General features: G+C 65.6%; 307 protein-coding genes and 1 pseudogene (1 of these 308 cut by a window edge). 135 read left to right on the top strand and 173 right to left on the bottom strand.

Features of this window, described 5'->3' with window-relative positions:
• The 5 genes from AB4Y35_RS30440 to AB4Y35_RS30460 all read left to right on the top strand — a co-directional run.
• Nucleotides 1-1084: the 3' portion of a SpoIIE family protein phosphatase gene (locus AB4Y35_RS30440; RefSeq protein ID WP_368707318.1), read on the top strand. 149 nt of this gene lie to the left of the window's left edge; only the last 1084 of its 1233 coding nucleotides appear in the window; its start codon lies beyond the left edge, outside the window; it ends in the stop codon at nt 1082-1084.
• 14 nt (nt 1085-1098) lie between these two features.
• Nucleotides 1099-1662: a SiaB family protein kinase gene (locus tag AB4Y35_RS30445; RefSeq protein ID WP_368707319.1), complete on the top strand. Its 564-nt coding sequence runs from the start codon at nt 1099-1101 to the stop codon at nt 1660-1662.
• Between the two features lie 18 nt (nt 1663-1680).
• Nucleotides 1681-2067 carry a DUF1987 domain-containing protein gene (locus tag AB4Y35_RS30450; RefSeq protein WP_133179388.1) on the top strand — a complete coding sequence of 129 codons (387 nt, stop codon included), beginning with the start codon at nt 1681-1683 and terminating at the stop codon, nt 2065-2067.
• Nucleotides 2068-2116: 49 nt separating this feature from the next.
• Nucleotides 2117-2830, top strand: a complete 714-nt coding sequence (locus tag AB4Y35_RS30455) for a GGDEF domain-containing protein (RefSeq protein ID WP_368691018.1) — start codon at nt 2117-2119, stop codon at nt 2828-2830.
• 143 nt (nt 2831-2973) lie between these two features.
• A complete protein-coding gene (locus AB4Y35_RS30460; RefSeq protein WP_368707320.1) occupies nt 2974-4104 on the top strand; it encodes a patatin-like phospholipase family protein in 1131 nt (376 codons plus the stop codon).
• A gap of 99 nt (nt 4105-4203) precedes the next feature.
• Here AB4Y35_RS30460 and AB4Y35_RS30465 read toward each other — a convergent pair whose 3' ends face one another.
• From AB4Y35_RS30465 to AB4Y35_RS30480, 4 genes are all read right to left on the bottom strand, one after another.
• Complete coding sequence (locus AB4Y35_RS30465) at nt 4204-5451, bottom strand: NAD(P)/FAD-dependent oxidoreductase (RefSeq protein ID WP_368707321.1); 1248 nt, start codon at nt 5449-5451, stop codon at nt 4204-4206.
• Nucleotides 5452-5468: 17 nt separating this feature from the next.
• Entirely contained in the window at nt 5469-6461 is a 993-nt protein-coding gene (locus AB4Y35_RS30470; RefSeq protein WP_324156286.1) for a sugar ABC transporter substrate-binding protein, read from the bottom strand.
• 97 nt (nt 6462-6558) lie between these two features.
• On the bottom strand, nt 6559-6882 hold the full coding sequence (locus AB4Y35_RS30475) for a non-heme iron oxygenase ferredoxin subunit (protein WP_324156242.1): 324 nt from the start codon (nt 6880-6882) through the stop codon (nt 6559-6561).
• Nucleotides 6883-6932: 50 nt separating this feature from the next.
• Entirely contained in the window at nt 6933-7991 is a 1059-nt protein-coding gene (locus AB4Y35_RS30480; RefSeq protein WP_368707322.1) for a fatty acid desaturase, read from the bottom strand.
• A 250-nt stretch (nt 7992-8241) separates the two neighbouring features.
• Here AB4Y35_RS30480 and AB4Y35_RS30485 point away from each other — a divergent pair, with 250 nt between their 5' ends.
• The 4 genes from AB4Y35_RS30485 (at nt 8242) to AB4Y35_RS30500 (ending at nt 12845) form a co-directional block, all read left to right on the top strand.
• On the top strand, nt 8242-9276 hold the full coding sequence (locus tag AB4Y35_RS30485; protein WP_368707323.1) for a LacI family DNA-binding transcriptional regulator: 1035 nt from the start codon (nt 8242-8244) through the stop codon (nt 9274-9276).
• 136 nt (nt 9277-9412) lie between these two features.
• Nucleotides 9413-10204, top strand: a complete 792-nt coding sequence (locus AB4Y35_RS30490; protein WP_368707324.1) for a DeoR/GlpR family DNA-binding transcription regulator — start codon at nt 9413-9415, stop codon at nt 10202-10204.
• Nucleotides 10201-11415: an MFS transporter gene (locus AB4Y35_RS30495; protein WP_368707325.1), complete on the top strand. Its 1215-nt coding sequence runs from the start codon at nt 10201-10203 to the stop codon at nt 11413-11415. Before AB4Y35_RS30490 ends, AB4Y35_RS30495 begins: the two co-directional genes overlap by 4 nt.
• Before the next feature lie 134 nt (nt 11416-11549).
• Complete coding sequence (locus tag AB4Y35_RS30500; protein WP_368707326.1) at nt 11550-12845, top strand: MFS transporter; 1296 nt, start codon at nt 11550-11552, stop codon at nt 12843-12845.
• Nucleotides 12846-12870: 25 nt separating this feature from the next.
• On the opposite strand, the gene AB4Y35_RS30505 is transcribed toward AB4Y35_RS30500, so the two are convergent.
• Both AB4Y35_RS30505 and AB4Y35_RS30510 read right to left on the bottom strand, forming a co-directional pair.
• A complete protein-coding gene (locus tag AB4Y35_RS30505; RefSeq protein WP_368707327.1) occupies nt 12871-13968 on the bottom strand; it encodes a lactonase family protein in 1098 nt (365 codons plus the stop codon).
• 53 nt (nt 13969-14021) lie between these two features.
• The gene (locus AB4Y35_RS30510; protein WP_368707328.1) at nt 14022-15581 is read right to left on the bottom strand and encodes a methyl-accepting chemotaxis protein; all 1560 of its coding nucleotides are present in this window, start codon (nt 15579-15581) and stop codon (nt 14022-14024) included.
• A 418-nt stretch (nt 15582-15999) separates the two neighbouring features.
• Between AB4Y35_RS30510 and AB4Y35_RS30515 the strand changes: the two genes are divergently transcribed.
• The gene (locus tag AB4Y35_RS30515; RefSeq protein ID WP_368707329.1) at nt 16000-17349 is read left to right on the top strand and encodes an MFS transporter; all 1350 of its coding nucleotides are present in this window, start codon (nt 16000-16002) and stop codon (nt 17347-17349) included.
• A 22-nt stretch (nt 17350-17371) separates the two neighbouring features.
• Here AB4Y35_RS30515 and AB4Y35_RS30520 read toward each other — a convergent pair whose 3' ends face one another.
• The 3 genes from AB4Y35_RS30520 to AB4Y35_RS30530 form a co-directional block, all read right to left on the bottom strand.
• Nucleotides 17372-18595 carry an MFS transporter gene (locus tag AB4Y35_RS30520; protein ID WP_368707330.1) on the bottom strand — a complete coding sequence of 408 codons (1224 nt, stop codon included), beginning with the start codon at nt 18593-18595 and terminating at the stop codon, nt 17372-17374.
• A gap of 14 nt (nt 18596-18609) precedes the next feature.
• Nucleotides 18610-19062, bottom strand: a complete 453-nt coding sequence (locus tag AB4Y35_RS30525) for a MarR family transcriptional regulator (protein WP_324156262.1) — start codon at nt 19060-19062, stop codon at nt 18610-18612.
• An 82-nt stretch (nt 19063-19144) separates the two neighbouring features.
• The gene (locus AB4Y35_RS30530) at nt 19145-19822 is read right to left on the bottom strand and encodes an MOSC domain-containing protein (protein WP_368707331.1); all 678 of its coding nucleotides are present in this window, start codon (nt 19820-19822) and stop codon (nt 19145-19147) included.
• A gap of 101 nt (nt 19823-19923) precedes the next feature.
• Here AB4Y35_RS30530 and AB4Y35_RS30535 point away from each other — a divergent pair, with 101 nt between their 5' ends.
• Complete coding sequence (locus tag AB4Y35_RS30535; RefSeq protein ID WP_368691033.1) at nt 19924-20874, top strand: LysR family transcriptional regulator; 951 nt, start codon at nt 19924-19926, stop codon at nt 20872-20874.
• A 24-nt stretch (nt 20875-20898) separates the two neighbouring features.
• Here AB4Y35_RS30535 and AB4Y35_RS30540 read toward each other — a convergent pair whose 3' ends face one another.
• The 6 genes from AB4Y35_RS30540 to AB4Y35_RS30565 all read right to left on the bottom strand — a co-directional run bounded on the left by AB4Y35_RS30540 (nt 20899) and on the right by AB4Y35_RS30565 (nt 25459).
• Nucleotides 20899-21936, bottom strand: coding sequence for an NAD(P)H-dependent flavin oxidoreductase (locus AB4Y35_RS30540; protein WP_368707332.1), 1038 nt, complete (start codon nt 21934-21936; stop codon nt 20899-20901).
• A 3-nt stretch (nt 21937-21939) separates the two neighbouring features.
• A complete protein-coding gene (locus AB4Y35_RS30545) occupies nt 21940-22494 on the bottom strand; it encodes a cytochrome b (RefSeq protein WP_368707333.1) in 555 nt (184 codons plus the stop codon).
• 23 nt (nt 22495-22517) lie between these two features.
• Entirely contained in the window at nt 22518-24188 is a 1671-nt protein-coding gene (gene actP, locus AB4Y35_RS30550; RefSeq protein ID WP_368707334.1) for a cation/acetate symporter ActP, read from the bottom strand.
• Nucleotides 24185-24496, bottom strand: a complete 312-nt coding sequence (locus AB4Y35_RS30555; protein WP_324156273.1) for a DUF485 domain-containing protein — start codon at nt 24494-24496, stop codon at nt 24185-24187. Before AB4Y35_RS30555 ends, actP begins: the two co-directional genes overlap by 4 nt.
• A 407-nt stretch (nt 24497-24903) precedes the next feature.
• Nucleotides 24904-25068 carry a hypothetical protein gene (locus tag AB4Y35_RS30560; protein ID WP_176732865.1) on the bottom strand — a complete coding sequence of 55 codons (165 nt, stop codon included), beginning with the start codon at nt 25066-25068 and terminating at the stop codon, nt 24904-24906.
• 187 nt (nt 25069-25255) lie between these two features.
• Nucleotides 25256-25459: a DUF2970 domain-containing protein gene (locus AB4Y35_RS30565; RefSeq protein WP_324156278.1), complete on the bottom strand. Its 204-nt coding sequence runs from the start codon at nt 25457-25459 to the stop codon at nt 25256-25258.
• Between the two features lie 435 nt (nt 25460-25894).
• On the opposite strand from AB4Y35_RS30565, the gene AB4Y35_RS30570 reads away from it, so the two are divergent.
• Nucleotides 25895-27346 (top strand): PLP-dependent aminotransferase family protein, encoded by a 1452-nt coding sequence (locus AB4Y35_RS30570; RefSeq protein ID WP_368707335.1) that lies wholly within the window; start codon nt 25895-25897, stop codon nt 27344-27346.
• Between the two features lie 592 nt (nt 27347-27938).
• Nucleotides 27939-28646: an SDR family NAD(P)-dependent oxidoreductase gene (locus tag AB4Y35_RS30575; protein ID WP_368707336.1), complete on the top strand. Its 708-nt coding sequence runs from the start codon at nt 27939-27941 to the stop codon at nt 28644-28646.
• Nucleotides 28647-28706: 60 nt separating this feature from the next.
• Here the strand turns inward: AB4Y35_RS30575 and AB4Y35_RS30580 are convergent, their stop codons facing one another.
• The 9 genes from AB4Y35_RS30580 to AB4Y35_RS30620 form a co-directional block, all read right to left on the bottom strand.
• Nucleotides 28707-29069 (bottom strand): nuclear transport factor 2 family protein, encoded by a 363-nt coding sequence (locus tag AB4Y35_RS30580; RefSeq protein ID WP_368707337.1) that lies wholly within the window; start codon nt 29067-29069, stop codon nt 28707-28709.
• Nucleotides 29070-29170: 101 nt separating this feature from the next.
• Complete coding sequence (locus AB4Y35_RS30585; protein ID WP_368707338.1) at nt 29171-29812, bottom strand: DsbA family protein; 642 nt, start codon at nt 29810-29812, stop codon at nt 29171-29173.
• 187 nt (nt 29813-29999) lie between these two features.
• The gene (gene ilvB, locus AB4Y35_RS30590; RefSeq protein WP_368707339.1) at nt 30000-31865 is read right to left on the bottom strand and encodes a biosynthetic-type acetolactate synthase large subunit; all 1866 of its coding nucleotides are present in this window, start codon (nt 31863-31865) and stop codon (nt 30000-30002) included.
• A gap of 297 nt (nt 31866-32162) precedes the next feature.
• On the bottom strand, nt 32163-32363 hold the full coding sequence (locus AB4Y35_RS30595; protein ID WP_324150412.1) for a copper chaperone: 201 nt from the start codon (nt 32361-32363) through the stop codon (nt 32163-32165).
• Between the two features lie 123 nt (nt 32364-32486).
• Nucleotides 32487-34280, bottom strand: coding sequence for a 1-deoxy-D-xylulose-5-phosphate synthase (gene dxs / locus AB4Y35_RS30600; RefSeq protein WP_368707340.1), 1794 nt, complete (start codon nt 34278-34280; stop codon nt 32487-32489).
• A gap of 27 nt (nt 34281-34307) precedes the next feature.
• Entirely contained in the window at nt 34308-35732 is a 1425-nt protein-coding gene (locus AB4Y35_RS30605) for an efflux transporter outer membrane subunit (RefSeq protein ID WP_368707341.1), read from the bottom strand.
• Nucleotides 35725-36903: an efflux RND transporter periplasmic adaptor subunit gene (locus AB4Y35_RS30610; protein ID WP_368707342.1), complete on the bottom strand. Its 1179-nt coding sequence runs from the start codon at nt 36901-36903 to the stop codon at nt 35725-35727. The genes AB4Y35_RS30605 and AB4Y35_RS30610 overlap by 8 nt, the downstream gene beginning before the upstream one ends.
• Nucleotides 36893-40081 (bottom strand): efflux RND transporter permease subunit, encoded by a 3189-nt coding sequence (locus AB4Y35_RS30615; protein ID WP_368707343.1) that lies wholly within the window; start codon nt 40079-40081, stop codon nt 36893-36895. The genes AB4Y35_RS30610 and AB4Y35_RS30615 overlap by 11 nt, the downstream gene beginning before the upstream one ends.
• Before the next feature lie 75 nt (nt 40082-40156).
• On the bottom strand, nt 40157-41386 hold the full coding sequence (locus AB4Y35_RS30620; RefSeq protein ID WP_324159656.1) for an MFS transporter: 1230 nt from the start codon (nt 41384-41386) through the stop codon (nt 40157-40159).
• 142 nt (nt 41387-41528) lie between these two features.
• On the opposite strand from AB4Y35_RS30620, the gene AB4Y35_RS30625 reads away from it, so the two are divergent.
• From AB4Y35_RS30625 to AB4Y35_RS30640, 4 genes are all read left to right on the top strand, one after another.
• The gene (locus AB4Y35_RS30625) at nt 41529-42449 is read left to right on the top strand and encodes a LysR family transcriptional regulator (protein WP_368707344.1); all 921 of its coding nucleotides are present in this window, start codon (nt 41529-41531) and stop codon (nt 42447-42449) included.
• Nucleotides 42450-42542: 93 nt separating this feature from the next.
• Complete coding sequence (locus AB4Y35_RS30630; protein WP_368691048.1) at nt 42543-43442, top strand: LysR family transcriptional regulator; 900 nt, start codon at nt 42543-42545, stop codon at nt 43440-43442.
• A 138-nt stretch (nt 43443-43580) separates the two neighbouring features.
• Nucleotides 43581-44591, top strand: a complete 1011-nt coding sequence (locus AB4Y35_RS30635) for an LLM class oxidoreductase (protein ID WP_368707547.1) — start codon at nt 43581-43583, stop codon at nt 44589-44591.
• A complete protein-coding gene (locus AB4Y35_RS30640; protein WP_368707345.1) occupies nt 44569-44958 on the top strand; it encodes a nuclear transport factor 2 family protein in 390 nt (129 codons plus the stop codon). Before AB4Y35_RS30635 ends, AB4Y35_RS30640 begins: the two co-directional genes overlap by 23 nt.
• 103 nt (nt 44959-45061) lie before the next feature.
• Here AB4Y35_RS30640 and AB4Y35_RS30645 read toward each other — a convergent pair whose 3' ends face one another.
• From AB4Y35_RS30645 to AB4Y35_RS30660, 4 genes are all read right to left on the bottom strand, one after another.
• Entirely contained in the window at nt 45062-46579 is a 1518-nt protein-coding gene (locus tag AB4Y35_RS30645; protein ID WP_368707346.1) for a CoA-acylating methylmalonate-semialdehyde dehydrogenase, read from the bottom strand.
• Between the two features lie 286 nt (nt 46580-46865).
• On the bottom strand, nt 46866-48398 hold the full coding sequence (locus tag AB4Y35_RS30650) for an efflux transporter outer membrane subunit (protein WP_368707347.1): 1533 nt from the start codon (nt 48396-48398) through the stop codon (nt 46866-46868).
• Complete coding sequence (locus AB4Y35_RS30655; protein WP_368707348.1) at nt 48395-49483, bottom strand: HlyD family secretion protein; 1089 nt, start codon at nt 49481-49483, stop codon at nt 48395-48397. The genes AB4Y35_RS30650 and AB4Y35_RS30655 overlap by 4 nt, the downstream gene beginning before the upstream one ends.
• 12 nt (nt 49484-49495) lie before the next feature.
• On the bottom strand, nt 49496-51121 hold the full coding sequence (locus AB4Y35_RS30660) for an MFS transporter (RefSeq protein WP_368707349.1): 1626 nt from the start codon (nt 51119-51121) through the stop codon (nt 49496-49498).
• A gap of 503 nt (nt 51122-51624) precedes the next feature.
• On the opposite strand from AB4Y35_RS30660, the gene AB4Y35_RS30665 reads away from it, so the two are divergent.
• Nucleotides 51625-52647 carry a LysR family transcriptional regulator gene (locus AB4Y35_RS30665; RefSeq protein WP_368707350.1) on the top strand — a complete coding sequence of 341 codons (1023 nt, stop codon included), beginning with the start codon at nt 51625-51627 and terminating at the stop codon, nt 52645-52647.
• On the opposite strand, the gene mug is transcribed toward AB4Y35_RS30665, so the two are convergent.
• Both mug and AB4Y35_RS30675 read right to left on the bottom strand, forming a co-directional pair.
• Nucleotides 52633-53199 carry a G/U mismatch-specific DNA glycosylase gene (gene mug, locus AB4Y35_RS30670; RefSeq protein ID WP_368707351.1) on the bottom strand — a complete coding sequence of 189 codons (567 nt, stop codon included), beginning with the start codon at nt 53197-53199 and terminating at the stop codon, nt 52633-52635. The genes AB4Y35_RS30665 and mug overlap by 15 nt on opposite strands.
• On the bottom strand, nt 53192-54157 hold the full coding sequence (locus AB4Y35_RS30675; RefSeq protein WP_368707352.1) for a GlxA family transcriptional regulator: 966 nt from the start codon (nt 54155-54157) through the stop codon (nt 53192-53194). Before AB4Y35_RS30675 ends, mug begins: the two co-directional genes overlap by 8 nt.
• A gap of 311 nt (nt 54158-54468) precedes the next feature.
• Between AB4Y35_RS30675 and AB4Y35_RS30680 the strand changes: the two genes are divergently transcribed.
• From AB4Y35_RS30680 to AB4Y35_RS30695, 4 genes are all read left to right on the top strand, one after another.
• Nucleotides 54469-57294, top strand: coding sequence for a 2-oxoglutarate dehydrogenase E1 component (locus AB4Y35_RS30680; protein ID WP_368707353.1), 2826 nt, complete (start codon nt 54469-54471; stop codon nt 57292-57294).
• 6 nt (nt 57295-57300) lie between these two features.
• Entirely contained in the window at nt 57301-57879 is a 579-nt protein-coding gene (locus AB4Y35_RS30685; protein WP_368707354.1) for a DJ-1/PfpI family protein, read from the top strand.
• A 31-nt stretch (nt 57880-57910) separates the two neighbouring features.
• A complete protein-coding gene (locus AB4Y35_RS30690; RefSeq protein ID WP_368707355.1) occupies nt 57911-58210 on the top strand; it encodes an ArsR/SmtB family transcription factor in 300 nt (99 codons plus the stop codon).
• A gap of 70 nt (nt 58211-58280) precedes the next feature.
• Nucleotides 58281-59225, top strand: coding sequence for a LysR family transcriptional regulator (locus tag AB4Y35_RS30695; protein WP_368707356.1), 945 nt, complete (start codon nt 58281-58283; stop codon nt 59223-59225).
• Here the strand turns inward: AB4Y35_RS30695 and AB4Y35_RS30700 are convergent.
• The 5 genes from AB4Y35_RS30700 to AB4Y35_RS30720 form a co-directional block, all read right to left on the bottom strand.
• Nucleotides 59222-60517: an HlyD family efflux transporter periplasmic adaptor subunit gene (locus tag AB4Y35_RS30700; protein ID WP_368707357.1), complete on the bottom strand. Its 1296-nt coding sequence runs from the start codon at nt 60515-60517 to the stop codon at nt 59222-59224. The two genes, AB4Y35_RS30695 and AB4Y35_RS30700, sit on opposite strands and share 4 nt — an antisense overlap.
• Nucleotides 60518-60551: 34 nt before the next feature.
• A complete protein-coding gene (locus AB4Y35_RS30705) occupies nt 60552-62075 on the bottom strand; it encodes an efflux transporter outer membrane subunit (protein ID WP_368707358.1) in 1524 nt (507 codons plus the stop codon).
• A gap of 56 nt (nt 62076-62131) precedes the next feature.
• A complete protein-coding gene (locus tag AB4Y35_RS30710) occupies nt 62132-62569 on the bottom strand; it encodes a MarR family winged helix-turn-helix transcriptional regulator (RefSeq protein WP_368693785.1) in 438 nt (145 codons plus the stop codon).
• A gap of 103 nt (nt 62570-62672) precedes the next feature.
• Nucleotides 62673-64235, bottom strand: a complete 1563-nt coding sequence (locus AB4Y35_RS30715; RefSeq protein WP_368707359.1) for a DHA2 family efflux MFS transporter permease subunit — start codon at nt 64233-64235, stop codon at nt 62673-62675.
• Nucleotides 64236-64322: 87 nt separating this feature from the next.
• Nucleotides 64323-64760: a MarR family winged helix-turn-helix transcriptional regulator gene (locus AB4Y35_RS30720; protein WP_368707360.1), complete on the bottom strand. Its 438-nt coding sequence runs from the start codon at nt 64758-64760 to the stop codon at nt 64323-64325.
• Between the two features lie 268 nt (nt 64761-65028).
• On the opposite strand from AB4Y35_RS30720, the gene AB4Y35_RS30725 reads away from it, so the two are divergent.
• From AB4Y35_RS30725 to AB4Y35_RS30740, 4 genes are all read left to right on the top strand, one after another.
• Nucleotides 65029-65451, top strand: a complete 423-nt coding sequence (locus AB4Y35_RS30725) for a VOC family protein (RefSeq protein WP_324162105.1) — start codon at nt 65029-65031, stop codon at nt 65449-65451.
• Between the two features lie 260 nt (nt 65452-65711).
• Entirely contained in the window at nt 65712-66422 is a 711-nt protein-coding gene (locus tag AB4Y35_RS30730; RefSeq protein ID WP_368707361.1) for an SDR family NAD(P)-dependent oxidoreductase, read from the top strand.
• Nucleotides 66423-66536: 114 nt separating this feature from the next.
• A complete protein-coding gene (locus AB4Y35_RS30735; protein ID WP_018442101.1) occupies nt 66537-66770 on the top strand; it encodes a 4-oxalocrotonate tautomerase family protein in 234 nt (77 codons plus the stop codon).
• Nucleotides 66771-66843: 73 nt separating this feature from the next.
• Nucleotides 66844-67530 (top strand): type 1 glutamine amidotransferase domain-containing protein, encoded by a 687-nt coding sequence (locus tag AB4Y35_RS30740; protein WP_368707362.1) that lies wholly within the window; start codon nt 66844-66846, stop codon nt 67528-67530.
• Nucleotides 67531-67664: 134 nt separating this feature from the next.
• Here the strand turns inward: AB4Y35_RS30740 and AB4Y35_RS30745 are convergent, their stop codons facing one another.
• On the bottom strand, nt 67665-68918 hold the full coding sequence (locus AB4Y35_RS30745) for a serine hydrolase domain-containing protein (protein ID WP_368707363.1): 1254 nt from the start codon (nt 68916-68918) through the stop codon (nt 67665-67667).
• Between the two features lie 212 nt (nt 68919-69130).
• Here AB4Y35_RS30745 and AB4Y35_RS30750 point away from each other — a divergent pair, with 212 nt between their 5' ends.
• Both AB4Y35_RS30750 and AB4Y35_RS30755 read left to right on the top strand, forming a co-directional pair.
• Complete coding sequence (locus tag AB4Y35_RS30750; RefSeq protein WP_368707364.1) at nt 69131-70207, top strand: diguanylate cyclase; 1077 nt, start codon at nt 69131-69133, stop codon at nt 70205-70207.
• A 191-nt stretch (nt 70208-70398) separates the two neighbouring features.
• On the top strand, nt 70399-70665 hold the full coding sequence (locus tag AB4Y35_RS30755; RefSeq protein ID WP_069265932.1) for a DUF4148 domain-containing protein: 267 nt from the start codon (nt 70399-70401) through the stop codon (nt 70663-70665).
• A 118-nt stretch (nt 70666-70783) separates the two neighbouring features.
• Here the strand turns inward: AB4Y35_RS30755 and yicI are convergent, their stop codons facing one another.
• The 14 genes from yicI to AB4Y35_RS30825 all read right to left on the bottom strand — a co-directional run bounded on the left by yicI (nt 70784) and on the right by AB4Y35_RS30825 (nt 85137).
• Nucleotides 70784-73114 (bottom strand): alpha-xylosidase, encoded by a 2331-nt coding sequence (yicI, locus tag AB4Y35_RS30760; protein ID WP_368707365.1) that lies wholly within the window; start codon nt 73112-73114, stop codon nt 70784-70786.
• Between the two features lie 54 nt (nt 73115-73168).
• Nucleotides 73169-74248, bottom strand: coding sequence for an ABC transporter ATP-binding protein (locus AB4Y35_RS30765; protein ID WP_368707366.1), 1080 nt, complete (start codon nt 74246-74248; stop codon nt 73169-73171).
• An 18-nt stretch (nt 74249-74266) separates the two neighbouring features.
• On the bottom strand, nt 74267-75079 hold the full coding sequence (locus AB4Y35_RS30770; protein ID WP_368707367.1) for a carbohydrate ABC transporter permease: 813 nt from the start codon (nt 75077-75079) through the stop codon (nt 74267-74269).
• Between the two features lie 19 nt (nt 75080-75098).
• On the bottom strand, nt 75099-76037 hold the full coding sequence (locus AB4Y35_RS30775) for a carbohydrate ABC transporter permease (RefSeq protein WP_368707368.1): 939 nt from the start codon (nt 76035-76037) through the stop codon (nt 75099-75101).
• Nucleotides 76038-76123: 86 nt separating this feature from the next.
• Entirely contained in the window at nt 76124-77335 is a 1212-nt protein-coding gene (locus AB4Y35_RS30780; RefSeq protein ID WP_368707369.1) for a sugar ABC transporter substrate-binding protein, read from the bottom strand.
• A gap of 210 nt (nt 77336-77545) precedes the next feature.
• A complete protein-coding gene (locus AB4Y35_RS30785) occupies nt 77546-78592 on the bottom strand; it encodes a substrate-binding domain-containing protein (protein ID WP_368707370.1) in 1047 nt (348 codons plus the stop codon).
• A 161-nt stretch (nt 78593-78753) separates the two neighbouring features.
• A complete protein-coding gene (locus AB4Y35_RS30790; protein ID WP_368707371.1) occupies nt 78754-79122 on the bottom strand; it encodes a hypothetical protein in 369 nt (122 codons plus the stop codon).
• The gene (locus tag AB4Y35_RS30795; protein WP_368707372.1) at nt 79116-79898 is read right to left on the bottom strand and encodes a YncE family protein; all 783 of its coding nucleotides are present in this window, start codon (nt 79896-79898) and stop codon (nt 79116-79118) included. Before AB4Y35_RS30795 ends, AB4Y35_RS30790 begins: the two co-directional genes overlap by 7 nt.
• Nucleotides 79899-80202: 304 nt before the next feature.
• The gene (locus AB4Y35_RS30800; RefSeq protein WP_368707373.1) at nt 80203-80382 is read right to left on the bottom strand and encodes a hypothetical protein; all 180 of its coding nucleotides are present in this window, start codon (nt 80380-80382) and stop codon (nt 80203-80205) included.
• A gap of 141 nt (nt 80383-80523) precedes the next feature.
• Nucleotides 80524-80916 carry a hypothetical protein gene (locus AB4Y35_RS30805; RefSeq protein ID WP_368707374.1) on the bottom strand — a complete coding sequence of 131 codons (393 nt, stop codon included), beginning with the start codon at nt 80914-80916 and terminating at the stop codon, nt 80524-80526.
• 80 nt (nt 80917-80996) lie between these two features.
• Entirely contained in the window at nt 80997-81668 is a 672-nt protein-coding gene (locus tag AB4Y35_RS30810) for an RraA family protein (protein ID WP_368707375.1), read from the bottom strand.
• Nucleotides 81665-82705, bottom strand: coding sequence for an amidohydrolase family protein (locus AB4Y35_RS30815; RefSeq protein ID WP_368707376.1), 1041 nt, complete (start codon nt 82703-82705; stop codon nt 81665-81667). Before AB4Y35_RS30815 ends, AB4Y35_RS30810 begins: the two co-directional genes overlap by 4 nt.
• Before the next feature lie 34 nt (nt 82706-82739).
• Nucleotides 82740-84068: an MFS transporter gene (locus AB4Y35_RS30820; RefSeq protein ID WP_368707377.1), complete on the bottom strand. Its 1329-nt coding sequence runs from the start codon at nt 84066-84068 to the stop codon at nt 82740-82742.
• Nucleotides 84069-84237: 169 nt separating this feature from the next.
• The gene (locus AB4Y35_RS30825) at nt 84238-85137 is read right to left on the bottom strand and encodes a LysR family transcriptional regulator (protein ID WP_368691077.1); all 900 of its coding nucleotides are present in this window, start codon (nt 85135-85137) and stop codon (nt 84238-84240) included.
• A gap of 138 nt (nt 85138-85275) precedes the next feature.
• Between AB4Y35_RS30825 and AB4Y35_RS30830 the strand changes: the two genes are divergently transcribed.
• The 3 genes from AB4Y35_RS30830 to AB4Y35_RS30840 are packed head-to-tail and all read left to right on the top strand — an operon-like array spanning nt 85276 to nt 89335.
• The gene (locus AB4Y35_RS30830) at nt 85276-86586 is read left to right on the top strand and encodes a c-type cytochrome (protein ID WP_368707378.1); all 1311 of its coding nucleotides are present in this window, start codon (nt 85276-85278) and stop codon (nt 86584-86586) included.
• Nucleotides 86583-87044, top strand: a complete 462-nt coding sequence (locus AB4Y35_RS30835) for a (2Fe-2S)-binding protein (protein ID WP_368707379.1) — start codon at nt 86583-86585, stop codon at nt 87042-87044. The genes AB4Y35_RS30830 and AB4Y35_RS30835 overlap by 4 nt, the downstream gene beginning before the upstream one ends.
• Entirely contained in the window at nt 87041-89335 is a 2295-nt protein-coding gene (locus AB4Y35_RS30840; RefSeq protein ID WP_368707380.1) for a molybdopterin cofactor-binding domain-containing protein, read from the top strand. Before AB4Y35_RS30835 ends, AB4Y35_RS30840 begins: the two co-directional genes overlap by 4 nt.
• 20 nt (nt 89336-89355) lie before the next feature.
• Here AB4Y35_RS30840 and AB4Y35_RS30845 read toward each other — a convergent pair whose 3' ends face one another.
• Complete coding sequence (locus tag AB4Y35_RS30845) at nt 89356-89643, bottom strand: hypothetical protein (RefSeq protein ID WP_368707381.1); 288 nt, start codon at nt 89641-89643, stop codon at nt 89356-89358.
• 161 nt (nt 89644-89804) lie between these two features.
• Between AB4Y35_RS30845 and AB4Y35_RS30850 the strand changes: the two genes are divergently transcribed.
• Complete coding sequence (locus AB4Y35_RS30850) at nt 89805-91220, top strand: MFS transporter (RefSeq protein WP_368707382.1); 1416 nt, start codon at nt 89805-89807, stop codon at nt 91218-91220.
• Nucleotides 91221-91241: 21 nt separating this feature from the next.
• Nucleotides 91242-92237, top strand: coding sequence for a GlxA family transcriptional regulator (locus AB4Y35_RS30855; protein WP_368707383.1), 996 nt, complete (start codon nt 91242-91244; stop codon nt 92235-92237).
• A 22-nt stretch (nt 92238-92259) separates the two neighbouring features.
• Here the strand turns inward: AB4Y35_RS30855 and AB4Y35_RS30860 are convergent, their stop codons facing one another.
• Complete coding sequence (locus AB4Y35_RS30860; protein WP_368707548.1) at nt 92260-93213, bottom strand: GlxA family transcriptional regulator; 954 nt, start codon at nt 93211-93213, stop codon at nt 92260-92262.
• Between the two features lie 142 nt (nt 93214-93355).
• Between AB4Y35_RS30860 and AB4Y35_RS30865 the strand changes: the two genes are divergently transcribed.
• A complete protein-coding gene (locus tag AB4Y35_RS30865) occupies nt 93356-94159 on the top strand; it encodes an SDR family NAD(P)-dependent oxidoreductase (RefSeq protein WP_368707384.1) in 804 nt (267 codons plus the stop codon).
• A 54-nt stretch (nt 94160-94213) separates the two neighbouring features.
• Here AB4Y35_RS30865 and AB4Y35_RS30870 read toward each other — a convergent pair whose 3' ends face one another.
• Genes AB4Y35_RS30870 through AB4Y35_RS30885 form a run of 4 tightly spaced genes read right to left on the bottom strand, consistent with a single transcriptional unit; the run spans nt 94214 to nt 98907 of the window.
• The gene (locus AB4Y35_RS30870) at nt 94214-95200 is read right to left on the bottom strand and encodes an ABC transporter permease (protein ID WP_324159451.1); all 987 of its coding nucleotides are present in this window, start codon (nt 95198-95200) and stop codon (nt 94214-94216) included.
• Nucleotides 95197-96177, bottom strand: coding sequence for an ABC transporter permease (locus tag AB4Y35_RS30875; RefSeq protein WP_368707385.1), 981 nt, complete (start codon nt 96175-96177; stop codon nt 95197-95199). The genes AB4Y35_RS30870 and AB4Y35_RS30875 overlap by 4 nt, the downstream gene beginning before the upstream one ends.
• Nucleotides 96174-97742 carry a sugar ABC transporter ATP-binding protein gene (locus AB4Y35_RS30880; RefSeq protein WP_368707386.1) on the bottom strand — a complete coding sequence of 523 codons (1569 nt, stop codon included), beginning with the start codon at nt 97740-97742 and terminating at the stop codon, nt 96174-96176. The genes AB4Y35_RS30875 and AB4Y35_RS30880 overlap by 4 nt, the downstream gene beginning before the upstream one ends.
• A gap of 37 nt (nt 97743-97779) precedes the next feature.
• A complete protein-coding gene (locus tag AB4Y35_RS30885; RefSeq protein ID WP_368707387.1) occupies nt 97780-98907 on the bottom strand; it encodes a sugar ABC transporter substrate-binding protein in 1128 nt (375 codons plus the stop codon).
• A 391-nt stretch (nt 98908-99298) separates the two neighbouring features.
• Here AB4Y35_RS30885 and AB4Y35_RS30890 point away from each other — a divergent pair, with 391 nt between their 5' ends.
• Nucleotides 99299-100042 (top strand): FadR/GntR family transcriptional regulator, encoded by a 744-nt coding sequence (locus AB4Y35_RS30890; protein WP_368691088.1) that lies wholly within the window; start codon nt 99299-99301, stop codon nt 100040-100042.
• Between the two features lie 4 nt (nt 100043-100046).
• Here the strand turns inward: AB4Y35_RS30890 and AB4Y35_RS30895 are convergent, their stop codons facing one another.
• Genes AB4Y35_RS30895 through AB4Y35_RS30905 form a run of 3 tightly spaced genes read right to left on the bottom strand, consistent with a single transcriptional unit; the run spans nt 100047 to nt 104596 of the window.
• Nucleotides 100047-101681: a methyl-accepting chemotaxis protein gene (locus AB4Y35_RS30895; protein ID WP_368707388.1), complete on the bottom strand. Its 1635-nt coding sequence runs from the start codon at nt 101679-101681 to the stop codon at nt 100047-100049.
• 15 nt (nt 101682-101696) lie between these two features.
• Nucleotides 101697-102005 carry a hypothetical protein gene (locus AB4Y35_RS30900; protein WP_368691090.1) on the bottom strand — a complete coding sequence of 103 codons (309 nt, stop codon included), beginning with the start codon at nt 102003-102005 and terminating at the stop codon, nt 101697-101699.
• A gap of 47 nt (nt 102006-102052) precedes the next feature.
• On the bottom strand, nt 102053-104596 hold the full coding sequence (locus tag AB4Y35_RS30905) for an EAL domain-containing protein (protein ID WP_368707389.1): 2544 nt from the start codon (nt 104594-104596) through the stop codon (nt 102053-102055).
• Nucleotides 104597-104850: 254 nt separating this feature from the next.
• On the opposite strand from AB4Y35_RS30905, the gene AB4Y35_RS30910 reads away from it, so the two are divergent.
• Together AB4Y35_RS30910 and AB4Y35_RS30915 are read left to right on the top strand one after the other, a co-directional pair.
• A complete protein-coding gene (locus tag AB4Y35_RS30910; RefSeq protein ID WP_368707390.1) occupies nt 104851-105423 on the top strand; it encodes a helix-turn-helix domain-containing protein in 573 nt (190 codons plus the stop codon).
• A 16-nt stretch (nt 105424-105439) separates the two neighbouring features.
• On the top strand, nt 105440-105976 hold the full coding sequence (locus AB4Y35_RS30915) for an N-acetyltransferase family protein (RefSeq protein ID WP_368707391.1): 537 nt from the start codon (nt 105440-105442) through the stop codon (nt 105974-105976).
• Nucleotides 105977-105991: 15 nt separating this feature from the next.
• Here the strand turns inward: AB4Y35_RS30915 and AB4Y35_RS30920 are convergent, their stop codons facing one another.
• From AB4Y35_RS30920 to AB4Y35_RS30950, 7 genes are all read right to left on the bottom strand, one after another.
• Nucleotides 105992-106774: an alpha/beta fold hydrolase gene (locus AB4Y35_RS30920; RefSeq protein ID WP_368707392.1), complete on the bottom strand. Its 783-nt coding sequence runs from the start codon at nt 106772-106774 to the stop codon at nt 105992-105994.
• A 16-nt stretch (nt 106775-106790) separates the two neighbouring features.
• The gene (locus AB4Y35_RS30925) at nt 106791-107807 is read right to left on the bottom strand and encodes a helix-turn-helix domain-containing protein (protein ID WP_368707393.1); all 1017 of its coding nucleotides are present in this window, start codon (nt 107805-107807) and stop codon (nt 106791-106793) included.
• Between the two features lie 227 nt (nt 107808-108034).
• On the bottom strand, nt 108035-108835 hold the full coding sequence (gene eutC / locus AB4Y35_RS30930) for an ethanolamine ammonia-lyase subunit EutC (RefSeq protein ID WP_368707394.1): 801 nt from the start codon (nt 108833-108835) through the stop codon (nt 108035-108037).
• Entirely contained in the window at nt 108832-110229 is a 1398-nt protein-coding gene (locus AB4Y35_RS30935; RefSeq protein WP_368707395.1) for an ethanolamine ammonia-lyase subunit EutB, read from the bottom strand. Before AB4Y35_RS30935 ends, eutC begins: the two co-directional genes overlap by 4 nt.
• Before the next feature lie 27 nt (nt 110230-110256).
• The gene (eat, locus tag AB4Y35_RS30940; RefSeq protein ID WP_368707396.1) at nt 110257-111690 is read right to left on the bottom strand and encodes an ethanolamine permease; all 1434 of its coding nucleotides are present in this window, start codon (nt 111688-111690) and stop codon (nt 110257-110259) included.
• A 168-nt stretch (nt 111691-111858) separates the two neighbouring features.
• On the bottom strand, nt 111859-112881 hold the full coding sequence (locus AB4Y35_RS30945) for a M23 family metallopeptidase (protein WP_368707397.1): 1023 nt from the start codon (nt 112879-112881) through the stop codon (nt 111859-111861).
• A gap of 617 nt (nt 112882-113498) precedes the next feature.
• Complete coding sequence (locus AB4Y35_RS30950) at nt 113499-113810, bottom strand: hypothetical protein (protein ID WP_368707398.1); 312 nt, start codon at nt 113808-113810, stop codon at nt 113499-113501.
• Here AB4Y35_RS30950 and AB4Y35_RS30955 point away from each other — a divergent pair.
• The 4 genes from AB4Y35_RS30955 to AB4Y35_RS30970 are packed head-to-tail and all read left to right on the top strand — an operon-like array spanning nt 113809 to nt 117280.
• Nucleotides 113809-114525: an ABC transporter permease gene (locus AB4Y35_RS30955; protein WP_368707399.1), complete on the top strand. Its 717-nt coding sequence runs from the start codon at nt 113809-113811 to the stop codon at nt 114523-114525. The two genes, AB4Y35_RS30950 and AB4Y35_RS30955, sit on opposite strands and share 2 nt — an antisense overlap.
• On the top strand, nt 114522-115445 hold the full coding sequence (locus AB4Y35_RS30960) for a glycine betaine ABC transporter substrate-binding protein (protein ID WP_368707400.1): 924 nt from the start codon (nt 114522-114524) through the stop codon (nt 115443-115445). The genes AB4Y35_RS30955 and AB4Y35_RS30960 overlap by 4 nt, the downstream gene beginning before the upstream one ends.
• Nucleotides 115446-115460: 15 nt before the next feature.
• Nucleotides 115461-116114, top strand: coding sequence for an ABC transporter permease (locus tag AB4Y35_RS30965; RefSeq protein ID WP_158763271.1), 654 nt, complete (start codon nt 115461-115463; stop codon nt 116112-116114).
• Complete coding sequence (locus tag AB4Y35_RS30970; protein ID WP_368707401.1) at nt 116111-117280, top strand: betaine/proline/choline family ABC transporter ATP-binding protein; 1170 nt, start codon at nt 116111-116113, stop codon at nt 117278-117280. Before AB4Y35_RS30965 ends, AB4Y35_RS30970 begins: the two co-directional genes overlap by 4 nt.
• Before the next feature lie 13 nt (nt 117281-117293).
• Here AB4Y35_RS30970 and AB4Y35_RS30975 read toward each other — a convergent pair whose 3' ends face one another.
• Complete coding sequence (locus AB4Y35_RS30975; protein WP_368707549.1) at nt 117294-119420, bottom strand: TonB-dependent receptor; 2127 nt, start codon at nt 119418-119420, stop codon at nt 117294-117296.
• Nucleotides 119421-119738: 318 nt separating this feature from the next.
• Between AB4Y35_RS30975 and AB4Y35_RS30980 the strand changes: the two genes are divergently transcribed.
• The 4 genes from AB4Y35_RS30980 (at nt 119739) to glgX (ending at nt 124687) form a co-directional block, all read left to right on the top strand.
• The gene (locus AB4Y35_RS30980) at nt 119739-120146 is read left to right on the top strand and encodes a DUF6632 domain-containing protein (protein WP_368707402.1); all 408 of its coding nucleotides are present in this window, start codon (nt 119739-119741) and stop codon (nt 120144-120146) included.
• A 151-nt stretch (nt 120147-120297) separates the two neighbouring features.
• Nucleotides 120298-121833 (top strand): methyl-accepting chemotaxis protein, encoded by a 1536-nt coding sequence (locus AB4Y35_RS30985; RefSeq protein WP_368707403.1) that lies wholly within the window; start codon nt 120298-120300, stop codon nt 121831-121833.
• Nucleotides 121834-121957: 124 nt separating this feature from the next.
• The gene (locus AB4Y35_RS30990; protein WP_069265901.1) at nt 121958-122281 is read left to right on the top strand and encodes an antibiotic biosynthesis monooxygenase; all 324 of its coding nucleotides are present in this window, start codon (nt 121958-121960) and stop codon (nt 122279-122281) included.
• Nucleotides 122282-122509: 228 nt separating this feature from the next.
• Nucleotides 122510-124687 carry a glycogen debranching protein GlgX gene (gene glgX / locus AB4Y35_RS30995; protein ID WP_368707404.1) on the top strand — a complete coding sequence of 726 codons (2178 nt, stop codon included), beginning with the start codon at nt 122510-122512 and terminating at the stop codon, nt 124685-124687.
• Nucleotides 124688-124789: 102 nt separating this feature from the next.
• Here glgX and AB4Y35_RS31000 read toward each other — a convergent pair whose 3' ends face one another.
• The 9 genes from AB4Y35_RS31000 to AB4Y35_RS31040 all read right to left on the bottom strand — a co-directional run bounded on the left by AB4Y35_RS31000 (nt 124790) and on the right by AB4Y35_RS31040 (nt 136323).
• Nucleotides 124790-125623, bottom strand: a complete 834-nt coding sequence (locus AB4Y35_RS31000; protein WP_368707405.1) for a M55 family metallopeptidase — start codon at nt 125621-125623, stop codon at nt 124790-124792.
• Nucleotides 125620-126696 (bottom strand): P1 family peptidase, encoded by a 1077-nt coding sequence (locus tag AB4Y35_RS31005; protein WP_368707406.1) that lies wholly within the window; start codon nt 126694-126696, stop codon nt 125620-125622. The genes AB4Y35_RS31000 and AB4Y35_RS31005 overlap by 4 nt, the downstream gene beginning before the upstream one ends.
• Nucleotides 126693-127586, bottom strand: coding sequence for a glutathione ABC transporter permease GsiD (gene gsiD / locus AB4Y35_RS31010; protein ID WP_368707407.1), 894 nt, complete (start codon nt 127584-127586; stop codon nt 126693-126695). Before gsiD ends, AB4Y35_RS31005 begins: the two co-directional genes overlap by 4 nt.
• 7 nt (nt 127587-127593) lie before the next feature.
• The gene (gsiC, locus tag AB4Y35_RS31015; RefSeq protein ID WP_368707408.1) at nt 127594-128514 is read right to left on the bottom strand and encodes a glutathione ABC transporter permease GsiC; all 921 of its coding nucleotides are present in this window, start codon (nt 128512-128514) and stop codon (nt 127594-127596) included.
• Nucleotides 128515-128583: 69 nt separating this feature from the next.
• Nucleotides 128584-130128, bottom strand: a complete 1545-nt coding sequence (gene gsiB, locus AB4Y35_RS31020; RefSeq protein WP_368707409.1) for a glutathione ABC transporter substrate-binding protein GsiB — start codon at nt 130126-130128, stop codon at nt 128584-128586.
• A gap of 87 nt (nt 130129-130215) precedes the next feature.
• Entirely contained in the window at nt 130216-132117 is a 1902-nt protein-coding gene (locus tag AB4Y35_RS31025) for a dipeptide ABC transporter ATP-binding protein (RefSeq protein ID WP_368707550.1), read from the bottom strand.
• A 47-nt stretch (nt 132118-132164) separates the two neighbouring features.
• Nucleotides 132165-133160 carry an isoaspartyl peptidase/L-asparaginase family protein gene (locus AB4Y35_RS31030; protein ID WP_368707410.1) on the bottom strand — a complete coding sequence of 332 codons (996 nt, stop codon included), beginning with the start codon at nt 133158-133160 and terminating at the stop codon, nt 132165-132167.
• Entirely contained in the window at nt 133157-134098 is a 942-nt protein-coding gene (locus AB4Y35_RS31035) for a MurR/RpiR family transcriptional regulator (protein ID WP_368707411.1), read from the bottom strand. The genes AB4Y35_RS31030 and AB4Y35_RS31035 overlap by 4 nt, the downstream gene beginning before the upstream one ends.
• A 317-nt stretch (nt 134099-134415) precedes the next feature.
• Nucleotides 134416-136323: a PAS domain S-box protein gene (locus AB4Y35_RS31040; protein WP_368707412.1), complete on the bottom strand. Its 1908-nt coding sequence runs from the start codon at nt 136321-136323 to the stop codon at nt 134416-134418.
• Between AB4Y35_RS31040 and AB4Y35_RS31045 the strand changes: the two genes are divergently transcribed.
• From AB4Y35_RS31045 to AB4Y35_RS31070, 6 genes are all read left to right on the top strand, one after another.
• The gene (locus AB4Y35_RS31045) at nt 136316-136750 is read left to right on the top strand and encodes a hypothetical protein (protein ID WP_368707413.1); all 435 of its coding nucleotides are present in this window, start codon (nt 136316-136318) and stop codon (nt 136748-136750) included. The genes AB4Y35_RS31040 and AB4Y35_RS31045 overlap by 8 nt on opposite strands.
• Before the next feature lie 32 nt (nt 136751-136782).
• Entirely contained in the window at nt 136783-136995 is a 213-nt protein-coding gene (locus AB4Y35_RS31050; RefSeq protein WP_368707414.1) for a hypothetical protein, read from the top strand.
• A 20-nt stretch (nt 136996-137015) separates the two neighbouring features.
• Complete coding sequence (locus AB4Y35_RS31055; RefSeq protein WP_368707415.1) at nt 137016-138968, top strand: putative bifunctional diguanylate cyclase/phosphodiesterase; 1953 nt, start codon at nt 137016-137018, stop codon at nt 138966-138968.
• A 43-nt stretch (nt 138969-139011) separates the two neighbouring features.
• The gene (motA, locus tag AB4Y35_RS31060; protein WP_368707416.1) at nt 139012-139881 is read left to right on the top strand and encodes a flagellar motor stator protein MotA; all 870 of its coding nucleotides are present in this window, start codon (nt 139012-139014) and stop codon (nt 139879-139881) included.
• 10 nt (nt 139882-139891) lie between these two features.
• Entirely contained in the window at nt 139892-140830 is a 939-nt protein-coding gene (gene motB, locus AB4Y35_RS31065; protein WP_368707417.1) for a flagellar motor protein MotB, read from the top strand.
• Between the two features lie 242 nt (nt 140831-141072).
• On the top strand, nt 141073-141531 hold the full coding sequence (locus AB4Y35_RS31070; protein ID WP_368691118.1) for a PRC-barrel domain-containing protein: 459 nt from the start codon (nt 141073-141075) through the stop codon (nt 141529-141531).
• Nucleotides 141532-141610: 79 nt separating this feature from the next.
• Here the strand turns inward: AB4Y35_RS31070 and AB4Y35_RS31075 are convergent, their stop codons facing one another.
• The gene (locus AB4Y35_RS31075; RefSeq protein ID WP_368707418.1) at nt 141611-142735 is read right to left on the bottom strand and encodes a Rieske 2Fe-2S domain-containing protein; all 1125 of its coding nucleotides are present in this window, start codon (nt 142733-142735) and stop codon (nt 141611-141613) included.
• Nucleotides 142736-142922: 187 nt separating this feature from the next.
• On the opposite strand from AB4Y35_RS31075, the gene AB4Y35_RS31080 reads away from it, so the two are divergent.
• Together AB4Y35_RS31080 and AB4Y35_RS31085 are read left to right on the top strand one after the other, a co-directional pair.
• Entirely contained in the window at nt 142923-143774 is an 852-nt protein-coding gene (locus AB4Y35_RS31080; protein WP_368707419.1) for an intradiol ring-cleavage dioxygenase, read from the top strand.
• Nucleotides 143775-144107: 333 nt separating this feature from the next.
• A complete protein-coding gene (locus AB4Y35_RS31085) occupies nt 144108-144377 on the top strand; it encodes a hypothetical protein (protein WP_368707420.1) in 270 nt (89 codons plus the stop codon).
• Between the two features lie 30 nt (nt 144378-144407).
• On the opposite strand, the gene AB4Y35_RS31090 is transcribed toward AB4Y35_RS31085, so the two are convergent.
• Nucleotides 144408-145370 carry a 2-hydroxyacid dehydrogenase gene (locus AB4Y35_RS31090; RefSeq protein ID WP_368707421.1) on the bottom strand — a complete coding sequence of 321 codons (963 nt, stop codon included), beginning with the start codon at nt 145368-145370 and terminating at the stop codon, nt 144408-144410.
• Between the two features lie 286 nt (nt 145371-145656).
• Here AB4Y35_RS31090 and AB4Y35_RS31095 point away from each other — a divergent pair, with 286 nt between their 5' ends.
• From AB4Y35_RS31095 to AB4Y35_RS31110, 4 genes are all read left to right on the top strand, one after another.
• Nucleotides 145657-146415: an SDR family oxidoreductase gene (locus AB4Y35_RS31095; RefSeq protein ID WP_368707422.1), complete on the top strand. Its 759-nt coding sequence runs from the start codon at nt 145657-145659 to the stop codon at nt 146413-146415.
• Between the two features lie 78 nt (nt 146416-146493).
• The gene (locus AB4Y35_RS31100) at nt 146494-147822 is read left to right on the top strand and encodes an MFS transporter (RefSeq protein WP_368707423.1); all 1329 of its coding nucleotides are present in this window, start codon (nt 146494-146496) and stop codon (nt 147820-147822) included.
• 105 nt (nt 147823-147927) lie between these two features.
• Nucleotides 147928-149184 (top strand): citrate synthase, encoded by a 1257-nt coding sequence (locus tag AB4Y35_RS31105; RefSeq protein WP_368707424.1) that lies wholly within the window; start codon nt 147928-147930, stop codon nt 149182-149184.
• A 175-nt stretch (nt 149185-149359) separates the two neighbouring features.
• Nucleotides 149360-150907 carry a methyl-accepting chemotaxis protein gene (locus AB4Y35_RS31110; protein ID WP_368707425.1) on the top strand — a complete coding sequence of 516 codons (1548 nt, stop codon included), beginning with the start codon at nt 149360-149362 and terminating at the stop codon, nt 150905-150907.
• 71 nt (nt 150908-150978) lie between these two features.
• On the opposite strand, the gene AB4Y35_RS31115 is transcribed toward AB4Y35_RS31110, so the two are convergent.
• The 3 genes from AB4Y35_RS31115 to AB4Y35_RS31125 all read right to left on the bottom strand — a co-directional run bounded on the left by AB4Y35_RS31115 (nt 150979) and on the right by AB4Y35_RS31125 (nt 154196).
• Nucleotides 150979-152526 (bottom strand): hypothetical protein, encoded by a 1548-nt coding sequence (locus AB4Y35_RS31115; protein WP_368707426.1) that lies wholly within the window; start codon nt 152524-152526, stop codon nt 150979-150981.
• 181 nt (nt 152527-152707) lie between these two features.
• Nucleotides 152708-153007, bottom strand: a complete 300-nt coding sequence (locus AB4Y35_RS31120) for a hypothetical protein (RefSeq protein WP_368707427.1) — start codon at nt 153005-153007, stop codon at nt 152708-152710.
• Between the two features lie 160 nt (nt 153008-153167).
• Entirely contained in the window at nt 153168-154196 is a 1029-nt protein-coding gene (locus AB4Y35_RS31125) for a helix-turn-helix domain-containing protein (RefSeq protein ID WP_368707428.1), read from the bottom strand.
• A gap of 220 nt (nt 154197-154416) precedes the next feature.
• Here AB4Y35_RS31125 and AB4Y35_RS31130 point away from each other — a divergent pair, with 220 nt between their 5' ends.
• The gene (locus AB4Y35_RS31130) at nt 154417-155553 is read left to right on the top strand and encodes a peptidyl-alpha-hydroxyglycine alpha-amidating lyase family protein (RefSeq protein WP_368707429.1); all 1137 of its coding nucleotides are present in this window, start codon (nt 154417-154419) and stop codon (nt 155551-155553) included.
• A gap of 21 nt (nt 155554-155574) precedes the next feature.
• Here AB4Y35_RS31130 and AB4Y35_RS31135 read toward each other — a convergent pair whose 3' ends face one another.
• Nucleotides 155575-156330: a DeoR/GlpR family DNA-binding transcription regulator gene (locus AB4Y35_RS31135; protein WP_368707430.1), complete on the bottom strand. Its 756-nt coding sequence runs from the start codon at nt 156328-156330 to the stop codon at nt 155575-155577.
• A gap of 103 nt (nt 156331-156433) precedes the next feature.
• Here AB4Y35_RS31135 and AB4Y35_RS31140 point away from each other — a divergent pair, with 103 nt between their 5' ends.
• Together AB4Y35_RS31140 and AB4Y35_RS31145 are read left to right on the top strand one after the other, a co-directional pair.
• Nucleotides 156434-157021: an NUDIX domain-containing protein gene (locus tag AB4Y35_RS31140; RefSeq protein WP_368707431.1), complete on the top strand. Its 588-nt coding sequence runs from the start codon at nt 156434-156436 to the stop codon at nt 157019-157021.
• A gap of 34 nt (nt 157022-157055) precedes the next feature.
• Nucleotides 157056-157352: a YciI family protein gene (locus AB4Y35_RS31145; protein ID WP_368707432.1), complete on the top strand. Its 297-nt coding sequence runs from the start codon at nt 157056-157058 to the stop codon at nt 157350-157352.
• 27 nt (nt 157353-157379) lie between these two features.
• Here the strand turns inward: AB4Y35_RS31145 and AB4Y35_RS31150 are convergent, their stop codons facing one another.
• The 7 genes from AB4Y35_RS31150 to AB4Y35_RS31180 all read right to left on the bottom strand — a co-directional run bounded on the left by AB4Y35_RS31150 (nt 157380) and on the right by AB4Y35_RS31180 (nt 165344).
• Nucleotides 157380-158183, bottom strand: coding sequence for an FRG domain-containing protein (locus AB4Y35_RS31150; RefSeq protein WP_368691130.1), 804 nt, complete (start codon nt 158181-158183; stop codon nt 157380-157382).
• A 124-nt stretch (nt 158184-158307) separates the two neighbouring features.
• Nucleotides 158308-158811 carry a pyridoxamine 5'-phosphate oxidase family protein gene (locus AB4Y35_RS31155; RefSeq protein WP_368707433.1) on the bottom strand — a complete coding sequence of 168 codons (504 nt, stop codon included), beginning with the start codon at nt 158809-158811 and terminating at the stop codon, nt 158308-158310.
• 95 nt (nt 158812-158906) lie between these two features.
• On the bottom strand, nt 158907-159758 hold the full coding sequence (locus AB4Y35_RS31160) for a carbohydrate ABC transporter permease (protein WP_324159796.1): 852 nt from the start codon (nt 159756-159758) through the stop codon (nt 158907-158909).
• A gap of 21 nt (nt 159759-159779) precedes the next feature.
• Entirely contained in the window at nt 159780-160679 is a 900-nt protein-coding gene (locus AB4Y35_RS31165; protein ID WP_324159802.1) for a sugar ABC transporter permease, read from the bottom strand.
• Between the two features lie 143 nt (nt 160680-160822).
• Complete coding sequence (locus AB4Y35_RS31170) at nt 160823-162085, bottom strand: ABC transporter substrate-binding protein (RefSeq protein ID WP_324159797.1); 1263 nt, start codon at nt 162083-162085, stop codon at nt 160823-160825.
• 62 nt (nt 162086-162147) lie between these two features.
• Nucleotides 162148-164148, bottom strand: a complete 2001-nt coding sequence (locus AB4Y35_RS31175) for a beta-galactosidase (protein WP_368707434.1) — start codon at nt 164146-164148, stop codon at nt 162148-162150.
• A 23-nt stretch (nt 164149-164171) separates the two neighbouring features.
• Nucleotides 164172-165344 (bottom strand): ABC transporter ATP-binding protein, encoded by a 1173-nt coding sequence (locus AB4Y35_RS31180; RefSeq protein WP_368707435.1) that lies wholly within the window; start codon nt 165342-165344, stop codon nt 164172-164174.
• 202 nt (nt 165345-165546) lie between these two features.
• Between AB4Y35_RS31180 and AB4Y35_RS31185 the strand changes: the two genes are divergently transcribed.
• Both AB4Y35_RS31185 and AB4Y35_RS31190 read left to right on the top strand, forming a co-directional pair.
• Nucleotides 165547-166578, top strand: a complete 1032-nt coding sequence (locus AB4Y35_RS31185) for a LacI family DNA-binding transcriptional regulator (RefSeq protein WP_368707436.1) — start codon at nt 165547-165549, stop codon at nt 166576-166578.
• Nucleotides 166579-166729: 151 nt separating this feature from the next.
• Nucleotides 166730-168505: a methyl-accepting chemotaxis protein gene (locus AB4Y35_RS31190; RefSeq protein ID WP_368707437.1), complete on the top strand. Its 1776-nt coding sequence runs from the start codon at nt 166730-166732 to the stop codon at nt 168503-168505.
• 18 nt (nt 168506-168523) lie between these two features.
• On the opposite strand, the gene AB4Y35_RS31195 is transcribed toward AB4Y35_RS31190, so the two are convergent.
• Nucleotides 168524-169507 (bottom strand): response regulator, encoded by a 984-nt coding sequence (locus AB4Y35_RS31195; protein ID WP_368707438.1) that lies wholly within the window; start codon nt 169505-169507, stop codon nt 168524-168526.
• A gap of 296 nt (nt 169508-169803) precedes the next feature.
• Between AB4Y35_RS31195 and AB4Y35_RS31200 the strand changes: the two genes are divergently transcribed.
• A complete protein-coding gene (locus AB4Y35_RS31200; RefSeq protein ID WP_069265858.1) occupies nt 169804-170301 on the top strand; it encodes a thioesterase family protein in 498 nt (165 codons plus the stop codon).
• Nucleotides 170302-170325: 24 nt separating this feature from the next.
• Here AB4Y35_RS31200 and AB4Y35_RS31205 read toward each other — a convergent pair whose 3' ends face one another.
• The gene (locus AB4Y35_RS31205; protein WP_368707439.1) at nt 170326-171813 is read right to left on the bottom strand and encodes an ATP-binding protein; all 1488 of its coding nucleotides are present in this window, start codon (nt 171811-171813) and stop codon (nt 170326-170328) included.
• Nucleotides 171814-171933: 120 nt separating this feature from the next.
• On the opposite strand from AB4Y35_RS31205, the gene AB4Y35_RS31210 reads away from it, so the two are divergent.
• The 4 genes from AB4Y35_RS31210 (at nt 171934) to AB4Y35_RS31225 (ending at nt 176492) form a co-directional block, all read left to right on the top strand.
• The gene (locus AB4Y35_RS31210) at nt 171934-172092 is read left to right on the top strand and encodes a hypothetical protein (protein WP_368691138.1); all 159 of its coding nucleotides are present in this window, start codon (nt 171934-171936) and stop codon (nt 172090-172092) included.
• Between the two features lie 58 nt (nt 172093-172150).
• Complete coding sequence (locus AB4Y35_RS31215) at nt 172151-172792, top strand: HD domain-containing protein (protein WP_342922136.1); 642 nt, start codon at nt 172151-172153, stop codon at nt 172790-172792.
• Between the two features lie 197 nt (nt 172793-172989).
• On the top strand, nt 172990-174720 hold the full coding sequence (locus tag AB4Y35_RS31220) for a diguanylate cyclase (RefSeq protein WP_368707440.1): 1731 nt from the start codon (nt 172990-172992) through the stop codon (nt 174718-174720).
• A gap of 191 nt (nt 174721-174911) precedes the next feature.
• Nucleotides 174912-176492 carry an EAL domain-containing protein gene (locus AB4Y35_RS31225; protein WP_368707441.1) on the top strand — a complete coding sequence of 527 codons (1581 nt, stop codon included), beginning with the start codon at nt 174912-174914 and terminating at the stop codon, nt 176490-176492.
• A gap of 13 nt (nt 176493-176505) precedes the next feature.
• Here the strand turns inward: AB4Y35_RS31225 and AB4Y35_RS31230 are convergent, their stop codons facing one another.
• Nucleotides 176506-177144, bottom strand: a complete 639-nt coding sequence (locus tag AB4Y35_RS31230) for a GNAT family N-acetyltransferase (RefSeq protein WP_368707442.1) — start codon at nt 177142-177144, stop codon at nt 176506-176508.
• Between the two features lie 111 nt (nt 177145-177255).
• Nucleotides 177256-177909, bottom strand: a complete 654-nt coding sequence (locus AB4Y35_RS31235) for a GntR family transcriptional regulator (RefSeq protein ID WP_368707443.1) — start codon at nt 177907-177909, stop codon at nt 177256-177258.
• Between the two features lie 118 nt (nt 177910-178027).
• Here AB4Y35_RS31235 and AB4Y35_RS31240 point away from each other — a divergent pair, with 118 nt between their 5' ends.
• The 5 genes from AB4Y35_RS31240 (at nt 178028) to AB4Y35_RS31260 (ending at nt 181630) form a co-directional block, all read left to right on the top strand.
• Nucleotides 178028-178501 (top strand): OsmC family protein, encoded by a 474-nt coding sequence (locus tag AB4Y35_RS31240; RefSeq protein WP_368691144.1) that lies wholly within the window; start codon nt 178028-178030, stop codon nt 178499-178501.
• 257 nt (nt 178502-178758) lie between these two features.
• On the top strand, nt 178759-179205 hold the full coding sequence (locus AB4Y35_RS31245) for an Ohr family peroxiredoxin (protein WP_368707444.1): 447 nt from the start codon (nt 178759-178761) through the stop codon (nt 179203-179205).
• Nucleotides 179206-179273: 68 nt separating this feature from the next.
• The gene (locus tag AB4Y35_RS31250; RefSeq protein WP_368707445.1) at nt 179274-179543 is read left to right on the top strand and encodes a hypothetical protein; all 270 of its coding nucleotides are present in this window, start codon (nt 179274-179276) and stop codon (nt 179541-179543) included.
• 139 nt (nt 179544-179682) lie between these two features.
• A complete protein-coding gene (locus tag AB4Y35_RS31255) occupies nt 179683-180150 on the top strand; it encodes a MarR family winged helix-turn-helix transcriptional regulator (protein ID WP_028202370.1) in 468 nt (155 codons plus the stop codon).
• Between the two features lie 145 nt (nt 180151-180295).
• Complete coding sequence (locus AB4Y35_RS31260; protein ID WP_368707446.1) at nt 180296-181630, top strand: epoxide hydrolase family protein; 1335 nt, start codon at nt 180296-180298, stop codon at nt 181628-181630.
• Here the strand turns inward: AB4Y35_RS31260 and AB4Y35_RS31265 are convergent.
• Entirely contained in the window at nt 181618-181875 is a 258-nt protein-coding gene (locus AB4Y35_RS31265; RefSeq protein ID WP_368707447.1) for a hypothetical protein, read from the bottom strand. The genes AB4Y35_RS31260 and AB4Y35_RS31265 overlap by 13 nt on opposite strands.
• Nucleotides 181876-181994: 119 nt before the next feature.
• Here AB4Y35_RS31265 and AB4Y35_RS31270 point away from each other — a divergent pair, with 119 nt between their 5' ends.
• Nucleotides 181995-183197: a sensor histidine kinase gene (locus AB4Y35_RS31270; protein ID WP_368707448.1), complete on the top strand. Its 1203-nt coding sequence runs from the start codon at nt 181995-181997 to the stop codon at nt 183195-183197.
• A gap of 15 nt (nt 183198-183212) precedes the next feature.
• Here the strand turns inward: AB4Y35_RS31270 and AB4Y35_RS31275 are convergent, their stop codons facing one another.
• Both AB4Y35_RS31275 and AB4Y35_RS31280 read right to left on the bottom strand, forming a co-directional pair.
• Entirely contained in the window at nt 183213-184331 is a 1119-nt protein-coding gene (locus AB4Y35_RS31275; protein WP_368707449.1) for a succinylglutamate desuccinylase/aspartoacylase family protein, read from the bottom strand.
• Between the two features lie 46 nt (nt 184332-184377).
• Complete coding sequence (locus AB4Y35_RS31280; RefSeq protein ID WP_368691150.1) at nt 184378-185148, bottom strand: transporter substrate-binding domain-containing protein; 771 nt, start codon at nt 185146-185148, stop codon at nt 184378-184380.
• A gap of 121 nt (nt 185149-185269) precedes the next feature.
• Here AB4Y35_RS31280 and AB4Y35_RS31285 point away from each other — a divergent pair, with 121 nt between their 5' ends.
• Entirely contained in the window at nt 185270-186193 is a 924-nt protein-coding gene (locus AB4Y35_RS31285) for a LysR family transcriptional regulator (protein ID WP_368707551.1), read from the top strand.
• Nucleotides 186194-186201: 8 nt separating this feature from the next.
• On the opposite strand, the gene AB4Y35_RS31290 is transcribed toward AB4Y35_RS31285, so the two are convergent.
• A complete protein-coding gene (locus tag AB4Y35_RS31290) occupies nt 186202-187104 on the bottom strand; it encodes a LysR family transcriptional regulator (protein WP_368707450.1) in 903 nt (300 codons plus the stop codon).
• A 130-nt stretch (nt 187105-187234) separates the two neighbouring features.
• Here AB4Y35_RS31290 and AB4Y35_RS31295 point away from each other — a divergent pair, with 130 nt between their 5' ends.
• Entirely contained in the window at nt 187235-188242 is a 1008-nt protein-coding gene (locus tag AB4Y35_RS31295) for an NAD-dependent epimerase/dehydratase family protein (protein WP_368707451.1), read from the top strand.
• A 46-nt stretch (nt 188243-188288) separates the two neighbouring features.
• On the opposite strand, the gene AB4Y35_RS31300 is transcribed toward AB4Y35_RS31295, so the two are convergent.
• Nucleotides 188289-190031 carry an IlvD/Edd family dehydratase gene (locus AB4Y35_RS31300; RefSeq protein ID WP_368707452.1) on the bottom strand — a complete coding sequence of 581 codons (1743 nt, stop codon included), beginning with the start codon at nt 190029-190031 and terminating at the stop codon, nt 188289-188291.
• Nucleotides 190032-190317: 286 nt separating this feature from the next.
• Here AB4Y35_RS31300 and AB4Y35_RS31305 point away from each other — a divergent pair, with 286 nt between their 5' ends.
• The 8 genes from AB4Y35_RS31305 to AB4Y35_RS31340 all read left to right on the top strand — a co-directional run bounded on the left by AB4Y35_RS31305 (nt 190318) and on the right by AB4Y35_RS31340 (nt 199067).
• A complete protein-coding gene (locus tag AB4Y35_RS31305) occupies nt 190318-191268 on the top strand; it encodes an ABC transporter substrate-binding protein (RefSeq protein WP_246088916.1) in 951 nt (316 codons plus the stop codon).
• 95 nt (nt 191269-191363) lie between these two features.
• The gene (locus AB4Y35_RS31310) at nt 191364-192887 is read left to right on the top strand and encodes a sugar ABC transporter ATP-binding protein (RefSeq protein WP_368707453.1); all 1524 of its coding nucleotides are present in this window, start codon (nt 191364-191366) and stop codon (nt 192885-192887) included.
• Nucleotides 192884-193921 carry an ABC transporter permease gene (locus AB4Y35_RS31315; protein ID WP_342922938.1) on the top strand — a complete coding sequence of 346 codons (1038 nt, stop codon included), beginning with the start codon at nt 192884-192886 and terminating at the stop codon, nt 193919-193921. The genes AB4Y35_RS31310 and AB4Y35_RS31315 overlap by 4 nt, the downstream gene beginning before the upstream one ends.
• A gap of 32 nt (nt 193922-193953) precedes the next feature.
• On the top strand, nt 193954-195099 hold the full coding sequence (gene yjfF / locus AB4Y35_RS31320; protein WP_368707454.1) for a galactofuranose ABC transporter, permease protein YjfF: 1146 nt from the start codon (nt 193954-193956) through the stop codon (nt 195097-195099).
• A 233-nt stretch (nt 195100-195332) separates the two neighbouring features.
• The gene (locus tag AB4Y35_RS31325; protein ID WP_110382594.1) at nt 195333-196436 is read left to right on the top strand and encodes a sugar ABC transporter substrate-binding protein; all 1104 of its coding nucleotides are present in this window, start codon (nt 195333-195335) and stop codon (nt 196434-196436) included.
• 27 nt (nt 196437-196463) lie between these two features.
• The gene (locus AB4Y35_RS31330; RefSeq protein WP_368707455.1) at nt 196464-197477 is read left to right on the top strand and encodes an ABC transporter permease; all 1014 of its coding nucleotides are present in this window, start codon (nt 196464-196466) and stop codon (nt 197475-197477) included.
• Nucleotides 197477-198286, top strand: a complete 810-nt coding sequence (locus tag AB4Y35_RS31335; protein WP_368707552.1) for an ATP-binding cassette domain-containing protein — start codon at nt 197477-197479, stop codon at nt 198284-198286. Before AB4Y35_RS31330 ends, AB4Y35_RS31335 begins: the two co-directional genes overlap by 1 nt.
• A 55-nt stretch (nt 198287-198341) precedes the next feature.
• Nucleotides 198342-199067, top strand: coding sequence for a FadR/GntR family transcriptional regulator (locus AB4Y35_RS31340; protein WP_110854758.1), 726 nt, complete (start codon nt 198342-198344; stop codon nt 199065-199067).
• Between the two features lie 66 nt (nt 199068-199133).
• On the opposite strand, the gene araH is transcribed toward AB4Y35_RS31340, so the two are convergent.
• The 7 genes from araH to AB4Y35_RS31375 all read right to left on the bottom strand — a co-directional run bounded on the left by araH (nt 199134) and on the right by AB4Y35_RS31375 (nt 208019).
• Nucleotides 199134-200144, bottom strand: a complete 1011-nt coding sequence (gene araH / locus AB4Y35_RS31345) for an L-arabinose ABC transporter permease AraH (RefSeq protein ID WP_368707456.1) — start codon at nt 200142-200144, stop codon at nt 199134-199136.
• An 81-nt stretch (nt 200145-200225) separates the two neighbouring features.
• Nucleotides 200226-201764 (bottom strand): L-arabinose ABC transporter ATP-binding protein AraG, encoded by a 1539-nt coding sequence (araG, locus tag AB4Y35_RS31350; protein WP_368707457.1) that lies wholly within the window; start codon nt 201762-201764, stop codon nt 200226-200228.
• A gap of 55 nt (nt 201765-201819) precedes the next feature.
• Nucleotides 201820-202824 carry an arabinose ABC transporter substrate-binding protein gene (locus tag AB4Y35_RS31355; protein WP_324151162.1) on the bottom strand — a complete coding sequence of 335 codons (1005 nt, stop codon included), beginning with the start codon at nt 202822-202824 and terminating at the stop codon, nt 201820-201822.
• Between the two features lie 56 nt (nt 202825-202880).
• A complete protein-coding gene (locus AB4Y35_RS31360) occupies nt 202881-203810 on the bottom strand; it encodes a Gfo/Idh/MocA family protein (protein WP_368693731.1) in 930 nt (309 codons plus the stop codon).
• Between the two features lie 56 nt (nt 203811-203866).
• Nucleotides 203867-204796 (bottom strand): dihydrodipicolinate synthase family protein, encoded by a 930-nt coding sequence (locus AB4Y35_RS31365; RefSeq protein ID WP_368707458.1) that lies wholly within the window; start codon nt 204794-204796, stop codon nt 203867-203869.
• A 40-nt stretch (nt 204797-204836) separates the two neighbouring features.
• Nucleotides 204837-206192, bottom strand: a complete 1356-nt coding sequence (locus tag AB4Y35_RS31370) for an MFS transporter (protein WP_368707459.1) — start codon at nt 206190-206192, stop codon at nt 204837-204839.
• Nucleotides 206193-206267: 75 nt separating this feature from the next.
• Entirely contained in the window at nt 206268-208019 is a 1752-nt protein-coding gene (locus AB4Y35_RS31375) for an IlvD/Edd family dehydratase (protein ID WP_368707460.1), read from the bottom strand.
• Between the two features lie 166 nt (nt 208020-208185).
• Here AB4Y35_RS31375 and AB4Y35_RS31380 point away from each other — a divergent pair, with 166 nt between their 5' ends.
• The 3 genes from AB4Y35_RS31380 to AB4Y35_RS31390 all read left to right on the top strand — a co-directional run bounded on the left by AB4Y35_RS31380 (nt 208186) and on the right by AB4Y35_RS31390 (nt 210813).
• Nucleotides 208186-209169, top strand: a complete 984-nt coding sequence (locus AB4Y35_RS31380) for a LysR substrate-binding domain-containing protein (protein WP_368707461.1) — start codon at nt 208186-208188, stop codon at nt 209167-209169.
• Nucleotides 209170-209203: 34 nt separating this feature from the next.
• The gene (locus tag AB4Y35_RS31385) at nt 209204-210064 is read left to right on the top strand and encodes a class I SAM-dependent methyltransferase (RefSeq protein WP_368707462.1); all 861 of its coding nucleotides are present in this window, start codon (nt 209204-209206) and stop codon (nt 210062-210064) included.
• Between the two features lie 281 nt (nt 210065-210345).
• Nucleotides 210346-210813: a CBS domain-containing protein gene (locus AB4Y35_RS31390; protein WP_368707463.1), complete on the top strand. Its 468-nt coding sequence runs from the start codon at nt 210346-210348 to the stop codon at nt 210811-210813.
• Between the two features lie 511 nt (nt 210814-211324).
• On the opposite strand, the gene AB4Y35_RS31395 is transcribed toward AB4Y35_RS31390, so the two are convergent.
• The 12 genes from AB4Y35_RS31395 to AB4Y35_RS31450 form a co-directional block, all read right to left on the bottom strand.
• Complete coding sequence (locus tag AB4Y35_RS31395) at nt 211325-212131, bottom strand: tetratricopeptide repeat protein (protein WP_368707553.1); 807 nt, start codon at nt 212129-212131, stop codon at nt 211325-211327.
• Nucleotides 212132-212160: 29 nt separating this feature from the next.
• Complete coding sequence (locus tag AB4Y35_RS31400; RefSeq protein ID WP_324159727.1) at nt 212161-213087, bottom strand: Ku protein; 927 nt, start codon at nt 213085-213087, stop codon at nt 212161-212163.
• A 77-nt stretch (nt 213088-213164) separates the two neighbouring features.
• A complete protein-coding gene (ligD, locus tag AB4Y35_RS31405) occupies nt 213165-215681 on the bottom strand; it encodes a DNA ligase D (RefSeq protein WP_368707464.1) in 2517 nt (838 codons plus the stop codon).
• A gap of 73 nt (nt 215682-215754) precedes the next feature.
• A complete protein-coding gene (locus AB4Y35_RS31410; RefSeq protein ID WP_368707465.1) occupies nt 215755-217131 on the bottom strand; it encodes an amino acid permease in 1377 nt (458 codons plus the stop codon).
• Nucleotides 217132-217249: 118 nt separating this feature from the next.
• Nucleotides 217250-218191, bottom strand: a complete 942-nt coding sequence (gene ctlX / locus AB4Y35_RS31415) for a citrulline utilization hydrolase CtlX (RefSeq protein WP_368707466.1) — start codon at nt 218189-218191, stop codon at nt 217250-217252.
• Nucleotides 218192-218248: 57 nt separating this feature from the next.
• Nucleotides 218249-219319 (bottom strand): ornithine cyclodeaminase, encoded by a 1071-nt coding sequence (locus AB4Y35_RS31420; RefSeq protein ID WP_368707467.1) that lies wholly within the window; start codon nt 219317-219319, stop codon nt 218249-218251.
• 176 nt (nt 219320-219495) lie between these two features.
• Nucleotides 219496-219927, bottom strand: coding sequence for an Lrp/AsnC family transcriptional regulator (locus AB4Y35_RS31425; protein ID WP_324161414.1), 432 nt, complete (start codon nt 219925-219927; stop codon nt 219496-219498).
• A gap of 310 nt (nt 219928-220237) precedes the next feature.
• A complete protein-coding gene (locus tag AB4Y35_RS31430; protein WP_368707468.1) occupies nt 220238-220978 on the bottom strand; it encodes a 3-ketoacyl-ACP reductase in 741 nt (246 codons plus the stop codon).
• 365 nt (nt 220979-221343) lie between these two features.
• Complete coding sequence (locus AB4Y35_RS31435) at nt 221344-221595, bottom strand: hypothetical protein (RefSeq protein WP_342922955.1); 252 nt, start codon at nt 221593-221595, stop codon at nt 221344-221346.
• An 84-nt stretch (nt 221596-221679) separates the two neighbouring features.
• Nucleotides 221680-223635 (bottom strand): AI-2E family transporter, encoded by a 1956-nt coding sequence (locus tag AB4Y35_RS31440; RefSeq protein WP_368707469.1) that lies wholly within the window; start codon nt 223633-223635, stop codon nt 221680-221682.
• A gap of 171 nt (nt 223636-223806) precedes the next feature.
• On the bottom strand, nt 223807-224457 hold the full coding sequence (locus AB4Y35_RS31445; RefSeq protein WP_342922957.1) for an ABC transporter substrate-binding protein: 651 nt from the start codon (nt 224455-224457) through the stop codon (nt 223807-223809).
• 143 nt (nt 224458-224600) lie between these two features.
• Nucleotides 224601-224831 carry a hypothetical protein gene (locus AB4Y35_RS31450; protein WP_368707470.1) on the bottom strand — a complete coding sequence of 77 codons (231 nt, stop codon included), beginning with the start codon at nt 224829-224831 and terminating at the stop codon, nt 224601-224603.
• A gap of 372 nt (nt 224832-225203) precedes the next feature.
• Here AB4Y35_RS31450 and AB4Y35_RS31455 point away from each other — a divergent pair, with 372 nt between their 5' ends.
• From AB4Y35_RS31455 to AB4Y35_RS31495, 9 genes are all read left to right on the top strand, one after another.
• Nucleotides 225204-226070 (top strand): STAS domain-containing protein, encoded by an 867-nt coding sequence (locus AB4Y35_RS31455; RefSeq protein WP_368707471.1) that lies wholly within the window; start codon nt 225204-225206, stop codon nt 226068-226070.
• A 39-nt stretch (nt 226071-226109) separates the two neighbouring features.
• Nucleotides 226110-226469 carry an STAS domain-containing protein gene (locus AB4Y35_RS31460; RefSeq protein WP_368707472.1) on the top strand — a complete coding sequence of 120 codons (360 nt, stop codon included), beginning with the start codon at nt 226110-226112 and terminating at the stop codon, nt 226467-226469.
• A 42-nt stretch (nt 226470-226511) separates the two neighbouring features.
• Nucleotides 226512-226937 carry an anti-sigma regulatory factor gene (locus AB4Y35_RS31465; protein ID WP_324148800.1) on the top strand — a complete coding sequence of 142 codons (426 nt, stop codon included), beginning with the start codon at nt 226512-226514 and terminating at the stop codon, nt 226935-226937.
• The gene (locus tag AB4Y35_RS31470; protein ID WP_368707473.1) at nt 226922-228049 is read left to right on the top strand and encodes an ATP-binding protein; all 1128 of its coding nucleotides are present in this window, start codon (nt 226922-226924) and stop codon (nt 228047-228049) included. The genes AB4Y35_RS31465 and AB4Y35_RS31470 overlap by 16 nt, the downstream gene beginning before the upstream one ends.
• Nucleotides 228042-229451 carry a sensor histidine kinase gene (locus AB4Y35_RS31475; RefSeq protein WP_368707474.1) on the top strand — a complete coding sequence of 470 codons (1410 nt, stop codon included), beginning with the start codon at nt 228042-228044 and terminating at the stop codon, nt 229449-229451. Before AB4Y35_RS31470 ends, AB4Y35_RS31475 begins: the two co-directional genes overlap by 8 nt.
• Nucleotides 229448-230971, top strand: a complete 1524-nt coding sequence (locus AB4Y35_RS31480) for a response regulator (protein ID WP_368707475.1) — start codon at nt 229448-229450, stop codon at nt 230969-230971. The genes AB4Y35_RS31475 and AB4Y35_RS31480 overlap by 4 nt, the downstream gene beginning before the upstream one ends.
• A 153-nt stretch (nt 230972-231124) precedes the next feature.
• Nucleotides 231125-231502: a DUF2306 domain-containing protein gene (locus AB4Y35_RS31485; protein WP_368691734.1), complete on the top strand. Its 378-nt coding sequence runs from the start codon at nt 231125-231127 to the stop codon at nt 231500-231502.
• Nucleotides 231499-232635: a sensor histidine kinase gene (locus tag AB4Y35_RS31490; protein ID WP_368707476.1), complete on the top strand. Its 1137-nt coding sequence runs from the start codon at nt 231499-231501 to the stop codon at nt 232633-232635. Before AB4Y35_RS31485 ends, AB4Y35_RS31490 begins: the two co-directional genes overlap by 4 nt.
• Nucleotides 232632-233531 carry a LytR/AlgR family response regulator transcription factor gene (locus AB4Y35_RS31495; RefSeq protein WP_368707477.1) on the top strand — a complete coding sequence of 300 codons (900 nt, stop codon included), beginning with the start codon at nt 232632-232634 and terminating at the stop codon, nt 233529-233531. Before AB4Y35_RS31490 ends, AB4Y35_RS31495 begins: the two co-directional genes overlap by 4 nt.
• A 27-nt stretch (nt 233532-233558) precedes the next feature.
• Here AB4Y35_RS31495 and AB4Y35_RS31500 read toward each other — a convergent pair whose 3' ends face one another.
• From AB4Y35_RS31500 to AB4Y35_RS31520, 5 genes are all read right to left on the bottom strand, one after another.
• A complete protein-coding gene (locus tag AB4Y35_RS31500) occupies nt 233559-234347 on the bottom strand; it encodes a helix-turn-helix transcriptional regulator (protein ID WP_368707478.1) in 789 nt (262 codons plus the stop codon).
• Nucleotides 234348-234523: 176 nt separating this feature from the next.
• Entirely contained in the window at nt 234524-235285 is a 762-nt protein-coding gene (locus AB4Y35_RS31505) for an ABC transporter ATP-binding protein (RefSeq protein WP_368707479.1), read from the bottom strand.
• Complete coding sequence (locus AB4Y35_RS31510; protein ID WP_368707480.1) at nt 235276-237135, bottom strand: ATP-binding cassette domain-containing protein; 1860 nt, start codon at nt 237133-237135, stop codon at nt 235276-235278. Before AB4Y35_RS31510 ends, AB4Y35_RS31505 begins: the two co-directional genes overlap by 10 nt.
• A 3-nt stretch (nt 237136-237138) precedes the next feature.
• On the bottom strand, nt 237139-238038 hold the full coding sequence (locus tag AB4Y35_RS31515; protein ID WP_368707481.1) for a branched-chain amino acid ABC transporter permease: 900 nt from the start codon (nt 238036-238038) through the stop codon (nt 237139-237141).
• A gap of 16 nt (nt 238039-238054) precedes the next feature.
• Nucleotides 238055-239221: a branched-chain amino acid ABC transporter substrate-binding protein gene (locus tag AB4Y35_RS31520; RefSeq protein ID WP_342922972.1), complete on the bottom strand. Its 1167-nt coding sequence runs from the start codon at nt 239219-239221 to the stop codon at nt 238055-238057.
• A 273-nt stretch (nt 239222-239494) separates the two neighbouring features.
• Between AB4Y35_RS31520 and AB4Y35_RS31525 the strand changes: the two genes are divergently transcribed.
• On the top strand, nt 239495-240739 hold the full coding sequence (locus AB4Y35_RS31525) for a D-amino acid dehydrogenase (protein WP_368707482.1): 1245 nt from the start codon (nt 239495-239497) through the stop codon (nt 240737-240739).
• On the top strand, nt 240736-241524 hold the full coding sequence (locus AB4Y35_RS31530; RefSeq protein ID WP_368707483.1) for an aspartate/glutamate racemase family protein: 789 nt from the start codon (nt 240736-240738) through the stop codon (nt 241522-241524). The genes AB4Y35_RS31525 and AB4Y35_RS31530 overlap by 4 nt, the downstream gene beginning before the upstream one ends.
• Before the next feature lie 2 nt (nt 241525-241526).
• Here AB4Y35_RS31530 and acs read toward each other — a convergent pair whose 3' ends face one another.
• From acs to AB4Y35_RS31600, 14 genes and pseudogenes are all read right to left on the bottom strand, one after another.
• Entirely contained in the window at nt 241527-243467 is a 1941-nt protein-coding gene (gene acs / locus AB4Y35_RS31535) for an acetate--CoA ligase (RefSeq protein WP_368707484.1), read from the bottom strand.
• Nucleotides 243468-243527: 60 nt separating this feature from the next.
• Nucleotides 243528-244106, bottom strand: a complete 579-nt coding sequence (locus tag AB4Y35_RS31540; RefSeq protein ID WP_368707485.1) for an acetate uptake transporter — start codon at nt 244104-244106, stop codon at nt 243528-243530.
• Nucleotides 244107-244333: 227 nt separating this feature from the next.
• A complete protein-coding gene (locus AB4Y35_RS31545) occupies nt 244334-245299 on the bottom strand; it encodes a chemotaxis protein (protein WP_324146794.1) in 966 nt (321 codons plus the stop codon).
• Between the two features lie 124 nt (nt 245300-245423).
• Complete coding sequence (locus AB4Y35_RS31550; protein WP_368707486.1) at nt 245424-247757, bottom strand: putative bifunctional diguanylate cyclase/phosphodiesterase; 2334 nt, start codon at nt 247755-247757, stop codon at nt 245424-245426.
• A 285-nt stretch (nt 247758-248042) separates the two neighbouring features.
• Nucleotides 248043-248336: a hypothetical protein gene (locus AB4Y35_RS31555; protein WP_368707554.1), complete on the bottom strand. Its 294-nt coding sequence runs from the start codon at nt 248334-248336 to the stop codon at nt 248043-248045.
• A 22-nt stretch (nt 248337-248358) separates the two neighbouring features.
• Nucleotides 248359-248877, bottom strand: a complete 519-nt coding sequence (locus AB4Y35_RS31560; RefSeq protein ID WP_368707487.1) for a hotdog family protein — start codon at nt 248875-248877, stop codon at nt 248359-248361.
• Nucleotides 248874-249701: a beta-ketoacyl synthase chain length factor gene (locus tag AB4Y35_RS31565; protein WP_368707488.1), complete on the bottom strand. Its 828-nt coding sequence runs from the start codon at nt 249699-249701 to the stop codon at nt 248874-248876. Before AB4Y35_RS31565 ends, AB4Y35_RS31560 begins: the two co-directional genes overlap by 4 nt.
• A 5-nt stretch (nt 249702-249706) precedes the next feature.
• Nucleotides 249707-250912, bottom strand: a complete 1206-nt coding sequence (locus AB4Y35_RS31570; RefSeq protein ID WP_368707489.1) for a beta-ketoacyl-[acyl-carrier-protein] synthase family protein — start codon at nt 250910-250912, stop codon at nt 249707-249709.
• A 31-nt stretch (nt 250913-250943) separates the two neighbouring features.
• Entirely contained in the window at nt 250944-251804 is an 861-nt protein-coding gene (locus tag AB4Y35_RS31575) for a polysaccharide deacetylase family protein (RefSeq protein ID WP_368707490.1), read from the bottom strand.
• The gene (locus AB4Y35_RS31580; RefSeq protein WP_368707491.1) at nt 251801-254344 is read right to left on the bottom strand and encodes an MMPL family transporter; all 2544 of its coding nucleotides are present in this window, start codon (nt 254342-254344) and stop codon (nt 251801-251803) included. The genes AB4Y35_RS31575 and AB4Y35_RS31580 overlap by 4 nt, the downstream gene beginning before the upstream one ends.
• The gene (locus AB4Y35_RS31585) at nt 254344-254913 is read right to left on the bottom strand and encodes an outer membrane lipoprotein carrier protein LolA (protein ID WP_368693982.1); all 570 of its coding nucleotides are present in this window, start codon (nt 254911-254913) and stop codon (nt 254344-254346) included. Before AB4Y35_RS31585 ends, AB4Y35_RS31580 begins: the two co-directional genes overlap by 1 nt.
• Before the next feature lie 236 nt (nt 254914-255149).
• Nucleotides 255150-256055 (bottom strand): annotated as a pseudogene (locus AB4Y35_RS31590) (acyl-CoA synthetase); the annotation flags it as partial.
• Entirely contained in the window at nt 256052-257836 is a 1785-nt protein-coding gene (locus AB4Y35_RS31595; RefSeq protein WP_368707555.1) for an AMP-binding protein, read from the bottom strand. The gene AB4Y35_RS31595 and the pseudogene AB4Y35_RS31590, both read right to left, overlap by 4 nt.
• Nucleotides 257837-257904: 68 nt before the next feature.
• A complete protein-coding gene (locus AB4Y35_RS31600) occupies nt 257905-258561 on the bottom strand; it encodes a hypothetical protein (protein WP_368707492.1) in 657 nt (218 codons plus the stop codon).
• 527 nt (nt 258562-259088) lie between these two features.
• On the opposite strand from AB4Y35_RS31600, the gene AB4Y35_RS31605 reads away from it, so the two are divergent.
• From AB4Y35_RS31605 to AB4Y35_RS31615, 3 genes are all read left to right on the top strand, one after another.
• Nucleotides 259089-259349: a phosphopantetheine-binding protein gene (locus AB4Y35_RS31605; RefSeq protein ID WP_368691816.1), complete on the top strand. Its 261-nt coding sequence runs from the start codon at nt 259089-259091 to the stop codon at nt 259347-259349.
• 71 nt (nt 259350-259420) lie between these two features.
• Nucleotides 259421-260137, top strand: coding sequence for a 3-oxoacyl-ACP reductase FabG (gene fabG / locus AB4Y35_RS31610; RefSeq protein WP_324140472.1), 717 nt, complete (start codon nt 259421-259423; stop codon nt 260135-260137).
• A 240-nt stretch (nt 260138-260377) separates the two neighbouring features.
• Nucleotides 260378-261136: a glycosyltransferase family 2 protein gene (locus tag AB4Y35_RS31615; protein ID WP_368707493.1), complete on the top strand. Its 759-nt coding sequence runs from the start codon at nt 260378-260380 to the stop codon at nt 261134-261136.
• 15 nt (nt 261137-261151) lie between these two features.
• On the opposite strand, the gene AB4Y35_RS31620 is transcribed toward AB4Y35_RS31615, so the two are convergent.
• Entirely contained in the window at nt 261152-264730 is a 3579-nt protein-coding gene (locus AB4Y35_RS31620; RefSeq protein ID WP_368707494.1) for an indolepyruvate ferredoxin oxidoreductase family protein, read from the bottom strand.
• 345 nt (nt 264731-265075) lie between these two features.
• Between AB4Y35_RS31620 and AB4Y35_RS31625 the strand changes: the two genes are divergently transcribed.
• The 4 genes from AB4Y35_RS31625 (at nt 265076) to AB4Y35_RS31640 (ending at nt 269378) form a co-directional block, all read left to right on the top strand.
• Nucleotides 265076-265594 (top strand): hypothetical protein, encoded by a 519-nt coding sequence (locus AB4Y35_RS31625; protein ID WP_368707495.1) that lies wholly within the window; start codon nt 265076-265078, stop codon nt 265592-265594.
• 297 nt (nt 265595-265891) lie between these two features.
• Nucleotides 265892-267049 carry an HPP family protein gene (locus AB4Y35_RS31630; RefSeq protein ID WP_368707496.1) on the top strand — a complete coding sequence of 386 codons (1158 nt, stop codon included), beginning with the start codon at nt 265892-265894 and terminating at the stop codon, nt 267047-267049.
• Between the two features lie 109 nt (nt 267050-267158).
• A complete protein-coding gene (locus AB4Y35_RS31635) occupies nt 267159-267572 on the top strand; it encodes a MarR family transcriptional regulator (protein WP_324157888.1) in 414 nt (137 codons plus the stop codon).
• Nucleotides 267573-267575: 3 nt separating this feature from the next.
• Nucleotides 267576-269378, top strand: coding sequence for a chloride channel protein (locus AB4Y35_RS31640; RefSeq protein WP_368693704.1), 1803 nt, complete (start codon nt 267576-267578; stop codon nt 269376-269378).
• A 16-nt stretch (nt 269379-269394) separates the two neighbouring features.
• Here AB4Y35_RS31640 and AB4Y35_RS31645 read toward each other — a convergent pair whose 3' ends face one another.
• The 4 genes from AB4Y35_RS31645 to AB4Y35_RS31660 all read right to left on the bottom strand — a co-directional run bounded on the left by AB4Y35_RS31645 (nt 269395) and on the right by AB4Y35_RS31660 (nt 272154).
• On the bottom strand, nt 269395-269802 hold the full coding sequence (locus AB4Y35_RS31645) for a DUF2000 domain-containing protein (RefSeq protein ID WP_028202441.1): 408 nt from the start codon (nt 269800-269802) through the stop codon (nt 269395-269397).
• A gap of 108 nt (nt 269803-269910) precedes the next feature.
• On the bottom strand, nt 269911-270768 hold the full coding sequence (locus AB4Y35_RS31650) for a sigma-70 family RNA polymerase sigma factor (RefSeq protein ID WP_368707497.1): 858 nt from the start codon (nt 270766-270768) through the stop codon (nt 269911-269913).
• The gene (locus AB4Y35_RS31655) at nt 270765-271241 is read right to left on the bottom strand and encodes a carboxymuconolactone decarboxylase family protein (protein ID WP_368707498.1); all 477 of its coding nucleotides are present in this window, start codon (nt 271239-271241) and stop codon (nt 270765-270767) included. The genes AB4Y35_RS31650 and AB4Y35_RS31655 overlap by 4 nt, the downstream gene beginning before the upstream one ends.
• A gap of 142 nt (nt 271242-271383) precedes the next feature.
• Complete coding sequence (locus AB4Y35_RS31660; RefSeq protein ID WP_368707499.1) at nt 271384-272154, bottom strand: alpha/beta hydrolase; 771 nt, start codon at nt 272152-272154, stop codon at nt 271384-271386.
• 181 nt (nt 272155-272335) lie between these two features.
• On the opposite strand from AB4Y35_RS31660, the gene AB4Y35_RS31665 reads away from it, so the two are divergent.
• The gene (locus AB4Y35_RS31665) at nt 272336-272956 is read left to right on the top strand and encodes a TetR/AcrR family transcriptional regulator (protein WP_368707500.1); all 621 of its coding nucleotides are present in this window, start codon (nt 272336-272338) and stop codon (nt 272954-272956) included.
• Here AB4Y35_RS31665 and AB4Y35_RS31670 read toward each other — a convergent pair.
• Nucleotides 272941-273717 (bottom strand): SDR family NAD(P)-dependent oxidoreductase, encoded by a 777-nt coding sequence (locus AB4Y35_RS31670; protein WP_368707501.1) that lies wholly within the window; start codon nt 273715-273717, stop codon nt 272941-272943. The genes AB4Y35_RS31665 and AB4Y35_RS31670 overlap by 16 nt on opposite strands.
• 189 nt (nt 273718-273906) lie before the next feature.
• Here AB4Y35_RS31670 and AB4Y35_RS31675 point away from each other — a divergent pair, with 189 nt between their 5' ends.
• On the top strand, nt 273907-274806 hold the full coding sequence (locus tag AB4Y35_RS31675) for a LysR family transcriptional regulator (RefSeq protein ID WP_368707502.1): 900 nt from the start codon (nt 273907-273909) through the stop codon (nt 274804-274806).
• 68 nt (nt 274807-274874) lie between these two features.
• On the opposite strand, the gene AB4Y35_RS31680 is transcribed toward AB4Y35_RS31675, so the two are convergent.
• From AB4Y35_RS31680 to AB4Y35_RS31695, 4 genes are all read right to left on the bottom strand, one after another.
• A complete protein-coding gene (locus AB4Y35_RS31680) occupies nt 274875-275507 on the bottom strand; it encodes a LysE family translocator (protein WP_368707503.1) in 633 nt (210 codons plus the stop codon).
• Between the two features lie 28 nt (nt 275508-275535).
• Entirely contained in the window at nt 275536-276504 is a 969-nt protein-coding gene (locus AB4Y35_RS31685; RefSeq protein WP_368707504.1) for an MBL fold metallo-hydrolase, read from the bottom strand.
• Between the two features lie 21 nt (nt 276505-276525).
• A complete protein-coding gene (gstA, locus tag AB4Y35_RS31690) occupies nt 276526-277137 on the bottom strand; it encodes a glutathione transferase GstA (RefSeq protein ID WP_368707505.1) in 612 nt (203 codons plus the stop codon).
• 66 nt (nt 277138-277203) lie between these two features.
• Nucleotides 277204-277605 (bottom strand): hypothetical protein, encoded by a 402-nt coding sequence (locus AB4Y35_RS31695; RefSeq protein ID WP_368707506.1) that lies wholly within the window; start codon nt 277603-277605, stop codon nt 277204-277206.
• 108 nt (nt 277606-277713) lie between these two features.
• Here AB4Y35_RS31695 and AB4Y35_RS31700 point away from each other — a divergent pair, with 108 nt between their 5' ends.
• Nucleotides 277714-278661 (top strand): LysR family transcriptional regulator, encoded by a 948-nt coding sequence (locus AB4Y35_RS31700; protein WP_368707507.1) that lies wholly within the window; start codon nt 277714-277716, stop codon nt 278659-278661.
• Between the two features lie 117 nt (nt 278662-278778).
• Nucleotides 278779-279798 (top strand): alcohol dehydrogenase, encoded by a 1020-nt coding sequence (locus AB4Y35_RS31705; RefSeq protein ID WP_368707508.1) that lies wholly within the window; start codon nt 278779-278781, stop codon nt 279796-279798.
• A gap of 54 nt (nt 279799-279852) precedes the next feature.
• Here AB4Y35_RS31705 and AB4Y35_RS31710 read toward each other — a convergent pair whose 3' ends face one another.
• Complete coding sequence (locus AB4Y35_RS31710) at nt 279853-281619, bottom strand: SulP family inorganic anion transporter (protein ID WP_368707509.1); 1767 nt, start codon at nt 281617-281619, stop codon at nt 279853-279855.
• A 411-nt stretch (nt 281620-282030) separates the two neighbouring features.
• Between AB4Y35_RS31710 and AB4Y35_RS31715 the strand changes: the two genes are divergently transcribed.
• Together AB4Y35_RS31715 and AB4Y35_RS31720 are read left to right on the top strand one after the other, a co-directional pair.
• On the top strand, nt 282031-282615 hold the full coding sequence (locus AB4Y35_RS31715) for an ANTAR domain-containing protein (RefSeq protein ID WP_342923004.1): 585 nt from the start codon (nt 282031-282033) through the stop codon (nt 282613-282615).
• A gap of 20 nt (nt 282616-282635) precedes the next feature.
• Nucleotides 282636-283757, top strand: coding sequence for a CmpA/NrtA family ABC transporter substrate-binding protein (locus AB4Y35_RS31720; RefSeq protein WP_368707510.1), 1122 nt, complete (start codon nt 282636-282638; stop codon nt 283755-283757).
• Between the two features lie 24 nt (nt 283758-283781).
• Here the strand turns inward: AB4Y35_RS31720 and AB4Y35_RS31725 are convergent, their stop codons facing one another.
• From AB4Y35_RS31725 to AB4Y35_RS31745, 5 genes are all read right to left on the bottom strand, one after another.
• Nucleotides 283782-284075: an antibiotic biosynthesis monooxygenase gene (locus AB4Y35_RS31725; protein WP_368693694.1), complete on the bottom strand. Its 294-nt coding sequence runs from the start codon at nt 284073-284075 to the stop codon at nt 283782-283784.
• 59 nt (nt 284076-284134) lie between these two features.
• Nucleotides 284135-285244: an NAD(P)/FAD-dependent oxidoreductase gene (locus AB4Y35_RS31730; protein ID WP_368707511.1), complete on the bottom strand. Its 1110-nt coding sequence runs from the start codon at nt 285242-285244 to the stop codon at nt 284135-284137.
• 161 nt (nt 285245-285405) lie between these two features.
• Complete coding sequence (locus AB4Y35_RS31735) at nt 285406-286461, bottom strand: porin (protein WP_368707556.1); 1056 nt, start codon at nt 286459-286461, stop codon at nt 285406-285408.
• A gap of 253 nt (nt 286462-286714) precedes the next feature.
• A complete protein-coding gene (locus AB4Y35_RS31740) occupies nt 286715-287074 on the bottom strand; it encodes a protocatechuate 3,4-dioxygenase (RefSeq protein ID WP_324157852.1) in 360 nt (119 codons plus the stop codon).
• Nucleotides 287071-287916, bottom strand: coding sequence for a gallate dioxygenase (locus tag AB4Y35_RS31745; protein ID WP_368691776.1), 846 nt, complete (start codon nt 287914-287916; stop codon nt 287071-287073). The genes AB4Y35_RS31740 and AB4Y35_RS31745 overlap by 4 nt, the downstream gene beginning before the upstream one ends.
• 373 nt (nt 287917-288289) lie before the next feature.
• Here AB4Y35_RS31745 and AB4Y35_RS31750 point away from each other — a divergent pair, with 373 nt between their 5' ends.
• Both AB4Y35_RS31750 and AB4Y35_RS31755 read left to right on the top strand, forming a co-directional pair.
• A complete protein-coding gene (locus AB4Y35_RS31750) occupies nt 288290-289027 on the top strand; it encodes a GntR family transcriptional regulator (RefSeq protein WP_368691777.1) in 738 nt (245 codons plus the stop codon).
• Nucleotides 289028-289067: 40 nt separating this feature from the next.
• Entirely contained in the window at nt 289068-290327 is a 1260-nt protein-coding gene (locus tag AB4Y35_RS31755) for a LysR family transcriptional regulator (protein WP_324157845.1), read from the top strand.
• A 68-nt stretch (nt 290328-290395) separates the two neighbouring features.
• Here the strand turns inward: AB4Y35_RS31755 and AB4Y35_RS31760 are convergent, their stop codons facing one another.
• The 5 genes from AB4Y35_RS31760 to AB4Y35_RS31780 all read right to left on the bottom strand — a co-directional run bounded on the left by AB4Y35_RS31760 (nt 290396) and on the right by AB4Y35_RS31780 (nt 293943).
• Nucleotides 290396-291280, bottom strand: a complete 885-nt coding sequence (locus AB4Y35_RS31760) for a GNAT family N-acetyltransferase (RefSeq protein ID WP_368707512.1) — start codon at nt 291278-291280, stop codon at nt 290396-290398.
• A gap of 165 nt (nt 291281-291445) precedes the next feature.
• Nucleotides 291446-291757, bottom strand: a complete 312-nt coding sequence (locus AB4Y35_RS31765; RefSeq protein WP_368707513.1) for a hypothetical protein — start codon at nt 291755-291757, stop codon at nt 291446-291448.
• Nucleotides 291758-291925: 168 nt separating this feature from the next.
• A complete protein-coding gene (locus AB4Y35_RS31770) occupies nt 291926-292543 on the bottom strand; it encodes a LysE family translocator (RefSeq protein ID WP_368707557.1) in 618 nt (205 codons plus the stop codon).
• 253 nt (nt 292544-292796) lie between these two features.
• Nucleotides 292797-293432 (bottom strand): glutathione S-transferase family protein, encoded by a 636-nt coding sequence (locus tag AB4Y35_RS31775; protein WP_368707514.1) that lies wholly within the window; start codon nt 293430-293432, stop codon nt 292797-292799.
• 148 nt (nt 293433-293580) lie between these two features.
• The gene (locus tag AB4Y35_RS31780; protein ID WP_368707515.1) at nt 293581-293943 is read right to left on the bottom strand and encodes a winged helix-turn-helix transcriptional regulator; all 363 of its coding nucleotides are present in this window, start codon (nt 293941-293943) and stop codon (nt 293581-293583) included.
• Between the two features lie 132 nt (nt 293944-294075).
• Here AB4Y35_RS31780 and gstA (AB4Y35_RS31785) point away from each other — a divergent pair, with 132 nt between their 5' ends.
• Together gstA (AB4Y35_RS31785) and AB4Y35_RS31790 are read left to right on the top strand one after the other, a co-directional pair.
• Nucleotides 294076-294687: a glutathione transferase GstA gene (gene gstA, locus AB4Y35_RS31785; RefSeq protein WP_368707516.1), complete on the top strand. Its 612-nt coding sequence runs from the start codon at nt 294076-294078 to the stop codon at nt 294685-294687.
• 111 nt (nt 294688-294798) lie between these two features.
• Nucleotides 294799-295350 carry a hypothetical protein gene (locus AB4Y35_RS31790; RefSeq protein ID WP_368707517.1) on the top strand — a complete coding sequence of 184 codons (552 nt, stop codon included), beginning with the start codon at nt 294799-294801 and terminating at the stop codon, nt 295348-295350.
• A 98-nt stretch (nt 295351-295448) separates the two neighbouring features.
• Here AB4Y35_RS31790 and AB4Y35_RS31795 read toward each other — a convergent pair whose 3' ends face one another.
• Both AB4Y35_RS31795 and AB4Y35_RS31800 read right to left on the bottom strand, forming a co-directional pair.
• Nucleotides 295449-296042: an NADPH-dependent F420 reductase gene (locus tag AB4Y35_RS31795; RefSeq protein WP_368707518.1), complete on the bottom strand. Its 594-nt coding sequence runs from the start codon at nt 296040-296042 to the stop codon at nt 295449-295451.
• Nucleotides 296043-296107: 65 nt separating this feature from the next.
• A complete protein-coding gene (locus AB4Y35_RS31800; RefSeq protein WP_368707519.1) occupies nt 296108-296848 on the bottom strand; it encodes an SDR family NAD(P)-dependent oxidoreductase in 741 nt (246 codons plus the stop codon).
• A gap of 122 nt (nt 296849-296970) precedes the next feature.
• On the opposite strand from AB4Y35_RS31800, the gene AB4Y35_RS31805 reads away from it, so the two are divergent.
• Nucleotides 296971-297861 carry a LysR family transcriptional regulator gene (locus tag AB4Y35_RS31805; RefSeq protein WP_368707520.1) on the top strand — a complete coding sequence of 297 codons (891 nt, stop codon included), beginning with the start codon at nt 296971-296973 and terminating at the stop codon, nt 297859-297861.
• A gap of 27 nt (nt 297862-297888) precedes the next feature.
• Here AB4Y35_RS31805 and AB4Y35_RS31810 read toward each other — a convergent pair whose 3' ends face one another.
• Nucleotides 297889-298779: a LysR substrate-binding domain-containing protein gene (locus AB4Y35_RS31810; RefSeq protein WP_368707521.1), complete on the bottom strand. Its 891-nt coding sequence runs from the start codon at nt 298777-298779 to the stop codon at nt 297889-297891.
• A 101-nt stretch (nt 298780-298880) separates the two neighbouring features.
• Here AB4Y35_RS31810 and AB4Y35_RS31815 point away from each other — a divergent pair, with 101 nt between their 5' ends.
• Together AB4Y35_RS31815 and AB4Y35_RS31820 are read left to right on the top strand one after the other, a co-directional pair.
• Nucleotides 298881-299471, top strand: a complete 591-nt coding sequence (locus AB4Y35_RS31815) for a LysE family translocator (protein WP_368707522.1) — start codon at nt 298881-298883, stop codon at nt 299469-299471.
• A 2-nt stretch (nt 299472-299473) separates the two neighbouring features.
• Entirely contained in the window at nt 299474-299866 is a 393-nt protein-coding gene (locus AB4Y35_RS31820) for a cupin domain-containing protein (protein WP_368707523.1), read from the top strand.
• Nucleotides 299867-299900: 34 nt separating this feature from the next.
• Here AB4Y35_RS31820 and AB4Y35_RS31825 read toward each other — a convergent pair whose 3' ends face one another.
• Nucleotides 299901-300989 (bottom strand): NADH:flavin oxidoreductase/NADH oxidase, encoded by a 1089-nt coding sequence (locus AB4Y35_RS31825; RefSeq protein ID WP_368707558.1) that lies wholly within the window; start codon nt 300987-300989, stop codon nt 299901-299903.
• 236 nt (nt 300990-301225) lie between these two features.
• Here AB4Y35_RS31825 and AB4Y35_RS31830 point away from each other — a divergent pair, with 236 nt between their 5' ends.
• Nucleotides 301226-301648 (top strand): hypothetical protein, encoded by a 423-nt coding sequence (locus AB4Y35_RS31830; RefSeq protein ID WP_368707524.1) that lies wholly within the window; start codon nt 301226-301228, stop codon nt 301646-301648.
• 20 nt (nt 301649-301668) lie between these two features.
• Here the strand turns inward: AB4Y35_RS31830 and AB4Y35_RS31835 are convergent, their stop codons facing one another.
• The 4 genes from AB4Y35_RS31835 to AB4Y35_RS31850 all read right to left on the bottom strand — a co-directional run bounded on the left by AB4Y35_RS31835 (nt 301669) and on the right by AB4Y35_RS31850 (nt 306865).
• Nucleotides 301669-302739 carry a porin gene (locus tag AB4Y35_RS31835; RefSeq protein ID WP_368707525.1) on the bottom strand — a complete coding sequence of 357 codons (1071 nt, stop codon included), beginning with the start codon at nt 302737-302739 and terminating at the stop codon, nt 301669-301671.
• A 97-nt stretch (nt 302740-302836) separates the two neighbouring features.
• Nucleotides 302837-303904 carry an ABC transporter ATP-binding protein gene (locus AB4Y35_RS31840; RefSeq protein ID WP_368707526.1) on the bottom strand — a complete coding sequence of 356 codons (1068 nt, stop codon included), beginning with the start codon at nt 303902-303904 and terminating at the stop codon, nt 302837-302839.
• Entirely contained in the window at nt 303897-305633 is a 1737-nt protein-coding gene (locus tag AB4Y35_RS31845) for an ABC transporter permease (RefSeq protein ID WP_368707559.1), read from the bottom strand. The genes AB4Y35_RS31840 and AB4Y35_RS31845 overlap by 8 nt, the downstream gene beginning before the upstream one ends.
• 137 nt (nt 305634-305770) lie before the next feature.
• Nucleotides 305771-306865 carry an ABC transporter substrate-binding protein gene (locus tag AB4Y35_RS31850; RefSeq protein WP_368707527.1) on the bottom strand — a complete coding sequence of 365 codons (1095 nt, stop codon included), beginning with the start codon at nt 306863-306865 and terminating at the stop codon, nt 305771-305773.
• A gap of 139 nt (nt 306866-307004) precedes the next feature.
• Here AB4Y35_RS31850 and AB4Y35_RS31855 point away from each other — a divergent pair, with 139 nt between their 5' ends.
• From AB4Y35_RS31855 to AB4Y35_RS31865, 3 genes are all read left to right on the top strand, one after another.
• On the top strand, nt 307005-307688 hold the full coding sequence (locus AB4Y35_RS31855) for a response regulator (protein WP_368707528.1): 684 nt from the start codon (nt 307005-307007) through the stop codon (nt 307686-307688).
• On the top strand, nt 307685-309184 hold the full coding sequence (locus tag AB4Y35_RS31860; protein WP_368707560.1) for a sensor histidine kinase N-terminal domain-containing protein: 1500 nt from the start codon (nt 307685-307687) through the stop codon (nt 309182-309184). Before AB4Y35_RS31855 ends, AB4Y35_RS31860 begins: the two co-directional genes overlap by 4 nt.
• Before the next feature lie 113 nt (nt 309185-309297).
• Nucleotides 309298-310425, top strand: coding sequence for an aminotransferase class V-fold PLP-dependent enzyme (locus AB4Y35_RS31865; protein ID WP_368707529.1), 1128 nt, complete (start codon nt 309298-309300; stop codon nt 310423-310425).
• A gap of 127 nt (nt 310426-310552) precedes the next feature.
• Here the strand turns inward: AB4Y35_RS31865 and AB4Y35_RS31870 are convergent, their stop codons facing one another.
• Both AB4Y35_RS31870 and AB4Y35_RS31875 read right to left on the bottom strand, forming a co-directional pair.
• Nucleotides 310553-311248, bottom strand: a complete 696-nt coding sequence (locus tag AB4Y35_RS31870) for a 4-carboxy-4-hydroxy-2-oxoadipate aldolase/oxaloacetate decarboxylase (RefSeq protein WP_368701436.1) — start codon at nt 311246-311248, stop codon at nt 310553-310555.
• Nucleotides 311245-311976, bottom strand: a complete 732-nt coding sequence (locus AB4Y35_RS31875; RefSeq protein WP_368707530.1) for a PIG-L deacetylase family protein — start codon at nt 311974-311976, stop codon at nt 311245-311247. The genes AB4Y35_RS31870 and AB4Y35_RS31875 overlap by 4 nt, the downstream gene beginning before the upstream one ends.
• A gap of 510 nt (nt 311977-312486) precedes the next feature.
• Here AB4Y35_RS31875 and AB4Y35_RS31880 point away from each other — a divergent pair.
• Nucleotides 312487-314718, top strand: coding sequence for a TonB-dependent receptor (locus tag AB4Y35_RS31880; RefSeq protein WP_368707531.1), 2232 nt, complete (start codon nt 312487-312489; stop codon nt 314716-314718).
• Between the two features lie 110 nt (nt 314719-314828).
• Here AB4Y35_RS31880 and AB4Y35_RS31885 read toward each other — a convergent pair whose 3' ends face one another.
• Nucleotides 314829-315497, bottom strand: a complete 669-nt coding sequence (locus tag AB4Y35_RS31885) for an O-methyltransferase (RefSeq protein ID WP_368707532.1) — start codon at nt 315495-315497, stop codon at nt 314829-314831.
• Between the two features lie 469 nt (nt 315498-315966).
• Between AB4Y35_RS31885 and bcsB the strand changes: the two genes are divergently transcribed.
• From bcsB to bcsR, 9 genes are all read left to right on the top strand, one after another.
• Entirely contained in the window at nt 315967-318384 is a 2418-nt protein-coding gene (gene bcsB / locus AB4Y35_RS31890; protein WP_368707533.1) for a cellulose biosynthesis cyclic di-GMP-binding regulatory protein BcsB, read from the top strand.
• Between the two features lie 131 nt (nt 318385-318515).
• Entirely contained in the window at nt 318516-319700 is a 1185-nt protein-coding gene (bcsZ, locus tag AB4Y35_RS31895; RefSeq protein WP_368707561.1) for a cellulose synthase complex periplasmic endoglucanase BcsZ, read from the top strand.
• A gap of 101 nt (nt 319701-319801) precedes the next feature.
• Nucleotides 319802-323815: a cellulose synthase subunit BcsC-related outer membrane protein gene (locus tag AB4Y35_RS31900; protein ID WP_368707534.1), complete on the top strand. Its 4014-nt coding sequence runs from the start codon at nt 319802-319804 to the stop codon at nt 323813-323815.
• Nucleotides 323816-323887: 72 nt separating this feature from the next.
• A complete protein-coding gene (bcsE, locus tag AB4Y35_RS31905) occupies nt 323888-325741 on the top strand; it encodes a cellulose biosynthesis protein BcsE (RefSeq protein WP_368707535.1) in 1854 nt (617 codons plus the stop codon).
• A gap of 9 nt (nt 325742-325750) precedes the next feature.
• Complete coding sequence (locus AB4Y35_RS31910) at nt 325751-325954, top strand: hypothetical protein (RefSeq protein ID WP_324155200.1); 204 nt, start codon at nt 325751-325753, stop codon at nt 325952-325954.
• A complete protein-coding gene (gene bcsQ / locus AB4Y35_RS31915) occupies nt 325951-326784 on the top strand; it encodes a cellulose biosynthesis protein BcsQ (RefSeq protein ID WP_368693677.1) in 834 nt (277 codons plus the stop codon). The genes AB4Y35_RS31910 and bcsQ overlap by 4 nt, the downstream gene beginning before the upstream one ends.
• Nucleotides 326781-329375, top strand: a complete 2595-nt coding sequence (bcsA, locus tag AB4Y35_RS31920) for a UDP-forming cellulose synthase catalytic subunit (protein WP_368707536.1) — start codon at nt 326781-326783, stop codon at nt 329373-329375. The genes bcsQ and bcsA overlap by 4 nt, the downstream gene beginning before the upstream one ends.
• Before the next feature lie 39 nt (nt 329376-329414).
• Complete coding sequence (gene bcsG, locus AB4Y35_RS31925) at nt 329415-331001, top strand: cellulose biosynthesis protein BcsG (RefSeq protein ID WP_368707537.1); 1587 nt, start codon at nt 329415-329417, stop codon at nt 330999-331001.
• Nucleotides 331001-331210, top strand: a complete 210-nt coding sequence (gene bcsR, locus AB4Y35_RS31930) for a BcsR/BcsP family cellulose biosynthesis protein (RefSeq protein ID WP_246089262.1) — start codon at nt 331001-331003, stop codon at nt 331208-331210. The genes bcsG and bcsR overlap by 1 nt, the downstream gene beginning before the upstream one ends.
• Before the next feature lie 110 nt (nt 331211-331320).
• Here bcsR and AB4Y35_RS31935 read toward each other — a convergent pair whose 3' ends face one another.
• Both AB4Y35_RS31935 and AB4Y35_RS31940 read right to left on the bottom strand, forming a co-directional pair.
• Nucleotides 331321-331569: a hypothetical protein gene (locus AB4Y35_RS31935; protein ID WP_368707538.1), complete on the bottom strand. Its 249-nt coding sequence runs from the start codon at nt 331567-331569 to the stop codon at nt 331321-331323.
• Nucleotides 331517-332413 (bottom strand): hypothetical protein, encoded by an 897-nt coding sequence (locus AB4Y35_RS31940; protein WP_368707539.1) that lies wholly within the window; start codon nt 332411-332413, stop codon nt 331517-331519. The genes AB4Y35_RS31935 and AB4Y35_RS31940 overlap by 53 nt, the downstream gene beginning before the upstream one ends.
• A gap of 79 nt (nt 332414-332492) precedes the next feature.
• On the opposite strand from AB4Y35_RS31940, the gene AB4Y35_RS31945 reads away from it, so the two are divergent.
• The 4 genes from AB4Y35_RS31945 (at nt 332493) to rpoD (ending at nt 336663) form a co-directional block, all read left to right on the top strand.
• A complete protein-coding gene (locus tag AB4Y35_RS31945) occupies nt 332493-332834 on the top strand; it encodes a helix-turn-helix transcriptional regulator (protein WP_342923052.1) in 342 nt (113 codons plus the stop codon).
• A 259-nt stretch (nt 332835-333093) separates the two neighbouring features.
• Nucleotides 333094-333531 (top strand): GFA family protein, encoded by a 438-nt coding sequence (locus AB4Y35_RS31950; protein WP_368707540.1) that lies wholly within the window; start codon nt 333094-333096, stop codon nt 333529-333531.
• A gap of 146 nt (nt 333532-333677) precedes the next feature.
• Complete coding sequence (locus tag AB4Y35_RS31955; protein WP_368707541.1) at nt 333678-334268, top strand: class I SAM-dependent methyltransferase; 591 nt, start codon at nt 333678-333680, stop codon at nt 334266-334268.
• A 412-nt stretch (nt 334269-334680) separates the two neighbouring features.
• On the top strand, nt 334681-336663 hold the full coding sequence (rpoD, locus tag AB4Y35_RS31960; protein WP_368707542.1) for an RNA polymerase sigma factor RpoD: 1983 nt from the start codon (nt 334681-334683) through the stop codon (nt 336661-336663).
• Nucleotides 336664-336755: 92 nt separating this feature from the next.
• Here rpoD and AB4Y35_RS31965 read toward each other — a convergent pair whose 3' ends face one another.
• Genes AB4Y35_RS31965 through AB4Y35_RS31975 form a run of 3 tightly spaced genes read right to left on the bottom strand, consistent with a single transcriptional unit; the run spans nt 336756 to nt 338537 of the window.
• A complete protein-coding gene (locus AB4Y35_RS31965; protein WP_368707543.1) occupies nt 336756-337421 on the bottom strand; it encodes a DUF799 domain-containing protein in 666 nt (221 codons plus the stop codon).
• Between the two features lie 14 nt (nt 337422-337435).
• Nucleotides 337436-337801: a DUF4810 domain-containing protein gene (locus AB4Y35_RS31970; RefSeq protein WP_368693668.1), complete on the bottom strand. Its 366-nt coding sequence runs from the start codon at nt 337799-337801 to the stop codon at nt 337436-337438.
• A 58-nt stretch (nt 337802-337859) separates the two neighbouring features.
• Complete coding sequence (locus AB4Y35_RS31975) at nt 337860-338537, bottom strand: CsgG/HfaB family protein (protein ID WP_368707544.1); 678 nt, start codon at nt 338535-338537, stop codon at nt 337860-337862.
• Between the last annotated feature and the right edge of the window lie 619 nt (nt 338538-339156).

Below are 339156 nucleotides of genomic sequence, written 5' to 3' on the forward strand. Positions count from 1 at the left end.
CAGTCTCGCAGTGATCGAAAACGATCGCCCCATCGGGCTCATCAACCGCGATATTTTTCTGTCGCAAATGAGCAAGCCGTTTCACCGCGAGCTGTACGACAAGAAGAGCTGCATCGCATTCATGGACAAAGAGCCATTGATCGTCGATGCGGCCATGAGCATCGAGGCGCTCACGTTCAAAACGGTTGAAGTCGGCGAAAAGGCGCTGGTCGACGGTTTCATCGTGACGCGCGACGGCCGCTTCGCTGGCGTGGGCAACGGCTTGCGCCTGCTGTCCATCGTCGCGGAAATGCAGGCGGAAAAGAATCGGCAGATCATGCAGAGCATCGAGTATGCGAGCGTGATCCAGCAAGCCATGCTGCGCGCCTCGCGCGAAACGCTCGCGACCATGCTGCCCGATGCCGCGCTCGTCTGGGAACCGCGCGACGTGGTGGGCGGCGACTTCTACCATTTCGCGGCGTTCGCCGATGGCTGGTTCGGCGCGGTGGCCGATTGCACGGGACACGGCGTGCCCGGCGCGTTCATGACCCTGCTCGCCTCGGCGTCGCTCTCGCAGGCGCTCGAACAGATCGGCCCGCGCAATCCCTCCGCGCTGCTGGCAGCCGTCAATCGCAACGTGAAGGGCCTGCTCGGACAAATCAACGGCGCCGGCGACGCCCCGCAGTCCAACGACGGTCTGGACGCCGCGTTCTTCTGGTTCGACGCCGCCAGCCAGGTGCTGCACTTTGCGGGTGCGCGGGTCGCGCTGCACGTCTTGCGTGCGGACGCGCAAGAGTTCGAAAGCATTGCCGGCGACCGCATGGGCGTTGGCTATGTCGACAGCCTCGCCGATTACACGTGGAGCCAGCACGCTGTCGCTGTGCCGCGCGGCAGCCTGCTGTTCGTTTCCACGGATGGCCTGACCGATCAGATTGGCGGCCCGCGAAAAATCGCCTTCGGCAAACGCCGGACGCTCGACCGGATTCTCGCTGAGCGCGAGCACGCTTCTTCTTTCATCTGCGCACGCTTGCTCGAAACCTTCGCCGAATGGCAAGGCTCACAGGCGCGTCGCGACGACGTCACGCTTTTCTTCGCACGAGTTTGAGGTAGTTCACCAATATGTCTGGAATTCTGGATCAAAACTGCTGCTTCTTCGAAATCGCACAGAAGCGCAGTTTGCTCTTCTATCACAAAGGCTATTTCTCGCACAGCATCGTCGCGGCGATGAGCGAGGTCGTCAAACTGCAACTGGAAGTGGCGGGACTGAGCTCGTCCACGCGCAGAAGGATCTTCTCGTCGTTCATCGAGCTTTCGCACAATATCGTGCACTACTCGTGCGACGCGCTCTCGGAAGATCAAGGCCAAGGCGGCGCAATACGCGAAGGCGCGATGTGCATTTCCGCCGAAGGCGAGCGCCACCTCATGGTATGCGTGAATCCCATCGCCACGGCGGCCGTGGACGCCTTGCGCGAGAAGCTGGAGCCGCTGCGCAACATGTCGATCGAAGAAATCAAGCAGGCCTACAAGATGTCGCTGCGCGCCGACACGCCTGCCGACAGCAAAGGCGCGGGACTGGGTTTTCTGACGATGGCGCGCGACGCCAGTGCGCCGCTCGAATTCGCGTTTCATCCACGCGAAGACGATACGGGCACCACACTGTTTTGCCTCAAGACCATCATCTGACCAGGGCACGCGTACAAAATGGAAAACCTTTTTATCGCCGCCACGGCAACGTCACCGGAAATCGACTTCCGCTTCGACGAAAACGTGCTGTCTCTGCGAGGCGAATCGTATCCCGAGCATGCCGCCGCGTTTTATGCGCCGATCATCGAGCGGCTCAATCTCTGGCTCAAGGACTGCGAAAACGCCGCGATCACGGTCGAGGTCACGCTCACCTACTTCAACAGCTCGAGCACGAAAATGCTGTTCAGCGTGTTCGACGCCCTCGATCGCGCTGCCGCGGCGGGCAACCAGGTGCAGGTGAACTGGTATCGCGACGAAGAAGACGAAACGATCCTCGAATTCGGCGAGGAACTGCAAACCGACTTCACCGCAATCAAGTTCAATGATTGCCCGGTTGCAACGTGAGGACGCTTTGAGGACGACGCGCGTGGAAACGACTGGCCTGCGGGACGCAATGAAGGATCACTACCTCGACCTGTTCCGCAGCGAAAGCGAGGCGCTGGAGCGGGCCCGGATGATTGCCGAGGCTCCGGAGGCGTACGCGCACAGTCATCGCGAGGCGCTCATTGAGCTGATCCAGCACTACGAGCGCCTGATGCGCGAAACGCGCCGCCTGATCGGACGCAGCGATCGCGCCGAGCGCGAAATGCAGGCGCTCACGCAGCAACTGCAATATCGCGCGACGCACGACGCGCTGACCGGCGTGCTCAATCGCAGCGCCGTGATCGAACGCACGGTGAAGGCGCTGCGCGCGAATCGGGCGGTGATGATCCTGCTCGACATCGACGACTTCAAGAAGGTCAACGACGACTTCGGGCACCCGGCCGGCGACAGCGTGATCTCGGGCATCGTGAACTGCCTGCGGCGCATTCTCGGCGAGACCGGCATCATCGGTCGCGTGGGCGGCGAAGAGTTCACGGTCGTCTTGCCGGGCTTCGACATCGCCGATGCCTTGCAACTCGCCGAGCGCATGCGCGCGGCCATTGCGAATCACGCGTTCGCCGCGCCGGTGTGCCGCCCCATCACCGCTAGCTTCGGCGTCAGCGACAATCCGGCCGGCACCGATTTCGATACGGCGTACGGACTCGCCGATTCCGCGCTGTACACCGCCAAGCGCGGCGGCCGCAACTGCGTGACGTTCGAAGGGCAGATCGCTTCGGCGGGTTGAGCGACGGCGGCCATCCGGGCCGTTGCCACGCAACGCTCGTCTTTTCCGAACGCCACTACAATGGTGCGGAGAAAACGGCGACGCGTCTGAAGAATGCAGGTCACGAAAGCGCGCGCCGGTAGAGCAAAACAGCGAGGCGATCGATGACAGCGAAGCAGCCGGCAAGCCTGGCATTGCCAGGGCAAGTCGTACTCGTGTTGCAGGGCGGCGGCGCGTTGGGCGCCTATCAACTCGGCGTCTATGAGGCGCTGCACGAAGCCGGCATCCAGGTGGACTGGGTGATCGGCACCTCCATTGGCGCCATCAACGCTGCACTGATCGCCGGAAACGCACCCGAGCACCGCTTCGCGCGTCTGGACGAATTCTGGCACCGCGTCACCGACCACACCCGTCTCGACGTGCCAGTCGCGTGGCCTGGCTTCGCGCCCGGCTGGGACAAGACGTTTGCAAAGCTGATGATCATCGGCGGCGGCATTGCGGGGTTCTTCCAGCCCAACCCGGCGTCGTGGTTCGGACCGCTCGCGCGCCTCGGTGTCGATCGCGCGTCTTACTACAAGATCGCCCCGCTGCGCGACACGCTCGTTTCCCTCGTCGACTTCGAATTGCTGAACGCCGGGCACCCGCGCCTCACCGTGGGCGCGGTGAACGCACGCACGGGTGCGATGCGCTATTTCGATTCGCGCGACCAGCACCTGGACGTCGAACACATCATGAGTTCGGGCGCGCTGCCGCCCGCGTTCCCGGCGGTGCGCATCGACGGCGAGCCGTACTGGGACGGCGGCATCTATTCCAATACGCCGGTCGAGGTCGTGCTGGACGACAAGCCGCGCCACAGTTCGGTGATCTTCTCGGTGCAGGTGTGGAATCCAGCGGGCCCGGAGCCGCAAAGCATCTGGCAGATCGCAGAACGGCAAAAGGACATTCAGTACGCGAGCCGCACGGAAAGCCATATCGCGCGCCAACAGCAGATCCACCGCTTGCGCCACGTGATCCGCGAACTGGCGAAGCGCGTGCCCGCGGACGAGCGCGACGCACTCGATGTGAAGGAGCTGGCGGCATGGGGCTGCGAGACCACCATGCGGCTCATCAAGCTGGCGGCGCCGCGACTCGACGGCGACGACCAGTTGAAGGACATCGACTTCACCCCGTCGGGCATCGCCGCGCGCCGGCGCGCGGGCTACGAGGCCGCCATGCGCGCGATCGAAGCCAGACCCTGGGAAGCCCCGATGGACCCGATAGAAGGCCTCAGCGTCTACAGCGCGGACGAAGAATAAAAAAAGCGACAGGGCATCAAGCCCGTATCGCCCCACTCGAACCACAGTGGAAAAAAGCCGGCGGGTGGAGCCACCGGCCGAGCAGATCGGTCTGGTCGTTCAGTGCACGGCAGCGGCGAGCAACGACTTCAGTCTGGTCGCGCCGTCGGCAAGAAGCTCGGGTTCGATGCGCGCACGGCGCGCAATCAGTTCCTGCGCAATCCGTACGTCGCGGGCGATTTCGCCCGTTTGTCCCACGCCGCTCGCGCCCACCAGCACGCCCGCTTCGTCGAACGCGAAGAACACCTGCGATGCCGTGCCCGTCGCGCGCACGGCCTTCGTCGAGCCGAACGCGGGCAAGCCCGCGATCTGGATCGTCATGTCGTATTGATCGGACCAGAACCACGGCACGGCGCTGTGCGCCTCGTCTCGGCCGAGCATGTTGAGCGCGGCCACGCGCGCCTGGTCCTCGGCGTTGCGCCAGCATTCGAGACGAATGCGCCGCCCGTACAGCGGATGCACGAACGAACACACGTCGCCCGCTGCGTAGATATCGGGGTCGCTGGTGCGCAGCGCGGGATCGACCGCAATGCCGTTGTCGATCGCGAGACCCGCTTCCTGCGCGAGCGCCACACGCGGCGCGACGCCAATGCCGACTACGACGGCATCGCAAGGCACGACGGTTCCGTCGCCGAGCACAACGGCATTGACGCGCCCGTCGCCCTCGAAGCGCTGCACCTGGACGTCGAAGCGCACGTCGACGCCTCGTTCGCGATGAAGGTCCACGAGGCACTGAGCGACTTCCGCGGGAACCGCACGCATCAACGCGCGCGGCGCGGCTTCGAACACGACGACTTCGCAGCCGCGCTGCACGGCCGAGGAAGCGACCTCGAGCCCGATGAAGCCCGCGCCGACCACGGCGATGCGCCGCCCCGGCCCGAGTTCGCCGGCGATGGCGAGCGCATCGCCGGCATTGCGCAACACGTGCACGCCCGCGAGGTCCGCGCCGGGCACGCTCATGCGGCGAGGCTCGGCACCGGTCGCGATCAGAAGGCGACGGTAGGCAAGCGTCTCGCCGTTCGCGAGCGTTACCGTGTGCGCAGCGCGATCGATCGCGCTCGCGCCGCAGCCGCTGCGCAGATCGACACCGTGCTCGCGATAAAACGCCTCGCGGTGTATCGCGCCCTGTTCCGGCGTGCGCTCGCCCAGCAGCACCGCCTTGGAAAGCGGCGGCCGTTCGTACGGTTGCGCGGCTTCGTCGGCGATCAGCGTGATCGCGCCTTGCCAGCCGCCTTCGCGCAGCACCTGCACGGCGCGTGCACCGCACTGGCCGCCGCCGATCACCACCATGGCATCGCCCGCACTCATGCTGACTCCTTGCGCGCTCAACGATACTGGCCCGCGAGCGCAGACACCTGCTGAATGTTCTGCGGCGTGATGAAGCCCGGCCCGGAGCTGATATTGCGCGCCTCGTACACGGGCTTGAGCCCATAGTCCTTCAGCCGCTGCTGGAACTTCGGGTTCTGCTCGAGCGCGGTGCGCGCCTGCAGCACGTCGTTGTTGTGGTTCTGATGCATGATCGCCAGCAGGGCAACCGGAATATAGCCCTGCAAATACGGCTGCTGGTCGGTGCAGAACTTGATCGTGCCGTCCTTGATGCCCTTCGCGACGTCCGAATCGATATCGAAAGTCGCAAACCAGATCTTGCCCGCCAGCCCGAGGCTTTTCACCGCGCGTATCGTCGGATCGGCCGAGGTCGGACCGAGCGTGAGCACGGCCTGGGTGTCCGGGTGGTTGCGCAGATACGCACTCACCTTCGATTCTATGCCCGTGGGATCGGTGCCTGCATCGAGCACCGAGGTTTTCATGTTCGCGCCGATGGCGTCGGCAAAACCGCGACAGCGTTCGAACGAAAGCGGATTCGTGGCGTAATGATTCACGCACAGGAACGTCTTCACGCCGTCCGCCTTTGCGCGCAAGCCCGCCTCCTTGCCCGCGAGATATTCGGGCTGGCCCACGTGCATGAGCGCGCCAAGCTCGGCGCTCTGCTGCTCGGTGCCCGTATTCGCGGTGATGAAGGGAATGTTCTTCGCTTTCAGGCGCGACACGGCGCCCTTGAGCAGATCGAAATCCGCAATGGTCGTGACCACGCCGTCGTAATTGCGCGCCGCCGCCTGATTCACGAGCTGCACCATGTCGGCGATATCGCCATTGGGCGGATTACGGTAGTCGGTCTGGACATTGAAGTCCTGATCCGCCTGCTTGATGCCGTTCTTGACAGTGTTCCACCACGCATCCGAATCGGGCGCATGCGAAATGAAGTCGAAATGCGCGACGGGGTCCGCGTGCGCCGCGGGACTCAGTGCGAGTGCGAGCACCGTCGCCGCCAGTGGCAAGACCTTCAGGAAAGGAACGTTCACGGCTGTCTCCTAAGTTGCGTCGTTATCGTGGTGATTCACAAATTCGTATGCCGAATCAATCCGCAGCGAGCCCGAGAAAGATCGTGCCGCCCTCCACCTTGACCGGGTGCGTGACGAGGTTCACGCAGACCGGCGCCCCCTTGGCCGCACCCGAGGGAATATGGAAACGTCCCATATGCATCGGACATTCGATGATGTCGCCGAACACGAGACCTTGCGCGAGACGCGCCGTTTCGTGCGTGCAGACCCCTGCGGACGCGTAGTAGCCCGTGGGCGTGTGATAGATCGCGTACAGCTCGCCTTCGTGCTCGAACTCCATCACGTCCTCTTCTTCGAGTTCGTCGCTCGCGCACACCTCGTGCCATTGAAGAATGTTCATGGTCGTCTCCTCCATCTTCATCTTTCGAAAAAACAGCGGTAGCGCTGGCGTCATTGCGTATCGGCGGCAAAGGCATTCGCAGCGGCGGCCTCGCGCGTGACACCCGCCGTCTTGCCGGGCACCTGCGGCGTGATCATGTAGTCCGGGTCGTCGCGCTGCATGCGCAACACGTGCACGATCTCGGCCCACGCGTCGAACAGACCGTCATAAGCGAGCGGCAAGTCTGCCTCGATCGCTTTGCGCAGTTTGGGCAGCGCATGAAACGGCACGTTGGGGAACATGTGGTGCTCGACGTGATAGTTCATGTTCCAGTACAGAAACTGCAGCACGGGGTTCAGGCGCAGCGTGCGGGTGGAGAAGCGGTGATCGAGTTCGTTCTCGCGCAAACCGGTGTGCTGCGTAATGGCCAGCAGTTCATGCAGCCAGGCACCGTAGGCGCGGGGCAGCAGCAGGAACACCACGGGCAGCCAGCTATGCACTGCGAACGCCCACACGCCAACGGCCACGTAGAGCGCGAGCATGACCCGCGAATTGCGGCGCATCGCCCGATATTCGACCACCGGCACGACGGCCTTCGCGCTCCTCGTCACGATGCCGAGGCTATGCAGCACGATATTGCCGAGATGATGCATGCCATGGGAGACGCGCAGGAAGTCGGTGGCGAGCTTGAGGTAATTGGGCGGCCGCTTGACAGCGATTTCGGCGTCGGCGGGCACCGTGGCCGTGAGGTGCGTATAGGTGTGATGCTGCGCATGCGACCAGCGGCTGTAGATCTGCTCGCGCCAGGTCATGAAGCAGATCACCCAGTGCACGGACTCGTTGAGCCACTCGCTCCTGAACGGCGTGCGGTGGCGCAGTTCGTGCTCCATCGCCTCGGCGAACGCGTAGATCGTGCCGTACAGCAGAAAGGCCGGAATGCACCAGAGCGTGCCCAGCGAAAGCCAGGCGAGCGCGCCGGTGGCGAGTACGAGTGCCATGAAGCCGCCGAAATACGTCAGGGCAATCCGGTCGTTGCGCCGCGTGACCTCCTTGAGCACCTTGCGGTCGAGCGGACAACGGTACCAATCGTCCATCGTGATGACCTGCGGCGAGCCTGGCTGTGCGGACATGAATCGAACTCCCGTGCATGACATTGAACGCGATGAGGCGCTTTGATTTCGCTCATCCTTGAGTCGAATTACAGGCTCTAAATGAGCCATCGTCAAAGGATAAAATGACTCATATTGAGCATCAGAGGGTTTTTACCTAAGCCATCGGCGCCTGAAAACGTTCTCCACGTGGAGATAAATTTCAAATATTCGAATCGAAAGACTCATTTTGAGGCAAAATGCGATCGTACTCATTCGCTCCGGAGCCCCGATGAAGAGCCGCCCGACGCTGAAGCAGTTAATGGAACTCACGCAGCTAAGCCGCGCGACCATCGACCGGGCGCTCAACGACCGGCCCGGCGTGCACCCGCGCACGCGCAGCGCCGTGGAAGCCGCGCTCAGACAACTGGGCGCGGGCGACGGCGAGGCGCTGTCCCCGGCATCGCGTACTTCGTCCCATGCGCTGCGCGTGCGCCTCCTCCTGCAGGCCGGCGACGCCTTCACCGCGGAACTCACACGCACGGCAGCGAGCCTCGAAGCCGAGTTCGCGGCGGCGGGCGTGACGCTCGAGGTGGTCAATTGCGTGGGCGCCAGCGACGAAGACGTTGCGCTGCGCGTGCGCGATGCGGCGCAAGGCGCTGCCGACGCCATCGGCATCATCTGCACGAACACGCCGCCCATTACGTCGGCGCTGCGCGAATGCATGGCGCGGGGTCTCGGCGTGGTGACGCTGATCACCGACGTCGACGCCGATGCGCGCCACACCTACGTGGGCGTGAACAACCGTGCCGCGGGCCAGTCGGCCGCGTTCCTCGTGGGCCGGCACCTGGAGGGACGGCCCTCGCCTTCCGTTGCCGTTGTGGTCGCAACGTTCTCGTACACCTGCCACGAAGACCGCGAAATCGGCTTTCGTTCGCTGTTGCGCCAGCGCTTTCCCCACGTGAACGTAGTCGAAGTGATCAAGGGCGCCGACTCCGGTCCGGCAACCTACGAGGCCACGCGGCGCTGCATGGAAATGCACGGCGCGCTCGACGGCATCTACAACGTGGCGGGCGGCAACGAAGGACTCGCGGCGGCGCTGCGCGAGCGCGGCCTTGCGGGCCGCACGCTCTATGTGACGCATGAGGTGAACGCCGTGACGGAGCCGCTGTTGCGCACGGACGTGATCGACTATCTGCTCTCGCAAGATTTGCGTTTGCTGCTGCGCACGGCCGTCGAACAGATGCGCCACGCGGCGGCCGGCGCCACGCCGCCCGCGCAGGCGCTCGTGCCGATCGAGACCTATTCGCGCTATTCCCTGCCCTGACGCGGCTGAAGCGGCGGAAGCGGCTGCGCCCCGAGCCTTGCACCGCCGGTTGCATGCATTGCCCGTTTACGATACTTTATGCTCGTTTTTGCTCGATTCGACGAGCCAGCCAACAAGCAAGCGGGAACCGAAACCCATGCAACGAACACGCCTGGAGGCCAGTGAAGGCCTGCTCCCCGACGAGCGCGAGCGCCTGATCCTCGAAAAACTGCGTGCCGAGGGCCGCGTGCTGGCCACCGAACTCGCCGCGCAGCTCGACACCTCGGAGCACACGATCCGGCGCCATTTGCGCGACCTGGCCGAGGCGGGGCACTGCAAGCGCGTGTATGGCGGCGCGCTGCTCATCTCGCCCGCCAACAAGCCCGCCTCCGTGCGCATGCGCGAGCAACTGCCCGCCAAGGCGCGCCTTGCGCGCGCCGCCGCCGCGCTCGTCAAACCCAACCAGGTGATTCTGCTCGACGCCGGTTCCACGAACGTCGAGATCGCGGCGGCCCTGCCCGAGAACGCCGGCCTCACAGTCGTCACCACTTCGCCGCAGGCCTGTGTGCGCCTGCTCGAGCGCCCGGGCATCGAAGTCATCCTGATCGGCGGGCGCGTGAGCGCGCAGGCCGCTGGCGCGCTGGGCGCGACGGCGCTCGTGCAGATTCGGCAGATCAAGGCCGACCTCTGCTTTCTCGGCGCCTGCGCACTCGATCCGTCCGACGGCATCGCGGCCTTCGATGCAGAGGATGCCGAAATGAAACGCGCGATGGTCGCGGCCAGCGGCCAGATCGCGGCGGCAGTCACCACGGAAAAGCTCATGACATCCGCGCCCTTCGTCATCGCGCCGTGCGCCTCGCTCGACTATCTGGTCGTCGATGCCGACGTACCGAAACTCCATCTGAAGCAACTGAAAGCCGCATGCGGCGACGTGGCGGTGGCGCGATGAGGCCCCTGCGCGAACGCTACGCCACCACGGCGGTCTTTCTGGCGAACGGCTTCGGCATCGGCGCGTGGGCCGTCGAGGTGCCGCGCGTGAAGGACAAGCTGCTCCTCGGCGACTCCCTGCTCGGCGTCGCGCTCTTTGCCTTCGCGCTGGGCGCCATCATCGCCATGCCGCTTGCGGGGCGTCTCGCGCCGAAGTTCGGCAGCGGCCGCGCGACCGCCCTGCTCGGCGTGCTGTTCGCCGCCGCGTTTCCCTTGCCTGCGCTCGCGCCCAACGCGCCGCTGCTGTGTGCCGCGTTGCTGCTGCTCGGCGCGCTCAATGGCGCGCTCGACGTTTCCATGAACGGCCATGCCAGCGCAATCGAAAAAGTGTGGCACGCGCCGATCATGTCGTCGTTCCACGCGGCCTGGAGTGCGGGCGGTCTGGCGGGCGCGGCGGTTGGCACGGTGCTGCAGAAAGCAGGATTCGGTGTGCTGAGCGGTCTCGCGCTGCCCGCCATTCCTATCGCCGTGCTGATCGTCGGCGCGGCGCTGTTCTCGCTGCGCGACGTGGGCACGCGCCCGGAGGCAGCGTCGGGCGGCGGCTTCGCGCTGCCGCAGGCGGGCGTCGTGAAGCTCGCTGCGCTCGCGTTCCTTTGCATGATGACCGAGGGCGCCATTGCCGACTGGAGCGCCGTGTATCTGCGAACCGCAATACCCGCTCATGCGGATAGCGCGGGCATCGGCTATACGTCGTTCGCGTTCGCCATGGCGGCGTGTCGCGTGGTGGGCGACGCGTTCGTGCGGCGGCTGGGCGCGGTGCGCGTGGTCGCGCTGGGCGGCCTGCTTTCGGCTGCGGGTCTGGCCGCCGTGCTCGCTGCGCCGGCGCTCGCTACGGCGGTGGTAGGGTTCATCTGCGTCGGCATTGGGCTCGCCAACGTGGTGCCGGTGATTTTCAGCGCGGCCGGGCGTACGACCGATCCGCCCGTGACCGGTGTGTCGATGGCGGCGACGACCGGGTATGCAGGCTTTCTCGTGGGGCCGCCGATCATCGGCTTCGGCGCGGGGCTCGTTGGGCTGCAACTCGCGCTCGGCGTGCTCGTGCTCGCGACGCTCGCGGTGTGTTTTGCGGGTAGTCGCGCGGTTCGCGATGTCGATGCGTCGCGCGGCGAACCGGCCACGCATGTGCAAGTGCGCAAAGATTCGCGCGACGCGGATCGTATCGCGGCGGACTGACCTGCGTTCGCCCGACGCATCGAATATCACCACAAGATCCGGATATCTCCACCCAGGCGCCCTGCGTAGACTCGATCCCGAAGCTCAAATCACCGCATCCGGCCCGCGCCGGATCGATCTTCGGGACATCGACAATGGGCATCACAACAGGAAGCGCGACGCCACAGCGCGTCGTCGTCAATCTTTCGCACGCGAGTCTCGCCGCGCAATTCAGCGAGCAGATGGCCATTGCGGTCATCCCGATCGTCGCCGTGGTGGCATTGGGCGCCACGGCACAGCAAAGCGCCTCGCTGCAGGCCGTCAATACCCTACCGTTCCTGCTGCTCTCGTTGCCCGCCGGTCTCATTGCCGATCGCAGCCGGCGCAAGCCACTCATGATCGCGACCGAACTGCTGCGCGCCGCCGCCCTCTTCGTGCTGTTCGCGCTGTTCCATGCGCGCGTGCTGTCGCTCTACATGCTCGGCACGCTGGGCTTCGCCATCGCAACCGGCACGGTGGTGTTCAGCGTGAGCGCGCCCTCGCTCGTCGCGGCCATGGTCGAAACGGGAGACCTGCTCGCCGCCAACCGGCGGCTCGAAATCGCGCGCAGCATCGCCTATACGGCGGGGCCTTCCGTGGGCGGCATTTTTGCGGGCTGGGCGTCGGGCGTGTTCGCGTTTCTCGCGGCGTTCGCCCTCTCGCTCGCCAGCGCGTGGTGTCTCGCACGCCTGCCCGCCGAGGCGCCGCGCCCGCGTTCGCGTCGCGCGCTCGCACGCGAACTCTTCGACGGCGTGCAGTTCATCGCGCGCAGCACGCATCTGCGGCCCATCGTGGCGACGGCGTTCGTCTTCAATACGTCGTGGTATCTGCTGCTCGCCGTGTTCGCCTGGTACGCGATACACCGGCTCGCGTTCGCGCCATCGGCCGTGGGCGTTGCGCTTGGTGTATATGGCTTCGGCATGGTGGGCGGCGCGTTTCTCTACAAGATCATCGCCAGGCGGCTCGTCTTCGGGCGGCAAATCCTGCTCGGCCCGACGAGCGCCGCGCTTGGCTCGCTGTTGATGGCGAGCACCGCCCTCACACATTCGCGCGCCAGCGTGTTCCTGGCGTTCTTTCTGTTCGGCTTCGGGCCGATCGTCTGGACCATCTCGACCACGGCGTTGCGCCAGGTCGTCACGCCTCGCGATCTGATCGCGCGCGTCTCGTCGGTCATCATGATGGCGACGTTCGGCGCGCGCCCTCTCGGCGCCCTGCTCGGCGCGTTCCTGAGCACGCGCCTCGGCATGACGAGTTGCCTCGTGGCCGCCGCGTGCGGTTTCGCCCTTCAGTTCGCGATCATCGTGTTCTCGGCGCCCGCGCGGCTGCGCTCGATCGAAGGCCTCGATGCTGCGCGAGCCGAGCCGCGCAACGTGAAGCCAATGCGCTTCGCGACCGAGAACCGGCAGGAGTAAGGCGACCGAAGCCGCCCCTCATTGCCTAGCCGTTCGAACCGTCGAAATCCACCACTTCGACCCAGTTCGCCCCCTTGCCCACCGGGTACTTGCCAAGCTCACGCAGCGCGCCGCTCTTCGCATCGATGCGGTACGCGCTCAGCGTGGGCGAGAGCTGGCCCACGGCAAGCAGATACTGGCCCGACGGATCGATATTGAAGCCGCGCGGCTGCTTTTCGGTGGCATACGTGCCGATGCGCGTGAGCTTGCCCGTTTGCTGGTTCACGCGGTACGCACCCAGCGTGCTCGACGTGCGCTCCGAGATATACAGGTAGCGGCCATCGGGCGTGAGGTGGACGTCGGCGCCCCACGGCTTGTCGCCGGAGAAGCCCGTGGGCAGGATCGAGATCGTCTGGATCGGCTTGACCGAGTCGTTCGCCCCGTTGAAGGCGAGCACGTGCAGCTTGCCGTCGAGTTCGTCGATCAGATAGACGAAGCGCTGGTCCGGCGAAAACTGGAAATGACGCGGGCCCGAATCCTTGGGCAGCGAGTACGCGGGCTTCGCGTCTTCGGTGAGCGCGCCCGTCGAGGCGTCGAACTTCAGGCGCAGCCAGGTGTCGGCGCCGAGCACCGAGGCGAACGCATAGCGGTTGTCCGGCGAGGTGCGAATGATGTGCGCCATCGGGCCCGTCTTCACGGTTTGCTGCACGTCGCCCGCCACGCCGTTTTCGCCGATGGGGTTCACCGCCAGCAGATTGCCGCCGTACGAAGCGGAAAGCAGATAGCGCCCCGTGCCGTCGGTGGACACATAGGCCATGCTCTCGGCGAGCGGCGCGCGGCCCAGTTCGGCGAGACGGCCGTCGAGCGGATTCACGGCGAAGCTCACCACGCGATACGGCTTCGAGCGCAGCGCCGCATACAGGTGGTGATGGTCGGGCGAGAACGCCATCGGCATCACCGTGCCGCCCACCGGCACGGTCTCGACCGCGGCCAGCGCGCCGCTTTGCGCATCGAGGCGGAACACCGAAATGTCCTGGCTGTCGGCGTTCGACACATACACGTAGCTAGCCGCATGCACGGCCACCGATGCCGCGAGCCCGAAAGCGGCGCCCGCCACGCTGCGCAAGATTGCCTTCTTCTTCATGTCGTCCTTTCTGGTTTGTTAGTTCTATTGATTGGTCTCGCGCGTATCGATCTTCATGCAAGCGCGCCAACGCGAAACACCGAGACCGCTTCCTTCATCGATTGCGCCTGGTGCTCCAGCGCGCTCGCGGCAGCGGCCGCCTGCTCCACGAGCGCCGCGTTCTGCTGCGTGACCTGATCCATCTGGCTCACGGCCATGCCCACCTGCTGAATGCCCGTGCTCTGCTCGGCGGTGGCCGTCGTGATCTCGGCCATGATGGTGGCGACGTTGCGCACCGAGTTGACGATCTCGTTCATCGCCTCGCCGGCCTGCGCGACGAGCGCGTTGCCGTTGCGCACGTCTTCCATCGAGGCGCCGATCAGTTCCTTGATCTCGCGTGCTGCGCCCGCGCTGCGCTGCGCGAGCGTGCGCACTTCGCCCGCGACCACGGCGAAGCCGCGTCCCTGCTCACCCGCGCGCGCCGATTCCACGGCGGCGTTGAGCGCGAGAATATTGGTCTGGAACGCGATGCTGTCGATCATGCTCGTGATCTCGGCAATCTTCTGCGAGCTGGCGCTGATGTCCTGCATGGTCTGCACGGCGCGTCCCACCACGTCGCCGCCGCGCTGCGCGAGCTCGGCCGCACCCGTGGCGAGCGTGCTGGCCTCGGAGGCGTTCGCGGAGTTCTGCTTCACCGTGGAGGTGAGTTCTTCCATGCTCGCGGCGGTTTCTTCGAGCGAGGCCGACTGCTCCTCCGTACGGCTCGACAGATCGAGATTGCCCGCCGCGATCTCGCGCGCGGCCGTGTGAATCGCGTCGCAACTGTCGCGCACGCCGGCCACGGTGTGCGAGAGCCCCGCCTGCATCCGGCGCATGGCGGCGAACAGCAGGCCGATTTCGTTGCGGCCCGCTTCGGGTACGCGCACGGTGAGATCGTTCGAGGCGATGCGGTCGAGGACCGCCGCGGCGTCGGCCAGCGGCCGCGACACGATGCGCTGCAAGGCAAAATGCGTGAAGACGACGAGCGCCAGCGCGATGGCCACGCCCACGCCCACGAGCGTAACGATCCATGTGTAGCGCGCGTTGCCGTCGTCGAGCGTGGCCTCGGCGAGCGCGTTGGCGAGCTTCTGGAACTTCTCCACGTTCACGGAATAGGCCGCGCCCGCGGCGGTGATGTCGGTGTCGTTGACCGCCACGTAGGCGGCCGTGTCGCCGTTGCGCAGTGCGTCGGTGGCGCGCGTGAGCGTGTTCGAGAGTTGCGCAGCCGACTCGAGCAACTGGCGCTTGAGGTCCGCGTCCATGCCGTCGAACGCCGGTGCATTGGCGAAGGCCTGGGTCTCGTTCGCCGAAAGCTCGAAGCTATGGGCCGCGCTCTTCAGCGCGGAGTCGCGCGTGGCCGTGTCGTTGCGTTCCTTGAGCGCGCTGTAGCCGCGCACGAGCGCCGAACGCGTGCGCGTGGTGTCCTTGTAGGCGTCGTTGACCAGAATGGTCTGGCGCGCGATTTCATGCAGGCGCTGGGCGCTGGCGTTCGACTCCCTCAGCGAGAACACGCCCGCAAAGCCGCCAATCAGGATCATCACGCCAAAGATCACCAGCACTGCAAGGAGGCTGGCTCGTACCGTCGTGTTGCGCATGTTGCTTCAATCCCCGGTTTCCATGGTGTTCTTCTTTACGGCTCAAACGCCGGAGTCTTGAGGGTGCAGACGCCATGTTGTCCAACAACTTGGCCGCATCATCCCACAATCGCGCGGTTATCCTGAAATTCGAGTTTACCCTGAGACCGACTCAAGAGGCATACAGTCTGGTTGCTTCGGCTTCCAGGGCGTTGTACGATTAGCTCAGACAACCAGCCGTGATGTCAAACAACTTACTGACAACTGGCTGAACAAGCAGCTAATCAGGTCCGCAAACGGAACGCGCCTGACGCGAGTCAGGCGCGTTCTTGCGTAAGTAGATGCGGCGCGCACGAGGCGCGCCGTCCGGAGACAGCAGATTCAGGCCGCAGCGTGACCGCAGCGGCCTGAATCTCGCGCACGAGAGAGGTCGATCCACATGTCGTTGAGCCGCACCGCCACGCAGTCCGATGTCGCCAGGCGCACCCGGGTGCGCTACCTGATCCTCTCGCTGATCTTCATCATCACCACGCTCAACTACGCGGACCGCGCCACGCTCTCGGTCACGGGTTCGGCCATGCGCACCGAGTTCGGTCTCGACGCCATCCACATGGGCTACATCTTCTCGGCGTTCAGCTGGGCCTATGTGCTCGCGCAGGTGCCTGCGGGCTGGGTGCTCGACCGCTTCGGCGCGCGCCGCGTGTACGCGGGCAGCATCTTCCTGTGGTCGCTCTTCACGCTGCTGCAAAGCTCGATTGGCCTGCTCGGCAGCGCCGGCGCCGCGATTGCGGGCCTGTTCGCGCTGCGCTTCGCGATGGGCGCGGCCGAAGCGCCCGCCTTCCCCGCCAACGCGAAAGTGGTGGCGAGCTGGTTCCCGGCGAAAGAGCGCGGCACGGCCTCGGCCATTTTCAATTCGGCGCAGTATTTCGCGGCCGTGGTGTTCACGCCGCTCATGGCGTGGCTCACGCACGCGTATGGCTGGCATCACGTCTATATCGTGATGGGCGTGGGCGGCCTCGTGCTCGCCTTCGCGTGGATCCGGTTCATGAAGAATCCGGCCGATCACCCGGGCGTGAACCCGCAGGAACTCGAATACATCGAGGCGGGCGGCGGCATCGTGAACGGGCATCAACGCGCCGCGCGCGCCGAGCGCCGCAAGGGCGCGAACTGGGCGGTGATCCGCCAGCTGCTCGGCAACCGCATGCTGCTGGGCGTCTATCTCGCGCAGTACTGCATCAACGTGCTCACGTACTTCTTCCTCACGTGGTTCCCGATCTACCTCGTGCAGGCGCGCCACATGACCATCCTGAAGGCGGGGCTGATCGCCTCGCTGCCGGCGATCTGCGGCTTCCTGGGCGGGGTGCTGGGCGGCGTGGCTTCGGACGCCCTGATCCGCTCGGGCCGCTCGCTCACCATGGCGCGCAAGGTGCCGATCGTCGGCGGCATGGTGCTGTCGTCGTGCATCGTCGGCTGCAACTATGTGAACAGCGACTGGATCGTGGTCGCGCTCATGTCGCTCGCGTTCTTCGGCAAGGGTCTCGGCGCGCTCGGCTGGGCCGTGATCGCCGATACCGCGCCGCGCGAAGCGATCGGCCTTTCGGGCTCGATCTTCAACATGTTCGGCAATGTGGCCGGCATCGTCACGCCGATCGTGATCGGCTATCTCGTGGCGGAAACCGGCTCGTTCAACGGCGCGCTCGCCTTTGTCGGCATCAACGCGATCGTTACGGTGATCAGCTATCTCGTGATCGTGAAGGACATCAAACGCGTGGAGTTGAAGCCCGCCTGATTGTGTGTGACCGTGCGGCGCGCTATGGCTTCTCGTGGGCCCGCCGCGCGAGCGTGCGGGCCGCGACGATCGCCGCCGCGAAGCCCGAAGCCGCGCCCACCAGCAAGGCCCAGCGCGGGCCCCAATGGTCGGCCACCCACCCCACGATCGGCGCGCCGATGGGCGTGCCGCCCAGCGCCACGGCCAGACGAATCGCCAGCACGCGGCCGCGCATGCCGGGCTCGGTGGAAAGCTGCATGAGGCTGTTGGTTTCGGTGGTGAACGTGAGCGCCGCGATGCCGATCATCACGAGCGCGCCGCCGAACCACCAGTAGCCCGGCGCAACCGACGCCAGCAGGCACCCCACCCCGAACGCCGTAGCCGCGAACAGCAGCGAGATGAAACGCGGATGGCTGCGCCCCGCGCCGAAGAAGGCGCCGCTCATGGTCCCCACCGCCATCATCGAAGACAGGAGTCCATAGCGTCCCGCGTCGGCGTGAAAGACGTTCACGGCCATCGTCGAGATGAAGATCGGAAAATTCAGCCCGAAGGTGCCGATCAGGAACAGCATGACGAGAATGGCCCGCAGATCCGGACGCGCCCACACGTAGTGGAACCCTGCGGCAATACCGCCCTTCGCGGGTTGCGTACGCCTCGCCGAACGCAGTTCGTCCACGCGCAGACGCGTGAGCGAGATCAGCACGGCGACGAACGACAGGCCGTTGAGCAGGAAGGCCCAGCCCACGCCCACCGATGCAATGACGAGTCCCGCCACGGCCGGGCCGATCATGCGCGCGGCGTTGAACGAGGTGGAATTGAGCGCGACGGCGTTGGAGAGATCGGCGTCGCCCACCAGCTCCGAGACGAAGGTTTGCCGCACCGGCGAATCGAATGCCGTCGTGCAGCCGAACAGGAACGCGAACACGTACACGTGCCAAAGCTGCACGAGCCCGGTTGCCGTGAGCACGCCCAGTGCAATGGCCAGCGTGCCGAGCAGCGCCTGCGTGACCATGAGCAGCTTGCGCTGGTCGAAGTGGTCGGCGGCGAAGCCCGACCAGGGCATGAACAGCATTTGCGGCCCGAACTGCAGGCCCATCACGATACCGACCGCCGCCGCGCTGTGATGCGTGAGCCCGGTGAGCACGAGCCAGTCTTGCGCCGTGCGCTGCATCCACGTGCCGACATTCGAGACGAGCGCGCCCGCCGACCACACGCGATAGTTGTAAGTCCTGAGCGAACGAAAGAACCCGGAAGCTGGAGCGCCCATGTGACGGCCTCGCCTTAGTCGGCCACGAGCCGCTTGAGCAGTTCGACTGCCGCGGCTAGCTGCTGCTGTTCCGGGGCCGAAAGGCGCGTGTCGATCCTGCGCGAGAGCCAGTCCTGGCGCGCCGCCCGCCCTTCCTTGAGCCACTCGCGAAAGGCGTGAGTGAGCGACCAGAGCGTTTGGCGCCCGTCGTTGGGGTCCGGTGCGCCGCTGATATGGCCCGCCGCCTCGAGCGGCGCGATGAGCGTGCCCATCGACTGCGGGCGCATGCCCTCCGCGCGCGCGAGGCTCGACACCGTGGACGGCCCCTCGCGCTCGAGCCGCTGCAGCACCGCCATCTGGGAAGGCGTGAAGTCGCCGAGGATCGCCTGCTCGCGAAAACGGCGGCGCAGCTGCCCGACCAGCGCGCGCAGGTCGCCGGCAAGCGCCGCGGCGAGGTCGGGAGGGGGAGTTTGGGCGCGTTCGGTCATCCCCGCATTCTAGGAGATATGAAGGTAAACTGCAAAGCTAACCTTCACATCTCCGGCGAGGCGGCAAGTGCGAGCGAACGCGTCACCGGCGCGCCCGCAGCCATTTCTCCCGCTCGCCCAGGCGCCGCTTCCAGTCAGGCGCAAGGCCCGGAACGGCGATCAGCTCGACTAACGCATCGATGGACGGACGATGTGACAACTGCACCTGCCAGAACGCGTCGATGGAGAAGCGCTCCGTTTGCCGGTCGACGAGCGTGATAGCGTCGCCAGGCGCAATCAGGCCGGGGCGCAGGACACGGTAATACCAGCCGGTGATGCGCCCCTCGGCAATATGCATCGACATGCGTTCGACGCCGAAGCGATGATTGATCTTCCAGCAAGGGCTGCGCGGTTGCGAGACTTGCAGCATGGCGCTGCCGGCCTCGTAGATATCGCCGATGTGCACGTTACGTTCGGTCAGCCCCGAGGCCGAGATGTTCTCGCCGAGACTGCCGGGCACCAGGGCCTCGGCGCACTCCGCGAACGCCTGCGCAATGCAAGCGTAATGCTCCGCCGCGTAGTGATGAACGGCCTTTTCCGGGCCGCCATGGATGCGCGGGTCGCCATGCTCGTCGCCGACGATCCCCTGCGCCTCCACGCGAACCGGCCCGGCGATGCGCCGCTTGAAAATGCCGCTGCGCTGCCCTTCGTGGTCCAGATAACCCATCCCCCCGGCGAACAGGCACTCAATGTTCGTAGTCGACGTCATCACCACATGCATCCTCCCGTTCGCGTTTACGACACTGTGCTCGCGCCGTTCAATCCAGTAAAGTGATGGTAAATGATTAAATCCATCATTATTTGTGATTCTTGGAATTCGCCATGGAGATGCGTCAGCTCAAGATTTTCTGTGCGGTGGCGGAGCACGGCAGCTTCACCGCGGCGGCCGAGAAAGTGCACACGGTGCAGTCCAACGTCACGATGCGCGTCAAGGAACTCGAAGCCGAGCTCGGTCAGCCGTTGTTTATCCGGCAAAAGAGCGGCGTGGTGCTCACTTCGGCCGGGCAAACCTTTCTGGGCTACGCCCAGCGCATCCTCCAGCTCACCGAAGAGAGCCGCAACGCGCTGCTCGATACCGCCACGCCGGCAGGCACGTTGAGGCTCGGCTCGATGGAGACGACGGCGGCAATCCGCCTGCCCCAGGTACTGGCCAGATACCGCGAGAAGTATCCTCAGGTCCAGTTGTCGCTGCTCACCGGCACGACCGCCGAGCTGATCAAGGCCGTCGAGAGCCATCGCCTCGACGGCGCATTCGTCGGCGGTCTGCACCAGAATCCGGTGCTCGCGCAAGACGAGGTCTTTCAGGAGGAACTCGTCCTCGTGAGCAGCTGCGAGTTCGCCTCGCTCGGCGAACTCATCCAGGTCATGCCACAGCAGACGGTGCTGGTCTTCCGCACGGGCTGCTTCTATCGCTCCACGCTCGAACACTGGTTCTATCAGGTCGGACTCGTGCCCAACCAGGTGCTCGAACTGGGCACGCTCGACGGCATCCTGTCATGCGTGGCCGCGGGCATGGGCGTGACGCTGTTGCCAAAGGCCGTTGCGCAAAACTACGCCGCGCGCCAGGCCATCGCCCTTCACGCGCTCCCGCGCGAGTTCGCCAACGTCAAGACGGTATTCATCCGCCGTAACGACACGCTCGCGACACCGGCATTGAGCGCGTTTGTCGCGCTCGCGCGCGACCAGCTCGCGCTGTCCACTGACGACACGAAAGCGAAGCGCGCTGGTACACCGAGTCGCAAGAGCACGCGGCGTTCGACGGCGGCGGCCTGAGCGCCGCCGAACACCGCGTCAGGGTCAGCAAGCGGCGCGGCACTCGGCCGGTTCCGCCTGCGGCAACGCCCGGCTTGCGACAAAGACCAGGCCATCGGGCATCGCCCGGGCATTCGCCGCAACCGTCGAGGCCGGCAGGCCAGCCACCAGCTCCGCCACGCGCTCGGCTGCCGGCACCACGCTGCCGATCTTGCTGACGCCCTGCCCCGCATAGAGCGAGAGCTTCTGCGCCATGCGCGGTTTGTCGATCATGCGAGCGCCGCCGCCAACGAAGCGCAGCAGGTTCCATTTGTCGCGATTGGGAATCACACAATGGGGCGTGCCGTACGGCCAGCCGAACGAATACCCGGTGCGATACTCGATGTCGTCCACGTCGGCTTCGACGATCTTTTGCTTGTACAGCGGGTGCGCATTCGATTCGTCGGTCGCAACGAACGCGGTGCCCACGAGCACCCCCGACGCGCCGAGCAGCATCGCGGCCCGCACATCGTCGCGCGTCGTGATGCCTCCAGCCGCCAGCACGGGACGCCCCTGCGCGACCTCGCAGATCGCGGGCAACAGCGACATGACGCCGATCGTCCCCCGGTTCAGGTGGCCGCCGCTTTCGCTGCCCTGCGCGACGACGATATCGGCGCCGTGCCGGATCGCGTGCCGCGCGAGCGCAACCGATCCCACCTGGACCATGACGATCATGCCGGCGTCCTTGGCCCGCGGGATCATGTCCGCCGCATAGTCTTCGGCGTAGAACAACGACAGCATGCGCGGCCGCTCCTGCAACACGACCTGGAACTGGGCTTCGAACACGGTCGGGCCGCCGAACTTCGGCACGAGATTCACGCCGAAGGGCCTGTCCGTCAGCTCGCGCGTTTCCCGTATCCATTTGCGCAGCGCGAGCGGCGGCAAACGCAGCCCGCCGAGCGTCCCCATGCCGCCGGCATTGGCCACTGCGGCAACGAGCTTCGGGCCGGAAATCGCCGCCATGCCGCCAAGAAAGACGGGATACCGGACGCCGCACAGCTGCGTGACCGCGTTCCCGCCGAAGGCCGATTTGAATTCGCTCATCGCTCAAAGCTCCACATGTTTGCCAAGCATCCGCTTGAGGGCGTCATTGCCCAGCGCGAAATGATTCTTCAGTGCTCCGAACAGATGCAACGCGAGGCCCAGCAGAAAAGCCGTCGCTCCGATATCGAAAAGAATATCCACGACCCGTTGCACTGCCACGCTGGGTTCGATGAGCGTGGGGATCGCCAATCCTCCCGGCAACTCGACGGCGACACCGGCCGCCGCCCGGGAAAGCCATACCGCAACCGGCAGAAGCACCATGGCGAGCGCGAGGCCCACCGCAACGGAGCGGCTGACGATCACTTCGACGGGGTTCGGCGTGCCCACGGGCAGCGGATGATACGAAGAAAGCCGTGCCCAGAGCCGATAGACCGACACGACGAACAGCACGGCGCCCAGCAGATTTTGCGTACGCACGAGGCTCAGTCGTTGGACGTCGTCCGCGCTAAACATGAGCCCGATGCCGCATCCGGCGATCGACAGCAGCAGTGCTGCGACGACCCAGTGCAGCGCGATCGTGATGGGCGAAAAGCCCAGACCGTTGTCACGCATTTGCATGATTGTCTCCTTGTTGGCGTTGACTAGTGACCGACCGCTCCGGACGCGCCGAAGCCGGTCTGCGCGCGGACGGCCTGCTCGCCGAAGTCGTCACGCTCGCGCTGCGCCCGCTGGCTGCGATCCGTGACGGAGCCCAGCCACGCGAACAGGAAGGCGATGCTCATCGAAACGATGGCCGGATAGTCGTAGGGAAAGATCGCCTTCGCATGGCCCAGCACCGTGACCCAGATGGCGGGCGACAGAATGACGAGCGTGACGGCGCTCACCAGGCCCGCGATGCCGCCGGTGAGCGCGCCGCGCGTCGTCAGCCCCCGCCAGTACATCGAAAGCGCGAGAACCGGAAAATTCACCGAGGCGGCGACGCCGAACGTCAGTGCGACGAGGAAGGCGATGTTCTGATCCTTGAACACGATGCCCAGCAGCACCGCCACCACGCCAATGCATACCGACGCGATCCTGGAGACCCGTCGCTCGCTCGCGGGATCGGCCCGGTTCTTCTTGAGCACCATCACGTAGAGGTCGTGCGAGATGGCTGACGTACCCGCCATCGTGAGCCCGGACACGACGGCAAGGATGGTCGCGAACGCCACGGCCGAGAGGAAACCCAGCAGCAGATTGCCGCCGAGCGCCTGGGCGAGATGCATGACCGGCATGTTGCTGCCGCCGATCAGCTTGCCTCCGGTCAGGCCGCCCACGTAGAACGACGGGTTGCTGCCGACAATCGCGATCGCCGCCACGCCGAGCACCATGATGACCAGATAGAAGAAGCCGATGAAGCCCGTGGCAACGAACACCGACTTGCGCGCTTCTTTCGCATCCGGCACGGTGAAAAAGCGCATGAGGATATGCGGCAGCCCCGCGGTGCCGAACACCAGTCCAATCGCGAGCGAAATCAGCGCGATGGGATCGGACACCAGCTTGCTCGGCAGCAGAATATGCACGCCGTTCCTGTGCGCGGCGACCGCCTGCTCGAACAGTGCGTTCAGCGAAAAGCCGAACCGGGACAGTGCGAGAACGGCCAGCAGCGTGCCGCCGAACAGCATCAGCGCGGCCTTGATGATCTGCACCCACGTGGTGGCCACCATGCCGCCGAAGGTCACATAGACCACCATCAGCAGACCGACCACGATGATCGCGTCGTTATAGGGAAGACCGAACAGCAACTGGATCAACTGCCCCGCGCCGACCATCTGGACAACCAGGTAAAAGCAGACCACGGTCAACGAACCGAAGGCGGTCATCGTCCGGATCCGGTTCTGGTCGAGCCGGTACGATGCGATGTCGGCAATCGTCACGCGTCCCAGATTCCGGATGCGCTCCGCGAACAGGAACAGCAGCAGCGGCCACGCGACGAAAAAGCTGATCGCGTAGATCACGCCGTCGTAGCCGTGGAAAAAGATCATGCTGGTCACGCCCAGCAACGCCGCCGCCGACATATAGTCGCCGGCCAGCGCCATGCCGTTCTGGAATCCGGTGATGCCGCCCCCGGCGGTGTAGAAGTCGTCCATCGAACGGGTGCGCGACGCCGCCCAGTACGTAATGCCGAGCGTCGCCACGGCGAACACCAGGAACATCGCGATCGCCGTGAGATTGAGGGGACGCTGTTCGACGCCGTGCAGGACCTCCGCGGCCGCCGCGCGAGCCGCGACGCCCAGCAGCAGCGGGAAGACGAGAGCAAGAGCGGCGCGCTTCATGGTTTCGCTCCCGCCAGGATCTGGGCGGTGAGCGCGTCGAATTCGCCATTGGCGCGGCGAACGTACAAGCCCGTGAGGCACCAGCTGCCGACGATCAGCGCGACGCCGATCGGCCAGCCGATATTGACGATACTGTCTGCGGAAAACCGGATGGCCAGCAAGGCGGGGGCGAATCCGACCAGCACGATGAAGCCGCAATAGGGAATCAGCGTGATGGCGGTCAGGCAGGCAATGTATCTGCGCCGGCGTTTGACCAGCGTGGCGAACAGGGGATTGCTACGAATCCCATGCAGGGTCGTGGGGTTCATCCGATTGTCTCCGTCCATGGAAGGTGTCCGGCATGCCCTCGCCCGTGATATCGCCGTCGATCCACCGGGGGCTGCCGCTTCTCGTGAACTTCACAATAGGTCGAACCAAAAATCTCTTCAAATGATGTTTCGTGATGGCTTCAATCTGTTTGAGTGAAGCGTGGCGCTTGCCATCACGATTTCCGAATCCCTACTCCTGCAGATCCTCGAGCGGGAAGGGTCCCGCTGAATCCATCCAGTCATACGACTCGCCACGTTGAGACCATGCCCAGTTGCGCGAAGGTGCGCCATGACGCGTTTGCTCGCCGGCTGTTGCGTCGCCCGCACTGCCGTCAGCTTCGATCATACGAAAGTCCCGTGCATCGTCTTTCACGATATGGCTCCAATGAAATCGGTCATGAAGCCAATCAGACGCGCTTACCGGATTCGGCTTGCCTGTGCGCCTCGAGCAGCGCGGCGAACCGTTCCAGTGCTGCTACGCTGCTGTGAACGGAGTGGTATTCCTGCTGGCCGATGCGTGCATCGAGCACGACCGTCATGCCGGATTGTCGGGCGAGATTGAGGATATCCATCTCATACTCCTTGCCTGAAAACTGGGTGAATCGCTTTGCGTGAAATGCAGCGCTTCCTGATAGTCAGATTACGCGCGGCACCACAAAGATCAACGCGGCGCGGACGAAATCACCGTTATGAAACGCCGAACAATCTCGCGTCTCACGGTGCTTCGCAGGCGCCCCAGTTTTCGGCAACGCCGGATGCTCAGAAGCCTTGTGCGGTTCCCGTAGAATGCGCGACCAGCAGCACGACACCCAGTATGCAAGCCCCGATCATCGCGGCCAGCGCGACCGCCACGAACGGCAGCCACTTGAAGTTCACGCTGGCCAAATCGGCTTCGTGCGACGCGCTTTTACGTACGCCGAAAAAGCTCCACAGGACCATGCGCATCATTTGAACGAGTTCCATCATTGACTCCGGTTACGTCGATCAGGTCGATCGGATAGCCTGATATTCAATCTTGCGCACTGACAAAAAAAGCAGCAGTTACGAACGATTCGAGCGACGCAGCCGATTCACGCGGCGGTAGAACCCGACAAAGAAACGCCCCGGTGCTCACACACCGGGGCGAAAGGCTTGCCACGCTACAGGCAAAAAGAGCCGCAAGCTCTGCGGGTTTAGGTGATGATCCAGGCACTCGCGCAGTAATCCCGGCGCATCCCGGGAGAACAGACCCGGACTGCGATGCGCACTGGCCGCAATGATCCGCCTTCGCAGCAAGCGCGTATAGAAGCAGTCGACGCATAATTGACCGTAGCAGATCGAATTCGCGGTCGCGCGCACCATGAGAAAATCGCTCGAAGCACGAGTCCACCCCTGACCTCTTTGGAAGAACCGGCACGCATGACACGCTACGAACGCCTCGCGCAGAGCATGGCCGCCGAGATTCGCTCCGGCAACCTGAAGCCGGGCTCGCGCATGCCGTCGCTGCGGCAAATCATTGCGCAGCACGGTGTCAGTCAGTCCACGGCCGCGCGTGCCTACTACGTGCTCGAACAGTGGGGCCTCGTGCGCGCCGAAGAACGTTCTGGCTACTACGTCGCGCCGCCCTCGAAGCCCAACAAGACGGATTCGCGCGCAACGACGGGCGAGTCCGCCACCGTCGATATCAGCGAACTGGTGTTCTCGGTGCTCGATGCCGCCAAGCGCCCCGGCATCGTGCCGCTCGGCTCCGCCTTCCCTTCTCCGCTGCTCTTTCCGCTGTCGCGCCTGGCGAAATCGCTCGGCCAGGCCGCGCGCAGCGTGAGCCCATGGAGCACCGTGGTCGATCTGCCGCCCGGCAACGAGAACCTGCGGCGGCAAATTGCGCTGCGCTACATGCGGGTTGGCATTTCACAGCCGGCCGAGGACATCATCATCACCAACGGCGCGCTGGAAGCGCTCAATCTTTGCCTGATGGCGGTCACGCAGCCCGGCGATATCGTCGCCGTGGAGTCGCCGGGCTTTTACGCAGCGCTTCAGGCGATCGAACGGCTTGGCCTGCGCGCGGTCGAAATTCCCGTCGACACCGCCACCGGGCTCGACCTCGAGGCGCTGGCGCAAGCGCTGGACAAGCACCCTATCCGCGCCTGCTGGTTCATGACGAATTTCCAGAACCCCACGGGCGTCACGTTGTCGGCTGAGAAGAAAGAAGCGCTCGTCGAGCTGCTCGCGAAACACGAAGTCCCGCTCATCGAAGACGATGTGTACGGCGAGTTGCACTACGCGCCGAACTATCCGCCGCCCGCTATAGCGTTCGACCGGCGCGGCCTCGTCATGCACTGCGGCTCGTTTTCGAAGAATCTGGCGCCGGGCTATCGCGTAGGCTGGGCAAGCGCTGGGCGCTTTGCAGAACGCGTGCAGCGCCTGAAGCTCATGACGACGATCTCGGCCAGCATTCCCGCCCAGGCCGGCATTGCCGACTACCTGGAGCATGGCGGCTACGAGCGTCATTTGAAGAAGATCCGGCTCGCCATGCAGACGCAGCGCGATGCGATGATCGAGGCGATCCGCCGATGGCTGCCTGAAGGCACGCAGTACACGCGGCCCGAGGGTGGCTATTTTCTGTGGCTCACGTTCCGCGAGCGCATCGACGCCATGGCGCTCCATCGTCTCGCGATCGAACGCGGTATCAGTGTCGCGCCCGGCCCAATCTTTTCCGCGTCACGCGCATTCGAAAACTGCATACGGCTCAATTACGGGCATCCATGGTCGGCGCGCATCGATGAAGCGATCCGCACGCTCGGTGAACTGCTCGTTCATCCCGATGTGTGTGCTCAATCGCGATCGATCGATGCGCGCGGCGCCAACCCATAGCAGCCCTTAACTACCAAAGAACAGGTTGCAGAAACTCGCCGGGCCCACACAGGTATTGGCGTCCCGTGCCGGCGTCCTGGCCGGACGCTGTGGCGCCTGATACGTATTCGCCCGGGACGAATTCGCCTGGGCCGTTTGTCGAGCATCCGTATGCGCGGGAGCGAGGGATTCGGCGTGGACAGCGAAGCTGGCCGACAGCGAACAGGCAAAAAGGACAGCAGTAAGCAATTTCATTTCAATCTCTCTCTAGCAAGGTGAGGGAGGCGACGCCTCCGGGGAAACAGCCTGGCCAGATTAATCACTTTCACCAATCAAGAGAATCCCTTAACCGCGGGAATGATCCTTCCGTTTTATGGGAGTCTCGGGAAGTCGGCTCGCTGCGTAGAACGCGCGAAAAACCGCAGCAGGCAAACACGGCTCAAATCCACCGCGCGGCGGTAGACGTTCCTGTCGAGATTTGTTCTCGCGGCGCAAGACTCTTTGTCCATGGTGTGTGTTCGCACTCGCAATGGATACGCCTACAGTGGCTCTCCATCGGATCCGTCGATTCGAACGGCCACCCGGCCGGCTTACTCATACTGCGAGATACACAATGAGCAATTCCAGGGTCGTCATCGTCACCGGAGCATCGCAAGGCATCGGCGCGGAAACCGTCAAGGCGTTCCGCGCGCAAGGCCATCGCGTGGTCGCCACGGCGCGTTCCATCACGCCGGCCGCCGAGGCCGACTATGTCGCCGTGGCCGGCGATATCGGCGACGCCGCCACGGCTCGCCGCGTGGTGAACGCCGCCATCGAGCACTTCGGTCGTGTCGATACGCTCGTCAACAACGCGGGCATTTTCATTGCGAAGCCCTTCACGCAGTACACCGCCGACGACTACGCCGCAATCCTGAACGTCAACCTGAACGGCTTCTTCCACATCACGCAATATGCGATCGAAGCGATGCAGAAACACGGCAGCGGCCACGTGGTGAACGTCACCACCACGCTTGCCGACAAGGCGAACAGCAAAGTCCCGTCCGTTCTTGCGTCGCTCACCAAGGGTGGTTTGAACGCTGCAACGCGCTCGCTCGCAATCGAATATGCGCGCGCGGGCATTCGTGCCAACGCGGTTTCGCCTGGGATCATCAAGTCGCCGATGCATGCTGCCGAAACGCACGCCGCGCTCGGCGCGATGCATCCGGTCGGTCACATGGGCGAAATGAGCGACATCGTCAATGCGATTCTCTATCTCGACTCGGCACCGTTCGTGACGGGCGAGATCCTGCACGTGGACGGCGGCCAGAGCGCCGGTCACTAAGCGCTCGAGCCTCGCCCGCGCCCCCGGACTCGATGGTTCGTCGGGGCGCGGGGCGGCGGCTTATGCCACGTTGGTCAGCGTCTTCGTGATGACGAGCCATCTGTCGCGCTGGCGCACGATCGAAAAATAATTGTAGTAATTGAAGCCCAGCATGCGCACATGCAGTTTCGCCGTCGCGATGTTTTTCTGAACATCGAGCATCAGCAGTTCCGTATCGACGGCCTCGCCCAGTTCGGCCGGCGATTTCCTGTTTGCGACACCCGCAAGGTACTCGTCGATCGTCTTGTAGTAGGGCTCGCCGTTCACTTCCCCCGCCACGATCGCGCGCGCATCGAACACGGTTCTCAACTGCTCCACATCGCCTCGCCAGGTGGCGTCGAAATAGCGCTGGACGAGTTCGACGATTTCGTTGCTATCGTTCATTGCATCACACTCCTTATTGATTCAAGCCTCGCTCCGGCAAGTCGAAGCGGGCTGCGCAATCGCTCGCGCAGCCCGCTTCGCACAATCCGGATCAATCACGATCAGGCAAGCGGCCCCTCGATCTCGTTGAGCCTTTCTTCGAGCGCGTTGACGCTCGCGTAGCCCGAATGCACGGCGTACGTCCGGCCCTGCTCTTCAAGCAGCAAGGTCGGAAACGACGCGACGCCAAGTGCTCGCGCGCGGGCGAAATCGCGCTGCGTTTCTTCTTTCGTTTCCGCTGCTGCCCATGCCTGGTAGAACGCGTCTGCACTGACCTGAACGCCCACGGTATTCAGCTCCGTTACGGCGATTTCGCTCAACACGCGACCGTCGGTCGTATCCAGTCCTTCCACATAGAAGCCGTTCTGCAGCGCACGGAACACCGCAAGCAATGCGTCGCCGCTGGCGAAGCGGCGCGCCGCCACGACCGCACGGCAGACCGGCTCGGTGTCGTAGACGAACCCCTCGCGCGCCATGAACGCTTCGCGGTTGAACGGCAAGCCGCTCAGCGCTTCCACACGTTGCCAGTGCTGCAGCCGGAAACGCTTGCCGGCCGTGTCGAGCACATCGGTCGCGCCCGCGCGAATCCCGCCGACCACGATTTCCAGTTTCAGGTCCGGCACGCGCGCGACGAGCGCCGAAAGCTCCTTGCCAAAGCCATAGCACCACGAACACATCGGGTCGCCAACATAGATCAGTTTCATTCCTGCTCGCTCACATGAAGAGACAACGCGGGGCCCGCAGGACCCCATGCCCCGCATCGCTCCCAGCCATCAAGGTCACTATAGGGTTGAGGCCGGACTCGATAAACGCCGTCGCCAGAACTTCTTTTGTTACATGGCGGAAAGACGAAATGCGACCGCACGAGCGGGCTGGCGCGGTTGTACTGGCCTAGAACATGTCCGAAGCGCCTTGATGACCCGCACGCGTGCTCCCCGACTCCTCGCCATCTCTCGACGGGATGAACGGACCGGTGATCATCTCCGCATAGCTCATGCCAGGCCCGACCATCGGAAACACATCGGCATCCTGATCGATCATGATTTCGAGGAAAGCCGGACCGTCGAATGCCACGAAAGCCCGGAGCTTTTCCTCGACTTCGCTCAGGACCTCGACGCGCTGCGCGAATTCGAACCCGTCGGCGCGCGCAGCCATGACGAAGTCCTTGCGATGCAGCGACTTGTCGCTCACGCACAGGCGCCCGTCGTAAAAGAGACGCTGCCACTGCCGGATCATCCCGTCGCCGACATTGTTGAACAGCAGCACTTTGACCGGCACGCCATAGGTGGTCGCGGTCTCCAGATCGCCGATATTCATGCGCATGCTGCCGTCACCGTCGATGTCGATCACGAGGGCATCGGGGCGTCCCATCTGCGCGCCGATCGCAGCGGGCAGGCCAAAGCCCATCGTCCCCATGCTGCCCGACGTGAGAAAGCTGCGCGGCTCGACGAAATCGAAGAACTGCGCGGCCCACATCTGGTGCTGGCCCACGCCCGTAGTGACGATGGCCCGCCCGCCGGTAATCTCGCTCAACTTTTCCACCACGAACTGCGGCTGAATGAGCGGGCTGGCGCGGTCATAATTCATCCCGTACCGCTGCTTCAACTCCTTGATGTGGTCGAGCCACGCCAACGGCGCCTGCACGTGCGTTTCGTGTTGCATCAGCGAGACCAGGGTGTCCTTCGCGTCGCTCACGTGAGTCCAGTGCGCGCGCTTCACCTTGTTGATCTCCGCTTCGTCGATATCGATATGCGCGACATGGCGCGCTCGCGGCGCGAATGCATGCGGGCGGCCGCCGGCGACGCGATCGTCGAATCGCGCGCCCACGGCAATCAGGAAGTCGCAGTCTTCCACCGCGTAGTTCGCGCAGGCCGCGCCGTGCATGCCCAGCATGCCGAGCCCAAGCTCGTGCTTCACGGATATCGTGCCGAGCCCCATCAACGTGTTCACCACGGGAATGCGGTAGCGCTCGGCGAACTGACGTAATTCCGCCGTGGCGCCGGCTGTGATGATGCCCCCGCCCGCATACAGCAGCGGGCGCTTGCTTTGCGCCAGCAGATCGAAGAATTCGTCGCGCTTGCGCTCTTCAAGGCGTGCGCCCTTCGCCACCTTGCGAAGACGGTCGGAGTAGCCGCGAAACGCCAGCGTGCCGTGTCCCTGCCACGTGCCGGTCCAGTTCTGGATGTCTTTGGGCACATCCACCACGACCGGGCCGGGACGACCGGTGCGCGCGACTTCGAACGCCGTGCGCAGCGTCTGTTCGAGCTTGTCCGGGTCGGTCACGAGAAACACCTGCTTGGCGCACGCCGACATGATGTTGAACACCGGCGCTTCCTGGAAAGCGTCGCTGCCGATCGCGGCACGCGGCACCTGCCCGCAGATGAGCACCACCGGGACCGAGTCGCCATTGCAGTCGGCAATCGGCGTCACCGCGTTGGTCGCGCCGGGACCCGACGTCACCATGAACACGCCGACCTTTCCGCTCGCGCGTGCGTAGCCCGCGGCCATGAAGCCGGCGGTCTGTTCGTTGGCGGGGACGACGAGGTTGATCTGACGCTCGGGCTCGTCGGCGTGCAGTTCGTTGAAACGGAACACGGCGTCGTAGGTCGGCAGGATCGCGCCGCCGCTATAGCCGAACACGGTGTCGACACCCTGTTCGCTGAGTACGCGCAAGATGATGTCGGCGCCCGACATCGGTTCGCCGCGAAGCGGCGCTTTCTGGGGGCTTTCTGGAGCAATTTTCGGGTTCTGGGTCATACCTGACTCGCACGGAAACGGGCGCTGATGCGATCAGCGGCCAACACAACGGAAATCATTTCCCTTCCGACTCAAGAACAGCGTATGTCCCCTACCAGCTCGTGGACGACGGCTTCAGCGGGTTCTCCGCACGAGCCACAGTCCACCCGGCACTCTTTTGACGTGCGCCTGGAAATACCGTGAGAAAGGGTTCCAAGGATTTTGACAACGATTGAAGCGGCGCGCGTCAGCAATAACGGTGTTTATGGGCCAGGATGCGCCGCATCCGGGCCACCGCGGCTGACGGCTGACCGTTTCCTACCATTCGGCAATGCCTACGTCCATGTCCTCGTCGTAGAACGCAACCAGAAACTCTTCGGGCATCAACCACGAATCGACGCTCACGGTTTGTGCGCCCACATCGACATCGACCTTCGCGTCGGCGTCCACGGACTTCATCGCATGCACGATCGTCGCGAGATCGTCCGTGCGGATTTCAGTTTTCATGGCGAACTTCATTTTTCACCTCTCTGTCTGGATATCCAGTCTCGATAACTATAGGATCAACGCCTCATGCCACCAACCAGGTTCGCCTCAATTCACTCTTTACATCGCGTAACCCAAACCGGCGGCACGAGGCGGTCATTCAACCGGGTCGAGCAGGTCTACCGCTTCGGTGAACGCCAGCACCGCTTCCCGCACGCCTGCGACTCCCAAACCATTCAAGCGGAGCAGTTCGGCCCGGTCGCCGTGCGGGACGAACGCGTCGGGAAGTCCGAGCCGCAGCATGCGTACGGCCCACCCTTCCAACGCGATCCGTTCGGCGCAGGCGGCGCCCGCTCCGCCCAGCACGGTGCCTTCTTCGATTGTCACGATCACCTCGTGCTCGTTGGCAACCGTCAGCAACAAGTCTTCATCGAGCGGCTTGACGAAGCGCATATCGACCACGGTCGCATCGATCTCCTTGGCGACTTCCATCGCGACCGCGAGCAAGGGCCCGAACGCCAGAAATGCCACGCGCGCGCCGTCCCGCTTGCCGGACACCCGGCAAATCACGCCTCTTCCGAGCGGCAGCGTCTCTTTCGTCTGCTCAATGACTTCGGATCCGGTGGTCGCCCGCGGGTATCGCACGGCGCACGGTCCAGGCCACGCAAGGGCGGTGTTCAGCATGCGATAACACTCGTTTTCATCGGACGGGGTCATCACCACCATATTCGGCACGCAACGCAGGGCCGCGATGTCGAACGCACCCAGATGCGTGGCGCCATCGCCCCCGGCAATTCCCGCGCGATCGAGCGCGAACAACACCGGCAGATTCTGCAGGGCGACGTCGTGAATCAGCTGGTCATAGCCGCGCTGAAGAAACGTCGAGTAGATGGCGACGACGGGCCTCATGCCCTCGACGGCTAAGCCGGCCGCCAGTGTGACGGCGTGCTGTTCCGCGATGCCCACGTCGATGTAGCGATCCGGATAACGACGTTCGAATCCGGTCAGGCAGGACCCTTCGCTCATCGCGGGCGTGATGCCGAAGATGCGTTCATCCGTCGCCGCCGCGTCGCACAGCCATTGGCCGAATACCTGGCTATAGGTCAGCTTGCCGCCTTTTTTGCGCACCAGCCCTGTTTCGGGTTTGAACGGACTGGGCCCGTGGTAGGCAACGGGCTCGAGTTCCGCAGGCCGATACCCCTTGCCTTTCTTCGTCACCACGTGAATGACGTGCGGGCGGTTGCGTGTCTTCGCGTCCCGCAGCGCGGCGAGTAGTTTCGCCATATCGTGGCCATCGACAGGGCCGACATACTCCAGACCCAGTGTTTCGAATAGCGTGGATAAAGGGAGGTTTGCTTCGTCGCGCCAACACGTCACCAGCGCCTCGAGATGGTCATTCAGTCCGCCTACCGCCGGAGAGATCGACATGCGGTTGTCATTCAGAATGATCGTCAGCGGCAGCGCTTCGCAGGACCCCGCGTGATTCAGCGCTTCGTACGCCATCCCCGCGGACAATGAGCCATCGCCGATCACCGCAACGACGCGGGCGTTCCGACCGCGCAGGCCGAGGGCCATGCCGACTGCCGCCGAAATGGACGTGCCGGCGTGCCCGACGCCGAACGCGTCGTAAGGCGACTCCTCGCGCGCCGGAAAACCGGCCATCCCGCCGACTTTCCGCACGCTGGCCATAGCCGCTTTTCGGCCCGTCAGGATCTTGTGCGGGTAGCATTGATGCCCCACGTCCCACACCAGGCGATCGTGCGGCGTGTCGAATACATAGTGAAGGGCAACCGACAACTCCACGACACCGAGGTTCGATGCCAGGTGGCCGCCGGTACTCGACACACTTTCGATCACGAATTCCCGAACTTCATCCACGAGGCGCTGAAGCTCGCGCTCATCCAGATCGCGCAGATTGCTCGGGAAATCGATCATGTCAAGCAGGTTCATGACGTTGCTGTCCTTGATGTATTGGGTTCAACCGGCCTTCAGGTCATCCGTGGTCCAGCCGCCGCCGAGCGCGTGAATGAGGTCGACGTTCGCGTCGAGTTGCCGCGTGCGCAGCGCGATGACGCTGCGTTGCGCTTCCAGCTCGGCCGATTGCGCCTCGACCACGTCCAGGTAGCTCACCGCGCCGCGCTGATACCGCGCGAGCGCCAGATTGAGCGCGGTCTGGGCGGCACTGGCTGCGTCCTGCTGCTGATTCGTCGCGGTGCCCAGATCATCGAGCAACGTGAGGTTGTCCTCGACCTGCCGGAACGAACCCAGCACCACACTGCGATAGCGTGCGCCTGCCTCCGCCGTGGCCTCCTTCGCCGAATCCAGCTGCGCGTGGCGCTTGCCGCCGTCCAGCAGATACACCGCCAGCGACGGACCGATCGCCCAGTACGAACTGGACAGGCTCAGCAGATTGCCGAGCACCGAGCTTTGCACGCCGCCTTGCGCGCTGAGCGTGAGCGTCGGGAAGTACGCCGCGCGCGCCACACCAATTTTTGAATTGGCCGCCGCGATGCGCCGCTCGGCCGCGGCGACGTCAGGCCGCCTTTGCAACAGCGTCGACGGCACCCCGACCGGAATCACGGGCAACGCGATCGAATCGGTACTCGGCGCGAGCTGGAACTCCGAAGGCGAAGCGCCGACCAGCACCGCCACCGCGTGCTCGAGCAATGCGCGCCGGGCCCTGATCTGGGTCAGTTCGGACTGGACCGATGACAACTGGTTGCTGGCGCGCGCCACGTCGAGACCCGAAACGATACCCGCGCCATGGCGGTTGCGGGTCAGGTCGAGCGACTTCTGGTACGCGGCCTGGGTCCCCTCGATCAGCTGAATCTGCTGATCGAGACCGCGCAGGTCGATATAGCTTCGGGCCAGCTCGATTTCGAGGCTCAGCTGCGTCGACGCAAGATCCGCCTTCGATGCCTGCCCTTCGTCCTTGCTTGCGGCAACGGAGTCGCGCACGCGTCCCCAAAGGTCCACTTCGTAGTCGACTTCGACACCCAGCGTGGCCGAGTTGTAATCGGTCGGCCCAGTCGGGCTGCGCAACGGCCGCGTGTCCGACTCGCGATCGCGCTGGACATTGCCCACAGCGGAAACCTGCGGGTACATCTGCGACTTGACCTGCCTGATGTACGCCTGCGACTGCTCATAGTGAAACAGCGCCGCGCTCAGGTCGGGGTTATTCGCGATCAGCCGCTGCTCGAGGTCGTCGAGTTCGGGCTCCTTGTACAGCTTCCACCATCCCGCGCGGTCGAGCTGGTCAGCGGGGCTCGCGACGGTCCACTGCCCCTGGGTCTGGTACTGCGCCGCGACGGGCGTTTCGGGCACCTCGTAGTGCGGAGCGAGCGAGCACGCGGCGAGCGCCACGGCGCTCACCAGTGTGGCCATCTTCAGATACTTAGTCATGCTTGCCACCTTTTGCCGTGGGCGCGATCACCTGAACATGGTCGCCTTCGACGAGACCGTCGGGCGGCGCATCGACCACGCGGTCGCTTGGCGCCAGCCCCGAGCCGATATCGACCGCGTTGCCGAGGTCCTGCACGATCGAAACGGGTTTGAAGTGAACGGTGTCGCTGCGATCGACGGTGGCGAGCCGCAACCCGCGGTTGTCGAATATCAGCGCACTGGCCGGCACCCGCAGCGCGTCGGCACGCGCCGGCAGCGCAAAGTGCAGATTCACGAAGTCGCCCGGCAACAGCAGATGACCGGGGTTATCGACCATCAGCTGGACGAGCGACGTGCCCGATGCGGCGTTCACCGAGTCAGCCAGACCCACGACCGTGGCGGTGAAGGTCTTGCCGGGATACTCCGGCACGGTGAAGCTGCCGGTGCCACCCGGCTTGACCGCCGGCACGTATTCCTGCGGCACGCGTACGTACACGCGCAGCTTGTCCACGCTCGATACGGAGAAGAGCTGCGGGCCCGTCCCGCCGCCCGCATTGATCAACGCGCCGACATCCGTGTTACGCGCGGTGATCACGCCGTCGAACGGCGCAACGATTCGCGCGAAACTCTTGGTCGCGACCAGCCGGTCGAGGTTGGCCTGCGCCGCCGCGACGCGCGCCTGCTTCGCCACATAGTCCTGCGTACGGTCATCGACCTCCTGGCGCGACACTGAATCGGAGTCCAGAAGACTTTGCCAGCGTGCGGCGGTCGTTTTCGCGAGCGCGGCATCGGCTTGCGCGCTCGTGAGGTCGGCCTTCGCCTGAATCAACTGCTGGTCGAGTTCAGGCGTCTCGATCTCGGCGAGCGTCTGCCCGGCCTTCACCGGCGTGCCGATGTCGACGCTCCACGATTTCAGGTATCCGCTCACGCGTGCGTAGATGGGCGCGCTTTCGAAGGCCTCGAGTCTGCCGGGCAGGTCCAGCGAGCCGCCCGGCGCCTCCGGGGCGGGCACGACGACATTCACGGACGGCACGGCTTGCGCCTCGGTCCAGTCCTTGAGTTGATGCTCATGCTTCATGCGAAGCGAGACGCCACCAACCACGACGAGGACGGCGAGCGCACCGCCGACAATGCCTGTTAAAGAAAGCTGACGCTGCGCGAGCGCGGCGCGCGTTGTGGGTTCAGAGGACATGGATCGAATCTCCGGTAAGCTGCGCGGCCGTCGATGTGCGACCCCGACGCGAGTGGATCATGCAAAAAATAGCGGGCACGAGAAAAAGCGTTGCAGCAGTGGCGAACACCAGCCCGCCAATCACCGCTCGGCCCAACGGCGCGTTTTGCTCTCCGCCCTCGCCAAGACTCAACGCCATCGGCGCCATGCCGATGATCATCGAGAGTGCCGTCATGAGGACCGGCCGGAACCGGGTCGTACCGGCCTCCAATGCCGCCTTGAACGCATCGCCGTGCCCGGCCAGACGCTCGCGGCTGAAACTCACCACCAGAATGGAATTGGCCGTGGCCACGCCCATGCACATGATTGCGCCAGTCAGTGCGGGCACCGAGAGCGTGGTGTCCGTCGCAAACAGCATCCAGACGATGCCGGCCAACGCGCCGGGCAAGGCCGCCACGATCACGAGCGGATCGGACCACGACTGGAAATTGACGACGATGAGCAGGTAAATCAGCACCACGGCGCCCAGAATCCCGAACGACAAGCCGCCGAAGGCGTTGTTCATCGTCTGCGCCTGGCCGAGCAGAACGACCTTCGCCCCCTTGGGCGCTTCCTTGGCGTTGGCCGAGACGATGTGGCGAATGTCGGCGGCGACGGCGCCGAGATCGCGGCCCTGGGTCGTGGCGAACACCTCGACCATCGGCTGCACGTTGTAGTTGCTCACCACTTCGTTGCTCGCCGTGCGGTGAATGCTCGCCACCCCGCCGAGAATTTGCCCGTCGTTGGCCTCGGCCCCGCCGCTCACGGGCAGATTCACGAGCGACGAGAGCGAATCCACGCTGTATTGCGGCGTCTGGAGCACGATCGAATACTCCACACCATTGGCCGCATTGAGCCAGTAGGTCGGGTCGATCTGGCTCGACCCCGCCATGTGCACCACGAGGCTATTGGTCACATCGCGTTCGGTGAGGCCTTGAAGCGACGCGCGGTCGCGATCGACGTCGATATTGAATTGCGGATTGGCCTGCGACTGCTCGATGCGCGCATCGACGACGCCGGGCACGTGACGGATCTGACGCAGCAGCGAGTTCGCGTAGGCGAAATCGGCCGGCAGATTGTTGCCGCGAATTTGCAGGTCGATCGGTGCGGGCGAGCCGAAGTTCAGGATCTGGCTCACGATGTCCGCAGGCGGGAACGAGAACGTCACGCCGGGAAACGCGCGCGGCAGCGATTCGCGTAGCTTGCGCACGTACGCGGCCGTGGGCCCATGGCCTTCTTTCAGCGAGATCTGAATGTCGCCGTCCTGCGGGCCGATCGTGCCCGTGTTGTTGTAGGCCGTATTGATGGAACTGGTGGAAAGACCAATGTTGTCCACCACGGTGCCCAGTTCGGACGGCGGAATCGTCGCTCGCACCTGCGCTTGCACCTCGGCGAAGATCTCGGCGGTTCGCTCCACACGCGTCCCCACAGGCGCACGCACGTGCAGCAGAATCTGGCCCGCGTCGACGTCCGGGAAGAAGTTGCGCCCGAGCAGCGGCATCAACGCGAACGACACCACGACGAATGCAAAGAAGCCGATCACGAACGCGCGGCGACGTTCCAGCACCCATTCGAGCATCGCGGCATAGTTCGCACGCACGCGTTCGAAGCGCTGCTCGAATCCACGGTGAAAGCGCGCCCACACGCTGGCAGACTCGTGATGTCCCTGCTCATGCGCGTGGGACTTCAGCAGGGACTTCGCCATCGTCGGCACAAGGGTGCGCGACAGAATGAACGAGGAAATCATCGCGAAGATCACCGACTCGGCCATCGGCACGAACAGGAACCTCGCCACGCCGTTCAGGAAGAACATCGGCACGAACACGATGCAGATGCACAGCAGCGAGACGAACGCGGGCGTCACGATTTGTGCCGCGCCATCGAGAATCGCGCCTTCGACGTCCTTGCCCTGCTCCAAATGCCAGTTGATGTTCTCGATGGTCACGGTGGCGTCGTCCACGAGAATGCCCACCGCCAACGCGAGCCCGCCGAGCGTCATGATATTGAGCGTCTCGCCGAGCACCGAGAGCACGGAGATCGAGCCGAGAATCGCGAGCGGAATGGAAGTCGCGATGATGATCGTCGAGCGCCAGCTGCCGAGGAACAGCAGGATCATCACGCTCGTAAGCAAGGCGGCAATCAGGCCCTCGCGCGCCACGCCCTTGATCGCGGACCGCACGAAGATCGACTGGTCGCCAATCGCGTCGATCTGGAGCGCGTCGGGCAACGAGGCCTTCGCATCGGCAACCTTCTGACGAATGCCGCCGATAATCGATAAGGTGGATGCCGAACCGTTCTTGAACACGGTGAGCAGCACCGAACGCTTGCCTTCCACGTGAACGATATTGGGCTGCGGCGGGCTGCCGTCGGTCACGTCGGCGACATCATGCATGTGCACAACGGTGCCGTTGGCCGACTTGATCGGCAGGTTCGCAATGGCCGCGATCGTCTCGGGCGCATCGTTCAGTTGCAGCGTGTACTCGTAATTGCCGATCTTTTCGGTGCCGACCGGTGTCACGAGGTTCTGCGCGGTCAGCGCATTGAGCACATCTTCGGCCGACAAGGAGCGCGCCTCGAGTTCGGACGGCTTGATGTTGATCTGAACCTGCCGGTCCTTGCCGCCGAACGGAAACGGGATCGCAGCGCCATTCACCGTCGCGAGGATCGGCCGCAACTGGTTCTTGCCGAGGTCCGCCAGATTCTGTTCCGAGAGCCCCTTGCCCGACAGCGCGAGCTGGATGATCGGAACCGTCGAAGCGTTGTAGTTGATGATGAACGGCGGCGTCGCCGAGGGCGGCAACTGCTTCAGAATCTCCTGCGAAATGGCGGTCACCTGCGCATTCGCGGTACCGATATTGGTGCCAGGCTGAAAGAAGATCTTGACGATGCCGTAGCCGGTCAGCGACGTGCCCTCGATGTGTTGAACGCCGTTCACGGTAGTCGTCAACACCCGCTCGTACGGAGCCATCACGCGACCTTCCATCTGGTCGGGCGAAAGCCCCGTGTACTGCCATACCACGCTAATCACCGGGATATTGATCGGAGGAAAAATATCCGTAGGGGTGCGAAACGCCGACAGAACGCCGACGATCAGGATAAACACGGCCAGCACAACGAAGGTATAAGGCCGTTTCAGCGCAATGCGCACGATGCCAATCATGATAATTCCAGTATTGAAGCTGGCATCGCCCCTAACCGCGGCGGATTCCAGCAAGCAGATGCTCGATGCCTTGAATCAATCTGCGTTTGATGGGACCCGGCCCGCGGACTCGCGAGGCGCACCGATCCAGTGAATGGCGGCAGCCACGATGCCGAGTGCGACACCGAAGGCGACGATGCCCGACCAGCCAAAGCGGCTCATGAGCCAGCCGCTGACCGTCGCGCCGACTGCGCCGCCGAAGAAGGTGGCCGTCATATAGAGGCTGTTGATGCGGCCTTGCGCTTTCGGATCGACCGAGAAGGCGCGCGTCTGGTTGGAAACGAGACCGGACTGCACGCCGATATCGAGCACGATCACGCCCACGATCAGCAGCGTGAGCGACGTGGCCGCGCCGGAGAGAAGCACGTAGGCAAGCGTCGCGATGCCGATACTGGCGCCGATGACCTTGCGGAAACCCACGCGGTCGGTGGCATTGCCGCCCAGCGAGGCGGCGAACGCGCCGGCCGCGCCGATGATGCCGAAGCCGCCCGCCCACGCGCTGCCGAGGTGCCACGGCCCGCTCTTGAGCAGTGCGGCAAGATTGACCCAGAAGGCGTTGAAACAGGCCCACAGCAACGCCTGGATGATCATCGATTCGCGAATCGGACGATTGTCGCGAACGAGCGGCCACAGCGAAGCGAGCAGACGCCCATACGAGAGATTCGTCGACGGCACGCCCTTCGGCAGCAGCGCAGCGGCGGCGATGAAAACCGGCACCATGAACGCGGCTTCCGCGCCGTACACCGCGCGCCAACCCCACGCCGCGCCGATCACGCCCGCGATCGTGCGGCCGACCAGGATGCCGACCATGATGCCGCTCACGACGGTGCCGACGTTACGGCCCCGCTCACTCGGCAGCGACATGACGGCGGCAAACGGCACGAGCTGCTGGGGCACACAGCTCACGATACCGACCGCAAACGAAGCCGCGATCAACGACCCGATGCCGGGCGCAACCGCCGCCGCCGCCGCAAACACGAGCGCGAGCGCGATTTGCGTGAGCACGAGCTTGCGCCGGTCGAAGCGGTCGCCAAGCGGCAGCAGCAGCGCGAGGCCGGTCGAGAAGCCGAGCAACGCGGCGCCGGCGACGAAATCGACCGCCGTGATGTTGACCCGCAGACCCGCTGCGATCAGCGGCAGAATCGGCTGCGTGCAATAGATGTTTGTGATCACTGCTCCTGCGATGATCGCCATCATGACGATCTTGCCGCGCGATGCGACGGCGGGCGTAGCTGCACTTTCTCGGGTGCTGGGTAAGCCGCTCACGACAACCTCCTTATTCGTTGAATTTCTCCGGCCGTCGCAGCGATTTGCCGTGATCCAGATTGAGGTCGAACGTTACGCGCTTGCATTTACGAAGAGAATCCCTCACGATCAAGATTCATCCTTCCACTATTTGATAGGGTCCATGAATCGCCTCGAAGCCATGGCCATCCTCGTTTCGGTCGCCGATGCGGGTAGTCTCTCGGCTGCCGCGCGGCATCTCGACATGCCGCTCGCCACGGTCAGCCGCAAGGTTGGGGAACTGGAAGCGCACCTGAAGACGCGCCTCTTTCACCGCACGACGCGCAAGCTTTCATTGACGGAAGCCGGCGCCGCATACGTGGCCGCGTGCCGGCGCATTCTCGAAGACATCGGCGAAGCCGAGCGCGCAGCGACGGGGGAATACGCCGCGCCCAAAGGCGAACTCGTGGTCACCGCGCCCGTTGCGTTCGGCCGCTTGCACGTGGTGCCGGTGGTGGCGGAATTCCTCGCGCACTATCCGGAGATCGACATCAATCTCCTGCTGACCGATCGCGTCGTTCATCTGATGGATGAACACGCGGACGTCGCGGTGCGCATTGGCGCGCTGCCCGACAGCACGTTGATCGCGACGCGCGTGGGCACGGTGCGCCGGGTCATTTGCGCCAGCCCAGCCTATCTCGCGAAGCACGGCGCGCCCGCCGAACCCGCGGACCTCTCCAGCCATCAATGCATTACCTTCGAGGCGCTCGCGTCGCTGCGCGCGTGGGCGTTCGGCTCCGGCAAGTCGGAGCAATCCGTGCCGGTTCATTCGCGGCTTGCCGTGAATACCGCGGACGCCGCTATCGAAGCCGCGATCCTCGGCGTGGGGCTGATACGCGTGCTGTCCTACCAGGTTGCACGCGCCGTTCGCGCCAACGAGCTGCGCGTCGTGCTCGACGCGTTTGAAGCGGCGCCGCTGCCCGTCAATCTCGTGCACGCGGGGCAAGCGCCCCTGCCGCTGAAGCTGCGTGCGTTCCTCGACTTCGCGTCGCCGCGCCTGCGCGAGCGCACCGCGGGCGAACTCGTCAACACCGTCACCGCGTGACCGCCTGAGCCGCCCACGCAAAGGCGCTGCGCGCTCGCGCCGGAAGAGAATCCGTTAACATCGGGAATCTCCCTTCCCGTTATCGAGAAGACCATGGACCGTCTCGAAGGGATGTCCATCCTGGTCGCAGTCGTCGATGCAGGCAGCTTGTCAGCCGCGGCCCGGCGGCTCGGCCAGCCGCTGGCGACAGTCAGCCGCAAGGTCGGCGATCTCGAAGCGCACCTGAAGACCCGTCTGCTTCATCGCACCACCCGGCACCTCTCGCTCACCGAGGCCGGCGAGGCTTATGTCGCGTCGTGCCGGCGCATTCTCGAGGACATCGGCGAAATCGAACGCGCCGTGACGGGCGAATACGCGGCGCCGAAAGGCTCGCTGGTGGCCACGGCGCCCGTGGTCTTCGGCCGGCTGCACGTCGTCCCTGTCATGTCGGCCTTTCTCGCGCACTATCCGGAGATCGACGCCCGCCTCGTGCTGACCGATCGCAACGTCAATTTTCTCGAAGACCACGTGGACGTTGCGGTGCGCATCGGCCAGTTGCCGGACAGCAGCCTCGTGGCGATACGCCTGGGCGAAACGCGCCCCGTGGTGTGCGCGAGCCCCGCGTATCTCGCCGAGCGAGGCACGCCGCAAAACCCGGATGATCTCGCCGATCATGCGTGCATCGGTTTCGAGGGAATCAATTCGTCGCGCACGTGGACGTTTGCTGGCGAAAAGTCGGAACAGAACGTGCCGATCCACGCGCGGCTCGTGACAAACACGGCGGAATCGGCCATCGACGCCGCGACGCTCGGGACCGGTTTGACCCGGGTTCTCTCTTATCAGGTCGCGAACGCCGTGCAGGATGGCCGCTTGCAGCTGGTGCTGGAAACCTTCGGGCTGGCGCCCATGCCGATCCATCTCGTCCACGCCGGCCAGACGCCGCTGCCGCTCAAGCTGCGCGCGTTCCTCGACTTCATGTCGCCGCGCCTCAAGGCGCGCCTGTCTGCCGTCTGAATTTCCCGCGTTATTGAGCGCGAGTATCAACTGTTGTTCATCGCAGGTGGTTTTTGTCAGCGTCGTTCGTGCGTAACCTTGGCTCGCAAATGGGAAAACGCAAGGCGAAACGCAATGGATATGTCAGCAATCACCGCAATGAAGGCTTCCGCGCCCGTCGAACCTGCGCTTTCGCAGCAGCCCGCGTGGCGCCGCGTGTTTCGCGAGGACGCGCTCACGGTCGGACTGATCCTGCCGCTCGAAACGCATCCGGACTCGCCCGTCCCGACCATGCGCGATCACGTCGCCATGGCGCAACGCGCCGAGTCGATGGGCGTGGCCGCGCTGTGGATGCGCGACATCCCGTTCTACGATCCTGCGTATGGCGATGCGGGCCAGATCTTCGAACCGCTGGTGTATATCGCCAGCCTCGCGGCCGTGACGAGCGAAATCGCGCTCGGCACGACCGGCATCGTCTTGCCGATGCGCGAGCCGCTGTTGCTGGCCAAGCAGGTGAATTCGCTCGACCAGTTGACGAACGGAAGGCTCCTGTTAGGCATGTCTTCCGGCGATAGACCTTCCGAGTATCCCGTCTTCGGCATCGACTTCGATACGCGCGGCGAGCGGTTTCGCGACGCGTTCGAGACCTATCGGACAGTGAGCGAGCAGCCTTTTCCGGTGTTCTCCTCGCCGCGCTTCGGCAAATCGGGCGGCACGCTCGATCTGTTGCCCAAGCCGCCTTATGGACGCACTCCAGCCATTGCTGTCGGCCGGGCGCAGCAAAGTCTCGAATGGATTGCGGCGCACATGGACGGCTATCTTGGCTTCGTGCCCGGCCCCGCCGCGCTCGACGCATTCGTGCGTAGCTGGAAGGACCTGGTCGCGCAGTCGATGGGCCGCGATGCCTTCAAGCCGGTTGCCTTTGGCGGCTACCTCTATTTGCATCCGCGGCCCGACTACCCGTTTCGCGCCATCAAGGGCGGCTTCGCCATCGGCAGCCGGTCGCTCAGGCATTTTCTGGAGCAGGCGCGCGAAGCGGGCGTGAGCCACGTCGCGCTGAATCCGAAAGTTACGCCGCGCCCGTACGCCGACGTACTCGACGAGTTGCACAGCGAAGTGCTGCCGTACTTTATCCCGGAGGTGTTTCATGCAACACGCGAATCTACGTGAAGCGCTCATTGCGCACTGGCAGGCGTCGGCGGCCGGCGATCTCGAAGCCGAACACGACATCTACGCCGACGACGCCATCTGCGACTACCCTCAATCGGGCGAACGCATTCTCGGGCGCCGGAACTTGCAGGCGCTGCGCGGACATCATCCCGGCAAGCCTTCCGGTTTCGAAGTCAGACGCATGCAGGGCGAAGGCAATCTCTGGGTGACCGAATACACCATCGTTTACCAGGGGCGATCCGCTTTCACCGTGAGCATCATGGAATTCCGTGACGGCAAGGTCGTTCACGAGACCCAATATTTTTCGGATCCCTTTGAAGCGCCCGCCTGGCGCAGCCAATGGGTTCAGAAGATCACGGCCAGCTAACGTTCGCTTCGAAAGATCGATTGCGCAAATTGCAAAGCGAAATAGCCGACCATGACCGCGCCGGCTATCTTCAAGCGCGCGGCGTTTTCACGCCGCGCTTACCTTATTTTGAAGCGGGCATGGCGAACTCCGCACCCTTGTCGATGCTGTCGGGCCAACGCTGCGTCACGCTCTTGTAGCGCGTGTAGAAGCGCACCGCTTCCTCGCCGTAGGCGTGATGATCGCCGAACAGCGAGCGCTTCCAGCCCCCGAACGAATGCCACGCCGACGGCACCGGACTCGGCACGTTGATGCCCACCATGCCGATCTGAATCTGCCGGGTAAACGTGCGGGCTGCCGCGCCATCGGCCGTGAACAGGGTGACGCAATTGCCCAGTTCATGCGCGTTGACAAGCTCGATAGCACTGGCCAGATCCGGCACACGCACCACCGAAAGCACCGGCCCGAAAATCTCTTCGCGATAGATCTTCATATCCGGCTTCACGTCGTCGAAGAGCGAGCCGCCCAGGAAGAAGCCCTCTTCGTGTCCCGCCACGGTATGGCCGCGCCCGTCCACGACAAGCTTCGCGCCAGCCTCGACGCCCGCATCGATGTAACCCAGCACCTTGGTGCGATGCGCGGCGCTGATGAGCGGCCCCATGTCCAGATCGGGCTCCATGCCCGCGCCGATGCGCAGCGCGCGCACGCGCGGCGCGAGACGCTCGATCAGTTCGTCGCCGATGCTGCCTACCGCCACCGCGACCGAGGTCGCCATGCAGCGCTCGCCCGCCGAGCCGTACGCCGAATTGATCAGCGCATCGACGGCTTGATCGAGATTCGCGTCGGGCATGACGACGAGATGATTCTTCGCACTGCCCAGCGCCTGCACGCGCTTGCCGCGTTTGGCGCCCTCTGCGTAGATATATTCGGCCACCGGCGTGGAGGCGACGACGGACATCGCGGCCACGTCGGGATGCTGAATCAGCGCATCGACGGTGCCCTTGTCGCCGTTCACCACGTTGAACACGCCTTTGGGGAAGCCCGCCTCGATGAAGAGTTCGGCCAGCCGGATCGACGACGACGGCGTGCGCTCCGAGGGCTTGAGGATGAACGTGTTGCCGGTCGCGGCGGCCATGACGAACATCCAGCACGGCACCACCACCGGGAAATTGAACGGGGTGACGCCGGCAATCACGCCCACGGGCTGACGCAAATTCCAGCTATCGACGCCGCTGCTGCTTTGATCGGTGAAACCGGTCTTGAGCAGGTTCGGAATGCCGCACGCGAATTCGACGATTTCGATGCCGCGCATCACTTCGCCCCTGGCGTCCGAGAACAGCTTGCCGTGGTCGCGCGTAATGAGTTCGGCGATTTCGTCGAGGTGCGCCTCGAGCAATTCCTTGAACTTGAACATCAGGCGCGCGCGCTTGAGCGGCGGGGTTTCGCTCCAGGCTGCAAACGCGCTTTTGGCGGCCGCGACGGCGGCGGCAACCTCACTGGTATTCGCAACCGGCACGCGCGCCGTAATGCGGCCCTGCGCGGGATCGTAGACGTCGTTGAATCGCCCGCTCACGCCAGCGGTGTATTGACCGTCGATGAAATGTTTCAGTTGGCGCACCGCGCCCTGGTTTGCTTCGCTCATACGTCCTTCCTTTCGTGGGTTTGGGCGCGGCGCGCGGATCGAAGAAAATCCGCATCGCAGCGCACATCAAGTCAAGTGGCCGGGCATCACCATGACTCCCCGCCAGGATCGGCAGTCATCGACCGCCGACGAGAACAGTCTACGTTTTACGGCTCCCAGCTGAGGGGCTAGCTGCGACGGTTTGGGGACATTCCCGGCGCGTATCCGGCCATCGCGACAAAGCGCAAATCGTGGCTCCCCGAAGGGTCGAATGGCTTCGCGAAGCGGCGCGCATCCGGGCTATGGCTTACCCGCCATAAGTCGACTCCCATCCGCCTCCCAGCGCTTTACAAAGCGTAATGAGATTCGTGGCCGCCGTGGCCCGGCTTTGCTCGAGATTGCTCTGCGCTTCGAGCAACTGCTTCTGCACGTTCAATACGTCGAGATAATCGAGCGCCCCGGCCTTGTACCGCTCCCGCGCGACCGAGAGCGCGCGCTGGTTCATGGTCACCGCCTGGGCCAGCCGGTCGCGGCGGCGCTGTTCGGCGTCGTAGGTGACGAGCGCGTCGTCCACCTCCTGCCACGCGCGCAGCACCGTCTCCTTGTAGGCAATCGCCGCTTCCTGCTGTTGCGCCTCGCGCAGCTGGAGCGTGCCTTTCAGGCGACCGCCTTCGAAGATGGGAAACGTAATGGAAGGGCCGACGACGAACTGCCCGGACGCCCAACTGGCCAGACTCGAAAGCTGAAGACTCTGAAAGCCCGCGCTGCCATTGAGCATGATGCGCGGATAAAAATCGGCCTTCGCCACGCCGATCGACGCCGTCGCCGCGTGCAGTTCGGCTTCCGCCTTGCGGATATCGGGCCGGCGCTGCACGAGTTCGGAAGGAAAACCGATCGGCACCTGCGCCGGCAGTACCGGCACCTCCTGCGTTGCAGCGAGCGTCTGGCGCAGCGCGCCCGGTTCCTCGCCGAGCAGCAGGCCGATGGCATTGATGGTCGTTTCGGAGTGCGATTCGAGCGTGGGAATCAGGCTTTCGATATTCTCCACCTGCGCCGAAGCGTTCGAGACGTCGAGATCCGTCGTGACGCCCTCATGTGCACGGACCTGCGTGAGCTTCAGCGCGTCGTTGGCGATGTCCAGATTTTGATGCGCGATCTGCAGGAGTTCCTGCGTGTCGCGCAGCTCGATATAGTCTCGCGCAAGCTCCGCGCGCGCGCTCAGCAAGACCGCGTTCCGGTCCTCATACGAGGCGGCCGAAAGCGCCGTCGCCGCTTCCACGCTGCGTCGCACGCGGCCCCAGATATCGATCTCCCACGAAGCGTCGAAGCCGACCTGGTACAGGTTATAGGCCGGCGAGCCCTTGGAGCCCGGCATCGCCGCCACGCCGAGCGGCGCGCTGCCGGAGGCCGACTGCGGCTGACTCTGCGTGGGCGTCACGCCAAGCAGCGAGAGAATGCCGTTTTCACTGCCGCGTTCGCGGTTGTACGATGCGGCGCCGTCGAGCGTCGGATATTCGGCTGCGCCCGCTACGCGGCGCTCGGCCCGGCTTTGCAGCAGGCGCGCGGAGGCGGCCGCCACGTCCAGGTTTGCGTCGGCGAGCTGCTTTTCGAGGCCGTTCAATACGGGATCGTTGAACAGCGTCCACCATTCCGGTCCGAACTGGCCTTCCACGGCTTTGCTCGGCGCCTGCGCCGTCTGCGTGCGGTTGAAGACCTCCGGCGTCGGCGACTTCGGCGGTTCGAAATTGGGACCCACCGTGCAACCGGCTATGGTCAGGAACGCCAGGCACGCAAGCACCGCGAGAACGATCGCGCGGCTAGCATATTTGCTCGTATTCATTTTCTTTCCGCTCCCTCAGCCGTCGCTTCTGCGCCCCGGCCAACGGCCACTTCGGCTTCCACCGAGAGCCCGACGCTCAATGCCGCTGCAGCAGGCTGCCCGCGATCGATCGTGATCTTGACGGGCACGCGCTGCACCACCTTCGTAAAGTTGCCTGTGGCGTTGTCGGGTGCGATCGGCGCGAAGCTCACGCCAGTCGCCGGCGCCAGGCTGTCGATGCGGCCATGAATCACGACGCCGGGCAGGCTGTCGACCGTCACGCGCACGCTTTCACCGGGCCGCATGTTGGTGATCTGGCTCTCCTGGAAGTTGGCGACGACATACGCGTCCGAAAGCGGCACGATTGCGAGCACGGGGGCGCCGGGCGTCACGAAGGCGCCGACCCGCGCCGAGCGGCGCCCCACCTTGCCGTCGACGGGGGCGCGAATTTCCGTATAGGAGAGGTTGAGCTTCGCCTGTTCGAGCACCGCTTCGGCGTGTTGAAGCGCGCCGGCGGCCTTGTCGCGCTCGGTGCGCAGGACGTCCAGATTCTGCTGGGTGGCCGACAGCACCGCCTGATCGTGCGACTGCTGCGCAAGCTGCTCGGCGAGCGTGCTCGAAGCCTGTTGCTGCTCCTGCGCGGTCCCCGCCCCCGCCGTGGAAAGATTCTGGTAGCGCGCCGCGTTGGCCCGCGCGAAGCCGATCGCCGCGTCGTCGGAGCGCAACGTGGCGCGCGCCTGATCGACGAGCGAGGGCTGACGCGCGATCTCCGCTTCGAAGTTCGCCACCGACGCCTTCGCGCCGACCACCTCCGCCTCGGCGCTCATCAACGCGGCGTGATAGTCGCGGTCGTCGATGCGCACCAGCAGCTGGCCCGCCTTCACGTCCTCGTTATCGTTCACCAGTACGTCCGTGATCTGCCCCGCGACGCGCGGCGCGACCAGCGTGAAATCCGCGGTGACGTAGGCGTCGTTCGTGGATTCCGAACTGGAGTGAGACAGGAGCTTCGTGCCTGCCCAGGCAGCGACGCCGACAACGGCGACGACTGCTGCAATACGAAGCCATTTCAGTCTGGACGGCGGGGAGTTGGGTTTGGTCGATGACATGGAAAACGTCCCTCATTTCGAAGCGGGCGGCGTAGTGCTCCACGGCGGATAGATCCGCACCGGCAGCACCGGAACAAGAAGAAGCAGAACGAGTGCAACGCACGCCATCACCCGGTAGAGATCGGCGGACGTCAGCACGACGGCCTGCTCGTGAATACGGTGCGCGAGTTGTCCCAGCGCGTAAGACGTGTCGAGGCCGGGGCCTGTCACCAGCGCGCGGTTGCCCAGTTGGTCGACGAGCATGCTCGAATGGAAATGTTCGCGCGCGGTGCCTACGCCCTCGATCAGACCCGTCGCGATGGCGGCGGCGAACGTCTTGACCGTATTGAACATGGCCGAAGCGAACGGGCCCTCCGTTGGCGGCAACCCCGTCGTGACACCCATGAGGATCGACATGATCACCATGGGCTGCGCGATGATCTGCAGCGCCTGCAGCACGTAGAAGTTGTTGCGAATCCACTCGGACGTCATGAAGCTGCCGAGTGCGCAGGTCGTGAACATCAGCGACAGACCGATTGCGATCACCCAGCGGTGATCGGCGCGCCGCGTATTCAACAGAGCCGCCGTCAAGGGGAGCGTAATCAGCAGCGGAATGGCGAGCAACAGCGAGAGCGGCGCCGTCTGCAGCGGCCGGTACGCATGAACTTTGGCGAGAAACTGCCCGGGTATAGCGGCGACGCCCACCAGCAGGATCACGGTGCCGACCAAGGTCGAGAGGCCGTGCGTGAAATTCCTGCGCTCGAGTAACTGGAGCTTGAAAAAAGGCACGGGCTGAAACCACTCGTTGACGAGGAAGACCACGAGCAGCAGAGCGCCGCCGCCCAACATCACGCGGATAAACTCCGATTCGAACCAGTCGAGCCGGTCGCCTTGCAAAAGCCCGGTCACGAGCATGGCGAACGCGGGGAAGCCCGTGATCAAACCTATCCAGTTAAAAGTACGGAAGCGCTCGAGCTTGACCGGATCGGCGGGCAGCCCCTGCTGAATCGCGATACAGCACAGCACGCCAAGCGGAATGATTTGCCAGAACGCCATGCGCCAGCTCACGAACTCCGTCCACAACGCGGCGAGCGGTGTGCCGAGCGCCGGCCCGAAGGTTGCAGTAAGCGCATACCCGGCGAGCCCATACAGCTTGAATTTGGGCGGCAGATAACGCAGCGCCACGATGATCAGCATGGGAGGCAGACAGCCGCCCGCGATTCCCTGGAGGATACGCAAGACGTAGAGCGTCGCCAGATTCGGTGCAAACGGGCACAGCAATCCGAACAACATCGTGGCGAGCACGGCGCCGATCGTGAAGCGCTTGAGCGTAAAGGTGATGCCGAACCAGGGGGCGAACACCATCGTCGCGACGTTGGCGGCTTCGAACAGCGAGGTGAGCCACGTCCCGTCGTCATGCCCGATCAGGAACGCGCCCTGGATATCGGCCATCGCCGCCGCGGTCACCTGTTCGTTGAGGATGGCCAGCAACGAAGCGAACAACATGCCGAGCAGGCCCACCACGATGCGCCCCGTGAACGCCACCTGCGCAGGGGCGGGCTGCGCCGTCGCCCCGGCTTCGCGCACAGCGCGTGGTTCCAGCGCCTGTGGGGCCGTTGCCGCTTCCGTTCCAGTCGTCAAAGGGTTCGCAGTTGTCATGGCGATCAGCAACTTCCCGGGTTTCGTTAGCTGTACTGTTTGATGTGGCTAGTTCACTGTGAGGCAATTCAGCGCCCTGCATCCTCACGCCATGCGATGACCACACCTCCGGTTTCGCCGCGCATTGTTGCTGTTCACTGACGGCTTTATTGTCAGAGATGAACCCAATTTCTTAAAGTCTCGCCTGGTCTGATTTTGGGCCATCTAGTACGAGAATTTTGCCAGGCCGTCCGGTCGTGATTCGCCCAACGCGTGTGTGCCGCGTCGACGCAAACCTGACTGATTACGCATGGGTCATTTCTGCGCTGTTTTGAGCCAATCCAGCTTGCGAGGCGCTACCAGACGGCACACGATGCTTAGAATCGCGGCGTAGGCATTCAGGCCGCGCGTTGATCGCGATAGACACGATTCACGAAGGTTTGAAAACGAACCGGCAACGGTAGACGCCAAACGGCTTTTACTGTTGTTTTCCGTTTGCAAGAGATTCAGATTGGGAAGTCAAGATGGACAGATTACGCGAGATGGAGGTGTTTGTAGCCATCGTCGAACGCGGCAGCTTCAGCGCCGCATCCGAAAAATTCGGCTTGTCGCGAGCGGCGGTGTCACGGGCAGTCAACTCGCTCGAAACGCGCCTGGGCGCCCAGCTGCTTGCGCGCACGACACGCTCCGTGCGGCCCACGGACGCCGGCGTCGCTTACCTCGAGGCCTGCCGCAAGCTGCTCGATGGCATCACCGACGCGGAGTCGCATATCGCCACGAATCTCGCCAACCCGGTGGGCACGCTCACGATTACGGCGCCGGTGCAACTCGGCCAGCGCTTCATCGCTCCGCTCGTCAACGCCTACACGCTGCGCTATTCCGACGTCAGCGTGAACGCTGTTTACCTCGATCGTCCCACGCGCCTGCTCGAAGAAGGCGTGGATATCGCCATACGGATTGGCCATCTCGAAGATTCGTCGACCTTCGCGGTGCGCCTGGGGTCCGTGCGGCGGCAGACCTTTGCGTCCCCCGCTTATCTCGCCGCGCATGGAGAGCCCATGCATCCGCGAGACCTGGCCGGCCACCATTGCGTTTCCTTTACCGGCGTGTCCCAACCGCTCGAGTGGACGTTTTACGAAAATAACGCAAAGATTCCTGTGCGGCTACAGCCGCGCCTGATCGTGAATCTGGCGCCCGCCGCCATTTCGGCCGCGGAAGACGGCGTGGGTATCACGCAGTTGCTGTCTTATCAGGCCGCAAATGAAGTCGCTTCCGGAAATCTGGTGCCGATTTTGCGGGCCTACGAGCCCGAATCGACGCCGGTCAGCCTGCTTCATGTCGAACGGCGCGGGACGAGTGGAAAGATCCGCTCCTTCGTGGAGTTCGTCACCGAAACGCTGCGCAACAACACGTATCTTCAATGTGCGAGCGGATTGACGAGCGAAGGCGAATGCGTTCCATGTCAAGGCAATCGCGAACTCGCCACGAGGCATTCCGAAGCGCATGCCCCATCTCTACAGCCGCTTGTTCATTCACTCGGCAACTGATGACAATTGAGCCGCAATACGAAGTTCGCGGTACGCGCTCGCCAGCGCGTCGAGGCTGAATGCGCGATTCAAGCCGCTCGGGTTCGGCAGCACCCACGCCTGCGCGCCGCCGAAGCTGCTGGATTGCAAACCCCACTGGATATCCCGCTTGCCGGACATTTCGGCAAGCGCCATCTTGCCGAGAAAGGCGATAAACCGCGGTGCGTAGTGTTGAACCTTGAGCTCGAATTGCGCCGCGGCGGCCTGAATTTCCGCTCTCGACAATTCGTCCGCCCGTGCTGTCGCGCGCGAAACCGCCGTAGTCAGACCAAAGCCATGCTGCAGCAACTCACGGTCGTTCTCGGGGCGAAACTCCTGCGGCGTAAAACCTGCACGATGGAGCACACGCCAGAAGCGGTTCCCTCTGCCATCGAAGTGGCGCCCCGTGGCCGCCGCACGCATGCCCGGATTGATCCCACAAAACAAGACCGACAAGCCGGGCGCGATGATATCGGGAAGGCATGGCGCAGTATTGGCGTTTGCCAGTTCCGCGAGGGAATCGCCGCTATGCACTCGCCTCCCCGCGGAATCGCAGACGATATTGTTTTGGCGTGACGTTCAGGCGCCGCGAGAACGTCGTGCGCATATGCGTGGCGCTATGAAAGCCGCACTTGAATGCGACCGTCTTGAGCGGCGCATCGGTGTCCTCCAGGAGCTTCCTCGCCGTGTCGACGCGAACCTGCTCGACGAATACGGAGGGCGTCACCTTCGCGTTCTTGGCGAAGATGCGCGACAAGGTGCGCCGACTCACGGCAGCCGCGCTCGCCAGCGCCTCGATCGACAGCGTATCGGTGATATGTTCGCTCACGTAGCGATACACCTTGCTGAGTATGGGGTCCTCGTCCTTGCCGGCGCCGATATACGGGCTGTACTGGGACTGACCGCCTTCGCGCTGGATATACACCACCAGCCGCTTCGCCACCCGCACCGCCAGTTCGTGTCCCCAGTCTTCCGCCACGAGTGCGAGGCACAGATCGATGCCCGCGGTCACGCCCGCCGACGTGAACAGCCGCCCGTCGCGCACGAAAATGCGGTCCGGCTGCACGTTGGCGTGGGGGAATTCATTGGACAGGCGCCCGGCATCCGACCAGTGGGTCGTCACTTCCTTGCCGTCGAGCAGCCCCGCGTGCGCCAGCACAAATGCGCCGTTGCACACCGAACCGAAGCGGCTCGCGCTGCGCGCCTGGTTTTGCAGCCACGCCAGAAACTCATTCGACGGATGGACGTCGGGCAACTGCGGACCGCCGGCTACGAGCAACAAGTCCCATTGCACGTCGCTGTCGGCATAGCCACGCGAGACCGCCAGTTGCATGCCGTTCGAGCAGGTCACGGCGCCCGCCTCGCGACCGACGAGCGTCACCTCGTAGCGCTGATGCTCGGAGAGGAACGTATTCGCCTCGGCGAACACATCGAGTGGGCCTGCAACATCTAGCGCCTGCACACCATCGAATACAACAATGGCGACTTTCATGCCGTGACCTTCAGAGGTGGTGTCCCAACCAGGACCGTGGCGCAGCTTAACGCATCGTCGTTAGCGCATGCAGTCTGTCCCCGGAAAAAGTATTTTGCGCCGGTGTAACAAATCGGCAGCGTGGCCCAAAACGTCCACTAGTTGGCAGGCGGCGGCACCACGCGCGCATTTCGCCCGCTGCCCCGCCTAACTAGACTGTGTTCACGACTGCGGCTGGGCAAACAACCCGGGCGGACCGGAAGGCGTTATCGCCATCACTCCACGTGTTGCGCCCCACATTGAACCGCACACCGACCAAAGGCAGACTGATCATGTTGAAAGAACGTCAGAGCTCTTTCCTCTTCGGGGGCAACGCCCCTTACGTCGAAGAGCAATATGAAACTTACCTGGCTGACCCGGATGCGGTCACCAGTGAATGGCGGGCGTGGTTCGATGCACTGCGCGAAACGCCCGCTATCGACGGCAGCGATCGCGACGACGAGGCGCACGCCCCCGTCATTTCCAGCTTCGTCGAGCTTGCGAAGCGGCCGCCGCTGGCGATCGTTCGTGCCGACACCCCCCTCGCGAATGACGCCGGTCTCGGCCTCGCACGCAAGCAGGTCGCGGTACAGTCGCTGATCGCCGCGTTCCGCATGATCGGCACGCGCACGGCCGATCTCGATCCGCTGATGTGGACGCCGCCGCGCGCCTACGCCGAGTTGACCCCGGCTTACTACGGCCTGACGGCCGCGGACATGGCGACGACCTTCAGCACCGCCGACACGTTCCTGTTCGACGACGACGCCACGCTGAAGGAACTCGTCGCGGCGCTGGAGCAAACCTACACAGGCACGCTCGGCGCCGAGTTCATGCATCTGACCGACGCCGGGCAGCGGCGCTGGTGGCAGATGCAGCTCGAATCCACGCGGGCGAGGCCGTCGCTGCAGGCTGCGCAAAAGCGTCGACTGCTGGAACGCCTGAGCGCGGCAGAAGGCCTCGAGAAATACCTGCACGCACGCTACGTCGGACAGACGCGCTTCTCGCTCGAGGGCGCGGAATCGCTGATTCCAATGCTCGACGAAGTCGTCCGCTACGGGGCTTCGAAAAAACTGCGCGCGGTGGTGATGGGCATGGCGCACCGCGGACGCCTGAATGTTCTGGTGAATATCGTCGGCAAGCCGTTGCGTGCGCTGTTCGACGAGTTCGATGGCAAGGATCCCGAACGACTTACCGCAGGTGACGTGAAGTATCACAAGGGCTTTACGAATTCGGTCGACACCCCTGAGGGGCCGGTCGAGGTGGTGCTCGCGTTCAACCCGTCGCATCTGGAAATCGTCAACCCGGTCGTGCAAGGCATGGCGCGCGCCAAAGGCGAGCTCTTCGGCAGCGCCGACGGCGTCGAGGTTCTGCCGGTCGAGATTCACGGCGACGCGGCGATGTCCGGCCAGGGTGTCGTGATGGAAACCTTGAGCCTCTCCTACACGCGCGGCCACGGCACGGGCGGCACCCTGCATATCGTCGTCAACAATCAGATCGGCTTCACGACCTCCGATCCGCGCGACACGCGTTCGTCGTTCTACACCACGGACGTCGCGAAGATGATCGAGGCGCCCGTCCTGCATGTGAATGGCGACGACCCCGAAGCCGTCGCGATGGCGGTGCGCCTTGCCCTCGACTATCGCACCGCGTTCAAGCGCAGCGTGGTCATCGATCTCGTGTGCTTCCGCAAATACGGCCACCAGGAACAGGACACGCCGGGCATCACGCAGCCGCTGATGTATCGCGCGATCGCCAGTCATCCCGGCGTGAGAACCCGCTATGCGCAGAAGCTGATTCAACAAGGCGTGTTGACAGCCGAAGAGGCCGAGGGCTATGTCAGCGAGCGGCGTGAACGGCTCAAGCGTGCGAACGAAACCGACGGCTCCGACTCGGCCTCTTCACGCGAGGAAGCGGCGAGCGCGGCTTCTCACCCCACCCCGTCGACGGAAGCGCTGCGCAGTCTGGCGCAGCAGATTTCGACCGTTCCCGAAGGCCTGGCGCTGCATCCACTCGTCAAGAAGATGATGACCGGGCGCCAGGAAATGGCCTCGGGAAAACGGCCGCTCGACTGGGGCATGGGCGAGCATCTGGCCTTCGCTTCGCTGCTCGCCGATGGGATCAGCGTTCGACTGAGCGGGCAGGATAGCGCGCGCGGGACGTTCAATCATCGTCACGCCGCGCTGCATGATCAAACGCGCATGAACCGGCCGGATGGCGTCTACGTTCCGCTCGATCATCTCGGTGATGCGAGTGACCACGCGCCAGGCCGCTTCAGCGTGACGAACTCCATCCTCTCCGAGGCGGCGGTGCTCGCGTTCGAATACGGCTACACGACGGTGAACCGCGATGCGCTGGTGATCTGGGAAGCGCAATTCGGTGATTTCGCAAACGGCGCGCAGGTGGTGATCGACCAGTTCATCGCGGCGGCGGCCGCCAAATGGGGGCAACGCAGCGGCCTGACGCTCTTCCTTCCTCATGGGCAGGAAGGCGCGGGACCCGAGCATGCATCGGCAAGGCTCGAACGCTATCTGCAGCTGAGCGCGCAGGACAACATGCGCGTCGTCCAGCCGACCACGCCCGCGCAGCTGTTCCATGTGCTGCGCAGGCAGGCGCTCGCCGCCGATCGTCGCCCGCTTGTCGTCATGACGCCCAAGTCGCTGTTGCGGCACCCCGAAGCGGTCAGCACGTTCGACGAATTGAGCGAGGGCGCATTCCGCGAAATTCTGCCGGATACGCAGGTCGAGGCGTCGCGGGCATCCAGCGTCGAGCGCGTCGTCGTGGCCACGGGCAAGGTGTACTTCGAGTTAGTCGAGCATCGCCGCGCGGACGCGACCGACACGCCGATCATCCGCGTCGAACAGCTGTATCCGTTTCCCGCACAACAGTTGGCCGCCGAACTCGCGCGCTATCCCAACCTGAAGACCGTCGTCTGGTGTCAGGAAGAGTCACGCAACCAGGGCGCATGGAGCTTCGCCGAGCCGCAGTTGCGCGAGCTCCTGGCAACGGGCGCGAAGCTCGTCTACGCCGGTCCCGACGCCGGTGCATCGACCGCGCCGGGCTACCATTCGGCGCACGTCGCGCGGCAAGCCGCGCTGGTCGAGCAGGCGTTCACGGGGTAACGGCGCATGCGTGTCGCGATGATGCTTTACGCGGGTTTTCAACTGCTCGAGGTGAGCGGCCCGATGGATGTGTTTCATGCAGCGAATCGCCTGTCTGGCGGCGCATTGTATGAACCGCACCTCGTCGGGACCTATCCCGGGCCCGTGCTGTCTTCCAACGGCACGGCGGTGGGCACCACAGAATGCCTGTTCGAAACGCGCACGCCGTTCGACGTCGTCGTGGTACCCGGGTCTCCCGTGGTCAGTTCTGAGCGCGAGCATCGCGAACTCGTCACATGGCTCGGCGACGCCGGGCCCGGCACGCAAAGGCTGGCCTGCATTTCCAACGGCGCGTTCCTGCTGGCGCGCGCCGGCGTTGCCGACCGCCGCTGGCTGACCACGCATTGGCGCGATGCTCACCGCCTCGCGGTCGAACATCCACGCGTGCATGTCATGACCAATCCCGGCTGCCTGAAGGATGGCAACCTCTATTCATCGGGCGGCGCAAGCGCCGGCATTCATCTGGCGCTGTCGATCGTGCGGGAAGACCTTGGGGAAAGCGCGGCAGGAACCATCGCCAGAACGTTGTTGATGCAGCCGCATTGAAGCACGCGAGAGCACAGGGAACGCCAACGCCATGATAGACGCGAACCGGATTCACAAGGCCCTCGCCAATCCACTGCGGCGCGACATCCTCGCGTGGCTGAAGGTCCCCGCCGACGCCTTTCCAGAGGGCCACGTCGATCTGGGCCGCGGCGTTCCCGCACACGCCATCCAGGCGCGCAGCGGGCTCTCGCAGTCCACCGTATCGGCGCATCTTGCCGTACTGGTCGAAGCGGGACTGCTCGTTTCGACGCGAATCGGACAGTGGATGTTTCTTTCACGTAACGAAGAAGTGATACGGACCTTCGCCGAACAGATTCGCCTGCATTTATAGGAGAATCTGACGTGGCGCGAGTTTGCGTCGTAGTGGCGTGCGAGGCAGAACTATCCGTGGAAAACGCGTAATGGACAAGCTGGACATGATGCGGATTTTCGTCCGCATAGCGGAAGAAGGAAGCTTTACGGGCGCGGCCTCGCGCCTGGACATTCAAACCGCCAATGCGTCGCGGGCGGTCTCGCAGCTCGAGTCGCAATTGCGCACGCGCCTGCTGCATCGGAGTACGCGGCGGCTTTCGCTAACCGAGGCGGGCCAGCGCTATCTGGAGCGCTGCGAGCGGATCCTCGCGTATGTCGACGAGGCAGAGGCAGAGGCGGCCAACGCACAGGTCGACCCTTCGGGGCGCCTACGCATTCATGCGTCGCCGAGCTTCGGCCAGGCCTATGTGGTGCCGGCGCTCGTGCGCTATCGCGAGCGGTATCCCGCGGTATCGATCGAATTGACGTTGTCGCAGCACACGCCCGATATCATCGAGGCCGGCTACGACGTGATGCTGCAACTGAGTACGACAGAGCTGCCGGACTCGCGGCTCGTGTCGCACCGGCTGGGTGATGTCCACAACGTGCTGTGTGCAGCACCCGCCTATCTGACTACGCACGGCGTGCCGCGCACGGTGCAGGACCTCGAGGCTCATACGTGCCTGCAGTTCGTCACGACGTTTTTTCCGCGCGATCGCTGGCATCTGCATGGCCCCAACGGCCGGGAAACCGTGGCGTTCCCGAACGCGCCCGTCGAAATCAATCTTCCCGATGCGCTCAGCGTCGCCCTGCGCGAAGGCGTGGGCATCGGCGCGCTGCCCATGTCCACGGCGCTGGCCATGCTCGATAGCGGCGCGCTGGTGCGGGTATTGCCCGAGTATCGTCTGCAGAGGCTCACTGCCTATGCGGTGCACGCCTCGCGCAAGTTCCTCGACGCCAAGATCAAGACGTTCATGGATTACCTGCGCGAGGCGGTGCCCAAAGCGCTTGCCGCGGATGCGCAAGCGCTTTGCCGGGCCGCCAGACTTCCTTAGCCCGCGTTGCCCTTATGATCGCGCGCCGCCACACGCTGCGGCGAGGGTTGTGACGCAGTGGCAGCCGCAGCGATTTCGTTTTGCTTGATGATCTTTTCGATCTCGCCGTCGGCTTGCGCGTCGTACTGCGCGAAGACGTCGGTGCGATAGCGCGTGTTTTGCGCCGCGCCGAGCCGTGAGCCCGATTCGTCGTGAATATCGGCATCCACCGTCATCGAAAGGCCGATGCGCAACGGACGCGCCGCGAGTTCGCGTGGATCGAGCGCGATACGCACCGGCAGGCGCTGCACGATCTTGATCCAGTTGCCCGTGGCGTTCTGCGCCGGCAGCGTCGCGAAGGCGCTGCCCGTGCCCGCCGAGAAGCCTTCGATACGACCGTGATACTTCACGCTCGAGCCGTAGACATCGGCAGTGAGCGTCACCGGCTGGCCAATGCGCATGTGCTTGAGCTGCACTTCCTTGAAGTTCGCATCCACCCACACGCCGTCGAGCGGCACGATCGCCAACAGCGGCGTGCCGGGCGACACGCGCTCGCCCACCTGCACCTGGCGCTGCGCCACATAACCCGTCACAGGCGCGGGCAAGGTATCGCGCGCATAGGCGAGCCAGGCCGCACGCACTTTCGAGGCGGCCGCCTGCACGTCCGGATGCTGTTCGACCGACGTGCGATCGGTCAGCGCGTGATTCGCCGCCCCTTGCTGGCGTGCGGCGTCGAGCGCGGCCTGGGCGGCCTGTACGGCGTCGCGCGCGTGGGCGATGTCTTCGGCCGAAACGGCGCCCGAGTCCGCCACCGCCGTGCGCCGGCGCAGATCGTCGTTGGCGCGGGCCAGGTCCGATTCGCGCTGCGCTACGTTCGCCGCATAGAAGTCGTTGTTGACATAGAGGCCGCTCACGCGACGCACGGTCTGGCCGAGCGACGCTTCGGCATCGGCCAGCGCGATTCTTGCGTCGGCCGGATCGAGCGTCACGACCGGGTCGCCCTGCTTCACGATCTGCGTGTCGTCGGTGTTGACGGCCACCACCGTGCCCGTGACCTGCGGCGTGAGCTGCACGAGATTGCCGCTCACATAGGCGTCGTCGGTCGATTCGTGAAAGCGGCCTTCCGTGAAGTAGTACGCGCCATACGCCGCGCCCGCAATCAACGTCACGGCGCCGAGCAGCGCGATCAGGCGCTTGCGGCGGCCCGGGGGCGTGGCCTGCTGGTCGTGGTTGGCCGGGGCCGCTTGCGCGCCGCCTTTCTTCTCGTCGAGTTGATCCACCGGCTTGCGGTCGGTCGTGATCGTTTCGCTCATTTCAGTTCTCCTGACGGGTATGCAAACATGCCGTTCAACGTGCGGCGGCAATGACGGAATTGGCTTGAGGGGCGGGTTGCGCGGCAACGTCGGCGTGGTGGCCGGTATCGGCCGAAGTGTCGACGTAGCCGCCACCCAGATCCGAAGCCAGAGCGATCTGCTCGTCGCGGCGATCCATCTTCAGGTTGGCGATGGCTTCGTCGGCGTTCAGTGCCGTGACGTCGGCGTTGAGCACCGTGAGCTGATTGGTCAGGCCACCCTTGTATTGCGTGATCGCTAGCTGGTCGGCGTCGCGTGCCGCCTGCTGTGCGGTTTGGGCATCGACGAGCTGTGCGTCGCTCGAATGGATCTGCGCGAGCTGCGTGGCCACGCCGCTGAGCGCGCCAATGAGCGTCTGGTCGTAGGCGGCCACGGCGTAGTCGAACTCGGCGTAGCGGCCCTTCAACTGCGCACGCAGTTCGCCGCCGTCGAAGATCGGCAGATGGACCGCGGGGCCGACCGACGCCGTGCGGCTCGCGGCGGTCAGGAAGCGGCCGAAGCCGAACGCGTCGAGACCGAGCGCGGCGCTCAGGTTGATGTCCGGATAGAACTCGGCCTTCGCCTCCTTGACCTCGTGCGTGATCGCGTCCACGCGCCAGCGGGCCGCGACGATATCCGGGCGCCGGCTCACGAGGTCGGCGGGCAGGTTGTCCGGCAAACGCACCTCGTCGCCTACGCCGAGCGTCGGCCGCGTGATCGCGAGTCCGCGGTCGGGGCCCTTGCCCAGCAGCGCGGCCAACTGGTAGCGCGTCGTGAGAATGCTGCCGTCGAGCGCGCTCACCCGCGAGCGGCTCGTCGCCAGGTTCGCCTGCGCGGTCTTGCGTTCCACCTGCGTGTCGAGGCCCGTGGCAATGCGGCCCGCCGTGATGCGGTCGATCTGCTCGCGGCGCGTGACTTCTTCCTGCGCGATGTCGCGCAACGCGTAGAGCCACGCCAGCTGGTTGTAGGTGCGTGCGATCGAGGTATCCAGCGTGAGCTTGACCACTTCCTCGTCGGCCTCGCTCGCGGCCGTCTCCGAAACGGCTGCGCGCAGCGCCTCGCGGTTCTTGCCCCACAGATCGAGATCGTAGGATGCGGTGAGCAGCCCCTTGTTTTCGGTCTGCCACGAGCCGGCATACGGCGGCGGAATCAGCGCCGTGCTGCTGAACTGCTGGCGCGTGAGCGTGTAGCTGGCGTCCACGCGCGGCAGCGTGCCCGCCTTCGCGGTTTCGCTATAGGCCTGCGCCTGGGCCACGCGCGCCTTGGCCTGCTCGACGCTCGGGCTGCCCTGCAGCGCTTCGGCAATCAGCGCCTTCAGCTGCGCGTCGCCGAACTGGTCGACCCAATCGGCCGACGGCCAGTGCCCCTGTTCCTGCGGCAGGCTCTGCGCCGTCTCGAACTGTTGCGGCTGGGCCATCTGCTTGTCGCTATGGATGCCCGCGTAGTTGGCGCAAGCCGCCAGCGTGGCCATTGCGATCGCCGATACGCCCAGCTTCAGCGTACGGGCACCGATGCTTGCTCTAGAAGTCTGAGATTTCATTTTCTGACATATCAGATTAATGGTCGAAAAAAAGCGCGGCACCACGGCCGCACCGTTTAGTCGTCTGCGAACTTGCGAAGCAGGCGGTTCAGTTCGGCGAACTCCGCCTTGGTGAATTTGCGCAGGCGTGCGTTCAACACTTGCGGCGCGACTTCCGGAATCTGCTCCGCCGTTTTGAGTCCCTTTGCCGTGAGGTGCAGATTGACCACACGACGGTCGTCTGCGTCGCGGGAACGCTCCAGCAGACCCTTCGTTTCCAGCTTGTCCAGCATCCGCGTCATGAGGCCCGTATCGATGCCGAGCAACTTCGACAGTTCGAACGGCGTGGTCGCCACATCCTGCATCAGGGAAACCAGAATGCCCATTTGCTGGCCCGTGATCCCGAGGTCCTTGAGCGCCGCGTCCATTTCCGCGACGATCACATTGCGCGCCTTGACGATCCTGAAACCGACACTTTCCGTAAGCATGAAATTTTTCGTCGTATAGTGGTCCATCGCGACATCCTCCGTGTTGAACAGCACAATATCTGCATTATCAGATACTGTCAATATAAACACGCTAGTGCATTGCCGTCTGAACCGGGTTCAACTGCAGAATTCAGTGTCCGCCAGCGCCTGCCGCGCCCGCGCCACTGCCCTTGACCGGCCGCGTCACCCAGATCAGCGGGATGATGACGATGAAGATCACCGCCGAGATCCAGAAGATGTCGTTCAACCCGAGCATGGTGGCTTGCGCGTTGAGCGAGGTTGCGTAAAAGGCCGTGGCCTTGGGAATGCCGCCACCCAGCGCCGCCTGCAGGTGCGCAATGGCGCCGGTGAAAGCCGGATTCTCCACGCTCGTCTGCTCGGCGAGCCGGGCGTGATGGAGGATCGTGCGGTCGTTCCACGCGTTGCTCATGAGCGACGTGCCCACTGCGCCGGCGAAAATGCGCGCGAAGTTGGACAGGCCCGCGGCCGCCGGAATCTCGTCGGGCCGCAGACCCGAGAGGATGATGCCGGTGAGCGGCGTGAAGAACAGCGCAGTGGGAATCCCTTGCAGCAGCGTCGGCAGAATCAGCGTCCACGCATCCACGCCGGTCGTGTAGTTCGAGCGCATGAAGAACACGGCGGCGAAACCCACGAACGCCAGCGTGGCGAGCACCCGCAGGTCGGAGCGCGGCATGACCTTGCCCATGACGGGGGCCAGGATCACGGCGAAAATCCCCAGCGGCGCGGTGACGAGCCCCGCATCCACCGCGCGGTAGCCCAGAAAGCCCTGGATCCACTGCGGCAGGATCACGAGGTTTGCAAAGAAGATCGCGTAGGCAACGGAAATCGCAATCGTGCCGCCGAGGAAGTTGCGTTTGGCGAACAGCCGCAGGTTGACGATCGGTTTTTCCTCAGTCAATTCCCAGATCAGGAAGAACACGAAGCTGACCGCGGCGACGATCGTGAGCGCCCAGATGACCGGCGAGCTGAACCAGTCGAGGTCCTTGCCCTTGTCGAGCATGATCTGCAGCGGCGCGACCCACGCGATGAGCGAAATCAGCCCGACCTTGTCGATGGGCAGCTTGCGTGCCGGCGTCTCGCGGTCGCGGTAGATCGCCCAGATCACGCCGGCGGCGAAGAGGCCGACCGGCACGTTGATATAGAAGATCCACGACCAGCTGTAACTGTCCGTGATCCAGCCGCCGAGCGCCGGGCCCGCGATCGGTCCGACGGTCGCGGTCATCGCCCACAGCGCCAGCGCGTTCGAACTCTTTTCCTTCGGGAAGGAAGCGAGCAGCAAGGCTTGCGACAACGGCACCAGCGGCCCCGCGACGGCGCCCTGAACGATACGGGCGACGAGCAGTGTCAACAGGTTCGGGGCCATACCGCACGCTGCCGACGAGAGCACGAACAGCAGGATCGCCCAGACGAACAGCTTGACCTGGCCCACGCGCTGCGTCAGCCACCCGGTCAACGGGATGGACACCGCGTTGGCCGCGGCAAACAGCGTAATGACCCACGTGCCTTCGTCGATCGACACGCCGAGGTTGCCGGAGAGCGTGGGAATCGCGACGTTTGCAATCGACGAATCCAGCACGTTCATAAAGGTGGCGAGCGCCACGGCGAAGGTGCCGAGCGCGAACTTCGCACCGGTCAGCTGGGCCGGCCCGCCTGGGTTAATCGATGGATTCATGTTAGGTTCTCTCGTCTGGATGCGAATGTCCCGTCAAGCACGGGCCGTTATCTGACATGTCTGATAATTGGGCAAAAAAAAGCCGCCCTAGCCGTGGAGCAATCTGGAAAGCAGCGTGCTCAAGGCGTCGAAGTCGGACTTCGAGAAGTGCGAGAGCCGCTCGCTCCAGGCGCCAGGGGCAACGTCTGCGTTGCGGGCCGCGACCGAGCGGCCCTCCCGCGTCAGCGAGACGTCCACGAGGCGCCGGTCCGTGCCGTTGCGCGCGCGCTCCACGAGCCCGCTGGTTTCGAGCTTGTCCAGCACGCGGGTCATCCGGGCCGGGTGGACGCCCAGCAGCTTCGCCAGCGCCGCCGGCGTTTTCGCGCTCCCGCCGGCCAGCGTCAGCAGAATGCCGCGCTCCTGGAGGTTCAGTCCGGCGTCCTTGAGCCCTGCCCTGAGTTCGGTGGTCATCAGGTGGTGCGCCTGACCGAGCACGAACACCAGCTTCTGCGTGCGCTCGAAATCTTCATTGACGGGATCGCTCATCGATTGCCCTCCTCGATATCTGATGCGGACTATATCTGACATTGCAGATGTGTGCAAGGAAGTTTTCGCGGCCGCATGGGACGGGCCGGCGCCTCGATGCAGCGCCCAACCGCCTTCTGCGCGCGACGCGATACACCGTGTAAAAAGTGATGTGACCGGCAAGCGATAATCGACGCCGATCTTCACAGCTATATTGTTTCGGTAGGATTTCGATCCGTGAAGTGCGCAACGCCGGATCGACGCACTCTTTATTCAGGAGAATCGAAGCATGACTGACAAACCGCTTACGCTGGGCATCGATCATGTCGGACTGACCGTGCGCGACCTGAATCTCACGCGTGACTTCTTCGTGAATTGCCTGGGCTGGAAACAGGTTGGCGAAAGACCGAGTTATCCGGCGGCGTTCGTTTCGGACGGTCACGTCATGTTGACCCTCTGGCAGGTGACCGACCCAAGCAACCTGGTCGAGTTCGACCGCAAGACCCATGTGGGCCTGCATCATCTTGCCTTGCGCGTAGGCAGCGAAGCGGCGCTCAACGATATCTTCTCGCGCGTGTCCGCGTGGCCGGGCGTGAAAATCGAGTTTGCGCCGGAGAACCTCGGCCCGGGTCCGAAGCGCCACACCATGGTGTACGAGCCGGGCGGGATCAGGCTCGAATTCGACCACGATCCGCGCACGCAGGCCTCCTGAGGCTCGCAGTGATCCGCGTGTGAGCACTCACGCGGTCAGACCGGACCACTTTAGTCAGTTATCCAAAGCGAAACAGGCGTCATCCACATGAAGTTCATTCGCTGCGCGCCGTCACGCCCAACCTGCAGTCATTTGTTCCTGCGACTCACAACTGTTTGTCCGCGTCCTGTATTCAAACCGGGGGCATGGATGCGTAAATTGGTCGTCATCGGAGCAGCAAGCCCGATCAAAAACAGAGTCCAACTTACTTCGAGGTTCATATGAGTCAAGCCCCCAAAGTCATCGTGATCACCGGCGCATCGCAAGGCATCGGCGCCGAAGCGGCCAAGGCATTCCGCGCACTCGGCCACAAGGTGGTCGCGACCTCGCGCAACATCAAACAGACTGACGATAGCGATCTCGTCGCAGTGGCCGGCGATATCGCCGATCCGGCCACGGCGCGCCGCGTCATCGAAACGGCCGTCTCGCGCTTTGGCCGTGTCGATACGTTGATCAACAACGCGGGCATTTTCATCGCGAAGCCGTTCACGCAATACACCGCGGAAGACTACGCAGCGATCAAGGGCACCAACCTCGACGGTTTCTTCCATATCACGCAGCTCGCCATTGCCGAGATGGAAAAGCACGAGAGCGGCCACGTCCTCACGATCACGACGACGCTCGTCGATCACGCGATCGACGGCGTGCCGTCGGTGCTGGCCTCGCTGAGCAAGGGCGGTCTCGCCGCCGCCACACGCTCGCTGGCGATCGAGTACGCGAAGCGCGGCATTCGCGCCAACGCGGTATCGCCCGGCATCATCAAGTCGCCGATGCACGCGCCCGAAACCCACGCCGCACTCGGCGCGCTGCACCCGATGGGCCATATGGGCGAGATGAGCGACATCGTGAATGCCATCCTCTATCTCGACTCGGCACCGTTCGTGACGGGCGAAATCCTCCACGTCGACGGCGGCCAGGTCGCCGGCCACTAAAGGCGTACTAAAGGCGCACTGCGGGCGCACTGCGCTCCACGGGGCCCCACCGGGCCGACGAGGGAGCGCCGCTCGCCGGCGCTCCCCGCAGCGATCACCATCGAGGAAAGCGAAATGCCGATCGTCACAATTCAGGTTACACGCGAGGGCACGCGGCCCGGCACGGACTCCGTCACGGCGGAAGAAAAGGCCCAGCTCATCAAGGGCGTGAGCCAGCTCCTGCTCGACGTGCTGAACAAACCGCTGGAGGCGACCTTCGTCGTCATCGAAGAAGTGCCAACGGAAAACTGGGGATGGGGTGGCCTGCCTACCGACGTCTATCGAAGACAGAAGGGACTCATCAAGTAAGCGCGCGCGCGCCCGCTCGAGAGCGGGCCGAGCGCAATTCGTTGTGAAAACGTACGCATTCAAGGAGAGCGTCATGAAGATTCTTATGGTTTTGACTTCGCACGACGAGCTGGGCAATACGGGACGCAAGACCGGGTTCTGGCTCGAGGAACTCGCCGCGCCGTACTACGTGTTCAAGGACGCCGGCGTGCAGATCGTGCTCGCGTCGCCCAAGGGCGGCAAACCTCCGCTCGACCCCAAGAGCAACGAGCCGGACTTTCAGACCGACCTGACGCGTCGCTTCGAAGCCGACCCGGCTGCGTTGGCGGATCTGGCCAACACGGCAAAGCTCAAGGATGTCGCCCACGACGCATTCGACGCCGTCTTCTACCCCGGCGGCCACGGTCCGATGTGGGATCTCGCAGAAGACCCGGACTCTATCGGCCTGATCGAGCGCACGATCGCAGCCGGCAAGCCCGTCGATCTCGTCTGCCACGCGCCCGGCGTGCTGCGCCACGTGAAGGGTCCCGATGGCAAGCCGCTCGTCAACGGCAAGTCGGTCACGGGCTTTACGAACAGCGAAGAAGAAGCGGTTGGCCTGACCAAGGTGGTGCCGTTCCTCGTCGAAGACGAACTCAAGGCGAAGGGCGGCAACTATTCGAAGGGCCCCGACTGGCAGCCGTATGTGCTCGAAGACGGGCTACTGCTCACCGGGCAGAACCCCGCGTCGTCGGGGCCGGCCGCCAAGGCGCTGCTGGAGAAGCTGGGCAAGCGTCACTGAGTCTCGGCCCTCGAGAGCAGGATAATGGCGGCTGCCCGGCTCGGGGGCCGCCCCAACCCCCACAACAACCGCCAAAATCCAGGTAACAGGCCTCTTATATTTTCATGGCCACTCGCGCACGCTAAACGCGATCCTCAGCGTTCGCACTCCGTAATCGCGCTGTAAACGAGCGTGCGCAACTGCCGGCGAATCGGATACGCAGTCGAAGGCAGAAGCTGGGTGAGAAACAGCACGATCATGTCCTCGCGAGGATCGGCCCAGAAGAAGGTACTGGCCGCGCCGCCCCAGAAGAAGTCGCCCGCGCTGCCCGGAATCAGCGTGGATGCGGGCGCAATCGTCGTGGCGAAGCCGAGCCCGAAGCCCACGCCTTCGTAAGCCGCTTCGGTGAACATCGAGCGCGAGAGGCGAGGCAGGTCGACACCGCCAGGCAGATGGTTGGCGGTCATCAGCGCGATGGTCTTCGGCCCCAGCAGCCGCACGCCGTCCAGCTCACCGCCCCGCAGCAGCATGCGCGCGAACCGCATGTAATCCGCCGCCGTGGAAACGAGGCCGCCACCGCCCGAAACGAACGAGGGCGGCTCGCGATACGGGCTCGTGTGAGGATCGTCCTGCAGCTCCGGACCTTTTTCGGCAACGACCTTCGAGCCGAGCGCGCCGATGGCATAGCAGGCGCAAAAGCGCGACACCTTCTCCTGCGGCACGTAAAACGCCGTGTCGACCATGCCGAGCGGGTCGAAGATCCGCGTTTTCAGAAAGTCCTCGAAGGCCATGCCGCTGATCTTGCCGACGAGATAGCCGAGCACGTCCGTGGAAACCGAATAGTTCCAGGCCTCGCCCGGCGAAAATTCCAGCGGCAGCGTGGCCAGCTTCTCGATCATGTCGTCGAGCGTGCCCGCGGTCGCAAGCTCGCCCACCTTCAGCTTGCGGTAGGCCGCATCGACATTGGTGTTCTGCTGAAACCCGTAGGTCAGCCCCGAGGTGTGCCGCAACAGGTCGACCACGCGCATCGGGCGCGCGCTCGCGCGCGTCTGGAAGCTCTCCATGAAACCGCCCGCGTACACGCCAAGTTTTTCCCACGACGGGATGTACTTGCTGACGGGGTCGTCGAGCGCGATCTTGCACTCCTCGACCAGCATCATGATCGCCACCGACGTAATGGGTTTGGTCATCGAGTAGATGCGGAAGATCGAGTCCTCGGCCATCGGCGTGCGCCGTTCGCGGTCGGCGAGACCCAGCACCGAGCTCAGCGCGAGTTCGCCGCGCCGCCACACCTGCGTGACGGTGCCCGCGAGCGTGCCGGTCGCGACGTAGTTCTCTTCGAGAAAGCGTTCGATACGCGCGAGCCGCTCACACGACATGCCCTGCTTTTCCAGACCTTCCCTACCCATGACGCCTCCTTTGATGGATTGACCGAGCGTATGCGATACCGATGAATTGCACGCGATGTGCGTCACAGTATCGGTCATTCGGCGCGAAGTCGCATTGCCACACGCGTCGCCGTCCTGCGCGTTGAAATTTCGTTTTTTTAGCGCCTCGACACGCAGTATGTGTGGGGTACACTACCGGGCGACAAAATACAGAATTACAGCGGGGGGCTGCCATGGGCGAGACGGAAACACATTCCTGGCCCGGGAAAGCGTTGTTTCGCGCATTTCCGAAGGACCCAGAGAAGGAGCAGGCCGTACTGCGCATCACGCTCGGTTCCGTCGTGCTTCTCGCCTACCTCGTTGCCTGCTCGATCTATCGCTCGACCCACGTCTACGCCACGCTTCTGGCGGTCACTGCTTATGTGGCGTTCGGCGTCATATCGTATGGTGCAGTCACCGTCGCGCCAGCGCGCTCGCTCGTGCGCCTCACGCTCGCCACGATCGCCGATCAGGCCATCGTCACCGGCGCGCTGGCCGTGGGCGGAACGGCCGCGCTGCCGCTCCTGTGGGTGGCCTTCTGGTTTCTGGTCGGCGCGGGCTGCCGCTATGGCCAGCGCATGCTGGGCCTTTCCTGTGTCGTGGCGCTCGTCGGCATCATGGGCCTGATGCATTGGCAACCGTGGTGGGGCGCCAATATCACGGCCGCGCTTGGCATTGCGCTCAGCATCGTTGCGACGTCCATCTATCTGGCGGTGCTCGTTCACCGGCTGGAACGCCAGGCATCGACCGATCCGCTCACCGGGCTCTACAACCGTGTGCGTCTCGAGCAGGCCATCGGGCGCACGCTCTTTACGCGCACCGCCGAGGTCGATCGCACGGCGATGCTGCTCGTCGATCTCGACGGCTTCAAGGAAGTGAACGACTCCTTCGGGCACGCGGTGGGCGACGAACTGCTGCGCAGCTTCGCCGCGGCACTGGTGCGGCGCATGCGGCGCGGCGATACGCTCGCACGCCTGGGCGGCGACGAGTTCGTGGTGCTGGCGCGGCACGTCTACGACAAGAACGACGCGCTCACCGTCGCCAACAGCATCCACGCGATTCTCGCCAACATGCGCACCGTGGGCGGCTATCCGGTGACCGTGTCGTGCAGCATCGGCGTGTGCCTGCTCACGGAAGGCAGCGGCAGCCGCTCGCTCGATGCACGAACCCTGATGCGCGCCGTGGACAGCGCCATGTACCGGGCCAAGTCGCGCGGCATGGGCAAGACCGAGTTCGTCGATACGGTCGGCGTCGTGCCCGGCATGGTCTGACCCCGCTCGCTCCCGTCTCGTTCGGGAAATGGTGGGCTGGCGCCACGGTCGTGCCCGGATTGTTCTCCTGGCGGAAACAGTGAATTCGGCTATTAGGTATTTACCCTAGTCCCTGACCCTCCTACACTGACTTCACCGCTGCTTACAACCCTGTAGGCAGTTCAAGAAGAAAGTAAATCTGGAGGTTAGTCATGAAATCGCTCGTCCAAGCCGTTGTTATCGCTGCCGCCCTCGCTGCTCCCGTTGCCGTGTTCGCCCAGTCGAACCAGCCCGTGACCCGCGCACAAGTCCGTGCAGACATGGTCCAGGTCGAAAAGGCCGGCTTCAATCCGGCACGTTCGAACCCCAATGAATATCCGGCGAACGTTCAGGCTGCTGAAGCTCGCGTCGCTGCGCAAAACAGCGCAGTGGGCGGCGTGAACAACGGTTCGTCGCAAGCCGGTCAGGCTGCGCAGTAAGCCGCCAGGCTGAATAGCCGCGCTTTGTAGTCGTTGCCTTCTGGCCCGCCATCGCAGTGTGTTGCGATGGCGGGCCAGTTGTATTTCTGCCGTCCGCAATGCTTCGCGTAGCGCCTTGTTAAGCCTGAATGCGCAACACGACCTCTCCGTCACCCGCCGGCAACTGCACCTGCACGCCCAACTCCCCGGCTTGCGACTTCAGCCCACCGGCATCGCGCAGCTCGGGCCATTGCCGCAGCGTCAGCGGTAGCGCTCCCTTCACGCCGTCGTAGCGCACATTCAGCGTATCGCCGCGCCGGGTCACGCTCACCTGTGTCACGCGCGCGCCGCGCTGGTCGCGCAGCGTCACGGCCGCGCTCGCGCCATCGGCCAGTTCGAACAGATGCAGTTCGCTGCGCGATGCGTAGTCGTAGTCGGGACGCTGGTCCTCGGCGCCGATCGCGAGCAGCGTATTCGGCCGCACGTAGACCGGCAGGCTCAGGAACCCGTGCCGCTCGCGCACCCACCTGCCGCCCTCGACCTGCCGGCCCGTGATCAGATGTGTCCAGCGCCCCGCCGGCAGCCAGAAGTCCACGTCGCCCGCGGCGTTGAAGACCGGCGCCACCAACAGCGATTCGCCGAGCAGATACTGGCGGTCCAGATGCTCGCAGGCCGGGTCGCCGGGAAACTCCAGCAGCATGGCGCGCAGCATCGGCGTCCCGTGATCGACCGCCTGCTGCGCGGCGTCGAACAGGTAGGGCATGAGGCGCGACTTCCATTCGGTGAAATGGCGCACCACGTCGACGGCTTCGTCGTCGAACAGCCATGGAACGCGATACGACTTGCTGCCGTGCAGGCGGCTGTGGCTCGACAGCAGCCCGAACGCGCACCAGCGCTTGTAGACGTCGGCGGGCGCGGTGTGCTCGAATCCGCCGATGTCGTGGCTCCAGAAGCCGAAGCCGCTCAGGCCCAGCGAGAGGCCGCCGCGCAACGTCTCGGCCATCGATTCGTAGGTCGCGCTGCAGTCGCCGCCCCAATGCACGGGCAACTGCTGGCTGCCCACGGTGCCGGAACGCGCGAACACCACCGCTTCGCCCTCGCCGCGCACGTCGCGCAGCACGTCGAACACCACCTTGTTGTAGAGGTAGCTGTAGTAGTTGTGCATCTTCTGCGGATCGGAGCCGTCGTGGTAGACCACGTCGGTCGGAATGCGCTCGCCGAAATCCGTCTTGAAGCAGTCCACGCCCATTTCCAGCAAACGCCGCAAATGGCCCGCATACCACTGGGCCGCGGCGGGATTCGTGAAGTCGACGATGCCCTGGCCGGGCTGCCAGCGGTCCCACTGCCACACATCGCCGTTGGGCTTGCGCAGGAGATAGCCTTTCGCCATGCCTTCGGCGAACAGTGGCGAGGGTTGCGCGATATACGGATTGATCCACACGCAGATCTTCAGCCCGCGCGCCTTGAGCCGCGCGAGCATGCCCTGCGGATCGGGAAAGGTCTCGCGGTTCCACTCGAAGTCGCACCAGTGGAAGGCCTTCATCCAGAAGCAGTCGAAGTGAAACACGTGCAGCGGGATGCCGCGCTCAGCCATGCCGTCGATGAAGTGATTCACCGTCGCTTCGTCGTAGTTCGTGGTGAACGACGTGGTGAGCCACAGGCCGAATGACCACGCGGGCGGCAGCGCCGGGCGCCCGGTCAGCTGCGTGAAGCGCTCCAGCACGGCTTTGGGCGTGGGGCCGTCGATCACGTAGTATTCGAGCCGCTCGCCTGCCACGCTGAACTGCACCTTCGCCACCTTCTCGCTGGCCACCTCGAACGACACGTTTTCCGGATGATTCACGAGCACGCCGTAGCCGCGGTTGGTCAGATAGAACGGCACGTTTTTGTACGCCTGCTCGGTGCCCGTGCCGCCGTCGCGGTTCCAGCTTTCGACCACCTGCCCGTTCTTCACGAATGCCGTAAAGCGCTCGCCGAGCCCATAGACGTTCTCGCCAACGCCCAGATCGAGCCGCTCGAACATGAACGCTGCACCCTGCTGATTGGTGTCGTGGACCTGGCCGCTCGCGCGAAAGCCGCTGCCCGTGATGCGCTCGCCGTCGCGCAGGAAATCCACCGACCAGTCGCCCGTCTTGACGATGCGCACGGTCAGCGAGCCGCTGGTGAGGCTCGCCTCCGTCTCGGTGTTGTGCGTGACCACTTCCGTGTTCGTGCGCTGGAGCGTGAAATGCGGGCCGCGATCGAGCGTGCCGGCGAAATGCTCGACGCGCACGCCGATCACGCCGCTTTGCGGTGAAAAGAAGCGCCACGTGAAGAGGCCCGTGTCGAGCTGCCGTTCGCGGTTCGACACGTCGCGGGGCGCCACATGCACCAGCAGTTCGTCGCCGACGATCTCCACGCTGTGCGGCGACGCCGAGTACGAGACGTTCAGGCCGTCCCGGATCAACCAGTTGCCATCGCTGATTTTCATTTAGATCTACTCATAGCTTATTGAACAGCCAATCCGTAAGCACCTGCGGTGTGTCTAAAGCGCCCGCTCGGTCTTCCTGTCGAACACGTGGATGTGCTCGCCTGCGATGTCGAGTCCGATCGCCTCGCCGCTGCGCATGGCGCACACGCCCGCTTGCGCGATCATCACGGGCGCCGCTACGCCATCGAGTTTCACCGCGATGAAGTTCATGGAGCCCGTGGTCTCCACGGTGTCGATCACACCGCGCAACCCACGCGCTTCGCGGTGCAACTGCAGATGCTCGGGACGCAGGCCGATCCAGACCTCGGCGCCCGCCGGCAGCGTACGGCCCAGGTCGAGCGTCTGCGCGGCCCCGCCCTGCATGCCGCCGAACTGCGCGCTGCGCCCGTCCGGTCCAATTACGGCCTCGATGAAGTTCATCGACGGCGAGCCGATGAAGCCCGCGACAAAGCGATTGGCAGGCCGGTGATAGAGCGTGAGCGGCGCGCCCTGCTGCTCGACTTCGCCGGCGCGCATCACGACCACGTGATCGGCCATCGTCATCGCCTCGATCTGGTCGTGCGTGACGTACACCGAAGTCGCGGACAGCCGCTGATGCAGTTTGCGGATTTCCGTGCGCATATGCACGCGCAGGGCGGCATCGAGATTCGAGAGCGGTTCGTCGAACAGAAATACATTCGGATTGCGTACGATGGCGCGACCCATCGCCACGCGCTGGCGCTGGCCGCCCGACAACTGGCGCGGCATGCGCGCGAGCAGATGATCGAGGCCCAGTGTGCGCGCCACGCCGTCGATACTCTCGCGAATGACCTTCGGCGCAGCGCGACGCAGCCGCAGCGAATACGACATGTTCTTTTCGATGTTCATGTGCGGGTAGAGCGCGTAGCTCTGGAACACCATCGCCACGTCGCGCTTGCGCGGCGGCACGTCGTTGACGACCTGGCCGTCGATGCGCAGCGTGCCGCCCGTGATCGGTTCGAGCCCGGCAATGGTGCGCAGCAAGGTGGACTTGCCGCATCCCGACGGCCCGACCAGCGCGACGAAACACCCTTCGGGCACGCTGATATCGATGTCCTTCAACACCTGCACGGCTCCGTAGCTCTTGCTCAGGCGCTCGATCTGTATGCGATCCACAGCGATTCTCCGTATGCGTTACTTGAGCGCGCCGGCCGTCAGCCCGGCGACGATCTTGCGTTGCAGCAGCATGAACGCCACTAGGATGGGCGTAACGAAAATGGCCGAATAGGTCATGATGCCGATCCAGTCGACCTTGGTCGCGCCGACGAATGCCGAGAGGCCCACCGTGGCGGTCTGATACTGGTCGTCGAGAATCAGCGAGCGGGCGTAGACGTACTCGCCGAACGATTGCAGGAACACTAGGATCGCCGAGACGAGAATGCCGTTCACCGCGAGCGGCAGGATCACGCCGAAGAACGCGCGCGCCGGCGTTGCGCCGTCCACGAGCGCCGCGTCGCGCAGCTCGCGCGGCACCTGCACGAAACTCGGGCGGCACAGCACGATATAGAACGGCAGCGTCTTGGTGATCTGCGCGAGCACCACGGCGAGGCGCGGCGTGTCGAGCAACCCAAGCATCTTGAACGCCGTGAAGATCGGCGTGACCATGAGGCTCGACGGCAGCGCCTGCAGCACCAGCACCGCGAAGATCGCGACACTGGTCCAGCGGTTCTGCACGAACGCGAGTGCATAAGCAGCGCCGGTGCCAACGAACACGGTCACCGCCACCGTGCCGCATGCGGTCACGAACGAGTTCCACAGGAAGTTGCCCATGCCGCTGCTGCTGAACACCTCCCACAGGTGCGATTGCAGATGCTGCGGCCAGAACGTGGGCGGATACTGGAACATCTCGCTCGCGCTCTTGAATGCGGTGATGTACATCCAGTACAGCGGGAACAGATAGACCGCCGTGACGTACAGCGCGATGACGAACAGTACGTAGCGCTTCATCCTGGTTGAGCGCCTCATCTCAGACCATCCTTTCGTTGCGCGTGGACCGCACGTAGATCACCGCGACGATCAGCACGAGCACCAGCATGACCGTGGCCACCGCCGAGCCCGCCGACACCTCGAAAGTCTGCAAGGAAAGCTGCCACGACCAGTACTGCACAACCAGCGAAGAGTTGGCCGGACCGCCTTGCGTGAGCGCCGCGATCAGGTCGAACTGCTGCATCGTCAGAATCGCGCCCAGCGCGATCACGGCGCCGAGCGTGGCCTTCATCATCGGCAGCGTGATGCCGATGAAACGCTGCAGCGCATTCGCGCCATCGAGTTCGGCCGCTTCGTAGAGATCGGCCGGAATGGCCGCGAGCCCGACCGAAAGCAGCAGCATGTTGAACGGCACGCCAAGCCAGACGTTCGCGGCGATCACTGCATAGAGCGACCAGTGCGGATCGGAGAGCCAGAAGATCTTCTCCTGCAGGATGTGCGTTTGCATCAGCACATGATTGAGCACGCCATAATCGCCTGCGAAAATCAGCTTCCAGATCACGCCGACCACGAGCCCCGGCATGATCCAGCCCGCGAGAAACAGGCCGCGCATGAGGCTCGCGAACGGAAAGTCCTGCGCGAACAGCAGCGCCAGCAGAAAACCGATCACCACCTGGAAAACGAGCGAGAGCCCGACGAACAGCACCGTGTTCACGATCACCTGGTGCATCTCGGGGCGACTGAACACATCGCGATAGTTCGCGAGCCCGACGAACGGCCGCAACAGCGTGGCGGGCGCCATCAGATCGACCTGCTGAAACGACAGGACGATGTTGTAGATCAGCGGCAGCCCCGCAAACACCAGCAGATACAGCAGCGCGAACACCGCCAGCGAGATCTCGAAGGCATGGGCGCGCGGCAAGCGGCGCAGAAGCCCCGCAGCCGGGTCGCGCGGAGCGCGGCGCGAAAGTGTGTTCATGGCGTTCTTTGCTCAAAGGCGGGACGGCGCCCGAGGAACCGTGGTTCCCCGGGCGGCAACAACCTCGATGCCATACTTCGGCATGCTTACTTCGCTGCGGCCTGCACCGTCTGCGCGTCGGCCGCCATGGCCTGTTGCGGCGTGGCCTGATGCGTCAGCACGGACTGGACCGCGTCGGAAATCGACTTCGAGATTCTCGGCCAGTTCGGGTTCGGACCACGCGGACGGGCGTACTGCATCTGCTCGTTGAAGACCTTGTACGCCTGCGGCCACTTCGGGTCCGGCGTCACGGTGTCCTTCGACGGCGGCAGCATGCCGAATTCGTTCCAGTCGCGGCCGCGCTGCGCATACATGTATTCGAGGAACTGGAAGGCCACATCCGGGTTCTTTGCGCCGCGCAGGATCGCGTGATTCTGCTCGCCGAGCGCCGAGGCGCGCGGGCCACCCGCCTTCTCGACGGGCAGGAGCGCCACGCCCCACTTGAACTTCGCGCCCTTTTCCACGGCGCCGAGTTCCCACGGCCCGTCGATGTCCATCGCGGCATTGCCGTTGATGAACGTGGCCGCCGCCTCCGACTGGCTATGCGTGAGCGTGTCCGGCGAAGCGACCTTGCTGTCCAGCAGCTTCTGCCAGAACGCGGCCGCGCGCACGGCCCCCGGATCGCTCATGCGGTCCCAGTCCGCGCCCGCGGCCTGCACGAACGGCAGGAACTGGAACACGCCCTCTTCCGTGTTGATGGCGGAAAACGCGAGGCCGTACACACCCTTCTTCGCGTCAGTGAGCTTTTGCGCGTCGGTATAGAGTTCGTCCCAGGTCTGCGGCGCGTGCTCGGGGTCGAGCCCGGCGGCCTTGAACATGTCCTTGTTGTAGTACAGCGCGAGCGTGTTCGTGCCGCGCGGAATCGCATACACCTTGCCGTTCCAGGTGGCGTTTTTCAGCGGACCGGGGAAGATCTGCTTCGCGTCGATGACCTTCGACTTCGCGAGGTACGGGTCGAGATCGAGCAGCGCGTTCTTCGAAGCGAACATCGCCGTGTTCGGGTTGTCGATCGGCACGACGTCCGGCATGTTGCCGGACATCACGGCGCGCATGGTTTCGTCGTTGAGCGCCGCAAAGCCGACCTTGCGGATCTGCACATGGACATCGGGATGCAGCTTGCCGAACTCCTGCGCCATCTTCGCGGTGTAGTCGTCGGGCTCGTCCACGGCCCAGACCGAGAGCGTCGCGGCATGCAGCGACGCACAGGAAAGCGAGAATGCCAAACCAATGGCCGCGGATGCGGCAAGTAGCTTCTTCATGCTGTCTCCGTTTTCGCGCGTTGAGAATCGCGCTTTCTTTCAGGCTCTTTTCTGGGGCCAGGCGGGGCCCGTGCCGCTGCAACCGCTTTTTCCGGAAACGTTTCCGGAAACAGGCAAATAGTTGCTTCTGCAGGTAGCGCTGTCAAGCTGCCTGCGAAAATCGCAATGCCGATTCGCGGAAACCGCAATGCCGACGGCAGCGGGTGCGGACTAGCCTCGAGCGGCCTCGGACGTCACCGCATCGTCGTCGCGCTCGCGCAGCGTGAGCGGCCACAGCAGCGGCTCGCGCGCGGCGCGGTAGGTGTCGCCGAGATCCGGGAACTGCGCAAGCAGCGCCTGCGCGAGGCGCTGCCCCAGTCCATAGGCGTCGAGCGTGAAGCCGGAGAGGCGCGGCGCGAGGTATTCCGACACTTCGCCCGCCAGCACGCCGCCCGAAATCGCCAGATCGCGGCCCGGCGCCCTGCCCGTTTCGTGCAGCTTGCGGTACGCGCCGATCGCCATGCAGTCGCTCTGGAACATGAGCGCATCGGGCGGCACGCCCAGCTTGAGCAGCGCCTCGGTCGCGAGATAGCCGCCGCGCTCGGAGAGCTCGTTGCGCTGCACGAAGCCTTCGGGCACGGGCAGCCCGTGCTTTTTCATCGCCTTCTTCCATGCGCGCAGGTAGATATGCGCCTGCATCGCGTCGCCGCCAGGAACGGCGAGCGCAATACGGCGATGCCCTTGTGCGACGAGCCGTTCGACACCTTCGGCGACGGCCCCCTCGAAGTCCAGATCGACCCATGCGTGATCGCCGCCCGACTCGCTGCGGCCGAGCGCCACGAACGGGAATTGGCGGCTCGCGACGTAATCGAGCCGTTCGTCGTGCCGCCGCGTGCCTGCGAGAATCACGCCGTCCACATGACGGCGCTCGACAATGCGCCGCAGCCGCGCGAACTCGTCGTCCCACGACTCGCTCGAATACATGACGAGATCCATGCCGTGCCGCGACAGGACCGACTGCAGGCCGTCCGCCAGCTTCATGAAAATGCCGAGCGTGTAGGTCTCTTCCTCGCGCCGCACCGGCAGCATCAGCCCGACGATATCGAGCCGCCCACGGCGCAGGCTCGCGGCCGACTTGCTTGGCGCGTAGCCATGCTCGAGCGCGGCGGCGCGCACGCGCTCGCGCGTTTCGGCGCTCACCTCGTCGCTGTCGTTCAAGGCGCGCGACACGGTCGAAACGGACAGCTTCAATACTTTGGCGAGTTCCCGAATACCCATGCGCTGGTTGAATGATGTTGGAATGTGTGCGGGCTCGCGGAGCCCGCACGGTGCGAAACATCATAACCGTAAGTCAGCGATGGGCCGAATAAGACGAAGAAGCAGAAATGCCAGCGGACGTTCCTCACGTCCGCTGGCTGAGCGCCAGGCAGGGCCTTCCTCTATTGTGTCGAGAACACCGATATCCCGCCATTCGGGAATGCCGCCGACCCGGGCTGGTACGGCACGAACACCTCGCCGAGGCTGCTGTCGATGCCCACCGAGTGCGCGCCTGTCCCCACCGCCACGGTGTAAATGAGCTTGCGCGTCGCGCCGTCGATCACACCCATGGTCGGCGTAAAGCCCGAAGATGCCGCGGTGCCGCTCGTGACGTAGTGGCGCGCAGGCAGGAAGTAGCGGTTCGACGCGGGATCAAAAGCCACCTGGTCCACGCCGCCGAACGGCACCGACGCGAGTTGCGTACCCGTATTGCGATCGAGGATCAGCGTGATGAGCGGATCGCCTGCGGAAGGATCGCAACCAATCAGCACGTCGCTGTTGGGACCGAGCGCAAGCCCGCGGGGCCGCATTTGCCGAGCGCAAACGCCTTGCTCACCGCAGGCGCGCCCGACGTGACCGAACTGGCGGCGATCACGTCGAGTTCGCCGTCGGGGTTGGCGGTGGTGCCGTCGTTGTTGATGAGAAAGTTCTTCGAGGCCGGATCGTACACGCAGGCTTCCAGGCCTGAAGAGCCGTTGAATACCAGTTTGTTCACGACAGTTTGCGTCGTGGTCGAAATGAAGGTCACGTAGGGCGGCGTGTCGCCGGGGCTCGCAAACATGACGAGATGGTCGTCGGGATCGTAGCAGCCTTCATCGACGCGCGAGCCCGACGTGCTGATGGGGATCGTCTTGACCGTTTGCATCGCGGACGTGTCGACGATCTTCACGCTATCGACGTCCCCTACGTACAGCGTATTCATTCCCGTCACGCCTACGATGCCGTCAGGTCCGGACGCATCGGTGCTCGCGCCCGCACCGGTGAAGTTACCCGGAATCTGCGCGAGCAGCGCTTTCGTTTTGGTATCGACGACATCGACGGACTTGTTGTTGCGATCGGCCAGATAGTACCGGCCCGCTTCCACATAGCCGATATCGAAACTGAACGCCGGGCTCGTCGTATTGGGCACGGTGATGTTCGAGAGCAGTTTGGGCGCGGACGGCGTGGCCGCGGCCGACGCCGGATTGGAACTCGAGGAGTCCGAGCCTCCGCAACCGGCAACGGCCACCGTCGCCGCGAGTAGAAAGGCCAATAAGGGTTTATTCATCAGTCGGCTCCTTTGAGCAGCAGAACAGGTGGATCAACACGCGAATGCCTCTCGGAATCTGCGGGAGCGTCTCGATGAATCCTCATCGCGCTGCGGCTCACGTCATCCATTTTCTTGAAGCGGCCGAATGGCGGGCTTCGATCTGGACGTAAGAATGCGCAAGGAGCGGTAATAATGCACAGCAAAGAAATTAATCGTTTCTATTTAAAAGCGCGTATGCATGTATGGCTGTAGAAACTTGTCGATGAATAGAACCATCGCGCTCAGTAAGTTTCGGTTCACGCCTTTATTGCTGGAATGAAACTCAGAATTGATCAGGTCGGAGAAAGAATTTCGGCGTGCTGCGCCGCGCCATTTCCTGCACTGCAGTGCCGCGATGGCCTTGAAGCGCGCGGTTCAGCTTGTCGTTGAGGTTTTGATGCGAGGGCACATCGAGATGCGGAGTTTGACGCGGCGTCGGTTGAGCCGCGTGCGAACGGGACACGCATGTAAGGTTCGGTTGTGAAGTCGAAAGCGACATTGGCGGTCATTCGAAGATCAAGCCGCCAGAAATGAAAGAGAGGCCAGGGAAAAGCCTGACCCCCGTTTGATTCACCAGGAATATAAGCGCGCCGGAATCAGAAGTTCAAAGCGGCACGTCCTCGATCAAATGCGCTTTCAACGCGCGAATACGCTGATCGACGAAATAGCCGCCGCCTTCCGTATAACGAAGGTATAGGCGTTCGCACAGCGTGCATTTCCACACGCCGCAACGGTTATACGGAAAGTACCGGGGCGCGATCGGCGCATTCTCCGACCAGTAGCCCGTCTCTCCCGGCAGATGTTCGGCGAAGGTCGGTTCGGCTTCGTCCGCGCTAACGAGCGTGCCGATCTGTTCCAGTTGCCGCTCGTCGAGCGAAAGCGGCTGCGATTGCCAGCCATCCAGCGGCGTTTTCGTGCAGGTGCAGGGCGGCGGGTCGATTTGCTCCGCGTGTTCGGCGAGTTCGCGCAGCGCGGCAGCGTCTAGGTATCGGGTCATGGAACAAGAATGGATCTGCGGTTGAGCGAGGGAGCACAGGCTCCAGCGCGCATCTTAACGCCTGACGCCGCCTGGGTTCATCAGGCGCCGCTTCTCATGCGCTCGATGTGCGGCATCACCCATGCGCGGTCGAAGCGCCCTTCGGCGATCGCCTGCAATGCGGCTGCCTCCTTTTCGCCCTGCCGGCGTGCGCCGGCAATGACGGTCTCCACATCAGCGGGCGCGATCGCGAGCAAGCCGTCCTCGTCGCCCACGATGATGTCGCCGGGATTGACGACCATCCGGCCGATGGTCACCGGCACGTTGATTTCGCCCGGTCCGTTCTTGTAGGGCCCGCGATGCGTCACGCCGCGCGCATACACCGGGAAGTCGCGCTGGCGAATCGCGCCGACGTCGCGGATCGCGCCGTCGATCACGAGCCCCTGCACGCCGAGACTTTGCGCGTAGCTCGACATGATGTCGCCCATCAGGGCCTGGGTCACTTCGCCCGCGCCGTCGATCACGAGCACGTCGCCCGGCCGGCAGAAGTCGAACGCGCGATGGATGGCGAGATTGTCGCCGGGACGCGTGCGCACCGTCACGGCCGTGCCCGCCATCGGCCTGGGCCTGTGGAACGGCTGCAGGCCGAGTATGCCGCTCGAACGCGCCATGTTGTCGCTCAGGAGCGACACCTGCAGTTCGCGCAACGCGGCGAGCGTCGCTGCGCTGGCCTGCGGGGCAGACTCGTGTTCGCGCCAGCCAATCTGGTTCATTTCGTGATCCCTTCCAGTGCGGTTTGTCGTTCGATCTGCGCGGAAAGACGGCTGTAAACCGCTCGCGCGTTGCCTTCGTAAATGCGTTGCCGGTCGGCCGCGCTGAGCCATTCGATCGCGTCGATATAGCGGCGCGTGTCGTCGTAGTAGTGGCCGGTTTCCGGGTCGATGCCCTGCACCGCGCCGATCGTCTCCGAGGCGAACAGGATGTTCTCCACCGGAATCACCTTGGCGAGCAGGTCGGAACCCGGTTGGTGATACACGCAGGTATCGAAGAACACGTTCTTGAGCAGGTAGTCCTTCAGGAGCGGCCGCTTCATGTCCTGCGCCAGACCGCGATAGCGTCCCCAGTGATACGGCACCGCGCCGCCGCCGTGCGGGATGATGAAGCGCAAGCTCGGGAAGTCGGCGAACAGGTCGCCCTGCAGCAGCTGCATGAACACCGAGGTGTCGCCGTTGAGGTAATGCGCGCCCGTCGCATGAAAGTTAGGATTGCACGACGACGAAACGTGGATCATCGCGGGCACGTCGAGCTCCACCATGGCCTCGTAGAGCGGATACCACGAGCGATCCGTGACCGGCGGCCCCGACCAGTGCCCGCCCGAGGGGTCGGGGTTGAGGTTGCAGCCTACGAACCCCAGTTCCTCCACGCAGCGGCGCAGCTCCGGAATGCAGTTTTCCGGCGTCACGCCCGGTGCCTGAGGCAACTGGCAAACACCCACGAAATGCTGCGGGAAAAGCGCGCACACGCGATGCACGAGATCGTTGCATTCGGCCGACCACAGCGCATTCGCCGCCGCGCCTGCCTGGTGGTGGCCCATGCCCGCAGCGCGCGGGGAAAAGATCGTCAGGTCCGTGCCACGCTCGCGCTGAATGCGCCGCTGGCCGTTTTCGATGCTTGCGCGAATCTCGTCGTCGCTGATCGACGGGCGCGGCGGCACTGGCGTGCCGTCCTTGAGCGCGGCGATCTGTTTCGTGCGCCAGGCTTCGTGCTGGGGCGGCGAGGTCGTGTAGTGACCGTGGCAATCAATGATCATGTAGCAATTCCATCAGGTGTACGGAAGATTAAGATCAACTCTCCGTCGCTTCGTCGTGGCCAACGAGCGACGGGTTCGAGGCGCCGCGCTCGGCGGGCTTCACGCGCATCACGATGGCGATGAGCGTAGCGACCACGAGGAAAGCGGCGATGGTGAGCAGCGCGAGCTTGAAGTTGCCGGTGGCGTGGCGCACGAGACCGATGGTCCACGGTCCCACCACGCCGCCGAACTGGGCGATCGTATTGATGAGCGCGATCGTCGCCGCGCCCGCTGCGCCGGTTCTGAACGAAGCGGCCAGACTCCAGAACAGCGGGTTGCCCGCGTAGATGAAGAGGCCCGTCACGCAAAGCAGCGCATACGCAAGCAGCGGATTCGGCGCATACGCGCTGCCCGCAATCGCCAGTGCGCTCATGCCGTAGACGAATGCGAGGTGGTACTTGCGGTCGCCGGTGCGGTCCGAGCTGCGGCTCACGAGATACGTGCCCAGCACGCCCAGCAGCGGCGGCGCGGCAGAGAGGAAGCCCACTTCGATGTTGTTGAGGTGGCCCAGGCTTTTCACGATCTGCGGCAGCCACAGGAACAGCCCATAAATGCCGACCAATGCGCAGCCGAACAGACACGCGAGGCTCCAGACGCGCATGTCGCTCGCCACCTTCAGCAGCGGAAAATGCCGCTGGCCGCCCAGCGCCTCGCGCTCCGTGGCGAGTGTGGCTTCGAGCCATTGCTTCTCTTCGGCCGAAAGCCAGCCGGCGTCAGCGGGGCGCTCGGTCATGATGCGCAGCGTGACGAGGCCGAGCAGCATGGCGGGCACGCCTTCGATAATGAACATCCACTGCCAGCCGTGCATGCCGAGTACGCCGTTCGCGTAAGTCATGACGGTGGTCGAGAGCGGGCCGCCCAGCACGGCCGAGAACGACCCCGCGATGATGTACCCGCCCACGGCGCGAGCTCGGTAGCGCTCCGGAAACCAGTAGGTCAGATACACGGCGATACCCGGCAGAAAACCGGCTTCCATCACACCGAGCAGAAAGCGCAGCACGTAAAAGCTCGACGCATTGAACACGAAGGCCGTTGCCGCCGCAACGGCTCCCCACGTGAGCAGAATGCGCGCGATCCAGCGGCGCGCGCCGACGCGGTGCAACAAAAGATTGCTAGGCACTTCCAGCAGCATGTAGCCGACAAAGAAAATACTGCCCGCAAAGCCAAACACGGCAGGGTCGAAGCCCATGTCCGAGTTCATGTCGAGCGCGGCAAAACCGATATTGATACGGTCCAGATAATTGAAAAACATCATGCAGAAAAGGAGCGGCACGAGCCGCTTGTAAACCTTTCGCATGGTTGCTGCTTCATCGAAGTGACTCATGCTGTCTCCGCTTCATGGCGACGGGCGGTGCCGTCGCTGCATAGTTATCGGCCGGCAGCGGTGAGCGCTGCCGGCGGCACCCCGCGAGACAGGGCGCCTGAGTTTCGATAATAAGAAGCGGGGGGCGTCGAGTCCAAGACGCGATACTTATGCTTCTATAAGCGTGCGCTTATAGTGTGCTGGCGAGCGGCGGCGGCAGGCATTCGAGAAACGCGCGCAGATGCGGCGAGGCGTCGTCGCTGCGGAACGTCGCGGCCAGCACGGTGCGCTGTGAAGCGCCGGGGCCATCGAGGTGGCGCGCCACGACGTCGGCGCGGCCATGCCGTGCCACCGACTCGCCCACCACGGTCACGCCGAGCCCCGCCGCCACGAGCGCAATGGCGGTCTGGATCTCATAGGCCTGATGCGCGACGAGGGGCGTCACGCCCGCGTCGCGGTAGAGTGCCTGAACCGTGCGCTTGAACTGTGCGTTCTGATGCTTCGGGTAGAGGATCAACGGCGTATCGGCGAGTTCGTCGATGCGCACCTTCTTTCGTTTGGCGAGCGGGTGATCCGACGCCATCAACACCACGAGCCGCTCGCGCAGCAGCGGCAAGGTCGTGTAACCGGGCACGGCGAGCGGCTGCCGCCCGATGCCGACATGGATGCGCATGTCGCGCAGCGCATCGGTCTGCTCGTCGGTCAGCATTTCGAACAGCTTGAGTTCGACCTGCGGATACGCCTGATGAAACGCCTTGAGCGCAGGCGGCAGGACGCTGTACATCGACGAGCGCGTGAAGCCGACACTGAGCCAGCCGCGCCGGCCCACGCCGATCTCCAGCGCGCCGTGCGTCACCTCGGCGAGCGAGCCGAGAATCTGCCGCGCTTCGGTGGCGAGGTACTGGCCCGCTTCCGTCAGGCGCAGCGGGCGGCGCGTGCGATCGATCAGTTGCGTGCCCACCCGGTCCTCGAGGGCGCGGATCTGCTGGCTCAAGGCCGGCTGCGCAATGTGCAGACGCTCCGCGGCGCGGCTGAAGTTCAGTTCCTCGGCGAGTGTCACGAAACACTGCAGGCCCCGAAGCTCGTTCATCTCGTCATCTCCGTATCGATTTGCCCAGCATCGTAATACAGCGAACAACCCGCAGACCGGGCACGTCATTTGCTCGCGATCGAACGGCGCATGCCGATCGCCATGTGGAGCGATGGCCCTCTCGGCTCTGGAGGCTCGATGAAAGGCAGGCGGGTACGGATCGCGGGCGTGGCCGTGGTCCTTGTTGCGCTCGCTGCCGCCTATGGCGGCCACGTTGCGCGCGCCTGGGAACGCGGGCTCGCACCGGTGGCCGCGCCCTCGCCGCCGGCGGGCGACGCCGCGGCCATCGCGCGCGGCGCGAAGCTCGCGGCCATCGGCAACTGCATCACGTGTCATACCGCGACTCAAGGTCAACCGCTCGCGGGCGGCCTGCCGTTGCAAACGCCCTTCGGCGTGATCTACTCGACCAACATCACCCCGGACAAGGACACCGGCATCGGCGACTGGTCGCTCGACGCGTTCACGCGCGCGATGCGGCGCGGCGTGTCGCGTGACGGGCATCTGCTCTATCCCGCGTTTCCGTATCCGCACTTCGCGCAGATGAGCGACGCCAATCTCGCCGCGCTCTATGCATGGCTGATGAGCCGCGCAAGCGTCAACGCGCCAGCGCCGCACAATGCGCTGATGTTTCCGCTGGGGTTGCGGCCGCTCATGGCTGTGTGGAATCAGCTCTATCTGCCGCCTGCGTCTGCGGCGTCTACCGCTTCCGCCACGTCGACGGACGCACAAGCGCAGCAGGTCGCGCGCGGCCGCTATCTCGTCGAGAGCCTCGGTCATTGCGGCGCGTGCCACACGCCGCTCAACCATCTCGGCGCCGAGCGCCGCGACCATGCGTTGCAAGGCGGCACCCTCGAGGGTTGGGACGCGCCTGCGCTGACCGACCTCAGGGCACGCCCAAGGCCCTGGACGCAAGCACAACTGACGAACTATCTGCGTACGGGCTACGCCAGCGAGCACGGCGCGGCGGCCGGCCCGATGCGTACGGTGACGCGCTCGCTCGCCGACGCCGCTCCCGAAGACATCGACGCCATCGCCGCCTATCTGCTGACACTGCAGTCCAGCCCGCATGCCGCCGCGCCGCCTGGCGCAGTCAGCGTCCATGGCTCGACCGCGCCCGCCAACGGCGCTACCCTGTTTGCCGCGGCCTGCGCGTCGTGCCATGCTGAAGGCGCGGCGATGTCGACCGACGGCTATCGTCCGTCGCTGTCGCTCTCCACCGCCGTCAACGCCGACAGCCCGCGCAACATGGTGCGCATCCTGCTCGACGGCATCGCCTGGCACGAGAGCGAAGCCGCGTCTTTCATGCCGCCATTCGCCGGCACCTTCACGGACGCGCAGATCGCGGAGCTTGCCAACTACACGCGCGCGCGCTTCAGCGCGCTTGGCCCCTGGTCCGCGCTCGATGCTCAGGCCGTGGCGCATCTTCGCAAGGAAAGCCCATCACGATGATTACGCTCAACGTCAATGGCGTCAGCCATACCGTCGATGCCGATCCGTCCACGCCGCTGCTCTATGTGCTGCGCAACCAGTTGCGCCTCAATGGCGCGAAGTTCGGCTGCGGGCTCGGCCAATGCGGCGCGTGCACGGTGAGCGTGGGCGGCGAGCCGGTGTTCTCGTGCCTGCTGCCGGTCGTGGCCGTTGGCGAGCGGCCCGTGCGCACCGTCGAAGGACTCGGCAGCGCGGATCATCCGGGGCCGCTGCAACAGGCCTTTATCGACCAGCAGGCCGCGCAATGCGGCTACTGCATCGCGGGTATGATCATGCGTGCGCAAACCCTCCTGGAGCGCACGCCGCACGCCACCGACGACGAGATTCGCCGTTATATGCAGCCGAATCTGTGCCGCTGCGGCACGCATATGCGCATTCTCGCGGCGATCCGGCAAGCGGCGGCGGGCGCGCAGTCATGAGCCGCGCCCGCCCATCCCCTGCGTTCGACCCTGGCGGCCCCGACGATGTCGCGCGCCGCCGTTTCCTCGTGGGCGGCTCGCTGATGGTGAGCTTCGCCATCGTGCCGGGCATGGCCGCGCTCGCGCAAACCACCACCGAAGCGGGCACTTTCCACGCGAGCGCCCCGAAGCTGCCCGGCAGCCTCAAGACCACGCCATCGCTCGACGCGTGGATCAAGGTCGGACCCGACGGCCACGTGAGCGTGTTCACGGGCAAGGTGGAACTGGGCACCGGCGTTCGCACGGCGCTCCTGCAACTCGCCGCCGAAGAACTCGACCTCGCGCCTCATGCGATCGAACTGGTCACGGCCGATACGGCCGCCACGCCAAACGAGGGCTACACGGCGGGCAGCCACACGATGGCGGACAGCGGCACGGCGATCCTCAACGCGGCGGCCCAGGTGCGCACGCTGCTCGTCGAAAGCGCAGCGGCGCAGTTGGGCATCGATGCCGCCGCGCTCAGCACGCGCGACGGCGCAATCGTCGCCGCCGACGGAAGGCGCGTGAGCTATGGCGAAGCGGTGCAGCACGCGAACCTGCATCAGGACGCGCAGCCCAACGCCGCGACAAAGCCGCCCGCACACTACGCCGTGATCGGGCACACGCTGCCGCGCGTGGATATTCCGGGCAAGGTCACGGGCGGCGCGAGCTATGTTCAGGACCTGCGGCCCGCCGGCATGCTGCATGCGCGCGTCGTGCGGCCGCCCTCCTATGGCGCGCGGCTCGTTGCCGTCGATAGCGCGCGCGTGGCGGTGCTGCCCGGCGTCGTCAAGGTCGTGCGCAACGGCGATTACCTCGCCGTGGTCGCCGACGACGAATGGCGCGCCATCGTCGCGATGCGCGAACTCGCGCTCGCGGCGCAGTGGCAACCGGGCCCTGCGCTGCCCGATCCGGCTGGCATTCACGCGTTTCTGATGAGCCTGCCGGCACAGGAAATCGTGGTGGCCGACCAGGGCGCGGCCGCCGGACAGCCGGCGGCGACGTTGAAAGCCCGCTATTCGAAGCCCTATTTGACGCACGGATCGATCGGGCCGTCGTGCGCGCTCGCGCACCTCGACAACGGCGTCATGACGGTCTGGACACACACGCAAGGCGCCTACCCGCTGCGCGCCGGCATTGCCGGGATGCTCGGCATGCCGCGTGAGAAGGTGCGCTGCGTGCACGTGGAAGGTTCGGGCTGCTACGGACACAACGGTGCGGACGACGTTGCCGGGGACGCCGCGCTCATCGCCCGCGAGCTGCCGGGCCGCCCGGTACGCGTGCAGTTCATGCGCGAGCAGGAACATATGTGGGAGCCGTTCGGCCCCGCGATGACGGTGGATGCGAGCGCATCGCTCGATGCCGGCGGATCGATCATCGCCTGGCAATACGAACTATGGAGCAATACCCATAACAACCGCATCGAGAACGCGGGCCGGCTGTTGCCCGCGCAGTTGCTCGCGCAACCGTTCACGCCCGCGCCGCCCAAGCCGATTCCCATGCCCGAAGGCGGCGGCGACCGCAACAGCATTCCGCTCTACCGCGTGCCGAGCCTGCACGTGCAGCATCACTTCCTGCCCGACATGCCGATACGCGTTTCGGCCATGCGCTCGCTCGGCGCGCATATGAACGTGTTCGCCATCGAGAGCTTTATCGACGAGCTTGCGGGTGCCGCGCAAGCGGACCCCGTCGCGTTCCGCCTCAAGCATCTCGACGATCCGCGCGCACAAGCCGTCATCCATGCCGTGGCCGATCGATCCGGCTGGCAAGCGCATGCCGCGCGTGCGACGCACCCGGACGTGCACGCGTCCGGCTCCGGCTTTGCATTCGCCCAATACAAGAACCTGATGGCATACCTGGCCATTGCGATGGACGTGACCGTCGTGCGCGATACCGGCGAGGTGCACATCGAGCGCGTGGTCGCGGCCATCGACTGCGGCCAGATCGTCAATCCGGACGGCGTGCGCAACCAGGTCGAAGGCGGCATCCTGCAGTCCACGAGCTGGACGCTCTTTGAAGAAACGCAGTTCGACCGTGAACGAATTACGAGCTTCGACTGGAGCACTTACCCGATCATGCGTTTTGCTTCGGTGCCGAAGCGCGTGGAGGTGTTGCTGATCGACCGCCCCGGCCTGCCGTTCCTCGGCGTGGGCGAAGCGGCGCAAGGACCGGCCGCGGCGGCGCTCGCCAACGCGATTACCGACGCGACCGGTGTGAGAATCCGCGACTTGCCGCTGCTCGCGCCGAAGTCGCGCAATGCGCTCAAGGCGTAGCGAAACCGCCACGTGTTGCGCTAGTGCTTTTTAGGCGGCAGAGGCTGGTCGAGGCCCGGCTCGACCGGTGTGGGCACCGCGTCGCCCAGCGGCCTGGAAATATCGTTGCTCGGCGCTCGATCTTTCTCGCCCGGGTCCTCGCCCGCCTCCTCGGTTGGCAAAGTCTTCGGCGGCAACGGCTGGTCGAGACCGGGCTCGGTCGGTGCGGGCACAGCGTCCCCAATTGGCTTGGGCAGATCCGTGCCGCGCGGTTCCGGCGCATCGTCGGGCTTTTCGGTATGTTCGGACTCGTCGGACTGGTTGCTCATCGTATTGACCTCCCTTCGCGATGGATATCGCATGGTCCCGCCAGATCATGCAGGGACCGTGCCAGCGGAAGCGGGCCCAACTTCAGTAGAATGAGGGACACTGAGCGCCGAATCCGGCGGCCGACGAAGAAGCACGCCCGGAAAATCCTGGAACACGCCTGATGCCGCACGCCCTCGATCGCCGCACCGCCGTCGCATTCCTTGTGGCCGCAACGTTCTTCATGGAGAACCTCGACGCCACCGTCATCACCACCTCGCTGCCCATCATCGCGCGCGACTTTCACACGGCGCCCGCGTATCTCTCGATCGGCGTCTCCGCGTATCTCGTCGCGCTGACCATGTTCATCCCCGTGAGCGGCTGGTTCGCCGAGCGCTTCGGCGCGCGGCGCGTGTTCGCCACGGCCATCACCGTATTCAGCGTGGCCTCGCTGCTGTGCGCGCTGAGCTCGGGCCTGTTCGCCTTCACCGCCGCGCGCGTGCTGCAGGGGCTGGGCGGCGCGATGATGGTGCCGGTGGGCCGGCTCGTCGTGCTGCGCGACGCGCCGAAGCACGAGATCGTGCGCGCCATCGCGATCCTGACCTGGCCCGCGCTGGTCGCGCCGATTCTCGGGCCGCCGCTCGGCGGCTGGATCAGCACGCACTGGAGCTGGCACTGGATCTTCCTGCTCAACCTGCCGCTCGGCGTGGCCGCGCTCGTGGCCGCCCTGCTGCTCCTGCGCGACGAGCACACCCAACCGCGGCGCTTCGATACCTTCGGCTTCGTGCTGAGCGGGCTAGGCTTCGCGTTCGTCATGAGCGGCATCGAGATGGCGAGCCGCTCCGACGTCACCGCGCCCCTGTCGATCGGCACGTGCGTGGCGGGCATCGCGCTGTTGGCGGCGGCCGTCGTGCATTTGCGGCGCGTGCCGCATCCGCTGTTCGATCTCGCGCCCGTGAAGATCAACACCTTTCGCGTGACCGTGTTCGGCGGCTCGCTGTTTCGCACGGCCATCGGCACCGCGCCGTTTCTGCTGCCGCTCATGTTCCAGGTGGCGTTCGGGTGGAGCGCCGTGGCTTCGGGCGCGCTGCTGCTGTGGCTGTTCGCCGGCAACCTGTGCATGAAGCCGGGCACCACGTGGGTCATGAACCGCTTCGGCTTTCGCACCGTGCTGATCGGCAACGGCACGCTGGTCGCGCTCGGCTTCGCAGGCTTCACGCTGCTCGGGGTCGATACGCCGCGTGTCGTCGTGGCCGCATTGCTGTTTTTCAGCGGCCTCGTGCGCTCGATGCAGTTCACCGCGCTGAACACCATCGGTTTCGCCGACGTGCCCCAGGCACAGATGCGCGACGCGACGACCCTGTTCTCCGTACTGCAGCAGATGAACGCCGGCATGGGGATCGCCGTGGGCGCGCTGGCGCTTTCGGTTGCCGAGGCGCTACGCGGCACGCATGCGGGCACGGCAGGCGCCGCCGACTTCCATCTCGCGTTCTGGTTCATCACAGCGCTCGCGGCGCTGGGCGTGGTCGACAGCGTGCTGCTACCGCGCAGCGCGGGTGCGCACATTCTCGCGCGACGCCAGCGCGCCTCCAACCCCTGACTCCGTTCTGCGTTCAACACGATGCTGACCGTTGCGCTTCTCGTCTTCCCAGGCGTCCAGGCACTCGACGTGTTCGGGCCCACCGACGTCTTCTCGGAGGCCAATCGTCTGCTGCAGCCCGAGGCGCAATACCAGCTCGAGCTGATCGCAACGGAACGCGACACCGTGCGCTGCTCGAGCGGTGTACGCATCGGTGCGGACCGCCACTTCGACGAAGCACGCGGCCATTACGATTTGCTGCTCGTGGCGGGCGGACCCTCGCTCGTGGAGCAGCCGCTCGCCGATGCGGCGCACGCATGGTTGCGCGAAGCCAGCGCACGCGCCCGGCGCTTCGGGTCCATCTGCAACGGCGCGCTGACGCTGGGGCGCGCGGGCTTGCTCGACGGGCGCACGGTGACGACGCACTGGAACGACGCGGCCGCGCTCGCCGCGATGTGCCCGACCGCAAACGTCGAATTCGACCGCATCTTCATTCAGGACGGCAATCTCTATACCTCGGCGGGCGTGACGGCGGGCATCGATCTTTCGCTGTATCTGCTCGCTCAGGATCACGGCCCGGAAATCGCGCTGAAGGTGGCGCGACGGCTCGTGGTGTTCGTGCAACGCGCGGGCGGCCAGTCGCAGTTCAGCCCGTATCTCACGCCCTACGCGGAGGCGACGTCGCCCATTGCCCAGGTGCAGCAGTACGTGCTCGGACATCTGAATGAAGATCTGGGCGTGGAAGTGCTCGCCGGCGTTGCGAAGATGAGCAAGCGCAACTTCGCGAGAATCTTCGTGCGCGACACCAACGTGACGCCCGCCGAATTTGTCGAGAGCGCACGCATCGACGCGGCGCGCGTGATGCTGGAAAACAGCACGGCGCCGTTGAAGACGGTGGCCTTTCGCTGCGGCATGCGCGACGCCGACCATTTGCGCGTGGCCTTCAAGCGCAAGCTGGGCACCACGCCGCAGCAATATCGCGCGCACTTCGGCGCCGTCACAGCAAAAACCAAACGCACCGCAAAAGCCGAGTCGTAGCCGCGCGGTCGAAACTACGCGCCTACGCCCCCGCACGCACCTCGCGTCGCACCGCCTGCGGCGGCACGCCGAAGCCGCGCACGAACGCCTCGCGCATATGCCGCCGGTCGCGAAAGCCGGTCTCGCGTGCGATGACGTCGAGCGGATGCGTGCTCTGCTCGATCATGAGCCGCGCCGCCTCCAGGCGCAGGCCCTCCACGGCGCGCGCCGGCGACTGTCCCGTTTCCGCCGTGAACACGCGGCTGAACTGGCGCGGGCTCAGGTGCACGGCCTCGGCAAGCTGCTCCACCGTGAGCGCGCTGCTCAAGTTGCGGCGCGCGTAGTCGAGCGCGTTCTGGATGCGGTCCGATTTCGGCGCGAGCGCGAGCATTTCGGAATGCTGCGACTGGCCGCCCGAGCGCCGCTGATGCATGACGAGCTTGTGCGCCACCGAGCGCGCCACCTCCGCGCCGAGGTCGCGTTCGACCATGGCGAGCGCGAGATCGAGCCCCGCCGTCATGCCCGCCGACGTCCAGACCGGCCCGTCGACGATATAGATGCGGTCGTCTTCCACACGCACTTCAGGAAAGCGCTGCTGCAGATCGCGCGCGTAATACCAGTGCATGGTGGCGCGGCGGCCGTCGAGCAGGCCCGCCTCGGCCAGCACGAAACCGCCTGTGCAGATGCCCGCCACCCGCCGCGCGCGGCCGCTCGCGCGGCGCAGGAACGCCAGCACCGCGGGCGCGGCGTCCGCGGTACGCGGGTCGTTCACGCCCGCCACCATCCAGGTGTCCACGCGGCTGCGCGCGGGCGCGGGGGTGCGCCGCGTGTCCACGCTCATGCCGAGCGACGAGCGCACCGCGCCGCCCTCCACCGAATAGTTCTCGATCGCGTAGAAGGGCAAGCCGGACGCCATATTTGCGTATTCGAAAACGCTTTGGGTCGCGAGCGCCATCACCTGGAATTCGTCGCTCAAAAGGTAGCCGATGCGGTGCATGTCCTGCTCCTGTCGCTGCATGTCCTGAATCACGACCCTATACGTCATTTGCGCCACGGTCAATCGCGGCCAGAATGCATTCACAGCAGCGCCACTTGCATGTTACCTAACCACCTGCGCCGCTACGCCAAGGAGCCTGATCATGAACCAGCCAACCCATCGCGGCACCGCGCTCGTCACCGGCGCGTCGTCCGGCATCGGCGCCGTCTACGCCGCCGAACTCGCGCGCCAGGGCTACGACCTCGTACTCGTCGCGCGCAATCGCGAGCGGCTAGCCGCGCTCGCCGGGCGCATCACGAGCGAAACCCGGCGCGACGTGGAAGTGCTCGCCGCCGATCTCAACGACCGTGACGATCTCGCCGCCGTGGAAGCGCGCCTGCGCGACGACGCCAGCCTCACGCTGCTCGTGAACAACGCGGGCATCGGCACGCACACGCCGCTCGTGGAGAGCGACGTCGATTACATGACGCGCATGATCGAGCTGAATGTCACCGCGCTCACGCGGCTCACGTATGCCGCCGTGCCGGGTTTCGTCGCGCGCGGCCAGGGCGCGATCATCAACATCGCCTCCATCGTCAGCATCGCGCCCGAGATCCTCAACGGCGTGTATGGCGGCACCAAGGCCTTCGTGCTCGCGTTCAGCCAGTCGCTGCATCACGAACTGGCGGCCAAGGGCATCCGTGTGCAGGCGGTGCTGCCCGGCGCCACGGCCACGGAGTTCTGGGAAACGGGCGGCCTGCCGCTCGAGCATCTCGACAGCGCGATCGTGATGTCCGCGCAGGACATGGTGAGCGCCGCCCTCACCGGCTTCGAGCGCGGCGAGACCGTGACGATTCCGTCGCTGCACGACGTGGAGCAATGGAACGTGTTCGAGACGGCTCGCCGCGCGATGTCCACGCAGCTGTCGAGCAACACGCCGGCGCCGCGCTATCGCATTGCCCAGTGACGGTCTGCTTCGTTCAGATGGATTGAGCGTGAAGCGGGGGCTCGCCCCCGCGAGCTACACTTCCCGCTTGCTGCGCCCGTACAGCAGCAGCATGGCCGCGATCACCACGCCGTAGATGATTTGCCGCCCCGCCTCCGGCATCTGCGCGACCGAGAGAATGGACTGCAGCAGCGTGATGAGGATCGCGCCGGCGACAGTGCCGAGGTACGAGCCGCGGCCGCCCAGAATGGACGTGCCGCCCAGCACCACCGCCGCGATCGCGGGCAGCAGGTAGGCGTCGCCCATCGACTGTGCCGCCTTCGACGCATAGCCCGCGAGCAGCACGCCGCCGAACGCGGCGAAGGCGCTGCACACGGCGAACGCGGCCACGGTCACGAGCCGTGTATCGATGCCGGAAAGATACGCCGCGCGTTCGGTGTTGCCGATCGCGTACAGCGTGCGCCCGAAGGTCGTGCGCGAGAGCAGGAACATCGTCGCGGCCCCGATCACCACCCACAGCGCCACGGCATTCGGCACGCCCGGCAAGAGCCAGCCCGCGGCGAGCCAGCGCATGACCTGCGGCGCCGAATCCTGCGGCGACGATCCGCCCGTATAGACGATCATGATGCCCTGCGCGACCGCGTTGGTCGCGAGCGTCGCGATCATCGAGGGAATACGCAGGAGTGCGACGAGAATGCCGTTGACGATGCCGATCAGCACGCCGCAGCCAATGCCGACCGGAATCGCGAGAATCTGCCCGAGTTCACCATGCCCGGCGACGGCACAGGCCATCATCGCGCCCACCGTGATCGTCCAGGGCAACGAGAGGTCGATGTGGCCGAGCAGAATCACCATCATCAAGCCGGTGGCGATGATGCCGAGAAACGCGCCGACTTTCAGCTGCAGCAGGATGTATTCCGGCGACGTGAAGTTGCGCGAAAACATCCCGCCGACGAGCAGCAGCGCAACGATGCACCCGAACGAGATCAGGATCGGCTTGTCGATCCTGCGCGTGAGCCGCGACACGAAGGTGGTCCGCGTGCTTGCCGAAACGCCGCTCATTGGAACCACTCCAGACGGTTGCGCACCCTGAACAGCCCGCATGCGCCAATCGCGACGGCCAGCAGGAGAATCACGCCCTGGAATAGCGGCTGCCAGAGCGCGTCGACGTTGAACACGAACAGCAGGTCGCCGATGGAGCGGAACGCGAACGCGCCGAAGATCGCGCCGATCGCGCTGCCCTTGCCGCCGAGCAGCGACACGCCGCCGATCACCACGGCGGCAATCGAAAAGAGCGTGTACGAGTTGGCGCTGCCGAGGCTCGCTTCACCGGTGTCGGTGAAGAAGGTCAGGAACAGGCCGCCAATGGCGGCGAGCAGGCCCGCCAGCGTGTAGCTCGCAAACTTGGCGCGGCGAATCGGCATGCCGGAGAGGAAGGCTGCGGGTTCGGACGAGCCGGTCGCATACGCCGCCCGGCCCACCGCGGAGCGTTTGAAAGGAATCCAGACGATCACCACGGCCGCGATCAGGATCAGCAGACTCGCCGGCACGACGCCCGCGACCTTGCCGGTCAGGGCGTCGGCGAGATCCTCGTTGATCGTGCCGCCGGGCACGGGGCGCAGCAGCAGCGCCAGCCCGTAAAACACGGCGCCCGTCGCGATCGTCGTCACGATCGGCTGCAGACGGCCGAAAATGATGATCACGCCGTTGAGCGCGCCGCACAACGCGCCCGCCGCGAGCACGCCGACGATGCCGAGCGCGCTGTGCAGCGCGTCGCCCGTGACGATCCACGAGCCGATGCAATTCGTCAGCACGAGCATCATGCCGATCGAGAGGTCGATGCCGGCCGTGAGCACGACGAGCGCCTGCCCCATCGAGACCAGCGCGAGCAGCACGGCCTTGTTCGCCGCGGTCTGAAACACGTTCGCCGATAGACTCGACGGATAGTTGAAGAGGTAAATCGCGAACATCAGCACGAACAGGCCGAACGCGAACACCATCCCGCGATTTTCCGCATACCAGTAACGCAGCCCGCTCATGGCGCGACTCCCGTGGAAGACGAACCTTGCGCAACCTGTCCGACTTGTCCAACCGGCAGGTCCAGTGCGCTGGCGATCAGGTTCTGTTCGGTGATCGCCGGCCCGACGAGCTCCTTCTTGATCCTGCCTTCGTACAGCACGAGCACGCGGTCGCAGCAGCCGATCAGCTCGTCATAGTCGGTCGAATAGAACAGGATCGCGGCGCCTTCGTCGGCGAGGCGCCTGAGCAGCTGATAAAGCTCCTGCTTGGTGCCCACGTCGATGCCGCGCGTCGGGTCGCTGAGCAGCAGGATTCGGGGCTTGCGCATCAGCCACTTCGCGATGACCACCTTCTGCTGGTTGCCGCCCGACAGCGAGCCCACGGGCGCGTCGACGCCGTGCGATTTGATCGCGAGAAGCTCCATCATCCGGTCGACGAAAGACTGCTGGCGAGTGCGATCGATTACGCCAGCCGTCGACATGCGATCGAGCGCGGCAAACGAGAGGTTCTCGCGCACCGACATCGGCAGCATCAGGCCTTCGGTCTTGCGGTCCTCCGGGATCAGCGCCATGCCGATTCCCTTCGCGCGAGCGGCAACGGGGCTGCCGATCGACACCGCCTTGCCGTCGATCTCGATCTTGCCCGCGCAGCCGCGCAGCACGCCGAACAGCGCGAGCAGCAGTTCGCGCTGCCCTTGCCCGTCGAGACCGCCCAGCCCGAGAATTTCGCCGGGCTGCAGTGAAAAACTGATGCCCTGCAGCGTGTCGCTCCACGCGAGATCGTGACAGGCGAGCACCGGTGGGCGCTCGGCCTTTGCCGCGGGTTTGTCGGGGAACACATGCTGGTACGTCCGCCCGATCATCATTTCGATGACCTCATTATCCGAGCGCGTGCCCGCCTCGAAGCTCATCACGTGGCGGCCATTGCGATACACCGTGCATTCGTCCGCGAGCGCCTTCACCTCGTGCATGCGGTGCGAAATGAAGAGCAGCGCGAGCCCCTCTTCGCGCAGCCGCTTGAGCACGTCGATCACGCGCGCCACGTCGGCGGCGGTCAGCGCCGAGGTGGCCTCGTCGAGGATCAGGATGCGCGGTTCGTGCGCGAGCCCCTTGGCCAGCTCGACCATCTGCTGGCGCGACAGCGGCAGGTCGCGCACTTTCGCGAGCGGATTGATGTCGGCCGCACCCGCGCGGGCCAGCGCTTCCTCGGCCTGGCGGCGCTGGGCCCGGCGGTCGATCATGCCGAAGCGGCGCGGCGGGTTCGACGCGAAGATGTTGTCGGCCACGCTGAGGTCGGGGATCAGCGACAGCTCCTGATACACGCAGACAATGCCGGCCGCGTTCGCCTCTGCGGGCGAGGCGAACGCGACTTTACGGCCATCGAGGTGCATCACGCCCTCGTCCGGCTGCACCACGCCGGACATCACCTTCAGCAGCGTGGATTTGCCCGCGCCGTTCTCGCCGAGGATCGCGTGAATGCGGCCCTTTCGCACCGCGAGTTCCGCGTGATCCAGCGCCACGGCGCCGCCGTAGCTCTTCGACACGCCAGACATCTGAAAAAACGGCTGCTCTGCACCCTGCTGCATGCTTCGCCTCCCGTCACGTCACGCGGCAATCACGCGGTCACTGGTTGCCCTGGCTCTGCTTCATGATTGCCTGAGCGGAGAAGTTGATGCCGCAAGTGGGAAACGAGTTGCCCACGAAGAAGTTGTCCGACTCGTTCGGGAAATAGTTGACGCCCGCCTTCAGCATCGAATCGTCGGTGACGTCCAGCGGCAGCTTGATCGCCACGGGAATGGTCTGTCCATCGAGCGCCGCGAGCGCCGTCTTGATCGCCACGGCCACCTGCGCGGGACCGGTGCCCGCCGACGTGCACTTCAGACCCTGGGCGCCGTACTGCGCGCAGAACTTGCGAAAGCCGTTCTCCGTCTCGCCGCCGAACGGCACGAAGGGATGTTTCGCATCGATCATCGCGCGCACCACCCCCGTGTCGCCGCCCTGCGCCGATATGGCGTCGAAATGGCCCTGCACGGCGATGGCGTCGGCGGTGGCCTTCTGCGCGACCGCGTCGTCCCACTTGCCGTAGACCTGCACGACGTTCCACTTCTTGCCGGTCTCGTCGAGGGTCTTCGTGAAGCCATTGTGCCGATCGGTGTCGACCGAGGTGCCGGCCACGCCGCGGACTTCCAGCACCTTGCCGCCGTTCGGCACATGAGTCGCGAGCCACTTGGCCCACAGCACGCCAAGCCCGTACTGGTCGACGTCCACGTTGATCGCGTCTTCGCTGTCGAGCGTATTGTCGAACGCGACCAGCACGACGCCGGCTTTCTTCGCGCGGCGGATCGCGGGTCCGAACGAGGCGGGATTCTGCGCGTCGACGATGATCGCGTCGTAGCCGGCGTCGATGAAGTTGTTGACGGCCGAGATCTGCGCGGGCACGTCCTCGCCCGTCGAGACGACCTTGAACTCCTTGAGCTTGGCGGCGACGGCTGGTTCCGCCGTATAGGCCTTGGCCGTCTTGATCATCTGGATGCGCCAGGTGTTCGCGATATAGCCATTCACGAGCGCAACGCGATACGGCCCGCTCTTCTTCGGATACTTGATGAATTTCGTGTCGGTCTTCCAGGGGACCATGCAGGTGGGGTCGCTGGACGGACCGGAAACGATCGATGCCTGCGCGAATGCCGCGCCTGCGCACAGCGCCATTGCCGCGGTCGCCGCCGCTCGAAGCACGTGGATTCCTGAAAGCATGTTGTCTCCTTTTTGTCGGATAGAACTTACTGATTGCCGGCACACCGGGCTCGTCGGGAATGGCCGACACCGTGTGCGTGACGCAGGGAATCTTGCTGGATGTGCTGCAGCGGGACTGGACCGGACGCGCCGGACCAGCGGAATGACCTCTTCAAAGGCGTCCCCTCGAAGCAAAACGACGGGCATGCGTGAACGCCTCCCCGTCTGACAGTACTGGCATACCAATCGGCGCGCGATAGTGGTTTACCACTGGACCCCGCGCGGACCCCGCGCGTGCTGAAAGCGGGCGCAAACCCGCGCCGCCTCGACGCTTGGCGACGCGGCAACTGGTGTACCATTCTGGCGAACTTCAGCCGCCTCCCGGCGGCTTCGACGCTTTCGAGAATCCTGGATGGCCGATCTTTCGCACACGCCAACCGGTCGCGCCGCCGATGCGGACGCAACCGACCGCTCCTACGTCGGCCTCGCGAAACAGATCTACGACCTGATCGCGGCGGGCGACGTCGGGCGCGCGCCGGGCGCGCCTCGCACCCGCCTGCCCTCCGAGCGCACGCTCGCCGAGCGTTTCGGCGTGAGCCGCACGCAGGTCAGAGAGGCGATCATCGCGCTCGAAGTGCAGGGCGTGGTCGAGGTGCGCGTGGGGTCGGGCATCTATGTGGCCGACGCGCAGGAGACGCGCACCGTCGCCTTCGAACTGCCGCGCGGGCCGGGCCCGATCGAGACGCTGCGCGCGCGCGAAGTGATCGAAAGCGGTATCGCGGCGCTCGCCGCGACCGAACGCAAGGATGCGGACCTCGATCGCCTCTTCGCCGCGTTGCGCACGATGCGCGAAAACATGGACGACAAGGCCGCGAACGAGGCCGCCGACCGCGAGTTCCATCTGGCGATCGCGGGCGCGACCGGCAACGACATGCTGCGGCACGTGGTGAGCGCGATGTGGGACAACTCGCGCGCCGACCCGCTGTGGAAAAAGATCGAGGAGCACTTCCATACGCCCGCGTTGCGCGCGGCTTCGCAGGAAGACCATCAGCGCATTTTTTCGGCCATCATGGCGCGCGACGCCCACGCCGCGCGTGCGGCGATGCAGGCGCATCTCGCACGCGTGATCGGCGAGTTCACGCAGGCCTGGCGCTAGCCCCTCATGCCGCCGCAGGCAGCGCGCTTGCCTCGTGCGCAACCGCCAGCGGCGTGACCGGCGGCGTCAGCGACGGCGTGTCCGCCGTCTCGCTCACGCGGAACGTCGCCACGGCATCGGCCATCTGGCTCGCCTGCTGCTCGAGCGACTCGGCGGCAGCCGCCGCCTGTTCCACGAGTGCCGCGTTCTGCTGCGTGACCTGATCCATCTGGCTCACCGCCGTCTCGACCTGTTCGATGCCGGCGCTCTGCTCCACGGTGGCCGAGGCGATCTCCTTCATGAGGCCCGACACCTTGTCCACCGAAGCAACGATCTCGGCCATTGTCGCGCCCGCGTCGCCCACGAGCGAGCGGCCGTTGCGCACGTCGTGCACCGAGGCGTCGATCAGCGACTTGATCTCGCGCGCCGCGGCGGCGCTGCGCTGCGCGAGCATGCGCACCTCGCCCGCGACGACGGCGAAGCCGCGCCCCTGCTCGCCCGCACGCGCGGCCTCGACCGATGCGTTGAGCGCGAGAATATTGGTCTGAAACGCAATGCCGTCGATGATGCCCGTGATGTCCGCGATCTTGCCCGAGCTGCGGCTGATCTCCTCCATCGTGTCGATCACCTGCTCGACCACGCGTCCGCCGCGCTGCGCGACATCCGCGGCGCCCGTGGCGAGCGCGCTCGCGGCGTTCGCATGCTGCGCGTTCTGACGCACGCTCGACGTGAGTTGCTCCATGCTCGACGCCGTCTGCTCGAGCGACGCAGACTGCTGTTCCGTGCGGCTCGACAGATCGAGATTGCCCGCTGCGATTTCGCGTGCGCCCGTGTTGATCGCATCGCAGCTCGATCGCACGCTGCGCACCGTATGGCTCAGGCCGCCCTGCATGCGCCGCATCGCGCCGAGCAACTGGCCGATTTCGTTGCGCCCGCCGCCTTCGATACGGACCGAGAGATCGTTCGCGGCGATCTGGTTGAGCACTTCCACCGCCTCTTTGAGCGGCGCCGTGACGAGGCGGCGCAGCGCCAGATGCGTCGCGACGACGAGCGCCAGCGCCCCCAGCAGACCCACCGCCACCATCGCCATTACCCAGTTGTGCTCGCGCTCGGACTGGTCGAGCGTCGCGCGCGAAACGGCATCGGCATTCGCGCGCAGTGCGGCCACGCTGGCCGAAAACTGCGTATCCGCACTGGCGACGTCTCCGGCGGCCAGCGCGGCATAGGTTGCCGTGTCGCCGGATTCGAGCGCCGTGGCCGCGCGCTGCAGCGACTGCGCGAGTGCGCTCCATGCGCCGAGCAAGGCGTCGCGCTGCCGGGCCGCATCAGGGTCGAACGGTGCGCTCGCGCGCAGCGCGGCGCTGTGCTTCGCGGCCTGCTCGAAGAGATCGCGCGCGTCCTGCTGCGCCCGCTGTTGCGCGTCGGCGGCGCCATTCTCTTTCCTCGCTTGATAGGCGCGAGCCAGCGCCGTTTGCGCGAGCGCCGCGTCCTCGCGCAAGGCGAGCGCGAGCGCGTCCTGGCGCGCGACTTCGTGGATGTAACGCGCCGAGTCGTCGGCGCGGCCGATCATCAGGACACCGACTGCTGCGCCCACCACCAGCATCGCCGCGAACGTGCAGAGCACGAGCAGCAGCCCTTTTCGAATCGTCAGATTACGCATTGCCTTATTTCCGCTTCAGGGCCTCAACGTGGTGGGAACGGCATCGCTGCCCAGCCGGGCCAGCAGCATGTTCGCCTGTTCGATCAGCGTGGCGCGGTATTCGCCGGGCAACAGCACGTCGTCGGCCACGGCCATCGCTTCGCCAAGCTGCGCGCGAAACGCGAGGATCGTGCGTTCGATCTGCGCCGTGGACAGCTGCGGCAGCACCGCCTCGACGAACTTCGTCATCACCACCACACTCGCGCCGAAGCGCGAGATGGCCTTGCCATGCGCGCTCACTAGCGCGGTCATCGAGTTCAACAGCATCTCGTCACTGGTGCTCACGGGATTCTCCGGATACTTCGGCTAAAGGGGGAAAGCAAAGGCCGTCTTCAGCCCGCCACGCACGCTTCGAGCGCGCGCGGCATCAATTCAGCCGGCGCGGGACGCGCAAGCAGGAAACCTTGTGCGCGGTCGCAGCCGATCTCGCGCAGAAACTCGAGTTGCCGCGGCGTCTCGACGCCCTCGGCCACCACCGTGACACCGAGCGAGCGCGCCATCGCGACGATCGCGCGCACGATCGAGCGGTCTCGCGCGGCGCTTTTCTTCACACGCGGCGACATCCCGGCCCCCGGTTCGGCCATGTCCGCGAGGAACGAACGGTCCACCTTGAGCGTGTCGACCGGTAACGACTGCAGATATTTGAACGACGAATAGCCCGTGCCGAAGTCGTCGATCGCGAGGCTGATGCCGCGCGCGGCGAGCTCCTGCAGCAACGCTTCGATGCCGCCCCGGCCCGACATCATCGCCATGCTCTCCACGAGTTCGAGCTGCAGGCGCGTGGCCGGCAGGCCGGTCTCGCTGAGGATGGTCGTGAGCTGATGCAGAAAGCCGTCGTGCAGGCATTGCCGCGCCGAAAGATTCACACTGATACGGCCGAAGTCGAAGCCCTCGTCGAGCCATTCGCGCGCCTGCCGGCAAGCCTCGCGCAACACCCATGCACCGAGCGGCACGATCAATGAGGATTCCTCGGCAATCGGGATGAACTGGTCCGGCGGCACGAGGCCGCGGCGCGGGTGCTGCCAGCGCGCGAGCGCCTCGATATTGACGAGCGCCCCGCTCGCCACATCGAATTCGGGCTGATAGTGGAGCACGAGTTCGCCCGCCTCGAGCGCATGGTGCAGCTCGCTTTCGAGCACGATGCGCTCCATTGCCGACGACGTCATCGGCGTGGCGAAGAAGCGGAAGTTGTTCTTGCCCGCGTCCTTGGCCTCGTACATCGCGCGGTCGGCCTGCATGAGCAGTTGCCGCGGATCGTGCGCGTCGTCCGGATACATGCTGATGCCGATGCTCGGCGTGACGAACAGCAGCTGCTCGCCGATGTGCATCGCGGCGCCCACGCGCGCGAGCAGCCCCTGGGCGATCTGCCCGACGCGGCGAATGTCTTCGATATCCTCGATCAGCAGCGTGAACTCGTCGCCGCCGAGGCGCGCCACCGTATCGGTCTCGCGCACGGCTTCGCGCAGGCGCGCAGCGATCACCGTGAGCGCCTCGTCGCCCACGCCATGGCCCATCGTGTCGTTGATGAGCTTGAAGCGGTCGAGGTCGAGGAACATCACCGCGACACGCTTGCCCGAGCGGCGCGCGCGAGCGAGCGAGAGCGTGAGGCGCTCGGTGAAGAGCGTGCGATTGGGCAGGCCCGTCAAGGCGTCGTGCGTCGCGAGGTAGCTCAGGCGCTCCTCGGTCTCGCGGCGCTGCGTGATGTCCGCGAAGATCGCGGCGTAATGCGTGCAGCGGCCGCTCGGGTCGCAAATGCTGGAAATCGTCAGGTATTCCAGGTAAAGCGCGCCGTCCTTGCGGCGGTTCCAGATTTCGCCCTTCCAGTGGCCGTTCTGCTGCAGGCTGCGCCAGAGCGTGCTGTAAAACGCCGGACCCTGGCGGCCCGAGTTCAGCAGGCTCGCGTTGCGCCCCAGCGCCTCGTGCTCCGTATAGCCCGTGAGCCGCGTAAAAGCGGGATTCACGCGCTCGATGGTGCCGTCGAGGTCGGTGATCATCACGCCGTCGAGCGTCGATTCCACCACCTGGTCGGCGAGGCGCAGGTTCGCGCGCGAGGCGAGCAGCGCGTCGTCGCGCTCGCGCAGCGCCATCTGCAATTCGCGCACGAAGCCGTCTTCGATGTCGTGCAGGATATGCGAGAGGTCGAGCAGGCCCGCGAGACGCCCGTCTTCGCCGATCACACCCACGTGACGCATGCGGTGCTCGAGGAGATACTGACGCGCCGCATAGAGGCTTTGCGAATGCGCGAGCGAGCGCAGCGGCCGGCTCGCGCGCGCGCCGACCGTACCGTCGAGCGCGCCGTCGGCAGCGAGGCGCACCACGTCGCGCTCGGTCACGATGCCGAAGTCGCCTTCGGGATAGCTCACGACGAGCGCGCTCAGACGCCGCGCGCGCATGCGCTGCATGGCCTCGTGCATGGCCATGCGCGCGTCGACCACGAGCGGCATCGCCGCGTTGACCGAGCCGACCGTCTTCAGCCGCAGAAAGCACTCGAGCCCCTGGTTCATGACCAGGTCGGTTTGCGTGACGATGCCGAGCGAGCGGCCCGCCTGATCCACCACGAGACAATGGCGGATGCCCTCGCGCTTGAAGCGCAGGGCGGCGTCGCGCAGACGCGTGCTCGCCGGCAGCGCGCGCACCGGATGGCTCATCGCATGGCGGATGGGCAGCGCGAGCGCGGCGGCGTCTTCGCCCAGCGCGAGCGCGTCGTGCTCGGTCCAGATGCCGACGGGCCGCCCCATTTCGGTAATGACGATGGCGCTATAGCGCCGCTCGCTCATCATGCGCGCCGCTTCGCGTATCGGCACGTCGGGCCCGCAGGCAAGCGGCGGCCCTGAAAGTAGCTGCCCGATTTCCAGGTCCAGCGTGTGGTGTTGCATGTAGCGTCCCGAACCGCACGGCGATGTCTTTATGAGATAGCGGGAAACTAACAGCGGGTAGACGGCCGTCAATTGACGAAAATCAAGGTTTTGACCGCCCGAGGCGGCGCAAACGTTTGCGTGTCGGCTAACCGGAATATCAGGGAGGCATCATCTGTCGCACGCCTGCGACAAAACTTGATGCGCATAAACTTTTATATACGGAATTGCATAATCTAGTTTACTAGACAACCAAATCCATTAAACTGGACGACATGGATATCCACACCACTATCGCCCGCCGCCTGCGCGAACTGCGCGACGCCAGAGGCTGGTCGCTCGAAGCGCTGGCCGAGCGCAGTTCGGTGAGCCGCTCGAACATCTCGCTCATCGAACGTGGGCAAAGCAGCCCCACGGCCGTCGTGCTCGACAAGCTCGCCACGGCGCTCGGCGTCTCGCTCGCCTCGCTCTTCGAGGCCCCGGGCGACGCTGCGCGCCAGGCCCCTTCCCCGCACGCCGCGGCCCGCGATCAAGCGGTCTGGACCGATCCCGAGTCGGGCTACGTGCGGCGCAATCTCTCGCCGCCCGCATGGTCGCCCATCCAGCTCGTGGAAGTGCATTTTCCGCCCGGCCAGCGCGTGGCCTACGACACGAGCCTGCGCGACGCGGAGATTCATCAACAGGTCTGGGTGATGGAAGGCGTGATGGAGATGACGGTGGGCGAGCGCGTGTGGCGGCTCGAAACCGGTGACTGCCTCGCAATGCGCCTCGACTGCCCCATTGCCTATCGCAATCCCACGAACGCGCCGGCGCGCTACGTCGTCGCGCTCTGCAGGACCACTAACTGACCGGGTTCACAATCCCATGAGCGAAGCCATCGAGGTACGCCGCCTCACCGCCGAACAGGCGCAAGCCTGCGCACCCGCGCTTGCCGACGTACTCATCGACTGCGTGGAGGGCGGCGCCTCGGTGAGCTTCATGCTGCCGATTGCGCGCGAGACGGCGCTTGCGTTCTGGCACGGGGTGGCGCAAGACGTGGCGCGAGGCGGCCGCATTCTGCTCGCGGCCGAAGACGCGCAGCAGCGCATCGTGGGTACGGCGCAACTCGTGACGGCGCAGCCGGAAAACCAGCCGCATCGCGCCGATGTCGCCAAGGTGCTGGTGCATCGCGCCGCGCGCGGACAAGGTGTGGGGCTGCGCCTCATGCTCGCGATCGACGAGGCGGCAAGGCACGCCGGAAAATCGGTGCTCGTGCTCGACACCGTAACGGGCGGTGCGGCCGAACGGCTCTATGCGCGCGCCGGTTGGGAGCGTGTGGGCGGCGTGCCGAATTACGCGCTGATGCCGGACGGCGCATTGTGCGGCACCACGTTCTATCACAAGCAGCTGGTGAGCCGGTGAGGCGCCGCCGCTTCCTCAAGCGCCTCGTTCGAGCATGTTGCTGATGGCGAGCGCCAGGCCATCGGGATTGTCGTACGCCATCATGTGCTCGGTATTGGCAACGAGCTCGACGGCGCAGCCGGCTTGCTCGAATTGGGCAATTTCGTCACTCGTGGCCGTATCCGGAAGAATCACCCCTTTTCTCGCATTCAGCCTGGCGAAATTGCCGAGCCAGTCTTGCGCGTTGTCGTCCAGCGCGGATCTTGCCCATTGGTAAATGGCATGAGGCGATGCGACGGCAAATGGGCCCAGCCAGGCGTCGTTGCCGCCCGCGGCTTTCAACTGCGTCAGCAGCTGCGAAAACCCAACGGCTACGAATTGCGCTTCGGTCATCGACGTTATTTCCGACAACATCGCTTTGCCGTAATCGTTCAGACCGGGCGCACATAAGACCACGGTACCCACCTGGACCGGCAGGCGTTTCGCGAGCTTCAGCGCGATGAACGCGCCAGCGCTATGACCGAATAGATTCACCCGCGTGAAGGGCTCGCTCGTGACGAAGTTTGAGAGGACGTTCGCCTGGGTCTCCGAATCATAATTCCCGTCCTCTGGTTTGTCGCTGAGCCCCGCTCCCATGAGATCGACGAGGAGCGATCGGCGTTTCGGGTATGAATGGGAGCCCGTTACCGGTGGGTAATCACTGCTGGACGCACAACCCAAACCATGAATGAACAGAAGCGGCTCGGAGGAGTGCGTGCCGGAAAATAAATCCAGGTAGCGAAGAATGTGCCCTCTGTCATCAGTGGTGAACGGGTTCATATTCCGGTCCGCGAATTCAGGGCGTTGCCTCCGCGCGCAACGCCTCGGAAGGCCGCATGCCGAACATGCGCCGGTAATCGGTGGCGAACTGGCTCAGATGCCAGAAGCCCCAGGCGGTGGCCACGTCCTGCACCGAACCGGCCGCGCGAGCGCACAGGTCGCGCCGGGCGCCGTTCAGGCGCAGCGCGCGCAGGTAGGTGGCAGGCGCCATGCCAAGCACGTCCTGAAAGCAGTACTGGAGCGTACGCCGGCTCACGTGCAGCTGCTCGCAAAGCTCCGGCACACCGACCGGCCGCGCGCGATGCGCGAGCACGTAGTCGCGCGCCTGCGCAACGATCCAGCGGCGCCGCGAGGCGGGCTCGACCACCGCATCCCCGCTGCCCGCGCAGGCGTCGAACAGCGCGGCGAGCACTTCCGCCTGCAATGCGTTGCGTTCGAGGTCCGAAAGCGGTGCGTCCGGCACGTTCTCATGCGCCTGGCCGCCATCGTCGAGACACCTCGCGAGCCGCGCGCAAAGGCGTTCGATGCTCGCCGCGCCGGCCTGCACGACAGGTGCAGCCGGCAAACGTTCTTCGAGCGCCGTGTGCTCGACCGCGGCCGCATAGTGGCGCAGCACGTCGCCGCGCACGACCACGCCGTAGATCGAAAATTGCGCCGGCGTGAGCAACTCGAACTCTACGTTGCCCGGGCGCAGCGCAAACGCCCGCGCGCCAATGGGCTGCGCGTCGACACGCGCCTCGCCTTCGCGCGCGACCGGTATGCCGAACCACCAGGCGTCGCCGCGCACCTCGCACGCCTGGCGCAACGTGTGGCTCGTGGTCTCGCGGAACACCTTCATGGTGTCGAGTGGCAGTTCCGTGAGCGTGCCGACGAAGCGGCCCGCCGCCAGCTGGTCGTAGGTCTGCCGCCAGCCCACGAGGTTGCGCGCCTGCTCGTCGGCGTCGTGCGCCACGCTGACCACGGTGCGGGCGCCAGGCGCGTTGCATCGCGCCTGCCCGGCCGTGGCGTCGGTTCGCTCTGCCGTTTCGTTCATGGTTGCCTCCCAGCACGCGCTTGCTTCGATCGATCGTCGATTAATGCAAGAGTCGCGCCAGCGAGAACGGTATGCGGCATGGCCATGCCGGGCGCCGCGCTGCTCCACGGCGGCGCAATGGCGGCGAGCGGAGTGCTCAATCCCTGCACAGGCGGCAGCACCGCCGCGGTGCGTCGCGGACTTCAACGGTTGCGGCGGATGCAGTCTCCGCCCGCGCGCGCAGATCCTCATGCAGGCGTGATCTGCCCTGCCGTCCCGACGCCCGGCAGCGTCGCGTCGCTATCGTCCTTCAGTCCGACGCCCGTCAGCCCGAGCCGCCGCGCATGCGTGAGGAGGTAATGGAGCTTGTGCGCGGCCGCTTCATATGGCAGCCCTTCGGGACGCACGTTCGAGATGCAGTTGCGCTGCGCGTCATGGCAGCCCACCTTCGGCGCGTAGGTGAGGTAGACGCCGAGGCTGTCTGGCGAGCTGAGCCCGGGCCGCTCGCCGATCAGCATCGCCACGAGTTTCGCGCCCAGCAGCTCGCCGATCTCGTCGCCGAGCGCCACGCGTGCCTGGCGCGCGACCACCACTGGGCCGATGCGCCAGTCCGCAAGACGCGCGCGCACGGCGAGGAGCAGCGGCGCGGCCTGTTTCGCGGCGGCGATCGCCGAAAGGCCGTCGCCGATCACGAACACGACTTCGGGCGGCTCCTCACGCGCCGCCGTGGCCAAACCCGCCGCCTCGACCAACGCGGCCCGGCTCGCCTCCGACAAGCGCCGCCCCAGGTCCGGCCGGCGCAAATAATGCTGCCGGTCCGGCGCCGCGCTTTCCACGCCGAGCGTCGCGAACCCCTCGGCTTCGAGCGTGCGCCGCAGGGCTTCGGCGTCGAGCGGGTGATGCACGGCGTCGCGCGCCTGCGCGTGCGAGAGATTGAACGCGAGCAGCGGCGCCGTGGGCAAGCCGTTGCCGGCGCGCCCGAGCGCGATGCGCGCGTTCGTGAACGCCTTGAGACCGCCCCACGGGTTCTTTTCGACGGCGTCGCTCATGCGTCGATCCCCATCCATTCGTGCGCGCCCGCGAGCAGCGGCACGCGCGCGGAGCCCGGCAGGAGCGCGCCTTTCGCGTCGACGATCTCCATGGTCTCCAGCCACTCCTCGAACTCCGGCGCGCGGCGCAGGCCGAGCAGGTCGCGCACGTAGAGCGCGTCGTGAAACGAGGTGCTCTGGTAGTTGAGCATCACGTCGTCGGCGCCCGGAATGCCCATGATGAAGTTGATGCCGGCCGCGCCCAGCAGCGTGAGCAGCGTGTCCATGTCGTCCTGGTCGGCTTCGGCGTGGTTCGTATAGCAGATGTCGCAACCCATGGGCACGCCCAGCAGCTTGCCGCAGAAGTGATCTTCGAGCCCCGCGCGAATGATCTGCTTTCCGTCGTACAAATACTCGGGGCCGATGAAACCGACCACCGTATTGACGAGAAACGGCTCGAACTTGCGCGCGACCGCATAGGCACGCACCTCGCAAGTTTGCTGGTCCACGTCGTAGTGCGCGTTCGCCGAGAGCGCGCTGCCCTGCCCCGTCTCGAAGTACATGAGGTTGTTGCCGACCGTGCCGCGCTTGAGCGAGAGCGCCGCTTCGCGCGCCTCCTGCAACAGCGCCAGCGAAATGCCGAAGCTCGCGTTCGCCTTTTGCGTGCCCGCGATCGACTGGAACACGAGATCGACGGGCGCGCCCTTTTCGATAGCCGCGATCGTGTTGGTGACGTGCGTGAGCACGCAGGACTGCGTAGGCACGCGGTAGCGCTCGCGAAACCCGTCGATCATCGCGAGCAGCTTCACGATTGCCGCCAGACTGTCCGTGGCGGGATTGATGCCGATCATCGCGTCGCCACAGCCGTACATCAGGCCGTCGAGCATCGAGGCGGCGATGCCCTTCACGTCGTCGGTGGGATGGTTCGGCTGCAGGCGCACCGACATGCGGCCCGGCAGCCCCACGGTGTTGCGAAAGCGCGTGACCACGGGCCGCTTCTTCGCCACGGCGATCAGGTCCTGATTGCGCATGAGCTTCGACACCGCCGCGACCATCTCGGGCGTGAGGCCCGGCGCGAGGCGTTCGAGCGCCTCCGTGGTTGCCGCGCCGGAGAGCAGCCAGTCGCGGAAGTCGCCCACGGTGAGGTGCGCAACGGCCGCGAACGCGGCGGCATCGTGATCGTCGACGATGAGGCGCGTGACCTCGTCGTCTTCATAAGGCACGAGCGCTTCCGCGAGAAACGCCTTGAGCGGCACCGCGGCGAGCGCCATTTTCGCGGCCACGCGCTCCTCTTCGCTCGCCGCCGCCACGCCCGCGAGCTGGTCGCCGGAGCGCAGCGGGCTGGCTTTGGCGAGCAGCGTCTTGAGGTCCGCGAAGCGGTAGGTGCGCGCGCCGATCGTCTCCGTATAGTTCATGCGTTGGACTCCTGTGAATCTGGAGGCTCACTCCTCGAGCAGCCCCTCGGCGGGCACCCCCTCGCGCTGTGTGCGCGTGGCGAGGAAATACGCGTAGCCGAGCGCGAGAAACACCACGAACACCCCCGCCACCAGCGCGTTGAAATACACCATCGTGCCGAGGCAAACGAGCGCGGCGACGAGCGCAAACGCCGGGAAAAACGGGTACAGCGGCGCGCGAAACGGCCGGTCCATGGCCGGCTGCACGCGGCGCAGCCTGAAGAGCGCCGCCATGCTGACAATGTACATCACGATTGCGCCGAACACCGACATCGTGACGATGTTGGCCGTGAGCGTCTGCCCGCCGAACTGGATCAGCTCGTCGCTATAGATCGCGGCGATACCGACCACGCCACCCGCGAGAATCGCGCGATACGGGGTCTTGAAGCGCGGATGGATTTTCGCGAGCCACGCGGGCAGATAGCCTTCGCGGGCCAGCGCGAAGATCTGCCGCGAATAGCCGAGGATGATGCCGTGAAACGAGGCCACGAGACCGAACAGGCCGAGCCAGACGAGCATGTGCATCCAGCCGCTGTGCTCGCCCACGATGAACTTCATGGCTTGCGGCAGCGGGTCGTTGATGTTGGCGAGCGTGGTCCAGTCACCCGCGCCGCCCGCGAACACCATCACGCCCACGGCGAGCGCGACGAGCGTGAGAATGCCGGCCACGTAGGCGATGGGAATCGAGCGGCGCGGATTCTTCGCTTCCTCGGCGGCCATGGCGACGCCTTCGATCGCGAGGAAGAACCAGATGGCGAACGGAATCGCGGCGAACATGCCATGAAACGAACCCAGCGAAAAGTGATCGTTACCCGACCAGCCGCCCTTCATGAAATGGCTCCATGCGAAGCCCGGCGACACCACGCCCATGAACACGAGCAACTCGAAGATGGCGAGCAGCGTGACGATCAGCTCGAAGGTCGCGGCGATCTGCACGCCCACGATATTGAGCGCCATGAACACGAGATACGCGCCCATGGCCGCGTGTTTGGGCTCGAGCCCGGGGAACTGCACGTGCAGGTACGCGCCGATGGCGAGCGCGATGGCGGGCGGCGCGAACACGAATTCCACGAGCGTGGCCGCCCCCGCCAGATACCCGCCGGCCGGCCCGAACGCGCGGCGGGCATAGGCGAAAGGGCCGCCCGCATGCGGAATCGAGGTGGTGAGTTCGGTGAAGCTGAAGATGAACGTGGTGTACATCGCGGCGACGAACAGCGCCGTGACGACGAAGCCGAGCGTGCCGGCGCTGGCCCAGCCGTAACTCCAGCCGAAGTACTCGCCCGAGATCACGAGGCCGACTGCGATGCCCCACAACTGCCACGTGCCGAGCGTTTGATTGAGCACCGGCGCGCCTGGCTTGCCCGGTGATGTGCCAACTGTCGTGCCAACTGCAGCGGGACGTGCGTTCGATTCGCCTTGCATGGTTTTCTCCCTCTGGGTGGCCCGGGCGGCCGGCCCTGGCCGCCTCGGTTGAGTGGAACCATGCTATTGAGTCATTAATCGACGTGTTATCGAAAATCGGCAAATCGTGCCTGCGGCGCAGCACAGGCCATTGCGGGCTTCCTTGCGGCAGCCTTTCGCGCGTTGCGCCTAAAGCAGCGGGTCGATGAGCGCGACCTGCTGCGCGAAACGCTGCTTGTCCTCGCCCTGCAAGGGGTCGCGATGCGGCAAGTCGACGGTAAGCGGATCCTGCGCGACCTGATCCACGTGCACCTCATAGTGCAGATGCGGACCCGTCGCCCAACCCGTCGCGCCCACGTACCCGATCACCTGCCCCTTGCTCACCGTCTGCCCGACCTTCAAGTGCTTCGCAAAGCGCGAAAGATGGGCGAAGGTCGTGGAGTAAGGGCCGAAGTTCTCGAGCTTCACGACCTTGCCGTAGCCCGTCTGCCAGCCGGCGAACGTCACGGTGCCGCGCGCGGTCGCGTGAACGGGCGTGCCGACGGGCGCCGCGAGATCGACGCCTTCGTGCGGCTGCACGCGATGCGTGACCGGATCGAGCCGTCGCATCGAGAAATGCGAAGACACGCGCGAGAACTTCACGGGATAGCGCAGGAACGATGGCGCGGCGGCATGACCGTCGGCCGAATAGTAGAACGCCTTGCCCGCGAGGTTCCGGTACAGAAAGAGATCGTGCGAGACGTTGCCGTTCGAGATGCGGATCGCGACCGGCGTGTCGTCTGAAGATGCTGTGTTCTGTGGCGCTGCACCGGCATTCGCAGCGCTCACGTCGCTTGCATCATTTGCTACGCTCGCGCCGTTCGCACCGTCTTTGTCATCGCGAAACACGAAGCGTATTTCGCTGCCGCGTTGCAGATCGCGCCGGAAATCGAGCCGGCCCGAGAAGGCGCGCGCCAGCCTCGCTGTCGTCGCCGCATCCACCCCGAGACGCTGGGCCGCCTCGGAGAAGCTGTGCTCGACCACGGCGGTCTCCACGCGAAACGCCGGCGCGCTTGCGCTCGCGGGCGCCGCGCTGGCCGCCGCCTGCGACGCCGCATCCCGCGCCGGCGCCACGGGCGTCATCGTCGCCGCGTCGGCAAGCGGATCGTCGGTAGCAACGTTCGCATGTCGATGGGCGAGCCACGCGGCGCTCGTCAAACCGATTGCTGACACAACGATGAGTTTCCCCGCGAGGCCCGGGGAGGCCGCTATTGCACGAAAAGCCATGAATCGAATGACGAATTGCAGAGCAGAGAAACGCGCACGCGTGCCGCGCTTCTCGAGGTGAAATCGGAAGTGAGATCGATGGCCGCATCGTTGAACCGGCGAGCATCGATGATGCGAAGCGCTTCAAATTAAATGGCCTTTCTTAAACGAAACTTAAGATCGCACAAAGAGCGGAACATTCTGCCGCAGTGCCTCGATGCAGTGCCGGGAACGCCGCTTGCTAAAGCCCACGATGCAGAAAACGCGTACCTGTACGTCACTTTCTGTCACTTTTAAAAAACGGGAAATGCTACCGAAATTTTTTTATCCGGATAACTGATTAATTTCCCGAAATGACATGCCGAATGCAACCCGACCTGTTATACGTCAACTCGCGATCGTTCCCCAAGGTAGACGCACCTAATCGAATGATCTATACTCATCTCGTTTCGATCACAACGAAGTCGTTCTCGTGCGCATTGAGATACCCGGTCCACGCTAAAGGGCCGCTGTGTCGCAAGCGCCGTTCAAATGGGCCTCCGGCCCTCGCGTAGCGGTTCAAAGCCGCCGCATCCAAGCCGTCATCAGGCGGTTTCCTGCTCCAGCGCGCATCGATCTGCTCGGTGCCGTTGAGCTGAACATGATAACCAGAAGAACGCCATAAAAGCGCGTTCATACCACTGCGGCCACGTCGCCATCGTGCGCGGGCGGACTGGTTTTTGTCCGCGTTTTTGCCCGCGCTTTTGCCCGATTTTCTGTCCGTTGTTTTCGTCGGTTCCAATCGCGGCCATGCCGGGATCACGAACTTCCTTCGCGGCGCCTTGAGCATCCTCATGGGCGTCCCCGCTGCGCAGCGTTGCGCCGCGCGGCACAAAAACAAGGAGGCGTACCTTCATGACTCGACGCTCTGCCCTGCTCGCGGGCAGCCTGATCGCCCTTGCCGTCATCGCGTGGGCCCTCTCGCGCGCCATCGGCGCCGATACGTGGCAAAGCCACGCAGGCGACCTCGCTTACTACACCGGGCGGCACCTGCTGCTCGTCGGCTATTCGATGGCGCTCGCCATCGTGGTCGGCGTGCCCGCCGGCGTGCTGCTCAGCCGGCCGCGCTTCGCGCGCCAGGCCGAACGCTTCATGCAGATCTTCAACGTGGGCAACACAATTCCGTCGCTCGCGGTGCTCGCCATTGCGCTCGGCGTGTTCGGCATCGGCGACATTCCCGCCATCGTCGCGCTCTTTCTCGCGTCCCTGCTGCCCATCACGCGCAATACGTATGAGGGCGTGAAGAACGTGCCAGCCGCATTGCGCGAAGCCGCGCGCGGCATCGGCATGACGGGCTGGCAATCGCTCACGCGCGTGGAATTGCCGGGTGCGCTGCCCATCATCGTGGGCGGCGTGCGCACCGCGCTCGCCATCAACGTGGGCACGGCGCCGCTCGCTTATCTGATCGGCGCGGACAGCCTCGGCTCGCTCATTTTCCCCGGCATCTATCTGAACGATCAGCCCTTGCTGCTGCTCGGCGCCGCGTTCACGGCCGCGCTCGCGCTCGTACTCGACGGCGTGGTCGCCGCCGGCAGCCATCAGTGGCTCTCGCGTCACGGAGGGCTCGCATGATGTTCGCATCCCCCCTCAAATCCCTGCGCCGCTTCGTTCGGGCCTGGGTGATCGGCACGGCGCTCGTTGCCGCCGCCACGCCCGCGTTCGCGCAACCCAAGCTCGTACTCGGCGCGAAGAACTTCACCGAGCAATACGTGCTCGCCGAAGTCACCGCGCAATACCTGCGCTCGCGCGGCTATACCGTGGAGGTGCGCTCCGGCCTCGGCAGCACGCTCATGCGCAGCGCGCTCGAGAACGGCCAGTTCGACCTCGTATGGGACTACACGGGCACGGCGGCACTCGTCTACGACAAGCTGACGGAAAAGCTTGCGCCCGAAGCGATGTACGAGCGCGTGAAGGCGCTCGATGCGCCGCGCGGTCTCGTCTGGCTCAACGCCTCGCCGCTCAACGACACCTATGCAATCGGTCTGCCAAGCAAATTCGCCGAGGAAACCGGCATCACCACCGTCTCGCAGCTTGCGCAAAGGTTGAAGACGGACCCCGACGCGAAGCGTTACGTGTTCGGCATGGACGCCGAATTCGCGAATCGTCCGGACGGTCTCAAGCCGCTGCTCGCCACCTACGGCATGAGCTTTCACCGCTCGCAGATGAAGCAGATGGACCCCGGTCTCGTCTACACGGCGCTGCATAACAACCAGCTGAAGATCGGCCTCGTCTACACGACCGATGGCCGCGTGAAGGGCTTCGGCATCGTGCCGCTCGAAGACGACAAGCACTTCTTCCCGCCGTACAACGCCACGCCCGTGGTGCGCAAGGAAGTGCTGGAGCGCAATCCCAAACTGGCCGCGCAGCTCAACGCGCTGTCCGCCGCCCTCAACAACGACGTGATGCAAGACATGAACAAGGCCGTGGATCTGGACGGCAAACCCGCCCAGCAGGTGGCGGCGGAGTTCCTGCGCACGCATGCGCTCCCCTGAAGGAGGCCAGGCCATATGAACGTATTCGACTATCTCGCTTCGAGCTGGCCCGAGCTGCTGCAGCTCACGCTCCAGCATCTCTACCTCGTGGGCATCGCCGTGGGCTGCGCGATCGTCGCGGGCGTGCCGCTCGGCGTGCTCATCAGCCGCCACGACTGGCTCGCGGCGCCGCTGCTGGGACTGGCGACCATCATCCTCACGCTGCCCTCCATCGCGCTGTTCGGCCTGATGATTCCGGTGTTCTCGCGCTTTGGCCAGGGCATCGGCGCGGTGCCCGCCATCACGGCAGTGTTCCTCTACTCGCTGCTGCCCATCATGCGCAACACCTACCTCGCGCTGCGCAACGTCGACGCGGGCATCAAGGAGGCCGGCACCGGCATCGGCATGACGTCGTGGCAGCGGCTGCGTCTCGTCGATTTGCCGCTGGCCGTGCCCGTGATTCTCGCGGGCGTGCGCACGGCGGTCGTAATGAACATCGGCGTGATGACCATTGCCGCCGTGATCGGCGCGGGCGGCCTCGGCACGCTGATCATTCGCGCCATTGGCCAGAGCAGCATGATGAAGCTGCTCGTGGGCGCCGTGCTCGTGAGCGTGCTCGCGATCGTCGCCGACCTGTTGTTGCAGATGCTGCAGCGCGCATTGACACCGAAAGGAGTACAGAAGACATGATCGAACTCGACCAACTGACGAAGACCTTCACGCAGAAAGACGGCCAGGCCGTGCGCGCCGTCGATTCGGTGAGCCTTTCGGTGGCCGAAGGCGAGATCTGCGTGTTCCTCGGCCCCTCGGGCTGCGGCAAGACCACCACGCTCAAGATGATCAACCGGCTGATCGAGCCGACCTCGGGCCGTGTGCTCATCAACGGCGAGGACACCACGGGCCTGAACGAAGTGGACCTGCGCCGCCGTATCGGCTATGTGATCCAGCAGATCGGCCTGTTTCCGAACATGACGATCGCGGAGAACATCACCGTCGTGCCGCGCCTGCTCGGCTGGGACAAGAAGCGCTGCGCCGAACGCGCGGCGGAACTGATGTCGATGGTCGCGCTCGACCCGAAGCTGTATTTGAAGCGCTATCCGCGCGAGCTTTCGGGCGGCCAGCAGCAACGCATCGGCGTGATTCGCGCGCTGGCCGCCGACCCGCCCGTGCTGCTCATGGACGAGCCGTTCGGCGCGGTCGATCCGATCAATCGCGAGGCCATCCAGAACGAGTTCTTCCAGATGCAGCGGCAACTGAAGAAGACCGTCATCATGGTGAGCCACGATATCGACGAGGCGATCAAGCTGGGCGACCGCATCGCGGTGTTCCGGCGCGGCAGGCTCGTGCAGTACGACCATCCCGATACGCTGCTCGCGCGCCCGCATGACGACTTCGTCGCGCAGTTCGTGGGCCAGGACAGCACGCTCAAGCGCCTGTTGCTCGTGAAGGCGGGCGACGCCGCCACGCAGCCCGAAACGGCGCGTGCCGAAACGCCGCTCTCGCACGCGTTCGCCGCGATGGACGAAAGCGACTCGCGCTACCTCACCGTGCTCGACGACGCGCAGCATGCGCTCGGCTTCGTGGCGCGCCGCGCCGCGCGCGGGGCCGAAGGCGCGTGCGGCGATCGCATCACGCCCTTCCCCGCCACCGTGTCGGTCGACGACAACCTGCGCATCGTGCTCTCGAAGATGTACCAGTTCCGCGCCTCGTGGATGCCGGTGCTCGACGCCGAGGGCGCCTACGTGGGCGAGATCACGCAGGATTCGATCGCCGACTATCTGAGTTCGGGCCGCTCGCGGCAGCAGACCGGACAGCCGCCGAGCGCGGCGGTGCGGCCGGCGGCTGCCGCCGTGTGAGCGGCTTGACGCGCTAGAACGTGGTGCGCAATCCGACCATGACACTGCGCCCGCCCTCGGGCGCGATGTCGCGCACCACGGAACTGGCATAGCGCACGTCCTGATTCGTGAGATTGTCGCCGCGCACGTATGCGAGCCAGTTCGTTGCGCCCACATGGAATTTGTAGGTGAGCGCCAGCGCGATCGTGGTGTAGCCGGCGGTCGGCAAATCGTCTTCAGGCACGCGGTTTTGCGCCCACGCATGCACGAGTTCGCCGTGCGCGCCGAACGGGCCGTAGCCGTAATCGGCGTTCAGCGTCGCCCGCAACGGCGCAATGCGCGGCAGCGGCGCGCCCGTATCTACGTTGCGCGCGTGCGTGTAGTCGGCGGCCAGGCCGATATCGAGCCGATGCGCGCCGCGCTCCAGCACGCGCCAGCGCCCTTCCAGTTCCACACCATAAAATTCCGCGGGCACGCCGCGATAGACGGCCTCGTTGAGCGCATCCGCGGTGCCGGCGGGCACGGGCGTGTCGTCGTCGTCCACGAGACGGCCCGTGTTGTACTCGGTGAGGTAATTGCGAAAACGGCTGTAGAACACGCCCGCGCTCGCCTTGTTCGGGCCGCTCGCGTAGCGCAGCGAAAGATCCGTGGATACGGCCTTTTCCTTCTGCGCGTCGGGGTTGCCGATCAAATACTGGCCGGTTGCGTCGTGGGGGCCGTTTGCGTAGAGCTCGTAGAAGGTCGGCGCGCGCTCGGTGTACGCCACGTTGCCGACCACCGACCACACCGGCGTGAGCGTGTAGAGCGCGCCCGCCGAGAGGCTGCCCGCGTTGAAGTCGCGCGCCTGCACGCCCGCGAACTTCGTGCCGTCTTCACCCGCCACCGGATCGAGCTTCACATGCTCGATGCGCGCGCCCAGACTCAGCTTCAGCGCCGGCGTCACATTCCATTCTTCCAGACCGAACAGCGCGACATTGGTGGTTTGCGTGGTCGGCACGAGCGCCTCGTCGCCCAGCGCCGAGAAGGTGTTCTGGCTCACCTGCACGCCGAAGGCGCCCTCCAGCGGCCCGAGTTTCGCGTGGCGCGCTTCCAGGCGCGCTTCGTAGCCGTGATTGCGGAACGTCGTACTCGTTTCGCCGTTGTCGATCTCGCGATGTTCGTAGTCCGTATAACCGAAATCGAACTTGAGCTGGCTGATCGGCCCCTGCAGGTTGCGCACTTCGGAAGCGAGCGCCACGTGGTCCTGATGCATGCGCAGGCGCACGTCGTCTTCGGCCACGGAGCCGTAGTTCGCGTCGAAGCCGTTGTACGAGATGCCCGCGTAGCCGTCGGCCCAGGTGTACGAGGAGCCGACCGCACCGCCGTGCCAGCGGCCGTCGCTGTTCGGGATGCTGCCGTAGGGTTCTTCGGCATCGGGACCGTCCAGCGCGCGTTGCTGCGCCGAGTGCGCGTAGCCGGGAATGCGCTGGTCGCTCGTGTCGCGGGCGAAGGCGTCCACGTGGAAGGCGAAGCCGCCGTTGCCGCCTTCCACCTGCGCCGCGCCCGCGCGTGCGTCGTTCGCCCCGCCGTAGCTCGCGTCCACCGCGCCGGTGACGCCCGAAACCGGCTCGCGCGGAATGCGGTTGTCGATCGTGTTGACCACGCCGCCGATCGCATTGCCGCCGTACAGCAGCGCGGCCGGACCGCGCACGATCTCGACGCGCTCGATCGAGAGCGGGTCCTGCGGCACCGCGTGGTCGTACGACAGCGACGAAGCGTCGAACGCGGCGACGCCGTTCTGCAGCAGGCGGATGCGGTCGCCGTCCATGCCGCGAATGATCGGACGCCCGACCATGGGGCCGTAGGTCGTGGTGGAAACGCCCGGCAGCCCGTTGAGCGTTTCGCCGAGCGAGTTGGCGCGGCGCAGGACGAGCGCGTCACCGTAGAGCGCGGTGGAGGGCGCCGTGAGGGCCGTGTTGCCGAGCGGGTTCGCGGTGACGAATACCGGCGCGAGCGTTGTTGCGCCCTGCTGGGTGTCGCCAGCCACCGCATTGGCATCGTTCGTAGTCGGCGATTGGGCATGAGCCAGCGCACCGCAGAGCGCGAGCGGCAAGGGAGCGAGCGGCAGGACGCGCGCGAAGCGCAGCCCCGCCAGCAGCGCGGACAAGGACGTAAAAGGAATGGTCGCCACGATGGTTTCTTGTTTGCGTCGTTGGAGTGATGCGCGGCGAACGTCCGGGGCCCAGGGTGGACGCACGCCGCGCAGGAGTTGTGGCTGCAGCTCGTCGCGAATGTTACGTTATAACATTACTAATTGGGAAGGAGATTTTGACGGATGGCTTTCAGCTCACAATCCCCATGCGCGCGCGGCGTTGCGGCAAACGTCGCCGATCACGCCGTGAAAACGCACGAACTCGCGCGCTAGTTGCAGGAGACTTGCGCGAGGCACCGCGTGCGCGCATATTCCCCATACTGTCAGACGGACCCAACGGAGTGCGCCATGGACGACTCGATCCGGCTCAAAAGCCTCTCCATCGCCCTGTACGCGGTCGGCGCGATTGCCACCTTCGCGATCTACCCGCTGATGGTGCTCTGGCCGTCCGGCTGGACCTGGCACTCGGGCCACTCTGACTACCCGCTGATGATCGTCGGCATCTACGCCACGCTGGGCGTGTTCCTCATGCGCGCCGCGCGCCGGCCGCTCGAGCATCTGAGCCTGATCTGGTTCACGGTGTGGTCGAGCGTCGTGCACGGCGCGATCATGACGGTCCAGTCGCTGGCGTCGCCCGGCCATCTCGGCCATCTGCTCGGCGACGTGCCCGCCCTCTTCATCGTCGCCGCCGTGCTGGCCGTGCTCACGCCGCGCCGCGCGAGCGCCCGTGCTCCGGCCGTGGTGACAGGGGCCTGATCAAAAAATTCTGTAGTTTCTTAAAAATCTCAGGGTTTCACCCTAAACCCCAGCCGTCAGCTGTCGATATGTAAGGTGACGCCCGTCGGCGGCCGCCCGCAGAGATGGGCCGCCCCGCTTGCGTTGCCCCTGGTCAAAACGGTACCGACGCATGACACTCACCATTCGGGCGCGCATCGCCCTCACGTTCGCGCTTCTCGCCCTCCTGCTCACGGTTTCCGGCGTTCTCGGCTTCATCAGCACCGAAAAGGCCAATAGCGCCAACCGCGACACCTATCGCAACAAGCTCGCCGAATCCACGGCCATCGACAACGCGGAAATCTATATCGCGCGCACGCGCCTCGTGCTCGACCGTGTGGCGCTGCACCCCGACGCGCCCTCGGTCCCCGACCAGCTGCAGCGCGCCGCCGGCTTCTTCAAGAACTCCGACGAGTGGTGGACGAAGTTCACGCAGATGCCGCACGAGAGCGACGAGCTGCCGCTCATCGCGGCGACCACCGAGCGGCGCACCGCCATGCGCAACGCGGTGTCGGACTTCACGAAGGCGCTCGAATCGGGCGACAAGGCCAGCGCCGACAACATCGCGATGACGCAGCTCTCCGACCTCTACAGCGCCATGAGCGCCGCGAACAACGAGGTCAAGAAGCACCTCTACAACAACGCGAAGGTGCGTTATGAGGAAGCCGAAGCAAATTTCCATCTGTTCTCGGGCGTGAGCGCCGCCATGGTCGTGCTCGGCCTGCTCGGCGCGGGCCTCGGCTGGATGATGCTGCGCCGCGCGATCATGGAGCCCCTCAATTACGCGCTCAAGAGCCTCGATGAAATCTCCTCGGGCAATCTGAGCCAGGCCGTGCGCGCGCAGCGCCGCGACGAAATGGGCCTGCTGCTGGAAAACATCGAAAAGACCCGCAAGGAACTGGGCTCCGTCACGGGCGCCGTGCGCTCCGGCAGCGAATCGGTTTCGGTGGCCACGCGGCAGATCGCGGCGGGCATGATCGACCTCTCGGCGCGTACCGAGGAACAGGCCGCGTCTCTCCAGGAAACGGCCGCGAGCATGAACGAGCTGACGTCGGCGGTGAAGCAGAACACCGACAACGCCCGCCAGGGCAGCACGCTCGCGCAAACGGCGGCCAACGTGGCGTCGCGCGGCAGCGATGTCGTGCAGGACGTGGTGAGCACGATGAGCGAGATCGAAGGCAGTTCGCACAAGATCTCGGAGATCACGGCCATCATCGAAGGCATCGCGTTCCAGACCAATATCCTCGCGCTCAACGCGGCCGTCGAGGCGGCGCGCGCGGGCGAGCAAGGCCGCGGCTTCGCCGTGGTCGCGAGCGAGGTGCGTTCGCTCGCGCAACGCTCGGCCGCGGCGGCCAAGGAGATCAAGGACCTCATCACGAATTCGGTGGCCACCGTTTCGCACGGCACGGAACTCGTTTCCACGGCGGGCGCGACGATGGCCGAGCTGCACACATCGGTGCAGCGCGTGACCGCCATCATGAACGAGATCGCCTCCGCCTCGGAGCAGCAGCAAAGCGGCATCGAACAGGTCGACACCGCCGTCACGCAAATGGACGAAGTCACGCAGCAAAACGCGGCGCTCGTCGAGCAGGTGACCGCCGCGGCCCAGGCGCTCGACACGCAATCCACGAAGCTTGCCGGCACCGTGCAGGTGTTCCGCGTGGCCTGAGGGCGATGGACCGACGCGGCGCAGGCGCTTTCACGGCCTCTTATAATCGGAACTCGAAGCAGCGGCGGCCGCAGTCACCCGCCGCCTTGCGAATCGATTTTCCGTACGCGAAGAGGAACGCCGCATGTATATCGCCATGAACCGCTTCAAGGTCGCGCCGGGCTCCGAGGCCGCATTCGAGGAAGTCTGGGCCACGCGCGACACGCACTTGAAGCAAGTGCCCGGCTTCATCGAATTTCATCTGCTCAAAGGCCCGCAGCGCGAAGACCATGTGCTCTACGCGAGCCACACGATCTGGGCGAGCCACGCGCACTTCGAAGACTGGACGCGCTCCGACGCCTTTCGCGCGGCGCACCGGAACGCGGGCAACGCGGGCGGTGCAAACCGTCCGGTCTATTTGAGCCATCCCGAGTTCGAAGGCTTCGAAGTCGTGCAAACCGTGAAGTAGGCGCTGCACGCGAAGTCATCAAAAGAATCGGTAATTCTGTGCACGCGCTGCGCCAAAGCTACACGCTCGCAGCGCGCACCACCGCGGTGCCCCGCGCATCCGGCCCCTCTCCCCTCGTCTTCCCCCTGCGTTTGGCGCTCAGGCCCAAAGCTTGCTTGATTCAAGCCCCCGCCCTCGCGCGCAACGGTGTTGGCGGCGCGCGCCATCGCGTCCCCAACCGACGAGCCCATGAAGAAAAAAACCGCTACCCGCATCGTAGAAGGCCAGCCGTTCCCACTCGGCGCCACCTGGAACGGCCGCGGCGTGAACTTCGCGCTCTTCTCCGCGAACGCTACCAAGGTCGAGTTGTGTCTGTTCGACAAGAGCGGCCTGCGCGAACTCGAACGCATCGAGTTGCCCGAATACACCGACGAGGTGTGGCACGTCTATCTGCCCGAACTCGAACCGGGCGCCATCTACGGGTATCGCGTGCATGGGCCGTACGAGCCGCAGGCGGGCCATCGCTTCAATCCGCACAAGCTGTTGCTCGATCCGTATGCGAAGGCGCACGTGGGCGCGCTGCGCTGGCATCCCGCCGTGTTCGGCTACACGATCGGCAGCCCCGACGGCGATCTCTCGTTCGACACGCGAGACAGCGCGCGCTATGTGCCGCGCTGCCGCGTGGTCGATCAGGGCTTCACATGGCACCACCCGATGCGCGAGCGTGTGCCGCGCGAGCGCACGATCATTTACGAAACGCATGTGCGCGGCTTCACGATCCGCCATCCCGACGTGCCGCACGAAGAGCGCGGCACCTTCGCCGGGCTCGCGCAGACGCCGGTGCTCGAATATATCCGCGGGCTCGGTGTGACATCCGTGGAACTGCTGCCCATCCATACCTTCGTGAACGACTCGCACCTGCTCGAACGCGGTCTCACGAACTACTGGGGCTACAACACCATCGGCTTCTTCGCGCCGGACCCGCGCTACTCGGTGGGCGCGCACGGCTCGATCGACGAGTTCAAGAACATGGTGGACCGTCTGCACCAGGCGGGTCTCGAAGTGATACTCGACGTGGTGTACAACCACACGGCCGAAGGCAGCGAACTCGGTCCCACGCTCTCGTTTCGCGGCATCGACAATGCTTCGTACTACCGGCTACCCGAAGACCGGCGCTACTACATCAACGACACCGGCACGGGCAATACGCTCAACCTCTCGCACCCGCGCGTGCTGCAGATGGTCACGGACAGCCTGCGCTACTGGGTGCTCGAAATGGGCGTGGACGGTTTTCGCTTCGACCTCGCGACGATCCTCGGGCGCGAGCCCTACGGCTTCGACGAAGGCGGCGGCTTTCTCGACAGCTGCCGCCAGGACCCGATTCTCGCGAGCGTGAAGCTGATTGCCGAGCCGTGGGACTGCGGGCCGGGCGGCTACCAGGTGGGCGGCTTCCCGCCCGGCTGGATGGAATGGAACGACCGCTTTCGCGACACCACGCGCGCCTGGTGGAAAGGCGACGAGGGCAAGGCGCCCGAGCTCGCCACGCGCCTGTGCGCCTCGGGCGACAGCTTCAACCGGCGCGGGCGGCGGCCATGGTCGAGCGTGAACTTCGTCACCGCGCACGACGGCTTCACGCTGAACGATCTCGTTTCATACAACGACCGTCACAACGAAGCCAACGGCGAAGACAACCGCGACGGCCACGGCGACAATCTCTCGTGGAACTGCGGCGCGGAAGGCCCGACCGACGACCCCGAGATCCGCGCGCTGCGCGAGCGCCAGAAGCGCAACTTCCTCGCCACGCTGCTGCTCTCGCAGGGCACGCCGATGCTGCTCGCAGGCGACGAGTTCGGCCGCACGCAGCGCGGCAACAACAACGCATATTGCCAGGACAACGACGTGAGCTGGGTGGACTGGGAGGGCATCGACGACACGGGCCGCGCGCTCGCCGACTTCGTGCGCAAGCTCACCGCGCTGCGCCATGCGCTGCCGGTGCTGCGACGCAACCGGTTTCTCATCGGCGAGCACAACGCCACGCTCGACGTCACCGACGTCGAATGGCTCTCGCCCGCCGGCGTACCGCTCGCGCAGGAGCAGTGGGACGATTCGGCCATGCGTTGTTTCGGCATGCTGATCGATGGACGATCGCAGACGAGCGGCATCATGCGCCTCGCCTCGGATGCGACCATGCTCATCGTGTTCAACGCCTATCACGACGTGGTGGAATTCACGCTGCCCTCCGTACCGGGCAACGATCAGTGGAGCTGCCTCATCGACACGAACATGCCCGTGCGCGACGAACTGCCCGAATTCGAGGCGGGTGATATCTACCAGGTGACGGGCCGTTCGCTGCTGCTGTTCGCGCTGCACGCGCGTGGCGCGACGCAGCGGGTGTTCGACCGGCTGGAGGAAGACCTCACGGGGTGAGCGACAGGCTTTTTCGCGGATTGGAGGCGAAGCCACCGATCCGTTGTTTGACGCGTGGCGGGCCCGACAGTTAGTTGCACAATACGGAGAACAGCGGCCGCCTCATCGCAGCACCGCCGACATCGCCGACAGGCTATTGAGCGTGCGCACGAGGGCCTCGGCGGTTGGCGCCACGAACCGGATCACGCAGCCCGCCGTGCGCTCGACACCGGGCCACTGCGCAAAGAGATCGGCCAGCGCACTGGTCTGCGTATGCAGCTCGCACGTGCGCACGCGAGGCACGGCACACGCGCGGTCCCACCAAGCGCCGTCGCGCGCGACCTGCCCGGCCGCTTCGCGCGCCGCTTCGCGGATCCGTTCGCGGCTCGCGGCGGGCGTCAGCAGGTCGCCGCTCGCGTGGCCGCCGGCGCGCTTCACGACCACGAACTTCGCATCGGGAAAAGCGGGCCGCGTTTCGCCTTCGAATACATCGTCACCGCTGAGCAGCGCCACGCGTGCGCCGTATTCCTGCGAGAGCGCGCCATACAGCCCCGCCTCGCCCGTCGCCACGCCATCGACGAGCACGCGCGCGAACGCAAAGCTGTTGATGGTGTGCGCGAGCATGCCGCGGCTTTGCGCCATGGCGTGATAGCCGATCATGAACACGAGCGCGGGCCGGTGCTCGAGGCCTGCCATCATGCCGAGCATGCGCGGCTTGCCGAGTATCACGCGTGCGCGCGCGTGGATCTCGTCGAGCAGCAGGTTGTTGAAGCCGCCATGCGAGTCATTGACCCACACCTCGCTCGCGCCGCCCGAAAACGCGCCTTCCACGGCCGCGTTCGCTTCGAGCGTCATCCAGCGGCGCGCCTGCTCGTACTCGGCGTTTCCTGCGCGCGTTTGCTGAACGCTGAAGACGCCGCCGATGCCTTCGATATCGACCGAAATGAGGACCTTCATGCTTGCGCCCCGCCTGAAAGCAGATCGGCGAGATCGGGCGCCGCGTCGCGCAGCGCGAGACGCACGTGGCCGTCGCGGCCGTGCACGGTGCTCGCGCTCCACAAGGCGTCGAGAATCGCCTGCTCGACGCCATCGACGCTCGCCTGAAACAGCGGATCGAGCTGCGAGTCGGCGAGCAGGGGCGGCAACGCGTGGGTCGGCGCGTCGTGCGCCAACGTGTATGCGGTGCTGAACGCCATGGCGATATCGCCGCTGCCGTGCCCATAGACGGACCCCGTGCGCGCGAGACCCGCCGCCGCGCGCAGCGCAACGCGCCGAAGCTGCCGCGCGTCGAGCGGCGCGTCCGTGGCGATCAGCATGATGATCGAGCCCTTCTCGGGCTCCTGCGCTGAGCGCCTGGACGCCGCGCGCGCCGCCAGCTCGCGCCCCACGGGCACGCCGCCGATCGTCAGCATCGGCACGCGGCCAAAGTTCGCCAGCACGAGCGCGCCCACGGTGTACTGCGCGCCCGCCGCCTGCACCACGCGCGACGCCGTGCCGATGCCGCCCTTCAGGTCGAAGCTCGACATGCCACGACCCGCGCCTGCGCTGCCACGCGCGAAGTCGGCGCTCGCCGCCGCGCAGGCCGCGAGATAGTGCGCCTCATGCACCGCCAGCGCCTGGATATCGTTCAGATAGCCGTCGTTGCACTCGAACACGACCGGATTGACGGTCGGCAGGCCGCGCCCGATTTGCGGATTCGCCGCGACCGCTGCGCGAATCTGCGCCTGGGCGAGCGTGCCCACCGCGAACGTGTTGCTCAGTGCGACCGGCGTTTCGAGCACGCCCAGCTCTTCGAGCTGCATGAGCCCGATGCTCTTGCCGAATCCGTTGATCACACAGGCGCCCGCCGGCACCTTCTCGCGAAACAGGTCGCCGCCATGCGGCAGCAGCACGGTCACGCCGGTTTGCACCTCGCCCGCATCGAGCGTGCAATGGCCGACACGCACGCCGCTGACGTCGGCAATCGTTCCCGTCGCGCCGCTCGCCAGTGTGCCGACATGCGGCGCGGTCTCTCCACGATCGATGCTCATGCGCGGTCCAGCTTCGGGTCGAGTGCGTCGCGCAAGCCGTCGCCCAGCAGATTGAACGCGAGCACGGTGAGGAAGATGGCAAGGCTCGGGAACAGCGCGATATGCGGCGCCGTCACCATATCGGCGCGCGCCTCGTTGAGCATGGCGCCCCACTCCGGCGTGGGCGGCTGCGCGCCGAGGCCGATGAACGACAGGCTTGCCGCCGTGATGATCGACGTGCCGATCCGCATGGTCAGATACACGATCACGGACGACACGGTGCCCGGCAGAATATGGCGCATGATGATCGTCCAGTCCGAAGCGCCAATACTGCGCGCGGCCTCGACATACGTGAGGTGCTTGAGCATGAGCGTGTTGCCGCGCACGAGCCGCGCAAACGCCGGAATGCTGAACACCGCCACCGCACAGACCACGTTGATCATGCCGTTGCCGAGGATCGCGACCACGCCGATGGCGAGCAGAATACCTGGGAATGCGAACAGCACGTCGGCCACCCGCATGGTGATGCGGTCCCACCAGCCTTCGTAGTAGCCCGCGAGCAGGCCGAAGAACGTGCCGACCACGGCGCCCAGCGCCACCGAAAGAAAGCCCGCCGCGAGCGAGATGCGCGTGCCCGCGAGAATGCGGCTGAAGATATCGCGGCCCAGCGCGTCCACGCCGAACCAGTGGGCCGCCGAGGGACCCGCGTTGAGCGAGTCGTAGTCGAAGTAATTTTCCGGATCGTAAGGCACGAGATGCGGCGCGAACACCGCGATCACCACCAGCAGCAGCACGAATGCGCCCGCGCCGAGCGCGACTTGCTGCTTGCGGAACTTGCGCCAGAATTCGCGCCACGGCGTGCGGATCGCTTCGTCCTCCGCGCGTACGGCTTCGTTTAGGGTCGTGCTCATGGCGGGCTCACCTGAATCGAATGGTCGGATTGATGACCGCGTACAGCACGTCCACGATCAGATTGATGACGATGAACTCGAGCGAGAACAACAGCACTTCTGCCTGAATCACGGGGTAATCGCGCATCACAACCGAATCGACGAGCAGCCGCCCGAGGCCCGGCCAGTTGAACACCACCTCCACGACGATCGAGCCGCCCAGCAGGAAGCCGAACTGCAGGCCCATCATCGTGACGACCGGAATCATCGCGTTGCGCAGGCAATGCTTGATCACCACCCATTGCTCGGCCACGCCCTTCGCGCGCGCCGTGCGCACGAAGTCCTCGTTGAGCACCTCGACGAACGACGCCCGCGTGAAGCGCGCCATCACCGCCGCCACGGCCGCGCCGAGCGTGACCGACGGCAGCACGTAGCTGCGCCACGAACCGTCGCTCACCACGGGCAGCCAGCCCAGGTGCACCGAGAACAGCTCCATGAGCGCCATGCCGAGCGCGAACGCCGGAAACGAAATGCCCGACACCGCGAGCGCCATGCCGATGCGATCGGGCCAGCGATTGCGCCACACGGCCGAAACGATGCCGATCGCCATGCCGAACACCACGGCCCAGACCATGCTGGTGAGCGTGAGCAGCAGCGTGGGCATGAAGCGCTCGCCGATTTCGGTGACGACCGGGCGCTTGCTGCGCATGGAGACACCGAAGTCGCCATGAGCGATGCGCACGAAGAAGTGGAGGAACTGCTGCGGCAGCGGCCGGTCGAGACCGAGGTCGGTGCGCACGAGCGCGACCGTGGCGTCGTCCGCTTCGGGACCGGCCGCGAGGCGCGCCGGGTCGCCCGGCAGCAGGTGCACGAACAGGAACACGAGGACCGCGACGATCAGGAGCGTCGGCAGCAGACCCAGCGAGCGTTTGACAATGAAATTCAGCATGAGCGCGTTACTGCATCGGGGCGTGCGCGCCGCGCCGGACTCAAGCGTTCCGGCACGGCGCGCAACGCATTAGCGAATCGAGATCTCGTCGAAGTTGAACGAGCCGTCCGGCGCCACATACGCGCCGGCCAGGCGCTTGCTGCGGGCGTACACGACCTTCTCCTTCACGAGGAACACCCACGGGGCGTCGGCCCAGATACGCTTTTGCGCATCGGCGTAGAGCGCCGTCTTTTGCGCGCGGTCCGTCGTTTCGAGCGCCTTCGCGAGGTCCTCGTCGACCGCCGGGTTCTTGTAGTACGCCGTGTTCATGAGCCTCGGCGGCCACGATGCCGAAGCGAGCAGCGGCGAGATGCCCCAGTCCGCCTCGCCCGTGGACGACGACCAGCCGATGTAATACATGCGCACGCCCGCCGTTGCCGGGTCCTGCGCGCTTTCCACGCGCGCGACCGCGGTGCCCGTTTCGAGCGCTTCGACGTTGGCCTTCACGCCCACCTGCGCGAGCTGCTGCTGCACGAACTGAATGGCCTTTTGCGCGGTCGAGTTGTTATACGCCGACCACAGCGTCGTTTCGAAGCCGTTCGGGTAACCGGCCTGCTTGAGCAGTTCGCGCGCCCTGGCCGGATCGTACGGCCAGGGGCCGAGCTTGACCGAGTAGTCCACGCCTTGCGGCAGCACGCCGTCCGAAGGCAGCGCATAGCCGCCGAACGCTACCTTCGCCAGCGCGTCCTTGTTGATCGCGTAGTTCAGCGCCTGGCGCACGAGCGGGTTGTCGAACGGCTTCTTCGCCGTGTTCAGGCTGATGTAGCGCTGGATGATCGAGGGCGTGGCGATCAGGTCCACCTTCGGGTTCGACTGGAACGCGCTCGCCTGCTCGAACGGAATGCGGAAGGCGAAGTCCGCTTCGCCGGTGCGCATGAGCGCCGCGCGCGTGTTGTTGTCGGCCACCGGCTTCCAGTCGATCTCGTCGATCTTCGGGTAGCCCTTCTTCCAGTAGCCGTCGAACTTGTGCACGACGAGGTCGCCGGCCGGGTCCCACTTCACGAATGCGAACGGGCCCGTGCCCACCGGATGCAGGCCGATGTCCTTGCCCCACTTCTTCATGGCCGCAGGCGAGATCATCACCGCCGAGGGGTGGGCGAGCACGTTCACGAATGCCGAGAACGGCGCATTGAGCGTGACCTTCACCGTGTACGGATCGACCACTTCGGTCTTCGCGATGCGGCGGAACATGTTGTAGCGCTTCAGGTGATTCGCCGGGTCCGTCACGCGGTCGAAGTTCGCCTTCACCGCCGCCGCGTTGAAGTCGGTGCCGTCCTGGAATTTCACGCCCTCGCGCAGCTTGAAGGTATAGACGAGGCCGTCGCCGCTCACTTCATAGCTCGTGGCGAGCACGTTGGTGAGCTTGAGGTCCTTGTCGAAACCGAACAGGCCCTGGTAGAACGACTTCGACACCGCCTGCGATAGCGTGTCATTGGCGTCGTACGGGTCGAGCGTCGAGAAGGTCGAATCGACGGCCATCACCGCGCGCTGTCCGGCGGCTTGTACGGCAGGCGCGCCCGCGATCAGCGCGAGTGCGAGCGCGCTGCCCTTCATCCATGTTTTGACATCTTTCATCAATCAGGTCTCCATAGCAATGAATCTTGACGACTCGGCGAAATATTCCAGCTGGACAGCGAACGATTGCGTGGCATGGCGGCGGGCTCAGTAAGCGCCGCCCACCCGATGCTTCGCAACGAAGTGACCGGGGCCGACCGCCACGAGCGGCAGGACCTGCGGCTCGTCGCCGGTTGCGCGAATCGGGCTCGGCAGTTCGTCGGCGGCGAGCACGCGCTTCGCGTGGCGGCGCGCCGGATCGGCAATCGGCACCGCGCCCATGAGCTTCTTCGTATAGGCGTGCTGCGGGTTCTCGAACACGGCGCGGCGCGGGCCGATCTCGACGATCTGCCCGAGATACATCACCGCGACGCGATGGCTCACACGCTCCACCACGGCCATATCGTGCGAGATGAAGAGATACGCCACGCCCAGCTCCTGCTGCAGGTCGAGCATCAGGTTGACGATCTGCGCCTGCACGGAAACGTCGAGCGCGGACACCGATTCGTCGGCGATCACGACTTTCGGGTTCATCGACAGCGCCCGCGCGATGGCGATGCGCTGACGCTGGCCGCCCGAGAATTCGTGCGGATAGCGGCCCGCCGCCGACTTCGGCAAGCCCACGCGATCGAGCAGCCACTCCACGCGCGCCTGCGCCTCTGCGCCCTTCGCGATGCCGTGCACGAGCAGCGGCTCCATGATCGAGAAGCCCACCGTGAGACGCGGGTTGAGCGAGGCGAACGGGTCCTGGAAAATGAACTGGATATCGCGGCGCAACGTCTGCAGCGCGGGGCCCGTGAGGGTGCTGATATTCCGGCCGCCGAATTCGATCGTGCCGCTCTGGCTCTCGACGAGCCGCAGCAGCGAGCGGCCCGTGGTCGATTTGCCGCAACCGGACTCGCCCACCAGCGCGAGCGTTTCGCCGGCGTGAAGATCGAAGCTGACTTTTTCGACCGCATGTACGCGGCCCGTGACCTTGCCGAACAAACCGCTGCGCACGGGGAAGCGCGTGACGAGGTCGCGCACGCGCAGGACCGGCGCCGCGTGCGTTTTCGGCGCGTTCGCCGGGAGCGTTGACGTTGCGACGGGGCGCGCCGCCTCGCTCATCGACAGCAGCGGAAACTTCTCCGGCGAGTCGGTGCCCTGCATCGCGCCGAGCTTCGGCACGGCGGCGAGCAACGCCTGCGTGTAGCGATGCGAAGGCGCGGCGAACAGCGCGTCGGATGCGCCCTCTTCCACCTTTTCCCCGCGATACATCACGAGGATGCGGTCCGCCACTTCGGCCACCACGCCCATGTCGTGCGTGATGAAGACCACGCCCATATCCATCTCGTCCTGCAGGTCGCGAATCAACTGCAGGATCTGCGCCTGGATCGTCACGTCGAGCGCCGTGGTCGGCTCGTCGGCGATGAGGAGCGCAGGCTTGCACGAGAGCGCCATCGCAATCATCACGCGCTGGCGCATGCCGCCCGAAAGCTGATGCGGGAAGCGGTCCATCACGCGGCGCGCCTCGGGAATGCGCACGAGGTCGAGCAGGCGCAGCGTTTCGGCGCGCGCCTGCGCGGCGTTCATCTGCTGATGCAGCGCGATCGCCTCGCTGATCTGGTTGCCTACCGTGAACACCGGATTCAGCGAGGTCATCGGCTCCTGGAAGATCATCGCGATGTCCGCGCCGCGCACCGAGCGCATGGTCGAGGCACTGGCACGCGTGAGATCGAGCACGCTGCCGTTGCGGCGGCGCAGGTCGATGCGGCCGCCCGTTATGCCGCCGCCGCCGTGCTCGACGAGCCGCATCAGCGAAAGCGACGTGACCGATTTGCCCGAGCCCGATTCGCCGACGATGGCGAGCGTCTCGCCCCGGTCGACGTGGAACGACAGATTGCGCACGGCTTCGAACGTGCCCGCGCCGCGCCTGAACGACACGGAAAGGTTACGGACGTCGATCACGCGGTTCGGCGGCAGCGCGGCCTGTTCGCCGGCCGGCGCGCTATCAGGAGAGTGCGAGGACATCGGCACGATGAGGATTCCTTCGTTTGGTGCGCAAAACGATGCGCCGCTTAAGCGTAGATCGACGCAACGGGCGCTTCGCCCACGCGCGCGTAGCCGCGATACATGCCTTCCGTGTTGAACGGCAGGACCACGTTGCCTTGTGCGTCCACGGCGATCAGGCCGCCGCGGCCGTCGATGCGCGGCAACTGCTCCATTACGACATTCGTGGCGGCTTCGGAGAGCGAAACACCGCGATATTTCATTTGCGCCGCCACGTCGTAGGCCGCGACCATGCGCATGAACATTTCGCCCGATCCCGTGGTGGACACCGCGCAGGTGGCGTCGTCGGCATAGCAGCCCGCGCCGATCAGCGGCGCGTCGCCTACGCGGCCCACCTGCTTGTTCGTGATGCCGCCCGTCGAAGTCGCCGCCGCGAGGTGGCCGTGTGCGTCGAGCGCCACTGCGCCCACCGTGCCGAACTTGCGATTCGGGTCGATCGGCTCGTGCGGCAAGCTGTCTGCCGATGCGTTTGCTGCCGCCTTCGCTTCGAGCGTTGCCCCATCGTGATCGAGCATCGCGCGCGCTTCGCCGCGGGCGAGCTGCCACTGGCGGTAGCGCGCATCGGTGTGGAAATAGCCGGGATCGACGAATTCGAGGCCCTGGGCCGCCGCAAACGCTTCCGCGCCTTCGCCCGTGAACAGCACGTGCTCGCTCTTTTCGAGCACGCGGCGTGCCGCCAGCACCGGATTGCGCACGCGCGTCACGCAGCACACGGCGCCCGCTTCGAGCGAGCGGCCGTCCATGATCGAGGCGTCGAGTTCATGCGTGCCCGCGGACGTGAACACCGCGCCGTGGCCCGCGTTGAAGAGCGGACAGTCTTCGAGCAGGCGCACCGCTTCCTCGACGGCGTCGAGCGCGCTGCCGCCTTCGGCCAGGATGCGCTGGCCAGCCGCGAGAATGCCGCTCAGCGCGTCGAGATAGCGGGCTTCGACTTCGGGCGCCATCGAAGCGCGCAGGATCGTGCCGGCGCCGCCGTGAATGGCAATGACTGCGTTCGATTTCATGACTTCTTTTTCGTTGGGGAAGACGGGGCCGCAGGCGCGGCAGGCGCCTGCGCCGAGGTCGAACTGAGCCACGGCAGCACCGATTCGGTGATGGCCGCCGCGGCGACGACGGAATCCTTCGCGCGCAACGCCACGGCGTCGCACAGCGCTTCGATGACGGCCAGCACCGCGGCTTCCGAGTTCGCCGCGAGGCGACGCTCGGAGCGGATCAGCAGCGTGAGATCGGCGAAGCGCGCGAGCGGCGAGTCGATGCTGTCGGTCAGCGCGAGCACGCGCGCCCCCAGCTTCGCGGCGTGGCGCGAGAGCTTGATCGTGTCGTCCACGTAGCGCGGAAACGCGATGCCGATCACCAGATCGTCCTTGTTCGCGCCAAGCAGCCTGCGCGCCGAATGCGTGGCGCCGCCGACCGAGGCGAGCGCCTGCACGTTGTCCAGGTACGGCAGCAGCGCGTTCTCCATGAGCCCGGCGAGAAACGCGCTCGTGCCCGAGCCGATTATGTAGACGCGGCGCGCCGAGAGAATCGCGTCCACGGCTGCGGCGGCCGCTGCGCTGTCGATCGACTGGCGCGACAAACGCAGGTTCGACTCGGCCTGCTCCAGCGAGGCGCCGAACAGCTCGGCGCCGCTGGTCGGCGATTCCTGCGCGCTGCGCAGCCGCTCGACCGGCGCGAGCGTGGCCTCGAAGCCGCGCACGAGCGCCTCGCGAAACTGTGGATAGCCGTCGAAGCCGAGCGAGCGCGCGAAGCGGTTGGCCGTGGCCACCGAAGCGCCCACCGCGTCCGCGAGTTCGTCGATGCGCATGGTCGCGGCGTGGAACAGGTTCGCGAGCACGTACTCGGCCATGCGCCGGTGGCCCGGTGTGAGAACGGGCATCGCGGCGGTGATGCGCGCGACGATCTCGGCTTCGGGCGTGTCGTGAGTTGACGATCGGGTTGACATGCGTGAGCGGGAGTTGGGACGGCACAGCCGTAAATGAAATTACATGGGCGGATCTTAGTGAAAATTTATTTTCATCGCGCCCTGGGTTTACCCTATTCGAGCATAGCGAGGGGAAAATTAGCTTGATCGAGCACAACGAGGCGCGAAACTGTGCGCCTCGAATACGTTGCTGGATTTTGGAGGGGGGAAGCCGGAAAGACAGGTCGCCCGCAGGCGAGACAAGGGGCGCGGCAGCGCGTGGAGAGTAGCGCGGTACTTGCCGCCAGCCAGACGCCAGCGGCAATCGAATCAGTCACATGAAAACGGCGTGCGCAGCTTTACGACGCCGCCATCGCTTCAGCGCCCGGCGCCACGCGCCACGTATTGCGCCCCGCGCGCTTCGCTTCGTACATGGCCGCATCGGCGAGACACAGCGGATCGTCGGCCAGCGCCCTGTTCCCGGCTTCGACCGAGAGCATCGCGCTCGTTGCGTCCACCACGCCGGCCGCGCCTGTCACGCCAGTCAGCACGACGCCCACGCTCGCGCTCGTCTCGATCACGCGGCCCGCGACGACGAACGCCTTCGACACTTCACGGCACATGGCCGCCGCGATGCGCTCGCCGGTGCGCGCGTCGCTCACGCCGCGGCTCGCCACCACGAATTCGTCGCCGCCGAGACGGCTCACCACGTCGCCCGTGCGCACGGTGGCGACGAGCCTGCGCGCGACCTCCCTGAGCAAGGCGTCGCCCACGTCGTGGCCGTAGCGGTCGTTGATGGACTTGAAGCCATCCATGTCCATGAAGAAGAGCGCGAAGGGCTCACCGCTCGCGCGCAGTTCGCACAGCGTCTCCTCCAGCGCGCGCCGGTTCGCGAGCCCCGTGAGCGGGTCGATCAGTGCGCCCTCGCGCAAGAGTTGCTCGGTACGGCGCTGCTCGGTCACGTCGTGCGCCATCACGTAGAAGCCCGTCACCTTGCCTTCGCGCCTGGCCGGAATGTAGGTGGCAGACCAAACGCGGTCGGCATCGGCCCGATAGCGCACCTCGTCGCAGGTCACGCGCTCACCGGCCAGCGCGCGTGCGAAGAGCGGCTGCAACTGCTCGAACACTTCGGGGCGCAGCGTCTCGCTCAGGCTGCGCCCGCGCAGCGCCGCCGGCTCCGCGCCGAACACGCGCTTGAACGTCTCGTTGTTGAACTGGTAGTTCAGATCGCGATCGACCACGGCGATCAGCGCCGGCACGTTGTCGGTGATGGTTTGCAGCGCGTCGCGGCTGCGCCGCAGTTCGCCCGTGCGTTCGCGAACGCGCTCTTCGAGCTCGACGTGATAGTTGCGCAATGCCTCTTCGCTCTTCTTGCGGCTCGTAATGTCCTGCACCGCCGCGATGAAATGCAGCGGCGTACCCGACACGTCGCGCACGAGCGACACCGCGAGATTGACCCACACGGCCTGGCCGTCGGGCCGCAGATAGCGCTTCTCGATCGCATACGTGGCCTGGCGGCCCGCGAGCAGTTCGGCCACCTGCGCGAGATCGGCGGCGATGTCGGCCGGGTGCGTGACCGAGGCGAACGTGCGGCGGCGCAACTCGTTCTCCTCGTAGCCGATGATCTCCGAGAACTTCTGGTTCACGTCGAGAAAACGGCCGTCGAGATCGACCACGGCCTTGCCGATCGGCGTTTGCTGGAACACGGTCCGAAAGCGCGCCTCGCTGATGGCGAGCGAACGGCGGTCGCGCTCGTGCGCCGCGCGCGAGCGGTTCAACTGCCGGCGCAATTCCAGCTCGCGTTCGACGAGGTGCGCGAAATCGGCGAGCACGGCGGCCTGGGCCGCGTCGAACGTGCGTGGCTTTTCGTCGATCAGGCACAGCGTGCCGACCACCTGGCCGTCGGCGAGGCACAGCGGCGAACCCGCGTAGAAGCGGATGTTCGGCGCGCCCGTGACGAGCGGATTGTCGAGAAAGCGCTCGTCGTCGAGCGCGTCTTCCACCACGAGCATGCGCTTGCTCAGCACGGCGTGGGCACAGAACGACACGCTGCGCGGCGTTTCACACGCGGCCAGCCCATGGTGCGACTTGAACCACTGGCGGTCTTCGTCCACGAGCGAGATCAGCACGATCGGCATGTCGAACGCGAACGCGGCGAGCCGCGAGATGCGCTCGAACGCCTCTTCGGGATCGGTGTCGAGTATGTCGAGTTGCCGCAACGCCCGAAGGCGGACGTCCTCATCCAGAGGAAGCGGAGCAGTGATCATCGTGTGGGGGGCCCGGCAGGACGGATACGGTTTGCGTGGCGCTTTCCGCACCGGCGCGCCTCACCTGGGTTTACGGCCGGATCAAGCGAAAACTGAAGCGCGGGAATGCGCGCACCGCGCATATCGCGCTAGCCTTGCGCGCCAGGCATTTCCCTTATGCAGGAATCGCAATTTAAGCGCACGAACGTTCGGTATACGTGTGGATGCGCAATCATCGAGCGCCACGGCCGTCATATCCGTGCTGCTCGCGTGGCCCGGCCACGCGGGCGTTGCGCATCTTCCCTCCTCAAATCTCACTGCGGATAAATTGCTTCGCCATCCGAAATACATGCCATTTTTAACCGGCCGGTTAACGTGTTGCGAAATCGATCAAGCCCTCAAAAAAAACATGTCTGGCGACTTCAGCAACGCTTTTTCACCGCCGTAAAAAGGGCAAAGCTCCACCCTTCCGGTGTCACCATGAGAACCCCCGCGCAAACCCTGCGACTGAAATCGACCACCCGCATCGCCACCGCGGCGCGTATTGCCGCCGGCTGCGGCGCCAGCGCGCGCATGAGCGCGGCACCCCGTGCGCGCCGTGCGCCGTCGCGCAGCGCTCATGCGCCTGCCGGCACGTCGCGCCACTACGCCGTGCGCCGCCTCGCGGCGCAGGTGCGCACACGCAGAATCTAACGCCACACGGACATCGAGACATGAGACAGGAAACCGTGGCGGCCATGCCCGATCCCGCCGCTGCCTTGAATCCCACGGCGGCGCTTCCCTGGCTAGTACGTGCGCGCGCAACGTTGCGCGCCTCGATCCGCGCACGCACGAAGTTTTTCATCGGCCTGTTCTTTGCGTTGTTCGCCACGCAAACCACGCTGCTGGCAAGCCAGCTGATCGCGTTTGGCCACGCCTTCGAACGCGTGGATACGAGCTGGCACGACGAAAGCGCCGCGCAGGAATCCAAAGCGCCACCGAGGCAAGCCGTCTCCGCCGCGCCGCGCGAGCTCGCTGTCGAGCGGCTGCACAACCAGGTCCAGCGCGGCATCCTGCGCGTGCATCACACGCTCGAAGCCGCCTTTGCCATCGCGCTCGCCACGCTCGCCTTTGGCCTCGTGCTGCTGCACTACCTCGAGCGCACGCTGCTGCGTCCGCTGCATACCTTGACCGATTCGCTCGTGCGCCTCGCGCACGGCGAAGACATGCGCGCATTGCCCGACATGAATCGCACCGACGAGATCGGCGCGATGGCGCATGCCTTCGATACGTTGTGCGAAAAGTCCCGAGAGCTGCATCTCGCCCACGAAGCCACGCGCGCCGCCGAGGCCCACGCCCAGGCGCTGGCGCGCCACGATCCGCTCACGGGCCTGCCGAACCGGCGTCTGCTCGCAGCAGAGATGAGCGCTGCGCTGGAGCGCACGCAGCCCCGCGCGCCCGACTACCTCGTGTTCGTGATCGACCTCGACCGCTTCAAGCCCGTGAATGACTTTCACGGCCACGCCGCGGGCGACACGGTGTTGTGCGAGATCGCCGCGCGTCTGCGCCGCGTAGTGCGCGACGGCGACACGGTCGCGCGCCTGGGTGGCGACGAGTTCGCCGTGCTCGCCCGCGTGCATCGCGACGACCACATCGAGGCCGCGAGCGAGCTGGCGCAGCGCCTGCTCGCCGCCACGCGCGCGCCCATCGACATCGGCAAGCTGCGCATCAACGTGGACGCGAGCATCGGCATTGCATGCTGCCCGCGCGACGGCGGCGACCCGGACGCGCTGCTGCGCGCCGCCGATATCGCCATGTATCGCGCCAAGTGCGAAGGCAAGGGCACGTACCGCTTCTTCGAGCAGAAGATGGACGACGAACTGCGCCTGCAGGCCTCGCTCGAATCGGACCTGCGCCGCGCGCTCGCGGGCGGCGAGATCCGGCCTTTCTACCAGCCGCTCGTGCGCCTCGCCGACGGGCAGACCACCGGCTTCGAGATTCTCGCGCGCTGGTACCACGAGCAGCGCGGCTGGATCTCGCCCGAGGTGTTCGTGCCGCTCATCGAGCAGATGGGGATTTCGCCCGCGTTCACCGCCTCGATATTGCGGCGCGCGTGCCGCGACGCACTGTGCTGGCCCTCGCGCTACCACCTCGCGCTCAATCTCTCGCCGGCGCAGTTCAAGGACACGCAACTCGCGGCGCTGCTGCTCAGGATCCTCGCCGACGAGGGCATGCCGCCCGAGCGCATGGAAATCGAGATCACCGAATCGGCGCTGATGTACGACTTCGACGCGGCGCGCACCGTGCTCGCGGACTTCCGCAACGCGGGGCTGCGCATGTCGCTCGACGACTTCGGCACCGGCTATTCGAGCCTGCAGCACCTGCGCGAGCTGAAGGTGGACAAGCTGAAAATCGACCGCTCCTTCGTGCTCTCGATGACCTCGTGCAACGAGAGCGCCAAGATCGTCGATGCGATCATCGCGCTCTCCTCGAACCTGGGCATGAGCACGGTGGCCGAGGGTGTGGAGACCGCGGAACTCGCGCGCACGCTGGCGGCGAAGGGCTGCGACTACGCGCAAGGCTATTTCTTCGGCAAGGCGATGGCGGCGCGCGAAATCGACGCCTTGCTGAACGTGGATCGTGCGGCGAACGAGGCGCGGCTCAAGCGTCTCGTCGAGCCGGCCTGACCAGATTGACCCGTAGGACTTTGAGAAAGAAAAGGTAGACATCATGTTTGTAGCAATTGGCTGGATCGTCGTGCTCGGATCGGTGATCGGGAGCTTCGTGGGCGTTGGGGGACACCTGCCCGCGCTCGTTCAACCGTTCGAACTCCTGTGCATTTTCGGCGCGGCGCTGGGCGCGTTCGTGGTGAGCAACCCCACCGCGACGCTCGGCAAGACGCTCAAGGCGCTGCCCACCTGCTTCAAGGGCGGCGGCTACACGAAGGCGCAATACCTGGAGCTGATCGCCCTCCTCTACGAACTGCTGCAAAAGGCGCGCAAGGAAGGCATGATGGCGCTCGAGGCCGACATCGAAGCACCCGATAACAGCCCGATTTTCCAGAAATACGCACGCGTGCTCGACGACCATCATCTGCTCGACTTCATCGTCGACTATCTGCGCATGATGTCGAGCGGCAACGTGAACCCCATGGAAATGCAGGACCTCATGGACGAAGAACTCGACACGCACCACTCCGAGGTGTCGATTGCACCCAACGCCATCCAGAAGATGGCCGACGGCCTGCCCGCCTTCGGCATCGTGGCCGCCGTGATGGGCGTGGTGCACACCATGGGCTCGGTCGGCAAGCCGCCCGCCGTGCTCGGCGAGATGATCGCGGGTGCGCTCGTGGGCACGTTCCTCGGCATTCTGCTCGCCTATGGCTTCGTCGGTCCGATCGCCGACCTGCTCAACGCCAAGGGCCGCGCCGCCAGCAAGCCGTTCCAGTGCGTGAAGGCCGTGCTGCTCGCGTCGCTCGCCGGCTATGCGCCGCCCGTGGCCGTGGAATTCGGCCGCAAGGTGCTGTTCACCGCCGACCGCCCGAGCTTCCAGGAGCTCGACGAAGCGGTGCGCGCCACGAAGACGCCGAAGGCCGCTTAGGAGTCCCGAGATGGCCGAACGTACTCCAGGCTCGCGCGCCGCGCGCGACACCGAGGGCAGCAAGACCACGCTCGTGGTGCGCCGCGTGAAGAAAGGCGGCCACGAGGGTCACCATGGCGGCGCATGGAAGATCGCCTATGCCGACTTCGTGACCGCGATGATGGCGTTTTTCCTCTTGATGTGGCTGCTCGGCTCGACGTCGCAGTACGACCGCGACGGCATCGAGAAGTATTTCAACACACCGCTTTCGGCCATGCTCGGCAGCAAGCCCGACGCTGCGAACCCCAACCCGAGCGTGGTGCAAGGCGGCGGCCGTGACCTGTCGAGCAGGACGCCGGCCGTGGGCGGCTCGAACGCGCAGCCCACGCTCTCGCATGCCGTGCCGGTGGAGGCGGTCGACAAGTCGCGCCTCTCGCAGCTCAAGGAAAAGCTCTCGGCGCTCATCGAACGCAAGCCGGAGTTGCGCGCGTACCGCGACCAGATCCGCATGTCGATCACCGACGAAGGCCTGCGCATCGAGCTGGTCGATTCGCTCAAGCGCCCCATGTTCGCGACCGGCAGCGCGAAGCTCGAGGACTACGCGTACGAGATCCTCGTGCAGATCGGCAGCGCGCTGAACGACGTGGACAGCGGCGTATCGATCGCGGGGCATACCGACTCGGTGCCCTACTCGGGCGGCCTCGCCGGCTACTCGAACTGGGAGCTGTCGAGCGAGCGCGCCAACGCCGCGCGCCGCGCGCTGGTGGCGGGCCACCTGAGCGAGGAGAAACTGCTCCAGGTGCGCGGCCTCGCCGACGTCCTGCCGCTCGATCACGACACGGCGGACAGCCCGCTGAACCGGCGCATCAGCATTCTGGTGATGAACAAGGCGGCCGAGCGCGCGTTCTTCGAGCAGGCGAAGCGCTACGACGTCGACACCCCGCAAAAGGCGGCCACGCCGGCTTCATAAGGCATCGAAGGCGCACCCAGAATGGGTCTCCATAGAGGTCTCCAAAGCGGTCTCCAGACAGGCAGAAACGCCCCCGATGCGCCTCGCGCCGGCGCATCGAATCGAGGGCGCGACGCGGTACGCCGTTTGCTGTATCGACAGCAGGCGGCCAGAACCGCCGCGGCATCGCCTGCCGCCTGACACGGGAATCGTCGGGAGTCTGGCCGGACTCAACGTTGTTCCCTTCCTGACTGGAGACCAGCATGCCCACCTTCATTCCTCCGCCCATGCCGACCGGCAATGGCGTGCGCATCGTCGGCAAGGGCCGCGTGAGCGCGGCGGGGCCGGGCCCCGATGTGATGGCCGCCAGCACGCTCGACAGCGACCGCGTGCTGAGTTCGGACGGCCAGGAAGTCGGCAAGATCAAGGAAATCATGCTCGACGTGCAGAGCGGCCGCGTGGCCTACGTGGTGATGTCGAGCGGCGGCTTTCTCGGCATCGGCGACAAGCTGCTCGCCATTCCCTGGAGCGCGCTCATGCTCGACACGAGCCGCAAGTGCTTCCTGCTCAACGTGTCGTCCGAGCGCGTGAAGGAAGCGCCGGGCTTCGACCGGGACAGCTGGCCCGCCATGGCCGACGCGAGCTGGGGCAGCACGCTGCACGCGTATTACGGCGCCGAGCCGTACTGGGCAGCGGTCGAGCCGGTGACGCCGCGCCACTGAGCGTAGTAGCCCGGCGCACGGCTCCGAGCGGGCAAACGGGCGTTCGGAGCCGCGCATCGCATCCAGGGCACGCCCGTGTTCAGCGCGGCGTGGTCGCGGCGTTCGCGGCGATCGGCGGCGCCTCGGGGGCCTCGGCCGCCTCCAGCGCCCACGTGTTCACCGTGCGCCGCATCGGGCAGGCAATCACCGTAGCCACGCGGCTCGCCTGCGCCGCCTCCGGCACGCTCCAGCCGCGCTCCGCTAGCGCCCGCACGCGCTGCCTGAACGCGATCTGCAAGGCATCCGACTTCACCGACACCTCGTTCTGCCAACTCTCCGGCACGCGAACCGGCCGGATGCGCCGCAGCACGGCGTGGTCTTCGGCGAAAATGCGCAGATTGCGCGCGCGAAAGCGCCCATCGAACAGCGGATTGCGCAGGAAACCGCGGCCCATCATCCAGAACGTCTGCGTGCGCCCCGCGTCCACCGGCACGTGCGCCGACGCGATATGGATGCGCCAGCCGTTGGCCAGCGTGAGTTCGAGCGTCGCGCACGGGCCGCTCAGGTGAAAGCCCGTTTGCGTGACCACGTCGACATGGTCGCCCGTGGGCGCGCGGCGCAGCCAGCCCTTGCGCACGGGCCGCCGCATCACGAGCCGCGCGTGGCCGCTCCAGGCGTCGGCGTCTACGTTGACCGCGTCGATTTCGGGGCGATCGGGCGCGCCGAACGAACTCCCGTGCACGAACGGCGCATGCGCGAAATCCAGTCCGTTCTCGATCACGCGCTCCCAGTTCGCCTCCCACGCGTACGTACCGTGCACGACTCGCACCCCCGGATCGTCGGCCCAGCCGAGATCGGGCAGCGGCGGCCGCTGGGCTTCGGGCAGGTCGCCCACGAACGCCCAGATCCAGCCGTGCCGCTCCACTACGGGGTAGCCGTCCACGCGCGCCCGCGCCGGAATGCGCGTCTGCGGCTGCGCGGGGATATGGGTGCAAACGCCGTCACCGCCATAGCGCCAGCCATGGTACGGGCACTGCACCTCGCCGTTCACGCGGCGCCCGGCCGCGAGCGAGGCGCCGCGATGCACGCAGATATCGGAGAGCAGTTGCGCGCGGCCCTGAGCGTCGCGAAACGCGACGAAACGGTGGCCGAGCAGCGTGACCGGCAGCAACTGCTCGCGCAGGTCCGCGGCGGCGGCCACGACGTACCAGAGGTTTTTCAGCATGACGGATGGGAAGGCGGAACGGCTGATCGAATCGGCTCATTGGACCAGATTTTGGTTCCCGATGGCGACAGGCGCACAATACGCGCTGTTACAGCACGACGTCGATGTCACTGCGATCAGAGAACACGAGGCAACACCAGGTAACGACTGGCAACCCGCCTGGCAACCCTACAGGTAACCCCGAACCATGACCCAGTTCTTCAGCGAAGCCGCCTCCGCCGAGGCCGTCAATGCGCGTATCGGCGAAGACGCCGACGAGCGTCTGCGCGAAGTGATGAGCGCGCTCGTGCACCATCTGCACGCATTCGCGAAAGAAGTGCAGCTCACCCAGCCGGAATGGGAAACCGCCATCGACTTCCTCACTACGGCCGGCCAGCTCTGCAGCGCCGAGCGACAGGAGTTCATCCTGCTCTCGGACACGCTAGGGTTTTCCATGCTCGTGGACGCCATCAACAACCGCCGCCCCAGCGCCGCCACCGAAAACACCGTGTTCGGCCCGTTCCATGTGGCCGGCGCGCCCGAGCGCGAGATGGGCGCGTGCATCACCGCCGACGGCAAAGGCGAGCGCTGCCTGTTCGAAGGCCGCGTGCTCGATCTCGAAGGCCGCCCGGTGGAGGGCGCGCGCATCGACGTGTGGTCCGACAACGCCGACGGCTACTACGACGTGCAGCAGCCCGGCGTGCAGCCCAGGTGGAACAACCGCGGCATCTTCACGACCGGCGCGGACGGCGCCTATCGCTTCGTCGGCATCAAGCCGGTCTCGTACCCGATCCCGCACGACGGCCCGGTCGGCAAGATGCTCGCAAACCTCGGCCGCCACCCGTACCGGCCCGCGCACATGCATTTCCTCATCACCGCACCGGGCTTCCAGAAGGTGGTCACGCATACCTTCGTGGGCGACGATCCCTACCTGCAGTCGGACGCTGTGTTCGGCGTGAAAGCGTCGCTCGTCGCGCCGTACGAGCGGGCGGCCGACAGCGCCACGCCCTGGCGCTCCACGTTCGATTTCGTGCTCATGCCGCTCGCCGCGCCCGCCTGATCCAGCAATGCGGCGAACTGGACGCGATATCGCGCCTTGCTCGCCGCATTGTCCGCCGCTCCCGGGTCATAGACTGGTCTCGTAGTCGAACGAACAACCGGGAACACCTTTGGGGGCGGCGATGCGGGTCACGAACTGGATTCTGGTGCTGGAATGCGCGTATATGGAGTTTTCCAGCTGGCGCGGCAAGAACGTGTATCGCCGTACGGTCGCATACGACAGCGTGGTGTGGTGCTAATCCCTTCCGCAACCCTCTAGCCATCGACGCAACGGCAATCCTCCACTACAGTCGAAGACTTTACCGTCATCACTGCTGGAATCGAGGATTCGAATATGCTGTTCCCCGCCGTTGCCACCGCCGCCCTGCTGATCGTCGTGTATGTCCACGCGAACATTCCGCGCTTCACCGAGCGCGGCCCGAAGCGCCTCATCGCCCACGCCACGCTGTTGCTGGCTGGCCTGTGCTTCGGCGTGGTCGGCGCGATGATGTCCGGCACGATCGCGCCGCCGTGGGCAGTGATCGCGTGTGGCCTGGGCGTCGTGCATCTGCCTGCCCTCTGCGTGCTCGTACTCAAGCGCCTCAGGCATTCGGGGCGCAGCTAAAGCGTACCGCGCGAGCCGCGCGCCCCTGCCTCAAACCCGATTCGACGCGGGCCGTCCGTCCAGCACGGCGGCCACGTTATCGAGCGCTGTAAAGCCCATCTGGTCGCGCGTCTCCACCGTGGCGCTCGCCATGTGCGGCGAGAGAAAGACGTTGTCGAGTCTGGCGAAGCGCGGGTCGACATTGGGCTCGTTGCGATACACGTCGAGGGCCGCGCCGAACAGATGCCCCGAGGTCAAGGCCTCGTAAAGGGCATCTTCATCCACGAGACCGCCGCGTGCGGCGTTGATGAACACCGCGCCCTTCGGCAACAGTCCAAATTCCTTTTTCGTCATCAGGGGCGCGCCGCCGCCCGGCACGTGCAGCGTCAGCACTTCGCAATGCGGCAGCATGTCGTCGAAGCTCGCGTAGTACGTCGCGCCGTTCTCCACGGCAGGCGCCGCGCGGTTGATGTCGGTGTAGATGACGCGCATGCCGAATCCGAGCGCCCGCCTCGCCACCGCCCGGCCGATGCGGCCGAACCCCACGATACCCAGCGTCTTGCCGTGCACGCGCGTGCCGAGCATGTCGGTCATGCCGAACGACTTGCCCCAGCCGTTGCGCATGATCCGTTCGTACTCCGATGCACGCCGGCAGGCCGCCAGCACGAGCAGCATGGAGAAGTCGGCGGTGCATTCGGTCAACGCGTCGGGCGCGTTCGTGACGACGATGCCGCGTTCGCGCGCAGCGGCCACGTCCAGGTGATCGACGCCCGCGCTCGCATTGGCGATGATCTTCACGGAATCGGGCAGCGCCGCGATGTGCTCCGCCTGCAAGCCCGACTTCTTGCCGATGAGCACCGCCGGCACCGCGTGCTGCTTGCAGAAGTCGACCACGGACCACGCGTCCATATCGGCGTCGGTCACGAAGGCATGGAACTCGGCCACGGCGCGTTGCGCCACCGCGGCGGGCACTTTTCGCGCAATCAGAAGCTTCACGCGTTGATTTTCCGGCATGGTGTTTTCCCTTTGGGTATGGACAGACGTCGAGAGACTACGAAAGCGTCTGCCGGCCGGTCAATGTTGATTCGGTGAATCAAGTGCTGGCGAACGCTGTGGCCCTGTATTCGCTTCGGCGCATATTCACACGCCGCTCCGCGCTTCCCTTCGCATCAGGAAAACCCTGATCCGGCGCCCAGTTATCAAGGCCCCGGATGTTGATTCAACGAATCAAGATTGCTGCGTGCCTTGCGCGAATGCAATTCTTTTCCCGTGTGCAATGGAATCGGGAAGAGGACGCGCAATGACTGCATCGAAGAAGTTCGCCGCCGTAACGGGCGCAGGCTCCGGCATCGGCCGCGCCACCGCCGTGGCGCTCGCCCATGCCGGATTCGCGGTTGCGCTGATCGGCCGCCGCATCGAGCCGCTGCTGGAGACGAAGGAACTCATCGGCAACGCGGGTGGACAAGCGCAGGCGTTTTGCGCGGACGTAGCCGATGCGGCATCGGTCGAACACGCGTTCGCCCAGATCGCGCAGACCTTCGGCCGCCTCGACGTGCTGTTCAACAACGCGGGGCGTAATGCAGGCGCCGTGCCGCTGGAAGACTACGAAGTGGACTTCTGGAACGATGTGGTCGCGACCAATCTCACTGGCGTGTTTCTGTGCGCGCGCGCCGCGTACCGGCTCATGAAAGCGCAGTCGCCGCAAGGCGGACGCATCATCAACAACGGCTCGATCTCTGCGCATTCGCCACGGCCGCACACCATCGCCTACTCGGCCACGAAGCACGCCGTGACGGGCATCACCAGATCGATCGCACTGGACGGCCGCGCGTACAACATCACGTGCAGCCAGATCGACATCGGCAATGCGGCCACGCCGCTCACCGAGCGCATGAACAAGGGCGTGCTGCAGGCCGACGGCCGCCTCGCGCCCGAAGCCCGCATGGACGTGACACACGTCGCGAACGCGGTCGTGCACATGGCGAGCTTGCCGCTCGAAGCCAACGTGCTCAACATGACCATCATGGCGAGCGCCATGCCGTTTGTCGGCCGCGGATAGCCGGTAGCACGACGCTGCACCCGGATTGAACGCCCAACATAAAAAAAGCAGGCGTCAGAACTGATATTGGAGACACCGATGAAAGTCGTAGAGGAACAAGCGTTGCCCGCGCAAAGCCAGGCTTATGCGCTAAGCGCCGAAAGTGCCAGGCGCACGAGGGTCCGGTATTTCGTGCTCTCGATGCTGCTCGTGGCGACCGTGCTCAACTTCGTCGATCGCTCGGCATTGGGCATCGTCGCGCCAGGGCTCTCGAAAGACCTCGCGCTCAACAAGATGCAGATGGGCGAGCTGTTCGCGGCGTTCGGCCTCGCTTATTCGATCGCGCTCCTGCCGGGCGGCATTCTCACCGACGTGCTCGGCTCGCGCGTGGCCTATGCGCTCTCGCTCGTCGGCTGGTCGATCGCCACGCTCACGCAAGGCCTCGCGAGCGGCTATCACATGCTGCTCGGTTCGCGGCTCACCATGGGCGCGCTCGAAGCGCCGGCCTTCCCCTCGAACACGCGTGCGGTCACGCTGTGGTTTCCCGTGCAGGAACGCGGCTTCGCAACGAGCGTGTACGTGATGGGGCAATACATCGGCACCCCCCTCTTCACCGGCTTGCTGCTGTGGATTTCCTCGGCCTATGGCTGGCGCACCGTGTTTTTCGTGACGGGCGGCTTCGGCATTCTCTTCAGCATGGTCTGGTATCGCATGTATCGCGATCCGCACAAGCATGGCTCGGTCAATGCCGCGGAGCTGCAATACATCAACGAGGGCGCAACGCCTGCGGCGCGCAAGCCGCGCGAGAAGTTCGACTGGCGCATGGCGCTCAGGCTGCTCAGCTACCGCCAGATTCTCGCCATCTGCCTCGGCAAGTTCTGCAACAACACGCTGCTCGTGTTCTTCACGACGTGGTTCATGACCTACCTGATCGAAGCGCGTCACATGTCGATGATCAAGGTGGGCATTTTCCAGGCCATGCCCTTCATCGGCGCGACGATCGGTATTCTCTCGGCGGGCTTTCTCTCGGACTTCTTTATCCGGCGCGGCGTGTCGATCTCGGCGGCGCGCAAGGCCCCGCTCATCATCGGCACGATGCTCGGCGCCTCGATCGTGCTCGTGAATTTCGTCGAGTCGAACGAAGTCGTGATCGCCATTCTCACCGTGGCCTTCTTCGCGCAGGGCATCGGCTCGATGTCGTGGGCCGCCGTTTCCGAAATCGCGCCGCGTCAGTATGTCGGCCTCACGAGCAGTATCACGAGTCTTGCCGCCAATATCGCGGGCGTCACCACGCCGCTCATGATCGGCTATATCACGCAGCACACCGGGCACTTCTACTGGGCGCTCAATCTCATGGGTGCAATCTGTCTGCTTGGCACGCTCTCGTATTCCCTGCTGCTCGGCAAGCTCTCGCGCATCGAACTCTGACACTCGCACGCGGGCGCGCCTGCTTCGTGCGCGCGCTCGCCGGGATGACATTTCGTTGAAAAGCCTTCAATATTGCCGCTGGATATCCGCACTACCCCGTCTGCCATGCCGAACTGGATCACCTTGACTGAAGCCGCCCGACAACTCGGCGTGCAGGCGCAGACCGTCTATGCCTACGCAAGCCGCGGCAATATCGCGGTCATGCCCGATCCGCACGACCCGCGCAAGAGCCTCTACCGCGCCGAAGACGTCGCCAGCCTGTGCCGCAAGAAACAGGTGGGCCGCAAGCGTGAGGCGCTCGCCGCGGGCACGATCTTCGGCGCGGAGCCATGCATCTACAGCAGCATCACCACCTTTTCCAAGGGCCGCCCGTATTACCGGGGACGCGACAGCATCGCCATGGCGCAGACGGCCACGCTCGAAGACGTCGCCACCCTGCTCTGGAACGCACGCGCGGACGTGACGTTCGAAGCCGCCGACGTGCGCCTGCACGGCGACGAGCCCGGCCGCGAATGCGCATTCACCTCGCTTGCGGCCATCGCGGCGCGCGGCCACTCCACGCTTGGGCGCACCGACACGGCCTTGCACGTCGAGGCGGGCCGGCTCGTGGCGGTCATCGCCCATGCGTTCGGCGCGCGTGGCGAGCCGTCGGCGACCTCCGCCCCGCCGCCGGTTCACGCGCGCCTCGCGCTGGGCTGGGGCCAGGGCCGCGAGGGCGCGGAGCTGATCCGCCGCGCCATGGTGCTCGTGGCCGATCACGAGATCACCAGTTCCGCGTTCGCCGCGCGCATCACGGCGTCCACGGGCGCCTCGTTGCCGGGCTGCCTGCTCACGGGCCTCGCCACGCTCTCAGGCCCCTTGCACGGCGACGCCTCGGGCCGCGTGCGCGCGGTGTTCGACGACGTGGGCCGGCTCGGCGCGGAGCCTGTCGTCGCCCATCATTTGCAGTCGGCCATTCCCATCCCCGGCTTCGGGCACCATCTCTATCCCGACGGCGACCCGCGCGCGGACGCCCTGCTCGAAGTGCTGGACCCGCCTGCGGAACTCGCCTCGTTCATCGAGAGGGTCGTGGCGCTCACGGGCCTCAAGCCCAATATCGACGTCGCGCTCGCCACCCTCGCCGCGCAACTGAAGCTGCCGCGCGATGCCTCGTTTGCGCTGTTCGCCACGGCGCGCTGCGTGGGGCTGCTCGCGCATTGCATCGAGCAGCTCAGGGTGGGCAAGGTGATCCGCCCGCGTGGCCGCTACACCGGCCCGGCGCTCGAAGACGCCGGCGCCCCCGCAGGCGCGGAAGACAACGCCAAAACGCCCGACGCGGCGACACTCGACAAGAACCGCCTCTTCAAGTCCGTGGCGCGCTGAGGCGCGCGCAATTTTTCCCGCTTGACTGGGGAAATCCACCATTGCGCAACGGTTCCCGCACCGACCTTCAGTTCCCTCGCCCAGCGCCGTAAACATGTTCAGTGCTTTGCCGTCTCACGCGCGAAGCACGACCGTTTTTCTGCTACGTAGCCCCTTGCGTTCTGGAGCCCACTTCGTGTTTGCACGACTCTCTATCTCTGTCCGTCTGCGCATCGCGGTCGGAGTGCTGGCCTTGCTGATCGTGGCAGCCGGCGTTTCCGGCCTTGCGGGCATGTCGCGCACCAATACGGCGCTCGGCTATGCCTACTCGAACCAGCTGGCCGCCGCCATCAACATCGGCAAGACGAACCTGAATCTGACCATCGCGCGCACGACGCTCGACCGCATCCTCCTGCACCCCGACGCACCCGACGTGCAGCCGCTGCTCGACAAGGCGCAGAACTATCTCGCCACTTCGAACAAGGCCTGGGAGGTCTACCGCTCGCTGCCGCACGCGCCCGAAGAACAGGCGCTCGCCGACGGCGTTCAGGCCGCCCTCACCGGCATGCTGGAACAAGGCATCCAGCCGCTCATGGCCGCGATCAAGCAAGGCGACCGCCAGGCTCAGGATGACATTGCGATGAAGCAGATTCCGCCGCTCTCGGTGGCGCTCACCAAGGCCTCGACCGCGCTCGAGGCATGGCAGAAGGCGCACGGCGAGCAGGCGTTCGACCGCGCGCAGGACCGCTATTCGTGGCTGCGCGCCGGCAGCATCGCGCTGATCGTGCTCGGCCTCGCGGTGGCGGGCGTGTGCGCCGCGGGATTGCACCGCGCCATCGCCGCCCCGCTCGAGAACGTGCAGGGCGCGCTCCAGCGCATTGCGGACGGCGACCTGACCGCCAACCTCGAAACGCGTTCCAGCGACGAAATGGGCCGCCTCGTGGCGAGCCTCAAGGCCATGCAGGACGCGCTCTCCCACACGGTGCGCAAGGTCAGCCACAGCTCCGAGTCCATTTCCACGGCGACGCGCCAGATCGCCGCCGGCAATGACGACCTGTCGCAGCGCACCGAAGAACAGGCGGCCTCGCTGCAGGAAACGGCCGCGAGCATGGAGCAGCTCACCGCCACGGTCAAGCAGAACGCCGAAAACGCGCGCACCGCGCAGACGCTCGCCAACAGCGCGCAAGAGGTCGCCGATCGCGGCTCGCAAGTGGTGAGCAACGCGGTGCAGACGATGGAGCGCATCGACGGCAGCTCGCAGAAGATCGCCGATATCACCGGCATCATCGAAGGCATCGCGTTCCAGACCAATATCCTCGCGCTCAATGCGGCGGTGGAAGCCGCGCGCGCGGGCGAACAGGGCCGCGGCTTCGCCGTGGTCGCAAGCGAGGTGCGTTCGCTTGCGCAGCGTTCGGCGGCGGCCGCCAAAGAGATCAAGACGCTGATCGCCGAATCGGTCGAGCACGTTTCGTCGGGCTCGGAGTATGTGCGCTCGGCCGGCGAGACGATGAACGAGATCGGCGAGTCGATTGGCCGCGTGACGACCATCATGCACGAGATCGCGAACGCATCCGAGGAGCAGCGCGACGGCATCGAGCAGGTCAATCTCGCGGTCTCGCAGATGGACCAGGTCTCGCAGCAGAACGCCGCGCTCGTGGAAGAGGCGGCCGCGGCTGCCATGGCGCTCAGCGAGCAGGCCGACTCGCTGCGCGACGCCGTTGGGGCGTTCAGGCTCGCGCACTGAGCGCAGGACAGGCGCTAGCGGTACCAGAAGCGATCGAGGCGCTGCCGGTGAGAACCGGCCGCCTCTCGATGCTACGCGTTGTTCAACAAGATCATCGCGTGGATCTTTGCGAGCGCCTGCTGCCATGCGGCGGTGTCGCGCGTGGCGTCGCCTTTGTCGATCAGCGGTTCGAGCATCGAAAGCAGGTCCGTCGAGCGCGAGGTATTTTCCGGCGTGTTCACGTCGGAGACGAGCAAACCTCGTTCGTACTTCGAATCACGCGTATCCTGCGCCGACGACTGACTCAGCGTGGCATTCGACAGCACGCCGCGCGCCGTCGCCATCTGTACCGTGCTCTCGGCGCTATCGTCGATCCGCACGTAATCGTAGTTCTGCGAATCTCTCGACGACGTGAGCACAGGCGCGCCCCCACCCTGCAATGCCTGATGGTAGCTCGCGCTCAAATGCGCTTGCTGGGTCTGCGAGATCCTGCCCTCGCGCGCCGTGCCTTCGAGTTGCGTGCTCTGCGCAACCTGATACGAGAATGAATCGACTTCGCCGGGGCGCATCGGATTGGGCGAGGTGCTCGTGTCCGTGATCGACGCACTGAAGTCGGCGAGACCCGTAAGCATGGCCTGATCCGACTGCTGCAGCGTCGGCGAGTACGCGGCGCCCGGCAACGTCTCGCCCGAAGGCGTGCCATAGTCCTCGTTCACTTGCGTGAAGCCGTCTTCGAACATCGACATCAGCGCGGCATTGCCGTGTCCGCGCGCATTCGCGTGGTCGAACTGCTGCAGATAGCTCGCAATCGATGCCGCGCGCTGCGCGCCCGTTCCCCACAGCGCGGAATGACTCGTGTCGACCTCGAGGTCCATCGTGCCGGCGGCGCTCGTGACGCTCAGGCTGCGCGCCGAGTTGTCCTGCGCGTAGCTCGCCGAAATATTCTCGTTGCCATTGCCCGTCACGCTGTACTGAAACTTCACCGAAGCGAGCGCCGACGTGTCGAACTGCGCGAGGCCGCTTAAATCGAGTTGGGGCGGCACGGCGCTCAGTCCGTCGATGGCCTGCTGGAAGCCGTCCGACAGTTTCGCCAGCGCGCTGCGTTCGCTTTCGCTCAGCGTGCCGCTGCTCTTGATGCTCACCGAGAGGCCGCCGTCTTCGCTGCCCAGTTCGATTTCGACCGTCACGCCGCTCTTCGTTCGAATCGTCAGGCCGATCTGGCCCATTGCGCCATTCGATCCTTGTCCCACGGGCGCCAGGCCGCTTGCGGACGACACGCTGACCGACTGCGCATAGTCGCTGCCCGTGGTCTTGAAGCGATCGAGCAGCGCACTGCCCAGTCCGGCGAAATGGCCCGCCATCGTCTGCTGGGCGTAGTTGCCCGCCATCCTGAGCGACACGATATCGCTGTTGTCGCCCGCCCAGTTCAACACCGGCGCGGTGCCGGCGAGCGTGCCGTCGGGCGTATAGGTTTGAAGCACGGCAAGGCCGCTTGCCGAAGGAATCGTGACGATGGTCGAGGGCGAGAGCGCCGCGAGACTAGGCACGTCGGTGTCGGCCTCGGCGGTGGGATTCACGCTGCTCACGAGCGGCGTGAGCGCAACGGTCGTGGCGGCATTCAGGGACGATAGCGTGGTCATGGCTCGATGCGTTCTTGTGGTTCGCCCGGCGCTTCGCCGGACCGTTCGCAAACAGGCGCCGCGCGCCAGCATGCCGGCGCGGCCAACTACTCTATCGCTCTATCGTCATGCATTACGAAATCTTTAGGTTGAGCTTTCACCTGCCCATACGGGCACGTGCGTAGGTCGAGCCGTGTGCGGCTCAGCTTGCGCAGGCCAGTTCAGGCATCCGGCGGGACACGTCGAAGCCCCGGGCTTGCATGGCAGCGGCAGCGCAGCCGCGCTTTTCCAGCCGCTCGGCCAGCAGCCAGCAAAACACGTCCAGCTCGGCCCTGCCGTGCGTCGCGATGAATTCGTGCATCACTTCGTGCACGGCGCCTTCCTGCGTCGCCGCCGAAAGCATGCTGGAAATATGCGACGCGCCGCGCGCGAGTTCGAGCGAATACGCCGCTTCGTAGTAGTACAGGCCGCCTTGACGCGGCTTTTTGTGGGCCTTTTTCATGTTTCCCCCGTTTGCCTGGATCTCGCAGGCGCCTGCATCTTTGCAGGCGGCGCATGACGCGGCAATGAATCGGCACTGCCTGGGGCCAAATCTGTCGCTATGTCTCAAATACTTGTTGTTTTGTCTCACACGCGGCTTGCACGATCCGCGTGTTTCATGCTCAACGCATCAAGGCCATCCAGTAACGCCAGTCGTCCACCCCGGACTCCTTCGCCAGTTCGGTATCGCCATTGAGCGCCAGCATCCGCACCGCCCGCGGCGAGAGGCCAATCGAGCGGCGAAACGCGCGTGTGAAGTTCGCGGCGTCGGTGAAGCCGTGTGCGGCTGCGATGTCGGCAATCGTCATCGTGCGTCGCGCCGGATCGGCGAGCATCTCGCGGCAGCGCCGCAAGCGGCGCTCGCGCACATAGGTCGCGAAACCGCCCTCCTGCTCGAACAGGCGGTACAACGTGGCGCGCGAGATGCCGAAGGCGTGCGCAACGGATTCCGCGTTCAGTTGCGGATCGGTCAGGCGCTTCTCCACATAGCGGCAGATCGATACGAATGCGCATTGCTGAACGGCCGGCACGTGTTCCGGGCTCACGCTCGCGTTGAGCGCGCTGGCCGCGAGCTGAAGCGTCGCGGGCATGACGGCCTGGGCGTGGGTGAGCGTCATCTGCGGAGCATGCCGGTAGAGCGCGCCCAGATGCTCGCGCAGCAGCGCAACCGTGGGATCGGTGCCGCGGATCACCCGCATGCTCTGCTGGTCGGGCGCCGTCAGCAACGGGGCGAGCAAGCGCCGCGGCACCGCCAGATTGAGAAAATCGCTTTGCGTGGTTTCGGTCGCGAGCGGTTGGGCCGCGTCCACGATGAACATGTCGCCCGGCTGCGTACACGCTTCCGGGCCGCCGTCGCGCGCCCGGCAATGGCCGCCTAGATAGAACTGCAGAACATATTGGTCGTGGCCGTCGCGCCCGATCTTCGCGTTCGAGCGGTCGTAGCGCTGCGCGCCCGTGTGTATCGAACCCAGCACCACGTCGCCGAACAGGTAGCCGCTCACGCTGGTGCCGAATCCCGCGTCGCGCGATTCGGCGGTCTGCGTGTCGAAGATGACGCTCACCGCCTCGCGCCACGCGGAAAACTGCTGGTCGCGCGGCAAGACGCCGGTATCGAACGCGGAATGAGGCAGGGAATTGGGCGTTGGGCTCATGGGCCACCTTGGTATGCGAAATGACTACGGGATGGGTATCCTCCACTCGACTACTGCGCTATCGGTTGCGCGCGCAAATTCTTTAGGGGGTGCGCGGCCAGGAATAACGAGTAGGGGGAACGCGCCTTGCTACGCGCAGGACGAGCGGCCATGCGATGCGCCGGAAGGGTTGCAATGCACAACGTTCGCCGCCGTCTTCGACGAAGAGGAGGAAGGTTCGATGAGCCCGCTTCATTCGATCGGCTGTCCATGCTGCGGCGGCCTGTTACAGGGTGCGTTCACGCGTCGCCAGTTCCTCGCGGCAACCGCCGCCCTCGCCGCCGCGCCGGCTTTCGGCCAGACCCAAACGGTTCCGTCCATCGCTTACGATTCCATTGCCAACCCGGTGCGACTGCCGGTGGACATGTATTTCGGCGAATGCTCCGGCGTCGCAGTGAATTCGCATGGGCATATTTTCGTGCTCTCGCGCGGCAATACCACCGGGCCGGCTTATGGCGCCGCCGCCGCGCAATTGCTCGAATTTTCGGCTAATGGACAGTTTGTCAGGGAGATCGGCCATAACCTCTACGCGTGGTCGTTTGCCCACACCGTGAAGATAGACCGCCAGGACAACATCTGGGTGACGGACAAGGGCTCGGACATGGTGATCAAGTTCACGCCGGATGGCCGCGTGGCGATGGTGTTCGGCCGCAAGCAGGAAGCGGCCGACGAAGAGACGGCGCCGCTCAAGCATCCGAACCCGCCCTTGCCGGCCGAGCCCGGACGCTTTCGACAGGTCACCGACGTCGCCTGGGACGCCGCCGGCAACACCTACATCAGCGACGGCTATATCAACTCGCGCGTGGCGAAGGTCGACAAGGACGGCAACTGGCTCAAGTCATGGGGCGATCGCGGCACCGGGCCCGGACAGTTCCATACGCCGCACAGCATTGCGGTCGACGCGCAGGACCGCATTTATGTCGCAGACCGAAGCAATCGCCGGATTCAGGTCTTCGACACGGATGGCAAGTTCCTGCGGCAGTTCACGATCGACGTTCCCGTGCCGCCCGGTGCGCGGCCCGCCATCGGCAACGTGCCGGACGAAGCGACGATCGCCGCAGGCACGCTCGCACCGGGCTCGCCATGGGCGATCTGCATCTCGCCCGGGCCCGATCAGGTGCTGTACAGCTCCGACGCTTACCCGGGCCGCATCTACAAGTTGAGCCTCGACGGCGAGTTGCTCGGCGTATTGGGCGAATCGGGCAAGCAGTTGAAGCAGTTCGGCTGGATCCACGAAATGGCGTGTCCCGCGAAAAACGTGCTGTTCGTCGCCGAACTGCTGAACTGGCGCGTGCAGAAGCTGGTGCTGCACGCCTAGCGTGACGGCGCGCTCACGCACTCACGCGCGCACCACCGTCACGCCGGCCGCCTCGATCGGCTCGATCAGCTTCGCATCCGTCGAACGCTCGACGACGATGGTCTGCGCCATGCCGATCGGACCGATGCAGTACGGCGAGGCAGCGTTGAGCTTCGCGGCCGACGCGAGGACGACCGTTTCGGCCGCGCGCGCGGCCAGTGCGCGCTTTACGTAGGATTCCTCGAAATCGCCGGTGCTGAGCCCGGCGTGTACGTGCACACCCGTCACGCCCATGAAGTACAGGTCCGCGTGGATATGCGCGATCGCCTCCACGGCCGCCGCGCCCACGGTGACCACCGAATGCTTGTAGAGCTTCCCGCCGATCAGCACGATCTCGATGGCGGGATGCTCCGCGAGCGCCACCGCGACGCCGGGGCTATGCGTGACGATGGTCGCCTGCAGGTCGCGCGGCAGGCACTCGACCAGCAGCGCCGAGGTCGTGCCGCCGTCGACGATCGCCACCTGCCCCGGCGCGATCATGTCCGCGGCCTTTTGCGCGATGCGCCGCTTGGCCGCCACCTCCATGCCGCGCCGCTCGGCAATCGGCGCCACCGCCGGCGAAGCCGGCAGCGCGCCGCCGTGCACGCGCTGCAACAGGCCTTCGGCCGCCAGCTCGCGCAGGTCGCGCCGCACGGTGTCCTCGGAAACGCCGAATTGCGCGCTCAGTTCGCCGGCGAGCACCTGGCCGTCGCGCTTGAGCGCCGCGAGTATCGCTTTCTTTCGTTGATCGGTGAGCATGTGAATGGCATGAACCGGGTTACGCGGGTTTGCACGAATTTTCTTGATTTTGCACGAAACTGCACGATACCATGAATGGCGAATGCTGACCAAGGGGAACGAGATGACTGCAACGAAAGACCGCGTGCGAATGATCGAAACCACCGTGCTGTCCGACGACTGGTATGTGCTCCGCAAGGTGACCTTCGACTTCCTGCGCAGCAACGGCACGTGGCAGCGCCAGAGCCGCGAAACCTACGATCGCGGCAACGGCGCGACCATCCTGCTGCACGACCCGCGCAGCGGCAACGTCGTGCTCACGCGGCAATTTCGCATGCCGACGTTCGTCAACGGACACGACGGCATGATGATCGAGGCCCCGGGCGGCCTGCTCGACGACGCCGCGCCCGACGAGCGTATTCGCGCCGAAGTCGAGGAAGAAACGGGCTACCGCGTGCGCAACCTGCGCAAGGTGTTCGAGGCGTACATGAGCCCGGGCTCCGTGACCGAGAAGCTGTATTTCTACCTGGGCGAATACGACCCCGCCGAGCGGCCCGGCGCAGGCGGCGGCGTCGAGGAGGAAGGCGAGGATCTGGAAGTGGTCGAGGTGCCGCTTGTCGAGGCGCTGAGGATGATCGAGCGCGGCGAGATCGTCGACGGCAAGACGATCATGCTGTTACAACACGCGGCGTTGCGCGGTCTCGCGCGCTAACATAGGCGCCTCGCTCGTTTTTTATCGACCGCCCATGTACATCGTTTCGCTGTTCTATACCGCTTCGCTCGAACGCATCGACGACGCCCTGCCCGCGCATCGCGCGTACCTCGACGCTCAGTTCGAAGCCGGCAATTTCATTGCCGCAGGACCGAAAATGCCGCGCGACGGCGGCGTGATCATCGCCTCGCATATGCCGCGCGAGCGGCTCGACGCGTTGCTCGCTGCCGATCCCTTCGCGCAGCAAGGCGTCGCCAACTACGAAGTGACGGAATTCAAGGCCACGCGCGTCGCGCCCGGCCTCAATCTGCCGCGGCCCGAAACGCCTTGATTGTTGGCGCGGCGGGCTAGCGCCGGTTCAGTTCGCCGAGCCCGCAACCGGCACGATCATGCCCGACCACACGATCTCCAGTTCCACCGCAATGGATCGCGCAAGCCCGTCGAGCCCCGGAAACAGCGACGCATTCGTGATGTTCATGCGGTAGAGCCACTTCATCGCGTCCATGCGGATGCGTTCGGGCAGCACGATCTTGTGCAGCAGTTCCTCGTGGCTCTCGTAGCCTTCCAGAATGGCCTGCAACGGCTTGTCGATCACGCCCGGCACGACGAACGTGCCCGACTGCGCGACGAGCCGGTCGTCCATCTCAGTGGGCTCGCCCGACCAGAGAATTTCGTTCGTGTTGCTAAAGAAGTAGCGCTCGAAGTTGTCGTGCGCGCGCGGGTCGATCACGTCGCGCGTGAGGGTGGGATTGGCCTTGGGCAGCGCGCGGCTGTTCCAGAGCGCAGGCGTGTTCAGCGCGTAGACGGCCGAGTCGCCGGTTGCGCGCTCGAGCGCGAAGAAGGCCGCGACGAACGGGCTCTTGGTGAAATCGAGCAGCCGCGTGGGCGCGCCGTGGTGCTGCATGAGCGCGAGACAGCGCAGGTCGTCCTTGAGCAGGTCCGGATGCGCGAGAAAGTTGTGCGCCTTGCGGCGAAACACACGAATGGCGCGCTCCTCGCGCTGGCGCCATTGCAGCCGGTCGCCCACGTAGTCGCGCATATAGCGCGTAAGCGAGCTTTCGAGGTGCCACTGCGCGTTCTGCTGGCCGCGAAACGCCCAGCCGTCGAGCTGCGTGGTCAGCGCCATGAATTGCTGCCAGTCTGTGAGTACCGTGGTCTGCATCGTGGTTCCGGTAGCGTTTGTCGTTGCGTTGCGCCGGGTCGCGCGAAACGCGCGCCCCGCTGGACACGCTAGCACATCGACAATGACAACATCACGAAGGTTTCGCCATGCACGGCGTGCAAACTCAGGCGAATGTGCGCAGCATCGCGATCTGCTCGCGCCAGCGCGAAAGCACCTGTTCGGGCTCGTAGAGCCGGAACGTCACGCCGCTCAGCACCTCGGCATACTTCGCGCGATGCCCGGTGACAGATTCGATTTCCACGCGAAATACGCTCAGTCCGAGCGCCGTTTGCCGCTGGGCCACGGCGTGTGAGCGTGCGCGAATCTCCAGCAGCGCGCCGTCATGCACGAGCGAGAGCGTGAGGCGGCCGTCGCGCATGAGGTTGGCGGTGGTGCTGGATTGCGGCCAGAGCGCGATGAGCAGCGTGGTCGCGTCCACGGCCAGGATCTCTCCCGCGCTCAGTTGCGCGCCGTGCGGCCAGCCGTCCTCGCTGACGGTCGAAAGGCGAACCGCATCGGCAAGACGCGCTTCGAGGTGCTCGCCGTCGAATTCGCGCACGAGCGCGGCGGGCAGTTGCGTGGGCGATGCGGGCTGCGTCGGCCGCGGGGCCGGTTCGTTTTGCTGCATGGAGCGTTCCTTGCGGGCGTGACTTGCGTCGGGTCGTCTGAAATTGGACCGTAGCGCCGCGCCGAAGTCAAATCGCCCCGCCTTTCAGCAACCGTTCAGCCCTTGGTCGCGCCGAACGTGAGCCCCGCCACGAAATGCTTCTGCATCGCAAAGAACATCATCACCGAAGGCAAGGCAGCCAGGACCGAGCCTGCGGAAACGAGGTTCCATGCCGTCGTCCACTGTCCCTTGAGGGCCGCAACGCCCACCGTGATCGGCGCGGCGTCGTCGCCCTGGGTCAGGCACAGCGCCCAGAAGTAGTCGTTCCAGACGAACGTGAACACGAGAATGGCGAGCGCGGCGAGCGCCGGGCGAATGAGCGGCAGCACGATGCGCACGAAAACGGTCCATTCGTTCGCGCCCTCGATGCGCGCGGCCTCCACGAGTTCGAACGGCAGTTGCTTGATGAAGTTGCGCAGGAACAGCGCGCAAAAGCCGGTCTGAAACGACAGATGGAACAGGATCAGGCCGCCAACGGTGTTGTAGAGCCCCAGCCTGAGCGTGAGGTCGCGCACCGGAATCATCAGCACCTGGATCGGCACGAAGTTGCCCGCAACGAAGGTCGCGAACAGCGCCGCATTGCCCGGAAAGCGGTAGATGGCCAGCGCATAGCCCGCCAGCGCTGCCAGCGCGATCGCCCCGGCCACGGCGGGCAGCGTGATCTGCACGCTGTTCCAGAAGTAGTGGAGCATCGGCGAGGTCGTGAGCGCGTCGCGATAGTTCTCGATCATCGCGAAGTGCCTCGGCCAGCCCCAGTAGTTGCCTTCGCTCAGTTCTTCGGTGGAGCGCACCGAGGTGACCAGCACGGCAATCAGCGGCAGCAGCCAGATGACGAGCGCCACCGGCAGCGAGAGCTTGTACAGGCGGCGCGACGCGGGCTTCCATTTGTCGACCGGAATCGGAAACATGGGGGGCTCCTCGTAGCGGATTCAGTGCTCGCTGCGCAGCAGGCGGCGCAGGTGATAGACGATATAGAGCAGCATGATCGCGAACAGCACGACGGCAATCGCGGCCGAATAACCGAGCCGGTAGTATTTGATCGCCTGGTCGTACATGTAGTACGCGAGCACGGTCGAGCTTTCGAACGGCCCGCCGCCCGTCATCACGGAGATGAGGTCGAAGCTGCGCAGCGCGCCGATGACCGTGACGACCACGGCCATGAACGTGACGGGCCGCAGCTGCGGCAGGATCACGTGCCAGAGCATGGTCCAACCCTTCGCGCCTTCCATGCGCGCGGCCTCGATCTGCTCGCTGTTGAGCGTGGTGAGGCCCGTGAGATAGAGGATCATGCAGTACGCCGTTTGCGGCCAGAGCGCCGCGAAGATGATGCCCGGCGTGGCGTAGTTCGGGTCGCCGAGCACCGGAATGCCGCGGCCCAGCATGAGCGCGAGCAGACCGAACGTGGGGTCGTAGAACCACGAGTAGATGAGGCCTACCACCACGCCCGAAAGCACGAACGGCGCGAAGAACAGCGACTTGACGATGCGGATGCCGCCCACGGCCTGGTTGAGGTACAGCGCGATCGCGAGGCCCATCGGCGGCGCGAGCAGGAACAGCACCAGCCAGATCACGTTGTTCTTGAGCGCCGTGTAGAACGTGGGCGAGTGGAACAGCTCGACGTAGTTCGCGAAACCCACGAAACTCGCTTCGGTCATGCCGTCCCAGTTGTAGAGCGAGAGACGCAGCGTGGAGAGAATCGGCCAGATCACGTAGACCGCGAACATGATGACCGCGGGCGCGAGAAAGAGGCACGCGGCGCGGCGCTGGCGCCGCGCGGTGGGCGACGCGCGGCGGCGCGGCTGAATACCCCGCCCGCTTGCGTGCGGCACGCCGCCGTTCTCGCCATCTGCCGGCGCGGCGCCGTCCACGCGATGCGCAACGGTGTGAGTCACTGCCTGTCTCACGGCAAAAACCTCCACTTGATTACCCGGCGGGCAGCGCCGACGCACCGCCCGCCTTCGCTTCGAACACCTTACTTCTTGTAGATCCGCTGACGCGTCTGCTCGAGCTGCGCGAGAATCGAGTCGAGCTTGGTCGGATCGGACACGAACTGCTGCATGCCCTTCATGCCTTCGTCGGCCATTTCCTTCGTCATGTCGCGGTCATAGAACTGCGCGATGCCGCCCTTCGTGTTCGAGAGGATCTGGAAGCCGATCTTCGAAATCGGGTCTTCGGGCTCCGGCGACTTGCTGTTGGCCGAAAGCGAACCCAGCCCCTTGGCAAGCTGCGCGCCGACATCCGGCGTCTCCGCGAACGCGAGGAACGCACGCGCATCGGCCTTGTTCTTCGCCTTGCCCGGAATATGCAGCGATTCGACCGGACCGTCTTCGGCGGTCGGCACGTTCGGGTCGATGATCGGGAACTGGAAGTAGCCCATCTGCTGCTTGACCGTCGGGCTGAAACCGCCCGTGATGAAGGTGCCCATCAGCATCATCGCGGCCTTGCCCTGGAACAGGAACGGCTGCGCCGCATCGAGATCGTACGAGAGCGAATTGGGAATGAAGTCGCCGTCGTCGAGCAACTGCTTCCACGTCACGTAGACCTTCTTCACGCGCGGGTCGGTGTACGGCACTTCGCCGGCCATCAGCTTCTGGTGGAACGCGTTGCCGTTCAGGCGCAGGTCCAGATAATCGAACCAGCCGGCCAGCGTCCATGCGTCGCGTCCAGCCACGGCGATCGGCGCGATGCCCGCGGCCTTGAGCTTCTTGCAGGCGTCGAGGAATTCATTCCACGTTTTCGGCTCGCTCTTGATGCCCACCTTGTCGAACAGATCCTTGCGATAGAACATGCCCCACGAGTAATACACCGTAGGGGCGGCGTACTGCTTGCCCTGGTACGACGACGCTTCCTTCGTCGAGGCGTACATGCTGTCCCAGTTGTTCTTCTTCCAGTCGTCCGAAAGGTCCGCGAAAAGGCCGCGCTTCGCGTAGTAGGCCATGCGCTCGCCGTCGTGCCAGTTCACGATGTCGGGCGGCGCGGTCGTGAGCCAGTTCGGCAACTGGACCTTGTAGGCCTCCTCGTCGACGAACGACACCTTCACGTCGGTGCCGGGGTGCGTCTTCTTGAACTCGTCGATCACCTGTTCCCACACGGCGCGCTGGCTTGCGCCCTTGTAGGCAATGTTCATTTCGAGCGTGCCGGCCTGCGCCGCGCTCGCGAACGTGCCTGCAAGCGCGCCCGCCGCCAGCGTCGCAGCAACGAGCAGGGTGCGTGGTCTGAAGGTCTTGCCGATCATGCGTGTCTCCTTGGTTTTACGTCGTTGTCGATGCTGCATCGTCAGGAACTGCACATATGCGTCTATTGCGAACGGTAGGCGCTCACGCCCTGCGGCTCTATCGTACGCGAGCCGATCACGTATGCATCGTCGGGAATATCCGCAGAAAGCGTGTGCGTGCCCGGCCCGTAGTTGAACACCCAGGTGAAGCCGCCGCGCCGGCTCACGCGGATCGCGTCGCCGAGCGGCTGCGGCGTGAGGCCCGCCTCGCGCGCCACGCGCGCAAAGAGCGCCTGCGTGCTCGCCTCGTCGAACAGGCTCGCGAGGTAGTGGACCGCGCCGCTCTTCACATAAGCGGGATGGCCGTCGCTGAACGTCGCGCGCACTTCCGGCACGGCCCACTCATTTTCGCCGGTGTTGGCGCCGAGTTCGATCAGATCGCGCCAGTGGCGCGCGTGGCCTTCGTGCGCGCCGTCCAGCTCGAAGCGCACCGGCTCGCTGATGTTGGGCCGCAGCGACTCCACGCGCCACACGCGCAGCGGCAGCAGCGCCGCGAGCGGCCCCGGCGGCAGGTTGGCGGGAATCTGCAGATCGCTGGTTTTCGAGCCCGTGCGCGGCCCGATCACCACTTGCGCGCCCGAACTCGCGAGGCGCTGCGCGAAGTCGTCGGGCACGACGGGCAGCGGCGGCACGACCACGAGCCGGTAACCGTCGAGCGGCGCGTGCACCGAAACGATATCCACGTCGAAACCGAGCGCGCGCAGCGCCGAGTAGTACTCGACAGCGAAGCGCGGATAGTGGAAATCCGCGCCCTGCGGGTGAATCTCGAAGAGCCACTTCGCCTCGTAATCGAGCACGAGCGCAACCGGCGTCTTCACGTCGAAGTCGGGGCCGCCCTTGGCCGCCGCGAGCACGGCCCCGATTTCCTCGGCCACGCGCGCCGCCTCCGCGCTGCCGAGGTCGGGGCGGTTATCGGGCGTATTCAGGCCCGCGTGCATCTGCTCCTGCGCGAACGGCGCCTGGCGCCAGCGGAAATACGACACGCAGCCCGCGCCGTGCGCGAACGCTTCCCAGCTCCAGAGGCGCACCATGCCGGGCAGTGGCGCGGGGTTCCAGTGGGCCCAGTTCACGGGGCCGGGCTGCTGCTCCATGACCCAGAACGGCAGCTTCGACATGCCGCGATATACGTCGTGATTGAACGAGGCGAAGTCCGGGTGGCCGGTGCGCAGATAGCGCGCCTTCACGTCGGGCGCGTACCACTGCTGGTCGAGCGCGCCGAGCGGATAACTGTCCCACGTCGCGACGTCGAGATCGGCGGCAACCTTGTAGTGATCGAACTCCATGAAGAGCTGCATGAAGTTGTGCGCGATGGGCCGGCCCGGCGAATGCGCGCGCAGGATATCGACCTGCATGCGGTTGTAGCGCTGCACTTCGTCGGAGGCGAAGCGCTGGTAGTCGAGCCGGTGCGACGGATGCGCCTCCGTCACGGTGCCAACCGGCGCCTCGATTTCGTCGAAGCCGCGGTACTCCATGCTCCAGAACACGGTGCCCCAGGCGGTGTTGAGCGCGTCGATGCTGCCGTAGCGCGCCTTGAGCCATTCGCGAAAGCGCTGCACCGCCGCCGGCGAGTAGCTGACCACCGTTTGATGGCAGCCGTACTCGTTATCGGTCTGCCAGTACGCGACGGCGGGATGCTGGCCATAACGCGCAGCGACCGCCTCGCAGATGCGCCGCGAAGCCTCGTAATACGCCGGCGACGAAAAATCGTAATGCCGCCGCGAACCGAACCCGCGCACGCGGCCATCGGCGCCCACCGGCAGGATGTCCGGATGCTGGTCGATCAGCCACTTGGGCGGCGTGGCCGTGGGCGTGCACATCACCACTTGCAGGCCGGCGTCGCCGAGCGTGTCGATCGCGCGATCGAGCCAGCCCCAGTCGAATTCACCGGGCGTGGGCTCGATGCGGCTCCACGCGAACTCGGCGATACGCACCTGCGCGATGCCCAGCGCCTTCATGCGCGCGGCGTCGTCTTTCCACATGGCCTCCGGCCAGTGCTCCGGGTAATAGCAGACTCCAAGACGCATCCCTGTGTCCTCGGTTGTTGTTTTCATGCGGGTTGATCGGCGGTGGCGAGCGGCGCAATGGCAAAGCCGTCTTCCGCGAACAGATGGCAGGCGCTCGCGCTCGCACGGAACTGTGCGGTGTCGCCGCTACTGAGCCGGGCATCGCCGGGCGCCTTGGCGACGAGCACGGCCCCGCCCGGCTGATCGAGGTGCACATAGCTGTGCTCGCCAAGCTCCTCGACCAGCGTGATGGCGCGCGCAATCGTCAAGGCATCCTGAGCATCGCGCGAGGTGCGCGAGGCCACGCCATCCACCACCAGTTCGAGATGCTCGGGACGCACCCCGAACGTGACCGGCGCACCCACGGCGAGCCGCGCGCCCTGCACCGGCAGCCGCACCGTTTCGCCGCTTTCGTCGAGCGTGATGCTCACGCCGTTGGTCTCGATGGCCGCCACGCGCGCCGGCAGGAAATTCATGCGCGGCGAGCCGATGAAGCCCGCCACGAAGCGGCTCGCGGGCCGGTGATAAAGCTCGAGCGGCGCGCCCACCTGGGCGATGCTGCCGTACCGTTCGGTATCCTTACCGCTATGCAGCAGGACGATCTTGTCGGCGAGCGTCATTGCCTCGATCTGGTCGTGCGTCACGTACACCACGCTCGCCTGCTCGAACTGGCGATGCAGGCGCGCAATCTCGATACGCGTCTGGCCGCGCAACGTGGCATCGAGATTGGAAAGCGGCTCGTCGAACAGGAACACGCCGGGCTCGCGCACGATCGCGCGGCCGATCGCTACGCGCTGCCGCTGGCCGCCCGACAGCGCCTTGGGGTGACGCTCGAGCAACGCTTCGAGCTGCAGAATACGTGCGGCTTCGCGCACCTTGCGATCGATCTCGGCCTTCGGCGTCTTCGCGAGCTTGAGGCCGAACGCCATGTTCTCGTACACGGTCATGTGCGGGAACAGCGCGTAGCTCTGGAACACCATGGCCACGCCGCGTTGCGCGGCGGGCACGTCGTTCACGAGCTTGCCGCCAATCGATATATCGCCGTCGGTCACGTCTTCCAGGCCCGCGATCATGCGCAGCAGCGTGGACTTGCCGCAGCCCGAAGGGCCGAGGAATACACAGAACTCGTTCCTGCCGATCTCCAGATCGACGTTGCGAATCACCGGCGCATTCTCGCCGTATGCCTTCTGAACGCCGCGCAACGAAATGCTCGCCATCGTCCCGTCTCCATGTTCTAATCAGCGCGACACGGAGATTAAGCGCTTAATCAGCAGCCCATAAAAAAGTGATCGCTAGTGCGATCTGGCTGCCTTGTCTCCGATATTCGCTTTGATTGTCGGGCCAATGTTGCAGTGCTCGTCACAATCATGCAAATGTTGAATCGCCTTCCCATATTTTGAGATGGACGTTTGAGAACCCATGCCGACCCTGAACGAAGTCGCGCGCCGCGCCGGCGTCACGCCGGCCACCGTCTCGAACGTCTTGCGCGAGCGCGGGCGCGTGGGCGAAGCCACGCGCCAACGCGTACTCGAAGCGGTCGAGGCGCTGGGCTATCGCCCGCATTTGTCGGCGCGCGCGCTCGCCGAAGGGCGCCCGCCCACCATCGCGCTGATGGTGTCGAGCATTGCGAACCCGTTCTATCCGGAGTTCGCGCTCGCCGTGGAGAATGCGCTGCGGCGCAGCGGGCGCTTCCTCATCATCTGCAATACGGATGGCGACCCGCAAACGGGCCGCGCCTACCTCGAACAGATCGCGGGCACGCTCTCGGCGGGCGTGCTCGTGATGAACGCCAATCTCGACTTTGCCGACCTGCGCGCCACCGTGCGGCGCGGCGCGCCGGTCGTGCTGTGCATGTGGGAGCGGCCGCTCGACCCGCCGGGCCTGCCGTGCGTGGCCGTGGACTTTCGGCGCGCGGGGGAGCTTGCCACGCAGCATCTGCTGACGCTCGGGCATCGGCGCATTGGGGCGATCGTCGGCAGCAAGGTTTCCGGCATTCACGCGGCGCGCTATGACGGCTTCGTCGCGGCCATGCAGGCCGCCGGGCTCGACGGCGCGGGCGCGCCCGTACGCTACGCGCCGGATACGACGCAAGGCGGCTATGCGGCCACGAGCGAGTTGCTGGCGCGGCATCCCGACCTCACCGCGATCTTCGCAACCAACGACCTGCCCGCGCTCGGCGCGATGCAGGCCGCCGCCGATCTCGGGCTCGACGTGCCGCGCGAGCTTTCCGTGGTCGGCATCACCGATATTCAGCTGGCGCGCGAGTCGCGGCCCGCGCTCACGACCGTTGCGGTCGCAACGACCGAGGCGGCGGAGCTGGCCGTCGAGTTGCTCACGGAGCTGGTCGAAGCGCCGGATTCGGCCGCCGGCGCGGCGGCGCGCGTATGCGTGGTCCCGGCGCCGCGGCTGGTCGTGCGGGCTTCGACGGCGACGCCGCGAGCGAAAGGCTAACGAAAGAATTGGCATGACAAGTCCCACCCAGCGCAAAGAACCCATACGCAAACGTTAAGGTTCCCTCCAAACCATCCGTTAAACACGATGGCGCTGCACCTGTGCACCGCCGCGAAAAATACAAATCGAAGATGGCTGGAGAAAAACGAACGTGAAGCGAACAACGTTGAATCAGAAAGCCTGGGGCATCGTCGGGCTGCTATGGATCTCGCTCGTCGTGCTGGTGGTGGCCAACGCCTTCATGACGCGCTCGGGGATGGTGACGGACCGCAAGACCCTCGTCGAGCAGGAGACGCAAACGGCACTGGGCGTGGTCTCGTACTACCAGAAGGAAGCGGCCGCCGGCCACCTGAGCGCCGACGACGCTAAGCGCCTCGCCATCGCCACGCTGCGCGGCACGCGCTACGGTGACGACCAGAGCGGCTACTTCGGCATTTACGACAGCAACGCCGTGGCGCTGCTCGTGCCGCCCAAGCCGGAGATGGAAGGCAAGAGCCAGGCGAACATGACCGACCCGCGCGGCACGCATGTGGCGCTCGAGATCGTCAAGAGCTCGTCCACGGGCGGCGACGGCTACAGCAGCTACTGGTGGCCGAAGCCGGGCAAGAGCGCGCCGGTCGAAAAGATCACGTATTCCGCCCTCGTGCCGGGCTGGGACTGGCACATCTTCACCGGCATCTATACCGACGACATCGACGACGCCTTCCGCAGCGCGCTGATCAGCAACCTTGTGCTCGTGACGGTGATCGGCGCGGCCGTGACGCTCGGCCTCATGTGGCTCATCGGCACGATCCGCCGCAGCCTGGGCGGCGAGCCGGACTACGCTTCGCAGATCTGCCAGCGCATCGCCGAAGGCGATCTCACGGCCCACGTGAATCTCGCGTCCGGCGACCAGCACAGCCTGCTCCATTCGATGCAGCAGATGCAGCGCCGGCTGGTCGAAACCGTGCAGCGCATCCAGACCTCGGCCGAATCGATCACGACGGGCGCCAAGGAAATCGCGGCCGGCAACCTGGACCTGTCCTCGCGTACCGAAGAGCAAGCCGCGTCGCTCGAGGAAACGGCCGCCAGCATCGAAGAGCTCACGACCACGGTCAAGCACAACACCGACAACGCACGCCAGGGCAACACGCTCGCGGTCAACGCATCGGAAGTCGCCGCGCGCGGCGGTGAAGTCGTGCGCCGCGTAGTCGAAACGATGAACGAGATTTCGAGCAGCTCGCAGCGCGTGGAGCAAATCATCGGTGTGATCGACGGCATCGCCTTCCAGACCAACATCCTCGCGCTCAACGCGGCCGTGGAAGCGGCGCGCGCGGGCGACCAGGGCCGCGGCTTCGCCGTCGTGGCGGGCGAAGTGCGCAGCCTCGCACAGCGCAGCGCGACCGCAGCCAAGGAGATCAAGGATCTGATCGGGCAGTCGGTGGCGCAGGTGTCGGAAGGCACGAAGCTCGTCGACGAAGCGGGTAAGACGATCGACGAGGTGGTGATTTCGGCGCGCCGCGTGGCCGACCTGATGGGCGAAATCGCCGCGGCTTCCGAGGAGCAGCACACCGGCATCGAGCAGGTGAACCGCGCCGTCGCCCAGATGGACGAAGTGACGCAGCAGAATGCGGCGCTCGTGGAGGAAGCATCGGCCGCGGCGCAGTCGATGGCGGCGCAGTCGAACGGCTTGCGCGACGTCGTGACGGTGTTCCGGGTCGGGGCGCAGGCCGAGTCGACGGTTGCGTCCGCGGCGGCAGCGCCCGCTCAACGCGCGCGCGCCGTGCGCCCGGCCGCACCGCTCAAGCGCCCTGCCCCCGCGAAGGCCGCGCAAACCACGCCGGCCCGCAAGGCCGCGAACCCAGCGCCCGCCGTCACGGCAAAGGCGGCTGCCGCCAGCCCCGTGGCCACGGCGGCTAACGAAGCGGCAGACTGGGAAACGTTCTAATCGCGGGTCAGGGAGTCATCACGCAAGGCGGCCGCCCTCAGCGGGCGCGCCTTGTGCCGCCCGCCACGCGGCAAACGTGATCAACCCGGGCGCAAGACCCGGATCGCCGATACGCGTCCAGCTCGTATGCGTGTCGTCGAGTCCCGCCACCGGCTGCGGCGTGGCGAACTCCACGCGCGCCATGCCGGGCCGATACGCCTCGTTCGGCCAGTAAACCGGCATCACGCGGCGCGCCGCCATTTCCTCGCGCAACGTTTCGGGGCCGCCTTCGTCGGTCACGACATCGCATTGCGCCGCCCAGTCGTGACTGTCCCACGCGAGGAACACGCCGGCGTTGCCTTCGACGTCGAAGGTGAGCACGGCGTTCTGCTCGGGGCGCCAGTAGTACTCGACGATGCGCTCGCGCAGCGCGACTTCGTGCAGCACGTCGGCGATGCGCCGGTTCGCGTAAATCGCGCCCACGCCATGCACGCCGATATGGCCGCGCCGCGCGCAGAACTTGCGCTTGGCGTCGTCGATCGCGCCGCGCAGCTTGCGCGTCATGGCCGGATCGGACTTCTTCACGTAGAAGTCGATCAGCCCCGCGTTGAACGCCTCCACCGCGTGTGATTCGTCGGCCGTGGCCGTGAGCAGGATGCGCGTGCACGCCACGTCCTTCGCGGCGGCCAGGAAGTCGACGCCGGTCATCTCCGGCATTTCGTAGTCCACGACGAGCGCGGCGATATCGCCAAAGCGCGCCGCGTCCGTCATCACGTCCTCGCCCAGCGCGTTGCCGCCGCGCTTCTCGAACTCCGACCATGCCGCGCCCGCTGCGGGATTGCGCGCACTCTGGCGCGCCTCGTGCGAAGCGACGAAGGCCAGCGCCTCTCTCGCGCTCGTGAAGTAGCGGTCCGTGCCCGCGCCCGGGAAGAGGCCGCGCAGCGCGTAGAGGAAGTCGGGGCTGTCGTCGAGAAAAACGACGGAGACGGGATGGTAAACCGGCTGTCTGACGATGGAACTCATGCTGGATCTCGGTAAGCGCGCTGCGCCTCATGCGGCGCGCCCGACACCCGGAACTGCACCGCGAGGAAAACATGTGGATTATGCGGCGTCTCGCCTGGACACAGCAACCCGAAGCCGCAGGTGCGCGGTCAATCAAACACGCGCAAACGTTATCGCACCCAGCGAGCATGAAGCGGTTTGCGTATGTGGGGAGCACGGTATTGGATGAAGAGGAACACGAAGAGAATGGTGCATGCCTCCCTTTCTCCGGAGGCACGCGCGGCTGCCGCCTGCAGTCCCTATCTGGAGTCACTCTGATGTACGCACGCGAATCCATTCCCGCCGTCCTGTCCCGTGGCACCGCCGGATTCTCCGACGAAATCATGGAAGCTACGCCGACCAAAACGTTCCATCACGTCATCGACATCTACCTGAAGGACTCGAACGCGTTCATGAACACGTATTTCGCCCGCTATTTCGAATGGCAGGGCATTTGCCGCGAACGCTGGTTTCACGAGTGCATTCACAACAATCTGCTCGCTTCGGGCGGCGTGTTCGTCACCAAGCGCGCGCACCAGGAATACGTGCAGGAAACCTTTCCGTTCCAGCGCGTGGATTGCTACCTCAACACCTTCCAGGTGCGTCAGTGCTCCGCGTATCTCGTGTTCCGCTTTTGCGTGGACGGGCGGCCCGTTTCGCTCGGCTATCAGCAGATTCTCTTTGCCGGCACCGACAAGCGCATTCGCCGCTTTCCGCCCGGCATCATCGAGCGCGTGAAGGAATACGAGCTGGTCCTGCCTTCGGGCTCGAACTGAGCGGATTGAACCCGGCTATCTGAACTAGCCCGCGAAGTCCTGCCCCGCCGGAAAGCGGCGGGGCTTCGCCGGTGCGTCGTGCAGCGCGCGGTCGGCACTCGTGCCGGGCTCGGGCAGGCGGATCGTGAAGGTGGTGTGCACGTGCGGCTCGGACTCGCAGGCGATCGTACCGCCCAGCGCCTCAGCCACGCGGCGGCAGAACGTCAGGCCCATGCCGGCGCCGCGCCCATGCGCCTTGGTCGAATAGAACGGATCGAATACGCGCGGCAGGACATCGGCGGGAATGCCGCAGCCGTTGTCGATGAAGCGCAGCACGCAAAAGCCCGCTTCGCTCGTCGCGCCGATCTGAACGCGGCCCACGTAATCGCTCACCCTGTCGCTTCTTTCGGCCATTTCCGCGTGAATCGCGAAGAGCGCGTTCTTGAGCAGATTGAACAGCACGAACACGACGAGCGAATCCGAACCCGAGAAACTCAGCTGCGCGTCGATGGGCGCCACCTCCACCATGTCGCGCTCGCCGGTGCGGAACGGAAAGCGCTCGAGCGCGGCATTCACGCAGGAGCGCACCGGGTAGGTCTCGAAGCTGCGGCGGTCGAGCCGGTCGAGCGTGAACGAAGCCAGCGACATTTCCACCACCGTGCTCGTGCTGTCCACCTGGCGGCGTATCGAGGTGGCGAGCGAGGACAGGCGCTCCGACTGCCCGGGATAGAGGCCGTCCACGCACAACTGGTGCTGCACGGCCAGCTGGTAGCCGCGCATGAGTTCGGGCAGCACGTTGCCGATTTCCTCGGCATGCATGCCGATGGCCGCGAGCGGCGTGGCGACCTCGTGCGCCACCGTGGCCGCGATGAGGTAGGGGCGCATGAGGCCGTAGCGCACGATCGTGACCGCGAGAATGCCAAGGCTGATCGCGATGAACACGGCGCCCACGGGATAGAACGCGAGCCCGTAATTCACGGCGTAGTCGGAGGCGGCCAGCGTGTACAGGCCAAGACTCACGAAGCACAGGTCGAGCAGCTTGCGGCGGTCGTGCGCGTGCGTCTGGCCGCGCGCGGCGTACAGCAGCCAGGCACTGCGGCAAGCGAGCAGCACGGTCTGCGCCACGTGCACGGGATGCAGCATGCCCGCCTTCGGATACTTGCCGAAGAAGAACGTGCCGTAGCCGTCCACGACGGCGTCGCTCAGCAGCAGCAGCGCCGCGAGCAGCACGCTGAGCAGGTACGAGGCGATGAGCAGCGGGCGTTCGCCGCGCCGGGCGCTCACTTCGGTCACGAAGTGATAGAACGTGGTGGGCAGGAACAGGATGAAGAAGTAGCCGACCTTGACGAGCACGGCGGACAGCTCGGGGTCGGACGTCTGGAACAGAAACGCCCAGGTGCCCTGCCAGAAGAACGTGGTCGCGCACATCAGGGCGAACGGCACCGAGAGGCGCGTGAAGCCCTCAGTCAGGAGCACGTAGACGCCGAATCCGAGAAATAATGCGGACACGAACGCTGGCAGGATCGAATACATAGTCTGTCGCGTGGGTTCTTGTTCTTACCGACCTGGTTGGCGCGGCGCGTTCCCTGCAGCGTTCCCCGTGCGCCCAATGTGCGATTCGCGGGCCGGATCTCGCCGCCCGATGCAGGGCGCATGAAATGCGCGCCGATCGAATCGATTTTGCCGATTATCGCCGCTAATCCCTCGTTGCGGCGAAATTTTGCCGGTATCGGCGACGCCGCCATGCGCCGCGAATCCGCGATGGCCCAAATTCGGTCGAATTGGCAGAAAACCACGCCATCCGTCGATTGAGGACAACCCTGGCGCCACCCAGAATAGAGGTCATCACCCACCCCGACGGAGCACCCAGATGACCCCGACCCTCGCCGATGTCGCCATCCCCGACAGCAAGCTCGCCCGCGAAATCACCGAACTCGTGCGCGACACCGAATCGCCGCTGCTGTTCCATCATTCGAGCCGCGTCTATTATTTCGGCGCGCTGGCCGGCCGCCGGCTCGGCCTGAAGTTCGATCGCGAACTGCTGTACGCCGGTGCAATGTTTCATGACATGGGCCTCACGCACGCGCACAGCAGCGAGCACGAACGCTTCGAAGTGGACGGCGCGAATGCCGCGCGCGACTTCCTGCGCGGCCACGGCATCTCGCAGCACGACATCGACCTCGTGTGGACCGCCATCGCGCTGCATACGACACCGGGCATCCCGCAGCACATGCATCCGGTAATCGCGCTCGTCACGGCAGGCGTCGAGATGGACGTGCTCGGCATTGCCTACGACCGCTTCAGCGACACCGAGCGCGAGGCCGTGGTGCACGCGCACCCGCGCAGCGAGCACTTCAAGGAGGACATCATCCAGACCTTCTATGACGGCATCAAGCACAAGCCCGCCACGACGTTCGGCAACGTCAAGGCCGACGTGCTCGCGGACAAGGACCCGCACTTCCATGCCGGCAACTTCTGCAGCGTGATCCGCCATTCGGCCTGGCGCGGGTGAGTGACACCCGGGGCGATCCGGGACATCTGACGCGGCATGCGGCGCGATTCTGACAGGCGATGCTATGCTCATCGCGATGTCCGGAAACGCGCCGCCGGGCCACGCTGCGATGCGCGCGCGTCCAGTCGCAGTCCCCCGGGGGCTTCATGCAGCACACGCCAGGCCGCACGCGGCCGCACGGCTTCTCCAGCATGGTCATGAAACGCCCGCACCTCGTGGTGACGGTGTGCTTTCTTGTGGCCATGGCGCTGGTGAGCGCCGTGGGTCTGCGCCAGCTCTACCAGATGACGCGCTACGACCTCCATAGCCGCCAGCGCGACCTGGAGGTGCGCGCCGTGGGCGTGGACGCGCTGATTTCCGCAGAGCGCCGGCGCCTGCTGTTCCTGCGCGACTACGCGGAACATCTGCTCGCCTCGCCGAGCCAGCAGCGCGTCGGCTTGCAGAATCCGAAGGTGCAGGCCGCGCTGCGCGACAGCGGCGAACTGCAATGGACGACTCCCGGCGCGATGGATGGACCGCTCGTGTTCGGCACCAATGCGCAAGGGCTCGCGGGAATCGACGGCTTTCACCGCGACGACGCCACGCTGCCCGCCGACATCGTGCTCGCGCGCGCGATCAGCCCGCTCCTCGCGATCAGCCAGCACGCCGACGCAGTGCAAAGCACGGTCGCGTACATCTCGGCCAACGGCCTGTACGTGCTTTCGCCCGAACGCCCCGACGCGCACGCGCCCGACCTGTTGCGGCGCTTCAGCGCCATGCCCTACTACCGCCTGCATGTGACCGGCCAGAACCGGGGGCGCGATATCGTCTGGACTCCGATCTATACGGAATCGAAAAAGAGCGAGGCGATCGCCACGCTCAGCGCGCCCGTCTACGCGAACGGACAGTTTCGCGGCGCCGTGGTGATGGACGTCGCGCCCTCGCGCCTGCTCGCGCTCCAGCTCGCCACCTCGAACCTGACCGACGACGAGGCGCCTGTCGAGTTCGGCCTCCTGAACAGTAACGGCGACCTCGTCTATTTCGTCAATGGCGAGATCACGGCGCAGCGTCCCGCGCGGTTCGATCCGCATCTGCTCGACGTGGCGCGCGCGTCGGCGGCGGCATGGATGAAGCGCGGCAAGGGCTACGCCGTACGCTCGGGCCGCTACCTGCTGTTCCAGCACGTGGGCGAGACGCACTGGATGCTGCTCACCGACACGGACGACTCGGAACTCACGCTCGCGGCGGCGCGCCGCGTGTTCAGCAGCCCGCTGATCGTCGCCTGGCTGGCGATCGCGGTGCTGCTCGTCGGCACGCTGCGCATCGTCAAGCACATATTCGGCCAGTACGTCGAGGCGAGTACGCGGCTCGAAACGCTCGCGCGCAGCGATCCGCTCACCGGCCTCGCGAACCGGCGGCGCTTCCAGGAAGTGTTCGACGAGACGCTGGAGCGCGCCGCCCGCGAAGGCGGTGAAGCGGCGGCGCCCGCCGTGGCGATGCTGATGCTCGATATCGACTACTTCAAGCGCGTGAACGACCGCTTCGGCCACGCGGCGGGCGACCGCGTGCTGGTGATCTTCGCGGAGATCCTGCGCAACAACCTGCGCAGCGCGGAAATGCCCGCGCGCGTGGGCGGCGAGGAGTTCGCGGCACTGCTGCCCGGCGCCGATCTCGCCACGGCGGCGGGTGTGGCCGAACGCATCCGCCGCGCCGTCGAAGCGCACGCCGCGGATGCGGCGCATGGCGCCGGCGCGCCGGGCGAGGCCGTGAACCCCGATGCGATTGCGTTCACCGTCTCGATTGGCGTAGCGGCCAGTCCCGCCGACTGCCCCGCCCATTACGAAGCGCTCATGCAGGTCGCCGACCGGCGGCTCTACGCCGCAAAGGAAGGCGGCCGCAATCGCGTCGTTGCAGAGGATTCCAGATCGATCGATCCCGCCCGTGCCTGACGTGCGCTCGACGCCCGCTGGCCGTTTTCATGCGTAACGCATGAGCGGGAGCGCCGGCGGCCACGGCGATTGCGCTCGCGCGCCGGACAGCAGCGCGTCGCCGCCAGCGGAAAGACGCTACCATCGGCAGCGGCGATCGACGAAGGCCGCGCGTCGCCGACATCCGCGACGCCGGAGCCCGACCGTACACCATGAGCAGCCGACTCACCGCCCTGACGACGTTCTGTGTCGTGGCGTTCGCCGTCCTGGCAACGCTCACGGCCGCAGTGTACGCGTCGGATGCCGTGTTCGAACGCCAGCAGCGCCAGCACGTGGACGTCTTTTCGCACCGCGCGCTGCTGCGCGCCGAACTGGTGACCGCCGAAGCCGAGTCCGCCCTGCGCGAGCTGACGCCATACCCCGACACGCCGTGCACGAGCGAGCACACGCAACGCCTGCGGCATGTCGAGGAACAGTATCGATACATTCGCGAAGTCGCCACGACCGATGGCGTACGGCTGCACTGCAGTTCGCAACGCGGCACCGTCGATATCGCATTGCCGCCGCCCGAATGGACCTATGCCCAAAGCTTCACCGCCTGGCATACCGAAGTCGGCAGGCCCGGCAGCGAGCGGCGCATGCTCAACATGCGCCTCGGCAATCACGTCGTGGTGATCGATCCGCGCTTCTACCTCGACATCGTGCCGCTCGACGACACCATCGAGTTGACCGTGCTCGAAACGCAGGACGGCGCCGTGATTTCAAGCTGGACGAACGCCGACCACGCCCTCGTACGCGCAGCGCTGCAGCGCACCAGCGGGAGCCCGTATTTCGAGGGACGCTATTACGTCGTCGAGCGCTCGCAGCGCTACCCCATCGCGGTGGTCGCGTACGAGCCCGAGGAACGCATGCGCCGCAACCTGCCCGCGCAACTGAGGACCGTGATCCCGCCCGCGCTCGTCCTGAGCGCGATCGGCACGTGGCTCGTCCTGCGCTGGCGCCGCAAGCTGCGCACGCCGCGCAACGCGATGCTGCAGGGCATCCGGCGGCGCCAGTTCGTGGCATGGCTGCAGCCGCTCGTCTCGCTGGAAAGCGGGCGCTGCGTCGGCGCGGAAGCGCTCGTGCGCTGGAAGCTCGAAGACGGCACCGTCGTCGCGCCGGACACGTTCATTCCCATGGCGGAATCGCTCGGTCTCATCGAGCCCATCACCGATCAGGTCATCCGTTCCGTGTTCGAGGGCGTGGGCGCCGTGCTCGCGCGTCGCCGCGATCTGCATGTCTCGGTAAACCTTGCCGGCAAGGATCTCGCCGGCACACGCGTGCTCGCAACCCTCAAGGGCAATCTCGCGAAATATGCCGTGCACGCCGAACAAATCTGGTTCGAAGCGATCGAGCGCACGCTCATGGATACGGCCAGCTCCGCGCCCGTTCTCGCAGCGTTTCGCGCGGCCGGCCACCGCATTTTCATCGACGATTTCGGCACGGGCTATTCGAGTCTCTCGTATCTACAAGACTTGCCCGTGGACGGCATCAAGATCGACCGCGCGTTCATCCGCTCGCTGGCGAGCGGCGAGGGCGAGGAAATGAACAAGATCGTGCCGCACATCATCGAAATGGCGCGCAGCCTCGACCTGCTGATGGTCGCCGAGGGCGTGGAAACCGAGGCGCAGGCGCAGTATCTGCGCGAGCACGGCGTGCATTTCGCGCAGGGCTGGCTCTATGCGAAGGCCATGCCCGCCGACGAATTCCTGCGCTACCTGGAGCGTGAAGCGGCGCGCACGCGCGAGACGTGAGCGTGGCGCACGCTCAGGCGAACGAACCCGGCGACGCGGCATGCGGCAGCCCGCCGGGCAAGTCCGGGAATGCCACGCCGCAGCGCGCCGCGGCGGCCCTGCTGAGCACGGCGCTGTCGTAGCCGCGACCCGCAAAGCGCACGACGTCGACGAGACTAAAGCCTTGTGCGCGATAGAACGCGATCAGGTGGGCGGCGGGAAACGGCGTGTCGAGCGCGAGCTGCGTGTAGCCGCGCGCAGCCGCCCAACGCCCCGCGAACGCGAGCAGCGCACGGCCGATACCGCGGCTTTGCCATTTGGGCTCGATACCGAACTGATGGATCGAAGCCACGCTGCGCTGGCGATAATGTTCGCACTGCGAATGGCTGTCGTGACCTTCCACCGTGAGCGTACCGACGATCCTGCCATTGCAGATGGCGACGAAGCAGTCGCCAGCCAGCGCGCGTTCACGCGTGAGGCTCGCCGCCTGATCGGCACACGAGCAGTGCAATCCGAGCGACGCGAGCCGCGAGAACGCGCGATGCAGCAAACGCGTGAGCGCTTCCCATGAGTCGTGGCGCGGATCGAAGCGCCTCAGCACGAGCCGGCCGAGGCCGGGCTGCACGGAAGTGATCTGCTCATGCGGGCGCTGGGTTGCACGCGAGATCGACATGGCGTCTCCAGTCGTTTCGATGCCCCCAGTCTAGGGTTGGCCCGTAAGGGCCACAAGAAAAAATCTCGTAAAAACCGGCGCGAATGGTGTGAATGCAGAGGCGTAAGCGCGCTAGCCTTGCGCTGCCATGCGCTCCACCACGGCGAGCACGATGCGCTTCGCCGAGTCGATATGCGCCACGGTCAAGGCGCGCGCGCTGCGGGCGTTGCGTGCCAGGCAGGCTTCCAAGATGCCCTCGTGTTCGTGCTGAAACGAGGGCGTATCGGCAAGCAGCGTAATCTGCAGCCGCTCGTAGCGCTCCACCTGCGCGCGCAGTTCGCGGATCGCCGCCAGTTGCCGGGCGTTGCCGCACGCGCCGTAAAGCAGTTCGTGAAACTCGCGGTTGAGTTCGCCCTGCTTCTGCGTGGTGAGCGCCTCGCCCAGCAGCCGGTGTACGAGTTCCGCGCGGGCGAGCGTTTCGGCGTCGAGGCGCTTGACGCCGTGAAAGATCGCGTCGCCCTCGAGCAGCGCGCGCAGGCCGTAGATTTCTTCCACGTCCTGCACCGTGAGCAGGCGCACGACCGCGCCGCGATTGCGGAAAATCTCGACGAGCCCCTCGCGCGCGAGCCGCTGGATCGCTTCGCGCAGCGGAATGCGGCTCACCTCGAAACGCTCCGCGAGATCGCGCTCGACGAGGCGCTCGCCGCCGCCCAGTTCGCCGCTGACGATCAGGTCGCGCAAGCCGGACGCAACCGCGTCCGCCGTGGAGTCGAATTTTGTTTCCATGCGTGTCATGTCCGGTTCGCGTCCGGTTCTCATCTGAGCCATTTCGGCATAATGGTATACCAAAATGCCGAATGCGTTCATAATGACGTACCCCCTTTCGAACGGACGGAGAGTCAGCATGGCGCATGGCGAACACACCTACCGCGTTTCGGTGCAATGGACGGGCAATCGCGGCAGCGGCACCTCGGGCTATCGCGACTACGACCGCGATCACGTGATCCGCGCGAACGGCAAGCCGGACATTCCGGGCTCGTCGGATCCGGCCTTTCGCGGCGACGGCTCACGCTGGAACCCCGAGGATCTGCTGGTGGCTTCGGCGTCGGCGTGCCACAAGCTCTGGTATCTGCACCTGTGCGCCGAGGCGGGCATCGCGGTGCTCGCCTATGAAGACGAGGCCGAAGGCACGATGGCCGATACGCCGCAGCGCGGCGCCTTCACGAAGATCGTGCTGCGCCCGCACGTGACGATCCGCGCGAGCGACAACCGCAGCCTCGCCGAGCGGCTGCATCACGCGGCGCACGAGCAGTGCTATATCGCCAATTCGGTCAACTTCCCCATCGTTTGCGAGCCGACCATCGAACTGGCTGCGTAACGGCTCGCAAACACCCGAGTCCACTCCGGCACTCCCGCGAGTGCCGGCAAACAGGTCTCGATCACGAATTCCCAGGCAAAACGATAGATAACGTCATTGCGCCCATCGATCCCTTTCGAAGCCGCCCCATATAACTCGTATGCGATTTAATCTTATGCGCTTGACAAGGGGAAATTTCTCGTCCATTATGCATCGCATGCGATTCGATCTTATGCGACGCATATGACCCAAACCTGAAATCCATCAAGGAGCGCAACATGGCAACGATCGACAAAGTGCTGTTCTCGGGCAACACCCACACCACCATCAATCACGACCCCGCGGCCCAACGCGGTGAATTCGGCGTCGTCGACCTCGAACTGTCGTCTTCGAGCGGCGAAACCCTCGACATCGTCGCGACCGAACCGCATCCGCGCGCCGAGCAACTGTTCGCCGGCGCATGGTCGGCCTGCTACATCTCCGCGCTCGCCATCGCGGCCTCGCTGAAGAAGGTCGCCCTGCCGGAGGACGCTTCGGTCGACATTCAGGTCGATGTCGGCCAGACCGGCGCCGCCTGGTTCCTGGGCGCGCACTTCACGGTCACGCTGCCGGGCATCGAGCAAAACGTGGCCGAGGCCATCGCACGCAGCGCCCACCAGATCTGCCCGTACTCGAAGGCCGTGCACGGCAACATCGACGTGAGCCTCACCGTCGTCACCGCATAACCGGCAACCGCAATTCACGTTTTCATCCAAATTCACTGCAATTCACATTTACCCAGCGAGATCCCATCATGAAGACCCAATTCATCGCCAAGCTCCTCATCGCCCTTTCTGTCGGCGCAGCCGCCCCCGCATTCGCCAGCGGCTACGGCCCGGCCCCGTCCTATCGGCCCGAAGTCGGCGCACCGGCATCGCAACGCGGCCAGAGCGTGCAAACGCTCGCGGCCGAGCGCGCCGAAAGCGGCACCGCCGCGACGGCATACGGCGGCATGGCCGACGCCACCTCGGCCGCGGGCAGCCGCGTCTCGATGGAGCGAAACAGCCTCTTCGCCCACCATTGATTGCGCCACCGCGTCGTGGCTGTTTCGCCGGGCATCGCGATGGCGATGTACGGCGGAACCGGTGTCGGCCTACGATATAATCGCAAGCGATTTATTCAAGTTTGCGAGCCATTGAGGCCTTTGCCTGAAGAGGATGACCATGAAATCGACGGACCACCCGGCGCAGGGCGCCACGCCCGCGCCGCTCGCAGACTACCTTTGCTTCGCGGTCTACTCGACCAATCTGGCGTTCGGCAAGGCGTACAAGCCGATCCTGGACGAACTCGGGCTGACCTATCCGCAGTACATCGCGATCATCGCGCTCTGGGAGCAGGACAACCAGACGGTGAGCGGCCTGGGCGAGAAGCTCTTTCTCGAATCCAACACGCTGACGCCGATGCTGAAAAAGCTCGAAGCGATGGGATACGTGCAGCGGCGGCGCGATCCGGAAGATGAGCGCCAGGTGCGCGTGAGCCTGACCGCCAGCGGCCGGAAACTGCGCGAAAAGAGCCTGAAAATCGCCGATCTCACCGATGCGACCGGGCTGGGCCACGACGAATTCATGAAGCTGCAAAGGGCGATCGTGAACCTGCGCGCCAATCTGATTCGTTCACTCGACACCGAATAGCCGTCGCAGCCGCGCCCATGGTTTTTGCGGACCGGCTTCGATCATCAATAGTCAGGACTACGACAAATGCCGTGGTTGAGGGAAGGCATACGCACGTCCAGTGCATCCTGCTCGCCACGGTCCAACGTCACCATCAGGAATTGCTATGTCAAACGATCTTCATCCCACACCGCTTTCGCGCCGGCGCTTCATCGGCGCCGCTGCCGTCACGCTTGCAGGCGCCGCATTGAGCCGCTTCGCCTTCGCGGAATCGAAGCCGTCGGCCGGCGGACTCACGCAGATCGCCGCCGGCGATCCGTCTTCGATTCGCCCGCTGCGCGTGCATGCCCCGGAAGCGGCGCTGACCGATCTGCGGCGGCGCATCGCCGCGACGCAATGGCCCGAGCGCGAAACGGTCGACGACGCCTCGCAAGGCGTGCAACTCGCCACCATGCAACGGCTCGCCAGCTACTGGGCCACCGACTACGACTGGCGCAAGGTGGAAGCGCGGCTCAACTCGCTGCCGCAATACGTCACGGAAATCGACGGGCTCGATATTCATTTCATTCATGTGCGCTCGAAGCACGAGAACGCGCTGCCGATCGTCGTCACGCACGGCTGGCCCGGCTCGATCATCGAGCAGCTGAAGATCATCGAACCGCTGACCAATCCGACCGCGCATGGCGGGAGCGCATCCGACGCGTTCCACGTCGTCATTCCTTCGCTGCCGGGCTACGGTTTCTCGGGCAAGCCGACGAAGACCGGTTGGGACCCGCAGCGTGTCGCTCGCGCCTGGGTCGTGCTGATGGACCGGCTCGGCTACAAGCGCTACGCCGCGCAAGGGGGCGACTGGGGCAATGCCGTGACGGAACAGCTCGCGCTGCTCAAGCCGGCAGGACTCGTGGGCATTCACACCAACATGCCCGCGACCGTGCCCGACGCCGTCGCCAAGTCGCTCAAGGACGGCACGCCGCCCCCGGCCGGGCTTTCTCCGGAAGAGCAGCACGCGTACGACCAGCTCGATTACTTTTACAAGCACGGCTTGGGCTACGCGCTCGAAATGGCGAACCGCCCGCAAACGCTCTACGCCATCCAGGATTCGCCGGTCGGCCTCGCTGCATGGATGCTCGACCACGACGCGAGCGGTCAGGCGATGATCGCGCGCGTGTTCGCGGGCCAGCCCGAAGGCCTGACGAGGGACGACGTGCTCGACAACGTCACGCTCTACTGGCTGACGAAGACGGCGGTCTCCTCCGCGCGCCTGTATTGGGAAAACAAGCTCAACTTTTTCGAGCCCAAGCATGTGGAGCTGCCGGTTGGCGTGAGCGTCTTCCCGGACGAAATCTACGCCGCGCCGAAGAGCTGGACAGAACGCGCCTACCCCAGGCTGGTTCACTACAATCGACTTCCGAAAGGCGGCCATTTCGCCGCATGGGAGCAGCCTGCCGCGTTCACGGAAGAAGTTCGCGCGACCTTCCGGACGCTGCGTCAGCCCGCCTGACGCAATGCCGCACGCGTGAGCTTTCGGGTGTCCGGCGATTTTACCAAGGACTCCGAAGGCTCGCGCCATCGCCAGCGGCAAAAGCCACGGAGCGCCCGTGCGACGGACGGATACAACGGCCGCCCCTTCTCCCAAATACTGCACGACGCGAGACCGCCAGGATCGCTCAACGGGAAAAAACGGCGCAAATCCCGGCGCTTTTCCACGAATAGAAAATCGCGCACTTCGCGGACAATGCCGGTCATAGCCCGATTTGCGGCTGTTTCAACCGTGCGCCCGCGGGCGCAAGTCAAACTTCGATGTCAAAAAAAGAAAGGTGATTGTTTTGTTTGCCCGGATATTCCTGCTGTGGATGGCGTCGTTGATGCTGGTGCAAGTCGGTTTTCGATATCTCGATGCGGAATCGCTGCTCTATTTCGGCGACACGGCATTCGAACCGGCTTCCGCGCCGCAGGCCGCCCAGCAGCAGGACGCCGAACTGGAACTGGAGCTGGCCGCGCAAGGTGCGAGCGTCCGTGGGATCGCCCCACTGGTCTCGATCAAGCCGGACATCGTCAATCTCGGCCCCGAGGTGGCGCCCCATCTGCGCGATGCCATCTGGGCGCCGCCTGCCGGGACGGCCTCGAACACCGCCTATCTGCGCGAAGCCTGTTCGTCCGGCGTCACGCGCCTGAAGATGGCCGTCCGCGGGTTCGATGCGCGGTTCGCGGCGCTCATGCTGGCGCTCTGCGTATTGCTGTTCGCATTGCGCGCCTGGTGGCTGCGGACGGTGCGCCACGATCTGCTCGCCATGATCGCCACCCTGCGCGTCGCGACGAGCGAAACCGGGCCGGCACCCGCGCTCGCGCCCCTGGATTGCCCGCGCAAGCTGCACGGCCTCGCCCGCGCGATCGGCGATATGTTGTGCCGCCGCAGCGGCGCGGTCGAGGACCAGTCGGCCACCTTCGCCGCTTTCCTGCGGATGACCGAATCGCGGGTGGCGCGGTTGCGCGTGTATGCGATGACCGTCACGCGCTGGAACTTGCGCGTGGCGCTCGTCGAGGACATCGATCTCTTCCAGGACCTCGCGCGCCAGTTCGTCGACACGGCCGGCCAGGGCGGCGCGAATCATGCGGCCGTAAACGTGGACGCGTATCTGAAGGACCGCTTCGTCTACGGCGCGAACGCGGACGCGAGCATCGTGCTGCGGCTGGACGCCGGCGAGGCGTTTGCGCTGCCGCGCGCCGCGCTCGTGCGGCTCGTCGACAATCTCGTGGGCAACGCCCAGGCGCACGGCAAGCCGCCCATCGAGATCTGCACGGCGCGCGGGCCGCGCTCGTGGACCTTGAGCGTGCGGGACCACGGCGAAGGCGTAGCGGCGGGTCTGCCCGAAGGTGGCGCGCCGGCGTCGCCGTTGCCGGCCTCGCGCGAGTCGAGCCTCCGGCTCGACTCGCATTGGGGCATGGGCCTGTCGATCGTCCGGCGCCTCGCGCGCCTCTGCAACGCGAAGCTCAAGATCGGCAATCATCCCGAGGGCGGCCTCTGGGTGCGCGTGATCGTGCCGATGGACAAAGCGCGGCACGCCTGACGCGACACGCTCCCCTCAAGCCCCCAGCAGCACGCCGCTGCGTATCGGCCGCGTGCCCGTGACGCGGCCGAGCGGCGCGCCGGCCGTGACGAAGCGAATCGCCCTGCGCATATAGAAAACGCCTTCCGCGGTGCTCTTCACCGTCGTCGTTGCGCCCGTCATCGGATCGACGATGTCGAAGAGCGGGTCGTTCTCACGGATCCACGCGCCGATTTGCGCGCGGTGCACGAGAATGCCGCTGCACGGTGCATAGAATTGCGCGCTCCCGGCGAGCGGCGTGGCCGGCATCAGCAGCTCCGGCAGCGGCTTCACGTCGCCGCCGGTGAGCGCACCGCGCCAGCGCAGATAATCGATCAGCGCGTCGGCGTCCTGCTGCGCGCTTTCCCACGACACGTCGCGCTGGCCGCGGCACTCGATCGTCACCGCGGTAGGTCCGGCGGGCACGGGCTGCGTGGCCGGCATCTGTTGACGCAGTTGCCACCACAGCAGGCTATGCGCCTCGTCGAATGCCTGCGCGCCCGAATCGGTGGCGAGCAGTTGCGCGCGCGAGCCGAGGTAGCGGGCCAGCGGCTCGACATCGGGCCAGCCGGCCTCGCTCGTGTACACGTGCATGACCGCCTCGAGCGAGCAATGCAGGTCGATGATGAGATCGGCATCATGCGAGAGCCTGAGCAACGCCAACTGGAGCGAATCGAATTCCGTGAGCGGCCCCTGCGCGTCGAGCGCTTCGCGCATCAACTGCCGGATCAGCTCGCGGTTGCGCTCGACGTCCGCGCCGAGCATCTCTTTCGCGCGCGCGAGCAGCTTCGGAAACGCGTGGAAATGCCGGTTGAAGTTCCTGCCGCTCGCGAGATCGAAGCGGCCGATGAACTGGCCAAGAACGTGCTGGTTCAGGCCCACGGGATTGGCGAGCGGCACGAGCACTACCTGCGCGGCGAGCGCGCCTTGCGCCTCGAGTTCCGCCAGTTGCGTGCGCAACAGCACGGCCGTCAGCATGGCGGGCGTTTCGTCGGCGTGCAGCGACGCCTGGATATAGACCTTCTGGGGTGCGTCGGCAGGGCCGAAATGGAAGCTGGTCAGTTCGCGGTGCGTGCCCGGCGTGGCGCTCAGGAGCGGAATCGATTGCTGGTTCATGAATTCAATGCGGTTTCAAAAATGTGTGCAGCGGCTCAGTTGCCGCTCAGTTGCCGTACGGATCGAAGTCGAAATAGCGATGCGCGATCTGCGCATAGGTGCCGTCCTTGAGCATGGACGCGATCGCGTCGTTCATCTGCGCCTGCAGCGCGGTCTCGTCCTTGCGCATGCCGATGCCCGTGCCGCGGTCGCCCATCGAGAGCGGGCCGCCGGCAAACGCGAAGCCGTCGCCTTGCGGCGTGCGCAGGAAGCCGTAGTCGGCTTCGACGTAGCCCAGCAGTGCGGCGTCGAGCCGCCCGTTGACGAGGTCGGCGAACACTTCGTCCTGGCTCTTGTAGGTGACGACGTGCACGCCCGCCGGCGCCCAGTTCGCGAGCGCATAAGTCTCGAACTGCGTGCCCGCCTGCACGCCGACCGACTTGCCGGCCAGCGACTGCGCGGTGGCGCCGAACGGGGCGCCCTTGCGCGCGACGAGCCGCGACTTGAACTGGAACAGCTTCGACGTGAAGAGGATTTGCTGCTCGCGCTTCGCGGTGATCGCCATCGACGACATGATCGCGTCGATCTTGCGCGCCTGCAGCGCCGGGATCATGCCCGAGAACTCCAGCTCGACCCACTGGCAACGCGCGTGAATCCGGCGGCAGATCTCGTTGCCGAGATCGACGTCGAAGCCTTTGAGTGAGCCGTCGGGTGCCTTGGCGTCCATGGGCGGATAGGTCGGATCGATGCCGAGGCGCACGATGTCGCCCTCGCGCGCGAAGGCATTGCTGCTCAGGGCCAGCGCGAGCGAAAGAAGGATCGACGGGATTTTTTTCATGATGAGCGATCAGTGAACGTGGGGGTCTCCTGCCGACCGATGGTAGGACGACGCTGCGTTCGGGAAAAGCTCGAATTCGTCTATCATGATCACTCATACCGATCACAGCCAGTCGTCGCCCATGAGTCTCACGCTCTCCCAGTTGCGCGTCTTCGTCGCCGTCGCCCAGCGTGGCAGTGTGCGGGCGGCGTCGCGCGCGCTCGGCGTGGCGCAGAGCGGCGTGACGCAGCAGTTGCAGAATCTCGAAGTCGAACTGGGCGGCCCGCTGCTCACACGCACGAATCGCGGCGTGACGCTCACGGCGCTCGGGCAGCGCATGCTGGTGCGAGCGGCATCGATTCTCGGCGAGTGCGAGCGCGCGAGCGAAGAGGCGCAGCAACTGCGCGGCGATTACGCGGGCGAAGTCGCGTTCGGCCTGACGACCGATCCGCTCATGGACGCGCTCGTGCCCGTGCTCGGGCAGTACAGCACGCGGTTTCCGCGCGTGGCGCTGCGCCTGCGCACGGGCACCTCGCGCATGATGATTTCGTGGATACGCGAAGGCACGCTCGATTTCGCGCTCGCCCTCGTTTCGGACCAGACCGATACGACCGATCTTTCGGTGACGGAGCTTTACCCGTCGGACCCGGTCGTCGTCTGCCGCCGCGATCATCCGAAGGCCGGGGCGCGCACGCTGCGCTCGCTCACGCACTGCGACTGGCTCGCGACGCGCTCGCCCAATATCGCCGACGCCTTCGCTTCGAGCCGGCTCACGACGTTCTTCACCGACCACGGCCTGCCGGCGCCGCGCATCGTCGCGACGGTGGAGGGGCTGTTCGAAACGCTGCATTGGGTCAGCGAGACGGATTGCCTCGCGCTGGAGTCGTCGGTGGTCGCCGCGCGCGGCCCGTTTGCCGAGCGGCTCACGCGCATCAGGATCGCCGAGCGGCCGGCGGCGCAGCAGGTCTGTTTGCTGCAGCGCGCGGCCGTGCCGCTCACGCCTGCCGCACAGGAACTCGCGACGATGCTGGCTTCGTATGCACGGGCAGGCCGTGCGCCGCGTTGAGGCAGTTGTTACGCGCCTTGTCCTTGTATATAGGCACCAAGCCCCGACGCCAGCGCCGCAAACGTTACGGTGCAGCGCGCGCTTGTGCGCAAATCCTCGTGCATGGCCACCCACGTATCCAGACTCAGCGAGAACTCGTCGGGCAGGACGCGAACCAGCTTCGGGTCTCTGGCCGCCAACGGCGCCTGGCACCCGCCGATGCCGAAGCCAGCGCGTATCGCGCCCAGCTGCGCAAGATCGCTGTCGGCGCGAAATGCAAAGTTATTGCGGCTGTAGGCGGCGAACCTGGGCTGAACCGAGCGAATGAACGCGTTCTCGTGATCGAAGCCGATGAGCGAATGGCGCGGCAACTCTTTCATCGACTTCGGCACGCCATGAAGCGCCAGATAGCGTTCGTGGGCATGCAGCCCGACGTCGATCGCGCCAACACGCCTGGCGATCAGCGCCTCCTGCACCGGCCGGAACATGCGTATCGCAATGTCCGCTTCACGGCGCAGCAGGTCGTCCGCCCTGTTTGACAGCACGAGTTCGATCCTCAGCTCCGGATATTCGTGGCGCAACGCCGCGAGGATCGGCGGCAAGACCTCGACGCCGATCACTTCGCTCGCCGTCAGCCGCACCGTCCCGCGCACGCCCGATCCGTGACTGCTCGCCGCGCGACGCAAGGCTGCCGAGGTCATCGCAAGGCCGACGGCGTACGGCCGCAACTCATTCGCCGCCTCGGTTGGCGAGAACCCATCGGACGAGCGGGTAAACAGCGTGAGTCCCAGCGCCGCCTCCAGACTTTCGATGTGGCGCCCAACGGTCGGCTGCGTGATGCCCAGCGCGCGGGCGGCCGCCGAGAGCGAGCCGCTTTCCAGGACCTGCAGAAAGCTCCGATACCACTCCCAGTTCGGTTCCTTGTCGGCCATACTTCGTCCCCAATTCAGATCGCAATCTATGCATAAATGTATAGCTTATGGTCTATTTTCGCCAATTTTCTATTGACGGCATGCGGCGCAGAATGCCCCTCATCACAGCTCACCCGTCAGGAGAACCCGCATGAACGCCACCCCCATCAATCGACAGAACCGCGCACTCGTACTCGGCGCCAGCGGCGGAATCGGCAGCGAAGTCGCGCGCCAGTTGCGCGACGCCGGCTGGCAAGTCCGCGCGCTGCGGCGCGGCGGTGCGCCGGGCGCGGCGGCGGCCGGCGCCATCGAGTGGGTCGACGGCGACGCGCTCTCTCGCGAAGCGGTGGTCCGCGCCGCGCAGGGTTGCGCGGTGATCGTGCACGCCGTGAACCCGCCCGGGTACCGGCGCTGGGCGGAAGTCGTGCTGCCGATGATCGACAACACGCTCGCCGCCGCGGCCGCCGTGGGCGCGACCGTCGTGCTGCCGGGCACCGTCTACAACTTCGGGCCCGACACCTTCCCGGTGCTGCGTGAAGATTCGCCCCAAAAGCCGCTCACGCGCAAGGGCGCGATTCGCGTGGAACTGGAGCGGCGCATGCGGGCCGCGAGCGAGCATGGCGTGCGCTCGATCGTCGTGCGCGCGGGCGACTTTTTCGGGCCGCACGTGGGCAACAGCTGGTTTGCGCAAGGCATCGTGAAGCGTGACGAGCCGGTGCAGGTCGTGCGCCAGCCGGGGACGCGCGGCGTGGGCCACGCGTGGTCGTACGTGCCCGACGTCGCGCGCACGATGCTCGAGCTGATCGAACGGCGCGACACGCTGCCCGCGTTCGCGGTGTTCCACATGGCCGGCCACTGGGATGCCGATGGCTCGCAGTTCGTCGAAGCGATCTGCCGCGTCGCCCGGCGCCACGGCCTGAAGCCGCAAAGCAAGCCCTTCGCCTGGGCCTTCATGCGCGCCATCTCGCCGTTCGTGACGACGCTGCGCGAACTGATGGAGATGCGCTATTTGTGGAGCGAGCCGTTGCAGCTCGACAACGCCCGCCTCGTCCGCGAACTCGGGCGCGAGCCGCATACGCCGCTCGACGAAGCCGTCGAGGCGACGCTCATGGGCCTGAACTGCCTCGGCGCCGACGAGCGCGCGCCAAAGGCAGCTTAAGGGTTACGCTTGCCTGCGCCGCGCGCTTTGATATGGATTCCGAATCTCAATGCGAGTGGCTCGGCACGTCCGAGCCGCGGCAGCCCACCAGGAAGTCGAAATCGCAGCCCTCATCGGCCTGCAACACGTGCTCGACATAAAGCTTGCGATACCCGCTGCGATCGGCGGGAATGGGCTGCTGGTTCGCGGCCCACTCGTCGAGCCGCGCGACGATCGCCTCGTCGCTGATATCCACGCGCAGCACGCCCTTCTCGCAGTCCAGCTCGATCCAGTCGCCGTCGCGCACGATCGCGAGCGGGCCGCCCGCGCGCGCTTCAGGCGCCACGTGCAGCACCACCGTGCCGTACGCCGTGCCGCTCATGCGCGCATCCGAGACGCGCACCATGTCGGTCACGCCCTGCGCGAGCAGCTTGGGCGGCAGGCCCATGTTGCCCACCTCGGCCATGCCCGGATAACCCTTGGGCCCGCAGTTCTTCATGACGAGCACCGAATCGGCGGTAACGTCGAGATCGGGATCGCCGATGCGCGCCTTGTAGTCGTCGAAGTTCTCGAACACCACGGCAGGCCCGCGATGCTTCAACAGCTTCTGCGTGGCCGCCGACGGCTTCAGCACCGCCCCATTCGGCGCGAGATTGCCGCGCAGCACGCACAGCGCGCCGTCTTCCACGAGCGGATTGTCGAGCGGGCGAATGACTTCGGCATTGTGAATGGGCGCTTCGCGCACGTTTTCCCACAGCGTCTTGCCGTTGGCCGTGAGCGCATCGGGATGCGGCAGCAGGTTCGCTTCGCCGAGGCGCCGCAGCACGGCGGGCAAGCCGCCCGCGTAATAGAACTCCTCCATCAGAAAGCGGCCCGATGGCTGCAGGTCGACGATGGTCGGCGTACCTTGCCCGATGCGCGTCCAGTCGTCGAGTTCGAGCGGCACGCCGATGCGTCCCGCGATCGCCTTCAGATGGATCGCCGCATTGGTCGAGCCGCCGATCGCCGCGTTCGTGCGAATGGCGTTCTCGAACGCCGCGCGCGTGAGCAGCTTCGAGAGGCGCAGGTCTTCGAGCGCCATCTCCACGATGCGCATGCCCGACATGTGCGCGAGCACGTAGCGGCGCGCGTCCACCGCCGGAATCGCCGCGTTGTGCGGCAGCGTGACGCCCAGCGCTTCGGCCATGCACGCCATGGTCGAAGCCGTGCCCATGGTGTTGCAGGTGCCCGCCGAGCGCGACATGCCCGACTCCGCCGACATGAACTCGTGAATCGAAATCTTGCCCGCCTTCACCTGCTCGCTCAGTTGCCACACCACCGTGCCCGAACCGATATCGCGACCTTCGTGCTTGCCGTTGAGCATCGGCCCGCCGGTCACGGCAATCGCAGGCACGTCGCAACTGGCCGCGCCCATCAGCAGTGCGGGCGTGGTCTTGTCGCAGCCCACCAGCAGCACGACGGCATCGACCGGATTGCCTCGTATGGATTCCTCAACATCCATCGAAGCGAGGTTGCGTGTGAACATGGCCGTGGGCCGCAGGTTCGACTCGCCGTTCGAGAACACGGGAAACTCGACAGGAAATCCGCCGGCTTCGTAGATGCCTCGTTTGACGTGCTCGGCGAGCTTGCGAAAATGCGCGTTACAGGGTGTGAGTTCCGACCACGTGTTGCAAATGCCGATAATCGGCTTGCCGGCGAACTCGTGATCCGGTATTCCCTGATTCTTCATCCAGCTCCGGTACATGAAGCCGTTTTTGTCCGTGGTGCCGAACCACGCGGCCGAGCGAAGCTTGGGCTTACGGGTGTTCATGGCTTTGCCCACTTAGTGAGAAAGTCCTATAAATAGCATGACTATATGGACCGCGATTATCGGGAAAACGCTAATCGAATCCGTTTCGGCCGTTGCATATAGTTTGTCTATTGTGGTCAGCAGGGGCGGCTAACGGTATACCGAGAGGATATAACCGGAGGCCAGGGATGGCGCGATACTTCTCGTGATACTGTCCGGCCGTGATGGACGCGGGTGTAGCGCCATGAATTAAAGAAATACAACGCGCAGAGCTACATCGGAGACACGCATGAAACTGGCAACACGCATGGTAAGCGGGTTGGTCGCTGCGGCGGCCGCTTTCTCGTTGGCGGCGGGTGTCGCACACGCCGAAGACAAGCAGATCACGCTAGGTTTTGCGCAGGTCGGCGCGGAAAGCGCCTGGCGCACGGCCAACACGGTGTCGGTCAAACAGGCCGCGAAAGACGCCGGCATCAACCTCAAGTTCTCGGACGCCCAGCAGAAGCAGGAAAACCAGATCAAGGCGATCCGCTCGTATATCGCGCAGAAGGTGGACGTGATCGCGTTCTCGCCCGTGGTGGAATCGGGCTGGGAGCCGGTGCTCCAGGAAGCCAAGCGCGCCAAGATTCCCGTGATCCTCACGGACCGCAACATCGACGTGAAGGACCAGTCGCTCTACGTGACGATGATCGGTTCGGACTTCATGGAAGAAGGCCGCCGTGCGGGCAAGTGGCTTGAAGATCACTACAAGGACAACCCCGGTCCGATCAATATCGTCGAGCTGCAGGGCACCGTGGGTTCCGCGCCGGCCAACGACCGTCACTCGGGCCTCATGGAAGTGATCAAGAACGATCCGAAGTTCAAGATCATCGCTTCGCAGAGCGGCGACTTCACGCTCGCCGGCGGCAAGCAGGTCATGGAAGCGTTCGCGAAGACGTATGGAAACAAGATCAACGTCGTCTACGCGCATAACGACGACATGGCGCTCGGCGCGATCCAGGCCATGGAAGAAGCCGGCATGAAGCCGGGCAAGGACATCAGCGTCGTGTCGTTCGACGCCACCAAGGGCGGCTTCCAGGCGATGATCGCCGGCAAAATGAACGTCGATGTGGAGTGCAGCCCGCTGCTCGGGCCGCAGCTCATGAGCGCCGTGAAGGACGTCGTGGCGGGCAAGCAGTTGCCCAAGCGCATCGTGACGAACGAAACGGTGTTCCCGGAGGACGTGGCGGCGCAGGTGCTCCCGTCGCGCAAGTACTAAACTTCGCTGCAAGCGGCGCGGCGTGCTTCGTAACCCTTAGTATTTAAAGGGTTTACATAGCACCCCGCGCGCTCTGGCCTCTTTCACGGTTGCCCATGAGCGTTTCCCCGATACTCGAAACCGTCGGTCTTACCCGAACCTTCCCCGGCGTGCGTGCGCTCGACCGGGTCGATTTTCGTCTGTACCCCGGCGAAATCCATACGCTGATGGGGCAGAACGGCGCCGGCAAGTCCACGCTCATCAACGTGCTGACCGGCGTGCACCAGCCCGAGGCCGGCGAAATACGCCTCGCGGGCGAGGCGGTGCACTTCCCGACGCCGCAGATGGCGGAAGCCGCCGGCATCCAGACGCTCTACCAGGAGGTCAATCTCTGCCCGAACCTCTCGGTGGCGGAGAACATTTTCGCGGGCCGCCAGCCGCGCAAGCGCGGCCTCGGCCTGATCGACTGGAAAACGATTCATCGCCGCGCGGAAGAAGCGCTGGCAGAACTGAATCTATCGCTCGACGTCACGCAGTCGCTCGACACCTACCCCATCGCCATGCAGCAGATGGTGGCAATCGCGCGCGCGGTGTCCGTCGATGCGCGCATCCTCATTCTCGACGAACCGACTTCGAGCCTCGACGAAGGCGAAGTCGCGCGCCTGTTCGAGGTGCTGCGCAAGCTGAAAGCGTCGGGCATCGCGATCCTGTTCGTCACGCATTTTCTCGAGCAGACCTACGCGATCTCCGATCGCATCACGGTGATGCGCAACGGCGAGCGCGAGGGCGAATATCTCGCCGCCGATCTGCCCGTGCAAACGCTGGTCGCGAAGATGGTGGGCCTGCAGAACGCGGGCGAGCGGCTCACGCAAGCCGAAGCCGCACACAGCGAAACGGCGGCAACGAACGCCGAACCGTACCTTGCGGCGCAAGGCGTGGCGCGCCGCGGCGTGCTCAATCCGCTCGATCTGGAAGTGCAGCCGGGCCAGATTCTGGGCCTCGCTGGCCTGCTCGGCTCGGGCCGCACGGAAACCGCGCGGCTGCTGTTCGGCGCGGACAAGGCCGATGCGGGCACGGTGCACATCAACGGCAAGGCCGTGAAGCTTTCTTCGCCGCGCGACGCCGTGCGCCACGGCATGGCCTATTGCCCCGAAGACCGCAAGAAGGAAGGCATCGTCGCCGATCTGTCGATCCGCGAAAACATCGTGCTCGCGCTGCAGGCGCAACTCGGCTGGTGGCGCATGATCCGGCGCTCGCGCCAGCGCGAACTGGCCAACGAATATATCGAGCAGCTCGGCATCAAGGCGCGCGACGCCGAGCAGCCCATCGGCCTACTCTCGGGCGGCAACCAGCAGAAGGTGCTGCTCGCGCGCTGGCTCGCGACCAAACCGCGTTTGCTGATCCTCGACGAACCGACGCGCGGCATCGACGTGGCCGCCAAGTTCGAGATCATGGACCGCGTGCGCGCGCTCTGCGCGAAGGGCCTCGGCATCCTGTTCATTTCGTCGGAGATCAGCGAGGTGGTGCGTGTCTCCGACCGCATCGCCGTGCTGCGCGACCGGCGCAAGGTGGCCGAGCTTTCGGGCGCGGCGCGCTCGGAGCACGAAGTCTACGACCTGATTGCCGGAGACCGTCGATGACGCGCCCCGCCCTGCCCGCCTGGCTTTCGCTCGTCATCCGGCATCCGCTGGTGTGGCCCGCGGTGACGCTCATCGCGCTGTTCGTCGTCGACGTCGTGCATCGCGGCAATTTCCTCTCGATCACGATGCTGGGCGGCCACCTGTTCGGCGCGCCCATCGACATTCTCATGCGTGCCGCGCCGCTCGTCGTGGTGTCGCTCGGCATGACGCTCGTGATCGCCACGCGCGGCATCGACATTTCCGTGGGCGCCGTCGTGGCGATCGCGGGTGCGGCGGCCGCCACGGTGCTCGCCGCCGATCCTTCGCGCGTGGGCCTGGCGTTCGGCGCGGCGCTCGCGGTGGGCCTGCTCGCCGGCATCTGGAACGGGCTGCTCGTCGCGTTCGTCGGCATGCAGCCGATCATCGCCACGCTCATCCTGATGGTGGCGGGCCGCGGCGTGGCGCAGCTGCTCACGGGCGGCCAGATCATCCCCATCGGCGCGCCCGGTTATCTGTTCGCGGGCGGCGGCTATTTCGCGCTGATCCCGTGCGCCGTGTGGATTGCGCTCGCCGTGACCGTGCTCACTGCCCTCATCGTCAACCGCACGGCGCTCGGCCTGTTCATCCGCTCGATCGGCGTGAATCCAGTGGCCGCGCGGCTTGCGGGCCTGTCGTCGCAAGCCGTGGTGTTCGGCGCGTATGCGTTCTGCGGCGTGACCGCCGCGATTGCGGGCATTCTCATCAGCTCGAACGTACGCAGCGCCGACGGCAATAACGCGGGCCTGCTGCTCGAACTCGACGCCATTCTCGCCGTGACGCTCGGCGGCACGTCGCTGCTGGGCGGGCGCTTCAGTCTCGCGGGCACGGTGCTCGGTGCGCTCATCATCCAGACGCTCACCTACACCACCTATTCGATCGGCGTGCCGCCCGAGGCCACGCTCGTCGTGAAGGCCGTGGTCGTGCTGCTCGTGTGCCTGATCCAGTCGCCCGCCGCGCGCACCTTCGCTTTTCAACAACTCAAACGCATCGCGCTCGCGCGCCGCGCGCGCGCCTGAGTCGCCATGCACCCATTCGGGGGAAGCCGAGCATGAACCGCCCTGCCCTGTCCTTTTCGAACACGCTCGCAGCGTGCCGGCGCGGCGCCACCCGCTTCGTCGATCCGCGCGTGCTGCCCATCGTCGTGACCGTCGTGCTGTTTGCCGTGCTGTTCGGCTTCGGCTCGGTCATGTACACCGGCTTCTTCTCGCTACAGGTGGCCTTCGGGCTGCTGGTCGACAACGCGTTCCTGCTGATCGTCGCCATCGGCATGACATTCGTGATCATCTCGGGCGGCATCGATCTTTCGGTGGGCGCCGTGGTCGCGCTCACGACGATCCTCTGCGCCGTGGGCACCGAGAAGCTGCACTGGCCCGTGCTCGTCGTCGTGCCGCTCGTGTTGCTCTGCGGCGCGCTCTATGGCGCGGCAATGGGTGCGCTGATCCACTTCTTCCGGCTGCAGCCCTTCATCATCACGCTCGCGGGCATGTTCCTCGCGCGCGGCACCTGCTTTCTCATCACCACCGAATCCATCCAGATCAACGACCCCGGTTTCCACGCGCTTTCCGAATTCAACATTCCGGTAGGCAGCGGCTCGCTCACCACGGGTTCGCTCACGGCCATCGCCATGCTTGCTGCCGGCATCGTCATCGCGCACTTCACGCGCTTTGGCCGCAACGTCTACGCGATCGGCGGCAACGAGCGCTCCGCGCTGCTCATGGGCCTGCCGGTGGCGCGCACCAAGATTGGCGTGTATGCGCTCTCGGGCTTTTGCTCGGCGCTCGGCGGCGTCGTGTTTACGCTCTACGTGCTGTCGGGCTACGGACTACAGGCGCAGGGCATGGAACTCGACGCCATCGCCGCGACGGTGATCGGCGGCACGCTGCTCACGGGCGGCGTGGGCTATGTGATCGGCTCGGTGTTCGGCGTGGGCATTCTGGGCACGATCCAGACGCTCATTACCTTCGACGGCACGCTCAGCTCGTGGTGGACGCGCATCGTGATCGGCGCACTCCTCTGCGCGTTCTGCCTCATGCAGCGCGCCACCGAGCGCCACGCCGCGCGCCGCAAGTCCACCGGCACCGGACGCGGCGCACCGCGCATCGCCCGTCCGCGCACGCAAGCCGCCGCGCCGATGGACCAGGCCAAGCTCGCCAGCCCGCCGCCGCACATGCAGGAGGCGAAAGGCGGTGCGTAAGCCGCTTGTCATGGACGATCCTCGCCACGGCAGGGCCTATGGAGTAGTTAGGGGTATACATGGATTAGGAGGCCTCATCACGCTGCACTAAGATTTTTGCGGTACCGTCGGCGCCTGGCGAACTCATGTTCGCTGCGGATGTCTCGCGCGTTCCCCCGGTACTGGCCAGTATCTGCACGCTTTTCGACGAAAAGTCGCCTACATCGACCACGATGACAAGACCGGAGGAAAACATGGCGCAGGATCGGGATGACGCAAAAGACGGTAAGAGCTTGATCGACACGGGCCGGCGCGGCCTGATGCAGGGTGCGGGACTGGGCGCGGCGCTTTCGCTGCTCGGTGCGGTGGGCGGCGGCGGCTTCATTTCCACGGCGCAGGCTGCCGAATCGGGCTTTCCTTCGCACAAGAAGTGGAAGATCGTGTTCGTCAATCACGTCACCACGAATCCGTTCTTCGTGCCGACGCAATACGGCATTCAGGACGCATGCTCGCTGCTCAACATGGACTACCAGTGGACCGGCTCGGCCACGTCCGACGCGGGCGAAATGGTGCGCGCCGTGAATGCCGCCATCGCCGCGAAGGCCGACGCGATCGCGGTGCCGATCGTCGACCCCACCGCCTTCGACAAGCCCATTCAGGCGGCGCTCGACGCGGGCATTCCGGTCTTCGCCTATAACGCCGACGCGCCGCGCGGCAAGAAGAACCCGCGCCTCGCCTATATCGGCCAGGACCTGTATCTCTCGGGCTACCAGATGGGCGAGCGCATCGTGAGCCTGATCGACAGCGGCCTCGTCGGTCTCTTCATCGCCACGCCTGGCCAGCTCAACATCCAGCCGCGTCTGGACGGCGCGAGCGACGCCATCAAGAAGTCCGGCAAGAAGATCGACATCCAGACCGTGGCCACGGGCGCGACCGTCAACGAAGAGCTTTCGAAGATCAAGTCGTTCTACCTCGGCCACCAGGACCTGAAGGGCATGTTCGCCGTGGATGCGGGCAGCACGCAGGGCGTCGCGCAGGTGATGAAGGAAAACAACCTGCCTTCGAAGGGCGTGCACGGCGGCGGCTTCGACCTCTTGCCGACCACGGTCCAGCTCATCCACGAAGGCTTTCTCGACTTCACGATCGACCAGCAGCCTTACGTGCAGGGCTTCTACACGGTGATGCAGGCGTTCGTCACGCTCGCCTCGGGCGGTCTGGTCGGCCCCGCCGACACCAACACGGGCCTGAAGTTCGTGACGAAGGAAACGGTCGAGCCGTACCTGAACACCTCGACGCGTTTCGAAGGCAAGACCACCAAGCCGCAAATCGTGCCGATGAGCGGTGCGATCAAGTCTTAACAAACAGCGCGTAACGAACGACGAGTGATGAACTCTGTGAACGAAACAGGCAAGGCTGAAGTCTCCGCGCGGGCTGCTGCCCGCCCGCGCGGGCAATGGCTCTCCGCGTGGGCGCCCGAGCTGCGCATTCTGCTCGTGGCGATGATCCTCGCGGCGTACTTCGAATTTTCCAACCGGGATTTCCTGCTCACCAACGCGAGTCTCGTCAACCTCTCGCAGTTCATCGCGCCGGTGGCGATCATCGCGTTCGGCGAAATCATGCTGATGATCGGCGGCGACATCGATCTGTCGGCAGGCATGGTGTTCGCCTTCGCGCCGTTCATGATGGTGTTCGCCAACGACGCGGGCGCGCCCATGTGGCTCGCCGTGATCGCGGGGCTCGTGGCCGCGGGCATCGTCGGCTTCGTGAACGGGGCCGTGACCGTGTGGCTGCGCCTGCCCTCGTTCGTCACGACGCTCGGCACGCTCTTCCTCATCAACGGCATCACGCTCACCATTTCGCGCGGCACGCCGGTGCAGACGCCGGGCTCGCCCGAGTTCGCGGCCTTCATGGGCGCGTGGGGCTATAGCGAGATCCTCTGGACGATCGCGATCGCGTTTGCCATGCACGTGCTGCTGCGCCACACGCGCTGGGGCCTGCATACACAGGCGGCCGGCGCGAATCCGATCGGTGCGAGCGAGGCCGGTATTCATGTGAACCGGCTGCGCCTCGGCAACTTCATCATTGCCGCCGTGCTCGCGGGCTTCACCGGCATTCTGGAAGGCTTTCGCATCACCTCGATCGACCCGCAGGCGGGCGGCAACCAGATCATGTTCCTCGCCGTGGCTTCGGCCGTGATCGGCGGCACGCCGCTCACGGGCGGCTCGGGCACGATCGTGGGCGGCCTGATCGGCGCGGCGGTGCTCGGCATTCTCAACGATGGCTTCACGCTCATCGGCATCAACGCGTTCACCTTCAACATCATCCTCGGCGCCGCGATTCTCGCCGCCATGGTCTTCAACATCCACGTTGGGCGCCTGCGCCGCAAAGGGAGCCGATGATGGACGAATCGCAAGCCTCCCCCGGCGGTGCAACCGCCACGGCCGACGCGCCGCTCGCGGTGCGGGGCGACAACATCGTCAAGCGCTTCGGCGCGGTGACGGCGCTCGACGGCGTGTCGCTCACGCTAGGCCGCGGCGAAATCCTCGGCATTCTCGGCGACAACGGCGCGGGCAAGTCCACGCTCGTGAAAATCCTCACGGGTTTTCATCAGCAAACGAGCGGCACGCTGCAGATCGACGGCAGCGAAACGCTGCTGCGCTCGGTGGACCATGCGCGCTCGCTCGGCATCGAATGCGTTTATCAGGACCTCGCGCTCGCCAATTCGCTGAGCATTTACCACAACATGTTCCTGAACCGCGAGATCGTGCGGCGCGGGCCCTTCAGACTGCTCGACCACAAGCAGATGCGCCAGCGCGCGGCACAGCTACTCGACGACATCGGCGTGCACGTGCCCTCCGTGGACCTGCCTGTGGAGCGGCTTTCGGGCGGTCAGCGCCAGGCGATCGCGGTGGCGCGCGCCGTGCATTCGAACGCAAAGATCCTGTTGCTCGACGAGCCGCTCGCCGCGATGGGAGCGCGCGAAGCGGGTCTCATCATCGATCTCATCATGCGTTTGAAGGAAAAAGGCGGCCTATCGATTATCATGATCATGCACAACTATGCGCAGACGCTCGATATTGCGGATCGCATCATGTTGATGCAGCGAGGCCGCGTGACATACGAGCAGCACAGCGCCAATACATCGGTGGCTGAACTGATGGATATCGTGCGGCGGGAATATCGGGCCATGCGCGCCACCAGCGCGTAATGGTTCCCACATACATGGGGGACGCTCCGATCGGGTAGCCCCCGGCCGGACAATCATGGATTACCGCAATCTAGAGAAACGCAAGAGCATGCACGCGCGCATCGTGCAGGAGCTCGGCATGCAGATCGTAGGCGGCACGCTGGCCCCCGGGCAGCGCCTGCCGCCCGAACCCACGCTGTGCGAAACCTACGGCGTGAGCCGCCCCGTGCTGCGCGAGGCCACGCGCGTGCTGGTCGCCAAGGGCCTCGTGGTTTCGAAGCCGCGCGTGGGCAGTGTCGTGCGGCCGCGCGAAGAATGGCACATGCTCGACCCCGACGTGCTCTACTGGACCGTCAACAGCATTCCCGAAGGCGAGTTCTTCCGCTCGCTCATGACCGTGCGGCAGATCATCGAACCCGCCGCCGCGGCGCTCGCCGCGATTTCAGCAAACGACGAAGACCGCGCCCGCATTACCGCGGCCTACGCGCGCATGGAGCAGGCGCAAACCGCTGCCGATCTGCTCGAGCCCGATCTGGAATTCCACCGCGCGATCATGGCGGCCACGCACAACAACATGCTGGCGTACATCGGCAACATGCTCTCGCTCGCGCTTTCCGAGTCGATCAAGCTCACGAGCCGCCATCCCAACACGCATGCGCTTTCGTTGCCGCGCCACAAGGCGATTCTCACGGCGATCGAGCACGGCGACGCGCTCGCGGCGCGGCAGGCGAGCGTCGTGCAGCTCGACAATGCGCGCGCCGATGCCAAGTCGATTCTGGGCGGGGCGGGGCTGGAAACCTGAGGCTCGCCGACTACTGACGCGCCGCCGCGCCAGCGGCGCATTGCGGCGCGTCGACGTGCCCTTCCCTCACACTGCGCGTTTGCTGCGGCGGTACTGGTCGAACAGCACCGCGAGCAGCAGAATGCCGCCGCGAATCAGGTACTGATAGAACGTCGGCACGTTCATGAGGCTCATGGCGTCCTGCACCGAGCCCATGATGAGCACGCCCACCAGCACGCCCGAGATCGTCGCCACGCCGCCCGTGAGCGACACGCCGCCCAGCACGCAAGCCGAGATCACGCCGAGCTCGAGACCCACCGAGGTCTTCGGGTCGCCGAGGCTCATGCGCGAGGCCAGCATCACGCCCGCAAAGCCCGTAATGAGCCCTTGCAGCACGAACACCGTGATCTTGATGCGCGTGACCGGCAGGCCGGCGAGACGCGCCGCTTCGCTATTGCCGCCCACCGCGAGCACGTTCTTGCCGAACACCGTCTTCTTGAGCAGGAAACCAAACACCACGAAACCGATGATGTTGCTCCAGATCGGGAACGAGATGCCGAGGAACGAGCCGCCGCCCAGATCGAAGAAGCGCTCTTCGGAGATCATCACGGCGTCGCCGTTCGAGGTGAGGAACGCGAGGCCGCGCACCGCTTCCATCATCGCGAGCGTGGCGATCAGCGAGTTGATCTTGAAGCGCGCGATCAGCACGCCATTGACGAGCCCGACCGCGCCGCCCGCGAGCACGCCCGCGATAATGCCGAGCAGCACGCTATGCGACTGCGTGATGACTGTGGAGGCTACGACGCCCGCGAACGCCACGATCGAGGCGACCGAAAGATCGACCTCGCCGAGCGCGAGCACGAACATCATCGTGACGGCGATCGAGCCGATCAGCGTGACGGAGAGCAGCAGGCCCTGAATGTTGCGGGTCGTGAGGAAGTCGGGCACCGTGGCGGATAGCACCGCGAACAGCACCACGAACACCACCGCGATGCCCGATTTGTTGATCATGTCCCAGGCCCGCGCGCGCTGGGGGGTAATCGGCGCGGCGGCTTCGTTGACGGTAGGCGTGCCCTGTGGCTGCATGGCTTCACTCATTTCTGGTTCATCGTTTCGGATCGGTCGCGAGCGTCGCTTGAAGACGTTTCAGACGCGACCGGCAAGGCAAAAAAACAGGCGTTAGCGCGGCAGCGCCATCTTGATCAGTTCGTCGGGCGAGGCTTCGGCCTTCGGCAGGCTGCCGGCAATCCGGCCTTCGCGCATGACGATGATGCGGTCCGAAACGCCGATCACTTCGGCCAGGTCGCTCGACACCATGATCACGGTCTTGCCCGCTTCGGCGAGCTCGTACAGCAGGTTGTAGATCTCGGCGCGCGCGCCCACGTCGATGCCGCGCGTGGGCTCGTCCATCAGGAACACCTCGATGCGTTCGGCGAGCCAGCGCGACAGAATCACCTTCTGCTGGTTGCCGCCCGAGAGCGTGCCGATGGCCGTGTCGCCGTTGCGCGTCTTGATCGCGAGTTTCTTGATGTAGTCCTGCGCGAGGTCGCGCTCGCGCCGCGCGTCGAGCAGGAAGCGCGCGGGGCTGAAGTGGCGGCGCGCGCTGATGTTGAGGTTGTCGGCCACCGAGGCGATCGCGACGATGCCTTCCTGCTTGCGGTCCTCGGGGCACAGGGCGAGGCCCGCGCGCACGGCGTCGCGGGGGCTGGCGAAATTGACGCGCTTGCCGTCGAGTTCGACGTGGCCCGCGCTGGCGCGCGTCGCACCGTAAATCAGCTTCATGAGTTCCGAGCGTCCGGCGCCCACGAGCCCGAAGAAGCCGACGATCTCGCCGCGCCGCGCCGTGAACGACACCGGCTCGGCCAGCCCGGGACCCAGCAGGCCCTTCGCTTCGAGCAGCACGTCTCCCGCTTCGCGCGCACGATAGCCGTACACGTCCTCGATCGAGCGGCCCACCATCGCCGCAATCAGACGATTGCGGTCGAGATCGGCCACCGAGTCGAACGTTTCGATGCGCTTGCCGTCACGGAACACCGTCACGCGGTCGCACAGCTCATAGACTTCGTCCATGCGGTGCGTGACGTAGATGATCGCGCGGCCGTCCGCGCGCAGCGCGTTGATGATGCGAAAGAGGTTCTCCGTCTCGCGCGCCGAGAGCGAGCTGGTCGGTTCGTCGAAGGCGATCACGCGCGCGTCGCGCATGAGCGCCTTGCCGATTTCGATCATCTGGCGCTGGCCGATGGAGAGGTTCTTCACCGGCGTGCGCGGATCGATGCGCTCGCCAAGCCGCTTGAGTTCATCCATCGCGCGCTTGACGAGCGTGCCTTCGTCGAGCACGCCGAGGCGATTGGGCAACCGCCCGAGCATCAGGTTTTCCGCCACCGTCAGCTCGGGCACGAGATGCAGTTCCTGATAGATGATCGCGATACCCGCTTCGAGCGCCGCCTTGGTGGTCGTGAAACGGTGCTCCACGCCACCCAGCTCGAGCGTGCCTTCCTGCGGCTGGTTCACGCCCGAGAGCACCTTGAGCAGCGTGGATTTGCCCGCGCCGTTCTCGCCCATCAAGCCGTGTACTTCGCCGGCACGCACTTCCAGCGCCACGCGGTCGAGCGCGCGCACGCCCGGGAAGCTCACGGTAATGCCGTCGAGCTCCAGATACGCGCGATTCCCCTGTTGAGCGCCCTTCACCGCGTTCGCCTGAACGTTCGCGTCAGTCATGGTTTCAGTCATTGCATCCCTGCCCTTTGCTTCGCCTCAGTCTTCTACGCAGTGCTTAGATACCCAGCTCGCTGCGCACGGCCGTCCAGTTGTCGCGCGTCATCAGCTTGCCGGTGGTCTGCGTGTCGGCGGCCGGCTGCTTGCCGTCGCGGATCCACTCGACGAGGTTCTCGGCGCTTTCCTTGCCGTGGTTCGTCGAGCTCACGGCGATCGTGCCGTAGAAGCCCGTAGGCTGCTTCTTCTGGAACTCGGCGAACGCTTCGCCTGCGCCGTTGATGCCCACGCCGATTACGTCAGCCGACGGGATGTGCAGCTGTTCGGTCGCGCGCACGGCGCCCAGCACGCTTTCTTCGTTGAGCGCGAACACGACCCACTTCTTGATGTTCGGATGCTGGGCGAGCACCGGCGACGCCGCGTTGAAGCCGCCTTCGTCGTCGGTGGTCTTTTGCGGCGCGTCGAAGATGTTTTCCTTCTTGAAGCCGCCGGCCAGCAGCGACTGCGTCGCGCCGTCCGTGCGCAGCTTCGCCGTCGGCAGTTCATAGTCGGTGATACGCAGCGCACCCACTTCTTCCGGCTTCCAGCCGCGGCGCTTCATTTCGTCGGTGATCGCCTGGCCGACCTGATTGCCGATCTTGAGCGCCGACATGCCGAGGTGCGGCACGCTGCCGAGCGGCTTGCCCGACGAGTCGACGAGCTGGTCGTCCACCGTCACGAACTTCATGTTGTAGCGCTTGGCGCGCGCCTGGATGGCCGGTCCGAGACGCACGTCCGGCGCGCAGATCACGAAGCCTTGTGCACCTTGCGCGCCGAGGTTGTCGATGGCGGCGAGCACCTTCTCGCCGTCCGGCGTGCCGATGTTCACCACCGAGAAGTTCTCCTTCTGGCCGAGCGCCGTGGCGGCCTTCTGCTCGTTGATGAACCATGCCTGTTCCGGCATCTTCACGAGGAAGCCGATCTTCACGGGCGAGTCGGCGTGCGCCGCCACGTTCATGCCGAGCGGGGCGATGCACATCGCCGCGAATGCGGCACGAAGGGTCAAACGGCGGATCTTGCTGGTCATGCTCCTGTCTCCTCAGGTGTGGTGTGCTGCGTGTGTAATGCTTAAAGGAAGCGTCTTTAATGCCCGAAGGCCTCGACTTCGACGTGCCTGCCGAGCAGGAACGCGTCCGCCACGAGGCGCAGCGGGCGCACGTCCACGTCGTCGGTGCCGTGGGCGATCAACCAGTGAAAACGCTCATAGAGCGCCGAATATTCCCGTTCCGCGTCGAGCGCGACCGGCTCGCCCGCAATCGCGAGGCGCTTGCCGCCTTCCGCGATCGAGAGCAGGCCGTCCGTGGTTTCCACATCGATTTCCCATTGCTCGACCGGACCGTGGCGCCAGTCGAACTCCGCGCGCACGGGCACGCCATCGGTGTCGATGCAGTCGAGTTCCGCCGCGATCGGCGTCGAGCAATCGCTCGGCACATGCAGCGTCGCGCCCTGCAGCAGCACTTCGCGCGGCAGGATGCGCGTGACGATCGAAAGCGCGTTGATGCCCGGATCGAACACGCCGAGGCCGCCCGGTTCCCAGATCCACTGCTGACCCGGATGCCAGCGGCGCACGTCCTCCTTCCAGCGCACGTGCACGGCGCGAATGGTGCGCTCGGCGAGCCACGCGCGCGCGGGTTCGACGGCGCTCGCGCAGCGCGAATGCCACGTGGTGAACAGCGTGCGGCCGCGCTTTTGCGCGAGTTCGCGCAGCGCCTCGACTTCGCTCACGCTCGCACCGGGCGGCTTTTCGAGCATGACGTGCTTGCCCGCTTCGAGCGCGGCGCGCGCCTGCGCGTAGCGCACCTGCGGCGGCGCGCACAGCGAGACGGCGTCGAGATCGGACTCGGCGGCCAGCAGCGCACCGATGTCCTTGTAGTTGCGCACGTTCTCGACCTGCGCGTTGCGGCTCGCGCCCGCGACGAGTTCGAAGCCCGGATTGCCCGCGATGGCGGGCAGATGCTGGTCGCGCGCAATCTTGCCGACGCCGACGATACCCAACGTATAGGACGCTTTCATGACGTATCTCCGCCCCTTCTTTTCAGGGAGATTTTTTATTCTGCATGACGAATGATCTACTTACCCCAGCGCAGCACCAGCGGATCGAGGCGGCGCGCAATGTCGATCAGCTCGGCGCGCGTCGCGGGATGCATCGCGGGCAGCGGGTGGCGCGGCAGTTCGCACTCGATCACGCCGCCTTCCTTCATCAGCGACTTGCAGGCGAGCATGCCCGCCTGGCGGTTTTCGTGATTGATGAGCGGCAGCCACTTCTGGTATAGCGCGAATGCGTCGTCGGCGCGGCCTTCGCGGTGGGCGACGATAATCGGGCGAATGCCGTCCGGGAAGCCGCCGCCCGTCATCGAGCCGGTCGCGCCGGCGTTCAGGTCCGCGAGCAGGGTGATGGCCTCTTCGCCGTCCCACGGGCCTTCGACGGCTTCGCCCGCCAGCTTGATCAGCTCGCGCAGCTTGTTCGCCGCGCCCGGCGTTTCGATCTTGAAGTACGAGACCTGCTCGATTTCGCGGGCCATACGCGCGAGGAACGCGGCGGAGAGCACCGTGCCGCTCGCGGGTGCGTCCTGGATCATGATCGGAATGTCGATCGCGTCGGACACGCGCGCGTAGAAGTCGTAAATCTGCTGCTCGGGCACGCGGAAGGTCGCGCCGTGATACGGCGGCATGAGCATCACCATCGCCGCGCCCTGCTCCTGCGCGCGCTTGCTGCGTGCGGCGGCAACCGGCGTACCGTAGTGCGTGGTCGTCACGATCACGGGCACGCGGCCCGCCACGTGCTCGAGCACGGTGCGCGTGATGAGTTCGCGCTCGTCGTCGGAGAGCGAGAACTGCTCCGAGAAGTTCGCGAGAATGCACAGGCCGTCGGAACCGGCGTCGATCATGAAATCGACGGCGCGCTTCTGGCTGGCCAGATCCAGTTCGCCGGTTTCGGTGAACGTGGTCGGCACGACGGGGAAAATGCCCCGGAAGCGGGGCGTACGGCTCGTAGTCATGTCTTCAGTCCTGCTTGAGAAAGGGTGTCAGGCCGCGCCTTCACGATTCGCTCGCCAGCTCTGCAGTGCTGCGGCGAGGCGTGCGCAGCACCGCGCGCACGGCGAACGTCACGAGCACCGCGAACACCAGCGTGGCCGCGAGAAAGTAAAGCCCGGCCGCCAGGCTGCCCGTCGCGTCCTTGATGAGCCCGATGCCATAGGGGCCGAGATAGCCGCCGAGGTTCGCGAGCGAGTTGATCGTCGCGATCCCCACGGCCGCGCTCGCGCCGGTGAGGAACTCGCCGGGCAGCGCCCAGACCACGGCCTGAATCGAGTAGATCGAAAATGCGGTCAGGCAGATGAACAGCAGTTGCAGCGCCGGCGCGTGAAACCACGCGCTCGCGGCCATCGTCAGCGCCGCGACGCCCGAGACCACGACGATGTGGCCGTAGCGTTCGCGATGCTTGTCCGAATGGCGCGGCACGATCAGCAGGCCCGCTACCGCGAACAGATACGGCACCGCGGAAAGCAGGCCCGCCGTGGAATCGCTCACGCCGAACGCCTTGATAATGGTAGGCAACCAGAGCGACAAACCATAGATGCACAGCGGAAACGGCAGGAACAGCAGCGCAAGCAGCAGCACGCGGCGGTCCTTGAGCGCGCTAAACGGGTTGCGATGCGTGTCGAGCTGGTAGGCCCGCTGGTCGGCGGCGAGTTCGCGCGCGATCCAGCGGCGCTCGGTGTCGTCGAGCCAGGGTGCGTGCGCGGGCGATTCGGGCAGCAGACGCAGCGTGGGAATGCACAGCAGCACGGCAGGCAGGCCGCTCACGACGAAAAGCGTCTGCCAGTTCGACATGCCGAAAAAGCCGTGCGTTTCGAGCAGCGCGCCCGCGATCGGGCCCGTGACGATGCCGGCAATGGGCTGCGCGAGCACGAGCAGGCCGATCACGCGCGCGCGGTGCCGCATGGGAAACCACTGCGTGAGGAAATACAGAATGCCGGGATAGAGACCGGCTTCGGCCGCACCCAGCAGGAAGCGCAGCGCGTAGAAGCTCTTCGGGCCGCTCACGAGCGCCATCAGCATCGTGATCACGCCCCACGTGAAGAGGATGCGCGCAAACCACACGCGCGCGCCGAAGCGCGCGAGTGCGAGATTGCTCGGCACTTCGCAGAGGAAATAACCGATGAAGAAGAGGCCTGCGCCCAGGCCGTAGGCGGCGTCGGAAAGGCCCACGGCCGCGTTCATGTGCAGCTTCGCGAAGCCGACCACGGTGCGATCGACGTACGCCACCACATAGATCAGCGCGAGAAAAGGCAAAAGCCGGCGCGCGATATGGCCGACGATGTGCTTTTCCTCGCTGCTGGCGCTTGCCAGTGCAGCGGGGCTTTCGTGTTGCAGCACCTGCGGGTTCGTCATCGTGTCTCCAAGCCCATTTCTTCTCTTTTGCCGCGCTCAGGGCGCCGGCGCGCCCTGGCTCATTGCATCAACCGCTCAGTGCGAATGCCGCGGCACCGCCGCCCCGCGCTTGCCCACGAGGAAGTCGAGGTCGCAACCCTCGTCGGCCTGCAGCACATGATCGACGTAAAGGCGCGCATAACCGCCCTTGCCCAGCTGCTCCGCCACGCCGGGCGCGGCCGCCGGATCGACATCGCTCAAACGGCGCGCGAGTTCCTCGTCGCTGATGTCCAGATGCAGGCGACCCGATTCGCAGTCCAGCTCGATCCAGTCGCCGTTGCGCACCGCCGCGAGCGGCCCGCCCGCGGCCGCTTCGGGCGCCACGTGCAGGACCACCGTGCCGTAAGCCGTGCCGCTCATGCGCGCATCGGAAATGCGCACCATGTCCTTCACGCCCTGGCGCAGCAGCTTGGGCGGCAGGCCCATGTTGCCGACCTCGGCCATGCCGGGGTAGCCGCGCGGGCCGCAGTTCTTCATCACGAGGATGGAGTCCTTGTCGACGTCGAGCGACTCGTCGGCGATCGTCGCCTTGTAGTGGTCGAAGTTTTCGAACACCACGGCGCGGCCCCGATGCTTGAGCAATTCGGGCGTGGCCGCCGAAGGCTTGAGCACGGCGCCGCGCGGCGCGAGATTGCCGCGCAGGATACAGATGCCGCCGTCTGCGATCAATGGGTTGTCGAGCGGACGGATCACTTCGTCGTTGTAGTTGGGCGCCTCGCGCACGTTGTCCCAGATGGACTTGCCGTTGACCGTGAGCGCATTCGGATGCGGCAGGAGGTTCGCTTCGCCGAGCCGGCGCAGCACCGCCGGCAGGCCGCCCGCGTAATAGAACTCCTCCATCAGGAAGCGGCCCGAAGGCTGCAGATCGACGATGGTCGGCGTGTTGCGGCCAATGCGCTGCCAGTCTTCCAGTTCGAGATCGACGCCGATGCGCCCGGCAATCGCCTTCAGGTGAATCACGGCGTTGGTCGAGCCGCCAATCGCCGCGTTGGTGCGAATGGCGTTCTCGAACGCCTCGCGCGTGAGGACCTTCGAGAGCTTCAGGTCTTCGAGCGCCATCTGCACGATGCGGATGCCCGACATGTGCGCGAGCACGTAGCGGCGCGAATCGACGGCGGGAATCGCCGCGTTGTGCGGCAGCGAAACGCCGAGCGATTCGGCCATGCAGGCCATCGTCGAGGCGGTGCCCATGGTGTTGCAGGTGCCCGCCGAGCGCGACATGCCCGCTTCGGCCGAAAGGAACTGGTGCAGATTGATCTCGCCCGCCTTCAGTTCCTCGTGCAGCCTCCACACCACCGTGCCGGAGCCGATGTCACGGCCTTCGTGCTTGCCGTTGAGCATCGGGCCGCCGGTCACGACGATGGCGGGCACGTCCACGCTCGCCGCGCCCATCAGCAGCGCGGGCGTGGTCTTGTCGCAGCCGCACAGCAGCACGACGGCGTCGATGGGGTTGCCGCGAATCGCCTCTTCCACGTCCATGGAGGCGAGATTGCGCGTGAGCATGGCCGAGGGACGCAGGTTCGATTCGCCGTTCGAGAACACCGGGAATTCGACCGGGAAGCCGCCCGCCTCATAAATGCCGCGCTTCACGTGCTCGGCGAGCTTGCGGAAATGCGCATTGCAGGGCGTGAGCTCCGACCAGGTGTTGCAGATGCCGATGATCGGGCGACCATCGAATTCGTGATCGGGAATGCCTTGATTCTTCATCCAGCTTCGATACATGAAGCCGTTCTTGTCCGTGGTGCCGAACCACTGTTGGGAGCGCAGTTTGGGTTTGGTATCCGACATCGTGTTCGTTGTGTGGAGCGGGTAGTTCGCCGAGTGCTTAGAGCGATGGATTCGGGACAGTCTAGGGAGAAGTCTGATAACCTTCTAATGAAATAATGGACGCTTCCGATATCGATATCGGCATTGGTATAAACACCTAAAACTATTTGGGAAATCAGGCGGAGACATGCTGGATACGAGCCCCTGGTACGTACGCACGCGGCTGAAAACGCGGCAACTGCTCCTCGTCGTGGCGCTGGCGGAGGAAGGCAACATTCACCGCGCGGCGGCGGCGCTGAACATGACGCAGCCCGCCGCCTCGAAGCTCCTGCGGGAGCTCGAGGACATGCTCGGCGCGGTGCTGTTCGAGCGCATGCCGCGCGGCATGCGGCCCACGCTATACGGCGACGCGCTGATCCGCCACGCGCGCGCCGTGCTCGGCAGCCTCGACCAGGCGCAGGAGGAACTGAGCGCGCTCAAGGCCGGGCGCCTTGGCCACGTGGCGGTGGGCGCGATCACCTCGCCGGGCGTGCGCGTGCTGCCGGCGGCCGTTGCGGCGGTCAAGCGCACGCATGCGAACCTGCGCGTCTCCGTCGAGATCGACGCCAGCAACGTGCTGCTCGAACACCTGGCGCAAGACAAGCTCGACGTGGTGCTGGGCCGCCTTGCCGCCGAGCACGACAAGCTCCAGCTGCGTTACGAGCCGCTCGCGGGCGAGCCCGTGTGCGCCGTGGTGCGGCCGGGGCATCCCATGCTCGTGGCGGCACAGGACGAAGCCCGGCCGATCGCGCTCGCCGACATCGCGCGCGCCACCTGGGTCGTGCCGCCGGTCGGCAGCGTGCTGCGCCACCGCTTCGAGCTGATGTTCCAGCGTGCGAGCCTCGCGCCCCCATCGAACGTGGTCGAAACGCCCGCGCTGCTGTTCATCACGCGCGTGCTGGAGCAAAGCGACATGATCGCCGTGCTCACCGAGGACGTGGCGCGCTACTACGCGGCGCACGGCATGGTCGCGATCCTGCCCGTGCCGATGGATTGCCAGATGGACGACTTCGGCATCATCACGCGCGCGGACGGCCTCCTCACGCCCGCGGCGAGCGTGATGATCGAGGCGTTGCGGCAGGTGAGCGCCGACATTTACGGCACGCACGGCCACGAGCCAGGCGCGCGATAATCGTGCGACGAAATCCGCGCTAGAGGACCGAACCATGCCCGCCAGCCATCCCGCCGCTCCCGACAGCACCGCCATTCGCGTCGCGCTGTGGCGCGCGCTGCACGTCCAGGTCGACGATGCGCCCCACGTGCTCGAAGACGAAACCGGCATGCAGATCGCCGCGCCGGAAACGAACTGGCGCGAGCGGCCCGATATGCACCCGCAAGGGACGCGCGGCTATCGTGCTTCGATCGTCGGGCGGGCACGGTTTGTCGAGGACCTCGTGGCCGAGCAGACCGCGAAAGGGCTCGCGCGCCAGTACGCGATTCTCGGCGCGGGACTCGACACGTTCGCGCAGCGCCACCCCGAAATCGCCTCGCGCCTGCACGTGTACGAGGTGGACAAGCCGGGCACGCAGGCCTGGAAGCGTCAGCGGCTCATGGAGCTGGGGTATCGCGAGCAGGCGTGGCTGCGCTTCGTGCCGGTCGATTTCGAAGCCGGCGAAACGTGGTGGGATCGGCTCGCCGCAGCTGGATTCGATGCCGCGAGTCCGGCGGTGATCGCCTCGACGGGCGTTTCGATGTATCTCACGCGCGAAGCGAACCTCGCGACGCTGCGGCAGATCGCGCGGCTCGCACCGGGCTCGACGCTGGTCATGACGTTCCTTTTGCCGCTTGAACTCATCGACGAGCCCGAGCGCTCGCAGCATGCCGCCGTGTATGAACGCGCGAAGGCGGCAGGCACGCCGTTCGTGAGCTTTTTTGCGCCGGATGAGATGCTTGCGCTGGCAAGCGAAGCGGGGTTGCGTGAGGCCCGTCATGTTTCGACCGCGGATCTTGTCGCACGTTACTTCGCAGGACGAAGCGATGGACTGAGGCCGGCGAGCGGGGAATCGATTCTCGTGGCGACGGTTTGAGGCAAGCCTGCCAGTCGCTCCTGTTGTTCCCCATATGATGGCGGGCCGGCCACGGTATAGTTCGCCGGCCACCGTGCTGGCGAGCTTTAAGCAGAAGCCATGCCAATCGTTAGCGCCGCGCGGGCGCGTTGTAGGGACGACCTGGTCTTGATAAGGCAAACGATCTACACTGGAATTCAGCACAACCGAATAGATCGGCCAGCCGTGGCGGACTGATCGTATTCCGTATGCCTTCACAATGCGGAGTCCGGCCGTGCTGTGCGTTGCGTCTGGAGGTGGCCATGAAAAAGGAGAGGAAGACCGCACGGCAGATTCTGTCCGTGATCTCCCGCGAGGTTGTTTCGGTCAGCCCCGATGACACGGTGCTCGCGGCGCTGCATGTAATGGCGGAAAAGGACGTCACGACGGTGCTTGTGCTGCAAGACGGCAAGCTTGCCGGCATCCTGTCCCAGCGCGACTACGCCCGCAAGGTCGAAGTGCTCGGCCGCGACGCCGCCAGCACCACGGTTGGCGAGATCATGACCACCGAGGTGTTTTACGTGACACCCGAGCACACTTGCGATCAGTGCCTCGCGTCGATGCATACCCGGCGGATCCGGCACCTGCCGGTCATCGAATCCGGGCGCGTCATCGGCGTGCTTTCCAGCAGCGACCTCCTGGAAGAACTTTTTCAGGAGGACGAGCATTTCATCACGCTCCTCGAGCATGACATGCTCTATCTGACGATCGATACTGGCGGCGCCTATTAGGCATGGTGCGCACCGATGCGCTTCTGAGGCCCCATCGACCCATATTTGCGAAGGTTTCCAGCAAGTGACCCGCGCGCGCTTGCATATATCATGCTGTGATATATTATTTAAGGGAGCCTTCCGGTGACCGGAACGCCGGCGGATGACAGTCCACGCAGAATACAGACGCGATTCGCGTGGGCGGCGCATACCTTCAACCCATGTCCGGTTACGACAACCAGGAGCAATACGATGTTTGCCACACCGATGTTTCTCGTCGCCCTTTTCGCTTTAATTGTGGCCATGCACCGTGGCGTGACCCGCAGGGCAGACGCGAGCCTTCGCGCGCGATTCGAGGCGGAAGGCTCACGCGGCGCAGTGTCGCGCCAGATGATGCGAGTTGCGGGATTTAGCGTCTGAGTCATCAGGTTGATACCCTGGCCGGCTCACCGCTCGCACCGCGTTCGAAGAGCCCACAAGTCCATGCCCGGCCTCAGTGAACATCTCCCTACGAGGTCACTTACGTCCCGCCTTAAGTAGTCAGCCGTCGATAAGCGTTCAAATGACGAACCAGGCCCTGCGGGTCGCCACGTCTTTCGAGCAGCATTGCCAGATTGTGGTGAGCGTCCGCGTACGTCGGGTCGAGTTCGAGGCAGCGCATATAGCTTCGCTCAGCGTCTTCGAAGCGGCCCAGCTCCTCGAACGCAATCGCGCGATTGAAGTGCAACACGGCATCGTCGGGAAAGTGTGCCAGCGCTTCGTCCGATAGTTGAAGCGCGTCCTCGCAACGCCCCTCGAGTTCACACAGCAGCGCGCCCAAATCAACGTAGGCAGCATAAAAAGGTTGCGGCGATAGCGCTATGGCCTTGCGGTACGCCCGTTCAGCGCCGTTCACATCGGTTGCTCTCAACTGCTCGCCGAGGTCGTACCACTCCTGAGCCTGATGCGCGAGGTTCTTCTGCGCAGGCGCCGAGTCGAGAAACACGACATCGCCCTTGATTTGCGCCACTTCGAAATCCAGCAGGAACTGACCGGTGGCGGCATCCCATTGCGAAGGACCGGTTCGCACGGCCACGTCGTTGCCAACCGCCGATACGCGAATCCCCGTAAGCGGCAATGCCTCGGGCAACTCGTCTCTGAGCCGCGTGAGCGCCATGATGATCTTGCGCGGCGCAATGCGCGCATCGCGCAATTGCAACGCCGTACGCAGCAGCACGACGTCCTGGAACGTGAAGCGGTATGCGTTTCGCGGTCCCCGTAATGGCTTCACGAATCCTGCAGCAATGAGGCCCGATACCACCCTCCGGGAAACGCCCAGCATGGCCTGCAACTCGCGCATCGAAGTCTCGCGCGCGGCGACTTGTGGCGTCACTTGCGTGCCCGCACCCTGGCAGGCGCTTCAGCGGGAGCCTTGGCGGCGCGCGCCGGCGGCTTGCGCGTCTTGGGCGCGACAGGCAGTTCGGTAACGGGCTCCGCGCTCTTGCTACGCTTCGGCGCCGGAGCGGCTTTCGCTTTCGCGCCACCCTTCAAACTCGCGCGCAGGGCATCCATCAGGTCGATCACCTGTCCGCCGCCGGCCAGTTCTTCGTCGGCCTCGTGAACGACGACCTGCTTGCCGGCAATCTTTTCGTCGATGGCGGCGAGGATGCGCTTCTTCTCTTCGTCTTCGTACGCAGTCGGGTCGTAATTGTCTTCGGCGCCCTGCTCGATAATCTGCAGCGCGAGTTTCATCTCGGTATCGGATACGTCGACATGTTCGACATGCAGGTCAGCCAGCGAGCGAACCTCGTCGGCGTACAGCAATTGCTGAAAGACGAGCCCATCTTCTTCGGGGCGCACCTGCACGATCCGCGTCCGTCCTTTTGACGCCCATTTCGCCAGCGCGCAGCGGCCGCTCTGCACGAGCGCCTGCTGCAACAGGCTGTACGGCTTGCCGCCTCGCTTGTCGGGCGCAATGTAGTAGGCCTTGTCGTAGAAGACCGGGTCGATCGCCTCTTCCGGGATGAAGGCCATGATTTCGACGACATGGCTCGCAGCGTCTTCGAGGGCCTTTAGCTCGTCGGTGGTGAAGACCACGAAGCGGTCCTTTTCGAATTCGTAGCCCTTGTTCATGCTCGAGCGCTCGACAACGTCGCCCGTCTTCTCGGAGACGTATTGCTGCTTCACGCGCGAGCCGTCTGGCGCCAGCATGTGAAAGCGGACGTCGGACGAACTCTCGGTGGCGGTATAGAGCTTCACCGGAATCGAAACGAGCCCGAAGGACAGCGTCAGGGAAGCGATTGAGCGGGCGGGCATGGACTTCTCCTCGCGGATTGGCACGTTCGGCACGTCGCTTAACGCAAAGCGCGTGCCGCCGCCGACCGGCGGTCGTTTCATTTTAGGAGCTTTATCGCCGATGCCAACGATTGCGCCCCCGACCAGTAATCGGCCCACGGGTCCTGCTGCTGGAAGCTGAGGTACTCGCGGGCCGTTTGTACCGTCCACTGCGCCCCGCTCTTGAGGTCGTTCAACTGCGCCCAGGCGACCGGCATCGAGACGCCCATCCCGGGTCGCGCCCGCGCGGAAAATGCCGCAGCGGTGGTCTGCGCCTTGCCGTTGCGCAGGTAGTCGACATAGACCTTGCCGACCCGGTTCGACGGCCCGGAGGTCGCCGAAAAGCGCTCGGGAATCGTCTTCGCCAGATGCCGCACGAATGCCTGCGAGAACGACTTGACCGCATCGTAGTCCAGCCGCGGCGCAAGCGGCACGACGACGTGCAAACCCTTCCCGCCGCTCGTCTTCAGCCAGGCTTGCAGACCCAGCTCCGACAACAGCGTTTGAACCAGCAGCGCCGCTTCCTGAACGCGTCCCCATTTCACGCCCTCGCCTGGGTCCAGGTCGAAGATGACCCTGTCGGGCTTGTCGAGTCGTCGAACCGTCGAATTCCAGGTGTGAAACTCGACGGTGTTCATCTGTGCCGCCGACAGCAGCGCGTCGACCGTGTCGACGGTCAAGAGGGGCGGATGATTCGGCCAGAGACTGCGGTCGTGTGCCGTCAATCCGGGCATGGCTGTTCTCTCGGCATGCTTCTGAAAGAACAGGTCTTCGGCGATGCCTGCGGGCGCACGGACCATCGCAATGGGCCGGGCCTTCAGGTGAGGCAGCATCCGCTCGGCGATACTCGCGTAGTAGCGCACGAGGTCCGCCTTCGTGATACCGGTCGATGGGTCGACGACGCGTTCCGGATGCGTGATTTTCAGCTTCGCTTGCGGCTCCGGCGCCAGTGTCTTTCCCCCTTCCCGGACGACGCCGGTCGGCGGCTTGTCGATGCGCAGGCCTCTGAAGGAGGCCTGCCGGACGACACCATCGGCGGTCCAGTCCGCGAATTCGACCTCTGCGACGAGTTCAGGGCGAACCCACCGCTCACTGCCGGCCGAGCGCCGGGCCCACCGGCGCGGCCTGGTCACATCGACATCAAATGGTGCCGCATCGACTTCGAGCGGCGTCAGCCGGGCCCACAGGTCCCGCGCGGTCCGGGCGTCCCAGCCGGTGCCGACGCTTCCGGCGTCGCGAAGCTTGCCGTCCGCGTAATAACCAAGCAGCAGGCTGCCGACCTCGCCGTCTTTGCCGCCTCGCCCTGTGAAGCCGCAGATGAGCAGTTCCTGGCGGAGCCGGGACTTCGCCTTGAGCCACGTCTGGGTCCGCCCCGATTCATAGGGCGCGTCGCGGCGCTTGAGCATGAGGCCTTCCAGGCCCAGGCCCGAGGCGGCTTCGAACAGTTGGGCCGGGGGCGCCTCGAAGTCCTGGCTGAACCGGATGTGCTCACCGGCATCTTGAAGAAGCTGCGCGAGCAGCATGCGCCTCGACCACAGCGGCACCTTCCTGAGGTCTTTCCCGTCGAGGTATACCAGGTCGAACAGGAAGTAGACGATATCCTGATTCGCGTTGCCGTCGATGGCATCTTGCAGCGCAGCGAAACTGGGAAGGCCGTTTTTGAGGACGGTGATTTCGCCATCCAGCCACGCACTGTTGAGCGCAAGCGCTTCGACTTCTGCCGCAAGTGCGGGAAACCTGGCGGTCCAGTCATGACCGCCTCGCGTGATGAATCGCACATGGCCTTTGGCGACGCGGGACAGCATGCGATAGCCGTCGAGCTTCGCTTCCGTCACCCAATCACCGCTGGTGGGAAGGGATGCCGCCAGGGTCGCGAGTTGAGGCTCGAGTCTGGCAGGCAGCGGAGCAGACACCGCCGCGACAAGGTCTATCTCCGACGACCCGCTGCGCGCAGGCCTCGCGACCCTCGGCGCACGTTCCTCGACGAGCCCGAGCGGCTTCGCGGTAACGCTATCGGGAAGCGCCTTGATGACATCGTATTCGGCAAGCGGCTGCGCCCACGCATCGCGCTTCTTGAACAGCATCCACTGGTCTTGCCTGTCGCCGGGCTTCGATATGCGGACCAGCTCCCAGAGTCCGGCAAGCTTTTCGCCGTGGAGACGAAAGACCAGCTTGCCCGCAGTCATTCCCTCGCGCGGATCGCCGACGGGTTCCCAGCTGCCACGGTCCCAGACGATCACGTCGCCGGCGCCGTATTGCTTTGCCGGAATCGTGCCTTCGAAGCCCGCGTAGTCGGCAGGATGGTCCTCCACGTGTATGGCCATCCGTTTTTCCTTCGGGTCGTAACACGGGCCTTTGGGTACGGCCCAGGACAGCAGCACCCCGTCGAGTTCGAGCCGAAAGTCGTAGTGCAGCCGGCTCGCCCAGTGCTTCTGCACAACGAAGCCCAGATGTCCATTTTCAGCGGGCGGGCTGGCAGCCGGCGGCGCCGGTTCAGGCGTGACACGGAAATCCCGCTTTTTTCCGTAGCGGGACAGCGGCGGTGATGACGGATTGCGGTCGCGGGTCGAGGCCATGACGATAGTCTAGGAACATCTCTCGCCTGGTGCGTCGCAAATGGAACGCCTGGCGTGAACACTCGCGCCCGCGTTATGTGCCCTGCGCTGCGGTTTCCGGCCGCCGCTTCGTCACGACGTAGACGAGCGCCACGAAGGCGATCCACGACGGCCCCACGATCACGGCAACACGTGTGTCGTCAAAGCGCGCCATCAACGCGAGTACGACGAGGAGAAACGCACCCGCAAGCAGGTTGCCGTACGGGAAAAACGGCACCCGGCACGCGCGCGACGCGCCACGAGCGGCGAGCGGCGCCTTGCGAAAACGGTAATGTGAGAAGAGGATGATCGCCCATGTCCAGAGCGCACCAAACGTGGAAATGGCGGTGAGCCACACGAACACATGCTTCGGACTCGCATAGTTGAGGTAGACACCCAACAGCGCGCAAGCACACGAAAACAGCAGCGCAAAGACCGGAATGCCGTTCGGCGAAACGCGCGCGAATACGGCGTGCGCCTGCTGTTGCTCCGCGAGGTTATGGAGCAGCCGCGATGTACCGTAAATATTGCTGTTGCACGAGGAAAGCGCCGCGGTCAACACGACGAAATTGATGATGCCGGCGGCGTAATGGATGCCGAGCCTGTCGAACGTGAGCACGAACGGGCTACCGTGTGTGCCGATCTGATTCCAGGGATAAATCGACATGATCACGAACAGCGCGCCCACATAAAAAATCAGTACGCGCCAGAAAACGGAATTCACGGCGCGTGCGAGCGTTTTTTGCGGATTGCGGGCCTCGCCGGCGGTCACGCCGAGCAACTCGATGCCCTGATAGGCGAACATGACCATCGGCAGCGCTTTCAATATTCCCGTCCAGCCATTGGGCATGAAGCCGCCGTGCGTCCACAGATTGCTCACGCCTGTCGCGACGCCGCCGTTGCCCAGGCCGAACACGATCATGCCCGCGCCCGCCACGATCATCAGCACGATCGTGACGACCTTGATGAGCGCGAACCAGAACTCGAATTCGCCATACGCTTTCACGGCGGCGAAATTGATCGCCGCCACGGCGCCCAGTGCGGCAAACGTCCATATCCACGTGGGCACGTGCGGGAACCAGATATTCATGTAAATGCCCGCGGCCGTGATCTCGCACATGCTGCCAACGAGCGCCGTAAGCCAGTAGGTCCAGCCCGTGAGATAGCCGGCGAGCGGCCCGACGTAGTCTTGCGCGTAGCGGCTGAACGATCCGGCCACGGGGTTGGCCACGGCCATTTCGCCGAGCGCGCGCATGATGATGAATATCGCCACGCCCGCGAGCGTATAGCTCACGAGAATGGCCGGGCCGGCCATTCTGATCGCGCTGGCCGAGCCGAGAAATAGCCCGACCCCAACGGCCGCGCCCAAGGCCATCAGGTTGATGTGACGCTCTTCGAGTCCGCGATGAAGCGCAGGCTGTCGTTCCGACATGGTGTCTCCTTCCATGGCTTTGTGCGCCACGCAGGCTTTGCGGGCGCCAGCCTCGATGTATGTTCAGATTTGTGATGGCCCGGCGGCGCACGATGCGCTGGCGCCGCGGCCAGCAGGGTCAATCCCGCTTCGAGAGATGAATGCCGGCAAGCATGCAGCGCACCGATCCGCCGGCCATCTCGATCGTCGGCACGTCGAGCGGCAGGAGTTGCGCCGAACGCTCGATCAAGCGACGCTGGCGCAGGGAAAGGCTTTCCAGAGCACGTCGCGACAGCGCCAGCACGCGCCCGTCGCGTCCAGACAATTCGATGGCGTTGCCGGCGAAGTTGTCGATCTGCGCGTTCTCGAGGCCAATGACCGTACGCCCCGTCTGTGCGAGACGGCGATGAATCGCCTCGCGGCGCGCGGCCTCGCGGATCACGTCGAGGCCGATCAGCACAAAGTCGGTCGCGACGCTCATCATCACGTTGGTGTGATAGATGGGCGTGCCGTCGCTGCCCGCCGTGTCGAAGCACATCGGCTCGAAATTGAAGTGCGTGCAGAAGCGTTCGAGCGCGACCGGATCGGCGCGTCGCGAGCGTGCCGTGTAAGCCACGCGCGCAACATGATCAAGCACCATCGCCCCGGTGCCTTCGAGAAAGAGATCGTCGTATTCGAGCCCGGAAAAGTCGATCACGTCCTGCACCCGATACTCGGACTTGAGCATGTCGATCACGTCCGTGCGCCGTTCGCGCCGACGATTGCCGCTATACATCGGATACAGCGCGACATGGCCGCCGGGATGCGTCGAGAACCAGTTGTTCGGGAACACCGAATCCGGCGTGCTGCGCTCGCCGAAGTCGTCGAAGACGTGCACGTGCACACCGGCGTCGCGCAACCGTTGCGCGGCTTCGGTGACTTCGTCGCGTGCCGCTTCGGCAAGGGCTTCTGTGGCCGGGTCGCCGCAGGCGGGCAGCTCGCGCTGGAACGCGTTGTCGGCCGCGGTTTCCGGGTTGGGGTGAAAGCGGTGCGGCCGGATCATCACGACAGCGCACGGCGCCTGAATCGAAAGAAGGCTCATAGGGAGTAGCGAAATTCGGGCAACGAATACCGGTCGATACGGGGCGGTACGGGGCGGTCAATTCACCAGCGCCGTCACTTCAGCCACACGTGCGGCAGGCAACGACGGGACGTGTTCGGCGATCAGCCCAAACAGGTTCTTGGGATCGGCGGCCGGCGGAATCAGCGAGATGTCGTCGCCCACGCCATGTTGCATCGCGCGTGCATAGAGGTAGCGCAGCGCCGAATAGTCTTCCAGCGCGAAGCCCACAGAATCGAAGATCGTCACTTCCGATGCGCTCTCCCGGCCCGGTGCGTCTTTCTGCAGCACGCGCCAGAACTCGACCACGGGGAAATCGGCCGGCAATTGCTGGATCTCGCCTTCGATACGGCTCTGGGGTTCATACTCGACGATCACGCGTGCCATGCGCACCACGCTCTCGTGCAACTCGGTTTTGCCAGGGCAGTCGCCGCCAACCGCGTTCAGATGCATGCCGGGTTCGATCATCTCCGGCGTGATGATCGTGGCATACGCCTTGTCGGCCGTGACCGTCGTCACGATGTCGGCGCCCCGCACGGCCTCTGCAGTCGAGCCGGCGCGCACGAGCTTCAGATGAGGAAATGCCGCGAGATTGCGCACGAGCTTGTCGGTCGCCTGCGTGTCGATATCGAATACGCGAATTTCTTCGATGCCCAGCAGCGTATGAAAGCCGATCGCCTGGAATTCGCTTTGCGCACCGTTGCCGATCAGCGCCATCGTGCGCGCGTTCGGACGCGCCATCTGCTTTGCCGCCATGACCGACGTCGCGGCTGTGCGCAACGCGGTGGTCAGCGTCAGTTCGGCCAGCAGCACGGGGTAGCCGGTATCGACGTCGCCGAGCGCGCCGAACGCCATGACGGTGTGCATGCCGCGCTGCGCATTGACGGGATGACCGTTCACGTACTTGAACGCAAACAGCTTCGCATCGGCAACAGGCATCAATTCGATCACGCCATCCCGGGAATGGCAGGCGACGCGCGGCGATTTATCGAATTCGTTCCATCGGCGGTAGTCGTGTTCGAGCGCATCGACGAGTTCGCTGAGGCAGCGAGGCACGCCTATGTGTGCGATGAGTTTGCTGGTGGCAGGAACGTCGAGAAAGCGGGTCATGAAATGTCTCCTGGGTGGGCTATGCCGTGCACGGCGTTCGTGCGGCACGCAATGAGGAGATTATTTCGATGAAGCACGCCAACTGACAGATGGCAAAGCTGGCAAAACGCGCAGGAAACTGGTCACTTTGCCAACCCGCGCTGCCATCTTGCGCAGGTTGATTCCGGGGCGGCCGTTCAGGCCTTGTGCGTCGAAAGCAGAATACTGGTTTCGGTGTTGGCGATGCCGTCGAGCAGGCGGATCGAAGCCAGTACCCGGTCGAAGCTTTCCAGTGAATCCGCCTGCAATTCCGCCACCAGGTCCCAACGCCCGTTCGTGCTGTGGATGGTCGCCACGTTCGGATAACCGCGCAGCGCCTTCACGACATCCGCTGCACGGTTGCCCTCGACGGCAATCGACATGAGCGCACGAATGCGGTGCTTCTCCGCCGAGGGCTTCAGGCGCAGCGTATAGCCAACGATCACGCCGTTTTCCTCGAGCCGCGCAATGCGGTTCTGGACGGTCGCCCGCGCCACGCGCAACTGCTTCGCCAGAGTGACGACCGAAGTGCGGGCGTTGTCGCGCAGCAGCGCGATGAGCTGTCGGTCGATGTCGTCGAGGCTGATCATATCGATATTTCCTGGCTGAATCCTGAGAGCCGCGAATATGCCGTGAGGCGGGCAGCGGCGCCACGCGAACTGGTCAGACTGCTCGCTGCGCGTGGCAAATTGCCAGGATTATGGGCGATTTCGACCCGTTTGCCATATCTATGTCGACAGCCTCGTGGGATTCAGTGCTGGCGCTGGCGAACCGAAGCGTTCCCGGTTGCATGTCGCCATTCAGCGAGACCCAAAAGACAAGGCGGGAGCCGGCTCTCGCCGCTCCCGCCAGATCACTTCGTTGTGCTCACAAGCACCGCGCAAGAAGCCGCGGCAATGCTCAGCTCATGTGCAGGCCGCCGTTGAGCGAGAAGTCTGCGCCGGTCGAGAAGCCCGCTTCGTCGGATGCGAGCCACGCCACGATCGAGGCGATTTCCATCGGTTCGCCGAGGCGCCGCACCGGAATGCTGTCGACGATCTTCGAGAGCACTTCGGGCTTCACCGCCTTCACCATGTCCGTGCCGATATAGCCGGGCGAAACGGTGTTGACCGTTATGCCCTTGGTCGCCACTTCCTGCGCGAGCGCCATGGTGAAGCCGTGAATGCCGGCCTTGGCCGTGGAGTAATTCGTCTGACCGAACTGGCCTTTCTGCCCGTTCACCGACGAAATATTGATCACCCGCCCAAAGCCCCGCTCGATCATGCCGTCGATCACCTGCTTGGTCACGTTGAAGAGGCTCGTGAGATTGGTGTCGATCACCGCGATCCAGTCTTCGTGCGTCATCTTGCGGAAGACGACGTCGCGCGTGATGCCGGCGTTGTTGACCAGGATGTCGATCTCGCCGACGTCCTTCTTCACCTTCTCGAACGCAGCAGCCGTGGAGTCCCAGTCGGCCACGTTGCCTTCGGACGCGACGAACTCGTAGCCAAGCGCCTTCTGCTCGTCGAGCCAGCGCGCCTTGCGCTGCGAGTTCGGACCGCAGCCCGCGACCACCGTGTAGCCATCCTTGTGCAGACGCTGGCAGATGGCCGTTCCGATGCCGCCCATGCCGCCGGTCACGTAGGCAATACGCTTTGCCATAGATCCTCCTTTTGCTTTAGGGGGTAGGTGAGTTGGGAAAGACTCTGGAGGATGGAGTCAGTTTGACGAGCGCCACCAAGCCGGGCGATGGGGAAATACCCGTACAGGAAAACGCCTGCCGCAATCCTTCCGTAAGACAGCGTGCGCCGGCCTTCGCTCGATACCGCCGGAAAACCGGATCAGCGTAGCAGCGTCCTTTGGGGGACACAAGACGATCACGTCCTCGGACGTGGGCAAAAGCACACAATTACCTGGCATGCCTCAATAAATGCCCGCGGGGAAAATGTGTTTTGCATAAAGATACGGCCCGGCTCCATTCGGGACCGGGCCGCACGCAGGCTCACTGCGCAAGCATCAAATGAGCATCAAAGGCCGGCGGCGAGGCGCTCGTTGCCATACCCGTCGGGCAAACCGGTCACGTATTCCAGCCGCCCCACTGCTTCGAGCAGCGAGCGGCCGGCGATCGTGAGCGACAGCCGGCGGTGGCCTTCCGTCCATTGCTCGAGCGCAACCAGCTGACGCTCGAGCAGCGTGTCCAGTTCCTGGCGGTTCATGTCGATCTGGTCCGGCGAATGGCGGACCAGCATCAGCGTGGCGAATTCTTTCGGGCTCAGCAACGTTGTCTCCCAGTAACTTTCATGCCGCAACCAGGGGCACAGGGCCGCATATATTCGAGCCTCAATGTGACACGGGCATGACTGTCACAATTTCGCTCCCGCACTATATTGGTCCTGCATATCCGGCGTTGCTGCCCTCTTTTCGGACAGCGGCGACTGTGCCGGCACGAGCGCCGCGCCGCATTCCTCCACGAGGTTGCGCAGCGTGGTCGGGAAGAGCGTGCCGGGGTCGTCGGCAATGCCTGCGCCGTCGTCGCGCAGCGCCGCGCCGATGCCCACCACGATGGTCGCGTCGGGCGCACGCTCGCGCAGGCGCCGCACGAGATTGCGCAGGTACGGCGCCGACTCGGGCGCATCGAGCGAGACCACGCAGATGGCCGGCGAGCGCTCGTCGATCATGGCCCCGCGGGTGGCGCGCACCTCGTCGTAGGTGGTGGCCGTGCAGGGAATATTGCGCCGCATGAGCAACTGGCCGACGATCGCCACCGCCACGTCGTCGAACGCGCCGCGTCCGGGCACGCAGAGCACCTCGCCGGCGTCCGGCGAGAGCGTGAATTCGATCACCCTCGCGCCTTCGTCCGCGCCCTCGGCGGACTTCTTTGCGCTCTCGTCCGCGGCTGCGGCGTGGCGCGAATCGTCCACGGATTCGAGGTCCTCGACGATATCGAGCAGCGCCTGGTTGATGCGCGCGACCTGCTCGCCGGGCAGCACGCCGCGCATGGCGTCGTTGCGCGCGAAGCGCAGGCCCTCGAACGCCACCTGCTCGTAGTAGTCGATGAGCGGCATGCTCGTGAGCAGCCGGTCCGCCTGCAGCAGCGCTTCATGGGGATCGTCGGCGAGCAGGCGCTGGTAGCAGGTTTGCGCGGGCGTGAGCGCGGGCTGGTCGCCGAGCAGGATCGTGAGGAAGTTCAGCCGGTCCACGTAGCGGCCCAGCGTGACGATGCACAGCGTGAGCGGCGTGGAAAGCACGAGCCCCACGGGCCCCCACAGCCAGCTCCAGAAGATCGCCGCCACCACCACGGCCAGCGGCGAGAGGCCCGAGCGCTTGCCATACAGCATCGGCTCGGCGAACTGCCCCGCCACCACGTCCACGACGATGAAGAAGATCAGCGTCGTTACGCCCATGGTCCATTGCGGCTGCGTGGCCGCGGCCACGATCGTCGCCATGATCGCCGCGATCCAGATGCCGATGTACGGCACGAAGCGCATGAGCGCCGCCACCGCGCCGAACAGCAGCGCGCCCGGCACGCCGATGCCCGCCAGCCCCAGCGCGATCACCCCGCCCACCGTGACGTTCACGCCGACTTGCGCGACGAAGTAGCGCGAGAGCCGCTGCGAGGCGTCGTTGATGGCGGTCGTGGTGCGGTGCAGGTCGTCGGAGCCGAACACGCTGATGAGCCGGTCGCGCAGATCCTCGCGCTGGAACAGGATGAAGATCGTCACGACGAGCACGATGAAGGTCGTCTCGAGCGGCGCGATAGCCGGGGCGAGCGCCTTTTGCGCGAGCGTAAGCGGCGTGGGCGCGGGATTATGGATCTCCACGGGCATGGGCTGCTGCGGCTGGTTGCGCGCCGCGCGCCCGCGCGGCTGCGGCGGCGCGGGCGGCGGCGTGGGCGTCACGCGCTGCAGCGCGGTGGCGGCCCGCGACATCAGCGAATCGGCGCGGCCCACGGTTTTTTCCTGCACCGTTTGCACTTTCTGCTCGATCTCTTCCTGGTACTGCGGCAGGGAGGCGGAAAGCTGGTAGACCTGCGCGGCGATCAGCGCGCCCACGCCGGCGAGCGCGAGCACGGTGGACAGCACCGCTACGAGAATGGCGAGGAACTGCGGCAGATGAAAGCGCCGCAGCGTGGTGACGAGCGGCGCCAGCAGAAAGCTCAGCAGCACCGAGAGCGTAATGGGAATCAGCACCGCACGCCCGAAGTACAGGCCGCACACCACGACCACGCCGGTAATGACGGAGGCGAGGCTGTGCAGCGTGGGCGGGCTCGGCGGAAACACCCGGTTGCGTCGGCCCTGCGGCGGCAGCGGGAAATTCATGTCGGATCGGATCGGCAAAAAAAAGAAACCTCGGGGCCGCGCTGGCTCGGGCAAGCGCACGGCCCCTCTATACGCACGAAGCGCGCCTCGAAATGGTACCGCGCCCACACGCGTGGGGCCCAGCCGTCCAGATTTTCGCAGGTCGCGAGGGCGGGACGCAAAATCCGCGCGTCACTGCGTCTGCGTCTTGCCCGTGACGAGCTCCTGGTTGCGCGCGGTCAGGAACTGGATGAGCCCGTCCACGCCGCCCTGCTGGATCTTCTCGTTGAACTGCTGGCGATAGGTCTGGATCAGCCACGCGCCGAGCACGTTCAGGTCGTAAAGGCGCCAGCCCTGCGGCGTCTTGTACAGGCGGTAATCGATTTCGATCGGATTGCTGCTGGTCTGCGCGAGCGTGCGCACGACGACGTCGGTGTCGCCTGGCGAGCTGCGCATGGGCGGGTACTCGATCTTCTGGTCAGGCTTGAGCTGCGCGATGGCGCCCGAGTAGAGATGGATCAGCAGCAGCTGGAACTGCTGCTCGATCTGCGCCTGCTGCTCAGGCGTGGTGGTGCGCCAGTGCGGCCCCATGGCGAGGCGCGTGGTGCGGCGAAAATCGACGTACGGAAGAATGTCGCGGTTGACGATATCCTGGATGCGCGCGATGTCGTCGGGCGCGACGGCCTTCGTGCGGACTTCGTCGAGGATCTGCTGCGTGGCGGTCTTGATGAGCGCCTGCGGATCCGACTGGTCCACCTGGGACGATTGAGCGAACGCCGCCGTAGCGGGCAGGAACGACAGACACCACGCGAGCAGCGCGGTCATGCGGAATAACCTGGTCATCGATATCTCTGGGCAATGGCGGGAGCGGCGAGCGGGCGCGAAATCGACAAGCCGCACGCATCGCGCGAGCGCACGCCAGCGCTCAGTCTAGCGGGTCGGGCGCACTCAGGTCGGATCGTTGTGCCGTGCGTGCGCTCGTGCATTCACGCGCGCGGCCCGCGCGCACGCGCGTCGGACGCCGCGAGAAACGCCTCGAGCCCGAAAAGCCAGGCCACGCAAAACGAGAGGCGCGATAGCACCGCCGGCGTCGGGTCGCCTTCGCTGTCCCCGGCGCCCTCCTCCAACACGGTCTCGCCAGAAGCGGGCGCGCCTGACAGTGGCGCGGACGTCGTCGATAACGGCGATTGCTGGCGAGAAATGGCTTCGGGCTCCATGGCTGCGGTGCTCCTCGGTGCGGACCGGATCGTGATTGGCGCTACGGTGAAGCAAGACACATACCATGTCGTGGCATTGCGCCCGGCCCCGCCCGCAGCCACGCTCGCGCACCCGCACGCCACTTCCGCCCTGTAAAAACTACACGCGCGTCACGGCAAAGCGGAGGGGCCCGCGCGCGCCAGGCCCAGCAGTCGTTGCGCGGGCAGGCGGGCACGAAAAACGCATGCAGCCGCACGCCCGCCCGTTCGCTCGCCTTGCCTGCCCGCGTAATCGGTTCAATTGCAATGCAATCGGGATCGACTCGATACGATCGTGTAAGGTTCAGCGGTTCGTCTCGACGACGAGGCGCGCCCCATCGCTCAGGAGATCGCATGAACACACCGGAACAGGTTCGCATTGCGGACATCCTCGGCCAGCATCGCGACACGCTGCTCGCCGAATGGCTGCGCCTGCATCTGCCGATCGCGCTGCGCCGCGGCCTCGCGATGGAAGGGGAAATTCGCGAGCAGTTCTCCGCGTTCCTCAACATCTTTCTCGACACGCTGCCGAACACCGAAACCTTCGACGCGGGCCGCCCGGAGTGGGAGCCGGTGCGCGCGTTCCTCGCGGAAATGTCGGCGCACCGCGCGCGTCAGGGCTACACGCCGGTCGAGACGGCCACTTTCGTGTTCTCGTTCAAGGAGCCGCTCTACGCTCGCCTGCGCTCGGCCTATGCGCACGACCCCGCCGAACTCGCCCAGCTGAGCTGGCAGGTGAACCTGTTGCTCGACGGCTTCGGCCTCTACACCACCGACATTTTCCAGAAGAGCCGCGAAGCGATCATCGCGCGCCAGCAGGAAGAACTGCTCGAGCTTTCCACACCCGTCGTGCAGCTTTGGGAAGGCATCCTCGCGCTGCCGCTCATCGGCACGCTCGACTCGGCGCGCACCCAGGTCGTGATGGAGAGCCTGCTGCAGAAGATCGTCGACACGGGCGCGGGCCTCGCGATCATCGACATCACGGGCGTGCCCACCGTCGACACGCTCGTCGCGCAGCATCTGCTCAAGACCGTCGCCGCCGCGCGCCTCATGGGCGCGGACTGCATCATCAGCGGCATCCGCCCGCAGATCGCGCAGACCATCGTGCACCTGGGCGTCGATCTCACCAACGTCACGACCAAGTCCACGCTCGCCGACGCCTTCGTCATCGCGCTGCAGCGCATCGGCGCGACCATCCTCTCGCCGAAGGCCGCGGCCTGAGCGCCACGCAGCGCCACTGAAGCACGGGAACCGCACACGATGGAACGCATTCCGATTCTGCGCCTCGGCGACTGCCTGATCGTCACGATCCAGGTGGACATGCACGACCGCCTCGCGATCGCACTGCAGGACGACCTCACCGAGCGCATCGTCAAAGAGTCGGCCAAGGGCGTGCTGATCGACATCTCGACGCTCGATGTGGTCGACTCGTTCATCGGCCGCATGATCAGCAACACGGCCGCCATGGCGATGGTGCTCGACGCGCAGACCGTGGTGGTCGGCATGCAGCCGTCCGTGGCGATCACGCTGGTGGAGCTCGGCCTCACGTTGTCGGGCGTGCGCACCGCGCTGAACGTCGAAAAAGGCATGGCGCTGCTCCGGCAGCGTCAGCTCCGTTGAGTCCCATTACTCCGTTAGCTAGCACGTCTCTTGCGTTCGATCATGAATAGCAACGACACGACCGGAAGGCTTGCGGCCCAGGTGAGCCTGAGATCGGACGAGGAAATCGTCCGGCTGCGGCAGATCGTGCGCGACGCCGCCATCGCGCAGGGTTTCTCGCTCATCGAACAGACCAAGTTCGTGACGGCGGCGAGCGAGCTCGCACGCAACACGCTGCAGCATGGCGGCGGCGGCGATGCGCGCCTCGAAGTGCTGGAAAAAGGCGTGCGCGTGGGACTGCAGCTCTCGTTCGTCGATCAGGGTCCGGGGATTGCTGACATCGAGCGCGCGCTGCAGGACGGCTTCACGAGCGGCAATGGCCTGGGCCTCGGCCTGGGCGGTTCGCGGCGCCTGTGCGACGAGTTCACGATCGAATCGACTCCGGGTGGCGGCACGACGGTCACCATCACGAAATGGAAAGTACGCTAGACGGCGCGGCCGGTTCTGCCGGCGGCACCCACCGCTCCTTCGAGATCGGCGACGCCAGCGGAGTCGCCTTTGCACGCCGCGGCGCCAGCGAAGCCGCGCGCATTGCCGCGCTCGGCGAGACCGACGCCGGCCGCCTCGCGATCGTGCTCACGGAAGCGGCCACCAACATCCTCAAGCATGCCGGCCACGGCGAACTGCTGGTGCGCGCGCTGGAAGGCGCGGTGGAGCTGATCGCGCTCGACAGCGGCCCCGGCATGCCCGACGTGGGCACCGCGCTCGCCGACGGCCACTCCACGACCGGCACGACCGGCACCGGGCTCGGCGCGATCCGGCGGCTCTCGAACCAGTTCGCCATTTACTCGCAGCCGGGCGTAGGCACCGTGTTGCGCGTGCTGGTGCAGAAAAGCGGCGGCAGCGCCGCGCGCGCGGCGCTCACCGGACCCGAGATCGGCGCCGTGTGCGTGCCCCACCCCGGCGAGGAAGTCAGCGGCGACGGCTGGCGGGCGCAGGCCGACCAGAGCGGCCTCACACTCGCACTCGCCGACGGCCTCGGCCACGGTGCCGAAGCCCACGTGGCCGCCGTGGCCGCGCTCGACGTGCTGCGCCGCCGCGCCGGCCTCGCACCCGCCGCGCTCATGGAGCTCTCGCACGCGGCCCTGCGCCCCACGCGCGGCGCGGCGCTCGCGCTCGTGCGCATCGATCTGGCGCGCGGCGCGCTCGCGTTCTGCGGCACGGGCAACATCTCGGCGGTCGCGTATGGCGCGGGCCGCCCCATCGATAACCGCGCTTCAGGCGGCCACGCGCATCGGCCCGCCAGCGCAGGCACCCCTCCCGCGCGCGAGTGCTACCAGCTCGTCTCGCGCAACGGCATCGTGGGCCACACGATGCGCGGCATCCAGGAGTTCGAACTGACGTGGAGCGAGAACGCGCTGCTCGTCCTGCATTCGGACGGCATCGGCACCCGCTGGGACCTCGCCGCGTGGCCCGGACTCGCCAACCAGCCCGCCGCCGTGATCGCGGCCGTCCTCTACCGAGACTTCGCGCGCCGGCGCGACGACGCCACCGTCGTCGTCGTGCGCGCACGCCCCGGAGTACAGTTGAACCATGAATAAGCCCCTGCTGCGTATCCGGCTGGAAACCGCCCAGGACGTCGTCGCCGCGCGCCGCCGCGCGCGCGAGCTGGCCGCCGGGCTCGGCTTCTCGCCGCTCGACCAGACGCGCATTGCGAGCGCCGTCTCCGAAATCGCCCGCAACGCGTTCGAATATGCGGGCGGCGGCGAAGTCGCCTTCGCGCTGGAAGGCGAGCGGCCGCGCGAAGCGCTCGCCGTGCAGGTGAGCGACCAGGGCCCCGGCGTGCGCGAGCTCGAAGCCGTGCTCGACGGCACCTGGCGCTCACCCGGCGGCATGGGCCTCGGCGTCACGGGCAGCCGCCGTCTGATGGACCGCTTCGAGATTCGCTCGTCGGCTGGCGGCACGACCGTCACCATGGCGCGCGACTTGCCGCACGAGCGCAGCGAGGCGAGCGGCGCGGAACTCGAGCGCATCGTGCGCGAACTGGCCGCGCGCAGTCCGCAGGAAGGCGCGCACGGCGACTCGCTCGAAGAACTGCAGCAGCAGAACCGCGAACTCTTGACGGCGCTCGACGAACTGCGCGAACGCCAGGATGAACTCTCGCGCCTCACGCAGGAACTGGAGGCGACCAACCGCGGCGTGGTGGCGCTCTACGCCGAACTCGACGAGCGCGCGGAGGAACTGCGCCGCGCCGACCTGATGAAGACGCGCTTTCTCTCGAACATGAGCCACGAGCTGCGCACGCCGCTCAGTTCGATCCGCGCGCTCGCCAACCTGCTGCTCAACCGGCTCGACGGCGACCTGAGCGTGGAGCAGGAGCGCCAGGTCAAGCTGATTCTTTCGTCTGCGGAAAGCCTCGGCGAGACCGTGAACGACCTGCTCGACCTCGCGAAGATCGAAGCCGGCAAGACCGAAGTCGTGCCCGCGTGGTTCGAGCCCGCCGACCTCTTCGCCGCGCTGCGCACGATGCTCATGCCGCTGCTCGACACGCCGGAGGTCACGCTCGAATTCGGCTCCACCGCAGGCCTGCCGCAGCTTTACACCGACGAGCCCAAACTCACGCAGATCCTGCGCAATTTCGTTTCGAACGCGCTGAAGTACACCGAGCGCGGGCAGATTCGCGTGGGCGCCCAGTGCGAGCCCGGCGACGGCGACGAGGCGCGCATCACCTTCTTCGTCGCGGACACGGGCATCGGAATTGCTCCCGAGCACCACCAGATCATTTTCGAGGAGTTCGGCCAGGTGCAGAACCGCCTGCAGCAGCGCGTGAAGGGAACGGGTCTTGGCCTGCCGCTGTGCCGCAAACTGGCGGCGCTGCTGGGCGGAGAAGTGGCCGTGGAAAGCGAGCCCGGCGTGGGCTCGACGTTCCGCCTGAACCTGCCGGTGCGCCTCGCCCTGTCCGTCGAGAACGAACCCGAGATCTCCGGGGACGCGGCGCCATGAACGCGCACGCCACACTCATCCTCAACGTCGACGACAACGAAGGCGCGCGCTACGTGAAGTCGCGCGTGCTGCGCCACGCCGGCTACGCCGTGATCGAAGCCGCGACGGGCCAGGCCGCGCTCGAAGCCGTGCGCGAACAGGCGCCTGCGATCGTCCTGCTCGACGTGAAGCTGCCCGACATCAGCGGCATCGAGGTGTGCCGCCTCATCAAGGCGGACCCGGAGACGAACTCCACGCTCGTGCTGCAGACCTCCGCCGCCGCGGTGCAGACGCGCGACAAGATTCTCGCGCTCGACGGCGGCGCCGACAGCTACCTCACCGAGCCCGTCGAGCCCGCCGAGCTGGTGGCGAATGTGCGCGCGCTCCTGCGCCTCTACGCTGCCGAAAAGGCGCTGCGCGACGCCGACCGCCGCAAGGACCGCTTCCTCGCGACGCTCGCGCACGAACTGCGCAATCCGCTCGCGCCGATTCGCAACGCCATCGAACTGCTCGACCCGCGCCACGGCGCGAACGACACCATGCGCGCCGACGCGCGGCAGATCGCGAGCCGCCAGGTCGAGCATCTCGGCCGCCTCGTCGACGACCTGCTCGATGTCTCGCGAATCTCGCACGGCAAGATCGCGCTGCAGATGAGCACGCTCGACCTGCGCGAGATCGTCCAGGTCGCCGTGGAAACGAGCCGGCCCTTCCTCGACGCGAAATCGCAAACGCTCACGGTCGAGATCGACTGCGAGCCGTGCCACGTGACCGGCGACGCGATACGCGTGGCGCAGATCATCAGCAACCTGCTTTCCAACGCCGCCAAGTACACGGCCGAAGGCGGCCAGATCGCGCTGCGGCTCGAAGCGGATGTCTACGAGATCCTGATTCGCGTGCGCGACAACGGCATCGGCATCGCGCCCGACGAGCTGCCGTATGTGTTCGAGCTTTTCATGCAGTCGCGCGAAGCCGTGAAGCGCGCCGACGGCGGCCTCGGCATCGGCCTCGCCCTCGTGCGCGAACTCGCGGAACTGCATGGCGGCTCGGTGAGCGCGCATTCGGACGGGCTGGGGCACGGCTCGGAATTCGTCGTGCGTCTGCCGCTCGCGCGGGCGCCGCAATGCGAAGCGCCGCTCGACAAAACGCATGGCGCAGGGGACCAGACTGCGCCGACGCGCCGCCGCGTGCTGATCGCCGACGACAACGTCGATTCCGCTTCCTCGCTGCTCATGCTGCTGGAACTCGAAGGCCACGAGGTGCGCGTCGCGCACGACGGTCCGAGCGCGCTCGCGCTCGCGCAGAGCTTTCTGCCCCACGTGGCGATTCTCGACATCGGCTTGCCCGGCATGGATGGCCACGCGCTGGCGAAGGCGCTGCGCGCCGAGCCGGCCACCGCCCACGTGCAATTGATCGCGCTTACGGGCTACGGCCAGGAGCGCGACCGCCAGGCGGCGAGCGATGCGGGCTTCGACCGGCATCTGGTCAAGCCGGCGCCGTACGACGAGATCCTGCGGGAAATCGAAAGCGCGCCGCCGGATTGAGTGGCGCCGTGCGCTTCGCCTGCCGACCGTTCGCGCCACCGAATTCCCGTTCGCGCCCGTTTCCCCGCGCTTCGTCGCATCCCCCTCGCCCGCCCCGCCCCCACTCACCACACTGCAGACATCGCCCCCGCTCGACCCGCCAAGGAGAGCCGCATGTCTGCCATCATTGCCGCGCACGTCGTCGCCGCAACGCTTTCTGTCATACTCGGAACCGCCGTCATGCTGACCGAAAAGGGCAGCGCGCGGCACAAATGGCTCGGCCGCCTCTGGGCGCTGACGATGTTCGCCGCCGCGCTCAGCTCGTTCGACATCCGCGAGCTGCATCCGGGGCATCTGTCCTGGGTGCACGGCCTGTCGCTGCTGACGTTCGCGAGCGTCGGGCGCGCCATCTGGGCGATCCGCCACGGCAACGTCCGCGGCCATCGCCTCGCCATGCGCGGTTCGTTCTTCAGTCTCATCGCGGCCGGTCTCGCTGCCATTGCGACGCCGCACCGGCTGCTCAACCTCATCGTCACGAGCTGGATCGCATGATTCCTGGCACGCACGTCGAGTTTCCGAACGCCGCCGCCCGCGTCCCCGCGCCGGCGGCCAATGTCCTGCTCGCCGGATTCGCGCGCGAGGCCGTGATCGTCGTGATCGGCAACGCGCTGATTGCGGTCGCGCTCACCGCCGCGGGCGTGCACGAGCGATTCATCGACAACCTCGTCTTCAGCCAGGCGATCGGCCTTTCGATCATGCTGCTGCTCGACGTCGGCCGCTTCTTTCTGCAACGCCACAATGCGCTCACGGGCCCGCGGCTCGCCCTCGCGATGGTGCTCGCCATCGTGCTCGGCGCGTCGCTCGGGCGCGGCATCGCGAGCGTGGTGCTCGGCATCGGCTTGCACAACGCATTCGCGACGAAGGATCTCGCGCTCACCGGCTGGATCGCGCTGACCGCCACGCTGCTCGTGACCTGGTACGGCTGGTCGCGCACGCGCATTGCCGAACTGAGCGAACAGGTCGCGCGCACGGCATGGCAAAAGGAAGCCGCCGAGCGCACGGCGCTCAGCGCGCGCCTGCAGGCGCTGCAGGCGCAGATCGAGCCGCACTTTCTGTTCAACACGCTGGCGACGCTCGACAGCCTGATCGCCTCCGACCCGCCGCGTGCGCGCGAGCTGCTCGCGAGCCTCAACCGCTTCCTGCGCGCGACGCTGGAGGCCTCACGCGCGCAAAGCGAAACGCTCGCGGTGCAGTTCAAGGTGCTCGACTCGATGCTCGCCGTGCACGCCATGCGCATCGGCCCGCGCCTCGCCTACGCGCTCGACCTGCCGCGCGATTGCGCCGACCTTCCGGTGCCGCCCATGCTGTTGCAGCCGCTCGTGGAGAACGCGCTCAAACACGGCATTCAGGGGGCGCTCGAGGGCGGCAGAATCGACGTCCTCGCTCGGCGCGACGGTGAGCATGTCAAGCTGAGCGTGACCGATACGGGCCCGGGCTTCGGCGCGACGCCGGGCACCCAGGGCGCGGGCGTCGGGCTCGTGAACGTGCGCGAGCGGCTTGCGGCGCTCTACGGCGAGCAGGCGTCGCTCACGCTGATCGAGAACGTTCCGCACGGCCTCGTTGCGCAGGTCCGGCTGCCGCTGCGCGACACCGTTGGCGTGAGCGTGCAGGAGTCCGGATCATGAAACGCCACGCGCCCGCCGATACGGCGCAACACAGCGACGCCCCGCGCCGCTCGCCCGACACCCCGACCGCGCTGATCGCCGAGGACGAGCCGCTGATCGCCGCCGCCCTGGAGCGCGAACTCGCCGCCGTGTGGCCGGAACTGCGCATCGTGGCGACGGCCAGCAACGGCGAGGAAGCCATCGAACGCATCGGCGCGCTCGCGCCCGACGTCGCGTTCCTCGACATCGCCATGCCGGGCGCGACCGGCCTCGATGTCGCGCGCGCCTGCGCGAATCTCGCCGCGCCGCCCCAAATCGTGTTCGTGACCGCCTACGACGCCTATGCGCTCGAAGCCTTCGAGGCCGCGGCCATCGACTATCTGCTCAAGCCCGTGGAGACAGCGCGGCTCGCGCGCACGGTGGAGCGCCTGCGCGCCCGGCTCGCGCGCTCGCCGGCGAACGACGCCGAGGCGCCGCAGATGCAGGCCGATCTGCAACGCGTGCTGCGCCAGCTGGAAACGATCACCCAGGACGTTCGCGAAGCACGCGCCGGTGCGCGAGCGGGCAATGCCGATAGCGCCCCGCGCGGGACGCCGCTGCGTTATCTGCGCGCCTCCAGCGGCAACGACATCCGCATGGTGCCGGTGGAAGACGTTCTGTACTTCGAAGCCGCCGACAAATATGTCGTGGTCACGACGCGCAGCGGCGAATTGCTGATCCGCACGAGCCTGCGCGAGTTATGCGCGCAACTCGACCCGGCGCGATTCTGGCAGGTTCACCGCGGCACGGTGGTCAACGTGGACCAGGTGGAATGCGCCTCGGTCAGCGCGATCGGGAAGATGACGTTACGGTTGCGCGGCCACGCGGGCGCCCTCGACGTGAGCCGCCAGTACGCGCACCTGTTCAAGCAGATGTGACGCGCGCCGCGACAACGGCACACGCCTTCAACGCGGCTCGCTTTTCAAGTACCGCTGGGGCGGCTCGCCCATCGTCTTGCGGAACATCGAGATGAATGCGCTCGAATTCGCATAGCCGAGTTCGGCCGCGATCTCCGCCACGCGCACGCCCTGGGCGAGCCTCGACACGGCCTCGACGATGCGCAGCTGCTGGCGCCAGTGGCCGAACGTCAAGCCGGTCTCGTCCTTGAAGCGCCTCGCGAGCGTGCGCTCGCTCGCCCCCACGCGCTCGCCCCAGGTCGCGAGCGAGTCGCCGTTGGCCGGCGCCGCCAGCAGGAAATCGCAAATCTGCCGCAAACGCCGGTCGAGCGGCAGCGGCAACCCGCCGCCCGAGGCCTCGCGCGCATCGCGCATTTCGCTGAGCAACAGCGGCGTAATGAGCGCGTAGCGGCACTCGGGGCCGCGCTGGCGGTCTTCGACCAGCGCCGCCACCAGTTCGCGCAACAGCGGCGAAACCCGCACCGCGTGGCATGCGGATTCCGGCCACGGCGACGCCTCCGGCTCGAACGACACGCTATGCAGACTCACCGCGCTCGTCGCGATCATTTCGTGGCGCACGCGCGGCGCGATCCACATTCCGCGCTGCGGCCCGAGCGTCCACATGCCGATGGGCGTCGTCACCCGCAGCACCCCGCTCTCCGTAAAGACGAACCGCCCCTGGTCGTGCGAAAGCCACGATCCCCGATGGGCAGCGTCGTATTCGGAGCTTGCCGCCATGATTGGCCGTTCGAGCTTGCGGTGCGGGATTTCAGGCCGTTGCCGCCAGATCTGATCCACGATCGGGAATTCCTTCGCTGATTTTCCAGAAAAATAGCTGTTCTGCGCAATTTATGCCATGCGCGTCGCGCCACGCCGTGCCTCGTATTTTGCATCGGATGACGATTAATTGCTAATGCGAACGATAATGATTCTCTATATGCACAATGGATATTCCAGAGAATCGATTCCGCTGCCTAGACGGCGCCTCCCTCCTGCGCCGCTGCGCTGCCGCCGAGATAGGTGGCGCGCACCCGGTTGTCGTCGGCCAGTTCATGGGCCGAACCCGCGAGCGCCACGCGGCCGCCTTCCAGCACATAGGCGCGGTTCGCGATGCGCAGCGCCTGGCGCGCGTTCTGCTCCACGAGCAGCACCGCCGTGCCCGCGTGGCTGATGCGTGCGATCACTTCGAAGATCGCGCGCACGAGCTTGGGCGCGAGCCCCATGGAAGGCTCGTCGAGCAGCACGAGTTTAGGCTTGAGCATGAGCGCGCGCGCAATCGCGAGCATCTGCTGCTCGCCGCCGCTCAGCGTGCCGGCGAGTTGATCCTTGCGCTCGCGCAGCCGGCTGAATGTTTCGTATGCCTGAGCAATGCCCTGGTCGAGCGCACCGGGGTCGCGCCGCAACAGGTAGCCGCCCAGCCGCAAGTTCTCCTCGACCGTCAACCCGCCGAAAATACGGCGCCCCTCCGGCACGTGCCCGATCCCGAGCGCGACGATGCGATGCGACGGCAGCCCGACGAGCGCCTGCCCCTCGAACGCGATGCTGCCGCCGCGCGGACGCAGCAGCCCGGAGATGGTGCGCAGCGTCGTGGTCTTGCCCGCGCCGTTGGCCCCGAGCAGCGCGACGATCTCGCCTGGTCCGACATCGAGCGAAACGCCGTGCAGCGCTTCGATGTTGCCGTAGTTCACGCGCAGGTCGCGAACGTCGAGGAGTTTGCCGGCCGCGTCTACCCCCATAGCGACTTCTCCCCGTCCGTGGCGTCGGGTCCGTCGTCTTCCTCGGCCGTGCCCAGGTAGGCGTCGATCACCACCGGGTCGTTCTGGATCTGCGCGGGCGTGCCCTGCGCAATGATCTCGCCATGGTCCATCACGATGATGCGGTCGGACACGCCCATCACGAGCGCCATGTCGTGCTCGATCAGCAGCACCGTCACGCCGAGGTCGCGGATGCCGCGGATCTGCGCCATCAACGCGTGCTTTTCGGTTGGGTTCATGCCGGCGGCGGGCTCGTCGAGCAGCAACAGGCGTGGCTGGCTCGCCAGCGCGCGGGCGATTTCCAGCCTGCGCTGATCGCCATATGGCAGGTCAGAGGCATATTCGCTTGCACGCGCGCCGAGCCCCACGAGATCGAGCCAGCGCTGCCCGAGCGCGCCGTGCTCGGCCGCCTCGGCGCGCGCGGCGCGCGTGCCCACCAGTTCCGCCACGAGAGGCGTGTGCAGGCGATGATCCATGCCAATCAGCACGTTCTCGAACGCGCTCATATGGTTGAACAGGCGAATGCCCTGAAACGTACGCGCGATGCCGCGATGCACGTTGCGATGGGGCGCGCCGCCGCCAAGCGGTTCGCCGCGCCAGACGAGGCGGCCGCCGCTCGGGCGGATCACGCCCGTCAGGCAATTGAACACCGTGGTCTTGCCCGCGCCGTTCGGGCCGATCAGCGCGAGAATCTCGCCGCTGCGCACCTGGAAGGTGATGCCGCCGATCGCACGCACACCGCCGAAGCGGCGCTCGAGGTCATGCACCTCGAGCAGGGTCTCGCGCGCGGCGGCGGCTTCGAGGCCGCCGCTATCGGCGATGGACACGGCCGCCCCGGTTTCCTTGCCCGCCGCCTCCGCGGCTTCCGCTTCGTGCGCCACCGTCTCTTCCTCGGGCCGCGGCGCGGCGCGCCTCACGCGCGCAGGCCACAGTCCTTGCGGGCGCAACAACATGAGCACGACGAGCGCCACGGCAAAGCCGAAAATACGCCACAGGTTCAAAAAGCGCAGCATTTCCGGTAGCCCCGCGACGATCAGCGCGCCGAGTATCACGCCGGGAATGCTGCCGCGTCCGCCCATCACGACGACGATGAGGATCGTCACCGACTGCAGATAGGTGAACGCCGTGGGGTCGATCGTGCCGAAGCGCGCGGCGAACAGACTGCCCGCGAGACCGCCGATCAGCGCGCCGATCACATACGCGAGCATCTTCACGCGCAGGGTCGCGACACCCACCGCCTCGGCGGCGGCTTCGTCCTCGCGGATGCTGGTCCACGCGCGCCCGAGGCGCGAGCGTCCGAGCCGCACCGCGAACACCAGCACGACGATGAAGAACGCCATGCCCAGCACGTACACCGAGCGCGGCGAGCTGAACTCGAAGCCGAACAGGTTCGGCGGCTCGATGCCGTAAATGCCGTTCGGCCCGCCGGTAATGTCGAGATTGGTCGCGACGATGCGCGTGATCTCGCCGAAGCCGAGTGTGACGATGGCGAGATAGTCGCTACGCAGACGCAAGGTGGGATAGCCGATCACGGCACCGGAAGCGCCCGCGAACACCAGGCTGAACGGCAGCGTCGCCCAGAACGAGAAGTGCAGCAGCGTCTCGAGCAGCGCCGTCGTATAGGCGCCGATGGCGAAAAACGCCGCGTAGCCGAGGTCGAGCAAGCCGGCATAGCCCACGACGATGTTCAAGCCGAGGCCCAGAATCGCGTACGTGATGATGGTGAGCCCGACGTCGACGATATAGCCGCTCGCGAACTTGGGCAGCGCGATCGCCAACGCGATCAGCACGCCGGAAACGACCCATGAGGTGTCCGTGGCCCGCGCGCGCATGGCTTACATCCTCTCGACCACGCGTTCGCCGAACAGCCCGGTGGGCTTCACCACGAGCACGGCGATCAGCACACCGAACACGAACACGTCGGTCCATTGGGAGGACACATACCCCGCGCCGAACGCCTCCAGCAAGCCGATCAGGAAGCCGCCGACCATCGCCCCCGGAATATTGCCGATGCCGCCGAGCACGGCCGCCGTGAACGCGCGCAGCCCGAGCACGAAGCCCATGAAGAAGTTGATCTGCGTGTAGAAGAGCCCTTCCATCACGCCGGCGACCGCGGCGAGCGCCGAGCCGATGAAAAACGTGAGCTGGATGAGCCGCTCGACGTCGATGCCCATGAGCCGCGCCGCATCCTGATCGATGGCGAGTGCGCGCATGGCCGTGCCGACGAACGTATGGTGGACGAACAAATACAGCGCGATCATCAGCGCGAAGCTGGCCGCGATAATGCCGATCTGCGCAAACGTGATGTGCACTTGCGCAACGTCGAAGCCGGTATGCGTGAGCAGGTGCGGGTAGGTGCGAAAGCCCGCGCCGTAGGCGATCAGCACGCCGTTCTCCAGCAGCAGCGAAACGGCCAGCGCCGTAATGAGAATGGACAGGCGCGGCGCGCGCAGCAACGGCTGATAGGCCACGCGCGCGATCGCCACGCCGAGCACGCCGGTCGCGAGCATGGCCGCCGCGAAGGCCACGAACAGCGCGAGCGCGAGCGGCAGGCGCGCGGCCGCGAGCGCTGCGAGCGCGGTCCAGCCCACGAACGCGCCCACCATGAAGAGATCCCCGTGTGCGAAGTTGATGAGCCGGATGATGCCGTAGACCATCGTGTAGCCGAGGGCGACGAGCGCGTAGAACGAGCCGATCGTCAGCCCCTCGATGACGAACTGGAAAAAGGTGCTCATGAGCGGCCCGGGGCGCTTACTTCATTGCCACCCACTTGCCGTTGGCATCCTGGCGCTGGTAAGGCTCGAACTGATCGTTGTGCACGACGACCGTGATGTACACGGCGCGGCTGCGGTCGCCCTTCGGATTGAAACCGATCGTCCCCGTGGCGCCCTGGTAGTTCGTGATCTTGTGCAGCGCGGCGCTGATGTCCGCGGGCTTGGCCGACTTGCCGTCGGCGATGGCCTTGGCGGTCACGCCCACGGCGTCGTACTCGTACACCGAGTACGGCCCCGGCCCCTGACCATAGGTCTTGGTGTACTGATCGAGGTAGTCGTGCGCGCCAGGCAGGAACTGCGCGAGCGGTGCCGTCGTGATGATCATGCCGTCGGCGGCCGGCCCTGCGGTCTTCATGAGCGTGGGGTCATTGGTGCCGTCGCCGCCCATGAAGGTCATCTTCAGGCCCACCTGGCGCGCTTCCTTCACGAGCAGACCCGCTTCGGAGAAATAACCCGTGTAATAGATCACGTCCGGCTTGAGCGAGGAAACCTTGGTGAGCGTCGGCGAATAATCCATCTGGCCCGGCGTGATCGAGTCGGCGTAGACGACGTCCACGCCCATCTTCTTGAGCGATTCCACGGTGTTCTGCGCGAGACCCTTGGCATAGGTCGTGTTGTCGTCGATCACCGCCGCGCGCTTCACGTGCAGCGAATTCTTCATGAAGCTGGCCGCGAAAGGCCCTTGCTCGTCGTCGCGGCCAATCGTGCGGAACACGTTGTCGTAGCCCATTTCCGTGAGCTTCGGATTGGTCGAGGCATCGAGCACGTAGGGAATGCCGGCGCGGTGGAAGGCGGTCAATTCGGGCAGTGCCGCGCTCGAGCAGTAGCCGCCCGCCACGGCAACCACGCCCGCGTCCACGAGTTTCTGTGCGGCCTGAACCGCCGTTTGTGCGTCGCACGCGTCGTCTTCGGGTACGAGTTCGATCTGCTTGCCGAGCACGCCACCCGCCGCGTTGATCTTCGCGGCCGCGAGCTTCGCGCCGTTCAGGATATCCGTGCCTGCTGCGGCGCTGCTGCCCGAAAGCGGCACCGGCACGCCGATCTTGATGGTCTGCGCCTGGGCGAGTCCAGGCGCCAGCGCGGCGAGCGAAAAGAGCGTGAGCGCGAGGGTTGCGTGCAGCGCGCCATTGTTCTGAGGATTCATATGAGCGGCTCCTGAGCGTGGACCCGACCGGGCGATGCCGCAACGCAGGCGAGCCCGCGCGGTCAGTTAGCGAAACGAAATAATTCGTCCGGTGCGATGCCCTGCAGGCCTCGCGCGCTCATGGCGCGCAGCTTGCATGGGTACCGGCGCATAACGACTTATCCATGATAGATGCATGCAACCGTTTAGCTGCCATAGGGTATGCGCGTATACAAATTGCGTGCGCTCGCGGCAGCGTGAAGGTACTTTGTATACACGCACGGAGGGGCGCGAATGAAGACCATCGTACTGGGCGGCGGCATCGCGGGCGTCACGAGCGCGTATTACCTCGCGCGCGACGGCCGCGACGTCACCGTGATCGAGCGACGCGCAGGCGTTGCGCTCGAAACCAGTTTCGCCAACGCGGGGCTCGTCGCGCCGGGCCACTCGTACACGTGGGCCTCGCCCCGCGCGCCGAAAATCCTGCTCAAATCGCTGTTCGTCGAGGGCCAGGCGTTGCGCCTGCGCCTGAAGGCCGATCCGCACATGTGGGCCTGGTGCGCACAATTCCTGCTCAACTGCACCGAGGCGCGCTCGCGCGAGAACACCTCGCGCAAGGTGAGGCTGTGCTGCTATTCGCAGCATCAACTGCAGGAGGTCACGGCGCGCGAGCAGCTCGAGTACGACCTGATCAGCCGCGGCCTGCTCTATCTCTATCGCGACGCCGCCTCGTTCGAGCGCGGCCGCGCCCACATGTCGATCCTCGTGGAAAACGGACTGCCGCTCGAAACGCTCGACGCCGCCGCGGTCGCGGCGCGCGAGCCCGCGCTCGCCCACGCGCGCGGGCGCATCGCGGGCGCGATCTACTGCCCCAGCGACGCAAGCGGCGACGCGCACCGCTTCACGCGTGGGCTCAAGGACGTTTGCGAACGTATGGGTGTGCGCTTCGTGTTCGACGCCCCGATCGAGGCCATCGAAGCCGCCGGCGACCGCATTGCGAGCGTGCGCACGAGCGCCGGCGTGATCCAGGGCGACGACTACGTGCTCGCGCTCGGTTCCTGGTCGCCGATCCTCGCGCGGCCGCTCGGCTACCGCATCGCGGTCTATCCTGTGAAGGGCTATTCGGCCACGTTTCCGTGCGGGCCCGAGCATCGCCCGCCCGAGATGGGCGGGGTGGACGAGAACCATCTCGTGGCATGGGCGCGCTTTGGCGCACGCCTGCGTTTCACGGCCACCGCGGATTTCGCGGGCTACGACACGCGGCACACGCCCGGCGATTTCACTTCGATGATGCAGGCGGCGCGCGAACTCTTCCCGCAGGGCGCCGACTACACGCAGCCGGCGTACTGGGCCGGGCTGCGCCCGATGACGCCCGAGGGCACGCCGCTGATCGGCCGCACGCGCCATCGCAACCTCTTTCTGAACACGGGTCACGGACACATGGGCTGGACCATGTCGTGCGGCACCGCAAAACTGCTCGCCGACATCATGGCCGGGCGCGAGCCCGAACTCGACATGACGGGATTGACGCTGAGATGACCATTACCGCACCGCCGCAACATCACGAGGATGCCTACACGAAGCTCGATTTCGCGCTGGACGGCGGCATTGCCCGCCGCGCCGCAATCGGCCTCGTCGTGCTGGCCACCGATCACACGATCGAATACGAATGGCGCGACCTGTTGCGCCAGCCGGGCGTGGCGTTCTACGAGAGCCGGCTCGAGAATTCGCCGGACATCACGCCGCCGCGCCTCGCGGAAATCGAGGCGCGCATCGCGCCCGCGGTGAGCCTCATGCTGCCCGGCGAGCGCCTCGACGTGGTGGCGTTCGGCTGCACGTCGGCTTCGATGGTGATAGGCGAAGAGAAGGTCGCGGCGCGCATCCGCGAGGCGCGGCCCGAGATTGCCTGCACCACGCCGATCACGGCCGCGCTCGCCGCGCTAAAGGCGCTCGAGGTGCGCCGCGTGGCGCTGCTGACGCCCTACGTGCGCACCATCAACGACTTCATGCGCGATTACATCGAGGCGCGCGGCGTGACCGTCACGCGTATGGCTTCGTTCGAGCATGCGGACGACAACGAGGTGGCGCGCATCGACGCGAATTCGATTCGCAGTGCGATAGAAACGCTGGCGCGACACGACGATGCCGATGCGGTGTTCGTGTCGTGCACGAGCCTGCGCGTGGCCGCGCTCGTGCCGCAGATCGAAGCGCAGACCGGCAAGCCCGTGCTGTCCAGCAACTACGCGATGGCGTGGCACGCGCTGCGGCTCGCGGGGGTGCTGGATAGCGAGCCGCAGCTGGGGCGCTTGTTCACGCGCCAGTGACTTCAATGCGCAACGCGATGATCGATCAACTCCTTCACGACCCGCGGGTCGGCGAGCGTTGAAACGTCCCCGAGATTGTCGTAATCGCCATCGGCGATCTTGCGCAGAATGCGGCGCATGATCTTGCCCGAGCGCGTCTTCGGCAGCACCGGCGCCCACTGGATGCAGTCCGGGCTGGCAATCGGCCCGATCTCCTTGCGCACCAGCGCGACCAGATCGGCGCGCAGCGTTTCGTTCGGCTCCACGCCCGCCTTGAGCGTCACGTAGGCGTAGATGCCCTGCCCCTTGAGCGAATGCGGGAAGCCCACCACGGCCGCCTCGGCCACGTCGGCATGCGAGACCAGCGCGCTCTCCACCTCCGCCGTGCCGAGCCGGTGGCCCGAGACGTTCACCACGTCGTCGATGCGGCCCGTGATCCAGTAGTCGCCGTCGGCGTCGCGATAGCAGCCGTCGCCCGTGTAGTACTTGCCTTCGAACTGGCTGTAGTAGACCTGGCGCATGCGGTCCGCGTCGCCATAGACGTAGCGCATCTGCCCCGGCCACGAGTCGAGCATGCAAAGGCTGCCCGACGCCGCGCCTTCGAGCACGGTGCCCTTTTCATCGACGATGGCCGGACGGATGCCGAAGAACGGTCGCGTGGCCGAGCCGGGCTTGAGCGTGGTCGCGCCGGGCAGCGGCGTGAGCATGATGCCGCCCGTTTCGGTCTGCCACCATGTGTCGACCACCGGGCAGCGCTTGTCGCCTACCACCTCGTAATACCAGAGCCACGCCGCCGGGTTGATCGGCTCGCCCACCGTGCCGAGCAACCGCAGCGACTTGCGTGACGTGCGCTTGACCGGCCCTTCCCCATCGCGCACGAGCGCGCGGATCGCGGTCGGCGCCGTGTAGATGATCTGCACGTTGTGCTTGTCGCAGACCTGCCAGAAGCGCGAGCTGTCCGGATAGTTCGGCACGCCTTCGAACATGAGCGTGGTCGCGCCGTTGGCGAGCGGCCCGTACACGATATAGCTGTGCCCCGTGACCCAGCCGACGTCCGCGGTACACCAGTAGATGTCGCCGTCGTGATAGTCGAACACGTACTGATGCGTGAGCGACACGTAGGTCAGATAGCCGCCCGTGGTATGCACGACGCCCTTGGGCTTGCCGGTCGATCCGGAGGTATAGAGAATGTAGAGCGCATCCTCCGCGTTCATTGCTTCCGGTGGACACTCCGCAGGACTCCGATCGATCAGATCGTGATACCAGTGGTCGCGCCCTTCGCGCCAGTCGACCTTGCCGCCGGTACGCCGCACTACCACGCACGTCGTCACGTCGGGACATTTCGCCATGGCGTCGTCGGCGCTGGCCTTCATCGCAATCGTGCGGCCGCCGCGCACGCCTTCGTCCGCGGTGATGAGGATGGTCGAGGCGCAGTCCTGAATGCGGTTGGCCAGCGCCTCGGGCGAGAAGCCGCCGAACACGACCGAATGGATCGCACCGATGCGCGCGCAGGCGAGCATGGCCACGGCGGCCTCGGGAATCATCGGCATATAGATGGTCACGCGGTCGCCCCGCTTCACGCCCAGCGACTTCAACGCGTTGGCGAACTTGCAGACCTGTGCATGCAGCTCGCGATACGTGAGCGTGCGGCTGACCTTCGGATCGTCGCCTTCCCAGATGATGGCGGGACGATCGCCGCGCGTCGCCAGATGCCGGTCGAGGCAATTGCTGCTGGCGTTCAGCGTGCCGTCGTAGAACCAGCGTATGTGCAGGTCGCGGCTTGCGAACGACACATCTTTCACCTGGGTATAGGGCTTGATCCAGTCGAGCCGCTTGCCCTGCTCGCCCCAGAATGCTTCGGGGTCCTCGGTCGAGCGGCGGTACATCGCTTCGTATCCGGCCTGATCGACCCATGCTTTTGCGGTCCATTCCGCGGGCGGCGGAAAGACCCGATGCTCATCCATGATTCACTCCTCGGGATGAGGCGCCGCCGCGCCGCAACGGCGCGGCGGCGTCGGGAACACTCAAGCCGCACGCGGCTGCGGCGCGACGTAGGGATGCGTGGGCAGCACGATGCGCCCAAAGCTCTCGTTGATCACCATGGCCGCGGAGGCGTAGAACGCGAGGACAGCGGTAATGAGGCCTGTATAGCCGCCCAGACGCGTGATCATCGACATGCCGGTCCAGATGCCGATCGCAAGCAGTCCGTAGGTAATCCAGAGTGCGAGAAACACGAGCTGGACCGAGGTGCTCGTATGCATGGAGCCAATCCACATATAAAAGGTGAACACGCCCCAGACGAGCAGATACCAGCCGACGAACGACTCGGGCACCTTCGTACCCAGGAAACCCACGAACAGCGCAAAGGACCACCAGAACGCGCCGTAGCTCAGGAACGCCACGGTGCCGAGCGTGTTGCCGCGCGGGAACTCCATCACGCCGGCGATCATCTGCGCCGTGCCGCCGAACGCGAACGCGAGCGCGAGCACGAGGCCCATCGAATCGGCGCTGTACCAGCCCGCGTTGATCATGCTTAGCATCCACGTGGTGAATGCAAATCCGGCAAGGCCTAGCGGTGCCGGGTTGGAAAGATTGCCACCCATGATCCCTCCTCCTCGCGCAGACAGTCGGCCATCGACATGGCCACAAGCGCGCAAAATAAGTGCAGCCGCCAAGTCATTATAGGCAACATATCACAACGTGATATTTATGCCGACAATGTGGCGCTGGATAGCGCGCATATGGCATGCCTGGCGGGCACAGGTATGAGGAATCGGATTGGGAGGCGCGCCGGCACATTGCGCACCGGCGCGAACATCAGCTGATGAAATCAGGCGTAAATGGGCTTGCCGGCCAGCGCGCTGCGAATCGCACCCGCGAGGTCGCCGGCGGCGAATTTCGCCACATAGCCGCTCGCGCCTGCGTTCTTCACATGCGCTTCGTTCGCGGTGCCCGTGAGCGATGAATGAATCACCACGGGGATATCCACGGTGCGCGGGTCCGCCTTGATCTTGCGCGTCAGCGTGAAGCCATCCATCTCCGGCATTTCGAGGTCGGTCAGCACGAGCGCGATGCGATCCTTCGCGCGCACGCCGTCGCGTTCCGCGCTCGTCGCGATTGCGTCGAGCTGCTTCCACGCTTCGAGGCCCGTCTTCGCCATCGTGTATTCCACGCCGAGCGCCTTGAGGCTCTGGCCGATCAGCTCGCGCGCGAAACCCGAGTCGTCGGCGGCCAGCACCTTTGCGCCCGGCGGAATCATCGCGGGCTCGCCCACGTCTTCCGGCACGACCGCGCCGTGCTGCGCCGGAAACACGTCGCGCAGCACCTGCTCCACGTCCACCACCTGCACGAGCTTCTTGCTCTCGGGGTCGTTCTCGAGCCGCGCAATGCTCGTCACGCGGTTGCCCATCGTGACGTCGGCGGTCAGCACCTGGCTCCATTCGAGCCGCACGATCTCGTCCACGCTTTCGAGCGCGAAGCCCTGGGTGGAGCGCGCGAATTCGGTCACCAGCAGGATGTTCAGGCCCGTGGCCGGCTCGCAGCCCATGAGCCGCGGCAGATCGATCACGGGCATCACCTGGCCGCGGATGTTCGCCGCGCCGAGTACGTAGGGGGACGACGCCGCGATCGGCGTGATCGCCGGCATGCTGAGGATTTCCCGTACCTTGAAAACGTTGATGCCGAAGACTTCGCCAACCTCGCTGCCCGGCGCCGCGCCGAGACGGAAAAGCAGCAGCTCGAACTGGTTCGTGCTCGTCAGGCGGGTTCGTTCGTCGATTGCGAAGCCGCTATCCATGATTCTCTCGTGTCCTTTACGTGTGGCGCGATGCGTCCGGCATCCGCTCCCTGCCAACGTCTACGGCCTGGCGCGGGAAATCTTGAGCCTGCCGCTCCCGCACGACCGTGCCGGATCAGGACGCTCACACGCCCTCGCGCACGCGGCCGGCGGCATGCTCGCGCAGCAGCGCCGCGCAGGCCTGGGCGCTCACCGGCCTGCCGAACAGGTAGCCCTGCTGCCGCTCGCAACGCAGCGAGCGCAGAAACGACGCCTGCTCGGGCGTTTCCACGCCTTCGGCGGTCACGCGCATGCCGAGCGAATGCGCCATCGCCACGACGGCCTGGGTGATCGCCACCGAGTCGCGGTTGTCGGGCAGGCCCGCCACGAACGTGCGATCGACCTTCAGGTGATGCAGCGGAAAACGCTTCAGATACGCGAGCGACGAGTAGCCGGTGCCGAAGTCGTCCACCGAAATGCGCACGCCAATGGCGTTCAGCGCATGCAGGAGAGGCAGCACGCTCTGGCTGTCGCTCATGAGAATGCCTTCGGTGATCTCCACTTCGAGGGCATCGGGCGCGAGCCCCGTGCGCGCGAGGCACCCCTCCACCTGCTCGACCAGCCCGTCCGCGATCTGGCGCGGCGAGAAGTTGACCGCCATGACGAAGTCGGGCGCGAAGAGGCGCCGCCACTGCGCGGCCTGGCGGCACGCGTGCTCGAGCACCCACTGGCCGATCGGGATGATCATGCCGGTGTCCTCGGCCACGGGGATGAACTCCACCGGCGAGACCTGGCCCAGCTCCTCGCTCTCCCAGCGCAGCAGCGCCTCCGCGCCGATCATGCGGCCGCTTTCGCCATCCACGATCGGCTGATAGACGAGGCGCAGTTCGCCCGAAGCGAGCGCGCGACGCAGCCCCCGCTCGATCTGGAAGCGGCGCTGCAGGCGCTGGCGTAACTCGGTCGTGAAGAACTGGAACTGGTTGGTGCCGCGCTGCTTGGCCGCGTACATGGCCGAGTCGGCGTTGCGCATGAGCGCGGCGGCGCTGCGGCCATCGTCGGGATAGAGGCTGATGCCGATCGAGGCGCCCAGGTAGTACTCATTGCCCGCCACCGCGAATGGCGCGGCAAGCGCGCCGAGCACGCGCTGCGCGAGCGCGACGAGTTCGTCCACGCTTTTGTAGCAGCACACCGCTATCACGAACTCGTCGCCGCCCACGCGCGCGAGCGTGTCGGCCTCGCTCACGCAGCCGGTGAGGCGCCGCCCCACGTCGAGCAGCAGCGAGTCGCCGGCTTCGTGGCCGCCCGTGTCATTGACCTTCTTGAAGCCGTCGAGATCGACGAAGAGCAGCGCCGGCTTCGCCGAACACGTGGCGCGCTCCAGCATCGCATGCATGCGCTCGGCGAGGAAGGTGCGGTTGTACAGGCCCGTGAGCGCGTCGCGCGTGGCGAGGTAGCGCAATTGCTGCTGCGCCTCGCGCACGGGCCCGATGTCCGTGAACGAGACCACCACGGAGATCGGCTCGCTTTCGCCGGGCCGGAAGATCGGCAGCACGTTCTCGCTCACCCAGACGATCTCGCCATCCGCGAGTTCGAGGCCGACCGTCTCGCCGAGCACCGGCTTGCCCGTTTCGAGCGCCTTCATGCTCGGGCGCTTCGAGACGGGCAGGGGCTTGCCGCTTTCGTCGAGCACGCGCGGAATCACCTTCATGATGCTCAGCCCGATGGCGTCCTCGGGCAGGCGCAGGAGACGCCGCGCGCTGCGGTTGCAGGCGAGCACGGTGTCGTCGCGGGCCTGCATCACGATGCCTTCGTTGAGGTGGTCGACTACGAGGCGATGGTGCTCCTCGCTGAGCGCGAGACGCTCGGCCATGGTCTGCTGGTTGAGCATGGCCGCGACGCTGCGGGCGATGTCGCACAGCAGCGCCTCCTCGGCCGCGCTGGGCCGCCAGGGCCGGCTCTGGTACACGGCGAGCGCGCCCAGCACGCCGCCGTGGTCGTCGTCGAGCGGCGTGGTCCAGACCGCGCGCAGGCCGCTGTCGAGCGCGATGCGGCGGTACTCGCCCCACTCGTACGCGAGTTCGTAGTCCTCCACGCACACCGTGCGCCGCTCGGCGATCGCCGTGCCGGACGGGCTCGTGCCGGAACCGACCGGCGTGCCGTCGAACGCGGCGTGATACTGCGCCGGCAAGGACGGCGCGCTGCCGATGCGCAGGCGCTGGCCGTCGGCATCGAGTTGCAGGACCGCGCAGTTCGCGCCCGCGCCCAGCAGCCGCCCGGCGCGGCAGCAGACCTCCGCGAGTAGTTCCGGCAGCGGCATGCTGCGCGAGACCAGCCGCAATACGCTGCGTTCCTGGGCGAGCGCCGCATCTGTTCCGCTCGCGGCGCCGCTGGTTGCCCCGTCCGATTCTTTCGACACCTCCGACTGACCGCCCCCTGATCCCGCTGCGCCGAACGCTCCCGCCGCTTGGGAATAGACCATACCTTCTTCCCCTCTTGTTGCCGCGGTGCGTGTGGTGCAGGTAGCGCCCGCGGCCGGCTCGATCTCTAGTGTGGTGCGCGGCAAACCGCCCGCCGTCAGGCGAGCGATTGCGCCGCCCCTGTGTTAACGGCAGGGGCGGCGCGATTCTTGAAGCGTTGGGAAGCCGGCGGCGAGCCGGTTAACAGGGCGCGGACGGGAAGGCGCGCCGGGTGGGCGGGCATGTGCGGCGCGTGGGTGGGGGCGAGGGTAAACGACTACGCGCGCCGGCACATAGCAAAAATCACCTTACGCCTGGCTCTTGTCGCTGCTTTCGCCGCTGCCGTCCTTGTGGAACACGCGCTTGGTCGCGCGCTTGGTGGCCTCGTAGCCTTCACGCGACGCATGCGCGATGCCGTGGCCCACCGTCTTCGCCGCGTGCGCGGTGGCGTGGCCGAAGTCGCGTGCGGCGTGGCCGGTTTTCGTGGCCGCTTCCTTCGAGTCGTGCTTGATGTTCTCCTTCACTTCGTGAAGGTCGGCGTGCGCCATCGAGCTGGCCATGCCCAGCACGAGCGCGGCAAGTATGAACCGTTTGGATTTCATCATCGGGCTCCCTTTTCTATTGTCATCGAATGACTGCGGACGCGTCGAGCATGACCGCCGCGCGTCCCGTAAGCAGCACGCGGCCCGCGCCGCGCACCGTAAAACCATAGAGTATCGTATTGCCGCTGCCGCTCACGCGCTCGGCTTCGATCGCGAGCGGCGCGGCGAGCGTGTCGAGGCGCTCGACATGCGCCACCACGCTGCGCACGCTCGCCAGAAAACCCACGCGCGGGCGCCCCGCGGCTGCGCCATCCAGTGCGCCGAGCAACGCGCCATGCACTGCCATGGCCTGCGCCGCGTACTCCACGCCGCACACCGCCGCGAGGCGGCCGCGCGAGCGCAGCGGGTTGTGCGGATCGCGATGGCTGGTCGCCACGCAGCGGATGCGCGTTTCGTCCCACGCCTGCACCGCGTCGAGCAGGCACATCGCGCCGCTGTGCGGGATGCGCGCCGCGATCCACGCGCGGTCGAGCGGCGCGCCCGGCGCGGTGTTCGCGATCACGTCCGCGAGCGTAGCCGGCAGGGTGGCTTGCGTCGTCATGCCCCCTCTCCAGAGGCGTCCAGGGGCGTGACGTCGATTTGCACGCGCAACTCGGGCATGTAGTCGATGACCACGCTCGCAGGCCGGCCGGATGTGTCCATGCACGCGAGCGCTTCGAGCAGCGGCAGCACGCGCGCGGCGGGATTGTTCGTGCGCAGCGCTTCGAGTTCGGGCGAGGCGAGCGGCGTCGCCAGCGCTTCGGTGAGCGTCATGTCCAAGCGCGCGAGCGTCGCCGCGCTCGCCTGCGGCGCGAGCACGAGCGCCACGCCGAATGCATCGGCCACGGGCCGCAACGCGTGCAGCGGCTCGGGATAGTCGGCGTCGTAGGCGATCAGCAAGGTGGGTACGCCATCCACGGCCACCTGGCACGCGCTTTCGAGCAGCCCCGCCGCGAAGCTGCCGTCGTGCGCGCACAGCACGTTCGATGCGGCCCGGTCGCGCGTCGCGATGCTCCAGTAGCCCGCGGGCGCGTTGTGCACCGAGTTGTGAAATCGCGTGGGCGAAAGCAGGCGGTCGTCGCCGGCCAGCGCGTCGCAGATTATGTGGCAGTTCTGACCATCTCCACCCGAGGCCGCGAACACGGCGGCGAGCGTCGTCGCATCGCGGCCGCTCGCCGCGACGGCTTCGTGGCCCACGGCGAGCGCGGTCTTGACGACGGCCCCGGTGCGGCGGCGCTCTGCCGCCGGCAGCCCTTCCGGCGGCGGCAGCACCGTGCGTGCGCTCGCGTAGGACGTGCGCGCGGCGAGCACGTCGGCCGTCTGCGGCCAGTTGGCGAGACCCGGGCCGATCACGCCGACGCTTTCGATGAATGCGGAAAGTCTCATGGCGGTCATCCGTGATGTGCGCGGTCCGCGCGGCCGAACAGGAGGCTGCAGTTCGTGCCGCCAAACCCGAATGAATTGCTCAGCGCGGCGCCGACTTGCGCCTCGCGGCTTTCCAGCACGTAGTCGAGGCCGAGCGCGGCGTCGGGCTGCGTGGTGTTGACGCCGGCGGGCACGAAGCGATGACGCAGCGCGAGCGCCGCGATCACGGCCTCGAGCGCGCCCGCCGCGCCGAGCGTATGCCCCGTCGCGCCCTTGGTCGAACTGCACGGCGTGCGCTCGAACAGCGCGTTGATCGCGCGGCTTTCGGCGACGTCGTTGCTCGGCGTGGCCGTGCCATGCAGATTGATGTAGCCGATTTCGCCGGCGGCCACGCCCGCGGTGGAAAGCGCCTGCGCCATCGCGGCGCGCGCGCCGAGCCCGTCGGGATGCGGCGACGACATGTGATGCGCGTCGCTCGATTCGCCCACGCCGAGCAGCAGGATCGCGTCGTCGTCCAGCGTGTCCGGCGTGCGCTCGAGGAAGGCGAACGCCGCGGCCTCGCCGATCGAAATGCCATTGCGGTTCACGTCGAACGGGCGGCACGGATCGCGCGACAGCAGTTCAAGCGAGTTGAAACCGTACAACGTCGTCAGGCAGAGCGAATCGACGCCGCCCACTACGGCCGCGTCGATCAACCCCGCCTCGATCATGCGGCGCGCGGAGCCGAACACCTTCGCGCCTGAAGAGCAGGCCGAAGAAATCGACGTGGCCGGGCCGCGCAGGCCGAAGTACGCGCGCACGAACGAGGCCAGCGCGAACGGGTTGTGCGTCTGCGCATAGTGAAAGCCAGGCTTGAGCGCGCCGCTTTCCAGGTCGCGTTGCCGGTAGGCGTTTTCGGTTTCGAGAATGCCCGAAGTGCTGGTGCCGACGAACACGCCCACCCGCTCGGCGCCATAGCGCGCGACGGCGGCCTCGATGTGTTCGGCGAAACCGTCCTGCGTGAAGCCGATCTGCGCGAGACGGTGGTTGCGGCACGCGTAGTCCGCGAGATCGGCGCGCAGCGTCTCGCTTTCGAGGCCCGCCACTTCGCCGATCCACGTATCGAGGTCCGCGCGCGCGAAGTCGCAGCGCGCGAGGCCCCCGCGCTTGCCGCGCAGCGCGTCGAGCGTCGCGTCGAGCCCGCGCCCGAGGCAGCTGGTAGCGGTGAAATGCGAAAGGATCAGTGGTTTCACGTCAGTCGTTCCGTTTGGCGCAGCGGTGGAATCAGGGTTGACCGGCTTCGCCGTCGAGGCACGCGCGCAGCGTGGTCCACTGCAGCTGGCGTTCGGCGGCGGCGCGCAGGAGCGGCGGCAGCACGTCGAGCACGAGCGGCTTGCCGCGCGCGTCGCGCGCCGCGTGGCCGTCGTGCACGAGCAGGATGTCACGCGCAGCGAGGCCATCGAGCAAACGGTGCGTGACCGTGCCGGCCTCTTTCGCGCAGGTGTCGAAGCCGCGCCGCGTCCAGCTCGCGAGGTGCAGGCCGAGACCGCACAGCACCGGCTCGAGGAACGGATTGCGCAGGCCCGCCGGTGCGCGGAAAAAGCGCGGCGGCGTACCCGCGATTTCGGTGAGCGTGCGCTGCGCCGCCGCGATCTCGCGCCTCATCACGAGCGGCCCCGAGAGCGAAAACGTATGCCGATGGCGCTGGCTATGGTTCTCGACGGCATGGCCGCGCGCCACGATCGCTTCGACCAGATGCGGGTAGCGGCGCGCCAGATCGCCGATGCAGAAGAACGTTGCGCGCGCATCGAAATGGTCCAGCAGGTCGAGCACGCGCGGCGTCACTTCGGGGTCCGGACCATCGTCGATGGTGAGCGCGATGCGCTGCGCCGCGTGTTCGGGCAGGCGCGTCCAGTTCGGGCCGAGCAGCGCGCTGCGCGGCCACAGACCCGCGGCGGTCAGCGCGAGATGCGAGGCAACCACGCTGCCCGCGGCCCACGGCCACGCGTGCGGCTGTGCGACCACGGCGGCGGCCGCGCCCGCGTGCAACGCCGCCGCGCCGTAAATGTAGGGCGACGGCTTCCAGCGGCGCGCCGTGGCGGACGCGGGCGTCACATGCGTAGCGCGCAACGAAGCCGAGTTCATGCGCGGCCTCCGTGCGGGTGGGTCATCTGCGCGCGTTCGCTACGCGGGCGAGCGGGCCGCCGCTCGTCGCGGGTATCGGCGCTCACGTGCGCCTCGGCGCTGCTGTGCACGAGCGGCGGCGCGAGAATCGCCGCGAACACGAGCGCGAGCATCGCGCCCGGGCCGACCGTCAGCCCGAACGTTTCGAGCAGCGGCACATGAGACAGCGAGAGCAGGCCGAAGCCCGCCACCGTCGCGAGATTGGCGACGAGCAGCGAGACGAGCGTGCGCGGCGTGATGCCCGCTGCGTCGTCGCGCTTGCAGAAGAACAACGCATAGTTCGAGCCCACCGCGACGATCAGCAGCATGCCGACCAGGTGCAGGATGGTGAGCGATACGCCCGCCAGCGCGAATCCCGCCGCCACGACCAGCACCGCCGCGACGAGCGGCGCGAGCGCACGCGCCGCGCGCGAGAACGAGCGCAGCGAGAACACCAGCAGCACGACGATGACGACGAAACCCGCGAGCGAGAGGCGAATGTCTTCGTGCACGTAGTCCACGTACATGCGGTCGGCTTCGGCCTTCAGGTCGACGAAGAGTGCACCCGGCACGTCCGCGCGGGCGACGGCGTCGCTCACGGAACCGGCGTTGAGGCTCGGCGTATTCGCGGCCTGTGCGCTCTGTGCATTGCGCGGCGCGCGCAGGGCGAGCATGGCGCTCCATTGGCCGTCGCGCTGGGTCAGGAGCGCGTCGACGGCGAGCGCCATCGACGTGCCCTTGAGATCCGCGCGCGTGACGAGCGGCGCATTGCGTGCCGCCTCGACGTCGGCGAGGAACGGCGCGAAAGCGTCGGGCCTCACGTCCACCGGCTGGTTCTTGATCGCCTCCTGCAGGCGCGCCGTGAGCACGTCCTTTGCGGGCAGGCTCGCGAGGCGCGCACGCTGGGTGGCGTCGCTCGGCAGGTAGCGCGCGGGGCTCTCGAAGCCGCCCAGCACGCCACGCTCGACGAGCGGCTGCAACTGTGCGCCAACCTTCTCCGCGCCTTCGAGCGCGGCCTGCTCGTTCGCGGCCGGAATCACCACGAGATAGCGCACATCGGGCGCGCCTACGTCCGCGCGCAGACGCGTGTCGAGCGCCTGGCTCGCGGCGGGCACGGGGCTCAGGGAAGAAAGCTCGTGGCTCCAGAGGTCGTCGCGATGCAGCCAGAGCGACGCCAGCGCGGCGAGCACGAGCGCCGCGAGCGGCCAGCGCAGGCGCGGCGCGGCGTGCGCGAGGCGCGCGAGCGCCGCGCCGATGCGCGACACATCGCGAATCGCGACTGCGCCGCCGCACAGCTGCGGCAGCACGAAGCGCGTGACGAGCGCGGCGCTCACGAGGCCCGCGATCGAATAGAGCCCGAGTTGCACGAGGCCGGGGAAGCCCGAGAACAGCATCGTCGCGAAGCCGCACACCGAGGTCAGCACGCCAAGGCGGATGGTCGGCCAGTAAGCGGCGAGCCAGGCCCGCATCGTCTCGCGGCCCTGCGGCGCGCCGCGGGGGCCGCCCTGCGACGACTGCACGAACAGGTAGATCGAGTAGTCCACCGCCTCGCCCATCAGCGTCGTGCCGAAGCCGAGCGTCAAGCCATGCACCGAGCCGAACACGAGCGAAACCGTGGCAATGCCCGCCGCCACGCCCGAGAACACCGGCAAGAGGCCGAGCCCCAGCGTGCGCGGCGAACGGTACAGCGTGAGCAGCAGCGCGACGATCAGCACGAGGCTCAGGGTGGAGAGGCGTTCGACGTCGTGGCGAATGGCGTCGCGCGTGGCGACCCCGAACACGCCCGGCCCCGTCAACAATACCTGGTAGGCCGAAGCATTGGGCAAGCTGTGCGTGGCGGCGGCAAAGGCGGCGCGCACGGCGTCGATGGCGTGCGACTGGGCGTCGGTGTCGGAGCCGGCGGCCGCCGTTTGCGCCACCAGCACGGCGCGCCGGCCGTCGCGCGAGGCCCATACGCCGCCGCGGCTCGCAGGCTGCGCCGCGCTGTCGAGCTGGCCGACCATCGCGGCCACTTCGCCCGTCGGGTCGCGCGGCAGCAGGTCCTTGGCAACGAGGCCCGCCGATGAGGTCAGCAGATCGAGGCTCTCGCCCAGTGCTTCGTGCAACCCCTGTTCCGAGAAGTGTTGCGGCGTGACCGCCGGACTCAGCACATAGCGGTGCGCGAACATGAACTGCTCGTCGCGCGCGTCGTTCTGGCCCGAGCCGTTGTGAATCGCCACGAATTGCGGGTCGGCGCGCAAGCTCGCCGCCACGCGGCGCGAAAGCTCCGCGCGCGTGCTCTCGTAGCCGCCGTCGATGCCGATCAGAATGAGCCGGGACGCCAGCCCGTCGCGCAGTTGATCGACGAGCACTTGCTGCGTGGGGCTCGGCGAGCGCGGCAGAAACGCCGAGAGATCGGCGGTGAAATTCGCGCGGCCGATCGCCACCGCGCACGCGACGAGGCACAGCAGCCACACCGCGACGGCGCGGCGCTGCACGAGCGCGAAGCCGCGCGCAAGGACCGGATGGGCGCGCGGGTCCATCAGTTCGCGTCCGCGGAAAGGGCGTGCAGGCGCATCACCGAATGATCGCCGTCCGCCTGCTGGATCGCGACGCTGCGCATCGCGTCGCGCGTGCCGTCTATCGTGATGGTGTTCACCACCTTGCGCATGCGCGAGTCGAGCGGCGTGAGCGTGAGCGTCCAGTCGTCGCCCTCACCCGTGAGCGCGACCTTGTACACCTGCTCCAGCGCGAAGCGGTTGCCCGCGAGCGTCGCACGAATGCTCTCGATGAACGCGCCCAGCTCGGGATAGCGCGCGAGCGCCAGCGTGTATTTGTGGTTCTCGCGCTGCACGGTCAGCATGTCGCCGTCCACCACGAGGTGCTCGGGCTTGGGGTTCTGCGTGATCTTTTCCAGATGATCGGGCGCGACGAACACGAGTTCGCCCGATGACTCCACGGGCTGCGTGGCGATCGAGAGGTACTTCGTCTCGGTGAAGCTCGCGCGGCCGGACTTGTGCTGCGCGAGCGTGGACATCAGGCGGTCGAGCGTCCAGGCGGGCTGCGCGGTTTCGGCAGCCTGTGCCGGCACGCCAGGCGCGGCCGCCGTCATGGTGGCAGCGGCGATGAAAGCGGCGCTCGCCAGCGCGCGCAGGCAGCGGGCGCGCAAGGTTGCGCAACGGCGGTTCGCGCTCATGCGTCGGTCACCTCGTGCACGGGAAGCTCGGCATGGGGGCGCGTTTCGCGGCGGCGCACCGGGGCCGGGGCCGGCGCCGGCGCACGCGCTGCTGCGCTTGCGGTCGCCGATGCCGGTGCCGATGCCGGTGTGCCAACCATCGCGCCCTGCCTGCCGCCCTGCCAGAAGTCGTAGTAGTTGAACCAGTTGTACGGCGCCTTGCGGCAATAGCGGTCGAGCAGCGCGACGTAGCGCACGAGCGCCGCGTCGATGGCGCGCTGGCGCGCCTCGCGCGGCACGTCGGTGAAGTCCGCCAGCGTTTCGAAGTGCACGTCGTAGCGATTGCCGCCGCGATACAGGCCCGTCATGAAGAGCACCGGGCGCTTGAGCATCGCGGCCATGTAGAGCGGCCCGAGCGGGAACGCCGCCGGCTCGCCGAGAAACGCCATGCGCCGCATGGTGGCGGCGTCGTCGGCGAGCAGCGTGCGGTCCGCGAGCATGCCCACCATGCAGTTCTGGTCGAGACGCTCGTGCACCTTCAGCATCGAGCCGACCTGGCCAAGCCCGATCACTTCGGGCTTCGCCGCGGGATTCACGGCGGCGAGCGTCGCGTTGATCTTCTGCGCGTTCTCTTCGTACATCGTCACGACCACGCGCAGGTCGGGCCGCGTGCGGCCGAGCGCGCGCACGATCTCGAAGCTGCCGAGGTGCGCGCCCATCAGGAACACGCCGCGCCCCTTGGCGAGCGTCTCGTCCACGAGCGTATGGCCGTGCGGGCGGATATCGAACATGTCGAAGCGCGCGTTCGCCAGGTAGATGCGGTCGTGGATCGTCGAGGCGAACGTAAACACGTGGCGATAGATGTCGCGCCAATGCGCCGGGCGGCCCAGCACGCGGCGCAGGTAGTCGCGCGAGGCCGCGCATGCGCGCGGCGAAAACAGCACGAAATACAGCGCGATCAAATGCAGCAGCGCGCGGCCCGCGCGGCGGCCGAGGCGCAGCGAGAGCCACGTCATGATGCGCAGGAGCAGCGTGTTGCTGCGCTCCTGCTCGTTCGCCCAGTCCGTGCGCTTCGTCATGGCCGCGCTCCGGTTTGCGCGCTCGCGCGCGTGAGCGGCTCAGCGCCGGGTGCAGGGGCGGGTTCGTCGCTGATGACGCCGCTCGCGACATCGCGCGCGCCCGCGCGCAGCGTGAAGCGGATCGCGCCGCTCGCCGCCGCGTCCCACGCGAGGTCGAGCGTTTCGCCGGGCGCGGCCGGGCTCAGGAATTTCGCGGTGCTGAGCTTGAACGTTTCGAACGGCCGGTTCAGCGCGTCGCCGATCGCGTCGATGGCGTGATCGAGCAGCACGACGCCCGGCACGATCGGGTGACCCGGGAAGTGGCCAGGCAGCGCGGGATGATCGGCCGGAATCGTGAACGAAAGCGTGGACGCGGGTTTCGCCAACCCGTCGCCCGCTTCCTGCGTGGCGGGCGCGAGGCCGCCGCGCATCTGCTGCGCGACGAACGCCGCGAGCACGTCGTGTGGCAGCTTGCCGGTGCCGTTGCGCGGCAGGGAATCGACGAACAGGAGCGGACGTGGCAGAAACGCGCGATCGATGCGCTCGCGCAGCGCGCGCTGCAGATCGGCGAGCGCAAGCGTGGGCGCGACCACGAGCGCGACGAGGCGCTGCACGACGTCGTGGCCCGTGTGCGCATCGTGCTCGAGGTGGGCGGGCATGAAGAACACGCCGTCCACCACGCCCGGAATCGCGTTGAGCTGATGGTTGAGGTAGGCGAGCGAGGTCCGCTTGCCCGCGATGTTGATGAGGTCCGCCTTGCGCCCGTGCAACAGGAAACGCTGCGCGTCGAGCGGTTCGATGGCGTCGCCCATCGGCACCGGTTCTTCCACGTGGCCGCCCGAGACCCACATCGTCGGGCCTCCGTCGTCCTCAGCCGCGTTTGCGCGCGCTTCGAAGCGAACCTGCGGGAACAGTTGCCACGTTGCGCCCTTCGCGGTGCGGCGCGTCGCGATCTGGCCGGTTTCGGTGCTGCCGTAAATCTCGACGAGCGGCGCCTTGAGGCGGGCTTCCGCTTCGAGCGCGAGCTTTTCCGAAAGCGGCGCGGTGGCGGAGAGCACCAGCTCGGCCGGCGGCAGCGCGTGATCGGTGGCGAGCAGCGCGCGCAGATGGATCGGCGAGGTCACGAGCACGCGCGGGTGCGGCACGGCTTCGAGTTCGTCGCGGATATCGACGGGATAGAACGGCAGCCGGTTGCTGAACGCGAAGCCGCCGATCAGCGGCAGCAGCACGGTCACTTCGAAGCCGTACATGTGCTGCGGCGGCACCGTGCCGACGATCGTGCAGTCGGGCGCGGCGAGCAGGCCGTGCCGCTCGGCCGAGGCGCGCACGCCCGCCACCAGCACGCCCCAGGTCTTGCCATGCGGCACCGGCGCGCCGGTGGAGCCCGAGGTGAACACGTAGGCCGCGACGCGCGAGGCGTCGATCTGCGGGACGACGAAGGGCGCGTGCGCATCGGCTTCCTGCCGGGCTTCGGGATACGCGAAACGCGGCAGGTCGATCGCGCAATCGGGCGCGTCGTGCAGGCAGAACGCATCGGGGGCGAACGAGGCGAGCTGGCGCACCGTCTCCGGCGTCTGCGTGGAGGGCAGCAGGCTGATGCGGCCAGAGACGAGCGCCGCGCACAGGCCCACCGTAAAGCGGTAGCGGTCGCGGCAGACGTTGAACACGTGGCCGCCCGCCGGCAGCGCCGCAGCCACACGGGTGACATCGGCGAGGAACGCGCGCACCGTGACGGGCGCGCCGTCGCGCCAGGCCATGACCTGGTCGGGCGACGTATGAAAAACGAGCGGATGAGTCTGCATAACTTCAGTCAATACGGATTCCTGCGTTGTTTCCTGCTTTGACTCAGGCTGGCGAGCGGCATCCATGATCAGGAATGCTCCGCATGCGCCTGGGTCGTCTGCCGGCATGCGCGAATCGCGTCGAGCATGCCGGCGTTCGGCTCGCCGGGCAGCACGAAACGCCTGCATGCGTGCTCGGCGACGAACATCACCGCCACCAGCGGCAAGGCCAGATAGTTGGCGAACGTCGACCACGCGACGATCGGTGCAACCGCGAACATCAGCGTCGAAACGCCGGCAATCGCGACGAAAAAGAGCGTCCATGCGAGCGTGATCTGGCGCGTATAGCGCGCAACGGCCGGCGGTAGCGCGCTGCCGTGGATCATCGACGCGAACTGCGTGCAAAGCGGCACGCGCCCCGCCGCGAGCGTGCGCCCGAACAGCAGCGCCATCGCGAGGTTGAAGCTCACATGCTCCAGATACAGTCCCCATTCAAAGTGCAAAGCAAGCGGCGTGCGCATGAACCACAGCGCGAGCACCACGAGCGTCCACAGCGGCAGCAGCCACGCCCGGCGCGGCGAGCGCGCGGCGGCGGCCAGCGCGATCGCGAGCGGGGGCACGAGCGCCATGGCCAGGCCGAAGCCGTGCGCGCCGGGCGTCGCCACCGCGTAGTGCGCGCCGATTTGCCAGGCGGCCACGGCCGCCACGCCAAGCGCCACGCGCGCCGCCGCAGCCACGGCGCTCATCGCCCGCCTCCGCGCACGCGCGCGCCGGGGCGCCGTGAGCACGGCGCCGGCGGGCGGTTGGCCCCGGTGCGACCCAAGGCGGTCTGGCTGAGCGAAGAAGGCATCTGGCAAATATCGCAAGTACAGTCGTAAGTGAATCGTAGGGTTCGGCAAGCGCCACGAAACATCATAAGAAACGCAAGTATCGGGCCGGTTTCTTGCAAGCTCGTTCGGGCACGCACATTTTAAGATTGGCGGGACCCGATCACCTGTCCTGCCAGACGCCGGTTTGTAACTGAATGTTCGGAATCGCGCCAGGCAGGGCTTTTGTCCGATCCAGACAGGCCCGAAGCCGTGCAAGCGTCTCGCGCGTTCCGATCCCAAAAATGCGCGCCGCCTGGCACCGACCCTCTGTAACCCTTTCGCCTGGGAGCACGGTATACGCACCGATACCCTTCACTTAGAATCCTGGTAACTTTTACATCAAACGAACCCTAAAAACGGGCGGCCGGTGTTGTCGGCCCGCACGCCCGGAGAGCCCACGCATGATGAACGCACTGGAACAAGAGCTCGCCACGCAGATCGTGAAAGAGCTGAATCTCGAAGATGTCTCGCTCGACGAAGTGAGCGCCGACACTCCGCTCTACGGCGAAGGCTTCGGGCTCGACTCGATCGACATTCTGGAAATTGCGCTGCTGATCTCGAAGAAGTACGGCTTCGAGCTGCGCTCGGATAATCCGGACAACGAGAAAATCTTCGCGACGCTCGGCTCGCTGGCCGCCTACGTCGCGGCGCACCGCGTGCGCTGACGTGCGCGGCGCACGGTGCCATGACTGCCGGCGCCGGCCAGAACCTGGCCCGGATTGAGGGAGGAACACCCATGCGTGCACTCGTGACAGGCGGCAGCGGCGCACTCGGGCAGGCCATCAGCGTGGCGCTCGCGCAGGCGGGCCACGAGGTCTGGGTGCACGCGAACCGGCGTCTGGCCGAAGCCGAGGCCGTCGCGCAGCGCATCGTCGCGGCGGGCGGCAGCGCACACGCCATTGCCTTCGACGTGACCGACGCCGACGCGGCCGAAGCCGCCCTCGCGCGGCTCGTGGAAGACGCGCCCGTGCAGATCCTGGTGAACAACGCGGGCATTCACGACGACGCGCCGCTAGTCGGCATGCGGCGGGAGCAATGGCGCCGCGTGATCGACGTCTCGCTCAACGGCTTTTTCAACGTGACCCAGCCGCTTCTCATGCCGATGATCCGCACGCGCCACGGGCGCATCGTCAACATCGCCTCGCTCGCGGGCGTGATGGGCAATCGCGGCCAGGCGAACTACGCGGCCGCGAAGGCCGGGCTGATCGGCGCGACGAAATCGCTCTCGCTGGAGCTGGCCTCGCGCGGCATCACCGTGAACGCCGTGGCGCCCGGCATCATCGCGTCGCCGATGGCGGAGCACGCGTTTCCCGCCGAGCGCATCAAGCAGCTCGTGCCCGCACAGCGCGCCGGCCAGCCCGCGGAAGTCGCGGGCATGGTGGCATACCTGGTGTCCGATGCGGCCGCCTACGTGACAGGGCAAGTGCTCTCGATCAACGGCGGCCTGGCCTGAACACGCGGCGCGTTTTCCGCTGCTGCATCCTCTGAGGAAATACGAGTGTCTGTGCAACCCTTCGACGCAAAGCGGCAGTCGCGCTCCGCGCCCGGCACCAGCACGGGCGCGAGCGCCGAAGCATCCGGATACGACGTCCCCGCGCACGATGCGCCGGACGTCCGCCCAGGCGGTTATGCGCGCGCAGCGGCGCGACCTAGAATTTTTTCAGGGTCTCACGCTGTCGAAGCCCCCGCTGCCATGGCCACGCCTTCGTCCACGCATCTCGTCCTGATCCCGAGCTACAACCCGGGCGCCAAGCTCGACGAGACCGTGCGCGGCGCACGCGCGCAATGGAACCCCGTGTGGGTCGTGGTGGACGGCAGCACGGACGGCAGCGCCGCGCGCCTGCAGGCCATGGCCAACGACGACCCCGGCCTGCACGTCATCGTGCTGCCCGACAACCGCGGCAAGGGCGGCGCGGTGCTCGCGGGGCTCGAAGCCGCCGCGGCGCGTGGATTTACCCACGTGCTGACGATGGACTCCGACGGCCAGCACCCCGCCGCGCTGATCCCCGAATTCATGGCCGCCTCGCAGGCCGCGCCCGAAGCCATGGTGCTGGGCCTGCCGAAGTTCGACGCGAGCGCGCCGCAATTGCGCGTGCAGGGACGGCGCCTGTCGAACTTCTTCGCCGACTTCGAGACGCTGTGGGCCGGCATCGGCGATTCGCTGTACGGCTTTCGCGTGTACCCGATCGCGCCGCTCAAGGCGATCATGCACCGCCAGACGTGGATGCGCCGCTTCGACTTCGATCCCGAAGCCGCCGTGCGCCTGTGCTGGGCCGGCGTGCGGCCCATCCAGATCGAGGCGCCGGTGCGCTACTTCGGCGCCGATGAAGGCGGGGTCTCGCATTTCAACTACGTGCGCGACAACCTGCTGCTCGCGGGCATGCATCTGCGGCTCGTGAGCGGGTTCGCGCTGCGCCTGCCGCGTTTGATCGGCAGGCGCCTGCTTCCCTGATCGCTGGTTGGCCCGTTACGCCGTGGCACGCTGTGTAGCAGGCGTGCGGTAGTCGGCCAGCAAGCGCTCCTGCTTTTTGCCGGCCGCAGCGAGATTGCGCGCCTTGACGTGGCCGAAGCCGCGAATCTCGTCGGGCAGCGCCGCCAGCTGCAGCGCGACGGGCAGGCGCTGTGCGTCGAGGCTCGCACAGAATTCGTCGACGAGCGCCACGTATTGCGCGATCGAGCGGCGTTCGTCGCGACGCTCTTCGGTCTTGCCGAATACGTCGAACGCCGTGCCGCGCAACCCCTTCATGCGGGCCAGCGTGCGCAACACCGGCAGCACCCACGGACCGAAACGGCGCTTCACGAGATGACCGTGCTCGTCGCGCTTCGCGAGCAGCGGCGGCGCGAGCCAGAAGTTCAGCTTGTAGTCGCGTCCCGGCTCGCCTTCGAACTGCTCGCGCAGCTTCTGCAGATACGCGGGATCGGCATACAGACGCGCGACCTCGTATTCGTCCTTGTAGGCCATCAGCTTCGCGAGATTCACGGCGACGGCGCGCGTGAGCGGCAGCTTCGTGTCGCCGCCGAGCGCCGTCTCTTTCACGCGAATGCGCTCGACCACGCGGCGATATTGCTGCGCATAGGCGGCGTTCTGATACGCGGTGAGCAACGCTTCGCGCGCGGCAATCACCTTGTCGAGCGACTCGGGCATGCGCAGAACGATGGCTTGCGGCTCTGCCGGCGTTTTGGTGAGCGCGCGTACGACCGCCTCGCCATGATGCGCGACGTAGCGTCCCCAGTTGAACGCTTGCTGGTTCTTCTCCACGGCCACGGCGTTGAGTTCGATCGCACGACGCAGATGCGCGAGTTCGAGCGGCAGCCAGCCCTTTTGCCACGCATAGCCCAGCAGCAGCGGATTGCTGTAGATCGTGTCGCCGAGCAAGGCCAGCGCGAGCGCATTGGCGTCCACGAACGCACAGCCCTCGCCGATGCTCGCGCGCAGTTCAGACTCGGTTTGCGCGCCCGGGAACGTCCACTTCGGATTCTTGACGAATTCCGCGGTCGGCGTCGCGCCGCTGTTGATCGCCGCGACCGTCACGCCATGCTGGGTGCGCGAGAGCACGTCGCCCGAAGCGGAGACGATTGCATCGCAACCGATTACGAGGCGCGCCTCGCCCGTGGCGATGCGCGTGGCGTGCAAGGCGGCGGGCGTCGCCGCTACCTGCACGTGGCTCAGCACGGCGCCGCCCTTTTGCGCGAGCCCGGCCATGTCGAGCACGGTCACGCCCTTGCCCGCCAGATGCGCGGCCATGCCGATCAGGCCGCCGATGGTCACGACCCCCGTGCCGCCCACGCCCGTCACGAGGATGCCGTAGGGCTTCGCCAGTTGCGGGAGCACCGGCATGGGCAACGCGTCGAAATCGATCGAAGCGGCGCTGGACACGTTCGCCGCTCGCGGCTTGCGCAACTGTGCGCCCTCGGCCGTCACGAAGCTCGGGCAAAAGCCCTTCACGCACGAGAAGTCCTTGTTGCACGACGACTGGTTGATCTTGCGCTTCGTGCCGAGCGGCGTGTCGAGCGGCTCGACGGAGAGGCAGTTCGATTGCACCGAGCAGTCGCCGCAGCCCTCGCACACGGCGTCGTTGATGAACGCGCGGCGCGCCGGGTCGGGATAGGCGCCGCGCTTGCGGCGGCGGCGCTTTTCGGTGGCGCAGGTCTGGTCGTAGATCAGCACGGTGGTGCCGGCGATTTCGCGCAACGTGCGCTGCACGCTGTCGAGCTGGTCGCGATGGTGAACGTCCACGCCTGGCGGCAATACGATCTTCGCGTCGTATTTCTGCGGCTCGTCCGTGACGATGACGATGCGCTTCGCCCCTTCCGCATGCACCTGGTGCGCGATCTGCGGCACGGTCAGCACGCCGTCCACGGGCTGACCACCCGTCATCGCCACCGCGTCGTTGTAGAGAATCTTGTAGGTGATGTTGGCGTTCGATGCGATGGCCGCGCGAATCGCCAGCAGTCCTGAGTGAAAGTAGGTGCCGTCGCCTAGATTCACGAACACGTGCTTGTCGCCCGAGAAGTGCATCTGGCCGAGCCACGCCACGCCCTCGCCGCCCATCTGGCTGAACGTTTCGGTCTTGCGGTCCATCCACATCGACATGTAGTGGCAGCCGATCCCCGCCAGCGCACGCGAGCCTTCGGGCACATTCGTCGAGGTGTTGTGCGGACAGCCCGAGCAGAACCACGGCTTGCGCTCCACCGTCACGCGCGGCTTCGCTGCCTCGCGCTCCTTCGCCTCGATGATCGCCACGCGCGCGAGCATGCGTGCACGCACCTCCTCGGGCACGTCGGCGCGCGCGAGACGCCTCGCGATGGCCTTGGCGATCAGCGCGGGCGAGAGTTCGTAGTGCGCAGGCAGCAGCCAGTTGCCGCGCGGCACCGACCATTCGCCGCCTTCGTTGTCGCGCTCGTCGAATTTGCCGTAGATCTTGGGACGCACGTCTTCGCGCCAGTTGTAGAGCTCTTCCTTGAGCGCGTATTCGAGAATCTGGCGCTTTTCCTCCACCACGAGAATTTCTTCGAGCCCGGTGGCGAAGCCGCGCGCGTCCTGCGCGTCGAGCGGCCACACACAGCCCACCTTGAGCACGCGCACGCCGATCTGCGCGCAGGTCTCGTCGTCGAGGCCGAGGTCGGTGAGCGCCTGGCGCACGTCGAGATACGCCTTGCCCGCGGTCATGATGCCAAAGCGGGCGCGCGGCGAATCGATCACCACGCGGTTCAGCCGGTTCGCGCGCACATAGGCGAGCGCGGCGTACCACTTCTCGTCGAGCAGACGCGCTTCCTGGGCGAGGGGCGTATCGGGCCAGCGGATATTGAGGCCGCCTTCGGGCATGGTGTAGTCGGCGGGCGTGACGATTGCCACGCGATCCGGGTCGAGGTCGATCGACGCCGTCGATTCGATCACGTCGGTCACGCACTTCATGGCGACCCACAGGCCCGAGTAGCGGCTCATGGCCCAGCCGTGCAGACCGTAGTCGAGATACTCCTGCACGTTCGCGGGATAGAGCACGGGAATGCCCGCCGCGATGAGCGCGTGCTCGGACTGGTGCGCGACCGACGACGACTTCGCCGCATGGTCGTCGCCCGCGAGCACGAGCACGCCGCCGCGCGCATCGCTGCCCGCGGAGTTGGCGTGCTTGAACACGTCGCCGGTGCGGTCGACGCCGGGGCCCTTGCCGTACCACATGCCGAACACGCCGTCGCGCTGCGCGCCGGGCCAGAGATTGATCTGCTGCGTGCCCCACACGGCGGTGGCGGCGAGATCTTCGTTCACGCCGGGCTGGAACACGACGTCGTGGGCCTGGAGATGCTTTTTCGCCTTCCAGAGCGACTGGTCGAGCGCACCGAGCGGCGAGCCGCGATAACCGGAGACGAAGCCCGCGGTATTCAGGCCGGCCTTGCGGTCGCGCGCCTTTTGCAGCATGGGCAGGCGCACCAGCGCCTGGGTGCCGCTGATGTACACGCGGCCCTTCTCCAGCGTGTATTTGTCGTCGAGCGAAACGGATGCGGCTAGCGATGCGGCGTCTACGGCGGCACGGTCTGGGGCGTTCATGGCGGGGCTGTCTCCGGAATCGGTACTTCATCGGTACGTTTTCCGGGCGAGTATAGGAAGCCGAAATGCCATCGTAAAATCACAAATTGGGAACACTGGTATGCGAAAAACGGATGGCGTGGCGCGCAAAAAACCATGCATCGACGGGCGTTTGCTCAAGCCCCTCGGGCATTTGCCGTTAACACACGGGACCAGCAACCACTCATTCCGGAGTCCCGCTTGCACGCGAAACCACGCGCTCTGCCATCTACATCTGTCCTGTTCGGAACCCTGGCCGCAACCCTGCTGATCAGCGGCTGCGTCTCGAGCCCCCGCGTCGCCACCGCCCCCGCGCGCCCCACGACTGTGGTTGTCGCTGCCCCGCCGCCGCCCCCGCCTGTCGTCGTCGCGCAACCCGTTTATGTGCCGCAGCCGTACGACGCCTATGTTTCGGTCGTGCTCGACCGCGACGTGGTCTACGCCGGCGGCAGCACCTATATCTGGATCGTGGGGCCGGACGGCCACCGCCAGCGCCGCTACTACGGCCGCGGCGACCTGCGCGGCGAAGTCCTGCACCGCCGCGCGGAACTGCGCGTGGTGATGGCGCACAACGAAGGCCATCTGCCGATGCAGCACGCGCGCATGCCCGAGCCCCAGCGCGTGCGCGTGACGATGCAGCCGCACAGCACGCCGCCGCATGGCTACCGGCCGCAGCCGGGTGGGCACCCGCCGGCGCACACCGCCCAGCATCGCCCGCCGCCTGCGCCGAACCGCAACGCGAACGCCAGCGCCAACGCCAATGCCGGCCATCACCGCCACCCCGATGGCCATCCCAACACCGCGCCTGCGCCGCGTTTCGCGGGCCAGCCGCCGCATGCCGGTTAAGGCTGGCTAATACTGGCTAGTGCCAGCTAAGGCCTGAAGTTCGAACCGTCCGCCAGCGTTCGCTGGCCGGGCTCGAAGGCGTCGCCGCCCGTCTGCGGCGGCGCTTCCTCCCTTGCCTCACCTGCCGCCGCCAACTGCGCGGCTACGGTTGCGTCCCCAAAATTCCCGCCTGAAGCGCATCCTCGGTACAACATCGCCGCGACTAAGTGTCGCGATATATATCACATCGCGATATAATCCCTTTTCTTTGGGCGGCGCCGAGCCGTCTGCGCTCCCCACCCGTTTCCGTTCCGAATCGTGTCACGCTTCAAGGTCCTTCGCTGGCTCACCCGCTTCAGCCCCTCCAGGGTCACCATCACATGGCGCGAGCGCCTGCGCTCGGGCGGCGGCGCGCTGGTCGGCATCGCGCTGACGGGCGCGCTCGCGCACCGGCTGCTTGGCGGCAATCCGGGCATTCCGTACTTGATCGCCCCCATGGGCGCCTCCGCCGTGCTGCTGTTCGGCGTGCCCGCCAGCCCGCTCGCGCAGCCCTGGTCGATCATCGGCGGCAACCTCGTTTCCGCCACCGTGGGCGTGACCGCGGCGATGTGGATCCACGACCCCGTGCCGGCCGCCGCCGTGGCCATCGCCGTGGCGATCGTCGCGATGTTTACGCTGCGCTGCGTGCATCCGCCCTCAGGCGCGGTCGCGCTGACCGCGGTGCTGGGCGGCCCGGCCGTGCATGCGCTCGGCTATGAATTCGTGTTCGTGCCCGTCGCGCTGCAGTCGTTCCTGCTGCTCGGCGGCGCGCTCGTCTATCACGCCGCCACGGGGCATCGCTACCCGCACGCCGCGCGTCGCCCGCGGGTGGCCGGCCCCGTCCCCGCGCAAGCCGGTTTCACGCGCGCCGACCTCGAAGCCGTGCTGCGCGAGCGCGACGAAATGCTCGACATCGACACCGACGACCTCGAAGCCGTGCTGCAGGACGCCGAGATCCGCGCCTACGCGCGCAGCTTCGGCGAACTGACCTGCGCGGATGTCATGTCGGCCAATGTGGTCAGCATCACGCCCGCTACGACCGTTGGCGAAGCGCGCTCGCTGCTCAAGCGCCACGACGTGAAGGCGCTGCCCGTGGTGGACGCGCATCGCCAGGTGAAGGGCATCGTCACACGCGCCGACCTCGCCGCCGACGGACGCGAGCGGCATCCGCTGCGTCTCATGCTCTATGCGATCGCGCGCCTGTTCCGGCCGCACGCCGAGGCCGGCCAGAACGTCGCCACGCTGATGACCACGCATGTGCTGACCGTCGCGAACACGACGCCGATCGTCGAACTCGTGCGTATTTTTGCGGGCCGCGGGCACCATCATGTGCCGGTGGTCGATCACGAACACCGGCTCGCGGGCATCATCACGCAAGCCGACTTGATCTCGGGGCTCTATCACCAGGCGAAGACGCCGCAGCAGGCGCCGGCCTGAGCCGGTTCGCGGCCACACACCTGGCCGCGATGCTGATGTGACGGGCGTTTTCGGGAAGAAATATCACATCGTGATATATTAGGAGACGATACCGTTCCAGGGACTCCCGATGAAAAAAAACGCGCGCGACCTCGACAAGGTCGACTTTGAACAGCTGTCCGAATTTCGCTACCAGATGCGCCGCTTCGAGCGCTTCTCGGAGCAGGCCGCGCAGGCCGAGGGCATCACGCCGCTGCAATACCTGCTGCTGCTGCACGTGAAGGGCTACCCGGGCCGCACGTGGGCGACCATCGGCGAACTGGCCGAGCGTTTGCAGGCGCAGCATCACGGCGTGGTGGCGCTCGTCTCGCGCTGCGAGGCGATCGAGCTCGTCGAGCGCCGCGTGAGCGAGCGCGACCGCCGCCAGGTGGAAGTGCATCTGCTCGCCGCCGGCGAAAAGCTGCTCGCGCGCCTGGCCGAACTGCATCGCGCCGAATTGAGATCGCTCGACGGCGCATTCACCATTCCGCATATCGATCTTTAAACCATGCATTCCGACGATTCCCACAAGCGCGACTTTTCGGCGAACGCACGCCTGCCCGGCATCAGCGTGCTGGCCGCCGTGATCGGCGTACTGGCCACGCTCGCGGCGTTCGTGCTGCTGAGCCTGATCCACTGGTTCACGAACCTGTTTTTCTTCGGCCAGTTCTCGTTCGCCGACCGCTCGCCCGCGCTCAACACGCTGGGGCCGTGGGTCATCGTCGTGCCTGTGATTGGCGGCCTGATCGTCGGGATGATGGCGCGCTTCGGCTCCGAGAAAATTCGCGGCCACGGCATTCCCGAAGCCATCGAAGCCATTCTGTTCGGCAAGAGCAAGATGTCGCCGAAGGTGGCCGTGCTCAAGCCGCTTTCGTCGGGCATCGTGATCGGCAGCGGCGGCCCGTTCGGCGCGGAAGGCCCGATCATCATGACGGGCGGCGCGCTCGGCTCGCTGCTCGCGCAGTGCGTGCGGGTCACCTCCGCCGAGCGCAAGACGCTGCTCGTGGCGGGCGCGGCCGCGGGCATGACCGCCGTGTTCGGCACGCCGGTCGCGGCCGTGCTGCTCGCCGTCGAATTGCTGCTGTTCGAATGGCGCCCGCGCAGTTTCCTGCCCGTGGCGCTCGCGTGCGCGGTGGCCGGCTTCGCGCGCTCCGTGTTCTTCGGCACGGCGCCGCTCTTCCCCATGCAGACCCTGCCGCCGCACGCCGTGGCGCTCTTCTCGTGCATCATCGCCGGGCTGCTGGCAGGCGCGCTCGCGTCGGGGCTGTCGGCGGCGCTCTACAAGGTCGAGGACCTGTTCGGCCATCTGCCGCTGCACTGGTCGTGGTGGCCGGCCATCGGCGGGCTCGTGGTGGGCATCGGCGGCTTCATCGAGCCGCGCGCGCTCGGCGTGGGCTACGACGTGATCGGCGATCTGCTGCATCAGCACATCGTTCTTCAGGTCGCCATCGCGATTCTGGTGGTGAAAGCCGTGATCTGGGTCGTGGCGCTCGGCTCCGGCACCTCGGGTGGCGTGCTCGCCCCGCTGCTCATGCTCGGCGCAGGGCTCGGCTCGGTACTGAGCCACGTGCTGCCCGGCAGCGACCCGGCGCTGTGGCCGCTCGTGTGCATGGCGGCGACGCTCGGCGCCACGCTCGGCGCGCCGCTCACGGCCATCGTGTTCGCGTTCGGCCTCACGCACGACACCAATGCGCTGCTGCCGCTGCTCACGGCCACGCTGGTCGCGCACGGCTTCGCGACGGTCGTCATGAAGCGCTCGATCATGACCGAAAAGATCGCGCGCCGCGGCTATCACATCTATCGCGAGTACGGCGTCGATCCGCTCGAGCGCCACTACGTCGATGAAGTGATGACGCGCACCGTCGATACGATCGACGCGAACGTCACCGTGCGCGAAGCCCTCGATCGCTATTTCGGATCGACCCAGCAGCGCCGCGCCTTCCCGGTGCTGCGCGACGGCGCGGTGCTCGGCGTGGTGGATCGCGCGATGCTCGACGCCGTGCGCGCGAGCGCCGCGACCGAAGCCCTCGACACGCCGCTCGGCTCGTTGCTCGCGCAACGTTCCCCCGACATGGCGCTGCCCGCGGAGACCTGCCGGCAGGTTGCCACGCGCCTCGCGATTCACGGGCTCGAGCGCCTGCCCGTGGTGGCCGACCGCGAATCGCGGCAGCTCGTGGGCATCGTCTCGCGCAGCGACCTCGTCAAGCTCTCGCTTTCGCACTTCGAGGAAGAGCACAAGAAGGAGCGCTTCCGCCGCATTTCCGTGGGCAACAGCAAGCGGCGCTTTCCGCCGGTACGCAAGGCTGGGTGATGAAAATGGCGCGCGTCTACTGATGCAGCGCCAACCCCTTCACGGCCTTGTCGACCGCGTTTTTTGGGCCGTATAGCGCGATTCCCACCAGATCGGGATTCTCCGGGTCCTCGGCGCGAAAGACCTCGCGGTTCGCCGCGTCGTGGCCCGTCGAAAACATGGCGTGCACATACGGCACGATCGTGAGTTCGCGCGACACGCCGCGCCGAAGCGCCGCCTGCAGACCTTCGACATCGGCGCCATAGATCATCATCGGCTGGCCCAGCATCCTGCCGTAGCGTTGCCCGCGCGCGTCTTCGTAGGGCTCGCCAAGCGCCTCGGGCACCGCCGCCGCAATGCCCGTGGCGAGAAACGCGGTCACATTGAGCTTTTGCCAGACCGCGAGGTTTTCCCGCACGACCAGCGCGACTTTCGTATCGAACATGCTGCCTCCTTTTTCGAGGCAGTCATGATCCGCGAGACACGGCTGCAAGTCTGGAACGTTTGTGCACGGCAGCTTGGGGCAGCCTGGGCCGCCCGGAAGCCGCGCAGATCAGTGCAGATGCCGCAGCTTGTCCGGATTGCGCATCACATAAATGGCCGTGACCTTGCCGCCTTGGATCTCGAGCGCGGTGGTCTGCAACTCGCCATCGGCCTCGCGCGTGACGAAACCGGGCAGGCCGTTGATGAAACCCGCGCGCACGAGCGTCGAGCCATTCTTGCGAAACAGGTCGGCTAGCTGCGCGTGCAGCTTCATTACACTCTCGAAGCCGAACACCGGGTGGCCGAGCGCCGGGCGCTTGCCGCCGCCGTCCGCGTGCAGGCTCACGTCGTCGGCGAGCATGGCGCCCAGCGCGCTCATGTCGCCGCTGCGCGACGCCGCGAAGAACGCCTGCGCCAGTTCGAGGCCGCGCGCTTTCTCCACATGAAAACGCGGGCGCGCTTCTCTCACGTGAGCGCGGGCGCGCGCCGCGAGCTGGCGGCAGGCGGCGCCCTCGCGCCCGATCGTGGCCGCGACTTCGTCGAACTCGAGCCCGAACACGTCGTGCAGCAGGAACGCCGCGCGCTCCAGTGGCGAAAGACGTTCGAGCGCGAGCATGAGCGGCAGCGTGACGTCCTCCTGCTCGTCCTCTTCGACGACCGGGTCGGGCAGCCACGGACCGACATAGGTTTCGCGCTGATACCGCGCCGACTTGAGCTGGTCGAGGCACATGCGCATCACCATGCGGCGCAGGAAGGCCTCGGGCACGCGCACGTCGTCGCGCTCCACGTCCGCCCAGCGGATGAACGCGTCCTGCACGATGTCCTCGGCGTCGGCGACCGAACCGAGCATGCGGTACGCCACGCGGATCAGCTTGCGCCGCAGCGGGTCGAAACTCGCTGCGGCGTCCCTCAGGCCCGGGTCCGTCATGCGGCGACCATCTGTTTGGCCATGGCCTTCGCCGCCGCCGGATCGACCCACAGGCCGAAGCCGACCGCAAGGCGGTTCCAGCCGTTGATCACATTGATCATCAGCGTGAGCTTCACCTGCTCCTCCTCGGTAAAGTGGCCGGCGAGCGCCGCGCGCGCTTCTTCCAGCGCGTGACCCTCGCACAGGCGCGTGAGGGCCTCGGTCCAGCCGAGCGCCGCGCGTTCGCGGTCGGTGTAGCAAGGCGCTTCTTTCCACGCGGACAGCAGGTAGAGGCGCTGTTCGGTCTCGCCTTCCTCGCGTGCGTGGGCGGTATGCATGTTAAGACAATTCGCGCAGCCGTTGATTTGCGACGCGCGCACCTCCACCAGCGCAATGAGGCTCGGCTCGAGGCTCCCGGACACGGCGAGCGAAGTGCCCATCCAGGACTTCATCAGGGTCGGAGCGGCGGCGAACAGGTCGAGCTTGGCAGTCATGGTTTCATCTCCTTTCGGTTGGGTTGCCATGACATGACGAGACAGCCTGGGCCGCGTGTGACATTGGGGCCAAAAAAGTTCGTTAGCGACAACTGAGCCGCCTCGGCCGATAGCGCAGCCGGAGGCGGTTCGTCACGCTGCATCACTCTTTGCCCGACTGCGCTGCGGCTTGCTCGATGACCTTCGCCACTTCCGCCGGATGCGACATGTAGACCACGTGGCTCGAGTTGATCTCGACCGTCTTGCTCCCTGCGCGCTGGGTCATGAAGCGTTCCAGATCGGGATTGATCGCGCGGTCCGCCGTCGCCACGACGGCCCAGCTCGGCTTTGTTCTCCAGGCGGCGTGCGTGATCGGAACGCCGAACGATTGCGCGGCGGGCGTCACCTGCGAGATGGCCATGAAGCGGGCCTCGGCGGCGGGCAGGTCGGCGGCGAAATCCTCGTGGAAATTGGCCGGGTCGATATAGAGGTGGCCGTCGGCGGTGGCCTTGATCGCCTGGGTGGCCGGCGGCGTCTTCTTCGTCAGTTCGAGCGGCGATTCTCCCGTATCGGGCTGGAACGCTGCCACGTAGACGAGACCCGCGACCTTGTCGTCGTTGCCGGCCTCGGTCACGACCGCGCCGCCGTAGCTATGGCCGACGAGGATGCTCGGGCCGTCCTGGGCATCGACGACACGGGTCGTCGCCTTCACGTCGTCGTCGAACGACGTTTCCGGCTCCTGCACGACGGAGACCTTATAGCCGTCGCGCGCGAGGATCTTCGAGACGGCCTGCCAGCCCGAACCGTCGGCGAAGTAGCCGTGCACGAGCACGATGTTCTTGACCGGCGCGGCCGTGGCGGCCTGCGAGCCGAGCGCGGCGGCGGAAAGGGTAACGGCGGCGGCGATGCGGGTTACGTATGAGGAAATCTTCATTTTCATGCTCCAGGGCGTGAGGTGATTTGAGAACTCGACAGGGCATTGCCTGTTCGATGAAGCCATCCTACTAGTAGGATGGCTGAGAAGCAAGAAAAATTTTGGAGGTGGCTTGGGGGTGGAAATTGGTCCCCGCTCCGCGTAAGCTATCGGTAATTCAACCGACTAGATGGTAGGCAAAATGACAGTAAGCGGCGAACTGACGGCCGACAGGATCATGGCGGCGGGACGGCAACTCATCATGCGGCGCGGCTACAACGGGTTCAGCTATGCCGACATCGCGGATGCGATCGACATTCGCAAGGCGAGCATTCACCACCACTTCCCCGCCAAGACCGATCTCGTCGTTGCCGTGCTCAACGCGTGGCAGGAAGCGCTCGACGCCGATGTGGCGGCGCTGGAGGCGAGCGGCGCGGACGCCATCGCACAGTTGCGTGCCTACATCGGCCATTGGGAGCGCTGCATTGCCGACGACACGGCGCCGTTCTGTGTCGCAGGCATGCTGGGCGCCGAACTGCCTTCGCTGCCTGAAGAAGTGGCTCAAGGGGTGAAGACGTTCTTCGATCATCTGACTGCGTGGCTTGAACGGGTGCTCGAAGCCGGCGTGAAAGGCGATCTCCTCAAACTGGATTCGTCGGTTCACGCCGAAGCGGCCACGCTCGTCTCGCTGGTCTACGGCGCCATGCTCGCTGCGCGCGCGTATGCGAACGTCGAGCTGTTCAAGCAGGTGACCGGGGGTGCGGTCGAAAGACTGGTGAAGCCGCGCAAACGCGCACGCTCCACCGGTCAGGCGACCGAGTAGCCGCCGTCGGCCACCAGAGCGTGGCCCGATACGTAGCTCGAGTCGTCGGAGGCGAGGAACGCCACGATCGTCGCCATCTCCTGGGCGGTGCCCCAGCGGCCGGCGGGCGTGCCGGCGGCGAACTGCTGCTGCACTTCGGCCGATGGCCAGATGCCGCGATGATGGAACGGCGTCTCGATCAACCCCGGGCACAGTGCGTTCACGCGTATGCCTTGGCGGAACCATTCGATCGACGCCGATTTGGTCATGCCGACTACCGCGTGCTTGCTGGCGATATACACCGACGCGTTCGCGAAGCCGATCAGGCCGCCCATCGAGGCGTTGTTGATGATGCTGCCCGAGCCTTGCCCGAGCATGACCTGCGCTTCGTATTTCATCGCGTTCAGCACGCCGCGCACGTTCAGCTCGAAGACCATGTCGAATCTTTCGGAATCCTGTTCGATGAGCGGCGCGAAGACGCCCTCGGTTCCCGCGTTGTTGAAGGCGATGTCGAGCCGCCCATAGGTCTGCACCGTGTAGTCGACGAGTCGCTTGATGTCGGCTTCTTTCGAAACGTCCGCCACGAAGGCCGACGCTTCGCCACCCTCGGCCGAAATTTGCTGCACGAGCTGGTCGAGTTCGTCCTTGCGGCGGGCCGCCACGACGACCTTTGCGCCGCGGCGGGCGAGTTCGACGGCCGAAGCGCGGCCGATGCCGGAGCTGGCGCCGGTCACGAGTGCAATCTTGCCTTCGAGCTGCCGTTGTGTGCTGATCGTGTTCATGATGTCGTCCTTTGTTCCAGTGGATATTGCGCAGAGTCTGGCGCGCTGTTCACGGCTACCTTGCCTCACGCCTGGAACGAAGTATGGATATCGAGCGCTCGAAGGTGAATGGAATAATCGCGCATTCACAATTCCTGCTTTGGGAATTTTCCACGACAATGACGCATCGTTCCCAGCGCAGGAATCATCATGCTCAATCGCCTTGATCTCCTGAGGATCTTCCTCGCCGCCTCGTCGTGTACGAGCTTTCGCGAAGCCGCCGCGCGCCTCGGCGTTTCGCCGCAAGTCGTCACGCGCGCGGTGCGTGAACTCGAGGAGCAACTGAGGGAAACCCTGTTCCACCGGAATACGCGGCGCATGCAGATCACGACGTTCGGCCAGTCGTTCGTCGCACGCGCTCAGGCTGCGTTAGCCGGCGTCGACGGTCTGTTCGGCGAGGCAAGCATGAGCGACGACGCCATGGGCATGGTGCGCATTACTGCGCCGTCGGCCCTGGGTCGCTACTACGTACAGCCGATCCTGATGGAATTGATGGCCCGCCATCCCGGTCTGATTGCCGACCTCAGACTTGCGGACGCCCCCTCGGCCGTCGTGGACGAGCAGATCGACGTAGGCGTGCGCGTGGGCGCCATTGGCGACAACCGGTTTGTCGCGCGCGCGATCGGTCCGCTACCGATATGGACCGTCGCCTCACCTGCATTGATCGAACGGGTGGGAGAACCGAAGAACCTGAAGGACCTCGAAGCACTACCAGTGACGTGCCTGATCGACCCCGCAAGCGGTCGACCGTGGCCATGGATGTTCCGCGGAGAACGTCACTTCCAGCCCGCTGCGCCCGCATTCGTAACCAACGACACTTCCGTGGAGATCGAAGCGGCTTGCGCGGGCATTGGCTTCAGCCAATGCACCGAATATCTGATTCGGCCTTATGTTCAGCGAGGTCAGCTCGTCCGGCTTCTACCCCGCCTCGATCCCGAACCCTGGAAGCTATACGTCTACCGTCCCCAACGCGGCCCGGTATCGAGGCGAGTGCGTGTCGTATTCGACGAGCTGGTCGCCAGACTTCCGCTGGCGACGTTGCGTGGGTAGGGAGCGCGCGCCGCGAAGAACGCACGTCGGTTCAACGCGAAAGCGAATGGCCCGAGCGACACTGGAAGCTAGATCCGCGTCGCGAGAAGCTTGATTCCGGCGATCCCGAATACCACGGCCAGGCATCCTTCCAGCGCGCGACGGGTCCGCACGTACAGCCTGCGAGCCGAAGCCGTCGAAAACAGGACCGCATAACCGCCGAACACCAGGCATCCGATGGCCGCACAGCCTGCGATGACCGCACTATGGGCAGACCCCGAGCCGTTCGACGACAGCGCGACAATGGAAACCCACACGAGGATCGCTTTGGGATTGGTGAGATGGAGCGTCACGCCGCGGAGGTAGACGCTCGTCAGTGTCGGTGCGCGTTCCACCTCCACTGCCGAGGTGGCGGCGCTCGAAAGCGCATTGCGTCCGGATTTGAAGGCGAGCCACAGGAGATAGAGACCGCCGAAGATCTTGATCGCAACGATGAATTGAGACCAGGCAATCAAGGCAGCCGACACGCCCAGCGCCGCCACCGTCGCCCAGAACATCGATCCCGAGATGACACCGAGCGCGAACGTCATCGCCGCTTTACGGCCGTGACTGGCCGCGATGGACAAAATTGCAAGGTTGCTCGGCCCGGGACTCGCCGTGCCGACGAAATACGCGGTGTAGGCAAGCAGCAGGTTGGTCGAGATGAAGGCGTGTCCAGTCATGAGTGGAAGAGGATGAATAGATCGTTAGTCAAACAACGAAGCGCTTGCCCACCGCCGACGCTACGACTCGATCCTTGAACCGTGTTGCCAGTGCGCCGATTGCCCGCCAGCCAGTGCAATGCGCGGGGGCGATCAAAGCAGGATTGAACGGTTCCAGCGCTTCGACAGTGTCCGGAATGATGCTTTCCGTTGCGCCTGACAAATGGAAGCCGCCCAGCACCCCGTAGATCGGCACATCAGGAAAGCGATTGCCCGCGTGAGTCAAAACGTTGATGAGACCTGCGTGTGAACAGGCTGTAAACACGAACAAACCCTTGTTAGCGATATGCACGGCAACATATCGTTCATCCATGAGCACTTCGTCCAGTTCCCATGCACCGTCGGGGCCACGCCTGTGCTGGCCGGGCATGCCGCGCTCGAAGCTCGTCACGCGCGGGATTTCTCCGCTGACGTAGAACGACTTCGACAGAACCGCCTGTTCGACTCTCGTGATCACGAGTTCCGCCCCGTTACCGGCAAGCACCTGCTGGCCTGGAATATCCTCCATTGGCATCATGCGGCCTTGCGGATTCCTGACCGCTCGCGACGCGAACATGTCCGGATGCAGATAGGTCGGGACAGGCTTTCCACCATTGGCCAGCGTGATCATCTGCAATGCCCGTGGCATTGCCGCGGCGTGATCCCAATGTCCATGTGAAAGCACCATCGCGCCGACCGAGCCGAGGTCGAGGCCGAGCCTGCCGACGTTACGTTCGAATACCCACTCGTCCGGCCCCGTGTCGAACAGCACTGAGCGCGACGTGTCGCCCGTTCGGGCAGTAATCAGACAGGACAAGCCGTGAGCGGCGCAACAGAGACATCCTCCACCCAGCGATTTCATCCCGCGCCGCCAGGCTCCGGCAAGCTCTGTTTCCACGTACGCCGGATTCGATGAAAGGATGTCGGTCACGTTATCGACGATGACCGTAATCTCCAGGCTGTCGAGTGGCTCAATCATCTCTACACTCCCTGGTATCGATCAGTCCCGCAGCAAACCTTCCGCCAGCAGCGCTGCCCTGACCTGCGGGCGACCCGCCGCGCGTTGCTGAAATGCGCTGATCGCGGGCAGCCGCGATAAATCCACGCCAACGTGCCTTGCCCAGTTTGTGACGGTGAAAAGATAGGCGTCGGCAACCGAGAATTGCTCTCCCAGCAACCATGGCTGGTGCGTCAGGGATCGCTCTACCACCGCATAATATTTGAAGAGCGCTTCGCGCTTTTCGCTGCGGATCAGGCCTGGCATCGCGGGATTGAAGAGCGGCGCGTAACTCGTGTGCAAGTCGGAATTAATGAAGCCAAGCCATTCCTGCAGACGGTACCGCGCCATCGTCCCGTTAAGGGGAACGAGATCGCGTTCCGGCTTCAGGTCCGCGAGAAACTGCATGATGGCGGGACCTTCCGTAAGCCATGCTCCGTCGTCCAGCTCGAGCACCGGCACGTTTCCCTTTGGATTGATGGTGAGAAAGTCGATGCCGCCTTGCGTGCGCTTCGATGCCATGTCCACCTTCTCGAGTTCAATTGCGATCCCCGCTTCGCGTGCGACGATATGCGACGCAAGCGAGCATGCTCCCGGCGAGTAATAAAGCTTCATGTTCGATCCCGACAACGAGTTAAATCATTAACCAACGGCGCTGCAGCCCGCACGCTCCAGCGCTTGCTACTGGGGCGAAGGCGGATTCAAGAGCTTGCTCAACGGCTTGAGCGGGCCAATCGGGAAGAGCGAGAACGTCATCAAATGCGCTTTCCCCAAGGGCAGTGCCTCGAGCATGTCATGCGCTTGATCGACGTCCGTTACGTTCAGGATGAACGCCACCCCGGCCCGGTCTTGCAGTGAATACCACTGGTCAATCTTGCCCTCGAGGTAGAGCTGCGCCGTCTCGCGCACTTCGGTCGGAAGCGTGTGCTGGACAAGGTGCATGTCCGTGCCCGGCGGAAAAGTGCCAATCGCCAGAATCTTCGTGGTTGGCGTGGCGGGCATAGGCGTAGTTTGCGACATGGAAACTCCAGCAGAAGCGACCAGCACAGAGGCTAGGGTCAAATTGAGAAGAAGGCGTTTCATTCAGCGTCCAGTGACTGTGGTGTGAGCCGCTGATGCTCCGGCCCAATGGCTGGTGCCAAGGTATCATCGCTATTCGCAAGCGCCTATTCATCACATTGTTGACGGGCCATGAAGCAGAACTTCACAGTCAGGCAGGGCGCGCTGGACGGCGTGGAGGTGTTCCTGCGCGTTGCCCAGCATCGCAGTTTTCGCAAGGCGGCCGCGGAGCTCGGTGTGACACCCTCGGCGATCAGCCAGACAGTGCGTGTCCTCGAAGCGCGCATTGGCGCAGCGCTCTTCATCCGCAACTCGCGCAGTGTCGGCTTGACCGAAGCCGGCGAACAGTTTTTCGCGCGCGCCAAGCCCGCCTTCGAGGAACTGGTCGCCGCCAGTGAGGTGGCGCGTGGACTCGGCCAGCGACCGGCGGGATTGCTGCGTCTCTCCGCGCCGCGCGCGGTGATCCCCACGCTGCTTGAGTTGGTCACATCGTTCTGCAAGGCTTATCCCGAGATCGAGGTGGAGCTTGCTGCGAGCAAGGAGGTGACCGACCTGGCTGCCGAAGGCTTCGACGCCGCTATCCGGCAAGGGCATCTCGTTGCTCCCGATATGGTCGCGGTGCCGATGACGCCGCCATTCCGCCTCATCGTCGTCGGCAGCCCTGGCTACTTCGCCGGCTTCAGTCCGCCCGCTCACCCGAACGACCTGCGCCAGCACGCCTGCTTGCGATGGCGGCGCTCCAACGGCGCGCTCGCCCTATGGTCGTTCAACGACGAAGACCAGCCGCTCGAGATCGCCGTATCCGGCCCCCTCATCGCCAGTGACTTTTCCACCGTGCTGGGCGCCGCACTGGAAGGGCTGGGCCTCGCCCAGGTACCCGAGCCGCTGGCCGCTGTCGGGTTGAGAGCGGGTGAACTGATCGAGGTGCTGGAGGCCTACGCGCCGGTGAGGCCCGGGGTGTTTCTCTGCTATTCGGGCCGCCGTCAGGTCATGCCAAAACTGCGCGCGTTCATCGATCATATGAAGAGCCGCACGGCGGGCGATGGAAAAGTCCGCGTAAAAGCGGGCGCCAAACGCTAACGAACATCCACCACGCCGCGCAGCGCGAAGCGCCCGCACCATCGTCCTACAATGTCGCAGTAGCCACACGTCGCCACGACATCATCGGCGGAAACCTCACTTTCCCAGGAGCAGACGATGCCAAAGATGCACGTAGTGCAGGTAGCAAAACCGGGCGCCCCTCTCGAACTGGTCGAGCGCGATATTCCCGAGCCGCCCGAGGGACACGTCCTCGTCAAGGTGCAGGCCTGCGGGATCTGCCACAGCGATTCGCTCACGAAGGAAGGCCAGTGGCCCGGCCTGCAGTTTCCGCGCGTGCCCGGCCACGAGATCGCAGGCGTGATCGAAAAGCTCGGCGCGCGCGTCGACGAATGGAAGGTCGGGCAGCGCATCGGCGTGGGCTGGCACGGCGGCCACTGCGGCCATTGCGAGCACTGCCGCCACGGCGACTTCGTGCTCTGCAAGAACGGCCAGATTCCCGGCATCAGCTACGACGGCGGCTATGCCGACTACATGGTGGCGCCGCAGGAGGCGCTCGCACGCATGCCCGACGACCTCTCCGACGTCGACGCCGCGCCGCTCCTGTGCGCCGGCATCACCACCTTCAACGCGCTGCGCCACAGCGGCGCACGCGCGGGCGATGTCGTGGCGATTCTCGGCATTGGCGGCCTCGGCCATCTCGGCGTGCAGTACGCCCGCAGAATGGGCTTCGTCACCGTGGCCATCGCGCGCGGCCAGGACAAAGCGCCGCTCGCGAAACAGCTCGGCGCGCATCACTACATCGACAGTTCCTCGCAGGACGTCGCGCAAGCCCTGCTCGCGCTGGGCGGCGCGCGCGTGATCCTCGCCACGGCCACGAGCGGCAAAGCCATGAGCGCTGCGCTGGGCGGGCTCGGCCTGAACGGCAAGCTGATCATGATCGGCGTGTCGGAGGAGCCCGTGGAAGTGCCGATCACGCAGTTCATCATGGGCCGCCACTCGGTGCAGGGCTGGCCCTCGGGCACCGCCGCCGATTCTCAGGAGACCCTGGCATTCAGCGCGCTCTCGGGCGTGAAGCCGATGATCGAGGAATATCCGCTGTCGCGCGCAGCAGAAGCCTATGAGCGGATGATGAGCGGCAAAGCGCGCTTTCGCGTGGTGCTCAAGCCCGGCGCCTGACGCGCATCGAGGCGAAGTGCGGTGCCGCGAGGCCGGCACCGCATCGGCTTTTCACTACCGTCCCGCTTGGGGCCCGGCTTCGTCGTTCGCGAGGCCGGTCTCGTCGACATAGCGATCGACAGCACTGCTGACGGTCGGATCGAAGCGGTCGGGGCCGATGTCCTCGAGCAAATCGAAGCGCTTGAGCTTGTCGCGCACCGGGTCCTTCATCTCCGCGAAATGCAGCACGATGCCGCGCTCGCGCAGCGCATGGGTCAGTTCGCGCAGCATGTCGGCGGACGTGACGTCCACACTCGTCACGGGCTCCGCCGCCACCACGACCCGGCGCACGGGCGTGGGCGACGCTTCCACCGCTTCCATCAGGCGCTGCTGGAACAACTCGGCATTCGCGAAGAACAACGGCGCGTCCCAGCGAAACAGCACGAGCCCCGGCGTGCGCACGGCTTCGGGATAGCGCTCGATGTCGTGATAGCCGCGCAACCCTTCCACGCGGCCGAGCACCGCGAAATGAGGCCGCCAGCCGTCCCAGAGGAATTCGATCACGGCGATCAGGACGGCGAGGCCAATGCCGGGAATCGCCCCGAAAACCGCGACCGCCACGAAGCAACCGATCGACAGCCAGAACTCCCACTGCTGAATCCGGTAGATGCGTTTGAGATCCGCGATTTCGAACAGCCCGAGCGCGGCGGCGATCACCACGGCGGCGAGCGCGCTATTGGGCAAATAGCGCAACAGGTTGGGCGCGACCATGAGCAGCGCCGCCACGGCGAGCGCGCCGACTACGCCGGTTAGCTGTGTGCGGGCGCCTGCGGCTTCGGCAACCGGCGTGCGCGAGGCGCTGCTGCTGATCGGGAAGCCCTGGAACAAGCCGGCCGCGAAGTTCGCCACGCCGAGGCCCACCATCTCCTGGTTCGGGTCGACGCGCGCATGAAAGCGCGCCGCATAGGTGCGCGAGAGCACGCTCGTATCGGCGAAGGCGATCAACGCGACGGCGGCGCCGCCCAGCACGATCTTGACGAGGTCCACGTTGGCGACCCACGGCAGCGAAAGTCCAGGCAAGCCCTGGGGGATCGTGCCCAGCACTTTCACACCCAGGGTGTCGAGATGAAGGAGACTGACCGAGAGCGTGGCCACGATCACGGCGATCAGGATGCCGGGCACCTTGTCGAAGCGCTTGAGCACGAGGATCAGCACGAGGCTTCCCGCGCCCACGGCGAAGCTGTACCAGTTCGCCTCGCCGCGCGCGAGCGCCTGGGCGAGGCTGAGCAGGTCTCTCATCGGGCCCTGCTCGTCGATGGAGACGGCGAAGAGCTTCGGCAACTGGCTAATCAGCACGGCGAGCGCAATGCCGTTCATGTAGCCGTATCGAATGGGCTTGGACAGCAGCTCCGTGATGAAGCCGAGGCGCAATAGCCCCATGACGACGCAGACGAGCCCGGAAACGATCGCCATCATGCTCGCCACACCGATGGCGCGTGCGGGGTCGCTGCCCGCGACCTGCACCACCACGGCGAGTATCGGCGCGGCAAGCGCGGAGTCGGGGCCGAGCACGAGAATGCGGCTGGGCCCGAAAATGGCGTAGGCCAGCAACGGAATGATCGTGGCATAGAGGCCATAGACACCGGGCACGCCGGACGCCGCCGCGTAGGCAATGCCAACCGGCACGAGCATGGTGGTCAGCACCAGTCCCGCAGCGAGATCGTTGAGCAGCCAGGCGCGTTGATAAGTCTTGAGCAACGTGACGCCGGGCAGCCAGCGCAGCCAGGGCTGGCTTGCGGTTGCACTGGCGGGCTGTGCGTTGGGAGAGGCAGGTCTTTCCATTTCCATTGGCCGGTTAATTGTCATGAGAATGCTGGCGCTGGGAATCGTGGAGCCGACGGCGTGCGCTAAAAAGAATAGGTGAAATATGCGTGTCACAAAAGAAGCCGTGTTCGCCTGTCCCGACTCTGGAATCCTGATCACGGATTCACACCGCCCTCCCGCACTTTTTCGGGCATCGCCCGCAGCCACTGCGCCAACTGGGTGCGACGTATCGCCTCCCGCACTGCTGCGGTGCACAACGCGTTGCGCGCCGCGTTTCCGCGCGGCGCGCCCAAAACCTCATCCAGCTAGGCTTTGCGGCAAACGGACAAACTGGCACGCACCTTGCTGAACTGTCATGCGCGCCCAGCGATGGCGCGTAATGCACCGATTAACCGTCGAAGACTTCATGCCGACGATCACCGAATCCCCATGCTGCGCGTACTGCTCGTAACCGACACCGACAAGCCAATCGGCGACCTGCGCGACGCGCTCGCCAGGCTCGGCTACGACATGCTCGCCGAGCCCGCGACGCCGCAGGCGCTGCATCGCGTCGTCGAACGCGAGCGGCCCGACGTCATCATCATCGACACCGAATCGCCCTCGCGCGACACGCTCGAACAGCTCGCGGTGATGAACGCCACCGCGCCGCGCCCGGTGCTGATGTTCAGCCACGACGCCAACCAGCAGCTGATCCGCTCGGCCGTGAACGCGGGTGTGACCGCCTATCTCGTGGAAGGGCTCGCGAGCGAGCGCCTTGCGCCGATCCTCGAAGTCGCGCTCGCGCGCTTCGCCCAGGAAGCGCAGTTGCGCGAGCGTCTCACGCAGGCCGAAAACGAGCTGGCCGAGCGCAAGCTGATCGACCGCGCGAAGCGCATCCTGATGGAGCAACAGAAGCTGACCGAGCCCGCCGCCTACGCGGCGCTGCGCAAGCGCGCGATGAACCAGAGCGTGAAGCTCGCCGAGGTCGCCCGCCAGATCGTCGCGCTCGCGCAGGCCCAGGAACGACCCGATTGAGCAGGAACGAAGCGCCGCCCATGAACGCCACCCCTACCCTCGCCGCGCCCGAGAAAACCCATCTGAAGATCGGCTTCGTGCCGCTCGCCGACGCCGCGCCGCTCGTCGCTGCGAAGCTGCTGGAGTTCGGCCACGCGCACGGCCTCACGCTCGAACTCTCGCGCCAGCCCTCGTGGGCCGCGCTGCGCGACAAGCTGCTGTCCGGCGAACTCGACGCCGCGCATTCGCTCTACGGGCTCGTGTATGGCGTGCAGCTCGGCCTGGGCGGCCCGCAGACCGACATGGCCGTGCTGATGGTGCTCAACCGCAACGGCCAGGCCATTACGCTCTCGAACCGCCTCGCGGATGCACTCGCCGAACACGGCTCGCTGCCGCGCGCGCTCGCCACGCTGGCGCGCAAGCCCGTGTTCGCGCAGACCTTCCCCACCGGCACGCACGCGATGTGGCTGTACTACTGGCTCGCTTCGCAGGGCGTGCATCCGCTGCGCGACATCGAGAGCGTGGTGATACCGCCGCCGCAGATGGTGGCGGCACTCGCCGAAGATCGCCTCGACGGCCTGTGCGTGGGCGAACCGTGGCCGGGGCTCGCGCAGCAGCGCGGCGTGGGGCGCACGCTCATCGCGAGCGGGGCGATCTGGCCGGATCATCCCGAGAAGGTGCTCGCCTGCCGGCGCGATTTCGTGCAACGCCATCCGAACACGGCGCGCGCGCTCGTGCAGACGATGCTCGAAGCGTGCCGCTGGCTGGACGGCGAAGGCAATCGGCGCGAGATCGCGCAGTGGCTCGCGCGCCCGGAGATGCTGGGCGTCGACGCCGCGCTGATCGCGGCGCGGCTCGAAGCGGATACGGCATCGCGCACGCCGGGCATGAAGTTCTTCGCGGAAGGCCGCGTGAACTATCCGCACGACTCCGAAGGCGTGTGGTTTCTGACGCAGTTCGAGCGATGGGGTATGCTCGCGCGCCGAAGCGACTATCGCGAGATCGCGCGCGGCTTGAACCAGACGGCGCTGTACGGGCAAGCGGCGGCGGCGATGGGCATCGCGCTGCCGGCCGGGACGGCCACCGCGCCGTTCGTCGATGGACGCGTCTGGGACGGAGACGATGCGGTGGGGTATGTGGAGGGGTTCGGCATCAAGGCGTAAGCGCGGCCGGCCGCGCCCAGCCGCTTACTTCACGACGACCTGCGTATGCCCCACGACAGGCGGCTTCTCGAAGTACGGGCCGACGAGGCGGCGCCATTCCTGAAAGTCGTCCGACTCGCGAAAGTGCACCATGTGATCCTCGACGGTGTCCCACTGCACGACGAGCACATACTGGTTCGGCTCTTCCACGCCGCGTTGCAGTTCCACGCTGTGGCAGCCGCGTGCGCGGTGAAAGAGCGGCAGCGCCTGCGCCACGGCTGCCTCGAATTCGGCGTTCTTGCCTGCGCTCACCGTGATGTGCGCCATCTCGTAGACCATCCTGTTCTCCTTGTGATTCGCGTTGATTTGCGTTGATTTGCGTTGATCCGCTGCAGCAGTCAGTGTGTGTTCAGGCGGTCGATCACTTCGTCCGCGATCGCGAGCGAAGCCGTCAGCCCCGGCGACTCGATGCCGTAGAGGTTCACGAGCCCGCTCACGCCGTGCTCGCGCGCGTCCTGGATCACGAAGTCGCCGCCATGCCTGCCCTCGGCCAGCTTCGGGCGAATGCCAGCATAACCCGGTTGCAGCGCGTCGTCAGGCAGCGCGGGCCAGTAGGTGCGAATCGCCTCGTAGAATTTCGCCGCGCGGCCCGGGTCCACCGTGTAGTCGATCGTGTCGATCCACTCCACGTCGGGACCGAAGCGCGCCTGGCCGCCAAGGTCGATCGTCAGGTGCACGCCCAGGCCCCCTTCCTCCGGCACCGGATAGATGAGCCGCGAAAACGGCGCCGCGCCCGCCAGCGAGTAGTAATTGCCCTTCGCGTAGCGCCCCGGCGGGATCGATTGCGGCGGCACGCCTTCGATGCACGCCGCGACCTGCTGCGCGTAAAGGCCCGCGCTGTTCACGACGCGCGTGGCGAGCAATTCCATCGGCTCGTCGCCGCCTACCTTGAGGAGCGTCGGCTGGCCCGGCCGTACGAGGCCGCCCGTGACGGGCGAGCAAAACGCGAGCATGCCGCCCGCCGCTTCGAAGTCGCCCTGCAGCGCGAGCATCAAACCATGGCTGTCGACGATGCCCGTGGAGGGCGATTCGAGCGCCGCCACGCACGCGAGCGCGGGCTCCCGTGCACGCGCCTCACCGCGATCGAGCCAGCGCAGGTCGTCCACACCATTGGCGGCGGCCGCCGCGCGAATCGCGCGCAGCGCATCGAGCTGCCCCTCGTGCGTCGCGACGATGAACTTACCGCAACGGCTGAACTCCACGCCCTTCTCTTTGCAATACGCATAGAGCTGGTGCTTGCCTTGCACGCACAGCCGCGCCTTGAGCGAGCCTTGCGGGTAGTAAATGCCCGCGTGTATTACTTCGCTGTTGCGCGAACTGGTGCCCGTGCCGATGGCGTTCTCCGCCTCGACGAGGACGGTTTCCCAGCCCTGCTGCGCGCACGCGCGCGCAACCGCGAGACCGACCACGCCCGCGCCGATCACGACGCAATCCACGGTATCCGTCATGAGACTTCCTTCCTCGTCACGCGAGTGCTGTTGCGACTGGCGCTATTTTGCCCAATTCGCGGGCCTTTCGTGAAAGGATGCGCACCATGAAAAAAACGCCGCCCGATCGGTCGATCGGGCGGCGTCAAACAACTGCCGGAGATGATGAAGCTAGCGGTGCATCAGAAGTGCGTATGCAGACCCACGCGCGCAACCGCCTGGGTCTGACCGCTCGAAGCGCCATCCGAGGAGTTCATGCCGTTGATCTGCGCAAGGCCGCCCGAGCTGGCGCGCTGGTACACGCCCAGCACGTACACGCTGGTGCGCTTGGAGAGCGCGTAATCGACGATCGCCGCGACCTGGTGCGCGTGATTGTTGTCGACCACCTCGTTGCCCTTCATGTACATGTACGATGCGCCGGCGCTGAGTGCCGGCGTGAAGTTGTAGTGCGCGCCCACCGAGCCCTGATACACCGAGCCGCCGTTGGCCGAGTTGTGCACGGTGGTGAAGAGCGCGTTCGTGATCCAGCCGCCGAAACGGTAGTGCGCGCCGATACCCCAGTTGCGCACGCTCACGTCGCCTTCGCCCGTCACGACCGTCTTGAGGTTCGTATAGGCCGCGTTCACGCCGAAGTCATGCGCCGAGTAGTTCAGCGCGAAGCTCGTGCCGTTGGCCGTGCCGATCGAACCGGCCACGCCGCCGAAGCTGTACATCGCGCCCGCGCTGAAACCGCCGAACGTCGGCGACAGATACTTCACCGAGTTGTTGACGGTCTCGCCGGCCATGCGGTCCCAGTCGAACGAACCGGTCGCGTTGTTCGGCAGCGCGAGCTTCTGGAACGGACCCGCGCGGAAATCGTAGAAGTGGCCCGAGAGCTCCGCCGGATCGTTGCCGGCGAAATACAGCGAGTCCGTCATGAAGTCGTACTGGTTGCCGAGCGTGAGCTTGCCCAGCTTGTCGTTGCTCAGACCCAGAATCGACGTACGGCTGAAGAGACTCTTGTTCGGCATGAAGGCGCCGTTGTCCACCTGGAACTGGTTGACGAGCTGGAAGAAGGCCTTCGTGCCGCCGCCCAGGTCTTCCGTGCCGGTCATGCCCCAGAGGTTCGGGCCGTTCACGCCGTCGTCCATCTTGACGTTGTGCTTGCCGCCCTGGTTGCTCACGTAGGTAATGCCCGTGTCCATCATGCCGTAGAGCGTCACACTGCTTTGTGCGAACGCCGGTGCGGCACACGCCATCGCACCGATGGCCCCCGTAATCGCCAATGCAATTTTTTTGTACTGCTTATGATCCTGCATTCTCCAATCTCCTGTTTTGAACAAACCTGTTTATTCGAGCATCGAAGGGTAGCGCTCTCGCCGCCCCGAGATCCGGCGAGACGCAAGAGAAGCGCGCGGCATGTGGGACCGCGCGGGTCAAACGCGACCGGGTGGGCGAAGCGCCCGCCCGAACGCAAAAGCGATTCAGGAAATCAAACGGCCAGGCAAACGCTCAGACCGCGTCGGGCACCTTGCGCGTCTTCAGGAACGCTTCGAGGGTTTCGCCGCGCATGCTCGCGTACATGCCGAGATTCGTGATCTTCACCACGCGCGCGAACTTTTCGAGCACGAAGAAGCACACGCCGTATTGAATGAGGCCGAGCCAGTCTGTTGCGTCGACGAGCGCGCGCTCCTCGCTGGTGAGCGCGGCGGCGTCGTAGGCGGCCGTGCGGTCGCGCAGCCACAGGTCGCGCGCCTGCGGCAGGCGCATTTCCCAGAAGAAACGATTCAGGCGCATGGCCTTCATGCTCTGGCGAATGTCGAAGGGGTAGGTGCCCGTCAGTTCCTCGATGCCAACCAGTTGCGGATTCATTGCCGGCCCTCTTCTTCGTACACCGTGACCGCCATCGCCGTGCTGGTCGCGAGATAGTAGTTGCGATGGACTTCGCGGATCTTGCCGCCCAGCGCCCCGCGCATGGCGAGCCACATGATCGTCTCCACGCTCTCCGCGCCGCCAAGGCGCACGTAGTCCACGTGCTTCATGCGTGCGAGGCGCTCCGGATCGTTCACGATCAGGTCGAGGAACTCCATGTCCCATTCGGTGTTGTTGTAGCCGCTGCGCTCGCCGTGCACCTGGTGCGAAAGCCCGCCCGTGCCGACCACCACCACGTCGAGATCCTGCTCGAACGATTCGATCGCGCGGCGCAGCGCCTGGCCGATCCGGTAGCAGCGGTTGGCCGTGGGCAGCGGATACTGGAGCACGTTCACCTGGATCGGCACCAGCGCCGCGGGCCAGCCGCCTTCGTGCGGCAGCATGAGCGAAAGCGGCGAGTTGCAGCCGTGGTCGAGCGGCTTGTCCTGGAAGATCGTGAGATCGAACTCGTCGTTCACGAGTTGCTCGGCGATATGGATCGCGAGATCGGGGTGACCCGCGATGTCCGGCAGCGCCCGCTTGCCCGCGCCTTCGTCGGCGAACTCGTGCGTGGCGGAAACGCCCAGCGCGAACGTCGGGTAGCAGTCGAAGAAGAAACTGTTGGCGTGGTCGTTGTAGAACATCACGAGCGCGTCCGGCTTGCGTTCGGCGAGCCACTGCGCCACCGGTTCGTACCCCTGGAAGAGCGGCGCCCACGCGGGTTCGTTCTGCTTGCCCTTGTCGTATGCCATGCCGATTGTCGGCACGTGCGATGTGCCGATGCCGCCCACTATTCTTGCCATGATCTTGCCCTCTGCTGCTGTTCATGCGGCGCACTCGCGCCGCGCTGGACCGGATGCGTCGGCAGACGCCTTCGATCCATCACTTGGGATACGAAATTACAAAAACGCCGCCCAGACCGTAAGCAAGGGTTAACCACGAATATTTCCCTTTCCCTCATGAATTCAAGGCTTGTGAGCGCTTGCGCACACTCGGCCGATCGCGCAAACCCGCGCGCCGCAAAGGATTTTGGTATCCTGAAACCCTGTTGCGGGAACTGCGGCCGATCCGCCCCGGCAACCCCCTCATAAACGAAACAGATATCAAAAGAACGAACTCGCAAGGGCCGCGCGCGCCATGCGCCGCGCGCCTCGCCCGCTGCGATTCACACATGACATGAACGGGACGACCCAGCAAACCATCGTGCAGGCGCTGCGCACGCGCATCCTCTCCGGCGAACTCGAGCCCGGCGAGCGGCTCGTCGAGGCGCAACTCGCCGAGCGCCTCGGCATTTCGCGCACGCCGCTGCGCTATGCGCTGAGTGTGCTCGCCACCGAAGGCCTCGTCGAGCGTTCGGGCGCGCGCGGCTACACCGTGCGGCGCTTTTCGGTGACCGACGTGCTCAACGCCATCGACGTGCGCGGCGTGCTCGAAGGGCTCGCCGCACGCACGGTCGCCGAGCGCGGCGTGGACGCGGCGCTCGCGCACGCGCTCGAAGACTGCCTGCGCGAAGGCGACGCGATTTTCGCGGCCGGCGTGCTCGACAGCGAAGCGGAAACGCGCTACGCCGCGATGAACGGCCGCTTCCACGCACTGATTGTGGAAGCGGCGCACAATCTTGCGGTGAGCGCCGCGCTCGGGCTCAACGACAAGATTCCATTCGTCTCGCCGGGCACGGTGGTGTTCGACAAGGCCGCGCAGCAGCGTCAGTTCATGATGCTCTCGTATGCGCACCGCCAGCATCACGCCATTGTCGGCGCGCTCGTGAACGGCGAAGGCGCGCGCGTCGAGGCGCTGATGAAAGAGCACACGCATATTTCGAAGGAGAGCCTCAATCTCTCGGTCGACCGGCTGCATCTGAGCGCGGTCGGCGATGCCGCCGCAGTTGGCACGGTTGCCACGGTCGCCGCATGAGACACGGCGCGTATCCCACCCAAAACGACATGATCGAGCCGTGAGCCAGCCCGAACTCCTGAACCTCGCGCACCTGCGCGCTTTTCGCCTCGTTGCCGACACGGGCAGCGCCACGCGCGCCGCTTCGGCCCTGTATCGCGCCCAGTCGGCCGTCACACGCTCGGTGCAGGAACTGGAGACGGCGCTGGGCGCGCCGCTCTTCGAGCGCAAGCCTTCGGGCATGCTGCCCACGGCCGTGGGCCGCGTGGTGCTCGAGCGCTGCGCGCGCATTTTCGGCGAACTGGAAGAACTCGCGCAGTGGTGCGCCGCGCGCCAGGCGCGCCGGCGCGCGTTGAGCGAAGGCACGCTGCCCGCGTATCTGCTCAACACGCGGCGGCTGCAGCTATTCGTCGCCCTCGCGCGGCACCGCCATATGCCGAGCACGGCCAATGCATTCGGCATCAGCCAGCCCGCCGTGAGCAGCGCCATGCGCGTGCTCGAAAGCGGCTCGGGTGTCACGCTCTTCCATCGCGGGCCGCGCGGCGTGCTGCTCACGGCCGAGGGCGAGACCTTCCTGCTGCACGTGCGGCGCGCGCTCAACGAACTGCGTCACGTGCCCGACGATATCGCGGCGCTGCACGGCAATATCCAGGGCGCGGTGACGGTAGGCGCGCTGCCTTTGGGCCGCACGCTGATCCTGCCGGCCGCCATCGCGCGCCTTTCCGCGCAGCATCCGGGCGTGCGCGTGGTGACCGACGAAAGCGCCTATGAACTGCTCGTGGCAGGCCTGCGCGCCGGCGACGTGGACTTCGTGCTCGGCGCGCTGCGCGAAAACGATGCGGCGAGCGGCCTGGGCAACGAACGATTGATGTCGGAAGACATGGTCGTGCTCGCGCGGCGCGATCATCCGCTCGCGAAAAAGCATGGCCTCACGTTGAACGATCTGCGTGATGCGCAATGGATACTTTCGCGCACGCATTCGCCCTCGCGCGGTCTGCTCGAAGCGCAGTTCCGCCGCGTCAAGCTCAAGCCGCCCCTGCCCACTGTCGAAACCGCCGATCTCGCCGTGATTCGCGGGTTGCTGCTCGGCACGGACATGATCACGGCGCTCTCGGCGCAGCAGTTGCACTACGAAATCGAGTCGGGGCAGCTGGTGATTCTCGACGTGCCGCTGCAGCACACGCGCCGCGATATCGGACTCACGCTGCGCGCACAGGGTTCGCCCTCGCCTGCGGCACGCGCGCTGATCGACGCGATCCGGCTCGCGGTGATGGATGTTGCGCCCGCAACGCGTGTGGTGGAGGGGCGGCGCGCGGGTTGAATCCGCAACCCGCATGAGACGATCGTCAGCGAGAATCGAAAGTCCGTAGTGCAAAGCGTTGCGTTCGTTCAGTCCAGGCGCTTTTCAAACCAGTGATGGGCATACGGTTCGGAATTGAAGGCATCGACTTCAACGAATCCGGATTGCCTGTATAGCGATATCGCTTCACGCAGAGTCTGATTAGTCTCTAGACGAATCACGCGCGCTTTGGCCTGCCGGGCACGCTTCTCCGCCTCGACGATCAACCGGCGGCCAACGCCCATCCCGCGCGCGCAAGGACTCACCCACATTCTCTTGAGTTCGGCCGGGGACTTCTTGTGAAACTTCAGCGCGACGCAGCCGATCGGGTCGCCATGGAGTCTCGCGACGATTAACGCGCCTGCCGGCGCCGTCAGTTCGACGGCGTCGGCCGACAGGCTCATGGATGGGTCGAATCCGGCTTCAAAGCGTTGGTCGAGTTCGCCGAAATACTGTTCAAAACACCACCGCGCGTCATCGCTATCAGCGTCCTCAAGCGCAAAATGCACAAGCGATGCCTGCAACAGATGTTCGACCTCGGACATGGCTTCGATCAGTCGCCGACGCTGCTTGTCGCCGAGCGGTTCGAGCACGCGTAACGCGACCGCGTCGGAGAGCCGTTCGAGTTCGGCCCTCTCGATGAGACCCACCTCAGTCAGGCAAGCCCGGCGAACCCGGCGGTCGTTCGAATCGGTGAGGACAACGACAAGTTTTTGCCGCTCGAGCGACGCCAGGGTACGGCTGACATAACCCGAATCAAGACTTAGCCGCGCGCGAAGCGTACGAATATCCGCGCCTTCGACACCGATCTCCCAGAGCAGGCGCGATTCCCCCATCGGGCGGCCTCGTCCGAGGAAATGATCGTCGATAGCGCCGATGCTTTCGGCGACTATGCGGTTAAAGCGACGAATCTGGGGAATGGAGGACACACTCATATCTCTGACTTTAGTCAGAGATATCGAATCCGTCAACCTCGAGCCGAAGCGGGCCAGTCGACAGGATGCCGTGCCCCCCGGAGCTAATGGCCGCTGTGATTGAGAACATTCTGGAGATCCTGGATACCTACGGGCTTGACGAGATGATGGGCAAACCCGGCCGACTCAGATTTTTGCCTGTCCTCTTCCTGGTCTCTTCCTGGCCGTATCCGGTGTAGGCCACGAAGACCGCCCGCTGGCTGCCGGGCAACGCTCGCAGGTGGCGTGCGAGTTCGTATCCGCTGGATTGTCCGGAAACACGTCGAAAAGCGCGTTCCCGACGATTTCGTCCCGCACTGTGAGCGTTTCCCTGAGATAGGCATCATTGACGCCTGCTATCGTGAAAGCGTCGCCGGGCCGCAAAACCAGCAAGGGCGTGGGCGTGGATTCGAAGAGGAGCTGGAAGTCCTCTTCCGACACCGCATTGGGAGTGTCCATGGCGTAGAGACCACAAGGGACAATCCTTTACCAGGGACGGTCCCTGTCGGACTGCACTCGAGGCGCCTTGTTTCGGCAAGGCGGTTTCAGAAAATCCTTCTGCAAGACCTGTAATGTTCAAAACGCGCAAGCCGTGTGCCGTTCAGCCAGGCGCCGCCCGGCGCTTCGTTATCGCAATGCCTGCCGGATTCCCAGCGCAATCATGAGCCCTCCACATGTGAGGTCGATCCATGCCTTCGCGCGACGATACGCCGTCGCAATCGCCGCGTGCGATAGAACGAGCGCGACTGCTCCGTACCAGCACGTCGCTGATACACCGACAGTAGCCAGCATCGCGAAGAACGTCGGCGTGGAAACGTGGCTGGGCACCGCTGAGGAAAACACCGCCGCATAAAAGGCGATGGACTTCGGATTCGCGATATTTGTCGCGATACCTTGCAGGAACGCGGCACGAAACAGAGGCACCTTCGTTGGGTGGCGTGCTTCTGAGGGGGTTGCCCGTGCCGACACAATGAGCCGCAGCCCGAACCAGATCAGATAGGCCGCGCCGGCAAGCCTGATACCGACAGCGAGCCACGGGAAAATAGTGAACACCATGCCGATACCAAGGATGGCGCAAGTCGCCCAGAACAGATTCACCGTCACGATCCCGGCGACAAGCGCGAGCGCATCGGAACGTCTGCCGGCTACCGCCTTCTGGGTGATTGCGACAAAGTTCGGCCCAGGTATGACGACAGCCGCCGCATAGACAGAAAAGACTGTCGCAATCGCAGACGCATTAACCATTTGTAGCCTCAGTGAATTGTGGTTGTACAAAACGTGGAGCCGCTTCATCCACCGGTATTCTGAAGCAATTCACGACTGACCGCTGCTGGCCGACTCCGGAGGCAGACCAGACGCTCAATCGCTGGACGGGCGATTCGTCAGCTCGCAAGCATGGCGCCATTGAACGCCTACCTTGTTCGCTCCCAACCCCAGGCTCCGCCCAGATCCGACATTTCAAGGCAGACACAGCCGCGGGTGTCACCTCGAGCGCCCGCTAGTCACGCACGATGGCGTGCGGATCGATGGTGTAAGGATGCACGGGATGGTTGGGACCAATCCCGGCTGCGACGCGCGACAGCCAGGCAGCGAGTGCAGGGTAGGCTGCCAGGTCGATACCGACGTCGCCTGCGCGGTGGGTGTATGCGTAGATCGATATGTCGGCAATGGACAGGCAATCACCGACCAGGAAGGTCGCATCCGTCAGGGACCGATCGAGGGCTCGCAGCGCCTTCGCGGCGGTCTCCTGTTTGTCTGGGACCATCGCAGCATTGCGCTTTAAGCGCCCCGTCAATGTCCAGAAACGCAAGGTGCCGATGGCCGGTTCGATGTAGTACTGCTCGAAGCTGAGCCATTGAGCAACCTTGGCGCGCCCGAAGCGGTCAGCAGGCAGGAAGTCGGTTCCATCAGCCAGAAACTGAAGGATCGCATTCGACTCGGACAAAGCGCGGCCGTCTTCCAGTTCGAGCGCTGGCACGGCGCCTGTGGGGTTGAGCTTGAGGAAGGCGTCGGTCTGTCCCGCTCCCTCGAAAATGGAGACCTCCTGGGTCTCATAGGGAATGCCGAGAAGGCGAAGCAGAACCCGGATCTTCCAGGCGTTCTGGGAGGGCAGATAATCGTATAAGCGCAGCATGTCGACTCCTGAGTGACGAAGCCCAACTATGACGGATGTGGCCCGCGCTCTGCACTCCAGATATTGCGCTCAAATTCATCGGGTAACGCAGCCCGCGCGAAGTGAAGCCGGGATGGGGTCTGCGGATGTGCTTTGCCGGCGATATTCGCTACGTCTGCGAATCCGGCTCGCTCCAGGCTTTCAGGAGCCGCATGCCCACCGAAGCGAATGTATCGATTGCCGGAAGCAATTCGCGCCCGAGATCCGTGAGTTCGTATTCTGCTGAGGGCGGCGAACTGTCGAGTTCGCGCCGGGCGACGAGTTTGCGAGTCTCGAGTTCACGGAGTCGGATGCTCAGCACCCGCGCGGAAATGCCGGGCAGGTCATGGCGAAGCTCACCGAAGCGCCGCGCCTGATGACGCAATTGCCAAATGACATTCAAGGCCCACGCGCCCCGTAAAAATCCGAGGGCGTCAGTCACCTGACATGCAGGCGGCGCGGGCGCCTTGCTTTTCCGGACAGGCAATCCCATCGTCTTGTCTCGTTGTGTTGAGTAACCTGGAAGTTACCGGATTATATCGGCGCACATCGCTCATCTCGCCGCACCGACGGTTACCATCTGATCCGCTTGAAGACGTGTTGCAACCCCTCGACAGGATCACACATGAAGCTCTATTACTCACCGGGAGCGTGTTCGCTCGCGTCCCACATCGTCGCACGCGAAGCCGGTATCGCCATCGAACTCGAACGGGTGGACATTGCGTCAAAGCGCACACAAACCGGAGTCGACTTTCTCACAGTCAATCCAAAAGGAAACGTGCCCGTACTCGAACTAGACGACAAGGATTTGCTTACGGAAAGCCCTGCAATCATGCAGTACCTGGCAGACCTGAAGCCAGAATGCGAACTCGCGCCCCGCAACGGGACGATGGCGCGCTATCGCCTGCAGGAGTGGCTCGGTTTCGTTAATTCAGATTTGCACAAAGGCTACTCCCCGCTTTTCAATTCCACGACGCCCGAGTTGGTCCGCCGAGAAAGACAAGAGGCGCTTTCTAAATATTATGGATTGCTGGAGAAGTTGCTGACGACTCAGCCATGGTTGCTGGGGGAGCGCTTCTCGGCAGCGGACGCCTACCTTTTCACAGTGACAAACTGGGCTCCGCATGTTGGCCTGGATATATCACGGTTGCCCGCCATATCGGCGTTTCAGCAACGCGTGGGTGAGCGTCCGCATGTACGGGGAGCGTTGTTGGCGGAAGGTCTACTGCGGGACTGACTCTAAGAGATCGCGCCGCAGCCGGCACCGGCGTCGACTGGAAAAAGTGATCCGTTGACGCCCACTCGCCGACTCGACCCGTGCCATCCCAGGGTTAACCTCGATAAATATATGCATAACGCACGCCGTAATACTAATTCTTACATCGAGGCTGGCCCGTTGGAGATGAGAACGCTAACGTTTGCGCAGAGACTACGACCAGGCAGGAACCACGAACTCACTTTCCGGAGTCATTGCGCCCGCATCACGCTCGCAGCTTATGTCGCCATCCTCGCGGGATGCGGAAATGCCGTTTCGGATTCGGACATCCAGTTCGTCACGGCCGCCATGCCGGCGCAGTTCGAGGCGTTCCGCATGTACGGCGCGGTCCCCTTTCGCGACGGCTCACCCGGTTTGTCCGCTCATGCGCCAGCCCGGCTCCAGCAGGGCTGCGAGGCGGTCGTACGTGCGGCGAAGGGCAGTTTTCGCGAGTCGGTGGTCCTCGATAGCGAATCGGCCGAGTACTTCGAACTCGATGTTTCGCGTACGGCTGACGGATGGACTGTGACAACCGACAGTCTTTCCGCACCGAGCGGCAACTCCGTGGGGCTTCGCACCCAGTTCACGAACTGCCTGACGGCAATCAAGGACAAGCTTCGGGCCCAGCCGGCGCCGGTACAGTAAGCCATGCTCCCGCATGGCGCACGGGCAGCGTCCGTCCACCAGCAACGCCATGCCCGCTATGAAAGCGCTCTCGCCCCAAGCGAGTAGCGCGCGGCCGGTCAATCGAACTTGACCAGATCCTGGAAAACCAGCTGGGCCCACCTGTTGCCGCGTGCCTGGACGAGGAGACCGCCCTCGCCGATCTTCCCGAGTTCGACCGGCGCGAACCCGAGGCGATCGACGAGGCCTGACACCGAAGCGCTTGCCGCATCGTCGTCGCTAGCGACGAACACGACGCGCCGGCCGCCATGCGGCGTCGTTGGCCCCTGCGCCAGTGTGCCTGCGGGCAGGTGGTTGAAGGCCTTCACCAGCTTCGCGCCTGGAAACGCCGTTGCAACGGCCGCGCTAGAAGGCAGACCGTCCAGCTCCTTCGCAGGCACGCCGTAAGCGTTCATGGCGTCGATCACGATCTTCCCCTGCCAGCTTTCGGCGGCCCGCGCGACGTCCTCGTGAGCGCCGAACGGCACAGCCAGGATGACAACGTCAGCCTCGACCGCGTCCTCGATCCGCTGCGCAACCAGCGACGGCCCGATCTGCGCGGCGAGCGCGTCGACCGGCCGCCGGCCTGCCACGGCGACCTTGATGCCCTGATCGGCGAATGCCTGCGCGATGGCCGTGCCGATCTTGCCAAGCCCGATGATTGCGTAGCTCACTGAACTCTCCATTCGTTTTCCTAAGTAACCCAAAAATCACTCTGGCGAACGGTACACCTCAGGCCTCAGACCTGGCCGATGCCGCCGTCGTTCATCAAATCCGCGCCCGTCATATAGGAACTCTGTTCGGAGGCGAGAAAGAGCGCCGCGCTGGCCATCTCCTCGGCGCGGGCGAGTCGACCGAGCGGGACCATGCTCTGGTACATGCTCACCAGATCCTCGCGCGTCGCCGACTGGGCGTCGAGGATCGGCGTGTCGGTGACGCCAGGGCTGAGCATGTTGACGCGAATGCCGCGATCCTTGAATTCGGCAGCCCAGGTGCGCGCATAGGAACGCAACGCGGCCTTGGTCGCGGCGTAGGCGGTGTGCCCGGGAATGCCCATGACGTGCATGGCCGAAGAAACCAGGATGATCGATCCACCCCCCGTCATCATCGGCAGCAGCTTCTGCACCAGAAAGACGGGGCCGCGCGCCATCAGGTTGAATGCCTTGTCGAAATGCGCTGGCGTGATGGTGTCGATCGAAGCCTGCTCGGTAAAGCCCGCGTTCGACACGATGATGTCGACGACACCCTTTTCTTCCCTGACTGCCGCGGCGACGCGGTCGAGGTCATCGAGATTCGCGGCGTCGGCCTGGATCGCAGTCACGTTGCGTCCGATCAGTTTGGCGGCCTCGTCGAGCTGGCCTTGCCGACGGCCGAAGATAAAGACGTGCGCGCCTTCGGCGACGAACCGCTGGGCGATCGCCAAGCCGATACCCGTCGTCGCGCCGCTGATGACGACAACCTTGCCTGTGAGAGTGGACATGGGAATTTTCTGCCTCGTGGTGAATGGTAGAGACATCGTAATTGCCGCCCCGACGAATGATAATCAGCGGAGTTATCATGAGATCTATTCTTCGAGGGAATGGGTCTCACGAGAGACATGCAATGGACCGGTTTCACGAATTGAACGCCTTCATCGCCGTTGTCGAAGCGGGCGGCTTTTCCGCCGCCGCGCGTAGAACCGGCGACTCACAGTCCGCCATCAGCAAGGCGATCGGTGCGCTGGAAAAGCGCCTCGGCGTGCAGCTATTGAACCGCAGCACACGCAGCGTGACCCTCACGGATCAAGGGCAGAAATACTACGAGCGCACCAAGCCGCTGCTCGACGAGTTCGAGGTAGCCGACAACGAACTGAGCAGCAGCACGCTCGATGTCTCGGGCCTTGTCCGCATCGCCGCCGCCTCGACGTTCGGCCGCCTGCACGTGCTCCCGCTCATTCCCGACCTGCTGTCGCGCCATCCTGGGCTTCGGATCGATCTCGTGTTGTCGGATTTCGTCCGCGATATGGTGGAAGATCGAATCGACCTCGCGATTCGCGTGGGCACCGTCAACGATCCCGATTCGGTCGTGCGGAAAATCGCCAGCACCCCGCTGGTCTGCGTGGGATCGCGCCGCTATTTCGAGCAGCACGGCATACCAAAGGATCCTGCGGATCTCGCGAGGCACAATTGCCTCGTCTACGGCGGTCTGATGGAATCGGCGAACTGGCCGTTTCATGGGCCGCAAGGCCGGTTCAGCGTACCGGTGCGGGGCAACCTGTCGTCGAACAGCGTCGAGACGATACGGTCGGCCGTGCTCGCGGGTGTGGGAATCGGCCTCTTCGCGAAGCTCTCGCTCACCGACGAACTCGAGCATCCCGACATCGTCACCGTGCTGGACGACTTCATTGGGGACGCCCGTGATGTCAGTATCGTGTGGCCGAGGCGTCGTTTCGTGCCCGCGCGCGTACGCCGGATCACCGACTTCTTTGCGGCTGCGCTGCCGCAGCGCCTGTAGAAGCGCGACGGCCTCACACGCAAGACGTCACGCAACGCTCGCAAGCTGCGCGCGTCGAGCGCCTGCGTCGTTCGACATCGATTCGCGCACGTGGCGCGCGAATTCCTGCGCCGCGGGCTGAACCGTCGCGGGCAGTCGCAGGCAGATCGCGAACGGCGGCAGCGCGGGCAAGCCGGTTGCTCGAGGCGCGAGCGTCTCGAGGTCGGCCGGCACCGTGGAGGCGAGCCAGGTCGTGATCGCGAGGCCCGCACGCACCGTCGCGGCGGTCGCCTCGATGTTGCCGCTCTCGAACACCGTGCGCCACGCGATGCCCGCGTCCGCGAGCGCGCCGAGCACGACCGGCCGGAAGGCACATCGCTCGTCCACCATCGAAAGCGGCAGCGGCCGCTTCTGCCAGGCATCGCTGCCGCGGCCCTTGACCCACACCAGCGGCTCGATGCGGACCACTTCGCCTTCGGCTTCGCTCGCGACATATTCGACCAGCGATAGATCCACGCGGCCGCTATGCACCGCTTCGCTCAACTCCGGCGACGCCGCACACACGAGCGAAATCTCCACTTGCGGATGCGCATCGGCGAACGCCTTCATTGCGGGCGCGAGCGGTGTCACGAGATCGTATGGCACGCCCACACGCAGGCTGCCGCGCAGGGATCGGCCGGTCATGTCGGCCCAGATTTCGTCGTTGAGCTGCAGCAGCTGGCGTGCCTTCACGAGAAATTGCTCGCCATGGCGCGACAGCTCCAGCCTGCGCGTCTTGCGCACGAACAGCAGGCAATCCAGCACGTCTTCGAGACGCTTCACCTGCTGGCTCACGGCGCCTTGCGTCATGTGCAGCAGATTCGCGGCGACCGTCATGCTGCCGCTATCGGCGACGGCAACAAAGGTGCGGATCAGGTCGAGGTCGAGGTTTCGGCTCATTGACGCATTATGCCGCGTAATGGATCGCATCAGAATTATTGCCTTTTATGATGCGTCGGCGATCCGTACAGTGCAAGTTTTCTTCGCCCGGATTTACACCGATGACCTCGATCCTGCCGCTTCTCCTCTTTGTCGTCATTGCGACCGTGACGCCCGGCGGCGCCACCACGCTCGCCACCGCTTCGGGCGCGCGCTTCGGCTTCGCGCGTTCGATTCCGCTGATGCTCGGCATCGCGATGGGCCTGGCGGTGCTCGCCGCCGTCGCCGGGCTCGGGCTGGGCGGTCTGCTGCTCGCGTTGCCGTCGCTGCAAACGGCGGTCAAGGCAGTCGGCTCCGCGTATCTGCTGTGGCTCGCGTGGCGCATCGCGCGCAGCGGGCCGCCGAATGAAGGTAACGGCCCCGCGCACCCCATCACGCTCGTCAACGGTTGCCTGCTGCTCTGGCTCAACCCGAAAAGCTGGGCGATGACGGTCGGCGCGGCGGCGTCGTTCGCGCTGCTCGCAAGCAATCCGAACCGACTCGCGCTGCTGCTCGGCGCCGCGTTCGGTGCGGCCGCGTGCGTCTCGCTCGCATTGTGGTGCGCGCTCGGCGTGCTGCTCGCCCGCCTCTTTCGCACGCCGCGCCACTGGCGCATCCTTAATCTTGCGATGGGCGTCCTGCTCGCCGCATCCGTCATTCCAGCATGGAGATAACGATGCCTGGTCATCCGTTTGCCGAATCGTTCGATCTTGAAGCCGCGTTCGCCGATGTGTCCGATTACTGGTCGCCGAAAGTCGTCGCCCAGGTCAACGATCAGTACGTCAAGGTCGCCAAAGTGCGCGGGCAGCTCGTGTGGCACGACCACGAGCACGAGGACGAACTGTTCTTCGTCGTGCGCGGCCATCTGAAGATCGAGTATGGAGGCGGGCGTGTCGTCGATCTGCCCGCGGGCTCGATGCACGTCGTGCCGCGCGGCACGCTGCACAATCCCGTCGCAGCGGACGAATGCTGGGTCGTGCTGATCGAGCCCGTGCAGACATTGCATACGGGGCGCGTGGAATCGCCGTTGACGAGGACGATCGAAGAGCAGCTAGGCAAAGCGCGCTAAAACGGCCCAGCGCGCGGACATCGACAAGACGGCTTCAAACGAACACCTTTCGCAGCCGGCTGGGTTGAGCGCGAAGATACTGCTTCGGCGCCCTGACCTGGGCTCCGAAGTGAGCGGCAGCGTGCCAGGGCCAGCGCGGGTCGAAGAGCACGGCCCGGGCCAGCGCGATCAGGTCGGCGTCTCCCGTGCGGAGGATGGACTCGGCTTGTTCGAATTCGGTGATCATGCCGACGGCGATGACAGGCAGCGTCGTCGCCTGCTTCACGGCCCGCGCGAAGGGAACCTGATAGCCGGGCCCGACCGGAATTTGCGCGGCCGGGTTCGAGCCGCCGCTCGAAACATTGACCGCCGCACATCCCCTGGCCTCCAGTGCGTGGACAAAGGCGATCGCGTCGTGCACGGACCACCCGCCGTCCACCCAGTCCGTCGCGGAGATCCGCATCGTCACGGGGCGCTCGTGCGAAAACGCGTCTCGCACGGCTTCGAACACCTCGAGCGGAAAACGCATGCGGTTTTCCAGCGAGCCGCCGTACTCGTCGTCCCTGTGGTTCGAGAGCGGCGAGAGGAATTGATGGAGCAGGTAGCCGTGCCCGCCGAGGATTTGAATGAAGTTCAAGCCGAGCCGGGAGGCGCGTTGTGCGGCGGCCGCGAAGGCATCGCGAATGGCGGCCAGACCGTCGCGGTCCAGCGCGGTGGGTGGTGTCTCGCCGGCCGCGAAAGCGAGCGGCGATGGGCCGTAGGTGTTCCAGCCATTCTCGCGACCATGGGGAATCTGTGCGCCGCCGTCCCATAACTTCTGCCGCGACCCTTTGCGGCCAGCATGGTTGAGCTGGATGCCAACCGGCGTGTCGGACCAGCGCCGCACGCTCTGCAGCACGCGCGCCATGGCGACTTCGCTCTCGTCGGAATAGAGCCCCACGTCGCCATAACTCGTGCGGCCTTCGGGGGTGACCGCCGTCCCCTCGATGGTGAGCGCCGCCGCACCTGAAAGCGCCAGCTGGCCGAGATGAATCAGGTGCCAATCGTTCATCTGCCCGTCTTCGGCCGAGTACTGGGCCATTGGGGCGATCACGATACGGTTGGCCAGGTTCAGGTTGCCGACTTGTATCGGCGTGAACAGCATGGGATGGCTCGTGCCGGTGCCGGATGTTGCGCCGCTATTGGCGGCGACTTTGCCTGCGAGTGTGGACATTAAAATCTTCTGTCGGGTGATGAGTGACAGGTAGATCGTAGTGGTCACATGACGGAGCGATAATTCGCAGATTCTTCATAAGGCCGATTCCCGACGGGAATAATCATGAACGGCGAGTCTCGGCCGCGCCTGAGCGGCTATGCTGTTCGTCAACGCAGGAGGCATGCATGGCAGAAACGTGGCAATTCCAGGTCCGCATCACCGTCGTGCCCGAATTGGCCGATGCGCTGCGGGCGAGCAGCCCCTACGAGGGGCGCGATTTACTCGAAGCCGTCTTGCGCGATTACGACGCCTCCCTGAAGTGCCAGTTCGACGCGTTCGCCGATTATGTCGAAGAGGCGGAACGCGCCGGGCCGGACCGCTATCCGCTGTATCAATGGACGAAAGAGACGATCGCCAATCCAGGGAAAAAGGCGAAGTACCTGAAGTCGTTTGCGGTGTATGTTCGCGGTGCAGAGGTCTACGACCGGGCAAGCGCCGACGGGTTGTATGCGCGGCTCTCGGCCCTCGCTGGCCAGGTGGGCATCGAAAGCGTGAACCGGTTCGACACGAACCCGGCCAACAATCCGCAGCCCCCCGCGCGCACGTGAGACAGACACCCAGGTAGCACTCAGAACCGATGCTGAACGCCAGCCGTCATGCCTGTTTGCGTGTCGGCCGCACCGATGAGGTCGCGCGACAAGCCCACCTTCTGACCGTGCTGAGCCATCGCATATCCGCCGGAGACATAGAGCAGCGTCCGTTTGGAGAGCGAGTATTGCCCGCGCAGCGAGAACAGCGTCGGATCGGCGTCGCTCGCTCCTTTGATGTTCTGATGATAGATCGCGCCGAGCAGCGTGAAGTACGGGTTGAAATCGTACGAGCCGCCGATCCAGTACATATCGCTTTGCAGCGTTGCCGCCGCAGTCCTGAATGTCTTGCGATAGTTCCGGTAACCGGCCATCGCCTTCGCCGCGCCGAAGTCGTAGGAAAGACCCGCGTGGATGCCCTGAATGTAGCGGGTCTGATCGACGGGCGTGACGCTGTCCGCCGCGCCGTTTTGTCGATCGTAGGTGACCACGGCAGCGAACGGACCGCCGGCGTAGCCGAGCGCGAAGTCGTATTTCGAACTCGTCTTCATGCTCCCCGGCACATTGCCGAACCCATACAGCGCGCCCAGCTTGATGCCGGAGAATTCGCCGTCGTAGCGCACGGCGTTGGCCGAGCGCGTGAACAGACCGTCTTTGCGGCCGCCCGTCGCGCTCGATGATGTCGCCCATGAATAGTTCGGCGCGTAGCCCATCGGATCGAACGGCAGCATGTAGTCGTACGTCACCGTGAAGGTGCGCCCGAGCGTCAACTGCCCGAAACGATTCTTCAGCCCGACCGTCGCGCGCCGGTCGAAGAGTGCGCCGGGGCCGTCGTCGAAGGTGCCGTTCGCGATGTTGATGCCGCTTTCGAGCTGGAATACCGCCTTCAGCCCGCCACCCAGGTCCTCGACGCCGCGCAGACCCCAGCGCGACGTATTTTTGCCGCCCGAAACGAGCCGTGCAGAACCACCGTTTGCGCTGGTGTGATTTGCGTATTCGACGCCGGCATCGACGATCCCATAGAGGGTGACCGTCGATTGCGCCTGCGCGACGGCGGCGATGCCCGCGCATGATAGACCCAGCATGATTGTTCTTGTGATATGCGACTTCATTGTCTGCTCCCGGTTTCTGCGATGGATTCCGCTGGCGGCATGCGCCAACCCACGGTTACTGCAACTGCAAATGAACCTGAATGGCACGAGCCCCTTGTCAGCCCGCCTGGGCAAAGGCCCAGCAGTTGTTCGCCGGCAGTTCGAGCCAGTGCTCGCCGGCGGCGCGAGGTTGCATGCCGAAGGCACGCAAGCGCAGTTCGCCGCAATGGAACAGGTATTCCCAGCGATCGCCGAGAAACATCGACGTGACGAGTTCGGCGCGCAGGCGGTTCTGCCCGGGACCATCGACGACCTGAAGACGCTCGAGCCGGATCACCGCTTCGACCGCCTGACCGGGCGTAAGCGCTTCGCGCGCGGACGCTCGCAACGTCCAGCCCGCGCCGCTCAATACAACATGGCCCGGTTCGACAGTGCAGACGCGTCCTTCGAAGCGATTGTTGCTACCCATGAAATCGGCGGCGTACAGCGTCCGGGGCGAATCGTAGAGATCCGCCGGCGAGTCTTCCTGTTCGATGCGACCGTTGCGTAGCAGCAGGATGCGATCGGACATCGCCATGGCTTCGGTTTGGTCGTGGGTCACGCATAGCGCCGAGAGGCCGAGCGTGACGATCAACTCGCGCAGCCATGCGCGCGCTTCCTCACGAAGCTTCGCGTCGAGGTTCGAAAGCGGTTCGTCGAGCAGAATCACCGGCGGGTTGTACACGAGCGCCCTCGCGATGGCGACGCGCTGCTGCTGCCCACCCGACAGCTGGTGCGGATAACGCGCAGCGAGAGCACCGAGGCCGAGTTGATCGAGCGCGGCCTGAACCCGACGCTTGCGCTCCGGGGCCGACACGCGACGCAGCTTGAGCCCATAGCCGACGTTTTCGGCCACGGTGCGGTGCGGCCACAGCGCGTAGGACTGGAACACGAGACCGAGCGAGCGCTGCTCGACGGGCAGATCGATGCCGGCTGCGCGATCGAAGAAGACGCGTTCGTCCAGCTGGATGCGACCTGATGAGGGCTGTTCGAGACCGGCCACCGCACGCAGCAGCGTGGTTTTGCCGCTGCCCGATGCGCCGAGCAGACAGACGACTTCACCCGCCTTCAGTTCGAACGAGACGCCCTCGAGGATCGGATGCGCGCCATAGCTCAGATGGAGATCGTTGACCGAGAGCTTATCCATGCAATTTCACTCCGAAGCGCAAGGCCACGGCGAGACCGGCGCCGACCATTGCGATGTTGATGACGGAAAGGGCGGCGACTTGATCGACAGACCCGGCTGCCCACAGTGAGACGAGCAAGGCGCCGATGACCTCGGTGCCGGGGGACAGCAGGTAGACGGCGGTCGAATACTCGCGCTCGAAGATCATGAAAATGAGTAGCCACGCCGCGAGCAGCCCGAAGCGCACGAGCGGCAGCGTGACGTCGAGGCTGACGCGCGCACGTGTGCCGCCGACGCTGCGTCCGGCCTCTTCGAGCTCGGGGCCGACCTGCAGCAGCGCGCTCTGGATCAGGCGCATGCCGTAGGCGAGCCACACAACGGTGTAGGCCACCCAGATACTCCACATCGAGTTCTTGAGTTCCTTGAGGCCGGGGACGAAGAGGAAGACCCACAGGAACGCCAGTCCGGCGAGCAGGCCTGGCACGGCGCGCGGCAGCAGCACGATGTAATCGAGCAGGCGCGCGGCCCAGTCATGCTGGCGATGGCCCGCGAAGGCGACCAGCGTGTAGAACCCGACCGCGAGCGCGCCGCCCAGCACGCCGATGCCGAAGGTGTTGAAAATGGCCCGCACCAGATTGCCGTGCTCGAACAGTTCGGAGAAGTTCGCGAGAGTCAGCGTCTCGACGAGGTCCACGCCTTCGCCCCAGTGAGTGACGAAGGCTCGCAGCACGATGCCGGAAAGCGGCACGAAGATCGTGAGCAGCAACCAGAACACGACGACGGCGAGCGCGACCCAACGCCATGTACCGAGTGCCAGCACGGTCTGCCGCGTGGCCTTGCCCTTGAGCGCGACGAAGCGATTGGCGCTCCTGAGCAGATGCCGCTGCAGCAGCACGAGCGGAAAGGTCACGGCGATGATGCACACGGCGACCGCGGCCATCAGGTGATACGAGGGCACGCCGAGCTTGTTGGTGAGCTTGTAAAGATAAGTGGCCAGCACGAGATGCCCTTCGGGGTCGCCGAGGACGAGTGGCAGACCGAACACCTCGAAGCCGAGGAAGAACACCAGTACGCCGGCAAAGAGCAGCGCGGGCATGCTCATGGGGAGGCTCACGTCGAGGGCCACGCGCAGCGGCCGGGCGCCCGATACGCGCGCGGACTCCTCGACGTCGGAGCCAAGGTTGCGCAAGGCCGCCGCGGCATAAAGATAGACATGCGGCACGTGCGTCAACCCGACGATCACGGTGATCGCGAAGACCGAATACACGTTCCAGGGCGCGCTCTCCATGCCGGTCAACTGCTTCCACCAGATCGAGTAGAAGCCGGCCGGGCCTGCGGCGATCACGTAACCGAAGGCGAGCACCATCGGCGAAACGAAGATGGGCGTGAGCAGGACCGGTTCGAGCCAGCGGCGTCCTGCCAGGTCGGTGCGCACCATCAGGAAGGCCAGGATGCCGCCGAGCGGAATGGAGATGAACAGCATGCCGCTCGCGATCGTGAAGGAGTTGCCCGCGGCCGACCAGAAATCGGGGTCGGTAAAAATGAAGGCGAAGCCGGCCAGGCCGAAGGTGCGGCTCGCGTCGAAGAAGGGGGCGCTCAACAGACTCTGGAACACGATGAGCGCAACCGGCAGCGCGACAGCGACGGTCAGTACCGCGATGACGAGCCAGCGTAGCCAGCCAGCCAGGGGGCGCAGCGGCCCCTCGGGCAGCGCCGGAATGTCGTCTTTCTCCCTGGCATGGAGCGGCATCGCGGCCGGGATGGGCGCGCGTCGTGAAAGCATGAGGGTCCTCCTGCGGCACGCAGCCGCATATCGAAAAGGGAAACAGGGGAGAGCGCACCGCGAAGCGTCCGGCGCTTCACGGCGTTCGCCGTGTCAGGCGTGCGCTAGCGCTTGATCGACTGTTGCCATTGCTTGAGAAATTCGAGGCGCTTGGCCTGGTCGAGATAGACGAGCAAGCCGGTACCGACCGGAATCGGCTTGAGCGAATCTCCGAGCTGTTCGGTCAAACCGGCCATCGAAGTCTCGCCGGTCACGTCGGCGCGGATCGAGAAGAGGTTCGCTTCGTTCGCGATCAACGTTTGACCGCGTTTCGAGAGCAGGTAGTCGACCCACAGACGCGCCGCATTGGGGTGCTGGGCCTTCTTCGAAATGGTGACCAGGCGGCTGACCACCTGCGTGTAGTCCTTCGGATAGACATAGCCGATGGATGGATCTTTTTTGGCCTTGCTATACGCATAGGATCCCAAAATATTGTAGCCAAGCAAATTCTCGCCGGAGGAGATGCGCTCCATCATGGCGCCGGTACTCGACTGCAGCTTCGGACCGGTCGCGCCGATTGCCCGCACGAGTGCCCACGTGACCTGAGGGTTCACGCGTGCATCCTGGGTCAGATAGTTGAAGCCGGTACCCGATTTCTCGATGTCATACGTGGTGACCTTGCCCTGGTAGCGTGCCGGCTGGGTCTGCAACAGCTTGATCAGGTCGGCGCGCGTCTGCGGTACCTCGCCTGCCGGCATCAGGCGTTTGTTGTAGACGATCGCGAGGGGCTCGAAGGTCGTGCCCCAGGCCTGCTTCTGATATTGCGACCACGCCGGCAGATGCGGGGTCTCGGGCGACTCCCAGGTCGCCATCAGACCGTCGTTGACGAGCTTGATCTGCAGGTCCATGGCCGAGCTCCAGAGCACGTCGGCGCTCGTGCTGCTCGCGGCGTTCTCGCTGATGAAGCGGTTGTAGAGCTCGGTGCTGTTCATGTCGTTGTATTCGATCTTCACGCCATACAGGCTTTCGAAATCCTTGATGAGGGGCTTCGCGATGGCGGCATCCGTCGCGGCGTAGACGATCAGTTTTCCTTCTTTTTTTGCGGCTTCCACCGAGGCTTGATAGTGGCTCGGGTAGCCGGCAGGAACCTGCGCCCAGACCGGGCTGACGGTGAGTGCAAGAGCGAGCGTAGCGGCACGGCGTTTGAACGACATCGGCATGTCTTCCTCCAGGTCAAGACGGGCTTTTATCTTGTGTTGGCGAATGGTAAGGTCTGAATGCTTTCTGGATGCTTTCAGTCACGGCGATAACTGGAAGGAAAACGAATGATTTTTCTCATGGATTTCCCTGGGGGCGGCGATGCGTGTTTTGCTTGTTGAAGACAACCCGATCCTGTCCCGTTCATTGACCGATGCGCTCTCCAGCGCGCATCTGACGGTCGACTGCATGCATGACGGCGAGTCCGCCGATCACGTGCTGCGCACCCAGGACTACGCGCTCGTGATCCTCGACCTCGGGTTGCCCAGGCTCGACGGTCTGCAAGTGCTGCGCCGGCTGCGCGCGCGCCGCAACACGGTACCGGTGCTGATTCTGACCGCGCACGGATCGGTGGAGGATCGCGTGAGGGGACTCGATTTCGGCGCCGACGACTATCTGGCCAAGCCCTTCGAGCTGAGCGAGCTGGAGGCACGTACGCGTGCGTTGATACGACGCAGCCAGGGGCAGGACTGTCTGCGCGTGGCCTGCGCAACACTCGTCTACGACGCCGCCGACCGCGGCTTCAGTCTCGAAGGCGAGCCGCTCCCGCTCACGCCGCGAGAGCGCGCGGTGCTCGAAGTGTTGATCCTGCGCAATGGCCGGGCAATCAACAAGGAGACGCTGTCGGAGAAGATCTTCGGCATCGACGAATCGGTGAATGCCGAGGCAATCGAAATCTATGTGCACCGGCTGAGAAAAAAGCTCGAAGGCAGTGCCGTGGCGATCGTGACGCTGCGCGGGCTCGGCTATCTGCTCGAAGCGAGGCAGGCATGCAGGCCCGCCTGAGGGCACCCGATCTGCGGATGCGGATGTCACTGTGGCTGCTGCTGCCATTGCTTGGCCTGCTCGCGCTGGATGCGTGGCTCACCTATCAGCGCGCAATCCAGTCGGCCCATGCCGCGTTCGACCGCACGCTCGAGTTTTCGCTGCGTTCGATCCGCGAGGGGGTGCACCTGCGCGAGGGGCGGGTCCATGTCGATCTGCCGTATCTCGCGCTCGAGATGTTCGAATCCAGCAACGACAGCAAGATCTACTACCTGATTCGCGAAGAGGAGGGTCAGGACGGGCGGCCTGTAACCGGCTACGCAGACTTGCCGCAGCCTGCGGTGCGCCGTCTCGATCCTTTCGCTATCCGCTTCTACGACACGATCTATCGGGGCGTGCCCTTGCGCATGGCGTTGCTGCGTTTGCCCATTCACGACGTGCCCGCCGCGCAGACGCGCATGGTCCAGATCATGGTTGGCGAAACCATCGAACCTCGTCAGGCGCTGGCGCAGCAGATCCTGATCGGTTCGCTGCTTCAGGAGGGGCTGCTGGTCGTGCTCGCACTCGGCATCGTCTGGCTCGGCGTCGGGCGCGGCCTGCGTCCGCTCAACCGCCTGTCGGCAAAGGTCGCGACGCGCAGCGAGGACGACAGCGCGCCACTGGCGGCCGCGGGCCTGCCACGCGAGGTCATGCCGCTTGTCGAGGCGATCAATCAGTACATCTCGCGCTCGCGGCGCATGCAGGAATCGCGGCGGCGGTTTTTTGCCGATGCCGCGCATCAGCTGAAGACCCCGTTGGCAGTGATTCAGGCGGAAACGGAACTGGCTCAGCGCGGCAACCTCGACGCCAGCACCGGCCTGCATCTGCGGCGTCTGAACCGGGCGGTGCGCCAGGCGGTGCGGGCGGTGCAGCAGTTGCTTTCGCTCTCGCGGCTCGATGCCGGCTGCGATCAGGCGACGAAGCGGGCACCGGTGCTGCTGCACAAGATCGCGCGCAGCGTGACGCTCGACTGGTCGCCGGTGGCGCGATCGCGCGGCATCGATCTCGGTTTCGAGCAGCAGGACGCGGTCGAGCTGGTGGGTCACGGGGACCTGTTGAAGGAGCTGATCGGCAACCTGATCGACAATGCGATCCGTTATTCGGGAGACGGCGCGGTCATCACGGTGCGAGTGGCGCGGCGCCATACCTGTGCCGTGCTCGAGGTCACCGACAACGGGCCGGGCATCGCCCGGCACGAGCGCGAAGTCGTGTTCGAGCGCTTCTACCGTTGCGAATCGACGCAGAACGTAGAGGGCAACGGGCTGGGTCTCGCGATCGTCGCGGAGATCGCGCGCGTGCACGAGGCACGCGTTACACTCGACGAAGCCCGCGGCGGCGGTCTCGCAGTCAGCGTCGCGTTCCCGGCTGACGCTCCAGTTGCACCCGCCACGAACGCGATGGCGGCGCCTGCGCCAGTCGATATTTGCTGCTCCGCAAAAAAGCGTGGGCTCGCCAACATTGCCGCGAACGGGCAATGAGCGTGATCTAATACCCGTGCAACATTGCGAGCCGCCTCGTCGCCGCAATTGCAGACGGCTTTGGTTAGAATCGGTTGTCGTTTCGATTATTCATTTTCTTATCGGAGGCGAGCGTGCCAGGTTTACTTCCCAATGTCGACCGCGAGGGACTCCTCGAATATTCAGTGGTTTACACCGACCGCTCGATCAATCACATGTCGCAGCTCTTTCAGGGCGTCATGCGAGATATCTCCCGCTCCCTGAAAAAAGTCTACAACGCGAAGTCGGTCGTGGTCGTCCCGGGCAGCGGGACCTTCGGCATGGAAGCCGTTGCCCGGCAGTTCGCGACGAACAAGAAGTGCCTCGTGATTCGCAACGGCTGGTTCAGTTTTCGCTGGTCGCAGATTTTCGACATGGGCAGCATTCCCTCTGAATCGATCGTGTTGAAGGCGCGCCCCGTCGAACAAGGCAGGCAGGCCGCCTATGCGCCGCCCCCGATCGAAGAAGTCGTCGCGGCGATCAAGGAGAACAAGCCCGATCTGGTCTTCGCGCCGCATGTCGAAACCGCATCCGGAATGATGCTGCCCGATGCGTATCTGCGCGCGGTGGCCGACGCCGTGCATGCCGTTGGCGGCATGTTCGTACTCGACTGCATCGCCTCCGGTACGGTCTGGGTCGACATGGAGAAAAGCGGCGTCGATATCCTGATCAGCGCACCGCAAAAGGGCTGGAGCGCATCGCCCTGCTGCGCGCTCGTCATGCTCGGCCCGCTCGCCCGCGAACGAATCGACGCCACGACCAGCACCAGCTTCGCCTGCGATCTGCGCAAGTGGCTGCAGATCATGGAAGCCTACGAAAACGGCGGATTCGCTTACCACGCCACCATGCCCACGGACAGTCTCGCGACGCTGCGCGACGTGATCAAGGAAACCGAGGCATATGGCTTCGACAAGGTGATGGCGGAGCAGCTCGAACTCGGCAAGCGCATTCGCTCGCTGCTGGTTAGCAAGGGTTTCCGAAGCGTGGCCGCCGAAGGTTTCGAGGCGCCCGGCGTCGTGGTCAGCTACTCGGACGACGACGGCATTCGATCCGGCAAGAAGTTCGCCGATGCCGGCCTGCAGATCGCGGCCGGCGTTCCCCTCCAGTGCGACGAGCCTGAAGACTTCAAGACCTTCCGCATTGGCTTGTTCGGCCTCGAAAAACTACATGACATCGAAGGCGCGGTCGCAAGGTTCGCGAAGGCGTTGGACCGCATTCTTTAACCCGCGTTTCCTCGGGGCGCGCAACGCGCCTCCTTAGGTCGTCGCGAAACGAAATGAGCGCCCTTGCGGCGCTCGTTGTCGTTCTTGCTGCGGTGCGACTCGTGTGCAGCTATCGAACGCTGCGGACTCAAGCGTCTGCCGGCGTGTCGACGTAGCGCAGACCCTTTTCGGCAAGACGCTCGCGCATGCCGTAATAGTCGAGGCCGAGCGTGCCGCCGGCGAGCACCGCGCGCGTCTTTTCTTCCTTGGCGAGGCGCGCCTGGGTCGCTTCCACGACCTTCGCAACCGTGGCGAACGGCACCACGACCACGCCGTCGTCATCGGCCACGATGACGTCGCCCGGATGCACGATCTGCTGCGCGCACACCACCGGCACGTTCACCGAACCGAGCGTTTCCTTCACCGTGCCTTGCGCCGAAACGGCCTTCGACCACACCGGGAAGTCCATCGCCTTCAGTGCGCGCACGTCGCGGCAACCGGCGTCGATGATGAGACCGCGCACGCCGCGCGCCGCGAGCGAGGTGGCGAGCAGCTCGCCGAAGTAGCCATCTTCGCAGGGCGAAGTGGGTGCGGCCACGACCACGTCGCCTTCGCGACACTGCTCAACGGCCACGTGCAGCATCCAGTTGTCCGAGGGCGGCATGAGCACGGTCACGGCCGGGCCCGCGATCGCGGCGCCCGAATAGATGGGCCGCAGATACGTGGCGAGCAGGCCGAGGCGGCTTTGCGCCTCGTGCACGGTGGCCGTGCCGGCTTCCTTGAGGATTTCGATGTGACGCGCGTCGGCGCGCGGAATCTGGGTGACGACGACACCACGTTTCATGACAGATCTCCCACCACTGCGGGCGTCAGGCGCATATAGCCTTCCGCGTATTGAATGTCGCGCTTCGCCGTAATGCCGATGTTGCGCTTGGCCTGCACGCCGCGCTGTTGCGCGACACGCGTGTAGTACTCCCAAAGGTGCTCCTGGCCCGCCATGCATTCGATGGCGCGGCGCTTCACGTCCCACACTTCGGTGATGTCGAGGAAAGTGTTCGGAATCCACTCGCACTGCTCGGTCTGGTGCGGCTCGAACGCGTAGACCGGCGGCGCGCCGACGATCTTCTGCCCCGGGTTGTGGCCTTCGGCCTGGGCGATGATGCGCGCTTCCTGCGCCACGTGCATCGCGAGCGGATGATCGAAGTTGTACGGGTCCTTCTGCGAGTGGCTCAGCACGAACGCAGGCTGCACGTCGCGATAGACGTCGACGAGGCGCAGGAGCGCTTCATCGGAAACGCGCAGCGGGTAATCGCCCAGGTCGAAGAACTCGCATTCCGCGCCAAGAATCTCGGCGGCGGCGAGCGCCTCCTCGCGGCGCGCGGCCTTCACTTTCTCGATGGTCATGTCGGGGCCCTTGCGCCAGAGTTTCGCCGACTCGCCGCGCTCGCCGAACGAGAGGCACACCACCTTCACGCGATAGCCGTTCTTCTTGTGCAGGGCAATCGCACCGCCCGCGCGCCATACGAAATCCGCGCTGTGCGCGCTCACCACGAGCATCGATTTTTCAGTCATTTCCGGTTCACCAGACGTCGATCATCACGAAGCCCCATTGTAGGTTTGGGCACGCCGTGCGAACCAACGAAAGGACTGCCGAAAGGCATCGAATCTGCTTATCGGCGCCACAGGGAATGCGCCTTGAAAACGGGCCGGGCCGCGTCTTGCCCATGCGGCGGCAAGCGTCGCGCGGTGCATTGGTTGAGCGCGCAACGACGCGGGATGAAGCCGCACGCGCGCGTGGCGCACCCAAGCCTTGTGGCCCCGAATTTGCCAACCTTTCGTTGCGCCCACATCGAATGCCTGACGCTGAAATTGTTGCGTAAACGCTGAATACACCTATTGACAGCAATATTTAAATAGCAAGCATTCTCATTTGCAATACAATCCGCATACTTTTCCGGGCCGCTCATGGGGCCAGCTCCGCGAGCCCTGTCTGACCGGCAAAGCATAACCATTCGCCCGGAGCCTGCGCACAGCGCCAAGGCATCACGAGGCGCCAGCGCTACCTTCGCTACGACCCTTTTTATGTTCGCATCCCGTCAGCACACGCCTTTCAATTTGCCTTCGCATCTCCCCGCTTCCCGCGTTACGATCCTCGCCGCCATCGCCGTCGCGTTCAGCCTGCCCGCCGCGGCGTTCGCGCAAACCGCCGAGGCGCCCACCGCCGCGAGCGGCGCCGCCGCAACCGGTAGCGCGAGCAACGCCACGCTGCCCACCGTGAAAGTGCAGGCGTCCCAGGAAACGCTGCCCGGCGACCTGCAGCCGACCTTTGGCGGCGGCCACGTGGCGCGCGGCGGCGACTTCGGCGTGCTCGGTTCGCAGAAGAACATCGACGTGCCGTTCAGCATGACGACCTACACCGCGAAGCTGATCGAGGACCAGCAGGCGCGCACCATTGCCGACGTGCTCTCGAACGATCCGGCCGTGCGCACCGCCTACGGTTACGGCAACTTCCAGGAGGTGTACGTCATTCGCGGCTTCACGCTCGACAGCGACGACATCTCGCTCAACGGCCTGTACGGCATCACGCCGCGCCAGCTCGTCGAGACGGCCGCGCTCGAGCGCGTGGACATCTTCAAGGGCGCGAGCGCATTCCTGAACGGCGCGGCGCCCAACGGCACCTCGATCGGCGGCAGCGTGAACCTGCAACTGAAGCGCGCCGACGACAAGCCGCTCACGCGCGTGACGCTCGAAGGCAGCGCCTCGGGCGAGTTCGGCACGCATATCGACGTGGGCCGCCGCTTCGGCGACAACGACCAGTTCGGCATTCGCGTGAATCAGTACAACCGCGACGGTGAAACGAGCATCAACAGCGAAATGCGCCGCGCCAACCAGACGGCCGTGGCGCTCGACTGGCGCGGCGACAAGCTGCGTCTCGAAGGCGACTTCATGTATCAGCGTCAGCACGTTTCGGACGGCCGCCCCGTCGTCTACGTGTTGGGCGACGAGATTCCGGGCGTGCCCTCGGCGACGCACAACTACGCGCAGACCTGGTCGTATAGCGACGCGGAAGATACCGTCGGCATCCTGCGCGCCGAATACGACTTCCTGCCCGGCTGGACGGCGTATGTGACGGGCGGCGTGCGCCACACGAACGAGCACGGCGAATACTTCTCGCCCTACTACACCGATCCCACGACCACGACCGGCTCGCGCCTCGGCGTCGTGCGCAAGGAAGGCGCGACCTCGGCGGAAACAGGCGTGCGCGGCCACTTCAACACCGGTCCGGTGAGCCACTTCGTAACCGCGGGCGCCTCGATCGTGCGCGTGGAAACGCAGTCGGGCTGGACGCTTTCCAATTCGTTCCCGACCAGCCTCTACAGCGGCGTGCAGGTACCGTATCCGGCGACGGCCTATCAAGCCGGCATGGACGGCAACCCGCCGATCACGGCGCTGAACCTGATGCGCAGCGTCTCGGCCTCGGACACGCTCGGCTTCTTCCATGACCGCGTGCTGTTTACGGTGGGCGTGCGTCACCAGGAGATCCTGTCGAACGGCTACTCGTCGTCGACGCTGCTGCAGACCTCGAACTACAACGACTCGATCACCACGCCGCTGTTCGGCCTCGTCGTCAAGCCGTGGGAGAACGTGTCGATCTACGCGAACCGCAGCGAGTCGCTTTCGGCGGGCGGCATTGCGCCTCAGGGCACGACGAACTACGGCGACCAGCTCGCGCCGGAGCGCACGAAGCAGTATGAAGTGGGCGCGAAGTACGACAACGGCAAGTACGGCGCGCAGCTCGCGCTGTTCCAGCTCGAAAAACCCCAGACGTATACCAACAGCGCTGGCGCCTATGTGGCGAACGGCAACGAGCGCCATCGCGGCGTGGAAGCGTCGGTGTTCGGCGAGGTGTACAAGGGCGTGCGTCTGATCGCGGGCGCAACCTGGATCAACGCCGTGCAGCTCGACACCGAAGGCGGTTCGACCGACGGCAAGACGCCGGTGGGCGTGCCGAGCTTCCTGCTCAACCTGGGCGCCGAATACGACGTGCCCGGGGTGCAGGGCCTCACGCTTTCGGCACGCTGGACGCATACGGGTCCGCAGTATTTCGACGCGGCCAACACCATGTCGATCAAGGCATGGGACACCGTGGACATCGGCGCGCGCTATGCGACGAATGTGTTCGGCCGTCCGACTACGTTCCGCGCCAACGTGTATAACCTCACGAACAAGGCGTACTGGTCGTCGACCAACGGTGGTTATCTGACGATGGGCGCGCCGCGTACCGTGCTGTTCTCGATGACGACGGACTTCTGACCGGCAACCGTCAACGCATCATAGCTAGACGGACGAAGGGCCTGGCAGTTCATCTGCCAGGCCCTTTTTGCCTTTGGACTATGCCTGTGTGTATCGGCGCTCGGCGTTTGCTACCCACCCACCACCGTGATCGCAAACCCGTCCCAGCCTTTGCTGCCCACCGTCTGCACAGCCGTGGTCGCGAGCCGTTTGTCGTTTCCAAGCATGTCGAAGTAGCGACGCAAGCCGACCACGTCTTCCTCGTGATGCGCGGGGTCGGCCACGCGCCCTTCGCGCACCACGTTATCGGCCACGATCACCGTACCCGGACGCGAAAGCTTCAGCACGCGTTCGAGGTAGTTCGGGTTGTTGCTCTTGTCCGCGTCGATAAATACGAAGTCGAACGGCGGCACGCCTTGCGCGATGAGCGCATCGAGCGATTCGAGCGCGAGGCCCGTCATGACCGTCACCTTCGCATCGAGCCCGGCCCGCGCGATGTTCGCGCGCGCAACGGCCGCGTTTTCCGGGCTGAATTCGAGCGACACCATCGCGCCGTCGTCGGGCAGCGCGCGACCGAGCCAGATCGCGCTATAGCCGCCCAGCGTGCCGATTTCGAGTATGCGCCGCGCGCCCTGAATGCGCGCGAGCAGATGCAGAAACTTGCCCTGATTCGGCGCCACGTTGATCGCACGGAGGCCCGCCTTGGCGCTCGCCGCGAGCGCGCCGTCGAGCGCATCGTCGGGACCGATCAGCCGGTCGCAGAACCAGTCGTCCACTGCCTGCCACGTTTGCTCGTTCATCACCCTGCTCCGTTTCTGGATCGAGCCGCCAAGATTACCTCACCCGCTCGCGACACTACACAAGCGCGTGGTCGTTGCGCGCCTCTTCGATTCGATATCCTTAGTAATTACATGAACCGGAAGGCTGGCTCTCGGCGCATGATCTCCGACGCCCGCGTTGCGCGCTCGCAACGCCGCCGCCTTTCGTTGCGCGCGCAGGAACTGTCAGGCGCTCCGACCCGCCGGCCGAACCCGTGCGCCCAATTGTCAAACCGGTCGCGAGGCCGCGCCAGCCCGTCATCTGCGCGCTTTACGCAACGGGCATAAACACGTGCATTCATAGGGCGCGATCCACGGCTCTCCGCTAAACTCCACCACACATTGACGCCGTTTCGAGATAACGCCTGGCGGCACCACGCCGCCAATATCCATGGCCGCTGTCTTTGCGAGATAAAGACAGCCACTGCGAAGAAAACAAAGGGCTGTTGCGATGCGACTCTCCGTTCAAGTTGGGCTGGGCGCGCTCGTCGCCGGATTGCTGCTGGGGGCGAGCCTTTTCGCGGTGGACCAATCGGCTGTCGCGGCTACGCAGACGACCAGGGCGGCCGCGCCGGGAGCAAGCGACGTTCCCGCCTCCGCTGCCGCCGCGGCGCCAGTTGCGGCCTCTGCTCCGGCCGCCGCTTCCACCGCCGTCACGGGGCCCGTTGTCATCCAGACGGCCCCGGGCGCCGTCATTCCCGAGCCTGCCGCGTCGACGCCGCTCGGGCAGCCGCGCACGCGCACGTTCACGCTGCGACAGATGGGTGCGTACGGGCCGATCCCGCTGCGCGGCCTCGATCCCACCGGCGGCATGAACGTCGACGTGCGCACCGACGAAGTCGTGACCAGCGCGAAGCTCAAGCTCGTCTACACCTACTCGCCCTCGCTGATCTGGTCGCTTTCGCATCTCAGGGTGTTTGTGAACGGTGAAGTCGTCGCGACGATTCCGCTCGTGAAGGAGACGGCCGGGCAGCTCGTCACGAGCGAGATCGATCTCGACCCGCGCCTTTTCACCGACTACAACCGCATCAACGTGCAGATGATCGCGCACTACACGCTCGATCATTGCGAGGATCCCTATCATTCGAGCCTCTGGGCCGACATCAGTCCCGACACGTCGCTCACGCTCAACACGGCGGGCATCGTGCTGCCCGACAACCTCGGGCTTCTGCCTGTGCCGTTCTTCGACCGCCACGACAACCGCCTCGTGCGCGTGCCGTTCGTGCTCGCCGCCAACGCGGGCGTGCCCGTGCTGCACGCGGCGGGCGTCGTCTCGTCGTGGCTTGGCGCGCTCGCGAGCTATCGCGGCTCGCGCTTCCCGGTCTCGCGCACCGTGCCGCCCGACGCCAACGCCATCGCGCTCGTGCTGCCGGGCCAGGTGCCCGAGGGGCTGAACCTGCCGGAGATCAAGGGCCCCACGGTCTCGGTCATGGCGAACCCGGCCGCCGATCCGCAGTCGGGCCGCAAGCTGCTCGTGCTCGCGGGGCGCACGCCGGAGGAACTGCTGAACGCCGCCTACGCGGTCGCGCTCGGCCAGGCCGGCATGACCGGCAACAGCGTAATGGTGAAATCGATCGATCTCGGTCCGGCGCGCAAGCCCTACGACGCGCCGAACTGGGTGCCCACCGACCGCCCCGTGCTGTTCCGCGAGCTGGTGACGGACCCGCAGCAGCTGCAGGTGTCGGGCTACAACCCGCCCGCGATCCGCGTGAATCTGCGCGTGCCCGCCGACCTCTATGCGTGGGCGCGGGGCAACGTGCCGCTCGACATCCGCTATCGCTACACGGCGCCTTCCGCGTGGAACGACTCGGTGCTCAACGTGAGCATCAACGATCAGCTCGTGCGCTCGCAACGGCTGCGGCCCGTCACGCGCGCCTCCGACGAAGCGCGCATCAACGTGCCGCTGCTTTCGGGCTCGGACACGCGCGCCGCCACTAACCTCGAGATCCCCGCATTCCGCGTGGGCAGCGACAACCAGTTCCAGTTCCAGTTTCATATCGATTCGCAGAAGACGGGGCTGTGCACCTCCACTGCCAACGATGTCGCGCGCGCGGCCGTCGATCCCGACTCGGTCATCGACTTCAGCGGCTTCGCGCACTACACGGCGCTGCCCAACCTCGCCTACTTCGCGAACAGCGGCTATCCGTTCACGCGCATGGCCGACCTCTCGGACACGGCCCTCGTGATTCCGGACCAGCCCGACACGAAGGATCAGGAAGCCGTGCTCACGCTGCTCGGCCACATGGGCCAGTGGACCGGCCTGCCCTCGCTGCGCCTGACGATCGTGCCCGCCAGCCAGGTGGACAGCGTGCGCGACAGCAACCTGCTCGTGATCGGTTCGGGCTCGGGCGCGCAACTGCTCGAGAAGTGGGGCAATGACCTGCCGCTTCTCATCGAGCGCGGCAAGACCGAGGTGACCACGCGCGACCAGCGCAGCGGCTGGCCCGGCTGGCTTGGCGGCACCGAGGACGAGGACCCGACGCCGTCGGGCCGCTCGATCGTCACGCTCGGCGGACCGATGGCGGCGCTGATCGGCTTCGAGTCGCCGCTCAGGTCGGGCAGGAGCGTGGTGGCGCTCGCCGCTACCTCGTCGGCGCAGCTCGGCGACGTGCTCGACGCGCTCCAGGACGGCGGCAAGATCTCGCAGATGCACGGCGATCTCACGCTCGTCCGCGAAGGCCAGGTGGAGGGCCTGCGCGTGGGCAACCGCTATTTCGTCGGCGATCTGCCGTGGTATGCGCGCGCCTGGGTGTTTATCTCGCGCTACCCGGCGCTGATGGCGCTCGCGGGCATTCTGGCCGGCCTGATCGTTGCGCTCACCGTGTTCTGGGCGCTCGGCCGCATGGCCTCCCGCCGCTCCGGGACCTGACGATGCGCCCGGGTTTGGCTACGCTCGCGCCCGCACTGGCGCCACGGCTTGCGCCCCGGCTCATGCGCTGGCTCGCGGCGGGCGCGCTCGCCTGTGCGCCGCTCGCACCGCTCGCAACACTGGCGCTGCTGATGCCGGCGGCGACAGCGCACGCGGCCGCGCCGGCCGCCAGCGCCGCAAAATCCGCCAGCCCCGCGGCCTGCGCCTGGCCCGCGTGGAACGCGTTTCGCAGCACGCTGCTGAGCGCCGATGGCCGCGTGATCGACGCGAGCACGCCGCGCCAGGTGACCGTTTCCGAAGGCCAGTCCTACGCGCTCTTTTTCGCGCTGGTCGCGAACGACCGCGCGAGCTTCGACAAGGTCCTCACGTGGACCGAGAACAATCTCGCCCAGGGCGACCTCGCCACGCATCTGCCTGCATGGATCTGGGGGCGGCGCGACATCGGCGAGGACGGCAAGCCGGTTGCGGCGTCCACAGCCGCGGGCGCAGCGCCGCAGTGGGGTGTGATCGACAGCAACCCCGCCAGCGACGCCGACCTCTGGATCGCCTACACGCTGCTCGAAGCCGGACGCCTCTGGAACGAGCGCCGCTACACCGCGCTCGGCACGGTGATGGCCCGCAACATCGTGCGCGAGGAAACCGCCGTGCTGCCGGGTCTCGGCCGCACGGTGCTGCCGGGACCCGTGGGCTTTACGATCGGCAAGGACGGCTGGCGCCTGAACCCGAGCTACGTGCCGCTCCAGGTCATGCGGCGCTTCATGCTCGCGCTGCCCGAGGCGGGCGAATGGAAGGCGCTGCTCGCCTCGTCGGCGAGACTCGTCAACGAGACCGCGCCCAAGGGCTACTCGCCCGACTGGGTCGAATATCACGCGAAAGGCGGCTTCGCCCCCGACGCGCAAACGCACGCCGAAAGCGCCTACAACGCGATCCGCGTGTACCTGTGGGCCGGCATGCTCACGGGCGACGACCCACTGCGCGCCAGCACGCTCGCCACCTTCAAGCCGCTCGCGGACTTCGTCGGCGCGCATGGTTTTCCGCCCGAGCGCGTCGACACGACCACGGGCACACCGGGGCCGAACGAGGGCAACGGCGGCTTTTCCGCCGCGGTCGCGCCGTATCTGGCTGCGCTCGGCCGCAGCGATCTCGCGAACGCCCAGGTCGAGCGCAGCCGCACGCTCGCGCAGAAGTCGCCGCCTGGCTACTACAGCAGCGTGCTGATGTTGTTCGGGCTTGGCTACCTCGACGGGCTCTACCATTTCGACGCGCAAGGCCGCGTCGCCCCCGCATGGACGAGCGCATGCCCCACGCCGCGCTGAACGCCCTCGTGTCTGCCCGCCGCGCCGCCCGTGTGCGCAGCGCGCGCCGTGAGGCGCGGCGCGCGGCTGCGCACGCATCGCGAGGCGAGGCGGTTTCACGCATGCCGCAGCAACGCTTGTTGCCGAACATCGCACCGCCTTTCGTGCCAAAACTGGTACCGAAACTCGCACCGAAACTCGCGCCGATCGTCGCGCTGCTGTTCGCGGCCTCGCCGTATCTGGCCTCGGCACAGGCAGGCCCGCAGCCGGCGGCCAATGCCGCCACGCCCGCCGCGCAGGCCGCGCAGCTGCTCTCGGCCGCGCGCATGTGGGAAGGCAAGAATCGTCCGGATATCGCGCGCGGGCTCGTGCAAAAAGCGCTGCTGTTCGACCCGCAGCAGCCCGAGGCGCTCGCGTTGCTCGGCGAAATCGAGCTGCGTTCGAATCGCCCGGCCGAAGCCGCGAAAATCCTCGCGCAGCTCAAGAAAATCGCGCCCAATGCGAGCGCAACGAAAGAGCTCGACGACGCCTACCGCGTCGCCACGAGCGGCAAGATGGAGATGGCGCAGATCCGCTTGCTCTCGGCCGCCGGCAAGAGCGAGGAAGCTTCGGCGCGCTTGCTCAAGCTCTTTCCGAACGGCGCGCCCGCGGGCGATCTCGCGGGCGACTACTACCGCATCCTGGCCGGCACGACCGCGGGCCGCGCGCAGGCGATCAGCGAATTGCGCACGCGCGTGAAGCAGAATCCGAACGATCCCCGCCTCGCGCTGATCCTCGGCGACCTGCTCACCGACCGCGCCGACACGCGCATGGAAGGCCTCAACCTGATCTATCACGTGTACCAGCGCCAGGACAGCAACCGTGCGTTCGCGCTCGAGCTGTGGCGCCGCGCACTCGCGAGCGCCGGGCACGACGATCCCGCCTATTACGTGTGGTATCTGCGCTACCTGCAGGAAGTGCCCGACGACGCCGACGCGAAGCAGACCGTCGCCGAACTCGGCAAGAAGCTCGGCGCGAAGGGCCAAGCGCAGGCGCAAGCCCTCGCGCAGAACCCATCGGCCGTCATCAGCGCGCCGCCGGGCGCGGCCGCGGGCAACGCAAAAGCGTCCACCCAGGCGCGTGCACGCCCCCGTCCCGGCCCCGGCGCCGCCGATCGCGCGCGCGGCCTTGCGCAACTCGATCGCGGCGATCTCAAGGACGCCGAAACCTCGTTGCAAAATGCGCAGCGCGCGAACCCCAACGACGGCGAAACGATCGGCGCGCTCGGTCTCGTGCGGCTGCGCGAAGGCCGCCACGACGAGGCACGCGAGCTGTTCGCGCGCGCCCTCAAGCTCGACCCCGACAACGCCGGCAAGTGGCGCAGCCTCGAAAAGACGGCCACCATCTGGGGCACCATTGCGAAGGCGCGCGAGGCGAATTCGCAAGGCAAACCGGAAGAAGCCGAAACGCTCGCGCGCGAGGCGCTCAAGCTCGATCCGGGCAACACGACCGCCAGCGATATCCTCGGCAACGCGCTCATCGCGCAGAAGAAGTGGCCCGAAGCCGAAGCCGTGCTGCGTCCGCTCGTGAACGCGCCGAAGCCCGACATGGACGCGCTGCGCGGCCTCGTGACGGTGCTGCGCGAGACGGGTCGCGAAAGCGAGATCGAGCCGCTCATCGCGGCCACGACGCCGCGCGTGAGCGGCTCGAGTGCGGAGCAGAAGCAGTTGCACGCCGAACTGCTGTCGATCCAGGCCGACCAGTTGCTCGCCGACAACCGCAAGAGCCCGGCCATCGCGAAGCTCGAAGAGGCCGTGCGCCTCACGCCCGACGACGCCTGGACGCGCTTCAGGCTCGCGCGCCAGTACCGTGATCTGGGCCTGCCCGCACTGGGCCGCCAGGTCATGGAAGACGGCTTGAAGGTCTCGCAGGCGCCCGACATGCGCTACGCCACGGCGCTCTATCTGAATTCCGTGGATGACGTCGATGCGGCCGCCGCGCAACTCGACGCCGTGCCCGAAGCACAGCGCAGCGAAGGCATGCGCGAGCTGATGGGCAATCTCGCCGCGCAGAAGAAGATCGCGCAGGCCCGCCAGCTCATCGCGCAGGGCAAGGAAGACGAGGCGCGCGCGCTGCTCGATTCCGCCGCCGCCGACGCGAACGCCGCCAACGACCCGCAGATGCTCGCCACGGTCGGGCGCGAGTGGATCGCGATCGGCGAGCCGGACCGGGGCCTGAAGCTCGTGCAGGACTGGCTCGCGGCGCACCCCGACGACCCGGCGGCGAACGGCGCGCGCGTGCGCTACGGCGAGCTGCTGGCGGCGGCCAACCGCGACGACGCGTGGGCGAACTGGATCGACGCGACGCGCGATCAGCCCGGCCTCACCGACGAACAGAAGGCCAGCCTCGACGACCAGGAGCTGCGCCTCGTCGCGCGCGAAACCGACCGCCAGATCGAGGCGGGCGACCTGACGGGCGCCCGCCATACGCTCGACGCCGTGCCCGACCGCCTCAAGACGACCAAGCGCTGGCTGCTCGAAGACGTCGATCTGCGCGAAGCGAAGGGCGACTACAAGGGCGCAATGGCCTCCGCGCAGAAGGTGCTCGTGACGCAACCCGACGACGCCGATGCACGCCTCGCCGTTGCGCGTATGCTGGAGCGCATGGGCCGAGACCGGGAGGCCGCCGACATGGTGCGCGCAGTGCTGGCCGACACCGCGGAGAACGACATCGACACGCGCCTTGCGGTGGCGCGGCGCTTCACCGCGCTCGGGCTGAAAGACGAGGCTTCCGCCGTGGTCGATCCGTTGCGCGAGCAGTATCCGGACAACCCGGACATTACGATCCAGGCGGGGCGCGTTGCGCAGGCGCGCGGCAACTACAACGAAGCCGCGAGCCTCTATCGCACCTCGCGCACGCAGGAAGTGGCCGAAGGCACGCAGCCCGACGCCGACGGCACGACGTCGGCGGGCCGTGCGCTGCAAAGCCTGGAAGACCGCAAGCAGGGGCAGGTCGCGACCGGCTGGTATCAGTCGAACCTCTCGGGCGACCCCGGCATTTCCGAGCTGCACGCCACCGAAGTCCCGCTATACGTTCGCATTCCTGATGGCTATACGGGCCACTATTTCTTCCACGCCGATACGGTCTATCTGAACGCGGGCACGCTGCCCGGCAACGACCTCGACATTGCGTACAAGTACGGCAAGATCGCCGCGCTCGGCAACGCCGGTCTCGGATCCATCAACGAGACCGCGACCGGCGTCGCGCTCGCGGCGGGCTACGAGTTCAGCGGTGCGAACAACAGCTGGCGCGCCGACATCGGCAGCACGCCGGTGGGCTTCCCGATCACGAGCGTGCTGGGCGGCATTCAGTACCGCCACGACTTCCCGAGCGGTTCGTCGCTTTCGCTCGACGTCTCGCGCCGCCCTGTGACCGCCAGCCTGGTTTCCTACGCGGGCGGCATCGATCCGGTCACGGGCGAGAAGTGGGGCGGTGTGGTGCGCAACGGCTTCACCGTGCGCGGCGCGCAGGACTTCGGGCCCGGCACGATCTTCACGAGCATCGGCTTCGGCCTCTTGACCGGCACCAACGTCGAGACCAACCAGGAGTTCAAGGTCCGCAGCGGTTACGACTGGTCGGTGTTCAGGCGGCCCGACCAGATCGTGTCGAGCGGCCTCACGCTCAATTACTGGAAGTACTCGAAGAACGAACACAACTACACGTTCGGTAACGGCGGCTACTACAGTCCGCAAAGCTATTTTTCGGTCAGCATTCCGCTCGACTGGACCGGCCGCTACAAGAAGCTTTCCTGGGAGATCGACGGATCGGTGGGCATGTCGTTCACGAACGAGAACGAGTCGCCGTTCTACCCGACGCGCCCAGGCCTGCAGGCCCAGGCGCTCGCGTTCATGAGCGCCAACGACCTCGGTTCGCCGTTCTTTGGCGGCGGCTCGGGCGGTGGCTTCAGCTATACGGTCGAAGCGGCGGCCGAATATCGCGTGACGGAGCACTTCGTGGTGGGCGGCCGCTTCCGGCTCGACCGCTCGCGCGACTACGCGCCGAACGTAGGGGTGCTTTACCTGCGCTACTTCTTCTCGCCGCAGAAGGGGCCGGTGCCGTTCCCGCCGCGGCCGGTCGTCCCTTATTCGGCCTACTGACATGGCCACGAAGCGAGCGCGCATGAAGACGATGAAACCCGCGACGATGAAATCCGCGAGACGAGCAATACGATGAACGATCCCGCCACCCTCTCCGCTGCGCCCGCCGGCGCCGGCCGCGATACGCGCCGCTCGCTGTTCTCGCGGCTCGCGCGCCGCGAGCCGCTCGCGATCGACGGCCTGCCGGCCTCGCTCGCTTCGCTCGGCGCGGGCCAGGTGCACGTGGTCTACGCGAGCGCCTCGCCGGCGCGCGACGCGCTGTTCTGGCAAACCGCCGCCGCCGCGCTCACGGGCCCCGCCACCGTCCTTTCCACGCGCGACGGCGCGAGCCTCGCGGCCGCGCTGCGCGACCATGGCGTCGATCTCGACAGGAGCGGTTCGACGCATGCGTGGGCAAACGTATGCGCGCTGCGCCCGCTGCCGGAGCGCGACGGCGCGCAGGTGCTGATCGAAGCGCTCAACGCGCTCGCCGAGCAGTGCGCCGCGCCCGAAAGCCAGTTCTTCATCGAAGGCGCGGAGGCGTTCTTCAACTGGCAGGACCCCGCCGCGCTTGCAGCCCAAGGCGCGCAACTCGCGGGCTGGTGCGCGCAGCATCGTTACGGCGTGCTGATGGTGGCGGCGCCGCCCGGCCTCGGCGACGATCAGGAGCATCCCGAGCTGGCCGCCTTCCAGGCGCGCTTTGCGGGCGCCGCGCAATTGCACCAGGTGCAGGGTCAGTATCACTGGGAAGTCGCGTTCTGGCGCGCGGGCGATGCCGTGCACGGCAGCCAGAGCGTGCCGCTGCGCTTTTCCGCGACCGATCACCGGCTCACAGTTTCGGGCGGCACCTTCGAAACCGAGATCGGCGAGGCGGGCCTGCTCGCGCCCGACGAAGGCCGCGTGATCGTTTCGCGCGACGCGCTGTTGCACGAGCGCGTCCTGCCGCCCGCCTGGCAGATCGTCGATAACAACGAGGCCGCGGTGGCCGCCGCGCGCACCTCGGTCGCGGCCACGGTGATCCTCGATTTCAGCGTGAACCGCGACCTCGAAATGCTCGCGGAGCAGGTGCACACGCTGCGCCTGCAGTGCGGCGAAGCGCTCAAGATCATCGTGCGCGAGGACGCCGTGGCCATGCGCTACGAGTCGCTCATGCTCAACCTCGGCGCGAACCGTGTGATCGCGCGGCAGACGCCGCTCGCGCAGGTCGAGGCCATCGTCGACAGTCTGCAGGGCCAGGTGTATTCGCGGCCCATGCCCGCCGATTACCGTGCGGCGCTCGCCGCCGTGGTGCACGGCGAGGAGAGCGGCTACGTAGGCGCGGCGCACTTCGTCGAACTCGTGAGCGCGGCGGTGGAGCGCAGCCGCGTGATCCAGCTGCCGAGCGTGCTGATTCGCCTCGCGCTGATGCCGGAAGTCGCGCACGTGGATGCGCTCAAGGCGTGCCATCTGCGCCGCGCGGGCGACATCGTGACGGCGAGCGGCGACAGCCTCTACGTGTTCTTCTTCGCCTGCCGCCTGAGCGACGCCGACGCCGTGTGCCAGCGCGTGTTCCAGCGGCCGCTCGCCGAACTGTTCCAGGGCGAGGAGCGCTACGGCGACGGACGCGCGATCACGGAGGCGCTGACCACGCTTGGCGACGAAATCGACACCACGCCGCCGCCCGACTATTCGGGCTGGCTCGCGATCAACGAAGGGCAGCCCGCCGCGGCCGCGGCCGTCTCGGTGCAGGCCAACGGCCAGACCGTGCCGCCGGCGGCGGCTTCCGCGATCGCATCGGGCGCAGCGACGGCAGCCACGACGGAAACCGCAGTGCCGGAACCCGCAGTGCCCGTCAACATCGCTCCCATAAACGGCGACCTGTTGCCCGCGCTCGACGCCGCCGCGCGTACCGACAACGCGAAGCCGCGCGCCGCGCCGCAGCGCGCGCCGCTGCCGCTCAAAGCATAGGAGAGCGACATGAACATCTTCCTCGGTTACTTCGTCTGGGGCCTGATACTCGGCGTGCCGCTCTACTGGATCGGCTGGCGTCTGCGTCTTGCGCGCTTCGTGCCCATGTGGCTGCGCCCCGCGCGCTCGCGCCCGCTCCAGCTCCCGCCGCAGGTCGACGCCCTGCTGATTCGCGGCCAGCGCCGCTTCGGCCAGACGGGGTCGCGCCGATGAAGACCATCGCCATCGTCTCCAGCGTGGGCGGTGCGGGCCGCACCACCCTCACCGCCGCGCTCGCCGGTCTGCTGGCGGCGCGCGAACACGTTGCGCTCGCCGCGGAATGCGACCCGCGCAACGTGCTGGCGCTGCATTTCGGGCTGCGCGAGAGCGCGCGCGAGGGGCTCGTCACGCATCTGGCAGGCGGCCCCGGCGCCGGCGACGCCTGGTCGCGCGCCGCGCTGCAAAGCGACGACGGCGTGCTCGTGCTGCCGTGGGGCAGCCTCGCGGGCGGCCATGCATCCGATGACCCGCGCGACGACGACGCCAGCGCGCTGCTCGACGCGCGCCCCGGCTGGCTGCGCGAACTGCTCGCCCGCGTGGACCTGCCGGCGCATGCGATCGCGCTCGTCGATGCGGGCACGTGGCCCTCGGCGCACGCGCGCCAGGCGATCGATGCCGCCGACCTCGTGCTCGGCGTCCTCACGCCCTGCGCCACCGCGTGCGCGACGCTGCCGCGCCTGATCGCCGCGCTCGTGCGCGCACAGAAGCGCAGCGTGTTCGTCGCCAATGCCGTGGTGCCGGCGCGCCAGTTGCACATGGACGTCGTTTCACTGCTGCGCGCGCGCCTCGGGGCCGCCATGCTGCCGTATCTCGTGCATGCGGACACCGGCGTGCCCGCCGCGCTCGCCGCAGGCGAGAACTTCTGCCTGAGCGCGCCCAGCTCGCAGGCCGCGCACGACCTTCACGGCATCGCCTCGTGGCTCTCGCACTGGAGCACGGGTGCGAGCCTCGACGCACCCGACGAACTGCTCGCGCAACACGTTGCGCGCGGGAGCACGCCATGATCCGCGAGCGCATCGTCGGCCTGTGGACGGCGTTCTGGGTCTCACTGCGCCACCTGAGCGCGCCCGAGCTCAATCTCGCGCCCGACGCGCCGGGTGGCCAGTGGCTGCTGCGCGCCTTCTTCCGGCCGCCGCGCGCAGGCCAGCGCGACATGCCCGCGCTCGCCTTCGCGCGGCTCGGCAAGGACATCGGCCAGCGGCTGAACATGGGCCGCGACCGCAGCGCCGGCGCGTGGCTCCTGCGCATCTTCCTGCGCCCGCGGCGCGCGCGTCAGCGTCTCGCCGCCGATCTGCGCAAGCTTCACAAGGCGCCGCAAGGTCACCATCGCTTCGCGCTGCGCGCGTGGCTCGACAGGCGGCTCGAACCGATCTATCGCCGCGCCGCGCGCGCGAGCGCGGCAGTCGGCGCCCGCCTGCCCGACGTGCCGTGGGAAGGCATCGAGCAGCAGCTCGAAAAACTTTCGGCGGCGCTCGACAGCGTGCCCTATCTGCGCCAGGGCCTCCTGTGGCTCGCGTTCATCGCGGCGGTCGCCGTGTGCACGACGCCGCTGCCGTTCGCCGGCCAGGTGCTGCTGTTCCTGCTCGTGTACGTCGTGGTGATGATCGCGCGCCGCCTGCCGGGGCGCCTCGCCACCATGCTCATGGTGATGCTCTCGATCCTCATGACGGGCCGCTACGTCTGGTGGCGCAGCACGCAAACACTGCATCTTTCGAGCCCCGCCGAGGCCATCGTCGGCTACATCCTCTATGCGGCCGAGCTCTACACGTGGATCGTGCTGATCTTCGGCTACGTGCAGACCGCCTGGCCGCTGCGCCGCAAGCCGCAGCCGCTGCCCGACGACCCCGCCGACTGGCCGACCGTCGACCTCTACATTCCGACCTACAACGAGCCGCTTTCGGTGGTGCGGCCAACCGTGTTCGCGGCAACCTCGATCGACTGGCCGCGCGACAAGCTGCGCGTCTACATTCTCGACGACGGCGACCGCGACGAATTCCGCGACTTCGCGCGCGAGGCGGGTGTGGGCTACCTGCGCCGCGACGAACACACGCATGCGAAGGCAGGCAACATCAATCATGCGATGCCGCTCACGCAGGGCGAGTACATCGCGATTTTCGACTGCGACCACATTCCCACGCGCTCCTTCCTGCAAACGACCGTGGGCGTCTTTCTCGCCGATAAGAAATGCGCGATGGTGCAGACGCCGCACCACTTCTTCTCGCCCGATCCGTTCGAGCGCAACTTCGACACGTTCCACCGCGTGCCAAACGAAGGCAGCCTCTTTTACGGGCTGATCCAGGACGGCAACGACTTCTGGGACGCGACGTTCTTCTGCGGCTCGTGCGCGGTCATCAAGCGCTCGGCGCTCGAACACATTGGCGGCATCGCGACCGAGACCGTGACCGAGGACGCCCACACCTCGCTGCGGCTGCATCGCCACGGCTATACGTCGGCCTATCTGCGCACCGTGCAGGCGGCGGGCCTCGCCACCGACAGCCTCGCCGACCACATCGGCCAGCGCATCCGCTGGGCCCGCGGCATGACGCAGATCTTCCGCGTCGACAATCCGTGGATCGGCAAGGGGCTCTCGTTCTTCCAGCGCATGTGCTACAGCAACGCCATGCTGCACTTCTTTTACGGCTTCCCGCGGCTCATCTTCCTCGTGATGCCCGGCGCGTACCTGTATTTCGGACTACACGTGATCAACACGCCCGCGCCCGTGATCCTCGCCTACGTGGTGCCGTATCTGGTGATTGCTGCGATTGCTAACTCGCGCATCCAGGGACGCTACCGGCACTCGTTCTGGGCCGAAGCCTACGAGTCCGTGCTCGCGTGGTACATCGTGCTGCCCACCACCATGGCGCTCATCAATCCGAAGCTCGGCAAGTTCAACGTGACCTCGAAGGGCGGCCATATCGAGCACGAGTATCTCGACTGGACGATTTCGAAGCCCTATCTCGTGCTGCTCGCGATCAATGTGTGCTCTGTGCTCGCCGGCATCGGCCGCCTCACGATCTGGCGATCCGAGGAGCCCGCCACCGTGTTCATGAACCTCTTCTGGGCCGGCGTGAATCTCACCATTCTCGGGCTCGCGCTCGGCGTGGCCAAAGAAGCGAAGCAGGTGCGCGTGGCGCACCGCATTCCGCTGCGCGTGCCCGCCATGCTCACGCTGCCCGACGGCCGCACGCTCGCCTGCAAGACCGAGAACTATTCGATGGGCGGCATCGGCCTCATGCTGCCCGCCGACGCCGTAGCGAAGCTCGAGCCCGGCGAGCGCATCAACGTGACGCTCGCGCGCGGCGTGCTGGAGCACGACTTCCCGGCCGTGGTCGCGCGTCTGGCCGACCGGCGCCTCGGCGTTCGCTTCGTCGGCATGACGATGGAGATGGAGCGCAAGCTCGTGGAATGCACGTTCGGCCGCGCCGATGCCTGGCTCGAATGGGAGGACGTGCCGCCCTCCGACGCGCCGCTGCATGGCCTCGTTCAGCTGATCGAGCTGAGCTGGCAAGGCTACATGCGCCTCATCGACGCGTTCTTCGACGCGCTGGAAAACTTCTTCACGCGACGCCGGGCCGGCCAGGTCCGCCAGCCCTGATAACCGGAACCGCCGCTACCCCCTGGAACGCGAAACACTATGGGTCTCTGGAATCTCTACTTCCTCGCCAAGCTGTACCTCTACTCGATCGGCACGCTTAAGCCCGAGTGGTGGATGAACTTCGCCTTCGTCATCCTGCTGCTCGTGCCGCTGCACAACCGGTGGCTGCGTATCGCGCGCAATGGGGTCGCCGTGATCGTGGGCATCGCCATTGCGTACCACGAGTCGAGCATGCCCGACATCGGCCGGGCGATCTCGCAGATCCCCGTGCTCCTCACCTTCACGCCCTCGTACATGTTCGAGCTCACGCGGCGCGTGATATCGCTGTCGATGGTCGTGTCGGCGGTGATCGCCGTGCTGCTCTACTTCCTCATCAACCGCTGGGTGCGCGTGACGACGCTCGTGCTGATCGCGCTCGTCGTCATGCCGGTCTGGCAGGGCGTGGGCACGTTCGTGGCGAACGCCACCGCCAATGCTTCGCTCGCCAGCACCGGCGACGAGGACAGCGGCACGGGCAAGAAGCGCGACGAGCAGTCGGGCAGCTACGACCAGCAGCTCGCGGCGTTCCGCTCCAACGAAGAAGGCCGGCACGTGAGTTTCACGCCGCTCACCACCGATGCGAGCGCGCAGTTCGACATCATCGTGGTGCATATCTGCTCGCTCTCATGGAACGACATGGATGTCGTGAAGATGCGCAATAACCCGCTCTTCTCGCGCTTCGACTACATCTTCCAGAACTTCAGCTCGGGGGCCAGCTATAGCGGGCCCGCCGCGATCCGCGTGCTGCGCGCCACCTGCGGGCAGGAGCCGCACAAGGCGCTCTACGACCCCGCGCCTGCCGAGTGCCACCTGTTCGCGCAGCTCGCGCAGGCCGGCTACACGCCGAACGCGCTGCTCAACCACAACGGCCGTTTCGACAATTTCCGCAGCACGGTGATCAGTGAAATCGGCGTGCCGGGCGTGACGATCCCGGCAAACGAAGGCTTCCCGGAGTTCATGAAGGAGTTCGACGGTTCCGCGCTGGCCGACGACTACGACGTGCTCGCACGCTGGTACAAGCAGCGCGTTGCCGCTGGAGGCGGGCCAGTCGCGCTCTACTACAACACGGTCTCGATGCACGACGGCAACCGGCTGCCCGCGCCGAACGACAAGCTCACGAGCCTGCAGTCCTACCCGATTCGCCTGCAGCGGCTGCTCGGAGACGTCGACAAGCTGATCGACCTCGTCGCGCAGTCGGGGCGCAAGGCGGTGATCGTCTTCGTACCCGAACACGGCGCGGCGCTACAGGGCGAAGAGAACCAGATTGCCGGCATGCGCGAGATCCCCACGCCGAACATCGTCCACGTGCCGGTGGGCGTGAAGGTGGTGGGTCTGCCGGCCGGCAGCGAGCACACCGGCGGCGTGACGACGATCGACACGCCCACGAGCTATCTCGCGCTCGCGCAGCTGCTGTCGAATCTCGTGGCGCACAGCCCGTTCGCCACCGGCGCGCCGCCGCTCGCGCAGTATGCGAACAACCTGCCGCAAACGCGCATGGTCGGCGAAAACGAAGGCACGGTGACGATGACGACGCCCACCGGCTACGTGATCCATACGCCGGACGGCGTGTGGGTGGAGGGCAAGTAATGGCGATGCGCTTGTGGGGGTCCGGCCGGCGTTCGCGCAGTGGTCCCGCGCTGCCGAGCGATATCGATGCGCTCGCGCGTCTCGTCGAGGGCGTGGACCGCGACCGTTATCTCGACGTTCAAGCCGAGGACGCCTGGCAGGCGGCCGCGAAGCGCTGGCCACTGGTGGCGGCCGTGCTGGAGTTGCCGGTGGAAGGGGAAAAAGGCTGAGTTAGTGCGAACTCGCGGGCCACGACCCGCCGCCGCTTTTACTCGGCGGCGACCAGCGTCGTGGGACCCGTGCCGGTGCACGCCGCTTCGCGGGTCATCGCGTCAGCTCCTCAGTGATCCTGATGATCCCTGGTCTGATGCGCTCGTACTTCAGTCACCGAATCGAACAACGCCTCGGCACGCGCCAGTTCGTCCAGCGCGTGGTCGAGGCGCGATTGCGCGGCGCCATAGCCAGGCGGCGCGGCCACGTGGTCGTGGGCCTCGCCACGCAGGGCGCGAAATGCCCGGTCGACGTTGCGGCTCGCCTCAAAAAAGCGTTGCGCGGCCTCGGCCTCTTGTGAACGGATGTGAATCGCCATGGAAGAGTTCCATCGTGAGCTGCGTCCAGTCTCCCGCCCGGGAGACATGGCGCGTTCTTGCGCCGCCAAGCCGTGAAGACGCCGTGTGCTCGGCAGGCGGCACGTCGAAGAGATCGCGCGTAACGCCGCGCGCCTGTTGTGCGCAGGCCTCGCTGCGCACGCGTTTGGTGAGATCTGCGTAGGTGTCGAAGTCGCCCATGCGCGACGCCTCGTGAATGGCCGCGAGGTCGCGCGCCTTGACGAGCGTGGGCTGCGTGAGCCGCACGAAGTACGGCGCCTCCAGCTCCGCCGTGAACACGAGCGGATGGCTCTTGCCGCCCGCCTGGGCGGCGCGCTCGACGCAATCCACCACCACCGTGCCCTGCGAGCGGCTTGGCGGCTTCGCCGTGCTCACGCTGCGCAGCCGCTCCGGAACGACCCGCAGCGAACTGCCGACGCTCAGTTCGGTTGGCGAGACGCACACGAGCGCGTAGTGATGCTCGCGCGCGGCGCCCGAAGGCAGCGTGGCGCTGCTCGTGACGAACACGTGCTGCGGGAGCTGGCGCACCTGGCCGCTCGCATCGACCCACGCATTCCAGACGACCACGCCGGCACGCTTGGCGCGCTTGTCTTGCGTGGCGCGCGGGCGGCTCGCCGCCGGCGAGAACAGGGCGAGCAGCGAGCCCGTGCGCAGCGCGGCGATTTGAGCGCTGTTGCCGAGCGACTGGCCGATGCCCCACAGGAAACGCCCGCCGCCCTGCCGACGCTCCCACTCCTTGCGCAGGACCAGCGTGGGGAGATCGACGCCGGCCTCTGGCCCGATTCGGGACCAGCAAAACGTGGGCGGTAGGTGTTGTAGTGCCATCGACTTCCTCGGAATGCAGCCGCCCGCCGATTTTGGCGGGCAATTCAATAACCGCTACTGTATAGGTATAATGCATGACATGGAAGCCCCAGATACTCATTTTCCGGTGCAGGAACTGCTGCGGCGGTTATCGGACGATTCACGCTCTGCCAGCGAAATTGCGCGGCTTTCCGGGGTCAGCCAGCCTACTGTCTCGCGTCTTCGCACGTCGAACGGGCGGCGGGTACGCCGGAGCGCGTCATTCAATAAGCTATGCAGTTTCTATGGTGTGCAGGCGCGGCCGTCGAGCCGGCACGCGGCCGCCTACAACGAATTGCTGCGCAATGCGATCGTCGAGGCGTGGGACGGCTCGGAAGAGCACGGCCGCGCGCTGCTCGTCGTCATCAAGGGATTGAAGGAGTTGAGGGAACGGGGCGCGTAGATTCGCCTGGGTGGGCTTGGGCGGCGCGTTTTACGCGAGGGCGCCAAAGGTAACCATCCATGGGAAATTTGCCCTGCATTTCGGGGCTACAGGGGCGCCACGAACCGTGCGGAGGCCATGACTGGCCGGCCAATCCCCATATGTGGTGACCTTTGCGTTTTCCTGCGCCGCGGGTGACTCAAACGTATGATGTGAGTGCGCACAGCGCAGCCGCCCGATCGCAATGTTCGACACTTGCCACCAGAGCACCGCGTCCATCATGTCCGCCGACACTACCCCCGCCCACACGAATGCTCCCGCCACGCTGCGCGGCCAGTGCCTGTGTGGCGCCGTGCGCTATGCGGTAACCAATGCATTCCGCTACGCGTTCAATTGCCACTGCTCGCAGTGCCGCCGTGCCACGGGTTCCGCGTTCAAGCCGTTTGCGGGCATCGAAAGCGGGGCGCTGCGACTCACCGAGGGCGAAGGGCAGACGCTGGTCTACGGCGACCCGCAGGCCGCCCACGACATCCATTGCGGCCGCTGCGGCTCGCTGCTCTATTCAGTCGTGCGCGAAGGGGCCTATGTGCACGTGACGCTCGGCACGCTGACCGATCCGCCCGACATCCGCCCCGCCGGCCATATCTTCGTGCGCTCGAAAGCGCCGTGGTTCGAGATCGCCGATTCGCTGCCCCAGTACGACGAATTCCCGCCCTGACGCTGCGTGCGTCGGCTCCGTCGCATGGCGCCATAGGCGAGCGTGGCAGCGGCCATCCCGGTATCGCCGCGCAACTGCCTGTCTTTGCGTTGATCGGCTAGTCTCGAAGCGTCCTGTCCTCTTGTCACAAGAACGGCGATCCCCATATGGACTCCATGACGATCGAGACGTACACGAGTGGCGCTGCAGACTACGCAGCCGAATGGGCGAACCAGCCTGCACCCGACGACCTCTATGCGCGTCTCATGCAGTATTTCCGGCGGGAGGGAAGGACGGTGGACATCGGCTGCGGGTCGGGCCGCGACGTGGCATGGCTGAACGCCCATGGTTACCCGACGACGGGCTACGACGCGTCGGAGGGTCTGATCGCACAGGCCGCCGCCGACTACCCGCAGTACGCCTTCGGTCTTGCCGCGTTGCCCGAACTGAAGGATGTGCCCGCCGCGAGCTTTGACAACGTCCTCTGCGAGACCGTGATCATGCATTTGCCCGTCGCACAGATCGGCGCGGCCTGCCGCCGTCTCGTCGAACTGCTCGAGCCCGGCGGCGTGCTCTATCTGAGCTGGCGCGTAACCGACGGCGACAGCGCGCGCGACCCGGCGGGACGTCTATATAGTGCGTTCGATCCGGCGCTCGTCACCGGCGCGCTCGAGGGCACGACCATCGCGCTCGACGAGGAGGCGGTCAACCGGTCCTCCGGCAAACGCGTTCAACGAATTGTCGCGATTCGCGCGTGAGCGCTGCCGCGCATGACGATCGGACAACGGGGAATTCGCGGGGAATAACAGCGTGCCATAGGCCAGGCGAGTGACAAAAACGTGAACTTCTCGCTTGAAAAATGGTCTAAGGGACTCATGTAGGAAATATGTAAGGTGGAGCGCTATCAAGCGGTACGACCCTAAAGACGGACAATGTGCCGCAAACACGACGATTCGGGTTGCCTCGCATGCCGTAACGCACTACCATACGCGGTCTTTCTGCATTGCACGAAAATCCAGGCTGCCACGTCGTCAGACGTTTGGCGCTCGCTTGGCGGGACCGGCATGCGCCCCCGCCCACTCCCCTGCAATTTCGTCATCGCCAGGACGCCACGCCGCTGGCGCGTGACCCTTTTTGCCCTTGTCGGGCTATCCCTTCGAGGAGAATGTATTGACAAGCCATGACCGGGACGACGCGCTGACCTCGTCTGCCCGCCCCGCACGCCGCTCGTCCAAAGACAAGACCGGCGATACGACGCCCATGGACGCAGGCTCGCAACTCGAAAAACGCCAGCATCAAATGCGGGCGCTCATCAAGCTCGGCCGTGAACGCGGTTATCTGACCCACGCGGACATCAACGACCATCTGCCCGACAACTTCGCGCAGACGGCCGCGCTGGAAACGATCGTCGCCACGTTCAACGACATGGGCGTGCAGGTGTACGAACAGGCGCCCGACGCCGACACGCTGCTCCTGAACGAAGATTCCCGCGCCGACCAGCAGGCCGACGACGAAGCCGACGAAGAAGTCGAAGTCGCGCTCTCGACCGTCGACTCCGAATTCGGCCGCACGACCGACCCCGTGCGCATGTACATGCGCGAAATGGGTTCGAGCGAGCTGCTCACGCGCGCCGGCGAAATCGAAGTGGCGAAGCGCATCGAAGACGGCCTCCAGGAAATGATCCAGGCGATCGCGGCATGCCCGTCGATCGTCGCGACCATCCTCGCCGACGCCGACCGCGTCGCGGCTGAAGAGATGCGCATCGACGAACTCGTCGACGGCATCGGCAGCGACGAAGCCGCGCAGGAACCGGCCGCGGCGGCCGACGCGGACGCGAGCGAAGAAGTCGAAGCCCAGGCATCGGAAGAAGAAGAGTCGGACGACTCGGACGACGACGAAGACAGCGACGCCGACAACAGCAAGGCCAACGAAGCCCTGCTCGCGCAACTGAAGGCAGACAGCCTCGCGATCTTCGCGCGCGTTCGCACGCTGTTCGAACAGATGGCCTGCACGTCGGACGCGAATGCGCGCGCCTCGGCTGCGGAAATGCAGATCTGCGCCGACATCCAGACGGAACTCGCGCCGATCCGCTTCACGGCCCGCACCATCGACCGCCTGTGCTCGCTGCTGCACGAGCAGGTCGCGCAGATTCGTGCGATCGAGCGCAATGTGCTCTCCATCGTCGTCGATCGCTGCGGCATGCCGCGCGAAGCCTTCGTCGAGCAGTTCCCGGGCCACGAGACCGATCTGGACTGGGGCGTGCGCGCCGCAGCCGCGTCGAGCAAGTACGGTCCCGCGATCGAGCGCAGCCTGCCGGCTATCCAGGCAGAGCAGCGCAAGCTCGCCGAGATCGAAGCGGCCGCATCGCTGTCGCTGCAGCAGATCAAGGCGATCAATCGCCGCATGACCGTCGCCGAATCGAAGATGCGTCAGGCGAAGGGCGAGATGGTCAAGGCCAACCTGCGTCTCGTGATCTCGATCGCGAAGAAGTACGTGAACCGCGGCATGCAGTTCCTCGACCTGATCCAGGAAGGCAACATCGGCCTGATGAAGGCGGTGGACAAGTTCGAATATCGCCGCGGCTGGAAGTTCTCGACGTACGCGACGTGGTGGGTGCGTCAGGCCGTGACGCGCGCGCTCGCCGACCAGGCGCGCACGATCCGCGTGCCGGTGCACATGATCGAAACGATCAACAAGCTCAACCGCATTTCGCGCGAGATCCTGCAGCAAACGGGTATGGAAGCGCATCCGGCGGACCTCGCCGCGCGCATGGGCATGACCGAAGAGAAGGTGCGCGGCATCCTCAAGATCGCCAAACAGCCGGTCTCGCTCGAAAGCCCGGTGGGCGACGACGGCGACGCGACGCTCGGCGACATGATCGAGGACGCAGGTTCGGCCTCGCCGGCCGATGCCGCGATCCACGCGAACATGCGCGCTGCCATCGACGAGGCGCTCAAGGCGCTCTCGCCGCGCGAAGCGAAGGTGCTGCGTATGCGCTACGGCATCGACACGACGTCGGACCACACGCTCGAAGAAGTGGGCAAGCAGTTCGACGTGACGCGCGAGCGTATCCGCCAGATCGAAAGCAAGGCGATGCGCAAGCTGATGCACCCGAGCCGCGCAGACAAGCTGCGTCCGTTCCTCGAGCGCTAAGCGGATTTATCGCTGCGCTCTCTGGAGCTGGATTGAAAAAAGCCCGTCACCTTCCGGTGACGGGCTTTTTCTTTATGCGACGCGAGCGCCGCTCAGTCCGTGCCGTATTTCGGCGAGTGCGGACCGTAGAGCAGGCCCGTCGGCGGCCCCGCGTGCAACAGGCGATAGCTCGTGACACCGGCGATATCGTGGCTCTTGTCGGTCAGCGAATTCGCGATCTGCTTGATTGCCGCCACCACCAGCATGCCAATCAGGCCGCCGCCACTGCTGTTGTTGCCTTCGTTGCTGCTGGCGCTCGCCGCGCCTTGCCACAGCACCTTGCCGGTTTTCAGATCGACGAGTTTCGCCGTCGCCGTCACCACCGTCGCGCTGTCGAGCACACGGTATTGCGTCCCGAATTGCGTGATCTTCGAGTACACCACCGCATCGGCGCCGAAGATCTCGCGCAGCTTCTCCGGCGGGGTCTGCTGGATGTCGCCTGCCGTCGTCAGCCCATTCTGCTTGAACGTCTCCTCCATGACCGCGACCGGAATCACGTAGTAGCCCGCCTCGGCGAGCGGCATCGTCATCTGGGAGAGCATGCTGTTCGACGCATTCACATCCGTCGTCGCGTTGTCGGGCGGCAGCACGAGGATCGAGCGCGGGCGCGCGTTCTTGAACGCCGTGTAATCCGCGTGCTTGACCGGCTGTGCACAGGCGGCCAGCAATGCGAGCGCGGACAGAGCCAGCCAGAGCTTGAGAGTGGAAAATCTGGACATATCGGTACGCTCGCTTATTGTTGTTTCGGTTTCTTCATGAGGAAGTCCATATAGGTCGACGACTCCGGGAACAGGTGCTTCTCGGCGTCGAATTCCTGCATGGCTTGCGTGTCGTTGCCGACGTTCGCGTAGAGCAGGCCCAGTTGCGCATGGAATCCGGGCGGCGGCATGTTGCCCTTCGCGCGGATCTCCTGCAGCGACTTCTCGAGCGCATCGATCTGTTGCTGCGGCGCCTTCTCGCCCTTCAGGTAGTCGTAGACCCCGGGCTGATAGCCGCTCCACTGGTAGAGCGGCGGCGTGGTGTTCGCGCAGCCTGCGAGCAGCAGCGTTGCCGCCGTGATGGGCAGGCAGAGTCCCCGAAGCGTGCCGATGTATTTCATGAAAACCCCGTATGAGTAGTTGTTCTGATTCAGCGTGAAGCGCGGACGACGTGGGAGGTCAGTGCGCGGTGCGCAGCGCACCCGCGTCGACCTGGTCGGCCAGATGGTTGACCGCTTCCTGGATCGCGAGCTCGAGCACCTTGCCATTGAGCGTCGAGTCGTAGCTCGCGGTGCCGCCAAAGCCAATGATCTCGCGGTTCGAAAGGCTGTACTCACCCGCGCCCTGCGCCGATGCGACGACTTCCGAAGTCGTGGTATCGACAACGTTGATGCTCACCTTCGCGTAGGCGATCTGGTTCTTGCCGCTGCCGAGAATGCCGAATAGCTGGTGATCGCCGACTTCCTTGCGACCGAACTCAGTGACGTCGCCGGTGATGACATAGTTGGCGCCCTTGATCGCCTGGGCTTTCTTGGTGAAGCCCGCTTCCTGGCGGATCTCGTCGAGGTTGTCGCGATCGAGCACGCTGAAGCGGCCGCTTTGCTGCATCGACGTGATCAGGATGGTCTTGGCCTGCCCGCCGAGCCGGTCGATGCCGTCGGAGAAGATGCCGCGCATGTAGCTCGAGCGATTGTCGAACTTGCCGACTGCGATCTGCACCGGCTTGCCGACGGCAGGGCGCTGCGCGCTGCTGACGGGCGGCACTGGCAGCGAACGCGACGACTCCGTCGCGCAACCGCCGAGGGCTGCGATGGTGGCGGCGGCGAAAAGCGCACCCCACGTTTTGGACGACTTCATGAATTCTCCTTGTTGTCAGGGCAAAAACGGCTGGACAAGGGAGATCGGCGAGATGCGGTGCCAGACGGCGGCGGCGTGCACGCGGAGCACGCAGGGCATCCCCGCAAGCGTCATTGCGGCGGAGATAGAGGGCGCAGAGCTTCGCTGCGCGCGCAAGTCATTCCATCGGTCGTGCATGTTTCTCGCTTCCCGCACGCGAGTGCATGCGCGGAAGCTCCCCGGTTTTTATTGGTGTAGCGTGTGATCTTTAGTTTGTAGTTAATGACTACACACGCGTCTATCGGCCGGATTAGGGAGAAACTTTAGGAAAATTGCAATTTAATGCGAATCAGATTTTTATTTGCGCGATTTCTGAGGCGTATTGACGCATGCATGAAATGCGATTTAAAGCGGTTTGGAGATTTTTGGTATTGGCCGCGAATAAATCAGGTCGCTGGGAATGATTGTTTTTTCTTGCGCCCAAACGCCAGAACCCCGGTGCTCTTTCGGAGCCACCGGGGTTCTGGACGTTACAGCATAAGGAGCCTGACGATTACCTACTTTCACACGGGCAATCCGCACTATCATCGGCGTGGAGCTGTTTCACGGTCCTGTTCGGGATGGGAAGGGGTGGGACCAG

It is taken from the genome of Paraburkholderia sp. EG286A, from assembly GCF_040965375.1.
Classification (GTDB): Bacteria; Pseudomonadota; Gammaproteobacteria; order Burkholderiales; family Burkholderiaceae; genus Paraburkholderia.

Excerpts from the sequence above, each read along its gene's own strand:
- AB4Y35_RS30445 (WP_368707319.1), top strand. The coding sequence starts at position 1,099 with ATGTCTGGAATTCTGGATCAAAACTGCTGCTTCTTCGAAATCGCACAG.
- AB4Y35_RS30450 (WP_133179388.1), top strand. The coding sequence starts at position 1,681 with ATGGAAAACCTTTTTATCGCCGCCACGGCAACGTCACCGGAAATCGAC.
- AB4Y35_RS30455 (WP_368691018.1), top strand. The coding sequence starts at position 2,117 with ATGAAGGATCACTACCTCGACCTGTTCCGCAGCGAAAGCGAGGCGCTG.
- AB4Y35_RS30460 (WP_368707320.1), top strand. The coding sequence starts at position 2,974 with ATGACAGCGAAGCAGCCGGCAAGCCTGGCATTGCCAGGGCAAGTCGTA.
- AB4Y35_RS30465 (WP_368707321.1), bottom strand. The coding sequence starts at position 5,451 with ATGAGTGCGGGCGATGCCATGGTGGTGATCGGCGGCGGCCAGTGCGGT.
- AB4Y35_RS30475 (WP_324156242.1), bottom strand. The coding sequence starts at position 6,882 with ATGAACATTCTTCAATGGCACGAGGTGTGCGCGAGCGACGAACTCGAA.
- AB4Y35_RS30480 (WP_368707322.1), bottom strand. The coding sequence starts at position 7,991 with ATGTCCGCACAGCCAGGCTCGCCGCAGGTCATCACGATGGACGATTGG.
- AB4Y35_RS30485 (WP_368707323.1), top strand. The coding sequence starts at position 8,242 with ATGAAGAGCCGCCCGACGCTGAAGCAGTTAATGGAACTCACGCAGCTA.
- AB4Y35_RS30490 (WP_368707324.1), top strand. The coding sequence starts at position 9,413 with ATGCAACGAACACGCCTGGAGGCCAGTGAAGGCCTGCTCCCCGACGAG.
- AB4Y35_RS30495 (WP_368707325.1), top strand. The coding sequence starts at position 10,201 with ATGAGGCCCCTGCGCGAACGCTACGCCACCACGGCGGTCTTTCTGGCG.
- AB4Y35_RS30500 (WP_368707326.1), top strand. The coding sequence starts at position 11,550 with ATGGGCATCACAACAGGAAGCGCGACGCCACAGCGCGTCGTCGTCAAT.
- AB4Y35_RS30505 (WP_368707327.1), bottom strand. The coding sequence starts at position 13,968 with ATGAAGAAGAAGGCAATCTTGCGCAGCGTGGCGGGCGCCGCTTTCGGG.
- AB4Y35_RS30510 (WP_368707328.1), bottom strand. The coding sequence starts at position 15,581 with ATGCGCAACACGACGGTACGAGCCAGCCTCCTTGCAGTGCTGGTGATC.
- AB4Y35_RS30515 (WP_368707329.1), top strand. The coding sequence starts at position 16,000 with ATGTCGTTGAGCCGCACCGCCACGCAGTCCGATGTCGCCAGGCGCACC.
- AB4Y35_RS30520 (WP_368707330.1), bottom strand. The coding sequence starts at position 18,595 with ATGGGCGCTCCAGCTTCCGGGTTCTTTCGTTCGCTCAGGACTTACAAC.
- AB4Y35_RS30525 (WP_324156262.1), bottom strand. The coding sequence starts at position 19,062 with ATGACCGAACGCGCCCAAACTCCCCCTCCCGACCTCGCCGCGGCGCTT.
- AB4Y35_RS30530 (WP_368707331.1), bottom strand. The coding sequence starts at position 19,822 with ATGCATGTGGTGATGACGTCGACTACGAACATTGAGTGCCTGTTCGCC.
- AB4Y35_RS30535 (WP_368691033.1), top strand. The coding sequence starts at position 19,924 with ATGGAGATGCGTCAGCTCAAGATTTTCTGTGCGGTGGCGGAGCACGGC.
- AB4Y35_RS30540 (WP_368707332.1), bottom strand. The coding sequence starts at position 21,936 with ATGAGCGAATTCAAATCGGCCTTCGGCGGGAACGCGGTCACGCAGCTG.
- AB4Y35_RS30545 (WP_368707333.1), bottom strand. The coding sequence starts at position 22,494 with ATGCAAATGCGTGACAACGGTCTGGGCTTTTCGCCCATCACGATCGCG.
- actP (WP_368707334.1), bottom strand. The coding sequence starts at position 24,188 with ATGAAGCGCGCCGCTCTTGCTCTCGTCTTCCCGCTGCTGCTGGGCGTC.
- AB4Y35_RS30555 (WP_324156273.1), bottom strand. The coding sequence starts at position 24,496 with ATGAACCCCACGACCCTGCATGGGATTCGTAGCAATCCCCTGTTCGCC.
- AB4Y35_RS30560 (WP_176732865.1), bottom strand. The coding sequence starts at position 25,068 with ATGGATATCCTCAATCTCGCCCGACAATCCGGCATGACGGTCGTGCTC.
- AB4Y35_RS30565 (WP_324156278.1), bottom strand. The coding sequence starts at position 25,459 with ATGGAACTCGTTCAAATGATGCGCATGGTCCTGTGGAGCTTTTTCGGC.
- AB4Y35_RS30570 (WP_368707335.1), top strand. The coding sequence starts at position 25,895 with ATGACACGCTACGAACGCCTCGCGCAGAGCATGGCCGCCGAGATTCGC.
- AB4Y35_RS30575 (WP_368707336.1), top strand. The coding sequence starts at position 27,939 with ATGAGCAATTCCAGGGTCGTCATCGTCACCGGAGCATCGCAAGGCATC.
- AB4Y35_RS30580 (WP_368707337.1), bottom strand. The coding sequence starts at position 29,069 with ATGAACGATAGCAACGAAATCGTCGAACTCGTCCAGCGCTATTTCGAC.
- AB4Y35_RS30585 (WP_368707338.1), bottom strand. The coding sequence starts at position 29,812 with ATGAAACTGATCTATGTTGGCGACCCGATGTGTTCGTGGTGCTATGGC.
- ilvB (WP_368707339.1), bottom strand. The coding sequence starts at position 31,865 with ATGACCCAGAACCCGAAAATTGCTCCAGAAAGCCCCCAGAAAGCGCCG.
- AB4Y35_RS30595 (WP_324150412.1), bottom strand. The coding sequence starts at position 32,363 with ATGAAGTTCGCCATGAAAACTGAAATCCGCACGGACGATCTCGCGACG.
- dxs (WP_368707340.1), bottom strand. The coding sequence starts at position 34,280 with ATGAACCTGCTTGACATGATCGATTTCCCGAGCAATCTGCGCGATCTG.
- AB4Y35_RS30605 (WP_368707341.1), bottom strand. The coding sequence starts at position 35,732 with ATGACTAAGTATCTGAAGATGGCCACACTGGTGAGCGCCGTGGCGCTC.
- AB4Y35_RS30610 (WP_368707342.1), bottom strand. The coding sequence starts at position 36,903 with ATGTCCTCTGAACCCACAACGCGCGCCGCGCTCGCGCAGCGTCAGCTT.
- AB4Y35_RS30615 (WP_368707343.1), bottom strand. The coding sequence starts at position 40,081 with ATGATTGGCATCGTGCGCATTGCGCTGAAACGGCCTTATACCTTCGTT.
- AB4Y35_RS30625 (WP_368707344.1), top strand. The coding sequence starts at position 41,529 with ATGAATCGCCTCGAAGCCATGGCCATCCTCGTTTCGGTCGCCGATGCG.
- AB4Y35_RS30630 (WP_368691048.1), top strand. The coding sequence starts at position 42,543 with ATGGACCGTCTCGAAGGGATGTCCATCCTGGTCGCAGTCGTCGATGCA.
- AB4Y35_RS30635 (WP_368707547.1), top strand. The coding sequence starts at position 43,581 with ATGAAGGCTTCCGCGCCCGTCGAACCTGCGCTTTCGCAGCAGCCCGCG.
- AB4Y35_RS30640 (WP_368707345.1), top strand. The coding sequence starts at position 44,569 with ATGCAACACGCGAATCTACGTGAAGCGCTCATTGCGCACTGGCAGGCG.
- AB4Y35_RS30645 (WP_368707346.1), bottom strand. The coding sequence starts at position 46,579 with ATGAGCGAAGCAAACCAGGGCGCGGTGCGCCAACTGAAACATTTCATC.
- AB4Y35_RS30650 (WP_368707347.1), bottom strand. The coding sequence starts at position 48,398 with ATGAATACGAGCAAATATGCTAGCCGCGCGATCGTTCTCGCGGTGCTT.
- AB4Y35_RS30655 (WP_368707348.1), bottom strand. The coding sequence starts at position 49,483 with ATGTCATCGACCAAACCCAACTCCCCGCCGTCCAGACTGAAATGGCTT.
- AB4Y35_RS30660 (WP_368707349.1), bottom strand. The coding sequence starts at position 51,121 with ATGACAACTGCGAACCCTTTGACGACTGGAACGGAAGCGGCAACGGCC.
- AB4Y35_RS30665 (WP_368707350.1), top strand. The coding sequence starts at position 51,625 with ATGGACAGATTACGCGAGATGGAGGTGTTTGTAGCCATCGTCGAACGC.
- AB4Y35_RS30675 (WP_368707352.1), bottom strand. The coding sequence starts at position 54,157 with ATGAAAGTCGCCATTGTTGTATTCGATGGTGTGCAGGCGCTAGATGTT.
- AB4Y35_RS30680 (WP_368707353.1), top strand. The coding sequence starts at position 54,469 with ATGTTGAAAGAACGTCAGAGCTCTTTCCTCTTCGGGGGCAACGCCCCT.
- AB4Y35_RS30685 (WP_368707354.1), top strand. The coding sequence starts at position 57,301 with ATGCGTGTCGCGATGATGCTTTACGCGGGTTTTCAACTGCTCGAGGTG.
- AB4Y35_RS30690 (WP_368707355.1), top strand. The coding sequence starts at position 57,911 with ATGATAGACGCGAACCGGATTCACAAGGCCCTCGCCAATCCACTGCGG.
- AB4Y35_RS30695 (WP_368707356.1), top strand. The coding sequence starts at position 58,281 with ATGGACAAGCTGGACATGATGCGGATTTTCGTCCGCATAGCGGAAGAA.
- AB4Y35_RS30700 (WP_368707357.1), bottom strand. The coding sequence starts at position 60,517 with ATGAGCGAAACGATCACGACCGACCGCAAGCCGGTGGATCAACTCGAC.
- AB4Y35_RS30705 (WP_368707358.1), bottom strand. The coding sequence starts at position 62,075 with ATGAAATCTCAGACTTCTAGAGCAAGCATCGGTGCCCGTACGCTGAAG.
- AB4Y35_RS30710 (WP_368693785.1), bottom strand. The coding sequence starts at position 62,569 with ATGGACCACTATACGACGAAAAATTTCATGCTTACGGAAAGTGTCGGT.
- AB4Y35_RS30715 (WP_368707359.1), bottom strand. The coding sequence starts at position 64,235 with ATGAATCCATCGATTAACCCAGGCGGGCCGGCCCAGCTGACCGGTGCG.
- AB4Y35_RS30720 (WP_368707360.1), bottom strand. The coding sequence starts at position 64,760 with ATGAGCGATCCCGTCAATGAAGATTTCGAGCGCACGCAGAAGCTGGTG.
- AB4Y35_RS30725 (WP_324162105.1), top strand. The coding sequence starts at position 65,029 with ATGACTGACAAACCGCTTACGCTGGGCATCGATCATGTCGGACTGACC.
- AB4Y35_RS30730 (WP_368707361.1), top strand. The coding sequence starts at position 65,712 with ATGAGTCAAGCCCCCAAAGTCATCGTGATCACCGGCGCATCGCAAGGC.
- AB4Y35_RS30735 (WP_018442101.1), top strand. The coding sequence starts at position 66,537 with ATGCCGATCGTCACAATTCAGGTTACACGCGAGGGCACGCGGCCCGGC.
- AB4Y35_RS30740 (WP_368707362.1), top strand. The coding sequence starts at position 66,844 with ATGAAGATTCTTATGGTTTTGACTTCGCACGACGAGCTGGGCAATACG.
- AB4Y35_RS30745 (WP_368707363.1), bottom strand. The coding sequence starts at position 68,918 with ATGGGTAGGGAAGGTCTGGAAAAGCAGGGCATGTCGTGTGAGCGGCTC.
- AB4Y35_RS30750 (WP_368707364.1), top strand. The coding sequence starts at position 69,131 with ATGGGCGAGACGGAAACACATTCCTGGCCCGGGAAAGCGTTGTTTCGC.
- AB4Y35_RS30755 (WP_069265932.1), top strand. The coding sequence starts at position 70,399 with ATGAAATCGCTCGTCCAAGCCGTTGTTATCGCTGCCGCCCTCGCTGCT.
- yicI (WP_368707365.1), bottom strand. The coding sequence starts at position 73,114 with ATGAAAATCAGCGATGGCAACTGGTTGATCCGGGACGGCCTGAACGTC.
- AB4Y35_RS30770 (WP_368707367.1), bottom strand. The coding sequence starts at position 75,079 with ATGAAGCGCTACGTACTGTTCGTCATCGCGCTGTACGTCACGGCGGTC.
- AB4Y35_RS30775 (WP_368707368.1), bottom strand. The coding sequence starts at position 76,037 with ATGAACACACTTTCGCGCCGCGCTCCGCGCGACCCGGCTGCGGGGCTT.
- AB4Y35_RS30780 (WP_368707369.1), bottom strand. The coding sequence starts at position 77,335 with ATGAAGAAGCTACTTGCCGCATCCGCGGCCATTGGTTTGGCATTCTCG.
- AB4Y35_RS30785 (WP_368707370.1), bottom strand. The coding sequence starts at position 78,592 with ATGGGTATTCGGGAACTCGCCAAAGTATTGAAGCTGTCCGTTTCGACC.
- AB4Y35_RS30795 (WP_368707372.1), bottom strand. The coding sequence starts at position 79,898 with ATGAATAAACCCTTATTGGCCTTTCTACTCGCGGCGACGGTGGCCGTT.
- AB4Y35_RS30805 (WP_368707374.1), bottom strand. The coding sequence starts at position 80,916 with ATGACCCGATACCTAGACGCTGCCGCGCTGCGCGAACTCGCCGAACAC.
- AB4Y35_RS30810 (WP_368707375.1), bottom strand. The coding sequence starts at position 81,668 with ATGAACCAGATTGGCTGGCGCGAACACGAGTCTGCCCCGCAGGCCAGC.
- AB4Y35_RS30815 (WP_368707376.1), bottom strand. The coding sequence starts at position 82,705 with ATGATCATTGATTGCCACGGTCACTACACGACCTCGCCGCCCCAGCAC.
- AB4Y35_RS30820 (WP_368707377.1), bottom strand. The coding sequence starts at position 84,068 with ATGAGTCACTTCGATGAAGCAGCAACCATGCGAAAGGTTTACAAGCGG.
- AB4Y35_RS30825 (WP_368691077.1), bottom strand. The coding sequence starts at position 85,137 with ATGAACGAGCTTCGGGGCCTGCAGTGTTTCGTGACACTCGCCGAGGAA.
- AB4Y35_RS30830 (WP_368707378.1), top strand. The coding sequence starts at position 85,276 with ATGAAAGGCAGGCGGGTACGGATCGCGGGCGTGGCCGTGGTCCTTGTT.
- AB4Y35_RS30835 (WP_368707379.1), top strand. The coding sequence starts at position 86,583 with ATGATTACGCTCAACGTCAATGGCGTCAGCCATACCGTCGATGCCGAT.
- AB4Y35_RS30840 (WP_368707380.1), top strand. The coding sequence starts at position 87,041 with ATGAGCCGCGCCCGCCCATCCCCTGCGTTCGACCCTGGCGGCCCCGAC.
- AB4Y35_RS30845 (WP_368707381.1), bottom strand. The coding sequence starts at position 89,643 with ATGAGCAACCAGTCCGACGAGTCCGAACATACCGAAAAGCCCGACGAT.
- AB4Y35_RS30850 (WP_368707382.1), top strand. The coding sequence starts at position 89,805 with ATGCCGCACGCCCTCGATCGCCGCACCGCCGTCGCATTCCTTGTGGCC.
- AB4Y35_RS30855 (WP_368707383.1), top strand. The coding sequence starts at position 91,242 with ATGCTGACCGTTGCGCTTCTCGTCTTCCCAGGCGTCCAGGCACTCGAC.
- AB4Y35_RS30860 (WP_368707548.1), bottom strand. The coding sequence starts at position 93,213 with ATGCACCGCATCGGCTACCTTTTGAGCGACGAATTCCAGGTGATGGCG.
- AB4Y35_RS30865 (WP_368707384.1), top strand. The coding sequence starts at position 93,356 with ATGAACCAGCCAACCCATCGCGGCACCGCGCTCGTCACCGGCGCGTCG.
- AB4Y35_RS30870 (WP_324159451.1), bottom strand. The coding sequence starts at position 95,200 with ATGAGCGGCGTTTCGGCAAGCACGCGGACCACCTTCGTGTCGCGGCTC.
- AB4Y35_RS30875 (WP_368707385.1), bottom strand. The coding sequence starts at position 96,177 with ATGAGCGGGCTGCGTTACTGGTATGCGGAAAATCGCGGGATGGTGTTC.
- AB4Y35_RS30880 (WP_368707386.1), bottom strand. The coding sequence starts at position 97,742 with ATGCAGCAGGGTGCAGAGCAGCCGTTTTTTCAGATGTCTGGCGTGTCG.
- AB4Y35_RS30885 (WP_368707387.1), bottom strand. The coding sequence starts at position 98,907 with ATGCTTTCAGGAATCCACGTGCTTCGAGCGGCGGCGACCGCGGCAATG.
- AB4Y35_RS30890 (WP_368691088.1), top strand. The coding sequence starts at position 99,299 with ATGGCCGATCTTTCGCACACGCCAACCGGTCGCGCCGCCGATGCGGAC.
- AB4Y35_RS30895 (WP_368707388.1), bottom strand. The coding sequence starts at position 101,681 with ATGCGTAATCTGACGATTCGAAAAGGGCTGCTGCTCGTGCTCTGCACG.
- AB4Y35_RS30905 (WP_368707389.1), bottom strand. The coding sequence starts at position 104,596 with ATGCAACACCACACGCTGGACCTGGAAATCGGGCAGCTACTTTCAGGG.
- AB4Y35_RS30910 (WP_368707390.1), top strand. The coding sequence starts at position 104,851 with ATGGATATCCACACCACTATCGCCCGCCGCCTGCGCGAACTGCGCGAC.
- AB4Y35_RS30915 (WP_368707391.1), top strand. The coding sequence starts at position 105,440 with ATGAGCGAAGCCATCGAGGTACGCCGCCTCACCGCCGAACAGGCGCAA.
- AB4Y35_RS30920 (WP_368707392.1), bottom strand. The coding sequence starts at position 106,774 with ATGAACCCGTTCACCACTGATGACAGAGGGCACATTCTTCGCTACCTG.
- AB4Y35_RS30925 (WP_368707393.1), bottom strand. The coding sequence starts at position 107,807 with ATGAACGAAACGGCAGAGCGAACCGACGCCACGGCCGGGCAGGCGCGA.
- eutC (WP_368707394.1), bottom strand. The coding sequence starts at position 108,835 with ATGAGCGACGCCGTCGAAAAGAACCCGTGGGGCGGTCTCAAGGCGTTC.
- AB4Y35_RS30935 (WP_368707395.1), bottom strand. The coding sequence starts at position 110,229 with ATGAACTATACGGAGACGATCGGCGCGCGCACCTACCGCTTCGCGGAC.
- eat (WP_368707396.1), bottom strand. The coding sequence starts at position 111,690 with ATGCAAGGCGAATCGAACGCACGTCCCGCTGCAGTTGGCACGACAGTT.
- AB4Y35_RS30955 (WP_368707399.1), top strand. The coding sequence starts at position 113,809 with ATGACTCGACGCTCTGCCCTGCTCGCGGGCAGCCTGATCGCCCTTGCC.
- AB4Y35_RS30950 (WP_368707398.1), bottom strand. The coding sequence starts at position 113,810 with ATGAAGGTACGCCTCCTTGTTTTTGTGCCGCGCGGCGCAACGCTGCGC.
- AB4Y35_RS30960 (WP_368707400.1), top strand. The coding sequence starts at position 114,522 with ATGATGTTCGCATCCCCCCTCAAATCCCTGCGCCGCTTCGTTCGGGCC.
- AB4Y35_RS30965 (WP_158763271.1), top strand. The coding sequence starts at position 115,461 with ATGAACGTATTCGACTATCTCGCTTCGAGCTGGCCCGAGCTGCTGCAG.
- AB4Y35_RS30970 (WP_368707401.1), top strand. The coding sequence starts at position 116,111 with ATGATCGAACTCGACCAACTGACGAAGACCTTCACGCAGAAAGACGGC.
- AB4Y35_RS30980 (WP_368707402.1), top strand. The coding sequence starts at position 119,739 with ATGGACGACTCGATCCGGCTCAAAAGCCTCTCCATCGCCCTGTACGCG.
- AB4Y35_RS30985 (WP_368707403.1), top strand. The coding sequence starts at position 120,298 with ATGACACTCACCATTCGGGCGCGCATCGCCCTCACGTTCGCGCTTCTC.
- AB4Y35_RS30990 (WP_069265901.1), top strand. The coding sequence starts at position 121,958 with ATGTATATCGCCATGAACCGCTTCAAGGTCGCGCCGGGCTCCGAGGCC.
- glgX (WP_368707404.1), top strand. The coding sequence starts at position 122,510 with ATGAAGAAAAAAACCGCTACCCGCATCGTAGAAGGCCAGCCGTTCCCA.
- AB4Y35_RS31000 (WP_368707405.1), bottom strand. The coding sequence starts at position 125,623 with ATGAAGGTCCTCATTTCGGTCGATATCGAAGGCATCGGCGGCGTCTTC.
- AB4Y35_RS31005 (WP_368707406.1), bottom strand. The coding sequence starts at position 126,696 with ATGAGCATCGATCGTGGAGAGACCGCGCCGCATGTCGGCACACTGGCG.
- gsiD (WP_368707407.1), bottom strand. The coding sequence starts at position 127,586 with ATGAGCACGACCCTAAACGAAGCCGTACGCGCGGAGGACGAAGCGATC.
- gsiC (WP_368707408.1), bottom strand. The coding sequence starts at position 128,514 with ATGCTGAATTTCATTGTCAAACGCTCGCTGGGTCTGCTGCCGACGCTC.
- gsiB (WP_368707409.1), bottom strand. The coding sequence starts at position 130,128 with ATGAAAGATGTCAAAACATGGATGAAGGGCAGCGCGCTCGCACTCGCG.
- AB4Y35_RS31025 (WP_368707550.1), bottom strand. The coding sequence starts at position 132,117 with ATGTCCTCGCACTCTCCTGATAGCGCGCCGGCCGGCGAACAGGCCGCG.
- AB4Y35_RS31030 (WP_368707410.1), bottom strand. The coding sequence starts at position 133,160 with ATGAAATCGAACGCAGTCATTGCCATTCACGGCGGCGCCGGCACGATC.
- AB4Y35_RS31035 (WP_368707411.1), bottom strand. The coding sequence starts at position 134,098 with ATGTCAACCCGATCGTCAACTCACGACACGCCCGAAGCCGAGATCGTC.
- AB4Y35_RS31040 (WP_368707412.1), bottom strand. The coding sequence starts at position 136,323 with ATGATCACTGCTCCGCTTCCTCTGGATGAGGACGTCCGCCTTCGGGCG.
- AB4Y35_RS31050 (WP_368707414.1), top strand. The coding sequence starts at position 136,783 with ATGAGAACCCCCGCGCAAACCCTGCGACTGAAATCGACCACCCGCATC.
- AB4Y35_RS31055 (WP_368707415.1), top strand. The coding sequence starts at position 137,016 with ATGAGACAGGAAACCGTGGCGGCCATGCCCGATCCCGCCGCTGCCTTG.
- motA (WP_368707416.1), top strand. The coding sequence starts at position 139,012 with ATGTTTGTAGCAATTGGCTGGATCGTCGTGCTCGGATCGGTGATCGGG.
- motB (WP_368707417.1), top strand. The coding sequence starts at position 139,892 with ATGGCCGAACGTACTCCAGGCTCGCGCGCCGCGCGCGACACCGAGGGC.
- AB4Y35_RS31070 (WP_368691118.1), top strand. The coding sequence starts at position 141,073 with ATGCCCACCTTCATTCCTCCGCCCATGCCGACCGGCAATGGCGTGCGC.
- AB4Y35_RS31075 (WP_368707418.1), bottom strand. The coding sequence starts at position 142,735 with ATGCTGAAAAACCTCTGGTACGTCGTGGCCGCCGCCGCGGACCTGCGC.
- AB4Y35_RS31080 (WP_368707419.1), top strand. The coding sequence starts at position 142,923 with ATGACCCAGTTCTTCAGCGAAGCCGCCTCCGCCGAGGCCGTCAATGCG.
- AB4Y35_RS31085 (WP_368707420.1), top strand. The coding sequence starts at position 144,108 with ATGCTGTTCCCCGCCGTTGCCACCGCCGCCCTGCTGATCGTCGTGTAT.
- AB4Y35_RS31090 (WP_368707421.1), bottom strand. The coding sequence starts at position 145,370 with ATGCCGGAAAATCAACGCGTGAAGCTTCTGATTGCGCGAAAAGTGCCC.
- AB4Y35_RS31095 (WP_368707422.1), top strand. The coding sequence starts at position 145,657 with ATGACTGCATCGAAGAAGTTCGCCGCCGTAACGGGCGCAGGCTCCGGC.
- AB4Y35_RS31100 (WP_368707423.1), top strand. The coding sequence starts at position 146,494 with ATGAAAGTCGTAGAGGAACAAGCGTTGCCCGCGCAAAGCCAGGCTTAT.
- AB4Y35_RS31105 (WP_368707424.1), top strand. The coding sequence starts at position 147,928 with ATGCCGAACTGGATCACCTTGACTGAAGCCGCCCGACAACTCGGCGTG.
- AB4Y35_RS31115 (WP_368707426.1), bottom strand. The coding sequence starts at position 152,526 with ATGACCACGCTATCGTCCCTGAATGCCGCCACGACCGTTGCGCTCACG.
- AB4Y35_RS31120 (WP_368707427.1), bottom strand. The coding sequence starts at position 153,007 with ATGAAAAAGGCCCACAAAAAGCCGCGTCAAGGCGGCCTGTACTACTAC.
- AB4Y35_RS31125 (WP_368707428.1), bottom strand. The coding sequence starts at position 154,196 with ATGAGCCCAACGCCCAATTCCCTGCCTCATTCCGCGTTCGATACCGGC.
- AB4Y35_RS31130 (WP_368707429.1), top strand. The coding sequence starts at position 154,417 with ATGAGCCCGCTTCATTCGATCGGCTGTCCATGCTGCGGCGGCCTGTTA.
- AB4Y35_RS31135 (WP_368707430.1), bottom strand. The coding sequence starts at position 156,330 with ATGCTCACCGATCAACGAAAGAAAGCGATACTCGCGGCGCTCAAGCGC.
- AB4Y35_RS31140 (WP_368707431.1), top strand. The coding sequence starts at position 156,434 with ATGACTGCAACGAAAGACCGCGTGCGAATGATCGAAACCACCGTGCTG.
- AB4Y35_RS31145 (WP_368707432.1), top strand. The coding sequence starts at position 157,056 with ATGTACATCGTTTCGCTGTTCTATACCGCTTCGCTCGAACGCATCGAC.
- AB4Y35_RS31150 (WP_368691130.1), bottom strand. The coding sequence starts at position 158,183 with ATGCAGACCACGGTACTCACAGACTGGCAGCAATTCATGGCGCTGACC.
- AB4Y35_RS31155 (WP_368707433.1), bottom strand. The coding sequence starts at position 158,811 with ATGCAGCAAAACGAACCGGCCCCGCGGCCGACGCAGCCCGCATCGCCC.
- AB4Y35_RS31160 (WP_324159796.1), bottom strand. The coding sequence starts at position 159,758 with ATGTTTCCGATTCCGGTCGACAAATGGAAGCCCGCGTCGCGCCGCCTG.
- AB4Y35_RS31170 (WP_324159797.1), bottom strand. The coding sequence starts at position 162,085 with ATGATCGGCAAGACCTTCAGACCACGCACCCTGCTCGTTGCTGCGACG.
- AB4Y35_RS31175 (WP_368707434.1), bottom strand. The coding sequence starts at position 164,148 with ATGCGTCTTGGAGTCTGCTATTACCCGGAGCACTGGCCGGAGGCCATG.
- AB4Y35_RS31180 (WP_368707435.1), bottom strand. The coding sequence starts at position 165,344 with ATGGCGAGCATTTCGTTGCGCGGCGTTCAGAAGGCATACGGCGAGAAT.
- AB4Y35_RS31185 (WP_368707436.1), top strand. The coding sequence starts at position 165,547 with ATGCCGACCCTGAACGAAGTCGCGCGCCGCGCCGGCGTCACGCCGGCC.
- AB4Y35_RS31195 (WP_368707438.1), bottom strand. The coding sequence starts at position 169,507 with ATGAGTTCCATCGTCAGACAGCCGGTTTACCATCCCGTCTCCGTCGTT.
- AB4Y35_RS31200 (WP_069265858.1), top strand. The coding sequence starts at position 169,804 with ATGTACGCACGCGAATCCATTCCCGCCGTCCTGTCCCGTGGCACCGCC.
- AB4Y35_RS31205 (WP_368707439.1), bottom strand. The coding sequence starts at position 171,813 with ATGTATTCGATCCTGCCAGCGTTCGTGTCCGCATTATTTCTCGGATTC.
- AB4Y35_RS31210 (WP_368691138.1), top strand. The coding sequence starts at position 171,934 with ATGAAATGCGCGCCGATCGAATCGATTTTGCCGATTATCGCCGCTAAT.
- AB4Y35_RS31215 (WP_342922136.1), top strand. The coding sequence starts at position 172,151 with ATGACCCCGACCCTCGCCGATGTCGCCATCCCCGACAGCAAGCTCGCC.
- AB4Y35_RS31220 (WP_368707440.1), top strand. The coding sequence starts at position 172,990 with ATGAAACGCCCGCACCTCGTGGTGACGGTGTGCTTTCTTGTGGCCATG.
- AB4Y35_RS31225 (WP_368707441.1), top strand. The coding sequence starts at position 174,912 with ATGAGCAGCCGACTCACCGCCCTGACGACGTTCTGTGTCGTGGCGTTC.
- AB4Y35_RS31230 (WP_368707442.1), bottom strand. The coding sequence starts at position 177,144 with ATGTCGATCTCGCGTGCAACCCAGCGCCCGCATGAGCAGATCACTTCC.
- AB4Y35_RS31235 (WP_368707443.1), bottom strand. The coding sequence starts at position 177,909 with ATGGAAACAAAATTCGACTCCACGGCGGACGCGGTTGCGTCCGGCTTG.
- AB4Y35_RS31240 (WP_368691144.1), top strand. The coding sequence starts at position 178,028 with ATGGCGCATGGCGAACACACCTACCGCGTTTCGGTGCAATGGACGGGC.
- AB4Y35_RS31245 (WP_368707444.1), top strand. The coding sequence starts at position 178,759 with ATGGCAACGATCGACAAAGTGCTGTTCTCGGGCAACACCCACACCACC.
- AB4Y35_RS31250 (WP_368707445.1), top strand. The coding sequence starts at position 179,274 with ATGAAGACCCAATTCATCGCCAAGCTCCTCATCGCCCTTTCTGTCGGC.
- AB4Y35_RS31255 (WP_028202370.1), top strand. The coding sequence starts at position 179,683 with ATGAAATCGACGGACCACCCGGCGCAGGGCGCCACGCCCGCGCCGCTC.
- AB4Y35_RS31260 (WP_368707446.1), top strand. The coding sequence starts at position 180,296 with ATGTCAAACGATCTTCATCCCACACCGCTTTCGCGCCGGCGCTTCATC.
- AB4Y35_RS31265 (WP_368707447.1), bottom strand. The coding sequence starts at position 181,875 with ATGACCGGCATTGTCCGCGAAGTGCGCGATTTTCTATTCGTGGAAAAG.
- AB4Y35_RS31270 (WP_368707448.1), top strand. The coding sequence starts at position 181,995 with ATGCTGGTGCAAGTCGGTTTTCGATATCTCGATGCGGAATCGCTGCTC.
- AB4Y35_RS31275 (WP_368707449.1), bottom strand. The coding sequence starts at position 184,331 with ATGAACCAGCAATCGATTCCGCTCCTGAGCGCCACGCCGGGCACGCAC.
- AB4Y35_RS31280 (WP_368691150.1), bottom strand. The coding sequence starts at position 185,148 with ATGAAAAAAATCCCGTCGATCCTTCTTTCGCTCGCGCTGGCCCTGAGC.
- AB4Y35_RS31285 (WP_368707551.1), top strand. The coding sequence starts at position 185,270 with ATGAGTCTCACGCTCTCCCAGTTGCGCGTCTTCGTCGCCGTCGCCCAG.
- AB4Y35_RS31290 (WP_368707450.1), bottom strand. The coding sequence starts at position 187,104 with ATGGCCGACAAGGAACCGAACTGGGAGTGGTATCGGAGCTTTCTGCAG.
- AB4Y35_RS31295 (WP_368707451.1), top strand. The coding sequence starts at position 187,235 with ATGAACGCCACCCCCATCAATCGACAGAACCGCGCACTCGTACTCGGC.
- AB4Y35_RS31300 (WP_368707452.1), bottom strand. The coding sequence starts at position 190,031 with ATGAACACCCGTAAGCCCAAGCTTCGCTCGGCCGCGTGGTTCGGCACC.
- AB4Y35_RS31305 (WP_246088916.1), top strand. The coding sequence starts at position 190,318 with ATGGTAAGCGGGTTGGTCGCTGCGGCGGCCGCTTTCTCGTTGGCGGCG.
- AB4Y35_RS31310 (WP_368707453.1), top strand. The coding sequence starts at position 191,364 with ATGAGCGTTTCCCCGATACTCGAAACCGTCGGTCTTACCCGAACCTTC.
- AB4Y35_RS31315 (WP_342922938.1), top strand. The coding sequence starts at position 192,884 with ATGACGCGCCCCGCCCTGCCCGCCTGGCTTTCGCTCGTCATCCGGCAT.
- yjfF (WP_368707454.1), top strand. The coding sequence starts at position 193,954 with ATGAACCGCCCTGCCCTGTCCTTTTCGAACACGCTCGCAGCGTGCCGG.
- AB4Y35_RS31325 (WP_110382594.1), top strand. The coding sequence starts at position 195,333 with ATGGCGCAGGATCGGGATGACGCAAAAGACGGTAAGAGCTTGATCGAC.
- AB4Y35_RS31330 (WP_368707455.1), top strand. The coding sequence starts at position 196,464 with ATGAACTCTGTGAACGAAACAGGCAAGGCTGAAGTCTCCGCGCGGGCT.
- AB4Y35_RS31335 (WP_368707552.1), top strand. The coding sequence starts at position 197,477 with ATGGACGAATCGCAAGCCTCCCCCGGCGGTGCAACCGCCACGGCCGAC.
- AB4Y35_RS31340 (WP_110854758.1), top strand. The coding sequence starts at position 198,342 with ATGGATTACCGCAATCTAGAGAAACGCAAGAGCATGCACGCGCGCATC.
- araH (WP_368707456.1), bottom strand. The coding sequence starts at position 200,144 with ATGAGTGAAGCCATGCAGCCACAGGGCACGCCTACCGTCAACGAAGCC.
- araG (WP_368707457.1), bottom strand. The coding sequence starts at position 201,764 with ATGACTGACGCGAACGTTCAGGCGAACGCGGTGAAGGGCGCTCAACAG.
- AB4Y35_RS31355 (WP_324151162.1), bottom strand. The coding sequence starts at position 202,824 with ATGACCAGCAAGATCCGCCGTTTGACCCTTCGTGCCGCATTCGCGGCG.
- AB4Y35_RS31360 (WP_368693731.1), bottom strand. The coding sequence starts at position 203,810 with ATGAAAGCGTCCTATACGTTGGGTATCGTCGGCGTCGGCAAGATTGCG.
- AB4Y35_RS31365 (WP_368707458.1), bottom strand. The coding sequence starts at position 204,796 with ATGACTACGAGCCGTACGCCCCGCTTCCGGGGCATTTTCCCCGTCGTG.
- AB4Y35_RS31370 (WP_368707459.1), bottom strand. The coding sequence starts at position 206,192 with ATGACGAACCCGCAGGTGCTGCAACACGAAAGCCCCGCTGCACTGGCA.
- AB4Y35_RS31375 (WP_368707460.1), bottom strand. The coding sequence starts at position 208,019 with ATGTCGGATACCAAACCCAAACTGCGCTCCCAACAGTGGTTCGGCACC.
- AB4Y35_RS31380 (WP_368707461.1), top strand. The coding sequence starts at position 208,186 with ATGCTGGATACGAGCCCCTGGTACGTACGCACGCGGCTGAAAACGCGG.
- AB4Y35_RS31385 (WP_368707462.1), top strand. The coding sequence starts at position 209,204 with ATGCCCGCCAGCCATCCCGCCGCTCCCGACAGCACCGCCATTCGCGTC.
- AB4Y35_RS31390 (WP_368707463.1), top strand. The coding sequence starts at position 210,346 with ATGAAAAAGGAGAGGAAGACCGCACGGCAGATTCTGTCCGTGATCTCC.
- AB4Y35_RS31395 (WP_368707553.1), bottom strand. The coding sequence starts at position 212,131 with ATGCGCGAGTTGCAGGCCATGCTGGGCGTTTCCCGGAGGGTGGTATCG.
- AB4Y35_RS31400 (WP_324159727.1), bottom strand. The coding sequence starts at position 213,087 with ATGCCCGCCCGCTCAATCGCTTCCCTGACGCTGTCCTTCGGGCTCGTT.
- ligD (WP_368707464.1), bottom strand. The coding sequence starts at position 215,681 with ATGGCCTCGACCCGCGACCGCAATCCGTCATCACCGCCGCTGTCCCGC.
- AB4Y35_RS31410 (WP_368707465.1), bottom strand. The coding sequence starts at position 217,131 with ATGTCGGAACGACAGCCTGCGCTTCATCGCGGACTCGAAGAGCGTCAC.
- ctlX (WP_368707466.1), bottom strand. The coding sequence starts at position 218,191 with ATGAGCCTTCTTTCGATTCAGGCGCCGTGCGCTGTCGTGATGATCCGG.
- AB4Y35_RS31420 (WP_368707467.1), bottom strand. The coding sequence starts at position 219,319 with ATGACCCGCTTTCTCGACGTTCCTGCCACCAGCAAACTCATCGCACAC.
- AB4Y35_RS31425 (WP_324161414.1), bottom strand. The coding sequence starts at position 219,927 with ATGATCAGCCTCGACGACATCGACCGACAGCTCATCGCGCTGCTGCGC.
- AB4Y35_RS31430 (WP_368707468.1), bottom strand. The coding sequence starts at position 220,978 with ATGGCAAAGCGTATTGCCTACGTGACCGGCGGCATGGGCGGCATCGGA.
- AB4Y35_RS31440 (WP_368707469.1), bottom strand. The coding sequence starts at position 223,635 with ATGAATTTCCCGCTGCCGCCGCAGGGCCGACGCAACCGGGTGTTTCCG.
- AB4Y35_RS31445 (WP_342922957.1), bottom strand. The coding sequence starts at position 224,457 with ATGACCAGGTTATTCCGCATGACCGCGCTGCTCGCGTGGTGTCTGTCG.
- AB4Y35_RS31450 (WP_368707470.1), bottom strand. The coding sequence starts at position 224,831 with ATGGAGCCCGAAGCCATTTCTCGCCAGCAATCGCCGTTATCGACGACG.
- AB4Y35_RS31455 (WP_368707471.1), top strand. The coding sequence starts at position 225,204 with ATGAACACACCGGAACAGGTTCGCATTGCGGACATCCTCGGCCAGCAT.
- AB4Y35_RS31460 (WP_368707472.1), top strand. The coding sequence starts at position 226,110 with ATGGAACGCATTCCGATTCTGCGCCTCGGCGACTGCCTGATCGTCACG.
- AB4Y35_RS31465 (WP_324148800.1), top strand. The coding sequence starts at position 226,512 with ATGAATAGCAACGACACGACCGGAAGGCTTGCGGCCCAGGTGAGCCTG.
- AB4Y35_RS31470 (WP_368707473.1), top strand. The coding sequence starts at position 226,922 with ATGGAAAGTACGCTAGACGGCGCGGCCGGTTCTGCCGGCGGCACCCAC.
- AB4Y35_RS31475 (WP_368707474.1), top strand. The coding sequence starts at position 228,042 with ATGAATAAGCCCCTGCTGCGTATCCGGCTGGAAACCGCCCAGGACGTC.
- AB4Y35_RS31480 (WP_368707475.1), top strand. The coding sequence starts at position 229,448 with ATGAACGCGCACGCCACACTCATCCTCAACGTCGACGACAACGAAGGC.
- AB4Y35_RS31485 (WP_368691734.1), top strand. The coding sequence starts at position 231,125 with ATGTCTGCCATCATTGCCGCGCACGTCGTCGCCGCAACGCTTTCTGTC.
- AB4Y35_RS31490 (WP_368707476.1), top strand. The coding sequence starts at position 231,499 with ATGATTCCTGGCACGCACGTCGAGTTTCCGAACGCCGCCGCCCGCGTC.
- AB4Y35_RS31495 (WP_368707477.1), top strand. The coding sequence starts at position 232,632 with ATGAAACGCCACGCGCCCGCCGATACGGCGCAACACAGCGACGCCCCG.
- AB4Y35_RS31505 (WP_368707479.1), bottom strand. The coding sequence starts at position 235,285 with ATGGGGGTAGACGCGGCCGGCAAACTCCTCGACGTTCGCGACCTGCGC.
- AB4Y35_RS31510 (WP_368707480.1), bottom strand. The coding sequence starts at position 237,135 with ATGCGCGCGCGGGCCACGGACACCTCATGGGTCGTTTCCGGCGTGCTG.
- AB4Y35_RS31515 (WP_368707481.1), bottom strand. The coding sequence starts at position 238,038 with ATGAGCACCTTTTTCCAGTTCGTCATCGAGGGGCTGACGATCGGCTCG.
- AB4Y35_RS31520 (WP_342922972.1), bottom strand. The coding sequence starts at position 239,221 with ATGAATCCTCAGAACAATGGCGCGCTGCACGCAACCCTCGCGCTCACG.
- AB4Y35_RS31525 (WP_368707482.1), top strand. The coding sequence starts at position 239,495 with ATGAAGACCATCGTACTGGGCGGCGGCATCGCGGGCGTCACGAGCGCG.
- AB4Y35_RS31530 (WP_368707483.1), top strand. The coding sequence starts at position 240,736 with ATGACCATTACCGCACCGCCGCAACATCACGAGGATGCCTACACGAAG.
- acs (WP_368707484.1), bottom strand. The coding sequence starts at position 243,467 with ATGGATGAGCATCGGGTCTTTCCGCCGCCCGCGGAATGGACCGCAAAA.
- AB4Y35_RS31540 (WP_368707485.1), bottom strand. The coding sequence starts at position 244,106 with ATGGGTGGCAATCTTTCCAACCCGGCACCGCTAGGCCTTGCCGGATTT.
- AB4Y35_RS31545 (WP_324146794.1), bottom strand. The coding sequence starts at position 245,299 with ATGGATAGCGGCTTCGCAATCGACGAACGAACCCGCCTGACGAGCACG.
- AB4Y35_RS31550 (WP_368707486.1), bottom strand. The coding sequence starts at position 247,757 with ATGGTCTATTCCCAAGCGGCGGGAGCGTTCGGCGCAGCGGGATCAGGG.
- AB4Y35_RS31555 (WP_368707554.1), bottom strand. The coding sequence starts at position 248,336 with ATGAAATCCAAACGGTTCATACTTGCCGCGCTCGTGCTGGGCATGGCC.
- AB4Y35_RS31560 (WP_368707487.1), bottom strand. The coding sequence starts at position 248,877 with ATGACGACGCAAGCCACCCTGCCGGCTACGCTCGCGGACGTGATCGCG.
- AB4Y35_RS31565 (WP_368707488.1), bottom strand. The coding sequence starts at position 249,701 with ATGAGACTTTCCGCATTCATCGAAAGCGTCGGCGTGATCGGCCCGGGT.
- AB4Y35_RS31575 (WP_368707490.1), bottom strand. The coding sequence starts at position 251,804 with ATGAACTCGGCTTCGTTGCGCGCTACGCATGTGACGCCCGCGTCCGCC.
- AB4Y35_RS31580 (WP_368707491.1), bottom strand. The coding sequence starts at position 254,344 with ATGGACCCGCGCGCCCATCCGGTCCTTGCGCGCGGCTTCGCGCTCGTG.
- AB4Y35_RS31585 (WP_368693982.1), bottom strand. The coding sequence starts at position 254,913 with ATGACGGCGGCCGCGCCTGGCGTGCCGGCACAGGCTGCCGAAACCGCG.
- AB4Y35_RS31595 (WP_368707555.1), bottom strand. The coding sequence starts at position 257,836 with ATGCAGACTCATCCGCTCGTTTTTCATACGTCGCCCGACCAGGTCATG.
- AB4Y35_RS31600 (WP_368707492.1), bottom strand. The coding sequence starts at position 258,561 with ATGAGCGCCGTGGCTGCGGCGGCGCGCGTGGCGCTTGGCGTGGCGGCC.
- AB4Y35_RS31605 (WP_368691816.1), top strand. The coding sequence starts at position 259,089 with ATGAACGCACTGGAACAAGAGCTCGCCACGCAGATCGTGAAAGAGCTG.
- fabG (WP_324140472.1), top strand. The coding sequence starts at position 259,421 with ATGCGTGCACTCGTGACAGGCGGCAGCGGCGCACTCGGGCAGGCCATC.
- AB4Y35_RS31615 (WP_368707493.1), top strand. The coding sequence starts at position 260,378 with ATGGCCACGCCTTCGTCCACGCATCTCGTCCTGATCCCGAGCTACAAC.
- AB4Y35_RS31620 (WP_368707494.1), bottom strand. The coding sequence starts at position 264,730 with ATGAACGCCCCAGACCGTGCCGCCGTAGACGCCGCATCGCTAGCCGCA.
- AB4Y35_RS31635 (WP_324157888.1), top strand. The coding sequence starts at position 267,159 with ATGAAAAAAAACGCGCGCGACCTCGACAAGGTCGACTTTGAACAGCTG.
- AB4Y35_RS31640 (WP_368693704.1), top strand. The coding sequence starts at position 267,576 with ATGCATTCCGACGATTCCCACAAGCGCGACTTTTCGGCGAACGCACGC.
- AB4Y35_RS31645 (WP_028202441.1), bottom strand. The coding sequence starts at position 269,802 with ATGTTCGATACGAAAGTCGCGCTGGTCGTGCGGGAAAACCTCGCGGTC.
- AB4Y35_RS31650 (WP_368707497.1), bottom strand. The coding sequence starts at position 270,768 with ATGACGGACCCGGGCCTGAGGGACGCCGCAGCGAGTTTCGACCCGCTG.
- AB4Y35_RS31655 (WP_368707498.1), bottom strand. The coding sequence starts at position 271,241 with ATGACTGCCAAGCTCGACCTGTTCGCCGCCGCTCCGACCCTGATGAAG.
- AB4Y35_RS31660 (WP_368707499.1), bottom strand. The coding sequence starts at position 272,154 with ATGAAGATTTCCTCATACGTAACCCGCATCGCCGCCGCCGTTACCCTT.
- AB4Y35_RS31665 (WP_368707500.1), top strand. The coding sequence starts at position 272,336 with ATGACAGTAAGCGGCGAACTGACGGCCGACAGGATCATGGCGGCGGGA.
- AB4Y35_RS31670 (WP_368707501.1), bottom strand. The coding sequence starts at position 273,717 with ATGAACACGATCAGCACACAACGGCAGCTCGAAGGCAAGATTGCACTC.
- AB4Y35_RS31675 (WP_368707502.1), top strand. The coding sequence starts at position 273,907 with ATGCTCAATCGCCTTGATCTCCTGAGGATCTTCCTCGCCGCCTCGTCG.
- AB4Y35_RS31680 (WP_368707503.1), bottom strand. The coding sequence starts at position 275,507 with ATGACTGGACACGCCTTCATCTCGACCAACCTGCTGCTTGCCTACACC.
- AB4Y35_RS31685 (WP_368707504.1), bottom strand. The coding sequence starts at position 276,504 with ATGATTGAGCCACTCGACAGCCTGGAGATTACGGTCATCGTCGATAAC.
- gstA (WP_368707505.1), bottom strand. The coding sequence starts at position 277,137 with ATGAAGCTTTATTACTCGCCGGGAGCATGCTCGCTTGCGTCGCATATC.
- AB4Y35_RS31695 (WP_368707506.1), bottom strand. The coding sequence starts at position 277,605 with ATGAAACGCCTTCTTCTCAATTTGACCCTAGCCTCTGTGCTGGTCGCT.
- AB4Y35_RS31700 (WP_368707507.1), top strand. The coding sequence starts at position 277,714 with ATGAAGCAGAACTTCACAGTCAGGCAGGGCGCGCTGGACGGCGTGGAG.
- AB4Y35_RS31705 (WP_368707508.1), top strand. The coding sequence starts at position 278,779 with ATGCCAAAGATGCACGTAGTGCAGGTAGCAAAACCGGGCGCCCCTCTC.
- AB4Y35_RS31710 (WP_368707509.1), bottom strand. The coding sequence starts at position 281,619 with ATGGAAAGACCTGCCTCTCCCAACGCACAGCCCGCCAGTGCAACCGCA.
- AB4Y35_RS31715 (WP_342923004.1), top strand. The coding sequence starts at position 282,031 with ATGCTGCGCGTACTGCTCGTAACCGACACCGACAAGCCAATCGGCGAC.
- AB4Y35_RS31720 (WP_368707510.1), top strand. The coding sequence starts at position 282,636 with ATGAACGCCACCCCTACCCTCGCCGCGCCCGAGAAAACCCATCTGAAG.
- AB4Y35_RS31725 (WP_368693694.1), bottom strand. The coding sequence starts at position 284,075 with ATGGTCTACGAGATGGCGCACATCACGGTGAGCGCAGGCAAGAACGCC.
- AB4Y35_RS31730 (WP_368707511.1), bottom strand. The coding sequence starts at position 285,244 with ATGACGGATACCGTGGATTGCGTCGTGATCGGCGCGGGCGTGGTCGGT.
- AB4Y35_RS31735 (WP_368707556.1), bottom strand. The coding sequence starts at position 286,461 with ATGGCGTGTGCCGCACCGGCGTTCGCACAAAGCAGTGTGACGCTCTAC.
- AB4Y35_RS31740 (WP_324157852.1), bottom strand. The coding sequence starts at position 287,074 with ATGAATCCGCAACTGGTTGGCATCGAGGAACTGACGGGCACCTACCCC.
- AB4Y35_RS31745 (WP_368691776.1), bottom strand. The coding sequence starts at position 287,916 with ATGGCAAGAATAGTGGGCGGCATCGGCACATCGCACGTGCCGACAATC.
- AB4Y35_RS31750 (WP_368691777.1), top strand. The coding sequence starts at position 288,290 with ATGAACGGGACGACCCAGCAAACCATCGTGCAGGCGCTGCGCACGCGC.
- AB4Y35_RS31760 (WP_368707512.1), bottom strand. The coding sequence starts at position 291,280 with ATGAGTGTGTCCTCCATTCCCCAGATTCGTCGCTTTAACCGCATAGTC.
- AB4Y35_RS31765 (WP_368707513.1), bottom strand. The coding sequence starts at position 291,757 with ATGGACACTCCCAATGCGGTGTCGGAAGAGGACTTCCAGCTCCTCTTC.
- AB4Y35_RS31770 (WP_368707557.1), bottom strand. The coding sequence starts at position 292,543 with ATGGTTAATGCGTCTGCGATTGCGACAGTCTTTTCTGTCTATGCGGCG.
- AB4Y35_RS31775 (WP_368707514.1), bottom strand. The coding sequence starts at position 293,432 with ATGCTGCGCTTATACGATTATCTGCCCTCCCAGAACGCCTGGAAGATC.
- AB4Y35_RS31780 (WP_368707515.1), bottom strand. The coding sequence starts at position 293,943 with ATGGGATTGCCTGTCCGGAAAAGCAAGGCGCCCGCGCCGCCTGCATGT.
- gstA (WP_368707516.1), top strand. The coding sequence starts at position 294,076 with ATGAAGCTCTATTACTCACCGGGAGCGTGTTCGCTCGCGTCCCACATC.
- AB4Y35_RS31790 (WP_368707517.1), top strand. The coding sequence starts at position 294,799 with ATGCATAACGCACGCCGTAATACTAATTCTTACATCGAGGCTGGCCCG.
- AB4Y35_RS31800 (WP_368707519.1), bottom strand. The coding sequence starts at position 296,848 with ATGTCCACTCTCACAGGCAAGGTTGTCGTCATCAGCGGCGCGACGACG.
- AB4Y35_RS31805 (WP_368707520.1), top strand. The coding sequence starts at position 296,971 with ATGGACCGGTTTCACGAATTGAACGCCTTCATCGCCGTTGTCGAAGCG.
- AB4Y35_RS31810 (WP_368707521.1), bottom strand. The coding sequence starts at position 298,779 with ATGAGCCGAAACCTCGACCTCGACCTGATCCGCACCTTTGTTGCCGTC.
- AB4Y35_RS31815 (WP_368707522.1), top strand. The coding sequence starts at position 298,881 with ATGACCTCGATCCTGCCGCTTCTCCTCTTTGTCGTCATTGCGACCGTG.
- AB4Y35_RS31820 (WP_368707523.1), top strand. The coding sequence starts at position 299,474 with ATGCCTGGTCATCCGTTTGCCGAATCGTTCGATCTTGAAGCCGCGTTC.
- AB4Y35_RS31825 (WP_368707558.1), bottom strand. The coding sequence starts at position 300,989 with ATGCTGTTCACGCCGATACAAGTCGGCAACCTGAACCTGGCCAACCGT.
- AB4Y35_RS31830 (WP_368707524.1), top strand. The coding sequence starts at position 301,226 with ATGGCAGAAACGTGGCAATTCCAGGTCCGCATCACCGTCGTGCCCGAA.
- AB4Y35_RS31835 (WP_368707525.1), bottom strand. The coding sequence starts at position 302,739 with ATGAAGTCGCATATCACAAGAACAATCATGCTGGGTCTATCATGCGCG.
- AB4Y35_RS31840 (WP_368707526.1), bottom strand. The coding sequence starts at position 303,904 with ATGGATAAGCTCTCGGTCAACGATCTCCATCTGAGCTATGGCGCGCAT.
- AB4Y35_RS31845 (WP_368707559.1), bottom strand. The coding sequence starts at position 305,633 with ATGCCGCTCCATGCCAGGGAGAAAGACGACATTCCGGCGCTGCCCGAG.
- AB4Y35_RS31850 (WP_368707527.1), bottom strand. The coding sequence starts at position 306,865 with ATGCCGATGTCGTTCAAACGCCGTGCCGCTACGCTCGCTCTTGCACTC.
- AB4Y35_RS31855 (WP_368707528.1), top strand. The coding sequence starts at position 307,005 with ATGCGTGTTTTGCTTGTTGAAGACAACCCGATCCTGTCCCGTTCATTG.
- AB4Y35_RS31870 (WP_368701436.1), bottom strand. The coding sequence starts at position 311,248 with ATGAAACGTGGTGTCGTCGTCACCCAGATTCCGCGCGCCGACGCGCGT.
- AB4Y35_RS31875 (WP_368707530.1), bottom strand. The coding sequence starts at position 311,976 with ATGACTGAAAAATCGATGCTCGTGGTGAGCGCGCACAGCGCGGATTTC.
- AB4Y35_RS31880 (WP_368707531.1), top strand. The coding sequence starts at position 312,487 with ATGTTCGCATCCCGTCAGCACACGCCTTTCAATTTGCCTTCGCATCTC.
- AB4Y35_RS31885 (WP_368707532.1), bottom strand. The coding sequence starts at position 315,497 with ATGAACGAGCAAACGTGGCAGGCAGTGGACGACTGGTTCTGCGACCGG.
- bcsB (WP_368707533.1), top strand. The coding sequence starts at position 315,967 with ATGCGACTCTCCGTTCAAGTTGGGCTGGGCGCGCTCGTCGCCGGATTG.
- bcsZ (WP_368707561.1), top strand. The coding sequence starts at position 318,516 with ATGCCGGCGGCGACAGCGCACGCGGCCGCGCCGGCCGCCAGCGCCGCA.
- AB4Y35_RS31900 (WP_368707534.1), top strand. The coding sequence starts at position 319,802 with ATGCCGCAGCAACGCTTGTTGCCGAACATCGCACCGCCTTTCGTGCCA.
- bcsE (WP_368707535.1), top strand. The coding sequence starts at position 323,888 with ATGAACGATCCCGCCACCCTCTCCGCTGCGCCCGCCGGCGCCGGCCGC.
- AB4Y35_RS31910 (WP_324155200.1), top strand. The coding sequence starts at position 325,751 with ATGAACATCTTCCTCGGTTACTTCGTCTGGGGCCTGATACTCGGCGTG.
- bcsQ (WP_368693677.1), top strand. The coding sequence starts at position 325,951 with ATGAAGACCATCGCCATCGTCTCCAGCGTGGGCGGTGCGGGCCGCACC.
- bcsA (WP_368707536.1), top strand. The coding sequence starts at position 326,781 with ATGATCCGCGAGCGCATCGTCGGCCTGTGGACGGCGTTCTGGGTCTCA.
- bcsG (WP_368707537.1), top strand. The coding sequence starts at position 329,415 with ATGGGTCTCTGGAATCTCTACTTCCTCGCCAAGCTGTACCTCTACTCG.
- bcsR (WP_246089262.1), top strand. The coding sequence starts at position 331,001 with ATGGCGATGCGCTTGTGGGGGTCCGGCCGGCGTTCGCGCAGTGGTCCC.
- AB4Y35_RS31935 (WP_368707538.1), bottom strand. The coding sequence starts at position 331,569 with ATGGCGATTCACATCCGTTCACAAGAGGCCGAGGCCGCGCAACGCTTT.
- AB4Y35_RS31940 (WP_368707539.1), bottom strand. The coding sequence starts at position 332,413 with ATGGCACTACAACACCTACCGCCCACGTTTTGCTGGTCCCGAATCGGG.
- AB4Y35_RS31945 (WP_342923052.1), top strand. The coding sequence starts at position 332,493 with ATGGAAGCCCCAGATACTCATTTTCCGGTGCAGGAACTGCTGCGGCGG.
- AB4Y35_RS31950 (WP_368707540.1), top strand. The coding sequence starts at position 333,094 with ATGTCCGCCGACACTACCCCCGCCCACACGAATGCTCCCGCCACGCTG.
- AB4Y35_RS31955 (WP_368707541.1), top strand. The coding sequence starts at position 333,678 with ATGGACTCCATGACGATCGAGACGTACACGAGTGGCGCTGCAGACTAC.
- AB4Y35_RS31965 (WP_368707543.1), bottom strand. The coding sequence starts at position 337,421 with ATGTCCAGATTTTCCACTCTCAAGCTCTGGCTGGCTCTGTCCGCGCTC.
- AB4Y35_RS31970 (WP_368693668.1), bottom strand. The coding sequence starts at position 337,801 with ATGAAATACATCGGCACGCTTCGGGGACTCTGCCTGCCCATCACGGCG.
- AB4Y35_RS31975 (WP_368707544.1), bottom strand. The coding sequence starts at position 338,537 with ATGAAGTCGTCCAAAACGTGGGGTGCGCTTTTCGCCGCCGCCACCATC.